The sequence below is a fragment of the Chitinophaga rupis genome (genome assembly GCF_900109685.1).
GTDB lineage: Bacteria > Bacteroidota > Bacteroidia > Chitinophagales > Chitinophagaceae > Chitinophaga > Chitinophaga rupis.
In genome coordinates this window covers 1384111-1792607 of the sequence record NZ_FOBB01000001.1, presented here as the reverse complement: position 1 = coordinate 1792607, position 408497 = coordinate 1384111, and the positions used below count along the sequence as shown (strand labels likewise).

At 46.8% G+C, this 408497-nt stretch carries 332 protein-coding genes, 2 tRNA genes and 1 riboswitch (1 of these 335 running past the window's edge); of the genes, 103 read left to right on the top strand and 231 right to left on the bottom strand.

All coding sequences use genetic code 11. From position 1 onward, the window contains the following. From BMZ54_RS33125 to BMZ54_RS07230, 6 genes are all read right to left on the bottom strand, one after another. A partial coding sequence (locus BMZ54_RS33125) for a hypothetical protein (RefSeq protein WP_202909153.1) occupies positions 1-317 on the bottom strand: 317 nt, incomplete at its 3' end. A 585-nt stretch (positions 318-902) separates the two neighbouring features. Then, positions 903-1685: a TIGR00266 family protein gene (locus BMZ54_RS07250; protein ID WP_089908117.1), complete on the bottom strand. Its 783-nt coding sequence runs from the start codon at positions 1683-1685 to the stop codon at positions 903-905. Between the two features lie 167 nt (positions 1686-1852). Then, positions 1853-5416, bottom strand: coding sequence for an efflux RND transporter permease subunit (locus BMZ54_RS07245; protein ID WP_089908114.1), 3564 nt, complete (start codon positions 5414-5416; stop codon positions 1853-1855). A gap of 26 nt (positions 5417-5442) precedes the next feature. Further along, positions 5443-6558 (bottom strand): efflux RND transporter periplasmic adaptor subunit, encoded by a 1116-nt coding sequence (locus BMZ54_RS07240; protein WP_089908111.1) that lies wholly within the window; start codon positions 6556-6558, stop codon positions 5443-5445. Positions 6559-6595: 37 nt separating this feature from the next. Beyond that, complete coding sequence (locus BMZ54_RS07235; RefSeq protein WP_089908108.1) at positions 6596-7969, bottom strand: TolC family protein; 1374 nt, start codon at positions 7967-7969, stop codon at positions 6596-6598. Between the two features lie 10 nt (positions 7970-7979). Further along, positions 7980-8600, bottom strand: a complete 621-nt coding sequence (locus BMZ54_RS07230) for a TetR/AcrR family transcriptional regulator (protein WP_089908105.1) — start codon at positions 8598-8600, stop codon at positions 7980-7982. Between the two features lie 663 nt (positions 8601-9263). On the opposite strand from BMZ54_RS07230, the gene BMZ54_RS07220 reads away from it, so the two are divergent. Next, on the top strand, positions 9264-9890 hold the full coding sequence (locus BMZ54_RS07220; RefSeq protein ID WP_089908100.1) for a DUF502 domain-containing protein: 627 nt from the start codon (positions 9264-9266) through the stop codon (positions 9888-9890). Positions 9891-9981: 91 nt separating this feature from the next. On the opposite strand, the gene BMZ54_RS07215 is transcribed toward BMZ54_RS07220, so the two are convergent. Then, positions 9982-10809 (bottom strand): alpha/beta fold hydrolase, encoded by an 828-nt coding sequence (locus tag BMZ54_RS07215; protein WP_089908097.1) that lies wholly within the window; start codon positions 10807-10809, stop codon positions 9982-9984. Between the two features lie 246 nt (positions 10810-11055). Between BMZ54_RS07215 and BMZ54_RS07210 the strand changes: the two genes are divergently transcribed. The 9 genes from BMZ54_RS07210 to BMZ54_RS07170 all read left to right on the top strand — a co-directional run bounded on the left by BMZ54_RS07210 (position 11056) and on the right by BMZ54_RS07170 (position 21240). Further along, entirely contained in the window at positions 11056-12033 is a 978-nt protein-coding gene (locus BMZ54_RS07210; RefSeq protein ID WP_238386516.1) for a zinc dependent phospholipase C family protein, read from the top strand. Between the two features lie 272 nt (positions 12034-12305). Then, complete coding sequence (gene serC / locus BMZ54_RS07205; RefSeq protein WP_089908465.1) at positions 12306-13376, top strand: 3-phosphoserine/phosphohydroxythreonine transaminase; 1071 nt, start codon at positions 12306-12308, stop codon at positions 13374-13376. A gap of 311 nt (positions 13377-13687) precedes the next feature. Then, positions 13688-14929, top strand: coding sequence for a DUF1015 domain-containing protein (locus BMZ54_RS07200; protein ID WP_089908094.1), 1242 nt, complete (start codon positions 13688-13690; stop codon positions 14927-14929). Positions 14930-15156: 227 nt separating this feature from the next. After that, positions 15157-16200: a tetratricopeptide repeat protein gene (locus BMZ54_RS07195; protein WP_162277487.1), complete on the top strand. Its 1044-nt coding sequence runs from the start codon at positions 15157-15159 to the stop codon at positions 16198-16200. A 262-nt stretch (positions 16201-16462) separates the two neighbouring features. Continuing rightward, positions 16463-18121: a phenylacetic acid degradation protein PaaN gene (gene paaN / locus BMZ54_RS07190; protein ID WP_089908089.1), complete on the top strand. Its 1659-nt coding sequence runs from the start codon at positions 16463-16465 to the stop codon at positions 18119-18121. A gap of 111 nt (positions 18122-18232) precedes the next feature. After that, positions 18233-18886, top strand: coding sequence for a YceI family protein (locus tag BMZ54_RS07185; protein ID WP_089908086.1), 654 nt, complete (start codon positions 18233-18235; stop codon positions 18884-18886). Positions 18887-18958: 72 nt separating this feature from the next. Next, positions 18959-19249 (top strand): 2TM domain-containing protein, encoded by a 291-nt coding sequence (locus tag BMZ54_RS07180; RefSeq protein WP_089908083.1) that lies wholly within the window; start codon positions 18959-18961, stop codon positions 19247-19249. A 24-nt stretch (positions 19250-19273) separates the two neighbouring features. Beyond that, positions 19274-21058 (top strand): AMP-dependent synthetase/ligase, encoded by a 1785-nt coding sequence (locus BMZ54_RS07175; protein ID WP_089908080.1) that lies wholly within the window; start codon positions 19274-19276, stop codon positions 21056-21058. Between the two features lie 110 nt (positions 21059-21168). Then, a tRNA-Arg gene (locus BMZ54_RS07170) sits at positions 21169-21240 on the top strand. A 62-nt stretch (positions 21241-21302) separates the two neighbouring features. On the opposite strand, the gene BMZ54_RS07165 is transcribed toward BMZ54_RS07170, so the two are convergent. The 4 genes from BMZ54_RS07165 to BMZ54_RS07150 form a co-directional block, all read right to left on the bottom strand. Next, positions 21303-21614: a hypothetical protein gene (locus BMZ54_RS07165; protein WP_089908078.1), complete on the bottom strand. Its 312-nt coding sequence runs from the start codon at positions 21612-21614 to the stop codon at positions 21303-21305. Between the two features lie 64 nt (positions 21615-21678). Then, the gene (locus BMZ54_RS07160; protein ID WP_089908075.1) at positions 21679-21900 is read right to left on the bottom strand and encodes a putative antibiotic biosynthesis monooxygenase; all 222 of its coding nucleotides are present in this window, start codon (positions 21898-21900) and stop codon (positions 21679-21681) included. Between the two features lie 76 nt (positions 21901-21976). Continuing rightward, positions 21977-22819 carry a sigma-70 family RNA polymerase sigma factor gene (locus tag BMZ54_RS07155; protein ID WP_089908073.1) on the bottom strand — a complete coding sequence of 281 codons (843 nt, stop codon included), beginning with the start codon at positions 22817-22819 and terminating at the stop codon, positions 21977-21979. 104 nt (positions 22820-22923) lie between these two features. Then, positions 22924-23910: an amidohydrolase family protein gene (locus BMZ54_RS07150; RefSeq protein WP_089908070.1), complete on the bottom strand. Its 987-nt coding sequence runs from the start codon at positions 23908-23910 to the stop codon at positions 22924-22926. A 516-nt stretch (positions 23911-24426) separates the two neighbouring features. Between BMZ54_RS07150 and BMZ54_RS07145 the strand changes: the two genes are divergently transcribed. Genes BMZ54_RS07145 through BMZ54_RS33330 form a run of 4 tightly spaced genes read left to right on the top strand, consistent with a single transcriptional unit; the run spans position 24427 to position 30030 of the window. Further along, a complete protein-coding gene (locus BMZ54_RS07145) occupies positions 24427-27528 on the top strand; it encodes a SusC/RagA family TonB-linked outer membrane protein (RefSeq protein WP_089908066.1) in 3102 nt (1033 codons plus the stop codon). A gap of 60 nt (positions 27529-27588) precedes the next feature. Then, positions 27589-29082: a RagB/SusD family nutrient uptake outer membrane protein gene (locus BMZ54_RS07140; protein ID WP_238386524.1), complete on the top strand. Its 1494-nt coding sequence runs from the start codon at positions 27589-27591 to the stop codon at positions 29080-29082. Between the two features lie 16 nt (positions 29083-29098). Then, a complete protein-coding gene (locus BMZ54_RS32705) occupies positions 29099-29317 on the top strand; it encodes a glycosyl hydrolase family 28-related protein (protein WP_238386515.1) in 219 nt (72 codons plus the stop codon). Beyond that, on the top strand, positions 29248-30030 hold the full coding sequence (locus tag BMZ54_RS33330) for a hypothetical protein (RefSeq protein ID WP_238386514.1): 783 nt from the start codon (positions 29248-29250) through the stop codon (positions 30028-30030). Before BMZ54_RS32705 ends, BMZ54_RS33330 begins: the two co-directional genes overlap by 70 nt. Here BMZ54_RS33330 and BMZ54_RS07130 read toward each other — a convergent pair. The 5 genes from BMZ54_RS07130 to BMZ54_RS07110 all read right to left on the bottom strand — a co-directional run bounded on the left by BMZ54_RS07130 (position 30025) and on the right by BMZ54_RS07110 (position 39866). Next, entirely contained in the window at positions 30025-31794 is a 1770-nt protein-coding gene (locus tag BMZ54_RS07130) for a hypothetical protein (RefSeq protein ID WP_143080929.1), read from the bottom strand. The genes BMZ54_RS33330 and BMZ54_RS07130 overlap by 6 nt on opposite strands. A gap of 249 nt (positions 31795-32043) precedes the next feature. Next, positions 32044-34377, bottom strand: a complete 2334-nt coding sequence (locus BMZ54_RS07125; protein WP_089908057.1) for a DUF262 domain-containing protein — start codon at positions 34375-34377, stop codon at positions 32044-32046. Positions 34378-34405: 28 nt separating this feature from the next. After that, positions 34406-35221 carry an RNA polymerase sigma factor gene (locus tag BMZ54_RS07120; RefSeq protein ID WP_089908054.1) on the bottom strand — a complete coding sequence of 272 codons (816 nt, stop codon included), beginning with the start codon at positions 35219-35221 and terminating at the stop codon, positions 34406-34408. Positions 35222-36011: 790 nt separating this feature from the next. Continuing rightward, positions 36012-37439 (bottom strand): AAA family ATPase, encoded by a 1428-nt coding sequence (locus BMZ54_RS07115; RefSeq protein ID WP_089908051.1) that lies wholly within the window; start codon positions 37437-37439, stop codon positions 36012-36014. Positions 37440-37706: 267 nt separating this feature from the next. Continuing rightward, positions 37707-39866, bottom strand: coding sequence for a xanthine dehydrogenase family protein molybdopterin-binding subunit (locus tag BMZ54_RS07110; RefSeq protein ID WP_089908047.1), 2160 nt, complete (start codon positions 39864-39866; stop codon positions 37707-37709). Positions 39867-40034: 168 nt separating this feature from the next. Here BMZ54_RS07110 and BMZ54_RS07105 point away from each other — a divergent pair, with 168 nt between their 5' ends. Then, complete coding sequence (locus tag BMZ54_RS07105; RefSeq protein WP_089908044.1) at positions 40035-40691, top strand: alpha/beta hydrolase family protein; 657 nt, start codon at positions 40035-40037, stop codon at positions 40689-40691. A gap of 61 nt (positions 40692-40752) precedes the next feature. Here the strand turns inward: BMZ54_RS07105 and BMZ54_RS07100 are convergent, their stop codons facing one another. From BMZ54_RS07100 to BMZ54_RS07080, 5 genes are all read right to left on the bottom strand, one after another. After that, a complete protein-coding gene (locus BMZ54_RS07100; protein ID WP_238386513.1) occupies positions 40753-42108 on the bottom strand; it encodes a TolC family protein in 1356 nt (451 codons plus the stop codon). A gap of 73 nt (positions 42109-42181) precedes the next feature. After that, complete coding sequence (locus BMZ54_RS07095; protein ID WP_089908038.1) at positions 42182-45349, bottom strand: efflux RND transporter permease subunit; 3168 nt, start codon at positions 45347-45349, stop codon at positions 42182-42184. Between the two features lie 27 nt (positions 45350-45376). Then, positions 45377-46462, bottom strand: coding sequence for an efflux RND transporter periplasmic adaptor subunit (locus BMZ54_RS07090; RefSeq protein ID WP_089908034.1), 1086 nt, complete (start codon positions 46460-46462; stop codon positions 45377-45379). A gap of 170 nt (positions 46463-46632) precedes the next feature. Further along, entirely contained in the window at positions 46633-47034 is a 402-nt protein-coding gene (locus BMZ54_RS07085) for a hypothetical protein (protein ID WP_089908031.1), read from the bottom strand. A gap of 194 nt (positions 47035-47228) precedes the next feature. Beyond that, positions 47229-47972: a carboxypeptidase-like regulatory domain-containing protein gene (locus tag BMZ54_RS07080; RefSeq protein ID WP_162277485.1), complete on the bottom strand. Its 744-nt coding sequence runs from the start codon at positions 47970-47972 to the stop codon at positions 47229-47231. 134 nt (positions 47973-48106) lie between these two features. On the opposite strand from BMZ54_RS07080, the gene BMZ54_RS07075 reads away from it, so the two are divergent. Next, positions 48107-48916, top strand: a complete 810-nt coding sequence (locus BMZ54_RS07075; protein ID WP_089908024.1) for an SDR family oxidoreductase — start codon at positions 48107-48109, stop codon at positions 48914-48916. A gap of 6 nt (positions 48917-48922) precedes the next feature. On the opposite strand, the gene BMZ54_RS07070 is transcribed toward BMZ54_RS07075, so the two are convergent. The 16 genes from BMZ54_RS07070 to BMZ54_RS06990 form a co-directional block, all read right to left on the bottom strand. After that, positions 48923-49543, bottom strand: coding sequence for a DUF6891 domain-containing protein (locus BMZ54_RS07070; protein WP_089908022.1), 621 nt, complete (start codon positions 49541-49543; stop codon positions 48923-48925). Positions 49544-49627: 84 nt separating this feature from the next. After that, positions 49628-50713: a hypothetical protein gene (locus tag BMZ54_RS07065; RefSeq protein WP_089908019.1), complete on the bottom strand. Its 1086-nt coding sequence runs from the start codon at positions 50711-50713 to the stop codon at positions 49628-49630. A 4-nt stretch (positions 50714-50717) separates the two neighbouring features. After that, positions 50718-51365: a hypothetical protein gene (locus tag BMZ54_RS07060; protein WP_089908017.1), complete on the bottom strand. Its 648-nt coding sequence runs from the start codon at positions 51363-51365 to the stop codon at positions 50718-50720. Continuing rightward, a complete protein-coding gene (locus tag BMZ54_RS07055) occupies positions 51343-51897 on the bottom strand; it encodes an RNA polymerase sigma factor (RefSeq protein ID WP_089908015.1) in 555 nt (184 codons plus the stop codon). Before BMZ54_RS07055 ends, BMZ54_RS07060 begins: the two co-directional genes overlap by 23 nt. Before the next feature lie 99 nt (positions 51898-51996). Next, positions 51997-53898, bottom strand: a complete 1902-nt coding sequence (locus tag BMZ54_RS07050) for an ulvan lysase-like protein (RefSeq protein ID WP_089908012.1) — start codon at positions 53896-53898, stop codon at positions 51997-51999. Positions 53899-53977: 79 nt separating this feature from the next. Beyond that, positions 53978-54871 (bottom strand): SMP-30/gluconolactonase/LRE family protein, encoded by an 894-nt coding sequence (locus BMZ54_RS07045; RefSeq protein ID WP_089908009.1) that lies wholly within the window; start codon positions 54869-54871, stop codon positions 53978-53980. 30 nt (positions 54872-54901) lie between these two features. Beyond that, complete coding sequence (locus BMZ54_RS07040) at positions 54902-55705, bottom strand: SDR family NAD(P)-dependent oxidoreductase (protein WP_089908006.1); 804 nt, start codon at positions 55703-55705, stop codon at positions 54902-54904. A gap of 95 nt (positions 55706-55800) precedes the next feature. Further along, a complete protein-coding gene (locus BMZ54_RS07035; RefSeq protein WP_089908003.1) occupies positions 55801-56835 on the bottom strand; it encodes an LLM class flavin-dependent oxidoreductase in 1035 nt (344 codons plus the stop codon). 76 nt (positions 56836-56911) lie between these two features. Further along, positions 56912-57355, bottom strand: coding sequence for a VOC family protein (locus tag BMZ54_RS07030; RefSeq protein WP_089908001.1), 444 nt, complete (start codon positions 57353-57355; stop codon positions 56912-56914). 304 nt (positions 57356-57659) lie between these two features. Beyond that, positions 57660-61679, bottom strand: coding sequence for a sugar-binding protein (locus tag BMZ54_RS07025; RefSeq protein WP_089907999.1), 4020 nt, complete (start codon positions 61677-61679; stop codon positions 57660-57662). A gap of 49 nt (positions 61680-61728) precedes the next feature. After that, positions 61729-63840: a glycoside hydrolase family 97 protein gene (locus BMZ54_RS07020; RefSeq protein ID WP_238386512.1), complete on the bottom strand. Its 2112-nt coding sequence runs from the start codon at positions 63838-63840 to the stop codon at positions 61729-61731. A 20-nt stretch (positions 63841-63860) separates the two neighbouring features. Then, complete coding sequence (locus tag BMZ54_RS07015) at positions 63861-65669, bottom strand: RagB/SusD family nutrient uptake outer membrane protein (RefSeq protein WP_089907996.1); 1809 nt, start codon at positions 65667-65669, stop codon at positions 63861-63863. Between the two features lie 34 nt (positions 65670-65703). Next, positions 65704-68736 carry a SusC/RagA family TonB-linked outer membrane protein gene (locus BMZ54_RS07010; protein ID WP_089907993.1) on the bottom strand — a complete coding sequence of 1011 codons (3033 nt, stop codon included), beginning with the start codon at positions 68734-68736 and terminating at the stop codon, positions 65704-65706. A 302-nt stretch (positions 68737-69038) separates the two neighbouring features. Next, positions 69039-70688, bottom strand: coding sequence for a DUF6377 domain-containing protein (locus BMZ54_RS07000; RefSeq protein WP_089907987.1), 1650 nt, complete (start codon positions 70686-70688; stop codon positions 69039-69041). Positions 70689-70817: 129 nt separating this feature from the next. Beyond that, positions 70818-72272: an MBOAT family O-acyltransferase gene (locus BMZ54_RS06995; protein WP_089907984.1), complete on the bottom strand. Its 1455-nt coding sequence runs from the start codon at positions 72270-72272 to the stop codon at positions 70818-70820. Between the two features lie 27 nt (positions 72273-72299). Continuing rightward, positions 72300-73331: a hypothetical protein gene (locus BMZ54_RS06990; RefSeq protein ID WP_089907981.1), complete on the bottom strand. Its 1032-nt coding sequence runs from the start codon at positions 73329-73331 to the stop codon at positions 72300-72302. 312 nt (positions 73332-73643) lie between these two features. Here BMZ54_RS06990 and BMZ54_RS06985 point away from each other — a divergent pair, with 312 nt between their 5' ends. The 3 genes from BMZ54_RS06985 to BMZ54_RS06970 all read left to right on the top strand — a co-directional run bounded on the left by BMZ54_RS06985 (position 73644) and on the right by BMZ54_RS06970 (position 77530). After that, a complete protein-coding gene (locus BMZ54_RS06985) occupies positions 73644-74411 on the top strand; it encodes a helix-turn-helix domain-containing protein (protein WP_089907978.1) in 768 nt (255 codons plus the stop codon). 66 nt (positions 74412-74477) lie between these two features. Next, entirely contained in the window at positions 74478-74828 is a 351-nt protein-coding gene (locus tag BMZ54_RS06980; RefSeq protein WP_089907975.1) for a YciI family protein, read from the top strand. Between the two features lie 527 nt (positions 74829-75355). Then, positions 75356-77530, top strand: coding sequence for a xanthine dehydrogenase family protein molybdopterin-binding subunit (locus BMZ54_RS06970; RefSeq protein ID WP_089907969.1), 2175 nt, complete (start codon positions 75356-75358; stop codon positions 77528-77530). A gap of 9 nt (positions 77531-77539) precedes the next feature. Here BMZ54_RS06970 and BMZ54_RS06965 read toward each other — a convergent pair whose 3' ends face one another. The 13 genes from BMZ54_RS06965 to BMZ54_RS06905 form a co-directional block, all read right to left on the bottom strand. Beyond that, on the bottom strand, positions 77540-78523 hold the full coding sequence (locus BMZ54_RS06965; protein ID WP_089907966.1) for a GlxA family transcriptional regulator: 984 nt from the start codon (positions 78521-78523) through the stop codon (positions 77540-77542). A 26-nt stretch (positions 78524-78549) separates the two neighbouring features. Further along, complete coding sequence (locus BMZ54_RS06960) at positions 78550-79533, bottom strand: GlxA family transcriptional regulator (RefSeq protein ID WP_089907963.1); 984 nt, start codon at positions 79531-79533, stop codon at positions 78550-78552. Positions 79534-79638: 105 nt separating this feature from the next. Beyond that, positions 79639-80481, bottom strand: coding sequence for a helix-turn-helix domain-containing protein (locus tag BMZ54_RS06955; protein WP_089907960.1), 843 nt, complete (start codon positions 80479-80481; stop codon positions 79639-79641). 28 nt (positions 80482-80509) lie between these two features. Beyond that, the gene (locus BMZ54_RS06950) at positions 80510-82048 is read right to left on the bottom strand and encodes a DHA2 family efflux MFS transporter permease subunit (RefSeq protein ID WP_089907957.1); all 1539 of its coding nucleotides are present in this window, start codon (positions 82046-82048) and stop codon (positions 80510-80512) included. 38 nt (positions 82049-82086) lie between these two features. Then, positions 82087-82674 carry a TetR/AcrR family transcriptional regulator gene (locus BMZ54_RS06945; RefSeq protein ID WP_089907954.1) on the bottom strand — a complete coding sequence of 196 codons (588 nt, stop codon included), beginning with the start codon at positions 82672-82674 and terminating at the stop codon, positions 82087-82089. A 60-nt stretch (positions 82675-82734) separates the two neighbouring features. Then, complete coding sequence (locus BMZ54_RS06940) at positions 82735-82935, bottom strand: KTSC domain-containing protein (RefSeq protein WP_089907951.1); 201 nt, start codon at positions 82933-82935, stop codon at positions 82735-82737. Positions 82936-83217: 282 nt separating this feature from the next. Further along, positions 83218-83508: a hypothetical protein gene (locus BMZ54_RS06930; protein ID WP_089907944.1), complete on the bottom strand. Its 291-nt coding sequence runs from the start codon at positions 83506-83508 to the stop codon at positions 83218-83220. 163 nt (positions 83509-83671) lie between these two features. After that, complete coding sequence (locus tag BMZ54_RS32700) at positions 83672-83914, bottom strand: hypothetical protein (protein WP_143080928.1); 243 nt, start codon at positions 83912-83914, stop codon at positions 83672-83674. Positions 83915-83918: 4 nt separating this feature from the next. Continuing rightward, complete coding sequence (locus tag BMZ54_RS33460) at positions 83919-84053, bottom strand: hypothetical protein (RefSeq protein ID WP_256449977.1); 135 nt, start codon at positions 84051-84053, stop codon at positions 83919-83921. A 96-nt stretch (positions 84054-84149) separates the two neighbouring features. Beyond that, positions 84150-84935, bottom strand: coding sequence for a DJ-1/PfpI family protein (locus tag BMZ54_RS06920; RefSeq protein ID WP_089907939.1), 786 nt, complete (start codon positions 84933-84935; stop codon positions 84150-84152). Positions 84936-85001: 66 nt separating this feature from the next. Next, entirely contained in the window at positions 85002-85970 is a 969-nt protein-coding gene (locus BMZ54_RS06915) for a GlxA family transcriptional regulator (protein WP_162277484.1), read from the bottom strand. A 181-nt stretch (positions 85971-86151) separates the two neighbouring features. Beyond that, positions 86152-89397 carry a TonB-dependent receptor gene (locus BMZ54_RS06910; RefSeq protein WP_089907934.1) on the bottom strand — a complete coding sequence of 1082 codons (3246 nt, stop codon included), beginning with the start codon at positions 89395-89397 and terminating at the stop codon, positions 86152-86154. 236 nt (positions 89398-89633) lie between these two features. Then, positions 89634-90029 carry a winged helix-turn-helix transcriptional regulator gene (locus BMZ54_RS06905; RefSeq protein WP_089907931.1) on the bottom strand — a complete coding sequence of 132 codons (396 nt, stop codon included), beginning with the start codon at positions 90027-90029 and terminating at the stop codon, positions 89634-89636. Positions 90030-90159: 130 nt separating this feature from the next. Between BMZ54_RS06905 and BMZ54_RS06900 the strand changes: the two genes are divergently transcribed. After that, on the top strand, positions 90160-90849 hold the full coding sequence (locus BMZ54_RS06900; protein WP_089907928.1) for a DsbA family oxidoreductase: 690 nt from the start codon (positions 90160-90162) through the stop codon (positions 90847-90849). Between the two features lie 3 nt (positions 90850-90852). On the opposite strand, the gene BMZ54_RS06895 is transcribed toward BMZ54_RS06900, so the two are convergent. The 15 genes from BMZ54_RS06895 to BMZ54_RS06825 all read right to left on the bottom strand — a co-directional run bounded on the left by BMZ54_RS06895 (position 90853) and on the right by BMZ54_RS06825 (position 108676). Continuing rightward, positions 90853-92091 carry an SGNH/GDSL hydrolase family protein gene (locus BMZ54_RS06895; RefSeq protein WP_089907925.1) on the bottom strand — a complete coding sequence of 413 codons (1239 nt, stop codon included), beginning with the start codon at positions 92089-92091 and terminating at the stop codon, positions 90853-90855. 19 nt (positions 92092-92110) lie between these two features. Further along, entirely contained in the window at positions 92111-92785 is a 675-nt protein-coding gene (locus BMZ54_RS06890) for a chitosanase (RefSeq protein WP_089907922.1), read from the bottom strand. 100 nt (positions 92786-92885) lie between these two features. After that, positions 92886-94163 carry an MFS transporter gene (locus BMZ54_RS06885; protein WP_089907920.1) on the bottom strand — a complete coding sequence of 426 codons (1278 nt, stop codon included), beginning with the start codon at positions 94161-94163 and terminating at the stop codon, positions 92886-92888. Between the two features lie 20 nt (positions 94164-94183). Then, positions 94184-94429, bottom strand: coding sequence for a hypothetical protein (locus BMZ54_RS06880; protein WP_089907917.1), 246 nt, complete (start codon positions 94427-94429; stop codon positions 94184-94186). A 54-nt stretch (positions 94430-94483) separates the two neighbouring features. After that, positions 94484-95074: a TetR/AcrR family transcriptional regulator gene (locus tag BMZ54_RS06875; RefSeq protein WP_089907914.1), complete on the bottom strand. Its 591-nt coding sequence runs from the start codon at positions 95072-95074 to the stop codon at positions 94484-94486. 246 nt (positions 95075-95320) lie between these two features. After that, the gene (locus BMZ54_RS06870) at positions 95321-96175 is read right to left on the bottom strand and encodes a hypothetical protein (protein WP_202909152.1); all 855 of its coding nucleotides are present in this window, start codon (positions 96173-96175) and stop codon (positions 95321-95323) included. A gap of 415 nt (positions 96176-96590) precedes the next feature. Continuing rightward, positions 96591-97718 (bottom strand): bile acid:sodium symporter family protein, encoded by a 1128-nt coding sequence (locus BMZ54_RS06865; RefSeq protein ID WP_238386511.1) that lies wholly within the window; start codon positions 97716-97718, stop codon positions 96591-96593. A gap of 18 nt (positions 97719-97736) precedes the next feature. Beyond that, positions 97737-98672 (bottom strand): RraA family protein, encoded by a 936-nt coding sequence (locus tag BMZ54_RS06860; protein ID WP_089907911.1) that lies wholly within the window; start codon positions 98670-98672, stop codon positions 97737-97739. Positions 98673-98693: 21 nt separating this feature from the next. After that, positions 98694-99995, bottom strand: a complete 1302-nt coding sequence (locus tag BMZ54_RS06855) for an amidohydrolase/deacetylase family metallohydrolase (protein WP_238386510.1) — start codon at positions 99993-99995, stop codon at positions 98694-98696. A gap of 19 nt (positions 99996-100014) precedes the next feature. Next, complete coding sequence (locus tag BMZ54_RS06850; protein ID WP_089907908.1) at positions 100015-101244, bottom strand: aminotransferase class V-fold PLP-dependent enzyme; 1230 nt, start codon at positions 101242-101244, stop codon at positions 100015-100017. Positions 101245-101367: 123 nt separating this feature from the next. Next, positions 101368-101835, bottom strand: coding sequence for a RidA family protein (locus tag BMZ54_RS06845; RefSeq protein ID WP_089907905.1), 468 nt, complete (start codon positions 101833-101835; stop codon positions 101368-101370). 28 nt (positions 101836-101863) lie between these two features. After that, positions 101864-103420, bottom strand: coding sequence for a SusD/RagB family nutrient-binding outer membrane lipoprotein (locus BMZ54_RS06840; RefSeq protein WP_089907902.1), 1557 nt, complete (start codon positions 103418-103420; stop codon positions 101864-101866). Between the two features lie 25 nt (positions 103421-103445). Beyond that, entirely contained in the window at positions 103446-106940 is a 3495-nt protein-coding gene (locus tag BMZ54_RS06835; RefSeq protein WP_089907899.1) for a SusC/RagA family TonB-linked outer membrane protein, read from the bottom strand. A 26-nt stretch (positions 106941-106966) separates the two neighbouring features. Continuing rightward, on the bottom strand, positions 106967-108010 hold the full coding sequence (locus BMZ54_RS06830) for a FecR family protein (protein WP_089907896.1): 1044 nt from the start codon (positions 108008-108010) through the stop codon (positions 106967-106969). Between the two features lie 45 nt (positions 108011-108055). Further along, positions 108056-108676 (bottom strand): RNA polymerase sigma factor, encoded by a 621-nt coding sequence (locus BMZ54_RS06825; RefSeq protein WP_089907893.1) that lies wholly within the window; start codon positions 108674-108676, stop codon positions 108056-108058. A 73-nt stretch (positions 108677-108749) separates the two neighbouring features. Between BMZ54_RS06825 and BMZ54_RS06820 the strand changes: the two genes are divergently transcribed. The 3 genes from BMZ54_RS06820 to BMZ54_RS06810 all read left to right on the top strand — a co-directional run bounded on the left by BMZ54_RS06820 (position 108750) and on the right by BMZ54_RS06810 (position 113993). Next, complete coding sequence (locus tag BMZ54_RS06820) at positions 108750-109538, top strand: SDR family NAD(P)-dependent oxidoreductase (RefSeq protein ID WP_089907890.1); 789 nt, start codon at positions 108750-108752, stop codon at positions 109536-109538. Between the two features lie 405 nt (positions 109539-109943). Continuing rightward, complete coding sequence (locus tag BMZ54_RS06815; RefSeq protein ID WP_089907887.1) at positions 109944-110750, top strand: phytanoyl-CoA dioxygenase family protein; 807 nt, start codon at positions 109944-109946, stop codon at positions 110748-110750. A 597-nt stretch (positions 110751-111347) separates the two neighbouring features. After that, the gene (locus BMZ54_RS06810; RefSeq protein ID WP_089907884.1) at positions 111348-113993 is read left to right on the top strand and encodes a hybrid sensor histidine kinase/response regulator; all 2646 of its coding nucleotides are present in this window, start codon (positions 111348-111350) and stop codon (positions 113991-113993) included. Here BMZ54_RS06810 and BMZ54_RS06805 read toward each other — a convergent pair. The 3 genes from BMZ54_RS06805 to BMZ54_RS06795 all read right to left on the bottom strand — a co-directional run bounded on the left by BMZ54_RS06805 (position 113935) and on the right by BMZ54_RS06795 (position 116538). Continuing rightward, positions 113935-115269: a sigma-54-dependent transcriptional regulator gene (locus tag BMZ54_RS06805; RefSeq protein ID WP_089907881.1), complete on the bottom strand. Its 1335-nt coding sequence runs from the start codon at positions 115267-115269 to the stop codon at positions 113935-113937. The two genes, BMZ54_RS06810 and BMZ54_RS06805, sit on opposite strands and share 59 nt — an antisense overlap. A gap of 218 nt (positions 115270-115487) precedes the next feature. Continuing rightward, entirely contained in the window at positions 115488-115793 is a 306-nt protein-coding gene (locus BMZ54_RS06800; RefSeq protein ID WP_089907878.1) for a hypothetical protein, read from the bottom strand. A gap of 196 nt (positions 115794-115989) precedes the next feature. Next, positions 115990-116538, bottom strand: coding sequence for a YceI family protein (locus BMZ54_RS06795; RefSeq protein ID WP_089907875.1), 549 nt, complete (start codon positions 116536-116538; stop codon positions 115990-115992). A 296-nt stretch (positions 116539-116834) separates the two neighbouring features. On the opposite strand from BMZ54_RS06795, the gene BMZ54_RS06790 reads away from it, so the two are divergent. Further along, positions 116835-117527, top strand: a complete 693-nt coding sequence (locus BMZ54_RS06790; RefSeq protein ID WP_089907872.1) for a response regulator transcription factor — start codon at positions 116835-116837, stop codon at positions 117525-117527. After that, on the top strand, positions 117511-118875 hold the full coding sequence (locus tag BMZ54_RS06785) for a sensor histidine kinase (protein ID WP_089907869.1): 1365 nt from the start codon (positions 117511-117513) through the stop codon (positions 118873-118875). The genes BMZ54_RS06790 and BMZ54_RS06785 overlap by 17 nt, the downstream gene beginning before the upstream one ends. Before the next feature lie 3 nt (positions 118876-118878). On the opposite strand, the gene BMZ54_RS06780 is transcribed toward BMZ54_RS06785, so the two are convergent. Continuing rightward, a complete protein-coding gene (locus tag BMZ54_RS06780) occupies positions 118879-121260 on the bottom strand; it encodes an ABC transporter permease (RefSeq protein ID WP_089907866.1) in 2382 nt (793 codons plus the stop codon). 243 nt (positions 121261-121503) lie between these two features. Here BMZ54_RS06780 and BMZ54_RS06775 point away from each other — a divergent pair, with 243 nt between their 5' ends. From BMZ54_RS06775 to BMZ54_RS06765, 3 genes are all read left to right on the top strand, one after another. Beyond that, entirely contained in the window at positions 121504-121986 is a 483-nt protein-coding gene (locus BMZ54_RS06775; protein WP_089907863.1) for a hypothetical protein, read from the top strand. 31 nt (positions 121987-122017) lie between these two features. Next, complete coding sequence (locus tag BMZ54_RS06770) at positions 122018-122929, top strand: bestrophin family protein (protein WP_089907860.1); 912 nt, start codon at positions 122018-122020, stop codon at positions 122927-122929. Between the two features lie 229 nt (positions 122930-123158). Then, on the top strand, positions 123159-124499 hold the full coding sequence (locus tag BMZ54_RS06765; RefSeq protein ID WP_089907857.1) for a DNA/RNA non-specific endonuclease: 1341 nt from the start codon (positions 123159-123161) through the stop codon (positions 124497-124499). Positions 124500-124649: 150 nt separating this feature from the next. Here BMZ54_RS06765 and BMZ54_RS06760 read toward each other — a convergent pair whose 3' ends face one another. Together BMZ54_RS06760 and BMZ54_RS06755 are read right to left on the bottom strand one after the other, a co-directional pair. Then, positions 124650-125651: an aldo/keto reductase gene (locus BMZ54_RS06760; RefSeq protein ID WP_089907855.1), complete on the bottom strand. Its 1002-nt coding sequence runs from the start codon at positions 125649-125651 to the stop codon at positions 124650-124652. 80 nt (positions 125652-125731) lie between these two features. Next, positions 125732-126637, bottom strand: coding sequence for a helix-turn-helix domain-containing protein (locus tag BMZ54_RS06755; protein ID WP_089907851.1), 906 nt, complete (start codon positions 126635-126637; stop codon positions 125732-125734). 80 nt (positions 126638-126717) lie between these two features. Between BMZ54_RS06755 and BMZ54_RS06750 the strand changes: the two genes are divergently transcribed. Then, positions 126718-127236 (top strand): DUF488 domain-containing protein, encoded by a 519-nt coding sequence (locus BMZ54_RS06750; protein WP_089907848.1) that lies wholly within the window; start codon positions 126718-126720, stop codon positions 127234-127236. Here the strand turns inward: BMZ54_RS06750 and BMZ54_RS06745 are convergent. After that, positions 127229-127948, bottom strand: a complete 720-nt coding sequence (locus tag BMZ54_RS06745; RefSeq protein WP_162277483.1) for a DUF2306 domain-containing protein — start codon at positions 127946-127948, stop codon at positions 127229-127231. The two genes, BMZ54_RS06750 and BMZ54_RS06745, sit on opposite strands and share 8 nt — an antisense overlap. An 83-nt stretch (positions 127949-128031) precedes the next feature. On the opposite strand from BMZ54_RS06745, the gene BMZ54_RS06740 reads away from it, so the two are divergent. Continuing rightward, the gene (locus BMZ54_RS06740; RefSeq protein WP_089907843.1) at positions 128032-129492 is read left to right on the top strand and encodes a sulfatase family protein; all 1461 of its coding nucleotides are present in this window, start codon (positions 128032-128034) and stop codon (positions 129490-129492) included. Here BMZ54_RS06740 and BMZ54_RS06735 read toward each other — a convergent pair whose 3' ends face one another. Both BMZ54_RS06735 and BMZ54_RS06730 read right to left on the bottom strand, forming a co-directional pair. After that, the gene (locus BMZ54_RS06735; RefSeq protein ID WP_089907840.1) at positions 129493-130734 is read right to left on the bottom strand and encodes an MFS transporter; all 1242 of its coding nucleotides are present in this window, start codon (positions 130732-130734) and stop codon (positions 129493-129495) included. It abuts the gene before it with no gap. Between the two features lie 28 nt (positions 130735-130762). Next, entirely contained in the window at positions 130763-131443 is a 681-nt protein-coding gene (locus tag BMZ54_RS06730; protein ID WP_089907835.1) for a FadR/GntR family transcriptional regulator, read from the bottom strand. A 205-nt stretch (positions 131444-131648) separates the two neighbouring features. Between BMZ54_RS06730 and BMZ54_RS06725 the strand changes: the two genes are divergently transcribed. The 7 genes from BMZ54_RS06725 (at position 131649) to cobC (ending at position 138748) form a co-directional block, all read left to right on the top strand. Continuing rightward, positions 131649-132299 carry a tetratricopeptide repeat protein gene (locus BMZ54_RS06725; RefSeq protein WP_089907833.1) on the top strand — a complete coding sequence of 217 codons (651 nt, stop codon included), beginning with the start codon at positions 131649-131651 and terminating at the stop codon, positions 132297-132299. Between the two features lie 223 nt (positions 132300-132522). Then, positions 132523-132739, top strand: a riboswitch (cobalamin riboswitch). Between the two features lie 124 nt (positions 132740-132863). Continuing rightward, complete coding sequence (locus BMZ54_RS06720; protein ID WP_089907830.1) at positions 132864-134810, top strand: TonB-dependent receptor plug domain-containing protein; 1947 nt, start codon at positions 132864-132866, stop codon at positions 134808-134810. Between the two features lie 74 nt (positions 134811-134884). After that, positions 134885-135508, top strand: a complete 624-nt coding sequence (locus BMZ54_RS06715; RefSeq protein WP_089907827.1) for a DUF6580 family putative transport protein — start codon at positions 134885-134887, stop codon at positions 135506-135508. Between the two features lie 222 nt (positions 135509-135730). Further along, positions 135731-136237: a bifunctional adenosylcobinamide kinase/adenosylcobinamide-phosphate guanylyltransferase gene (gene cobU / locus BMZ54_RS06710; RefSeq protein ID WP_089907824.1), complete on the top strand. Its 507-nt coding sequence runs from the start codon at positions 135731-135733 to the stop codon at positions 136235-136237. 30 nt (positions 136238-136267) lie between these two features. Continuing rightward, positions 136268-137305, top strand: coding sequence for a nicotinate-nucleotide--dimethylbenzimidazole phosphoribosyltransferase (cobT, locus tag BMZ54_RS06705; protein WP_089907821.1), 1038 nt, complete (start codon positions 136268-136270; stop codon positions 137303-137305). A 130-nt stretch (positions 137306-137435) separates the two neighbouring features. Beyond that, positions 137436-138206: an adenosylcobinamide-GDP ribazoletransferase gene (locus tag BMZ54_RS06700; RefSeq protein ID WP_089907817.1), complete on the top strand. Its 771-nt coding sequence runs from the start codon at positions 137436-137438 to the stop codon at positions 138204-138206. After that, positions 138191-138748, top strand: a complete 558-nt coding sequence (gene cobC / locus BMZ54_RS06695; protein ID WP_089907812.1) for an alpha-ribazole phosphatase — start codon at positions 138191-138193, stop codon at positions 138746-138748. The genes BMZ54_RS06700 and cobC overlap by 16 nt, the downstream gene beginning before the upstream one ends. Here cobC and BMZ54_RS06690 read toward each other — a convergent pair. The 5 genes from BMZ54_RS06690 to BMZ54_RS06670 form a co-directional block, all read right to left on the bottom strand. After that, positions 138731-140032 (bottom strand): DUF5690 family protein, encoded by a 1302-nt coding sequence (locus tag BMZ54_RS06690; protein ID WP_089907809.1) that lies wholly within the window; start codon positions 140030-140032, stop codon positions 138731-138733. The genes cobC and BMZ54_RS06690 overlap by 18 nt on opposite strands. Before the next feature lie 23 nt (positions 140033-140055). Continuing rightward, positions 140056-140625 carry a phosphonate degradation HD-domain oxygenase gene (locus BMZ54_RS06685; RefSeq protein WP_089907806.1) on the bottom strand — a complete coding sequence of 190 codons (570 nt, stop codon included), beginning with the start codon at positions 140623-140625 and terminating at the stop codon, positions 140056-140058. A gap of 7 nt (positions 140626-140632) precedes the next feature. Then, positions 140633-142213: a SusD/RagB family nutrient-binding outer membrane lipoprotein gene (locus tag BMZ54_RS06680; RefSeq protein ID WP_089907803.1), complete on the bottom strand. Its 1581-nt coding sequence runs from the start codon at positions 142211-142213 to the stop codon at positions 140633-140635. 21 nt (positions 142214-142234) lie between these two features. After that, positions 142235-145444: a SusC/RagA family TonB-linked outer membrane protein gene (locus tag BMZ54_RS06675; RefSeq protein WP_089907800.1), complete on the bottom strand. Its 3210-nt coding sequence runs from the start codon at positions 145442-145444 to the stop codon at positions 142235-142237. A 226-nt stretch (positions 145445-145670) separates the two neighbouring features. Continuing rightward, positions 145671-146255 (bottom strand): helix-turn-helix domain-containing protein, encoded by a 585-nt coding sequence (locus tag BMZ54_RS06670; RefSeq protein WP_089907797.1) that lies wholly within the window; start codon positions 146253-146255, stop codon positions 145671-145673. A gap of 133 nt (positions 146256-146388) precedes the next feature. On the opposite strand from BMZ54_RS06670, the gene BMZ54_RS06665 reads away from it, so the two are divergent. Continuing rightward, positions 146389-146958: a MarC family protein gene (locus BMZ54_RS06665; protein ID WP_089907794.1), complete on the top strand. Its 570-nt coding sequence runs from the start codon at positions 146389-146391 to the stop codon at positions 146956-146958. Between the two features lie 69 nt (positions 146959-147027). Beyond that, a tRNA-Arg gene (locus BMZ54_RS06660) sits at positions 147028-147099 on the top strand. A gap of 53 nt (positions 147100-147152) precedes the next feature. Here the strand turns inward: BMZ54_RS06660 and BMZ54_RS06655 are convergent. The 3 genes from BMZ54_RS06655 to BMZ54_RS06645 are packed head-to-tail and all read right to left on the bottom strand — an operon-like array spanning position 147153 to position 151122. Continuing rightward, the gene (locus BMZ54_RS06655; protein WP_202909151.1) at positions 147153-148808 is read right to left on the bottom strand and encodes a serine hydrolase domain-containing protein; all 1656 of its coding nucleotides are present in this window, start codon (positions 148806-148808) and stop codon (positions 147153-147155) included. Positions 148809-148868: 60 nt separating this feature from the next. After that, positions 148869-149687, bottom strand: a complete 819-nt coding sequence (locus BMZ54_RS06650) for a helix-turn-helix transcriptional regulator (RefSeq protein ID WP_089907791.1) — start codon at positions 149685-149687, stop codon at positions 148869-148871. 16 nt (positions 149688-149703) lie between these two features. Further along, positions 149704-151122 carry a sulfatase-like hydrolase/transferase gene (locus tag BMZ54_RS06645; RefSeq protein ID WP_089907788.1) on the bottom strand — a complete coding sequence of 473 codons (1419 nt, stop codon included), beginning with the start codon at positions 151120-151122 and terminating at the stop codon, positions 149704-149706. 64 nt (positions 151123-151186) lie between these two features. Between BMZ54_RS06645 and BMZ54_RS06640 the strand changes: the two genes are divergently transcribed. Together BMZ54_RS06640 and BMZ54_RS06635 are read left to right on the top strand one after the other, a co-directional pair. Further along, entirely contained in the window at positions 151187-151765 is a 579-nt protein-coding gene (locus BMZ54_RS06640; RefSeq protein WP_089907784.1) for a Crp/Fnr family transcriptional regulator, read from the top strand. A gap of 76 nt (positions 151766-151841) precedes the next feature. After that, on the top strand, positions 151842-152537 hold the full coding sequence (locus BMZ54_RS06635; protein ID WP_089907780.1) for a hypothetical protein: 696 nt from the start codon (positions 151842-151844) through the stop codon (positions 152535-152537). Positions 152538-152556: 19 nt separating this feature from the next. Here the strand turns inward: BMZ54_RS06635 and BMZ54_RS06630 are convergent, their stop codons facing one another. The 3 genes from BMZ54_RS06630 to BMZ54_RS06620 all read right to left on the bottom strand — a co-directional run bounded on the left by BMZ54_RS06630 (position 152557) and on the right by BMZ54_RS06620 (position 154194). Further along, entirely contained in the window at positions 152557-153144 is a 588-nt protein-coding gene (locus BMZ54_RS06630; protein ID WP_143080927.1) for a DinB family protein, read from the bottom strand. Between the two features lie 62 nt (positions 153145-153206). Then, on the bottom strand, positions 153207-153788 hold the full coding sequence (locus BMZ54_RS06625; protein WP_089907771.1) for a Crp/Fnr family transcriptional regulator: 582 nt from the start codon (positions 153786-153788) through the stop codon (positions 153207-153209). A gap of 1 nt (position 153789) precedes the next feature. Continuing rightward, the gene (locus tag BMZ54_RS06620; protein WP_089907767.1) at positions 153790-154194 is read right to left on the bottom strand and encodes a winged helix-turn-helix transcriptional regulator; all 405 of its coding nucleotides are present in this window, start codon (positions 154192-154194) and stop codon (positions 153790-153792) included. Positions 154195-154271: 77 nt separating this feature from the next. Between BMZ54_RS06620 and BMZ54_RS06615 the strand changes: the two genes are divergently transcribed. Continuing rightward, on the top strand, positions 154272-154910 hold the full coding sequence (locus tag BMZ54_RS06615) for a short chain dehydrogenase (protein WP_089907763.1): 639 nt from the start codon (positions 154272-154274) through the stop codon (positions 154908-154910). A 59-nt stretch (positions 154911-154969) separates the two neighbouring features. On the opposite strand, the gene BMZ54_RS06610 is transcribed toward BMZ54_RS06615, so the two are convergent. Both BMZ54_RS06610 and BMZ54_RS06605 read right to left on the bottom strand, forming a co-directional pair. After that, positions 154970-155758, bottom strand: coding sequence for a PhzF family phenazine biosynthesis protein (locus BMZ54_RS06610; protein ID WP_089907760.1), 789 nt, complete (start codon positions 155756-155758; stop codon positions 154970-154972). Position 155759: 1 nt separating this feature from the next. Continuing rightward, on the bottom strand, positions 155760-156554 hold the full coding sequence (locus BMZ54_RS06605) for a PhzF family phenazine biosynthesis protein (protein WP_089907757.1): 795 nt from the start codon (positions 156552-156554) through the stop codon (positions 155760-155762). Between the two features lie 116 nt (positions 156555-156670). Between BMZ54_RS06605 and BMZ54_RS06600 the strand changes: the two genes are divergently transcribed. Together BMZ54_RS06600 and BMZ54_RS06595 are read left to right on the top strand one after the other, a co-directional pair. After that, entirely contained in the window at positions 156671-157576 is a 906-nt protein-coding gene (locus tag BMZ54_RS06600; protein WP_089907754.1) for a helix-turn-helix domain-containing protein, read from the top strand. A gap of 90 nt (positions 157577-157666) precedes the next feature. Further along, on the top strand, positions 157667-158119 hold the full coding sequence (locus tag BMZ54_RS06595) for an SRPBCC domain-containing protein (protein ID WP_089907751.1): 453 nt from the start codon (positions 157667-157669) through the stop codon (positions 158117-158119). A gap of 95 nt (positions 158120-158214) precedes the next feature. Here the strand turns inward: BMZ54_RS06595 and BMZ54_RS06590 are convergent, their stop codons facing one another. From BMZ54_RS06590 to BMZ54_RS06570, 5 genes are all read right to left on the bottom strand, one after another. Then, positions 158215-159339 carry a hypothetical protein gene (locus BMZ54_RS06590; protein WP_089907748.1) on the bottom strand — a complete coding sequence of 375 codons (1125 nt, stop codon included), beginning with the start codon at positions 159337-159339 and terminating at the stop codon, positions 158215-158217. A 142-nt stretch (positions 159340-159481) separates the two neighbouring features. Beyond that, entirely contained in the window at positions 159482-160465 is a 984-nt protein-coding gene (locus tag BMZ54_RS06585; RefSeq protein WP_089907744.1) for a polyprenyl synthetase family protein, read from the bottom strand. A gap of 62 nt (positions 160466-160527) precedes the next feature. Beyond that, positions 160528-161547 carry a Hint domain-containing protein gene (locus BMZ54_RS06580; RefSeq protein ID WP_089907740.1) on the bottom strand — a complete coding sequence of 340 codons (1020 nt, stop codon included), beginning with the start codon at positions 161545-161547 and terminating at the stop codon, positions 160528-160530. A gap of 20 nt (positions 161548-161567) precedes the next feature. Then, positions 161568-162737, bottom strand: a complete 1170-nt coding sequence (locus BMZ54_RS06575; RefSeq protein WP_089907737.1) for a pyridoxal phosphate-dependent aminotransferase — start codon at positions 162735-162737, stop codon at positions 161568-161570. 328 nt (positions 162738-163065) lie between these two features. Continuing rightward, positions 163066-164643, bottom strand: a complete 1578-nt coding sequence (locus tag BMZ54_RS06570; RefSeq protein WP_202909150.1) for a flavin monoamine oxidase family protein — start codon at positions 164641-164643, stop codon at positions 163066-163068. A gap of 164 nt (positions 164644-164807) precedes the next feature. On the opposite strand from BMZ54_RS06570, the gene BMZ54_RS06565 reads away from it, so the two are divergent. Together BMZ54_RS06565 and BMZ54_RS06560 are read left to right on the top strand one after the other, a co-directional pair. Further along, complete coding sequence (locus tag BMZ54_RS06565) at positions 164808-165128, top strand: hypothetical protein (protein ID WP_089907734.1); 321 nt, start codon at positions 164808-164810, stop codon at positions 165126-165128. Between the two features lie 14 nt (positions 165129-165142). Then, a complete protein-coding gene (locus BMZ54_RS06560; protein ID WP_089907730.1) occupies positions 165143-165583 on the top strand; it encodes a hypothetical protein in 441 nt (146 codons plus the stop codon). On the opposite strand, the gene BMZ54_RS06555 is transcribed toward BMZ54_RS06560, so the two are convergent. The 6 genes from BMZ54_RS06555 to BMZ54_RS06530 form a co-directional block, all read right to left on the bottom strand. Next, positions 165578-169363 carry a glycosyltransferase gene (locus BMZ54_RS06555; protein WP_089907727.1) on the bottom strand — a complete coding sequence of 1262 codons (3786 nt, stop codon included), beginning with the start codon at positions 169361-169363 and terminating at the stop codon, positions 165578-165580. The genes BMZ54_RS06560 and BMZ54_RS06555 overlap by 6 nt on opposite strands. 22 nt (positions 169364-169385) lie before the next feature. Continuing rightward, positions 169386-170708: a glycoside hydrolase family 2 TIM barrel-domain containing protein gene (locus tag BMZ54_RS06550; protein ID WP_089907724.1), complete on the bottom strand. Its 1323-nt coding sequence runs from the start codon at positions 170706-170708 to the stop codon at positions 169386-169388. Positions 170709-170931: 223 nt separating this feature from the next. Continuing rightward, entirely contained in the window at positions 170932-172830 is a 1899-nt protein-coding gene (locus BMZ54_RS06545; protein ID WP_089907720.1) for an ABC-F family ATP-binding cassette domain-containing protein, read from the bottom strand. Positions 172831-173492: 662 nt separating this feature from the next. Then, complete coding sequence (locus BMZ54_RS06540; protein WP_089907717.1) at positions 173493-175067, bottom strand: hypothetical protein; 1575 nt, start codon at positions 175065-175067, stop codon at positions 173493-173495. Between the two features lie 193 nt (positions 175068-175260). Then, positions 175261-176589 (bottom strand): N,N-dimethylformamidase beta subunit family domain-containing protein, encoded by a 1329-nt coding sequence (locus tag BMZ54_RS06535; protein WP_089907714.1) that lies wholly within the window; start codon positions 176587-176589, stop codon positions 175261-175263. Between the two features lie 91 nt (positions 176590-176680). Next, positions 176681-178378, bottom strand: a complete 1698-nt coding sequence (locus BMZ54_RS06530; protein WP_162277482.1) for a cytochrome-c peroxidase — start codon at positions 178376-178378, stop codon at positions 176681-176683. 330 nt (positions 178379-178708) lie between these two features. Between BMZ54_RS06530 and BMZ54_RS06525 the strand changes: the two genes are divergently transcribed. Beyond that, positions 178709-179530, top strand: a complete 822-nt coding sequence (locus BMZ54_RS06525; RefSeq protein WP_089908444.1) for a glycosyltransferase — start codon at positions 178709-178711, stop codon at positions 179528-179530. Between the two features lie 10 nt (positions 179531-179540). Here the strand turns inward: BMZ54_RS06525 and BMZ54_RS06520 are convergent, their stop codons facing one another. The 23 genes from BMZ54_RS06520 to BMZ54_RS06410 form a co-directional block, all read right to left on the bottom strand. Then, positions 179541-180860, bottom strand: a complete 1320-nt coding sequence (locus tag BMZ54_RS06520; RefSeq protein ID WP_089907708.1) for a beta-galactosidase — start codon at positions 180858-180860, stop codon at positions 179541-179543. 57 nt (positions 180861-180917) lie between these two features. After that, a complete protein-coding gene (locus tag BMZ54_RS06515; protein ID WP_089907705.1) occupies positions 180918-181763 on the bottom strand; it encodes a glycosyltransferase family 2 protein in 846 nt (281 codons plus the stop codon). Further along, positions 181744-182928: a hypothetical protein gene (locus tag BMZ54_RS06510; protein ID WP_143080926.1), complete on the bottom strand. Its 1185-nt coding sequence runs from the start codon at positions 182926-182928 to the stop codon at positions 181744-181746. Before BMZ54_RS06510 ends, BMZ54_RS06515 begins: the two co-directional genes overlap by 20 nt. 5 nt (positions 182929-182933) lie before the next feature. Further along, positions 182934-183821 carry a glycosyltransferase family 2 protein gene (locus BMZ54_RS06505; protein ID WP_089907698.1) on the bottom strand — a complete coding sequence of 296 codons (888 nt, stop codon included), beginning with the start codon at positions 183819-183821 and terminating at the stop codon, positions 182934-182936. A gap of 31 nt (positions 183822-183852) precedes the next feature. After that, a complete protein-coding gene (locus BMZ54_RS06500; protein ID WP_089907695.1) occupies positions 183853-184815 on the bottom strand; it encodes a glycosyltransferase family 2 protein in 963 nt (320 codons plus the stop codon). Between the two features lie 15 nt (positions 184816-184830). Beyond that, positions 184831-185970 carry an SDR family NAD(P)-dependent oxidoreductase gene (locus BMZ54_RS06495; RefSeq protein WP_202909149.1) on the bottom strand — a complete coding sequence of 380 codons (1140 nt, stop codon included), beginning with the start codon at positions 185968-185970 and terminating at the stop codon, positions 184831-184833. Positions 185971-185977: 7 nt separating this feature from the next. Beyond that, positions 185978-186541: an acyltransferase gene (locus BMZ54_RS33510; protein WP_089907692.1), complete on the bottom strand. Its 564-nt coding sequence runs from the start codon at positions 186539-186541 to the stop codon at positions 185978-185980. Between the two features lie 5 nt (positions 186542-186546). Next, a complete protein-coding gene (locus BMZ54_RS33315; protein ID WP_162277481.1) occupies positions 186547-186882 on the bottom strand; it encodes a CatB-related O-acetyltransferase in 336 nt (111 codons plus the stop codon). 354 nt (positions 186883-187236) lie between these two features. Beyond that, positions 187237-188976 carry a hypothetical protein gene (locus BMZ54_RS06480; RefSeq protein ID WP_143080925.1) on the bottom strand — a complete coding sequence of 580 codons (1740 nt, stop codon included), beginning with the start codon at positions 188974-188976 and terminating at the stop codon, positions 187237-187239. A 49-nt stretch (positions 188977-189025) separates the two neighbouring features. After that, complete coding sequence (locus BMZ54_RS06475; protein WP_089907680.1) at positions 189026-190570, bottom strand: lipopolysaccharide biosynthesis protein; 1545 nt, start codon at positions 190568-190570, stop codon at positions 189026-189028. Further along, positions 190567-191148, bottom strand: a complete 582-nt coding sequence (locus BMZ54_RS33505) for an acyltransferase (protein WP_202909147.1) — start codon at positions 191146-191148, stop codon at positions 190567-190569. The genes BMZ54_RS06475 and BMZ54_RS33505 overlap by 4 nt, the downstream gene beginning before the upstream one ends. A 10-nt stretch (positions 191149-191158) precedes the next feature. Next, on the bottom strand, positions 191159-191896 hold the full coding sequence (locus BMZ54_RS06465) for an SDR family oxidoreductase (protein WP_089907676.1): 738 nt from the start codon (positions 191894-191896) through the stop codon (positions 191159-191161). A gap of 2 nt (positions 191897-191898) precedes the next feature. Further along, a complete protein-coding gene (locus BMZ54_RS06460) occupies positions 191899-193197 on the bottom strand; it encodes a glutamate-1-semialdehyde 2,1-aminomutase (RefSeq protein WP_089907673.1) in 1299 nt (432 codons plus the stop codon). Continuing rightward, a complete protein-coding gene (locus BMZ54_RS06455; protein ID WP_089907670.1) occupies positions 193181-193924 on the bottom strand; it encodes an acylneuraminate cytidylyltransferase family protein in 744 nt (247 codons plus the stop codon). The genes BMZ54_RS06460 and BMZ54_RS06455 overlap by 17 nt, the downstream gene beginning before the upstream one ends. Positions 193925-193936: 12 nt before the next feature. Next, positions 193937-194980 carry a nucleotidyltransferase family protein gene (locus tag BMZ54_RS06450; RefSeq protein ID WP_202909146.1) on the bottom strand — a complete coding sequence of 348 codons (1044 nt, stop codon included), beginning with the start codon at positions 194978-194980 and terminating at the stop codon, positions 193937-193939. Between the two features lie 68 nt (positions 194981-195048). Further along, complete coding sequence (gene neuC, locus BMZ54_RS06445) at positions 195049-196218, bottom strand: UDP-N-acetylglucosamine 2-epimerase (protein ID WP_089907664.1); 1170 nt, start codon at positions 196216-196218, stop codon at positions 195049-195051. Beyond that, a complete protein-coding gene (neuB, locus tag BMZ54_RS06440) occupies positions 196215-197219 on the bottom strand; it encodes an N-acetylneuraminate synthase (protein WP_089907661.1) in 1005 nt (334 codons plus the stop codon). Before neuB ends, neuC begins: the two co-directional genes overlap by 4 nt. A 1-nt stretch (position 197220) precedes the next feature. Continuing rightward, positions 197221-197862 carry an acetyltransferase gene (locus BMZ54_RS06435; protein ID WP_089907658.1) on the bottom strand — a complete coding sequence of 214 codons (642 nt, stop codon included), beginning with the start codon at positions 197860-197862 and terminating at the stop codon, positions 197221-197223. 3 nt (positions 197863-197865) lie between these two features. Continuing rightward, complete coding sequence (locus tag BMZ54_RS06430; RefSeq protein ID WP_089907655.1) at positions 197866-199017, bottom strand: LegC family aminotransferase; 1152 nt, start codon at positions 199015-199017, stop codon at positions 197866-197868. Positions 199018-199031: 14 nt separating this feature from the next. Continuing rightward, a complete protein-coding gene (locus BMZ54_RS06425; RefSeq protein ID WP_089907652.1) occupies positions 199032-200030 on the bottom strand; it encodes an NAD-dependent 4,6-dehydratase LegB in 999 nt (332 codons plus the stop codon). Between the two features lie 24 nt (positions 200031-200054). Next, positions 200055-201134: a GumC domain-containing protein gene (locus tag BMZ54_RS06420; protein ID WP_089907649.1), complete on the bottom strand. Its 1080-nt coding sequence runs from the start codon at positions 201132-201134 to the stop codon at positions 200055-200057. Positions 201135-201160: 26 nt separating this feature from the next. Further along, a complete protein-coding gene (locus BMZ54_RS06415) occupies positions 201161-202453 on the bottom strand; it encodes a nucleotide sugar dehydrogenase (protein ID WP_089907646.1) in 1293 nt (430 codons plus the stop codon). A gap of 14 nt (positions 202454-202467) precedes the next feature. Continuing rightward, a complete protein-coding gene (locus BMZ54_RS06410) occupies positions 202468-204966 on the bottom strand; it encodes an SLBB domain-containing protein (RefSeq protein WP_089907643.1) in 2499 nt (832 codons plus the stop codon). Between the two features lie 335 nt (positions 204967-205301). Between BMZ54_RS06410 and BMZ54_RS06405 the strand changes: the two genes are divergently transcribed. Then, on the top strand, positions 205302-205796 hold the full coding sequence (locus BMZ54_RS06405; protein ID WP_089907640.1) for an RNA polymerase sigma factor: 495 nt from the start codon (positions 205302-205304) through the stop codon (positions 205794-205796). Next, the gene (locus tag BMZ54_RS06400) at positions 205796-206920 is read left to right on the top strand and encodes an acyltransferase family protein (RefSeq protein WP_089907637.1); all 1125 of its coding nucleotides are present in this window, start codon (positions 205796-205798) and stop codon (positions 206918-206920) included. The genes BMZ54_RS06405 and BMZ54_RS06400 overlap by 1 nt, the downstream gene beginning before the upstream one ends. 181 nt (positions 206921-207101) lie before the next feature. Here the strand turns inward: BMZ54_RS06400 and BMZ54_RS06395 are convergent, their stop codons facing one another. From BMZ54_RS06395 to BMZ54_RS06355, 8 genes are all read right to left on the bottom strand, one after another. Next, the gene (locus tag BMZ54_RS06395; protein ID WP_089907634.1) at positions 207102-208316 is read right to left on the bottom strand and encodes a sterol desaturase family protein; all 1215 of its coding nucleotides are present in this window, start codon (positions 208314-208316) and stop codon (positions 207102-207104) included. Positions 208317-208553: 237 nt separating this feature from the next. Next, complete coding sequence (locus BMZ54_RS06390; protein ID WP_089907631.1) at positions 208554-209963, bottom strand: RtcB family protein; 1410 nt, start codon at positions 209961-209963, stop codon at positions 208554-208556. A 19-nt stretch (positions 209964-209982) separates the two neighbouring features. Beyond that, entirely contained in the window at positions 209983-211044 is a 1062-nt protein-coding gene (locus BMZ54_RS06385; protein WP_089907628.1) for an AAA family ATPase, read from the bottom strand. Between the two features lie 734 nt (positions 211045-211778). Next, the gene (locus BMZ54_RS06375) at positions 211779-212351 is read right to left on the bottom strand and encodes a DinB family protein (protein WP_089907622.1); all 573 of its coding nucleotides are present in this window, start codon (positions 212349-212351) and stop codon (positions 211779-211781) included. Between the two features lie 631 nt (positions 212352-212982). Next, positions 212983-214068: a PA0069 family radical SAM protein gene (locus BMZ54_RS06370; RefSeq protein WP_089907619.1), complete on the bottom strand. Its 1086-nt coding sequence runs from the start codon at positions 214066-214068 to the stop codon at positions 212983-212985. A 106-nt stretch (positions 214069-214174) separates the two neighbouring features. Further along, positions 214175-215953, bottom strand: coding sequence for a MutS-related protein (locus BMZ54_RS06365; protein ID WP_089907614.1), 1779 nt, complete (start codon positions 215951-215953; stop codon positions 214175-214177). A gap of 92 nt (positions 215954-216045) precedes the next feature. Further along, the gene (locus BMZ54_RS06360; protein ID WP_089907611.1) at positions 216046-217479 is read right to left on the bottom strand and encodes a glycoside hydrolase family 125 protein; all 1434 of its coding nucleotides are present in this window, start codon (positions 217477-217479) and stop codon (positions 216046-216048) included. 58 nt (positions 217480-217537) lie between these two features. Continuing rightward, positions 217538-219976, bottom strand: coding sequence for a bifunctional YncE family protein/alkaline phosphatase family protein (locus BMZ54_RS06355; RefSeq protein ID WP_089907606.1), 2439 nt, complete (start codon positions 219974-219976; stop codon positions 217538-217540). 167 nt (positions 219977-220143) lie between these two features. Here BMZ54_RS06355 and BMZ54_RS06350 point away from each other — a divergent pair, with 167 nt between their 5' ends. Further along, complete coding sequence (locus BMZ54_RS06350) at positions 220144-223467, top strand: methylmalonyl-CoA mutase family protein (protein ID WP_089907603.1); 3324 nt, start codon at positions 220144-220146, stop codon at positions 223465-223467. Positions 223468-224181: 714 nt separating this feature from the next. Here the strand turns inward: BMZ54_RS06350 and BMZ54_RS06345 are convergent. Together BMZ54_RS06345 and BMZ54_RS06340 are read right to left on the bottom strand one after the other, a co-directional pair. After that, complete coding sequence (locus tag BMZ54_RS06345; protein ID WP_089907600.1) at positions 224182-224892, bottom strand: NUDIX hydrolase; 711 nt, start codon at positions 224890-224892, stop codon at positions 224182-224184. A gap of 140 nt (positions 224893-225032) precedes the next feature. Beyond that, positions 225033-226682, bottom strand: coding sequence for an amidohydrolase (locus BMZ54_RS06340; protein ID WP_089907597.1), 1650 nt, complete (start codon positions 226680-226682; stop codon positions 225033-225035). A gap of 48 nt (positions 226683-226730) precedes the next feature. On the opposite strand from BMZ54_RS06340, the gene ligA reads away from it, so the two are divergent. The 3 genes from ligA to BMZ54_RS06325 are packed head-to-tail and all read left to right on the top strand — an operon-like array spanning position 226731 to position 230099. Continuing rightward, positions 226731-228839: an NAD-dependent DNA ligase LigA gene (gene ligA, locus BMZ54_RS06335; RefSeq protein WP_089907594.1), complete on the top strand. Its 2109-nt coding sequence runs from the start codon at positions 226731-226733 to the stop codon at positions 228837-228839. A 5-nt stretch (positions 228840-228844) separates the two neighbouring features. Continuing rightward, entirely contained in the window at positions 228845-229639 is a 795-nt protein-coding gene (locus BMZ54_RS06330) for a class I SAM-dependent methyltransferase (protein ID WP_089907591.1), read from the top strand. A 16-nt stretch (positions 229640-229655) separates the two neighbouring features. Beyond that, a complete protein-coding gene (locus BMZ54_RS06325; RefSeq protein ID WP_089907588.1) occupies positions 229656-230099 on the top strand; it encodes a nucleoside deaminase in 444 nt (147 codons plus the stop codon). Positions 230100-230527: 428 nt separating this feature from the next. Here the strand turns inward: BMZ54_RS06325 and BMZ54_RS06320 are convergent, their stop codons facing one another. Then, positions 230528-230899: a hypothetical protein gene (locus tag BMZ54_RS06320; RefSeq protein ID WP_143080924.1), complete on the bottom strand. Its 372-nt coding sequence runs from the start codon at positions 230897-230899 to the stop codon at positions 230528-230530. A gap of 117 nt (positions 230900-231016) precedes the next feature. On the opposite strand from BMZ54_RS06320, the gene BMZ54_RS06315 reads away from it, so the two are divergent. Continuing rightward, the gene (locus BMZ54_RS06315; protein ID WP_238386508.1) at positions 231017-234352 is read left to right on the top strand and encodes a TonB-dependent receptor; all 3336 of its coding nucleotides are present in this window, start codon (positions 231017-231019) and stop codon (positions 234350-234352) included. 119 nt (positions 234353-234471) lie between these two features. Here BMZ54_RS06315 and BMZ54_RS06310 read toward each other — a convergent pair whose 3' ends face one another. Both BMZ54_RS06310 and BMZ54_RS06305 read right to left on the bottom strand, forming a co-directional pair. Continuing rightward, a complete protein-coding gene (locus BMZ54_RS06310; RefSeq protein WP_089907582.1) occupies positions 234472-235407 on the bottom strand; it encodes an SPFH domain-containing protein in 936 nt (311 codons plus the stop codon). A 207-nt stretch (positions 235408-235614) separates the two neighbouring features. Beyond that, the gene (locus BMZ54_RS06305) at positions 235615-236322 is read right to left on the bottom strand and encodes a helix-turn-helix transcriptional regulator (protein WP_089907579.1); all 708 of its coding nucleotides are present in this window, start codon (positions 236320-236322) and stop codon (positions 235615-235617) included. 437 nt (positions 236323-236759) lie between these two features. On the opposite strand from BMZ54_RS06305, the gene BMZ54_RS06300 reads away from it, so the two are divergent. Beyond that, entirely contained in the window at positions 236760-237371 is a 612-nt protein-coding gene (locus tag BMZ54_RS06300) for a superoxide dismutase (protein ID WP_089908432.1), read from the top strand. Positions 237372-237445: 74 nt separating this feature from the next. Here BMZ54_RS06300 and BMZ54_RS06295 read toward each other — a convergent pair whose 3' ends face one another. The 26 genes from BMZ54_RS06295 to BMZ54_RS06170 all read right to left on the bottom strand — a co-directional run bounded on the left by BMZ54_RS06295 (position 237446) and on the right by BMZ54_RS06170 (position 266602). Then, on the bottom strand, positions 237446-238243 hold the full coding sequence (locus BMZ54_RS06295; protein WP_089907575.1) for a 3-keto-disaccharide hydrolase: 798 nt from the start codon (positions 238241-238243) through the stop codon (positions 237446-237448). Between the two features lie 12 nt (positions 238244-238255). Beyond that, complete coding sequence (locus BMZ54_RS06290; RefSeq protein ID WP_089907572.1) at positions 238256-239650, bottom strand: Gfo/Idh/MocA family protein; 1395 nt, start codon at positions 239648-239650, stop codon at positions 238256-238258. 87 nt (positions 239651-239737) lie between these two features. Continuing rightward, positions 239738-240550, bottom strand: a complete 813-nt coding sequence (locus tag BMZ54_RS06285; protein ID WP_089907569.1) for an endonuclease/exonuclease/phosphatase family protein — start codon at positions 240548-240550, stop codon at positions 239738-239740. A 10-nt stretch (positions 240551-240560) separates the two neighbouring features. Continuing rightward, positions 240561-242234: a RagB/SusD family nutrient uptake outer membrane protein gene (locus BMZ54_RS06280; protein ID WP_089907567.1), complete on the bottom strand. Its 1674-nt coding sequence runs from the start codon at positions 242232-242234 to the stop codon at positions 240561-240563. Between the two features lie 8 nt (positions 242235-242242). Then, positions 242243-245749: a SusC/RagA family TonB-linked outer membrane protein gene (locus tag BMZ54_RS06275; protein ID WP_089907564.1), complete on the bottom strand. Its 3507-nt coding sequence runs from the start codon at positions 245747-245749 to the stop codon at positions 242243-242245. Between the two features lie 18 nt (positions 245750-245767). Further along, positions 245768-246796: a FecR family protein gene (locus BMZ54_RS06270; RefSeq protein WP_089907560.1), complete on the bottom strand. Its 1029-nt coding sequence runs from the start codon at positions 246794-246796 to the stop codon at positions 245768-245770. Between the two features lie 76 nt (positions 246797-246872). Beyond that, on the bottom strand, positions 246873-247535 hold the full coding sequence (locus BMZ54_RS06265; RefSeq protein ID WP_089907557.1) for an RNA polymerase sigma factor: 663 nt from the start codon (positions 247533-247535) through the stop codon (positions 246873-246875). A 243-nt stretch (positions 247536-247778) separates the two neighbouring features. Further along, entirely contained in the window at positions 247779-249446 is a 1668-nt protein-coding gene (locus BMZ54_RS06260) for a S41 family peptidase (RefSeq protein WP_089908429.1), read from the bottom strand. Positions 249447-249558: 112 nt separating this feature from the next. After that, complete coding sequence (yidD, locus tag BMZ54_RS06255) at positions 249559-249789, bottom strand: membrane protein insertion efficiency factor YidD (protein WP_089907553.1); 231 nt, start codon at positions 249787-249789, stop codon at positions 249559-249561. A gap of 88 nt (positions 249790-249877) precedes the next feature. Beyond that, the gene (locus BMZ54_RS06250) at positions 249878-250273 is read right to left on the bottom strand and encodes a ribonuclease P protein component (protein ID WP_089907550.1); all 396 of its coding nucleotides are present in this window, start codon (positions 250271-250273) and stop codon (positions 249878-249880) included. Between the two features lie 21 nt (positions 250274-250294). Further along, positions 250295-250450 carry a 50S ribosomal protein L34 gene (gene rpmH / locus BMZ54_RS06245; RefSeq protein WP_012788729.1) on the bottom strand — a complete coding sequence of 52 codons (156 nt, stop codon included), beginning with the start codon at positions 250448-250450 and terminating at the stop codon, positions 250295-250297. A gap of 591 nt (positions 250451-251041) precedes the next feature. Then, positions 251042-251551, bottom strand: a complete 510-nt coding sequence (locus BMZ54_RS06240) for an OmpH/Skp family outer membrane protein (protein WP_089907547.1) — start codon at positions 251549-251551, stop codon at positions 251042-251044. A 51-nt stretch (positions 251552-251602) separates the two neighbouring features. After that, positions 251603-252121 (bottom strand): OmpH/Skp family outer membrane protein, encoded by a 519-nt coding sequence (locus BMZ54_RS06235; RefSeq protein WP_089907544.1) that lies wholly within the window; start codon positions 252119-252121, stop codon positions 251603-251605. A gap of 100 nt (positions 252122-252221) precedes the next feature. Continuing rightward, complete coding sequence (locus BMZ54_RS06230; protein WP_089907542.1) at positions 252222-254957, bottom strand: BamA/OMP85 family outer membrane protein; 2736 nt, start codon at positions 254955-254957, stop codon at positions 252222-252224. Further along, complete coding sequence (locus BMZ54_RS06225) at positions 254938-255699, bottom strand: isoprenyl transferase (protein ID WP_089907539.1); 762 nt, start codon at positions 255697-255699, stop codon at positions 254938-254940. The genes BMZ54_RS06230 and BMZ54_RS06225 overlap by 20 nt, the downstream gene beginning before the upstream one ends. A gap of 263 nt (positions 255700-255962) precedes the next feature. Continuing rightward, the gene (gene porG / locus BMZ54_RS06220) at positions 255963-256829 is read right to left on the bottom strand and encodes a type IX secretion system protein PorG (RefSeq protein ID WP_089907536.1); all 867 of its coding nucleotides are present in this window, start codon (positions 256827-256829) and stop codon (positions 255963-255965) included. A 239-nt stretch (positions 256830-257068) separates the two neighbouring features. Further along, on the bottom strand, positions 257069-257959 hold the full coding sequence (locus BMZ54_RS06215; RefSeq protein ID WP_089907534.1) for an NAD kinase: 891 nt from the start codon (positions 257957-257959) through the stop codon (positions 257069-257071). A gap of 70 nt (positions 257960-258029) precedes the next feature. Further along, complete coding sequence (locus tag BMZ54_RS06210; RefSeq protein ID WP_089907531.1) at positions 258030-259454, bottom strand: BamA/TamA family outer membrane protein; 1425 nt, start codon at positions 259452-259454, stop codon at positions 258030-258032. A 412-nt stretch (positions 259455-259866) separates the two neighbouring features. Continuing rightward, positions 259867-260529: a CBS domain-containing protein gene (locus BMZ54_RS06205; protein WP_089907528.1), complete on the bottom strand. Its 663-nt coding sequence runs from the start codon at positions 260527-260529 to the stop codon at positions 259867-259869. A gap of 207 nt (positions 260530-260736) precedes the next feature. Then, positions 260737-261501 carry an alpha/beta fold hydrolase gene (locus BMZ54_RS06200; RefSeq protein WP_089907525.1) on the bottom strand — a complete coding sequence of 255 codons (765 nt, stop codon included), beginning with the start codon at positions 261499-261501 and terminating at the stop codon, positions 260737-260739. Between the two features lie 71 nt (positions 261502-261572). Next, complete coding sequence (locus BMZ54_RS06195; RefSeq protein WP_089907522.1) at positions 261573-262115, bottom strand: CvpA family protein; 543 nt, start codon at positions 262113-262115, stop codon at positions 261573-261575. 86 nt (positions 262116-262201) lie between these two features. Continuing rightward, positions 262202-262654, bottom strand: coding sequence for a GatB/YqeY domain-containing protein (locus tag BMZ54_RS06190; RefSeq protein WP_089907519.1), 453 nt, complete (start codon positions 262652-262654; stop codon positions 262202-262204). 226 nt (positions 262655-262880) lie between these two features. Continuing rightward, complete coding sequence (gene gldC, locus BMZ54_RS06185) at positions 262881-263231, bottom strand: gliding motility protein GldC (protein WP_089907515.1); 351 nt, start codon at positions 263229-263231, stop codon at positions 262881-262883. 123 nt (positions 263232-263354) lie between these two features. Then, positions 263355-264470, bottom strand: a complete 1116-nt coding sequence (locus BMZ54_RS06180) for a glycosyltransferase (RefSeq protein ID WP_089907512.1) — start codon at positions 264468-264470, stop codon at positions 263355-263357. Between the two features lie 243 nt (positions 264471-264713). After that, on the bottom strand, positions 264714-265169 hold the full coding sequence (locus BMZ54_RS06175) for a hypothetical protein (RefSeq protein ID WP_143080923.1): 456 nt from the start codon (positions 265167-265169) through the stop codon (positions 264714-264716). Positions 265170-265471: 302 nt separating this feature from the next. Further along, the gene (locus BMZ54_RS06170) at positions 265472-266602 is read right to left on the bottom strand and encodes an ABC transporter permease (protein ID WP_089907507.1); all 1131 of its coding nucleotides are present in this window, start codon (positions 266600-266602) and stop codon (positions 265472-265474) included. Between the two features lie 99 nt (positions 266603-266701). Here BMZ54_RS06170 and BMZ54_RS06165 point away from each other — a divergent pair, with 99 nt between their 5' ends. The 4 genes from BMZ54_RS06165 to BMZ54_RS06150 all read left to right on the top strand — a co-directional run bounded on the left by BMZ54_RS06165 (position 266702) and on the right by BMZ54_RS06150 (position 272245). Beyond that, on the top strand, positions 266702-267907 hold the full coding sequence (locus BMZ54_RS06165) for a glycosyltransferase family 87 protein (protein WP_089907503.1): 1206 nt from the start codon (positions 266702-266704) through the stop codon (positions 267905-267907). A 143-nt stretch (positions 267908-268050) separates the two neighbouring features. Next, entirely contained in the window at positions 268051-271161 is a 3111-nt protein-coding gene (locus BMZ54_RS06160; RefSeq protein WP_089907500.1) for a phage baseplate assembly protein V, read from the top strand. A 118-nt stretch (positions 271162-271279) separates the two neighbouring features. Then, positions 271280-271903, top strand: a complete 624-nt coding sequence (locus BMZ54_RS06155) for a hypothetical protein (protein ID WP_143080922.1) — start codon at positions 271280-271282, stop codon at positions 271901-271903. Between the two features lie 3 nt (positions 271904-271906). Then, positions 271907-272245 carry a DUF4280 domain-containing protein gene (locus BMZ54_RS06150; RefSeq protein WP_089907492.1) on the top strand — a complete coding sequence of 113 codons (339 nt, stop codon included), beginning with the start codon at positions 271907-271909 and terminating at the stop codon, positions 272243-272245. 127 nt (positions 272246-272372) lie between these two features. Here the strand turns inward: BMZ54_RS06150 and BMZ54_RS06145 are convergent, their stop codons facing one another. The 7 genes from BMZ54_RS06145 to BMZ54_RS06115 all read right to left on the bottom strand — a co-directional run bounded on the left by BMZ54_RS06145 (position 272373) and on the right by BMZ54_RS06115 (position 279241). After that, positions 272373-273281: a helix-turn-helix domain-containing protein gene (locus tag BMZ54_RS06145; RefSeq protein ID WP_089907490.1), complete on the bottom strand. Its 909-nt coding sequence runs from the start codon at positions 273279-273281 to the stop codon at positions 272373-272375. Between the two features lie 25 nt (positions 273282-273306). Continuing rightward, the gene (locus BMZ54_RS06140; protein WP_089907487.1) at positions 273307-274110 is read right to left on the bottom strand and encodes an SDR family NAD(P)-dependent oxidoreductase; all 804 of its coding nucleotides are present in this window, start codon (positions 274108-274110) and stop codon (positions 273307-273309) included. 97 nt (positions 274111-274207) lie between these two features. Next, positions 274208-275125 (bottom strand): helix-turn-helix domain-containing protein, encoded by a 918-nt coding sequence (locus BMZ54_RS06135; RefSeq protein WP_089907485.1) that lies wholly within the window; start codon positions 275123-275125, stop codon positions 274208-274210. 160 nt (positions 275126-275285) lie between these two features. Beyond that, positions 275286-276122, bottom strand: coding sequence for an SDR family NAD(P)-dependent oxidoreductase (locus tag BMZ54_RS06130; RefSeq protein WP_202909145.1), 837 nt, complete (start codon positions 276120-276122; stop codon positions 275286-275288). Between the two features lie 419 nt (positions 276123-276541). After that, a complete protein-coding gene (locus BMZ54_RS06125; protein ID WP_089907481.1) occupies positions 276542-277684 on the bottom strand; it encodes a glycosyltransferase in 1143 nt (380 codons plus the stop codon). Positions 277685-277818: 134 nt separating this feature from the next. Then, positions 277819-278373 carry a M23 family metallopeptidase gene (locus tag BMZ54_RS06120; protein WP_089907479.1) on the bottom strand — a complete coding sequence of 185 codons (555 nt, stop codon included), beginning with the start codon at positions 278371-278373 and terminating at the stop codon, positions 277819-277821. Between the two features lie 67 nt (positions 278374-278440). Beyond that, on the bottom strand, positions 278441-279241 hold the full coding sequence (locus BMZ54_RS06115) for an alpha/beta fold hydrolase (protein WP_089907477.1): 801 nt from the start codon (positions 279239-279241) through the stop codon (positions 278441-278443). A gap of 184 nt (positions 279242-279425) precedes the next feature. On the opposite strand from BMZ54_RS06115, the gene BMZ54_RS06110 reads away from it, so the two are divergent. From BMZ54_RS06110 to BMZ54_RS06095, 4 genes are all read left to right on the top strand, one after another. Further along, entirely contained in the window at positions 279426-281219 is a 1794-nt protein-coding gene (locus BMZ54_RS06110; protein WP_089907475.1) for an acyl-CoA dehydrogenase family protein, read from the top strand. Positions 281220-281355: 136 nt separating this feature from the next. Next, positions 281356-283101, top strand: a complete 1746-nt coding sequence (locus BMZ54_RS06105; RefSeq protein WP_089907473.1) for an N-acetylmuramoyl-L-alanine amidase family protein — start codon at positions 281356-281358, stop codon at positions 283099-283101. Positions 283102-283536: 435 nt separating this feature from the next. After that, positions 283537-283881 carry a carboxymuconolactone decarboxylase family protein gene (locus BMZ54_RS06100; RefSeq protein ID WP_089907471.1) on the top strand — a complete coding sequence of 115 codons (345 nt, stop codon included), beginning with the start codon at positions 283537-283539 and terminating at the stop codon, positions 283879-283881. A 133-nt stretch (positions 283882-284014) separates the two neighbouring features. Beyond that, positions 284015-285049: a 2-oxoacid:ferredoxin oxidoreductase subunit beta gene (locus tag BMZ54_RS06095; RefSeq protein ID WP_089907469.1), complete on the top strand. Its 1035-nt coding sequence runs from the start codon at positions 284015-284017 to the stop codon at positions 285047-285049. 105 nt (positions 285050-285154) lie between these two features. Here BMZ54_RS06095 and BMZ54_RS06090 read toward each other — a convergent pair whose 3' ends face one another. The 6 genes from BMZ54_RS06090 to BMZ54_RS06065 all read right to left on the bottom strand — a co-directional run bounded on the left by BMZ54_RS06090 (position 285155) and on the right by BMZ54_RS06065 (position 294468). Beyond that, positions 285155-286933, bottom strand: coding sequence for a RagB/SusD family nutrient uptake outer membrane protein (locus BMZ54_RS06090; RefSeq protein ID WP_089907467.1), 1779 nt, complete (start codon positions 286931-286933; stop codon positions 285155-285157). 35 nt (positions 286934-286968) lie between these two features. Beyond that, positions 286969-290232 carry a SusC/RagA family TonB-linked outer membrane protein gene (locus BMZ54_RS06085; RefSeq protein ID WP_202909144.1) on the bottom strand — a complete coding sequence of 1088 codons (3264 nt, stop codon included), beginning with the start codon at positions 290230-290232 and terminating at the stop codon, positions 286969-286971. A gap of 86 nt (positions 290233-290318) precedes the next feature. Further along, positions 290319-291356 (bottom strand): FecR family protein, encoded by a 1038-nt coding sequence (locus BMZ54_RS06080; protein WP_089907462.1) that lies wholly within the window; start codon positions 291354-291356, stop codon positions 290319-290321. A gap of 71 nt (positions 291357-291427) precedes the next feature. Beyond that, positions 291428-291943 (bottom strand): RNA polymerase sigma factor, encoded by a 516-nt coding sequence (locus tag BMZ54_RS06075; protein ID WP_089907459.1) that lies wholly within the window; start codon positions 291941-291943, stop codon positions 291428-291430. A 244-nt stretch (positions 291944-292187) separates the two neighbouring features. Beyond that, positions 292188-292829, bottom strand: a complete 642-nt coding sequence (locus tag BMZ54_RS06070) for a LysE family translocator (RefSeq protein ID WP_089907457.1) — start codon at positions 292827-292829, stop codon at positions 292188-292190. A gap of 94 nt (positions 292830-292923) precedes the next feature. Next, a complete protein-coding gene (locus BMZ54_RS06065; RefSeq protein ID WP_089907455.1) occupies positions 292924-294468 on the bottom strand; it encodes a GH3 family acyl-acid amido synthetase in 1545 nt (514 codons plus the stop codon). Between the two features lie 85 nt (positions 294469-294553). Between BMZ54_RS06065 and BMZ54_RS06060 the strand changes: the two genes are divergently transcribed. From BMZ54_RS06060 to thiL, 3 genes are read left to right on the top strand one after another with little or no spacing between them, the layout of a single operon-like run. Then, the gene (locus tag BMZ54_RS06060; protein WP_089907453.1) at positions 294554-295324 is read left to right on the top strand and encodes an inositol monophosphatase family protein; all 771 of its coding nucleotides are present in this window, start codon (positions 294554-294556) and stop codon (positions 295322-295324) included. A 59-nt stretch (positions 295325-295383) separates the two neighbouring features. Then, on the top strand, positions 295384-295761 hold the full coding sequence (locus BMZ54_RS06055) for a four helix bundle protein (protein ID WP_089907451.1): 378 nt from the start codon (positions 295384-295386) through the stop codon (positions 295759-295761). Positions 295762-295781: 20 nt separating this feature from the next. Beyond that, entirely contained in the window at positions 295782-296816 is a 1035-nt protein-coding gene (gene thiL, locus BMZ54_RS06050) for a thiamine-phosphate kinase (RefSeq protein ID WP_089907449.1), read from the top strand. A 54-nt stretch (positions 296817-296870) separates the two neighbouring features. Here the strand turns inward: thiL and BMZ54_RS06045 are convergent, their stop codons facing one another. The 14 genes from BMZ54_RS06045 to BMZ54_RS05980 form a co-directional block, all read right to left on the bottom strand. After that, positions 296871-298565 carry an ArnT family glycosyltransferase gene (locus BMZ54_RS06045; RefSeq protein ID WP_089907447.1) on the bottom strand — a complete coding sequence of 565 codons (1695 nt, stop codon included), beginning with the start codon at positions 298563-298565 and terminating at the stop codon, positions 296871-296873. Positions 298566-298635: 70 nt separating this feature from the next. Next, complete coding sequence (gene nagA / locus BMZ54_RS06040; RefSeq protein ID WP_089907445.1) at positions 298636-299739, bottom strand: N-acetylglucosamine-6-phosphate deacetylase; 1104 nt, start codon at positions 299737-299739, stop codon at positions 298636-298638. A 10-nt stretch (positions 299740-299749) separates the two neighbouring features. Then, entirely contained in the window at positions 299750-300139 is a 390-nt protein-coding gene (gene gloA2, locus BMZ54_RS06035; RefSeq protein ID WP_089907443.1) for an SMU1112c/YaeR family gloxylase I-like metalloprotein, read from the bottom strand. A 53-nt stretch (positions 300140-300192) separates the two neighbouring features. Continuing rightward, entirely contained in the window at positions 300193-300987 is a 795-nt protein-coding gene (locus BMZ54_RS06030; protein WP_089907441.1) for an amidohydrolase, read from the bottom strand. A 73-nt stretch (positions 300988-301060) separates the two neighbouring features. Further along, on the bottom strand, positions 301061-301522 hold the full coding sequence (locus BMZ54_RS06025; RefSeq protein ID WP_089907439.1) for a regulatory protein RecX: 462 nt from the start codon (positions 301520-301522) through the stop codon (positions 301061-301063). Positions 301523-301750: 228 nt separating this feature from the next. Next, complete coding sequence (locus BMZ54_RS06020; RefSeq protein ID WP_089907437.1) at positions 301751-304102, bottom strand: ATP-dependent helicase; 2352 nt, start codon at positions 304100-304102, stop codon at positions 301751-301753. Positions 304103-304180: 78 nt separating this feature from the next. Then, positions 304181-304681, bottom strand: coding sequence for an RNA polymerase sigma factor (locus BMZ54_RS06015; protein ID WP_089907435.1), 501 nt, complete (start codon positions 304679-304681; stop codon positions 304181-304183). A gap of 518 nt (positions 304682-305199) precedes the next feature. Further along, positions 305200-306783: a M28 family peptidase gene (locus tag BMZ54_RS06010; protein ID WP_089907432.1), complete on the bottom strand. Its 1584-nt coding sequence runs from the start codon at positions 306781-306783 to the stop codon at positions 305200-305202. Positions 306784-306915: 132 nt separating this feature from the next. Beyond that, positions 306916-307377: a ribose 5-phosphate isomerase B gene (gene rpiB, locus BMZ54_RS06005; protein ID WP_089907430.1), complete on the bottom strand. Its 462-nt coding sequence runs from the start codon at positions 307375-307377 to the stop codon at positions 306916-306918. Between the two features lie 77 nt (positions 307378-307454). Then, the gene (gene tatC, locus BMZ54_RS06000) at positions 307455-308315 is read right to left on the bottom strand and encodes a twin-arginine translocase subunit TatC (RefSeq protein ID WP_089907428.1); all 861 of its coding nucleotides are present in this window, start codon (positions 308313-308315) and stop codon (positions 307455-307457) included. 636 nt (positions 308316-308951) lie between these two features. Beyond that, a complete protein-coding gene (locus BMZ54_RS05995) occupies positions 308952-310220 on the bottom strand; it encodes a hemolysin family protein (RefSeq protein WP_089907426.1) in 1269 nt (422 codons plus the stop codon). A 130-nt stretch (positions 310221-310350) separates the two neighbouring features. Further along, entirely contained in the window at positions 310351-310911 is a 561-nt protein-coding gene (gmk, locus tag BMZ54_RS05990) for a guanylate kinase (RefSeq protein ID WP_089907424.1), read from the bottom strand. Positions 310912-311048: 137 nt separating this feature from the next. Further along, positions 311049-312359 (bottom strand): UDP-N-acetylglucosamine 1-carboxyvinyltransferase, encoded by a 1311-nt coding sequence (gene murA / locus BMZ54_RS05985; RefSeq protein ID WP_089907422.1) that lies wholly within the window; start codon positions 312357-312359, stop codon positions 311049-311051. Further along, positions 312356-313075: a DUF4290 domain-containing protein gene (locus BMZ54_RS05980; protein ID WP_089907419.1), complete on the bottom strand. Its 720-nt coding sequence runs from the start codon at positions 313073-313075 to the stop codon at positions 312356-312358. Before BMZ54_RS05980 ends, murA begins: the two co-directional genes overlap by 4 nt. Positions 313076-313229: 154 nt before the next feature. Between BMZ54_RS05980 and BMZ54_RS05975 the strand changes: the two genes are divergently transcribed. Further along, on the top strand, positions 313230-313919 hold the full coding sequence (locus BMZ54_RS05975; protein ID WP_089907417.1) for an alpha/beta fold hydrolase: 690 nt from the start codon (positions 313230-313232) through the stop codon (positions 313917-313919). 118 nt (positions 313920-314037) lie between these two features. On the opposite strand, the gene BMZ54_RS05970 is transcribed toward BMZ54_RS05975, so the two are convergent. Then, positions 314038-314505 carry an Lrp/AsnC ligand binding domain-containing protein gene (locus BMZ54_RS05970; protein WP_029465139.1) on the bottom strand — a complete coding sequence of 156 codons (468 nt, stop codon included), beginning with the start codon at positions 314503-314505 and terminating at the stop codon, positions 314038-314040. 525 nt (positions 314506-315030) lie between these two features. Between BMZ54_RS05970 and trmB the strand changes: the two genes are divergently transcribed. The 8 genes from trmB to BMZ54_RS33115 all read left to right on the top strand — a co-directional run bounded on the left by trmB (position 315031) and on the right by BMZ54_RS33115 (position 320261). Beyond that, a complete protein-coding gene (trmB, locus tag BMZ54_RS05965; RefSeq protein WP_089907415.1) occupies positions 315031-315735 on the top strand; it encodes a tRNA (guanosine(46)-N7)-methyltransferase TrmB in 705 nt (234 codons plus the stop codon). Beyond that, positions 315710-315919, top strand: a complete 210-nt coding sequence (locus BMZ54_RS33045) for a C1orf53 family protein (protein ID WP_089907413.1) — start codon at positions 315710-315712, stop codon at positions 315917-315919. Before trmB ends, BMZ54_RS33045 begins: the two co-directional genes overlap by 26 nt. Then, entirely contained in the window at positions 315837-316280 is a 444-nt protein-coding gene (locus BMZ54_RS05955; RefSeq protein ID WP_089907410.1) for an MGMT family protein, read from the top strand. Before BMZ54_RS33045 ends, BMZ54_RS05955 begins: the two co-directional genes overlap by 83 nt. 56 nt (positions 316281-316336) lie before the next feature. Then, entirely contained in the window at positions 316337-316780 is a 444-nt protein-coding gene (locus BMZ54_RS05950) for an IPExxxVDY family protein (protein ID WP_089907408.1), read from the top strand. Positions 316781-316863: 83 nt separating this feature from the next. After that, the gene (locus BMZ54_RS05945) at positions 316864-317094 is read left to right on the top strand and encodes a 4a-hydroxytetrahydrobiopterin dehydratase (protein ID WP_089907406.1); all 231 of its coding nucleotides are present in this window, start codon (positions 316864-316866) and stop codon (positions 317092-317094) included. A 17-nt stretch (positions 317095-317111) separates the two neighbouring features. Next, on the top strand, positions 317112-319187 hold the full coding sequence (locus BMZ54_RS05940) for a histidine kinase (protein WP_143080921.1): 2076 nt from the start codon (positions 317112-317114) through the stop codon (positions 319185-319187). A gap of 29 nt (positions 319188-319216) precedes the next feature. Beyond that, positions 319217-319963: a LytR/AlgR family response regulator transcription factor gene (locus BMZ54_RS05935; protein WP_089907401.1), complete on the top strand. Its 747-nt coding sequence runs from the start codon at positions 319217-319219 to the stop codon at positions 319961-319963. 124 nt (positions 319964-320087) lie between these two features. After that, on the top strand, positions 320088-320261 hold the full coding sequence (locus BMZ54_RS33115) for a hypothetical protein (protein WP_202909143.1): 174 nt from the start codon (positions 320088-320090) through the stop codon (positions 320259-320261). Between the two features lie 57 nt (positions 320262-320318). Here the strand turns inward: BMZ54_RS33115 and rho are convergent, their stop codons facing one another. Then, positions 320319-322058: a transcription termination factor Rho gene (gene rho / locus BMZ54_RS05930; protein ID WP_089908426.1), complete on the bottom strand. Its 1740-nt coding sequence runs from the start codon at positions 322056-322058 to the stop codon at positions 320319-320321. Positions 322059-322541: 483 nt separating this feature from the next. Here rho and asnS point away from each other — a divergent pair, with 483 nt between their 5' ends. The 4 genes from asnS (at position 322542) to chrA (ending at position 327111) form a co-directional block, all read left to right on the top strand. Continuing rightward, positions 322542-323978, top strand: a complete 1437-nt coding sequence (asnS, locus tag BMZ54_RS05920; protein WP_202909142.1) for an asparagine--tRNA ligase — start codon at positions 322542-322544, stop codon at positions 323976-323978. A gap of 252 nt (positions 323979-324230) precedes the next feature. Beyond that, positions 324231-324758, top strand: a complete 528-nt coding sequence (locus tag BMZ54_RS05915; RefSeq protein WP_089907397.1) for an ExbD/TolR family protein — start codon at positions 324231-324233, stop codon at positions 324756-324758. A gap of 146 nt (positions 324759-324904) precedes the next feature. Continuing rightward, positions 324905-325864, top strand: a complete 960-nt coding sequence (locus tag BMZ54_RS05910) for an isopenicillin N synthase family dioxygenase (protein ID WP_089907395.1) — start codon at positions 324905-324907, stop codon at positions 325862-325864. A gap of 89 nt (positions 325865-325953) precedes the next feature. Next, positions 325954-327111 carry a chromate efflux transporter gene (gene chrA, locus BMZ54_RS05905; RefSeq protein WP_238386506.1) on the top strand — a complete coding sequence of 386 codons (1158 nt, stop codon included), beginning with the start codon at positions 325954-325956 and terminating at the stop codon, positions 327109-327111. Here chrA and BMZ54_RS05900 read toward each other — a convergent pair. The 3 genes from BMZ54_RS05900 to ku all read right to left on the bottom strand — a co-directional run bounded on the left by BMZ54_RS05900 (position 327108) and on the right by ku (position 332016). Continuing rightward, complete coding sequence (locus BMZ54_RS05900) at positions 327108-328445, bottom strand: sigma-54-dependent transcriptional regulator (protein WP_089907390.1); 1338 nt, start codon at positions 328443-328445, stop codon at positions 327108-327110. The two genes, chrA and BMZ54_RS05900, sit on opposite strands and share 4 nt — an antisense overlap. A gap of 101 nt (positions 328446-328546) precedes the next feature. After that, positions 328547-331228 carry a DNA ligase D gene (gene ligD, locus BMZ54_RS05895; RefSeq protein ID WP_089907388.1) on the bottom strand — a complete coding sequence of 894 codons (2682 nt, stop codon included), beginning with the start codon at positions 331226-331228 and terminating at the stop codon, positions 328547-328549. Then, positions 331225-332016: a non-homologous end joining protein Ku gene (gene ku / locus BMZ54_RS05890; protein WP_089907386.1), complete on the bottom strand. Its 792-nt coding sequence runs from the start codon at positions 332014-332016 to the stop codon at positions 331225-331227. Before ku ends, ligD begins: the two co-directional genes overlap by 4 nt. A 139-nt stretch (positions 332017-332155) precedes the next feature. Between ku and BMZ54_RS05885 the strand changes: the two genes are divergently transcribed. Continuing rightward, on the top strand, positions 332156-332497 hold the full coding sequence (locus tag BMZ54_RS05885) for a hypothetical protein (RefSeq protein WP_089908419.1): 342 nt from the start codon (positions 332156-332158) through the stop codon (positions 332495-332497). Between the two features lie 70 nt (positions 332498-332567). On the opposite strand, the gene BMZ54_RS05880 is transcribed toward BMZ54_RS05885, so the two are convergent. From BMZ54_RS05880 to BMZ54_RS05865, 4 genes are all read right to left on the bottom strand, one after another. Next, positions 332568-333611 (bottom strand): DNA topoisomerase IB, encoded by a 1044-nt coding sequence (locus BMZ54_RS05880; RefSeq protein ID WP_089907384.1) that lies wholly within the window; start codon positions 333609-333611, stop codon positions 332568-332570. Between the two features lie 91 nt (positions 333612-333702). Next, positions 333703-334212, bottom strand: coding sequence for a CinA family protein (locus BMZ54_RS05875; protein ID WP_089907382.1), 510 nt, complete (start codon positions 334210-334212; stop codon positions 333703-333705). A 213-nt stretch (positions 334213-334425) separates the two neighbouring features. Beyond that, a complete protein-coding gene (locus BMZ54_RS05870) occupies positions 334426-334992 on the bottom strand; it encodes a YciE/YciF ferroxidase family protein (RefSeq protein ID WP_089907381.1) in 567 nt (188 codons plus the stop codon). A 44-nt stretch (positions 334993-335036) separates the two neighbouring features. After that, positions 335037-335228, bottom strand: a complete 192-nt coding sequence (locus BMZ54_RS05865; RefSeq protein ID WP_143080920.1) for a hypothetical protein — start codon at positions 335226-335228, stop codon at positions 335037-335039. A 278-nt stretch (positions 335229-335506) separates the two neighbouring features. On the opposite strand from BMZ54_RS05865, the gene BMZ54_RS05860 reads away from it, so the two are divergent. Then, positions 335507-336925 (top strand): sensor histidine kinase, encoded by a 1419-nt coding sequence (locus BMZ54_RS05860; protein ID WP_089907377.1) that lies wholly within the window; start codon positions 335507-335509, stop codon positions 336923-336925. 103 nt (positions 336926-337028) lie between these two features. Beyond that, positions 337029-338486 carry a hybrid sensor histidine kinase/response regulator gene (locus tag BMZ54_RS05855; RefSeq protein WP_143080919.1) on the top strand — a complete coding sequence of 486 codons (1458 nt, stop codon included), beginning with the start codon at positions 337029-337031 and terminating at the stop codon, positions 338484-338486. 69 nt (positions 338487-338555) lie between these two features. Here the strand turns inward: BMZ54_RS05855 and BMZ54_RS05850 are convergent, their stop codons facing one another. Genes BMZ54_RS05850 through BMZ54_RS05835 form a run of 4 tightly spaced genes read right to left on the bottom strand, consistent with a single transcriptional unit; the run spans position 338556 to position 343219 of the window. Further along, complete coding sequence (locus tag BMZ54_RS05850) at positions 338556-339041, bottom strand: low affinity iron permease family protein (RefSeq protein WP_089907372.1); 486 nt, start codon at positions 339039-339041, stop codon at positions 338556-338558. 11 nt (positions 339042-339052) lie between these two features. Next, positions 339053-340504 (bottom strand): sigma-54-dependent transcriptional regulator, encoded by a 1452-nt coding sequence (locus BMZ54_RS05845; protein ID WP_089907370.1) that lies wholly within the window; start codon positions 340502-340504, stop codon positions 339053-339055. A 59-nt stretch (positions 340505-340563) separates the two neighbouring features. Further along, a complete protein-coding gene (locus BMZ54_RS05840; RefSeq protein WP_238386505.1) occupies positions 340564-340926 on the bottom strand; it encodes a response regulator transcription factor in 363 nt (120 codons plus the stop codon). A gap of 4 nt (positions 340927-340930) precedes the next feature. Next, positions 340931-343219, bottom strand: coding sequence for a glycosyltransferase (locus BMZ54_RS05835; RefSeq protein WP_089907365.1), 2289 nt, complete (start codon positions 343217-343219; stop codon positions 340931-340933). A 370-nt stretch (positions 343220-343589) separates the two neighbouring features. Here BMZ54_RS05835 and BMZ54_RS05830 point away from each other — a divergent pair, with 370 nt between their 5' ends. Continuing rightward, positions 343590-343829, top strand: coding sequence for a hypothetical protein (locus BMZ54_RS05830; protein ID WP_089907363.1), 240 nt, complete (start codon positions 343590-343592; stop codon positions 343827-343829). A gap of 108 nt (positions 343830-343937) precedes the next feature. On the opposite strand, the gene BMZ54_RS05825 is transcribed toward BMZ54_RS05830, so the two are convergent. The 10 genes from BMZ54_RS05825 to BMZ54_RS05780 form a co-directional block, all read right to left on the bottom strand. Continuing rightward, positions 343938-344951: an NAD(P)H-dependent glycerol-3-phosphate dehydrogenase gene (locus BMZ54_RS05825; RefSeq protein WP_089907361.1), complete on the bottom strand. Its 1014-nt coding sequence runs from the start codon at positions 344949-344951 to the stop codon at positions 343938-343940. Positions 344952-345042: 91 nt separating this feature from the next. Then, positions 345043-346425 (bottom strand): efflux RND transporter periplasmic adaptor subunit, encoded by a 1383-nt coding sequence (locus BMZ54_RS05820; RefSeq protein WP_089907359.1) that lies wholly within the window; start codon positions 346423-346425, stop codon positions 345043-345045. A gap of 30 nt (positions 346426-346455) precedes the next feature. Next, positions 346456-347916 carry a TolC family protein gene (locus BMZ54_RS05815; protein ID WP_162277480.1) on the bottom strand — a complete coding sequence of 487 codons (1461 nt, stop codon included), beginning with the start codon at positions 347914-347916 and terminating at the stop codon, positions 346456-346458. 167 nt (positions 347917-348083) lie between these two features. Then, positions 348084-348746 (bottom strand): ABC transporter ATP-binding protein, encoded by a 663-nt coding sequence (locus BMZ54_RS05810; protein WP_089907355.1) that lies wholly within the window; start codon positions 348744-348746, stop codon positions 348084-348086. An 11-nt stretch (positions 348747-348757) separates the two neighbouring features. Then, complete coding sequence (locus BMZ54_RS05805) at positions 348758-351169, bottom strand: ABC transporter permease (RefSeq protein WP_089907353.1); 2412 nt, start codon at positions 351167-351169, stop codon at positions 348758-348760. Between the two features lie 12 nt (positions 351170-351181). Continuing rightward, complete coding sequence (locus BMZ54_RS05800) at positions 351182-353548, bottom strand: ABC transporter permease (RefSeq protein ID WP_089907351.1); 2367 nt, start codon at positions 353546-353548, stop codon at positions 351182-351184. Between the two features lie 257 nt (positions 353549-353805). After that, entirely contained in the window at positions 353806-356190 is a 2385-nt protein-coding gene (locus BMZ54_RS05795; protein WP_089907349.1) for an ABC transporter permease, read from the bottom strand. Positions 356191-356203: 13 nt separating this feature from the next. After that, a complete protein-coding gene (locus BMZ54_RS05790; RefSeq protein ID WP_089907347.1) occupies positions 356204-358636 on the bottom strand; it encodes an ABC transporter permease in 2433 nt (810 codons plus the stop codon). Then, positions 358629-359318 carry an ABC transporter ATP-binding protein gene (locus BMZ54_RS05785; protein WP_089907346.1) on the bottom strand — a complete coding sequence of 230 codons (690 nt, stop codon included), beginning with the start codon at positions 359316-359318 and terminating at the stop codon, positions 358629-358631. The genes BMZ54_RS05790 and BMZ54_RS05785 overlap by 8 nt, the downstream gene beginning before the upstream one ends. Before the next feature lie 60 nt (positions 359319-359378). Then, positions 359379-360626, bottom strand: a complete 1248-nt coding sequence (locus BMZ54_RS05780; RefSeq protein ID WP_089907344.1) for an efflux RND transporter periplasmic adaptor subunit — start codon at positions 360624-360626, stop codon at positions 359379-359381. A gap of 264 nt (positions 360627-360890) precedes the next feature. Here BMZ54_RS05780 and BMZ54_RS05775 point away from each other — a divergent pair, with 264 nt between their 5' ends. The 5 genes from BMZ54_RS05775 (at position 360891) to BMZ54_RS05755 (ending at position 366953) form a co-directional block, all read left to right on the top strand. Further along, a complete protein-coding gene (locus BMZ54_RS05775; protein WP_238386504.1) occupies positions 360891-362240 on the top strand; it encodes a sigma-54-dependent transcriptional regulator in 1350 nt (449 codons plus the stop codon). Positions 362241-362328: 88 nt separating this feature from the next. Beyond that, positions 362329-363666, top strand: coding sequence for a sensor histidine kinase (locus tag BMZ54_RS05770; RefSeq protein WP_089908416.1), 1338 nt, complete (start codon positions 362329-362331; stop codon positions 363664-363666). A 51-nt stretch (positions 363667-363717) separates the two neighbouring features. Next, a complete protein-coding gene (locus tag BMZ54_RS05765; RefSeq protein ID WP_089907340.1) occupies positions 363718-364392 on the top strand; it encodes a lysoplasmalogenase in 675 nt (224 codons plus the stop codon). Between the two features lie 88 nt (positions 364393-364480). Then, on the top strand, positions 364481-366076 hold the full coding sequence (gene nadB / locus BMZ54_RS05760) for an L-aspartate oxidase (protein ID WP_089907338.1): 1596 nt from the start codon (positions 364481-364483) through the stop codon (positions 366074-366076). Positions 366077-366092: 16 nt separating this feature from the next. Beyond that, complete coding sequence (locus BMZ54_RS05755; protein ID WP_089907336.1) at positions 366093-366953, top strand: lysophospholipid acyltransferase family protein; 861 nt, start codon at positions 366093-366095, stop codon at positions 366951-366953. Here the strand turns inward: BMZ54_RS05755 and BMZ54_RS05750 are convergent. The 6 genes from BMZ54_RS05750 to BMZ54_RS05725 form a co-directional block, all read right to left on the bottom strand. Further along, positions 366950-367333, bottom strand: coding sequence for a LysM peptidoglycan-binding domain-containing protein (locus BMZ54_RS05750; RefSeq protein WP_089907334.1), 384 nt, complete (start codon positions 367331-367333; stop codon positions 366950-366952). The two genes, BMZ54_RS05755 and BMZ54_RS05750, sit on opposite strands and share 4 nt — an antisense overlap. 19 nt (positions 367334-367352) lie before the next feature. Further along, entirely contained in the window at positions 367353-367838 is a 486-nt protein-coding gene (locus BMZ54_RS05745; RefSeq protein ID WP_089907332.1) for a BON domain-containing protein, read from the bottom strand. 331 nt (positions 367839-368169) lie between these two features. Then, positions 368170-369573 (bottom strand): MBL fold metallo-hydrolase, encoded by a 1404-nt coding sequence (locus BMZ54_RS05740; protein WP_089907330.1) that lies wholly within the window; start codon positions 369571-369573, stop codon positions 368170-368172. A 200-nt stretch (positions 369574-369773) separates the two neighbouring features. Next, a complete protein-coding gene (locus BMZ54_RS05735) occupies positions 369774-370025 on the bottom strand; it encodes an ArsR/SmtB family transcription factor (protein WP_198315147.1) in 252 nt (83 codons plus the stop codon). Between the two features lie 428 nt (positions 370026-370453). Beyond that, on the bottom strand, positions 370454-371131 hold the full coding sequence (tsaB, locus tag BMZ54_RS05730) for a tRNA (adenosine(37)-N6)-threonylcarbamoyltransferase complex dimerization subunit type 1 TsaB (protein WP_162277479.1): 678 nt from the start codon (positions 371129-371131) through the stop codon (positions 370454-370456). A gap of 5 nt (positions 371132-371136) precedes the next feature. Beyond that, positions 371137-371799, bottom strand: coding sequence for a 3-hydroxyacyl-CoA dehydrogenase family protein (locus BMZ54_RS05725; RefSeq protein ID WP_089907325.1), 663 nt, complete (start codon positions 371797-371799; stop codon positions 371137-371139). A 121-nt stretch (positions 371800-371920) separates the two neighbouring features. On the opposite strand from BMZ54_RS05725, the gene BMZ54_RS05720 reads away from it, so the two are divergent. Further along, positions 371921-372301: a RidA family protein gene (locus tag BMZ54_RS05720; RefSeq protein ID WP_089907323.1), complete on the top strand. Its 381-nt coding sequence runs from the start codon at positions 371921-371923 to the stop codon at positions 372299-372301. A gap of 118 nt (positions 372302-372419) precedes the next feature. Here BMZ54_RS05720 and BMZ54_RS05715 read toward each other — a convergent pair whose 3' ends face one another. Next, a complete protein-coding gene (locus BMZ54_RS05715; RefSeq protein WP_143080918.1) occupies positions 372420-374075 on the bottom strand; it encodes a L,D-transpeptidase family protein in 1656 nt (551 codons plus the stop codon). A gap of 152 nt (positions 374076-374227) precedes the next feature. On the opposite strand from BMZ54_RS05715, the gene BMZ54_RS05710 reads away from it, so the two are divergent. After that, complete coding sequence (locus BMZ54_RS05710; protein ID WP_089907319.1) at positions 374228-374554, top strand: cupin domain-containing protein; 327 nt, start codon at positions 374228-374230, stop codon at positions 374552-374554. 154 nt (positions 374555-374708) lie between these two features. Here the strand turns inward: BMZ54_RS05710 and BMZ54_RS05705 are convergent, their stop codons facing one another. The 3 genes from BMZ54_RS05705 to BMZ54_RS05695 all read right to left on the bottom strand — a co-directional run bounded on the left by BMZ54_RS05705 (position 374709) and on the right by BMZ54_RS05695 (position 377902). Next, complete coding sequence (locus BMZ54_RS05705) at positions 374709-376259, bottom strand: Rne/Rng family ribonuclease (RefSeq protein ID WP_089907317.1); 1551 nt, start codon at positions 376257-376259, stop codon at positions 374709-374711. A gap of 482 nt (positions 376260-376741) precedes the next feature. Then, complete coding sequence (locus BMZ54_RS05700) at positions 376742-377590, bottom strand: tetratricopeptide repeat protein (protein ID WP_089907315.1); 849 nt, start codon at positions 377588-377590, stop codon at positions 376742-376744. Positions 377591-377614: 24 nt separating this feature from the next. Beyond that, positions 377615-377902, bottom strand: a complete 288-nt coding sequence (locus BMZ54_RS05695; RefSeq protein WP_029464490.1) for an HU family DNA-binding protein — start codon at positions 377900-377902, stop codon at positions 377615-377617. Positions 377903-378288: 386 nt separating this feature from the next. Between BMZ54_RS05695 and mutY the strand changes: the two genes are divergently transcribed. The 7 genes from mutY to BMZ54_RS05660 all read left to right on the top strand — a co-directional run bounded on the left by mutY (position 378289) and on the right by BMZ54_RS05660 (position 384479). Further along, positions 378289-379353 (top strand): A/G-specific adenine glycosylase, encoded by a 1065-nt coding sequence (gene mutY, locus BMZ54_RS05690; RefSeq protein WP_089907313.1) that lies wholly within the window; start codon positions 378289-378291, stop codon positions 379351-379353. Between the two features lie 97 nt (positions 379354-379450). Continuing rightward, positions 379451-379906 carry a single-stranded DNA-binding protein gene (locus tag BMZ54_RS05685; RefSeq protein ID WP_089907311.1) on the top strand — a complete coding sequence of 152 codons (456 nt, stop codon included), beginning with the start codon at positions 379451-379453 and terminating at the stop codon, positions 379904-379906. A 153-nt stretch (positions 379907-380059) separates the two neighbouring features. Next, complete coding sequence (gene gldE / locus BMZ54_RS05680; protein ID WP_238386503.1) at positions 380060-381421, top strand: gliding motility-associated protein GldE; 1362 nt, start codon at positions 380060-380062, stop codon at positions 381419-381421. 33 nt (positions 381422-381454) lie between these two features. Further along, entirely contained in the window at positions 381455-382033 is a 579-nt protein-coding gene (gene gldD, locus BMZ54_RS05675) for a gliding motility lipoprotein GldD (RefSeq protein ID WP_089907306.1), read from the top strand. A gap of 91 nt (positions 382034-382124) precedes the next feature. After that, entirely contained in the window at positions 382125-382727 is a 603-nt protein-coding gene (locus BMZ54_RS05670; protein ID WP_238386502.1) for a DUF3109 family protein, read from the top strand. A gap of 161 nt (positions 382728-382888) precedes the next feature. Beyond that, positions 382889-384268, top strand: a complete 1380-nt coding sequence (locus BMZ54_RS05665) for a LutB/LldF family L-lactate oxidation iron-sulfur protein (protein ID WP_089907304.1) — start codon at positions 382889-382891, stop codon at positions 384266-384268. A 10-nt stretch (positions 384269-384278) separates the two neighbouring features. Then, entirely contained in the window at positions 384279-384479 is a 201-nt protein-coding gene (locus BMZ54_RS05660) for a YqaE/Pmp3 family membrane protein (protein ID WP_089907302.1), read from the top strand. Between the two features lie 103 nt (positions 384480-384582). Here the strand turns inward: BMZ54_RS05660 and BMZ54_RS05655 are convergent, their stop codons facing one another. The 7 genes from BMZ54_RS05655 to BMZ54_RS05620 all read right to left on the bottom strand — a co-directional run bounded on the left by BMZ54_RS05655 (position 384583) and on the right by BMZ54_RS05620 (position 396561). After that, positions 384583-386013 carry an SGNH/GDSL hydrolase family protein gene (locus BMZ54_RS05655; protein ID WP_089907300.1) on the bottom strand — a complete coding sequence of 477 codons (1431 nt, stop codon included), beginning with the start codon at positions 386011-386013 and terminating at the stop codon, positions 384583-384585. Further along, positions 386006-386563 (bottom strand): RNA polymerase sigma factor, encoded by a 558-nt coding sequence (locus BMZ54_RS05650; protein ID WP_238386501.1) that lies wholly within the window; start codon positions 386561-386563, stop codon positions 386006-386008. The genes BMZ54_RS05655 and BMZ54_RS05650 overlap by 8 nt, the downstream gene beginning before the upstream one ends. 147 nt (positions 386564-386710) lie before the next feature. Further along, complete coding sequence (gene purH / locus BMZ54_RS05645) at positions 386711-388225, bottom strand: bifunctional phosphoribosylaminoimidazolecarboxamide formyltransferase/IMP cyclohydrolase (RefSeq protein WP_089907297.1); 1515 nt, start codon at positions 388223-388225, stop codon at positions 386711-386713. Between the two features lie 12 nt (positions 388226-388237). After that, positions 388238-390304, bottom strand: coding sequence for a ComEC/Rec2 family competence protein (locus BMZ54_RS05640; RefSeq protein ID WP_089907295.1), 2067 nt, complete (start codon positions 390302-390304; stop codon positions 388238-388240). 1148 nt (positions 390305-391452) lie between these two features. Then, a complete protein-coding gene (gene carB / locus BMZ54_RS05630; RefSeq protein ID WP_089907291.1) occupies positions 391453-394269 on the bottom strand; it encodes a carbamoyl-phosphate synthase large subunit in 2817 nt (938 codons plus the stop codon). Positions 394270-394523: 254 nt separating this feature from the next. Continuing rightward, entirely contained in the window at positions 394524-395744 is a 1221-nt protein-coding gene (locus tag BMZ54_RS05625; RefSeq protein ID WP_238386500.1) for an MFS transporter, read from the bottom strand. Positions 395745-395814: 70 nt separating this feature from the next. Then, the gene (locus tag BMZ54_RS05620) at positions 395815-396561 is read right to left on the bottom strand and encodes a DeoR/GlpR family DNA-binding transcription regulator (RefSeq protein WP_089907287.1); all 747 of its coding nucleotides are present in this window, start codon (positions 396559-396561) and stop codon (positions 395815-395817) included. Between the two features lie 104 nt (positions 396562-396665). On the opposite strand from BMZ54_RS05620, the gene BMZ54_RS05615 reads away from it, so the two are divergent. Next, entirely contained in the window at positions 396666-397184 is a 519-nt protein-coding gene (locus tag BMZ54_RS05615) for a 5' nucleotidase, NT5C type (RefSeq protein WP_089907285.1), read from the top strand. Between the two features lie 6 nt (positions 397185-397190). On the opposite strand, the gene BMZ54_RS05610 is transcribed toward BMZ54_RS05615, so the two are convergent. Further along, a complete protein-coding gene (locus BMZ54_RS05610) occupies positions 397191-397724 on the bottom strand; it encodes a hypothetical protein (RefSeq protein ID WP_089907282.1) in 534 nt (177 codons plus the stop codon). 216 nt (positions 397725-397940) lie between these two features. After that, positions 397941-398567 carry a helix-turn-helix transcriptional regulator gene (locus tag BMZ54_RS05605; RefSeq protein ID WP_143080917.1) on the bottom strand — a complete coding sequence of 209 codons (627 nt, stop codon included), beginning with the start codon at positions 398565-398567 and terminating at the stop codon, positions 397941-397943. 434 nt (positions 398568-399001) lie between these two features. Between BMZ54_RS05605 and BMZ54_RS05600 the strand changes: the two genes are divergently transcribed. The 5 genes from BMZ54_RS05600 (at position 399002) to BMZ54_RS05580 (ending at position 405077) form a co-directional block, all read left to right on the top strand. Beyond that, a complete protein-coding gene (locus BMZ54_RS05600) occupies positions 399002-399292 on the top strand; it encodes a hypothetical protein (RefSeq protein WP_089907278.1) in 291 nt (96 codons plus the stop codon). 833 nt (positions 399293-400125) lie between these two features. Next, on the top strand, positions 400126-401280 hold the full coding sequence (locus tag BMZ54_RS05595; protein WP_089907277.1) for a tetratricopeptide repeat protein: 1155 nt from the start codon (positions 400126-400128) through the stop codon (positions 401278-401280). Between the two features lie 99 nt (positions 401281-401379). After that, the gene (locus BMZ54_RS05590; RefSeq protein WP_089907275.1) at positions 401380-401868 is read left to right on the top strand and encodes a hypothetical protein; all 489 of its coding nucleotides are present in this window, start codon (positions 401380-401382) and stop codon (positions 401866-401868) included. 147 nt (positions 401869-402015) lie between these two features. Next, a complete protein-coding gene (gene acs / locus BMZ54_RS05585) occupies positions 402016-403935 on the top strand; it encodes an acetate--CoA ligase (RefSeq protein WP_089907272.1) in 1920 nt (639 codons plus the stop codon). A 200-nt stretch (positions 403936-404135) separates the two neighbouring features. Beyond that, positions 404136-405077, top strand: coding sequence for an alpha/beta hydrolase (locus BMZ54_RS05580; RefSeq protein WP_089907270.1), 942 nt, complete (start codon positions 404136-404138; stop codon positions 405075-405077). Positions 405078-405082: 5 nt separating this feature from the next. On the opposite strand, the gene BMZ54_RS05575 is transcribed toward BMZ54_RS05580, so the two are convergent. Next, positions 405083-405643 (bottom strand): L,D-transpeptidase family protein, encoded by a 561-nt coding sequence (locus BMZ54_RS05575; RefSeq protein WP_089907268.1) that lies wholly within the window; start codon positions 405641-405643, stop codon positions 405083-405085. Between the two features lie 168 nt (positions 405644-405811). Beyond that, a protein-coding gene (locus BMZ54_RS05570; protein WP_089907266.1) for an insulinase family protein crosses the window boundary here: on the bottom strand, positions 405812-408497 show its 3' portion. 260 nt of this gene lie beyond the right edge of the window; only the last 2686 of its 2946 coding nucleotides appear in the window; its start codon lies beyond the right edge, outside the window — the gene reads right to left on this strand; it ends in the stop codon at positions 405812-405814.

Genomic DNA, 408497 nt, shown 5'->3' with positions numbered 1-408497 from the left:
CGATCGTAACCACCGCCGCCACCGCCGCGATCGTAACCACCGCCGCCACCGCCGCGATTGTAACCACCGCCGCCGCCACCGCGATCATATCCTCCTCCACCTTCCCGGTTGTAATTTTCGCGGGGCCTGGATTCGCCGCCGCCATCTCTGTTGTAGTCCGGTCTGTTTTCCCGGTTAAAATTGGGTCTTCCCTCCCGCTCATTGTTGTTATTAAAGTCAGGTCGGTTATAACCGCCCGGCTTGTCCTTGGGATCATACTCTTTGTTAACATCTGAAGAGTAGGGCTTGCGGGGGCGTTCGTTTCTCTCAAAATTCATCTTACTTAATTAAGCGTTTGAAGCAATAATAGCTATGATTTCATAAAAATGAAATTCATCTCCATGGTGAGTGATATAGTTAGTGCCGATGATACCCAGGTATGGTCATCCCGGGTTTTCTCCAGTCCACATTAATATACCGGCTTTATCATTTTTGTGTTTAAAATTCTCTTTACCTGTTTCTTAGTTTTAGCTGGAAGAATTACCTCTTTCTGGAAGAACAAAGATAATTGAGTGCCGCATTCCTTCAATTATGGTGCGCATTCCTTTATTATTCCGCACCTATCATATTATTTTCTCATTAGTGTTTTGGCGAATCCATTTTAGCTCAGAACGACAGATTGATGCTACCTGATATCAAATATACGGGAATATCGACGTCATTCACTGATCCACCCCATTTATTTTACACTGTCAGTCGTTTCATAACAAACTTTTTTCATTTTCCTGTTCAAAGTACCGGCTGGCATAGGTAAATGGTTTTTCAACAGTAATATTAAGCTAAGCTACTACTTTGTTGGTAAATTTTCTGTAAATTATCTTTTAAATAACAAAATTTTTCTACCACCAGTGCGCCTAAGCCGCTCAATCTCCATCCAGTAAATTTCCCAGGCCGCCCAGTATGCTACCCTCTTCTTTACGGGGTCCTGTGCCATATGCAATAATACGGCCAGCCAAACGGCTGATGGGCAGGGACTGGATCCATACTTTACCAGGGCCTCTGAGCGTGGCAAAGAACAAGCCTTCGCCACCAAAAACCATATTCTTTATTCCTTTAATAAATTCAATATCAAAATCCACATTCTGAGTGTAGGCCACCACGCAACCGGTGTCTATTTTCAGCACTTCGCCGGGCTGAAGCTCCTTTTCTATTACCAGGCCGCCGGCATGTACAAAGGCCAGGCCATCACCTTCCAGCTTCTGCATTATAAAACCTTCACCGCCAAAAATGCCCGTGCCCAGCCTGCGCTGCCACTCTATTCCTATGCTTACTCCTTTGGCGGCGCAGAGGAAAGCATCTTTCTGGCAAATTACCTTGCCCCCCATCAGGGCCAGGTCCATGGGAATAATTTTACCGGGGTAAGGGGCTGCAAAACTCACTCTCTTCTTTCCTTGTCCCATATTTGTAAAGGCGGTCATGAACAGGCTTTCCCCTGTGATCATGCGTTTGCCGGCGGAAAGCAGCTTCCCGAAAAGCCCCTGGTTGGGCTGGGAGCCATCTCCAAACATGGTTTGCATTTGTATTTCCTGGTCCATCATCATAAAGCTTCCGCTTTCTGCAACGGCCGTTTCCTGGGGGTCCAACTCTATTTCTACAATCTGTATCTCCTCCCCATAAATCTTATAATCGATTTCGTGGTTTCGCATATGACTTTGATCTTATTACGGGATAATCTGTGTCAAAAGTAATAAATGCAGCAACTAAACAACTGTTAAATATTACAAAAAAAAACCGTCCCGATAGATATCGGAACGGTGATCTGTTAAACCTACAACTGTTACACTGTATAGCTATTGTTTAATAGCTAGCTATTTTAATTCATTGAAACATTCGTTTTTATACTGCGCGCATGCTTGTCTTCTTTAGCTACCATTTCCCCATCCGGAAAAAATGCATACGGCTTGTTGGATACATAATGCGGATCATGCAGCCTGCGCACGGTTTCCCGCTTGCTGAACACTTTCAGGAGCAGCACCAGGAAGGGTACATATTTTAAACCGCGCGGCAGCTTGTAATGATCCAGCACATCAATGGAACGCTTGTTCATGGCGTACATTACGGGCACCAGGATCAGCGTAAGGAAGGTGGCAAAGATCAACCCGAACACCATGGTCCAGGCCAGCGGCCCCCAGAAGGCTACGTTATCGCCCCCAAAGAACAGGTGCGGGTTACCTTCGGAGAACAGGGTGGCAAAGTCAATGTTCAACCCTACGGCCAGCGGTATCAGGCCCAGGATGGCGGCTATGGCCGTAAGTAATACCGGCGTCATACGTGTTCTGCCACCTTCTACCACGGCATCATACACCGGCGTACCCTGCTTGATCAGCAGGTCAATAAACTCTACCAGCACTATACCGTTACGTACCACCACACCTGCCAGCGCCATAATACCTACACCGGTCATTACAATGGAGATATCCATACCGAAAACGGCAAAACCCAGGAACACGCCGATGATACTGAACACGATCTCCATGGCAATTACCAAAGGACGGCCAACTGAGTTGAACTGCGTTACCATGATCATAAACATCAGGCCTACTGCGCCCAGCATGGCCATTACCAGGAAGTTCATAGTTTCCTGCTGATCTTCCTGCTCACCGGTCATTTTTACAATTACACTATCCGGCTTGCTGAACTGGTTGATGGCGCTTTGCACTTTCTGCACTACCTCGTTGGTATTATAACCGGTCAGCACATTGGAATACAGCGTTACCACCCGTTTCTGATCTATACGTTTTACGCTGGCGTAAGTATTGGAATAAGTGATATTGGCCACTGCGGATAAGGGCACCTGGCGGATTGCGCCGCCCATGTTCATATCGCGGTAGGTGATGTTCAGGTTCATAAGCGTATTAATATTATTACGCTGATCTTCCTTAAAACGCACCATGATCTGATAATCATCTTCCGGATCCCGGAACTTGGAAGCTTCTGCACCATACAGGGCATTACGCAAAGCCATGCCTATTACACCCGTAGAAATGCCTTCCTTATTCGCTCTTTCACGGTCTATATTCACCAGTATTTCCGGCTTGTTACTTTCAAAATCGCTTTTCAGCTCTTCCACACCACCTATCTGTAAAGAATCCAGGTAGCGTTTTAAGCGCATAGAGGTAAGCGTTAGCTCATTAAAATCATCACCGCTGATCTCTATGTTAACCGGCTTGCCTGTGGGGGGGCCGCCCTGCTCCTGCTCTACTGTAATATCTGCACCGGGTATGCCTTTCACTGCATCGCGGATCTTGCCCAGGTAGTCTTTGGTAGACTGTCCTTTACGTGCGCCAAACTCCACAAAAGCTACGGTTACCTTACCTTTCTGCGGCTGCACGCTCTGGTCCATCTGGCTGGGATCGCCGGCGCCTACTGCTACGTTGGAGATAATGGATTCCACAATAGGATTGTTGGCGCCTACTGTTTTAGTGATCCGCTCTTCTACAATATGCGTAATAGAATCTGTGTACTTCTGATCGGTACCATTAGGCAGCTCCAGGTAAGCGTAAATAAAGTTGGGATCTGCCTGCGGGAAGAATACCACTTTCGGATTGCGGATACCGGTTAAGATAATGCTGAAGATCAGCAGGCCAAAGGTGGCAAACAGAATACCTATAGGACGCCAGCCTTTCAAGCACCACTCCAAACGGCGGTGATACCATTCCTGCACCTTAGGCCAGGTGTGCTGCTGAAAACGGCGCGCTACACCGCCCAGCCAGAAACGTTCCAGCACGACCAGCAGGTACATGAACACTACAAAGTTGCCCACGCCAAAACTATTGGCATATGCAATGAGCGCTATTACTGCAAATACTGCGGTGATTATCTTAAACTTCTTATCAAACTTAGGTTTGGGATGCTCCTCTCCTTCATGGCGGTCCATAAAATCAACCGCAAATACGGGGTTGATGATATAGGCTACTACCAGTGAGGCGCCCAGTGTAACGATCAACGTTACGGGCAGGAAGAACATGAAGCTACCTATTACACCGGGCCAGAACAGCAGCGGCACAAAAGGCGCCAGCACTGTAAGGGTACCGGATAATACCGGCAGGAACACCTCGCCCGCCGCTATTTTAGCGGCTTTCACAATTCCCAGGTCGTGCCGTTCATGAAAGATCCGGTGCACGTTCTCTATCACCACAATGGCATCATCCACCACTATACCCAATGCTAACAGGAAGGAGAACAGCACCATCATGTTCAACGTAAAGTCGAATGTGGGTAAGATCAAAAATGCAATGAACATAGAGATGGGTACCGACATGGCCACGAAAATGGCATTTATGGCGCCCATGAAGAACATGAGGATGATGGTTACCAGCACAAAACCAATGATGATGGTATTGATCAGATCATGCAGGGTTACGCGGGTAGATTTAGACTGGTCTGCCGTAATATCCACTTTCAGACCTTTGGGCAGATAGCTCTTTTGCATGTCTGCAATGATGCCGCGGATCTTATCAGAGGCATCTATCAGGTTCTTACCGCTTTGTTTAATTACGTTCAGCGTAATTACATTCTTACCATTCAAACGCGCATAACTTTCCTGCTCTTTAAAACCATCCACCACATCTGCCACATCTCTCAGGTACACTACGGCGCCGGACATACCGCGCACTACAATGTTGCCGATCTTACTGGCATCTTTATACTCTCCTTTCACACTGAGGGTACGCTTTTGCCCATCCATAGATACCAGGCCGCCGGAGACGGTACGGTTCTCCGCGCCTACTGCATTAATGATATCGTCAAAGCTGATGCGGGCGGCGTCCATCTTGTATTTATCCACGTTGATCTGGATCTCGCGGTCCAGCGCACCCACAATATCCACACGGGTAATTTCTGTGAGCGCTTCAATGCGGTCCTGCATTTCATCTGCATACTTCTTTAAGGATTGCAGGTCAAAATCGCCGGAAAGGTTCACGTTCATAATAGGGATCTGCGATACATCTATCTTAATGATCTGCGGTTCCTTACCATTTACGGTGAGATCGGAAGGCAGGTCGGCCTTGGCTTCATCCACCTTCTCGCGCACTTCCTGCCGCGCGGTTTCTATATCCACATCCGTATTAAATTCTATGGTGATGATGGAATAGTCCTGCAGGGAGGTGCTTTTAATTTCCTTTACACCGGAGATGCCGCCCAGCTGTTTTTCAATGGGCTTGGTCACCAGTGTTTCCATATCTTCCGGTGCGGTACCGGGGTACAGCGTATTAATATAGAACTGCGGAAATACTACTTCCGGGAATTGCTCCTTGGGTAACGATATGTAGGAAAGGATACCGGCAAAGGCTATGATAATGGTGGCTACATAAATGCTCACCTTATTATCAATGGACCAGCTGGTAGGCTTAAATTCTTTATTCAGGTTGTCTTGCATACATTAGCTTTTAGCTTAGCTGATAGCTAGAGTTTAATCAGGTCGTTATCATTTAATCCCTGGTAACCGGTTGTCACCAGCTTCTCGCCCACCTGCAGTCCGTTCTTTATTTCGGCTATATCATTATAGGTGCGTCCCATTTCAATATCCCGGCGCTGTGCCAGCATTTTACCACCTGCTTCTTTAGCCACTACCACAAAGGGCTTGCCCATGGTGTACTGTATTACATTCACGGGTATCACTACTGCATTTTTTGCAGTGTAATCTATGATCTTCACATGGGCTATCATGTTAGGGCGCAGGGCGGGGTCGGCCGGCAGCGGTACTTCAATTTTAATGGTACGGCTTTGCGGATCAATGGTGCGGGATGCAAAACCTATTTTGGTACGGATGTCTTTATTGATGTCCGGGAAGCTGATGAGCACCGCATCGCCGGTTTTTACATTACCTGCATAACCTTCTGCTACATTGGCTACTACTTTTAATGCATTGCTGTTCACCACGCGGAAAGCAGCGGTTGGGGAAGAGGGGCCAATGTTATCTCCCAGCTTGGCTATTACCGCATCTACCGTTCCATTGATGGGGGAAACAATGCGGGTTTGCGCCAGCTGCTCGTTTAAGGTGCCCAGCTTTCTTTCCAGGCTTTCTTTGTTGTTCTTTGCAGTAAGGAACTGCATTTCACTGCCTATTTTCTGATCCCAGAGGCGCTTTTGTTTTTCGTAGGTAGTAGTGGCCAGCTCCAGCTGTGTTTTCAGCTCTGATATACCGGAGCGCGCCAGCTGATCATCTACCTGGCCCAGGGTTTGGCCTTTGCTTACCTGCTGACCTTCCTTTACCAGTATGGCGGTTACCACACCGGGTACTTTGGAGGTTACGTTCACATTTTCGCGTGCATCCACGCTGCCCTGCACATCAATATAGTGCTGGAATGTGGTATCCTCCAGGGTGGCCAGGGTAACGGTTTTTACTCTTTGTACAGTATCTTTTGTACCTACCTCTTTTTCAAGAGCGGCTATCTGTGATTCCAGCTTTGATCTCTCATCCTTCAGTTTCTGCAACTGGGCTTCCTTATTGGGAGCGCCCCCGCCGCAAGCGGCCAGTATCAGGGTAGTGAAGGGAATAACGAAATATCTTTTGGTCATATCGATCGAATTTTAAAGATCAGTTTAGGTTTAGCTTTTACAATTTTCCGTAGGCCTTCATGTAATCAATCTTCGCCACTATCGTATTGTACAAGGCATCGAAATAATTTTTCTGTGCGGTGAGCAGGTCATTTTCCGCGGTGCTCATTTCCAGGCTGCTGCCTACCCCTTCACGATACTTGATCTGGGTAGTGGTATATACTTCCTGCGCCAGCTGCATATTCTGCTCCTGCGATTGCAGGGTAAGCAGGTTATTGCGGAAAGTGGAGGCGGATTGTGATTGCTCCAGGTCAATGGACAGCTTCAGGTTCTCTACATTCTGCTCTGTTTTTTTCAGGGCCAGGAAAGCCTGATCTACCTGCCGTTTGCGCTGGAAGCCGGCGAAGATGGGTACGGAAAGGTTCAGGCCCAGCGTACTATAGCCATACCAGGTGGGATTCTTGAAATAATCGAACTGGCTGCTACCTCTCAAAGAACCGGCAGAGGCGTTAAAGGAAAGCGTAGGCAGCCCTTTCATCTTATACCGTTTCAGATCATATTCGTTTGCGCGTTTCTGTGACTGTAATACCTGGTACTCTATCCGCTGATCGTAATTGAAACCATCTACATTAACGGTTTGCGCTGCAATGGCTTCGGTAGAGAGCGTGTCCGTTAATTCTATGGCTTGAGCCATGGGCATGCCCATCTGGAATTTCAGCGCAGCAGTGCCTACTTCTATCAGGTTGCGCAGCTTGGTGATCTCCGTACTGAGGTTGGCCATTTGCACGGTTAAGCGGTCTACATCCAGCTTCTCGGCCAATCCATTCTTATAGGTTTCGCGGGTATCGGAAAGGGTTTTATCCAGTGTGGCAATATTCCCTTTCAGAATGGTGAGCGCTTTGTTAGCGGAGAGCACGTTATAGTATGCTTTGTATACAGCAACCTTTACATCTACTTCTGATTTTTGCACATTGCGCGCAACCAGCTCCTCCAGCGTTTTGCGGGCCTGTAAGGCTACCAGTACGCTGGGATCAAACAGGGTTTGGTTAAGCTTTACATCACCGGTCATGTTGTGGGTGAGTCCAAAAGCTACGGCCTGGTAGGTGCCTTCCGGCGCGCTGGGATCAAAGTTGTGCAGGTCTATCTGCGACTTTTGCAATACGGGTGAATAGGAGTAAGCGCCGTTAGCGGTAATGGTGGGTAGTGCCAGCCCGCTTACTTCTTTGTTCTTAGCCAGCTGAATTAGCTCATCCAGCCTGGCATTTTTAATTGTTGTTTGATTAGCGAGTGCATAATCCACGGCCTGTTTGGCGCTTAGCTGCAAGGGCCCCTGTGACTGCGGCGCTGCTTGCTGCGCGCGCAGGGTGGTGGTAAGTGCCATTAGCAGTAGCAATGAACCGGCCAGGATAATGAGCTTTCGTTCTGATTGCATACAGTTGTATCTATTTGTTTAGCGATAGTTGTTGTTGCCTGTACTTTTCTATTAAGCGGAAACCCTCTGCTGACGATACTCCGTATAAAAAATGCTCCAGTAATACGCGCTGTACCTTTCCCATATCATAGCCTTCCATCGGGAACACTTCCGGCTGAAAACACACCATTGCGGAGGCTATGCGGAACTGTGTGAGGATGTTCACATCCAGGTCTTTCCGGTACAGCCCTTCCCGGATGCCCCGCTCCAGGTTAGTGCGGATGGTGGTACGCAGGGAGCTGTTGCGGTACTCCTGGAACACGAGGAATGCCCGGGAATGGAACTTTTGCAGGTCCAGCATGATCACCGGGTTCATGTTGCGCAGCTTTTCGTCCATCATGTTCATGATCTCAAACAGCTCTTCTATGGCGTTGTCGGCTTTGCTGATGATGGTGCGCTCCTCTTCCTGAATAATTTCCAGGTAGCGCCTGATGGCGTGTACCACCATATCGTCCTTATCTACAAAATGGGCATACAAGGTTTTTTTGGAGATGCCCATGCGGGTGGCAATATCGTCCATGGTAATGGACCTGGTGCCGTATTGCCGGAACAGGCTAAAGGCGGTATCTAATATTCTTTCCTGTACTTCCATTGGATTCAAATGGGCATTGAGAGATGTACAAAGCCCGGACAAAACTAGGGAAACTTTTTAAACTACAAAAGTTTCCATGATAAAAAAATGGAAATTGTCGCGTTTAGGGGAGGTAGGGGGGAAATGGGTAGATGGGCGGGGATTTTATATTTTATTCTCAATAGCTATATTCCAAAACCCCGACCCGAGTTGCGCACGGGTTGCACCCGAATTGCGCAGCAATTACGGAGCCATTATGAGGGCTTTTTCACGAAGGGAGCATACGGTCTCGTCCTAATATTGGTTTACACCTTGTTAAATAATCCTGTTTGAAGTTTACAATATTTGGCCTTTCCAGGAAGCAGCATACGATCTCATCCTACATAGGTTTACACCTTTGTTAAATAATCCTGATAATCCTGTTTGAAGCTTACAATATCTGGCCTTTCCAGGAGAGGAGCATACGATCTCATCCCATTATAGGTTTACACCTTTAGTAAATAATCCTGTTTGAAGTTTACAATACCTGTTTTAAATCCCTGCAATCAGGATACACTGGCTCCGGGACCGAGATGTGCTTATGTAAGTAAACCTAATCTGGAATAATCTAGCTAATTTGCGCCCGGAAATCGGAATCACCGTTGCACATTCGCTCATCCGCACCTAGCATATTGTAATAATATTATGTCTCCCGAACTTAAAATGAAAGCCATTGCCGCCCGTATACTGCGGTACTTTTTCCAGGGTTTACTGATCCTGGCTCCTATTGGCATTACCGCGTTTACCATCTACTGGGCCTTTATGACGGTGGATAACCTGCTGCCCACTTCACTGCTTCCGGAAAATACGCTTGTATATAAGTACCTGCATTATAAAGGGGTAGGTTTTGTGCTGGTATTGCTGCTGATCATTATGGTAGGGTATCTGAGCTCCTCTTTTATTGTAGGCCGCCTGTTTGATATGTTTGACCGCCTGATGGAGCGTACTCCTTTTATCAAATACATTTACAGCTCTGTAAAAGATGTGTTTGATGCGTTTGTGGGCGAGAAAAAGAAATTTGACCATCCCGTGCTGGTACAGCTATACGGGCTGGATGTATGGGAAATGGGCTTTATTACCCAAACGGATGTGAGCTATTTAGGCCTGGAAGGGTATATGGCCGTGTACGTACCTCATGCCTATGCCATTACCGGCAAAGTTTTTATGGTGCCTAAAGAAAGAGTGAAACCGCTGGAGAATATTTCCGCAGGTGAAGCCATGAAGTTCGCGGTAAGCGGCGGCGTTACCTCCCTTGACCATCATACTAAGTAAAAAAGTAAAAGTTAAAAATTAAAAAATACCCTGCCTTAGGATGTTATGTTCAACCAAAGCACTCCCTTTTTAATTTTTACTTTTTTACTTTTTACTTATTCAACACTTCTTCTGCAAATTGCCATAACAGGTGGTTGAAGATCTGCGGCTGGTCGTAATTCACCAAATGCCCGGCTGCCGGCACTTTGAAGATGGTATCTTTCCACTTACGTTTAAAGGAAACCCCATCCAGATAATTGAGCCTTACCACGTTCTCCTGCTGCCCCATTACCAGGCATAAAGGCAGTTCGCTGTGCTGCAGGCCATCTATATGATTGGCGCCATCAGCCCGCATATACCGGCCAAAGGTGGTGCGGAACACCGGGTCTGTATCATAATAATATTGCTTGCAACCGGCTATGAACTGATCTGTAGGCCGGTACACCAGCTTTTTGCTGTAGGCGGTTAATGCCGCGTCCGAAGGGGTTTCTGTAAGCACCTGTTCGTACGGGGATGACAGTAGTACGGAGGCCCACGGCGTATCATGATTGCCAATAGCTGCACCGGCAAAAAATAATCCTTTAGGCGGCTGCGATAAAAGAGGCAGCGCTTCGCTGATGAGATTTGTGCCGGATGAAATGCCTACCAGCACATAATTTTCCAGGGTGCTGGCATTAATATAATCGGCCAGCTGCCGCGCCATGCCGGCAATGCTATAATCCCGCTCCGGTGCGGTGCTACGCCCGGAACGGCCATGGCCGGGCAGGTCCGGCGCTATAAGGCGGAACTGCTCCTGCAATAATTCATCTTTTAATTGCTCATCCCAGATATCGGATTGTTGCAATCCCCCATGAATGAAAATAATGGCTTTATCAGATTCACCGGTGCTGCGGGTAAAAATGGGCATACCATTTACCGGAATGGTCGTAAAATTTTCCATAATTGAGTTAGTCCCCTACTTCACGGCATTGGGTTTAAGGTGCTGCTGTTTTCATATTTGGTCGTGCCTGATGTGGGATATTTATGCTAAATATAAAAACCCGTCAGCGATCATACCATTTGTTTAACCAACCATTAACAAAACAAGATTATATGTGTGCACGCATAATTTTTATGCTTATTTTAGCGGCTGCAATCCTCTCTCAGTGTAGTTTTCAAATTACTTAATGCTAAATGCTTAACCTGTATGTACCAGCGGCTTTCACCGTTTATACTGTTAGGATTATTATTACCGTTACAAGGAATTGGCTGGGGATTTTTTGCGCATCAGCGTATTAACCGGCTGGCGGTATTTTCCCTGCCACCGGAAATGCTGGTGTTCTATAAACCGCACCTGGAATTTATAACGCAGCATGCTGTAGACCCTGATAAAAGAAGGTATGCGGTAGCTGCGGAAGCGCCCCGGCATTATATAGATATTGATCATTACGGACCACCGCCTTTTGACAGCCTGCCCCGTTCCTGGCAGGCGGCTATGATAAAATATACAGCCGATACCTTACAGCAGCATGGCATACTGCCCTGGCATATTCCCCGTATGGTGGCCCGTTTAAGCTGTGCCTTTGAGGAAAAAGATGCGGCGCAGATTCTGAAACTCTCTGCGGAGCTGGGGCATTATATTGCCGATGCGCATGTGCCTTTGCATGCCAGCTCCAATCATAACGGGCAATTAACCAACCAGCAGGGTATTCACGGCCTGTGGGAATCGCGCATACCGGAGCTGGTGGCAGACAAGGCTTTTAACTATTGGGCGGGCAAAGCCACTTATATAGCGGATGTGCAGGACTTTGCATGGGAGGTTATTATCGGTAGCGCGCTGGCAGCCGATACGGTATTAAGACTGGAAAAAGAATTAAGCAGCCGGTTCCCGCCGGGGCAGCGTTATGCTTATGAAAAACGGAATGGCGTACTGGTGCGGAATTATTCAAAAGCCTATACCCTGGCCTATCACCAGCTGCTGGGCAATATGGTGGAACGGCGCATGCGCAGCGCTATGCAGGCAGCGGCCAGCTGCTGGTACACGGCCTGGGTAAATGCCGGGCAGCCCTCCCTGCGGGAGCTGGCCGGCAAATCGTTTACCGCCACCCAGCTGCAGGAGTTTCAGCAGCTGGACCAGGCCTGGCAAAAGCGGCGTTCATTGGGCCGCGGGCATGAAGAAGAATGACTGTATTAACAACAAAATAACAAGCCATGAAACCCGGTGTGGCATTCACTCTCAGCCATTAGCACGCGACTATTTTCCATTTAACTTTTCACATGTTATGACATTTAAAATAAAAAACGGTTTTTAAGAAAAGATAAATTATCTTTGTTGGTACTATCTTTTTAACCTTTATCCTACACCACTTAACGAAACACCTTACTTTTTTTATCCGTTCCTTAGAAAAACCAATAAAAGTGGAAGAAGCTAATAATTTATTTAATCAGGATCGCAACATGAAGGTGCACAACTTTAACGCCGGGCCTTCTGTATTACCGAACGAGGTATTATACAAAGCCAGCAAAGCGTTGATTGATTTCGAAGGATCGGGCATGTCAATTTTAGAGATAGGTCATAGAACAGAACTGTTCATGAACGTGTTGGATGAGGCTCGCAGTCTGGTAAAGGAGTTAATGCAACTAGAGGATGACTTTGAAGTATTGTATTTACACGGGGGCGCCAGCACACAGTTTATGCAGGTGCCTATGAATCTGTTGGAAAACGGAGAAACGGCTGCATATGTAGACACCGGTGTATGGTCATACAAGGCTATGAAGGAAGCCAAATCTTTTGGATATGTAGATGCCGTGGCCAGTTCACGTGAAAGCAACTATAACCACATTCCCAAGCAATTCATTATTCCGCCACAGGCCAAGTTCCTGCATATTACCACTAACAATACCATTTATGGTACGCAGTGGCAGAAAATGCCGGTAACAGACCTGCCGCTGGTAGCAGATATGAGCTCGGACATCCTGAGCCGCCAGCTGGACTTTAACAAGTTTGCGCTGATCTATGCCGGGGTACAAAAGAATATGGGCGCTGCCGGTACTACCATGGTAGCGGTGCGTAAAAGCGCACTGGGTAAGGTAACCCGTAAAATACCTACCATACTGGATTACCGCGTGCATATTGAAAACGGATCTATGTACAATACCCCGCCGGTATTTGCGATCTATATTTCCATGCTTACGTTACGCTGGTTAAAAGAGCAGGGCGGTGCAGCAGCTATGGAGCGCCTCAATGAAAAGAAAGCCGGCATGCTGTACAGTGAAATTGATAATAATCCGCTGTTCCGTGGTACGGTAGCTAAAGAAGACCGCAGCCGCATGAACGTGTGCTTTATTATGGATAAACCGGAGCTGGAAGAAGAATTCCTGAAATTCTGTAAGAAAGAAGATATCGTAGGCATCAAAGGCCACCGCAGTGTTGGCGGTTTCCGCGCATCGCTGTACAATGCCCTGCCCTACGAAAGCGTAGAGGTAATGGTAGAAGCGATGAAGTACTTCAGCCTGAAGAAAGCTTAATAATGTTCGTGAGAATGATATTGTGCGGATAACCTAGTTATTTGATTAACCGCTATAATGCTTAAAGTCCCGTTTCGTCTGCAGACGAACGGGACTTTTTAATTTGTGGATATGCAGATGTGCAAATGATTGTATGGAGATCGGTGTATGAGTAAAGCCGGGTTATGGCGCTTGCGCTTGGCCATCTAAATCACCTCAGCATATTAGCAAATTAGTGCCTTATTTATCTCCAGCTCCGTTCATTTGCACACCAGCACATTAGCACATTTGCACATTATTATTATTTTTGCCCCCTCAACAATCACATAATCATGGCAATCATCAGACCGTTCAAAGGATTAAGACCGCAAGCCGCATTGGCTGCCCAGGTGGCCGCACGGCCCTATGATGTGCTTAGCTCTGCAGAAGCTAAAGTGGCCGCCGCCGGCAATCCTAATTCTTATTACCACGTTTCAAAATCTGAAATTGATCTGCCGGACGGTTCGGATATTCATAGCCAGGCTGTGTATGAAAAAGCGGCCGAGAACCTGCAAAAGTTCATTAAAGAAGGTACCCTGTTCCAGGATGCCCAGCCCTGTTATTATATCTACAAGCTGGTAATGGATGAGCGTGCACAGGTAGGCCTGGTATGCGCGTCGTCCATTGCGGATTATAACAACGGCATTATTAAAAAGCATGAATTTACGCGTCCGGAGAAAGAGCAGGACCGTATTAATCATATAAAAACCACCCGTGCACAAACCGGTAATGTGTTCCTGGCTTATAATGATGTGCCGGAGCTGAACGTGGTAATAGAGCACTGGCAGCACAAAGCACCTGCTTACGATTTCACCGCTGATGATGGCATACAGCATACCATTTGGGTCGTGGACGATGCCGCTGTAACAGCGCAGATCACCAGCCTGTTTGCCGAAAAAGTGCCCTTTACCTACATTGCCGACGGGCACCACCGCGCAGCTTCCGCCTCCCTGGTACAAAAGGAATTTGCCGCTAAGGGACTGGTTAAATCTGAAGAAGATGCAGCCAACTTTTTCCTGACCACTATTTTCCCGGCCAGCCAGCTGGCTATCCTGGATTATAACCGCCTGGTAAAAGACCTGAACGGCCTTACAGCGGCAGACCTGCTCTCCCGCCTGGATTATGATTTCACGGTGGAGGAAGTAGGCCATCTGCCGCAAAAACCAGCCATGCTGCATGAGTTCAGCATGTACCTGGAAAACAAGTGGTACCGCCTGGTAGCCCGCGAAGGCACCTACACCACCGATCCTATCGGCATATTGGATGTAACCATCCTGCAGAATAATGTACTGGATAAGCTGCTGGGTATTAAAGACCCGCGGACCGATAAACGCATTGATTTCGTGGGCGGCATCCGCGGACTGGAAGAGCTGGTAAAACGGGTGAACAGCGGCGAAATGAAAGTAGCCTTTGCCCTGTACCCGGTTACCATTCAGCAGCTGTTTGATATTGCGGACAGCGGCAATGTAATGCCTCCCAAATCCACCTGGTTTGAGCCCAAGCTGAGGGATGGGCTGATCACGCAGCTGATCTGATCAGGATACTCATATGCCCGGTAATGATCATCAGGCGTATCTTAATATGTTTTTTACTTAAAAGGTCCCGGAATAGCCCCCGGGACCTTTTTAATTCCAACCCTGCAGCACATTAGCATATCAGCACATTAGCGCATTCATTTGTACATTTTCTTTACATTTACAACAAAGCAAAGACAGGCATGAACCGGCGATTTTCTTTATTGAAAAAAATACTAATAAGTGGATTGTTATTATTTACCCAGGTAGCCTGGGCACAGGATGCGAATGAGCTGTTCAGCACCGCCAATAACTTCATACGCAGCGGCGACTATGCCAATGCCATACTGGTATTAAACCAGGCCTTACAGCTGGAACCGGATAACACGCAGTTCCGCAAGCAGCTGGGCTTTGCCTATTATCTGCGTGGGGAAATGCCCAAAGCGCAAAAGATCATTGAGCCTTTGCTGGATAAAAAAGATACTGATGCACAGCTGTACCAGATAGCCGGCAATATCTATCAATCCCGGCAGGACTGGAAAGGCGCGCAGCGGTTATATGATAAAGGGATCCGCAAATTCCCGGAAAGCGGGGAGCTGTATAATGATAACGGGCAGCTGCTTATTTCTCTCAAAATGTACGATGGGGCTTTGAACAACTGGCTTAAAGGCATTGAAAAAGATCCCAATTTCCCCGGCAATTATTACAATGCGGCCCGCACCTATTATTATAGCAAAGACCCGGTATGGGCCATCCTGTACGGGGAAATATTTGTGAACCTGGAAAGCTATACCACGCGTACCGCAGAGATCCGCGATATATTAATTGAATCCTATAAAAAGCTGTTTAACGATCCGTCTATGCTGAACAGCATTCCGGCAGATATGGAAAGCAGCAAAAAAGGACGCCATGGTAAAGCTGCTGAGCGTACGGACTTTGTAAATGTGTTCCGGCAGCTGCTGGCCAAGCAAACCGGCGTTATCAGCAACGGCATTGACCCTGAAACGCTTATTATGCTGCGTACCCGTTTTATACTGGACTGGTATAATTTTTATAGCTTCAAATACCCGTTTGCGTTATTTGATATGCAGCGTACCCTGCTGAAAGAGGGTATGTTTGAAGCGTATAACCAATGGATCTTTGGACCGGTAGCCAGCCAGGCCAGTTATCGCGCCTGGACCAACCTGCATAAAACAGAATACGATAAGTTTATGCAGTACCAGCGCAACCATCCGTTTAAATTACGCCCCGATGAGTATTATAATGATGGCCGGTTCACACTCAGCAGGTAGTGTTTTAATGTGTGAATGTGTTGATGTGCTAATGTGCTGGTTTTTGTCGCATTAGCGTGTATAGTTAGTTTGGTCAGGTGCGGTGTAGATAAGTGTTTATGTTATTGTACTGATTTGGTTAAGTGTAGATGGACGAGATGTGTTGATATGCAAATGTATAGGAATGTTCATATGATGTATTGAAAAGTTTAAATAGATAGAAGTGCAAGTGCTGATGATTCCACGTGGTTATTAATTATTCATTGTTAATTATTAATTATATATGCTTGCAACAAAACACCAAAACACAATTGACAACGCGGTAAAAGCCAACCACGAACGGCGGTTTTACTCGCAGTACCCCGAGCACCCCAAAGCTTATGGAGAAGAAGCCCCCGCCAAAGGCGCAGATAATTTTAAGAAAATGCTGCATCAGCCTTTTGACCAGCTGCTGCAAACCGGCGCCGGTAGCCGCGTAGGCGAAGAAACCTCTCCTTACACCCTGGAAAAGCTGGGCATCACCTATCCTGCTTTTACCGTAAGTGAGCTGGTGACTAATGCCACAAATGCAGCCCGGCAATGGGCCAATACCTCCGCTACCAACCGGGCCGATATACTGGTAGAAACCCTGGAAAGGATCAAGGGTTATTTCTTTGAAATAGCACATGCTACCATGCATACTACCGGGCAAAGCTATATGATGAGCTTCCAGGCCTCCGGCCCGCATGCCAATGACCGTGCGCTGGAAGCCATTGCCATGGGGTATGAGGAACTACAACGTTTTCCTGCAGAGCAGGTATGGGAAAAACCTATGGGGAAAACCAGCCTGCAGCTGCATAAAACCTTTAAGGCAGTACCCAAAGGTATTGGCCTGGTAATTGGATGCTCTACCTTCCCGGTATGGAACTCACTGCCAGGTATATACGCAGATCTGATCACGGGCAACCCGGTGATCGTAAAGCCACACCCGAAGGCAGTGCTGCCCATTGCCATTGCCATTAGCGCCATACAAAAGGTATTGCAGGAAAATGGTTTTGATCCGCACCTGTGCCAGCTGGCAGCTGACAGCAGCGAGGAGCCCATTACCAAAGAGCTGTGCGAACACCCGCTTATTACCCTGATCGATTATACCGGTGGCACTGCTTTTGGTGATTATGTAGAATCACTAAAGCACAAAACCGTTTTTACTGAAAAGGCAGGCGTTAATTCCGTAATACTGGACAGTGTGCAGGATATGGATGCAGTGGCACAGAACCTGGCCTTTGCCGTATGCCTGTATTCCGGGCAGATGTGTACTGCGCCGCAGAATTTTTTCATACCTGAGCAGGGCATCAGCACCGCCAATGGTAACCTGAGCTTTAATGAAGCAGCGCAAAAAATAAAGGATGCCATTGCCGCTTTGGTAAATAATCCTAAAATGGGCGCCGGCACCCTGGGTGCAGTACAGAATGATGTTACCCTGCGCCGTGCACAGGACGCCTATACGCTGGGTGGTAAAGTGTTGCTGCAGGGCGGCCCGGTGGTGAATGAAGAGTTCAGCAATGCGCGGGTATGCTCTCCTACCGTATTGGAAGTAACCAGCGCCGACCAGGATATTTACGAAAAGGAATTGTTTGGACCGGTGATCCTGATCATTAAAACAAAAGATACCAGCCATTCCATACAGCTGGCCAAACAGCTGGCCCAGCAACATGGGGCTATTACCTGTGGCGCCTATACGAACGATGCGGTGATGAAGGAAAAAATTGCAGAGGAAATGAACAGTGTGTTCACACCGGTATCCTTCAACTTTACCGGGTTTATATGGGTGAACCAGCATGCCGCTTTTTCAGATTTTCATGTTACAGGCGGTAACCCGGCGGGTAATGCCAGCTTTACCAACCAGGAGTTTATTCTGAAAAGATTTGTGTGGGTAGGCAACCGGGAAGTAGTTGGCAGTTAATAGTTGGCAGTTAGCAGTTTGCAGTGGGCAGTCATGCTGCAAACACAACGTAGTGCTCTATTCTATGACTGCAAACTGCCAGCTGCAAACTGAGAACTAATATTTACACGTATGCGATATATTTTACTGATCATAGGATGTTTGATAATGGCCTGCCAGCAGGCGCCCAAAGCGGATAAGGCAACAATCTCCGATGCCCGGTCTGTGCAGGAAGGCGAAGGCGTGGCTTACCAATTAAACACCAGCGAAAGCTATGTGCAATGGATAGGTACCAAACCCACCGGCCAGCATACCGGCCTTTTTAAAATAAAGAGCGGTACCCTGAATGTAAAGGACAGCGCTATTACCGGCGGTAAGTTTGTGATTGACGTTACTTCCCTGGAAGATGTAGACCTGAAAGCAGATACCTCCATGAAAAACAAGCTGGAGCGTGAGCTGAAGGGCGCCATGTTCTTTGATGTAGCACAGTTCCCCGAAGCAGAATTTGCTATTACCGGGGTAAAGCCCTTTGTATCAGACGGTAATGAAGTGCTGCTAAAAGATGCCACGCATACCATACAGGGCAACCTGACCATTAAACAGATCAGTAAGAATATTTCCTTCCCTGCCAAAATAGTACTGCAGAAGAATGAGGTTACTGCTACGGCCAACTTTAACCTGGACCGCACGTTATGGGGCATGACCTACCGCGCAGATAAATCTGTGCAGGATAAACTGATCAATTCCCTGGTCAACATCCAGTTCTCCATTAAGGCGGAGCGGTAGTAGAATAGGCAGTCAAATTCAAATAAAATTATTTAAATTTAATTGCCTCTATTATCACTAAAACCTGTTCTCATGGAAAATACACAACAACGGGATGAACGGCTCTGGCGCATTGCCAAGGCCCGGACTGCGTTTAAGTCGCACCTGATCACCTACCTGGTAGTGAATGCAGGTTTGTGGGCGCTGTGGCTGATCACAACCGGCGGCAACCAGGGCGGTACTCCCTGGCCAATATGGCCGGCTTTCGGTTGGGGTATTGGCCTGGCTTTTCACTATTTTGGCGCCTACCACAACGATCCCCATGGAAATACTATCCGCGAATATGAAAAATTACAGAACGAACAGCAGAGTCGTGGCCTGTGAAATTGGCAAAAAGCAAATTAAAGCATGATGGATCAACCGAGCCGATTATTTGACGTACTCGCCTGGCAGTTGGAAAAATATCCCAAAGAGGATATGCTGGCAGGCAAAATAGATGGGCAATGGAAGAAGTACAGCACCCGGGAAGTAGCAGATCTGACCATGCAATTCAGCTCCGGCTTATTGCAGCTGGGCATTAGCCGCGGCGATGGCAGCCTGGAAGGCAAAGATAAAATAGCCATTATTTCTGCCAACCGGCCGGAGTGGATGATCACGGACCTGGCCTGCCAGCAAGTGGGCGCCGTATTGACCCCTATTTACCCTACTATCAGCCAGCATGAGCTGGCCTTTGTATTAAATGACGCAGGCGCACGCATCCTGTTCGTCGGCAGCGAGGAAATACTGGAAAAGGTGATCGCCATCCGCGATCAGCTGCCTGCGCTGAAAGAGATCTTTTCCTTTGACAAATTACCCGGCGCACGTCACTGGACAGAGGTGCCGGCCATGGCCAAACAGGAGGACTATGCCACCATTGAGGCCATTAAGAAAAATACGAACCCGGAAGAGCTGGTGACTATCATTTATACCTCCGGCACCACCGGCACACCCAAAGGCGTAATGCTGACGCACCATAATATTATGAGCAATGTAACGGCCTGTAACCCTTACCTGCCGGTACACAGCAGCGCCCGCGCGCTCAGCTTTCTGCCCCTGAACCATATTTTTGAACGCATGGTGACCTACGTATACCTGACTGCAGGAGTACCTATTTATTATGCGGAAAGTATGGATACCATTGCCGACAACCTGCGGGAGGTGAAGCCTACCATTTTCACCACTGTACCCCGTTTGCTGGAAAAGGTGTATGAAAAGATCATGGCCAAAGGGCTGGAGCTGAAAGGCATAAAACGTGCGCTGTTCTTCTGGGCTATTGAATTAGGCAAAAAATACGAGATCAATAAGGACCAGGGCTGGTGGTATAACCTGCAGCTTTCCATTGCCAATGCGCTGGTGTTCAAAAAATGGCGGGAGGCCCTGGGCGGTAATATCCAGGCTATTGTGAACGGCGCAGCGGCCTGCCAGGTGCGTTTGCTGAAGGTGTTCACGGCAGGGCGTATCCCTGTGCTGGAAGGTTATGGGTTAACAGAAACCTCGCCCGTGATCAGTGTGAACCGCGTGGAAGAGCAGGACCGGATGTTTGGTACCGTAGGACCTATTATCAGCGGTATAACCGTTAAAATTGCGGAGGATGGAGAGATCCTTTGCAAAGGCCCCAATGTTACCATTGGCTACTACAAACGCCCGGACCTGACAGCAGATGCCATCAAGGACGGCTGGTTCCATACCGGTGATATTGGCGTGATCGTAAATGATAAATTCCTGAAGATCACCGACCGGAAAAAGGAGCTTTTCAAAACCTCCGGCGGCAAATTCGTAGCGCCGCAGCCCATTGAAAATAAGTTCAAGGAATCGCCTTACATAGAGCAGATCATGGTGGTAGGGGCGGATCAGAAGTTCACCTCAGCGCTGATCGTACCTTCTTTCACCAACCTGAAAGGCTGGTGCGAGAAACGGGGCATTCCTGTTACCAACTATGAATCACTGGTGAAAAACCCGGAGGTGAAGGAGCTGTTCCAGCAGGCGCTGGAAAAATATAACCAGTTCTTTAGCCATGTGGAGCAGCTGAAAAAATTTGAGCTGATGCCCCATGAATGGACGGTGGATGGCGGAGAGCTGACGCCTACCCTGAAGCTGAAGCGGAAGGTGATCTTGGAGAAGTACGGGAAGGTGATCGAGGGGATGTATAATTGATTGGCGGTTGAAAGAGGCTCCTGGTTAACGGGAATTGGATTTTGACATGAAAAAACATACTTTTGCACTCCCTTTTCCTTTTGGCCCCGGCTGAAAGGGGTATTGGGAATGGCCCGGTAGTTCAATGGATAGAATAGAAGTTTCCTAAACTTTAGATACAAGTTCGATTCTTGTCCGGGCTACATAAACAATAAAGCCGCTCAGAGGGCGGCTTTATTGTTTTATTGCATTTGCAAAGGCCCGGCTATCCAAAGATCTTATAGGAAGCAGCCACAATCGTAATCATCTCTAAATTTTCCGGCGCCTCCAGCCCGCTGCCATTACGCTGTTGTTGGAACGATTTAAAAGAAGGCAGCTCCAGGAATTCTTTCTGCGCCTCATCATTATCGAAAGTAGCGATGTGGGTAAATGTTTTGCCATCACTTCCCAGGTAGCTGATATAACGGATGGCGGGGTTGTTCAATGCTTCAATATCTTTGACAAACTCCTTTACATTCTGTTGATTCTTGTCAGAAAAATCTGCGTTTACGGTGTAGGTTACTTTTACGATCTTCATTTTTTTTGATTTTTGTGCTTATAAGACAATCCTGAATTTTAAAACGTGACCACTATTCGTTTTTTTATTTATTGAGCCATGTGCCCAAAAGCCTGCTGAGCAGCGGCACCAGGAAATAGACCATTACGGGTACTGCTATCAGGGTTAATACCAGGGTTCTGAGTGCTGTGGGCAGCGGCTGCAGGAGTTCTCCTAAGAAATGATAAAGCACCGTGATCAGGGGATAAATAGCAAGCCAGATAATGAATGCCATTTTGTGCTTCCCGTTTTTACTTTTGTTTTCCATATTAGTTTGTTTTTAACTGCGGAAATTGCTTTCCATAGTTAAAAACAAACAAGGCGTCCATTACGTGACAGAAATCCTAAAAATTAAAAAGGTTCTTTAGCTTGTCAGGATCCACTATAGAGTAAACGTTTTTGATCTTTCCATCTTCAATATCAAAAACCTGGCAGTTGGTCAAAGCGTTGTCCTTGTAATAAAGTAAGGCTGGCTGGTGGTTAATTGTATGAATTTTGAAAGTAAAGCTATGCTGATAGGTTTGATATAAATAAAGCAACAGATCTGTTACAGGCTGAACTCCGACCGTTAATTCACGAACAATTTTCACTTTTCCTCCACCATCGGCCATAAACGAAACCTCCTCCGAAAGTTTTCTTTCCAGTGAACCGGTGTCTCCATTCTTTATGAATTCAACATATTCCAGCAGATAGGAGGATGTAAGATCTGTAGCTAACCTGGGAGGATTATTATTGTTTTTCAATCCGGATCTAGCGCGGCTCAATAGCTTCCTTGAGTTTTCAACCGTGATGGATAATACCGCGGCAATATCTTCGTGGGAATAATCAAAGGCTTCCTTTAATATAAATACGGCCCGCTCCTTTGGATTCAGGTGCTCAAGCAATACCATCATGGAGTAGCTAATGATCTCGCGGCGTTCGATATTCGTATCTGCACGCTGGGTGTCTACCGGCTCCGGAAGCCACATGGCGCCTGTAAGGGTTCTTGCATTCCTCTTTTTGACATTAATTGACTGGTTAACAACACTTCTGACAAGGTACCCAAATTCATTATCAATTTCTTTGCCGGCAACTGCCATATATTTGATCACGACCTCCTGAATTACATCCTTCGCATCATCCACAGAACCTAAAATATTGTAGGCATAGGGAAACAATTTTTGCTGGTACCCGTCTATTAAATTCATCCGGTTAAAATTTAGTAAAATTATCCTGACATGGCTTCTGCCGGCCAATATACTATAAGGATATCTCAAATAAAAAATTAGCCAGCTGCAAGGACTATCCTTTGCTAAATGTTTAACTTCAGCAGTTTGTCAGCATTACCATGGGCAAGCTTTGCTATTTGCTCACCGGGCAACGCTATCGCATTCAGAAATTCGATTCCCATTTCGTTTGTGCTAAACGGATAGTCAACAGAAAACATAATATTATCTATACCAAAAGTATCTAAAGCAATTTTTAATGGCGGCTGGGTAAAGAAACCGCTGGTAGTAATGTAAACCTGCTGATGAAATGTATCGGTAAGTGTCCGCTGGTTGGCGCCTCCATTTCCCGGTTTAAATGCTCTCTCTGACCTTGCCATCATCATCGGCAGCATTTCTCCCATATGGCCAATAATCAGTTTTAGTTTGGGATACATATCGAAGATCCCTGAAAAGAGCAGACGCAATACATGCAGCGCGGTTTCCGAATGCCATCCCCAGCCGTAGCAAGCCAGCGCTGCTGCCATACCTGAATGATTAGGCAGTCCACTGTAGTAAATATCGGCAACTTCTTTTGGCGGCAGGCCGGGATGAAGGTAAACAGGTACATCCAGCTTTTGGGCACGTAGCAATATCGGTGCAAATTTTGGGTGATCCAAGAACTGATCCTGGGTAAGCCCCCGGATCATTGCGCCGCGAAAATGGTATTCTTTTACTGCACGTTCTAATTCATCCGCCGCAGCAAGGGGCGCTGTCATAGGCAGATGAGCAAAAGCCGTAAACCGGTCCTCAAAACCTGCGATCCTTTCCGCAATCAGATCATTATACTGCATAGCAAAAGCCGGCCCTTCCTGCGGGCTTAACAGATTAGCGCCGGAACTATCTACAGACAGTACCTGCATTGTAATGCCGTTAGCATTCATCGACTGCAGGCGTTCGCCGGTAATATCAGCCAATTTGGGAGCTATCCGCTGAATAGCTTCTGATTGACCAAAAGCGCCCAGTGCTTCTTTGGGTATTTTGTTGGCCATTTCCGGAAAGGAAATATGTTCTTCAAGTGCAACTATCCGCATGTTAATAACTGTTTGCTGAATACTTATGGTTGTTTAGCATGTTATACTCGAATACAAAGGTACATACCCAACTATTGAACGTATGCGCACTAATAACGGGAAGTATTGGATTATTCACGGGCCCTTACCGATGAGAGGAATGGCGTTTGGGATCAGGTACAAAATAGGCAAAAAAGTATCTGCATAGGCGAAAATCATGAGAGCTTTTTGTCCCAATATCTAATTCTTTCGTAGTAGGTAAGCTAATCACAAATTTTTGCTGCTCATCTTTCTGTCACCACGTTAAAATTATGCACATACATGCAAACGATTGCATTATTTACGGGATTCCCTCAATGATCTTCTTCCTGCGCTGAACGCACAGGTTTTACCGTATAAAACCACTGTTATGATCAACTCTTATAAGCACATTAGTTATCAACATACATGCAAACGATTGCATTATCACCTGGAAATTCCAAATGAACTTCTGCTGTACTGAAAGAACATGTTCTTCACCATAAAAATCCCCCCGTTATGATCAATTATTATAAAAAGCATATCAGGCACCTGCTCCTGTGCTTTACACTGTTCCTCGCTTATTTGCCCGGGCTACATGCACAGGTCCGGACCATTACCGGAACCATTATTAAAGAAAGTGATCACCAGCCTTTCCCCGGCGCTACGGTCAGGGTAAAAGGATCGCAACAAGGCACCACCACAGATGGTAATGGCCACTATTCGCTGGCAAACGTACCCGCCAATGCTACCCTCGTTATTACCGCTATCGGCGCTCAAACACAGGAGATCCCTGTGGGAAGCCAGCAAAAGATAGATGTGACACTGGCAGAAAGCAGCAAGGGATTAAACGAGGTATTGGTAGTGGGCTATGGTACACAGAAAAAAGCTGACCTCACCGGCGCTGTTGCCACAGTGAATGGTACTGAACTTAATAAAAGGATCGCTACTGATCCTACCCAGCTGCTGCAGGGAAAATTACCCGGCCTCTCGCTCACGCAAGGTTCCGGCGAGGCAGGTAACGAAGGCTCCGTGCTGCGTGTAAGAGGCCTGGGTACCTATAGCTCCGCCGGCAGCAGCCCGCTTATTATTGTGGATGGTTTACCGGGAAGCCTTACTGCCCTGGACCCGCAGAACATTGAATCGGTTACCCTGCTCAAGGATGCAGCCTCAGCAGCCATTTACGGTACCAGGGCCGCTAACGGTGTTATACTGGTTACTACCCGGCAGGGAAAGAATGGGAAGTTCCAGCTATCCTATGATTATAGCATCGGTATCACAAAGCCTACTGCTTTGCCGGATAACCTGATCTATAATTCAGCCCAGTATATGCAGCTGTATAACCAGGCGGCAGCAAACTCCGGCTATCCAAACCGGTTTACGCCGGAAATGATCGCAGCCTATACCAATCCTTCTGATCCCAAGCAGTATCCGAATTTCAACTGGCTGGACGCTGTTATGAGAACCGTACTGGTGCAAACGCATCATATCGGCATGACAGGCGGCAATAACGGCACTGTATACAATGTTGGTCTTGGTTATGTGGATCAGCCGGATATTATGATCGGCTTTGCCTATAAGAAATATAACCTGCAGTTGAACCTCAACTCAAAGATCAACAGCTGGGCTACATTTGGATCCAGCGTTACGCTTAACTATGGTAAAAGAAGCTACGCCTCCAGGGGCAGCCAGGATATGTTCCTGTCCACACTCTCACAGTCCCCTATGTACGGACCGCAATTGCCCGATGGCAGCGGCCGTTATGTAAATTCAGTATATCCCAGCGTGCAAACGCCCAACAAAAACCCCGTAGCAATAGCAGACAATGCGCTTGTGAACAACAACGATTATTACCTGCAAAGCAATTTTTTCCTGAACATCCAGCTTTTAAAAGGCCTGGAATGGAGAACAAGCGGCGGTCTTAATTTCAGCTATAACAAGACCTATGATTTTAAACCGGTGATCAACCAGTACAACTGGTTTGCCGGGCCCAATGATGCGCCGGAACGTACATTGGATGTAAACGGACAGGGGCTGATAGTAACCGACACGAATATGATATACCCGGTTGGATACAGCCAGCTTACCTATACACATGCAATTGACAAGCATAACTTCAAGATCCTGGCCGGTACCCAAGCGGAGTATAACAAATCACAGCGCCTGGCAGGCAACCGTAACACACCCTTTCCAAGTAATGCCCTGCATGAGCTGAACGCCGGACCCTCAGGCTCCCAGATCGCTACCGGCACTTCTGCTGAATGGGCACTGCGCTCTTACTACGGAAGGCTTAACTATGACTATGATGAAAAATACCTGCTGGAAGTGAACGCCCGTTACGACGCCTCTTCCCGGTTCCCACCCAATAACCGCTGGGGGCTTTTCCCTTCTGTTTCCGCCGGATGGGTATTAACACGTGAGCAGTTCATGAAAGACATTTCATGGCTGAATAATTTAAAGCTCCGCGGCTCCTGGGGAAAGCTGGGTAACCAGAACATAGGCAACTACCCTTACCAGGATGTATACACCAGTCAGAATGCATACAATGCAAACACAGGTTATGCCTATTCATTTTCCGGCAGCTCACTGAACTCCGGCGTAGCGCAGAACGGGTTCGTGGATCCAAACATAAGATGGGAAACCACCCGCGTTGTTGATTTTGGTACAGACATTACCCTGTTCAACAAGCTGAATGTTACAGTTGACTGGTATAATAAACTAACATACGATATCCTGTATACACCGCTGATCCCCGGTTACATGGGACTTGACGCGCCTACCCTTAACCGGGGCAAAATGAAAAATACCGGACTGGAAGCCGCCATTCAATACACGGATAATATTGGCGATGTGCGTTTTTCTGCCGGCGGCACTATTCAAACCAACAAGAACACGGTGATCAAGTTCGGCGCACCTGCCATTAATACCAGCAATAATACCATTGTTAAGGAAGGTAAGCCTTACGGCAGTTTTTATATGTATCAATATGACGGCATCTTCCAGTCAGCCGACGAAATTGCCAGGTCACCCATACAGCAGTACAGCCCGAAACCGGGATATATCAAATACAAAGATGTAACCGGCAATGATACCGTTGATGCAAATGACCGTGTGATCGTGCCTGGCGTTTTCCCCAAATTTGATTACTCTTTTAATGCAAGCGCCTCCTGGAAGAATTTTGATATCAGTGTTTTCTTCTACGGTTCTTACGGACAAAAATTATTTGTGAACGGCTGGGGCATTCAGCCATTTAACCAGGGTTCTCCTCCCTCCACTGACTGGCTGAATGCATGGACGCCGGAAAATCACAGCACTACCATGCCTTTGATCTACATCACCGGCCAGGGTACTGCAAGCCAGAACATCAGCACAGCATCCACCTACTATCTAAGGAGCGCCTCATTCCTGAGGCTTAAGAACCTGCAGATAGGTTATACATTACCACCTGCCATCAGCAAGCGGATAGCCATGAGCAGCCTGCGCATCTTTTTCGCGGGCGACAACCTGCTCACTTTTACCAGCTTCAAAGGGCTGGATCCGGAACGGGTATCCAACAACACCCGGTTTGTAGCGCATCCGCAGAACCAGGTATTTGCATTTGGCGTTAAAGCGGTTTTCTAACACTTAATTGAAAAAGAAATGAAACGTTGTATAAGACATATCGTACTTCTGTTGCCAGTAATGATAATGCTGCTTAGCTGCGGCAAGAATTTCCTGAACAGGAACCCGCTGGATCAACAGTCTTCCGGCACTTTCTGGAAAACAAAAGCAGATGCCGATCAGGCCCTCACTGCTATTTACAGTTACCTGATACAAGGGTATAACTATACCAATGCAAACAACACCGGGCAGGGATGGGGCGCTGGTACGCCTTACTGGGAAACACTGACAGATAATGCCTATAGCGGCGCTTTTTCCAATGTTGCAATAGGGGCCATAGAATCAACTACCGGCACTATTCAGTCAGACGCCTACAATATACCCTACCGGGCTATAGAAGCCTGTAATAAGTTCCTTGCCAACATTACAAATGTGCCGATGGATGCTGCTGTTATGAACACCTACATAGCAGAGGTAAGGTTTATACGGGGATATTATTATTTTTTGCTTGCGCAGGTTTATGGTGATGTAATGCTATCTTTTAAGCCGTTAGACAAAGACCAGGGAGCCTACCATCTTGGCAGGGCGCCAAAGGCAGTAGTATTGGATTCTGTATTAAGCGATCTGCAGTATGCTGCTGCCAATCTTCCCAACACTGCTTATAACGGGCATGTGGTAAGAGGCGCTGCGCTGGGCTACCAGACCAAAGTATACCTGGCTATGCACAACTATCAGGCCGCTGCCGCTACAGCCAGAACCATTATGGCGGAAGGCAAGTTTAGCCTGTACACCGGCGGTTACCGCAATTTATTCCTGAAGCCCGGGCAGAATAACAATCCTGAAATTATGTTCTCAGGACGTTATCAGATCCCTGGCGCCTACAGCCCTGCAGAGTACCTGTATACCTACAGCGCCAGCTTTCAGCCGTTAAGCTACCTGGTAAATGATTATGAATGCACGGATGGCCAGCCTATTACTACGTCGCCCCTGTATGATCCTGCGCATCCGTATAATAACCGTGATCCACGATTGGCGGCTACCATACTGGTGCCCGGTGTGCTGTACAAGGGAGGTCTTGTTTTTGATCCTGCCGCCATTGGCGCATCGTCCGGTTTCCTGAATAAAAAAGGCGTGGATTCAACACGCGCAACCGTGATTGGTACGCAAAGCGACCAGGACTGGGTATACCTGCGCTATGCGGATGTACTGCTCATGTATGCAGAGGCACAGAATGAAATTGGCGGCGCAGATGCAACTGTATATGACGCAATAAATGCCATACGAAACCGCCCGGGCGTAAATATGCCGGCCTTGCCTGCAGGTCTTTCGCGCGATGCCATGCGCACGGCCATCCGTCATGAAAGACGTATTGAGCTGGCGCTGGAAGGACAGCGGTATTTTGACCTGAAGCGCTGGCAAACCGACCGGATCATTCTGCCCACTGTAAAGGATCCCAGCGGCGCTATGAGAACATTTCCCCTGCGGGATACTTTATGGCCGGTACCGCAGTCTGAGATAGACATAGCGGCCAGCTATGGCAACACTGCATTTAAACAAACACCCGGCTGGCAATAACGGGAAAAATATGCTTATGAGGAATCTAATAACAGTTATTCTTTATTGTATGATCACCGGCAGCGCTTATCGTGTAAGCGCTGCCGGTGTTAATATAACAACATACGGCGGCGTGGGAGATGGCCATACGCTTAACACCTGGGCTATACAAACTGCCATAGATGCATGCAGCAAAACTGGTGGTGGCAGCGTAATACTCCCTGCAGGAAAATCCTCACCGGCACCATTGTGCTGAAGGATCATATTACACTTCAGCTGCAGAATGTGGAGGGCGCATCTATTAAAAAAGTACATGCAAAGGGAGCTGCTAAAGAGCTGATAAGTTATGGTTGGATACAACTGCATCAGCGCTGCGCTACCGGCTTGTTGCTGGATGGCTGCAATGTACCGGATGGGGGAATTGATCTTATGAACCGTGGCGCAATGGGCTCCGGCCATGGCTGGGCAATTGGCTGGGCGGTGGTCTGGAACTGTAAAGCGCAGTTGTTCCTTAACCAGCAACCTCCGGGAGCAGCAAATTGGGTCATTGGCAACCAGGGAGAGCGGCAAAAACCAAACCCGGATTTGGCTTTAATGTTGAAGCGGAGGCAGGAAGAAAAGTATACAAATACAGTCGTTATCTATAACGAGGGTACTGGGGAAGCTGTAGACCCTTTCTTTGAGGAAAAAGGAGATGCGCAAAAATTCCTGTTTGGAGCGCATCTGAATGCGCGCTATTCAGTTGCTCATAATTTAGAGGTAATGCTGGGCGGACAATACTTTTTTAATTCTCTTTATAAAAGTGAGAATACTTTTAAGCCGTTCCATGACAAGAGCAAGGTCTTGCAGGTTCAGCTTGGACTGAGTTATGACCTGGGGCGGCTTTCAGAAAATTATAGCTTTAGGGGATCCTATGAAGCACTGTTTATACATCCTTCAGGTTCAAATTTAAAAAACTTTGAGTTATAAACCGAGTAAACTACGTATAAACGGATAGGTGGAGGCCACGTAAATCAAAAACAATGAAATCATAAATATTCCTATTAACCATTCAATAGCTACTAAAGCAAACAGCGGATCTTGAAAATTGAAATATGAAAAGCTGGGTTTCGGATTAAAAAAGATGTAAAAACTTTTCCAAAAGCATTTTAGAAAATTCTTTGTATAATCTTTGGAGTTATATGTCCCATTTTTTTGCTTCTTACCGCTACCAGCCTTTTCGCCATTTTCGACATTGATGTACTCTATGAAAGGCTTCTGGTAGAAAATATAATAAAAATAGGCAAAAGCAGTAATGATCAACAAGCTACTCACAAGAAAATTATCACCACCTTTATATCCATTTCCAACTACAAATTCGAGAAAGCTCAATCTAAATAGTTCAATTATATTGTTTAAATTAAGATTGTTTCGAAGATAATCCATTTTAAGAATCAGTAACTGATGCCGGTATTTATTTTCTAGTTCGACAGTTAAATCATGGCTTTGACTATAGGAAATCTTAATATCATTTATAAGCTTATTATAGAAACTATTTACATTATCCAATAAAGCTTTGTTATGAACAGGAATAGCTGGATTTGTCTTGCAATAAACGAAATTTACTTCTTCTATCGAAACTGGGTTAATATTTAAACTGGCGAGGCTAAAATTAGATGGATTTAAAACAATATCCAAACCAGATGAAAAATGAGAATAATAAAATCCGTTGTTGGTTTTCAGCGAATCTTTAATCAAAGTATTAAAAAGCATTAAAGTGCCAGAAAAAAAAGCATCTCTCAAATCAATGCTATTCACACACTGGTTATTGAAACTTACCGTATGCAAAAAATTTGCAGAATTAAAAGACATATTACAGATCGGAAACTTCGTATTTGGAGAAGGGTCAACAATGATTTCGGGAAAGTCGCCGGCTTGAGTATCATTATATTTTAATCTCAACTGATCAGAAAAAAGGCTTGTAATATAAGTTCTTCCTTTAAATGTTACACCGGAAAAGTCAAACGAGTAAAAGGGATTGTTATTATAAATGACAGCCTCATCATAAAATATACAAGTAGAAGTAACTTTATAAGCAGGCTGCACTTCAGTGCCAGTAAAGGGATCACTATAAAATCTGTCAAAAACTTTCTCGGCCCAATTACATATCTTATTTCCAATCAACGTTGAAGGCTGATCATTATCAAGAGGAATATGTGTGATCTGGGAGATATAATTATTTATAATTCTCGCTTTACTTTTAAATTCTACATTGTCAAATACTATCCCATCTGAATATCTTCCGAAAGTAAAATTGTTCATCAAAACAACATCCTCATTAAAAATGATGTTTTTGAAATATATACCAGTAAATGTGCACAATTTAAACGTAACCCGTTTTTGAAAAATGATTTTTGGAAGACCTAGAGTGATATAGTTTAATTTATTTCCCTGATCTTGTCCAAGAAATTTGATACATCTGATATAAGAATTCTCAAAATGTATTTGGTAGGGTATAACCCAGTCATTGCCGCTTTTCACAGCAAGGGAATCCAGGTACAATGTATCAATAATTGCAGCATTGATGGTAATGCTGTCTTTTATTTGTGAATATAGCTGCCATTCATTCTCGTTCTGCCTACTATATTCCATTAGCATATTTGTGGGATTATGCTGAAATATTAATGCATTGCTGTCGATAAAATGATGATCTGCTCCATAGGCATATACAAATCTCTTTTTACCGGAAGGCACGAGCTTATAATAATTAATATCGGAGTAAGGATCTATACGGCCTATAATTGTGTTATAATAGTCGCATTGACTATTGCCGTTTTGCGCACATAGAGATAGGCAAAATAAAAGCAACGCAAACAAACTTAATATTCCCTTATTAAGACTAAGATATATTCGCATTTCCTAAGGGTACATTTAATATACCTAATAACCACCCGTTTATTAGATGTCGTTCTTTGATGTATCCAACCCGGACCATAACAACGTTCATTTATCTACAGCTACTGCTATATTCCAGGCTTCCATAATAGTTCTTTCGAATTTCTCTACTGAATTAGTTGTTCTCATTGTAGAAAACACTTTACTAATTTTGCTCCGCACTACAGATCGTGCTTCTTTTATATGTTCCATTGGAATACCCTTTAAGACCAACCAAAGCAAAAAGAATCCTCCTGCTGACCTTACCTTACCTGTTTGAAGCATAGCGTCTAGCTGCTTATTTCTAAAGAATTCCGTTGTTTTACCAGTAGGATTGGAAGTAAGCAATTCAACCTTTTCGATAAAATCCGTTTCAAAACCATTCAGCGCCAATAAAAACTCTTCTTTACATGCCGGATCTTGAAGAATATTTGTAATATATGATTTATCCCTGATTCTAATACTTACGCAGAAACGAGATGAGCAAATAGCAAGAACCTCCTTCACACTATCCAGATCTGGTACAGTGGTACTCTTCATATAATACAAATAGCACAAACAGGTAACAAGCCCCTCATTGAACATTCTGGCATCTTCCTTTCGTAAATACAACCAATCTTTCATTTGGCAGAGCTCTCTTATGGAGCCGATAACTTCATTATCGACGCAAGCATTCCAATACTCGAAAGTATTCTCCTTTATGGGGAAGGGCTTATGGTTAAGTCTTTTAAACAGTTCTTCCGGCTTAAAATGTTTATTCTCATTTTCCTTAATTTCTATAATACTTATTCCAAAATTAAGGATGCGCCTTTGATAAACATCCGAAAGTTCACTGAACTTCTTGTGATCCAGTTGAGGCAATAATCCTGACTTTAAAGTTAGAGAGAACTTGTCTTTTTTAGAAGTTTCTATCACTCCATTCTCATTTCTGTATTTTTCTCCTAAAAAACCGATGATCGCCAATAACCGCTGTTGCCCATCAATTACCTCTGCAACCCCATCTTCCCGCAAATAGACATATATAGGATAAAGCTTAATTCCTAATAGTATACTTTCAATTAATGAAGAAGCTTTTACAATACTCATGGCTTCATCCCGCTGATAAGGTGGCCTGAGATTGAATTTTCCTCTTTTCATCTTATCAAGGAGATCTTCAACTGTATTTGAAGTTGGCAATATTTTTGAAAAATGTTCTTTTTCAAGCCCCGGCATAAAACGGTCCTGCATATATTTATTCATCAGCTCTTTATGTGTTACAAGGAATTCCTCGTCTCCTTGCAGGTAGCTAGCAAAACATATGTCCAATTGAGAATTAAAAAAAGAAGCCATTAAACCATATCTCTTTTTAATTTGTTGCGCATGATCATTTCTGCCATTAGCATAGTCCTTTATATGCTTAGCAATGTGATTAACCATCCTTTCTTTAAAAATAGGAGCATTGAATTCATCATACTTTATCTTTTCCTTTTCGCATACCGATAATGCCCAGTATATACATTCATAGATCAATCCATTTGAGGGAATTCTCTCCTTATCCAATAATGTTTTTATCTCCAGTGGAAAATAAAGCTTCTTCTTAAAGCTTTCAAAGATTAACTGAATATTCTCTTTGTCCCCTTTATTGACTGCTTTGTAAGAAAGGAAATCATAATATTTGTTTATAATATCTTCCCGTGCATTCACAAATCGGTTTATAGGAACATTATGCAACACAAGGAGTTGCCGGATATGTTGCATCATTGTTTCCAGATTTCTGCTTTTATGATCAAAAATATTCACGACCTGATCATATAATTGTGCATCTTGTTTAAACCATTTTTTAAAATATATATTGATCTCATCCTGTAAATATTGCGCTTTGAACACTTCCTCTTTTTTCAAAGGCGATATACCCAGATTATATCTCCTGAACATCTCCCGCTTCATCAATCCCTCCATATATGGATTCATGTCCTTTTCACTTTTAGCCTTTATTATAATGAAACGGAGCGTTGTATCCTGTATACGCTCTTTCAGCTTTTCGTCAAGTTGCGAGAATTTTTTGCCGGCCAGGTTCCATAATTTATCCAGCCCCTGTGGTTTCAACCGGAAATCATCTTTTAGAAATTTATTAATTGCTGCACATCGTTGTTTGCCATCTATCACATCCATTCTTTCCTCTTCCTCTTCCGTTGTTGCACCCTTTATATACACTACAACTGGTGGCACTTCTCCGTGCAGTATAATGGTTTCTATAAAGTTTGTGGCCTTTACTTCAGGCCAAACAAATTTCCGTTGATGAGGCAGGCAATAGTTTAAAAAATCACCCTGTTTATTACGTAATTGAAACACAGAACGTATAGACATCAGGCAGTCTGTTATAACAATATTTTTGAACACTTCATTCATTTCGATTTGTCTCATGATCTTAACGTATTATGTGAAAGTAAAATCAACTATTCTTTTTTCTATTTTTGCTCAACCCATTGATTTTTCGCATGACTAAAAAATATTGTTTTGCCAACTGAAACGGCGTCAGATTTAGCTCCTGAGAAATCTCTCTGAAACTATATTTCTTTTCATAATAAAGCTTTAGTATGCGGATCTGTAACATATTCAGATATATTTCGTAATCTGACACTGATATTACCGGTCTTTTTCTGGAAGCATCTGCTGCTTTCTTTAATCGGTCTGTAATGCGCTTCAGTTCCTTAAAAACCCTCTGCATATCCCTTGTTACGTGTTGATGGGACATACCGACAACTTCAGCAATCTTCTTAGGCTTGAAGTCTCGTTTAAGCAATTCGACAATTGTTTTCCTGTTTCCACGCAAATATGGAATAGCGTTCTCTATAAGCTGCAACTGTTCCTCTTTAACCAAGGCTTCTTCGCGTCGCGCCATTTCCTTTTCCGGATCGTAAACTGCAATGCTGGTTTCTTCATGAAGATCCAGCGCTATAATATTTAGTTCGGACTTGCCGGCCTTCCGTTTGAAATAAGCATAACACTCCCATCGTACACATAAACAGGCAAAGCGCCGAATATGCAATGCATTTTTCATTCTTTTCCGATGATCCCAAGCTCGCAAAAATGCATCTTGAACAATGGAATCAATCTCAAAGCCATTTTTTATTATATTACAGGCATAATTAAATACAAAGTTGTACAGGTGATCATAAATATGATTAAACCCTCTTTCATTTCCCTCGATGAATAGCTGTAAATAATGATCTTCTTCTGGTATTTGAAATCTAAATTGGCGGCTCATTACATGGATTTTACTGGAGAAAAGGGATGCTAATCCCTGGGGTTAAGAGATCACCATTCTGTAACAGATCAGTATAAAGATTTAACAGATAAAATAGCTTACCACACTTTTAACACCTCTTTAATATTAAAATGTGATATGGGGTTATTATTTTCTCTTCTAAAGTTCTTTTCCTACATTACAATTATGGCTTTCTGGAATACCGAAATGCTTCGGAACTGCCTTCAAAATCCGGAATTAAAAATTGTTTAAAATCCGTTTACATAAATTCATTTAAAATGTGATAAATAACCCTGAGTTGTACTCAACAAGTAAATAATGACCGGATGATCATAGTGCTTAGTTACAACCAAGATAGATCATCAGAACCTTCTGCACTTCGGTGGAATACAATCTTATTGTAATTACACCAACAGGTAATTACAATGTTCTGATTAGCACCAAGAGTGAACTGGCTGCCGTTGGCAACAGATATAGCACATTCCTATTAAAGGACATCTCTTTAATAGTATTAGCTCATGCTGCGTTTGGATTATTTTGAAGATAAGTTAAGTTGTTCCTGCAGGAAGGCATGCTAATATAAACACTTGCTATTTATAACATTGTGCTTACCATAGCCATACGGGTTGCGAAGATACCATGCCAGAAATTGACTTCCGTTAATCAGGTGTTAACCTGAAAAAAAATCACAACTAACTTTTTAGCAGTTTGTTTATTGCAATCTAAGATCTCTTATCATGATCAGAACACAGTGCCCCAGTTCAAGTCTGTTATTTCACAATCATGTTCATTACTTAAACAAATCCCCCATCACTATCTCACCCTGCACGATGTCGCGATAGTAATCATTTATCTTCACACCGTAAGTGGTGATCATGGTAGGAAAAATCGCACTCTTGGTTTTGGTCTCAGACCTAAACACTGAGATTTTATTCTCCAGTTCCTCTGCATATTTTTTATCGATTACGAATTCCCCATTAGCGAATTTCATTTCACAAAGATTGATCACCTTGTCCTGGCGATCAAGCAGCAGATCGATTTGCGCACCTTTTTTTGCTTTTGGCGGCATATATCGCCACCCGGAAACCTCAGTCAATACTCCTTCTATACCAAGGGCCCTTTTTATCTGCAGAACATGTTTTTGACAAACCGACTCAAACGCAAACCCACTCCAAATAGTATATGATGCAGTAGTTGATTGCCGAATCCAGGTACCTGCACCGGTGGCTTTGGCATGCTCGATAAATCTCAGATAGAATAGAGAATATTCGTCTGAGAGTTTGTAGATGCTTTCCTTTTCGGTTTTCTCAAAAGGAATGTACGGCGCAATAAATCCTGACTCCTCCAACTCCTTAAGTATCTTAGTCGTTGTTCCTCCCGAACTAAGACCACATTCCGCGATGATTTCATTCCGGGTCAGCCCCTTCCCTTTTTTGGCAAGCGCCCGGATTACCGTCTCGTGGTGATGGGAGTTGGTAAACAGAGATTGGTAAAGATTCTTAAACTCACCTTTTAACAGACCATCTTTGGTAAAGCACAGGCGATCAATCACCTGAGCTACGCTTTCCCCCTTTTGGATTCCCTTGAGGTAGTGTGGTATGCCACCCATAGCCATATATAGCTGCAGGATCAGGTAATGGCTGAGCCGGATGCCCCGGCTGATTAAGTACTGCTCCGTTTCCGCAAGCGTAAAGGGAAGTAAGCGGATGGTTTGGGTTACCCGGTTATGCAGGCCGCCTTTGTTATTGATCACCTGGTCGATCATCCACGAAGCCGCAGACCCACAAATGATCACCTTAAGATGTTCTTTCTTAGAAGCGGAACTGTTCCACCAATGCTCGAATGCCTGCAGAAAGCCGGATCTTTGGGTATGAAGCCAGGGGAATTCATCAAAGAACAATACGGCTGATTTGTTTTTGGGCAAATCATCCAGGCATTGATCAAGCATATGAAATGCTTTTATCCAATTTTCTGGCGTGGCGATAGGCACTTTGCTTTTCATCGCAGCTTGCAGCGCCAGGCTAAAATTCTGTAACTGATCCTTAAAGGAAGCTTCGTGAATTCCCGTCACTTCAAAAATGATCCTGTCTTTGCAATAGGTTCGAATAAGAAATGTTTTACCAACCCTCCGCCGACCATATACCGCGATTAGCTCAGCTTCTCCGGAGCTCATTTTTCTAGCCAGTATCTTTTGTTCTTCTATTCGTCCTGTTAGCATAACATAGTTTATACTCAGCCAAAACTACATATTTTTTTAAGTTTTGGCCAACTATATTATTTCATACTCAGCCAAAACTTTTAACCTATTGAAAGTCTGGTATAAAATAATTTGAGAATTGCCCACTCAGGGTGATACGAAAAATCTTAAATACTTAAGCCGTGGAACTTGAAGTCTTTTTCTAGTTATTTCAGGCGGATGGAGAAGGATTTTCTAATGAAGATGGCTATCATATTCTGTGGCAATTTTCAGATAAAATCAATCCCCTCACACCTCCTCCAGCTTAAAAGGCAGCTTACGAACACGCTTACCCGTAAGATCAAAAATGGCATTACATAACGCGGGTGCAAAGGCAGGTAACCCCGGCTCACCAACACCGCCGGGCTTTTCACCATTCTCCATAATATGCACTTCTATTTCCGGAATTTCATTGATGCGTGGCATTAAGTAGCTGTTGAAATTCCTTTCAACTGCCTTACCCTCTTTAAAATGTGTGGCGTGATTAAGTGCTGCGCCCAGCCCCATTATAATGCTTCCTTCGATCTGGGCACGGATAATATCGGGGTTTACATACCAGCCACAATCTATCAGGGCAAACACCTTGTCAATTTTAATCTTTTGATCCGGCCGGCGGGATACTTTCACTACCTGCCCTACCATGCTGCCAAAACATTCTGTGATGGCTACTCCCCATCCATCGTTCCTGCGCCGCGATTCCCAGCTGCTGATGGCTGCCAGCTTATTTACCAAAGCCTGATAACGGGCCGAGGTAAGATGCGCTTTTCTGAATGCAAGCGGATCCTGCGAAGCAAGGTGCGCCAGCTCGTCTATAAAACATTCTGCGGCAAATGCATCAACATTGGCGCCCGGCGCACGCCACCACATAGTTGGTATAGGAGACTTTGTGGGGAGTGTTCCAAAACTATAATGCGGTATTGATTGATAATAGTCACTTGCCAGGCCGGCAATTCCGCCGCTATTTGTTGTTACAGTTTGCTGCTCCGCATCGTTATCTGTTCCTGCACCCATGTATTGTGCAGCGGTAACAATTTGAAATGCAGCTATTTTCTTTTGTGCATCCACCCCACCCCTGCACCGGTATAATGCTCCGCCACGAAAAGGCCCCATGCTCATATCATCTTCTCTTGTCCACATTACCTGCACGGGCGCTTTCATCTCTTTTGATATTAATGCCGCTTCAACCGGGTAATCCAGGAATGCCTTTCTTCCAAAACCGCCACCAAGAAAGGTCATATTCACTGTAACATTTTCAATGGGAATGTGCATTCTTTCACTCAGATCTACCTGTATCCAGAGGGCTTCCTGTATAGGCCCCCATATCTCAATGCTGTTATCTTTTACATCGGCAATGCAGTTAAGCGGCTCCATGCAGCTATGCGATTGATAGGGCATTTCATACTCCGCTTCAATAGTGATCGCAGCATTTTGTAATGCCGTTTCAAAAGCTGCTGATGGTAAGGGTTTGTGGAGATCCTCCTGCATCCTTGCAACAAGCATTTCGGAGTCCAGGTGTTCAAAGCCATCATCATCCCATTCCACCTTCAGCAGCTTGCAGGCCTGCATAGCCGCCCATATTGAATTGGCCACTACGGCCACGCCTTCATACAACATACCAAAAACAGGCCGTTGTACCTTAAATACATGTTTTACACCGTTAACGGATCTTGTAGCTGAATCATCAAAGCTTTTTACTTTCCCTCTGAAACGTGGGCTACGCTCCACTACCGCATATAACATACCCGGTAGCTTTTTATCCAGGCCAAATACCGCAGCACCATTGACCTTAGCCATAGTATCATTACGGCGCAGGGGTTGGCCGATCACTTTATAATCCTTACGCTCCTTTAGCTTCACTTGTGACGGTGGCTTTATTTGTGAAGCGTCTTTTACCAGTGCGCCGTAGCTGAGCTTTCGTCCTGTGCTGCGATGTATCACCGCTGCATTTTCGGCATAACATTCCGTTGCCGCAACACCCCATTGTTTTGCAGCAGCTTCAATCAACATTTCCCTGGCGCTGGCGCCCATGCGCAACAGCTGCTGATACCAGCCACGTATTGAAAAGCTTCCTTCCTGCGGCTGCGGACCGTATTTTCTGTTGGCAGCAGCAAACCGTATACTTATCTGATCCATGCTAACTTCCAGCTCTTCTGCAATAATTTGGGGGATGGACTGCCAGGTGCCTTGTCCCATTTCTGAACGGTGATTAAAAATGGTTACTTTGCCGCTATTGTCTATTGAGATCCACGACATTAGCTCCGTCGCTGCATTCTCAGCATCCCCTGCATGAATAATTTCGCCAACACTTTTTCCCAATGCCGGCCAATAATAGCCGATCGTTAAAGCAACACCGGATAAGCCGGCATTCAGCAGGAAAGCTCTCCTTGAAAGATCCTGTTTATGTTTCATTGCTGGAAGTTTTGTGTATAAGGACAATCAGGTTTTAGCCCTTCTTAAATGTAGCCATTCACCCTTAACGAAACAAACCCGATTGATGAACTGCAGCCAAACGTATATCAACGTCCTGATAAAAAGGGTGAAAGGTTAACGTGGAGATGATTTAATTTTGATCTTACCATGAGTACACAATCCTTAAAACTAACAGTTTCCCCTGCAATCGGCACTGTTTCAGCTAAATATATAGCTCCGGACAAAGCGAAGTGCATTTTTACGCTGGCACATGGCGCAGGAGCCGGTATGGATCATTCATTTATGGAAACGCTGGCCAATGCACTTTCAGCGGCAGGCATTGCCACGCTACGGTTTAACTTCCCTTTTGCTGAAGGGAAAAAGGGCCGGCCTGATACTCCCGCAGTTGCCCACGCAACAATAGAAGCAGTTATTACAAAGGCGCGTGAATTAGCGCCCAAACTACCGCTGTTTGCTGCCGGCAAATCTTTTGGAGGAAGAATGAGCTCACAATACCTGGCAGCCCATCCGAATAATACGGTTAACGGCATTATTTTCTATGGTTTTCCATTGCATCCCTCCGGCAAGCCCTCCACTGAGCGCGCCGACCATTTAAAAGCGCTGAAAATACCGATGCTTTTTTTGCAGGGCAGCAAAGATACCCTGGCTACCTGGGAGCTGATTGAAACAGTATGCGCGTCTTTGAAAAAAGCTACCCTGGTAAAACTGGAAGGAGCAGATCATTCTTTTAAGGCAGGCAAAAAAGATGTGCTGTCATTGCTGGTAGATGAAACAAATAAATGGGTAGAGAAAAAGCTTAAATAGTTTAAAACAAAAAGAGCCGGTCAATTGCTTGCCGGCTCTTTTCATTTAAGATAAGATCATCCTACTTCCATCCACCTCCCAGGTCCCTGTAAATATTCACTACAGCATTCAGCTGCTCTTTTTTAGTTTCAACCAGCTCCAGCTTAGCTTCCAGCGCATCGCGCTGTGTCATCAGCACTTCAAAGTAATCTGCCCTGGCAGACTTGAACAGGTCATTGGAAATATCGATAGACCTGGTGAGTGCATCCACCTGCTTTGACTTCAGATCATAACTGTGTTCCAGGTTACTGATGTTGGAAAGCTGCGTGGAAACTTCCAGGTACGCATTTAAAATGGTACGCTCATAGTTATATATAGCCTGCAGCTGGCGCGCATTGGCGCTGTTAAACTCCGCTTTGATGGCATTCCGGTTAATAAGCGGCGCCACAAGATCACCGGCCAGAGAATAAAGCAGCGATTCAACGGGGTATTTCACCAGGTAAGAAGGCTTAAACGCTTCAAGCCCTACTCCGGCTGAAATGCCGAGTGAAGGATAAAATTCGGCCCGCGCTACTTTTACATCCAGCTTTGCAGCGGCTAAGTCCAGCTCCGCCTGTTTAATATCCGGGCGGTTAGCCAGCAGCTGCGAAGGAATACCGGAACTAACGGCCTGTGGCAGCAACCCTAAGAAGTCGCTTTTATCCCTAGGTATTTCCTGCGGATACCGGCCTAACAGGAAGTTGATCTTATTCTCTGTTTCCTTTATGCTTTGCAGAATGTCAAACTCCATGCTCTGGGATTTCAACACTTCCGCTTCAAATTTCTGAACGGCCAGCTCAGTTGCCCTGGCAGCTTCTTTCTGCACCTTTACAATTTCCAGGGCGCTTTTTTGCAGCTCGATGTTCTGTTTTACGATGCCCAGCTGGTTATCCAGCGCCAGCAGCTCATAATAAGAATTGGCTACTTCAGCGATCAGGTTTGTAAGCGCAAAGTTCCTGCCTTCCACTGTTGCCAGGTACCTGGTAACCGCAGCTTTCTTAGCGTTGTGCAGCTTTTTCCAGATATCTGCTTCCCAGTTCGCATAAGCGCCTATCATATAATTCGGCAGGTTCTCCGGCACTTCTTTCCCGGGCTTTATCTCAGTAGATGCATCGCCTGCACCCTGGCTGGTATACCTGCCCACTTTTTCCAGCTCAGCGCCGGCCCTTAAGCTCACTGTTGGCAGTAATGCCGCGTGCCTGGAACGGATATCATTCTTCGCGATCTCAATTTCCTGCAGGGTGATCTTCATCTCCTGGTTGTTCTTCAGCGCTGTGTCTATCAGGCTCACCAGGTTCTGATCCTTAAAAAATGTGCGCCATTGAGTGGCCGACATATTAACCGTATCCTGGCTATCGTTGTAGGATCCGGGAACCGATCTGTTCTCATTTGACGGCATAATCGCGGGGACCTTGCAGCTTGCTACAGCCAGGCAAATACTCAGCGGCCCAATCCATCGTTGTATCCTTGATTTATACATTGTGATCAATTTCTTCAGTTAATGGATTTTCTTCTTCATCTTTAACAAGCATACGTCTTTCTGCTATTTTGCCGAATATGTAGTATAACCCGGGTATAACCAGCACACCGAAAACTGTTCCGAAAAGCATACCGCCTGCGGCGGCCGTACCAATCGTTCTGTTACCGATCTTACCAGGGCCGGAGGCAAAAACCAATGGGATCAAACCTGCAATGAATGCGAATGAGGTCATCAGGATAGGACGGAACCTTACCTTGGAACCTTCCATGGCAGCCTGTAATACGGTGGCTCCTGAACGGTGTTTCTGCACCGCAAACTCCACGATCAATACGGCATTCTTACCCAGTAACCCGATCAGCATTACCATGGCTACCTGCGCATAGATGTTATTTTCCAATCCCGTTACTTTCAGCAACAGGAACGCGCCGAAGATACCAGCCGGCAGTGAAAGGATCACCGATAAAGGCAGGATAAAGCTTTCATACTGTGCAGACAGGATCAGGTATACGAAACCAAGACAGATCAGGAAGATGTATATGGCCTGGTTACCCTGGGCCACTTCATCTTTTGAAATACCGGCCCAGTCGATCCCAAATCCTCTTGGCAAAGTTTTTTGCGCCACTTCGTTAATCACCTTAATAGCTTCACCGCTACTGTAGCCGGGTGCAGATGAACCGCTTATTTCCGATGCATTGTACATGTTATGCCGGGTGATCTCTGATAAACCATACACCTTTTCCATTTTCATGAAAGCAGAGAAAGGCACCATTTCATCACGGTCATTTTTTACGTACAGCTTCAGGATATCGTCCGGCAATGCCCTGTATTGCGGCGATGCCTGCACGATCACCTTATACTGGCGGTCATATTTAATAAAGCTGATCTCGTAGTTACTTCCTATTAATGTGGAAAGCGTGTTCATGGCATTGTCAATGGTCACGCCTTTTTGCTGTGCAATGTCATTATCCACCCGCAGCATATATTGCGGGAAGCTGGCGCTATAAAAGGTAAATACGGATGCCAGCTCAGGACGTTTGCTCAATTCCCTTACAAAGTCACGGCTCACCGTTTCCATCTTTTTATAATCGCCTGACCCTGCTTTATCCAGCAAACGCAATTCAAAACCACCGGCAGCACCGTAACCCGGCACAGCTGGCGGCTGAAAGAACTCAATGGTGGCGCCGGTAATATCTTTCGATTTCTCTTCCAGCTCACTAATAATTTCCTGTACAGAATGTTTGCGTTCTTCCCAGCTTTTCAGGTTGATCAGACAGGTGCCCGAGTTGGACCCGGTACCTTCTGTAAGGATCTCATACCCTGCCAGGGAAGAAACGGATTGCACGCCTTCAATATGCTCTGCAAGTTTTTGCAGCCTTTCCGCTATTTCGTTTGTACGTTCCAGTGAGGATCCCGGTGGCGTTTGAATAATAGCATAGAACATACCCTGGTCCTCATTCGGGATAAAACCGGAAGGCACGCTCTTATTCAGAAAAAATATGCCGATACAGAAAGCGACGAGCACCGCAAAGGTGACCACCCTCCTGCTAACAATTTTTCCCAGCACTTGCTGGTATTTCCCCTGCGTACGGTTAAACGAGTTATTGAAGCCATCCAGGAACCTGTCTACCACCGTTTTCTTTTTGGGCTTTCCATGATTATTCTTCAGGATCATGGCGCAAAGAGCCGGGGTAAGGGTAAGGGCCACTATACCGGAAAGAATAATGGCGGTGGCCATGGTGATGGAAAACTGCCGGTAGAAGATGCCCACCGGGCCAGACATAAATGCCACCGGGATAAATACCGCTGCCATCAGAAAGGTGATAGCAATAATAGCCCCGCTGATCTCATGCATGGCTTTCTTGGTAGCCTTTAGCGGCGAAAGATGCTCTTCCTCCATTTTTGCATGCACCGCTTCAATTACCACAATGGCATCATCCACCACCACACCAATTGCAAGCACCAATGCAAATAAGGTAATGAGGTTAAGCGTAATGCCGAAGAACTGCATGAACACAAAAGTTCCGATCAGGGATACCGGCACCGCCATGGCGGGGATCAGCGTAGAACGCCAGTCGCCCAGGAACAGGAACACCACCAATCCCACCAGGATGAAGGCTTCCACCAGGGTGTGAATTACTTTTTCGATAGAGGCATCCAGGAATTTGGATACGTCATAGCTGATCTCATAATCCATTCCTTTGGGAAAGGAGCTGGCCTTGATCTCTTTCAGCTTGGCCTTCACATCCTTGATCACCTGGCTGGCATTACTTCCGTACGATTGCTTTAACACAATTGCTGCTGAAGACCGGCCATTCAGGTTGGAATAAATATCGTACATGGAGCTTCCGAACTCCACGCTTGCCACATCTTTCAGGCGAAGGATCTCACCATCAGGGCTGGATCTTAAGATCACATTTTCATATCCTTCCTTGGTGCTGAAACGGCCGGGATATTTCAATACATATTCAAACGTCTGGGACCTTTTACCGGAGCTTTCACCGGTTTTACCGGGAGAGGCTTCCAGGCTTTGCTCGTCCAGCGCTTTCATCACCTCATCGGCCGAGATCTTATAGGCCAGCATACGGTCGGGCTTCAACCAGATCCTCATGGCATATTCCCGGTTACCGAGAATATCCGCAAATCCAACACCATCCACCCTTTTCAGCTCTGATAATATGTTGATGTCCGCGAAATTGAAAAGGAATTTCTGATCCATGTTAGGATCGGTGCTGTAAAGGTTCACATACATGAGCATGTTAGATTCCTCACGGGTGATCTTCACACCTTCACGCACTACCAGTGGCGGCAGCTTATTCACTACGGATGCCACCCTGTTCTGCACATTTAACGATGCCTGGTTAGGATCGGTGCCCAGGTTAAATACTACCTGTATGGAAGCCTCCCCATCATTACCTGCATCGGAGGCTATGTATTTCATGCCCGGAACACCGTTGATGGCCCTTTCCAGGGGAATGATCACAGATTTGATCATTAGTTCACCATTTGCCCCGGGATATTCTGCCGTGACATTCACCTTAGGCGGTGATATGGATGGAAATTGTGTTACTGGTAAATTGGTAATGGCCAGTACCCCCAGGAAAACGATTATAAGCGAAATAACTATCGACAGAACCGGCCGTTGTATAAACTTATTGAACATTGAACTACGCTATTAGATAATAAACTACTATTCCGCTTTTAACCGCAGGTGGGAAATAACTTCCCCTGGCGCCTGGTATTCAAAGTTGATCTTATCATCATCTTTTACCTTCTGCACACCTTCGAGCAGTATCTTGTCAGTTTCTGAAATGCCACTTTCAATCACATACAGGTCCGGCATGCGGCCGATGATGGTAATGTTCTTTGATCTTACCACATGGTTGTTGTCTACCACAAAAACATACATCTTATCCTGAATTTCGTAAGTGGCTTTCTGCGGAATAACCAATGCATTCCTCAGCGGCACTGTCATCAGCACCTTACCGGTTTCGCCATGTTTTAACAGCTTGTCGGGATTCGGGAATTTTGCCCGGAAGGCAATATTTCCTGTTTCATGATCAAACTCGCTCTCAATGGTTTCCACATCCCCTTTATAAGGCAGGGGGGTGTTATTGGCCAGCAACAGGCTTACCTTATTATTGCCGCGGCCTTTGGTATTGGTTTCATAGTCCAGGTATTCCGGCTCAGATACATTGAAGTAGGCGAACATCTGGCTGTTATCTGAAAGGCTGGTCATTAATTCGCCTTCATCCACCAGGCTTCCCAGTTTCAATGGGATGCGGTCAATGACACCGTCAAACGGCGCCCTGATCTCAGTGGCCGACACATGGAACTTCGCCAGCGACATTTCGGCCTTTGCCTGATCCAGCTTGGCCTGGGCTACGGCCTGCTCATTTTTTGAGACCACATTTTTATCGGCCAGGGTTTTCGTATTCTGCAGCTCTATTTCTGCAGCTTTGGCTTCCGCTTCAGCTTTCAGCAATTCAGCCTCATACATTTTCGGCATGATCCTGAACAACAGCTGACCAGCTTTTACAAACTGGCCCTCATCAACATAAATGTTTTGCAGGAAGCCCTTTTCCAGTGCCCGGATCTCAATGTTCCTGACAGATTTTATCTGCGAAACATATTCCTTGGTAAAAGAGGTATCCACCCTTAAAGGACTGGTAACGATATACTTGCTGGCTTCTTCTTTTTCTTCGCTTTTAGCAGATGTACAGCTTGTTTGGTACAGCATGGCAGCTATGCCTGCGAGCATGACAATTTTCTTCATGATTGTAATGGATTGAACGGTTGGCACTTGAACGTCAGAGATCTCTCTGGATGTAAGATGGCATCAGTAGCCGGGGCAAGACCTGAATTGTCGTGCAGGGGGAGTAGCGTTAATATACATCCGCCAGGTATTCATGCTCGCACCGTAGGTTGCTAATGCATATTACCTGATCAGATCCTTAAAGTTCTTTGTGTAATGTATTTATAGGATAAATAGCTGTAAAAGAGTGGACGGTCTTTAAAGCCGCCGTAGAAATGATTTAAGCCGGGTGAGCCCGAGGATGTTAAATAACACCTGGTTAACAATTTATATTTCCTGGCAAAGTAATTATTCGCGTCTTCATCCTCCACATTGTCACTGATCAGGAATTCTCTTTCTTCATTTGGGTGAATATCCTGGATAAAGGTGTAGGTCTGATCTGTATTTACGGTAGCATTTACCTGCTGCTTTTTTTCACTATCCTGTGCCTGAGAGTAGCACATGGTACGGTGCAGGGTACCCGTTGTATGAAAATAATCATACCCCAGCGACATCAGGCTACACAGATATATGAAAAAAATAAATACTCTCATTTGGGGCTCAAAATTAATAAAACTTTGATAAGCCCTTATTAAAAATTGATTAAATTTTGGTGGTTTGGCGGGTAAAATGAATATAAACGAATTTTAATGTAATTTTAACAGAAGTTGTTTGGTTGGTAAAAATAGAGGAAAAGGTTCGGGGGTGGCGGGTAGTTTCCGGCTATTGTAAATATCCCATTCCGGATTTATCTGCGCCTGAAAGGATGGGTGATCCGCCACCACCAGGTTCGTTTACGCGCTTCTTCTTTTTTGATTGTGACAGGCTGTGTATTAACAATGGAAATAGCACCCATTATTACAACCCCGGTTCTAGTGCCGTATCCCACCACCGCTATCTCCGGCAGGTCGATGTTTGACGGTTTTAGTTCAATGGTCGTTGACAAAGGCTGCTGATCCATATCAAATGAAACCTCCTTTGAGGCGTAACCGATATAGCTGATATTAACCCTAAGTGCCTGTTGTCTAAGCCTGGCAGGGATGTTCAACACAAATTTACCTTCCCCATCGGTGATGGCGCCTGACTCTTCTACGCCCTTATGTTTTAATGAGATAGTAACACCCGCTAAACCCTTACCGGTAAGCGAATCAATGATCTGCCCTTTAAAGGCAGCGGCTGCCGCCCTGCTTTTAGCATGTTCTGTTTTAATGGGCGTGGATTGAGCGGTGGTACTTGCCAGGGTTTGCGCCTTACTACTTTCCGGCACCAGGGCTGCTATTAAAGATGCAAATACTGCTGCAGGAAAAAAAGAGCGTTTCGGCGGGGCCGGCACATGCAGGCTACGGTTGAGTTGTGCAGATTGAAAACGCCCGCAAAGGCTTTTATTGTGGTTGCTGATAACCGCAATTATTTCTTTGTCAGTCATTAATGAAAAATCTATCACTGCTTTCTGACAATGGCTACAAAAGCGGCCGCCTTCGGCAGGCGTCATATCACTCCAGGCTTGAGTACAGGGATCTGGGATGCTGACCCGAAACTTATCTTTTGACATTGTATATAAATATAATGAATTTCAGTATGCACGCCCGGGATCTTCTTACCTTTAATAGCTAACATAACGCCACTGTGAAAAAAGTAATCCTTGTAACAGGCGCTTCTTCCGGTATTGGCCTGGCCTGCGCTAACGCACTGCAGGAAAAGGGCCATGTTGTTTATGGGTCCACCCGGGATCTGCAACGTATGAAAGCGGTATCCTTCAGGCCCATTGAGCTGGATGTAACGGATGATACCTCCGCACGTACTGCTGTTGAACACATTCTGAAGATGGAAGGCCGGATAGATGTGTTGGTTAACAATGCCGGCAATTGTGTTGTAGGCCCGGCTTATGCCATGCCTGTTGCAATGGCGCAAAAACAATTTGAGGTGAATTTTTTCGGGATCGTTCGTATGTGCAACACCGTATTACCGGGCATGATCGAAAATAAAAAGGGGTTAATTGTAAATATGGGATCGCTGGCTGGCCTTATGGGACTTCCTTACCAGAGCATGTACGTGGCTTCCAAATACGCGCTGGAAGGTTATACGCAAAGCTTACGGATGGAATTACGGAGCACAGGCGTTAAAGTGGTGATCCTTAATCCCGGTGATTTTAATACGCCCATCACGCAAAACCGTGAGAAAGCTCCCTTTACAATGCAACATCCCGCTTTAGAAAAGGCGTACTATACTGTTATTGCAAATATTGAAAAGAATGAAGGCGCTGCCGCGTCCCCGGCTGCTATTGGCGCCAGGCTTTGCAAAATTGTGGCTGCCAAACATCCTGCTCACCGTTATCTTATAGGTCAAACCGGGCAAACCATTGTTCCCTTGCTTAAGCAAATATTACCGGGACGGTGGTTTGATAAATTGATGAATGATTATTACGGGATAGGGTAGATCGGGCTATTCCACGCTATTACTCAACAACTCCACCGCCCGTTCCTCACTGCAGTTCTCCGTACCAAACCGTTTCTGCCATTTTATACCAGGTATAGCGATCCGGGTATCTGCAGTATGGTCCCATTTATTTTCAAAACCATGAGCGGCCAATACTTTAACAATCTCCTCCCCTATGGCAACAACAGCAAGGCTATCTGCTTCAAAAGTTCCAAAGGCTAAATACAGCTCATGCCCTTCTATTACCCGTTCCAAGTCCTGCGTATGGTAAAAGCAATACCCGCGGGTGGTAATACCTTCTGCTTTTAATTCGCTGTAGATATGGCCGCAATCACTTTCACCGTCCTGCCGGGTATAGCCGGCATTGTGCAAGGCAATAATGCCGGAACTGTTCAGCTGATCAAAGACGCGGGCCAGCCGGTCAAAATCGGTCTCCTGTGGCCAGGCTGCCTGCTCCTGCAAGCGGGCGGTATACTGGCGGCTGATCTCTTCTTTCAGCCATGCTTCGTCCAGCACCTCATCATAGAATATATCCATGATATTCTCCTGTATTTCCTCTGCATCATAAAACCCGCCTGCTATCATAGCACGAACCTGGTCTGCGATCTCTTCTTTTAATTCTTCCATTGTTAACGATTTAGCGCAAAGTAAAAATCGCAAATTTCCGGATCAAATTCAAAGAGCAGCAGATCAAGATATTGTTATGCCTTTTTAAAAATATTGGATCAGCCTTATGCCGGGTGTTACCCCTTTAAAGAAATCGTTAAAATATAATAACGGCTCTACCTTTGTTTTACCTTCAAACAGCGACATACGCCCCATGCCTATACGAAAAGTATGCGGCGCCATATAATCACCTTCCCGGTGGATCAAATAACCAAGCGAAAAAGTAAATGTAAGATCAGGTTTTTTACCCGGCTGTTTTGCAGCTCCCTGTCCATAAACCAGTGTAAGAAAATCATTCCGGTAAACCCTGGCCTTACCATCACTATCCTTACCAAAGAAAAAGTTAGGTTCCCAGTACACACCCAATACATGCTTTACCAGCTTATTATGAAAAATGGAGCTGGCTATTACAGCTCCCCCCAGTGAAAAACCAGGTACAAAATAATTCTTATAGTTCTGAATACTTGCTGCTGCATTCAGCTCCAGCTGATCCCCCCCTGGAGATAAATATCCCCGGCTCTGCTTAGCTGAGATCAAATAATCTTTTGTAAGATGCATCCGTCCATCTTCTCCTCTCATCCAGTCAGTATTATACTTTGTTCCAAGGGTATGCAGCTTGTCATTCAAACGGCCATCTGCATAGGCGGCCAGCTCATTCCAGTTATTCACAAAAAAGCTAAACCGGTAAGGATGCCCGTTATTTACCTTGCCTAAAAAATGAATGGTATCCTGCTCCAATTTTAAAGCAGCCACCTCTCCCCGCTGAATAAGATAGCTGTTGCTGTTAGACCTGCCTTTGTAAATGCGGATCTTCTTTGCCTTTGTATCTGTTACATAGTCGATCCGCTTATAGGACAGCTCATCAGACAACGAATCCTTTAAGGGCGCAAGGTCCTGCAGGAACATCCTTACCAGGGAATCCACGTTCCCAACCTGTTCCAGGTCATCAATGTTCACCAGCTCTACCTGCATCTTATTACCTTTATCCAGCTCAATCCAGAAGCTCCTGGTTATTTTATTTGCCGGCAGCTCAAAGGTTTTATCCTCATTGGTTACAGCTTTTTTTTCCTGCGCGCATACCACTCCCGTGATGCTGCTAGCCAGCATCCATAAACAGATCATTTTTTTCATTTAGCTAATTTTTTGGAGAGAGATGAATATTAAGTGTACTATTTGCAATTGTTTGATCACCTAAACCTGCCGGGCTATTAACTCTGATGGTAAATGGCTTATACTCCGGGTATACTACTTCATTTACTGTTGCCTCACCCAGCTCGTTAATATGTACTACCCGCATTTTCTTTGGTGCAGCGGTTGCGGGAACAGCTGCCAGCATGGTATCGGTTATTTGTAAGGTATCTTTCTTTAAAGCAGCAGTAATATTGGTGGGATTAACCGGATGAATAAGGGCCGGCAATATCGCTGCAACCTCCTGCTGTGCTGCAACCGGTTTATGCATTTCCTTCACCACATTAACAGGAGCTTCCTTTTTTGAAATAACCGAAGCTGCCGCTGTATCCGAATGGTGGTAAGTTACCGCTGGCGAGGTGTGTACCCCGGTATACTTTTGTTTATGCACCAGCAAGGCCGGTATCAGGCAGGCCGCCAGTACACAAGCCGCTGCAGCCCAATACCATCCGGCTTTACTTTTACGTTGTTTCCGCTGCATGCGGGTATGCAGCTTGTCCCACGCGGCGTTCTTATCCAATCCCGCCTCGCCAGCTGCATGGTTTAAGCCATCCAGCCTGCTTACCCAATCCTTATTGTGTGCTTCGTTTGACATACGTAATATTTTTTTGCAGCAACATTTTCTGTAACAATGATCTTGCTTTGCTTAGCTGCGATTTGGAAGTACCTTCGGAAATACCCAGCAGGGAAGCAATCTCCCCATGATTCATACCTTCAATAGCATGCAGGTTAAAAACCGTGCGGTACCCCGCCGGCAGCTGTACGATCAGGTTAAAAATATCTGTGGCCGATAAATTATTCAATGCTTCCTCTTCCAGCGGAATGGTTTCTGCTACGGTTTCCGACACAATTACAAAGGCCTGTTTCTTCCGCAGGAACATCAGGCATTCATTGATCATGATGCGCTTCAGCCAGGTGTATAAAGCGGCTTCGCCCTGGTAATTAAAAGCAGGCAAGCCTTTAAAGAATTTGTAAAAGCCATCCAGCAGCAGCTCCTCCGCATCCTCCTGGTTCTTCACATACCGGCGGCAAACCATTAACATTTTATCTGCCAGCTGATCAAAAATGCATTTCTGAGCAGCAGCGCTGCCTTGTTTTGCTTCTTTGATGAGTACCGGTAGATCCATTCCCTGTTGGTAAAGTGGTTATACAAGTATAAATGCAGATTATAAACAAAGGGTTGCCTGCTCAAAATAAATTTCTACCAGCGGGGTATCATTATAAGGTCAGGCAAAAAAGCCCAGCTCTATTACTGTTTCATTGGCTTCTATGCAAAAAGGCAGCGCTTCCAGGCCGGGTACAAAATTAAATACCCGCTCTCCCGTCATGGGTAACAACATCATTTTTTTATCAGGAGTAATACGCACACTTCCCTCCTGTTTATGGACCTCCGCAGTATGCGCTAATGTAATTTCATAGCTTTCTGAAGATGGGGAAATAACCGGCACTATGATCTTCACGGGTCTTCCTTCTTTTGCATCATGCTTAAAATGCAAAATTACTTTGTCTTTGCTGAACCGGTAAGTTACCTCGCAATTCACGGCGCCTGCTGCCGGCTGCTGCTGATCTTTATTTACCAGCTTAGAGCGGGTATGTATAACGATGGTATCCTGCTCCTGCGTAGTTTTCATAGTTGCAGTAAGGTCATGGATATTCATGTAAACAGCCCCGCCTTCCTGTAATTCAATACGCGGTGTTAAAGGCATGGATAAAGGATCGTTATCCACCTGCATATTACCTGCTTCAATCAGCTGGTACTCATTCATACTGGCTGTGAAGATCAACCCTGCCTTTTCATGCCATAGCATGGTAAGCGCGCCACCGGAAGCATGGCCGCCTTTAAAATCTTTATAGTTGCGGTCATAGGCCGTAACAGTAGCCCTGAACGCGCCGTGGGAGATGAGCGTGGTTTGTATATCACTGAAAAAACGGCTGCCGTATGCCTGCTCCCGCGGCAGGGTTACTTTGGCAAAAGTTGCCGGTGGTTTTGGCACACCATGATCCAGTATAGTTACCAGCGCTTTAATATGGCAAAAAGTGTGGTGCAGGCTGGCGCTTACGCCATGGCTCAGGTAATGCGGGCCGCCGTATAAAACACCATCATGCGTATTGGCTTTTAACAACTGTGTGTTCAGCAATGCTACCTTGTAAAAGGCAGGATTGCGGTTAGCCATCAGCGCATAGGCCGGCTGGCAGCCATCGGAGGTACGGCTGCCCCAATAGGTCCATTTGTAGTTGCGGGTGCCCCAGCTGTTATCCCAGCCACCATCCGGCAACATGAACTGCATGTGTGTTTCGAGGGCGCGGCTTACCACATCCAGCACTTCATTATCTTTTGTGAGCAACCCATACAACACCAGTGAAGGAAGGGATTCTTCTACATTATAACCCAGGTCTACCGACAAACATCCTTTAGCGCTGCGCTTATGATAAGGCCCGCCTTCGCCGGTCAGAAAACCATCCTTTGCAGTTATAAACCGCAATGCTTTATGCGCCAGCTCACGGCCACGGCGGCTGAAACGGGGCTCGCCCAGTATTTCACCTAACAGGGACAAGCCATAGGTAGCGGAAATGGGATAATTAATATTCCCGTAGTCAATGTTAAAAGTTTTGTAGATGAAATCACCGCTCTTTTTCAAACGGGCCGTTAGCTCATTTTTGAAATTATTATCCAGCAAAGTACCATGCTGCTTTAAGGCTTCGCCCAGGGCGATGGCGGAAAATACAGTGGTGCCTTTCCAGGCGCCCTTTACCGGTTCATTTAACCAGGAGCCATCCTGCTGGCTCACGGTGTTTTCCATCCAGCGGTACAGGAGTATAGCTGCATCTGCATAATCACTGTTATTGGTTACATGGGCCAGGTGCAGGAAGGGATAGATGGTATCGCCCATGCGGCCATGCACCGCATTTTCCGGCGGATAGATGATGGTACCATAATTTTTATCGGCCTTGTCTTTTACCTGCATCTTCAACAGCGCACTGCCCCAGGTATCTGTAAGCTGCCGGCAAAGCACAGATAGCTCATCTTCATTTATAGATGAAGGCAGCGCCCAGGCTAAATTATTACCTGCATACAATGCGCCTAATAAACCTGTGCCTTGTTTTAAAAAATGTCTGCGGGATAACAATGTGAAATTTATTTAATGATAACAGCTATGAAAAACGCCCATGAATTAATTCATGAGCGTTTTGTATGGTGTAAGTATTTTACTCTACTCCTTTCACACGCATCTGCAGCGTGTAAATAGCTTCTGATGCAGTGATGAATAATGTTTTCCGGTCTTTGCCGCCAAAACAAACGTTGCCTGTCCAATGGGTGGGAATGGGAATATTGCCCAGCTTTTTCCCGGTACTATCATAGATGGTTACGCCCTGGCCGGTAATGTATAAATTCCCTTCATTATCCAGCGTCATACCATCAGAACCCTGGGATACAAATAACTCTTTGCCTGTTAAAGAGCCATCCGGATCAATGCTGTACCTATAGGTTTTGCCTGCTTCAAGATCCGCTACGTATAAATATTTGCCATCCGGCGTACCTACAATACCGTTAGGTTTCACAAGGCCATCAGCTGCCACCACAGCGGCTTTCTTCCCTTTAGGCAAATAATATACTTTCTGTTCTTTTATGTCCGGCGTTTTGCGGGTCCAGTAATCGCGGGGGTAAAAAGGATCGGTGAAGTAGATACCGCCTTTAGGATCGATCCACAGGTCGTTGGGACCGTTCAATGTTTTGCCTTCATAATCGCTGAGCAGTACGGTTACTTTTTTAGATGGGCTAATAGACCATAGCTCATCTTTTTCATCTGCACAGGAAATGATGTTGCCTTTTTTATCAAAGTACAATCCATTGGAGCGGCCTGTTTTGTCCATGAACAATGACAGCTTTCCATTCACATCGTACTTCCAGATCTTATCATTCGGCTGATCGGTAAAATAAATATCGCCCTGTTTATTTACCGCGGGTCCTTCGGTAAACGCAAATTGTTTTGCTACTTCCTTTACAGTGGCGCCGGGCGCCACCACCGGTATATCCTGGGCTAAAGTGGAACTGCCTGCAGCTAAGCATAGTAATAGCAGGGCATAATAACGTGTAACCATGCCCTAAGTTAGCTAAAAAGTACAAAAATGTTATTTCAGCGGAATGTTGGGCATTTTATAATTCAGGGCATTGGTGGTACCGCAGGTAATATCAATGGTAACACCGGTAATGGAGCCGGCCAGGTCAGAGGCCAGGAATACGGCAGTATTGGCAATATCCGCCATTGGAGGCAACTTTTTAAGCATGGTGTCTGCCCTCAGTTTCACTAAAAATTCCGGTGCAGCTGGTGAGCTGGCGATGGCTTCTGCAAAAACGCGGGAGTCAGGCGATCCGCCGGAGCGCATATTTACCACCCGCACCCCATGGGGCCCCAGCTCCGATGCCAGGTCGCGGGAAAAACTTTCCATGGCACAACAGGCCGGTCCAAAACCACCTACCAATGGATAACCAATACCAGCCGGTGTAGCAGTAAGCGATAAAATAACGCCGGAACCCTGGGCCATCATTACCCTGCCGGCTGCCGTTGCAGTCAGGAATTGTGTGTGCATGGCAATGTTCACCGGCCGTAGAAAGTCGGCCAGCGCCATCTCAACCAGCGGAATATTCTGTTTAGCTTCCAGGCCGATGGCGTTATAAGAAATATCTATGGTACCTGCTTTCTGCTTTACCTGCTGTATATGCGTTTCAATAGCTTTTTCGTCCAATGCATCTACCACAGCTGCTTCTGCCCGGCCGCCTGCGGCACAGATCGCGTTTGCCAGCTGCTGCACATTTTCCAGGTGCAGGCCGGTAAGAAATACCTGTGCGCCTGCTGCGGCCAGCGCTTTTGCTACCGCGCCGCCTAATGAGCCGCCTGCTCCATAGATAACAGCATTCTTGTTTTGCAATAACATGGTGGTAGTTTTTGATTAAAACAAACTTAAATAAGAATGTGCACGTAAGGGCGGTGTAATAGCGACAATATAGCGGGCATAGTGCGTCAGTGCTGTTATTTACCCAATGCTTCCCGCACGGCCGGAGCTATTTTTTTTCCGAACAGCTCAATAGCATGCAATACTTTGTCGTGCGTAATATAACCCTTTACCAGCTGCGCCAGGAAACGGGTATTATTGAACAGCTGATGCTGGTACAGCAGCTTATCAATGATCTCCTGCACGCTGCCTACAAACAAGGGACCTTCCGGCATACGCAGGTATTCAAACTGGTTCCGTGTAAGGGGCGGCCAGCCGCGCTCTTTACCTACACGGTTCATGAGCACCTGGTAAGATGGGAAAAACTCATCTGCTGCCTGGTCTGAACTATCGGCCACATAAAACTGGGAATTGATGGCCAGCGGCAGCTGTGCAGGATCGTGGCCTGCTGTTTGGGCCGACTGCCGGTATAAATCGATCAATTGTACATACTGGCTGGGGCGGCCACCTAAAATGGCCAGCGTTAAAGGCAAATTGAGCTTGCCTGCACGTACCGCAGATGCCGGCGTACCACCTATGGCCAGCCAAATGGGCAAAGCTGCCTGGTAAGGTCTTGGATAAACACCGCGGTTGCTGACAGGCGCCCGGAACTTCCCTTTCCAGGTGAGGGTTTCATGCTGGTTGATCTGTAACAGCATGTTCAGCTTTTCCTCAAACAAAGCATCGTAATCTGCCAGGTTGTAACCGAACAAAGGATAAGATTCTGTGAAGGAGCCACGGCCGGCCAGGATCTCCACCCGTCCGCCGGATAACAGATCAACGGTGGCAAACTGCTGAAAGGTACGTACGGGATCAGCAGAGCTGAGCACAATAACGGAGCTGGTTAAACGAATATTTTTTGTAACAGCGGCAATTGCGCCCAGGACTACTTCCGGGGCGGATATAACAAAATCAGGCCGGTGATGCTCCCCTACTGCAAACACATCCAGCCCAACGGCATCGGCCAGCCTGGCTTCTTCAATAATTTCCTGCATACGCAGGTAAGATTGTGCTGCGTTACCTGTTACGCCTTCCGGCTGTACTTCTCCAAATGTGCTGATCCCCAGTTCCATAAAGTAGACGGTTTTTTATCCGCCTACAATTTAAGGCAATACAGCGAGATATACAGCCTGGCGCGGGGCGGCGTCATTACGCTTGTTCCCACTCAGAATACCGGGTTTCTTCCGGCACATCTGTGCTGCTTTCAAAATTCAGGGTATACCCATCCGGATCATACAGGTTAATGACCCACATATTATTTCCTACAAACGGCTCTGTAGTGCTGATACCATTGGCAATAAACTCGTGGTACAGGGCCAGCGCATCTTCACAAATAAAACAGATGGATACGCCTACACCTACTTTGCCTTCGGGCTTCCAGGCATCAGGCCCCTCCGTATGGTACTCCTGTAACATGATTGCGGCGCCTTCCCGCTGTACGCAGCACCATTCTATTTTCCCGCGGGGCTCCCATCTGGCAATAATCTCAAAGCCAAGGCCCTCTACATAAAAGCGGATGGAGGCCTCCATATCTGCTACTGCAAAAAAGGGAACGGCCTGCTGAATATTTTTGGATGGTAGATATTCCTGCATTGTTTAAAACATTTGGGAGTTATACCATTTTTGATGTTGCATGGCAGGTTTAATCTTTTTGAATGGTTAATAAGGCTGCAGGTCTAAGAACAGGCTAATGGGCTTAACTGAAAATCGTATTACCACTGTTAATTTACTAAATAGGCCGGCCATTTCAATGCATCCCGCCATAAAAAGAGCACATCATCAAAAAAAATTAATATGGAACGGCTTTCCCCATTTTATCGTGACCGGGGGATGTTAATATAAAAAAAAGCCCCCCGGAGCTATTCCGGGAGGGCTTTTATGTTCCTGCGCCAACAGGTTACTGTGGTATTTTCACAAACCGTTTTGTGATCTTTTGCGTTTTTTGAGTGAACAGCAATGTATAAACGCCCGGTGGTAAAGCAGCAATGTTCACTGTACGCGCCGCTGCATTGGTGCGCATTACAATGTTACCGCTGCTGTTCAGGATGTATATTATACCGCCCGACAGATCATCTTTAGACTGTAGTTTCAGCTCACTCACGGCAGGGTTGGGATATACTTCCAGGGTAATGGCCGCTGTGGAAGGCAACAGCTTTTGCCCGTTATTGGGGTTACTAATGGACAAGGCCGGTGTGTTGCCGCTACGGGCCAATGCGTTGGCAGGCACCTGTTCCAGCTGCCATTGGGCGCTTTGCCAAACAGGATACATCATGCCATGCTGCGCGTAACCTCTCAGGTTCTCTATATGAATATAGTCGTTAGAAGGGCCTGCGTTGCGGATGCGTACGTAGCCATCGCCCGTATTTTCCATGGCCCAGCGGGAGCTGAGGGTGCCGGCGCTGCGGGTGGTAACTTCCACATAATCCAGCGCATGCTCAATATTTATATACTCGCCGGTAGCGCGGTTCTTAATTTCCACATATCCGCCGCTTACATTTTCCAGCGACCACTGGTAGCTGTTATCTGTGGCTGAGGGAGAAGCAGCGTAATTTGCCTGCGCACCACCATCATTCAGATAAGTGTTCTGCCAGCGGTTCTTAATACGGTAATAAATGGTGCTGCCCTGCGTAACGGTTACCGTGCAGGTGGCTGTTTTTCCCTGGTCGGCCGTAGTAACGGTAATAGTTGCAGTACCTACAGCCACCGCGGTCACCAGCCCGGCTGCGTTAACGGTAGCAACGCTGGTATTGCTGGAGCTCCAGCTTACATTGGTGTTGGAAGCATTGGTCGGCAGCACGCTGGCTACCAGCTGCTGCGTAGCGCCGGTGCCAATACTGGCAGTAGCGGGCGATACGCTTACACCTGTTACCGGTACATTGGTAGCATTACAATTGGTTAAATATACGGTGCCGAATACACGCGGATCCTGGAAGGCCGTAGTGGTAGTGGCAAAGGTTGCCAGCTGCGCATCGCGGGTGCCACCATTATCATCATTATCCAGCTGCACATCCAGGCCAATGGGTTTGCCCAGGGCGGCAGTGGTTCCAATGGTAGTCCAGGGAATGGCTGCTTCCACATTGTAGCCGGTAGCAGTTGCATATTGGCTAAAAGTAATGCCCGTGGTGCGGGTTACAGAATTGCCACCTACATGCAGAGTGTTATCGTTATAGCGGAAGCCCAGCTGAAAATCATTGGCGCCGTCGTAAGTGGCGGTTTTGCTGTTATCGCCATCAATAAAAATTTCCACCACATCATCTTCCCACCAGCTGCCACCGGAATCATTGATCTTAGTAGCATCATTTACCTGCACCAATACATACAGATTGGTGTTATCATACATAGCGCGCCACTGCCCGCCGTAACCGGCCGGTACACCGCCCAGCACCACATTGCCAATACTCTTAACAGGTGCTGCAGACCAGGCGCCGTCAATGTTTTGATCAATAACCGGTGCAGTACCTGTAACCCGCGCAATGGTAGGTGCAGTACAGGGCGGCAGGTCATTATCCGTAATGGTGACCACGGCCGTAGTATCATTACCCAGCTGGTAACCGATACCTGCTTTGAGTGTTAAGCGTAGGGTTTCCGGTCCTTCAAAACTATTATCATCTACCGGTGTAATGGTAATAGTTTGCGCCAATGTGGTAGGCGACAAAGTTACCGATCCTGTTAAAGCCGGGCTGGCCGTGTAATCAGCGCTGGCAGCCGTACCGCTGATCGTGTAATTCACCGTTACGGTTTGCGTAATGGCAGAAGCGCTGATGCGGAAAGTACCGGTGTTATTGCCTTCTCCGGCATCTGCATCCGTAGCCGTAATATTTACAGCAGGCGTTACCGTTACCTTGCGGGTGGCGGTAAAATTGCCGCTTTGTGTAGTTACGGTAATGGTTGCTGCGCCTAAACCTACAGCTGTTACTTTACCATTGGCATCTACCGTTACAGCGGCTGTGTTGGAAGAGGTCCAGCTGAGATTTTTATTGGTAGCATCTACTGGTATAATATTCGCCTTCAGCTGAAAGCTGCTGCCTGTAGCTATGGTAGTATCTGTAGCCGGAACCAGCACTACGCCGGTCACGGGAATATTCACATCCCGTATAATAAGCTTAAAATTTGTATTGCGGTTCAGGGAAGTGCCGGATTCCGCATTCCTTACGGTAAGATTGTTGAACACCGCAGAATCTGAATTGGCCTGCGCATAAATACCAAAACCGCCGTAAACATCGGAAGGCACATCGCGTACCACAGGATCCAGTCCGGTGCCGTCTATAAGGGTGTTGTTGAAAATAAGGTGATGATAATTGTTGCCATACAGCTGCACCGCATCGCGCTGCGAGTTCAGGATGGTGGTGTTATCAAACTGTATATTAAACACACCGGTTTGCGCATAAAACTCAATGGCGCCTCTTTTCTGGTTCCAAAGGTCGTTGCTGGTGCCGCAGCCAATGATGGTATTTTCTGCCACCTTAATTACATCACCGGGATACTTAAAAGTAAAACCCGCAAAGTCGTTGGTGAAACGGATACCGGACCCGCCTACCCCATCTTTAATGAGGTTGTGGTTAATGTCGTGCCCTGTGCCGCCGAAAATGGCAATGCTGCCGGCCCGCCAGTTGTTTTCAATGGTGTTGTTACGGAAAGTATTGTTCACGCCCATCACGTTGTTAGACGCATCTGTAGAGGGCCATACCGCCAAACCATCATCGCCATTATTCCGCACGCTGGACTGCTCCACCGTGGAGTTGGAGGTGCCCTGTGAAAAGTTCACACCATCTGCATAGTTATTACGGATGCGGCATTTGGAGATCATCATGTTGGTAGTTACATCTATCGGGTACGGGGGATCGTAACCGCCGATCCAGAAACCGCATTCAAAATGCTCCACCCAAATGTCGTGCACATAGGAGCCGGCGCCATAGGTACCCATAAAACCTTTGTATACCTTATACATTTGCCCCAGCGGGTTAGGCTCGCCGCCATATACCAGGCGGGCATTGTTGGCCGTGTTCATGGAAAAGTTGGATATCTCCACATGGCTGGCCCTTGCCAGGATACCGCCGGAAAACTGCACATTGGTGGAGAAATAAATATAAGTATGCCAGATGCCCGCGCCCTGGATCTTGATGTTGCTTACATTCAGCAGCAGCTTGTTGCTAAGTATAAAACGGCCGGCAGGGATGAACACATTTTTTCCCTGGCTGGATGCGGCGGCTATACATTGGGTAAAGGCGGCAAAATCATCCGCATTATCCGTACCATTAGCGCCGTAATCCGTTACAGATAAATAGTTGGCCGGTAAGGTCAGGGCGGTGGGTACTGATTCCAGCTCCACAAAATCTACTCCATAGGTAATACCATCATTGTTATCTTTTTTGATGGTCACCTTATCGCCCGCCTGTATAGCTGCATCCAGGCGAAAGTGCACCTCATCAAAACGCATCAGGATCTTGGTACTGCCGCCGGAGGGGGTTTGCTGCGGATCTGCAGCAGGAAAATACTGGTAGGCCCAGTAGGATGAAAGGGCAATGTCGCGCACCTTTACATCATTTACATACAAGCCCAGTGTGCCGGAAGTGCCGGTACCGGTGCTGTTATCAGGCATGGTGAAGCGCAGGTTAAAACCCTGTGCCGGTGCGGATAAGGTCCATTCCACATAAGCGCCGTTACTACCCAGGCTTACATACTTTTGGTCTGATGCTTCAGCAGCAATATCTGTTTGTATAAACTGGGGAGAGGATTGTAAGCTGGCGCCACCGCCACGGGCGCCGTTTTCCGCTTCATAGCGCTGATAGGGCAACAGGTTAGCGCCGCGGGGCAGCCCGTCACTTTGTGCGTACACGGGTAATTGGCTCATGCATACGTACAGCACAAGGGCCAGTACCGCCCGGAAAACCCCGGGCGGGCATAGAGTTATTTTCATAATACGTGGGTTTGGGTTTAAGAATAGTAGTTAAAATTTAATGGGCTATTTACATAGGCTGAATGGCTATTGCAGCCCCTCCTCCGGCTGCCAGCTGAATGGTTAATACGGTATTTGCATCTACAACAGACGTTTTGATCTGGTACGCTTCGGGGTTCTTTTTCCAGTCTGCATCCGGCGCATCGGCATACACGGTGGCGCGGTATTTTTTTCCTTTGTCCAGGAACTGCAGTGGTATGGCTGCTTTGCGGCTGTTCTCATCCGTAATGGCGCCTACATACCAGTTGGACTTTCCTTTTTCCTTGCGGGCAATGGTAATATAATCGCCCGGTTCTGCGGCTATAATGCGGGTATCGTTCCAGTCAACCGGCACTTCTTTTATAAAGTTGAAGGCATCTGCATGCGCGGCATAATTTTCCGGCAGGTCTGCCACCATTTGCACGGGGCTGTAAATGGTTACATACAGTGCCAGCTGTTTGGCCAGCGTGGTATGCACCTGCCTGTCCGGCATATTAGGCGCATAGCCTTTTAATTTAAAGATGCCCGGCGTATAATCCATAGGCCCGCCCATTAAACGGGTAAATGGCAGTATGGTTTCATGCTCCGGCGCATTCCCATTGCTGAAGGCATTGTACTCATTACCCCTGCCGGCTTCACAAGCCAGCCAGTTGGGATAGGTACGCTGCAAACCGGTTGGGCGGGGCGGTTCATGCGCATCTATCATAATGTGGTACTGCATGCCCTTCTGTGCTACGCGCTCATAATGGTTCACCATCCATTGCCCGTCATGGTGCTCCCCGCGGGGAATGATCTTACCTACATAACCGGTTTTCACGGCCGGGTAACCATAGGCCTGCATAAAGCGGAAAGCAGTGTCCAGCTGCCTTTCATAGTTGGTGGCTGAGCCGGAGGTTTCATTATGCATGATCATTTGCACACCTTTGGCAGCAGCATAATCTTCAATCTCCTTTACATTAAAATCAGGGTAAGGTGTTACAAAATCAAACACATTTTCTTTCCAGTTGCCGAACCAGTCTTCCCAGCCGGTGTTCCAGCCTTCTACCAAAACGCCTTTAATATTATTGGCGGCAGCAAAGTCAATGTACTTTTTTACATTGGCGGTGTTAGCGCCATGACGGCCATTGGGCACCAGGTCGTCCTTACCTCTTTCAGAGGCTGCATCCGCATAGTTCCAGGTGCTTTTACCAGTTTGCATTTCCCACCACACGCCAACAAATTTCATGGGGCGGATCCAGGAAAGATCTGTGGCGGCAGGTGGCTCATTCAGGTTCAGTATGAGTTTGGAGGCCAGCACATCTGCTGCTTTATCACTTACGATGATAGTGCGCCAGGGCGTTTTACAGGGCGCGTGCAGGTAAGCTTTATTACCTACTGCATCCGGCACCAGGCTGGATGTAAGCTGATGCACCGCGCCATTTACATGCAGCTGCATGGCAGGGTAATTGACCAGCGCGGCTTCATGAATGTTTATATAGAGGTTATCCTCCGTTTTCATCATCAGCGGCGTTTGCACAGCATAGGGGTCCGGTACGGTGCGTACTGCAATATCCGTAGCGCTTTGCACCTGCTGCGTATTATTAACCTGGCTAAGCTTAGAAGTAGTATAGGCGTATTCGTTACTATCATAATCGCCGGGGATCCAGAAAGTAAGGGGATCACTGGTGAGATTAAATTCCGTGAGCTCATCTTTCACTATAAAATATTTAAGGCCGGGCTGTTGCGGAAATTCATAACGAAAACCCATCCCGTCCTCAAACACACGGAACACAAGATCCAGCAAATAACCCGGCGCCTGCTGCTGCTTTAAATGTACGGTCAGCTGCTCATAGTGGTCGCGGATGCTGCTTACCTCTCCCCATACCGGCTGCCAGGTTTCATTTACAGAACTTTTTTCTGTACCGGTTATGGCAAATCCTTTGTAGAACAAGCTATCCTGCTCCAGCACAAAACCCTGCCGGGAGTCTGCTATCACAAGCCGGCCATTATACGCCAATGCATATACGGGACGGCCGTCCCCATCCAAATAAAAGGACAGCCGTACTTTATTCATTTCCACCTGCAAGGCATTATGTTCCTGTGCCGCGGCACTTTGCAGCATGCATAAACCGGAGAAAATAAAAAACAATCTTTTAAATAACATACATCCGTTTTGATGATTAATTAGTAACCTGCACTTTGCTTCATGCTGCTGTTTGTGTTGATCTCATTGGCGGGAATAGGCCATACGTACGATTTGGCATCGCTCCACTTAATGTTACCACCTGCCATGGAAGTAGCGTAGTAAGCGGCTTCCCCGCTGCCAATGCGCCAGCGGCATACATCAAACCACCAATGGCCTTCATCAAACAGCTCTGCCCATCTTTCATAACGCAGGGGATTATTTGCCAGGTTAGCATCTGCTGCGGAGGTTTTATCAGTAAGGTTTTTATAATCCACGGGAGAGGCACCGCTTACCGGGTAACCGTAAGCCCTTCTTTTTACCTTGTTAATGTATTCCAGGGCGGTAGCATTGTCGCCGGTATTGGCGCTGGCTTCCGCATACAGCAGGTACACATCTGCTAAGCGCAACAGGTAATAGTTAGCTGCATCTGCAGCGGCCTGCCGGTTAAAGATGAGGTTATCGTAGGTTACGAATTTGCGCATGCTCCAGCCATTGTACACAGTTTTAAATTCCTCTTTCATGGCTATGTAACGGCATACCGGGCGCCAGGTAGCGCCGTCGTTACTGGCAGAATCTACCCAGGGCTGCAGTGCAGCAACATACAGGCGTGGATCTACTGTTTTGTTGGTACGCGCAGCCAGGGATTGCTGTTTATAGGCAGGGTCTATTACCTCTTTGGGATTCAGGTAGGTAGCGGGTTTGCCGGCATCAAAAGCAGGATTGCTGACTAATTTATAGATGCCCTGGTTAAAGCCAAAACGCTGCAGGTTCTTTTCATGGAAAAACTCATTACAGTAGCCCAAACCAATGCCGTTCTTCTCCGTTCCATCATTCCCCAGTATGCAGGGCGACCATATTAAACCCTGGCTGGTAGTAAGGTTATTATTAAAACTAAAAATGCCATAGCCGCCTAAAGAGTTACGGTCCACATTAATTTCAAAAATGGATTCTTCATTAAATTCATTGGCATCAATACCGTTAAATGCATCTTTATACTTGCTGAAAGGCATTAAGGACTTACCACTGTTGGTAATTACATCCAGCAAAATAGGTTTGGCGGCAGCCCAGTTCTGGTTAAACACATAGGCCTTACCCAGCAAGGCTTTGGCGGCCCATTCCGTAGCACGGCCGGTATTGGCCCCGGTCCATTGGGTGCCTTTTAATAAAGTGGCGGCCTGCTGCAGCTCAGTAGTAATAAAGTCCCATACTTCTTTGGTGCTGTTGCGAGGTACCTGCGTAGCATCCAGGGAGGCGGCCATGGTAGTGATCAGGGGCACGCCCATTTTATCACCACCCGCGCCGCCGGCACTGATATAACTTTCACCGAAAAAACATTCCAGGTAAAAGTAGTAGAGCGCACGCATGAAACGCGCTTCGCCACGCATCTGATCTATCTGCGGTTTTTCTGCAGGTGATGAATATTGCTGCTCATAAAAATCAGCGCGGTCTAAGAAGGTATTGGCATTTTTAATGCCGCGGTACAGCCCTATCCACAGATCGTTGGCGTAGCTGTTGCTGGTGCTCATGTTATTCAGTGTAAGCTCTGTCCAGGAAGCATCGCCGGGATAGGCAAGGTCCGTAACATGCTCACTTCCTGCAAAATCCTTACATAGCAAATTAAAGCCATGCAGCTCTGCTGAGCGAAGGTTGGCGTATGCGGGCACCAGCACTGCAAACAGGTTGGGCAGCGTGGTGGGATAGTTTAAGCTATTATACACATCCGTACGGGCTACTGTATCCGGATCTTTTTTACAACCGGTATAGAATAATATAGTAAGGAATGCTAACGAAAATATTTTCTTGTACATAATTGTCAGTTTCTGGTGAAGCAAAAGCATTGTTTTAGAAAGCCAGGTCCAGGCCTACGGAGTAGATACGGGCATGCGGGTACTGCCACACGGCATCAATACCGCGGGCGGTTACCGTGCCTGACAGCTCAGGATCAATGCCGGAATATTTGGTAATGGTGAACAGGTTATTGGCCATTACATAAATGCGGGCGGTTTTTATGCTGATCCTTCTCAACAGATCGTCTGAAAACGTGTAGCCCAATTGCAGGTTTTTCAGCTTCACATAATTGCCGCTTTCCACATAGTAGCTGCTGGATTTAGAATAGTTGCCATTAGGATCGTTATTATCTATCCGCGGCTGATCCGTTACCTGGTTACTGCCCAGGAAAGAGGCATTAAATACTTTGGAGGTGGTGTTCCCATCTGCAAAAGGGAAAGAGGCATACGCTTTTACACCATTGAAAATATCTACACCAGCAGCGCCATTGAATAACAGTGCCAGGTCAAAACCTTTCCAGTCCAGGCGAATATTGGCGCCATAAATGAACTTCGGGTTCGGGTTACCGATCACGGTGCGGTCCTTATCATTGATCACGCCATTACCATCCACGTCTGCAAATATCAGGTCACCGGGGCGGGCGCGGTTGCCCTCCTGCTGCGGGTGCTTGCTGATCTCATCTTCCGTTTTATAAATACCTTCTACCTTGTAGCCGTAGAACTGTCCAAAACCTAATCCTGCTTTAGTGATGGTAATAGGCTGGTTCACCATAATACCAAAGGATGCATTGCCATAGTTGTTATTACCATCCAGTATGGGATTGTTATTAATATTATCCAGGTTCAGCACCTTGTTATTATTAAAGGCGCCATTCGCACTTACGCTGTAATGGAAGTCGCCCACCTTGTCTTTATAGCCTAATACTATTTCCAGGCCACGGTTACGTACGGAACCTATGTTGGTATAAAAAGGCGTGGTAATACCAGAGCTTAACGGAATGGGCAAACCATACAGCATGTTCTTGGTGGTTTTGTTATACCACTCAATGGTGAAGAACATTTTACTGTCCAGCAGCTCAGCATCCAAACCGATGTTGCCTTCGTATACGCTTTCCCATTTCACATTGGGGTTGGAGAGGAACGTAGGCGTTACTCCAATAAAAGGCGCACCGCCGGGAGTAAAGTTCTGCGCATTCACCTGGTCGTAGGTGGAAAGGAATTTGTACGCGCCAATATTACTGTTGCCCAGCAAACCATAGCTGCCGCGCAGCTTCAGCTGGGATACTTTTGGCAGCATGGAGCGGAAGAAAGGTTCTTCGCTGATGCGCCACCCTGCGGAGCCGGAGGGGAAGGTACCATACTGGTTGCCGGTGCCAAATACCGTGAAGTTCCCATCGCGGCGAATGGTGCCGGACAAATAATAACGGCTGTTGAAATTATAGTTCAAGCGCGCAAAGGTGGATTTTATTAACCCGTTAGGGTCATAGCTGCCATTCACCGTGGCCTGCGAAGCAGAGGTTTGTATAAAGCTAAAGGAGTTGCCGCCTACTGAAGTTTGCGTGGCATACTGCGAGTTGTAGGTAGTTTTAAACTGCTCATAGCCGATCACTGCATTCAATGCATGCTTACCAAAAGCATGGTCAAACGATAAGGTGTAGTTTGACATAATAGTGGGCTGGTTCACATTAAACTTCTGCAGCTGGTTAATAGTGGTAGCTACCTGGCCAAAGTTGTAAGCATCCTGGAAGTAGCTCTGGTTCTCATTATAATAGGTATACCCAAAAGTAGTTCTGAAAGAGAGGTACAGGGGCAGCTGCACTTCTGCAAACACATTGCCCTGTAAATTGAACTTGTTGTTCAGGATATGCGCTGTTTCTATCTGCCCTACCAGGTTAGGCCCGCCGAAACCAATGGGCGATTTACCCCAGGGGCTTTTAGGATCGCGCGTATCATATACCGGCATAATAGGTATAGAGCGGAAAGGCGGGTTAATGGCCGTTACAATTTCCGGTTTGGTGCTGCGGCTCCATACATACAGCTGCTCGCCCAGCTTCACATATTTACCCAGCTTAAAATCCGTGTTCACACGGGCGCCGGATAAATAAGAGGAATTGTTACGGTAAATGCCGCTTTGGCCATTGTAGAAAGCAGATACATAATAGTTCACACCGGGCGTGTTACCGGATACGGAAAGGTTATAGTTCTCCTCTTTAGCATGGCCATACAGCTCCTTTACCCAGTTGGTATTGGGCAGGGTATCCACATCTATACCAGACAGGTAGTTGGGATCCAGCGTGCGTTTGAGCTTTACAAAATCATTGCGGTCCAGCAGGTCCAGCGTCATGGGAGTGGTTACGCCATAACGGGCGGAGAAATTGATGGTAGGCTTAGCCCCCTGTCCTTTTTTGGTGGTGATGATGATAACGCCGCCGGCAGCAGCAGAACCGTAAATGGCGGCAGCGCTGGCATCTTTGAGCACATCTACAGAAGCAATGTCCTGCATATTAATATTATCTCCTGACTGGCGCACACCATCCACGATGTATAATGGCGGTGCATTGTTCAGTGAGGATACGCCCCGTATAATAATACTGGCGGTAGCATCCGGCGCACCGGAGCTTTTAACTACTTCTACGCCTGCCATGCGGCCCTGTAAGGCTTCCTGTACATTGGTTACAGGCAGGCTTTTAATATCTTCTCCCCTGGCAGAGGCGATGGCGCCGGTAAGGTCTGCCCTTTTTTGTGTACCATAACCTACTACTACCACTGCATTCAGCAGGGTATTCTGTGGCTGCAGCCGGATGTTTAGCTCCCTGCCGGTGACAGGCACCTCGCGGGTTTCATACCCTACATAGGAAATGAGCAGGGTGGTAACACCGGCTGGCACAATGAAGCTGAATTTACCTGCCGGCCCTGTGGAGGTGCCCTGTTTGCCGCCCTTTACGGCAACCGTGGCCCCGGTTAGCCCCGTTCCTGTTTCATCGGTAACTGTTCCGGTAATAACCGTCTCCTGGGCATAGGTGTGATAGCATTGTAAAAGCATGAGCAAACACAAAAGGAACGTGGATAGCGATCTTGTTTTTGTCATAAACGAACGTTTGGTTGTAATTAGGGATTGATTGATCTTAAAATGGCCGGGATAATTGTCCGTGGTTTTGAACTACAGTTTTTCGGCTGTGGCTTACATGAAATGTTGGTATCAGTTTATTCCGGATCAAAGAAAGAGTGGTTGACGGGCGCCGTCAAATTATATGCGGGAAGTATAAGAAATACAGGGGAAATGCCGGGAGCAGCAATCTTTAATAAATTGGTATTAAAGGCATTACAATTACATTAATTAAATTAATATATGTTTATTTCAAAGGCAGGAACGGGGTCATTTCCGGAGGATTACACTGCTTTTATTTCCATTACCCGCTTCTCAAATTCCTCATTGGGTACAATGGATTTGTTCTTGATCTTGGTTTTATAGGTGGTAATAGTGTTCACAGAATACTGCAGGATGTGCGCTATTTTTTCACTGTCGTGGATGCCCATGCGGATGAGGGCAAAGATCCGCAGATCAGTATTCAGCAGCTCCCCCTCCTTTAATAAGAGCTGATCCTCCTCCCGGAACATACTATTAAATACCGTTACAAAGTTGGGGAACAGCTTTAAAAAGGCATGGTCAAAATTGCTGATCAGCTCTTCCTTTTCCTTGCGCAGGTTTATTTTGGCAATGAGGGTTTTAACGTCGTCCAGCTTACGGTCGGCCACCTTTTGCTCCAGGGACCTTTTCAGCTTTTCTATTTTATCATAGAACTCCGCGTTAAAGTTAAAGAAGTAGCCAATGTACTTTTCCTTGATCTTATTGGCATCTTCCAGGCGGGCATTGGTTTCTGCCAGCTGCCGGTTTATTTCCAGCTCATTTACATGGGCGCGGGTTATGATCTTTTGCGCGGCTTTCAGCTTTTTTACCTGCTGCCATACAATTACCGCCAGCCCAATGATCAGCAACAGCAGCAGCGTTACTGTGGCAGCGTAAAATAGCAGCTTTCTTTTCTGGCTTTCTACCATGCTTAATTTCTGCGCTTCAATAAAAGGCAGTATGGTGCTTACCTGTACCTTGCGCTGCCGGGCGCCGTAAAACTCCGCATCGGCTACGGCCTGGTTAATACACAAGGAGGCGTTCTTTACATCGCCCTTTTTATATAGGAGGCTGGCCAGGTTAAAGGCGGCTGAAGTTTCCTTGGTGGAAGATTGTATATCTGCAATTACTGCAGTGGCCAACAGCTGTATGGCTTTATCTGTTTCCCCGTTGCGGATGTACAGATCACTGAGGGTAGAGGTGGTTACCGCTACCTGGTGTTGCGTAAGGGAAGGATCGTTCAGCAGCTGTGTAAGCATTTCAGAGGCCCGCTCCTTATTACCTGCCTTTAGCTCTTTTAAGCCCCGGTAATAGCTGGCCTGGTAAGTATTGGCTGGCAACAGCGCCAGGGCAGAATCCATGTACCGGCTGCCCTGTACATTATAAATGGGTGTATGGTACTGGTCATTATCAAAATCGCCCAGGTCATAATAATAGCGGCCCAGCAATGCATAATATTCCGCCTTGCTGCTATCCGGCAGCCATTGGGTATGTATGCCGGCCAAAGAATCATACGCTTCTTTATACATGCCGGACGATAACAGGGAAAATGCCAGCTTTATGCGCGCATACATAATACGCCCGGTATCCTTCAGCAGCAAAGCCGTTTCTCCTAATTTACGTGCATAGTGGTAAGAGGAATCGTATTGAAAAAGGCGGTACTCCTCATACAGCAGCGTATATACATCAAATTGTTTGGAGAAGTCGCCCGGCATTACCTGCACCAAAGTTTTCTTCAGGCTGTCAATTTTGTGCTGACGCTGCGCATCATAAACCGGTACATTGCTAATAGCATTGCTTAACTGTGCCAGCTGCTGCGCCTGGCCATCCTGGCCAGATCCATGGTAAGGTATTAATAACAATAAATAAAAGAGGATAGCGGAAAAACAGTGGCAAGTGGAATTGGGCAGCATATCAGTGAATTAATAGCGTGTCCCGACAAATATAGGGAAATAAAGAAAGAGGCCGCCTCCTATGCCTGCAAAGACAGGAGACGCCTCTTTCTAAAAGTTGATCCTAACAGCGGAATCCTATTTTAACACCTAGAATTGAAAATATATAAATGCGCTGCTGCTTTCCTGGCTCAGTATCAGCAGAATAAGCATGGCCGACCATACGGTACCGGTTATCCACCAGGGCAGCTTGTAAGCCGCATCAATCACTTTGGTATTGCGTAATACCCAGTGCAGGATGAGCATACCGGTAATTACCACTACAATTTTTGCAATAGCCAGGCTGGTAAGCAAGGGCATTGCACCCTGCGCCATACCCGCCATAGCGCCCAATATTTTACCTGCGCCGGCAAAAGTGGTGGCACGGAAAAATACCCAGGTAATATTGATCAGGAAAAAGGTGAGCAATGCATAAAAAATACCGGGAAATGTTTTGGTTGCAGGCGTCTGCGGATTGCGTACCAGCGGCTGCGCAATCAGCTTGTTTTTCTTTCTGTCCTCAAAAAATTTCTCTATCCACAGGTACAGCCCATGCAAACCGCCCCAGGCCACAAAGGTCCAGCTGGCGCCATGCCACAGCCCACCCAGCAACATGGTGATCATGAGGTTAATATAGGTGCGGAACTTTCCTTTGCGGTTACCGCCTAAAGGAATGTATAAATAATCCCGTAACCAGGCCGACAGTGTAATGTGCCAGCGCCGCCAGAAATCAGAAAAGCCAATGGCTGCATATGGTGTCTGGAAATTTTGCGGCAGGGTAAAGCCCAGGCTCAAAGCAGCTCCCATAGCGCAAATAGAGTAGCCGGCAAAGTCAAAGAATATTTGCCCGGTAAAAGCCAGCACCCCCATCCAGGCATCCAGGCTAGTGAGCGCTTTAGTGGTATTAAATACTGCATCGGCCGATGCTGCCAGCATCCCATCTGCCAGCACCACTTTCATAAACAGGCCCAGTGATACCAGGAACATCCCATCCAGCAGCTGCTTACGTGTAGCCGTACGCGGTGTTTCAAACTGCGCTGCCAGCTGCGGCGGGCGTACAATAGGCCCGGCCACCAGGTGCGGAAAAAAAGTTACGAACAGGGAGAAGTCCAGCAAGGTAGGAATAGGCTTGCTCTCCTTTTTGTACATATCTATAGTATAACACAGCGTGGTAAATGTATAGAACGAGATACCTGCCGGCAGAATAATATTAGGTTTGGGCGGATGGTAGTTAAAGCCTATCGCATTTACCAGGTCCACAAAATTTTCCATCAAAAAGCCACCGTACTTAAAAAAGCATAACATGCCCAGGTTGCCGATGAGGCTTATTACCAGCAGTACGCGCCGCTTATGAATATTGTTTTGCGTATATAACGCCTTTCCCACAAAGTAGTCCACTAATGTAGATAACCACAGCAGCAGGATGAAGGGAGGATTCCAGGCTGCGTAAAAAATATAGCTGGCAAGCAGCAGGTTAATTTTTTTTGTTTTCCAGCTAAAAGGCAGGTTGTGAAGTACAAGCACAATGGCAAAAAAAACGATGAACGTGTATGAATTGAAAACCATGACAGGTGATTTGTTGCAGTGATGAGATTAATGTTTTACAAATGATGCCGGTAGCAGCGTGATCAACGCTTTTGTAAAGGCCCGTGCATCCTGGGGTTTAAGGTGCGACCACTCCGGGCATATAAAATGCCGGGTGCTTTCATAATCCATGAAGTGAATACCCTGGCATTGGGTGCTGGCCAGTAAGGCATTCCATAATTTTTCCCGGGGAAAAGCTTTTTGCTCTATATCCCAGAACATACCGGAGGAAGGCGTGCGTACAAATACTACCTGGCCGCCGCGCGCTCTTATTTTGTTTACTGCAATGGTTACAGACTTCAGCACATCAGGCACCATGTTAGGCGGCGGGGGCGGCGCATGTGCAGCCATGTTCAGGAAACCAGCCCATATATTCTGTACCGCGTGCTGCTGTGCTGTATCGCGTACAAAACGGTCGTCCATATAGGTTTGGCGGTCGGAACTTACTTTATAAAAGTCAGGCGGGAATGGTATGTTATCCATTGATACTACGCCCGGGCGCGGAGGAACAGGCAGCCTGCTGAGCTGCGCATTCAGCGAAAGAAAACGTTTGTCCAGGAACACCAGCTGTGATTCCAGTACATGGTTCAGGTAATAACCTGCTTTTTGCGCAGGCGTTTCTAACTTGTAATAGCTCACATTCCCGGCGGGCTCCTTATTGTACTCCGGCATGCTGGAAAAGAACAGGGGTTCTGTTACATCTACCACCAGCCTGCCGTGAAAGCCCGGATCGTCTGCCAGGTCCAGCAATACCGGCACCGGCGAGTTACCTTCAATAGAAAGCTGCACCGCATCCCTGCCGGTCAGCTTTTTCCAGGTGGGAATATCCAGGTCATACTTGATCCTGGAAGAGCCAATAAATACGGTAGCTGCCTGCGGCGACTTGTACACCTGCGCCCTTTGCGCAGACCATTGCGGGGCCGCATCATCATAAGAAAGGGTGAACCCGCTTGCGCGCAAATAGATCTCCCAGCTGCTGATGACAATTACTACCAGGATGACCATGAACAGTGCTGGCCGTGCTAAATTCTTAGTTGTCATTTTTAGGCGTTAACTTTTAAAACATTTTGAAATGATGAATTTTTATATCGCACTGTACACGTAAGTAAAATAGAATTGGTTGCCTTTCCTTTTGGAGCTTAACAGTAATTACGTAGAAATACGGGGTTACATTCAGGGCAGACAATTAATTCTATAATCCTTTACAGTAAAGCATTCCATTCCTTTTATTCATATAGATACCTGAGGCCATTGCTTTCTTGTGCGATCAAATATTGCGCTGCAAATGTACAAGCAGTAATACGCGCAAAACCCCGTAGTAACCCGTATATTTGTATATCAGCATTAACTCATATGCGCCTCCATACTTACATACCAGGCATCCGTTTACAACCGTTCATTAAGAACTTCCTGATCATTGAAAGCGATCATGAAGTAGTAAATAAGATCTTGCCGGATACTGCGGTGGTAATGGCCTTCCGTTTCAGGGGCCAGGTACAGCATAGTATGAGCAGCGGTAGCGGCATTACCCCGGCTACCTGTATATCCGGCATGCGAAAAACCGCCCGGTTGATCAGCTATACTCCTAATACTGCCACGCTGATCGTAACCTTCAGATCAGCCGGCGCAGCTGCTTTTTTTAAAGCGCCTTTACACGAATTTTTTGAACAAAGCATCCCGCTGGATGCCCTGGTAAGCCAACAACAGCTGGATAGTATCACTGAACAATTATCCGCTGCTGCCAGCCATCCGCAACGGATCCGCATTATAGAACGCTGGTTATTATCAGCTGTACAAACATATGAGCCAGATCCCCGCATACAGGCTGCCGTGCAGCAGCTTACCCTGCAGAACATTAAGATCAGGGATCTCTCCTACCAGCTAAACATCAGCCAGGATGCGCTGGAAAAACGTTTCCGCCAGCAGGTTGGCGCTACGCCCAAACAATTTGCCAACATTGTGCGGTTAAGGAAACTCATTACCCAATACACTCCCAACCAAACATTAACAGCCTTGGCTTATGATGCCGGCTATTTTGACCAGGCACATTTTATCAAAGACTTCAAAGCCTTTACCGGGCAAGCCCCACAGGACTTTTTTAAATCGCCCGCTTTCTGCTAGATCAATGATTTTTTACAATGCACCGGCACCGTGCCGGGATAATTTTGCCTTGTAAAAAATAGCAAGATGAAAGAATATGTTTTGATCTTACACATGCGCACCAGCTTGCAAACAGTCGAAGAATTAAATAACCTGCGTAAAAAATGGGGCGCTGTTATTCCTGCATGGAGGAAACAGGGCATTTATGTAAGCAGTAATATCCTGTTCCAGAAAGGCGCTGTGTTATCCGGTATAGAACGCAGTATTGAAACCGGTGCAATAGAGCGGGATGGTTTAATGGTAGGCGGTACTGTTAATATTATGGCAGCCAGCCTGGAAGCGGCCGTGGAGCTGGCCAAAGCGTGCCCGCCACTGGACCTGGGCGGCAGAGTGGAAGTGCGGGAGCTGCAGCCGCGGCCTGGCACAAACAATAACTAGCCGGTGTATGTTCTGAGTGTGCTGAAAAGTGTTGCCGGCTAAGAACAGAGAATGGCAGATCAACCGGTAATGTCTTACTTTGAAATTTGATGAGTGGAGGAATAAGCTGTTATTTATACATTATTATTGCAAAACAGATCCTGATTTTCCCAACTTTCAAAAAACTTCAAATGAAATTTTCAGCCATTTTATGCCTTCTCATAATATTCGCTTGTGGATGCAATCACAACAACCTGCAGACGAAACTTTTAAGTGAACAAAAATTACTTAAGGATAGCGCCAATAATATAAATGAAAGAATGCCTGGCTGTAACGACAGCGCAAACGCAGGAAAGTTGCAGCTTGAAGCCGTTCATGGCCGGTTGATTGCTATACAATCGTCAATTGACAGTCTTGCGAACGTGAGATAATAGTATAAAATTTCAACCGGGACGCTACCGGCCAATCCTGCGGTTGCTATTGCTGATTTATTTTTTTATTTTTAGCAACAAGCTCCACACCGTAGATACGGTTTAAACTGATACAGGATGGACCACTCCAGGAGAGATTTTCTAAAAACAGCCGGCTGCCTGACCATTGGATTTTCTTTAACCCAATTACCCTTTGCAGGCGCAGCCCTGCCCTTGCAGGAATTACCGGGCAATCTTAAAGAATATTCCAACATAGATGCCTGGCTGGAAGTGCTGGCAAATGGCAGCGTACGTGTATTTACCGGCAAGCTGGAGCTGGGCCAGGGCATACGCACCGCGGTAGCACAGGTTGCGGCCGAGGAGCTGGAGCTGCCCATGGAAAAAGTAACCGTAGCCCTGGCGGAAACAGAAGTTACCCCCAATGAAAATTATACAGCAGGGAGCACCTCTATTGAAACCAGCGCCATGTCGGTACGGTATGCTGCGGCAGCAGCACGGGAACGGCTGCTGGAGCTGGCCGGCGCACAATTAAACTTAGCACCGGAACAACTGCACCTGGATAACGGTAAGGCCACTACGAAAAATGGAGATCGCTCTGTTAGTTTTGCGCAGATACTGGATGGCCATAAGCTGAGCGGTGAAATAAAACCTGGTGTTAAGCTAAAACCTAAAAAAGATTATACCACCTCCGGCACGCCTGTGCACCGGGATGATGTGCCGCAAATGGTTAAAGGCGCGCCTGTGTATGTGCAGGACCTGCATTTCCCCGGTATGGTGCATGCGCGCATAGTGCGGCCCCCGGCCTATGATGCGCAGCTGCAGCATTATAATGAGCAGGCGGTAAAAGCAAAAGTACCCGGCCTGCTGAAAGTAGTGGCCAACGGCAGCTTCCTGGGCGTAATAGCTACCCGCGAGTATGATGCCGTACAGGCGCAACAATTATTATCGCAGCACACTGAATGGAGCAAAGGCACTCCCCTAGCCGGCAGCCATAATTTAGCGGAGCACCTGGCTTCCCTGCCGGTAAAATCCGAAACGGTGCGGGAGAAAGGCCAGGCAATAAGCAGCCCTACCCTGCAGGCCCGTTATTTTAAACCTTACATTATGCACGGCGCTACCGGGCCCTCCTGCGCGGTAGCGTTGTATAATGAGCAGCAACAGCTGCAGGTGTGGACGCACAGCCAGGGCGTGTATCCCTTGCGGGAGGCGCTGCAGCAGCTATTACAGCTACCGGCGGAACGTATTCATGTAAAAGGCGTTCCGGGCTCCGGCTGTTACGGGCATAACGGGGCCGATGATGTAGCGGCAGAAGCAGCGCTGCTGGCCATGGCACTACCGGGCAAGCCTATACGCCTGCAATGGAGCCGGCAGGATGAACATGGCTGGGAGCCTTATGGCAGCGCCATGCTCATGGACCTGGCAGCTACACTGGACGATAAAGGGAAAATCACACACTGGCAATATGCACTGCGCTCAGACACTCACGGCGCCCGCCCGGGCGGCCAGGCAGCCAATTTATTGCCGGGCCGTTACATTGCCAAACCGTTTAAGCCGGAAGGCGGCGGTTATGCCGGCGGCGCCCGCCGTAACTCAGAACCGTATTATAATATTCCCAACCAGCAAATCGTAGCACATGCCTTCCAGGGGCCGCTGCGCACCTCATCCCTGCGCAGCCTGGGCGCTTTTGCCAATGTTTTTGCCATTGAATGTTTTATAGATGAGCTGGCGGAAAAAGCGCAGCAGGATGCTTTTGCCTTCCGGCTGGCACACCTGGACGATGAAAGGGCCATTGCAGTGCTGCAGAAATTAAAGACCATGCTGCCGCCGGCGCCTGCTGCCAGCGGAACAGCGGTGGGTATTGCCTTTGCGCGGTATAAAAACTCCGGCGCCTACTGCGCGGTGGCGGCACAGGTGCACATTAAATCAGACTATAGTATACAGGTACAAAAAATGTGGGCGGTAGTAGATGCCGGTGAGATCATTAACCCTGATGGCGTAAAGAACCAGACAGAAGGCGGCATGGTGCAGGCTTGCAGCTGGACCATACGCGAGCAGGTTACCTTTGATGAACAGCATGTAACCAGCAGGGACTGGATCTCTTATCCCATTCTTAGCATTAAACAATCGCCCGAAGTAGAAGTGGCGCTGATACCACGCCCGGATGCCGAACCATTGGGCGCAGGCGAAGCCGTACAGGGTCCCTCCGGCGCGGCCATTGTCAATGCCGTGTACCGCGCCAGCGGCAAGCGCATACGGCACCTGCCTATATTACCGGAGAAGCTGAAGGGTTAACGCTAACGGTTATACGGCTACTACTTCCTTATTGTATTTATTGCGGTATTCCATGGGCGAAAGACCGGTGACTTTACGAAAAATAGTGCGGAAAGCCTTTACATCCGCATAGCCCACATCATACATCACTTCATTAATATTCTTACGGCTGGTTTCAAAGCTCTTCTTTGCAGCCTCGATCTTTACCCGTTGTATATATTCTGAAACGGTGTTGCTGGTGGCTTTCTTAAAGCGGCGTTCCAGGCTGCGGCGGCCCATAGCAAAGGCGCTGGCCAGCTGATCTACCGTGATCCTTTCCTGGAAATTCTTTTCTATAAACTCCTGCGCATTTTTCACCGCTTCATCTTCATGGGTTTTTTGTCCCTGGAAAATAATAAAGGGCGATTGGCTGTGCCGGTCTATATCAATCATAAATGCTTTAGAGATAAAGATGGCGGTATCACGATCCGTATATTTTTCGATCATGTACACCAGCAGGTTCAGGTAAGAGTAAGCGCCGCCGCTGGTATAAATACCATCTTCTTCAGTAATGATCTTGTTATCCACCAGGTCCACATCCGGGAACATCTGGCGGAACTCATTGGCAAAACGCCAGTGTGTGGCGCAGCGTTTTCCGCTCATTAAGCCGGTGCCGGCCAGGAAAAAAGAGCCGATACAAAATGCGGCGATCTCCGCCCCACCCCTGTATTGCTCAATGATCCAGGGAATTAATTCCCTGTTATGCTCCATGCATATTTTCTGATCGCCATGCAGGGCAGGTATAATGATCAGGTCTGTTTTAGCAATGTCTGTTATCAATACATCCGGGTTTACAGTGTAGGTACCGTTACGCTGGGAAGTATCTTTTTCAAGCCCTACCAATTGTATGTTAAATACAGGATCCTCTCCCCTGTATTCCTGGAAGTTGTTCACTTCCGACAGCACCTGGTGGGTACCTTCAATGTTGCTTAAGCTGGTATGTCCGCGTGGAACAAGGATGGATACGTGTTTCATAACTAACAGTAAAAAGTTGTAACGGTTTAGGCTTCTAATACAATGGCTTCTCTGTTATATTTATTCCGGTACTCAATAGGCGTTAGTCCTGTAATTTTCCGGAAAATGGTCCTGAATGCTTTTACATCGGCATAACCTACATCGTACATTACTTCATTGATGTTCTTGCGGCTGGTCTCAAAGCTTTTTTTGGCAGCTTCTACCTTTACCCGCTGCATATATTCTACTACAGTATTGGATGTGGCCTTTTTGAACCGGCGTTCAAAGTTCCTTCGTCCAAGATATAACATAGACGCTAATTCATCTACAGTAATTTTATCTTGAAAATTTTGTTCTATAAACTCCTGTGCTTTTTTGATCAGCTCATCTTCATGTTCCTTCTGCCCTTTAAAAATTATAAAAGGCGACTGGCTTTGCCGTTCAATGTCTATCTGGAATGCCTTGGAGCAAAATACCGCTACATCGCGCCCTGCATATTTACCAATAAGGTGTAAGATCAGGTTCAGGTAAGAAAAGGCGCCACCGCTGGTGTACAGGCCGTTTTCGTCGGTAATGATCTTATCTTCCACCAGGTTCACTCCCGGGAACATTTGCCGGAAAGCATTGGCTGCCATCCAGTGCGTAGCGCAGTTCTTACCCTGCAGCAGGCCGGTGGAGGCTAACAGGAAAGCCCCTACACAAAGGCTGGCTACTTCGGCCCCGCGTTTATATTGCTGCACGATCCAGGGTATAAATGCCTTATTATTTTCCAGGTTCTTTTGCATATCGCCATCCAGCGCGGGAATGATCACCAGGTCTGTGCTGACAACCTCTGATATAGGGGTGGCGCTTACCTGGTAAATGCCATTATATACCGGGGGTACAGGCCCCTGCGATACCAGCTGCACTTTAAACCGGGGTACATTCCCCATGCTTTCTAAAAAGGCATTTACTTCTGTAAATACCTGGCGCGGACCTTCAATGCTGCCTAATATAGCCCCTTCGGGAACAAGAATGGATATGTGTTTCATGCTATAAAATTAGAAAGGCGCGCTGTCACAATCCGCCCGCATACGTGGCGTTTTTAGCCCCTGTTGGGATGGGCACTTGTCCTAAAAAGGTATGTAGCGGGGTAGCTAGCTACCTGCAATGCAGATATCCGATTGGAATTTAATGAATTGTGCGGGAGTCAGGTCCAGGAAATGTTTGAAGTCGTGTATCAGGTGGCTTTGGTCATAGTACCCGCATTGGTAAATGATCTCAAACCAATCTACGGCGCCCCTGCGTTCAAAGAGCTGCAGCGCCAATGCAGCGGCCTGCTGAAAACGTTGGTACCGGCTCATTTCCTTAGCGCTGTAGCCTAAGTACTTTTTATAGTTCAGCTGTATGTTGCGTTCCGTTTGTCCTTTTTTACCGGCAATGGTTTTTACAGGGCTCAATACATCCGTGGGGCTATTATTGTCAATGAGCGCTTCTGAAGCTGCTTCCCGCTGGCGCAAATACGCCCCGGCAAAGTCCAGCACCTTTTCTATGCGCTGCTCCATTTGCGGCAGGGCTTTTAATGCTTCCCACAGCCCGGCAAAACAATGCTTTTGCTGCAGCAATGCATCCGGGTGCTGCAAATCATCGTGATACGGCTGTAAGGCCGTACCAAAGAAACGGTAGAATGCATCCCATTTAAAATTAGCTACCAGCATTTCACTGCCGGCCGGCAGCTCATATTCAAAGGCTTTTTTCAACGGACCTAATACTACGGTTTTGCCAACGGTTAGTATTTTATCATCCCCATCCGGGTATAACAGGATGGGGCCTCCGAAATTAAATACCAGGATGGTCTGGAAAGTAGGCAGCAGCTTCTTGCGCACCGGTACCTGCTGCTTATTCAGCGCATAATAAAAAGGATCAAATACCTCGTCCCATTCCGGGGCTACCGGTATCCGCTCACTGATATAACCGTTTGCTGAAGCTGCATTTTCCATTGATCGCTAAAATACGCATATTAATACTTTAGTGATCAGAGAGTATTACGGCCGGTCTTGCCTGCTTACGCTGGCTGGCGAATAATAATAAGGGCAGCGCTACCAGGAAAACAGCGCCCACTATGAGGTAAGCATCACAAAAGCTTAACAGGCTGGACTGCTTTACCACCACGGCATTCAGCATGCCCAGGCCCTGGCGCTGCGCATCTGCTGCGGTAGCTCCCCTGCTCATAAAATAATGTGTGTAGCCGGAAAGGCGTTGTACGGTTTCGGGATTGTATGCGGTAATATTGGATACCAGGTCGGCCCGGTGCACGGCATTGCGCTGGGTTAAATAGGTATTAACCAGCGCCAGCCCAAAGGAGCCGCCCAGCTGCCGCATCATGTTATTTAAAGCTGCGCCTTGCGGCATATCTTTTGGCTGCAGTGAAGAAACTGCCAGCATGGTTAAAGGTACGGTTACAATGGCCAAACCAAGGGCCCGCCAGATCAGCGCTGTACTAACATCAAAACCGCTGGCATCCAGGTCAAGCCGCGACATTTTCCAGCTAAACCAGCCAAAGAAAATAATGCCGGTGCCAATCAGGTACATGGGCGACAGGCCACGCTGCAGCAACCGCGAGGAAACAATTAACCCGCCTATGGCCAGGCAGGCGCCGGGCAATAATAACAGCCCGGTTTGGGAAGGTGTGAACCCTAACAGGCGCTGCGCAAATACCGGCGTTAAAAAAACAGAGCTGAACATACCTATGCCTGAAATAAAAGTAAGCACCGCTGCTATGCTCAGGTTGCGGCTTTTAAGCACACGCAGGTTCACCACAGGTTGTTTGGTCTTTAGCTCCCACCATACAAACAGGCATAATCCTACTATAGCCGTTACCGTTAGCCATACAATGTAGCGGGTTTCAAACCAATCCTCTGTTTCGCCCCGCTCCAGTACCGTTTGCAAAGCGCTTACACCAACCGCCAGCAGGAAAATACCCAGCCAGTCTATTTTACCGCCGGGCTGTTTAACAGCCGGCTCACCCAGCAATATGGAACATAATGAGGCTACTATAATGCCAATGGGCACATTAATATAAAAGATCCAGGGCCAGGAATAATACTCCGTAATGTAACCACCTAATGTTGGGCCAATGGTGGGGCCAATGAATACCCCGATACCAAATAAGGCGCTGGCCACACTTTGTTTTTCTTTGGGGAACAGCTCAAATACAATGGCCTGCGATACGGACAATAGTGCACCACCACCTATGCCCTGCAAAAAACGGAATGCCACCAGCATCCAGATATTGGTAGCCTGCCCGCACATAAAAGAGAAGAACGTGAAGGCAATCACCGAACCAATGTAATAATTACGCCGGCCCAGCAGGGTGCTCAGGAAAGTGGTAATGGGAATAATGATCACGTTGGCAATGGCGTAGGAAGTTACCACCCAGGAAGTATCTTCCAGCGTAGCCCCCAGGTTACCGCTCATATGTGATAAGGCTACGTTTACAATAGAGGTGTCTATGAGCTCCATCATAGCGGCGGTGATAACCGTTATGAGCAGGATGGTTCTTTTCATATATTATACCGATCGGTATATTTTATAGTAAAAAAATGTTATTCGAGATCGTTGATCAGTTTTTCAACTGATTGCATAATGGCATTGCGGTAATTGATCTTGCCGGTAACCTTGGTGATCATGATAGCACCTTCCAGCAAGGCAATAATAGTAAGCGCTGTTTGCTCCGGATCTGCTGTGCTGCTGAACTCTTTGTTATCTATCCCTTTTTTAATGAGCGCTGCTATGCGGTTTTTCCAGTGGGTGATGGCTGCGCTTACTTTTTCCTTTAAGGCAGGATGCGTATCATCTGCTTCTGTAGCGGTATTCAGCAGGGGACAGCCACCTTCGGGAAAGGGGTGTTTCAAAAAATCTTTGTACACGTGCACATATACCATCAGCTGGTCTTTCACCTTTTCATGTTTGCTCATCTCCCCACGAATGATCTGCTCTACCTGGGCACGGTTATGCTCAAACGCGGCCAGCGCTACTTCATCTTTATTATCAAAGTTGCCGTAAATACTGCCTTTTGTTAAACCCGTGGCTTCCGTCATATCTGTTAACGAGGTACCGGCGTAGCCCTTCGTGTTGAAGATGGGCGCCGTTTTCTCAATTATGAAAGCTTTGGTTTTTTCTGCTTTGGACATAGCTCTCTTCCTTTAGCAATACAAAAGTATACCGAACGGTATTATTTTCAAAATATATTTTCAGCCTTTCACTTTTACGTATTCGTAATGCTTTTTAATGTGCTCATTCAGATATTTGCCTTTGGAGCCGGAGGTACGCATGGCCTCATATTCTTCCGGCGGTACGCCCAGGTAATCATACACCATCCCGGATACAAATACTACCCGCAGAGTGGCTTTATCGGCATTGTACTTCATGGTGGCAACAACGGTGGATGGCATATGCAACAGTATTGGTACCTGTTTACCCATCAAAAATGAGGCCTTTGCTTGCCAGGGGATAAGCGGAACACCCGGGCCACAATTGCTTACCCGCAGTTTGTTTGCAGTAAATATTTTTATTGAAGACTTTGCTTGTTTGCCTGCAGGCCGCTGCAAAACTGTAAGGAGATATACAGCCGGGGTTAACAACACTAAAATAAATGGCAAATGCTGGCCGCTGTAACAACGGCCAGCATTCCAACATGAACACCAGGTAAATACTTCCTGAATGGGGTTAAACGACTACTCCTCCTCGTCCTCATCATCTTCCTCGGCATCTTCATCCAGCCACTCCATGTAAGAATAATACCAATCCTCCAGCTGCTCCAGCAACTCCTGCTTTTTTTCCGGCTCATTATGGAAGAACTCATCTACATTATCCAGTTCTTCAACAATGTCAATGTAAGCGGTTTCTTCATCTTCCTCCACACGTTTGGCAAAGAACCTTGGCTTTTCTGTGTGAAAGATGTATTCGTTGTCTGGATCTGTAATAGGATCGTCGGCGATCATAAACTTGGGTAACTGTGCCATCATTTTTTATTTAGTACTCAAAAGTACTCGATTATTGGATTACCAACAATGCAATTCTGTGCCGTTTTTTATGTATCAGTTACCCGGGTTATATACAATGCCTGCGGGCTGTACCGGCGTGCTTTGCAGTAAGCGCCGGCGTGGTGCGCCTTTGTTACTATGTAACTCAATACACAATCACTCTCCGGGGCCTGGGACGTACTACCACATATGCGGGTGGCGGCACGGGCCTTACCAGCACCACCGGTGCTACCAGGGGCCGTGGGCGTACTACCACCACTCTTGCCGGTGGTGGCGGTGGGCAATAAACCGGTACGCCCACATTTACCCGCACATGTACCTGCGCGTGGGTGGTTCTTGCTATACTACATAACAATACAATTGTTATAAAAGCAGTGATCTTTTTCATGGCCTTATTTTTTTGCGTGGTCAATAACCAGGTAATAATAATCATCGCTGTAACAGCTGTAGTAATAAGCGCAGCTGCTTATTACCAGTAAGGCTGCCAGGGTAATAATTATGACCAGGTAGTGTAATTTTCTTTTCATACACTAATTTGACGCCTTTCAGACCGCGAAGAAAAACACCTGCCGCCCAAACGGAAAAATTGCGGGGTGAACTGACCAGCAAAAATGGTGATACAATTATTGCTGTTTGGCCACCATACCCTGGTCCGGTACCCATTTATCATACTCCATATAGGCGGCTACTTTTTTAGCCATTTCATCACCGCGTAATTTCGCTACCAGGTGCAAAGCGCCGTCAATACCGGCGGAGATGCCGGCAGTGGTGATCACCCGGCCATTGTCCACATAACGTACATTAGACAATACTTTGGCCTGCGGTACCGCAGCCTGCAGGCCTTCTATACTTTCATGAAAAGTGGTAACGGTTAAGCCATCCAGCAACCCGGCTTTGCCCAGGATAAAAGCGCCTGTACATACGGAAAAATAGTGCTGTACATTGGTTTGCTTTTTTAGCCAGCTGATTACATCCGGATCATTAGCCGCTTTGCCTGCATTACCGCCAAAGAAAGCTATAATGTCTGCGGCCGGTGCGTTGGTAATATCATAGTCCGGTGTTATTCTTAGTACACCTTGCGCAAATAGCTGGTTCTTGTCCTTTGAAACAATGAACACCTCAAAACCCGCGTAGGTAAACACTTCCAGCGGTCCTGCAAAGTCCAGCACCTCTACCCCATTCTGCAGGTAAAAGGCCACTTTTAAACGGTCTTTTTTTGCCAGTCGTTCATGTTCTTCTTTGGTTTGTTTAACCAGCTCCATATTGCAATGGGTACATTTACCGGGCGCATTAAAAGCAATATCATCACAGGGATTGTTGCAGGGCAAACAATAATAAGTGTCCTGCGCATGGGCGCCAAAGCCCATAAATAACAGGCAGGCTGTAACATACAGTGAAAAGGTATTCATGAGCGGTTGTTTTACAGGCTAAGGTAAAACGGGGCGCTTTTTTTATACGGCCAAGGGCACGCAGTTTCAGGCCATTTTTTCAAGCCGGCGGGGTAATGCGGCTTCATATTTTTTCAGGAGAAAACGCAGCTGGTTCGTGCTTTTTAAGCCGCAGGCGCGTGCGGTGGCCTGCACCGTATGTCCTTCACCTATCATATGGGCGGCACGCTCCACGCGCAGCTTATCAACATACTGCCCAATGGTAATGCCGGTGGTTCTTTTAAACAGACGGGTGAGGTTACGTGCGCTCATATGCGCATCGCCCGCTACTTCCTCAATATTCAGGTTTTGATCCAGGCCCTGTGCCAACCGGTCCTGCACTTCATGGATCCGGTTTTCCAGGTGGTTGCGGTATTGCATAAAAATGCTGATCTGCGGATCCCCGGCTGTTCTGCGGGTAAACACCACTACTTCCCGCGCTACCTGTGCCGCCAGTACAGAACCCCATAGCTGTTCTATCATATACAGCGCAAGGTCAATACCGGAGGCTACGCCTGCGCTGGTAAAAATGGAACCGGATTCCACGAACAAACAATTATCGCGCACCTGCAGGTCAGGGTATTTTTGCTGTAAACGGTCAATGTATTTCCAGTGGGTAGTACAGGCCCTGCCATCCAGCAAACCGGCTGCTGCCAGTAAAAAAGCGCCGGTGCATACGGAGCAGATGGTTACTCCTTTTGCATGCTGCTCCCGCAGCCATTGCCCAAATGCAGCTGTAGAACGCAGGAATTTCTCATCCAGTAAAATAGCGGCCTCCAAACCAGGAATAAAGATGATGTCCCTGGGGCGCAGCGCTATGGAATTATAATCTACCAGGTCAGAAAAATGCAGGGCGCAGCTGCTTTCAATGCGGGTATCTTTTGGATCGATGGCCGCAAAGTAGGATCGCACCTGCACGCCATAATCACCGGCTTCATAGAACAGGTGAGCCGGCCCGGCAATGTCCAGCAAATGTACTTTGGGAGGGATGATGAATACGGCTTGCAGATCCTTCATGATGCGAAGGTAGAAAAAGTCCATGGTCCATAGTCCATGGTCCATAGCATATTTCGCGGGATAGATTTAACGGGGAATACCATAAAAAAAAGAATGGTCCATAACCTACTGCCTTTTACACGTTCTGCTATTTAACATGTAAAAGGCAATGGACTATGGACCATCGACCATGGACTAAAAACTAAAACGAGTATCTCAATCCCACCTGCATCTGCCAGCGGGAAGGCAGATCGGGGCTGGGGGTAAATGTTGAACGCAAAGAAGGATCAAACTGGTAAGTAGGCGCATTGCTGTTATAGGCAACAGACAAGGGTTGGAAGTACCCGGAAGTAGTGGCGTACTTCACTACTCCCCAGCTGCTGTTGATCAGGTTACCCAGGTTCACAAAGTCAATGCTTAGCTGAATGGTCTGGTTTCTTTTGGCGCCTTTGATAATAAAGTCCTGCAGTATACGCAGATCCAGCTGGTTGAGCCAGGGGTTTTCACCGGCATATTTTTCCGTGTACTGCCCCTGCCGTTTGCGGAGGTATTTATCCTGGCTAATGAACTGTTTAAAGGCGGCGCGCTGCGTGGCTGCATCCTGTACTACGCCGTTTACATCCGTGAGCGGTGTAAAGGGCATTTTATCAATTTCCGCATTGGTAGGCACATACAGCAGATCGTTGGTGGCGGTACCATCGTTATTAATATCACCGCCATACACATAGGCAAAACGGTTGCCGGAGTTCAGGGAACCAAACAGGGATACCGTGGTGGCCAGCTTTTTATTTTTTGCGTAGCTCCATTTTTTAGAGGCTGCGGCTATAATGCGGTGTGTATTGCCATACAGGGAGGTTGATAATATAGCGGCATTGGCATTATTCAGGATGGGATTACGGTCAAATGCATCGCTGGATATTTCTGCGGAAATAGAGCTGGCATCTTTTGCGATCAGGTAGTTATAACCGGCCATCAGGTACAAGCCATTCTGAAAATATTGCTGCGCCTGAAAGCTGGCGTTAAACTGATAGCCTACGCTGGTATTGGTAAACACATAGGCGTTGGCGGGGCCCTGGTCGGCAGGCAGGTAGATCTTACGGGTATCGCCGGTGCCGGAATTGAGGGTGCCGGTAGGAGTGCCCAGCTTATAGTTACGCACCATCATGCCATTTACATCCTTGGTATAGGCCAGGTCTACGGTGAACACGGTACCAAATGGAATGCGTACATCCGTACCCAGGTTAGAGCGCCATACCTGCGGCCATTTAAAGTCACGGGCAGTTACGTTAAAGAAGGTGCTGTCGGGGTTACCGATCTGGTTACCCACCCATACAAACGGAAAGCGGCCGGTGAACAAGCCGGAGCCACCGCGCACCTGCAGGGTTTTATCGCCCATCACATCCCAGTTAAAACCTACGCGGGGCGAGAAGAGTGGCTTGCTGCTGGGAAAGCGTGTATTATCTATCTCCTTGCCTACCCCATTGGTAAGCCGGCGGCCGTTGGCATCAAATAATATCATGTTCTTATTGTTCGCCACAGTGGGTTCGCCTTCAGTAAAGGTGCCGGCAAAAGTACCGTCCGGATTTACGTTGGGCGAACGGTAGCTGGCATTAAAATAGAACGGTACATCTATTCTTACGCCATAGGTTACACGAAAACGTTCAGATACCTGCCACTCATCCTGCAGGTAACCGGATAATTGGCCTACGGTTAAATAATACCAGGTCCATTCACCGGCGGCGGCACGGTTGCGGGCATAGTTCACATCTACATCCAGCGGGTAAGCGCCGAATACTACATTGCCGCCCCTGGGTACTTCTGTAATAAAGGTATTAATGTCTATATCCCCGAACAAAGTAGGGCCGTAACCGGTAAGGTTAAAGGAGTTACCGAATTTGTAGGATTCAAAGGAAGCTCCTGCTGTAAGCGTGTGCTTGTTCAGGAACATGTTGAAGTTATTGGTAATCTGGAAGGCATCCTGGTTCAGACGGTTGTTAATGGAGAACGGTTCATGCCCGGCAATAATATAACGTACGCCATTCTTGGAAATGTTCACCACGGGGAAGGGCGCTGAGAACGGGTTACGTTTATCCCTGAACAGCGAGTACACCACTCTTAATTTGTTGGCGTAGGTGCTGCCAAAGCTGGATTTTAATTCCGCACCAAAAGAGTGCAGCTGGTTCACTATTTCATACCCTGAATTGCGGAACTGTAAGGTAGTATAATCCGGCCCGCGGCGCCCAATGGCGCTGGGGTGCGCGGGTTTGTCCTTGCTGGCCTGCAGCCCGTTGTAGGTGAATGAGAGGCGGTGGTTCTGGCTGATATTCCAGTCGGCTTTAAACAGCCATTTATAATTTTTCTGGTCCAGTGTAAAGTTCTGGTAAGGACCAGTATCGTAATTAAAACGGGTTTTCAGAATGCTGCTTACCTGCATCAGGTCTGATTCCAGTACGCGGGAGGTGTTCGGCAGGCCCACATTGCTGCTGTTCTGTGCTACATAGCTGCTGGCCTGGTCGCTACGCTGTTCTGTTTCAAAGTTCACGAAGTAGAACAGCTTATCCTTTATAATGGGACCGCCCAGCGAAAAGCCGGCCTGCAGCTGTTTCAGGTCAGGCACCACCTGTTTATTCTTATCTACTTTAGAGCCGGTCAGGGATTGGTTGCGGTAAAAACCATATACGGTACCGGAAATATTGTTGTCGCCTGATTTGGTTACGGTGTTCACACCGGCCCCGGTAAAGCCCGCCTGCGTTACATCGTAGGGTGCAATATTCACCTGGATCTGGTCAATAGCATCCAGGGAAATGGGAGTAGCATTGGTTTGCCCGCCGGGTGTGGGGGCATCCAGCCCAAAAGGATTGTTGAACACCGCGCCGTCCAGTGAAAAATTATTATACTGCCCGTTACGCCCTGCAAAGGATAAACCGTTGTAGGTAAAGGAGGCTGAGGGGGTTAAACGCAGGTAATCATCTGCTGAGCGGGAAATAGTAGGCAGCGCGCGGATGGTGCGGCTATTGATGTTCATGGAAGCACCGGTCTTTTTATTGTCAAACACGGTGGACTGCCCGGTGATCACTACGTTCTTCAGCTCCACGGCTTTTTCCTGCAGCTGTATTTCCACGGCGTTATTCAGGCCCAGCTCCAGGTACACATTATCCGTTATATTTTCCTGGTAGCCCATAAAGGTTACGGTTACCGTGTAAGGACCGCCTACCCGCAGGTTAGGAACGGTAAAACGCCCGTCCGATTTGGTTTGCAGCCCCTGTTTAATACCGGCATTGGTAAAGGCTACCTGCACGGTGGCCCCGGGCAGGGGTGTGCCTTTAGGGTCTTTTACAATACCGCTCAGGGTGGCTGTGGTTACCTGGGAAAATACTTGTGTGACGCTTAATAAAAGCAAGGAAAGGCCCAGCAACAGATAGTACGTGTGCTTTTTAATTCTTAGCATAGCGATTGATTTTCGGTTGATACAAACGACAATAAGGCTGCAGGTACAGCCGGTTTTAAGATCCGGTAAAATTTGATTCGATTCGCTACAAGGGTTACAGTATACAGGTACGTGCTTTAATAAAAAGATTTTTACTGTAACCGGTTGGGATTACCCGCTTCCTTCAGCCCCTCCCAATGTGCTACACTAAGGGTCTGTGATTTTGATTGATTGATTCCGAATTTAAGGAAAATAGCTTAAACGCCTACCGCTTTTTTCTCTTTAGTGCGTGCGCGGATCTTATGACGGTGCTGTGTACCCCATTCACGCAGTGATTCTATTACATTACGCAGGGTAGCGCTATAGGGTGTTAACTCATATTCAACCGATACCGGCATGGTATTATATACATGACGGCGTATAAATTCATTGAGCTCCAGGTGCTTTAATTCATGCGACAGTACCTTGGCGGAAATACCTTTCACTGCTTTCTGTAGTTCGCCAAAACGTTTATTACCTTCCCCCAGCGCAATAATAATGGGCAGCTTCCACTTACCGTTCAACACATATAATGCATCCTGCACGGCGCTTAATGCACCCCGGCATTCTTCTGTTTGCTCTTTGGTAGCAAATTGTCCTTCAGGTCCTAACATAAAGCCTGTATTTTTAAGTTACCCTTTGGTAAGCACTAACCTTATGGTAAGTACTAACCACTGGTAAGCAAATATACGTATTTTTGATGTTGTAACATCTATTTTACAAAACTCTCGTAATAAAGCAAATATGCAAGTTGAAATATGGTCAGATGTGATGTGCCCTTTCTGCTACATTGGTAAACGCCGGTTTGAGCATGCCCTGGCGCAGTTTGAGCACAAGGATGATGTAACAGTGATCTGGAAAAGTTTCCAGCTGGATCCTACCCTGCCGGCCACCGGTACCAGCAGCATTCATGAATACCTGGCGGAACGCAAGGGCTTTACCCTGGAACACGCCAAACAAATGAATGACCAGGTAACGGCCATGGCTGCCGATGCCGGGCTGCAATACAATTTTGATAAAGCAGTAGTGGCCAACTCCTTCGACGCACACCGCTTTTCGCACCTGGCAGCCGAACATGGTTTAGGCGATGCGGCTGAAGAAAGCCTGTTCAAAGCCTATTTTACGGAAGGAAAGAACATTGCCGACCACGAAGTGCTGGCACAGCTGGGCGCTAATATTGGCCTGGATGCCGCTACTGTAAAAACCACCCTGGCAGGCAATGCGTTTGCCGATGCTGTACGTACGGACGTGGAAGAAGCCGCAGCGCTGGGTGCGCGGGGTGTTCCCTTTTTTGTGATAGACCGTAAGTATGCCGTATCCGGCGCACAACCGGAAGCTACGTTCCTCAGCGCCTTACAGCGGTCATTTTCCGAGCAGGAAAAAGCAGCTGAAACCGGCAGCAGCAACGCATGTGATATAGATGGGAACTGCTAAGAATTAATTAGCTGGCTCCCCCACCATCATGATCTTGCCGATGTAGAGATAGTTGGGCTGGTACTTCGCAGTATCCCCCAGCTCTGAGGGAATGACTATTTTGGTTTTGTTGATGGGGGCCGGGTCCAGCTTAAATACAATGGTATGCATACCATCCGGCAGGGGATCCAGGAAATAGAAGTTGCGCCGGAACCAGCTGCCATGGCGGTCAAAGCGCAGCTTACGGATGGTTTGCTTTCCATCAATAGTTATTAACGCAGCGGCGGATGAAGGCCCTATTATATCCTGCACACCGATCGTACTGCCTTTAAAGCGGATGGTTAAACTATCCTTCGGGTTATCCGTATACATCAGATCCGGCAAAGCGGTAAGCCAGCCTTTTATTTCCGGCATATTGGCCGCACTTTTCCAGCCGCCGGTATGTGCAAATTCTTTGGGTGAATACACACCGGTTTGTGAAAAATTGCCGGCAAATAACGGTGCCGGCAACACGCTTTTGGCCGATGATGCATTTAATGATTTCATTTCCTCAAATGCCTTGCGGATAGTATTGGTATAGATCTGGTGACCGGCATCACCGGGGTGTATGCCATCGTATGTAAATACGGTTTTACCGCCGTAGTCCGTTCCTTTTTGCCCATGAAATACCAGGGTGTTCTTTTCCAGCTGATCCAGCACATCTACTCCCAGGTTAATGGAAGGCAGACCGTAATGCGCTGCAATATTCTCCGAAAACCGCATAGAAGCTACCAGGTTCCCCTGCTGCAGCTGTTTTATCATGGGCTCTGAAATGGTGTACAGGAAGCAGATATCGGTTTGTGCATTGTGCTGTTTGATCTGGCGTACAATGCCTTCCATGGCATTACTGATCTTCAGGGAATCTGTACCGTCATTCACTGCAAATTCTACAAACACCAGGTCGGGGTTATAACGCAGCACATCCTCCTGCAGGCGGAACACGCCCAGGTCAGAACCGGTACCGCCTACGCCTGCATTAATGGTTTTAAGCGGCGTGCGTGGGTATTGCTCCTTAAACCATTGCTCCGTTTGCACCCGGTAACCCTGGGCGCCGGTAATACTGCCGCCCAGGTAAGCTATTACCACGGGATTGCCGCTTTGCATTTTTTGGAAAAAGTGCGGTAATCCCTGCCGGGAATGTAAGGCAGTTAATTTACCGGACGATTGTTTACCGTACCAGCCGGTAAAAAAGGCAAGTATACAAAACAGCAGCACCCTGGTCATTGGCAATAATTACGTGAGTTTATGGAACAATTACGCCGTGTGCGTTCAAAGGTTGTGCCAGCATCCAGTTATCCTGCTGAATGGCTACCAGGTATGACTTGGTGCGGTATACAGAAGGGCGTACCGCTTTTTTGGGATGGTTAGCCAGCCAGTCCTGCCGGGCCTTGGTGTAGGCGGTGACCCAGGCCTTTTCATCGCCGCCGTTGGCGGGTGTTTTTTCAGGGAAACGGGCGCGTACTACCGCGGGCACCCCACCGGAATGAATAAAGCTATCATAAATAACCAGCATGCTCAAAGGCAGGGTGAAACCTTCTGCATTAAAAAAGTGGGTGGCGGGTACGTAATACAGGATCTCAAAGGTAGCATCCTGCGCATCGTGCATAATGGGATCCTGCTGTGCGCTTACTTTTAACAGGCGTTTAAATTCATCGTCATTCACCAGGGACTGTTTACCGATCTTGGGTAGGTAGGGCTCAAAGTTTGCAGCAAATTTGCCACCGGCATTTACATAGCGCTCTATAATATTCTTCAGGTTACCCTGCTCTGTAGCCTGGCTGCGGCCATAGGTGATCTGTTTAACACCACCCTTACCATCTGCCAGTAAGGTTACCTGGTCATACTTACCTTCCGGCGTACCGGTTTCCATTACATTCACTATCTGAATGATCTTTTTTTTCTGTGCGTCAGTGATCATAATAAAAGAGGGGGTTTAAAAGGGGTTCAACGTTTTTTATACGGAGTATAATATTAACGAATAAATCCTGAATTTTAAACCCCCTCCGGTTATCTTACAATTAGGCTTCCACCGGTACTTCTACAATAACGGGCGCCTGCTGCGGCGCAGGTTTTGCCTGTATCATGCGGTTCACAAAATACATGAGCACCACGGTGATCAGCGTAGCTGCCATGGCCACTATACCCAGGCGGTTATAATGTAATAAAGCACCGGAAGCGGTTTGTGTAACCAGCAGCCCTGCCACTGCAGAACCAATACCACCGGATATTTGCTGCACAGAGGAGTTAATGCTCATAAACGCGCCCCGGTCCTGCGGCGCCGGTACGGCTGTGATCAGCGCAGATGCAGCCACCATACGTGATGAAACGCCCAGGAACATAAAGATGTTTATGCATATTACCGCAATAAAAGGCGTAAGACCCAGGTTGGTATAAATCGCAATGGTGATAAACGTAAGCATAGAACCAGCCGCAAACACTTTGTACTTGCCTATCTTATCACTCAGCTTACCGGTGAGCGGGCCAAAGATCATGGAGAATACGCCGGTAATACCATATATCCAGGGCAGCAGGTCCAGGCCTATGCCCAGGTTATGCGTAGTAAAAGCGCTGGCAAAAGGCATGAGCATAAAACCACCCGTAGCCAATAAGGTAGTAGCTGAAAAGGCCAGCAGGTAGCGGCTTTGCGAAAGCGTTTTAATAAGATGGAAGAACGGGTTCACATCCATACGGTTGTTCAGATGCGCGTTTACGGGCTGCATATATATGGCGATGGCAATACCCAGCAGCGTACCAAAAACCGTGAGCATCCAGAACGGTGCATGCCAGCCAAAATGGTTAGCCAGCACCAGTCCTACCGGTATGCCCAGCACCTGGCTTACAGCAAACGACATTTGCACAAAACCCATTACACGCCCACGCACCTCCATTTTAAACAGGTCGGTAATAATGGCAAAACTTACAGAGCTGATAACACCGCCGAACAAACCGGTTACCACGCGGGCTATGAGCAGGAAGGTGTAAGTAGGCGCCATACCGCATAAGAGTGTGCCAAGGATAAAACCGACATAAAAGAACAGCAGTAATTTTTTACGGTCAAACTTATCTGCAAAACCAGCTGCCAGCAGTCCGGAGGCACCGGCGCTGAAAGCGTAGGCAGATACTACCAGCCCGAACTGGGAGGTATTGATGTGCAGTTTATCCAGCAGGATAACCCCCAGTGGGGAAAGGACCATGAAATCCAGAACCACCGTGAATTGCAGCAAGGCAAGCACCGTGATAATAAATATCTGGTAAGAGGAAAAAGTGGCTTTGGCGGAAGGAGTGGTCGTTGTCATAAAACAGCTTTAATAAATAGTTAATCGGGTAATTCTTCACAGTGGTATCCTGCCTGCTGTACCAGGTCAATGATCTGCTGCGCCTGCAGATGCAGGGATTCTATACGCAGCACTTTATCAACATCGCCCCGGTCTACATTCCAGTTCAGGATGGCAGATGTACGGTTCAGCAGCGGTGCTATCAGCAGCAGGTCTTTCTTAAAGCGGATATTGGTTTTAAACACCCATACCTGTACACGCTTTTCGCTTTTGATGATGGTTAGCATATTTGATAAGTTTAAATGAGCGCTCACTTAGTTAAATGAGCTCAAAAAAATGCCTTATGGTTTTAAGGCTTTTAATACCAGTTGTAAGGTTTGCATCATGATCTCATCCGTCATGGCAAACTTTTGATTGACGTAGCTTTCGCCCTGTGTATGAAATTTTATCAGCTGGTACAATGGCGCATAAGCCACGGCCCAGAACACTTCAAAGGGCAGCTCTTTCAGCTCCTTTCTTTTAATGGCATTGGTTACAAACTGGCCCATTACCTGGCCAAAATTCTTCTTCATGCCATTCTGTATCTCTTCATAATAATGCGAATAACGGATCTGCTCTATAAAGGCCACGGATTGCGGAAACTGGATAAAGTAGTGGGCCCGGTTAATCCACTGCTTTTTCAGCCCTTCCGCAAAAGAGGCCTCCGGATCAAAATCCGCCAGGCTATGGGCCATCATCTCATGAGCTACGCCGCTGCCCAGCTGCATGATCAGGTCGTCCCGGTCTTTATAATAAATATAAATAGTGGCGGGCGACACGCCGGCTGCTTTTGCCAGCTTGTTCACGCCAAAGCCATCCAGCCCCTTTTTCACGATCATTTCTATTGCCTTTTCCCGGATGGCCTTTTCTTTATTTTCATCTCTTGTTCGCATGAGGCACAAAGATAAGTGAGCGATCGCTCATTTAAAAATTAATTCGGTAAAAACACGGGAAATGCCGGTGAAAGCGGCTAATGCAATCAAATTGGGGATCAGCTACCGGGCGTGGACCAACGCGAAAGCTCTAAGGATCAATCCCTAATAAAAACCGGCTCCGCCTGAAGCTACGGCCAATATTGCGGCAGTAGCATCCGGCGGAGCCAGGTTTGTCCTTGTTTCCCTATAAATCCCAGTTGAAGACTATTGTTGTGGCGCTACCAGGGTAGCCAGGTTCAGGATGGGCCATACACCGGGTTTGGGTACGCTTACTCCTTTGGTATTTCCTTTGGTCATAGCATCCGGACCAAAATAGTATACCGGCCAGCCTTTGTAAGACAGCTGCACACGATCAAATACATGCACGGTATCAAAATCTGTTTTGGTAAGGCTGGAAGGTATGCCCTTAATTACGCTTACTTCGTAAATAGGCCAGGTTGGATTATTGGAGAAATCCGCTTTGGTATAATTATTCTTTTTGAATTTATCAGGCGTAAAAGCGTACAGTGTTCTTCCATAATCATCTGTCAGGAACTGTGTTACCTCTTTACCGGGAACATATGCGCTGGTGTATTCCACACCATCATTACCTACCAGCTGTTTGTTGGCTAACATTACGGTGTAGTCAGGTTTGGCTACATACCATACCTTGTTGAAATTCTCTCCTTTTGTATCACCGGCAGCAGCATCGCTGGCATAGTAGTACAAAGGCCAGCCTTTATAGGTGGTTTGTTTGGCGCCGTCTGTACGGGTAATGGTTGCAAAATCTGCTGCATGCAGGCTGGTATCTCCCAGGGTAGGATTAGCGCTGTAAAACACGGGCCATACCGCTAAGCAGCCACCCGTACAGGCAGAAGTGCCCGGCGTTGCATCCATAGAAAAGAAGTACAGCGTTTTCCCTGACTTATCTGTTATTACTTTACCAAGGGTAGCATTATTGGTGATCTGTATATCCGCTTTAGGGGTATTATCCGGTGGATTGTTATCATCTTTACTACATGCAACTATTGCACTCATAGCAGCAGCTAATACAAAAAAGGTCGTTGTCTTGAATCTCATAAAATGTTTAATTGAGTAATGGATAATCGGTAAATGAATTTTATGTTTTTGAAGTGCACTCAGGATATTAATACGGCAACTTGCAGATAAGGTTGCTTACCCGGTAAAATTTTTTGAATGAAGTCTGGTAATGGCATTGTTACTGCATCCACACATAAAACACGCGCGCGTTATATATAGTGCGGAATAATTGCAGGGGATACTATTTTATAATATAGTAAGGAACCCGAACTAATTTTAGTTGGCAGCTGGCAGTTGGAAGTCGGCAGCCGGCAGTTAGTGGTTAGTGGTTGAAGTGTGTGAGGGTATAGTGCAAAAAACGGCCGGTACACCCGGCCGCTCATCAACAAATTAAATAGTAAGGACATTAAAGCAAAACACCAACAGCTAAAAGCTAAAGGCTAATAGCTAACAGCTAGAACACAGTTGCCTGCTCCGCCACGGCCACAGGCGCCTCCTCATCTTCCGGCGGGCGGCGGTGCCACCAGGAAGCCAGCAGGGAGCCGGTAATATTCATCACCGGACCAAAGATAGCCGGCGCCAGGCCAACGGTTGCAATACGGCCCATTTCTTTTGCAATGGCCGATGCCAGCCCACCGTTCTGCATACCTACCTCTATGGCAATGGTACGGCAGTCCTGCTCTTTCATACGTATTAAGCGGCAAAACCAGTAACCCAGCGTATAGCCGGAAAGGTTATGCACCAGGCCTGCTATTACCAGCAAAGGGCCTACTGTTAACAAGCTTTCACGGCCATGCGCCGTAATGATCACAATAATAAAAGCAATGGCTGCCATGGAAAGCTTTGGCATCAGCTTATCCAGCCAACCTATTTTTCCACTCAGAAAATGATTAAAGATCAAACCACCCGCTACAGGGATCAATACCATCTTAGCAATATCCCACATCATTTTCTGTACGCTTATTTCAATGTAATTACCGGCCAGCCATTCCATAAGCAAAGGCGTTACAAACGGCGCCAGCAGCGTAGATACAGCGGTAAGCGTAACAGATAATGCCAGGTTGGCTTTAGCCAGGTAAGAGATCACGTTAGAGGCCATGCCGCAGGGTGCAGAACCTATCAGGATAACACCGGCGGCTATTTCCGGCGGAAAGTGCAGCGTAGTAGCCAGCAGCAAGCCTACCAGCGGCATAATGGTAAAGTGGCAGGTAATACCCACAAACACACCGGCCGGCATTTTCACCACCCCATAAAAATCGCGCAGGCTCATAGAGGTGCCCATGCCAAACATAATGATCTGTATGAGCGGTGTTATGAGCCTGGAAAGATCGTAGCCCTGCGGATTAATAAAAGGCTGCGGGTAATAGAGCGCGGCTGTTACGGCAGCAAAGATCATCAGCGTGTATACGTAGCCCTTAGTATCCGCCTGCCGGTTGCATAATAAGCCCAGCACTATCCAGAAGGCTATCATGAACGGACCTGCTTCATCCATCTCTCCCATGGCAAATAATACTACATTAGTAATCAGCAGCAGGAAAGCAGTGATGCCAAGGAACAGGCTGGGTTTGTTTGAGAATAACATTTTGTATCAGTTTAAAGCTTACCAGGTTCTTCCCTGCAAATATTGATCAAGCGTGGTGCGGTTCAGCTGTATAGGGCCCGGATGCTGCTGCAGCCATAACAGGAATTCTTCTTTGATCTTATCCGTCCACTGGTTATCAATTTCACCGGGAGTATACCTACCGGACTTTAACATGGCATGGCCAAATTCATCTTTCATGCCAATGAAAATGGCGGTGTTGATCACCTTCTCCGCCATATGCGCGGGTATGAATAAGATACCCTCCCGCTGCGCCAGCACCAGGTCGCCGGGTAAAACCACGGCCTTGCCTATACGAATAGGCGTGTTCAATCCCATCAGCACCTCGTTCTTTAAATAGGAAGGATCCCAGTCGCGCACAAAAGCATTAAAGCCTGGAATATCTGCCAGGCCTTCAATGTCGCGGGCAGATGCATCAAACACTACCCCATTGCCGGAGCGGGCAAAAATGGCATTGCCCAGGTTATCCCCTATCAAAGTACCTTCTGCGATCTTACCAAAACCATCGGCCACATATACATCGCCTTTGGTAAGCTGCTGAATGGGCCAGGAATTGGTATTGCCTTTAAATCCTTTACTATGGCCCCTGTCCAGGATGCTCTTTTCCACATCCGGGCGGGAGGGCATAAACTGGGCAGTCACCGCCCTGCCTATAATGGGCGTATCCGGGTGCAATATTTTCCAGCTGCCCTCAAACTGGCAGTGGTAACCGTCATTATCCAGTATGGTCCATGCTTCTTCAATACCAATATGCCTGGCTTTCTCCAGCAGGCTATCGGGTATTTTAGGCCGCCCGTCGGGGAAACGTTCCCCCTTCCAGGCAGCCGTGAGAAAGATGAGCTCTTCTTTGGATATGGTTTGTGCGTGTATAGCAGCCGGCAAATACACCAGCAATGCCAGTAATAACGTTAACGGGTATACTATTTTATACTTCATTCTTTATCGGTTTCAGTGGAATTAATTTTCAGCGCCGCTGGCATGCTCCTCTACTGCTACGGTAGTGGTGTTTGCCTGGTAAGGCACGCTGGCCAGGCCATTCAGGTCATACACAATTCTGCCGGCACGCATGGTCAGCTCACATTCCAGCTTCTGGTTCCCATCCATGCGGGAACCGCTGGCATCAATAAAACCAAACTTACCTTTCGTCACCTGCAGAATGGCAATGTCTGCCACTGCTCCTTTGGAGAGGTTTCCCAATTCCTCATGCTGAATAGTTTTAGCCGGTTCCCAGGTAGATGCTTTGATAACGCTGCTTACATCCATGCCCATATTCAGGAACTTGGACATTACGTTCAGCATATCTTTCATACCGGCATTCATGCTGGTGGCATGAATATCTGTGCTGATAGTAGAGGGGTAAAAACCTGCTTTCAACGCCGGTATGGCCTGTGAAAAGGAAAAGCTGGAACCGCCATGGCCTACATCAAAAACAATCCCTTTTTTACGGGCCGCCAGGGCAAAAGGCTGCAGCTGCCCCTGGTCATTTACAATAGCCATGCGGCTTCTTAATTTGGCGTAGGCATGCGTAAAAATATCGCCAGGCCGCAGGTGCGTCATAAACAAAGAGTCCAGCGACAACGCGGGGCGCTGTTCGCCAAAATCTATCATTACCGGCACCCCGGCCATTTTGCCGGCTTCCACGGCTCGGTCTACCGGCGTCCATTCCGCACCTACATAGTGCGCTACTTTAATGCCTACCACGTACTGTTTATTGTGAAGGATAGTTAACGCCGTCATCTTGGCGTCCATATCGGCGGTGTTCTGCTCATACACGCCGCCACGCATACCTTCTCCTACAATGTTCAGGAAAGCCAGCACCCGCGTTTGCGAGTGCTGTATGGTTTGCGTTCTGAATTTTTCAAAGCTGCGCCAGCCGGAGCTGCCGGCGTCTACCACGGTGGTAACCCCGCAGCGGAAAGTAAACCCATCCGGCGCCAGGGCCGTATAGCCATTACAGAGATAATGGTTCTCTTCTGTGCCTGCAAAGTTGTGGGAGTGTATGTCAATTAACCCGGGCGTTACATACAGCCCTTCCGCATGGATCACCTTCCTGGCCTGCGCTGTATCAATATCAGCGGCTACAGCTGCAATGGTATCTGCCGTGATGGCAATATCCATAATGCGGTCAATATTATTCTTTGGATCGATGACGTGGCCACCTTTTATCAGCAGGCTATATTTTTGTGCATGGGTTACCTGCGCCCGGCATAATACCAGGCATATGATCAGCAGGCTTCCGTTCCTGATCATCCGTTTCATAAGCGTATGTTTTATGAAATTAAGCTCCCTGTGACAGTACTTCCTTCAGCCTTGCTGCTACTATCTTCTCCTGTCCGGGTACCAGCATCCAGGTGGTAATGCTGATGGCATATTTATTTCCCGGCTGCCCGTCTGCTACTTCTATAGATGGATTGCCCTTGCGCAACCTATCGCGCAGGTCTGCGGCCGTTACCGGTATTTTTTTCTCATCCCAGGATACGTGTAAGGTAGGAATGTGATTGGCCACCGCCGGTACTTTCACCTCTGTTACCACACCGGGTACGGATTTGGCGGCATTGCCCACCAGCGCTATCTGCTCTTCCCACATCTTCCATTCCTTAGCGTGGTCTTTTGCCAGGTAGTATTCCAGCGCTACCATCATGCCCAGGATCTCTTCCTTATTGATCTTCATACCACGGCCTACGGTATTACCACGGGGCGCCATACTTAAGCGGGCGGGTTTAATATATTTTTCAGCTCCTAATAACAAACCGGCGCTCTGCGGACCGCGAATGCCTTTACCACCTGAAAAACAAACCATGTCATAACCCATTTTGGTAAACCGCCACAGGTTCTCTACCGGTGGTACATCAGCCGCACAATCGATCATAGCCGGCAGGTTATGCGCTTTAGCTATTTGTATAAATTCCTCTACCTGTACCTTACCGTCAAAGTTGTTGGCATTTACAAAAAAGAGCATCGCGGTCTGGTCATTGATGGCCTTTTCCAGCTCTTCCCGGGTATCTACCTGCAACACCTTTACCCCGGTATTTTTTAATGCATGGGCATAAGGAATGTCATGCGCTTTCAGCATGATCACTTCTGTTTTCATGCCGGTGCCTTCCAGGTGCGGAATAGCTGCTGCTTTCTTTTCATCCGGGCCGGTTAATACACCGGTTAAACCCAGGGTGATGGCGGAAAATGCGCCGGAGGTAACCACGGCATATTCGCTGTGCACCAGGGAAGCAATACGTTTGCCCACTTTATCCTGCAGCTCATCCAGCATCACAAAGTCTTTGGAGGCATATTGTATGGCGGCCAGCACTTCCGGCAGCATCAAAGAGCCGGTCATTGCGGTATACGTACCTGCAGCATTTACAAAGGTGCGTACCCCCAGCTCTTTGAAATAATCTTTGGCGGGTGCGGTGCTGCTCACATCCAGGAAGGGTAATGCTTTGGCGGTACCTGCCAGTCCACCCAATAGGGGGACGGCAGAAAGATTTCGTATTAATTTTCTGCGCGTAATCATAAAAGGATTTTGAAAAAAGGAAAAAAGAGAAGTATATGGAAGCAGGAGGCAGGATGCATTCCGTATGAATCCCAGGCACTCAAATGTGGGTATCTTACTTTTTACATCCTGCTTCCTTCTTCGTTATTGTGCTGCTATGCAATCCATCTCTACCAGCGAATCTCCCGGCACGCCGCCATACACGGCAACGGTTGTACGCACCGGTGGGTTAGCGCCAAAACGGCCGCGGAACACCTCATTCATGGCTTTATAATCGTTCAGGTCGTGCAGGAACACACTTACCTTTAATACTTTGTCCATAGAAGTACCCGCCTTTTTCAGCTGGGCTTCCATTTCTTTGAGTACATGGTCCGTATGTGCTTTAATATCGCCTTCAAAGTGGGCGCCTATGCCGGCCAGGAATACCAGGCCGTTATGTTTGGTAACGCTGGAGAACAAGGGTACTTCCTGGTCGTACACCACGCCATTTACTATTTTCTCTGTATTGCTGCGGGTAACGGTACCTGCTGCTTTGGCTACAGCATTTAAACCGGCTATGCCTGCCACGGAAGCAAAAAGTTTCTTGAGTACGTTTCTTCTTTCGTTTATCATATCTATATGGATTTTTTGAGGTGAGCTCCTATTTATCCCACCATACGCGGGTAGTAAAATTATTGGCGCCCTGGCGCTGCACGGCTGTCAGGAAGTTGGCGCTGTTCACACTTTCTTCAGAAGGCGGGTATATAAGGCGGCGTGGTATAACACCACCGGTATTATTACCCGGTACATTCACGGGCGTTAACACCGGGTAACCGGTACGGCGCCAGTTAGACCATACTTCCTGCTCATCCAGGAACAGGGCTATCCACATTTGTGTATGGATCTGGTTCATCTTTTGCTCCAGGGCAGCACCGCTGTTGAAAGGATGCGCGGCTATATAGGCTGCTATCTTTTCTGTGCTGATAACGCCACCGGCGCCAAACAGGCTCCAGTTGGTCATTGCGGAAGTAATGCCGGCTGCATAGGCAGCAGCAGCATCGCCGGAGTACCAGCCGCGTGAAGCAGCTTCTGCCAGCAACAGGTTCACTTCTGCAGCGCTCATTACAATGTAAGGCGCCGACTTCTGTAAAATAGTGGCCGGGTTAGGTTCTGAGTACCGGTAAAATGAATCCGGCTTGCCCAGGATGCCATTGGGCATACCTCTTTGTATGGCCACACTGGTATCTGCTTTCTTATTCACATATACGATAGATAATACCGGCAGGCGCGGGTCATTATTGGTGCGCATGAAATCAATAAAGGTCCTGGCATATTTACCGCCTTCCGTATTCAGGTTGCCATCAGCCGCAGCAAAGTTATTGGCCAGCATATCAAAGGAAGCCGGGTTCTGGTTATAGTTCTGCGGGCCATCTGCATACTTCATATATGCCCGGTCAGCATCGGTAGTGATCACCCCACCGGCTATGGCTTTCTGCACCCAGGTTTGGGCCATGGCAGCATCCCTTTTAGTTAAGCGCATGCCTAAACGCAGCATTAAGGAGTAGCCGAATTTTTTCCACTTTCCCACATTGCCATTGTAAATGAAATCACCGGCGCCAAAGCTGGCACTGCCTTCTACCATTGCGGCAGTGGCTTCATCCAGCTCTTTCAGCATGTCTGCATAAATAGCAGACTGCTGATCATATGCGGGTGTAAAGTCATTGTCGGTATATCCCTTTACTGCGGCGGAGTAAGGCACATCGCCAAACAGATCGGTCATGCGGTGCATAATATATATGCGCCAGATGCGGGAAATAGACAGCTTATTCACATTAGCAGCGGCATCCTCATTCAGCTTATTGATCACCGTTGCAATTTCATTCACCGCGCCGGGGTAAGTGTTCTCAAAAAAAGTATAAGGATAGCTACCCTGCTGCCAGTAATACTTATCACCCAGGCCCGGCACATCCTTATAGGTAGCAAAGTGCTGCATAGCGCCACCGGCACATACCACGCTGGTGGAATAATAGGTAGTGGTAGTGGTGCCATACCCGCCGCTGACACCATCCATCAGCGCCTTGCTGAACATATATTCAGGCAGGGCTGAGGGAGAGGCATCCGGGTTCACGTTCATTTCCTCAAATCCCTTATCACAGGCCTGTAATGCAAACACACCCATTACAGCAACATATATCAGTTTATTTATTCTCCTTAACATTTCTCTTGGTGTAAAGTGTGAAGAATTAGAATTTCACCATCAGGTTAAAACCATAGCTCCGGGTCCTGGGTACAGCAAAGGCTTCAAAGCCCTGTGCATTACCGCTGGTATAGCTGGATTCAGGATCAAAGTTGTCTGTTTTCTTATAGATGGTCCAGAGGTTACGTGCTACGAAAGACACATCTACAGACTGCATTTTCAGCTTCCAGATATGATCCAGCGGTACCTGGTAGCTTAATATTACCTGGCGCAGTTTTACAAAGCTGCCATCCTGTATAAAGTGATCGGTGAAGTTTTTCCAGTTATCATAATACTGGCGCAGGTTAGCTACCGGTATGGTGTGCGGGTAAGGATTGCCGTTCTGGTCTACCCCATCCAGCTGTAAACCTTCATCCCTGCCAGGTAATGTTTGCTTGTGCAAGCCAAAACGGGTGCCATATACATCCATGGTAGAAAACACCTTGTTACCGAACTTACCATCCACCAAAAATTCCAGCGACATACGTTTGTAGTTGAAGGTATTGGTAATACCCATGGTCAGTGGCGGTACGCCCTTACCTAATTCTACCAGGTCGCTCTTTACCTCGTACCCGTTAGGGCCGTAGATCTTTTGTCCTTTTTCATTCACCGCCATTTTATACCCTTTGATAATCCCGTAAGGACTACCTACGGTGTTATGCACAAAGGCCCATCCGCCAACGCTGCTGGCCATTTGTATGGTGTTCAACCCTTCGGCCAGCTTTACTACCTCACTTTTGTTATAGGCTACGTTGTAGCTTACATTCCAGGAAAAGTCCTTGCCTTTTACAGGAGTGCCGGTCAGTAACAGCTCAACGCCTTTGTTATCCAGCTCGCCCACATTCAGCAACGCATCATTATAACCGGATGCGCGTGAGATAGCAGTACGTACAATATCATTTGTTGTTTTACGGTCGTAGAATGTAAGGTCAATGCCTAAACGGTTGTTCAGGAACTGCGCTTCCAAACCTGCCTCATAGGTGGTAGAGGTGAGTGGTTTCAGCGATGAATTGGTTACCAGGTTTACGTTATTGGAAGTGGTAACCTGCTGTACCGGCTGGCCCAGGTGGCCGCCTTGCACGCTGGTATAGGTTTGGTTCAGGATATAAGGATCCGGTGTGGCGCCGCCCACCTGCGCCCAGGAGGCGCGGATCTTGGCAAAGTTTACGAAAGAAGGCAGCTTCACGGCATCAGACAGTATAAAGCTGGTACCGATGGCCGGGTAAAAAATGCTGTTGTTGGCAGGGCTTAAAGTAGAGAACCAGTCGTTACGGCCGGTCAGGGTCAGGAAGATGATGGATTTGTAATCCAGGTCTACTGATCCGAACACGGAGTTGGTAGCGGTACGGTTGCGTATAGGCTTTGTAGTTACTGTTGACAGGTTGGTATAGCTGTAAAAGAAAGGTATTACAAACTGCGCGCCGTCGATATCCGTTTCATCACTGCTGTATTTACGCTTGTTACCGCCCGCCAGTACATTCAAGCCAAAGTTGCGGATCTTGGCATTGTAGTTTAAGGTAAGCATAGCGTTGGTTTCTGCTACGGATACTCTTTTACCACTGTAAATACCGCTGCCGGCTGTTCCCTGTGAGTATACGGTACCGGTAGGAATAATACCTACGAAATCATAGTTAAAGAAATCGCGGCTTACATTTCCTTTCACGAACAGGTTGGGCAAAATGTCGTAGCGGATGCTGGCCTGGCCTATAAAACGGTTCTTGGTATCGTTATTCTTAAACCGGTTAATTACAAAGTATGAGTTGGAAGCATACGGCGTTTCATTCCACTGTGTTTCACGGCCGGTTGAATCATATCCCGGGGCCAGGGAGCGGATGTCTACCGTATTGGCAACCATGTACACGGCCCAGTTAGGGTTACCGGGCGCATCACCGGCGCTGGGTCGGTTCTTGGCATTTTCTACGTTATACTGTGCTACGGCTTCAATGCTGATCTTTTTACCCAGGAAGGCATTCACATTCAGGTTAGCGATCTTCTTATTAATGGAAGAATTAGGTAAAATGCTTTTGCTGTCGGTATTGGATAAAGAGAAACGGTAGTTGATAGCTTCTGTGCCGCCGTTAAATGCCAGTGTATTAATGAAGGTAGTACCGGTGTTATAGAAGTTTTTGATATTATCTTTTTGCGGTGAATAAGGATGTTGCTTACCATCAAACGCGGTGTATAGCTGGCCATCCATGGGAGCACCAAATGAATGGCGCCCCCAGTCAATGGCCTGCTGCTGCGTCGCCGGTTTCATTCTTCCATTTCCCTGGCCATATTCATATTGCCAGTCCGGAACAACGGAAGGGGTTTCCAGTGTCAACGTGGTGTTATAGTCAACCCCTATACCTTTTCTTGCGCGACCTTTCTTTGTAGTAATCAGGATAACACCGTTAGCTGCACGGGAACCGTATAGCGCAGCGGCTGGTCCCCCTTTCAATACGCTCATGGTTTCTATATCGTCCGGGTTAATGCCTCCAATACCATCGCCCCTGTCCACGTTCAAACCACCGTCGCCGGTAGTTGGGCTGCCGCCGGGCGTGGTATTGTCTATAGGCATACCGTTGACCACATATAATGGTTGGTTATCGCCATTCAGTGAGCCGTTACCGCGTATGATCACGCGGCTGGAGCTTCCCGGGCCACTGGCCAGGCTGGTAGCGTTCACCCCTGCTACCTTACCGCTCAAAGCATTGGCTACGTTAATTTCCCGCGCACGGGTAAATTCACTGCCGTTCACTTCTGTTACCGCAAAAGGAATAGCCTTCTTCTCTTTTCGTATACCCAATGCCGTTACCACCACTTCTGAGAGTGATTTATTGGAATCCTGCATCGCTACCGTGATAGTGGCATTAGGGTCCGAAACGGTGATCTCCTGTTGTGCAAATCCTATGGAAGATACTATGAGCACCAGGGTAGTACCCTTCTGGTTCTCCTTTAAGGTAAGTACAAAGTTGCCTTCACCATCAGCCATGGTAGCAGTGGAAGGATCGCCTTTCACATAAATGGTAGCACCGGGTATGGCGCCGCTGTCTTTGGCAGACACAATGCGGCCCTTTATTTTATCCGCCCGCAGGTAAATGCTCACCATGTTATATAAGCTATCGGTGGCGCTTACCGGGTTAAAGATGGAAAATTGTTTATTGTTAATACGTTTGTATTCGAGATGCTGATCTGACAGCAATTGTTTCAGCGCAGCTTCCGGATCCATTTTCTCTGTTTTGTCCAGCAGGGCTGCAGGAATGGTTTTTCCATCCAGCAGGCCTTCGCGGTATGCAATACGGATATTGTGGAATTTCCGGAGACGGTCCAACCCTTCCTTTAAGGAAACGGTAGCCCGGTTAGTACCTCCTCCCTGGGGAGAGGACATGTGAAACGGAGTAGATTGTCTGGATGCATACACTTTACCTATTTGTGTTTGTGCAATTACAGGAGTTCCCATACCAAACATGAGGGCATAGCAGAGTAGCCCCAAAAAGAGATTTTGGTCTGTTCGTTGCATGTCTTTTTTTTTAGCAGATATTCCCGCTATCTACCTAAATAAAACACCAGATGTTTTTCTGAAGATTTGTTCACTTTTACATTTAACGTGGTAGAGATAACCGCCAGGAGCTCATCAACATTGGCCACATTGATCTCGCCTTCGATCTTCATGCGCCGGATGTTGTCGTCCTTTGTTTCAACAGTATAGCCATAGTTATCCTGGAGCGTTTCAATAATATCCTCCAGTGCGGCATCGGTAAAGATTATTTCCTTTCTGGTCCAGTCCTTTAGCTTTTCTGGCCTTTCTAGCTTTTGGTTGCGCAGCAGCGATTCGCCGCCGTACTCTACATAGTCGCCCGGTAACATCACAATAGCCGGCCTATTGGTTGTACCTGCGTAATCTACTTTTATTTTACCTGTTACGAGTCCTATATTAGTTTTTCCGTGGCGGCTCTTCACATTAAAGGAAGTGCCCAATACTTCTATTGTGATGCCCTTGCTATGTACAAGAAATCTTTCATATGGGCGAATGTGCCCTGCATCTTTATTAATATGTGCTACATCAAAAAAAGCTTCTCCCTCTATCCACACTTCACGCGGTGCGCTGGTATCCCATTGGCGGGCATAGTGCAGGCTTGAGTTGGCGTTTAATATTACTACTGAGTTATCCGGTAAGGTTATAGTACGCTTCTCTCCGTATTCCGTGTCTACTACCTGTTTACGGTAAGTGTTCAGCAACAGCATGCCGGTGGCTATAACTACCAGCATGGCGACGGCGACTTTCATCCAGGGGCGCAGCCATTTTACTTTGGCAGCGGCAGCCGGCTGCTCCTGTATGGTTTGCGTGATCTGCTGCCATAGCTGCGCTTTACGGCCGGCAGCGGTTACTACCTCCTGCGTACGGTAGATTTGTATGAACTGCAACGCCTGCCGGAAGTTATCCGCCTGCTGCGGGTACACGATTGTAAAAGAGCTCCAGAACGTATCGGTTTCAGCATCTGTAGCTGCTGCACCGGTTGCCCATTTGACAAATACATCATCATCCAGGAAATCCTGTAAAGTATATGTTATGTATTTGTCGCTATACATGCAATTAATGGGCGGTTTATTACTATTAGACAAAAAGAGGAAAAATTATCCCTCCGTTTTCAGGAAATTTTTAAAAAATATTTCTCCCTGCAGCAAAAGGCTGCACAGCAGGGCAAAAGAGCGCTTATTTAAAATTTGCTGCAGGCTATCCAGGGCCTTATATAATAGCTTATAGGCGGAATTAGTGCTGATGCCCATTATATCCGCTATCTCATCATAAGAGGCGCCTTCATAAAAACGGAGGAAAACTATTTCCTGCTGCCGGTCTGAGAGCTGGCTTACCATAGCAGCTACCTGCATCCGCAGCTCCTGTTCTTCCACCTTATGGGTTTGCTCCTGTTTAAACGTTACGTGAAAACCATTGCTGCTGGCGGCGCCATCCAGGTTCACCACCTTTGCCTGGGATTGTATACGCCTGAATAATAAGGTGCGCAGGGATTTGTAGAGGTAATTTTTTACAGATGCAGGCATACCAAGGTTCTGGCGGCTGGTCCATAGCTGCACAAACAGATCGTGGATGGCATCCTGCACCAGATCCGCATCTGCAGTGAACTTAGCTCCATAATTGTTTAACGGCGTGTAAAAAGCTTCGTACAATGATGTATAAGCACTCCAATCGCCCTGTTTAAACGCGTTCCACCATATTAAATGGTTTTCACCTTGCATGCACCGGCTGTTAGATTTTAGTATGAATAAAGGAGGATGGGTTAATAATACAAAAAAAATCTAAATTAACACCATGTCTTCATACGCACTTATTACAGGCGCCAGCAGGGGAATAGGCCGTTCACTGGCGCAGCTGCTGGCTCAAAAGCAATACAACCTGTTACTGGTATCCCGCTCTGAGAGCGAACTACAGGCATTAGCAGCTACCCTGGCCAGCCAGTATAAAGTAAGCGTTCATTACCTGGCTGCAGACCTTACTGCACCTGGCGCCGCGCAACAGGCATATGACTGGTGCATACAACATAAGTGGGACATCAGCCTGCTGATTAACAACGCCGGCTATGGCATCTGGGGATATTTTGATGAACTGTCCCTGGATGAACAGCGTAACATGCTGCAGCTGAATATGCAGGCGCCGGTGGAGCTAACCTATTATATGATACCCCTGCTAAAACAACAGCCGCAGGCTTATATACTGAACGTAAGCAGCACGGCCGCTTACCAGGCCGTACCCGGCATGACGCTGTACGCGGCCTCCAAATCCTTTATGCTGGGCTTTACCCGGGGATTGCGGCATGAGCTGAAACGTACGCACATCAGTGTCAGCTGCCTGTGCCCCGGGCCGGTGAACACCAATTTCCTGGAACGGGCCGGCATGCAGGATATTAAAACCATTAAAGCTGCTGCTGAAAAATATGGCATGCATCCCGACCAGGTAGCGAAGGTGGCCCTGAAAGGCCTGTTTGCAAAGAAAGCCGAGATCATACCCGGCGCGCTGAATGTGCTGTCGGCCATCGGTACACGGCTGCTACCCAAGGCGCTGATAGAGCATATTGCAGCGGGGTTGTATAAGGATAAGTGATCTGAGAATTACGAATTATCAATTACGATCCCCGCCAAAGCGGGACATGAATGCCATTGAAAATAATTATGATTATGAATAATTACGAAATGGGTAGTTCGTATTGATATTTATCAATAGCAGCATGTGTTTTCACCTCTCTCTGTCATCACACAAAAATTTTTTCTGCAGTTGCGCTCTATTTCCGGATTAATTCCTATCTTTAGTCTACTAATTTGATGGACAAATAGCTTTTATCATGTCATCCGTACGCAACAACCGCTTTCTTACCTTCTCTGCCAGGATCCACTGCAGCACGGGTTGTTGTTGTTGCTAATCTCCCTTCTATATTATTCTCCTCCTTACGCCGGCGCCTATACGCACCGGATGCAACAACCTGTCTTTTACATTTAAACGATCATTATCATGCACAACCAATATCCAGTGTTCACATTAAACGGAACACTTACCGACGAACAACAGGCTTTTTTTGCCGCCAACGGTTTTATACATTTTAAGCAATTCCTTTCCCCTGCTGATGTGCAGGACATTATAAATGCCGCAGATGCGGTACAGCAAAAGTGGATCAGCGAGGGCGTAGAAAAAGTGAATGGCGTACCTATTAAGTATGGCAAGGACCTGAACGGCCAACCCATTGTACAACGCTTTGCTTTTATTAACCAGCACTCCTCCGTATTAGCGGACCTGCTGCGCGATCCTCGCTTAAATGCCCTGCTGGAGCTGATTGGCCCCGACGCACGTATAGGTTCCGATGAAAAGGATGGAATGGTATTTAACCATTACGTAAACGGGCCTTTGAGTAAATTCACAAAGCTGGGCTGGCATACGGATGGCTTGCGCGACCTGTTTTATGGCACCCGCCTGAATCCGATGCTGAATGTAGGCATTCACCTGAGCACCCAGCATCGGGAAAACGGCGGCCTGCGTATTATACCGGGTACACATCAGCAAAATCTCTTCAACTTCCTGTTCCGCAAGCTCTATTTCCTGGATCATAGCACCGATCCTGATGAGGTAGCTATATTACCCACTGCCGGCGACCTTACCGTGCATGACGGCCGGTTGTGGCACCGTGTAGCGCAGTCACAGCGCAGCGGGGAAGAAAGCCGCCGCCGTGTGATCTATGTGCCGCTGATTGCCGGCAAATATGCGCCCAGGAATGAGTACAGCCCCACGTTGTTTTACCAGCGTTTTGCGGGGTTGGTGAAGTAGGGCGGCCTGCGGCCGCCCGTCCATGGTCGATGGTCCATAGTCCATTGCCTGCTGCGTAGTTGAAGTATAACGGGATGGGCAGTGTGCGGTTGTGGTCCATGGCCGATGGTTCCATTTCTTGGTGTATAGTTGGAGTACTGTAAGGATAGGTAGGGCTGCCTGCGAATGATGGTCCATTGCCTACTGTGTGTTGAGATTAGCGGGGATAGGCAGTGAAGTTTGCGGCTGCCGTTCATAGGCCATTGCCTGCTGCCGATTAAAGTGTTGCGGATCTATAAGTATTACCGCTGATATTAGTCATTCTTACAGATACTGGTATGCAAATTGTACAACTGATAACCGACTATAAGCATATAAACACATAAAACTATCTTTGGTCCATGGTTAATAACCCTACGGTTAAGGCCATGGACCATCGACTGTTAAAATTATGGTAAATAACCCAGCAGTTACTGCCGTGGATTATTAAAAACTATGCACAACTATCATACGAATTACGCCATGGACCATCGACTATGGACCATGGACTTTTAAAAAAACGCTTTCATACCCGCCCAAAAAGCAGTATTATTGAAAGCGTAAAAAGGCATGTGATTGATGAATTATCCGGGTAACAGTTCTTTTACACGATCCGTAAAAGGGAAGGTGGTGATTGCCTTCCTGGCGGGGTGTATTGCCCTGGGACTAGCCTGGGTAGTGAGCCGCACGGCTTTCCGTGAAATGCTGCGCACCGTAAAAAGTCTTTCCGAACCCAATGAAAAGCTGCGCATTGTAAATACCCTTTTCCGGGATATTACCCAGCTGGATCAGCTGCAGAAAAGACAGGCATTACTGAAAGCTAACTCCTACAAAAGCTTCCTCGACGAATCTAAAATGCTGCGCGTGGCCATGGATAGCCTGCTGCTGCTATATAGCGATAATCCGGCCCAGCGTCAGCGTGTGGATTCTATGAAACACCTGCTGCTGGAAAGGGATAAGCTGTTCCTGAATTATTTACAGGTGCGGCAAGGGCTGGTAAACAATAATGATCTTACCAAACAGATCCAGACCCTTTCAGAGCTGATCCTGAACAGCGCACCGCAGATAGACAGCACCGTGATCACTACGGAAAAAAAGATCTCCACCACCTTCATTTACCCCTCTGACTCTGCCGCTGCAGCCGCAGAAAAGGCGGAAGAAGAAGCCCCGCCCGTAAAAAGCGGCTTTTTCAGCCGCCTGTTTGGCCGCAAGAAACCGGAAGCACCGCCTGCAGCAGAACAGGAAGCGGAAGTAGCGCCTACCTCCCAGGCCCCTACCCGCATGGTAAAGGAAGAGGTGAACGTGAAAATAGATACGCTGGCCCTGGCCAAACAGGACAGCATTATGTGGGAGGTGGAAAAGGCCATGCAGGATTATGAAAAGGAGCGCCGCCTGCAAAGCAGCCGTTTTGTGAACCGGGAAATAGAGCTGGCCAATGCCAGTAGTGTGCTCACCAGCCAAATGCTGTCCATTCTGCAGGAAGTAGAAAAAGAAGTGGTAAAACAGGAGGAACAGAACAATCACCAGGCCCGCAATGTGGTAAGCACCAGCGTATGGCGTATCAGCATTATCATGTGCGTGTTCCTGCTGCTGATGGCCATATTGGTATACCTTATTCTTACAGATATTACTAAAAGTAACGCTTACCGGCAGCAGCTGGAAATTGCCAAGGAAGAAGCAGAATACCATGGCGCTGCCAAACAGCGTTTCCTGGCTAATATGAGCCACGAGATCCGCACGCCGCTGCAGTCCATTATTGGTTATGCCGACCTGCTGCGGCAGCAGGACAAACCTTCCAAAAAGCACCTGGAGGCTATTTTCCACTCCTCCGAACACCTGCTGCATATTGTGAACGAGGTGCTGGATTACAGCCGTATTATATCCGGTAAGTTCACTTTTGAGCGCCGCGACTTCGATCTGCGCCAGCTGCTGGATGAGGTAATGGCCGTGATACGCCCGCAGGCAGAAAAGAAGGCGCTGGCGCTGGTGTTGAACAACACCCTGCATAGCGGCGTTTTTGTGAACGGGGATCCTTTCCGCCTGAAACAGCTGCTCTATAATCTGATGGGTAATGCCGTTAAGTTCACAGACGAAGGGCTGGTAACGCTTACCGTAGAGGGAGCGCCTTCCACCGAGGATAATATGCAGCTGCTCACTTTCACCGTGGCCGATACTGGTAAAGGCATTGCTGAAAAAGACGTGCAACGCATCTTTAACCAGTTTGAACAGGCAGGCGACAGCTCTCACCAGAACGGTACCGGCCTGGGGCTGAGCATTGTAAAAGCCTTAACAGAAGCGCAGAACGGCAGCATTGAGGTAACCAGCGAACCGGGAGTAGGCTCCCGCTTTGCCGTGCAGCTGCCCTTTGCAATGGCGGCCACGCATCATGCCCTGCCCAATACAGAAGCCGTACATTTCCACGGCCATTATGAAGGCAAGGTATGGGTGGTGGATGATGATCCGTTTATTTTGCATTTATGCGCCTCTATTTTTGAGAAACATGCCATTCCGCACATCTGCTTCCATTTACCGGAGGCCATGCTGGAAATGCCCTGGGATGATAACGTAACACTGATACTGGCGGATATGCGTATGCCCGGCCTGAACGGGGCGGAACTTTGCCGCCGCCTGCGCCGGTATATTCCGGAAACCGTGAAGATCTACGCCCTTACCGCGCAGGCCCTGCCGGAAGAAAGGGAAGCCGTGCTGCAGGAAGGCGGCTTTGACGGACTGCTGATGAAACCTTTCCGGGAATCAGAACTATTATCCCTGTTAGATGAACAGTACGTACCTGAAGCAGATAACGAGGATTATGAAAGCGAATCGGAAGAGGATAATGAAATAGACCTGGCCGCGCTGGAAAAGCTCACCTTTGGCGATAAGACCATGATCCAGAAAATACTGGAACGTTTTAGTAATGATAACCGTTATGACCTGGACCAGCTTTGTATGGCGGCCAAGGGAGAAGATATGGAGCAGGTGTCTTTACTGCTGCACCGCATGGCCGGCAGAACCGCGCAGATAGGCGCCGGGGAGCTGGCAGCCCGCTTCCGCATGCTGGAAATAGCTTTACAACAAAATACTGTATTACCGGGAGATGCAGTGGCGCAGGTAGATGAGCTGTCCGTAGGCATGAAAGCCCTCTTGTACAAGGTAGATTCCCTGTTTATCCCTCAATCTGATACTTCTCCATCTTTTTATAAAGCGTCTTTCGATCAATATTAAGCAGCCGGGCGGCCTTGCTTTTATTGTTCTTTACCTGGCGCAGTATTTCCTTGATCAATTCTTTTTCATTTCCTTCATTCAGCGCCTTCAGATCGGTGCTTTGGGTTTTGGGCATCTGGTTCACGGAAAAGGTCATTTCATCCGGCAGGCTTTCCATGCCTGCGGTTTCACTTTCCGTCAGCAGCACCATGCGGCGTATCACGTTCTTTAGCTCCCGCAGGTTACCCGGCCAGTCGTACTGGCGGAACACCGTCATAGCGCCGGATGACAGGCGTTTGATCTGGCGGCCCAGCTCCTGGTTAGCCAGTTTTATAAAGTGCTGGGTAAATATTTCCAGGTCTTCTTCCCGCTCCCGCAGGGGCGGTACGTCCATTTTAAATTCATTCAGGCGATGGTACAGGTCTTCCCGGAAATTGCCGTTGGCAGAGGGCAGGTCTTCATTGGTGGCGGTAATGATCCGCACATCCACCCGTATCTGCTGGGTGCTGCCAATGGGCTGTATCACTCGCTCCTGCAGGGCGCGCAGCAGCTTCACCTGCACTTCATAGCTCAGGTTCCCCACTTCATCCAGGAAAAGAGTGCCGCCGTTAGCGGCTTCAAACAAACCCTTTTTGTTTTGTAAAGCGCCGGTAAAAGCACCTTTTACATGCCCAAACAGCTCACTGGCGGCCAGCTCTTTGGAAAGGGCGCCGCAGTCCACTGCAATAAAAGGTTTATCGGCCCGTTTGCTCAGGCTGTGAATGGAGCGGGCTACATATTCCTTACCGGTACCGCTTTCCCCCAATATGATCACAGACATATCGGTAGGCGCTACCAGCTTAATGTATTCATATAGCTTTTTGGAAACTTCACTATTACCTTCAATAAAACCGGATAATGCGTTTTGCTGCTGGGAGGCAGGGGCGGTAGTAGTGGTTTTACGGTTTAGCGCTTCGTTCAGCACCAGCAGTAGCTCATCTGCATTCACGGGTTTCGTGATATAGTCAAAGGCGCCGGAGCGCATGGCCTGCACCGCGGTACGTACATCATTAAAGCTGGTCATAATGATGGCGGGTATATGCATCCCTCTTTCCTTGGTAGCGTTCAGCACTTCCAATCCGTTCCCGTCTGTAAGCCGGTAATCCAGCAACAGCAGGTCATATTCCTTTTTTTCCAGTGATCTTATTCCGTTCTTTACGTTATACACTGCATCCACCTCATGGCCGTGTTTTTTTAGAAAACCTTCCAGGATCTGTGAAAATGTAGTGTCATCCTCTACTAACAATATATTGGCCATGGCATCAGAATGTATTTACGATGTCAGATTTACGATTTTAGATCTGATTAAAAGCAATTTATATTCGCGTAAATCCAGATCTAAAATCGTAAATCCAAGATCTAAAATTGCTCGACTGTAATATTAGTTAACAATACCGGATAAAACAAAAATAGAGAAGTCCCCCCGTCCGGGGAGACTTCCCATTTTTATTCTACTGCATGTCCAGGGCTTTCTGATCAGGCAACCACCTTACCGTCTTTATCTAACTTTACGGTTTTGGCTTCTTCTCCTTTCTTCAGCTCAACTTCGTAATACTCCGCACCAGTAGCGGGTTTTACCCAGAAAGCTTTATCTGCTTTCCATTCTTTGTAATCATCAGAAGCCAGGGTTGCCTTTACGGCATCAGGTAATTCTTCTACCTTAACAGGTTTCTTTTCATCCTGCAGCTGCACTTTTGCAATTACAGGCTTGTGTGCGTTGGCATTTACGGTAACTACGCCTGATAGTGCTACTACTACCAGCGAGAGCATCAAGTTTTTCATTGTTCAGTGTTTTTATAAAGTGGAGGAATTCTAAAGTCCCACTTTATAATGTGAAAAACGTGCCACGCTTTTTAGTAAAGTTTAGCAGGCTGCATCTCATTGACAATAAGCACTTTATGTGTATAGGATTGCGTACCCTCCACACATTACAGTTGAGGACGTATTCCCAAAGTTGAGTACAAAGTCAGCAGTTTTTTTACGCAATCTTTGCGTTCACGGCAACTTCCTGCACCAGCTGTATGCTCATGTGCAGCTTTACTTCATCTCCCAGTATCAGGCCACCGGCATCAGTGGTAGCGCTCCAGCGCAGGCCGTAGTCGGAGCGGTGTAGTCTTCCGTTCAGCTCAAAACCGGCTTTGGTTTGTCCCCATGCATCCTGTGTAGTACCGTAATAAGTAACGGAAAGCTCAATGCTATGCGTTTGATCCCGTATGGTCAGATCGCCGATCAGGCGGTAGTCGTCATCATCTACCTTCTTAACCTGTTTGGATTCAAATAATATCCTGGGAAATTGTGCGCCGTCGAAGAAATCGGCCGTTCTCAGGTGTTCATCGCGTTGTTCATTGTTGGTTGTTACACTGTTAACATCCGCCTCAAAGGTAATGTGTGCATCATGAAAGTCCGCGCTGTTGGTATGTAAGGTGCCTTCAAAATTGGTAAAGTGGCCGCTTACGTTTGTGATCATCAGGTGTTTTACTTTAAATCCTACCTCGCTGTGTGATGCATCGATTTTCCAGGTTGTCATAATTGTAATGTTTTTTAAATCCTAGGTTCCTGAAAGTATACGTTCAGGATTCCCGTTCCGTTTTCCGTATATAAAAATAATTGTTACCTCCTTCATATGCTGTGGACAAATTGCCGGAAATAGTGCACTTTTTTAACATTTGTAATAATATAGTACACATTTAACATTTCGTTAGAACTTGTCCCTAAAACCGGCTGGCCACGGGGCTTTCAAGGGGCCTTTTTGCAGGCAGTCTGCAAATAGAACTAACGTGTTAAGTGCAGAATTGCTTATTTTCCGTTCCCAAACGGAACCGCATGAAGATATTATTGGTTGAAGACGAGCCGAATGTGGTATCGCTTATTAAACGGGGCCTGGCTGATAACGGCTATGAGATCAGTGTAGCCATGGACGGTTGGTCCGGTTTACAAATGACCAATGACCATGATTTTGACCTGATCATACTGGATATTATGCTGCCTGGTATTAACGGGGTAGAGATCTGCCGCAGCATACGCAAACAAAATGAGCAGGTGCCTATTATGATGCTGACCGCATTGGGCACCACGGAAAATATTGTAACAGGGCTGGATAGCGGGGCAGACGACTACCTGGTGAAACCCTTTAAGCTGGCGGAGCTGAGCGCCCGCGTACGCACGCTTACACGCCGCTCAAAAAATACGCAGGCCCCCGGCAGCCTGCTGCAGATAGCCGACCTGGAGCTGGATACTGTTTCCAAAACCGTGCGCCGTAATAATAAACCACTTAACCTTACTGCTACCGAATACCGGCTGCTGGAGTTCCTGCTGAAGAACCAGCGCCGCGTACTGTCCCGCATAGAAATACTGGAACACGTATGGGATATTGATTTTAACCTGGGCACCAATGTAGTAGATGTATATGTGAACTACCTCCGAAAAAAAATTGATAAAGCCGGTTCCTCCAAACTGATACACACCGTGGTGGGCATGGGTTATGTAATGCGCGAACAACATGAGAATACAGAATAAGATAACCATCCTCTTTACGGCTATTACCGCCGCTATTATGCTGCTGTTAAGCCTTTTCGTTTATTATTTTGCCGCCCGCAGCACCGCGCAGAATTTTTACCACCGCCTGGAAGTACGCGCCAAAATAGTGGCGCAGGCCATCCTGGAAGAGAATAAAAGCAACACGCACATTTACTACCGTGTAAAGGAAGAGCAGCTGGAGAACCTTCCCTTTGAAAAAGATTATGCCATAAAGCTGCAGCCCCATACCGGTGAGCTGATGGAAAAACCTCCTGTGAACTTACCTGCTGATTTTTACAGAAAGGCATTTACCAACGGCATTGCGCGGTTTGTGCGCGACAGCGTGTTGTATACCGGATTATACCTGGGTAAGGATGCGGATTTTATGGTGATCACCGCTGCACAGGATGTGTATGGCAGGGAAGAATTACAGAACCTGAAACAGGCGCTGCTCATTGGTTTCCTGGTGTTCTCCGTACTGGTATTCACCATCGGGAAAGTATTCAGCCGGCAGATCTTTCAGCCCGTACGGGATATTATACATAATGTACAACGCATCAGCGCCAATAATCTGCACCTGCGTTTAAATACCGGCAACGGAAAAGATGAGATCGCGGAGCTGGCCATTACTTTTAATGATATGCTGGGCCGCCTGGAAGCTATTTTTGAAACACAGAATAATTTTATCAGCAACGCCTCCCACGAGTTCAGAACGCCCCTCACTATTATTTCCGGGGAAGCAGAGCTGGGCATGCAAAAAAACGGCGCCTCCCCGGAGCAGATTGCATCCTTTACACTCATTTCACAGGAAGCCTCCCGGCTAAACCAGCTGGTAAGCAGCCTGCTAAGCCTTGCCCAAACAGGGTTTGACGGCAAAAAACTGCCCTGGGAAAAAATACGGCTGGATGAGCTGTTATGGTCTGTGAAAACCACGGCCAACCAGATCTATCCTGACAATAAAATAACGCTGGATTTTAAGAACCTGCCGGAAGAAGCGGATCATTTAAGCACGCTGGGTAACCTTCCCTTATTACAAATGGCGCTGAGCAATGTAGTGTTAAATGCCTGCAAATATTCCAGTAACCAACCGGTAGCCATACAGCTGGAAGCTACTAAAAAGGTGCTGATCATAACAGTAACAGACCAGGGTATTGGCATTCCCTCCAAAGAGCTGGGGCAGGTATTTGTGCCTTTTTTCCGGGCCTCTAATACAAGCAACTTTGAAGGCCATGGTATCGGGCTGCCGCTTACACTTAACATTATCCGTCTGCACAAGGGCTCTATTGACATACAAGCCCGCGAACAATCCGGCACCATAGTGAAAATTTACCTGCCGGTAATTGCCTGAGCATTATTCTGTACGCAAACTTTTTACAGGGTTCATTAACGCTGCTTTAATTGCCTGGTAGCTCACGGTCAGGAAAGTAATGAACAAAGTTGCTGCAGCAGCTGCCGGGAAGATCCACCAGGGAATGGTAGTACGGTAGGCGTATTGCTGCAGCCAGCCTGTCATGGCATAATAGGCTACGGGGCAGGCAATGGCCAGGGCAATGATCACCAATCTTACAAAATCAGTTGACAATAAGCCCCACAGGCTGAATAAGGTAGCCCCCAGCACCTTACGCACGCCAATTTCCTTTGTACGCTGCTCTGCCATAAAAGAGGCCATACCAAACAGTCCCAGGCAACTGATCAGAATAGCGAGAATGGAAAATATGCTGGCCAGCTTACCAAAACGCTGCTCATCTCCAAACTTATTGGCATAGTCCTGGTCTACAAACTGGTAGTCGAACGGGTGGGTAGGGTTATGCCGCTTAAACACAGCCTCTATTTTCGCCAGGGCGGCCTGCGTGCTTACTTTGGGATTTATTTTCACGATCATGCGTATACCGGGGCCGCCACGCAGCATATGGTAAACGGCCGGGCGTACTGGTGCATAGGGCGATTCTGCAATGACATCCTTTATTACCCCGATAATGTGATACGGCTCATCATCCCAGGTAACAATTTTTCCTACCGGGTCTTTTAAACCCATAAATTTCACAGCCGCTTCATTGATCACAATGGCCGTGGAATCTGTGCCAAAGTTGCGGGAAAAATCCCGGCCGGCTACAAACTGCCAGCCAATGGTTTTACCAAAATCGTAAGACACAGGCTCACTGGGAAAATCCAGTGCCATACCCGGGTCTTTACCTTCCCAGTTAAAACCGCTGTTGGTGTTCCATACAGAGGTAACAGGGCTCCAGCACTCCGCCATATTTTCCACTGCGCCGGTTTGCAGCAGCTCATTACGTACCACATCAAACCGGTCGTGAATGGCCGAAGTGTACATAGGCAGCGATACCAGCCCGTTACGGTCGTAGCCAATCGGGCGGTTCTGTGCAAACTGTATTTGCCGGAATACGATAACCGTAACGATGATCAATATAACAGATACGGTGAACTGCAGTACCACCAATACTTTACGGGGCATAGCCGCATAACGGCCCACGCGGAAAGTACCTTTCAGCACTTTTACCGGCCGGAAAGCCGATAAATAAAATGCAGGGTAGCTGCCGGCTATTAACCCGGTGATGAGGCTAAAACCTATGCAAATAGCCCAGAAAACAGGACTAGTCCATAAGATGGACATTTGTTTATTGGCTACCTCATTAAACAAGGGCAGTAACAAAGCTACCAGCAGCAAAGCCGCCAGCAGGGCTAACATTACCATTAACAGGGATTCGCTGAAGAACTGCCAGATCAGCTGGCTGCGTTGTGAGCCAATGGCCTTACGAATGCCTACTTCCTTAGCCCGTTTCTGAGAACGGGCAGTGCTCAGGTTCATAAAATTGATACAGGCCAGCAGTAATATAAATACCCCGCTGATCCCAAATAACCATACATACTTTATGAAACCACCCACATTTACTCCATTCTTAAACTCCGCATACAAATGCCAGCGCGACATAGGATGCAGGAACAGCTGGGGATGAAAGGTGAGTTCATCCTTATGAATATTTTTCAGCTTTACATCTTTGATCTTGGCCGATACTTTTTCCATAGTAGTATGCTCCGCTATCTGCACAATAGCCCGGAAAGAGTTGCCACGCCAGGGGTTATCATTATGCTCCATATCTGTAAGCCTCGCATATAAGGCCCAGGGCATTATAAAATGCACATTTGAAAATGTGGAATTACGCGGCATATCCTTATATACGCCGGTTACTACCACGGCTGTTTTGTTGTCTATCAGCAGTGTTTTATTAAGCGGGTCTTCATTTCCAAAACAGGCTTTGGCCTGGGAGGATGATAGCAGAATGGTGGCAGGATCCGCTAATTTATGGTTGCCTTCCTGCATTTTCAGGGTTAACATTTCAGGCAGGTCCGGCTCACAATACACCCCTACCCCGCTTAAGCGCTTTTCTCCAACTGCCAGCACATGTGTTTGGTCCCAGGTGCACATGGCTGCATACTTAATATCGGCGCCGTAATCCTTACGTAAGGCGGCTGCCAGGGGAAAGGGCTCGTTCATGCCAGTGCCGATTTCCCCGTTATTGTACACATTCTGCTGCACCAGCGCAATGTGTTTATAGTTGGGAAATTGTTTATCAAACTGCCATTCATCTACAATCCAAAGCCCTATCAGCATAGCAATAGCCATACCTGCGGCCAGGCCGGTGATATTGATGGCGGAATACATTTTGCTTTTGCGCAGGTTGCGCCAGGCGATGATAAGGTAGTTCTTTAGCATAACGGTGAAGGTTACGGAGTACGCACACCAACAATATACCAACACTTAAATAGCTGTTAGTCAATTACTTTCATCTCTGCAACTGTTCATTTTTGAACATAGACCGTTCATTTTCAACTACTGACCCCGCTTTCTAATCCCTTTCTAATCTCATCCTCATGGTATTTTAATACGCCTCTTAGGCCGTCCTAACCCCCGTGTTGTTGCTTTGCACTATCAATTAACAACAAAAAAATATCGTGTATGAAAAATATCTTGATCCCTACAGATTTCAGCGTACGCTCCCTGGATATGGTAAAGGAAGCTATTAATAATGTGCAGCTCCATGAACCCATGAACATTTTACTGGTGCACTTCTTTAAAATGTCCGACAACATGCAGGAGCTGATGATGCTATCCCGCCGTATGAAGGACTATGAGCATATCAGTGAAGAGTACCGGAATATTATTTCACAGCTGCAAAAAAATTACCCGGCCCGTATTAACAACATCCGGGTAGAATGTTTCTATGGCAGCACCGTTGCGGTTTTCAAGAACTTCCTTTTCGGGAATAACATTTCTGTAATTGCATATGATGAGCATTACCGTTTTGTAAAAGTGAACCGGAACAGCATTGACCCGCTGAACATCATCAAAAAATCGGGCTGCACCTTATTGCCGCTGAACACGGGCAGCCGTGAGGAAAACCTGCGGATCAAAATACTGCGCCCTGCCGCTACTGCCTGATAAAAATCTTCACCCATAAAAACTGTGCTATATGCTACTGAAAGAGAATATTCCCTTTGCATACGTGTTCGGGAAAATAAAATATGAGCTGATATGGATATCTGCATATGCCATAGCCATTGCCATTGTGCATCATAATTTCCATATTATCCGCATATCAATTCCAATCGCTATTCCTGCCATACTGGGTACTGTTATTTCCCTGCTGCTGGGCTTTCGCTCCAACCAGGCCTATGAGCGCTGGTGGGAGGCGCGCATTGTATGGGGCGCCATCGTAAATGATTCCCGTACGCTTACACGGCAGCTGCTCACCTTTACTGCTTTTGAAGGCGAAACACCTGAGGAGGTGATCAGCTTCCGGGAAAAATTTGTGCGGCGGCAAATTGCCTGGTGTTATGCGCTGGGCCAGTCGCTGCGCAAGCTGCACCCGCTGCATGGGCTGGACCGGCTTCTATCTCAGCGGGAGCTGGACTACATTAGCCGCTACGATAATAAACCCGTGGCCCTGCTGGAGCTGCACGCCCGCGACCTAGACTATGCGCTGAAACAAGGGTGGATAAACCGCTACCAGCAGATAGAGCTGGACCGCACCTTTACCCGCCTGTGCGATTCCATGGGTAAATGTGAGCGCATTAAGAACACTATTTTCCCCGCTACCTACAGCCTGTACATTCACCTGACGCTAAACCTGTTCATTTTACTGCTGCCGTTTGGTTTGATAGAGTTCTTCGGCATTATTGAAGTACCGCTGGTAGTGGCTATTGCATCATCTTTTCTGCTGATCGAGAAAATGGCCATTCATCTGCAGGATCCTTTTGAGAATAAACCTACAGATACGCCGGTGACCGCTATTGCGCGTACCATTGAGCGGGATCTTAAACAGATCCTGCAGGACTGGCAGGTACCGGAAAGCCAGCCCGCAGAAAAATTCTATATTCTATAGATCTATATTGCGAATCAATCCAATATGCGTCACCAGCCTCCGGGCGGTGGCGCATTTTTTATTTAAAACACAGATAACACTCCCTGTTAGTATTCCTGCAGTGAACACTGTATTTTACGTTGCGTAATCAAAACCCTGTAATCAGTAACCGTACAATAATCTATTGAAACAACCCGGGAGCAATCCCCCTGTCGAAACACTTTTGAAAACCATCTAAACCGTTTAATTCATGAAGATCCAAGCGCGCTATGCCATTTTACTGGCCATGCTATTTGCTGCCTGTAGCAAAGAGCCCATTACACCGCCGTTACAACCCATGACCGCTAACACCGCTACCAGCGCGGCTAACGTGGTAACCCTTTCAGAAACTTTTGAATCCGGTACCAAAAGCGCCTATGCTTCCGGTAATGTTACCCTGAGCAGCGGCTCCTGGAATATGAATGATGCACTGATCGGTAACCTGGCGGCAGATGCCAAAAGCGGTGCCCAGTCCGTACGCATCCGCAACACCGGTTCCATTACTATGAACTTTGACGCCAGTGGCGGCGCCAACACTATTAGCATCAGCCATGCGGTATATGGCAGTGATGGCAGCAGCACCTGGCAGCTGTGGATCTCCACCAACGGCGGCAGTAGCTATACACAAGTAGGCAGCACCATTACCAGCTCATCCACTTCTCTGCAAACAGCTACCTTCACAGTGAGTGTGAGCGGCAGCTTCCGCCTCTCCATCCGCAAGGCATCCGGTGGCAGCAACCGTATTAATATTGATAATATTTCCGTGAGCTCCGGCAGTGGCGGAGGCGGTGGCACCACTCCCGGCGATGATGATAATATGCTGCTGGGCAATCCCAGTGGTGCAGTAGCCAATACCTCCTATCCGGCCAATTACCTGATGGTAAAAACCTACTACACATTATCGTATAACCGTGACCGTGGTGGTCCCAACTGGGTAAGCTGGCACCTGGCCAGCTCTGATATTGGCAGCACTGACCGGCAGGATGATTTCCGGGCGGATAATACCCTGCCCTCCGGCTGGTACCAGGTAGGCAGCAGCAGCTTTTCCGGCAGTGGTTTTGACCGCGGGCATAACTGTCCTTCTGCAGACCGTACCTCTTCTGTAAGCGCTAATTCCTCCACTTTCCTTATGAGCAACATGATACCCCAGGCGCCTAATAATAACCAGCAAACCTGGAATAATTTAGAAAGTTATGGCCGCAGCCTGGTATCGTCCGGTAATGAGGTGTATATTATTATGGGCAGCTATGGCGTGGGTGGTACCGGCAGCAATGGTACAGCTACTACTATTGATAATGGCCATGTTACCGTACCCTCTAATGTATGGAAAGTGCTGGTGGTGATCCCTAACGGTTCCGGCGACCTGGCCCGCATTAGCAGCAGCACCCGGGTGATTGCTGTAAATACGCCCAATATTAACACGGTTAGCAGCGACTGGAAACAGTACCGCACTTCTGTAGATGCTATTGAAAATGCTACCGGGTATGATCTGTTGTCGAATGTACCGGCAACCGTGCAGCAAGTGATAGAGGCGAAGGTGGATAACCAGTAAGATTCGATTACAGCCCCCCCAAGCGGTGCATAGCCTGCCCCGCTCAGCAGGAATGCCGTTGAAAATAATCGTGATTATGAATAATTATAAATGTGCTTAGGGCGAATGCCTGAAGAGCCGTAGCTAAAAAATGGCTACGGCTCTTTTATGCTATTGATTTATCAATTGTTTCATAACGCCTTCGGCATAACGTTCTCCAATATTGGGAAACTGTTGCACCAGGGCTTCAATAGCTGCCAGCTCTGATGCATCGAGGGTTACATCCACTGCGCCGGCATTTTCTTCCAGGTACTTTCTTTTCTTGGTGCCTGGAATGGGAATAATATCCCGGCCCTGCGCCAGCACCCATGCAATAGCTAATTGTGCTGCGGTGCAGCCTTTTTGTGCGGCAATGTCAGCAAATTTTGCTGCAAGCTGCAGGTTGTTATCAAAATGCGCGCCCTGGAAGCGGGGTAATGCTTTGCGGGTATCGTTGGCAGCATTGAGCGCATCGGCATTTACCCGGTTATCGGTGATCAGGCCGCGTGAAAGCGGGGAAAAAGGTATAAGGCTTACACCCAGCGTTCTTGCTGTATCCAGTATGCTGCCTTCCACATCACGGGTTAACAAAGAATATTCACTTTGCAAAGCAGCAATGGGGTGAATGGCATGTGCCCTCTTCAAAGTAGCTGCTGATACTTCACTCAGGCCTATATAACGGATCTTTCCCTGTTTCACCAGCTCCGCCATTGCGCCTACCGATTCTTCAACCGGCACATCAGGATCTACCCGGTGCAGATAATACAGATCTATCACGTCTGTTCTTAAACGCTTAAGACTAGCTTCCACGGCCTGTTTCATCCAGGCAACGGAACCGTCAACGTACATGCTGTTCAGGCCAATTACACCGTCTCTGAACTTAAAACCAAATTTTGTGGCAATGAAAATTTTGCTCCTGTTAGGCACCAGCACTGTTGAGATAAGCTCTTCATTAGCGCCATTGCCATAAACATCTGCCGTGTCCCAGAAATTAATGCCCAGGTCCAGTGCCTTTTCTAAAGTAGCGATGCTTTCCTTGTCATCAGTGGGGCCATATGCATAGCTCATTCCCATACATCCCAATCCTATTGCTGATAGCTTTTCGCCCGTTGTTCCAAGATCCCTGTATTTCATATGTTTGATTTTTTATGATACAAAGGTCGCCCGGCAGACAGGCTGGCTGTTTAAACAAATCAAACAAGTGCTTATACAAATCAAGCGGAATGCTGGCGAAGCGCTACAGGAGCATGGCCGGTATTTTTCCTGAAGAACCGGGTAAAGTAAGCGGGGTACTCAAACCCAAGACTATAGGCTATTTCAGAAATGCTCCAGTCCGTATGCTGTAATAACAGGTTGGCCTCCTGTATAATGCGGGCGGCAATGTGGTGGGAAGTGGTTTTTCCAGTTGCTTCTTTTACTGCCCGGTTTAAATGATTTACGTGAATGGAAAGTGCAACAGCATAATCCTGCGGGCTTTTCAGCTGCAGGGATGTGGTACGGTTATCTACAGGGAACTGCCGTTCCAGCAGGTCAAAGAATAAATGCGCGATGCGGGATGATGCATTGATCTGTTTATGAAAACCAGCAGCAGGGCTCATCTTCAAAGCCTCGTATAGCAACAGGTGCAGGCAGTTGCGCAGGATGGTGTATTTATGTTCATAATCCAGTGCTATTTCCCGCACCATCTTTTGAAAAAGCAGTGTGATCTCCTGCTGCTGTTCCTGGTTAGGGAAATAAACAGGCATATGCCCGACTGTGAACAAAGGCGACTCATGCAAGAACCCGATCCGGTCCGCAGGCTGTAAAAATGATTCGGTAAAAACACAGAACCAGCCAAACCTGTTTTCAGATGCCCCTTCCCATGAATAGGCCACCTGCGGGTTTGACACGATCAATACCGGCTGATCCACCTCAATCCATTTATCAGCAAAATGCACTTTACCAATGCCTTTGATAAATGAAATTTTGTAATAGTCCCTTCGCCGGTGTAAAGGCCTACCCGTGTTATCCTGGAAAAAAACATTAAAGTGGCCCGGGTTGGCGTTATGAAGGCTAAGATTACCGGCGTTAGCGGATGGGTTGCGCTTATAAAAATCTCCTATATCTTCAGATAATGCCATGCAAACAAAATTATTGAAAGATTTTTAATTGCCTGCAGACCCATCATTTATTTTGCTAATTTTTTTAGTAATTTGCCGGTATGGAACAGCCGCCTATTTATACCATTGGTCATGGGCGCAGGTTAATCGAAGATTTCATTTACCTGCTGCAGGCGCCGGGTATTCAATACCTGGTGGATGTTCGTTCTATTCCATTTTCCAGATTTAACCCTCAATATAACCAGCCGGCCCTGCAGGAGGCACTGGCAGCCCGGGGTATCCGCTATGTTTATATGGGCGATACTTTGGGCGGCCGCCCTGCAGATCCCACTCTTTATGAGCCCAACGGGCGGGTGGATTATGCGCTGGTAAGCGCCTCACAGCCCTTCCGGCGTGGTATTGCGCGTTTAAAAAAGGCGTATGAACAGCAGATCGTATTGGCTATTATGTGCAGTGAAAGCGATCCCTGCCAATGTCACCGCAGCAGATTAGTGGGTGAAGCGCTGGTAAAGGAAAATGTACGGCTGCAGCATATTGATGAACAGGGGCAAATGAAGGAGCATGAAGCTGTAATATTTGAAATGAGCAAAGGCCGGGGCAGGCATGATCTGTTTAAATAGATTGTCTTGTATAATTGATCCACCCTTCGGCTATTATTAAATGTAAGGTGAAGCCTATCCAGAATGCAGTACCGAAAAACTGCTGCGGCGCCAGGCCTGAGAAGGCAAAAAACAATCCTACAATGGGCCGTATGGTGCTCACCGCCAGCCCAATAGCAAAAGCCCTTAACATCCACTCCCGGTGCAGGGCTACCCTCCTTTTTACAATATGCACCAGCGCCATAGTTAAGGCTATTAAAAAGAAAACGGAAAACAAAACCGTGGCGGCGCCTTCATTCACACCACCTATCGGCAGCAGGAAAGACATGATAAATGCAGAGATCCCGATCATGTAACCACACACTATAAATACCCAGCCACTCCGGCGGTGAAAACGGGGATATTTTTCACGGATGCTTTTCACAAACTGCAAGGGCCCCAGGATCATGAATAAGGCACCGGGCAATATGTGCAGGAAAGTAATAACCGCATGTTTTGCAAAACCCGTATCAAACGGAGCGCCACCGGCGGGGTTTACAGAAGCGATCACGCCGGCCATTGTCAGCGTTCTGCGCAGCACCATTGCAACGCCGATCAGCGCCAGCAGTATCACCACCAGCCATATTAGCCGGGGCGTTCGTTTTGTGGTAAAATGGTATGCCATAGTATAAAAGTAGTTGTACTGCACACTCAATAATGCAGCAGTAGACCACAGCGGCATATGCTGCGACAAGATCCATAGTTGTAACGATGGCATTTCCCATTCACAGCAATCTTTCCTATTTTAACAGCGCACACGTCATAAAAGAAAAACCGATGAAAAAAATTATTGCCCCGCTGCTGTTAGCCGTTATAGCACTCATCTGCTTCAGCTTCAAAAAGCAGCCGCCTGCTGCTAAACCTAATGTGATCATCATTTTCATGGACGATATGGGTTATGGCGACCTGGAATGTTATGCCGGCACGCCCTGGCATACGCCCAACATTAACAAGCTGGCTGCACAGGGCATGCGGTTCACTTATTTCTACGTAGCGCAGGCCGTTTGCTCCGCATCAAGGGCCGCTTTACTAACCGGCTGTTACTCCAACCGGGTAGGCATACACGGAGCATTGGCGCCTAACAGCCCTATTGCATTAGACACCAGTGAGCAAACCATAGCAGAAGTATTAAAGCAACAGGGTTACTATACCGGCATGGTGGGCAAATGGCACCTGGGCAGCAAGCAGCCCTTTTTGCCTTTGCAGCAAGGGTTTGATGAGTACCTGGGCCTGCCCTACTCCAATGATATGTGGCCGGTGCATTATGATGGCGTGCCTTATACAGATACTTCCACCATCGGGCGTGCAAAGGCAAAATACCCGCCCCTGCCGCTCATAGAAGGTAATAATCCTATTAAGATCATTAAAACGCTGGATGATCAATCTACCTTAACCACTACGTATACGGAAAGGGCTTGCAGCTTTATTAAGAAAAACAAGCAGCATCCTTTTTTCCTGTACCTGGCACACAGCATGGTGCATGTACCCATTGCCGTATCCGGCAAATACGCCGGCAAAAGCCAGGATGGCCTGTTTGGGGATATGATGATGGAAGTGGATTGGTCTGTAGGGCAGATCATGAAAACGCTGGATGAAACAGGTTTAAGTAAGAACACGCTGGTTATTTTCACCAGCGATAACGGGCCCTGGTTATCTTATGGCAACCATGCCGGTAATACCGGCGGCCTGCGGGAAGGTAAAGGCACTTCTTTTGAGGGCGGTATCCGCGTACCCTGTATTATGCGCTGGCCAGGGCAAATACCAGCTGGCACGGTGTGTAATAAAATGGCGGCCACTATTGACCTGCTGCCTACCATTGCACATTTTTGCGGCGCCCCATTACCCAGGAAAAAAATTGACGGGGTAGATATTCAAACCCTGTTATTCAATACACCCGGCGCCAATCCGCGTAATGAGCTGGCTGTATATTATGAGCGGAATAGCCTGGAAGCCATCCGCAAAGGCCCGTGGAAGCTGGTATTGCCGCATAAGGGACGCACCTATAAACTAAACCTGCCGGGTTACGACGGCTTTCCCGGCGCGCAGCCCAATATAGATATACCGGAAGCGCTGTACGATATGCGCCGCGATCCCGGTGAAACCCTGGATGTAAAAGAACAGTTCCCGGAAATGGTAGCGGAACTAAAAACACTGGCCGGTAAGTACCGCCAGGATTTAGGCGATGAACTTACCGGCCAGCAGGGCACCGGACGCCGTGCCCCGGCTAAAGTTGAATGATTAATGTTGTTTACTGCGTTTACGCTCCACATCCGGCAGCAGCCAGGTGAGCAGGCCAATTAAAGGCAGCCAGGCACACAGGTGAAATACGTGGTTAATGCTTGTATGATCTGCCAGGCGGCCCAGCACTGCGGAGCCAATACCTGCCATACCAAAGGCTAATCCAAAGAACAAACCGGCTATCATGCCCACTTTACCAGGTACCAGCTCCTGCGCATATACCAGTATGGCAGAGAATGCAGAGGAGAGGATAACGCCAATGAATACACTGAGCACAGCGGTCCATAACAAGTTTACATGAGGCAGCAGTAAGGTAAATGGCGCTACACCTAAAATAGAGATCCAGATCACGTACTTGCGGCCAATACGGTCGCCTACCGGCCCACCGATAAAGGTACCGGCTGCAATGGCAAACAGGAATATGAACAGGTATACCTGCGCGGTGCCCACGGGCAGCTTAAACTTATCTATCAGGTAAAAAGTATAGTAGTTGGTCATGCTGGCCATGTAAAAGTATTTGGAGAAAATAAGCACCAGCAATATCAGCAGCGCAAAAACGATCCTGCTGGTGGGCAGCTTCACCGCCGTACCTTCCACTACCTTACGTTTGGGCTTTGCCCGGTGTTTATTCTGTTTGTACCAGGCCGCTATATTCAGCATTACCACAATAGCTATTAAGGCCGCCAGTGAAAACCAGATCACGTTAAACTGCCCGTAAGGCACAATGATCAGGGCTGCCAGCAAGGGCCCTAAAGAGCTGCCGGCATTACCTCCCAGCTGGAACAGGGATTGCGCCATGCCATGCCGGCCGCCGGAGGCCATATACGCCAGCCGGGACGATTCCGGGTGAAACACTGCAGAGCCCATGCCTACCAACCCTACTGATAACAGCACCAGGTAAAAGCTGTGCGCCATAGACAAACACACCAGCCCTGTTAAGGTAAAGCCCATGCCAATAGCCAGGGAATAAGGTTGCGGATGCTTATCCGTATACAGGCCTACCAGCGGCTGTAAAATGGAAGCCGTCATCTGGAAGGTGAGCGTGATCAGCCCGATCTGTGTAAAATTGATCTTCAGGGAATCCTTTACCACCGGGTAAATGGCGGGTATCAGGGATTGAATAGTGTCATTTAACAGGTGAGAAAAACTAAGCGCCAGCAGGATGGAGAAAACCGTTTTTTCTGCTGCTTCTTTTGCCGCATCGGGCATGGTTACCGTAGTGTCTTTTAATTCCGCTTCCATATATATAATCTGTTAGTACGATGAGCTATCATTGATCTAAATGTGCTGAATAGGCCGTGATGCGGGCTACCAGCTCCCAGGCCTGTTCCGGCTTCTGGTCTATGATGCTTTGCAGCAGCGCATGGTGCAGGTCGTGCGTATCTATAAAGGCCTGCGTGTTTTTGTGAATGCGCACAAAATGATTTTTCATGTGCTGGGCCATGGTGCTATACAGGTCGGCCAGTATGCCGTTGTTAGCGGCAGCCGCAATGCTGCGGTGAAATTCAATATCGGCCTGTATGCTTTCTGCTACCTTATTTTCTTTGGCATAGGCCAGCCGCTGATCCAGGAAACCCTGGATCCTTTCAATATCCGCTGCCGTACGGTGCAAGGCAGCCTTTTGCGCGATCTTTAGCTCCAGCAGCTGCCGTACTTCGTTCAGGTCATTGAACTCCGCCCGTTTCAGGCGTTGAGATAACGGTTCCGTAATACCGGAAGCCGCTTCCACAAAGGTACCCAGGCCCTGGCGCACCCGTACTACGCCAGCATTTACCAGTATGCGCACCGCTTCACGGATGGTGGAGCGGCCTACGCCAAATTCCTGCATGAGCGCAGGTTCGGTAGGCAGCTTCTCATCAGGTTTGTATTGCCCGAGGGAGATCTGCTGCTGCAGGCGCTGTGCTACTTCGTCTGCCAGGCTGTGCCGGTTAATTCTTTCAGTTTTAATCATCAGATGATATGATGACTCAAAGGTACATAATGATGTTTGCTCTGTCAAGAGGGCGGGGAATGTTTTTTAGGCTTGATTAATTGCCGTGCCCTCCTTACTCATTCCAACATCCCTTGTCTCTGACAAATGCCCACCTGCCCTTCCTGCCCCTGCCCGTTGACTATGGACCATTTTTCACTATCTTTGCACCCTCATTAAAAACCGGATGAAAGCATTTAACTTTTTTATTCTATACCGTTTACCCATTGGGATCGTGTTATTATTGGGCGGCCTGGCAATGGGTTTTACTGTTGGCTGGTGGGAAGCCACTATTTTCCTGGTACTGGCTGTAATATGCCTGGTAACACATTTCATGTTTGGCCCTATGCGCCTGGTACAGGAAGCGGTAGAAGCAGGTAACGTGGAAAAGGCCATGGGCCTGATGAATAAAGTAGCTTTTCCCAAATTGCTGTATAAGCCCATCCGCTCTGTATATTATTTTATGCAAAGTAACCTGGCCATGTACGACCAGGATCTGGATAAGGCAGAAGCAACCATCCGCAAGAGTATTGAAACCGGCAGCCCCATGAAAGAGTATGAGGGTATGCAATATTTTCAGCTGGGCACCATTGCCTACCAGAAAAACGACCTGAAAACCGCGGATCAGAACCTGAAGAAAGCCGTGAGAATGGGCTTACCGGATAAGGAAAACACGGCTGCGGCCCTGTTAACCCTGGCCTCCATAGCCATGAGCCGCCGCGATTTTAAATCCGCCAAGGATTTCTTCCGCCGCGCCAAGGCCCAGAAGCCTACCACCGCGCAGATCGTGAGCCAGATAAAAGAAATGGATAAGTATATTTCCCGGATGCCGGGGTAATGTGCTGATATGCTAATATGCAGATGTGCAAATGGTTTGAGCGAAGCTCCCATTTGCACATTTTTTTTGCTCTAATTAACCACCTGACGGCATATACCAGCCCATTCGCACATTTCCCTCATCAGTACATTTTTTGCCCCCGCATTAATCACATCTTAACGGCATATACCAGCACATTCCCCTCATCAGCACATCGTATTAGCATATTAGCGCATTATTTAGTAGGTTTGCCCCCGCATATGGTTCCCAGTGTAATAGCTGGGATTAAAATGGGAATCCGGTGTAAATCCGGAACTATCCCCGTAGCTGTAATCCTGCATTCCAATAACGAATCATTAAATTTTCCAGGGCAAAGAAAGCCACTGTTCCGGTCACACGGAATGGGAAGGCAGCCCGGAAAGCAGGAAAGTCAGAAGACCTGCCAGGTGTAATTCATCATTCGGCGCTTTCGGGTGAAAAGCCGGGAATGTATGCACCTGTATACGGTGCCTGTATTCTTTCCTTTTTCATATTTCCCCGCAGCGCGCATATTGTATCATTTTTAAAAGCTTATTGACAGTCATTATGCGCAGGAAATTTTACACCTTTTTTCCGGCTATTGCCCTCCTGGCGGCCAGTACCACGGCTTTTGCACAGGACTCTTCCCGTACCAACCAGCTCAACGAAATTGTAGTTACCGCCACCCGCTTTAGTCAAAAAGCAGGCGAAACCGGTAAGGTAGTAACGGTGCTTACATCTGAGTATCTGCAACGCAACAGCGGTAAAACGCTGTCCTCCATCCTCAATACCCAGGCCGGCCTGGTGGTGAATGGCGCGGACAATGCGCTGGGTACTAACCAGGATGTATACACGCGGGGCGCCAGCACCGGTAATACGCTTATCTTAATAGATAACATCCCGGTGAGCGATGCCTCCCAGATCTCCAATGCTTTTGATCTTAACTTCATCCCGGTAAGCCAGATAGAGCGCATTGAAATACTGCGTGGCAGCCAGTCTACACTCTATGGCTCCGATGCCGTAGCGGGAGTGATCAACATTATCACCAAAAAACCGGGTGATAATAACCTGGGCATCAGCGCCAATGGCTCCTACGGCAGCTATAAAACCCGGCAGGGTGGCGCAGGGCTGAACGGCAGTATCGGCAAATTCTCTTACCTGGCCGGTTACCAGTACACCAAAACCGATGGTTTTTCCAGCGCGTACGACAGTACCGGCAAAGGCAATTTTGATAACGACGGATTTAAACGCCACAGCGTATTTACCAAAGTTGGACTGCAGGCCACAGAGCGCTGGCGCCTGCAATACATGCTGAACTGGAACGATTATCATACCGACCTGGATGCCGGTGGCTTCAACGATGATAAGGATTACACCATGCATAACAAGTACATGCTGCACGCTCTCAGCAGCCATGTAGATCTTAAAAAAGGCAGCTGGAACCTGGTGTACAGCTTTCAGCGGAACACGCGTAACCTGCTGGACGATACGTTGTATGTACCCAATGGCGGCTACTCTACCAACGACTTTACCTCCAACACCCACCAGGTAGAAACCTATGTGAACTGGGACCTTACCAAACAGCTGCAGCTGATCACCGGTGCGGATTTCCGCTCGTCCAACACAGATCAGAGCACGCGGTATATCAGTGAGTTCTTTAAAGATTCTTCCAGGCTTTCCGGCGACAGCGCACATATGCGGCAGTTCAGCTACTACGCATCCCTGCTGCTGCATAATATGGGCGGCTTTAACCTCGAAGTAGGCGGCCGTTATAACAACCACAATATTTACGGCAGCAACGGCACCTTTTCTGTGAACCCCTCTTACCTGATCAATGATCAGCATAAAGTGTTCATCAACATTTCTTCTGCCTACAAAGTGCCCACCTTGTACCAGCTGTATTCCATTTATGGCAATAAGGACCTGAAACCGGAATCCACTACTAACTACGAAGCCGGCTACCAGGGGGCCTTGTGCGGCAATAAGCTGAATGTACGCGTGGTAGGGTTCTACCGTCATACCAAAAACCTGATCAGCTTTTACAGCTTAAACGATCCGCCGTATGGCCAGTACCGTAATGCCAACAAGCAGGAGGCTTATGGCGGTGAAGCAGAAGCTACTTGGCGCATCATTGGCGGGCTTACCCTGAATGTGAACTATACTTATGTAAATGGTAAAATAAAAGAGCAGGATACCGACACCAGCTATTACAACCTGTACCGCCGGCCCAAACACGCGCTGAATGCGGAGCTGGGCTACCAGGTAACGCCCGGGCTGTATGTGAGCGCACAATATAAATATATTAGCCGCCGCCTGGACCCCGCCTATATGGCTCCTCCTTTCGTGTTAGGCGATTATTATACCCTGGGCGCCTATACGGAGTACAAGCTGGGTTCTATCCTGAAGATCTATGCAGATTTCAGGAATATTACCGATCAACAATACTTTGATGTTAGAGGATATAACACCAGGAAGTTTAACTTTACGACCGGACTTGTATTTAATATCAACTAATGTATGTACGTGCTAATGTGCTGGTTTATTCCGGATTAAATACCAGCACATCAGCACATTAAATAATTAATATTATGTCACTGAAAAAGATCGATCCCCGCTTCAGCTTATTGCTGCTGTTTGTAGTGGCAGCCGGCCTTTTACGGATCCTGGGAGAAGGAAAAATAACACCTTTCTCTAACATTACTCCCATTGGAGCAATGGCCCTGTTTGGCGGCGCTTATTTCACCGGCAGGTGGAAAGCTTACCTGTTCCCCCTGCTAACACTTTTTGTGAGCGATATTATTATACAACAGGTGTTCTACCCGGAATTTTCGCAGGGTGGCCTGCTGTACCAGGGCTGGATCTGGACCTACGCAGGTTTTACCGCTATGGTGCTGGCCGGGCAGCTGATCATTAAAAAAGTGAATGTACCCAGCCTCATGATGGCATCTGTAGCTGCTGCAGTGGCTCACTGGCTTATTACCGATTTTGGCGTATGGCTGGGCGGCTGTACCGATCCTACTACCGGTAAGCTGTATACGAAAGATATGGCCGGCCTGCTGAAATGTTATGCCATGGCAGTGCCTTATATGAAAGCAATGTTCTTTGGTAACCTGGCCTATGGCGCTATTTTCTTTGGCGTATTTGAACTGATACAACGGAGGAGCACCCTGCGGGTAGTTACGAATGATCAATTACAAATTACGAATGAGTAATACTTCATTCAGGTAATTTTTAGCATGGCATTTATAACACTTCATGAATGTTATTGAGTATAAAAATAAAGTGACTACAAATCAGGTAGCTGTAAAGCATGAGTTAATCACAAACACTTTCTTTACGGCTATCTGATTCCTGATTATCCATTATCATTTCAGTGAACTACAACACTTCCGCATTACCAATTCGTAATTCGTAATTGACAATTCGTAATTAAAATGATCTATCTCGTTACCGGCGGCGCCCGTTCAGGAAAAAGCCGTTATGCACAGCAGCTGGCCTTATCACTGGCTTCCAACCCGGTGTATGTAGCCACCGCCAAAGTGTGGGACGGGGATTTTGAGCAGCGCATCCGCCGCCACCAGCAGGACAGAGGCCCCGAGTGGACCAGCTTTGAAGAACAGTTGCAGGTAAGCAAGCTGCCGCTGGATAGCCGTGTAGCCGTAATAGATTGTGTAACCTTATGGCTCACCAATTTTTTTGTTCAGCATAAACAGGATGTGGACGCTTGCCTGCAGGGATTACAACAGGAAATACAGCTGCTGATGCAAAAGCAGGATGCTACCCTGATCATTGTAACCAACGAAATAGGCATGGGCGTACACGCAGAAACAGCCATTGGCCGCCAATTCACCGATCTGCAGGGCTGGGCCAACCAGTACATTGCACAAGAGGCACAAAAAGTAGTATTGATGGTATCGGGAATACCCGTGCCAATTAAATAATATGCAATCCCCACACCAGCACATTAACATATGGAAAACATTACACCCCTTTCCCGCACGCTGGCAGCAGCGCTGCAGGATAAAATAGATCAGAAAACCAAACCACCGGGCTCCCTGGGGCGCCTGGAGCAGATTGCCTTACAGGCTGGTCTTATACAGCAAACCTTATCGCCTGTAATTAATAAACCTACTATTGCCATATTTGCCGGGGATCATGGCATTGCGGCTGAAGGCCGGGTAAATCCTTATCCGCAGGCTGTTACCGCACAAATGGTCTATAACTTCCTGCAGGGTGGCGCAGCTATTAACACCTTATGCCAGCAGCTGCAGGTGGACCTGGTGATCGTGGATGCAGGCGTGAACCATTCTTTTGCCTCCCATCCAATGTTGAACGACTGTAAGATCGCTTACGGCACGCGCAACTACCTGCATGAACCGGCTATGAGCAGGGAACAGTGTACTGAGGCCATGGATGCAGGTGCTGAAATAGTGCAATACATACAAAGCCAGGGTTGTAATACCATTGGGTTTGGCGAAATGGGGATCGGTAATACCTCCTCCGCTTCCCTGCTCATGAGCTGCTTTACCGGCCTGCCTATTACAGATTGTGTAGGCGCAGGTACCGGCAGCTCCGGTCAGCAGATCCTCCAAAAAACAGTACTGCTGCAGGAAGCATTAAACCGGCACGGCGTACCTGAACATCCGGAGCAGGTACTGGCCACCTACGGCGGATTTGAAATAGCGATGTTATGCGGCGCTATTTTGCAGGCGGCCGCGCTAAATATGATGGTGGTGATAGACGGGTTTATTGTAACCGCGGCATTAATGGCTGCACACCGTTTACAGCCTGCAGTAACAGATTACTGCGTATTTGCGCACTGCTCCAATGAAAAAGGGCACCTTGCTATGTTACAGCATTTACAGGCCACTCCCCTGCTGCACCTGGATATGCGCCTGGGCGAAGGTACCGGCGCCGCCATGGCCATGCCGCTGATACAATGTGCCGCTGCATTCCTGGAAAACATGGCCAGCTTTGAAGAAGCACAAGTATCCGATAGAACCAGTTGATTTACGATTTTAGATTTTAGATTTACGATTTGATTGGCGCGATTGACTAAAGCGAATGAAAAATCGATCTAAAATTGTTTTCATTGTAATACAGCCATCCAAATCTAAAATCGTAAATCTAAAATCTAAAATGGAACAATGGTATTTACTCCGCACCGCTATCATGTTCTACACGCGTATACCGGTAGGTAATATTCCGCATGGCCTGGACCGCTTAAGCAGGGCCACCCGTTACCTGCCGTTGATCGGCTGGCTGGTGGGTGTTACCATGGCGCTGGTGCTGTATACCTTAAACCTTATTGCACCCTGGCCGGTAACCATTATCCTAAGCCTTGTTACCGGCATTTGGATGACAGGCGCTTTTCACGAAGATGGTTTTGCCGACATGTGCGATGGTTTCGGCGGTGGCTGGACCCAGGAAAAGATCCTGCTGATTATGAAAGACAGCCGCATTGGCACCTACGGAATGCTAGGACTGCTGCTGCTAATGCTGATGAAGTTTTATTGCTTATTTGCCCTCTCCCCTTCTTCAGCCGCCATTGCTATTGTGGTGGCGCATGCGCTGAGCCGTTTTACTGCAGTTACCATTATCTACACACATCCCTACGTACGGGAAAATGAGGATAGTAAAGCCAAGCCCGTATCCAAAGGCATTAAAGGCTGGGAGCTTTTTGTGGCAGGCTGTTTTGGCTTATTGCCGCTGCTGCTGGCTACCGTATTGCTGCACCACTACCTCTGGCTGTTATGCCTGCCGGCTGTATGGCTGGCACGCACCTACATGGCCCGCCTCATGCGTAAGTGGATAGGCGGTTACACCGGCGACTGCCTGGGCGCTGTACAGCAACTGTCAGAAACAGTTGTATATTTGTGCTTTTGCTTGGTGGAATGGAAATATACCTGATACGGCATACAACGCCGGCTATTGAACGTGGCACCTGTTACGGTTTTGCAGACCTGGATGTGGCCAATACTTTTACAGAAGAAGCAACGCGTGTTAAACAGCTGCTGCCTGACAAACCCTTTGTCGTATATGCCAGCCCGTTACAACGCTGCAGCAAGCTGGCGCATTTTTTATTTGGCGATGATCTTACCAAAGACGACCGTCTGAAAGAGCTCAACTTCGGTGACTGGGAAATGAAACGCTGGGACGATCTGGGGCCGGATGCCCTGCAGGCCTGGATGGATAATTATGTATATGCCCGCGTACCGGGTGGGGAAAGCTATGAGGACCTGTTTAACCGCAGCGTGGAAATTTTCAAAGAAGTAATAGCTAAAAACCAGGATGCCGTGCTGGTCACCCACAGTGGCGTGATCCGTGCACTACTGGCTTATGTAACCAATACTCCGCTGGAAAATTCTTTTGAGCTGCGCGTGGAATACGGTCGCATAGCGCGTTTGCGGGTAACAGATGGAAAACTGGAGCTATTAGGAGTGAACGAATGAGGAAGGCCGCATGCTGCGGTACTTCTTTCTGAAATACAGGTAAGAGCCTATCATCATGATCACTCCCAGCACAGAGAGGCTCCAGACTGTATTCATAAAGAACTGGCCCCAGGAAATATGCCAGTTGCCAAAGTTCTTTACGAGCAGTATGCTTACGCTGCCTATATACCCAAAGGAATCTGCCACGTAGATCAGGAAACCTACATTGCTCACATATTTGAAAGTGGCTATCAGCCGCTCAAAAAAGATACAGTTAAAGGGAATATAGCCCATGTATAATCCCAAGCCGGTAAGCGTCATCCATACTATGGGGCTGATATATTGCTGCATGAATAACAGGGAGCTTACCGCTGCTATTACAAACCCTGCGATCACGATCAGGTAGTTCAGCATAAATGCCTTGTAATTATCCTTCACAAACACCAGCATGCCCATAATACCCAGTATAGCCAGGGATACCGGCACCTCTGTCTTGGTAAAAATAGCAGGGTCTTTGCCCATGCCCAGCTCCTCCCATATGTTGGCTGCAAAGTTATCCCGCATATCACGCAGCATGGTAAGTATTACATAGCTGATAATACATAATACCAGCCCGGGTAAGAATTGCTGCAGCAGCTGACGGCGCTGCTGTTTGTTCATAGGCTCCCGGCGGGTGCGCAAAGCCTCATCTGTAGCGGTAGGTGGCGGTATTTGTTCCAGCAGTATCACAAAAATGATCATGGGCAGCATAAACAAAAGGCCGGTTACAAAAGGCATCCATAGCTCTGTAACATGCCAGTCAACCATAACCATTTTACCGGCGGATTTTACAAACCCCGAAGAAAAAATAAAGCTGATGGATAACACCGCACCCATAAACTCCGTGCTGCGCCTGCCTTCCAGGTAACCGAATACCAGCCCCCAGATCATGCCCAGCGGAAAACCGTTCAGGAACAAAAAGATAATGTTAAAAGGGGCCGGCACTACTGCAAACAGCAATAGCGCCAGCCAGGAAAATAGTATCAGGACAACAATGCTGCGGGCCCTCTTAGTGCTTTGCATTTCTGCAATAAAGCGGATGCCGTAAATTTTGCTGGCTGCATACCCCATTGTCTGGGCTATTACCAGCCATATTTTGTAGTCAACGCCTAAAAAGCTGATCCCATCAAACAGGGCTACCGCAAAAGGTTTGCGGAAAGCGTACATGCAGGAATAGGTACCAAATGATACCAGGGCCGCATACAGCGAAAACGTAAACTGGTCTGTGCGTTTGAGCCGTTGTTGGACCCAGGGTAGGTTTAGCATTGATATAATGTACAATAATTATGTCACTGGTTCATTAAATGATGCAGCGCCATCTGCTTAAATCGCTGCAGGTCTGGCAAGGGCTGATCCGTTGCTTTAGCCTGGTCGTCCCAGGTGCGCAGGCGCACCATGTCTGCAAACAGCGGGTCGGCTTCAAAGGCGGCAGCTTCCGTTTCCGTCATGGGTCCGCCCTGGTAGGCCAGTGTTTGCTTGCTGGCCTCTGAGAGCTGCGCGTAATAGCTTGGATACTTAAACGTGAGATAGCGTTTGGCATCCACATGCGAGCCTACCAGCCGGATGAGCGCATCCGAAAATCCATGCTGCTTCAGGAAAATACCACCCCATTTTTCATGGTCCTGCACACCATAACCACCCATAGAGGCACTGCCTTCCATTTCGCACAGGTGGCCAATATCATGAAAAAAGGCTGCCAGTATCACTTCCTCACGGCTGCCTGCCTGCTCCGCCAGCAGGGCGGCCTGGCACATATGCTCCAGCTGCGACACCGGTTCCCCTATGTAGTCGGCCGCCCCGTATTTTTCATACAGGCTAAAGATGGTACTAACAGTTTGCTCCGCTTGTTGTAGTAGCATGTGTTGATTATTTTACCAGCCACATTACGGCATTAATATCATCCGTAGTAGTGCCAAATTGTTTCTGTAAGGTAGCGGACCAGTTGCCGGCATTGGCATTGCGGTGGTTATCCGGGTACTTGAACCGTAGGGGTATCTTACCGCTGTTGCCGGTACCGGAACCGGTGCTGAATGCCGGGATACCTGTTCTGCGCCAGTTCAGGTAACCTTCCCAATCCGTGTTCTCAAAAAAGGCCAGGTACTTTTGCGTAATGATCTGTTGAAGCCCTTCTGTATTATCTCCTTTATACTTTACCGTAGCCTGTGCATAATAATCCGTTTCAAAGTTAAACGGTATTTCATAACGTACATTCTTATACGTTTTTACGAAAGTACCGGCTTCCGGTATGCCATAAAAACCCATGGAGGCCTGGATGCCTTTTTTATACCAGGCTTCGGCTGAGCCGGTCACCCATTTACGGTTAATGGCTTCTGCAATGTTAAAACACATTTCCGGATAACCAATGATAATACCCGGTTCTGCTGCGTAATTGGCATAATAGCGGCTACGGCTGCGCAGGGAGTATACTGCCGTATCCACGCTGGACATCTTAGACGACATATCTGTCAGGTTCTCACCGGAAGGTGCGCCCACATAAGCAGTAATATCTGCCGGTGTTTTCTTTAATCTGTTCAGCTGCTCAGTGGCTGGCTCCGCCGTAATAAAGGCACGCGGATCGCGCAGGCTTACCAGGGTATTCAGGTAGGTGGCCGACATGTTATAGCGCGTGGCGTCAAAACCCAGGTTGTCCGGGTTCACCGGGTATTTATTGATGTTGTTGTAAATGAACTGCAGGTTCTGATCCATCCCTTCCAGCAAAGGATATTTGGTAGGATTGGAGAGGATAGCGTTAAACTGCTGCTGGATCTTCAGTTCTGTATCTGCTTCTTTTTTACTCAGCGCAATCAGCACCCGCAAATGGAATGCGTTCACTGCACGCCGCCAGTAATCCAGCTTGTTGTTATAATAGAAATCATTGCGCAGGGTCTGCCCTTCGGAGGTATTCACTTTATCCGGGTTGTTGATCAGTGAATCCAGGTCGCTGTTAGCCTCTTCCAGCCAGGAAAGGATCTGTATAAACACTGTGCGCTGCTCATCGTATTTAGGTGTAAGATTCTCTTTACCCTGCAGGGCTTCCGTCATAGGCAGGTCGCCTACCAGGTTGGTCATACGGTAAAAGAAATAAGCCCGGAAGAACTTACCCAGCGCGGCATAGGGGTTCAGGGTATTACCACCCAGGCGAATAGCCTCCTGCTCCATCTGCTGCACATTTTCCAGGCTGCCATAACCATCCAGCTTAGCGCCGCCCCAGTCATACCGCTGGTTGCCATAGTAGTTATAGTTGCAGCAGTCAAACTGGTTCCAGCGCATTACATCGCTCCAGGGCCTGATGGCATTCATATCGGAAAGTATGCTGCCCAATGGCAGGCTGGGTGGCACCTGCGCGGGTTTATTGCTGTTCATTTCATCGTCGCTGAACTGTTTGTTACAGGCGCTCATTGCAGCGCCTAATGCAACCGTGATCGCTAATATCTTAAGTGTTCTCATGAGTGTTGGTTTGAGGAGGCGTTAAAAAGTAACATTCACATTAAATCCATATCTGCGCGTAGTAGGCGTTTGCAGGGTTGATGTTCCCTGGTCACCGGCATACTGCTCGATGTCAATGTCCTTATTTTTGGCAAAGTATAAGAGGTTGCGGCCTACGAAGGAAATATTTGCCTGCCGGATGAAAGTGCGGCCCAGTATGCTTTGCGGCAAGTTATAACCGATCACTACTTCACGCAGCTTGGCAAAAGTTTTACTGATAATATTAGCTTCGTTGGTGTTGTAATAGATACTGATGTAGTCCTGCAGATATGTTTTAGTGGTGTTAGGCGCAAACTGCATGTCCTTGTAGTTGGTTACATTGCCATTATTATCATAGCTGATACCTGCGCCATTATTGATCACCACACCCTGGCCGGTCCATGATTTTACGCCTTTATAATCCTGGTAACGGGCATCGCCCATGGCCCCTTCCACGGTTTTAATATTACGGCCGCCGCGGAATGTTTGCTGCTGAATATAGTCGATCATGTTACCACCTACACGCCCATCAAACTGGAAGCTGAAATTAAACTGCTTGTAGCGGAACACGTTGTTAATACCCCAGGTCCAGTCAGGATTGGTATACCCCAGGAACTGCTTTACCGGGTTCACAATGGGGCGGCCATCGCCGGCGTCGTTAATGATCTGCCCATCCGGTGTTTTTACAAAAGCGGTTCCGTAAAAGCCATCTACACGGTCGCCGGGCTTAAAGAAAACATTCAGGGTATTTACGCCCGGGTAAAAGTCCACATACTTTTCTTTAAAGGTGCTCCAGTTCACCATCACATCCCAGTTCAAGCCGGTGTTGCTGCGCAGCGGTGAGCCAGTGAGGGATGCTTCCCAGCCGTTCTTACGGGTGGTTACCCCATTCACCAGGTATTTATCATAGCCGGCTGCATCTGTTACCTGCAGCTCATAAATACGCGGACCGTTCTTGGTAGTGAACCAGGTAACATCCAGGCCTATACGGTTATGCAGAAAACGGATATCCATACCGGCTTCATAAGCGGTGCTGGAAAAGGGTTTCAGGCTGGGGTTGGTAATGGTGCGGGTGTAGGATGCGCCGGCCTGGTTCTGGTACACGGTAGATACGCTGTAACCCGGTGAGTTCTGGAAGGTAGGCCCGCCATAGGACGCATAATACTGTGCGCCATACCCCAACGGGTACACGCCCTGAGGGGTTACGCCAATAGTATCCTGCGTAAGGCCGCCTTTTACATTGGCGTAGGAGCCGCGGAACTTCAGGAATGAAATGGGTTCCGGCAGCTGCACATAATCGGAAACCACGGTGCTTAAGGATGCAGAGGGATAGAAATACAGGTTGTTACCGGAAGGCAGGGTGGACAATTTATCGTACCGGCCTGTGAGCGACAGCGTGGCGTATTTACTATAGGTCAGATCCACATAACCGTAGGCGCTCAGCACCAGCATGTCGGCACGGAAGGTGTTGGCATACAACGGATCGCGGGAGTTGGCAAAGCTATACCAACCCGGTGCATTTAAATAATTGGTGCTAACAAAGCTGGAGTTGTATTTAAAGCTGCGGGCATTACCGCCAAGGGAGGCGCGTAAGTCCAGCTTATTAAAAGTATTGTGGTAGGTGAGCAATACATCTGTATTGTTCTCAAACAGGGAGCGGCGGTCTTCCCGGTAGTCGCCCTTACCTTCTTCACGGCCATAGGGGTGGGCGGAGTAAGGCATTTTTTCCGTACGCAGCAGGTCGTAGGTGCTTACCTGGGTACGGCCCAGCAGCTCCAGGTGATCATTCAGCTGGTAGGTTAATTTCATATAGCCGTTCATGTCTGTTTTATAATGGCCGCGCAGCCATTCCTTTACCATGAACCAGGGGTTGTGGTAACGCTGGTATTCTGCGTAAATAGACTGTACGCCTTCTTTACCGGGCTGCCAGTAGTTCCGCATGTCATCTATATTCCAGTCGGCGCCGCCCCAGATCTCCATGTTATAAATAAGGCTGTTGGGGCCATAGTTCACATCCGGGAAGTTATCTGTGTACTGGCGGTTGTAGTTCAGGTAAGCTTCCATGCGCAGGCGGGAGGAAAAGTTATATCCTGCAGACACGTTGAAGTTAGTGATGTTCAGGTGTGTGTTAGGTATAATACCCTGCTGGAATGAGTGCGACAATGAAAAACGCAGGTCTGCCTTATCTGTTTTGGCAGATACAGAGAGGTTGTTGGTGCTCAGGATACCGGTACGTATAAAACGTTTCAGGTTATCCTTACCGCGGGCTACCCAGGGCGTGCCTTTGCGCTGGCCGGTAGCGGGATCAATAGGGCTGTCATACTGCGGTATCAGCTGCCCTTCAAACTTAGGTCCCCAAATGTCGTAGTCGCCGTCATTAGTGCCACCACCTTTACCGTCTACAAATGCATAACGGCCATGATCGCCGGGGCCATATTCATCCTGCACTTCGGGAATGGCAATAAATCCCTTATCGAACATGGTGCTGGAATTAAAGTCAATGGAAAAACCACGTTTGTCTTTGGACCCTCTTTTAGTAGTGATCATAATGGCGCCGTTCAGGCCACGGGAGCCATACAGGGCCGATGCAGTAGCACCTTTTAATACAGTATAGCTTTCAATATCATCCGGGGATATATTCCAGGTATCGGAGTTAATGGGCACCCCATCTACTACATACAGGTTAATGCTGCTGCCACGCAGCAGCACCTGCGGGGAGGCCAGCATTTCTGCAGATGCGCCTACGGTAAGGCCGGCCACTTTACCTACCAATCCATTAATGGGGTTGGGTTCCCGGGCTTTTACCAGGTCATCGCCTTTTATTTCCTGTACGGCATACCCCAGGCGTTTTACTTCTTTTCGTATACCCAGTGCCGTTACTACCACTTCGTCCAGGGCTTTGTTGTCGGAATGTAAGGTAATGAGCAGGTTTTGCTGTCCTTTCACCGCTACTTCTGCCGTGGCAAAGCCAATGTAGCTGATCTGCAGGGTATCACCCTGCTGCGTAGGGATGGTGAATTGTCCCTTGGCGTCTGTAAGCGCGCCGCGGGTAGTACCTTTTACTTTAATGGTGGCGCCGGGTACCGGCTGCTGGTCTTCTGCGGAAGTTACCTGCCCGCTTACGGACTGCTGCGCCCATGCGGTGGCGCCGGCAGCTAACAGGAACAGCACAAGACAAAGCCTTTTACAATGCTTAAGTAAAGAATGTTGCATGATAATGGATAGATTTTTGGTTTAGATGAGCCAGTTTTTCAATAGTTCTCTAAAAGGCCTAATTACCATGCAAATGTTGCAGAAGAATGTAACCTAATTGTTAAGTAATACTAAAATAATTATTAAGTATTTGTAAATGGGAGATAACCGGACCGGCTTAGGGATGAAGGGGTTAATATAGATACCGGAGTAGATAGAATGTTTATATGGCCTGAATAATGTTGCATCAATTTTCTCCTTCCTGGAAAAAGTACACTACCAGTATCTTTGCATCTCCGTCCCCGATGTTGGCGGGTTTGTGCCCCAGGCGGCCGTCAAAGAAAAGGGAATCCCCTTCATTCAGAATATGTTTTTCGTTCTCTATCTGGTATTCCACTGTGCCCTGTAAAATGTATTTGTATTCGTAGGCATCGGTTTTCACCATCTGGTTGCGGCGGGCGCCTTTCTTCAGCTCCAGGATCACAATATCCACGGGAGTGTTCTTCACATTTTTGGTAAGCACGCGTTTGTACAGGAATCCCCGGGCCGTTTCCTTTTCAAAAGCCTGGTAATCGGCCTGCTGTTTAATGATCACGCGGCTGTTTTGCTGCGGCTGTCCTATCTCGTTAAAAAACTCGTTCATGTCCAGGTTGAGTGAACGTATGATGTTGATGAGCACCAGCAACGACGGTACGGTACGGTTATTTTCTATCTGGGAGATCAGCCCTTTGCTCACCGCGGCTTTATCGGCCAGCTCCTGGATAGTGATGCCTTTGGCTTTCCTTTTCTCTTTTATCTTATTGCTGATCTGGATAATAATGTCTTCCGTCATATACTACTTGATTATCATATAATAGGGTGGCCGATCTGACAAAGAAAGTGAAACAAGCGCCAAATAGCAAACTTTTTAACAAGCTTATAACCATTCATATAATAAATTATATTTGTATAAATATGTCAGCCAAATGTTCAGTCTAGACCAGATCCTAACCATCGCGTTCACCCTTTTTGCTGTTATAGATATGGTGGGCTCTATTCCGGTGCTCATTTCCCTGAAAGAAAAACTTGGACATATTGATTCCGGCAAAGCCACGCTGGCATCGGGTTTCCTGATGGTGGCGTTCTTATTTGTAGGCGAGCCTTTTCTGAAATTGATGAGCGTTGATGTACACTCTTTTGCCGTGGCAGGTTCTATCGTGATCTTTGTAATTGGGCTGGAAATGATCCTGGGCATTGAGTTCTTTAAGAGCACAGATGCTGATAATAAAACCGGTAGCGTGGTGCCCATTGCATTCCCGCTCATAGCCGGTTCCGGTACGCTCACTACTATTATGTCGCTGAAAGCCAACTTTGGCCAGTATAACATCCTGGCAGGTATTGTCCTGAACCTGGCTATCATTTACCTGGTGCTGCGTTCCCTGAGCTGGATAGAACGTATACTGGGCAAGGCCGGGCTAATGGTGGTACGTAAATTCTTTGGCGTAATCCTGCTGGCCATTGCCGTGAAGATCTTCAAAAGTAATGTGAACCTGTAGAAATAAGCATTTTGTAATTCAGGGTTAAAAACCTTAGTTTTGCCTTCCTTTCTAATCTGTGTTAGAATTGGCCTCGTAGTACAATGGATAGTATAAGAGTTTCCGAAGCTCCAGATCCAGGTTCGATTCCTGGCGAGGCCACAGAAAAAGCAAAAGGCGCTCAATTGAGCGCCTTTTGCTTTTTCAACCGGTCCTTACTTATTAAGTAAGGCAGGCAGTATGTAGGTTGTCATCATCTTAGCCACCTGCGGATGTGCATAGGCCGCTCCGTAAGCGCTGGCAGTGATCACTACCACCCAGGGCTGATCAGGGAAAATGAAAATACTGTTTCCGCCATTACCTGCACAATAAAAAGCATTCAGCTGTTTACCGGCTACATTAAATTGCTTGTTCCAGAAAAGATAGCCGTAGTATTCTTCCTTTCTGCCGGGAATAACTTTATGCTTCGTGAAAGTTTTAGCTACCCATTCCCTTGTCAGGATCTGTGTGCCGTTCCACTTTCCTTCATTCTTATATAATTGGCCATACTTCGCAAAATCCAATGCCCGCAGCCGGATGCCGCCTGCAGTATTGGGTACGTGCTGCGGTGTGTAGGGCCATTCATACTGCGTAATGCCAAGTGGTTTAAACAATTTCAGATCCGCATATTTCTCCAGTCCGCCCGGAACGGTTTTGTTTAAGATATCGCCAAGCACCACCACCCCTGCTGTAAAATAATGCCATTCGGTTTTAGGTCTTGTAAGGTTCACCGGTAAGTCTAATGCAAACTTCACCCAATTCTCAGTAGGATACATATTCTCCTCATTACCCGGAGAGTTGGTGCCGTCATCTCCGTCGAAAACCGAACTCATTGTCAGCAGGTCTTTTATTGAAACATCCTCTTTTTCTGCGGTATAGTTCTCAAAGCGGTGCAGATCATAAAACTCTTTCAACTGCTGCTGCTCCCCTTTCAGATAACCCTCCTGTATGGCAATACCGGTTACGGTTGATGCAAAAGACTTCCCAACAGAGCGGGGATCATGCAGGGTATACCGGTCATCGCCATTGAAATATTCTTCTATCAATATTTTTCCTTTGCTAAGCACCACTACGCCGTTAATGTGTTTAAAAACACCTTCTTCTATATTCGCCTTCATTTCTTTAATCCGGACGCTGTCAAACTTGTCTTTGGAAATATCAAGACCGGGGTATGGGCTCACAGGATGCAGCTGCACTTTAGCAATATTTATTTCAGGCTTCCGGTGTACGTTCAGGAGCACATCTCCTTCTGCAATGATCTCACCCACCTTAACTTCAGCAGCCAGCTGAATATAAGGCCTGATCTGCATGTGCAGCAGGTGTTTGCCATCTGTTAGCGCACTGTCACCCCCATGAGATAAAAATCTGCCCCAATAGTACTGGCTCCAGAATACACCCTCATGCTCATTATCTATTAAAGGTTTGCTTATGAGTGTGGCGGTATCCTGTACTGCCTTAAAGGGAGCGCCCGGGTACAGATTACTTTCATACACAAGACGCCCGTCTACAAATAAAGCAAACTGGTAGTTGCCGGCCTTTACCAGGCTATCTGCCGTCAGGTCCGGAGACAGACCATGTAAATAATTTGTGATGGAATTATTCATGAACGCGGTCATGAAAAGGTTGCTTTTGTTTGTAAGGGTATACTCCTTTAGTATATCTTTTTGCTGCAGTGCCGATGGGGGAATGTTCTGCGCGGTGAACAGGATCCTGCCCAAATTAGCCCGGTGCAGATCTGAAGTGATGCCCTGGTTGGCAACAAGATCCTTCTGCTGAGCATAAAGCCCTGTAATAAAGAGCTGGAGAAAAATAAAAACAGGTAGACGCATCATGTATTGGGAGCTTTGGTACGTCAAAAATACCTGTAAGCAAAACATTAAAATAGAATAAAATTAACGTGTGCTGCTTTTTAACAGGAGCTTTCTATATTGGAGCGGCGTAAGCTGGTAGCAGGATCTGAAGCAGCGGATAAAATGGCTTTGGTCTGCAAAACCACATTCAACAGCTATCTCAGTAAGGGACCTGTTCCTGTCGGGGAATAGCGAAAGCGCCTTTTGCACCCTGATCATTCTAACGTAATCGCCTAACGTAGTTTTAAAGTATTTGGGAAACTGCCGCGACAAATGAACCGGGTGTAAGTTTGCGAGTGTGGCCAGCTCGGTCAGGCTCCAGCTTTCCGGCGCTGCATGCAGCGCTTCCTTTACCTTCCCAACCCATGCCGGGACCTGCTTATCATGCCGGTTTTTTTCGGTTACCAGGCCGCTCAGCAGCTGCACAAGCAATGCATCGATAGCTAGCTGGCTGCTGCCGTTGTATAACTTTGTTTCCTTAAACACATTATACATCAGGGTTTTCAACGAAGGATCCTGGATTCGGATGCTGCCTTCCAGCAGGCCCACCGGAAGATCAAAAAAAGAATACCAGGTTGGCGCAATTTCAACGTGAAACCCGCGGGTAAACACTTTTGAGCCTACGTTATAGTGGGGATCCTGCCAGTTTTGATACAGGAGGCTGCCGGCTGCGCATTCGTGAACATGTTTCTTGTTTCCGTCCAGCACCATCCCTTCCAGGAGAAAGGTGAAGTACGAATTTTCATGATAATGCCAGTCAACCCTGTCATGGGTATAAACGGCATCATTTAAAATGACCCCATTTAAAAAAAGCGTTTCATTCGCCTTTCCATAAAATTGTCCTGGCCTGGAACAGTTCATAATGTAAATTAAGCTCTTACTTTATGTCTTCCGTTTTTAATTTGGGCAGGGAAGCCCACCACTTGCCCAGCTTATCTTTCAGCTCCTTCACCAGCTCCGGCTGTGTTGCAGCAACATCGGTAGTTTCATTTTTATCCTTCACAATATTATAGAGCTGCGCATCCGTTCCGTCGCTGTTCATGAGGAACTTCCATTCGCCTGACCGTATAGCCAGGTTAGGGCTTTTATCCCTTTCCTTTGGATATTTAAAAGCAATATTATTCCGGCCATACTCCCAATACAGATCCATATTTCTGGCAGATGGTTTTCCAAAGAAAACCTTACTCCGGTCTTTACCATCACCTTTATAATCAGCAGGCAGGTTTACACCGGCAATATTGCTTAAAGAAGGTAGCAGATCTGTAGCGCTCAGCACTGAAGTTTCATCGGTTGTTCCTGCCGGCACATGACCCGGCCAGCTGATAATAAAAGGCATCCTGATACCGCCTTCGTATAACGATAATTTAGAGCCTCTTAAACCGGCGGCCCTGCTGCCTCTGAAGCTTGGCAGCGGCCCGTTATCGCTGGTAAAGATCACGATGGTGTTTTTATCCAGCCCCAGGTTTTTCAAACCTTCCAGCAATCTGCCGATCTGCACATCGTATTCTTTTAATACCAGCTTAAAGGCTGCTTCGTCCTCCGGGTTCATGGGAAATTTGCCGGTATATTCCGTTTCTGTTCTGGGCACCCATGGCGTGTGCACATCATCGGGCCAGAGGTTTACAAAACAGGGCTGGCCTTTGTGCCGCTTCATAAAATCCAATGTTCTGTCAACAAAGTATTTGGTTCTATCCCATCGTTTTATGCTGTCCTTATCAGACCAGATCCAGTTAGTAGCCGTAATTAACGGATCAGGGTCCGGGCTTTCATAGGTGCTGTTATGCTCATCAAATCCATAGTTTTCAAATCCCGGCGCATCAGTTACATCCCGGCCGCCGCCCATATGCCATTTTCCGAAATGCCCGGTCACATAGCCGGCGTTCTTAAAAAAGCGGGCCATGGAAGGCGCATGGGGATCCAGGTAATCGGCCTGCTCTGCGTTCCTGTTATGTTTTTTATTATCCAGGTAGGTTGAAAAATTCCATCTTGCCGGATACATGCCGGTTAAAAGCCCTGTTCTTGAAGGGGAGCAGATAGGTGCTGCGCTGTAATAATGCGTAAGCTTCATGCCGCTTTTTGCAATCCTGTCGATATTCGGCGTGGGAACAAAATTGCCGCCGAAACATCCTACATCACTATATCCCATATCATCTGTAAGAATAATAATGATGTTCGGCTTTTCAGCCGCAGATGATCTTTCAATGGGTGCACATCTTATTACCAGCCATCCCAAAAGCGGCAGGCATAATATCAGGCCCAAATACAATGCAGGTTTTCCGTTCTTAATTCCAGGCATGGCTTAAAATTTTAACCACCGTTAATTTAATTAATTACCAGTGAAATTAATTACCTTATAATGTATGAAAGAAAATCTCATTGCTTTTCTTACTACCAGCAGCCTGGTTACTCCTGAAAAAGCAGCCGAAATTGCCGGGCACTTCACTTTCCAGGAGATCCCTAAAAATGCGTTCTTCCTGGAAGAAGGCAAAATTGCCAATAACTACCTTTTTTTAGAAAAAGGTTTTATGCGCGTTTTTGCCTATGATATGGATGGCAATGATGTGACCACCGGTTTTGCTGCACCTCAGCAGGTTGTGCTGGAAGTATCATCCTTTTTTAACCGCACCCGCTCCCAGGAAAACATACAGGCCCTTACAGATTGCGAAGGCTGGGGCCTTACCTATGATGAATTAAACCAGCTCTTTCATGCCCGGCCTGAGTTCCGGGAGTTCGGACGGCATGTACTGGTAAAGGCTTTTACTACGCTTAAAACGCGCATGCTGTCCATGATCACAGAAACAGCAGAACAGCGGTATGCAGGATTGTTAAATACGAACCCTGCTATTTTTCAGCATGCGCCGCTAAAAAACATTGCTTCTTACCTGGGCATCACAGATACTTCCCTTAGCCGCATCCGGAAAGAATTTTCAAAAAAGTAGCTCTAATGAATTCTTGCCATTTGGCAAGCCTGGAAAAAGGATGTTGTGTTTTCTTTGCAGTAGAAACTTACAATACATGGAAAACATTCCTTATTATATTCCCCTGCTTTTTGCCGGTACTACGGCATTTGCTATTTACCTGTTTTACAGGGCTGCTAACCGTTCAAAAAAAGTGCTGGCAGCTATTACAGGCTGGTTATTATTACAGGCAGTCATTGGCCTTACCGGTTTTTATACAGTAACCAATAGCCGTCCGCCGCATTTCCTGTTCCTTACTTTTCCACCGCTGTTGTTCATACTGTCACTATTCATTACCCGAAAAGGCCGCCAATGGCTGGATTCATTGAACATTAAAACATTAACGCTGCTGCATATGGTGCGCATACCGGTTGAGATAGTGTTGTTCTTATTATTCACCTATAAAACGGTTCCTTCCTTAATGACCTTTGAAGGCCGCAACTTTGATATTATTTCCGGCTTAAGCGCGCCGCTTATATACCTGCTCTGTTTTTCAAAACATAAAACGCGGAGATCAGCACTCCTGGTATGGAACCTGGTATGCCTGGGCTTATTAATTAATATAGTAGCCATTGCAGTGCTTTCTGCACCACTCCCTTTTCAGCAGCTATCTTTTGAGCAACCCAACAGGGCGATACTCTATTTCCCTTATATATGGTTACCAGGCTTTGTTGTACCTGTTGTATTGCTATCGCACCTGGCTGCTATGCGGCAGCTATTGTTTAAACGGGAACCCATACCTGGTCTTGCATAAATAAAACGGGGCCGTCTCGTTATTCACCCAATACCATCTCGGCCTTCATTAATTCCTTTAAAATATTTTCCCATTGCACCCGGTGCCGTTGCTCATGCGCAATAAAAAAACGGAAAGTATCTCCCAGCTTGAATGTAAGCATTTTGCTTAGGGAAGTTGGCACCCGCAGCCTGTTCAAATTAGCCGTGCGCGCTATCTGCAGCAGGTTTAACAGGGTATGCTGGTCGGTTATGAATTGCGCCAGGGCAGCCTTACCATCTGCCTGCTCTGCCGGGATAGCATTTTTCATGGTCTTCATTTTATTTTTTACTGTACAGGCATCTGTGGGTTTCATCATGTGGGTAAAGTAATTCCCTAACCAGCCCGGCTTAAACGTATTATCCGCAATGGTCTGGTGCTGGTGTAACTTTTCTTCCATTGCTTTTAAATAAAAACGGGAGTAGAAATTAAGGTGTTCCAATACCTGCGCCACGCTCCATTTACCGGGAGCAGGACTTGCCTGTAAAAGCGCGGCCGGCAAGTGTTGCAGCTTGTTAGCTTCCAGGATCAATTGGCGGGTGTCTGCCATTAGCGTATCCAGCAGCACCTGGCTGTTTATTGCTTTCATGGTAAAATATTTATGCAAACATGCACCGCAATTTTTACAGGAATATTGGTATTTACCATGATTTATATTTTTATGCTGCCCATTAGCTTGCTGAAATTCGTAGCATCCATGCCCAGGTAAGAGGCCAGGTATTTATGGGGTACCAGGTTTAGGATATGCGGGCTTCTTTTTAGCAATGCCCTGAATTTTTCCTCGTTGGTAAAGCATAGCAGCTCTACCTGGCGGAATAATAAGCCTTTCACGATAAAAGATGTCAGGGTAAGGATCATTTCCTGTATAACGGGATAAGTTTTCATTAGCTGATAAACTTCCTCATAAGGAATCCTCAGGAAGCGGCTGGCCGTGAGGGTTTCCATAAAATATTCGGAAGGTGTTTGCGTCAGGAAGCTGTCTGCCACCCCACTGAAAGAAGGTGCATAGGTAAAAACAATGGTAGCTTCCCGGTTGTCGTTGGTAAGGTAAAAGGCACGCTGCACACCTTCCAGCACAAAGTACAGATACCGTTCTTTTTCCCCGGCTGCAGTCAGCATGGTCTTACGCTTTACCGTAAGCGGCTTCCATCCCGTGACCAGGGCCTGCAACGCATCATCAGGCAGCGGATGTATGTGCATGATATATTGCCGCAACGCTTCTTCTTCCACCATATTACCCTATTATTTGATCATCCCACAAACAATCACCTGCAGCTCCCTTCATCTGTTTAAAATATTCCAGGCCCCATTTTTCCATGTTAATGATCACGGGCAACAATGACCGTCCTATCTCCGTCAGGGTATATTCCACCCGCGGCGGGATCTCTGCATAGGCTTTTCTTTGTACAATACCATCTTCTTCCAGCTCCCGCAGCTGGCCGGTGAGCATGGCAGGGGTTATGCCGGGCAAGGCACGTCCCAGCTCGCCAAACCGTTTTTCTCCATTCCGCAGCTGAAATAATAGCAATAGTTTCCACTTACCGCTCAGCACTCCGATAGTAGCCTGCACCGGACAGGAATTTTTTTCAACCGCTGCATTTTCTTCCCGCTGATTATCAGGAATAGTATCCTTTTTCATAGTAGCTATGCTGTTTAGAAGTACTTGATTTACACAATCTACCATTTTTACTTTGCACCCAAAATAACTATTTAACCATGAAAGTGATCCTCATTGGCGCTACCGGCATACTTGGCAAAAATATACTGGCGGCGCTGAAACAATATGCACACCTGGAAGTGGTAACCGTGGCCCGCAAGGGCGGTGCAGACCTGACCGCAGACATTTCCTCTCTTTCCGCTATCAAAGAAATGTATGCTGCGGTAGGTAAATTTGATGCCGTGATCTGCGCTGCCGGGGATGCGTATATTGGCCCGTTTGATACTATGACGGAAGAAAATATGTACACCGGTATTAAAGGAAAAATGATGGGGCAGATCAACCTGGTGATGGCTGGTAAGGACCTGATCAGTGATAAAGGCTCCTTTACCCTTACTTCCGGTTTTATTTCCGACGATCCTGTAAAAGGCACTATCAATTATGCCATGGTTAATGGCGCTATTGACAACTTTGTGCAGGCCGCTACTATTGAGCTGGAAAGAGGCATCCGTATTAATGCCGTGAGCCCGGGCTGGGTAGTTGAAAATTATGATGGCAAGATGGATACGCCCCCTATAGGCCAGTACCCCGTGCCTATTGACAAGGTAGTACATGCTTATTATAAAAGCGCCTTTGGTTACCTTACAGGGCAGGTATTCCGCGTATGGGAGCCTTCTACGCAATATGTGCGGAAGTAAAAAAGTCCCGCCATAATAGCAAGACTTTTTACAGTATATAAATCAACATGGCGCTCATATTATTCCGTCCACAAAGTGCCGGTAGCATAGGTTCTGGCGCGGCCGGAGATAAATACTCGCTCACCTGCATCTACACAATATAATTTTCCCAGTCTTTCAGACACCTGCAAAGCGTTCATTTCTTTTTTATCCAGCTGCTCACTCCAATAAGGGATCAGTGAGCAATGCGCAGAACCGGTAACCGGGTCTTCAAAAATAGAGGCCTGGCTGGTAAAGAACCGGGACACAAAATCGCAGTCATCCCCTTTCGCGGTAATAATAACACCGCCGGGGTCAAGGTTAATCTGGTTTAGCAGCTGCCGGTCAATGCGGATGTTCCGTACCTCCTGCTCATGATCGTATACCAGCACATAGTCCCTGGCCTTTAATACTGCACGTGGCTGTTGGCTGAGTGATTGTGCAATGATCTCCGGCAAGGGCGCTGGTACGGGTTTACGGGAGGGGAAGTCCAGCGTGTACAGGTCTTTTTCTACCCGCACCTGCAGTATGCCGCTTTTAGAGGTGAACACGATGGTATCCTCCGCATAATTCAAAATAGTTTTAAGCGCATGCGCGCTGGCCAGCGTAGCATGACCGCAAAGGTCCATTTCTATATCCGGCGTAAACCAGCGCAGCTCAAACTGTTTACCATTGGGTACAAAGTAAGCGGTTTCAGATACTGCATTTTCTTTGGCGATCTTCAATAACAGCTCATCATCCGGCCAGGCAGCCAAAGGCACTACACAAGCGGGATTGCCGCCAAACAACTGGTCGGTAAAAGCGTCTATCTGGTAAAGTGGTAACTGCATGTTATTGGTTTATAGTATAAGTGCCTTTAATTACGGTTACGGCCTCACCGGCCAGTATGGTACGGTCGCCTTCCAGTCTTATTTTCAGCACACCGCCCCTTGCAGAGGCCTGGTAGGCCAGCATACTGGTTTTGCCCAGCTGCTGCGCCCAGTAAGGCGCCAGGCAGCAATGTGCAGCGCCGGTAACCGGGTCTTCATTGATGCCTATAACAGGTGCGAAAAAGCGGGATATAAAATCAAATTCAGATGTACTGTTTGCCTTTGCAGTAACAATCACTTTGGGGTATTTAGCCAGCCGGGAAAAATCAGGACGCAGGGCCAGCACCTCCGCTTCCGTAGCCAGTTCTACCAGGTAGCGCTTATCCACCTCTATTGTTTGTACAGGGTTCACCTGCAAAATATCCCGGAGCTCTTCCGGCAGCGGCACGGGCTGCCCCCTTAAAGCAGGAAAGTTCAGCTCAATCCAGCCATTTTGCTGCCGCGCTGTTAATACACCACTTGCGGTGTTAAAGGTAATGGTACCACCAGCGGGCGCCAGCCCTGTTTCAAACAGGGTATGTGCAGTAGCCAGGGTGGCATGGCCACACAAAGGCACTTCCACTACCGGGGTAAACCAGCGCAGGTTGAATTGTCCGTTCTTAGGCGTAACAAAAGCCGTTTCCGACAGGTTGTTTTCCGCAGCTATCTGTTGCATCAGCTCACCTGTAACGGTATCATCTACTATACATACGGCAGCAGGGTTTCCCCTGAAGGGCTTACCTGTAAAAGCATCTACCTGGTAAAAAGGAATATCCATGGCGGTATTTTTAATAGCGCAAAATTCAGTAAAATCTCATTACCATAACAGATGCAGTTTTGTAAATTTCGACCAGATCAGATGAGCAGGGAACATTTTGTAATTTAGAGGGGCTTATGCAGGAGGAAAAACAACAACACACATCGGAGCAGGGTACCCGGGATAGCATTACCTGGACCTTTGACGATATTCGTATAGGGCATGCTGTGTCTAAATTCAATTGCCTTACCAGCTTCCAGGGTGCCAGCGATGCGGATGTAGTGCGCTTTCACTTTGGGCTGAAGGGAGATTACAGCTTTACCTATAAACAATTAAATCAAACCTATGACCTTATTGGCGGGCATCATAATATTATGTACTCCAAAGGGTTTGATATTGAAGTGAAAAATAAAAGCCTGGTGCTGGAAACCTTTGGCATACAGTTCCCCAAAGCCCTGTTTGTGCAGTTCACGCAAAATGCTAATGAACCCCTGCAGCGTTTTGCCGCCAGTATTATGGAAGATAAGAACGTAATGCTATCTAATAACTGGGGCGCCATTGATGCACCTATTCAGCAGGTGTTACAGCAGATCATCCATTGCAAATACGGGGGCGATCTTAAAAAGCTATTCCTGCTTTCCAAAAGCATAGAGCTGCTGGTATTATGTGCGGAATCTTATATTACTGCCAATCAGCAAAAAGATCTTTTCCTGAAGAATAAAGCTGACCAGGAAAAGATCATTGCCGTGCGGGACCTGATCAATGAACGGGTGCACTGCCCTCCCAACCTGTCTGAAATTGCCAGAACTGTAGGGTTGAATGAGTATAAGCTGAAACGTGGTTTCAAGGAAACCTTTAACACCACCGTATTCGGCTACCTTACGGAACAGCGCCTGCAGCTGGCGCACCAGTACCTGCGGGATACACAGAAAACGGCCGCAGAAATATCCTTTGAGCTGGGATACGCTACCCCGCAGCATTTCAACAATGCATTCAAAAAGAAATTCGGCTTCACTCCTTTTTCCGTTAGAAATAATCCATAAAACGCAACCGGCCCCTAAGGTAATCTCGCTAATATTGTGGCGTTAACGGTACCGGACACCTGATCAATCATCACTTTAAAAATTTAAACAATGAGCACGCCATTAATCGTACAAAACACTATTGATATTAAGGCCCCGGCTGCCAAAGTATGGGACGCGCTGGTAAACCCTGCACAAACTAAAAAATACATGTTCGGCTGCGAAACTGTTTCCGACTGGAAAATAGGCAGCGAACTATTATGGAAAGGCGTTTTTGACGGCATTGAAATAGTGGCTGTAAAAGGTAAGATCGTAGACCTGCAGCCGGGGAAATTCCTGTCGTACACCACCATTGATCCCAATGGCAGCTATGCCGATGCACCGGAAAACTATTTAACGGTAACCTATACACTGAGCGAAAATAACGGCGTTACCAATTTTACCGTTACCCAGGGCGATTACTCCCAGGTAGCAGACGGACAAAAAAGATATGAGGATACGGTAGCCGGCGGTGGCTGGGGATCTATACTGGTAGAGATTAAGAAGCTGGTGGAAGGGAATTAGGAATGTAAAATCATAAATTATAAATCTTAAATGTAAAAGTGAATACGGTGATTAAGTATCACTGCATTCACTTTTACATTTTTATTTTTCATTTTTTACTTTTCCACCTCCACATATTCCATATCATCCAGCCGGGCAATAATACCCCATCCGTAAAAATCATTGGATAAGCCTACCAGCAGCTCATTTTCCCCGGCTTTCAGTGGCAGTGTAAAAGACGCATTTTCTATGGAGCAACGGCCTTCCGGCGCTTTCATAATGGGCCGTGCGTACAGGTTCTTATCAACAAAAAGGAGCTGGCCGTTAATAAATACCCAGATCTCATCACTGAAACCCAGGTTTACCACACGCTTTTGTTCGGTAGCGGCTTTCAGCTTTACCTTTAACCAAACCACCCGGCGGCTTTCACTGAGGCCAAAACGGCGGGTCAGGTTCACCAAACCGCGGCGCTCTGCTGTAATGTTTTCCCAAACTGTTTCTTTAGGCGGCAAAGCGCCGGCAAATAATTCCTGTCCATTAGGCAGGGGCTGCGGCTGGCTCACAGACCATTCCCGCAAATAACGGGGATCATGGGCAAGGGGGTCTATACCTTCTGCCGGTAACAGCCCTGCTACTTCATTGGGAGTAACTACCAGGTTGGCTATAGCTGTTTTACCGTCAAATGCCAGCCCGCCCTGCGTGGTATTACCTTCCAGCCGGGGTACTTCCATTACCGGGCGGCTCATATCATTAATATAGATCAACATTTGCATACCGGACACCACCAGCTTTATATGGTTCCACTCCTTCTTTTTGTAGGCGGCAGGTCCCTGATATTGCGGTAGCATATCCCACAGGTTCACGCCCTGTATAATAGGTGCATATTGAATGGACCATAACACACCGGGTTTTTCGCCACCACTTACCCGCAAATAAAAGTATTCACTTTCCTTATCGTTCTGCCTTCTGAAATAAATACCGGTAAACATGCTGCTATCCGCTGGCGCCATATCAAACTCAATGGTGCCGTTGGTAAAATTGAAGCCATTAAATACTACCGGGGGTTTATTAGCGAGGATTTGCAGCGCAGGTACACCGTTGTATTCCGCAAAAATGACGGTTCCGGGTGTAAAGGTCCAGCGGTCGGCGGTTAGGGGGATCTTTACAGCAGCAGGTTTCTTTTGAGCAAGCACCCCTAATTGAACATGCAGGCATAACAGGAGGAGAAAGGCTTTTCCCATAGCGTTATTTTTTTCTGTTTTAAATGAATAAAAATTGAACGCCCTAAAGGTGAAAGCAAAAGTTAAAAGACCCGTTTCAAAACCGGTTCAAGTTAAGCGCAAGTTGATGCAAGGGTACAAACAATTGAAAATCAACATGCTGCTATTTGCCCAATAAAATCTCCGTTAGTTCCTGCAAAGGCCGTTTATTCACCGCTGGTATGGAAATATTAGCCAGATGCTGCAGCGCTGTTTGCTGTAAACGCTCTTTTTCCCTGAGCACCCATTCCCCTGTTTTACAATTTTTGTAGAGCCGTGCCAGGCCGGGCATGGCATCCGTAACCGGTAAGCTAAGCAATGCCAGTAACTGGCTGCGCTGTTCGGGCGTGCTCCATTCATAGGTTTTTAATAAAAGGCTGTTTTTTCTATGCCGGGTTAAATTTTCAGGTGCTTCGCTAAAAGCCTCCTGGTGATCTTCCTGCAGCTGCAGGGCAATACCTATGTTTTTCCCGAAAATGTAAATATGCTCCTGGTCAGTAATACCGGCGCCGCCAATAATAGCGCCCATTTGCAGGCTTACGGCCAGCAGTGCGGCATTTTTCAGGATCACTTTATGCAGGTAATCATTATAAGTGAGCACATTCAATGGCTGCGCTTCCTGGTCCAGGTCCATTTGCTGGCCTTCACACACGGCCCTTGCCGCTTCATTGAACAGGTGTACGACCTTTTGCTTATGCCGGCCCTGTATGCGGTTCAGGTAATCGTAGGCATACAGCAGCAATGTATCGCCGGTGAGGATGGCGGTGGGTGCGCTGTACTTAATATGCAGGGCGGGTTTACCACGGCGCAGCGTCGCTGCTTCCATCACATCATCATGCGCCAGCGTAAAGTTATGAAACAGCTCCAGGGCATTGGCAGCCAGGAAAGCATCCATTTGCAGAGGGCCCATGAGCACATTCCCCATCAGGCATAGAACAGGACGTATACGTTTGCCTCCGCTCTTTAACAGGTAGTCAATGGCATTATACAGGTTAACAGGTGTTTGGGGAAAAAGCCGGTCGTTGAACTGGTTTTCAAAGGCAGCCAGCAACACATCAAAGGAGTGGACAACAGCAGTTGTATTTTCAACAGGGAGAGGGGGTTCCATAGCTTCTGGTTTTTACCAAGATACCCCCTCCCACCTGAAATAAGATTGCAGTAAGGCTTACATCATTTTTGTAATACCATTACATTGTTCATCATAAAAGTGCTGCCGCCACTGGTAACCATGTTGTATACTTTTTGCACGCCGCCTGCAGCTTCTGTTCTATTGAATACAGTAAAGGTTTCATAAGTGTGGGTGGCTTCATCCAGGCAAAGCACCTGCTCACCTGCTGCAATTTCCCCGATCGGTTTCTTACCTGTAGCCGTCAGCATAGGATGATTGGGTGTAGCCTGCAGCACTTTACTGTACAGCGTAACCAGGTTACCGGCCGCAGTTTGCCGTTCATGCGCAGCTATCACCAGCAGGCTGGTAATGGCATAGTTCTCCGCATCGTGCACTACCAGCTCCTTTACCTTCACGGTGTTGGACTGGCGTGTAACGGGATCAATGGTGATCACCTCATCACCGGGTTGAATACTCCTCAATTCTTTTTTTGCGCCATTGGCCATAGCTACTTCCTGGTTGCCCGGGAAGCAAATGTTATTGCTATAAGTGGCCGATTCTTCTTTCAGGTTCTTACCGCCACTGGCAGCTTTGTATTGCTGAAAGCCAAATTCTTTGGATAATACATAAGACAGCTTCAGCACAAAGTTCTTTTCTTCTTTATCGATGCTGTGAATATCTTCAAAATATTTTTCCCATATTTCTCCCGCTGCGCGGAAACCCGGCAGCACGGCGGTGTACAGCGTTCCTTTTTCATTGGTATAATAGATCATAGTGCCCAGCTCCTGCATACCATCTTTAGCTACCAGCTTGTAAAGATCGATCCGTTTCTTCAGGCCGTCATCACCGGTAATAAAATAGGGCTTGCGCATTTCATAGCGGTCCAGCACATAGGTATTGTCAAACTTTACATAGGTATCATTATCCAGGTCTTTTACCTTAAATGTTTTTGCTTTTGTATATTCTTCCATGGTAAGCGCACGGGCAGCTGTGGGGGCGGCAGCAGATGCAGCGGCGCCTCCCTGGGCGTAGATGTTATAATAACTGCACAGCAGTAATATGGTAATAATGATCTTTTGCATAAACTTCAGTAATAAATAAATTATGATAACTCTTTAAATGCAGTGGCAAAAATTTCCATTTCATCCATGCGGCCAATGCTGATGCGGCACCAGTCCTTCCCGTTCACCATCCAGTTGCGCAGGGCTACACCGCGTTTCATCATTTCATCCACAAAGCGCTTCCCGTCCATCTTTAAAGGGAACATGGCAAAATTGGTAACAGAAGGAATGTATTCATAGCCTTCCTCCTTTAATGTTTTATACAGGAAATCTTTGCTGGCCAGCGTTTTCTTCAGGGCATCTGCCAGGAAAGGTTTATCCTGGTAGGATGCAATGGCAGCATATAATGCCGGTGCAGAAATGGCATATTGATCTTTGGTGTACCTGCTTATTTTTTCCAGCATATCCGGCTGCGCCATTACATAACCAACACGCAAACCTGCAAACCCATAGAGCTTGGAGAAGGTACGGGCTACAATTACATTCTGCCCGTTCTTCACACAACCGACCATGGTGGATGCCTGCGGATCAGGTAAATAATCTATGTAAGCCTCATCCACAAACACGGTTACTTTTTTGGATACGCGTTCACAAAAGGCCCTCAGCTTTTCCGCATCCACAGCGGTGGCGGTAGGATTGTTGGGATTGCAAACGTATACCAGCTTAGTATTGGCATTCACGGCTTTTTCCATGGCATCCAGGTCCAGCTTGTATTCTGCGGTAAGCGGTACTTTCACCCATTGGGCGCCTATTTTTTCTGCGCTTTTAGGCAGATCATCATAGGTAGGATCGCCGGTTACCACGTTGCCCCCATCTTTACAACAATAAATAGCCGTGGCCATTAATAAGGGCGATGAGCCTGCGCTTAGCAGGATCATATCTTTTCCCAGTCCTTCATAGCTGGTTATTTTATCTTCCAGGTCTGTGAGGTGCATGAAAGGGTATTGATAGCTGTTGGCCAGGCTGTCAATAATAGCCTGCTTGGCTTTATCTGAAGGACCAAAAGGGTTTTCATTGGCAAAAAGGCGGGCCTTAATTTCCACCGGGGTGCGGCGTGCAAATTCAGCATCTGTTAGCTGGCCCGGGGAGGCATGTTTGACGGTAGTAGCAGAAACGGCTGCTACGCCATTCAGTGTTCCTGTCAGGAAAGGAAGACTTCCCGTAAACAGTGCACTGGTCTTTAACCAGTGGCGGCGATTCATGGTTGACATAAGCGTTTAGATTTACAGGTTGGTGATATTAGCCGAAAGCGCAAAGCAGAAAGCATAAAGCTCATTGTGTTTGCTTAAGCTGAAAGCTAAAAGCATAAAGCCAAAAGCTGCTTACATTTTGTTTTCGGACATTTGCTTAAACTTTATTTTTAAGATCAATAGCACTACTGTGCTGCACCAGGCATGCTACCCTGCTGGTTACAAAGCCCGGATAATAATTCAAACCGCATTGCATTATGCATAGAAAAAACCGTTCGTATCAATCTATCCACTGCATAAAGCTTCAGCATTACGCACTACAAAAGCTTTCTGCTTTATCCTTTACGCTTTACGCTTTCGGATACTTCAGCCGCTGATCCGTTACCCGCGCATGCACGGCCGTCACTACGCTCCTGGCGGATTCAAAGGCTCCTGCCATCCAGGCATTCAGATAGGTCATATGCTCACCGGCAAAGTATACCTGTTTATCCGGCTGCAGCATGGCTTTGTATAAGGTTTGCCGGGTTTCTGCATTATACAGCGCCCAACCGCCCATGCTATACGGTGTTTTATGCCAGCTGATGGAAAACCCGGTCTCAAATTCCTTTGCATACTGCGGATGTATCAAACTGCCTTTTTCCAGCGCCAGCTGCTGCCGTTGCTGTAATGATAAAGCGCTTACCTTATCTGCAGTTTCATGAAAATTATAATAGCCGATCAGAATGCCTTTCTTTCCTAAATAATCGTTGGATGGATAGAAGATCTGGGTAAGTTCATTGTTCGTGTGTGTAATGCCGCCGTAAATATGCTCGTCTTCTTCCCAGAAACGACGTTTGAATTGCAGTCCCATTTTGCCGGTGATCATGTAAGGGATATAATCTATTGCCCGGCTAACATCCGATGAAAAGTTGTGTTGTATATTACTCAGCACCGGCAAAGGAAGGGTGCATATGCAAAGATCGCCTTCCAGCTGCTTTTCACCAAATTTGTCCTTATAGGTGATCTTTACCCCTTCCGGCTGGTTTTGTATGGCGCTTACCTCACAGCCAAACCGGATCAGCGGCGCCACCTTTTTCTCCAGCGCTTTAGCGATCATGTCATTACCACCAATGGCCTGGAACATGGTCATCTGCAGCTCATAGGTATATTCCGCTACATTGTAGAAGTCAGGATCCATTAAGCCCGATTGAATAATATCAGCCAGCTTGTACGGGTCGGCTATTTTACCGGCCTTGTCGCCTGCGCCTGCATCTTCAATGTAACCGCGGCGGTTGGAGGCTTTGTAAAGCTTATCAATATCCAGCCCGCCTTCTGCGCGCAGGTATTCAATGATCTTTTGTGCATCCTCTTTGGTAAGACCGGCATCTACCTGGTGCTGATCTATAGCTTTGGCCAGCATTTCCGTGATATACCCACGTACATCATTATGTATTTCCCGTATGCGGATCTTTTTGTTGGACAGCGGGCCTTTGCCTTCGCTGAAATAATAGGCTGCTTCGTTTACATTATTATATACCTGTATGGGCACACCCAGCTCTTTGCAGTAATGCAGTGTAAGCGCATGGTGATGCGGAATACGGGAAGGCCCTGCGTTGAAATACAGTCCTTCATCAAATTTAGCCGTTTGCAGCGGTTGCCCTGTTTCCTGCAAGGTAGCGCCTTTGCGAATGCTCCAGCAACGTCCACCGGCGCGGTTGCGGGCTTCCAATATGGTGCAGCGGTAACCCAATTTGCCTAATTCGTAGGCAGCTGTCATACCGGACAGGCCTGCACCTAAAATAATGATGTGTTTGTTATTACCATTCCCTGTTAGCTCAAAAGCATGTGCAGGGGCTGGTTTTAATAATCCCAGGGCCATCATGGCCGGGTAGGCGGCAATGGCTGATTTACCGGCTGTTGTTAAAAATTCCCTTCTTGAAATTGGCATTTTTCCAATTACATTATTAAATAATCTATGTTCTTAAGTTAATCAAAAAAAGGCAGCTGACTATCATTTTTTATGTGAGTGAATTTATATGTAGAAATATGACCATACAATTGAAATTGTGCTGGCATGCTTCTTGAAACCCTCTATTAAAAATCCACACAATTATGAACACGATTAAAAACATCCGGACCCTTTTATTTGCCGCAGCTATTGGCATAGCCGGCACCCTTATTACATCCAATACATATGCACAGGTAGATACCGTTATCAAAAAAGTAGGCAACACCGGTAAAAAAGTAGGCCACAAAACCGCTTCTGTTGCGGTGAAAGGCGCTTCCAAGGTTACCGATAAAACCTACAAGGGCAAACAAGGCCCCAACGGTGAAACCGTGTACATTGATAAAATGGACCGCAAGTACATTGTGGATGATAAGGGTAAAAAAGTATACCTGAAAAAATCAGAGATCAGTGATAAGCCGGAATAATTAAATGACCGCTTATGCAGCAAATGCAGCAGACCATTGAACAGTTCTTTAAGGATTATGAAAATAGATTTGCCGAAGGACTGGCCGGTAAAGCCGATGTAGCCGCTACCACGGCAGTTTTTGCGGATTGCTTTATAGAAGCCAGTCCGCGGGGCGTGATCTGTGGTAAGAATGATGACGCGTTCAGGGCATCCATTCCCAAAGGGTATGATTTTTACAAAAGCATTGGCACCAGCAGAATGAACATTGAGCATTTAACGGTGACTGCCCTGGACGATCTGCACTACATGGTTAAAGTACGCTGGCAATCTTATTACCTTAAGGATGAGCGTGAGCTGCTGATAGAGTTTGATGTAACCTATTTTCTGCAACAGCAGCAGGAGCAGCTGAAGATCTTTGCCTATATCACCGGCGATGAACAGCAGCTACTGAAAGAGAGAGGGGTGATATCATAGCGGAATATTTAATGGTGTTTGTACGGCCACTACATCATTTCCCTTACTGGCGGCGAGGTATAAACGATAAGAGGCGGCATCCCCAGGCATGCTGATCTTAATATTTGTACCCTGCCCCAGTTTTCTCATATACAACGCATTTCCCCAATGATCTGTTTTTACCAGGTGCCATTCAAAATGCCACAATTGTGACGCTGGCGAAGCCAGCACCCAATTCCTCCCATTCTTTATAATAACCTGGTAATTTAATACCTCATCTGCCTTGGTTAGCTTAGAGGGCCGCAGAATATGCAGCTCCGGAAATGCTGTTTTGCGATCTAATCCCGCCCATTGATTTCCCAACTGGTAAAAAGCAGGTCTGTAACGGCCAACATGGTCCAGCAACCCATCAAAGGTCAGGTAATCACGTTCGCCTACATCCTGCCAGTTGGTAATAAATGTTCCCGTGCGGTGGTTGCTTAGCTGCTGGTATTGCGCCACCGGCACCTGGCTAAGAAAGTAAGGAACCGCCAGGCTGTTTAGCTGGTTTATACCACTGGTATCCTGTGTAACAATTAATCCAAAAGCATCTATTTCCGGTAACTGCTGCTGCAAAGACTGTAGCACGGTTGCAAGCTGTTTGTTTGCACTCACATCCATGGTCACCGGCCTTACCGGATCAATAGCTTTAATACGGTTCACCAGCTTTTTAAGCCAGGTAGTATATGCCTGCTGATGGTATAAAAGCGTGGGTTTATAAAATTGCCCGGCCAGCCGCTGCCACAGCGTATCACCTATATTCCAGGCAATAATGGCTTTGTTATCCTTCAGCTCATTTACCGTGGCAATAACCTCATCTGCAGTACGGTCCAGCTCTTTTTTATTACTCAGCACATCTGATACAGCAGGTACCCAAAACGTATAATGCACCCGCATATTATATCGTTCTGCTACCGCCAGTATATTCCGGTCATATACACCGGGGCCTGTGCGTTTAATGGTGTTAATGCCCAGGTGCTGCATCAGTCTGAAATCCCTGGTTATTTCCCGCCGGGTAAGGGTATAATAATTCTTATACCACGGCTGGCCCTTCTGGTAATTGATGCCCCGTATTGTATCCGGGAGCCTGCGTCTTTCTTTGATGGGCGTGTTATATACAGAAAGACTGTGAACAGGCTCATAAGCGCCTACTTCATGATAGCCTTTGGTAGATTGATAATTTGCTATATCCTTGAAATAAGCGCCGGGGTTATTCAGCCGCCAGTCCAGCATTTGCACCCCGCTGTCCGCCGGTACATTCTTATCCATTGCTGAATTAAACAGCACTACCGCTTTTATTTCTCTATAGGAGGTACTGATGCCTGCAAAAAGCCCGGCAAACCATAGGCGCTGGTCACCTGCTGCGCCCAGCGAACCGGTTTCCGTTAGCATAACAGGAAAGCCTGAACGAAAGATTGGTTGCCGGTGAAAGGGTGCGTACAGCTCTTTAAAGCCATACCATTTACCATCTCCGTTATAGCTGCCATAATTCAGGCTGGTTACGCCTAACCAATCCACATAACCGGAGCCCGGGAAGTAAGCCTGCACTGCGTCTGCCTTCCAGGGGTTCCACACCCATACCACATTGCTCACCTGTTTACGCACAAAAAAATCGTGCACATACTGCCAGGCATTGATGAACTCCTGCGGAGTGTTATCCCCGCTTGGCGACCATGGATAAAAAGGATTATCCGCCTCATGTGCAAATCGCAGGTATACCGGCCGGTTAAGGGCTTTTAGCTGTGCTGCAAATTTTTCAAGGTAACGGTCAAAAGTACCTTTAACCAGGTAGTGGAATACCTTTTTTTCCTGGCTCAGCTCTTCATTATCTGCAGCGGATTTGAACAGGTGCGTCCAGGGTTCCCAGGTGATGAGCGGGTAAGCGCCGTTGTTATAAATGGAATCTATCAGCGGCTGCGGTATATAACACCGTTCCTCATCTCCCCAGGGAATGTATAATGAAACAATCCCAAAATGTGTATTATAGTTCTGCTGGTAACGGTGTACCTGCTCCATGGATGTTAGACCATTAGCGGCCGACGGACTGAATATTCCTGAATAGAAAACGTATTGTTTATAGACGCGCATGCTTACAGGCTGTGGATACCTGGAGGCACCGGTCAGAAAATGTAAGGCGGTAAAAGTGATCAGCAGCATAAATATAAGGGCAAACCTGCGGATGCCGGTATACACACCATGCCGGAAATACCATAATTGCCTTTTGAATGACAGCCAGTAAAAGAACACAGGCTTTATGATGGCAAACCTTTCCTTAAAACGTTTCAGATCATTGCGGCGGCTGATGATGATGTTAAACAGCATGATACAAAAGTTCATTCCCGCAATGCCCGCCATCACCCATGCATAAGGGTTCCAGTCCACATGCAGCCCGTAAAAAATAGCGCCCAGGGAAGCCAGCGCAATAACAGCATTGGGAATATTAAGGCGCCAGTTATCTGATTCATTATCATCTTTGGGAGTAGGTATATAAGGTACCTTCTTGCGGATAATGGTATAAAAGAGCCCTAATATATAGATCCACCAGGTACCGATCAGCAGCAGGCCGCCCACTACATGGTTGCCCCTTTCATTCTCGCCCATAACCCAGCGCTGCACAAAATGCCGTATAACAAGGGTAGCGCTGATAAAAGGCAGCCCTATTAATGCAAAAGATAACAGGTCCATCCGGAAGGGAATGAGCCCCAGTGTCAGGGACAGGATGGGAATTAAAAAATTGAGGAAGAATATAACACCGGAGAAATAATGGAACGGAATGGTGCCGTAATGCAGGCGCTGCGCCCAGGTGAACTGCTTAAATAACCGGGGAAAAGTAGTGACCAGCAATTCAAAGGTTCCCCTTGCCCATTTTAATTGCTGTTTATAATAAGCGGATAAAGTAGAAGGTACCAGTCCATAAGTAAGCACTGCCGGCACATACACCGATCTCCAGCCTTTGGCGTGCAGCTGCATGGCGGTATGCATATCTTCCGACAGGCCGGCGGCATGCCCGCCAATAGAATCCAGCGCCTCCCGGCGGAAAGTGCAGTTAGCGCCAATAGCCAGCACGGTCCCGTAGCGGTTCATGGTCATCATCATTGGGCCATAAAACTGGAAAGTTTGCTGCGCAGCGCCTTTAGCTATCAGGCTATCCCCCAGGTTACCATAAGCCTGCACCACCTGCACAAAGCCGACTGCGTCATCATTAAAATGCGGTATAATGGGGTCCAGGAATTCAGGCAGCGGTACATGATCAGGATCCAGCACCACACACAGCTCGCCGGTAGCCAGCTGTAATGCATTGTTAATATTACCTGCTTTAGCATCTTTTTTATCCGTACGTGTTACATGGTGCACGCCCAGGCGCCGGCATACACTTTTCAGGTAAGGATCATCTGCTTCATCACACAGATAGGTCTCGTGCGGATAGTGTATAGCCTGGATGGCTTCCAGGGTTTCAACGATCATTTCATAGGGTTCCCCGGCGCAGAAGGTAGTTAAAATATCTACAGTGAATCTTTTGGTGAGCGGTGGTATTGGAGGTACCGTTATAAACATGTAATGATACCATTCATGCAGCACCCGCAAACAATTGAAAATAGTGGCTGCCATCAGCAACCAATAGAAAGGCGCATAACCTATCTGCTGCGGATCAAGCAGGCAATATAAAAAATGACCCATCCCAATAATTCCCATCAGGATCATGATCCGTAGTGTCCAGATTTCCACACGGGTAGGCGCCGTTGCATACTTGGCTGTTTGCATAATTATGCTTCACTTTTCGCTGTTACTCAACTACATAAAAAGGTGTATTGGCCGTTGCAAAATGACCCTGGCCATCCAATACTTTTACATATATACGGTAAGGACCTTCTTTTAGAGGCGACCGGAATACACATTTTGTATTACGGCCCGTGATAACGGTGTCCAGCACGCGCTGGGTATTTTTCCCCAGCTCATGGAACCAATCCTCCTGCATCACTTCCCAGTGGTATACCAGGTTATCCGGCACAGCGCCCTCCATCAGCACCTCTGCCGCCTGCAGGCTGTGTGGCATCACCATGATATTATCTGCAGCGCCTTTATTGTTTAACAACATGTATCTGATAAGCGGCGGTTTTACATTTACCGGGTGGCCGCCCCATAGTTCCTGCATCACACTCACTGCCTGCGAACCTGCACCCTGCTCATCAAACATACTGAACCAGGTAGGTGTGGTTTCCTGCTTTTGCCCCCAATAAAATACCAGCGCACCCAGGAACCGCGGATCATTCAATGGCAGCATGCCATACATATTCCGGTAATGCTCCGCCTTTTTTGTACTTGTACTTTCAATGGGTGCACCCCAGGCAGTGTTATTCACCTCCCAGGGACCATATGCGCCCCATTCGGTTACCAGGTAAGGGCCGTTCCAGCACCACCTGTACCAACGCAGCTTGTTGTTTAATATTTTCAGCTTACCAAATGTGTTAAAGGAAATAAGATCGAGGTTATTTACGCGTAACTGGATCAACATGGTTTGCAGCACATTAAAATTAGCCATGGTGCTGGTTACCGGGTGGTCAGGATCAACCGTGTGGATCATATCCAGCAGGTTATTAAATGCCTTATAAAAGGGGCTGTAGCCAATACCGGCATTAAAGCCCAGCTCATTGCCCAGGCACCACATTAGCAGGGCCGGATGACCTTTATATTGCTTTACGGTATGCTGTAACGCAAGGAATAACGCCTGTACTTTGGCAGTATCTTTATAGAAATAATCCAGGTAGGCGCTGCCGGGCATTGGCAGGCCCACAATAACAGCCAGATTGTTACGCTGCGCTTCATCCAGGATCTTCCCGAGGTTTACTGTGTCCCAGGTTCTGATAGTATTGCCGCCGATCTGGCTTAGCTTTTCAAGATTAGTGTACCCCGATGCTCCTCTTACCACGAATGGCTTGCCATTGCGGTAAAGCACATACTGCTTTCCTTCTTTCTGAATAAATACCTTGCGGTTATTATGAGGCGACGTAGTGGTGGTTGGACAATGGATAAAAAAGAAAAGAAAAGTGAAGCCAGTTAATACTTGCAGCAAGCGGATAAACCTTCGCAGGTTGCCCCCGTTTTCCATGTTCAGTTAAAATAAGTATGGTCTATTATGATTAAGTATGGTCTATTATGTTTTGGTTGTATTGTCTTTCGCATTCCCTCTTTTAATTTACGAAAAAAGGTCCGGTTTTCCCGGGGTTAATCTTAGCATTTTTCATGCCGGATTGTTCAATGTTAAATAAAACAGCTGGTTTACCGGGATCAGGCCCTGTAAACCAGCTGCATGTAATTATTAACTATATTATTTATTGTTCCATTTCACTCAGCTCCAGCCAGCGCATACCTTTTTCATCCAGCAGCTGTATTAACTCTCCCACCCGGCGGGTAAGGGGCTCCAGCTCTTCATACGGCAGGCTGCCGCTGGATAGCTTTTCATCAATCGTTTTCTTTTCTGTTTCCAGTTTGGCTATTTCCTGCTCCAGCAGCTCCAGCTCACGTTTTTCCTTATAAGATAATTTACGCGCTTTGGGTGCTTCTGTTACCGGAGTTTCTTTGCCGGCACTGATAGCAGGCGCAGCAGCTTCCTGTTTCTGGCTGCGGCTCTCTTCTTTTTCCCATTCCCGGAACTGGGTATAATTACCCGGGAAGTCACGTACCTCGCCGCCGCCTTCAAATACAAACAGGTGATCTACCAGCTTGTCCATAAAATAACGGTCGTGGCTAACAATGATAATGCAGCCCTGGTACTCCTGTAAAAAATCTTCCAGGATGCTGAGGGTGGGCAGATCCAGGTCGTTGGTAGGTTCATCCAGCACCAGGAAGTTAGGGTTGCGGAATAAAATGCTTAACAGGTGCAAACGCCTTTTTTCGCCACCGCTTAACTTGGATACATAAGTATATTGTTTTTCCGGGGGAAACAGGAACAGCTGCAGGAACTGGGCTGCGCTTACCTTTGTACCATCTGCCAGGGGAAAATGTTCGGCAATATTCTTCACAAACTCAATAATGCGCACATCCTCTTTAATCACCAGGCCTTGCTGATTGTAGTTGCCGAATATAACAGTATCGCCTATATTAATTTTACCGGAATCCGCCGGCTCCAGCCCCAGCAGCATATTCAGGAAGGTAGACTTTCCTACCCCGTTCTTACCTACCACGCCTATACGCTCTCCTTTTTTAAAGGTGTAGTCAAAGCCTTTGAGAATGGTAAGGTCGCCGTAGGCTTTGTACACTTTCTTCAGCTCCAGTATTTTTCCGCCCAGGCGGGTCATTTTTACGTTCAGCTCCAGCTGCTGCCGCTCTATACGTACGCTGGCTTTTTCCTTTACATCATAGAACGCATCTATGCGCGATTTAGCTTTGGTAGTTCGGGCTTTAGGCTGGCGGCGCATCCATTCCAGCTCCTTGCGGTACTGGTTACGGGCTTTTTCCACGCTGGCCTTATCGCTCTCTTCACGGGCAGCCTTTTTTTCCAGGTAGTTTTCGTAATCTCCTTTATAGATGAACAGTTGCTGCTGGTCCAGCTCTATGATCTCATTACATACGCTGTCCAGGAAGTAGCGGTCGTGGGTAACCAGCAGCAGGGTTACATTTTCCTGGTTCAGGAAACTTTCCAGCCACTCGATCATAGATACATCCAGGTGGTTCGTAGGTTCATCCATGATAAGCAGGGTATGCTTGTGCTCAAAACCAATATCTATCAGCACTTTGGCCAGCGCCACGCGCTTTAGCTGTCCGCCGGAAAGGGTACCCATGTGCTGGTCCAGGTGATGAATATTCAGCTTTCCCAGGATCTGCTTTACCTTGGCATCAAAATGCCATGCACCCAGCTCATCCATTTTGGTGATAGCGTTCGCTAACAGGCCCGGATCCGGGTCACCGTCCTGGTCGGTAAGGTGTTCATATTCCCGGATGGCGTTTAAGATAGGGTGGTCCTGGGCGAAAATATTAGCCAGGATGGTTTTCTTCAGGTCAAAAGCGTTCTGCTGTTCCAGCATTACCACGGTCACCTCTTTGTGTACCCACACTTTTCCTTCATCTACGGTTTCCTTACCGCAGAGTATGCGCAGCAGGGTAGATTTGCCGGTGCCATTCAGGGCTACCAGCGCTATTTTATCGCCTTCCTCAATGTGAAAAGAAATATTATTGAACAGTGGCTTTTCGCCGTATGATTTTGTGATCCCTTCAACCGTTACGTAATGCATGGGGCGAAGATAGTAATTGGGCCGCTAATAAGCGGCAAATTGGGCTGTTACAGGTATGGGCGGGCATTTATTGCGTCATCCGGAAAATTTTCGTACATTCATTTAGGAATTATATCAAAAAACGTTTGATACCTTTTATGCTGGTTACAAATGCTTTTGTCTATTTTTCTGTCTCCTGATCTGTATGGAGTGCTGTTAACCACTGCTCCATTACATTCAACAGCAAGTCACAGGTTCTGACTGTAGTATAGTGTATGCTTACCAGGTTTTTTTACATCCTACAAGGCTGCTATACGAGATCGGCCTTTATCCATTGGTTATTTTTCATTTTCCAATTACAGAGCATGTACCCTGAGGGCGTAAAAAAACCCTCCCGTGTGTAACGGGAGGGCTAAAACGCTTTTCACCATTTTAATGCGGAGATGCTAAGTGCTTTGAATAAAGTGGATGGCTAATGAGTATCCGGTTTTTCCAGCTTTATTTTCCGGCTTTTCTTAAAACATTGTTCACCAGCATGTACAGTGCAGTGATCTCCACCATAACGATGCAATGTAAGACGAGTATCGGCATAACTTTAAGTAACGTTGTGTATGTGCTACTATACTAAGTTAACTCATTTAATTACTTAAAATGCCCCCATTTCGTGTGATTATTGGACACTGCTAGAAGTCGTAATAGAGCTGCCGGAACGTGCTGCGCAGGCCTACCTGGAAAATGTATTCATTAAATTTCCATACATCATTGCTCTCCTTGCGGCCTATTACGGAAATCTCTAAACGCATGTTATTCTTGGGATTCAGCAGGAAAGCAATTGTACCTTGCAGGTACAAAAGATTGGTAGACAAGCCTTGTCCTATATGATTATCATAATCCAGCGTACGCGTCTCATATGATTTAAAAATATCCTTACCGAAGTTTGTATTCGCCGTATCCAGACCGTATTTAGCCAGCATAAGCTGCCCGCGGAGGAACCAGCGCCGGTATTGGTAATCCGCGATACTTACCCACTCTACAAAGTTAGCGCCCATAGGATGTGCCAGCGGCTGGTTATAGTGCCCGTAGTTATTCAGTGAGGTACGCTGGGAGTATGTGAACGGGCGTGCGGCATTTACCTCCGTCAATACATTCAGCTTTTCTACATCAAAAATGTTATTGGAGCGGAAGCCTACCTGCCCGCCAAATTTATTACCCCACCATCCACGGCCTTTGGTCATTTCACTCAGCTTAAATTCATCCAGAATAAATTGCCCATAGAAAGTGCTGTTGGGTGTTACAGCATATTTAGCATTAAGCCCCATCAAAGCATTATCCGCAGATCCTACGGAAAACTCAACAGGGCGCAGGAATATAATGGGGTTCAGGTAACTCACATCAAACCCACGTTTGCCGGTTGAGTCGGAATCCTGCCAAATAACAGCACCGAATAAGCCTAACGACAGTTTTTTACTTACGTTCCAGTCCAGATAATTAAAGACCCCCCATTTTTTCCTATAGCCGTTATCGTAAGATGCCTTGGGATACTTCATATCTATAAACTGAGCCCACATAGTGGTGTATTGTATACGGCCTACATTCGCAATAATTTTCAGGAAAGGGTAGTTAAACGGCACATCAGACAGGAGCATAGAGCGATAACCATCGCCAATGAAATTCTTATCGTACCCCAGCTGGAAAGTAAAATGGCGGCTGGCCTCATAGTTAATAAGTGCGGAAGCATAGGCAAAATCGAAAGCTTTACCATTGCTAAAATCCTTCCATTCTCCCTGCCCGGGTACTACCCTGTTTGCACGGCCGAAATTATCTATATACTTAGGAAACTTGCCCTGGTTCTCATAAAACTCTGTATAAAATGTCAGCTTATCTCCAATCCTTCCACCGGCAATAACACCCCTTGTATTTAACCAGGTAGTGCTGTTCCAGTTGCTATGGCCCACCTGGAAATCCGGCAGGAAGCTGGCATAAAAATCATAATCATCCCCTTTATACTCCAGCAGGTGCTCCTGGAAAAGCTTGCGGTGGAACCAGCTTCTTTTGCGCGTACTATCTTCCGGCAGGGTAAAAGTAGGCTGTACCATATAATCACGTAAAGAAGAATGGTAGCTGTAACCACCGGTATCTGCTACCGGTTTGTAAAAGCCTACTGAATACTGGCGGCCGGCGCTCTGTGCCTGCACATTATGAGCTGCAACCAGGCAGCAGAACAGCAGCAGGGATAATACTTGGAGTTTTTTTAGCATAATTGAGAATTGTGCGATTGGGGGCAAAGATATGGAAAAGTATAGAGGCTTACTTTTTGTCCCCGCAAGTACTATTATTTGTAATCACCTGGAAAACGCGCTGTATTCAACACCTATTTGGGGCTGTAAAGATTATCGTTTGCCTGCGCTGATAATTATAGCCCCCCGCCAATTTATTAAAATAATTAATAATTTATTTGGTAAACATATCATTACCTTTTACAAGCCCATCTATTGCATTTTTTGTTACTTTAACAACATGTTCTTTCCCAAAACTTGCGGCAGTACACCAGTTAGTTGAGGGGATATTGACAATAGTCCCCGATGAAACTGTTTTTTTGAAAACTATTGCAGTAGCCACTGTTTTAACACTTCTAAAACCAAAATCATAACCCACTAATTCAACTTTATTGAATTTCAATTCATTATTATCTATAATAGGGGTTCCTTCAGCGTCAAAACCCTTAACCGGCGCACCATCATATTCATTACTCGGACAGGAAATAACATCTCCTTTCTTCATGTTTAATCCTGAAAGCAAAGGAGAATTGGGCTGTACAATCTTAAAGCCATTCCATCCTTCATTTTTAACCGGGACGCCATACCCTCCGCGGTCAAAATCACAACCAATGCTTTGCACGATCGGATACTTGAGATAGTTACCTGCCCACAATACTGTTTTCAGACTATCTGGGACTGGGGGTTCCCCGCTTCCCTTATAACAAATTAGTTGCGTACCGTCATCGCTATACCTCACCTGCCACCACATTGTATTACCTGATAATACCAATGCGTTCTTGCCTTCGGCCACAAACCGGTCAAAGTTCCTTCTGGCTTTTCTTGACCAGTATTCACTATGCCCAATGATGATCACAACCTTTCCCTTAAAATTGTTATAATCATCCAGATCCATGTCAGAAATAACATTATAAGAATAATTCTGTTTAATCACCCATTTAAGAAATCCTTCTGCATACACGGAGAATGGAATAGGACGCAGAAAGGATACTTTTTTGGCTACCGGTACCGTATATAAACTTCTTCTTCCGGTCTCGCAATATGCATTTTCTGTATTTAAGGGGTATACAATAGTAAAATCAGCAATTTCTTTTGCCGGCGACTTGACGATAACCGGTACCTGATTTGCTATAAGATAAACGCCGCTTTTAATATCCGCTGGTATTTTAAATGCAACAGGATCTGTATAGTGAAAGCCGTCCTCATAAGGAGTTTCACCTTGCGGATCCTGTGTGAAGATCTTATTAAATTTTATTGTAAATCTTACACGCCCATACATATCATATACAAAGAGCATCGTATCTTGATATGTACGATTGGCCGATACATATAGTTTTGCACTATCTCCCGGAAGATAGGATTGTTTATCAACATATCCGTTCACTATGGACTTGTCGTTATATATGTCTCCCTTTGCTACCCCATCCTTTTTGCTGCAGGAGTAAATAAAGAACATAAAAATTAAGGTGAAGGAAAGAACGGGTAAACGATGCCGGCGTTTCATCTGGGTATCTGGAATTATTATTTCAAGGTATATAAGAAGTTAAATATACAATCCGGTATGTATCCTGTATATCACACTTCCGTTCCAATTTTTATTTTAACCGTTTATGTATAACCGTTGTATCAGTTAGTTTTTCCAGGAAAGCTATTATATTATCCTGATCCTCTGTTGTCAGGTTCAGCTTATCAGCTGGCAGGGTTTGATTGGATAACCGGATATGCAGGCCGGCCCCGCCACCTTTGTTGTAAAAGTCAAGCACCTCCTGTAAAGTCTGATATACACCATTATGCATATAGGGCGCAGTAAGCGCTACATTACGCAGGGTAGGTACCCTGAAAGCAAATTCATTGGGCGCTGCCGGATGTAAAAAATAACGGCCTTTATCCGTATCAACTTTTCTTTGCTGTAAAGAAACAGGCACTCCCAATACTTCCGATTCCATTATGGTATAGTCAGGGGGCAGTGCCCCGTTAAATAAAGGAATAAAATGGCAGGTAGCGCATTTGGCCTTACCCATATAAAGGTTAAAACCCCGGATCTCTTTCGCATTCAGTTGAGTTGTATCGCCCCGGACATAACGATCAAAAGGTGAGTTGAGGCTCGTAAGTGAGCGTATATAACTGGCGATCGCATTTTGTAAATGGTAGGGCGTAACCGGTTCTCTGGAAGCTGGAAAGGCTTTCTGAAAAAGTGCTATATATGTCCGGTTGTTTTTAATGAATGTTATGCCTTTTTCAACAGATCCATCCATTTCATCCACATTGGTAAGCACGTCGGTGATCTGGTCTTCAAGATAAGTAACCCTTGCATCATAGAATAAAGCGGATTGCAGGCCGGCATTCAATAATGTTAAGGTATTCCGTTTTATAATCCTCCTCCCATCAATGGTAGTGCTTTTTGCCACACCATCCGTAAAAGCTTTTTCTGGTTGATGGCAGCTTGCGCAGGAGCGTTTCCCGTTACCGGAAAGGGCCGGATCGAAAAATAAATACTCCCCCAGTAGCACTTTATCTTTATTTATATAATCTGTGGGATCAGCAGCATAGGCATCTATATCAAATGCATCTTCGTCAAATAGGGTATGAGCTCCGGCTTTTAACGGCAGTTTATACTGGTTACTTAGATCAACTTTTAAGCAGGTTGCTGTTTCCAGGATTGCTGCAGACAAAGGGTTGGCATATTTTCTTAAAAATTCCATCCGGTTAAAGGAATCAAAACCAGTATTATTATTCAGATAATGCAGGCCACTGTTTAGCAATGCATTATTTCTCTCATATAATAAGGGGGCGGCCTGTTGCAGGCGGTCATTATAACATGCAAGCGTAGTACTGATAGTCTCCCATACTGACCGTGTTTCTTCTATAGAATGATGGGCGAGATCAGAATCATAACCTGCAATGCCAAGTGCCGCTACCCTGAACAACTCTTTTCGCAAAGCCCTGAAAATCAAAGAATCAGACAAAACATTCGTTTCCGATAAGAACAGCAACCTTTTAAAAGAAGCATGCAACGCCTGTACCTCTTTCTGTAAAGTGCTGCTATCAGCGCCATTGTAAACCGGAAAAAGGAATGTTTCGATCACCTGGAAACCCTCCGGCTGAATAACGGTATTCTGATTATCCTCTTCTTCCACTTCAGGAACGGGCGGGCCGTTAATGAGTTTATCTATTCCAGGATTCAGATAAGTGCTCAGAAATTCTATCTGTTTATACGCTATTCTTGCAGCCTTGAATTGTTCCTGCAACTCAGGCGCTGCCGCGTTCCCAAGTATACTTTTATCCAAAAGCATAACAAGACTATCAGCAATGCGTATGTTTTGCAGATAAGTAGTATTTATCCGGGCAACAGCCGGCATTTGTTCGGTATTGGGAGAACAAACTGACAAAAAAAGACTGATGAAAATACCAGCTATGACAGATACTGCCTTATACATGCGGACGATTAAGACTACGGGTTGCAATTATACAGCTAGTAAACGAAAAAGCAAAAATTTGTATTATTGCAGGAATTGCATCCGAATAATCAGTGGTTTATTATATAATATTAAATAATAATATAATAAATACTTTTCCCGGAAGCTGGTACAAACATAAATTGCGGATTTACGAATCGGATGAATATGTATGACATTACTTCTTCAATTGTAATATATAAGAATGCTGAAGAAGAGCTAAACGCAGCTATCACAAGTTTTCTAAATACCTCCTTAAATGTAAAACTTTACCTGGTTGATAATTCACCTACTAATGTGTTATCAAACCTGGCTGCTGATCCAAGGATCTCCTACCAGTTCCTGAACAAGAATATAGGATTTGGAGCAGCACATAATATTGCATTAAACGAAGTAATAGAAAAATCAAAGTATCACATAATTCTTAATCCTGATATTTCTTTCCAACCAGGTACACTGGAAAAGATCTTTTCTTTTATGGAAAGTAACCGGGATGTAGGACAAATACTTCCAAAAGTATTATATGAAGATGGTGAGCTTCAAAGACTTTGTAAATTATTGCCTACTCCATTTGATCTTATTCTCAGACGGTTTGGCAATGCCTCTATACTAAAGAAAAGACGGGCAAGTTACGAGCTTGTAGATTTTGATTATAACCAGACATTAAATGTTCCTAACCTATCGGGTTGTTTTATGTTTCTTAGAATAGATACTTTAAAAAAAGTAGGCTTTTTTGATACCCGTTATTTTATGTATCTGGAGGATATTGATCTAACAAGGCGTATACACCAGGTAGCCCAAACATTATTCTTTCCCGCGGCATCTGTGGTCCACGGCTACAGGAAAGAGTCATATAAGAATAAGGCATTATTAAATCTTCATATTACATCTGCCATAAAGTATTTTAACAAATGGGGATGGTTTTGGGACCGCGGCCGTGAACAGATGAATATAACGGTGCTTAAAAAAATTAAAGCCGGGCGTCATTGAAGGTATGTCGCTACCCTTTCACTTTAATTACCCGGATTTCGCCTCCGGACAGATCCATTTTTATAATGGCATTCCTTGCCTTATCCAGTGCCGGCGTTGTAACTGTAAAATCTGCTTGCCCTTTATAATCCTTTAACGCCGGTGATAAAAAGTACTGACTACCCAGGCCTGCCGACAAAGTAATATTTAAACCAGCTACGGGATTTCTGGCTTTATTTATAACTATAAAATTGTATTCAGTCCCCTTTTTGAAAATGCCTACCAATATGTTATCATCATTTATTTTTTTGATATACTTATTTTTCCGGGTAAGCAATTGATCACTAACATCTTCCAAAGTGGGTTCATTAGATACATGATCCGTTTCCATTAGTTGGGATGACATGACAATAGGACCCAGAATATCATGGATGTAATGATTGTTCCGCTGTGCAATATAGTATTTAGGAGTAGGACGGCCGTTTCTGTCAATTAATCCTTCACCAAAATCCACCTTCCCTTTAGGCAATGTTTCATAGGTAAAATAGATCAACCCTTTAGCACCATACGCTATTGGACAAAAAGACATAAAGTTCAGCTGATATTCATCAGGATCCGGATAAACAAGATGTTTGGTAGTTAATACATACACCCAAAACGGACGGGTGCCAGACTTTTTCTGTATAACATCCAGGTTATAAAAGTATTTGTCCCTTACTTTATCACCTCCGATAAAAGGATAAAAATCAAATGCAGCTATATCTATGGCATTGGCTCCATTATCACTTTTAAGGTACCCGTCCACATAATCCTCATAAGCTGCGTCTGAGTTAAAGGCATACCTGGGCAAAAGATAAGTATACACCAATTTACCGGGATGTTTTTCTTTAAAGTAACCCGCCCACTTTTTTACATTAGGTGAAAGCTGCTTGGGAAATTCTCCTCCAAAATTATAACCATATAGCGCATCCTTATAGTCTGTATCCTTTGATTTAAAGTGGTCAATAAGGAGATCAGCCTTATTATTATTAAAAGTATCTCTTGTTATATACATCCGGCTATCAATCATTAACAGCTTTAGGTTCGTTTTCCTGGCAATATTAAGCTCCCTGTCCATCATACTAAAATCGCTGGCGCCAGTAAAAAATTGCGGACCGGTAAGCAGGTTAAAGTAAGCATCTTTCGCTCTTGTAAAAGCAGCAATATCTTTTTGCTCATTGGCCGGTTTGGAAAGGTTGGGATCTGCAAAGGTTCCGATTATAAATTCATTTTGCTTCCATTGAGCAAAGGTAAATGAACCTTTAAACGTCAATAGCAATACCGCTATTATGATTACAAAGGAATGTTTCATATAACACTAGATTACTGATGTACCTATATTTATCCGAAAAACCTAACTATTACCTGCTTATTTAAACTCAATGTAACCTTTAATTCTTCCCGCAAATGCCAGATACCTTGTATAGGCGGCATTAAACCGGAATGTTATAAAAAAAAGCAGCATGGATAAGAGCTGAAAAGAACTTGATACCATTAAATTCCATAACATTGGAAAACCCCTATGTTTTCTACAGATTGCTCCATATCCTTTTGCATAATAATATACTTTTTCTTTTGTCATTAAGTGCACACTTACCTGCGGGTGCCAGACATCTATCAACGGCGTATAATAAACTTCATACTGTTTGTCCAGGGCCTGCAATAAGTAATCTAATTCCTCTCCTACACCATATTTTGTGCCAACACCAAACCGTTCATCAAAAAATAACAGTTTAATGGAGGTAAAACAAGCAATGGCTATATAATTGTGATGATAGTTGAATTTGGTTATTTTTACTGCATGCTGTTTCCAGTTACGGATTAAGTTTCGGTTAGCTGAACGGTCAAAAACCTTCCCATAAAACATGTCCACGGCAGGGTTTGTATTAAAACATTCATTTGCTGCTTCAATCGTTTCAGGATAATACTTGCTATCGTCATCCGCAAAGGTTAAGATTTCTCCGGTCGCATTTTTCACCCCTACATTCTTGGCATGTGCAATGCCTTTAACCGTTACTTTGAAGTGTTTTATGTTAAGATCACCATCATACTTTTTAAGCCCTTCCGCAAGATCAATTTTGTCATTTTGATCCACTACTAATACTTCAATAAGGGAATTGTCATAGGTTTGCCGGGTTACACTATCCAAAAATTCGAACACTTCTTCAAATCTTCCATACGTGGGCACAATAATGCTAAACCGCCTTTTTTTCATATCCCTTAAAATAATTAAATGCTTCCTTTCTTAAGAAAACAAATAAGTTAATAGTTAAAATGGTTAGAACCGTAGTCAGAAACTGAGAAAACCACATCACAAAATCAAAATAATAAAGCAGCGTATACAACTGCCCTATCAAAGCAATAGAAATAAAGATATTATTGGAAAAACGTTTCCACAAATAATAGTAACCCACCAAGGTGATCACCGTACATAATACGGCGATGACAAAATTACTATACATGTAAAAATACACGGGCAGTGTCATATTCAACGATAAGTAAGTATCCTGTACAAAATCAATACTATAGCCCAGGAAGATTGCCCGGTAATATTGATTAGGCATTACATCATACTCAAAAATATTTCCCGGTATCAGGCTGTCAATAATTAATTTTATCTGATGTATAATTCCATACTTATCGTTAAAAAGTTCGACATTATATCCCCCAAGGTCCTTGTAATGGATAGGTATGGCTCCTAATTCAATCATGGAAAGCCTTCCAAAAATTGCCTTCAGCAAAATCTCATTTTGCAGTATGTCAAGATCAATACCCCGCATACGGGATGCCGCAAAAAATAAAAGTGGCGAACCAATAAAGAATAACAGGATATATTTTCTCAGCTTTGACTTATAAGCGGAAAAGTTCTCAAAAGCGGGGTAAATCAATAACATTAGTATTACTGAAATAATAGCGCTCCTGCGGCCGGTTACTGTAACAAACAGAATAAAGGAAAGTAGAATGGCGCCAACATTATACTTCTTTTTCTGATAAAAGATCAGCAACATAATAATAATGCTCGGGTTCAGGAATAAAGCTATATAACTCAATAGTGAGCCAGCCATATTACCGGTTACCGTACCTTCATACCCACCACGGGAAATATAATATGCAAGTGAGAAGAATATTGAGAAATAGTAAAGAGGTGTTATGTTAAATATATTCGCGGGTATCTTATCGTTCTTTTGAGGCAGCCTCCATATAATAATCGCAGTAAGCAGAATTGAAATCCCATTTATAAGAAACGACTTTCTAAGCGCTACAGGGTCATCAATATCAGAGTAAAGGTTAAAGAAGCCATTATACCAGTAGTAAATAGCTGGTATAATAAAATGGAATATAAAGAAAAAAAACAAAACTGATATAAAGGCTCTTTTCATATCCTCTACTTGATTATCAAAGATAAAAACCGCAGCAATGCCTTTAGCTTAATAGCGGGCAGTTGTGATCTCATGGCCTTCAAAAAGTATTTACGGGCCGCATTTACATCCGGCATATTTTGATAAACCAATCCTTTTTTATAACTCCAGTTAATAGTGGCTGCTTTTATTTTGCCGGGTTCCAGAAACTGGGTATGGCATGAAAACAATTTATCAATACGGTATATCTGCCGCATGTCAGCTGATGTAATATTATCGCTGTTTATGTCATAACCTCCCAGCCGTTCCGGAATATATTGAAACTTCTCCGTCAGCCTGGCGCATTTTAACCACAGGTCATAATCTTCAACAGCAATTAAGTCCCGGTCTTCTGCAAAGCCACCAGCAGCCTCAATAACAGCTTTCCGTGCACAAACGCCGGAATTGGCAACACTATTGTCATTTATAAAAAGATCTTCAAAAACTGGATTTTTTAATGCCCTCCCTTTTATTCTTCTCTTTGTAGGCTGACCTTTAACATAAATGTCAAAATCATGATAAATAAAATCATAATCCTGAGTGCAATGGGGCAAAATTTTCTCCAGCTTATTCGCATACCACCAGTCGTCAGAATCTAAAAAGCATAGCCATTCTGCCTTTGCCATTTTAATACCGGTATTGCGTGGCCTCGCAGGTCCACCCCAGTTTTCGCTATACACATATTGCAATAAAAGCAGGGGCTTATACTTTTCTATTATTACAGGGGTATTATCTTTGGATCCGTCATCACAAACAATGACTTCAAAATGCTGATAAGTTTGCTTAGTCAATGCAGCTAAACATCGGTCTAAGACATCTGCTCTGTTATATGTTGGAATTATAACAGAAAAAAAAGGTTTGTTTCCAAATTCCATCGTAATGCATCACAATTATACCGGAAAATTTTTATGCCAGCTTCCTTTTTGCCGCAGAAAAGTGCTCTTTAATATGTACCATGCTTCCAAGCAGGAGATAATATACACTAAACTTATCGATACTGAAAGTCCTTTTAAGCGTTTGCATAAAGCTTTGTAGCCATACCTTACGGTTTTCCAAAAAATACCAAAACCATACCGCACCTGCACCTACCTTCATTTTATTCTGGTCTGAGGCCGTCAGATTATACCGGTTAATGTGTTCATAAAATATAGTATATATTTCCATAATCTGAGTAGTAATCTTTATCTTACTTCGAATGGTAGTTGCGTGCTGGCGGAAATTATTCAGTGGCGCCGTTATATAATAAAAATCCGTTCTTTCAGAAAGGTCTAGCCAAAAGGCCCAGTCTGCAGCTACCAGGTATTTTTCGGAAAGCCCATTACATTCAGTATATAAGGATCGCTTAATAAGCGCCGCACTTAAGTTAGGAATTACACAGGCAAAAGACAAAAAGCGCCGCATATCAGCTCCCCTGATTATAGTATCCCTGTAACATATTTCCCTGAACCGTTTTTCCCGGCCAACAAAATCATCAGAGAAAATAATACCATCTGCGTCTACCAGGTTACTTCTGGAGTATACTACGCCAATGGCAGAGTCTTGTTCAAAAGCATTTACCAGGCGCTGTATTTGGTCGGGTGCTGCGAAATCATCACACTGTGCAAACATCAGATACTCACCAGTAGCCAACCTTGCACCATAATTACTGGCTTTCACATAACTGCCTGTATTCTGCTTTAACAGGTGCAATTGCACGTTCGGGTAACTACTATACTGCTGCAAGATCTCCTGACTTCCGTCTGTAGAACAATCGTCCACAACTATTAACTCAATGTCTTTATAACTTTGGTTAATAAGGCTATCCAGGGCCTGTTTTAAGTACCTGCTGTGATTGTAACTGGTAAAAACGATACTAACTAATGTTCCCATATAAAGCAATACAGCTTAGCGGTTATTTAACAATCCTTTTTTCTTCAATTCCTCCAGCGACCGGCTATAATCGTTCGTATTCTCAGGTATGTCATGCTGTTCTAAAACCCAATCCAGAAAACGATGCAGGCCATCCACAAATTTCCATCTGGGTTTAAAGCCTATAGTGCTTTCCAGCAACGTAAGATCTGCAAAATTGTGCCTGATATCTCCTTCCCGGAAAGTTCCCGAAACAGAAATTTCTGCATTACTTTTCAGATAGGTTACTATTTCCTTTGCTACCTCCATTACTGTAACCGGAACCCCACTGCCTACATTCAATATGTGCTGCCCTGAAAAAGCAGGATTCAGGCAAGCAATGGTGGCATCCACTATATCCTCGATATATACAAAATCCCTGCTTTCCAACCCATCTTCAAAAATGTTTATTTTCTCATCTTTAAGCGCCAGCCGCGAAAAAATGGATAAGATTCCTGTATAGGGATTTTTCAATGACTGACCAGGCCCATACACATTCTGATACCTTAATGCAAAACCGCTGATCCCTTTAAGTCTTGCAGCCATAATAACCATTTGCTCCTGCACTTGTTTGGTAATCCCATAATAAGAGGAAGGGTGTATTTTTGATGTCTCATCCGTTGCACATACCTGCAGGTTATGTTCACCACTTACCGGACAAGCTACTTCAAAACTTTGTTTCACAGTATTGTAGGTTCTGGCTTCCGGGTATACCACACCATGAATTGGCGACAGGTATTTACCTTCCCCATAAATAGACCGTGAAGAAGCTACTACTACCGTTTTAAGCTGATTGGGTTCATTTATAATATAATCACATAAAAATGCAGTTGCAGTTATATTTACCTCTGAATAGTGGGCAATATTATACATGGATTGCCCTGTGCCTGTTTCTGCAGCCAGGTGAATTACAGCTTCCTGGTCCTTTAGTGCACGATAGAATAAGGCTTTATCAGTAACATCTCCTTCAATTAATATTACCTCATCCCCAAGGCCTGCCGGCAGCTCCTTTTTCCCGCCGTGGATCTGGGGGTTAAAATTATCCAGGATAGTAACCTGGTACCCCTGAGCAACCAGCTTGCCGGCTATATTAGAACCTATAAATCCCGCGCCACCTGTAATTAATACTTTATTCATAAACATATTACTTAAATATAAGCCATTCACGTTTTTCAGGGTCATACTTTTTGATGATGCGCGCGGGGCTTCCTACCGCCACACAATAATCAGGAATATCTTTTGTCACGACAGCATTTGCGCCCACTACCGAATTCCGCCCAACGCTGGCCCCGATTATACACACATTCTCCCCGATCCAGGCACCACTGCCAATTCTTACCGGCATTTTAAATTTAACTTTCTGATGAATAACAGGCACTCCTGTATTCTCAAATTCATGTACATTGTCTGCTATATATACATGATTTGCCATTAGAACGTTCTTTTCAATATGGATACTTCTAACGGCGGCAATGTGGCAAAAATCACCAATAGCACAGCCCTCCTCAATTACAATAGCCGGGTCGTGTTCATCGATCTTTAAGGCCAAAAGCCATCCCAATCTTTGAACAATTGAATTTTTACCAATCACTATATATTTCTTTCCCTGTACCCGTACTGAAAAGAACACAACCGCTTTCCAATCCAGATATTTATAGAAAGCGAAATTTACCAGATAATATAATAACCCTTTTATTCTGTTAATCATTATACTTAAAAATTGATACTGGTCAAAAACGTATCTGCATTCATAAATTGCTTATAATGCTTCTGTAACCACTCTTCAGGCTTATTCCACCATTCAGATCTCAACAGCGCTTCACAGGTCTCTAAGGGGAACCGGTACCTTATTAATCTGGCAGGTATACCCCCTACAATGCTATAAGGTGCTACATCTTTATTCACTACAGCTCCCGCTGCTATTATAGCCCCGGAGCCAACGTTAACACCATCCAGTATAATTGCATTCTGTCCGATCCATACATCGTGTCCGATCCGGATCTGTTTGCTGGTCACTATCTCATCGCTTTCACTGAATATTTTTACCAAAGGCGTGTTTTTTAGATAAAAGGAAGGATGTGTGCTGACCCCTTCCATATAATGCACTCCCAAACCAATAGAAACACCGGATGCCACAGAACAAAATCTTCCAATTTCCGCATTAAAAACAGCCGTATTTCTTTGAACATAACTATGGGATCCTATTTTTGACTGATGTATGATCACACCGGAAAAAATAACATTATACTTACCTAATATGCTTGAAGTGATTTTACTGGTATAATGTATGTTACAGGTAGGATTTGCGGACTGCAACATGCTGGTTCTTAAAAGAGATCTCACCCTTTCATTCCAGCTTTTAAATACATTCCTGACAAAGCGGAAGACCCACATAAACATACGTTAGTTTAATAGTTTGTAAATGAACGCTACATTCCGCTCCACATTTTTACCATCCAGCGGCCCCACATATTTCTCCAGTACCTTTTTATTCAGAAAATGATCATAGCACTTATCTCCCTTTAAATAGAGCAACCATTTTTCCTTTAGTTCCTCCCTATTATTTGCCGTAATAAGTTCTGAGTTGTTATCAAATGGCTTATTAATTACCTGCCTGTCATTTTTATAATATAATGCAGGAATACCCAAACAAGCGGCCTCTATTACGGTTTGAGAATAAAATGATATATAAAAATCTGCCCGGGCAATAAGTGTAGCAAAAGGCATGTCCTGTATAATATTGATCTTCATATCCGGAAAATATTCCCTGATAAAATTTTCATATTGATTACGATATCCATTTGCCCGTACTTTTATAATAATATCAGCGATCTGCCCGTTGACTGCCTGCTCTCTAAAGCATTCCAATATATCTGATAAAAATTCAAATTCGTAAGCGAGATAGGAATTAAGATCTATTGGGCTATATCCTGCAGCACCGATAATTATAACAGGGTTGCGGCGATCAATTTCTTTAGGGGGTTGTATTGCATAATAATCCATGCGGGGATCTCCTAAACAAACAACATTCTCTTTATTCTCAAAATAATCCTCCTTAATTGCACTTCCATATGCATTTACCAGATCAACATCTTTACCATCATACACGAAATTATGGGTCAATAAACCATTAATAATCATATATATCGGAATGTTGTTTTTTTTACAGTAATTCATAATTAGCCGGTTCTCCATCCATAAATCTGTTACCGGTATCATGAGTTTCAGGCTTTTATTTTTCAGATAGTTCTTAATATCCATCAGCCTGGAAAAAGAACGACTGAGTAATAGTGGGAGTTTAGGTATCAACAGACCATACAGGAACTCGCTAATGTCATATCCCTCAACCTGCCATTGTGCCACCTTCTGGCTTTTAAAATGATCTAAAGCATTTGATATTGTTTGCTGAGCCACCTTTTTACGAGTGTATTTTATACGGCGCTCCGTAACCAGTTTCTTAAGGCCGGTATAATTAACTAAAAGTAATCTTACTCTTTTATCCCTTTCCAGGATGTCAATTATTTTTTTGGTTGGGTAATAGGACTGTATAAATACTAATGGTTTTTTGCTAACCTGAAGAAGATCGATGCCCGCTAGCCCATAGTCAACAAAACGCAGGAGCATTGCTTTTAACTTTTCAAACCCGGATCTTTTCTCCAACCTTGACTCCATCCATTCATGAATAGGGAAAAAATATGCCGGCTTTCCCTTTTCTGCATCCGTTACAGGTATAAAATCAGTTACATATTTTAACGCTTTAAGCCAATAAATAATATGCTGGTCTGAAACCGCACATATTATTTTTTCATGAGAAATTCTTTTCAGCGCCAATATATTAATAAAAAAATGTACATTATAGGTTATATCGTTCAATATATTTAATAAAAAGGTATTCCCAACACCAATTCCATCCAGCGTAAAAATATCTTCATTTGCCTTATTCCTGTACCAACTGTTGAGGAACCTGTGCATTTCATAATTCTTTTCCTCGAGGTAAGCTGTATCAATTAAATGATCCAGGTACTGCACTTTTCCATTCATTCTCTCAATTTCCCTCTTTAAACCAAAGTCAATGGTCAGTACCAGGTCTGTATCAGCATTATACATTGACTTACAGGATTCCCAGCTGTTCCTGTCTTGCACAATTAATAAATAACGATATGTTAAGCCATCTAATCTTATATTCATATTCTCATACCTGTGTACTTGTTGAAAATTTCACTTTCAGTCTGTTAACTATCATCATCACATATTCCTTAAAAACAGGGGAGCTTAAAAAATAGGCGATGATCCCAATAAGGCATATCAAACCATTGATGATTGTATAATACAAAAGGTTAATTTTATTGTGCCCTACCGGTATATAAGCTTTTATCATTTGTGTAATAACGATCATTATACAAATAGGTAATACTGCAGGCAACAATACTTTTTTTGCAAAAGGCGCCAGCTTCAGATTTAATACTCTGCAGCTAATCACTAAATAAATAACTGCGACCACAAAAAAAGATAAAAATTTGAAAAGTGAAAAAGCAAAAAGCCCCAAAAATGTGTAGGTTGCAGCTATTCCAAGCCAGAATATTATGGGGAGTAATGCACTCGTTATATATATCAATTTCACCTTTTCATAAGCCATTATCAATATACCAGCAGGAGAAGTAATGAAGTTAAAAATAAAACATAATACCAGGAACTGTGTAATGGTAACAGACGTTATATAATCAGGCCCCACCCAGTTCAATATCAATGCCTTTGTTGTAAGAAAAATACAAAGCGACGGAAAAACCGTAATTGGCAGGGTTACAATAAGCACATGGCTAAATATCCTTTTCAACCCCTCTTCATTTTTCAATCCGATATAGTGATTAAATCTTGCTATAAAAGGAGAGAAAATAATCCCGAACAAAGATCTGAGATATGTGGTAATGGTAAGGCCTATGGCATAAATGGCTACCAACTTTACACCCGCCAGTTTCCCGATCACAAAAGGATCCAGTTGGTAGTACAGTATCCAGCATACTGTTAGTAATATGGAACTAAAGGCCAGTTTTTTTGTTTTTTTATAATAAAATTTTGAATACCTGAATGAACGGGCTAGTAAGGAAATATCATAATTGAGTTTCTTTCTTACCAGTAAAACTCCCACAATCATTGCCAATAAATTGCATACCTGTGTAAAAAGAAAATATTCAATCAGCAAATAATGTTTAAATCCAAAGAAGTAAAAGGTAGAGGTTATTTTAAGCAGGTTAGAAATGATCAATAAGCGTTGGAAGTGGTAGTCTTCAAGACGGACAGCAAATATTAACTGTAATACCCTTTGCAATACAAAGGTAGGCGCAAAAAGCGCCAGCATTATTAGCAGGTATTTTGCAGTACGTATTTCATCGGGTTTATGCAATTCATTTAATAAGGCCTGCGGCATTACAGAGAACCCCAGCATTATTAGCATAAATAATCCGACAAATACTGCAAATACAAACCCTACAAATCCAATTGTACGGATCTCTTCTGCCTTCTTTCCCTGCACATAGAATTCGCTGGCATATTTCAGGCCAGCGCTAATAAATCCAAAGTCCGCGTAGGAAAGAAAAATGTTAAGGGAAATTACAATAGTATAAATGCCAAACAATGCCTGATTAGATGACAAATAGGGTGTTACAACGAACAGCGTTCCAAAATTCAGCAAAATGGATATGAATTGCCAAAAGTATATTTTAATGTATTTTCCTATCATGTATCCCTATTTTGCGAATCACTTTTGGGGCCAATGTTTTTAATTATTTTTGCTGGCACCCCACCTGCTACTACCCTATCGGGTAAAGATTTTGTAACTACAGCTCCTGAGCCAACAACGGTATGTTCGCCAATCGTAACTCCTGGTAGTAGCACAACATTCGCCCCAATCCAGCATCCTTTTTTTAAGATCACCGGTTTACATTCCGAATGGCCTTGTTCAATGATCAAAAGATCGGGATTGTCATACGCGTGGTTTCCCACATAAATATGAATACCGCTACCCAACAAAACATCATCTTCAATAATGATGCTTTTGTCCAGGTTAGCCGCTACACCATGAAAATGCGTGCCTGGCCGAACTACCACCCTTTCACCTATTGATATTTTAGAACATCCTATAGCATAGGCGCCTGGCCTGAACTCTGCAGTGGATGCAAAGTGAAGGAATTTCTTTTTACATAATTTCAACATTTTGGATTTAAAGTGCAGCCGCCAGTGGGTAAGCGGCATATCCGGACCAAGCCTGTCACTGGTACGCCAAAATTTTATCCGTGCAATCAATTCAGCTATAAACATAACAGAAATTTTAAATAGCAGTCCAGCCTCCGTCAATAATCAGGTTGTGTCCTGTTATATAAGATGCTTCATCTGCAATTAAATATTGTATAGCGCTAGTAATATCTGCAGGAGTACCCATTCTGCGTAAAGGTACCTTCTCAGTATAACGTTTCACAAATTGTTCCGGCTGGTTATCAAAAATGCCGCCAGGAGAGATCGCATTTACGCGTACATTATACGGACCATAATAGGCCGCTAGATAACGTGTGAGATTGATGAGCCCTCCTTTTATTGCTGCATATGCCACCGGCATAGTCATCTGCGTTTCTGCATATATATTAAAATCCGGCCCTACTACACCATAAATGGATGCCATATTAATTAATGAACCCGAAGTATATTTCTTCATATACTCAAGCACTACTTTGCTACAGAGAAAATAACCATTCAAATGCATATCCACATTTTTCCTCCAGGACTCAAACGGCACATCTTCCAGTTTGTTCCCCCAATCACTTGTACGAGGATATGCATTATTTATCCAACCATCAATTTTTCCATATTTCTCAGCAATTTCTTTTACGGTTGTTATGACGGCATTTTCATCAGTAATATCAAGGAAGTAATCATGTTCTCCCTGTTTTTCAAACCTTATGTCTGTACCGATAACAACGGCTTCCTGTTCCTTTAATGCATTGCAAATAGCCTTTCCTAGCAGTCCGTTACCGCCTGTTACTACAACAACCTTATTTTTAACCGAAAACATGATTAATTAAATTTTCTGAATACCGGTTTTATTACCGGTGATTTTAAATATTTTTCATAACCGTCTTCCAACGCTGCCTTGTACACTGTAAGTGCTTTCTGGGCCGCCTCCAGTGTCATTTGCAATTCAGTTTCTTTGTGTGCATAAGAAATAGCAATGTATGGAATTAATACGCCGTTATTTATCATTTCCTGGGCAAATAAAGTTCTCATGGCCAGAGAAACCTCTTTATCTCTTCCTCTGGCTACAAAATTGGGCGAACAGGGATAACCTTCTACCATAAAAAAATCTGCTATATCCAGTGTTTTCGCTATGCCATTCAATCCGTCTATAAGCTTTTGGCCATAGCTCCAAAAATGTTCAATAACATTATCCCTTTGCAGGATCTCCACTGTTTTTATAAAGGCTCCAAGTGCACTCATCTCTGCACCATGCGTTGTGGAAGTTAAAAAAACCCGCTCCTTCCCTTCTTCCTGGATACTGCCGATATTCATGATCTCCCTCCTGCCTCCCAGTGCAGCCACTGCAAAACCGTTTGCCATGGCTTTCCCAAACGTGCATAGATCAGGTTCAATATCAAAATAGGCTTGAGCTCCTCTCAAATTCCATCTGAAGCCGGTGATCATTTCATCAATAATAAACAGCGCACCGTTCTTTTCGCATACTGTCTTTACTCTATGCAAAAAATCATTCTGAGGGGCAACTGTAGTGGCTGCTTCAAGCATTACAGCAGCAATTTGACCAGGGTATTGAGCAAATAACTGCTCTACAGACTCCAGATTGTTATAATTAAATTTCAGGGTGAATCTGCTTGTTTCTTCTGGTACACCTCTCTGCATTACAGTAGACCCTATAAACCAATCATCAAAAGAGAAAAAAGGATGTTCGAGAGGAACAGCCACATATTTTTTCCCGGTAAAGGCTCTTGCAAGTTTTATGGCGGCAGAAGTTACGGTAGATCCATGCTTCGCAAATTTTACCATTTCAACTGCAGGAATAAGATCAATTAGCAATTCCGCGGCTTTAAGTTCTGTGGTAGAAGCACGGGTAAGATTATTGCCTTTCAGTATTTCCTCATAACAGGCGTCTGCTATTTCCTTGTTACCATAACCAATATTTACAGACCTTAACCCCATTCCATAATCCAGGTATTTATTACCAGCCGGATCATAAACATAAGCGCCTTCTCCTCTTTCAAGAATAGATGGCGCGTTGGAGGGAAACTGGTCATCTCCCCTGGAATAGGTATGAGCGCCTCCCGGAATGGCTTTATGTAAACGTTCTTTAAATTGCGGATTCATTACTAAATATCTTATGTTGTTGAATAATCTTTTTCTCGCAAAGGAATTCGGCCCATAACCAGTCCCTTTCCTGATCAATCTCAAGTTCACATTCAAAGGGCAATAAAAAACTCATTGTTGCTGCGGTATAGAATGTGCGCGCTTTCATAAAGGCTTGGGTCCGGGCGATGTAAAAGCCTCCTGAAGGCGTAATCTGTTTTTTAAAATGTTGCCTGCCCATGAAATGGAGATGTGAAATATTCTCACTGATCTTGTCCAGAAAAATATGATCGTCCTGTACAAAAAAGGGGTGAGGAGTACTTTCCCTAACCGCAACAATGGCATCCGCATCAGCCTGTGAGTCGAGCTTTTCCACTGCCTCTTGCAAATATTGATAATATACGAACGGAGAGGTAGGTTCCAGCAGGCCAATATAATCGAAAGTAAGTCCCATTCCAGCAGCATATTCAAGAGCATGGCAAACTACATCCGCTGAAGAAGCAGTGTCTGAGGCCAACTCAGCCGGCCTTATAAAAGGAATTGTTGCTCCGGACTTTTGAGCAATAGCAGCATATTCTTTACTATCTGTTGAACACCAGATATGTGCATTATATTTTGTGGAACGGGCGGATTTTATTCTATACGCAATTAAAGGTAACCCTGCCAGCGGCCGGATATTTTTATCTGGAATTGATTTAGACCCAGACCTGGCAACTACCAGCCATAATATTTGGGCATGTTCACTCATATGCTCGCTCTCTTATAACGTAATATGTTTTATGTCTTTTTGTGCTTTTTCAAGATCTTCGTGTCTGCCGATATCCAACCAATATCCAAGAATGGGGTAATGAACAACCTTAGCCTTATTATCTATGAGCAATTGCATAAAATCAGTTGCATCAATAGAAGCACCTTTTTCCAGATAATTCAACAAAGATCTTTTAAAGAGATAAATGCCGCCGTTTGAATAATAGTTATAAGTAGGTTTCTCTGCAAGGGAAAGAATTTCACCATTACTAATTTCTAATACTGCATAAGGTATTTTCACCTGATAACTAAGGCTTGCCACTATTAGATCTGCTCCTGATTCCAAAAATGATTTATAAAAATCAGCAAAGTCAATATTAGTTAGAATGTCTGAATTCATTAACAGGATATGCTCAGTTCTAAACTCTTCAACCAGACTTAAAGCTCCGAATGTACCTAACGGCACCTCTTCTTCAACGTATTGAATATTTATATCTTTGGCTTCTCCATTCCCTAGAAATGCCTTTATTTGATGCCCCAGGTATCTTATGGTAATAATAATATTATCTATTCCATAGTTTATCAACCGGTCAATATTATGCTCTATAATAGGCTTTTCCCCAACTTTCAGCAAAGGTTTAGGGCAGTTTTCAGTAAGCGGCATTAACCGTTCTCCCCTGCCTCCTGCCATCACTACTGCATCCAAAGGTAATAAAGAGATCTTTGTACGAACATTCAGTATGTCTACAATAATATTCTCTTCATCTACAATGGGAATGATTTTCAGATTCCTACGCCGGTAACCCTCTATATCCTGAAAAGAGTAAGCATTCTTCTTTATGAGAGTTGGATTTGGTTGAATAAACTGCAACAGCGATGAATCAAAAGATAATCCTTTTAGAAATCCTCTACGAATATCCCCATCTGTAAGAGAACCTATTAAACGTCCGTTGTGATCGATAACAAAAAGAATAGCATCGGCTGCCAGGGCATTTAACTTGGAAAGTGCCTCTCTCACACTTTCCTCTTCATAGATCAGATGTTTGCGAAAATCCATTATTATTTATCAAAAGGTTTAATTAAAATAGGTCTTTCTGCTGTTGCTTTTAAAACAATACAAGTTTCTTAAGCTTTAATATTGAGATCGTAAAACTGCTTTTTCAGTAGCACATGGAATTCTGTATGCCTTAAAACATCCAGAACTTTTTCAGATGCATTCCCCACTCCATAAGGGTGTTGTATATCTTTTATCTCATCTAAAAATGACCGGCTTAATGCACGCATTACTGCATTTTTAATACTGGTTACTTCCGGTTCGCAATCAATTACACTAGCAGCTTTAATCCTGCCACGCTGGCGATCCCCAATATTCACGGTTGGCTTCTTAAAGGCAGGTACTTCCAAAAGTCCACTGGATGAATTGCCAACAACTGCATCAACATACTGAAGGGCTGAAAGATATCGTAACTGCCCCAGCGATGTATGCTCCACAGCTTTATGCGCATTCTTCCTTACAAATTCATCTATCATTTGATTAATAATCCTTCCCTCCGTATCCGCATTTGCTTTTGTAAAAATAATACCTGTATCCTCCAGCTCATCCAGTACCTGCAGCAATGATCCAAATTGCCTTTCGGCTGAATTAAACTCCAGTGTGACGGGGTGAAATGTAACCAGTATATTTCTCGTCTTTAGCTTAAAGCCAATACTCTCTTCAAAAGCAGTTCTGTTCAATAAGGTAAGCCGGTTAATATTCTCGATACCAAATGCCCCTACATTTAACACTGTATCAGGATGTTCTCCTAACTGAATAACCCTGTTCCGGAAAGTTTCTGTTGCAGTAAAATGCAGGTGAGCCATTTTAGTTACCGAGTGCCGGATTGGTTCATCAATCGCTCCCTCTGTCAATTCACCGCCATGGCAGTGTGCAATAGGAATACGGCAGACCATTGCGGCGGCAGCAGCTGAAAAAATTTCAAACCGGTCGCCTAGTAAAAGCACGATATCTGGCTGTAGTTCAGAAAAAGCTTCTACAAAGCCTATCATCCCTAATCCCATACTTTTCCCAATCCCTGCTGGCGTATCAGATGATAACAAAATCTCTACTTTCTTATTAATCGTAAAACCATCGGCCTCAATTTGCTTATAAGTAAGCCCGAATTCGGGTGATAAATGCATACCGGTTACAACAAGCTGTAATTTAAAAGCTGGATCTTCAGATATCCCTTTAATAGTCCAGTACAGCAACCCATATTCTGCTCTTGTACCGGTAACTATACAAATAGCTTTGCTCATAAGGTAATCATTTCATCCTCCCGGAAATCTTTTGCCGCGATCCGCCCAATTACATTATCCCATTCCATAGGGCTGATACCTGTTCCTGGTCTTTTTACTGTCAGATTTTCTTCCGTAAAAGGATCTCCTTTGGCTATCGGTCCCTTTGCAACAATACTTTTACGTACTATTTTAATATTATTAATTTCAGATGCAGAAGGAGTTTTAACATTGTTTCCCAATGCCTTTTCAATATTCCTGATGGAACTAACCATATTAAGCAGTTCATCCGGTTCAAGTGATGCTTTATGATCCGGTCCTTCCATATTCCGGTCCAGCGTAAAGTGTTTTTCAATAACAGTAGCCCCTAATGCAACTGCTGCTATAGGGACTTCTATACCAGGGGTGTGATCTGAATAGCCGATTTCTACCTTTATATCCTCCTTAATGGTGAGCATTGCCCGCAAATTTACGTCGGCCATAGGAGTCGGATATTCTGTATTACAATGTAGGACAGTTATTTGCTGTCTGGACATGCCTGCCTTCAGGAGCACTTCAAGAGCCGCTTTTATCTCGGCCATCTCAGCCATACCGGTTGACATGATTAAATGAGTAAATGCAGCGGCCATTTTTCTCAGATAAGGTAAATTGGTAATTTCACCAGAAGGTACTTTTCCCAATGTAACGCCTAACTTTTTCAAAAGATCTATACTTTCCAGATCAAATGGGGTTGATAGGAATTGTATCCCTTTGCTTTTACAATATTCGATCAATTCCAAATGCGCAGCTTCACTTAACTCAAGCTTACGCAGCATTTCCAATTGTGTTTCGCTTGTTCCGGTGTTTTTTTGCTGGTAAGCAGCTTTCCCGGCTTCCTTACTAACAATCTTTTCCGCTTTAAAAGTTTGAAACTTCACGTAATCAGCTCCTGCTTTTACCGCGGCATCAACAAGCTTTTTAGCATTTTCCAAACTGCCATTGTGATTTACACCTGCCTCTGCTATAATTAAAGTATGGCTCATGTTATTTCTCTATTTTACGGCATGGGTTACCTACATATACACCCGGCTCAATTAAAGTCCTGTTAACAACAGCACCCGCTCCAATTACGGAAGATGCAGCCACTGTTATTCCGTTTATTAAAACACTATTACTTCCAATAAAACATTCGTCATATACTACACAGCCTCCGTTTACAACTACATTTGTTGATATATGCACATGCCTGCCTATTTTACAGTCATGCTCAATATTTGCGTTAGTATTAATAATGCAGTTTTCTCCGATATTGCTTGCGGCATTTATCTTTGCCCCGTGTAACACAACAGTACCCTCACCTACTGTACTGTATTTCGATACAATTGCGCTGGCGGAAATTATTGTCGCCAATCTGCATTTTGTTGATTTTAACTTTTCATATATCCCTTTACGTAATCCCGCATTTTGGATCTGACCTATGGTTATCAAAAAATAATAATCATTAGCGGGGAAACGGTGAAGGTCTTCATCTGTTCCAATTATTTTAAATCCCAGAATACTTTCACCTACTTTTTCCTTTATATCGAGTATGCCTGCGATTTCAAATTCCTTTACAGATACAATAGTATCTATGCAGGATTTACAGTGCCCGCCTCCTCCGATTAATATTAATTTCTTTTTATCCATTCGCTAGTTAAATCTTACACTGCTTGGCAAGTTCACAATTCTCTCTTCAAGCCATGAAGCATTTTCCAGAGCATCTGTCTGGCAGGTATTGTACATAGGTAATTTGTTCATCAACCGCCAGATAGGCCTGGTCATTACCTTCTGGTTATTACTCTCTTTCAGAAACTCTTGCTGGCATTTATGATCTGGAAAGATAATTGTATTTAGCCAGTAATTAGCCCTACCGGGTTCCTTCTCCTGCACAAAAGCTATCTCCGATCCGGTAAAAAATGCAGCATAACTTTCAGACAATCTCCGCTTATTTTCAATAAAAGTCTTTAATTGTTCCAGTTGAGCACAGGCTAATGCTGCATTCAGGTTTGGCATTCTATAGTTGTATGCTACTTCATCATGAACGAAATCCCATGTATGAGGCATTTTAGCTGTAGTGGAAAGATGTTTAGCTCTCCGGGCTATCTCCTCATCATCTGTTACTATGGCCCCACCACCACCACAAGTCACTGTTTTATTACCATTAAAGCTAAAAGTTCCGACAACGCCAAACGTTCCTGTATGTTTTGACTTATAATAACTACCAAGGGATTCTGCAGCATCCTCTACAACCGGTATATTATATGCTGCACATATGTCTACTATTTCATCAATTCTCAAAGGGAAGCCAAAAGTGTGCATAGGTACACATGCGGCTATTCGCCGCCCTGTTTTCTTATTTATGCACATTCCGTCTTGGTTAATCGTTGCAAATTGCTGCAGAAAGGTCTGAAGTGCCAGAGGTGAAAGCCCCATTGTATCCCGGTCTACATCCAGAAAAACTGGTACTGCTCCTGCGTGGGCAATTGCATTGGCCGTGGCTACAAAGGTTAGAGGTTGTGTTATCACTTCATCATTAAACTTTACCCCAGCCAGTAATAACGCCAGGTGTAATGCTGTTGTTCCATTTACAGTAGCTACTGCGAACCGGGCACCGGTTAACTGTGCCATCATCTCTTCAAACCTTGTTACGTAACTGCCAACAGAAGAAACAAAAGTAGAATCGATAGTATCCAGCACATACTTCTTCTCATTGCCGCCGAAACAAGGTTCATGTAACGGAATAAAAGCTTCCGGTTGTTTAAATGCCTCTCTTATAAACTTAATTATATTATCTGGTGTCATTAGCAATCGCCGAACTAAATGTTAAAAATATCTGCCTTATACCCCTTTAGGTTCTCTGTTATTTTGAACCATTCAATCGTTTTTTTCAATCCGTCATCCAGGCTGAATTCCTGTTTCCAGGAAGTATGCTCTGTAATTTTTTCTTTAGCACCATATAAACGGAATACCTCACTTTTCTCCGGTCGTACACGAACGGCATCATGAACGATCTTCGCCTCCGGGTTGATCAGTGTAATCAAGCGGTTTGCAAGATCTCCCACACTTATCTCCGATTCTGTAGCAATATTGCAATCTTCGCCTATCAAGCTTTCTGACTTGGCTATCTCTACGAAACCTTTTACAGTATCCTTGACGTACAACAGGTCCCTTGTGGGAGTTATGTCTCCCAACTGAATGGTGGTTTTACCGTTCAATAACTGAGTGATAATAGTTGGAATGACTGCCCTGGCTGATTGCCGGGGACCGAAAGTATTAAAGGGCCTTACGATGGTAACCGGCACATTAAAACTGCGATAAAAAGATTCTGCGATACAATCAGCGCCTATTTTTGAGGCAGAATAAGGAGATTGCGGCTGACGGGGGTGTTTTTCATCAATCGGTATATAAGTAGCCGTTCCGTATACCTCTGACGTAGAGGTTACCAATACGCGCTCAATGTTCAGGTCCTTTGCAGCCTGCACAATATTCAATGTTCCTTTCACATTAGTATCTATGTAAGAGTCAGGTGAATGATAACTAAAGGGAATGGCTATCAGCGCTGCCAGATGGAACACAACATCTATATCTTTCATCGCCGTTCTTACTCCATTGGGGTCCCGGATGTCTCCTGCAAAGATCTGTATTTCAGAAAGGATCTTTTTAGGGAATGTGTCTAACCATCCCCAGCTGTTAAAAGAATTATAACATACGAAGGCCTTTACCTGGCAGCCTTCTTCCAAAAGTTCTTCTATTAAATGGCTACCAATAAAACCATCGGCTCCTGTAACTAAAACCCTCTTATTTCTTAGTTCCATGAAATCATTATTATATAATAATTGTTATTTTTCCATGATTTCCTTATATATCCGTTTCGTAACAAGGAAACTAACTATAAAAAATCCCCCTAAAAATCCACCCACTATAAGGCCCTTAAGCCTACCCAGCTTCTCCTTTTTCAATGGTAAAATGGGGGTGTCTACTATCTGTACCACTGGTGTTTCCTGGGCCATAGCCATTTTGCTCAACTCCAGATTCTTAATTACCTCTGCATACATAGTTTGTAGTACAATTTTATCTCTTGTCTGGACTTCTGTTGCTACACTTGCCATTTGACGTACCGGATTCCGGTTAATATCCTGTGAAGCTGCAATAGCATATGTTTTATGGTTTAAAAGCGATTCCAGCGAGTCCGCTGATAATTGCAGCTTATCAACATTTACCTTTGACCGCATGATCTTGGTATTTACATAAAATTGCGTGGCTTCCTTTACTAGCTGTTCTGTAAATGCTTTGGAAAATGTTTCACTCCGGGAAGTGCACTTTACGGATATAAAACCTAATTTCTTATCGAGCTTTGAAATATCCAGGTCCCCTTTTACGATACGTTCATGTATTGTATTTAAAACACTGTCCTGTTTCAAGGTGAATTTTGATCTGCTAAGTCCAAGTGGAAAATGCAATCCTTTTAATGCAGTTACCTTATCCCATCCTTTATTTATTTCATTTGCATTCATATACAAATCTGCCAGGCTAATTTTTCTGCCTTCTACTATAACCGGAGATAGTAAGGTTTTTTCTATCATTAACCTGGACTGAAGGAATTTCATGATATTATCCCCTTGAAATACACCACTGCTGGACCCTCCACCCAGATCAATTCCAAATTGGCTGGCCAGGCCCATATAGGAAGCTAAAGGATTGGACTTGCTATCTTCCATTACAAAAGTCAATTCACCCACATACTTTGGCTTCATCAGGTATGCATAGGTTAACCCCAGACCGGCACCTGCCAGCCCACAGCTTACTATTATTATCCAATGTTTTAATAAATACGTCCGCCACTCCTGAAGCTTTAATATTATATCTTTCAGTGTTATTACTTCTTCCGGCTGAACTATATTTTGCTTTTGCTCTTCCATTATATTTGATCTAAGTACTTATAAATTTAGAGCCGTCCGTCTACCAATGTTCTATTCAGGAATGCCTTGGTATCAAACACCACCGAATGGTCTCCGTTCTTCAAAGCTGAATAATCCAGCTCTTTGAACGCCGGATGCGCAACTGCCAGTATAATAGCATCATAGCTTTGCCCCGGCTGTTGTACCAGCGTAATGCCGTATTCTTCCTGCACTTCAGCCGGCTGTGCATGTGGGTCATACACATCTACCATTAATCCAAACTGCGTTAGCTCACGATAGATATCAATCACTCTTGAATTACGTATATCCGGGCAATTCTCTTTAAAGGTAATGCCCAGGATAAGTGCGCGGCCACCGTCAATCTTCTGGCCTTTCTTTATCATCAGCTTAATCACCTTATTGGCTACAAACATGCCCATATTATCATTTACCCTGCGCCCGGAGAGAATCACCTGCGGATGATAACCGAGGGATTCCGCCTTATGCGTAAGGTAATAAGGATCTACTCCTATACAGTGCCCACCTACCAGGCCAGGCCTGTATTTCAGAAAATTCCATTTAGTGGCGGCCGCTTCAATCACATCCATGGTATCAATACCCATGCGGTCAAATATCAGGGCCAGCTCATTTACAAAGCTAATATTTACATCCCGTTGTGCATTCTCAATTGCCTTAGAAGCCTCTGCCACTTTAATGCTGGGTGCCTTATGCGTGCCTGCCGTAATAATACTTTTATATAGCTCATCCACCACAGTAGCTATTGCAGGTGTAGAACCGGCCGTAACCTTCCTGATCTTTGTAAGGGTATTTACCTTATCCCCGGGATTGATCCGTTCGGGGGAATAACCACAAAAAAAATCTTCATTAAATCTTAATCCTGAGGCCTTTTCCAGCACCGGCACACAATCCTCCTCTGTACAGCCCGGGTATACCGTAGATTCATAAATAACCAGGTCGCCCTGCTTTAATACTTTTCCTAGCATACCGGAAGCCTCCAGCAAAGGGCCAAGGTCCGGTGTTTTAAACCGGTTAAGCGGCGTAGGTACGGTAACAATGTATACATTACAAGCCGATAGTGCTGCCGGATCATATGAAAAATGCAGTCCGGCGCCATCTCTTTTTTCCCCGCCTGCAATAACAGCCTGCAGCGCTTCCAGGTCTGCTTCCTTGGTATGATCTTTCCCCAATTTCAGCTCCTCAATCCGCATGGTATTTATATCAAAGCCTAATACCGGGTACTTTTTACCAAATTCAATAGCCAGGGGCAGCCCTACATATCCTAAACCAATCACCGCAATTTTGTAGGGCACAGGTTCCATGGTTATACGATCTATTATTTAATCTTATCCAACAATGTAACTATGATCAACGCCACGGATGCCAGGCCGCTGGCCATACCAATCGTCTCCGGCCCGCTCAGACCTCTGCGCTCTCTCTTGGTTGGCACATATATTTCCGCACCAGGCCGCACTTTGGGATAGCTGTTAAAGAATAATACTTTGCGGGTATTCTTCACCTCTCCATTGGCATATACAATATAACTCCGCCTTTTCAGCGCCTGTGAAGTAAAGCCGCCGGCGCCGCGTATATAATTCCGGAAACTGGTGGAATGATCAAACCGCAGTTTCTTGGGGAAATATATTTCGCCGAAAACCTGTACGGTTTGTAATTTTTTGGGCACTTTCAGCACATCCCCTTCTTCCAGCAACAGGTCATATTTAGAACCAGGATTTTTTATGATCAGGTCCAGGTTAATACCCAGCAGCTGTTCCTTACGTTGTACGGCGCTTCTTACCCGGTCAATATCCGTACTGTCCTGCAGCTTATTATAAAATACTTCCAGCTTGTTGGTCAGGAAGGCACTGTCGGATTCATTTACAAAAGTTTTGCGCAATAATACTGCGCCTTCAGGGTAAGCCTCCGGGCGTAAACCACCCGCACGGCGTAATACATCTGAAATACGTTCCTGCTTGGTGTTGATAGTGTATGCACCAGGGTACAATACTTCTCCGCCTATTTCAATATTGGCTTGCTCCACATAAGAAGGCGCCTTACGGATCATAATCTCATCAAAAGGCTGCAGGGCAAAGGCCGCTGCGCCGGGGTTATTACTTAAGTCTGCATTAATATCAAACTGCCGGATAATAGCCATACGGCTATCTGCAGAATCTGCACTGTTATTACGTATACGCCGGGCTATTTCCACATGTTTCAGGGAAGCGGCATCTTTTAAGCCGCCGGCTATCAGTATCAGGTCTTCCAGCTGCATACTGTCGGCATACACATATTGTCCGGGTGCATTCACTTCACCGATTATTCTTACCTGGTACAGCTGCCGCAGATCCATTTTGGAATATACGACCACGCTATCCTCCCGCTGCAGAGCAAGTGCCTGCTGCCCGTTCAGGGCTGATTGTACGTTAAAGCTGATCATGGCGGGTGTATAATCTGCCTGCAGGCGGCGCACTACTCCGCGCGCCAATGCTGCTTCTTCCTTTACCCCATCTGCCCTTTTTATCAGGTCCCCTACCGTCATTCCCGGTTCCAGCGCATAGTCGCCGGGGTGAAATACAGCACCGGTGATCGTTACGCGGTTCGTGAAGCGGTTGGATATAGAATCTATTATAAACTGGTCGCCTGATTTTAATTGAAAGCTGCCTATCTGGCCAGCCGGTACATTCACTACCTCCCGCTGCCGGCTGGTAACCCGGTTGGCATGGATCACTTCATGATAGGCTTTATCCGTATAGCCACCTGCATAATCCAGTATCTGCTGCAGGCTTTCATTTTCCTTTGCTTCAAAAATAGCCGGCCGTTTTACCTGCCCGATCAGCTCTACCCTCGTTTTGTAGGGATTTACCTTTACAATATCCTGATCGCGCAGTACTACATTATTAGTAAGGTCGCCATGTGCCAGGAAATCATACAGGTCAAAGGTGGCTACCGGCTGCCCATTACGGATGACCTGTATATTACGGAACGAGCCATTTTCACCAGGCCCGCCGGATACATACAGTGCATTTGCCACCGTGGCCAGGCTGGGTAAGCTGTAAGTACCGGGGCGCTCTACTTCACCGATCAGCAGTACTCTTATGCTGCGTATGCTGCCTAATGAAACCTGTACAAAAGTATTCCCTGTTTTTATGCCCCCGTAAATAGAAGATAACTGTTTGGTGATGCGGGTACGGGCTTCCTCCATGGTAAGGCCGTTCACGTACACCGGCCCCAGGTAAGGAATACGCACATAACCATCCGGGCTAACCTTCAATTGATGCTGTACTTCGGAATAGCCGTATACATCTATGATCAGCTCATCATTAGCCGCTATCTGGTAATTAGGCGGGGTGGGCATGCGCAGGTTAGGCTCAAAAGTAAGGTTGCGGTTATTGAACAACTCTGCACCAAATATCTTCCTGCGGCGTAACGCCCGCTCATAGTCTTCTTTGCTGTTAAGCCTTCGCAGCTTATCGTTCCAGTAATCCGTGGTGTCATTTACCATGCGGTCTAATTCCTCCGAGGTATCAGGATTGGTTTTATTAGTCTTCCCTCCATTACCGGATAATACAGTATCTAATCCCAGCTGCTGTATGCGTGCTTTCAGCTTGATCACTTCCGTATCGGAGATGCCATTATCTGCCGCGTACTCATCTATCTCGTCAAAGGAAATGTTGTTCTGTTTCATCTTTGCCACCAGTTGCCTGATCTGATCGTCTGACAGGTCATCTACATGGATCTGCTTTAACTGGTCTTTAGAGATAGTGGACGGGATCTGCGCCGCTGCACAAAAACCTACGAGCAAACAGAGTTGTAACAGTAATATCTTCTTAAGCATGAATTATCGAATGTACTTTCTTGAATGATTCCGTAAATGCCTCTTTCTGGATCTCACTGACCTGCCAGGAACCGGCAAATCAGGTGCAAATCTATTAAAAATAACATATTTGCGTTACGTTAATGAAAATCAGCCGGATAATACGCCCTTCCACGTAACGTAATTTTTTATACATGACTTATATATACCTATACTAAACAAGTGCACTTTTTGCCGGCATAGGCCTTTTGGCATAAGCAGCCTGACATTCACCCGGCTACGTTTACCACTCCTGTAGCTTTTTTAGGATTTATTACCTGTTTTGTTTAAATTAGCTAAAACCAAGATCAGCGCTCATGTCACCCGCCGAATTTACGGACTTGTTGCTGCTTCAGGGCGATTTCCTGAAGCCCTTTGCAATAGCGCTTACCCGTGATTCGGAAGCTGCCCGCGATCTTTACCAGGAAACCATGTACCGGGCGCTGCTACACCGGGAAAAATACACGGAGGGTACCAATATTCGTGCCTGGCTTTTTACTATCATGCGTAACCTGTTCATTAACCATTACCGCCGCAAGGTAAAACAGCAGCTGTTCCTGGAACGCGCCACCCGCGCGCTGGTCCTGTTACACCAGCCATACGTGGATAACCAGGCCATCACCAGCATGCAGGTAAAAGATATTCAACACGCCATTTACCGGCTCCCTAATTTATTCAAACGTCCTTTTCTGTTGTATTATGAAGGTTTTAAATACTATGAAATAGCCGATATGCTGCACGAGCCTATGGGCACCATTAAAAGCCGGATCCATTTTGCACGGAAAATGCTAAAGCAACAGATCGCCCACTAATGTCCAACTCACAACGCTTCCTATCCTTAGATGTTTTTCGCGGCCTTACTGTGGCCGGTATGATCCTGGTTAACAACCCGGGCAGCTGGTCATATGTATACACCCCGCTGGAGCATGCCCCCTGGCATGGCTGCACGCCTACTGACCTGGTATTTCCCTTTTTCCTGTTTGCCGTAGGCAATGCCATGAGCTTTTCCATGAAAAAGTACCAGGAGCTGGGCCATGCCACTGCTGTCAGGAAGATCCTGAAACGTACCCTGCTCATTTTCCTGATCGGGGTATTCCTGAACTGGTTCCCCTTCTTCAGGTGGAATGCAGAAGGGCAGCTGGTATTTAAATCCCTTTCCCAGCTGCGTATTATGGGCGTGCTGCCCCGCATAGCCCTGTGTTACGGGCTGGCAGCGCTGATCATTCATTTTTGGGGAGAGCGGCGGGCCTTTGTAATAGCGGGCTGCCTGCTGCTGGTATACTGGTGGCTGGTGCTGGCCTTTGGCCAGGGCGATCCCTATAGCCTGGAAGGTTATGCAGGCCTGCGGCTGGATAAATGGCTGCTGGGTGAGCAGCACCTGTACCGGGGCGAGGGCGTACCCTTTGACCCGGAAGGTATTTTAAGCACCCTGCCGGCTGTTTGTAATGTAATATTCGGCTACCTGGCCGGTGTATATATCCAGCAAAAAGGAAAAGATTATCCCATGCTGTGCGGCCTGCTGGTTACCGGCTGCCTGCTGGTATTTACTGCGCTGTGCTGGAACATGGTGTTCCCCATCAATAAAAAAATATGGACCAGCTCCTACGTGTTGTATACGGTAGGTATTGCCCTGCTGCTGTTGTCCGTACTGATGTATGCCATTGAATTCCGGGGCTGGACCAAACCCGCGGCCTTTTTTGAGGTGTTCGGAAAAAATCCTTTGTTCATCTACGTTATGTCCGGCGTGGTGGTAAAGCTATACCTGCTGGTGCGTACCGGGCCCGATGAGAACCTGTACGGATGGCTGTATGAACATATTTTCCGGCCCATTGGCGGCAACTACCCGGGCTCCCTGCTGTTTGCCCTGTTCCATGTAGGCCTGTTCTGGTTATTAGGGTGGGTGATGGATAAACGAAAGATCTATATCAGGGTTTAGATGCCTGCATTGCTTTAAAAAGCAAACTGAAAACAAAAAGCAGGAAGCAAAAGGTGGATCTTATTTCCAGCCTCTTACCTCCTGCTTTGTTTAATAGAGCAAGCAGGTTACGGACGGATTCAAACCGTCGTAAAAGGTTTTGCCGACCTTTACCTCGTCTCTCGGCCACGTAACCTGCATATTAAGTTCTTATGCCGTATAACAGGCGTAAATATCTTTGCTGAATAGTAGCTTTATAATAAAATACCAGCGTTTGCACCAGGGCTATCAGCCATAACAAGCCTGGCCTGGGCCAGCAATAATACACCGCTAAAAAGATCACCAGCAAACGCGCATATTCCAGGTAAAACACCCATTGCCGCTGTTCCAGTATAGCCCCGCTGTTAATCAGCGTCAGGAAAATGAATATTGTAAAACAGGCCTGCACAAACAGGGGAATATATTTTTCCAGCAGCAGGAAAAAGAACAACGCTGCCAGCGTCATTACCATTTGCGCTGCTACATAATTATGCAGCCGCCTGGTAGTAGTGCCGGTTGGGTTCCGGAACAGGAACTTTTCTTCCAGCACCTCCCTTATACCCGGGTTAATATGATCCGGCTTTCCGAACACCACCAGCCATTTTTGTTTTAAGCCCTTCGCCTGCCTGAAGGCATAGGCTATCTCCAGCAGAAAATGAAAGTGCTGCCATAAAAAACTATGGCTGTCCAGCGGTTTGGTGAGCCCATACTCCGGCTCCTCCTCTTCTGTTACAAAAGTGCCGAACAGCTTATCCCAGATAATAAGCACATCCCCGTAATTCTTATCCAGGTATTGTTCATTGCAGGCATGGTGTACGCGGTGGTGCGAGGGTGTTACAAATATGTATTCCAGCACGCCCAGCTTACCAATAGTGCGCGTATGAATAAAGAACGGGTATAACCCATGTACCAGCTGCACACTGATGATCATGGCCGGCGGAAAGCCTATTACCGGCAGCACAGACCAGAACATCATCCTGGCAAATGCCTGGAACACTGTAATACGTGCAGATACCGTGTAATTAAAATCCTCGCTCTGATGATGTACTACATGCGCGCCCCACAAAATATTCACTTCATGCGCCAGGCGGTGATACCAGTACCATATAAAATCCGTGAGGATCAGCAACGCTATCCACAACAGCACGCTGGATTGTATGTTAAAGATGGCAAAATGCCGGTGCAGGTAATCATATACAAAATAGAAGATGCCTATGGTAAAGGTATCCAGCAAACGCTCTGCTACCCCTACATTCAGGTTAGATATGGAAGTGGAAAAGCTGAAATACCTCCACCCCTTTTTACGGGCTACTCCATATTCAATACCCATGAGTAACAGGAATAGTGGAATGGCCCATGCCATGTGATTTAAGTGCATAGACTACGGCTAAACAATAATAAGGTGGTGGTAAACGGTTACAATAATACTGCTTTTATTTTAAATAGTCTATAGTTTTTATAGACTATTTAAGTCCATGGTCCATAGTCGATGGTCCATTGCACAATACGTATAGCAGCATCATATAAAATTCAGGTTGATGACAACAACGCATTTATTGAATAACTACCTTATGTACTATGCAATGGACCATCGACCATGGACCATGGACCTCTACTAATCTTCCTTGCCGCCATCATCGGCCATCCGCACTATTCTGGGCTGAAAGCGTCCTATTACATCCACCAGGCTGCTTTGCGCCGCCATTACTTCATTAATGTTCTTATACGCCATGGGCGCTTCATCTGGTCCACCGCCGACCAGTATTACCCCCTGTTCTTTCAGGTATTTGTTCAGCTCATACTGGGATATGGATTGCGCCGCATTAAAGCGCGACATTGCACGGCCTGCGCCATGTGATGCGGAGTGTAAAGATGCTGCCTCCCCCCTGCCTCTTACAATATAACCGGGCGCCGTCATAGAACCGGGTATAATGCCCAGCACTCCCTTACCGGCCGGTGTAGCGCCTTTGCGGTGCACTATCACCTCCTGTCCGTTATGGATCTCTTTCCAGGCAAAGTTGTGATGGTTCTCAACCCTTGCCAGCAGGCGCGCATCCATGGCTTTAATTAAACGCCGGTGTATCTGGTTATGGCAGGCGCTGGCATAATCGCCGGCCAGGTTCATGGCAGCCCAATATTCCTGGCCCGCTTCTTTATCTAATTCCAGCCAGGCAAAGTGCTGCGCCATCCTGGGCAGCTGGCATAATTCCCGCGCCAGCCGGGTATAGTGCGCTGCTATTTGTGCACCCAGGCCCCGTGAGCCGGAGTGCGATAACAGGCCAACATAAGTACCTGCCGGCAGGTTAAATTCATTGGTACCTGTTATTTGTACAATGCCCCATTCTACAAAGTGGTTACCGCTGCCGGAGGTTCCCAGCTGTTCCACCGCTTTTTTGTGCAGGTGCCGCAGCATAGGTATTTCGCGGAACAGCGCATGTTCCAGCACAGCGTCTTCTGTTTTGCCTACCCAGGTAGCGCCGGCCCCAAATTCTGTTTGTGTTACCAGCTCTCTTTTAAACTTGGCTGCGTGCCGCTCTAATGATACCACCGGCAGGTCCAGTATGCTCAGGCACATGCGGCAGCCAATGTCTACGCCTACCCCGTAGGGTATTACAGCATTATGGGTAGCCAGCACGCCGCCAATGGGCAAACCATAACCATGGTGCGCATCCGGCATTAAAGCGCCGGCTACTGCTACCGGCAGCCTTACTGCATTATTCATTTGCTGCAGGGCGCCGGTTTCAATAAACCCGGCCCCGTATATTTCATAGGGCACCGGTATTTCTTTTAGCGGAATATCTTCTTCCTCTTTTGTCTCCATCAACTTACCCGCTACTTTTCGCAAACCATCATCCGCCAGGTAGGCCATCGGATCTAACAGCACCTGCTTTAAGATATCCAACGCCGCCTCTTCGGAATGATGTCTGAATTGTTTTTCCATAGCGGTAATGGCTACGCTGATCGCAGGCCCCTCAGGGTATCCTATGTTACGTAGCGCCTTACCGGTAAGTCTTAATCTGGGCATATCGTGGGTTTTGAATATTTTAGTTAGCCCTGAAGCCTATCAGGGATGCCTTTCTTTCAAAGGACTTTTCATTTTGATTAGCAATTTCCGCAATGCTCATGGGCTGATAGATGTCTGTATCAAAGCCCAGGTGGCGCGACAGCTGCTGCGCCTTGGGAACAGACAGCCGGGAAAATTCATACTTCGCGATCAACCGCCCCTTCCGCAGCAGCGCACTGTCTATCATAGACAGGTCACTGTTAAAGGTGCAGATCACCTGCACGTTCAGGCAGTCTGCCAGCAGGCCGTCTGAAATGTTCAGCAGGTTTGATACAGTTGATTCACCGGTAAGCTTACGGTCCATCACAATGTTCTCTGCATCTTCAATCACCAGGATGCTGTTCGGGTTTTCTATCAGCAGGTCTATAAAGCCGGGCTGCGTAATGTGGGTAGCCATGCTGGGCGATACAAATAATACCCGCTTCTTCAGCCGCCCTATCAAATACCGCAGGTAAGTGGTTTTACCGGTTCCCGGTAAGCCGTGCAGCAGTACAATACCTTTATCATTCTGCTTGTTCAGCCGCTTTTGAATAGTGTTGTCAATCGCCGCAAAATCATCTTCATAATAAAGGCTCAGGTCCAGCTTTGTTTTTTTGATCTCCATGTTGCTCAGCTCCAGGCCATGTCCATCGTTGGTGATCAGGCTAATGTTGTTCTTCTTATGCTTTACCCGTTTTCTGAATTTGCGTAACAGTGCGGTCACTTCATCCACAAAAGCAGTGTTTTGCCCGTTATGCAGTATTTCACCATAACCTTCTCCAAATTCCACCATGCAGTTGTTGTTCATTACTATCAGGGTAATGGAATATTCGTATTTCTTTTCTTTACGTTCCAGCACACCGTATTGGTAGCTCTGTTGTATATCAGCTGCAAATGTTTCCCTGAAAATCTTCAGCGCGCGGTATCCATCAATGCCTAATACCAGGTTTACGCTGGGTATGGCATTAAAGCAATACATATAGAACTGCTTGGATTCCAGCAGCCGGGTGCTGAAAATGCTGTCTGCCGATATGATGCGTTGTTGTTGTATATGATTGTTCATCAGTGGTTGTGTTAATAGCCGGGGCGCGGGTCCGTATTCGTTTCTTTACCAGTGCACTCACAGCGTTCCTTATGCTGCCGGCCCCTGGTAAAGATGAATACATTGTAACGCACCTGGCGTTGTTGAATAGGAGGTTAATGCAAACAGAGACGAAAAAAATATCTTACAAAAAAGCCCTGCTCGCGTACACGGGCAGGGCTGAATAATGTGCATGTTTTACCATTACATCATTGCATACCTTACCCAACAGACCTTGCGATGTGCAAAGCCAGCCCTGTTCCGGTAATAGCGGCCTGTGTCAGGCGCTGTGATACCGGGCAACTGCCCACGGCGGTGTGTGTTTATTAGTATCTGAAGCATATTCCGGGTAACAAAAAAGCCCGGCTCATTATCAGCCGGGCTTTTTGTTATATACACAAATCTCTTTGTCTCATTTCTCGTTATAACATGCCCGGCAACTGTGATGCCCCTTTGGAAAGGACCCCGCTGCTTTTGTATTTATGATGAATTGACGCATGTTAAAATGGTTTTGTGATTAATTGAATTGAACCCTGCAAAGATAAATCGAATATTTCTGATCCTGCAAATTTTTCTGCTTCTTTTTCAAAAATTTTCGTTTAGCCATTCCTGTTAAAACAGCGTGCCATCACTTAGCTATTGGATGGCACGCACTATAAATGAACTCGAAAGCAAAAAAAGGATTAACAGCAACAGATGATGCTGGTCGACCGTTTTTATATTAATTCCATACTACCTGTAGAAGAGAATTGCTTTTCCAGCCGCTGCAGCTGGCGGATATGCCTTTCAATATGCTTGGTAAGGAAATAGATATACTGGTATATATCCAGCTTACCTAGGTTATTTACAGACATATTGGTGAACACCAGGCGCCCTTCCCCGTTCTTCAACAGGCTCAGGTTGTACATACACTGCGCAAACTGCTGCTTCAGCAAGGCTCTTACATCCTGCATATCCTTCATACCCGTAGGCTCCATATGATCGGGACGTATCCAGCCGAATGACTGGCTGCCTATCACCTCTATCTGCTCAAATTTGTCAAAGTAGTCGCCCGGCAGTATTACCGTATGGCCAGTACTTTTACGATCCAGCGCACGGCGGGTAGCTTTGTTAATGATCAGTAATAAAAAATAATTGGTAAGGCTAATATGCTCCAGCACTTCATGGGCATTCCACTGATCCGGCCCGGGTTTAAAATCCAGCAAAACCGGATCCCGGTCAAACCACGTATCCAACTCCTTGAAGTTGTTCAGCAAAGCCTCTCTTACTGTTTGAATAATATTTCTCATGATCTCACTATTTGGGGTTATGCACCTTCCTGATCCTTTGTACGGGCTAGTACATAACGTATTAAAGTATTTAAAAACAAAAATCCCGGCACGATTTCCAACGGGCCGGGATCTTATAACAAAAACTGTACTTGCTTTGCTATATACCTTGCCCATCAGGCTTTTTTAACACAAGTTTTTCCCATAGCATAACCGCACCCTCTTTTGACGGTGATGCGCTCATACATTCAACAGTTGCTATACTACTTTTTGTCTTGTGTTCAGTCATCATTACGAACTACGCTTAAGCAAAAAGTCCCGCATCTTTCCTGCGGGACTTTTGTTTTATCACTTGATAACTAGTTTGTTAACAATTGGTGCAACATGCCCGCAACCCGCTCTTGACCTGCTTCTTCAGCTTGCAGGACACCGCAGAGATAATATGTTGATGGTTGCGTAACATTTTTTTTCTTTTGCTGCAACAAAGATATTTTTATTTTTTTATTGCACAAAATCCAAAAGATATTTTTTTTTGAGAATTAATGTTTTTTTCATAAAAGCCGGTCCACAGTCCACGGATTACAATCAGCAACAGGTTATGAACACTTACCGCCGGCGCCCTCTGTAGCCCGTGGTCTGTGGACTGCCCATATCAGAAAAGCCGTAATTGCTGCTGCGGCCTTTGAAACAGCGAAGTATTTAATTCAAACTTCTCCATATTCAACCCGTTCTTTTTAGTATGGATCTTAAACTGCTGGCGGATCAGGTCTGCTACATTCCCCTCTCCCCGCATGCGGCGTCCAAAGTCACTATCGTTCACCTTACCTCCGTGCATGCTTTCTATCAGGTGCCATACCTTATCTGCCCGGTCAGGGAAGTTCTTATATAACCAGTCGTTGAAAATGATCTTTATGGCATCGTTCAGCCGTACAATGGTGTAGCCGGCAAACTTAGCCCCGTTCTGGGCGGCCATTTCCAGTAGCTGGGGCATTTCATGCTCATTAAGGCCGGGTATCATGGGGGCGGTCATTACCCCTACGGGTATTCCTGCATCACTTAACTCTTTGACTATACGAAAACGCTGTGCAGCCGTAGTGGTACGGGGTTCCATTTTTAAACGCAGGTCCTCCTGCAAGGAGGTAATGGATACATAAACGCATACCAGCTGGTCCTGTGCCAGTTTCTGTAACAGGTATTTATCCCGCAGCACCAGCGCATTTTTAGTAATAATGCCCAGGGGCTGTTTATATTCCAGGGCTACTTCCAGCAGCTGGCGGGTGATCCACATTTTACGTTCCACCGGCTGGTAACAATCCGTATTGCCGGAAAGGCTAATGGGCTTTGGCGTCCAGTTCTTATTATCCAGGAACTTGCGCAGCAGCTCCGGGGCATTTCTTTTTACCACGATCTTGCGCTCAAAATCCAGCCCGGCGCTCATGCCCCAGTACTGGTGCGAGTTACGCGCATAACAATAGATACAGCCATGCTCACAGCCCTGGTAGGGATTCATGGAGTACCACATTCCTACATCCGGGCTATCAACCTTATTCACCAATGATTTTGCATGCTCCTCAATGATCTGGGTAGGCACATCCGCCTGCCACCATTCATCAATCCCTTCCGGGTGATCCTGCGCGTATTCACTTTGCAGGAATTTATTCTTTGGATTCAGCTGCGCACCCCTGCCCTTATAATATAAATTTTCAGGCGCGCCCCCTTCCTGGAAAGGCAAAGTCATATACTAATTATTTTAGTAAAAATACTAAATTAATTAGCTATCTACCAAATTAAACATGGATTAAATATGCACATGTGTTAAATGTGCAGATGTGCACATCCGCAAATTATATAATTCCCATTTGCTGCATCAGGAAAGTAGCATTCTTATTATGGGCAATGCCTTCGCGGATGCGGTAATCGAAGTACAGACGATTTTCCTGGATGGTGCTTTCAAAGCAATAGTTCCTGATCTGCTGCGGGTATACCTGTTCCAGCTGCCCCAGCTCCAGGTCGTGAGTGGCTATCATGCCCAGGCAGTTATATTGCAAAAGATGGGTGATCAATTGCTGTGAGCCGGTAAGCTTGTCGGCGGAGTTGGTGCCTTTCAGGATCTCATCCAGCAATATAAATACGTTGCCGCCGCGCTGCAGCACTTTTACGATCTGCTGCAGGCGTAACAGCTCCGCCTGGAAATAAGAGGTATGCCGGGCAATGGAATCTTTAATACGCATGGAGGTCATGATGTGCACGGGCGTAAAGGAAAACCTTTCCGCACATACCGGCGCACCACACATGGCCAGCAGCAGGTTGCTGCCTACGCTGCGCAAAAAAGTGCTTTTACCGCTCATGTTAGAACCGGTGATAATAAGAAAGTGTTGCGGACGGCCTACTGTAATGCTATTGGTTACGCATTCTTTGGCCGGTATCAGCGGGTGGCCTACGGCTGTGGCTTCCAGCCCGCCCTGGTCTGTAGCTTCCGGGAAGATGTATGCGGGATGGTTAAAGGCAAAAGTGGCCAGGCTGCCCCAGGCTTCCATGCGCGCAATTACCTGCATCCAGTCCTGCACCTGGTGCTGGTAGCGGGCTTTCCATTTTTCCAGGCTAAACATGCAATGCAGGCTGTATAACACCAAAGAGTTCAGTACAGTAGCTACTATAAGGTTCAGGCTTTGATCCAGCGCATTGCTGATGCGGGCCAGCCGGTGCAGCGCATCTCCGGCTACTGCAGCCTGCTCCTGCTGCGTTTTAAGCAGCGCGGAGGTTTCAAACGATTCATTTTTCACCAGCTGCAGCAGCGTGGCAAACTTACGTAATACCTGCTCCTTATTGCTTAACTGCTGATGCTGCGCCAGCATTTGCCTGGAATTTGATCCCAGCAGCAGCCAGTTTACCATTAAGAAAAAAGCGGCGGGATAATAATTGCTGGTATAGCTATATATAATGATGCTGATGATCAAACAGGCGGGGCTTACCCAGCTTAGTATGCGCAGCCATTTTTTATCAATAAAAGAGAAAGGCATTTGCAGCCATTGCTGCAGGGAAGCCCGGTCAGCCGGGGTTTCATGCGCCAGCATGGCCTGTGCGGTAAGCAGCTGCCGGAACTCTACTTTGGGCGCCAGCTCTTTTACAGCGGCCTGCATTTGCTGTATGGCGGCGGTTTCCTGTAAAGGGAACTGCAGCGCATAAGCCAGCTCCTGCCGCCCCATTAAGGTACCGGTACGGTTTATATGCTGGTATAAAGAGGCCGGGCCAAAAACATCCAGGTCCGTACCAAAGGGATGCTGCTCCTCCACAAAATCATTCCCCGCCTCAAACCGGGATTCATAGGTAGTTTGCAGGTGCAGCTCCTTTTCATTCAGCTGCTGTAATGTTTGCAGCAGCTCCAGCTTATCCTTTACCCGCTGGTATTTTGCCAGGGCATATATAAAACCTGCCAGCAGCGCCAATATAGGCAGCCACCATATGGGTTCAAAATCCTTTGCAATGTATTGCCAGGCGCATACCAGTATGCCTACAAAGCAGCCCAGGCGCACCCAGCCCAATACCTGCAGCTGGCCGCGGGCCTTTGTGATCTGTTGTTGCAGCTGGGCTAAACGGTCGGCGTAAATTTTTTCCGGGGACATGGCGAGGGAAGATAAAAGGTGAAGCGTAAGCGTGAAACTATAAAAAAAGTGAAAGGGAGCTGTCCAGTGCTCCCCTCACTTCAACTTTGAAATTATAAACTGTATTGTCTCTTCAGCAGTTCCGGATATTCCTGGCTCACTTTCATAATCAGCTCACCAAACAGGGTATTGGCCCAGGAAAACCAGGGACGGGTGAACTTGGTTGGATCATCCTTCTGATAAGATTCATGGATAAACCCTTTATCCCCATCCGTATTACGGATGGTACGGATGCATTCTGCAATCTCCTCCTTATTCTGTGTGGTCAGGGCTTTCATGATAATGCTCATGGGCCAGATGTAGTCTACACCCGTGTGCGGGCTGCCGACACCATCGCCATACTTACCCTGGTAAAACCATGGGTGAAAGGTGCTCCATACAAAACGGCGGGCCGTTTGGTACAACGGATCATCGGCCGTGGTATATCCCAGGTAAGGGATGGATAAGAGGCTGGGCACATTGGTATCGTCAATAAACAGGCGGTTGCCAAAACCATCTACCTCAAAAGCATACATATGGCCCAGCTGCGGATGTTCTACCACGGCATAAGCCTTAATAGCACGGTCTACCTCATTTGCCAGGTCCGTACACTCTTTGGCAAAAGCAGCATCTTTCCAAACCGTGTTGCTGATCTCCGCCAGCTGGCGCAGGGATACTACGGCAAACATGTTGGAGGGGATCAGGAAGGGGAACACCGTAGCATCGTCCGAAGGACGGAAAGTAGATACAATGAGCCCTACCGGGGAAATGGGTGCGCCATAACCGCTGTTAGCTACAGTATCAGACTGCACCGGCGTAACACGCTGGAACTTGTAAGGCCCCTTGCCGTCTTTACGCTGCTGCTCTTTGAAAGTTTTTACGATCAGGGCAGATGACTTGCGGTAGCTATCATCCAGCACCTTGGTATCGCCGCTGATTTTCCAGTAATGGTAGGCCAGGCGTACAGTGTAACAAAGGGAATCTATTTCCCATTTGCGCTCATGCAGCTCCGGCTTCATATCAGTAATATCCTTATCCCACTCGCTGCCGGTGGGGCCTTCGTTAAAAGCGTTGGCATAAGGATCTATTAAGATACATTTCGTTTGACGGTTAATAACACCGGCAATCAGCTGCTGCAGGGCATTGTCTTCCTTCACCAACGGCAGGTAAGGCCATACCTGGGCAGAGGAATCGCGCAGCCACATCGCATGAATATCACCCGTAAGCACAAACGTATCCGGGCGGCCGTCTATAGTTTTATGATTTACAGTAGTATCCAGCGTATTGGGAAAGCAGTTTTCAAACATCCAGGCCAGCTTGGGATCGGCTATTTGTTTTTTGATGGAGGTAATTGCTTTTTCCACTGCCTGGCTGGTGAACTTACGCTGTGCCAGCGGCGGGCGTTGTGAGGCATAACCATCCCAACCCAATACCTGTTTGGGAAACCCCAATCCTATAGCGCCTGCCAGGAGGCTGCTGTTACGGATAAAATCTCTTCGTGCTACCATGGAATTTTATTATGAAAGCGCAAGATATAAAAATAGTTGGCAGTATAAACCCCAACTATCATTCATCTTCCTCCTCATCATCATCTGCACGGAGCTTTACAAAAGCGCTTCTGCGCGGGGCGGGCATAACGGCCTGCTCACCATGAATCGCTTTCCATACCACTTCATTCAGGTCCAGGTCCGGGGCACGGTCTTCATGCACCAGGTCAAAAGCGGCGGAACGCCGGGCGCTCTCATTCCAGGCACTGTTACGTTCTTCCAGGTTTACATTGGCTTCCCGCGCTGTATAGGGGCTCAGATCAGGAGTGGGGGTAAAACATTCCCATAAAGGTGTGGCAGCAGCATCATACTGGCTCATTGGCGGCAGGCCCAGGATCAGCTCCATGGTGCGCAATACTCCTGCGGTGGCATACATGTTATGCACCGGGGTTTTCCGTTTGGTATAAGGGCTTATCACGTATACGGGGGAACGGTGTGCATCCACATGATCGGAGCCATTCTGTGCATCATCTTCCAGGATAAAAATGGCGCTTTCTTTCCATACCGGGCTATGGGAGATGTGCTCTATCAGCCGGCCCACTGCCAGGTCATTATCTGCCACGGCGGCAAAAGGCGTATAGGCGCCCTTGCGCATACCGCTGGTATGATCATTACCCAGGCGTATCGTATTAAAATGCGGTAAGGCGCCTGCAGCTACCAGTGAATCAAAGTCCTGCGCCCACAATTGCTGCCGGTGAATATCCTGTATGGCCAGGTCAAAAGACGGATATCCTATACAGAAATGGCCTTCCAGCGATTTCAGGCTGGCTTTATTGCTTTCTGCAAACTCGCCATAGGTGCGGTAGCTTACGCCTGCCCGCTGGCAGTAGTCCCAGATAAAGCCTTTTTTAGGATAGGCTATTTTACGGCTGCCTTCATAATCATAAGTGCCGCCACGTTTGCCATAGCTGGTAGGCCAGGTTTTTTCAACATAATCGGTGGCATAAGCAGCCATAGACCAGTTGTGCCCATCTGCGCTTACTTCCGCATCTACATAAAAATTATCCAGCAGCACAAACTCACTGGCAAGGGCATGCTGGTTAGGAGTGATCGTTTCGGGGAATATACACAGGCTGCTATCTCCATTACCTTGCCGCATATCGCCCAGCACCTGGTCGTATGTACGGTTTTCCTTGATCACATAAAACACATATTTGATGGGTGAAACATCGCCCTGCTTTTGCGGAATGGGATTGCCTGCCGCTCCCGGCGCCAGCTGCTCTCTGGCTTTGGTATAAGGTGTATTTTCATATACCAGCCCTGACCAGCGGCTGAGCGTTGCTTCATCAGGCTCGTTAAATATGGAAAGGGTGCCTTTAAACAGCGCTGCAATGTATTGTACCGGCTTATCGGTCCGTATATTGCCTTCATGACGGCCGGCCGCATCCTGCCGGCGAATGGGGTTAGGTCCCTCCGGGTTAGCCAGGGAGGTAAATCCTTTGCCATTGGCCACCAGCACCTTTTTGCCCAATACCCTTACACAGGAAGGATACCAGCCTACCGGTATAAAACCCCTGGACCGGCTTTTACCCGGCTTTTCCACATCAAATACCGCCAGGCAGTTATTGTCTGCATTGGCAATGTACAGGGTACGGTTGTTGGCGGAAAGTGCCAGCCCATTAGTGGTGGAGCCTGCAGGCGCACCCGGGTATAAAGCAGTATTAAGGGTTTCGATGACTTTACCGCTGGCAATGTTTATAACAGATACGGTATTATCATTGGCATTGGCCACATACAGGTAACGGCCATTGGAAGAAAGGATCAGCTCATTCGGATGGCTTTCTGTTGCAATGCTGGTTGTAATACGCTGCTGTTTTGTATCAAACACAGCTACCTTATCTCCTCCCCACAGAGAAATGTAGAGCTGCTTAGCATCTGGCGACAGCACACAGGTATAGGCTTCTGCTTCCAGGGGCAGCTTGTTCTGCACCTTGTTGGTGATAAGATCTATAATATACAGGCTGTTATTTTCTTTGGTTACTACATACAGCTTTTTATGCGCATCATCTATGGCTATACCTGCCGGCCCTATTTTTTCCGGCCAGGGTTTGCCCAGGGAAATACTGTCTGCCAGCTGCAGCTTGTTATTATTAATAGCATATTTCCAGATCACGTTATCATTGCCACCGGATGCATACAGGTACTTTTCATCTTTACTAAAAGCAAGGCCCAGCCAGGATTTGGGAATGGTCACCTCATCCAGCAGGGTTTCATTTGCGGTGGCTATGAGCTGAATGGTTTGCCGGCCCTGCCCGTTATTGGTAACTGCCAGGAATTTGCCGGAGCTGGATAATACCATGTTCAGCGGCAGATCGCCCAGGGGCAGGGAACGCCCCACCGGCGTAAGTGACCAGCCATTGGGCAGGGTGATGCGGCGGGCAGCAGTATCGGTGGTTTTCTTTTGTGCCATAACCGGTAAGGCTGTTATGAGGGCCAGGATCCAGCATAGTTTTTTCATCAGTGCATATTTTGAAACAGGAAGGGGGTAAAGTTAGAAAGGCTGTGTAAAATAGGGAAATGTTCACTGTAAATTAATGGCACCATAACAACTATTGTGCTTTGCTGCCCGCTGCCCCTATTTTCGTAACTTGCAACGTTGGCTTCTGCCAATGGAAAACTGATATTATGAGTTATACACCAAAGCATAAAGTACGCATTGTTACTGCTGCGGCTTTATTTGACGGGCATGATGCCGCCATTAACATCATGCGCCGTATTATGCAATCCAAGGGCGCAGAGGTGATACACCTGGGCCATAACCGCTCTGCTGCGGAAATTGTAGACTGCGCCATCCAGGAAGATGCGCAGGGCATTGCCGTTACCTCTTACCAGGGCGGGCACGTAGAATTCTTTAAATACATGTACGACCTGCTGCAGGAAAAACACTGCGGCCATATTAAAATATTCGGTGGCGGCGGCGGCACCATTTTACCGGTTGAAATTGATGAGCTGCATGCCTATGGCATTACCCGCCTGTATTCCCCGGACGATGGACGGCACATGGGCCTGGAAGGCATGATCGAAGATGTAATACGCCAGTGCGATTTCCTGACCGTACCCGTGCTGAACGGACAGCTGCAGAAATTAGCCGATAAACAATACAAGATCATTGCGCAGGCCATTACCATTGCAGAAAACGACCAGCTGCCCGACTGGCAGCCGGACCAGCAAAAAACCAAGGCGGTACTGGGTATTACCGGTACCGGCGGGGCGGGTAAAAGCAGTGTAACGGATGAGCTGGTGCGCCGCTTCCTGAACAATTTTGAAGATAAAACCGTGGCGGTGATCTCTGTGGACCCTTCCAAGAAAAAGACCGGTGGCGCTTTGCTGGGCGACCGGATCCGCATGAACTCCATTCACCATCCCCGCGCCTATATGCGTTCCCTGGCTACCCGTGAAAGTGATAAAGCCGTTAGTGAACATATCCAGGAAGCAGTAGACATCTGCAAGCAGGCAGGGTTTGACCTCATTATCCTGGAAACTTCCGGTATTGGCCAAAGCGATACTGCTATTACAGATCACTGCGATGTATCCCTGTATGTAATGACGCCGGAATACGGCGCAGCCTCGCAGCTGGAAAAGATCAACATGCTGGATTATGCAGATGCCATTGCTATCAATAAGTTTGATAAAGCCGGCGCCTTAGATGCTTTGCATGATGTACGCAAACAATACAAACGCAATCATGGCTTATGGACGGCAAAGGACGAGGACCTGCCGGTAGTAGGTACCATCGCCTCCCAGTTCAATGACGCCGGTATTAACCAGCTGTTTGAAAAAGTGATCCATATTATTGAATCAAAGAACGAGGTACGCTTTGGAGAGGTAACCCATGAGCGGCCCAGGGATACCACTACCAAGTCGCAGATCATTCCCCCTGCGCGGGTGCGCTACCTGTCAGAGATCACAGAGGTGATCCATGATTATGGTAAATGGGTGAATGAGCAAAGCGCCATTGCCAGCCAGCTGTACCAGCTGCAAGGGGTGCTGGCTATGCAGGAGGTAAAGGCCAAAGATGAATTGAACAACATTAAGGCGCACCTGCAACAGCAGCTGCACCCCAGTTGCCTGCAGCTGATTGAGAACTGGCCAAAGCTGCAGCAGCAATACACGGCAGATCACTACGAGTTCCAGGTAAGGAATAAAGTGATCAAGCTGCCTTTATATACAGCCAGCCTTTCACAGTCGCGCATTCCCAAGATCAGCTTACCGCAATACAAAGACTGGGGCGATCTGCTGCGCTGGCAGCTTACGGAAAACCTGCCGGGTGAATTTCCCTATGCAGCCGGTGTGTTCCCGCTGAAACGGGAAGGAGAAGATCCCACCCGCATGTTTGCCGGGGAAGGCGGCCCCGAAAGGACCAATAAACGTTTCCACTACGTATCGCTGGACCAGCCGGCAAAGCGCCTCAGCACTGCGTTTGACAGTGTTACCCTTTATGGGGAAGACCCTGCCCACCGCCCCGATATTTATGGGAAAGTAGGCAACTCGGGGGTAAGCATTGCCACAGTAGATGACGCTAAAAAGCTGTACAGCGGGTTTGATCTTTGTGATCCCAAAACCTCTGTATCCATGACCATTAATGGCCCGGCGCCCATACTGCTGGCCTTTTTCATGAATGCAGCCATTGACCAGCAATGTGAAAAATATATTTCGGAGAACGGGTTAACGGAACAGGTACAGCAGCGCATTAAAGCAAAGTTCAAAGCACATCCTTTACCGCATTACAATGGCGATCTGCCCAAAGGCAACAATGGCTTAGGCCTGCAGCTGCTGGGTATTTCCGGCGATGAAGTACTGGACAGGGAAGTATATGAAAAAATAAAAGCCCACGCTTTAAATACCGTACGCGGTACTGTGCAGGCAGATATACTGAAAGAAGACCAGGCGCAGAACACCTGCATTTTCTCCACTGAGTTTGCATTAAAGCTCATGGGCGATGTGCAGGATTATTTTATTAAACAGCAGGTACGCAACTTTTACTCCGTAAGCATTTCCGGTTACCATATTGCGGAAGCAGGCGCCAATCCTATTACCCAGCTGGCTTTTACATTAGCGAATGGTTTTACCTATGTGGAGTATTACCTGAGCCGGGGTATGCATATAGATGATTTTGCACCCAACCTCTCCTTCTTTTTCAGCAATGGCATGGACCCTGAATATGCCGTAATAGGCCGTGTGGCGCGCCGCATATGGGCCAAAGCCATTCGCCAGAAATATAAGGGCAACGACCGTTCACAAAAGCTGAAATACCACATTCAAACCTCCGGCCGCAGCCTGCACGCGCAGGAAATAGATTTTAATGACATCCGCACCACCCTGCAGGCCCTGTACGCTATTTATGACAACTGCAATTCCCTGCACACGAATGCGTACGATGAAGCCATCACCACGCCCACGGAAGAAAGTGTACGCCGTGCTATGGCCATTCAGCTAATTATTAATCAGGAACTGGGTACGGCCAAAAATGAAAATCCCATACAGGGTTCTTTCTTTATTGAAGAGCTGACCGATCTGGTGGAAGAAGCTGTGCTGCTGGAGTTTGATCGGATCACAGAACGTGGCGGGGTGCTGGGCGCTATGGAAAGAATGTACCAACGTAATAAGATCCAGGAAGAAAGCTTATACTACGAATCACTGAAACATGACGGGCAATACCCGATCGTGGGTGTGAATACTTTCCTGAATAAAAAAGGATCTCCTACCATTATACCGGCAGAAGTGATCCGTTCTACTACGGAAGAAAAAGAATTCCAGATCAATACCCTGCAGGCTTTTCAGGCACGGCATGCAGATAAAAGTGTAAATGCATTAAAGCAGCTGCAACAGGTAGCCGTGAATAATGGTAACCTGTTTGCGGAGCTGATGGAAACGGTGAAGCACTGTTCCCTGGGACAAATTACACATGCGCTGTATGAAGTAGGCGGGCAGTATAGAAGGAATATGTAATTGATCTTATATCAGGAAGTGGCCGCATTTTGTGGCCATTTTTTTATGGCCGAATTGTTAACCGGCCTTGCCTGGAATTACTTTCCCCTGCGCAAAAAATACTGTGCAAGGGAAAGTAAAACAACAAGGCATCCGGCAAATTGCGGAGAAGACTGCTAGTTTTCATTACGTGGAATTATAAATCAGCTTATGTTGATCCTGGATCTTCCTGGTTCATTAAATATGATGGCTTGTTTCTTTTAAGAAAGACGGTAACAAATAGGTTTTACTTTTTCAAAAAAGATGATAACAAGTTTGCTTAAAAAATAAGGAGTTTTCCTTGAAAACAGGATAGCGTAACTCGATTCAGAATTTGGTTTTCAGTTTAAATTTTGGCTCTGTAGTGATACTCATCATGGAGATGTGTATTACTTACACAATCTTAGCTTAAATTTTTGTTAAAAAAAAATTTACGGCTTATTTTTTTGGAGAGAGATAAGCGTAATTAGTACGCTTGTTCATGGTCGATATCCCCATAGTCCATCACAACTGCATTTGTACTCGTCCTGGGGAACAGGCCATGGATCGTAGTCTACTACACCTCACGCAAAGCATAATGATCCGCAGGCAGTGGTCTGCGTGTATACATGCACTCCAAAATAGGCCATAGACCATTGCCTGTTACGTTTATACATCTTCATCGAAATATGCTATGGACTATCGACCATGGACCATTCAGAACCCAATCCCTAAATACCGCTTCTTCCGCTGATCGTATTTTTCAAAGTTGAATTTATACAAACGGGCCGGCCGGTGAGGTACATCATCCTCTTCTTCATGCAGATCAACCAGCAGGTCCATCGATAAAAATTTCTTTCTGAAGTTGCGCCGGTCCAGCTTTACATCCAGTATGGCTTCATACAGGTTTTGCAGCTCGCGCAGGGAGAATTTTTTAGGTAACAGGTTAAAGCCTACCGGCTGCTCTATGACCTTATGCTTTAAACGCTCGTGGCAGCTTTGTAAAATTTCCCGGTGATCAAAAGCCATATCTGTTACATCTTTCACAGTATGCCAGTGCAGCTCGTTGCCGTGCTTTTTCAGCTCATTCTGCTCTATGTTCACCAGTGAATAATAAGCTACTGTAATTACCCGCCCTGCAGGATGCCGGTGCACGCCACCAAAGGTCTGCACCTGCTCCATGTACACATGATCCAGGCCTGTGCGGGCTTTCAGCACACGGTAAGCTGCCTCATTCAGCTCTTCTTCGGGGCGTACAATATCGCCCAGTAATGACCATTTACCTGTAAATTCATTGAGGTCGGATTTTATCAGTAATACTTTTAGTTCATCATTGTCAAAGCCAAAGATGACACAGTCTACCGAAATAGCCATTTTAAAGTAGGTACTGATCTCTGTCAGATGCGCATTAATGTTCTTTGCCTGCATAGCTATAAAAACGTGGAATTCTTAAATATTAGCTTGCTCTTTGTTGTATTGGTATTCGGTTTCTAAGGGATGGCGGCCCGCCTGGTTGAATGAGCGTATTGTATTATAAAAGTTATGGGATTTTTTTATATCAACGAAAATTATTTTATACCACCTGCTTTATATACTTGTTCCCCTCCGCTGAAAGTGGCCAGCACTTTAGTTTTCAGCACTGAGTCCAACGGTATTTCCATCAGGTCATGGTCCAGTATTACCAGGTCAGCCAGCTTACCCGGCTCCAGGCTGCCGCGGGTGTCCTCTTCAAAACAACCTTTAGCGGCCCAAATGGTCATGCCCTGTAAGGCCTGCTGCCGGGTTAATGCATTCTCTTTCTGAAAGCCGCCGGGCGGATAGTTATTGGCATCCATACGGGCTACAGCTGCCAGGAATGTTTTCAGGGGATTAATATCTTCTACCGGGAAGTCGGTCCCCAGCGGTATCCAGCCATTTTGCTGCAACAGCTGCTGGTAAATATAGGCGCTTTTAAGCCGCTCTGGTCCCAGGCGGGCGCCGGCCCAGTACATATCAGAGGTAGCATGCGTAGGCTGTACCGATGGGATAATGCTGTACTGCCCAAACAAGGGCACATCTTCCGGGCTCACTACCTGCGCATGTTCTATACGCCAGCGCCGGTCGTTCTTACCCTTTAATACGTGGCTGTATATACGCAGTATTTCACGGTTGGCAGAATCACCAATAGCGTGCGTGCAAAGCTGGAACTTTGTGTTGATCAGCTGTGCGGCCCGCATGGCAAAATAGCTGCTATCCTTCAGCAAAAAGCCCTTCCAGCCTGGTTTATCTGTATAATCCTGTAACAGGCAGGCCCCGCGGGAGCCTAAAGCCCCATCAGCATAACATTTAAAACCTGCTATGTTTATATGGTCGGTACGGTAAGGTCCTTTGGGTAAAAAATAGTCGTAGTTTTCAGTGCTGTCTGTCAGCAGCACGTATAAACGCATTTTTAAAAGCTGCTGTTGCTGCAGGCTGTCAATCAGCAATGCTTCATTTTTCATAATGCCGCAATCCGCAATAGTGGTTAGCCCTGCTGCAAAACAGCTGGCAGCTGCATCCTGTAATGCTTTTTGTAAAAGAGCGGTAGTGGCTTGCGGTACTTTACCAAAAACTACCCGTACCGCATTGTCTATTAAGATCCCGGTGAGCTTTCCGTTCTTTGTTTCAATTACGCCCCCCGTCAACGTTTGTCCTGCATGTACACCGGCTGCATCCAATGCTGCCTGGTTGGCAATAGCAGCATGCCCGTCTACCCGGCCCAATAAAACCGGCGTATGAGGGAACAGGCTATCCAGCACTGTTTTATCAGGGAATGCTTTCTCCGGCCAGTCGTTCTGGTCCCAGCCACGGCCCAGTACCCACTGCGTTGCAGCCGGTGAATGGGCTGCTGTAAAGGCTTTTACACGGTCTATTACCTCCCGCCAGCTTTGGGTGCCCACCAGGTTCACCTGCTGCAGGCTAAAACCATAACCCACAAAATGGGCATGGGCATCAATAAATCCCGGGTATATGAAATGGCCGCCCGCATCCTGCACCTGCGGAGCAGTATACTTTTCCAGTATTTCCTGCTCGTCGCCGATGGCTACTATCTTTCCATGATGGATAGCCATTGCCTGCGCCTGGCTGAAATGCGCATCCACCGTATAGATCTTTGCATGATGAATAATAAGGTCGGCTTGTTTTTTACTGCTGCAGCTCCAGCAAAGGAGGGCCATACAGCAAACGGGTAATAACTTCATGAGGGAGTATTATGTATAAAAACTAAATTTACGCACAGTTTTGAATATATGTATACGAAGGAAATAGAACGCACCCTTGCCCAGCTGGCCAAAACGCTGCTGGGTAAATTAAGCAAACAACAGCTGCTCAATAACCCGGAAGAAACACTGGAAGCCTTGCAGCGCGTGATCATTTACAATGACTGGCGCTATTATGTACAAAGCGATCCGGTGCTGAGCGACTTTGAATACGATCAGCTGTTTGCCTGGCTTAAACAGCTGGAACAGGAAAATCCGCACCTGGTAAGTCCTGATTCGCCCACGCAGCGGGTAGCGCTGGGCTTAAGCAAATCGTTCCCTACCGTACAGCACCTGGTGCCCATGCTGAGCCTTGACAACTCTTATAATTCCGACGACCTGGTAGACTGGGACCGCAAAGCACGCGAGCTTACCGGCCTTACAGATATTGAATATTGTATAGAGCCTAAGTTTGACGGGGCCAGTATTTCCCTGATCTATGAAAACGACCGCCTGGTGCGGGGTGCCACCCGTGGCGATGGCGTAGCCGGGGAAGATATTACCGTGAACATCCGGCAGATCCGCAACATTCCCCTATCGGCCAACTTCAGCGCCTATGGCATTCAATCTATTGAGATCAGGGGCGAAGTGCTTATCAACAAAAACACTTTCAAAGCTTATAACGATCAGCGCACTGCAGATAACCTGCCGCCGCTGGCCAACCCACGCAATGCCGCATCCGGCTCCCTGCGCATGGTAGACCCGCGCGAAGTAGCCAAACGCGGGCTGGAAGCCTTCCTGTACCACATGAGCTATCATGTAATGGATAAAGGAAAGGAAGAGCCCAAAGAGATCCAAACCCATAGCAATACGCTGGATCTATTGAGCCACCTGGGTTTCCGCAGTCCCGGCAAAGAAAAGAAAGTAGTGAAAGGCATAGACGCCGTAATTGACTATGTATTGAAATTTGAAGAAGAACGCGATAACCTGCCCTATGAAATAGACGGTATGGTGATAAAGGTAAATGACTATGCACTGCAGGATAAGCTGGGCATGACCACCCACCACCCGCGCTGGGCCATTGCCTATAAATTCAAAGCCCGGCAGGCTACCAGCAAGCTGCGGAAAGTAGAGTTCCAGGTAGGCCGCACCGGTTCTATTACGCCGGTAGCTAAAATTGATCCCGTGCCCATTGGCGGCGTAACCGTGGGTTCTATTTCCCTGTTCAATGAAGATGTGGTAAAGGAAAAAGATCTGAAGATAGGCGATACCGTGCTGGTAGAAAGAGCCGGTGATGTGATCCCCTACATTGTAAAATCCGTAGCAGATCTGCGCGATGGTTCTGAACAGGACATTATATTTCCCAAGAACTGCCCTGTATGTAACAGCAAGCTGGAAAAGCCGGAAGGGGAAAGCGTTTGGCGCTGCCCCAATATTAACTGCGAAGCGCAGGTAATAGAACGCATGATCCATTTTGTGAGTAAGGATGCCATGGATATACGCAGTTTGGGCGAAAGCAATGTGCGTAAATTCTATACCCTGGGATTAATGAAAGATATTCCCGGCATTTATGAGCTGGATTTTACTGAGCTGGCAAAGCTGGAAGGCTTTGGTAAAAAGTCCCTGGATAACCTGCAATCAGCTATTGAGCAATCCAAAACACAACCCCTGCACCGGCTGATCTTTGGCCTGGGCATTCGTTATGTGGGAGAAACCACCGCCAAAACACTGGCCAATGCCATTCATCACCTGTTAGACTATACGAACTGGACGGCGGAGCAGCTGCTGGAACTGGAAGACATTGGCCCTAAAGTGGCGGGCTCCATTACCCAGTTCTTTGCCAATGCAGATAATATAGCCGTGCTGAAAAAGCTGGAATCGCTGGGTGTAACACTGGTCAATAATAAATCCTCCCAATCCGGCAGTGGCAGCCTGGAAGGTCAAAGCTTCCTGTTCACCGGCACTTTAGCCAAACTGAAACGCAGTGATGCGGAAGAAATGGTAGAACAACAGGGCGGTAAAATACTGAGTGGCGTAAGCAGCAAGCTCAATTACCTGGTAGTAGGTGAAGATGCCGGCAGCAAGCTGGAAAAAGCAAAGAAGATCAACACCATCCGTATACTGACAGAGGATGAGTTTATAAAGATGATAGAAAGCTAATTCCCATGAATGAACAGGAAGCAGGACAACATTGGAATGAAAATGCAGAAGCCTGGACAGCATTGGCCCGGGCGGGATTTGATATTCACCGGGATGGTTATAATACCCCCGCATTCTTTAAGCTGCTACCCAACATAAAAGGGCTTTCCGGTATTGATATTGGCTGCGGGGAAGGCGCCAACACCCGGCTATTAGCAAAGAATGGCGCCACCTTACAGGCTGTGGATATTGCAGAGAATTTTATTGCGCACGCACAGGCAACGGAAGATAAGGAGCCTTTGGGCATTACCTATTCCATAGCCAGCGCCGCTAAGCTGCCCTTTAACAATCAGCAGTTCGACTTTGCTACCTCCTTCATGTGCCTGATGGATATTCCCCATCCGGAACAGGCGCTGAAAGAAGCTTTCCGGGTGTTGAAACCAGGCGGCTTTCTGCAGTTCTCCATTACTCATCCCTGCTTTGATACCCCGCACCGGAAGAATTTAAGAAATGCAGCAGGTGAAACATATGCGGTAGAAATAGGAGGTTACTTTAACTACCAGAACGGAAAAGTAGCAGAATGGACCTTTAATAACGCACCCGGTGAGCTGAAGGAAAAATTCTCCAGCTTTAAAGTACCTATGTTCAACAGAACGCTTACCCAATGGATCAGCGCCATTGTGGATGCAGGCTTTGTGCTGGAGCGCATCAATGAACCTTACCCGGATAATGAGGTATTGGCAAAACATCCATCCTTACAGGATGCGCAGGTAGTACCGTATTTTTTACATTTCCTTTGCAGAAAACCAGCCGGGATATAAAATCCCATCAATAGTTATGGACGATAATTATTTCATGCAGCAGGCGCTGAAAGAAGCCCGCAAAGCTTTTGACGATGGTGAAGTACCGGTAGGCGCTGTAGTAGTGATGAATGAGCAGGTAATTGGCCGCGGCTACAACCAGGTAGAGCGCCTGAACGATTGTACGGCCCATGCAGAAATGATAGCCTTAACAGCCGCCTTCAATTCGCTGGGCAGCAAATACCTGATGGAAGCAACCCTGTATGTAACCCTGGAGCCCTGCCTCATGTGCGCCGGCGCTTTATACTGGAGCAAAATAGGCCGCATTGTTTATGCAGCCCGCGATGATAAGCACAGCTACCGCCGCTCCACCGGCGACCACATTCCCTTTCACCCCAAAACCAGGCTGGAACAAGGCCCGGGAGAAACCGAAAGCCTGCAGCTGGTAAAAACATTCTTTGAGAAGAGAAGACTGCGCTGAGGCTAATTACAAATTATCAATTACGACCCCGCCCAAAGCGGCGCATAGTCTGCCCTGCCAAACGGGGAATGCCATAGAAAATAATCATGATTATGAATAAATGCGAATGAGGCAACCGTGGAAAAGAGTGAGCGGAGAATTAGAGGCAACAGCGGGGGATAATTACGAATTATGAATTACGAAATGCAACAGTTATTTCCATAAATAAGGATCTGCATTGATGAGGAATTGGTATTGTGCATGGCCTGCAGAAAGTGATTGCGAATTATCAATTACGAAATGCAAATTTTTAGTGCACGGCTATTTAATAAAAATGCATTACGCGTTCACGCAGGATTCGCAGTATGAAAAGGCAATAGTGATCCAGCATAGCCGTAAAGTAATAACGAGTTATGTCAACAATAATACACTACTATAATTACGCAGCATTAACATTCCAACGATATTCCTTTCCTGATAAACGCACTACTGAATTTTTGCAGGTCCAAAGCAAGGACCTTTGCCCGGCGTGACACGAACCACCAATGCCCCACCCACCCTCCAAAGCCCATCCGCTTGACAATGTTTAATAGCCATCCAAACAGTCGGGCGCAGTCCAGCTTTGGACCTGCAAAATGAAGGATCACCACCATTGCCAAACAAAAACTCTCCAGGACTTGACAATGCTTAATAGCCATCCAAACAGTCGGGCGCAGTCCGGCTTTGGACCTGCAAAATGAAGGATCACCACCATTGCCAATAAAAATGCCCAAACTCCCCAGGCAAAATTTCATTTCCAAAACTAAAATCCGTAATTTCAATACAGCCTTTATAAACCCACGCTACAGCCATAATTAATGATTATATAATACCCGCAACCACTCTATTATAGAGTGCGGTACAGAACTTTACCAAAATCTAAAATCCCAGGTCGAGACATGCAAAAATTTACACGTTTATTAACCAGTATGCTATTATGCATACTCATAGCCCCCGTGCTATTATTTGCCCAGGAAACAACCGCTGATATTGCGGGCATTGTAAGCAGCCAGGAAGGCGCCGTGCCGGGAGCCTCCGTAATAGCTGTTCACCAGCCAACCGGCACAAAATACATGACGGTTACCCGTAAAGACGGCCGTTATAACCTGCCTAACCTCCGCGTAGGCGGCCCTTACAGCATTACAGTAAGCTACATTGGGTTTAAGGAAGAAAAACAGGATAACATTTCCTTAGCCCTGGGACAAGAGTACAAAGCAGACTTTAAGCTCAGCGCTTCAACCAGCACATTAGGCGAAGTAGAGGTAAAAGCCAACCGGCAGGACAAAGTATTCAACAACAGCCGCACCGGCAGCCAGGAGATCATTACACGCTCGCAAATGGACCGACTGCCCACCATTAGCCGCTCCATGCAGGACTTTACCCGTTTAAGCCCCGGAGCAGGTAACGGCGCCGGCACCAACAACATGAGCTTTGGCGGCCGCAGTAACCAGTATAACAACGTAACGGTGGACGGTGCTAACTTCAATAATACCTTCGGCCTCTCATCCACGCTGGGCGGGCAAACCGCTTCACAGCCCATTAGCCTGGATGCCATTGAGCAGATCCAGGTGAACATCTCCCCTTACGATGTAAGACAGGGTGGCTTTTCCGGCGCAGGTATTAACAGCGTAACCAAAAGCGGCACCAATGAATTTAAAGGCTCCGTATACACCTACATTCAAACGCCCGGCTTACAGGGCCTCAAAGTAGGTAATGCAGAAGTGCCCAAACCTAATTTCAGCTATAACCTGCGCGGTTTTTCTGTAGGCGGTCCTATTATACCCAATAAGCTGTTCTTCTTTATAAGCGCGGAGCAGGAAAGGATCAAGGCCCCTGCCACTAACCTTATCGCCAATATCCCGGGCGGACTTGCAGGCGGCAACGTATCACAGGCTGTAGCCGATACGCTGGATAAGCTCAAACAATTCCTCATAGATAAATATAGCTACAACCCCGGTGAGTACCAGGATTACAGCTACCGCACCCAAAGTGATAAGATCACTGCTAAGGTAGACTGGAACGTGAATGACTATAACACCTTTACCTTTAAATACAGCTACCTGAAATCCTTCAAGGATATTGCTGCCAGTAACAGCGGCGCACCGGGTTCCGGCCGTCAGCCCAGCAATACCGGTTTGCCGTTTAGTGGTAGTGGTTATACCATCAATAATAACTTCAACATTTTTATTGCGGAGCTGAACACCCGTTTTGGTAATACCGCTGCCAATAAGTTCCAGGTAGGTTATTCTGCCCTGCGTGATTTCCGCAGCAGCCTTTCCGGTGGCGACTTTCCGCTGGTAGATATCCTGAACGGCCAAGGCGCCAGCTACACCGCTTTCGGGTATGAGCCTTTCACTTACAACAATAAGCTGAACAGCGATATTTATCAACTGTCCGACATCTTTACCATGTACAAAGGCGCGCATGAAATTACCCTGGGTACGCAAAACTATTACAAGCGTTTTCTGAACGGGTTTGCGCCTAACTATAATGGTAACTACCGTTTTAACAGCCTCACGGATTTCTATAACAGTGCTATCAACGGCCTGCCTACTGCCTCCCGTTATGCGTTGCAGTATGCCAGCACCAAAGACGGTTCTTTCCCCTATGCCAAAATAGGTATGATGGAGCTGGGCCTTTTTGTGCAGGATAAATGGCGGGTAAGCAACAACTTTACCCTTACTTACGGTTTGCGTATAGACCTGCCCATCTTCGACAATAAATTTACCCGCAACGATTCCCTGACCACCCTTACCTTCCGGGATGGGGTGCATGTAGATGTTGGGCAAAAGCCTAATACTACGCCGCTCATCTCTCCCCGTGTAGGCTTTAACTGGGATGTAACCGGCAACAAAACCACGCAGGTACGCGGTGGCGCCGGTTTATTTGCAGGGGCGCCCCCGGCCGTATGGATCAGCAACCAGGCAGGTAACAATGGTGTGCAGTTTGGCTCTTTCGTAGCCCAAACCAGCGCTACATCGCCTACCATTCCCTACATCTTTAATGCAGATCCTAATGCTTACCGCCCTGCTTCCGGGCAGCTCTCTACTTCCTATAACGTAGCCGCCATCGACAAAAAATTCAAATATCCGCAGGTGCTGAAAGCCAGCCTGGCCGTTGACCAGGTGCTACCCGGCGGTGTGGTGGCCACTTTGGAAGGTAACTACTCAAAAGACATTAACGCAGTATATTTCCAGAACGTGAATTTGCCTGCTACAGGCATTGCACTGGAAGGCTCACCGGATAACCGTATCCGTTACAGCGCTTCCCAGATCTATGGCAAGCTGCCGGTGAATACCCTGGGGCATCCCAATATCAGCGATGCTATCCTGATGCGCAACTCCAGCAAAGGCTATGCTTACTTTGTTACCTTCCAGGTACAGAAGACCACGCAGAACCTGTACCTGAATGCAGCATATACCTACAGCAAATCACGCAGCATTAATGATGGAGGCTCCATTGCGCAAAGTAACTGGCGCGACCGTCCCGTGAGCGGCGATCCGAATAGCAACGTATTAGGCTACACGAATTTTTACACGCCGCACCGTGTAATTGCATCCGCCTCTTACCGTATTCCTTACGCCAAGTATTTTGCCACCTCTTTTGGATTTGTGTTTGAGGCTGCACCTAACGGCGCAGTATCCTATACTTACAGCGGTGACCTGAACAACGATGGTTCCGGTGGTAACAATGACCTGATCTACATTCCGGCCTCTCAGGACCAGATCCACCTGGTGCCGGTAGGTTATGGGGATGCTGCTTACAATCCAACTACCAATGCCGACCAGCGTACTGCTGCGCAGCTCTGGAACCAGCTGAGCAACTTCATTAACCAGGATAATTACCTGAGCCAGCACAAGGGCCAGTATGCAGAGCGTAATGCCGTAAGCTTACCCTTCTACAAACGGATGGATGTGAACATTACACAAGACTTTTACCTGTTCACCGGTAAAGACAAAACCAAACATACCCTGCGTGTAACCCTTGATATTGTGAACGTAGGCAACCTGCTGAACCGCAGGTGGGGTGTGTATAAAACATTCAACTCTACTTCCTTCCTGAAGTATGAAGGCATGCTGCGCGATGCCAACGGCGCCGCTACCAATACACCGGCTTTCTCCTTCCCTTACCTGGATGCGAAGAACGAAATACCTTTAACCAATTCCTGGAGAGACAATACTGCTGCAGTTTCCCGCTGGCAGGGTCAATTAGGGATCCGGTATATCTTTAATTAAGAGTTAACAATTAAGAATTAATAATTAAAAAGTAGCCCAATAAAAAAAGTCCTGCATTTAAATGCAGGACTTTTCTATTTGAAGTACTCAATTATTAATTCTTCATTCTTAATTATTAATTACTTTTTTTGGGGTTCCATCAGCTTATTCAACCCCATCATCTGTTGCATGGTATGGTCCATGCCTTCAGAAGAACCGTCCAGGAAGATCACGTTGCCCCGGCCGTTTTCGGCAAAGTGTTTAATAGCTTCCGTCCACATGGAGAACAGGATCACGGAAGTATCCAGGTTGGCCTGCTGCATTTCTTTGGCTGCCATGGTCATACCCTTGGCCACTTCTTCCCGGAACAGCGCCACACCCTGGCCACGCAGCTGGGCAGCCTGCCGCTCGGCTTCTGCGGCTATTTTAATAGCATTACCATCTGCTTCCGCCGCTTTGGTTTTGGTGATCAGCAATGCCTGGCCTTCATTCTCAGCAGCCGCTTTCAGGTTGTTGGAAGCCACTACCTGCGCCATGGATTTCATAATGGCGTCATCAAAGGTAATGTCGTTCATCTGAAGGTCCAGCAGGTGATAGCCCCAGCCTTCCAGCGTTTTGTCTATCTGCTCTTTTACGTTTTCCGTAATTTCACGGCGCAGGCCCAGCACTTCAGACTGGCGCTTGGTAGCCACAAAACCACGGATACTGCCTTCAATGGTGCGGATGAGCGCCTGCATAAAGCTGCGTTCATCCATAAATTTAAAAGCCACGCTTTTAATGGTCTCTTCTTCCTGGTTCCATACGGCATACAGCAGCATGGCCTTGAAATACACATTCGCCTGGTCAATGGTAATGGCCTGGAACTCCAGCTCCACAGAGCGGTTCTGGATGGAAATGCGTTTAAATACCTTTTCAATTATGGGGATCTTGAAGTTTAAACCGGGGCGCATGATACGGCTGTACTTGCCGAAAATAGTGGTAATTGCAATAGTACCTTGCTGGACGGTTACAAACGACGAAAAGAAAACCCAGAAAATTAAAAGGACGATGATTGTGGAAAGAACAATACTCGGCATATGCAGGGATTTGGATTTAGAGAATAAATATAACCAAATTGCCGAATATATATATTAAGGAAAAACAAACAACGGATGAAGGCCTTTTCCTAATGGTCATAGTTAAACAGGGATCCTGATACTATTAACACTCACTAAATTAGTCGGGTTTCTCCGGTGATGAAATACCCAAGCTTGGGTATTTTTTAAAAAATTTTGTTAATATGTTTACTGGAAGCCGATCTTACGGGCAATGGTCACCAGCTCTGTGGTGTTCCGCACCTTTAGCTTCAGGCGTATGTTCTTGCGGTGTGTTTCCACCGTATGGCGGCTCAGGTTCAGCTGCTGGGCAATCTCTTTATTGTTCAATCCCTTCACCGCAAGCGCCAGCACATCCTTTTCACGAAAGGTGAGCTTATGCAGCAGGCTTTCGTTCTGCCGGCGCAACACTTCGCTCATTGCATCGGCCAGCTGGGTATGGGTATCAATAGCCATGGTCAGGTCCAGGAAGGCGCAGATCACATCTTTTACCTCCCCTTTCTCATCATGGCTGAAAGGAATGGTTAAGCCTACCAGCCAGCGCCAGTCGCGCTGCCCGCGGGGCCGCACCCGGGTTACGCCGCCAAAAATATTCTTATTGTTCTGAAAAGATTCCTGGGCGGTACGGGTGATCTCAAAATCATCAGGATGTATGAATTGCCGGAAAAATTCCAGGCCCAGTGTATGCATTTCCGTTAAGGTGTAACCGGTAAAGGTTTCCATATATGCATTACACCAGCTTACCTGGCTGTTGCGCTGGTCGGCGGTAAACACCATTGCCGGCACATGATGCAGCATGTTTTCCAGCCACTGTACACGTTCTTTTAATTGCTTATGCTCCTTCTGCAATGCTGCGGTGGATGGGTTTGGTGTCATGCCAGGGTCTTCAGTCTGCATACGTTAAGTTTTAAACAAACAATAGTGAAACGGGCTCTCACGTATTAGTATATACGAAAAAATATGTATATGAAAAGCTGTTGCAACGCTTATTCTGTAAATTTAAAATAAAAACCTATATGTGCAAGGTTATTTTAGGGGCGGGGCATTGGCCGCCCAGTCCATGGTCCATAGTCGATGGTCCATTGCCTAAAACATGTTCAATTGTACCGCAGCCAAAGTACTGCTGAGCCACTAATGTTATTTCTGCAATCTTTTATATTATTTAAACACCTCTTAACATCGCCTATAATCCTTTGTACTGCTACCCTATGTTGTATGCCATGGACCATCGACTATGGACCATGGACTAACTATGTTTGATTATTCCCCTATTAGGCAGTAAATTTGAAACCCGTAAAATTTATACTTATTCATTAACCATAAAAAATCAAGTTATGGCATTTACACTCCCGAGCTTACCATATGCAACCGACGCATTGGAACCGCATATTGATAAAACCACCATGGAAATTCACCATGGCAAACACCATCAGGCTTACGTAGATAACCTGAATAAAGCCGTTGCCGGTACTGAGCATGAAAATAAATCACTGGATGAGCTGGTAGCCAGCGCCGGTAAAATAAGCCCTGCTGTACGCAACAATGGCGGTGGTCACTGGAACCACAGCTTCTTCTGGCAGATCCTGGGCCCCAATGCAGGCGGCGAGCCTAAAGGCGCACTGGCCGAAGCTATTAAAAGCACCTTTGGCTCTTTTGATGAGTTCAAAGAAAAGCTGAACGCTGCCGGCGCTACCCGCTTTGGTTCAGGCTGGGCCTGGTTAATTGTAAAGGATGGCAAGCTGGAAGTAACTTCTACCCCCAACCAGGACAATCCCCTGATGGATGTAGCTGAAGTTAAAGGCACGCCCGTTTTAGGTGTGGACGTATGGGAACATGCTTACTACCTGAAATACCAGAACCGCCGCCCGGAATACCTGAAAGCATTCTGGAATGCTGTTAACTGGGATGCCGTTAGCAAAAACTATGATGCAGCGGTGAAAAAATAGTCACCACCTGCTATCTATAACAAAAAAAGCATCTCATGTACGTGAGATGCTTTTTTTATGTAGTAATGCGCTGATTATTTAAGCTCTTTGATCTTTACATTCTTAAACCAGATTTCGCTGCCATGGTCCTGCAGGTCTATATGGCCTTTTTTGGTAGCGCCATATCCCTTGGCATCTTTCCACTTACCGGTTTCCTTGGCTTTCTTCCATTCCGGTGAGCCTATGGTATATTCAGCTGTTTTTTGCCCGTTCAGCCAGTGTTCCACATGCCCCTTATTTACAATAATGCGGGCCTGGTTCCATTCGCCAATGGGTTTTGCAGCAGCCACCAGCGGATCGCCCATGGCGTAGTTAGCGCCGGTCTTTTGCCAGCCCTCCAGCTTTTCAGGGAAGTTCTCATCATCTATCAATTGATATTCCGGGCCGCTCTTATACGCTGCATCAAATTCTTCTGATGCCAGGTAAATGATGCCGCTATTGCCTTTGGGAGCCAGCTTCCAGTCGGCCTGCAGCTCAAAATTATCATATGTGCTGTCGGACGTAAGATCAGCTCTTTTATCGCTTTTATCTTTTTCGCTGCCCAGGCAATGCAGGGTACCATTTTCTGCTACCCAGCTGTTGGAGGTTTTGCCTTTGTAAATATGCCAGCCATCCAGGTTCTGCCCGTTAAACAATAATTTCCAGCCGTCTGCTTTTTCAGCATCGGTCAATACATTGGCCGGCGCTGTATCTGCAGTAAGCGTAGTAGCAGCGGCGGTGGTATCAGCGCTCACAGTAGTGGAATCAGTTTTACTTTCCGGGGTAGATGCATTACCGCATGCCATTGCAACAGCGGTTAACACAGATAAAGCCGGAACAAATAATTTTCTCATGATCATTATTTTTTACTTGTTTATCAATTTCAGGTCTTTCGGATCCCATCCAATAATCTTATTCTGGAAATAGCTGTCGTTACACAGCAAGGCCGGTGCAGCTGCACGGTAGCCGAACAGCGCATCTTCATGCACCTTGCCACCGGTACGCATAGCGTTGAACAGGTTATAGAAGTGATCAAAGTGCGCGCCTTTATAACCTGCATCTGCTACATACTCCAGCTTCTCAGGCGGCAGCATACTTTTCCGGTCATACACATATTGCCGGCCGTTCGCATTGGCAGCACCTTCTGTTTTTTTACTTTTCAGCAAAGGATCTTCCTCATCTCCTTTATTACGCAGCAGGGTTACCTTATCCCACTCTACCGTCATAGAACCTTCGCTGCCTACCATGCGCAGATAGTTGGTGCCACCGGTACCATCCACAAAGTTCACCCGCAGCGACAGGTTAAATGCAGGATGCGCCGCTGTTTCCGGGTAATCGAACATGCCCAGCATAATGTCCGGCACCTCGCGCCCATCATTCCAGTAACGCAGGCCGCCGGTAGCCATTACTTTGTTAGGCCCCATGGAGCCGGTTACAAAGTGCAGGCTGGAGAACAGGTGCACAAACAGGTCGCCGGAAACACCGGTGCCATAATCTCTATAATTACGCCAGCGGAAAAACCGCAGCGGGTCAAATTCACGTTTAGGCGCATGCAGCAGGTAAGTTTCCCAATCCACTGTTTTAGGCGATGCATCTGCTGGTATGGGGTACTGCCAGGCGCCCTGTGGTGACATACGCGCCCAAAAACCTTCCGCGTAGTTCAGCTTACCAATAGCACCGTCTTTCAGCAGTTGCCGGGCTTTTTCATTACCCAGTGAGCTCATGCCCTGGCTGCCTACCTGGTACACTACCTTACCATTCTTTTGCTGTGCTTCCACCACGGCAGGGCCTTCGCCTATCTCATGCACCATGGGCTTTTCACAGTATACGGATTTACCTTTGTTCATGGCAGCTACCGAAATATCCTTATGCCAGAAGTCAGGCGTAGCAATGATCACGGCATCCACATCCTTACGTTCCAGTATCTCTTTGTAATCACGGGTAGTATAAATATCATTACCCCATTTCTTTTTAGCATCCGCCAAACGGCCGTCGTACAGGTCACAGGCTGCAATTAATTTTACGCCCGGCACCGTAATAGCCGTGTTGGTATCGGCAGAGCCCATACCACCCGCGCCTATCAGCGCAATCTGAATCTGGTCATTGGCACTGTATTTTTCGCGTATGCGTGACAGTGATTCCAGGTTACGCTTTTTATCCGCAGCGGTAATAATGCCAGGGAACAGGGAGGCGCCTACTACTCCTTTGGCTAGCTTACTGATAAACCCTCTGCGGGAATTTTCCATCGAATTTTCAGACATGTTTTTCCGGTTTGATGTTAGATAACGTGATTTGGTTGACAGAAGGCTTTTAATTTATGACTTAAATGCGGGAAATCATAATTTAATTCATTGCACCAGCACCAGCTTAGCCGCTACCGGTAAGTGGTCCGATGCATAGCGTTCCGGTATCACGGTATGTTCTATTACGCGAAAAGCCTTTGCCGGCGCATAGGCTATCAGGTCTATGGTACGGTTAGGCGCATCCACCGGGATGGTGAACGGGCAATTATCACAGGTACGGGTAAAGGCGCTGTCCAGTACTTGTATGGCAGCGCTGCCCGGCTTAGCGTTAAAGTCACCGGCCAGTATTACCGGCATACCTGCCTGGCCCAGTAAGCGGCTTATTTCACGCATCTGTAACAAGCGGTCAGTATCTGGTTTTAATACATCCAGGTGTGTGCTGGCCATCATAACACGCCGGCCGTTCTTCAGCTTTACCTTAACCGTACATAAGGCGCGTGGCTCCCCTTTGGAGCCGGGAGCAGATGGCAGCTGATAAGCATGCCCCTCCTTTATGGGATAGCGGGATAATACGGCAATGCCATACTCACCGCCATCATAAGGTATGCCTTTCGCAAACTGTGCGTGCATGCCGGTTTTGACCGCCAGCACCTCCGCCTCATGCACATCGCGGCCGGAGCGGCCGGTATGCACATCCACTTCCTGCAAGGCCACAAAATCAGGATGCTGCTGATTAATAACACCGGCAATAGCATCCAGGTCTATTACATCTTTTTTAGATGGCGGGTTTGCATGATGAATGTTATAGGTTAATACCTTAATGGTATCAACCGGCATGGCTTCCGTTCCTGTAGCAGTTTTGTTAGTGCTGCACGCAGCCAGCAAAATGCACAAGCTTATTATTATACAATACTTCATAATACTCTTTTTACTCCCATCCCTGGTTCTGCCCCAGCTCCGTATTCCGCTGGAACTGTGTTAAGGGTATAGGCCACAGGTAATTCTTGGGATCAACAAAACGCCGGCCCGTATTCACGATCATGTAACCATTTGCATCTACCGGCACACTGGCTACATACTGCTGCATATAGCTGGGGACAAAGGCTTTTTTCATGCCTTTTACGTCTGCAGCCAGCAGGCTGCCCTGTTTCCAGCGCAGCAGGTCAAAGTAGCGCTGCCCTTCCAGCGCCAGCTCTACACGGCGCTCCCGGCGTATTTCAGTGCGCAGGTCCATGCCCCAGGCGCCCAGTTCCGCAATGATCATGTGATGCATGCCTACACGGTCGCGGAGCTTGTTGATGGTTATATCCAGGTCGGCCTGTGTAAGCTTACCCTGCATTTCACGCGCTTCTGCATAGTTCAGCAGTATTTCTGCCAGGCGCATAATGTGAATGTCGTTCGGGTCTTTGTTATAGGTAGCTACTGCCGATACCTGTACATACTTGGTAAAATAATAACCGGTGGCTGTTACGCAGCCTTTTTTATCTGAATTGAATTTGGGCAGGTTAAAAATGTCGGAAGGATTGGCATCCTGGTCACCATCATCCTTACCACCCCAGCTGCCGCCAGGCGCCAGTATGGTCTGCGTCATGCGCGGGTCGCGGTTGTTAAACACATCCCCATAAGCCTGCTGCGCACCTTCATTGTACAACGGCGATTTTTCGATGGGCATACCATCGGCGCACAAATAGGCATCCACCAGTGATTTGGTAGGACAAAAGCGGGAGGTTTGATCCGGTACCTGGCATTCCCGGCTCATGTTGTGCATAGATACATCTATGAGGTACAACCTGGCCAGTATAGTTTCCTTATTAGCGCCAGCGCTTAGCTTACCTTTCTGGGTGAACAGCTCATTGTAGCTATTAGTACCGCCGGCTGTGTACAGCTGGTATACATTCAGGTCCATCACTGCTTTGGCGGCTGCTTCCGCTACATCATACTTACCGTAGAACAGCGCCACGCGCGATTTCCAGCCCAGTGCAGCGCCTTTGGTGATACGGCCCAGGTCTGCGGCGGCATAGGTGGCCGGCAGCTCTGTGGCAGCAGAATCCAGCTGCTGTAATATAAAATCCACTACCTGTGTGCGCGGTGTGCGGGGGCCGTACACTATATCATCACCAATGTTCAGGGTATTGGTCACCAGCGGTATGTCACCGTAAAAAAAGCTCAGGTAGCTGTACAGGAAAGCGCGCAGAAAACGCACCTCGCCGGCGTACTGGTTCATTTTTGCCTGCTGAATGCCGGTGGCTTTCTGATAGTTCTCTAAAAAGTGATTACAGCGGCGTATGCCTTTATACTGGTTCACCCACTCTGCGTTAACGGTGCCCAGGGTAAAGTCATAATTGCCGGTGGAAATGGCCAGGTAATCGCTCATAGGCGGGTACACCGTATTATCGCCCATGTTCTCCATATCCACTACGTTCTTGCCTTTCAGGTAATCGTAGCAGGCATTCACGGCCAGCTTCAGCTGTCCTTCTGTTTTCCAGAACTCATCGTTGGGAATAGCATCCAGCGCGCCGCGGTCCAGGAAATCTTTGGAGCAGCCGGCAAAAAAACAAACAGCTGTTATGCACAGGGCTATACGTAATATATGTTGCTGCATGGCAGTGGTTATTTAAAGTTAATGTTAAGACCAAACACAAAGGTTTTCACCTGCGGGTAAGTACCGCCGCTGGTGGTAACCGTTTCCGGGTCATAGGCGTAAAAGAAATTGGTTTTGGTGAACAGGTTGTCCATTGATACGTAGGCGCGTAACCGTTGTATACGCAGGCGGCTGGTCCAGTTACCGGGCAGTGTATAACCGATCTGTATATTTTTCAGGCGCAGGTAAGCGGCATCCTGCAGCCAGTAGTCCGACTGACGGGCCGTGGTATTGCGTGTATCCAGGTAAGTAAAGCGCGGGTACCAGGCATCCGTGTTTTCCGGTGTCCAGTGGTCGCGGTGCACCTCCTGCGGGTAAGAGCCAAATGCCTGGAAGGTGTGTATGCCAATGCCGCTGATATAACCATTGCCTTTACCTACCCCTTGTATAAAAAAGGAAAAATCAATATTCTTCCAGCCAAAGTTGCCGCGCAGAGAATAGGTATAACGCGGGAAGGCATCGCCTATCACGGTACGGTCTTTATCAGCCGTTATCTTGCCATCGTTATTCAGGTCGCGGTACTTAATATCGCCGGGGGCTACCTTGCCATTGTCTGCATCAAAAATGGGAAAGTTGGGCACCAGCTTACCGCTGGCGTCTTTGGTAAAATCACCTTCCTGTGCTAAACCATCTGTACGGTAACCATAAAACGCATTAATGGGATAGCCTACCTGCAGTATCCTGTTATCCAGCACCGGCGGGGCCCCGCCCAGGTTTAATACCTTGTTGCGTACATCGGAGAGCTGGGCGGTAAAGCCATAGGAGAAATCTTTGATCTGGTCTGTCCACCCCACACTTAGCTCCCAGCCTTTGTTGGATACATCGCCTGCATTCTGGTCCGGTACTTCCAGCCCTAAAATATCGGGCTGCGGCACTTTCAGCTGCACGTCCTTTGTTTGTTTATCAAACCAGTCTGCACTTACGGAGAGGCGGTTGTTAAAGAAGGCCAGGTCAAGACCTATGTTCAGCATGTTCACTTTTTCCCAGCGCAGCAGCGGGTTAGCCAGGTTGGTTTGCGCTACTCCCCTGGTAAGTATGTTACCTATGGGCATAGTACCTACACCGGTCAACACCTGCATGTAAGGGTACCATTCTGAATAGGCAGTACCATCGGCCCCATACTGGTTACCCAGGCTGCCGTAGGATGCACGCAATTTACCTTCGCTTAACCAGCGGCTAATGCCGCTGCTCTTTACAAAGCTCTCCTGCGTAAAACGCCAGCCGGCAGATGCAGATGGGAAAGTACCATAACGGCGGTCAGGCGAATAGCGGGATGAGCCATCATAACGCACGTTCAGCTCCAGCAAATACTTTTCATTAAAGTCATAGTTCAAACGGCCAAACCAGGAGCGCAGCGCGTACTGGTAACCATCGCCGGTAGCATTCGGGTTATCGGAGCCCAGGTTAAACACCGGCACATCATCACTGGGAAAGTTCTGTTTGCTGGCTGCCCAGGATTCATAGCGGTATGATTCCTGCTGGTAACCTGCCAGCACCTTAAAATTGTGCTTATCTAACGTGAACGCATAGTTTAATAAGCCGGACAGGTTTTCCATACGGCTGGTATAATCCCGCATTTCCAGGCTGTTGCTGGTAGCATTGCTGTACCAGAAAGCGCCGGTATCCGGGTAGTAATAATCTAATTTGCGGCTAAAGGTGCTGCGGCGCTGGTTAATGATATTGGTGCCGTATTGCCCTGTAAAATCAAGGTTCTTCCAGATATGTACCTTGGCAGAAACATTGCCGGTTACTTCCTGTGATTTAAAGTTGTTGTAACCTCCATCCGTAGCAATAGCTACCGGGTTGCTGGAGCCGCCGCCGTACCCCCAGGTACCGTTGCTGAACTTTACCGGATTCAGTGGCGACATGGTTAGTGAGGTATAAATAGGCCCGGAATCCGCATCCGTACCACCTGCAGGCTGGTTCTGCGTACGGTCTATATATCCCAGGTTACCATCAATATCTACAATGTCAAATAAACGCATGGCGTTCAAACGTGCGCGTACGTTATTACGTACGGCGCTATACTGATCGCCCACTACCAGGCCATCCTGGTTTTGCCGGCCAAAGGACAGATAATAGGTAACATCCTGCGAGCCGCCATTCACACTCAGGTTATGCTCCTGCTGCGGCGCTGTGCTTTTGAACAGGGCTTTAGGCCAGTTGGTATTGGCAAAATAATCCGGGTCTGTACCGTCTTTTGCTTTCTGAATATCTTCTGCGGTATAGGTTTCCGGCAGGTTCACATTACGCTGGGCCTCATTCAGCATTTCCATATATTCCGGTGCGCCTACCATTTTAGGCAGTGCATACGGCTTTTGTATACCATAGTAGCCATTATAGCTCAGCATCGGCTTCTGGTTCTGCTTCCCTTTCCTGGTAGTTACCAGTATAACGCCATTGGCTGCACGGGAACCGTAAATGGCGGCAGAAGCGGCGTCTTTTAATACGGATACGCTTTCAATATCTGTTGGGTTCAGGAAGTTAATATCGCCTGGTATACCGTCAATCAATATAAAAGGATTAGCATTGTTAGTGGTACCTGTACCGCGTATACGCAGCGTAGCGCCGCCTGCACCGGGGAAGCCGGTGTTGTTGATAGCGGTTAAGCCGGGCAGCAGGCCCTGTAAGGCGGTAGACATAGAGGTAACCGGGCGGCCGGCCAGCTCTTTCTCCCCTACCATGGCTACTGCGCCGGTAAGGTTCACCTTCTTTTGCGTACCATAGCCCACTACAACCACCTGGTTCAGCTGACGGGTATCTTCATTCAGCACCACATCTATCTGCTGCTGATCGCCTACTGTAATTTCTTTAGGCAGGTATCCTACATAAGAAAATAACAGCACCGCGTTGCTGCCCGTTACATTGATCTCAAACCGGCCGTCGGCATTGGTTACAGCGCCGTTACCCGTACCCCTTACCGTAACCGTTACACCGGGCAGCGGAATATTACCGGCGCCCCTTACGGTGCCGCTTATACGCTGCACCTGTATGTTGCTCCAGTAACGGTTATCAAACGCCGTGTTATTTACTGCGCTGATCCTTTGACCCAGGAATTGCAGATTCGCCGATGTATTGGTGTTATTACTGTCGGGTGAGGAAGGCGTGTCTTCTTCGGCAGATGAAATGGCAAACTGCTGTGCGGTGATCTGCTTCAGCTCCAACCCGTAAGGTTTAATTACATTCAGCAGAGAACGCACAAATGCTTTTTCCTTAAAATTCTCTTTACCGGCATTTATTTTCAGCTGCAGCAGCTCTGATCTGCAAATGAAGCTTACATCGTGCTGCTTTTCTATTACCTGTAATATTTCTCCCAATGTTTGCACTTGTTTGCGTGCTACCTGGGAGGGGTATACGTTGTACGCCGGTGTATTAATGGCTGCCAGATCCTGTGCATGCAGGGAAGGCCCCACCAAACAGGCCGCACATAGCAATGCGTAGCCGCCCATTATTTTTAACGGTACATTTGTCAGCATATCAGGGATTTTATGTTTTTATTTTTTTGGTCGAATGAAGACCGTGTCTCCGCTTTTTTCAATTTTTACATTCAGCGCAAAGGCTAAAGTTTCCAGCAACAGCTTTTCATCTTTTACGCGCAAACCGCCGGAAAGCTTTGTACGCGCCAGTTCCGGGCTGCTAATACGCACCTGGTAACCATAAATATCTTCCATGTAAGCAGCCATTTCCTGCAGGGTTACATTTTGCAGCTGCTGCCTTTCGTCTTTCCATACCGCATACAGATCCACATTTACTTTTTTCTTGATGACCTTATTTTTCTTTACAGCATATTGTACAAAATCGCCGGGAGCCAGCAACAGCGGCTGTTCCGGCAGCTCGTTAAACCGGACTTTTATTTTACCCGTGTTCAGGGTTACATTCGTAAAGGCAGTATCTTTCTTTACGTTGAATGAGGTGCCCAGTACATCAATATCCAGGTTGCCGCTATGTACCACAAAAGCCTGCGCCGCGGCAGGTTTAATATCAAAAAAAGCTTCCCCTTCCAGCCATACTTCCCGCTGGCTATTGGCAGCCCAGTTAGCATGAAAGAATACGGATGCTTTGGCATTTAATATTACTCTGGAACTATCCGGCAACCATACGGTGCGCACACCATCTGCCAGGCCGGTATACTCCATTTTGGCAGGCGGCTTCGGTAATAATTGCCGGCCTATAAGCCCCATGGAACCCACCACCACAGCGGCGGCAGCCCACCACCATATTTTACGCGGCCCTTTTTCTTTTATTACCGGCTGCTGCTTTTGCTCCCAGGCCGCAATACGGTCCAGGTTACGTTCCAGCGAAGCGTTTATCATAAGCTGTGAGGGCAGCTCCTCCTTAAACTGTAACCCCAGTATAAAAGCACGTGCAGCCGCTGTTTGCGCCTGTTTATGCGGATGCGCTGCTATCCAGGTATTCCAGAAAGCATCACTTGCTGCCGTGGGAAATCTTACCCATTGCAGAAAATGATCATCGGCAATAAAATCGCTTGTATCAAAGTGTTCGTAATCCGTTGGATGCTCCATTTTGTGGTGTTACAGGTATAGGAGCGCTGAGGTTTGCCTTTTACCCCATGGGAATTAAACTTTTTTGAAAAAAATTTTAAAGGAGGCTGGAATCCTGCGCGGAGCAGATGAGAAGGGAAAGCTGCATGCTTCCCAGCGCCGCTGCCAGCGGGGCCAGTGAGAGCATGGCTTTTACAAGCGGGGTGGTATTATATGCATCGCGCAGCATAAGAATGGCGCGGGCTACTAATTTATAGGTGGCTTTAACAGAAATATTTAAAATGTCTGCAATCTCCTCGTAGCTCATGTTCTCATAAAAGCGGAAGAACACCGCTTCTTTTTGCCGGGGCGTTAACCGGCGCATGGCATTGCGCAGCGCCTGCAGCTGCTCCTGCGCTTCTTCTGCTACTACGCGCTGCTGCTCTGCAGATATTTCCAGCGCAAAGGCATAATTATCAGTAGCTGCAATATTTTCCTGGATTTTTTTATAACGGGCGAGGAGATTTAATAAATAATGCCGGAACGATACAAACAGGTAGCTCTTTAATTCCTTTACTGCTGCCAGCTTTTCACGGTTAGCCCAAAAACGCACAAAGATCTCCTGTATGCTGTCTTCTATAAGCGCAGCATCTACCGTAAACTTGCAGCCATAATTAAATAAGCGGGGATAGTACAACGTATAGATACATGCATATGCATTTTTATCGCCCCCTTTGCAAGCCTCCCAAATAGCAGGATCTATGTGTTGTTGATCATTCATTCACACCGGACTGGAAAACGTAAAATTATCAATATTGACCGCGCTGTTGTGTTATCTTTCAATTAAGAAAATGCCCTTTCAGTAGTTTGGTTGATGGCAATAACGTGGAACTTATAAAGTACTTACATTCTTAAGTGTTCCCAAACTAATAAAAAAAACAGAATTCCAATAGCAAAAACAAAAATGCCGCAAAACCTTGCTGGTCCTGCGGCATCTGTGCTTGCGCATGTTACAACAAATATTTTATTTCAGTAATTGCTGGTATTCCTGCGGGTTGTGGAACAGGCGTATGGATTCATTCACCTCGTTATCCCAGGCCAGTGACCGCTCTATACGGCCCTTCTGTAAATAATAGCGGTTGGCTATTTCTTCTTCCAGCAGGCGTTTGATCTCTGTTTTATTTTTCAGCAGGTCCTGTTTTTTATCATGCCGCATTTTCTGCTGCAATGCTTCAAACTCTTTGGATACTGCATCATAATACTTTTCCTTCCGCGCAGTGGATTGAAAACTTTCCAGCGCTTCCTCACTATGCGTTTTGTAGCTGTAATCCTTACCATCCAGGAAGCGCAGAAAATCTGTAAAATCATCTTCACTCAGCTGAAAGCTGCCTGCAGCAGCTATTTTAGGATGCGCGTAATAGTATTGGGTGGCGTAATCAAAAATGTATTGCTTGCGTAATAAGGTAATGGCCACCTGGCTCAGGAACTGCGGCTCTACCTGCGCATCCGGCTCAATACCTCCACCGTCTTTTACCTTGCGGCCGGCCAAGGTGGTAAAGGAGCGGCGCATAGAGTCCGGCACATAGTCCACTTCCCCTTCCTGGTTACGATGACTGTAATCAATGGCCTGTATGCAGCGGCCGCTGGGGGTGTAATATTTGGCGGTAGTTACTTTTAGCTTGGCATTGTAAGGCAGGGGACGCGTGGTTTGTACCAGCCCTTTTCCAAAAGAGCGCTGCCCTACTACCAGCCCGCGGTCCAGGTCCTGCACGGCGCCGGCTACAATTTCAGAGGCGGAGGCAGAGGAGCGGTTGGTGAGCACTACCAGCGGCATGTTGATATCTGCCGGGGCCTGCTGGGTTTTATATTCCCGGTCCCAGTTCTTTACTTTTCCCTTGGTGCTTACGATCAGCTTATTTTTGTCTATCCATATGTTGGATACATTCACGGCTTCATCCAGCAGCCCGCCGGGGTTGCCCCGCAGGTCCAGGATCACGCCTTTCAGACCGGGGTGCTCCTGTTTCAGCCTTTCAAAGGTCATTTGCACCTGGGCGCCGCTATTTTCTGTGAACTGCACCATTTTAATGTAGGCTACATCACTGCTTACCATACCGGAATAGCTTACCGGCATTACATTGATCTCCTGCCGTACGATCTTTTTAGTGGTTTCCTCCCCGGTGAACGGATTTTTCAGCAGCATATCCAGGCTGGTGCCGGCATTGCCTTTCAGCAGACGGCTGATCTCCTCCTGGTCCATGCCCTTAGTGGGCTTACCATCCAGCGATAATAATATATCGCCGGGTTTAACGCCTGCCCGGTGCATAGGGCTGCCTTCGTAAATATCTGTGATCACGGTGGTATCGCCCAGGGTATTAATGGATGCGCCTACCCCGCCGTATTTGCCGGTGGCCATAAACTTCAGATCGTCCAGGTTCTCTTCGGGAATAAAATCCGTATAAGGGTCTGTTTCCTCCAGCATGGATTCAATGCCTTTATGCATTACTTTTTCGGGAGAAAGGTCATCCACATAGTAGGTGTTCAGCTCCCGGTAAAAAGCGGCAAAAATATCCAGGTTCTTGGCTATCTGGAAGTATTTATCACTTTCATTAAAGGCCAGCAAACCGGCGCCGCCGGCGGCCAGTAATAATACCAGCAGCAGTAGTTTTCTTCTTTTATTAAAGATGTTGCGCATAGTAACTAAAGTAAAAAGTAAAAACTTAAAAAGTAAAAAGTAAAAAACCTGCGTATGTGTATCCTGATAACCGCTGCGATATTTTAATTTTTTACTTTTTCCTTTTGCCTTTTTAAGGTACCGGGTCATAGCCATGCCCGCCCCAGGGATGGCAGGATAGGATACGTTTTGCAGTGAGATAACCTCCTTTAAAAAGCCCGTATTTTTTAAATGCTGTGATGCCATATTCCGAACAGGAGGGTGTATAACGGCATTTTGCGCCCAGTAAAGGCGATATGAACCATTGATATACCTTGATCAAACCAATAAACGGGATCCCCAGCCAGCGTGTCAGATGCTTCATTATGCTTATGGTTAGATAGCCTGCTAAAGGTACTGTTAATTAACGCTGGCAGGCCATGTAGGGGCGCCTCCGTCAACAATTTAACATTTTATGCAGGCTTGCTCGTTTCTTTTTGCAAACGCTCTAAAATTACCGAAATTTTGTGGTGGAGGGTGCTGAAGGGGGCTATTTTTTTATCGGTATAAATGAGGAAAACGGCCAGCTGCAGGGAGTGTTGCTGCAGGTGATCATATAAAACCTGCTTTTGCAGGCGCCAGGCTTCGCGGCCCAGGCGTTTTACGCGGTTACGGTCCACCGCGCGGGGAAAGTGCCGGGAAGCGGCTGTAAAGCCCACCTGCACGGGCGGGTCGCCTGCCGGTAGCTGCACCGGCAGGTAGATGATGCGGTATGGAAAAACAGAAAACGCTTTTCCGTCCCGAAAAAGCGTTTCAATCAGTTTCCTGCTTTTTAACCTTTCTTCCCGTTTAAAAGAATAAGCTTTTATAGCGTATTGAGTTTTGCGATCTTATTTCAGCTTGCGCTCGTCAGAAACCGTCAGCTTCTTACGGCCTTTTGCCCTGCGGGATGCCAGTACCTTACGGCCATTAGCAGTTTCCATTCTCTTTCTGAAGCCGTGTACGCTCTTTCTGCGTCTGTTATGCGGTTGAAAAGTACGTTTCATCTGTTAATTTTTATACTTTATAAGGTCAGATGGAACTCCCTGGCTTTTCGCTTCTCGCAGCAGCATCACTTTTCGCTACTTTCTGCTGCTACAAGCGTCAGCAAGGTCGTTTCATTTTCTTTATGTTTTACCTGGACTATACAAAAATCCGCCGGGACGGATATCCTGTTTTCAAAATGGAAGGCAAAGGTAGGGATTTCTTTTAAATATGCTGCAAAAAGTTTCTTGAAAGTTTGCTAAAAATTCGCGGAACGCTAAATACTTAATGCAGAACGCTTAACGCCCTGGAATTTTCCCTTACCGCGCTGTCAAAGACCATCTGAGAACGTCGTCTTCTGTCAATCCAGCGCCAGCGCTTTCAGTCCCACTACCCGATAACTCCTGCAGCCACACCGTTCAGACCTGCGTGCTTAGCTCCGGATCCTCATCCCTCTCCTGGAAAGCAGCAACGCTCTCCGTCTCACTGCCCATGTCCTGCGCCTGACTATTCAAACCTGCACGTCTTAGCTCCTGATCTCCTCCCCTTCCCTAAAAGCAAAAACCTGCCCTGTGTCCATGCAGGGCAGGCTTTTACAATAAGTATCAATCAAATTATTTTACGCCTAATTTGGTCTTTACGGGAGCCAGCAGGTCATCACCGGCAGGTGATACCAGCAGCACGCCTACAGAGCTATCCAGCACATAACCGTAACCTTTTTCTTTGGCTACATCTTCAATGGCCTTGCGGGCTTTATCGTAGATGGGTTTCAGCACTTCCTGGCGCTTGGCATCTATTTTCTGGTCAGCAGCAGAGCGGTATTCTTCAATACGTTTCTGAATGTCCTGTATTTCCTTTCCTTTGATCTCTTTCATGTTATCCGTCATGCTGGCAGCCTGCGCGTCAAAATCCTTCATTTTCTTGGTGTACTCATCCACCAGGCCCTTACCATCAGCTTCCAGGGATTGTGCATAGGTTTGGAGGGTAGTTTGTGCCGCTTTGGTCTCAGGCATTGCATCCAGCAGCGCCTGCGTATTGATGTGTGCTACTTTCGTCTGCGCCATTGCATTTACGCCGAATAAACCGGAAACAGCTACAAAAGCAATAATTACATACTTCTTCATGATGTTGTCTGTGTTTAAAAAAATTTTAAATCTTATTGGTTAAAAAATGGTTTACTTTTTCTTTACACCCAGCGCCGTTAGAATGTCTTCGCTCTTATCCAGCTTGGGATCTGAAAAAATAACGGTAATGCCCCCTGATTTATCCAGCACAAAGTCGTACATCCTGCTGGCAGCCAGCTTCTGTACGGCATTGTAGATCTTATCTTGTATGGGTTTGATCAGCTCTTCCCGCTTTTTAAACAGATCACCCTCATAACCAAAGCGTTTACGTTGCAGGTCCTTGGCGTCTTTCTCCTTCGCTACTATCTCGTCCTCTCTTTTATGTTTCAGTTCATCCGTAAGCATTACCTGCTCTGCCTGATATGCCTTGTACATCTTGTCAATATCCTGGAACTTGGCATCTATCTCTTTCTGCCACTGGTCTGCAATCGCATCCAGCTTGGTTTGTGCATCTTTATAATCGGGAATGCTTTCCAGTATATACTTTGTGTCTATCACACAATACCGTTGCGCATTCGCCGCACAGGCAGCAACGAGGATAACAGCTAATGTGATGAATAGTTTTTTCATTTCTATGGATTTTAGTTCGCTACTTTTTTAGAAAACGCAATATAAAGTTTATAATTTATTCTAACATCAATCTAACACTGAACTAACACGCTAAGCCCCCTTATTCCGGCTCAAAGCCCAACATAAATGTGAATTTAGCCGCATCTTTTAACCCATTGCCGGGGGTCAAACGGTCAAAACCTATGCCATAGTCAAATCCAAGCAAACCAAACATGGGCAGGTAAAAGCGCATACCCAAACCAGCGGAGCGGCGCAGGCGGAACGGGTTGTATTCATTAAAGTCGCGGTAACCGTTAGCCGCTTCCAGGAACGCCAGGCCAAAGATGGTTGAGCTGGGGTTCAGGCTAAGCGGGTAGCGCAGCTCCATTACATATTTGTTGAAGATGGTAAACCCTTCATAACCAACCGGCTGCCCGTTTTCCGGGTTCAGCTTGGGATTGCTGGTATAATATACCGGGTAACCACGCTGGGAAATAATGTCACGGTCATAGATCGCAAAGTTGCTCAAACCATCACCCCCCAATTCAAAGCGGCCGAAGGGCGACAGCGTGGTGCGGTTGTTATACCGGCTAATGTAACCGAATTTGGCGGCCACCTTCAGTACAAAGGATTTATTATCCGTGCCTTTAGGTTTGGTTAATGGTACATACCATTCTGCATTAAAGCGGTATTTCTGGTATTCTATGAAGTTGAACTGGTCGGCAATGGATTCTTTGGTGTAGTCCTTATCAGGATTGAACAAAGAGTAAGGCGGTGTGAACTGGCCGCTGATCAGGAAGTTGGAACCGCTTCTGGGGAAGATCTGCTGATCCACAGAAGAACGTGCCAGCGTAAGCTTGAAGCTGATGTTGTTGGATGTACCGTTAGAGAACCCGATGTTAAAATAATCGTAGTTCTTCAGCTTATACTGCTGATAGTTCAGCGCATAAATAAGGGTAAAATAATCATCCGGCCATTTCAGCTGCTTACCCAGTGATACCGTGGCGCCCAGTACCTTAAAGTAGGTATCGCTGCCGGTGGTGGTACCATAAATATACTGGTTATACGCGCTGGGGTTCTGGTAGCTGTTATAAAAGTTTACAGAGAACTGGTTCTGCTTTTTACCGCCCAGCCAGGGTTCTGTAAATGAGAAGTTATAGGAGCGGTAAGCTTTACCGTTGGAGGATACACGTACGGATAATTTCTGGCCATCGCCACTGGGTAAGGGATCCCAGGTCTCTTTCCGGAAAATGTTACGCAGGGAGAAGTTGTTGAACGTTACACCCAGGGTACCGGTTAAACCAATGTAACCACCCCAGCCGGCCGACAGCTCTAACTGGTCATTGGCTTTTTCTTCCACTGTATAGTCAATATCCACCGTACCATCCTGTACGTTAGGTACAGGAACAATGCCTATTTTTTCCGGGTTAAAATAACCCAGGTTGGCAATCTGCCGCTGGGAACGCATCAGATCCGCACGGCTGAATTTTTCACCGGGCAGCGTACGCAGCTCGCGGCGTATTACGTGTTCGTTCGTTTTATCGTTACCGGCTATACGTACTTCTTTAATGGTAGCCTGCGGGCCTTCTGTAATACGGATCTCATAGTCAATGGTATCGCCATGGATGCCGGTTTCTACGGGCTCAATACGGAAGAACAGGTAACCATAGTCCATATACAGGCCGCTGATATCACCGCCTTCAGGCGACAATTGCTTACCAATACGTTTTTCCAGCAGCTCCAGATTATAGGTATCGCCTTTTTTAATACCCAGCACACGGGTCAGCAGGGAATCGTTATAGCGGGTATTGCCTTTCCAGGTAATATCGCCGAAATAATATTTTCTGCCTTCCAGTATCTGCATGTCCACATTCAGGCCACCAGCCTTGGTTTTATAAGTGGTGTCATTTACGATCTGCGCATCACGATAGCCCTGGGAGTTATAGTAGGCTACTACTTTTTCCTTATCCTCTGCATACTTGGTTTCATTGAACTTGGCAGAGGTAAAGAGCTTAAAACGGAAGTAGGGATCCAGCTCTTCCAGCGTGCGGGAAGGCACCAGGAAGCCAAAGCTGCTCCAGTAATCAGATTGTACGTGGCTGGTATCCTGGTATATTTGTTCCTTATCGGGGTGCAGGGTAAAGCGGGTGCGTTCCCGGGTGCCCTTCATTTTTTTCTTGATCCTGGAATCGCTGATGTTGCTGTTATCTACGATGTTAATATCATTGATCTTTACCTTGCCGCCTTTACTTACGGTGAAGATCACGTCCGCAGCATTCACCTGCGACGTATCCGCACGCTCTGTAACGGTAATGCCTACGTTACGGAAGCCTTTTTCCTCATAGTTCTTACGCACCACCGCAATGGTGTTCTGCTTCATGCTTTCCGTAATTACGCTTCCCTTACGCAGGCCGGACTTTTTGGCCATATCCTCTGCTTCGGATTTTTTGATACCGCGGAAAATGAAATTGGCCAAACGGGGGCGTTCGGTCAGGTTAATTTCCAGCCATATTTTTCCATCATCTATCTTGGTAACGTAAATGGCTACGTTGGCAAACAGGCGCTGGCCCCACAGGGTTTGTATGGCCTTGGCAAACTGGTCGCCGCCGGGGTATACCACCTTATCGCCCACATTCAGGCCGGATAAGGAAATAAGCAAGGCTTTATCCAGGAACTGTGTACCGGTAACGGCTATTTCTGCAATCTCATACTGCTGAGGGTTTCCCAAAGCCGTGGGCAAATCTGGCTGTGTGGTTACAGGCACCGGCAGAGTATCCCTCTGTTGGGCGGATACACGAATCCCTGCACTGCAACATAATGCGATGGCCAGTAGGCTCTTAGGAAATAATTTCTTCATTCTGCTGAATTTGTTCGCTTGTTTTGCCAAAACGCCGTTCTCTGGTTTGATAATTTAAGATGGCCTCGTAAAGATTTTCTTTGCGGAAATCCGGCCAACGGGTGTCTGTGAAATATAGTTCCGCGTAAGCCAACTGGTATAATAAGAAATTACTGATCCTGCATTCCCCGCTGGTCCTGATCATCAGTTCCGGGTCTGGTAGCGCAGCAGTGCATAGGTATTTCTGCCATACATCCTGTGTAATATCGGTGGGGTTTAACTTTCCTGCCTGTACATCCTCTGCCATCTTTTTGGCGGCATTCACTATTTCCCAACGGGCGCTGTAGCTAAGGGCCATCACCAGGTTTAAGCCGGTGTTGCCGCTGGTAATGGCAATGGCTTCCTCCATTTCACGCTGGCAATGCGGGGGCAACATGTTCATATCGCCTATTACATGCAGCTTAATATTATTTTTAGTGAGGGTATTCACTTCCTTACGGATGGTATTCACCAGCAGCTCCATAATGCCATTTACCTCATTCTCCGGGCGGTCCCAGTTTTCGGTAGAAAAGGCATAAAGGGTAAGGTACCCGATTCCCAGCTCAGCGGAGGCCTCAACAACGTTACGCACACTTTCCACTCCCTCGTGGTGCCCGTAAAGCCTGTCCTGCCCTTTTTCCTTAGCCCAACGGCCGTTGCCGTCCATAATAATAGCTATATGGCGCGGTAACCGTTGTAAGTCTAGTTTATCCTTCAAACTCATGAGTGTTCAGGCGTATTAAAAAACAGAATAACAGATTTACTAAAAGTGTGCAAAGATACAAAAATAGATATATGCCTATTGCGGCAAAGTCTGACAGGTTGTTTTAACGTAGTTTTAACAGCGAAAGTCCCTGCGGGTGGGCAGTTTGGGGAATGTGGCGTGTAACTTTCGGGGGATATCTGATGTTTCACGGCCCCTGCCGGGGTTAAGAAATCTGCGGTTGGCACCTTCCGGACTGCCAACCGCCCGCTGGCAACTGCCAGTTAGAATTTACATTCGTACTTGGTAAATAATATGCTGATGGTGAATTCGATGGTCACAAACTGGTCTTTATCCCGGCTGTTACCCCGCTGGCGGCCAGGTACCCCAATCGGTTCACCGGTGGCGTAGGAGCGGTCCTGCAGCAGGTAAGCCACAGTATTATCCCCATTGGCTTTGGGCGGGAATAACGCAGGGCCGGCGTAGGTTTTACTTACATCATCCAGGTAATCTGTCCCGGTAAAACGGTATAACAGCTCCAGTCCAAGGTTCACACTACGGGATACATTATACTTAAAACCGCCGCCCACCACAAAAGCAGGGGCTACGAGGCTGTAAGGCTTGCGGTCCGGGTATTGGGCAGAGCCCTGCCCTTCTGTACGCAGGGGCTGTAAATAATATTTTTTACCATCCAGGTATGCGTAGGGATTGTAGTAGAAAATGCTGGCCCCACCGGTAAAATAGGGGGAAAAACGGTAATCGTAGCTGCCCGGTTCAAAACGGAAAAAGTTGAAATCACCCTGCAGCGCCAGCTCAAAAATGTCGGTATTAAAGCTCAGGTTCCGGCGGCGCTGGAACTCATTATTGTTATAGATATCGGAATATCCCAGCCGTGCATAACGGAGATGCGCCCGCACCCCGATATAATCGTTCATGTATTTACGGTAGAATACACCAATGGTAGGTTTTACGGTATTCAGGGCGCTGCGGGTATTCAGGTCGCCAAAATACTGGGCGCCTCCCACAGAAAAACCCAGCTCCCCTACATACTGCAGTTCATTTTGCGCCAAAGCAGGATATGCCAGCAGCATTCCCAGGGCAATAAGGCCGGAAGTAATGATTCGACGAAAATGAAAAATAGGTAGTTGCATAATTACGGTCCTACTTAAACGCGATTTTTCCTGCTTTTGGTATTAGTTATATTAAAAATTAAACAAATGTAGGTAAAATGGCTGATAGCTTAATATGGGGTCCATGGTCGATGGTCCATAGTCCATGGTGTTTAGCGCAATGATTCTAGTACAAGTATATGACCTTAAAGATATAACGAAAAATTTGCCCTGCGAAATATGCTATAGACTATTGACCATCGGCCATGGACTTTAAAAACCTACTTCAACCTGTTCCTGGTATCAATACCCCACAACAGCTTATGCCGCAGGGTGTGCAGGAAGTTACTGTCGTCCAGGCGTAACAGGCTGAGGGTGAACGCTTCTTTCTTAACCGCCAGCTGCACGGTATTATCAATGGTTTCCATGCGGCTGTCCAGCGTACATAAAAAAAGATCGCTGCGGCCCTCCACCTCAAAAGAGATCACATTATTATCCGGCACCACTACCGGCCGTACATTCAGGTTATGGGGCGCCACCGGGGTAATTACAAAGCTGCCCGCTTCCGGGAACACTACCGGCCCGCCGCAGCTAAGGGAGTAACCGGTTGATCCTGTGGGGGTAGCCACGATCAATCCATCTGCCCAATACGTGTTCAGGAACTCCCCGTTCAGGTAAGTATGGATCTTTACCATGGCGGAGGTATCTTTTTTATGAATGGTAAAATCATTCAGCGCATAGGGAACATCGCCAAACAGCGGGATATTACAATCCAGGTGCAGCAGTGTTCTTTTATCTACCACGTAAGTGCGCTGCTGCAGGGCTTTTACGGCGGCATGAATTTCTTCCTTACCAATGCTGGCCAAAAATCCCAGCCGGCCAAAGTTGATGCCCAGCACAGGAATGTTCTTATCCCGCACAAAACATACTGTATCCAGCAGGGTACCGTCACCGCCCAGGCTTACCAGGCAGTCAATAGTCATGCTATCCAGGTCACCTGCATGGGCAAACGTTTCCGGCTCGCCGGCAAAAGGTATGTGCGGCTGCAGGCTGCGGTAGAACGGCTCGTACATCACGGGGGTGATCTCCTGCCGCTGCAGCTCATCCAGCAACAACTTTATATTCCCCAGGTCGGCGGTAATAAATCCACGGCTGTAAAGTGCAATTTGCATGTTTGAGATAAGCTGTTGGCTGTTAGCTTTTAGCCATTAGCTAATTGCCCAAAACTAACAGCTTGTTTAACTACATATCAATTTTAGTGTGTAAAAATAGCCCTTTTTGCCCTAACTGGTTTATGCTGTACTCCAAACGTATACAGGTGTCGTAAAAAGAAACAATGTCAAGCCCCATGCCGCAGGTATACAGCATTTTATTGTTTAAAAAACCATTACCCGGAAACTGGCTGTAGGCATAACCTGCATCACCATATGCTTTTAACAGCAGGCGTATAGGTATGGTATTAAACTTTTGCGGGATCCAGGGCAACTTTACATTAAAGCTGTATACTTCCCGGCGCAGGGTTGATTTTACTATAAAAAAGCTGGTGCCATCCACTACATAATATTCCAGGCCACGCAGATAATCTTCCTGGTACCCCATGGCTTTCTGGTTCAGGTAAGGCTGGTCTGCCGGGAACTTAGCCTGCCCTCTTACGCCCAAAGCGCCATAGGTGCGGGGAAACAGCTGCCAGTATTTGGTAACCTTGGCCCTTATTTTCCAGTTATCAACATCATTAAAGGGTGCAAAGCCTAGTTTCTCTATTTCGCCCTGCAGGCTAATGCCTTTAAGCGGATAGATCCAGCTGTCGGCCTGCATATACGTAACACGGTACAGCAGGTCCATATACTGCACGCGCCGCCGGCCTGCTCCCATGTAATTGGGCGAGTAATGGGCCACGGAATCGCTCACTTTTTCAGAGTTATACGTAAGGAACACCTGGTGGCGGGTATTAATGGCACGCCGGTACGAATAGCTGAAGCCAAAGTTGAACATCTCCCTTAAAAATCTATTATTATCCTGCCGGTAAAAGTGCTGCTTGTTATTGCTGGTACTGTCGTTCAGCTCACGGTTACGGCTATAGGCAAATGTGATCCCCAGGCCGTTATGAAAACTCTTATCTACATACGGCAGGCTGTAGGTGAATGCCAGCTGCTGTGTGTATCCTATCTGTACTACGCCTTCCAGGTCGTCATTACGGCCGGTAAGGTTGCTGTGAGAGCCTCTGAGGCCAATGTTCACGCGGTCCAGGCTTTTGCCCTGCTCCACCCACCACTGGTTAAAGTTGCGGTCGGCCAGCTTGAAAATGGGAAAGGCCAGCAGGTACCAGCGCTCCCATACTTCAAATACCAGGTCGGCTGAATTGCCTTCCCAGTTCTTTACATTGGCTATTACGGTAAGGAAAAGGGTGGTGTTCATGAGCTGGCGGCGGCAGCTTTCCAGCGTTTGGGAAAGGTCTTTCAGGCGGATGGTATCACCTGGTACGGTAGTTAGCTCACGTACAATAAAAGGGGTTCTTGTTTTTTTGTTACCGGAAATGATCACATTCCGTACTATGATGTAACTGGTATCTGATACCACTGCCAATGGTGGCGTGGCAGGCTGTTGCGCCCGGCAGGGCAATAGCAGTAGCAGGCAGTATATGCCTAACAGATAACAGAACTTGATCATGCAATGTAAAACTGTAGCGGGGCGCAAGCTACGGGATAATTACGAATTGTCAATTACGAATTACAGAGGTGAATTACGAATTAGTTAATTACGAATTACGAATTGAGTAGAGCGTGGTTGCAGTATCTACGTGTGATGGGAGCTTCAGGAACATTCATCATTACGACATTTATGCTGTTACAATTTGTAACTAACTAAGGTTTTATAACCACCATTGCTTTAATTACGAATTACGAATTAGATATATCGTGGTACAGTATTCAAATTGAATGTAGGTTACAGGCTTCAGACATTACCTTCATTATACGCTATAGATCAGGCATTTAACCCAATTCCACAACATGCAATAGCACGCACTACAAACCAGGCGTTCAACCCAATTCGTAATTCGTAATTGACAATTCGTAATTAATTAAATGCTGATGTAGTTCATGAACAGATCGTAATTCTTCTTGAGCGTATCCTCCTCGTCCTCCGCAGTAATGGTATATTTTACTACGTAATATTTAAAACGCTCAAAGGTAGCTACCAGGGGTTGTAGCTCCTGCCGGTTGGTCTTCAGCAGTACTTCCAGGCGGCCGGTAGCCGGGTTGGTAATGGTGTTTACGCTCAGCAGCGTTACATCATTGGATTCTGCAATGCGGGCAATTTCGCTGAGACTGTAATCGCGGGGCTCTATTTCCAGCGACAGGATGCCGCCCGGTTCCTTTACCCCGTTATATTGGGCCAGTACGGCCAGCAGGTTATCTTTTGTAAGGATGCCTAAATATTCATTTTCTTTGCTGATAACCGGTAACGCACACATCTTCTGATCGTAAAAAACCTTCAGGGCTTCGTAAAAGTGTGCATTTTCCTGAATAGCATGGCGCGGACCATTGTACTCCATGTTCTCCAGCAGCGTCTCAGGATCTTCCAGATCCAGGATATCATCTTCCTCCACCATCGCCAGGTATTTGTTTTCCAGCACCAGCGGCAGCTGTGTCAAATGATATTCATTCATGAGGCGCAACGCCCTGGATCCTGAATCCATTGGATGCAGCACCGGAACCGTTGATATGAGATCTCTCGCCAGCATGATTAATAAGATTTAACGTATGATCAATATAACAAAGAATATTCCAAGTTTCACCAATATACCTTACCGTTAGGTGCGGTACAGCACCATAAAGATACGTTTAATCACAGCGTGGAGTTTGCAGAGGCAGAATAAAATTACGAACGGTTGATTACAAATGACGGATAAGCGGCGTTACAGGATAGCTGATGAATAACGGATAGTGGTTTACTTTTTCAGTTTATCCAGGAACGCGTGTAAGATCTTGTTAAACTCACCCGGTACTTCCATCATGGGCGCATGACCGCACTTATCAATGAAATGTAATTCTGAATTCGGGATCAGTTTGTGAAATTCTTCACCAACCATCGGTGGTGTAATAGTATCATTTTGTCCCCACACCAGCAAGGTCGGTATCTTAAGATCACTCAGCTCCTCCCCCAGGTTATGCCGGATGGCAGATTTAGCCAGGGCAATAATTTTGATCACTTTTAACCGGTTGCCTACAATCTCAAATACTTCATCCACCAGCTCTTTGGTGGCCATAGCCGGATCATAAAAGGTAAGCTCCGTTTTTTTACGGATATACTCATAATCGCCCCGCTTGGGATACGTTTCCCCCATACCGTTCTCAAACAGGCCGGAGCTGCCGGTAAGTGTAAGCGAGCTTACAGGCGCTTCAGGATGTTTTAATAAATATACCAAAGCTACATGTCCGCCCAGGGAGTTGCCCAACAGGTGCACATTCTGGTAGCCCCGCGCTTCAATGAATTTGTGTACATATTTAGCCAGCCCGCTTACCGTGGTTTCAAGGATATTCAGGTCAAACAAAGGCAACATAGGGATCACAACTTTGTTAGACAGCTTGAAATGGTCCAGCAGGTCTCTGAAATTACTCAACGCCCCAAATAATCCATGCAGCATTACCAGCGGTTCACCTTCTCCTTCCTCAATGTAATTAAACTTCCCCTGTGTTTTGATTTCGTAATCCATTGCCAAAGCTTGAAAGTCAATTTTGCGCTAAAATAATTCTTTTTATTAATTCAAATAATCTTTGAAGCGAGTTAGATAGCTCTCATTTCTTTGGCTGCGTTGTCAAAAAAGGACTGCAATCCAGCGAACATATCTTTGAAAATTGGTATTATTTTACCCATGCTGTCTATTACAGCCGGGCCAACGGGTGAAATATAAGGGTATACTGCAGACTGCAGCTTGGTTTCCGGGCTTAGCCAATACAACTGGTTGGCTATCCACAACAGGATACTGTAATTGATAGTAAAGATAAGAATATACAGTAAAATGCCTCCCAGGCGGTTCACCCATCCCAGCAAAGCCAGCTCCACCAGCTTTTGCAGGGCTGTGGCTCCCAGGCGTACCAGCAAAATAACTCCAAGAAACAAGCCAATGAAACAAAGTACAGGCAGCCAGCGCCAATGCACATTCCAGTGCTGCTGGGCATACAATGCCGTAACGGTAGTGAGCTTAAGGGCAGCTGCCAGGCCTATAATGATCGCTATAAAAGAAAATACCGCTACAATTAACCCCCGCGAGTAGCCTTTGTAGATAGCGATCACCATCAGGATGGCGAAAAGGATATCGATTAACATAGAATTTAATAAGCTGTTGGCGCCATAAATTTACCGGTTAGCGAAAACAGATCGCTAACCGGTAAAGACTAACAGCTAAAGCTAACTTATTTACTTAGTAATTCCTTTACAAGGGCGGAAATAGCTTTGCCATCGGCCTGGCCTGCCAGCTGTTTGGTAGCGGTGCCCATTACCTTTCCCATATCGGCCGGTGAGGTGGCACCGGTTTCCGCAATAATACGGATCACCGCTTCACGCAACGCACTCTCATCCAGCTGTTTGGGTAAAAAGCGTTCTATAACGGCCAGCTCCTCTTCTTCTTTTACAGCCAGGTCTTCCCGGTTCTGCTGCCGGAAGATCTCCAAAGAATCTTTTCTTTGTTTGGCCAGCTTTTGCAGCATTTTACTTTCATCAGCTTCCGTTAGCTCCCCGTTACCGCCTTCAGCGGTTTTGGCGATCAGGATAGCGGCTTTAATAGCGCGTAAGGCACGCAGCTCAGCTTCACTTTTAGCCAGCATAGCGGCTTTAATAGCGGAGTTTATATTGAGTTCTAATGACATACTTGTTTTTTTAGAGTCCATGGTCGATGGTCTATAGTCCATGGACTGCTATAATAGCAATTGTTGTGCAAATAATGGCTAATGGATATTAACTGCTAAAATGGCACAATCTGCTATTATACCTGCCTGCCCACCATTTCCCGGCACTCTACACACATCACTCCTCACGCTATATGCCATAGACCATCAACCATGGACTGCCCACTGCAAACTGCCAACTATACAACTACTTCTTCTCTCCTTCCTTCAGCTTATCATCAAACTTCTTCAGAAAATCTTTGGCAAAGTTGCGCAGGTCTTCTGACTGGTCTTTATGCGGGGTGGCGCGATCCCAGGTATCGGCCATCGTCATCATGGTCTGGAAAAAGAAATCAGCCATTTCATCCATCATCATGTCTTTGGTCCACAGATCAATGCGTAGGGCAGTAGCTTCCGCAGCATCCCAAAAAGCCACCATCATGGCTTTAGCTTTATTCATACGGTCAGCGGTGGTATCGGAGGCGGTCCATTCTATTTTTTCCGGTACTTTATTCTCATCCAGCGCTACCTGTATCTGGATGGTAGATGTTTTAGTCATATTATAGTTGTGCTTTTAGCTTTTTAAGAGGGCAAAAATAGGGGATAATATGCAGATGTGCAGATGGTAAGCAGGTGTATGCAGATGAGGGCTCCCCTCAATCCGCTCCGGCCCATTTGCATATCAGCTGAGTGCAGCGCTCAGCAGCGCTTCCGCGCCTGTATCCCAGCTCCCGGGCAGCGGCAATGCGGCCATTTCCTGCAGCTGGCGGCTGCGCTGTACTTCATCTTTATATAACAGGCTTAGCTTCTCTGCCAGGTCGGCCAGGTTTTCCGGGTCTGCGTATAGCAGGGCCTCTTTGCCGGCTTCACGGGCGGCCGGGCTGTCAATGGCTATTACCGGCACCTGGCAGCGCAGGGCGGCATATACCGGCAGGGCAGCGCCTTCCAGCCGGGTGGTATACACCATGGCATAAGCGGCGGCCGTTAAATTGGCCAGGGAAGGCTGGTCCAGGTCAGGCAGCAACACCACATCCTGGCGGAACTTATAGGTTTGCAGGCTGTTAGCTATTTCCTGCCCGGCTGCAGTTACCTTACCTGCCAGCACCAGCTTCATATTGGAGCGCTGCCGGCGTTTGAGCGCTGAAAATGCTTTCAGCAGGGGCATAATATTATTACGCGGATCCAGGGAGCCGGTCACTAAAAAATACTCCGTGCCGCCGGTGTACATTTTTTTAACTACCTCCCGCTGCTCCCAGTCCAGGGGCTGATAGCTTTCATGAATGCCCGCAGGTATCACCTGCACCTTACCGGCTGCGGCCGGGGCATATTGTAATAAAGGCTGCTCCAGGTGGGCGCCCGGCAAAACTATTTTTTTTGCGCTGGCTATATATTTTACTGTTTCTTTTTTGAAGAACCGCTGCCATTGCTGCGGTACGCCGGCTACCGGCTGTAAAAAGGAAAGATCTTTCAGGAACAGCACTGCCGGGATCTTACTGCGCAGGGGCAGCATACCATCCATACCCAGGAACAGATCTACACCCTGTTTTTTAAGCGCACGGGGAAGCTGCCATTGCAGCCACCACTTGCGCAGCCATACAGCCGGGCCTTTCAGCGGTACTATAATGGGCGTAACATTAGCCGGGAAAAGGAAATCCGGCGATACGGGCCGGTCAAAAAAGAAGAGGAAAGTATGTTCCGGGTGCTGCCGGCACATGCGGAACAGCAGCTCTGTGTGCATATTCCCTGTATCGGCAGGTGTATCCTGGCTCACCCCCATTGCGCTTACTCCAATGATCATGGGCGCAAAATTAATGGGAAAAGTGGAGATGTGCAGATATGGTAATAAACGTTTTAACCGGGATTAGAGAGTGCCTGCCATTGCCTTGTACCATAAAACAATGTACTGATGTGCAGAGGCGTACAAGCGGTAACGGGCTAACGGCTCAGGCCTGGTGCAGCCCTGCCATAAAACAAAATGTGCAAATGAAAGGCGCTATCCGCGTTCCTTCATTTGCACATCTGCACATTTATCAATTAGTTATCAGTCGGTCTTGTTCGTGATCCAGAACTCCTTCTTCACAATATTATTCGGATTATCCAGGGAGGTAATGGTAATGGTCACCTTCACTGTGCGGATAGGTTCCAGGCCTTTCAGGTTAATAGTGGTGGTGGCAGCAGTAACCGGGGAAGGAATGGCATCCTGGGGGATCACCTCTCCACCGGGGTCTGTAACTGCATTTACCGTAATGCTTACACCTTTAGTGGGCAGCTTGGAGCTGATGTTCACTGTAAAGGAATAGGTAGCGCCGGGGGAAGCGGTGTAATTACCTTCCGCCACGCCATCCAGCGTAGCTTTCAGTACTTCTTCCTGGGGGCCGGGATCATCGCCGGGAGCTTTTTTCTTTTTGCTGCAGGCTGTAAAAGTGAGCATTAACAAAGCTAGAGCGGCAATAAGATATGATTTAAAAGGCATAGCGGTCTTATTGAAGGTTTGCATAAAATTATATTATTTTATAATACCAAACAAACATTAATCTGTCCACGGACCATCGTCCATAGTCCACGGCCTGGTGCGTATAGCTGGTTTGCGCTGGAAGTTGATAAACTGTGTGTTGCATCTGTCCATAGTCTGCTTAGTTCTCATAGGTGGTTTACGCTAAGAACTAACAATCTGCCTGTTAGCGTACAACCTGTTACGCTGAAGTGGTCAGTTGACTGTGGTCCATAGACCGTGGTCCGTCAGCGAAGTAGGCCATGGACTATGGACCATCGACCATGGACGTTAAGTGGCGCCGCCACTTAACCCCTCACATCCATCGCATCCCGCAAACCATTACCTAACAGGTTAAATGCCAGCACCATCAGCATAATAGCTACCCCCGGGGCCAGGGCCAGCAAAGGGTTATGGGTTATAATAAAATTGTAGTTCTCTTTGATCATCAAGCCCCAGGAGGGTTGCGGAGGCTGCACCCCTACTCCCAGGAAACTCAGGCCGGCCTCCACTACAATAGCCGAGGCAAAATTGCTGGCCGCCACCACCATCACCGGGCCCATAATATTGGGTAAAATATGTTTTATAATAATGCGCAGGTGCCCAAAGCCCAATGCCCGCGCCGCTTCTACAAACTGCAGTTCCCGCAGGCTCATTACCTGCCCGCGTATAATACGCGCCACACCTACCCACATGGTAAGGCCCACGGCTATGAACACCTGCCAGAAACCTTTACCCAAAGCCAGGGTAATGGCAAACACCAGTAACAGCGTGGGTACAGACCAGATCACGTTTATAAGCCACATCACCGCATCATCCACCCAGCCACGGAAATAGCCCGCCACAGCGCCCAGCAGCACGCCCAGGCTCAATGATATTATTACCGCTATACAGCCCACGCCCAGGCTTACCCGCGTGCCTACCAGCAGGCGGCTTAAAATATCCCGCCCAAACCGGTCCGTCCCCAGCCAGTAAGTGTTGGTAACAATGCGTTGTTTTGTTATTTGCTGCTGCAGGGTGGCTAATGGCAGCCCTAAGGGCTGCTGCTGCCCGTACCACACTTTGGCCAGGGAGTAACGTTCAGGCATAGACGTTTCTTCATCCACATACCGCTGCACCACTATATCATTACCTGCAAACTGCCAGCTACGTATAGGCACATAGGTAAGGGCACTCTCCTGCCCGTATAGCAGCCGGCTGAAAAAGCCTGCCCTGGCGGGCGGATGTTCTTTTTGCATAGCCAGCATGGTTACTTTAAACCCGGGGCGCTGCCCGCTTATTTCCAGCACCATATGGCTGGCATAAGGCGTAGGGTCCGGCGCCAAAAAGTAAGCAGTGATGCTGATGAAAATGGCCAGCGCAATAATGCCTAACCCGGCCATAGCACCTCTGTTGCGCTGCAAGCGCTTCCAGGCCTGCCGGCTGAAAGAGGAACGGATGGTTGCTGTTGAATGAATAAATTATAAATTGAAGATCCTGAATGCTCAAAAATAGGCAACAAATAGGTATCATTGCGGGCAAAAGTTTATTCTGTTCCTATGACCACAGCTACACAGTCGTCCTCACCGGTATCACAGTTCTTTACCCGCCTTGGAGATAGTATTGGCCGCTGGCCTACAAAATATATCTTCCTGTTCTTTATGGCACTGGCGGCGGTTATTGCCTGTGTATCATGGGGGCAGTCACAGGATATGGCGCTGCATACCCGCTATAACAACTTCGTTATTTTTAAACACTCCTTCTTTCACCTCATTCACAACCAGGACCTCTATACGTTTTACCAGCCGGAGTATTACGACCTGTATAAATACAGCCCTTCCTTTGCGCTGTGCATGGGTGTTTTTGCCTGGCTGCCGGATCTGCCTGCGCTCATCTTATTTAACGTGGCCAATGCAGTGGTGCTGATCATAGCCGCACGCAAGCTGCCTTTCAGCCAAAAGAACCTGAACATTTTTCTGCTGCTGATCTTAATAGAAACCATGATCTCCTTCACCAGCTCGCAGGTGAATGCGCTCATTACCGGTTTGCTGGTGCTGGCCTGGTACTTCCTGGAAAATGATAAACCCTGGTGGGCCACCCTGTTCATTGTTATCACTTTTTATATCAAGATCTTTGGCATTGTAGGCCTGGCCTTATGCCTGCTGTACCCCTCCCGCTGGAAGTCGGCGCTGGCCACTATTTGCTGGATCATTGTAATAGGTATTATGCCGCTGCTGGTTATTTCCCCCAGCCAGCTGCTGTTCCTGTACAAAAGCTGGGGTACGCTGCTTAGCCATGACCATGGCGCTTCTGTAGGGGTATCCCTGTATGGCTGGTGGCATACCTGGTTTGGCTTTAATATGAACAAACAATGGTTTGTGCTCATAGGCGCGCTGCTTTTCTGCCTGCCCTTACTGCGTGTAAGCAGCTGGGCGCAGCCAGTGTACCGCCTGCATATGCTGGCATCTGTACTGATCTGGGTAGTGATCTTTAACCATAAAGGAGAATCTCCCACCTACGTTATTGCCATGGCAGGCATTGGCATCTGGTACTATACGCAGGCGCCTACACGCACTAACCTGGTATTACTGTTACTGGCGCTGGTATTTACCTCTTTTTCTTCCACAGATCTTATAACGCCCTATAAAGTAGCCCGCACCTGGGTAGAGCCATATGCGGTAAAAGCCGTATTCTGCTCCATTATCTGGTTCAAGCTCATTTGGGACCTCACTTTTAGAGCGCAAAGCATAAAGCCGAAAGCATAAAGCCAAATGCAGCGTAAATCTCCCAAGCTTTATGCTTTATGCTTTTTGCTTTTTGCTCAAAAAATTTTATCTTGTAGCCTTAACCCAATACCCCCCTTTCATACGAGTCATGAAAGGCTGCAATTTAAAACCATATTTGTTTCATGTCCTTACACACCGTAACCTCAGTAACGATCGGAGATCATGTGTTTGCCACCTTCAAATCATTGAAGATAGATCAGTTCATTAATGATCATCATCAGGTTGAATTGCTCATCAGCTACGACTGGTTCAGCAGCATTGGTAAAGACCTTTTCACAGCAGGCAAAGAGTTCCTGGGAAAGGAGATCAGCATTTCCATCAGCTCCGTATCCCTCACCAGCCAGCATAAGCCGGTGATCTTTAACGGGATTATTACCAGTGTACATGCCGGTAAAGAACGCGACGGCACCCACGGATTTTGTGTAATAAAAGGCAGCAGCCCCACCGTGCTGCTTGAAAATGATCCGCACATCACCGCCTTTGGCCCGCAGCCGTTAGCAGAGATTATAACGTCAACGCTTAAACTGGCGGAGCCTTATTTCAATAAAGCCAGTGTGAACCCGGAGGAAAAAGATCTGTTAAAGTATACGGTGCAGTATAAAGAAACCTCCTACGAATTTATACGCCGGCTGGCCCAAAGGCATGGTGAATGGTTCTTTTATGACGGCCAGCAGATCGTTTTCGGCCGTTACCAGCCGCAAAAAACTGCGCTCACCCATCTGACAGACCTTATTGATTTTGACCTGGCATTGAATGTATTGCCGAATAATATACAGCTGAACGGCTTTGACTATCGCCAGGATGCTGTTTCCCGCAACAGCACTACCACACAGCCGGATGCAGGCATCAATAATTACTCGAAGCATGCGCACGATATCAGCCGCAAGCTGTACCGCAAAACTTCGCTGTATAAAATGAACCAGCCTTTTACCAGCAATGCCCGGCAGCAGGTGGATAAGCAGACCGCTATTCAGCATAAAGGTCGCTTAGCCCGTATGGTTACCGTTAGCGGCACCAGCCGGCATACCGCCCTTAAGATCGGGGATATTGTAAGCATAGGCGAACAGTTCCCGGATACTACAGACCATGGCGAGTTTGTAGTTACCCGCCTTTCACATACCTGCACCAGCAACGGCGAATACCAGAACACATTTGAAGGCATACCGGCAGATGTAGCCATGCCGGAAGTGAACGTGGACCTGCACCCCTTGTGCGAGCCGCAAAGCGCCATAGTCACTGATAATAATGATCCCCGTGGGCTGGGCCGCGTAAAAGTGGCCTTCCGCTGGCAGGATCAGGGCTCCACACCCTGGCTGCGCGTAGTAGCCCCGCATGGCGGCGGCAAAAAGGGCTTTTATTTTGTACCGGAAGTTGGCGAAGAGGTTTGGGTGGATTTTGAAGGCGGCAATCCCGAAGCCCCCATTGTGCTGGGCACTACCTATAACGGCACTGCCAGCGCAGATATGGGCGATAGCCGCAATAACGTAAAAGCCATCCGCACCCGTAGCGGCCATACCGTAGAATTTAATGATGCCGGCGAAGGCACACACCTGATCATCCGCGATCCCGGAGGCAATGAAATTTTCCTGGATACTGCCGGCAGGAATATTACAGTAACCGCCCCGGAAACCATGACCTTCCAGGCCCGCAACATGAACATTAATGTGGCGCAGCATATGGAGCTGAACGTGGGGCTGAATACGCAAATGAACACCGGGCAGCAATTCCTGCTGAATGCAGGACAGCAGCTGCTCATGACCGCCCCCTTCCTGCAGCAGCTGGCAGCCGCGTTCATGCATCTGCAATCCGCCAAAACGCTCATTAACTCCGGCAATGAAATAAAGATAGAATCACCGCAGCTGTTTGCCGCCGGCGCCCAGCAGCTTATGCTGCACAGTGATGAAAAGATCACCGCCAACAGTAAAGGCACCCTGCACCTGAAAGGCGCAGAAGGGAATAAACACAGCAACAAGGCCGATGCCTATGAAGCCGTAAAACCGGTTATAGACGCCAAATGTATCGTGAACTTCCGGCCTAAGAAAAGCTGGCAGGGTGAGGACTATGGCTTTGACTGGATGCGCAATACCGATACCGGCAAACCAGGCGATATTCTTTATGAAACCGCCATGGGTAAATATTACCTGGATGCCGCCTTTACCAACATAAACCGCGATATTAACTCAGATACCCCCTACCAGAAAAAGGATGACGCCATGTACGGCCGGCTGAAGGCCAAATACCATGTACACAGCATTCCCTGGAAAACGCATAAGGATAAAGCCGGCAAAGATGTGCCGGACGATTACTTTGTTGCCTGGTTAAGCCTGTATCCCAACAAAATAAAAAAGAACAAGGCCGTATTAAGCCTGGAAATAGAAATAGAAGAAGAGCCGGAACACCTGAAGTTTGCAGATCATCCCAACTTCACCATCACACCAAAAGAGATCACTCCGAAAACAAAAGGAAAACATAAGCTGGCCGATTTTGTTACCATAGAGTGTACCAAAGAGTTTAATACCGATCAGACCATAAAGGTGCTGGCCGTTACCAAGGGCCCGGATGGTAAGGAAACAACTGCCGTTGCCGGTAAGCTGATGGTTTGGGCCAATGATGCCACCAAACGTAAAAAGAAAAAGATCCTGCTGGTGGAAGTAACCGGCGGCCCCGGTGCAGGCAGCGCCAGCGGACAGGAAGCCCTGTTCCGCCACTCCCTGAACCAGGCCTATATTGATCCCCATGTGGAAACTATGAAGCTGGACCTTAGCAGGGATACTGTATTTAACACCAACTATGTAAGTGGCGCGGATATTGTTTCCTCTGATGATAGTAAACCTGCTGTAACCGACATCGCAAACTATATGACCACTGCATTGAAAAAAATACCGGGTGTAGGCGCCAAATACGATTCGTATTTTAAAGCCTTTTACCTGGGTGGCAATGGCGGTGTTATGGATGCTTCCGGCAGCCTGATACGGCTAAACGGTTATTCAATGGGCGATAAGGTGGTGCTGTTCAAAAGCGCCATCAGCTCCACACCCGCGCATGAATTCCTGCACTCGCTAAAGCTGCCGCATACCTTTACCAATGCAGAAGCCGACCCGAATGCATTATTCACCTACGAATCTAAAAAAACAGATAACCTGATGGATTATTCCCACTGGAATAATATTAACAGGTATACCCTGTGGTACTGGCAGTGGAAAATTGCCAATGCCCATGCGGATAAAGTATAAAACCATACATATGCTGCTGAAACCAATTTTAATAGCAACTTTCTTTATTTACGGAGCCACTGCCTGCCAGTCGCAAACCCATCAAACGTCCCAGCAAACAGCTGCAAAAAATAATGATATGCAAACAACAAAAAACTCTATCGACGATAAATTTGAAAAACTGGATATAGCAGAATTACAGGCAAAAGGCAGCAAAAGCGAAGGCGGTGTTGCCAAAGCAGATGGTAACATGGTAGCAGCTACCAGCTACGACCTTACAACAACCGGGGATGATGGCGCTATCATTACCATTTCAGGCAATAACGTAAACGGGTATACCAAAAAAGAAACATCGCCCGATAGTTATTTTGAAGTGAATAAAGAATACTATCCCGATGGTAATATAAAGTCCAAAGGCCTTAAATTCATTAACGGCGGTTTTAATAAAGGCACCTGGTATTTCTTTGATGAGAAAGGTACCTTAACAAAGTCCACCAACTTTGATGCGCCGTATAAATTCACCCTGGAAAATGTAATGCAGTTCCTGCAGTCAGAACATATTCCCCTGGCAAAAGGCCCGGCAAAACCCGACCAGGGCATGGTAACCACCATCTGGAGAAATGAAGGCGCGCAAGGCCCCATCTGGAAGATCCAGTGGTTAAAGGACAAAACCAAAATGCCGAACACCGTTGAGGAAATTGTGCTGGACGGCAATACCGGGAAAGTGACCAAAAGAGTAGATCAAAAATATAACAACAGCTGATTTATGCCGGATATTATCACAGAAGGCGCCCTGCTTTTATGCAATAAAGGTGCGGCGCCTTCACAGCTAAAAGTAACCAGCCAGCAATTTTCCACTTATGACGATAAGCTGATAGCCACGGAAAAAGATGCTGCGCCGGAATCAAACATTCCCTCATTTGGCGTTTGTATGGTAACCCGTTCAAAGTGTACACCTGCCACCATGAAATGGGACGCCCCTGCAGACCTGGAAGATGTAGAAGGAAGTAAAGTACTTTTGAAATCCAGCACCTGTAAATGCGCCATTGGCGGCACCATCAGCATTAAGGACAAAGGCCACGGCGCCCAGGGGGAACATAATTAATAATTAAGAATGAATAATTAATAAAATACTGCGCCCAGTAAGATCCTTATTAACAATAAAGCACCACAGTTGGTGAAGCCCTGTTAATACAAATGCACCACATCTGCCGGCTTATGGCAATACCTCGTTAATTAAATGATTGCCTGTATTCCAGCGGACTCATTTCAACTTTACTTTTAAATAATTTTGAAAAGCTCTGCGAATGTTTAAAGCCTAATTCGTAGGCAATTTCACTCACAGTGAGATCTGTGGCAGATAGTTTCTCTTTGGCTTTTTCTATCAATTTATTGTGGATGTGATTTAGTGTACTTTGCCCGGTGAGGCTTACTAATAGATCGGATAGGTATTTGCTGGACAGGTTAAGCTTTTCTGCAAAAAAACTTACTGATGGCAAACCTTCTATATGATTTCCATCATCGAAATACGCATCCAATAGTCTGTCAAACTTTTCCAGTAAATCGCTGTTAGGGGATTGTCTGGTAATAAACTGCCTGTGATAAAATCTGTTACATAAAATAAGCAACAGGTCAATTTGGGAGATCAGCACCTCTTTACTAAAACCATCTATTGGCCGGTGATATTCGGATTGTATGCTGCTGAATAAATGCTCAATTTCCGTTTCTTCTTCTTCAGAGAGTATCAGAGCTTCGTTCACGGCATAATGGAAATAGTCATAAGATTTGATCCTGACAGCTAATGGACTGTTTTTGAAAAAATCAGGGTGAATGAGCAATATCCATCCCTCTTTGGGAGCTATAAAATTTGAATCAATACCTGAAACCTGCCGGGGCGCCATAAAGCCCATCAGACCTTCGTCAAAATCGTAGCTGGTTTGTCCGTAGGTAGCTTTACACTCGTAATTCCTTTTTAGCGTAATGGTATAAAACCCAAGCGTGAACCTTATTTTTTCCTGCGTATGATAGAGTGGCAGATCTTCAAAACGGTGAATGCTCACCAATGGATGTTTTAGCGCAGGGTAACCTAAAACCTTGTGATGCGCTTGTATGGTTTCAATATGATGGACTACAGAGGTCATTCCCGAAGATAAATTTATTTGATAATTATTGGGGGATTAAACTCATTTGTTTCTGCTTTTGCTTCGCAAATATCCGGGCGATAGTACGCAGCGGGAACAAGCCTGAAAGTGCTACCATTCCCCGATTTTTACTTCCTGATACATGAAATGCCTTTTTCTTGTCAAAGGCCATTGATAATTCCCCGGCTACCTGGTTGGGGGTTTGAGCATTTGCTCCACTGGTAAGCGCTTTACCCCAATCATTATTATTGGCTGGTGTGTTCATGAAATTTGATGTGGTAAGGCCCGGACAAAAAAACATTACATGAACATTGTAAAGCTTACATTCTTCTGCAAGTGAATAGCTGAATATTTTTACGAAATGTTTAGAGGCGGCATATACACTCATATAAGGACTTGCAACAAAAGCTATTATGGAGCCTATATTAATGATCGTGCCGGTGTTCCTTTGCTTCATGTCTTGTAAAAATAAATGTGTAAGCGCCGTTAATGAAGCACAGTTGATTTGAATAATATCAAGTTCTGTCTTCAAATTATTCCCGGAAAATTCACCACTTGAGCCTACTCCTGCATTGTTAATCAGCACATCAATCCGCAAGTTCCTTTTTTTGCATTCTTCATAAATATGAATGGGGGCATTTGCCTGACTAAGATCTGCCACAATGAACGCGGCCTTGATTCCCTGGCTCTTTGTAAGGTCGTTGCAAAGTTGTTGTAATTTGCTTTCATTTCTTGCTACCAGGACCAGGTTATGCTTTTTTGTGGCAAATTTTCTGGCAGCCGCTTCACCGATGCCATCACTGGCGCCTGTTATTAATGTATAATCCATTTTATCCTTTTTAAATTATAATGCAAAGGTCAAAAGGATATCTTGATCATATGTAGCCAAAAGGCGGAAAATTGGGTGAGAAATGCGGCAGTATGAACTAACTAAAGGAAGCTCTAAACCCCAAAGGGCTTTGGTTGGTTTTACTCTTAAACAATTTTGAAAAACTCTGAGAATGCTCAAATCCTAATTCATATGCAATTTCACTCACGGTAAGATTGGTAGTAGATAGTTTTTCCTTCGCCTTTTCTATAAGCTTACTATGAATATGCTGTTGCGTATTTTGCCCGGTTAAGGTTTTTAAAAGTGTGCCTAAATAATTCGTTGATACATTTAATGAATTGGCTATCTCGTGAGCAGTTGGCAATCCTTTTTCGAATAAATTATCGTCATTGTACCAGTCAGTTAAAACACGTTCTAATTTTTCCAATACCTGGTGGCTGCTTTTTTTCCGGGTTATAAACTGCCTTTGATAAAACCTTTCACAGTAGTTAAGTAATAACTCTATTTGAGCCACTATTATATTTTGGCTAAACTTATCGATATTGGAGTGATATTCTCTCTGTATATTCTTCAATATATCCTCAATGATCGTTTCTTCCTTATCAGACATGAAAAGCGCTTCATTAACAGCATATCCAAAGAAATCATATTGCTTCAGGGATTTACTTAAAGAGGTTCCCCAGATGAAATCCGGATGTATCAGCAGCAGATACCCAGATGGTTTTGGGGTAATTTTCTCCACTGTCAGATGTACCACCTGGCCACATGATACAAAAGACATTAATCCTTCATCAAAGTCATATTGCTGCTGCCCATATCTGAATTTTCCCTGAATGTTCCGTTTTAAACCGATCGTATAAAAATTTTGTATCCAGCTGATCTCCTTTTCATCTGTCTGGTAGTCTACCAAACCATAATCAACCAGGCTAAGCAAAGGATGCTCTGGTTTGGGTAAGCCGCTCATTTTATGAAACTGACTGATGGTATTGAATGTATGTATTTTGCTATTTGCCATGGTTTTATTCTTGGCTTGTTGTGTTGATAATAAATTTAATAAAACTTCTTGTGAGATTAACAGTAATGTACAGTATTATAAATACTGGCAATTAAACTCCAGTCAGGAAAACAATACTCCTGACTGGAGCTTGCATTAATCTTCAGGGGAGTATTAAATGCTAAAAATTAGTTGCATTACTTAGTTCTTCATTTTCTGTCAATGATGTCTGCAGGATGCCAATTTTGGTCTTTGCCATACCTACAGCGTCAGAACCCATAAAGAAGTGTAAAGGCGGGTTCTTGCTTTCAGCAAGTTTAATGAAAGCCAGCGCTGCTTTTTCAGGGTCACCGGGTTGGTTGCCGATGATTTGAGTATCATGCATTACTTCCAGATCTCTTGCTTCCTTATAATCCGCTATTGGATTATTGGCAAGTTTCAAAGAACCCTGAAGCAGGAAATTAGTTTTAAAATACCCTGGGTAAACTATGGTAGATCTTATACCCATTGAAGCTGTTTCAGCAGATAATGCTTCAGTTAATCCAGCCACTGCAAATTTTGTGGCATTATAGATACCCCATCCCGGAAAAGCTCCTAAAAAGCCGGCAATAGATGAAATATTGATGATGTGGCCTGCTTTTTTACTGCGAAAATGAGGCATCACATTTCTGATAACATTAAGCGCACCAAAAACATTGGCATCGAAATTTTCACGGGCTTCTTTATCTGTGAGCTCTTCAATTGTACCAAGCTGACCGTATCCGGCATTGTTTACCACAACATCAATGGTTCCGAATGTTTTGATAACATCCTTAATTGCATTGCCAACGCTTGAATTGTCACCAATATCCACCTGCAAAGGCAGGAAATTTGATGTATTGTCTCCAACTGCATTTTGCAGCTGCTTTACATCTCTTGAAGTTGCAGCTACCTGGTAGCCTTCAGCCAGCAATCTTTTTACGAGGGTTAAGCCTAATCCCTTTGAGGCTCCGGTTATAAACCATACTTTGTTTGTCATAATTTTAATTTTTAATTACAACACAAATTTCCGTACTGGTTAAAAGACGGTTGTAGCCAAAAAAAGGGGCCTTGTAGCTAAATCGTTGTTTATTAAAAAAGGCGTATTTCAGCTGAAAAAGACGGCTGGCTAAGCGAGGCCACACGCCAATGAAACTAAATCCGCTTCATCGGATGCAAATAGTGCACACCTTTTCCGCCTCGCGGTTTGTAGCAAAGTACCTTGCTACTTCGGAAAGCCCGGCCCGAAGAGGAACGTTCAACGGATATTAGAATTCAAGAAGAGATAAGACTATGGAAGGAATATGTACCAGGAATAGCTTTGAGTATGCCTACTGAAACAGGTAAGACCGGACTATATCAAATAAGGCTTACAGAACGGTGATAAAACGCAATCCCTTAATTATTCATTTTTAATTATTAATTAACGCGGCGGCCTTTCCACTGATAGCTTCCAAATTTACCCAGCCAGCCCGCAATTACAATATAGGGAATGTGAAAGAGCTGGCCGGGAATTACCCATACCAGCAACATAGTTTTGTGAAAGAAACGGGCTACGGGTATCATAAAATACAGCTCCACAGTGATCTTAAACAACAGGCATATCAGGAACCAATTACGCCACTCCGGATAAAAAACAGCCACAGGCCCCATCAGCAGCAGGGCTGCATTCCAGAAATAAACAATGGCCAGCATCCAGGTCAGGCGCTTGTCTTCATACTTATCGGCCTTGGACGACCAGCGGATGCGCTGGTGCATAAAGCCCTTTAAAGTATCTACCGGCAGCGTACGCACTATAGCTTCCTCATTCTTCAGATAGCCAATACCGTTAGGGTATTTTTTATAGATCTTGTACATCAGCAGCATATCATCGCCGGAGGCTATGGTATCAATACCGCTAAAACCGCCCACTTCATGGAACACCGCTTTTTCATAGACCAGGTTAGCCCCGTTGCACATAGTGCCTATTTTAAGCTGTGCCACCGAACCGGTAATGCCCTGCATATTCATGAAATCCAGCGATTGCAGGATCTTGAAAAAATTATACTCTTTATAAAAGCTTACCGGGGCAGCAATAAATTTAAAGGAGTGTGTTTCATAGAACTGCACCAGCACTTCGATCCAGCGGGGACCCATAATGCAATCCGCATCCGTAGTCACTATCAGGTCGCCGGTAGCCTGGCCTATAGCCAGTTCAATGGCTTTCTTTTTATAGGAGTTTAAGCGCTGTGTAAGATCCAGGTGATCGCTCATGCGCAGCAGCTGCACATTGGATGCAGGAAAGCTGCTCACTACCTGCGCCGTGTTATCGGTTGAAAAATCATCTATCACTATTATTTGCAGCAGGGCCGCTGCATAGGTTTGCTGCTGCAGGGCTTCTAACAGGGGAGGCAGGTTCTGCTCCTCATCCCGCGCAGGAATGATCACGGTTACGCGGGTACTGCCGCTAACCGGTTTGGACGGAATAAAGGACGCCAGCTGTTTCCAGCCCAGGCCATACCACAATAGCAGCAGGCAATAGGCTACCCCTAACAACAATACTATAATCAGAAAAATATTCATATCACTTTCACCTCCGGGAGGGCGGTCAAAAGTATATCTTTCTCGCTAAAAATAGAGCCCCCTGCTCTGCAAAGCACCGAAAAGGACCGGTCAGTAATGCTTTGCATGCACAGGGGGCTATCAATCAGCTTAGATTACCATTTAGGTTTACGGTCATTGCCATAACCGCCACCCTTGGGCCTGTCCTCAAAATGCAGGTGAGGCCCGGTAACGTTGCCGGTGGCGCCAACTTCTCCCAGCTTCTGACCTGCTGCTACTTTATCCCCTGCTTTTACAGAACGCACGGAAAGATGGCAATAAATATAGTCACGACCGGTAGCCGTGCGCAGGCCTATCCAGTTGCCATAGGAGCCGCCATTGCTGTTGGACCATGCAATAGTGCCGGCCAGTACGGCCACCACTTTTTTGCCTTTGGGCGCTGCATAATCATCGCCGGTGTGGTAGCCAGCCGCGTACCTTGGATTTTTTATTCCATACGCATACGTTACTACGTAACCGGGTACTGGTGAGGCAACGCGGGCAAGCGTTGAAACTTCATCTACCGCCAATTTTTGGGAAGCTTCCGTTGGGGCCTGTTTTTCAATCGGTGCCGGCTTTGAATGAGTTGCTACAATTTCACTTTTTTTACAGGCTGCTACAGTCAGCATAAGGGATAGGATCCCTATCGCGGTCGCGGTCTTTGTGTACATAGGTTAGATGGTTTTTAATTAAGAAATGGTTATAAGTACAGACCGGTCCTTGAGGTGCAAATATATATTATATTCTTAACATGATAACATTCCCCAGCTCTGCCGACATCAATTGATGCCCTTTATCCAGCACCAGTATTTCACCATTAAAAGAACCATCCACCAAACGCCGGCCCAGCACTGCGGGAATAATGCGGTCATATTTTCCGTAGATCAGCAGGGTAGGGATCCTATACTGCGCCAGCAGCTGTTTACAGCGTTTCAGGTCCGGCAGCATACGGCGCATGGCCGTCCATACCTGGTACACCTGCACCCGTTTATCTACCTTATTCATGCTGCTGAAAACAAATTTGTATACACTTTCGTTTACCCCTCCCAGTTGCCGCACAAATGACAGTAGCTTAAAGAACAGGGCCGGGTGATAGGTTACATATTTAAACAGCCGGTTGCCTAACCAGGTACGGGTTACAAACATATGCCAGGGGTTATTTTTAATACCATCCGGCGCCAGTAAGAACAGGTGCTGCAGCTGTGCCGCCATTTGCGGCACCAGGCACAGGGCCAGCCGCCCGCCCATGCTGTAGCCCATTAAAGAGAACACTTCTTTTTGCTGCTGCTGCAATACCAGGGCCACCAACGCTTTAAGATCTGCCGGGGTAAAAGCACGTTGCTCATTCCATTCTGTTTTACCATGCAGCGGCATATCCAGCGCAATAATGGTGAACCGTTCGCCCATAGTAGTGGCCAGCGGTACAAAATGCAGGGCGCTTTCCCCAAAGCCATGCAGGCAAATAAGCAGCTGCGGGCCGTTCCCCGCCTGCACACCGTGAAAACGGCTCTTGCCATATGGTAAATAAAAAGATGACATACTGTTAACCCAACAATTTTAATCAACTTTTGCCATTTGCCCCAAACTAAGTAAATTACGATACACGGGTCTTGAAGTTTGCAGTGTAAGTTCCAGGCATTCAGTTAAATCAGATCATATCCTTGCCATCGCTTTCAGCTATCATACTTCATACCTCTTACTTCATTTTTTCAAATACCTAGTTATGGATACTACAGTTGATAAAAAAACATCCCTCAAAGGGGCCGAATTCCTGGTAAAAGAAAGCACTCCCTATGATGTATTCACACCTGAAGATTTTAATGAGGAGCAACGCATGATCAAAGAAATGGCGGAGCAGTTTGTAGAGAAAGAGGTAACGCCCGTGCTGGACCGTTTGGATAAGCTGGAAGAAGGCCTCATGCCTTCCCTGCTGGATAAAGCCGGTGAGCAGGGCCTGCTGGGCGCCAGCTTCCCGGAAGCATACGGCGGCCTGGGAAAAGATTTTGTAACCGCCACCATCATTAATGAAGCGCTGGGCTCCGGCCACTCCTTTTCCGTAGCCATGGCGGCTCACACGGGCATTGGCTCCCTGCCTATTTTATATTTCGGAACAGAAGCACAGAAACAAAAATATATTCCCAAACTGGCCAGTGGTGAAATGAAAGGCGCTTATGCCCTTACGGAGCCTAACTCCGGTTCCGATGCGCTGAGCGCCAAAACCACCGCCAAACTTTCTGATGATGGCAAATATTATTTACTGAACGGGCAAAAGTGCTGGATCACCAACTCCGGTTTTGCAGATGTATTTACCGTATTTGCTAAAATAGACGGCGATAAGTTCACCGGTTTTATTGTAGATAAGGATACCCCCGGTTTTACCCTGGGTGCAGAAGAGCATAAAATGGGCATTAAAGGCTCCAGCACCCGCCAGATCTATTTCCAGGATGCAAAGGTACCCGCAGAAAATGTGCTGGGCGATATTGGCAAAGGCCACCTCATAGCCTTTAACATCCTGAACATAGGCCGCCTGAAGCTGTGCGCAGCCGCCCTGGGCGCCTGTAAAAAAACCATTACCAACGTAGTGAATTATGCCATCACCCGCGAGCAGTTTAAACAGCCCATTGCCAACTTCGGCGCTATAAAACATAAGCTCGCCGAAATGAGCATCCGCACCTGGATGGCAGAATCGTCCCTGTTCCGCACTGCGCAGCTCATAGAGCAGCAGGAGCAGGAGCTGCTGGCCGCCGGCAAACCCTTTAATGAAGCAGTGCTGGGTGCAGCAGAAGAATATGCAGTGGAATGCGCCATGTTAAAGGTCAATGGCTCTGAAGTACTGGACTATGTGGTGGATGAAGGCGTACAGATCCACGGGGGTAACGGCTTCAGTGATGAATACGTAATTTCAAAAGCTTACCGCGATGCACGCATCAACCGGATTTTTGAAGGCACCAACGAAATTAACCGCCTGCTTACACTGGACATGACACTGAAACGCGCCATGAAAGGTAAGCTGGACCTGATGACGCCCGCCATGAACGTAATGAAGGAGCTGATGAGCATACCGGACTTTGGCAGCGATGATGAAACCCCTTTCAGCAAAGAAAAAAAGCTGATCCTGAGCCTGAAAAAAGCCATTCTGCTGGTAGCCGGCGCAGCCGCTCAGAAGCTGATGGCCAGGCTGGAAACAGAACAGGAGCTGCTGATGAATATTGCCGATATGGCCATTGAAACCTTTACCGCAGAAAGCGGCTTGCTGCGCCTGTTAAAGATGGTAGATACACAGGGCGAAAGCGCTGCTGCCCTGCAGGCCGATATGGTGCGCACCTACCTTACCGATGCTGCCGACCGTATCCACAAATATGGTAAAGATGCTATTAACAGCTTTGCAGAAGGCGATGAGCAACGTATGATGCTGTTAGGCCTGAAACGTTTTACAAAAACAGAACCCTTTAATACCAAAGATGCCCGCCGCAGAATAGCGGATAAGCTGATTGCCGAAAACCGGTATATTTGGTAATGGATAATGTGCTGATGTGCTAATGCGCCGGTGAATGTTAATATGCCAATGAGTGAATGCTTTTGCATTGATTTACCGGCATATTAGCACATTAGCGTATTAGCACATTAAATTTGCACATTATTTTCCGGGGATCATGACTAAACGTTTTTTGCAAAGGCTGCTGGTGATCATTTTGTGCGGGATGCAGCAGCCGGCCATCGCACAGGTTTTACTACACCTGAACCAACCTGTAAGGGAACAGAATAATGTAAGCAGCGCCAGACAATACCTCTCCGGCCGCACCTGTAAAGGCTGCCGGCTCTATCTCAATAACGATAGCATTTACGTATACCCCACCGGCGCTTTTGCCATTAAAAAAGAGCTGGCAGTGGGCAGAACCGCCTTTAACTTAACCGCAGCAGATAGCACCGGTAAAACCTATACGAAACAGGTAGTGTATTATTATCGCCCTTTACCGCCCCCCAGCGCTACGCCCGTTTTCCGCATTGATTACTTTAACATCTCGCCCCAGGGCAACCTGCAGCTGGTAGAAGGTGATACCCTGCGCATTAAAATGAAGGCTTACCCCGGCTGCAAAGCCACCTGGATCAATAACAGGCCGCTACAGGAGCTGCCGGCAAATGAAACGCAGGGCGTGCCCGGCTTTTACGAAGGCATGTACGTAATACAGGATACAGACAGCCTGCTGTTTGGCCGTATTAAGGTAACCCTGCAGGATAGCAATGGCAACAGCACGGTAAAGGAAAGCGGCAATTATTACAGCTTTATGCGTAATGAAGGGCTGTTCACCGGCCGCACTATTGATAACATGACCTACCTCACCACCTCGCCTCATGGCGACCGCCTGGGTCCTGAAAAATTAGGCTACCTGAATGAAGGCGTGCTGCTGCAGATTGCCGGACGCGAAGGGGATTATTATAAGATAAAGCTGGCGCCCCGCCACATAGCCTATATACCGGAGCCACTGCTGGATACAGCCACCCTCGAGGAGCTGTCGCCCATAAGCATTATTAATACAGCCAGGGTTTGGGCCGATGAGAATTACGATTACGTATCCGTGCCCCTGGCAGATAAGCTGCCCTATACCTCCACCCAGGAAGTAGAACCCGGTAAGATCATTGTAGATGTGTATGGCGCTTATGCAGAAGAGGGGCTGCAAACACAGCTCGGTACCACCCGTGAAATTCAGCAGGTGGCCTGGCAGCAGATAGAGCCGGAAGTGTTCCGCATGGTCATTAACCTGCATCATGCCTTTCCATGGGGATACCAGGTCTATTACAGGGGCGATACCCTTCAGGTAAAAGTAAAGCGCACCCCTGCCAGCCTGCAGCTGAAAGACCTTACCATTGGGCTGGATGCCGGCCATGGTGGCAGCAATGTAGGCGCATTGGGTAATATGGGTGTGTATGAAAAAGAGCTGAGCCTTTCCATTTCCCTGTTGGTAAAAGCCGCGCTGGAAAAAGAAGGCGCCACCGTTATTGCCACCCGCACCCGCGATCAGTTTGTGGCCAATGAGGACCGCCTCTCCAACTTCCGCCGTACGGATCCTGACCTGCTGTTAAGCGTGCACCTGAACTCATCCGTAAACCCGGTAGATGTGAAAGGCACTGCCACCTATTATAAACACCCCTTTTGCGAGCCGCTGGCCCGTTTTATTTACAACCGCATGCTGGAAACCGGTTTATCAGGGTTTGGCTGTAACGGTAATTTCAATTTTATTCTCAACAACCCAACTGAATTTCCGGATGCCCTCATAGAAACCCTGTTCCTGAGCTTCCCGGGCGATGAGGCTAAAGTATTAGACCCGGCTTTCCGCCAGCTGATGGCAGATAAGATTGTGCAGGGCGTGAAAGACTACCTGGAAGCGGCCGGTAAATAGCCGCCGCCCCACCTTAAAGGTGGGGCACATCTATTCCTGTCCGATTGCTGTGCAACTGGTACCCTTCCCTCCTAAATCCCCCCTTTTTCCCTACTGACATTGCTGCGCAACTCCTCCCCCCTACATAAAACCCTACATCATTTTACCACGGTTTTCAATCAACCTTTTTCCATGTCTTTTCCATGTGTTTCTCATGTCTTTCTCATGTGTTTCCCTACCAGATCCCATGTTTTTCCCTGGTCCATCCCTGGTGAAGTCCATGTCAAGGCTCAAACTACCCTGCTGAGCCATCTCCCTTATTACCCTTATAATCTACGGTTATAACCTATAACCTTTTATTATAGCCTATCTTCCGCCCAATAGTCCACCAATGAAGTAGATTATATCTATATTTGCCAATCCTTTCATAGCTTTAGCGGTGAAATAAAAAGACGTATGGCAGATCAGATCCAAGAATTTAACGACTACAGGGCTAAAATGAATGAAGTGATCCTGGACAAGCAGAACAAGGTTATTAACCGCCTGTTTAACCTGGATACCAATACCTATGCAGAAGGGGCGCTGAGCACCAAAGTAAAGGAAATGCTGGGCCTTGTATCGTCTATGGTGCTGCGTTGCGACGATTGTATCAAATACCATTTGGGTAAATGCCATGAACAGGGGATCACAACAGAAGAAATGTATGAGATCTTTGCTGTAGCCAACATAGTAGGCGGCACTATTGTAATACCGCATACCCGCCGTGCGGCAGAATACTGGGATCTTTTAATGAATAATTAAGCATTAATAATTAACAGGTGCTTCAGGAATGCAGTACTTAAATAATTATTAGCCGTGCCAAACGAAGTACTTTATTATTAATTATTAACTATTCATTATTAATTAACTTTGCAGACTTTTAATATATAAACGGATGTCAACAACAACTATAGCTCCGCAGGCGCTGACCGCCAAGGATTTTGCAACGGACCAGGAAGTACGCTGGTGTCCGGGCTGCGGAGACTACTCCATATTAAAACAGGTACAAACCATTATGCCGGGGCTGAATATTCCCCGCGAAAATATAGTGATCATTTCCGGTATCGGTTGCTCTTCCCGCTTCCCGTATTATATGAACACGTACGGCATGCACTCTATTCACGGCCGTGCCACGGCAATAGCCTCCGGCTTAAAAGCCAGCCGCCCGGAACTGAGCATATGGGTTGTAACCGGTGATGGCGATGGCCTGTCCATAGGTGGTAACCACACCATTCACCTGCTGCGCCGCAATTTTGACCTGAATATCATGTTGTTTAACAACCAGATATACGGGCTTACCAAAGGCCAGTACTCCCCTACTTCCGAGGAGAACAAGATCACCAAGTCCACCCCCATGGGTAGTATAGATCATCCGTTCAATCCTCTGGCCCTGGCCCTGGGTGCGGATGCTACTTTTATAGCCCGCAGCATGGACCGTGATCCCAAGCACCTGCAGGAAATGCTGAAACGCAGCCATGCCCATAAAGGCGCCTCCTTTCTGGAAATATACCAGAACTGTAACATCTTTAACGATGGCGCTTTTGAAATATTTACAGAAAAAGGTACACGCCCCACAGAAACCGTGATGCTGGAACAAGGTCAGCCCCTGATCTTTGGCGCGCAGAAAGATAAAGGCATCCGCCTGGATGGTTTAAAACCTGTGGTAGTAACCCTGGGTGAGCAATACAGCGCCAGCGACCTGTGGATCCACGACGAAAAGGATTTTTATAAGGCACAGCTTTTAACCCGCATCTTCGATGATCCCCGGATTGAAGGCCACCTGCCCCGCCCCTTCGGCGTGTTTTACCAAACCAGTCGTCCTACCTATGAAGAAGGGATGGCCCGCCAGATCGAAGACGCTATTGCCAAAAGAGGCCCCGGCGACCTGGATAAGCTGCTGGCCGGTAATGAAACCTGGACGATCAGGTAAATGTGCTCGTGAGTTTGATATTTGACGATAATGATATAAAAAGAATGTCCGGATCAATGATCCGGACATTTCATTTATGGTAAGCAGTTATGCTGGCACATTAATTTACCATCCCGGGTTCTGCCCCAGCTTGGGGTTCATTAACCGGTCTGCCTCCGGGATGGGATACAGGTAGTACTTATCATTCCATTTCCGGGAAATATTATTCAGCCAGTTAAGCTCTCCATACGTATCGTGCGAAAGCCGCTGCGGGTTTACCCCACCGTTAATAGTGGCCGCCACATTTACATAGGTAACGCCCGGCAGCTGGGTGGCCGGCTTCTGCTGGTAAAACACCACATCATTCACGCCATCCCCGTTCAGGTCCATAGGCGTATCCAGGGCAGGCACATAAAAGCCGTTCCATACCTGGTCCATCAGCTCACCGCGTTTCCAGCGTACAATATCATAAAAGCGGAAACCTTCCAGCGCCAGCTCAATACCTCTTTCACGGCGTATTTCCAGCAGCGCAGGGTCTGTAATGCCGGGGAAATAAGTTGTTTTCAGGTAATCGTCTGCTACCACCGGCTTAGCCGTTAAGCCGCCGGTAATACCGGCCCTGGCGCGCAGCGCACCTACGGTCATACCCCAGTCAGCATCTGTAAAAGCGCCCAGCTCCGCCTTTGCCTCTGCATAGTTCAGCAATACTTCTGCATAACGTATAATGGATATGGAGTTATCATTACGGCTGCCGCCATCATAGTACGTATCATCCAGGCACCATTTAATAGGCTGGTAACCGGTATAGGTATACGAAAATACCGGCGGCGCCGCTTGTGGCACACCACCATTTACCCTTTTATAGCTGCCCATGCGGATGGTTTGCTGCAAACGCAGATCGCGGCCTTTTACTTCCTCCACAAAAGGCAGGGTAGCATAACCGGCTTTGGAGGTAAAGGGTGTACCGTCAATATTCAGGTAAGTATTAATGAATGTGCGGGTAAAGCTTACGCGGGAGCCATAGGTAGCGCTGGTCCACCACCAGTTGCCATCATTGTACACGCTCAGGTTAGGGTCGCATAAGGCGGCCAGCATAATTTCAGCGCTCACCGGCGCTTTGCTGATGAACAGCTGCCGGTAAGATTGTGCGGTGCCGTTAGCCGTGCTCAGTGTATACCCGGCTTCGTCCATCACAGTTTTAGCAGCATTCATAGCTTCCGTAAGCCAGCGGTCTGCCGTGTTCTGCAAGCCATACTCCGTATGGTATTTGCGGAAAGTGCCTTCAAACAAGCATACTCTTGATTTAAAGGCATAAGCCACATACCTGGTGATCAGGCTGCGTGATTTATCGTCAGTAGCGGTGATGCTGGCGCAGGCAGAGTCAATATCAGCCAGTACGGAATCCATTACCAGCGTGCGGCTATCCCTTCCCTTAAACAGGTCCGGATCGTTAATGGTCATGGTTTTGTTGATCCAGGGCACATCGCCAAAGCGTTTTATCTTATCAAAATAAAACCAGGCGCGGAAGAACTTTGCCAGCCCTATATAATTACGTATAACCTTGGGCGATATCTTGGGGTTATTACAGTTCTCCAGGAAAAAGTTAATGTTACGCAGTGCCGTCCAGTCCCAGCCGGAGCTTTGGCGGGGGCCATAAGCGCCGTCCCTTAAAAAGTCAGGCACCTGGGTGCGGGCCGCATAATCAGCCATCGCATCGCCCTGGTGTATATTATTGGCCGTAGGCAGTATTTCGTAAAAGGAGTTGGCATAGGTTTCCATTCCTTTTTCACTGCCAAAAATGGCGGCTTTGGTGGCAGTATCTTCAGGCACCTGGTCAAGCTTTTTACTGCAGGCAGTAAAGAGCGTAACGGAAAGGAGTAAGATCCATACATGTTTTATACACATAGCTATTGCTGCATTTTAAATTTTACAAATAAGGATTACAGGGTTACGGATAAACCAAAGGTGATGCTCTTTAATATCGGGTAGTTGTTACCGTTACCATTTTTACCTTCGGTCAGCACACGGTCTGAGCCCAGTATGCTTTCCGGATCAATGTCTTTGGTAACGCGGTACAGCGGCGACCATGACCACAGGTTCTCGCCGGATACATACACCCTTGCATTGCTGATACGGATCCTGCTCAGTAATGTTTGCGGCAGGTTATAACCCAGCTGAATATTTTTCATGCGGATATAAGCCACGTTCTGCAGGTATTTGGTTTGCGCCACCTGCAGCTCCCCGTTGCCGCTTTGGGCGGAATAACCCTTATATCTTGGGAAATAAGTGTTGGGATTTTCTGCAGACCAGATGTTGCCTAGCTGCGATTTAGGAATATCATTATAAGGCCGGTTGTACTGGCCCCAGAAAACATCCGCCTCTGCGCCCGGCCACCAGTCCTGCTTTCCAACACCCTGGAAGAAAGTGGAAAAGAAAAAGTTGTTCCAGTCCGCATCCAGGTTAATACCATAGGTATAGCGCGGTGTAAAATTACCTATCACCACCCGGTCGCCGGGTTTATCTACCGTATTATCACCATCGTTGATCACGCCATCTCCATTCACATCCCGGAACTTAATATCGCCCGGTAGCAGCTTGCCGCTGGTAGATGCTTTGATCAGCGTTTGTGCGGGTGATTTTGCAATATCTTCCGCTGAGGTAAAGAAACCGTCTGTAACATAGCCCCAGATCTCTCCTACCTTTTGCCCGGCATAATAATCAGTCAGCTTTCTTTGCGGGTTGTTATACTTGGTGATGTCTGACTGGTAATCGGCCAGCACCACCCGCACACCGTAATGGAACGGTTTGCCGGATGCGTTGAAGTGATCACGCCAGGCAAGGGATACCTCCCAGCCTTTGGTTTTCAGGTCCGCATAGTTGCCTTTAGGCACATCCGTACCAAAAACTGCGGGCAGGGTCATACCTACGGTAAACATATCCGTTGTTTTACGGATGTAACCATCCGCCGTCAGCTGCAGGCGGTCTGAGAGTAATGACATATCCAGCCCCAGGTTCTGCGTGGTAGAGGTTTCCCAGGTAAGGCCGTCTGGTATAACACCCGGCTGGCTTGTTTTCTGGGGCCTTACGCCGTTCAGTATAAGACCTGATTGTGCAATGTTGAATTTCTCCTGGAAGGCATAGGAGCCAATGTTACCATTGCCCAGCGAGCCATAGGAACCTCTTATCTTCAGGTCTGATATAATTTCTTTCGGCACCTTCCAGAAAGATTCACCGGATACACGCCAGCCGGCAGATACGGAGGGGAAGAAGGCATACCTTTCATGGGCCGGGAATTTGGAAGACCCATCATAACGGCCATTCACCTCCAGCAGGTACTTATCTTTATATACATAGTTCAGGCGGTAAAAACCACCCAGTATATTCCATTTTTCCCAACCGCCGCTGGTGGTCAGCGACTGGCCCAGCGCCAGGTTAATATCCTGCGCATCATCATAGATCAGTCCATTACGGGCAGTGATCAGCCTTTTGTAGGTAGACTGCTCATAGTTATAACCCAGCATGGCCTTAAAGTAATGGCCGCCATAAAAATGGGTTTCATACTCGCCGTAAATATTAGTGGCCAGGTAATCTGTCTGGCGGTAAGTATTCTGTATATCATTGGTGTTGGTGCCTACATACTCAATTACGCCCGGTATGCGGCTGTAAGGCACAGGAACGCGTAACTGCTTCGCTGTACTGTCTGTGTTCTGAAAGGTAAAGTCGCCTTTTATACGCAGCTTATTCTTCAGCACTTCGGCCGTGAAGCCGGTAGTATTGCGCAGCACACGTTTGGTCATATCAATACCATTCTTTCCGTAATAAAAATCGCCCACCGTATAGGCGGCGGAGTAGGAAAGCGTACCATCAGGGTTCAGCAACGGCGCCATAGCATGCCCTTCATCGGCCAGGTTACGCCATATGCTACCGCCTTCACCTACGTTCAGCGGGTTATGGTAGTTCATGGAAGAATAGCTGGTGTTGTTCTCTATCCGCAGCCAGGGATACAGCTGTATGGAGCCTTTGCCACGGAAGGTGTACATCTTGTAATCATCAGAGTTGTAGCGGAACAAACCATCCTGAGAAAAGTAACGGCCCGTTACATAATAGCTGGCTTTACCGCTGCTGCCGGAAAGGGCAAGGTTATGCTCTGTAGCGCTGTTATGATCCTTATACAGCTCCTTATACCAGTCCGTGCTCGCATAATACACGTACTCTCCGTTAGGCCCTACCTCAACCTTAGGCAGGTTAGGGTTCTGTGACCTGCGCTCAAATTCAGCCAGGTATTCCGGTGAGAACTTTACTGTTTTATTTACGTTCTGTGGGGTTTGGGAATAGTCGTTCCAGGCCGTCCACGCTTCATTGAACATCTTTGCGTAGGTATAGCCGTCTGTTACTACATCCGGCACCGTAGTAGGGCTTTTAATAGCATGGTTCACGGAATAGGTAATGCTGGTTTTGCCTTTGGTGGGCTGCTTAGTGGTAATAAGCACCACGCCAAATGCGCCGCGGGCGCCGTAAATAGCGGCCGAGGAAGCATCTTTCAACACCGTAATGGTAGCAATATCATTGGGGTTTATCAGGCTGGGATCACCTTCTACTCCATCCACCAATACCAGCGCATTACCGCCCTGGCCTATGGAGGTGGTACCCCTGATGTTAAAGGTGGGCGCCTGAATAGGCTTACCATCACCCATTATCAGGTTAAGGTTGGGTACTACGCCCTGCAAACCCTGGCCCAGGCTGGAAATGGAGCGGTTCTCCAATACTTCCGGCCCTACCTGGTCTACCGCGCCGGTAAGGTTAGCCTTACGTTGCGTACCATAACCTACTATAATCACTTCGTCCAGTGATTTATTGTCCTGCCGCAGCTTTACTGCCAGGGAAATATGCCCGTCGGCCTTTACGGTATAACCGCTCATTTCCTTTGCCTCAAAACCCACGCTGGAAAACTTAAACGTGTAAGGTCCGCCTTCCGGCAGCTTCGCAAACTGGAACACGCCGCTTTCATCTGTAAAAGTGCCGGTAGTGTAGCCGGTAGCAGTATTTATTGCGCCTACTGTTACGCCAAACAGGCCATTGCCGGTGCTGTCCTGCACCACGCCTTTAACTACCGGCTGTACCAGGGATTGTGCAAAGCTTTTGGCTGTAACGGTTAGCAGCCCAAGCAGGATGCACATGCATACATGTGCTTTAAAAAAGTGCATACGGGTACCATTTAATACCATAAATTGAATTTTTGATATTATCAATTGAGTAACAAGTGTTGTAAATAATGCAGATCGCTAACGGATCATTTCTTAGCCGGTAATAGCGTGTAACCGGTGCTGTCCTCTTTTAACTGTAAACTGTTCAAAGTACAGATAGTGTTTAATATAGACGATAACGGCGCCGTAGCGGTGAACTCCCCGCTGAAATAATAGGCACGGATCACTTTTTCCTTATAATGAATAGTTGTGTTAAACCTTAACGCTAATGTTTCCAGTACTACCGGCAGTGGCTGGTTCTCAAATACCAGCGCATCACTTTGCACAGGTATATAGGTTTTAGCAGGAGCGGCTGGTTGCAGCTTTTCCGGCTGGCTGCCTTTGAAAGCCCGCACCGTCCAGCTTCCCTGCTGGTAATGCAGCTCATTGCCCGGCAGCAGCTCTGTTGTATTTTTACTGCTGCCTGCTGTTACCCGTATTTTTCCATTGAACAATTGAATGTTCATATCACCACTTTTATCAATCGCATTTACCTTAAAGCGTGTGCCCAATACCGTTATATCCAGCGCGCCGGCATTTACCTGGAAGGGGTGGGCCTCGTCTTTAGATACATCAAACAGCGCGCTGCCCTGCAGCCATATGGTACGGTTGTTTCTGAAGTTTTGCGGATAACGGATAGCGCTTTGCGCATCCAGCACCACCAGCGATCCATCCGGCATGCGCACCTGCTTTACATCATTGGCAGGGTTGCTGATCAGGATCATATTATTATTGGCTGCTGCCAGGCCGGCCGCCTGCTGCTTATTCACGGCATTATGCTGCCACCATAAGGAGGCGGATACAGATACCACTACGCATAACATAGCTGCCGCAGCCAGCTTTGCATAGCTGATCCGTTTTACTTTTGCCGATGTATGAATAGCCTGCATTACCTGCTGCTTCATGCTGGCAGAGCGGGCAGGCAGCATGGTTTCAGTGCTTTCAAAACGAAGCCATTCCGCTTCATTCAGCCAACGATCCAGCTCTTCCGGGTGCGCGCTTAAATAGTCCGCCACCAGGACCCCTTCCTCCTCTGTACATTCATTTCTTAAAAAACGTATTATTAACTGCGGATCTAAGCTCATGCGGTAAACGTAACTCCTTTCGCATGTAAATACGATGAACAGGCAGGGCACTACCTACTGTTAACATTAAATTAAAATAGCCATTGCAGCAGCTGCCTTACGGCATGGCTGATCTGGTGCTCAACGGTTCTGGGAGAGATGTTCAAATGATGGGCTATTTCCTTGTGGGTAAAGCCTTCCAGGCGATTCATGCGGAAAATAGTGCGGCGGGCGGGGGGTAATTTATTTATTGCAGCATGCAATCTTTCCATCACTTCTTTTTCTTCGTATAGGGATGGTGTGGCCACAGTGGTTTCCAGCGCTTCGCTCAGCGCATCCATTCTTTTATTGGCTACCGCCTCTGTTCTCAGCTTATCAATTAAAGTAGTGCGGGCAATGCGGAACAGCTGTACAGGCAATGCTACAGCGAGGTTCAGGCCATGGCGGTTGTTCCAGAGCTTAATAAAGGTCAGCTGCACCAGCTCCTCAGCCAGGAAGTCAGAGCCGGTCTTTTTCCTGAAAAAGAAAAAGAGATTGGCATGATGCTCATCAAAAAAGTTTCCGAATGCGGCTTCATCACCCTGCCTGATCCGGTCCAGCAACTCCATCGTTTGGTAAGTGTTTGAGAAATGAGATATGAAACCAAAGGGCAAAATTAAAATATGAAAAAGTGCGGCAGGGTTATCTTTATGTGAAGTAATTATCAATGTGCTGATGTTTGCTGCTTTGGAGAACTTGAATTTTTTATAATAAAAAATGTCCGGACCAAAATCCAGACATCCTGTTTCATTTATAATTGACTAACTATATCATCAAACATTAAACAACAAAAACCAGCACATCAGCTCATTTCTAATGCCCGCCCAATCCCCCTACATCAAACAGCACCTTATACAACAGCACCACCCCAAACAGCACCATGCTGGCCCCGGCTATTCTATTCAGCCATACTACGTTATTCATGGTAAGCTTATGACGGATCTTATTACTTACAAATACCTTTAAAATATCAGCTGACAATACAAACACCAAACACAGGCTGAACATGATCAGCCTGTGGCTTACCGTAGTAGCGCTGTTAGCCACGCATACGCCTAACCAGAAAATGATCACACCAGGGTTCAGGGTATTCATCAGGAAACCCGCCAGCCAGATCTTCAGGTAATCATGCGTGCGGAACATTTCCGGTTTTTCTTCCCCGGTGCTGATCCTTATTTTTTTGAAGAACAGCCCGTACAGTCCCATGCCCACCAGCATAATACCGCCTACTACGCCAATAGTGCGCTTATAATCTTCCAGGCCTTCAATAAAAGCGGTGCCCAGGTTGCCGATAAGCACAAACAGTATATCGCTGAAGCTCACGCCCAGCACAAAGCTGATACCTGCCTTAAACCCGTTATTGATGCTATACTTAATGATGGCAAATATTACCGGCCCCACCGATAATGATAGAAAAACGCCCAGTCCTAATCCTGCTACGATTGCTGCTATCATGTAATAAAAAAAGGGTAACTGAATCGCTAAAGTTACCCATCTTTTTTAAAATGTTAAATGGAGCCCGGAGTGGCCGGGCCCCATTATAATAAGTTTACTTTCCGTTAGCTACTGCTTTTGTTTCCAAAAAGCTTTGCCAATCTTTTGCCTTTTCTCCCTTCAGCACTCTTGGGAATTTGTTCATAGCTCCTTCCTTGCCCTTGCAGCGCAGGTAATCAATGAACACCTCGTTCGGCAGCACCTCTACAAAGATCTCTTTTAAGGCAGCGGTTCTTTCCACGGCGTAGTCATCATTTACTTCGCTCAGTGTTTGGTCAATGATCTCACGCACCTTGTTGCTATCCACATTCACATCATCCGTACCTATATACCAGCGGTGTGCAAACAGGTTCTGGTACGGGAAGCCTGCAATAGTAAATTCCTTTACCGTAATGCCCAGCTTCTTTTGCACCATATCAATAGCCTTGTTCATGTTATCAATGCTCATATGCTCACCGCACAGGCTCAGGAACTGTTTGGTACGCCCTACGATCACGATCTCATGCTCCTTTACAGAGGTGAATTTTACCACATCCCCAATCAGGTAACGCCAGGCGCCGGCACAGGTGCTCAGCATTACGGCATACTCCACATCCTCCACCACTTCGTGGATCATGTAGGATTTAGGGTTGGGTTTTACTTCCCCGTCTGCATCAAAATTCTCCTCGTTAAACGGAATAAATTCAAAGAAAATGCCTGCATTCAGCACCAGCTTAATGCCTTTGGTACCGGGCCGGGCCTGGAAACCAAAGGAGCCTTCGGACGCCATATACGTTTCAATGAACGTAATAGGCTTACCCAGCAGCTTCTGGAAACTATCGCGGTAAGGCTCAAAAGATACGCCACCGTGTATGTAAATGGCCAGGTTAGGCCATATTTCATGAATATTTTTTACGCCGTGGTACTTAATAATTTCCTCCAGCACAATTTGCACCCAGGCAGGTACGCCACATACGGTACCTACATCCCACTGCCGCGCTTTGCGCACAATGAGCTTAATACGCTGCTCCCAGTTGGGCTTTTTGGAGATACGGCCCCCCGGCTTGTAAAAGCGGCGGAACCAGCGGGGAATGTTCTTGGCCTGTATACCGCTCATGTCCCCCTCGTAATAGTCGCCCTTTTCGTACAGGGAGGTGGTGCCCCCCAGCATCAGGATGCCTTTTTCAAAGGAGCGGGGCGGTATATCAAAATTAGCCATGGAGTATAGCTGCTTCACCCCTACTTTTTTCACGGTGCGCAGCATGTCGCGGGTAACCGGTATATGCTTGCTGGCAGATTCGGAAGTACCGGAGCTGAGGGCAAAGTATTTCACCTTTTCCGGCCAGCTCACATTATCTTCCCCTTCCAGGGCCTTATACCACCACTCCGCGTTCATTTTGTTGTAGTTATGTACCGGTACGCGGGTCTTGTACTGTGCCATAAAGTTCGGGCTATCCAAGATCTCCTGAAACTTATAATGGCGGCCAAACTGTGTATTCTTTGCCTTTTCCAGCAACCTATGCAGTACCTGAAGCTGGTATTGGCGGGGAGTCCCTAACTTAACTGTGAACTTTTTACGGATACGCAGTGACCTGGATATGAGATTACCGATGATGGCCATTAATTTTCCTTCACATTATTTGAAATGCAAAAATACGGTAATTAGTTATAAGTGGTGAGTAGGTGTAAATTCCTACCTTTGCGGCATGTTAAAAGCCACTTTACTCAAAGCTACAGAAGCCGGGGCAAAAATATTACAGGAATATTTCAACGGCACGTTTCAAATAGACAGCAAAAGTACGGCTAACGACCTGGTAACAGAGGCCGACAAAAAAGCAGAAACCGCTATTTTCAGCGTGATCCGCGAAACTTACCCGGACCATTACATTCTGAGTGAGGAAGCCGGGGAGCTGAGCACCGCCTCCAATATTAAATGGATCATAGACCCGCTGGATGGTACGGTGAACTTTGCACACGGCATTCCCCTGTGCTGCGTATCCATAGGTATAGAGCAGGATGGGAAAATGATCATGGGCGCAGTGTATAACCCTTTCATGAACGAATTTTATTTTGCAGAAAAAGGACAGGGCGCTACCCTGAACAATAAGCCCATACAGGTATCTGCCAAAACCGACCTGGCCAAAGCCTGCCTGGTAACCGGCTTCCCCTATACCTGGGAAGAGGAGGATAATGATCCCGTAACCGTATTTGGCCGCTTTATTAAACAAGGGCTGCCCTTACGCCGCCTGGGCTCTGCCGCCATAGACCTTTGCTGGGTAGCCGCCGGCCGCTTTGACGGGTTTTATGAGCACAAGCTGAATGCCTGGGATTCCGCCGCCGGGTTTATTATTGTGGAAGAAGCAGGCGGTAAGGTAACCGACTTTAAGGGAAATTATTTCTCTCCCCACCAAAAGAAGATCATTGCCAGCAATGGTAAAATACATGAGCAATTACTCCAGGCAGTAGCCGGATTTTAGATTTCAGATTTACGATTTTAGATTTGGAAGGCATTTTCTGATATAAATTCATCTTCTTTATGGATCAACAGGTTATGTTAGTCCGTACCAAAAATTTTGCAATTACTGTAGGTAAGTTATTAATCTGTCTGCCATACAGCGTTGTAAATAAAGCTTATACACAGCAAACTGTCAGATGTTCCAGTTCCGTTGGGGCCAATTACAGAGCCGCCTGCAGAGGAAAATCTACAGCTGATTTTATAAACAAATTGAAAATAGTAGAAGAAGAGTTAGATGAAACACTCTACTTTCTTGAACTACTGCAGGAATTTAATAAAGACTTTACTGATACTATAAGAGAGTGCTACCGGGAAGGAAATGAATTGCTGTCTATAATAGTTGCCACTATTAATACCTGCAAAAAGAAGCAGCTTTCCCAGGCAAATCTAAAATCGTAAATCTAAAATCGTAAATCAGAATGAGTGAAGAACGCACAGAGATCAGCTCCCTGGGGGAGTTTGGCCTGATAGAATTTTTAACCCGTAACATTGAGATCCAACAGGCCAGCACCGTATTAGGTGTGGGCGATGATGCCGCCGTGATCGATCACTTTGGCAAACAAACCGTTATCAGCACCGATATGCTGGTAGAAGGCATTCACTTTGACCTGGCTTATACCCCCCTGAAACACCTGGGCTACAAATCCGTAGTGGTGAACCTGTCAGACATTTATGCTATGAATGCCACCCCTACCCATATTACAGTGAGCATTGCATTCAGCAACCGCTTTTCAGTAGAGGCCTTAAATGAGTTCTATGACGGCGTATATGCTGCCTGTGAAAAATATGGCGTAGACCTCATTGGTGGGGATACCTCCTCCTCCCAGAAAGGTTTTGTGATCAGCGTAACTGCGCTGGGTGAAGTAACGCCCGACCAGTTCGTAAAACGCTCTACCGCCCAAAAGGGCGATCTGCTCTGCGTTTCCGGCGACCTGGGCGCTGCTTACCTGGGCTTAACCCTGCTGGAACGGGAAAAAAGGATCTACCAGGAAAATCCGCAGCTGCAGCCTGACCTGGAAAACCAGACCTACATTATAGGCCGGCAGCTGAAACCGGAAGCCCGTAAGGATATTGTGGAATACCTGGAAGAGCAGGGCGTAAAACCCACTGCCATGATGGATATCAGTGATGGCCTTAGCTCAGAGACGCTGCACATTTGCAAGCAAAGTAACCTGGGCTGTGTGCTGTATGAAGAAAAGATCCCCATTGAAGATCAAACCAAACAACAGGCCCTCAAATTTGGCTTAGACCCTACGGCCTGCGCACTAAGCGGCGGGGAAGACTATGAGCTGCTGTTCACCATTAAACAGGAGGACTATGATAAGCTGGTGCTGTCAGAACAGATCAGCGTTATCGGCTACATGACAGATATTAGTGAAGGCGCGCATATTATTACCAAAGGCGGTAATAAGTTTAAGCTGGTAGCCCAGGGCTGGAACGCGTTTGAGCAATAATTACAAAATGGTATAAATACATTGGCCGCAGCTACAAAAACAGCTGCGGCTTTTTTATTTGTTGATCTTATCACTCACGATTACCTGCACTGCCTCGCTATTATGTGTGGGCGGCAATATGCCGGCAAATACGCAGAACTTCAGCTGGTAAGTGCCTGGCTGCTCCGGCATGATCACCTCCATACGGATAATACGGCGTTCAATAGCTTTGAACAGATCTATGGAGCTTTTCACCGCCGGCAGCCCGTCCCTGTTATGCACAAATGCATATCCCAGCAGGGCTTTATAGGCTGTATCCTGCGGAATGGGACGCCCGTAACCGTTGCGTACTTTCAGTATAAAGGTCATATGCTCACCGGGCCGGGCCTGCACCTTTTTCATGGCTGGTATCAGGCGGCTCAGGGAGTAAGAATAGTATCGCGGTATATTGTAATAGTCCCAGGTGCCTTTTACCGTTTTTATGCTATCTGTAATAGGCAGCTCCGGTCCAGGCTGAAAAGCCAGCATTACAGGTTTACCCCACAGCTGTGTTTCCGTATCCCAGAAATTATACTGGCTGCGCCGTGCATAACGGCTGTTCAGGCTATAGGATAAGGTACCCGGCGCATAGAACATGTATTTGGAAGGCAGCTGGTAGCTGTTCATGAACACCACCGGCTTATCACCTGCCTTGGCTTGCAGGGCAGCCGCCCACTCCCTGTTATGATGAATTTCCGGCCGTATCTCCACACCCGGTAAAAAGTCCCAGGCCATATACACACGCACCACCAATACAATAACCAGGGTTGCATAGGCCAGGTACCGCAGCAGCTTCCAGGACCCCCTGCGGCGGATAATAGCCTGGTGGGCCAGTATCACCGCCGGTACAAATACCATCACCGTCCAGTTGGCCTCTACGCGGCCTTTATAGGTGCTGAGCAGGAAAAAAGCCAGCACCCCGATCAGGGTTACTTTTAGCGTACGTTCAAAGCTGCTTTGTATGGGACAGATAAAGGCGTAATACAACAGCAGCCAGCCTGCAAGTGGACCAAACAATAACAGCTGCCCTAACAAATATTCGAGGGTATAGCTAATATCATAGCTGGGTGCATTACGCTCTACCAGGTGATATTGCAGAGTAGGGAAACCATGCGCCACCTGCCAGTAAATATGCGGCAGGAATAAGACCGTGGTAATGATCACTGCTACATAGAACTTAAATACCCGCAGCAGGTTAGGGTTAGATACTACGGTAAAGAACACCAGCAGTATGCCATGGTATTTACTGTAAAACAGCAGGGCCATGCTAATGCCCAGCAGCAGCGTATTACGCCAGCTTTGCTGTTCTATGAACAAGCGGTAGATCCAGAAGTATAAAGCGGCAAAGAAGATCAGCGGTACATCCGGCACGGCCAGCATGCCCCCTATTTGCATAGCGCCCATAGCGCACAGCACCATGTAAAAAAGGCGGTTATGCTTTTGGGGTATCAGGCGCCAGGTGATCCAAAGGGTACAAACATTCAGCACTACCATTAGCAGGCGCACGCCAAACTCATTGTGAAACAGGGCATAACCCATTTTTATGAGCAGGGCTATCATGGGCGGATGATCGAAATAACCCCAGTCCAGGTGGCGGGAGTATACCCAGTAATAGGCCTCATCATCCATTAGCTCCGTTACGCCTGCCTGCACCAATGCCAGCACCAGCCAGCCCAGTAAAAAACTATTCCTGTAATGATCTTTGGTGAAAAAACGCGTTAGTGCCGACATATCTTCCTTGAACAGATTAAGAAATTGTTAAGCGCGAAGATACTAAAACGGAGCAGCATACCATCTTTCCTCATTCCGTAATGGTCTGCACCACCTGCAGCTGTTCGTTAAAAGCCACCATGGCAGCCCGGTAACCGGCGCTGATGCGGCCCAGCTCATTTTCCATCCCGGCCAGGGCGGCAGGGTAAGCAGAGGCCATGCGCAATGCCTCGTCCAGGGGAATGCCTACCTTTTCCACACAGTTCTTTACCGCCTGCATCATGGTCAGGCAGGAACCGGACAGGGTACCCTGGGCATTCACATAACGGTCTTTATCAAAAATGTAAATGTAGTCGCCGCTGCGGGCTTCCGCCACTGCATCTGTGATCAGGAACAACCGCTGCCCCATGATCTTTTTACTGATGCGGATAGCAGAGAAATCAACATGGATCCCGTCTGCTACTACGCTGGCGCATATACGATCATGATCATAAATAGCGCCTACCATGCCCGGCGCCCGGCTTTGCAGGGCCGACATGGCGTTGAACAGGTGTGTGGCAGTTGGAATACCCCGTTCAAAAGCAGCATAGGCCTGCTCATAGGTAGCATTACTATGCCCGGCAGATACCAGTATGCCGGCATCCTGTAGCTGTTTTACCAGCTGCGGATCACAGCGCTCCGGCGCTAAGGTCATCATTTTAATAACGTCCCGGCCGTGTTCCAGTAACCAGTTTATATCCTCTTGTGTTGGGGAAGTAATATATTGTTCCAGGTGCGCGCCCTTTTTTGCCGGGTTCATAAAAGGCCCTTCCAGGTGCAGGCCCAGCACACCTTTGCCGCCCTGTTGCCAGTAGTCTTTCACCGCCTGCATAGAGCGTAACATTACCTCCCGGGAGGTGGTAGGTATGGTAGGCATAAAATAAGCAGCGCCGCCGCTCACACAATATTCATAGGTACCTTTCAGCGATGCTGCATCCGTACTAAAAGGAAACAGGTGGCCGTTCCCTCCATAGATCTGCAGGTCTATTAACGCCGGCGCCAGGGTAGCTCCGCCCAGGTCTATCTCCTGAGTGCCGGAAGGCACTTCCGTAGCGGGCAGCAGGCCCACAATACGCCCATTATCGGTCAATACTGCGTGGTTGTCCAGGAAACGGTCGCCGGTGAAAATGCGTGCATTGGTGTAAGTAACTGACATGCTGGCAAAGTTAAATTTCGTATAGCTCTAAGGGTAGTCCGTCAGGGTCGGTAAAAAAAGTGAAGCGCTTACCCGTGTAAGGGTCCACACGTATGGGTTCCGGTGTTACGCCACTTGCCTGTAGCTGCGCTACGGCCGTATCCACATCCTGCACCGTAAAGGCCAGGTGCCGCAATCCCTGCGCTTCCGGCCTGCTGGGCCGGGGTGGCGGCTCGGGGAAAGAGAACAGCTCTATTACATATTGTGTACCCAAAGCCAGGTCCAGCTTCCAGGACCGGCGTTCCTCCCGGTATACTTCCCGCACTATCTGCATACCCAATACCTGTGTGTAAAAGGTTTTACTGCGTTCGTAGTCAGAACAGATAATGGCAATGTGATGAATACCGGAAAGCAAAGACATGGAATATAATTAGGAAGTTTGTAAACCCGGGAAAGGCCCCGAGCTCCGTATGACTACAATACCTGGAACCTGTCCGCATCCTTCAGGAAAGGCAGGTTTTTCCGTACCTCCTCCAGCCGTGCGCGTTCCAGCGTGTAGGTGAATATATCTTCATCATGCGCTTTCTGGTAAATGATCTCGCCCATGGGATCTATAATGCTGCTATCGCCACTGTGGTAAATGTTGTTGCCATCATTCCCCACGCGGTTCACGCCAATTACAAAAGCCTGGTTTTCTATTGCGCGGGCCTGCAGCAGCGTTTTCCAGGGGGTATTGCGCCGTTCCGGCCAATTAGCCACATTGATCAGCACATCGTAGGCCGGGGCCCCGGTTTCCGCAATAATGGCGTTGCGCGCCCATACTGGGAAGCGCAGATCATAACAAACAGAAAGGTTTATTTTCCAGCCCTTTACCTGTGCTATCAGGCGTTTGTCGCCGGGCAGGTAATGCTCATGCTCGCCGGCATATCCAAACAGGTGGCGTTTATCATAAATGCCATATACGCCATTGGGCTGCATCCATATCAGGCGGTTCACATAGCGGTCGCCATCTTTTATAATGAGGCTACCGGTGATGATCACATTTTTTTCTGCCGCTTTTTTCTTCATCCACTGTACGGCGCTGCCATCCATCGTTTCCGCCAGCCTGGCTGACTGCATGCTAAAACCGGTGCTGAACATTTCCGGCAGCACAATCACTTCTGTACGTTCAGGGATCGAATTGATCTTTTCATCGAACATACGCAGGTTCTCCGCTATATTCTCCCAATGCAGCTGCGACTGTATAAGTGTTACTTTCAGATCTGACATAATGCTTATGATTACGAACGGTCAATTCGTAGTTAACAAATGTACGCTCTACGGGCTTAAAAACTTTTAAATTTTATGGCTTGTCATTTACAATTTGTTCAAGCGCGGCCTGGGCCAGCTCCGGCTCAAAGCCCTTTTGTACCAAGTATTGAATGGTTTTCAGCTTTTGTTTCAGGGGATGTTCCCCTTCCAGGGAGGCATATTTTTTGGCGGCCTGCCGTTCCAGCGTATCCCGGTAATCATCCGCATCTATTTCCTGCAGGCCCTTTTTAATGCAGTAGGGCGATACCTGCCTTTGCTGCAGCTCCATGGTTATTTTACGGCGGCCCCATTGTTTGGTGCGGAACTTGCCGCCGGCAAAGGCTTTGGCAAAACGTTCCTCATTCAGGAAATTATCAGCGATCAGCTCCGCAATGGCCTGGTCTATTTCTTCGCCCCGCAGGCCCAGCTCCCAGCATTTATTATGTACCTCGCTATGGCAGCGCTCCTGGTAGGCGCAGTAATGGCGGAGCTTTTGTAAAGCAGCATTGTTCATTCTTAAGCTTTTAGTGGTTAGCTATTAGCTTTTGCGGCGTACCGCTTTGCATTGTTAAGCAGGATGATTGTTTGCGTTCAGCAATGGACTAAGGCCTGTCAGTTGGAAGCCCTCAGCTGGCTTTGGAAGCCTCGCCGCTCCATTGCAAAGTCCTATGGTATTAACTTTTAGCGGTTAGCCCTTAGCCATGTAACACAGCTAAATGCTAACCGCTAAAAAACAAACAAACTATTTCTTCACGATCATTAACCGTGCGTAGTTCAGCATGATCTTTTTTTCGCCGCCACCTTTAGGAAATACTACCGTGGCAATACGGTTATTGGGAGCGCCTTCCATACTCAGAATGGTTCCAAAGCCAAACTTCTGGTGCTCTACCTCCATACCGGCTTCCATTGTAGCCGGATCATCGGGCGCAAAACCAGGTGTAGGTACATGATTACCAACCGGTGCGGCGGGCTTGGGCGCCGGGCGTGCAGAGGATGATGAAGCGGAAGAACCCGCGGCAGGACCTGCAGGCGCTTTCTTTTGCATGCGGTCAAACATATTGTTGCCGCCATTGTTCCACAAACCACCGCCGCCGCCACCGCCAAAGCCACGTATGGCATTGCCGCCTGCATAGCTACGGTCTATAAACTGCTCCGGCATTTCTTCCAGGAAGCGGCTGGGCTCATTATTCACCAAACTGCCAAAACGGTAACGGCTGCTGGCGTAGGTAAGCCACAGTCGGGCTTTTGCGCGGGTAATAACTACGTAGAACAAACGGCGCTCCTCTTCCAGCTCCTCGCGGGTATTAATGGAAAGGGTGCTGGGGAACAGGTTCTCCTCCAGCCCTACAGAAAACACTACCGGGAACTCCAGCCCCTTGGCAGCGTGAATGGTCATAAGCTTTACCACATCGCTGTTCTCATCATTGCCCTGGTCTGCATCCGTGAGCAATGTGATCTGCTGCAGGTAAGAGCCCAGGCTTTTATCCAGCAGCTCCCCGTCTTCCGTAGGCGTTTCTGTAAACTCTTTGATGGAGTTCAGCAGCTCCTGTATGTTCTCATACCGGGCCAGGCCTTCCGTAGTTTTATCGTTAAACAGCTCTTTTACAATGTTGGTGCTTTTGCCCACCTGTACGGCTACATCGTAGGCATTATGCTTTTCCAGGATGGCCTGGAAACTTTTGATCATAGTTACAAAACCTTCTACCGCTTCCAGTGTTCCGCCTTTAAAGCCAAACTCACGGCCGCGTTCCAGCACTTCCCAGAAAGTAATGTTCTGCTCATTGCTGATGACCACCGCTTTTTCTATAGTGGTTTTACCAATGCCCCTTACCGGGTAATTGATAATACGTTTCAGGCTTTCTTCATCGCGGGTATTAATCGTTATACGCAGGTAAGCCAGGAAATCCTTTATTTCTTTCCGCTGGTAAAAGGAAATGCCGCCGTAAATGCGGTAGGGGATGCCTTTGCGGCGCAGGCTTTCCTCAAAGGAGCGGCTTTGCGCGTTAGTGCGGTACAGGATGGCAAAATCGCGGTTATCATAATGGTTACGCAGCTTTTGTTCTGCGATAGTATCTGCTACATACTTGCCTTCCTCATTATCCGTCATGGTGCGTACCAGCTTAATTTTTTCGCCCTCCATGTTGTTGGTCCACAGGGCTTTTTCTATCTGGCCTTTGTTATGCGCAATTACTTCGTTGGCTACGTTCAGGATGGATTTGGTACTGCGGTAGTTCTGTTCCAGCTTTACCACATGCACATCGTCATAATCCTTTTCAAACTGCAGGATGTTCTCAATAGTGGCGCCGCGGAAAGAGTAAATGCTCTGCGCATCATCCCCCACCACGCAAATATTTTCATGCACAGATCCTAACAGCTTAATGATCTCATACTGCGCCGGGTTGGTATCCTGGTACTCATCGATCATAATGTATTTGAACTTGTGCTGGTATTTGTGCAGGGTTTCCGGGAACTGCTTCAGCAGAATGTACATTTTATACAGCAGGTCGTCAAAGTCCATAGCACCGTTCTTAAAACAGCGTTTGGCATACATATCGTAGATCTTGCCAATCATGGGGCGGTTGGCCCGCATATCTTCCTGCTGTACAAAATTATCATGCTGGTATTCCTCCGGGCCCATCAGGCTGTTCTTGGCCGCGGAAATACGGTTGTATACAAAGTTGGGCTTGTAGTGCTTGTCGTCCAGGTTCTGCTCATTAATGATGGTTTTGAGCACGCTCTTGGCATCGTCCGTATCGTAAATGGTAAAGTCATTGGGATAGCCCAGGCGGTGCGCTTCTGCGCGTAATAACCTGGCAAATACGGAGTGAAAGGTACCGATGTAGAGGTTACGGGCTTCATTGCCGCCCAGTATTTTTTCCACACGCTCTTTCATTTCACGGGCGGCCTTGTTGGTAAAGGTGAGCGATAGTATGTTAAAGGCATCTACCCCATGCCGCATCAGGTGGGCAATACGGGTAGTAAGCACTTTGGTTTTACCGGAGCCGGCGCCCGCTATTATCATCAGCGGCCCGTTAATATGCATTACGGCCTCTTGCTGCCGTTCATTCAGTTCGTCTAAGTAGTTTGGCTTCATCAGGTGTAAAAATAACCAAATTACCTATGCCAAATGATAGTTGTTAGTAGTTAGTGGATAGTGGGAGGCGGAACGGCTTCAGTAGCGTGCAATGCGCGATTTCAGCATTTTACGTGCAAAGTGGATGCGGCTTTTCACTGTACCCAGGGGCTCATTCAGGATCATTGCAATTTCATAATATTTATATCCCTCAAAATACAGCAGAAAGGGTTGTTTGAAAATAACGGGGAGATTGTAAATGGCCATATGCACATCCTTTACGCGCAAACCATTTTCCGCATAATTGCCAATGGAGGGCTGCTGCTGATGCAAAAGAAAATCGCCCATCGCATTATCCAGCAGGCGGTACTGCCGGTTACCACGGCGGTAATTGTTAATAAAAATATTGCGCATAATGGTATACAGCCAGGCCCGGATATTTGTGCCGGCCAGGTATTTTTCCCGGTTAGCCAGTGCGCGGAATAAGGTTTCCTGGTAAAGATCTTTGGCTGATTCCGAATCCTTGGTAAGGGTAATTGCGTAGGGCCTGAGGAAATCAGCATTTCCCATTAACAAAGTGTTGAATTCGGTGGAACACATATGACGTTACTTTTAGGATTATACAATACGACATTGTCCTGCTGTTAAAGCCATTTATCCATTCCTTACGGTATGGGGGGTACGTAGCTCAGGAGATTTTTTTCATAACGGTAATACCTTTCTGTTTACCTGACAAAGCGGAGGGGCACAATAACTTGCATTCTACATTAGACTCTGATGACCGCTCAATGATTATTTCTTACAGATTAGCAACAGAACAAATACCAGGTTCTTCAATTTGATTCCGAGGGTTTCCTATTGTCTTGGTTGATTGCTGGTATTCTATTCCAACATGATCCGCTGCACTAACATTAAATAAATAAAAAATATTTTACTTATTTAATGCTTATACAACCATATCTAAGTTATTGAAAAAAAAGAGGATAACCTATTTTTTTTATGGCTATACGAAACGGAGAAAGGAGCAAATAAAGCTAATGTACCAATAACAAAAATGTGCAAATGAAACATGCAGTATATCTCTGCCATTTCATTTGCACATTTTGTATATCTGCATATTATTTCTCATGCCGGTCCACTGGCAACCGTTCCTCGCGGTTAGCTATTTCCCAGGCGGTATAAAACACCAGCTGGGCGCGGCGGGAGAGCAAGGGAAAATCTATTTTATCCACCGTATCGGTTGGCCGGTGATAGTCTTCATGCGTGCCGTTAAAGTAAAAGATAATGGGTATGTTATGCAGCGCAAACATGTAATGATCGGAGCGGTAATAAAAACGGTTAGGATCATCGGGATCATTATACTTATAATCCAGGTGGAATTTGGTAAAGGTATTATTGGCCGCTTCATTAATGGGTCGCAAGGCAGAGCTCAGCTTATTATCCCCGATCACATATACATAGTTCGTATCTTTTTCATGTATGGGATCAATGCGGCCTATCATGTCTATATTCAGATCCGCCACTGTTTGGTCCAGCGGGTAAACAGGATTATCTGTATAAAACTTAGAGCCTAACAAGCCTTTCTCCTCACCGGATACTGTCATAAACACCAGGCTGCGGCGGGGTTTATAACCAGCTTTTACCGCACGGCCAAAAGCGGCGGCTATTTCCATTACAGCCGATGTGCCGGAGCCATCATCATCTGCGCCATAGAACAATTCTTCCCCACGCTTGCCTAAGTGATCATAATGAGCAGTTACAAATACCAGCTCGTTCTTTTTATCAGTGCCTTCCAGGTAGCCTAAAACATTACTGGAACGCAGCTCCTTCACATCTTTTTTAAACTGCAGCCGCACCGGCTTTCTTATAACGCGCGGCTTTAGCTTATCTGCTGCTGCGGGGTCCAGCAGGGCCGCTGCATCCTTTATACCTAACAGCGCTGCTGCCATTTCAGGTGATATATAATATACATTGGTAGCAGCTGCCGGTGTTTGTTTGGGGTTACGCATGTAAGTAGGCGTTTTATACAAACCGTTACCACTTACTTTTTCCATACGGCTGGCTCCTTCATTTACTACCAGCACTGCTGCCGGCTTACGTTCCACCACTTCCATAATTTTTTTGTTTACACCTCCCCAGGCAGAGGGCCGGCGGGTGCCGGTAAGCAGGAAGGTGGTATCATCCTTATGCGGTTCTCCGGGCAGCAGCAATACCACCTGGCCGCTTACATCCAGGTTGTTGTAATCATTATACTCACCGGAATTAATGCCATACCCTGCAAACACTATCCTGGAAGTTTTCACCTGCTGGTTCTGGCAGGCATACAGGCTGCTGTAATAATCTTTGCCAAAAATATAGGAGTGCCCATCCACCACTATTTTGCTGCTGGTAAGCGTATCCTGGTACAAATAAAAATATTGCTCCCACTTGCCTTTGGCGCCTGGCTGTAAACCTGCTTTGGCAAATTGGGATATAATGTAGTTAGCAGCTTTCTGCTGCCCTTCTGTAGCGGTTTCCCGGCCCTGCATATCCGCGCCGGCCACTATCTGCAATTGCTCTTTTACTGCATGGGGGGTAATGCCTTCTCCAAAACGTGCGGCCACTGCCGGCTGGCCGGCCGGCGTAGCAATTTTTTCATCCTGCTGGGCCCATACATTCATGCACAGGAACAAGCCAACAGCAAGGAGTACAGATCGTTTCATAGTATCAGATTATTAGGAAGGATAATCAAGTTGTCGGTTATAAAAAATAAAAGCCGGGAGCAAGTTTTGCATACTCATCCCGGCTTAATAATTTGCTTTGTTATACGATGGCTGTATTACAGTGGTATCTTCTTACAAACAGGCGATCTTTCTCACCCGGTTCTCATGGCGGCCACCTTCAAACGGTGTATTGATAAATACATCTATCATTTGCCTGGCTACATCCGTATCTACAAACCTGGCTGGAATGCAGATGATGTTAGCCTCATTATGCCCGCGTGCCAGCCTGGCCAGCTCCTCGCCCCAGCAAATGGCAGCGCGTACGCCCTGGTGTTTATTAGCGGTAATGGCCACCCCGTTTGCGCTGCCGCATACCAATACGCCGAAGGCTACTTCCTCCCTTTCTACTGCGGTAGCTACCGGGTGCGCATAATCCGGATAGTCGGCTGAATCTTTTGAATGTGCGCCAAAATCTTTCACCTGCAGGCCCAGGCCTTCCAGGTAGGAAATAATTTCTTCTTTATACTCAAACCCGGCGTGGTCGGAACCTACAGCTACCGGTAATGACATGTTAAATAATGGTGGATGTTGCATTTGCTTTCACATTTACGATTTCAGATTTACGATTTGGGATTGAAATCTAAAATCGTAAATCACAATATCTAAAATCCTTAAGACCACTCTTCATCTACTACCGGGCGGCGATCGCTGTCATCCATATCTTTCAGCGCTTTCTTGGATATAAAGATACTGATTTCATACAGCAAATACAGCGGCGTAAATACGATCAGCTGATCCACCACATCGGGCGGTGTAATCACTGCTGCCAGCACCAGTATCACTACAATAGCGTGGCGGCGGTAAGAGCGCATGAAATCCGGCGTTAACAGGCCTATTTTAGTAAGGAAGAATACCAGTATCGGCAGCTCAAACAACACGCCCATACCCAGTATGATCTGTGTCATTAAAGAGAAATAATCATCCAGGAAGAACTGGTTCACCGCTTTATCCGTTACGGTGTAACCGGCCAGGAAGTTAATGGTAAAGGGCGCCATCAGGAAATAGCTGAATGCCACACCTAAAAAGAACTGGAACGATACCCAGAAAATAATGCCGCGGGCGCCTTTCAGCTCTCTTTCCTTTAACGCGGGTTTAATAAAGCGCCAGAACTCCCAGAAAATATAAGGGAAGGCCAGTACCAGCCCCAGTATAAAGGCTAGCTTAAACTGCAGCATGATCTGCCCGGCCATCTTAAAGTTCTGGAACTGCACCTTTACAGGCGTAATACACATCTTATCGCCCAGGCCTGCCCAGTGGCTGATCTTACACATCAGTATGTAAGAAGGGAAGTTGGCATTGGTAGGCCCAAAGATCACATTGTCCAGTATCTCTTTAGTATATACGAAACCAAAAATGCTAAACACCGAAATAGCTATCACTGACCGGATAATGTGCCAGCGCAGGTCTTCCAGGTGATCAAAAAAAGACATTTCTGCCTTGTCACTATTATTCGCGAAAATCTTCTTGAACATCGTATTAAAGTAGATCGGTGTAGAATGAAATCAAAATCAAGAGCACAAATATATAGAAAGGCTCCAAGCAATAGGTAAAAATGTAGATGAAGGCTTTATTTAAGACTTTAAGTGGAGGCAGCGGTGGTATAGGTGAACTACACAAGGGGCGTTGGGGTAGGTACAAAAAAAGAGCCAGCCCGAGAAGAATCAAGAGCCGGCCTTTCATCCATTGTTTGTTAACCCCAAAAAAGTTGAATTCGAGAATGTCTTCTGCTTCCAGATCTGCTGCTTATTCGATTGATGGCAAGCTTTCAAAATAAGTTTTATCTCTGGTTGCGTCTAAATTTCTATCACAAAAATAGAAAGAATTATTTTATTATCAACGTTGTAACAATATTTTTTACAACCCTTTAACAAAAATCAAATAATAGTGTTACATCGTCTGTAGCAAATGTATAAAATCCATGTTAAATTCCTAAGACTTTTTTTAAAACGATTTAGCAAATATTTTCACTCAATCGTTTTTGCAGGCTTTCCCTTCTTCACATTGCAAATATATTAAAAAAATATAGACAATGTCAAGGATTGGTTCTTATTTCTTTTTCAGGATTTGTTTATCTCTGCTAAACTCCGGAACCATAGCGGGTTGTATGCCTAGGCTAAAATTTTCATTTTCACCATTTCAATGCGCGTATCTGTTACATTCAGCACATCAAACTCATAATCGTCAATAATAATGCGCTCTTTTAGACGGGGAATGGTCTCATGGTGATTAATGATATAACCGGAAAGCGTTTCACTCTCATCCTCCGGAAAATCAAATCCATAGCGCTCATTCAGGTAATCCAGCTCCAGGCGGCCGGAGAAGATATATTCTTTTTCAGCAATCTGTTTTTCTACAAACTCCTCTACATCATGCTCGTCCTTGATCTCCCCGAAGATCTCTTCCAGCACATCCTCTATGGTTACAATACCGGCAGTGCCACCAAATTCGTCCACTACCCAGGCAATGCTTTTACGCTCTTTATTGAACTTGCTCAGCAGGTCTATAGCGCTCATGGTTTCCGGTACCACCATAATGGGATGTATGATAGCCGTAATATCCGCCGGGTTCTTGAACATATCCAGCTGGTGAATGTAACCCAGGATATTGTCAATAGTGTTTTCGTAAATAATAATTTTCGACAGCTTGGTTTCCATGAACTTACGCCGTGCTTCTGCAATAGGGCTTACTATTTCCAGCGCCTCTATCTCCTTACGGGGTATTAAGCAGCCCCGGATCTTTACATGGGCCAGCGACAGCGCATTTTCAAACAGCTCCGTATTCAGCTCCTGGCTTTCTGCAAAGTGCTGCTGCGACTGGCGTATGAAATGCTCCACATCCACCCGTACAAAAGAAGGCCTGTTTTCCATGATCCTTACGTTGAAAAGGTATTTCAGGATCCATTCGGAAATAGATACCAGCAGGTTGCCTATTACGTATAATGGTTTGGAAATAACTGAGATGGGTAAGGCAAAAAAGCTTAGCAGCGCTTCCGGCCGGGAGCGGAAAATGGCCCGGGGTATAAAAAAGCCCAGGAAAAGCACCATAAAGGTGGCGACTAAAACTTCCATTAACAGCAAAAGGGGCTGGTAGCTGGTGCTCAGCGAGGGCGTTACGGTAGATTCCCACAGGGGCTGGAAAATGCCCGCAAACATGATCCCGTAAATAACCAGTATAATGCCAAGGCCCAGCAGGCTGGTAGCCAGGAACCGGGCCGGGTTCTCATTAAAAGTAGCCAGGATCTTGCCGGTGGCCCTGCCCTGCTTCTTTTTAAGCTCAATACTCAGCTTATTCACATTGGCAAAGGCTGTTTCCAGACCGGCAAAAAAACCGGCCAGAAGCACCAATCCAACCAATATTAGGGTAGTATAACTGTCCATTCCAACAAATATAAGATTTTACATAATTGCGAATGACGCCACTGCAAATTGCATGCAAGCGTATTTCACCATTCACCGGTAATTAAGGATATTTCCTGAGGGAGAGGGCCCGTTCAGGGGGCCGTTAAATTTATATGAAGTTCAAAACCAGCGCTTTTACTGTAGCATATGCTTTTTCCAGGTCATCATTCAGCACTATTTCATCAAATTCCGGGGCAAAAGAAAGTTCATAGCGGGCTTTGGCCAGGCGCTCCTCCAGGGATGCCTGTGTTTCTGTTCCCCGCTCACTGAGGCGCTCACGCAACGCTTCCAGGGAGGGAGGCTGTATAAAAATGGTAAGGGCGGCCTGCTGGTACTTTTCCTTTATGGACACAGCGCCTTTTACGTCAATGTCCACCATGGGCACCTTACCCAGGTCCCAGATACGCTGTAGCTCACTTTTAAGGGTGCCATAGTATTTGCCTACGTATACCATTTCGTATTCTGCAAAGTCATTTGCCTCAATATGCTGATGAAATTCGTCGGTGGAAAGGAAGTAATAGTCACGCCCGTGCACTTCATTTTCCCGGGGGGCACGGGTACTGGCGGAAATAGAGAATGCCAGCTGCGGCAATTCCGCTAACAATCTTCTTACAATAGTGGTTTTACCTGCGCCGGAGGGGGCGGTGATGATGATAATCTTATGGTCCATCCGAGTGAATTAGAATTACGGATTACGCTGAATGCCTAACGCAAAACGCTTAAAGCTTAAAGCAGCATGCCTAAAGCAAAACACAATCAGCGTTCAGCATTAGGCATTCAGCGCTCAGCATAATCGTAATTAAAAAGTTATACGCGTTTAATGTCCGCGCCCAGCCTTCTCAGCCTCTCATCAATGTACTGGTAGCCGCGGTCTATTTGTTCAATATTTTGAATGGTGCTTTTGCCTTCTGCGCTCAGGGCGGCGATCAGCAGGGCCACCCCTGCCCGTATGTCGGGCGATGACATGGTAATACCCCTTAGCGCATGTTCCCGGCCCAGGCCTATTACAACGGCGCGGTGCGGATCGCACAGCACGATCTGGGCGCCCATATCAATCAGCTTATCCACAAAGAACAGGCGGCTCTCAAACATTTTCTGGTGTATCATTACACTGCCCTTGGCCTGGGTGGCTACTACCAGCACAATGCTCAGCAGGTCGGGAGTAAAGCCCGGCCAGGGATGATCGTACATGGTAAGGATGGACCCATCCAGGAACGTTTGTATCTCGTAAGAATCCTGTGCGGGTACATAAATATCATTGCCCCTCAGCTCCAGGTGAATACCCAGCTGGCGGAATTTTTCCGGTATAATACCCAGGTGCTCTACCCCGGCATTGCGGATGGTGATTTCGCTCTGCGTCATGGCAGCCAGCCCTATAAAGGAGCCTATCTCGATCATATCCGGCAGCATAGCATGGCTGCAGCCTTTCAGGGAAGTTACGCCCTCAATGGTGATCAGGTTGGAACCTACCCCGCTGATGTTAGCCCCCATGCTGTTCAGCATTTTGCACAGCTGTTGTATATAGGGTTCGCAGGCAGCGTTGTAAATAGTGGTGGTGCCTTTGGCCATTACGGCGGCCATTACAATATTGGCCGTACCGGTTACAGAAGGTTCATCCAGCAGCATATAGGTGCCTTTTAAACCGTCTGCAGCTTCCAGGCGGAAAAAGTTATCATCTGTATCGTACACAAACTGTACGCCCAGCTTCTCAAAGCCAATAATATGTGTATCCAGGCGGCGGCGGCCAATTTTATCACCCCCAGGTTTGGGAATGTAGGCTTTGCCATAGCGGGCCAGCAGCGGGCCGGCTATCATTACAGAGCCCCTGAGGCGGCCGGATTTCTTTTTAAATTCGGCACTCTGCAGGTAAGCCATATCAATATTGGCGGCGGTAAATTCGCAGGTATCGCGCGATACACGATTCACGGCTACCCCAATATCTGCCAGCAGCTCTATCAGCAGGTTTACATCCAGGATGTCCGGGATGTTGCTGATGGTTACCTTTTCCGGCGTAAGCAATACCGCGCTGATGATCTGTAATGCTTCGTTCTTGGCGCCCTGGGGCACAATATCCCCTTTGAGGCGGTTACCGCCCCTTACTTCAAAAGCACTGCTCACTTGTTCCTATTTTTGTTATTGTACTTATTGTTGCTGTGCTTACCACCGGCTTTGCCGTTGTTGCTCTTAAATTTATTTTGCTGGAAGGATTTGCGCTTCATGCTGCCTCCACCGCTACTGGTATTACCGCTGCGGGGAAACTCGTTACCGCTGTTACCTCCGCTGAAGCTGGCAGTTGCCACATGGCTGCTGCCGGTGCCGGCATGGTATTCCAGCTGCCCATTGGTAATGGTGTTCAGCTCTGAACGTACCGCATCGTCATGCACACTTTCTTTGTGCCAGTTGCTGTAAGCCAGTTTCATGTAGTTGCCGATACATTGGGTAAACCCTTCTTTTTTCTCCGGGTTCTCTTCATGCAGAGCCTTGTCAATCACCATTTCCAGGTTTTTGCCAAAGTGGCGCAGCTTGGGATATTTTTTAGGATACGTAAGCTTTTCAGGCTTATATTTCAGCGTTTCCCGGGTGGGTATGGGGTAGGGAGATTCTACATTCAGCTTAAAATTAGAGATCAGGAACAGGTGATCCCACAGCTTATGCCGGAAATCCTCTACGTTCCTGAGGTGGGGGTTCAGGGTGCCCATCAGCTCTATTAAGGCCATAGCCTGGCCCTGGCGTTGTTCCTCATCTTCAAGGCTTAGCAGGTATTCGATCATCTTTTGAATATTCCTGCCGTATTCCTTCATTATTAAATGATTACGGGTTGTATTGTATTCCATTAGAAGAATTATCTATAGTATAAAAGTCAATAAATTTGTTCGGATTGTTAAGTCAACTTTACGCGAAGAAACAAAGTAAGGAATAAAGTGTACTTTGCTGTGAAGTAACCGTAGCTGCAAACTTAGCAAAAAAACCTCAAATATACTTTACAATATGCCTGCCATTTTAATGCTACACGGCGCATTGGGCACTCAAGCACAATTTTTACCCCTGCGTTCCCTGTTAGAAGAACAGCACACCGTTTATACATTCGATTTTATTGGCCATGGCCTGGCTGAGCCGGCCAAAGAAGGTATTAGCGTGCCGCTGCTTGCACAGCAGGTGCTGGATCAGCTGGATGCATATGGGCTGAACGCTATCCCCCTTTTTGGTTACAGCATGGGCGGGTATGTGGCTATGTACCTGGCCCGGCATTACCCGCAGCGGGTGAGTAAAGTGATCACATTAGCTACCAAGTACCACTGGAATGCTGCTATTGCCGCCAAAGAAGTGAACATGCTGGATGCCGCTGTTATTGAACAAAAGGTGCCTGCCTTTGCTACGGCTTTAGAGCAGCGCCATGCCCGGCAGGATTGGAAAAGGGTGTTATCCCATACCGCAGGCCTGATGCAGCAGCTGGGCCTGCAGCCTTTACTGGCAGCGGAAGACTATGCGGCCATTACTATCCCGGCCCTGCTGATGCTGGGCGACCGGGATTCGATGGTGACCTTAACAGAAACGGTGGAAGTGTACCGTGCCTTACCCCAGGCACAGCTGGCCGTGCTGCCCAACACACCGCATCCGCTGGAAAAGGTGGATCCTGCGCTGGTAGCGGCGCTGCTACAAAGATTTTTAAATGAATAACGCTGTATTATTCATAGTACGTGAAGGAGGTTATGCTTACATACAGTAGCTACAGTTTAGTGTTAGCTTGTTAAGCTTTAATTCACAACGTTCTTTTCACAACGGGATTCGCTCAGGGCTATTCAACTACATTGATGGTACGGTAAAAGCTCTCTTCCAGGGAAATGAGGGTTTCCGTTCTTTCAATGCCTTTGATCTTCTGCAGTTCATCATGTAATATTCTCCGCAGCTGGGTAATGTCTTTACAGATGATCTCTGCAAACATGCTGTAGCTGCCGGTTGTATAGTTCAGGCGTACCATTTCAGGTATCTTTCGCAGTTCTTTAGCCACGGTGTCGTACATCGAACTCTTCTCCAGGTAAATACCAATAAAGGCTATTACATCGTACCCGATCATTTTTAAATCTACATGTAATTTTGTACCTTTAACGATACCCAGTTCTTGTAGTTTCTTCATCCTTACGTGGATCGTTCCACCGGAAACAAACAATTTCTTCCCGAGGTCAGCGTAGGAGATCTCTGCGTTGTTCATCATTTCACTGATGATCTGAAGATCAAGTTTGTCAATATTCAAATTGTGGCTCATTTTTACAATTTGTTTTTGATTGTTTTAAATACCCATGCAAATATTTAAAAAATATCGAAATTTCAAAAATTTTTCTTAAAAAATTTGCAAAAAATCCCCTCTCTGTTTAGATTTGCATCATTGAAAGTTTGAAAAACGGAAATAAGCCAGGCTAAAAAGTAGCCCACGCCTTCCGGAACAAATTGCCAACATATACTGTGGGGTGATGGAATTGGCAGACATGCCCTCTTGTCTCGAGGGTGGGGAGTCCAGGATAAACATAGCGTAATGGGTTGACCACTAATCTTATTTGTGCTAAGGCTAACTGCCCCGTGGAGGTTCGAATCCTTCTCCTACAGCTTTTAACGGCCGTTTCAAGTAATTGGAACGGCCGTTTTGTTTCTTAGCCGCATCCAAAATAGATTGTTATCCACCTGAGTCCCCTGCCGTCAAATATATCCATTATAATATGAACATCTTCATAAGATCTGCATCTTTCCTTTGATTTTGATAAACAAAACCCGCAAATGAGATATTTTTGCGCTAATGGGACAAAAGAAACTGCAGCGTTTTGCTGAGATCGAGACTTTTCCGAATGTGCTGATATACCCGGAGAACATGCCCGGTAAGTGGGCCGGCTTTTTTGGCAATCAAAATCCGCTTACCCTGGAGCTGGCCTGCGGCAAGGGGGATTATACCCTGGCCCTGGCCCGGCGGTTTCCGGAACAGAACTTCCTGGGCGTGGACCTGAAAGGTAACCGCATATGGCGGGGCGCCAAAACTGCTATAGAGGAGCCCTTACGGAATGTGGCCTTCCTGCGTACCCAGATTGATAAGCTGGACCGGTATTTTGCACCGGGAGAGATCGGCGAGATCTGGATCACTTTCCCTGACCCGTTCCTGCGCCAGTCAAAATCAAAAAAGCGGCTTACCCATCCAAAATTCTTGCAGCTATACCAGCCCCTGCTGGCGCCGGGCGCTACCATCAATCTGAAAACAGACAGTCCGGAGCTGTATGCCTTTACCAAAGAAGTAATAGCGGCCTGTAATTGTGAAACCCTGGAAGATATCAGCGACGTATATGCGCTACCGGAAGTACCTGCCCTGTTACAGATCAAAACATTTTATGAAGGCATGCACCTCAGTAACGGGCGCACCATCCGCTACCTGCGTTTCCGCCTGCCGGCTGCACCCATTAACTGGCGCGAGATAAAGCTAACTGCAGATGCAGCCACTGAAGGAGCATATTGATTTTTATTATAACGAACACGGCTATATGGTATTTACCGCACAGTACCACCTGAACCGCGGAAACTGTTGTGGAAATGGCTGTAAACATTGTCCATTTGATTATGAAAAAGTCCCGGAGCCCAAAAGAACCACCCTCCTTGCCGCCCGCCAAAAGCAGCAGGAAGAAGGACCCAGCGGAAACTAACTCCTTTTTTCCAAGGGTATATGAATTAGTGCGGCAAATACCCAAAGGCCGTGTAACCTCTTATGGTGCGCTGGCAGAAGCCTCCGGCCTTCGCATAACCGCACGTATGGTAGGCTGGGCTATGTATGCAGCCCCTACAGCCAAACCGCCCATACCCGCGCACCGCGTAGTGAACAGCAGTGGGGTATTAAGCGGTAAAGATCATTTTGAAACTCCTACCCTTATGCAGGAGCTGCTGGAGCAGGAAGGAATTATTATAAAGAAAGATAAAATTCAAGATTTTAAAACCGTATTTTGGGACCCGGTAACCTCCCAAAAAGGGACAAGAAGAAAAGCAGCGGGCAAAAAAAACGAAGTGTAGATTACAATAACAAACAGATAACAAATTACTACGGCCTGTTATCCTGAAAATTTATTATGTCGGCATTAAAACTTAAGCTGGATCAAGATCAGCTGGTAGAAGATTTCTTTGATTGTACCCACCTGGTGGGCATCGTATCTGCTGCCCGTGATTATCAGCTGTGCTGGCAATTGAATAAACAGCTGTTTTATCATTTCCGGGTAAACAATTCCCTGGAAATAAAACTGACCAAACACCAGCGCGCTTTTTATTTTACAGTATTTGAGTTTCAGGAGCCTACGAAGTCCGTATCACACTATCTTTACAATAATCACTGCAAGGCAGAGTTTTTGTTGCCTGAATTAAAGAATATAGATTATCTGTGGCTGATCAAAGGGGATTACTACCAGCTGCAGGATGTGAAAAAATTAACAGAGGAATTACGCCGCGTAGAGCTAGTACAATTAGTATCTTTATTGGACCTAAGAGATATCAAAAATAAGGTGAACCTTATATTTTAACAGGACAAAAAAGGACAGTAAACCGTTTAGGGATTCCCGTTACCAGCTCCGTGCATTTTATTGTTTTAACATAAACCTATTTTATGTGGCAGGAAAAGAACAATCAGCTGTACCGTTCTTTCGAGTTCAGTGACTTCAAGGAAGCCTTTGCTTTTATGACCAAAGTAGCGCTGGCCGCAGAGAAAATGGATCACCATCCATACTGGACCAATGTTTACAACAAGGTGGAAATATACCTTAACACGCATGATGCGGGCAATGTGGTAACGGAAAAAGATCACCGGTTGGCTAAAACCATTGACGGTTTGTTATAAACATATATTAAATACCTGTGAAGCGGATCGCTTATTTATTCTTATTCATTTGTTATTCCGCTGGCATACACGCCCAACCACCCACTGAAGATACTTTATCAATAGATATGGGGGCGCCACCTGCCAGCGCTGACCTGCGCCCCTACATATACAGCCTGGATATGCCCGGCCGGTCCTTTTCCCTCTCACAAATTAACCAGCAAACATTTACACATCAGCCCGAACTGTTCCACCCCCAGCCCCGGTATAACAAACAGCCGCATAACTGCTGGCTGAAATTCACCATCCGCAATACCGGCCTTAAAGACAGCAGCCTCACCTTCTTTACCGGCTGGCATGACTTTATGTACTGGTATGCCGGTACCCATAACCACTACCAGCTGTTATCACAAACCGGTTTAATGCTGGACCGTGGTAATGTAAACCGCTGGGAACGTTATGCATTTCCCGTAGTGGTGCCTGCCGGGCAGTCACGTACTTTTTTACTGCACATCATTAACCGGTCGTATAACGAAAGCGCGCTGATGCCCGTGCTGTATGATGGCCTGGGGTATGAACGTTTCCGTAACCACCAGATCAATACCTTCCGCGCAGAAGCTGTAGTGATACAGGTGCTGCTGGGCATGTTGTTAGTATTCCTAACCATTGCCATTATCAATTACATACAGCTGCCCGACCGCTCTTACCTGTACTTTGCAGCCTACATCCTGGGCCTCATAATGTTCTTTGCCCTGCGTTTGGAAAGCAAGCCTTACCAGCTGTCTGTTTTTCACCGCTGGCCCATGTTAAAGTATTACTGGAATATTCCGGCGCTGCTGTTCTGCTTTTACCTGATGTACCTGATGTTTGGCAATGCCTTCCTGAACCTGAAGGAAAGGTACCCTTACATGGAACGCATTTTTACCATTGCAGCTGCCTGTACCGGGGGGGTGATCATTATTTTCTTTTACTGCATTGCCCAGCAGCTATATCACGTGCCGGGTATTATTTACAGCTATTTATACCTGGGCCTGTTGCTGCCGCAGCTGATCGTATTTGTAGCGCTGGCAAAACGTTCCCGCCACCATCCGCTGGTGCGTTTTTTCCTGTTGGGCTCTATCTGTTATTACCTAGCCAGCCTGCTGGGTTTTATTTTCCAGATAAAACCCCTGGGCTTCTTTAATGCACTGGGCATGTTTTCCGCGCCTAACATGCCTATGATAGCAGGCGTATTCTTACAGGCTATGTTTTTCCTGGCGGGATTAAGCTACCGCAACAAGCTAGTGCATCATGAACGCACCAAAACCCAGGAAATGCTTATTAAACAATTGAATAAGAATAAGGAATTACAACGTAAGCTGAATGAGCAGCTGGAAGAGCTGGTAAAGGAACAAACCTCTGAAATACTGCGTAAAAAGCAGGAGCTGGAAGAGCAGCGGCAAATACAGCTGAATATAGAGTACGATAAAAAGCTGACGGAAATAGAGCTGAAAGCCATTCGTGCGCAGATCAATCCGCACTTTATTTTTAACTGCCTGAATTCCATCCAGCTGTTTGTAATGCAGCGGGATTATGAATATGCGCAGAAATACCTGTCTGATTTCTCCTATCTCATACGCAAAACCCTGGATTTTTCACGGCGCAATTTTATTACCTTAACAGACGAGATCACCTACCTCAATACTTATCTTGGCCTGGAAAAAATGCGCTTTGAAAATAAAATGGAGTATGACATAAGGGTAGACCCGGCTATTGCCACTACGGAGCTGGAAATTCCGGCCATGCTGCTACAGCCTTATGTTGAAAATGCCGTGAAGTATGGTATGACCAATCCCAATCAACCTATAGGGCGGCTGATCATCCGCTTCCAGCAGCTGGCCGGCGATATACTGGAATGTATTGTTGAAGATAACGGCATTGGCATTACCCGCTCTAAAGAGCTGCGTACCTTGCCTAAACATCACCAGTCATCCGGTATGGAAATAAGCTCTAACCGCGCGGAGCTATTGAACAAAATGTATAATACAGATATACATATTGAGGTGATTGATAAATTCGCCCGGAATTTTACAGAAAGCGGTACTATTGTAAGAATTTTAATACCACAACTTTAGTAGCCTAAGTTAGACCCCTGGATTAAAATATGATAAAAGCTATTATTATAGATGATGAGCGCAATAGCCGGGATATCATTTCCCTGATGCTGGGCAAATACTGTCCGCAGGTGCAAATTGCCGATACCGCATCTGATTGCGCAGATGGCATCAGTAAAATAAAGCAACATCAGCCACAATTGGTTTTCCTGGATCTTGAAATGCCGGATGGCACCGGGTTCGACGTGCTGCAGGGCACCCAGGACGAGGCCTCTTTTGAAGCTGTATTTGTGACTGCTTTTGAAAAAAAGTTCCTGCACGCCATCCGCTTCAGTGAAGTAGAGATCATTTTAAAACCTATTGATAAAGAAAGCCTGCTGCAGGCCGTGCAAACGGTATCCCAGCGCATAAATTCACAGGCCAGCAAAAACCGCTACCGCGTATTGCTGGATAATTTTAACCACGGCAAACAGGCTAACTGGAACTTATTACTCCCCCTGGCCAACAGCCAGGAAACTACTATACGCACTACGGCTATTGAATACCTGGAATCCGGTATGGAAGGTTGCAGCTTTTACCTGGAAGATGGTACTGTATTGCAGGTAGAGCGCAGCTTCCGGCATTATGCCGACCTGTTTATACCCCTGCGTTTTTACCAGGTGAACAATACCCAAATGGTACAGCTTTCGCATATTAACCGCGTAATGAATGATAGCCAGCATATCCTGCTAAACAGTGGTGCACAGCTGGAAATAACGGAGCGGAGGAAGAAGGATCTGTTGAGTTTTTACCGGTAAAGTCCATGGTCCATAGTCGATGGTCCATGGCATTGATCGCTATAAAAGGTATCCCGGGAAGCGTGTAATTGTGGTAAATAGCTAAAATGGCAGTATTTTAGCTATATCATATAAAAATATCACTATGAAAAATCGTGCTTTGCAGGTATGCTGCGGAATACTGGCTGCTGGTATCTTATTAAGCAGCTGTGTTACAACGCATAATCCTAATGGCTTACCACCCGGACAACAGAAAAAGATCTATGGAACAAAATCTGCAAAACCGTTTGCACCGGGGCAGCAGAAGAAAGGATACTAATAAAAAAAGTTCCGGTTGTAGCCGGAACTTTTTTTATTACTGAATATGTCAGGCTGTTTATCCGTTCATGGATATCAGGAATTCTTCATTATTCTTAGTACCGCGCATGTGCTGCAGCATAAAGTTCATGGATTCTTCCGTGTTCATATCGGCCAGGTGGTTGCGCAGAATGTAGATGCGTTTCAGCATATCCTTTTCCAGCAGCAATTCATCACGGCGTGTAGACGATGCCGTTACATCAATAGCCGGGAATACACGCCTGTTGGCCAGCTTACGATCCAGCTGCAGCTCCATATTACCGGTACCTTTAAATTCTTCAAAGATCACCTCATCCATTTTAGAACCGGTGTCTATCAAAGCGGTAGCCAGTATGGTTAAGGAACCGCCGTTTTCAATTTTACGGGCAGCGCCAAAGAACTGCTTGGGTTTTTGCATGGCGTTGGCTTCCACACCACCGCTCAGTACCTTACCGGATGCCGGCGCCACGGTATTGTGGGCACGGGCCAAACGGGTAATGGAATCCAGCAGTATCACTACATCATGTCCGCACTCTACCAAACGTTTTGCTTTTTGCAATGCAATGGCAGATACTTTCACGTGTTTTTCCGCAGGTTCATCAAAGGTAGAAGCAATGACTTCTGCCTTCACGCTGCGTTCCATATCGGTTACTTCCTCAGGGCGTTCGTCTATCAGCACCACCATCAGGTAAACTTCCGGGTGGTTGGTAGCAATAGCGTTGGCCACTTCTTTCAGCAACATGGTTTTACCCACTTTAGGCTGCGCTACTATCAGTCCGCGCTGGCCTTTACCAATGGGGGTAAACATATCCATGATGCGGGTGGAGTAGTTATTGGAAGTAGTTGTTAATCTCAGCTTTTCGAAAGGGAACAAGGGGGTCAGGTAATCGAAAGGCACGCGGTCGCGCACTTCTTCCGGTGACTTGCCGTTGATGGTTTCCACTTTCAGTAAAGCAAAATATTTTTCCCCTTCTTTCGGCGGGCGTACAGAACCTTTCACGGTATCGCCGGTTTTTAAGCCGAACAGTTTTATCTGGGAGGGAGAAACATAAATATCATCGGGCGAGCTGAGGTAATTGTAATCAGATGAGCGCAGGAAGCCATAGCCATCGGGCATCATTTCCAATACGCCTTCACTTACTATTATACCGTCAAACTCAATATTGAATACAGGTTCTTTTTTCGGCTGAAAACGTTGCGGCTGGGCCTGCGGTTGCGGCTTGCCGGCAGCGGGGAAAAGTGTTTCGTCGGGTAACACAAAGTCATCGTCGTCATCCTCTTCCTCTTCTTCCTCCTCTACTGCAACCGGTTCTTCTTCATGCGTTTCATCTTCTGTAAAAGCCGGTAATACAATATCGTCGTCGTCATCAAATGTGAGGGAAGGAATGCTATCCAGGTCTATATCAAAATCTTTTGTTTTTGATTTAGGAGCGGCTGGCTTCACCGGCTGCTCATCTTCCTGATCGTGATCATCATGGTCGGCTCCTTTAGTTTTGGCGCCGGGTTTTCTTCCACGTTTGGCAGGTTTTTCTTCTGCATGGGCAGGTTCTTCAGCTACTGGTGTTTCTTCTTCGTCTTTTTTAGTTGGTTTCCGTTTGCGTGTTTTCTTTTCTTCGCCGTTGGCCGGGTTACCTTCAGAGGCCATCACTGCCTGCTTGTCCAGGATTTTGTAGATGAGGTCCTGTTTGCTAAGTTTCTTTGCGTTGGTCACATCGAGTTTCTCTGCAATGTCAAGCAGCTCAGGAACGAGCATGTCGTTCAATTGTAAGATGTCGTACATCATCGTGTGTTGTCAAATTTTTTAGGAGTGTGTTTAGGCGGGTACCACTACATACCAACATACACCAATTACAAATAATTGTTTTTTTAAGTCCAATAAATTTAATTTGGTTATTAAATCTGATAGGGATTGTTGAGTTCAGGAACTGCTGATGAAGATGGAAATAATAAACTTGATCAGGCAGATAATAACTGCAAGATTAATACAACTTTTATTATTATCCAAAAAAAGTTGGATACCTGTATACCCTACAGATCATTGCCCATGGCAGGGTACACCCCTCTCAACCTTGCGGAAATCATAGCCGTGGCCTGTTCCGGCCGGCCTCTTTTTTCAGCCCGCCCTGGTATTGCCTTTTGCATTCTTAACAGATTTAACATTTTTTTGTGCTAATTGTGCAGGAACCTATTATTGGGTACTTATCCTGCCGGGTTATGGACTCTGGTGTTTAACCCTTATTTTTGCAGTCCTAAAAATCAAATTATGAGCCAAAGAGTTAAAGTCAAGCAAATATTGTCCGATGACAAGGTGCAATACGACGTAACGGTAAAAGGTTGGATACGGTCGTTCCGTAACAACCAGTTTATAGCGTTAAATGACGGCTCTACCAATAATAACCTGCAAATAGTTATAGAACCCGGTACAGATGCGGGTTTGCTCAAGCGCCTTACCACCGGCGCGGCCATTAGCGTAACAGGCGAGATCATTGCCTCCCTGGGTAAGGGACAAAAAGTGGAGCTGAAAGCCCGCGAGCTGGAAGTGCTGGGTGATTGTGACCCGGAAAAATACCCCCTGCAGCTAAAAAACCGGCCCAGCCTGGAGTACTTACGTGAAATAGCGCACCTGCGCTTCCGTACCAATACCTTTGGCGCCATTTTCCGGGTACGCCACTCACTGGCCTTTGCCGTGCACCAGTTCTTTAACGAAAGAGGATTTGTATACCTGCATACACCCGTGATTACCGCTTCTGATGCAGAAGGCGCCGGTGAAATGTTCCGCGTAACCACGCTGGACCTGAATAAGCCGCCCCGCACCGAAAGCGGCGATATTGATTTTAAGGAAGATTTCTTTGGGCGCGCTACCAACCTTACGGTATCCGGCCAGCTGGAGGGCGAACTGGGCGCTATGGCCTTTGGGGATATTTACACCTTTGGCCCCACTTTCCGTGCTGAAAATTCCAACACTGCCCGCCACCTGGCAGAATTCTGGATGATAGAACCTGAAATGGCGTTCTATGACCTGGAAGATAATATGAACCTGGCGGAAGCATTTATTAAATATGTGATCGGATATGTATTGCAGCACAACCGGGAAGACCTGGAATTTTTAGCCCAGCGCCTGGCAGAAGAAGAAAAGCAAAAACCCCAGCAGGAACGCAGTGAAATGGGACTGCTGGAAAAGCTGGAATTTGTGCTGAACAATGAATTTATGCGCCTTACCTATACAGAGGCCATTGATATTCTGAAGAACAGCAAACCCAATAAGAGCAAAAAGTTCAACTACCTGATAGAAGAATGGGGCGCAGACCTGCAAAGTGAACATGAGCGTTACCTGGTAGAAAAACATTTTAAGAAACCGGTAATATTAACGGATTACCCTGCCGCCATTAAAGCTTTTTATATGAAGCAGAATGAGGATGGTAAAACCGTACGTGCGATGGATATATTATTCCCCGGCATTGGGGAAATAGTGGGCGGTTCCCAGCGGGAAGAAAATTATGACAAGCTGGTAAAACGCATGCAGGAATTACACCTGCCTACGGAGGAGCTCAGCTGGTACCTGGATACCCGCCGTTTTGGTGCCTGCCCGCATGCTGGTTTTGGGTTGGGCTTTGAAAGGCTGGTGTTGTTTGTAACCGGTATGGGTAACATCCGCGATGTAATACCTTTCCCCAGAACGCCCAAGAGCGCTGAGTTTTAGTAGCGCGGCTTACAGCCGCGCGGTCCATAGTCGATGGTCCATAGTCCATTGCATGTTACAAGATGAAGAATATCTAAAGTAACAGCAAGGATGATGGACCATCTTCATTTATAATCACTTGTTTAACGCCGGTCAAATCTTTCCACACACAATGCTATGGACCATGGACCATCGACCATGGACTTTATGGAATTTCTCTGACAACTGCATCTATTAACAGCATCCATTTTCTCATATATAAACTGTTGTTGTATGGCAGAAATTAACACCGCATCACCCACTGGCCGCGGCTGGGGCGACGTACGCCGCAAAGTACATTCCACCCGCGTTGACATGACTCCTATGGTTGACCTGGGCTTTTTACTCATCACTTTTTTCATGCTTACCACCACCCTTGCAAAACCAAAAACAATGGACCTTACCATGCCCCGTGCGGATGGCGATTCCATGGCTTTACCGGATAGTAAAGCGCTTACCATTATGCTGGGCAGCCATGACCGTGTGGCCTGGTATGAAGGTATGGGTAATGATCCTGCACACCCGCCACAGGTGCAGTACAGCAGCTTTGCCGTACAGAAAGGCATTGGCGATGTAATACGCAGCAAACGCCGGCAGGTAATGGAAAAGTTCGGGAAGAATGAATTAATGGTGCTGATAAAAGCAGACAATACTTCCAACTATAAGAACGTAGTGGATATTATGGATGAAATGCTGATCAATAAGGTTGCCCGCTATGCAATGGTTGATATTACCGACCAGGAAAAAGGTTTCCTCCAGTAGTTTAGTTATACCCCGCTTCTCATATCTCCATACCTGTTACCCCGCCCTTTGTCAACTTAGCAATTGTACAAGGGGCTTTTTTGTGGGCATATTAATTCATGATCTTACATTTTTACGGTAACTTTATTTCTCCTAAATAAACCATTATGGCAACTATCACCCACTCCATCCCTGTTGTAGACCTGGCCGCCTTTACCTCCGGCGATGCCAAAAGCAAAGCAGCCTTTGTGCAGGCATTAGGAAAAGCTTATGAAGAAGTAGGTTTTGTAGCGGTAAAGAACCATGGTATCCCGGATGCGCTGATAGCCGACCTGTATAAATACGTACAACAATTTTTTGCATTACCCTCCGATACCAAGTACCAGTATGAGATCCCTGAGCTGGCCGGCCAGCGGGGCTATACCTCGTTTGGGAAGGAGCATGCCAAGGGCTTTGATGCCCCGGACCTGAAAGAATTTTTCCAATTCGGGCAAGAGGTGGAAGATGATGATCCGGTGAAAGATGAATACCCGCCGAATGTGGTGGTAAAAGAGGTGCCGGAGTTCACACCTACTTTTCATAAAGCATACCGTGCTTTTGAAAAAAGCGGTAAATACCTGCTGCAGGCTATTGCCATTTTCCTGGGGCTGGATGAGCATTATTTTGATACACAAGTGCATAATGGCAATTCTATTTTACGCGCCATCCATTACCCGCCCATTACACAGGAACCTAAATCCGCTATCCGTGCGGAGCAGCATGAAGATATTAACCTTATCACCCTGCTGGTAGGCGCCTCTGCCGACGGGTTGCAGATCCTGGACAAACAGAATAACTGGGTACCGGTTACTTCTCTGCCGGAACAAATTGTAGTGAATGTAGGCGATATGTTACAGCGCCTTACCAATAACCGTTTAAAATCCACCACCCACCGCGTGGTAAACCCGCCCCGGGAAATGTGGCATACCAGCCGTTACTCCATCCCGTTCTTCCTGCATCCCAAATCCGGCATGCCGCTGAATTGCCTGGAAAGCTGCATAACGGATACGCACCCACAGGAATATGCGCCCATTACTGCCGGTGAATATTTAGACGAGCGTTTAAGAGAGATCGGATTGAAAAAATGACCATTCAGCTTATTTGAGGTCTGAATGTTTCAATTTTGTTTTTAACTTCGGCTGTGTTCCTACGTCATATACCTTTTTTAAAGGCTGTTTTGTTTCACAGTATTACGGCTTACGGGGGGCCTCAGGGCCATCTGGCCATGATGCTGAAAACCTTTGTGCAGCAACGTAAAGATGTTACGGAAGAAGAGCTGATGGAATACAACGCTTTCTGCCAGCTGCTGCCGGGCGCCTCCTCCACGCAAACCCTTACCCTTATTGGCTATAAACGGGGTGGTGTGCCCCTGGCGTTTATGACCCTGCTGATCTGGATCACACCTGCCTGCCTGTTAATGGGCTCCCTGAGCTTCCTGCTGCAATACTTTGACAAGAAGGCGCTGAACGTAGACATTTTCAAATTCGTACAGCCTATGGCGGTAGGCTTCCTGGCTTATGGCGGTTTGCGCGCTTATAAGATCAGCATCCGTAATACAGCTACCTTTTTTATTATGCTGGTAGCCATGGCAGCCACCCTTTTCCTGAAATCACCCTGGACCTTTCCCTCCCTGATCATACTGGGGGGCATTGTATCCAACTTCAGTAATAAACGTATTCCCGGTTCTACAGAAGCACCCCGCAAAATCCAATGGACCAACCTATGGCTATTTGCCCTGCTGTTCATACTGGCGGGCTTTTTCTCAGAGCTGGCGCGTACCCATAACTGGATCACGCGCAGGCCCTTTAACCTGTTTGAGAACTTTTACCGTTTTGGCAGCCTGGTATTTGGCGGAGGCGACATACTTATTGCCATGATGCTGGAACAATACGTTACCCGTGCCAAAACACAGTTTATGACCGGCACCGAATTACTGACCGGGGCTGGTATTATGCGCGCTTTACCCGGGCCTACCTTCTCCCTCTCCGCCTATGTAGGCGGGATGGTTATGCGTAACCTGGGAATGGGTTACCAGTTCCTGGGCTGCATACTGGCGCCGCTGGCTATATTTTTACCCAGCCTGCTGCTGGTGCTGTTCTTCTTTCCCATCTGGCATAACCTGAAAAAGTATGTAGTTATTTACCGGGCATTAGAGGGTATTAATGCTGTGGTGGTGGGTATTATGTGGGCGGCCACTATTATGCTGTTCATGGCTGTTACGCCTCAGTGGTATAACCTGCTGATCATGGCCACCACGCTGGCTATCCTGTGCATGACACAGCTGCCTTCTCCCTTTATTGTACTGGCCTGTTTATTATTAGGCTGGTGGCTTTAGATGCCGTACTCCTTGATCTTATTGTATAAGGTAGTTAATCCTATTTCCATTAATTCGGCAGCTTTGGTTTTATTGCCTTTTGTATAAGCCAGCACTTTTAAGATATGCTGTTTTTCCATGCCGGCCAGGCTCAGGGAGGCAGGGTCGCCGCCTTGCTGGTTCCATAAAAAGTCCAGGGGCAGTACAGCTGCATCCAGCATATCCGTATCCGTTAGTATTACTGCGCGTTCTATTACATTACGCAGCTCACGGATATTTCCTTTCCAGGTATGCTGTTGCAGGGCCTGTAAAAAAGCGGGCGTCATGCCGCTTACACGCTTATTAAGCTTAGGCCCTAGCTGCTGTATAAACCACATGGCCAGTTCAGGAATATCCTCCTTACGCTGGTTCAGGGAAGGCAGCTGCACCTGGAAAGCGGAGAGGCGGTAGAACAGGTCGGCCCGGAAATGCCCGTTGCTGATCTCTGTTTCCAGGTTACGATTGGTAGCGGCAATAATACGTACATCCGTTTTAGTGGGTACGGCCTCTCCTACGCGGTAAAACTCCTGGGTTTCCAACACCCGCAGCAGCTTGGCCTGCAGCTCCACCGGCATTTCCCCTATCTCATCCAGGAAAATGGTGCCGCCGCGCGCTTCCTCAAAAAAACCTTTCCGGTCTTTGGTTGCGCCGGTAAAGGCGCCTGCTACATAACCAAACAATTCACTTTCCAGCAGCTCCTTACCAAAAGCGCTGCAGTTCACCGCTACAAAAGGCTGCTGCTTACGCTTGCTGCCCTGGTGTATGGCCTGGGCAAATACTTCCTTACCCGCGCCGGTTTCTCCTAACAACAATACAGTAATATCTGCCGGGGCTACTTTTTCAGCCAGTGTTATGGCAGCTTTAATAGCCGGCGACCGGCCTATAATATTTTCAAAGCTGTATTTGCTGCCTATCTTTTTTTCCAGCTCCCGCACGCGGAACTGCAGCAAAGCCTTGTCCATGGCTTTACTTACCAGCGGCAATATTTTATTATTATCATCGCCCTTGGTAATATAATCAAAGGCGCCGTTCTTAATAGCCTGCACACCATCGGCAATATTGCCATAGGCAGTTAATACAATGATCTCTGTATCCGGGTGAGTGGTTTTAATAGTGTGGGCAAGGTCTACGCCATTGCCATCCGGGAGCTTTACGTCGGATAATACTACCTGGATCTCCTCTTTTTCCAGCAGCTTTTGGGCGGTACGGGCATTGGCGGCTTCATACAGCGTATAACCTTCCAGTGCTAATAAACGGCTGAGAAGCTTACGCAGCTGCTCTTCATCGTCAATAATAAGAATATGACCTTTGGGCATGGAGCAAAGGTAATTACGAATTGAATGCTAAACGCGGAATGCTTAACGCTAAACGCTAAAATGCAGCGGGCATTCGGCGTTTAGCGTTAAGCATCAGGCCTTCACTCCGCTGTTTCTATTTGTTGGATCACTTTCTTCAGATCGTTCTTTACCTGCTGCGTAGGTTGCCACAGATCTCCTTTCTCTTCCAGCCGCTGCAACATATTGTGCATAGTAAAGTCAGAGATCTGCAGCTGGTCATTCACTTCTTCCCACAGCAGTGGCGCGGATACCGTAGCTCCCGGCTTGGGGCGTACGGCGTAGGGTGCGGCCACGGTTTGTCCCCGGCTGTTCTGCAGAAAATCTACGTACACCTTTTTCTTGCGGGCCGATTTTGCCCGTACAATACTGGTAATACCCGGCAGCTGTTGATTGGTTTGCTGTGCAATAAATTCTGCAAATAGGCGGCAGGTCTCATACTCATATTTAGCGCCGGTGGGAATGTAAATGTGCAGGCCGGACGCACCGGAGGTTTTACAAAAGCTGGTTACTTTCAGCCCGTCGAGTATTTCTTTAATACACAGGGCCGTTTCAATGACCGCTTTAAAACCAATGCCTTCCGGGTCCAGGTCCATTACCACGTAATCCGGGTTATCCAGGCGGTTCACACGGGATAACCAGGGGTTCACCTCAATACACCCCAGGTTGATCATATACGCCAGCGTAGCCTCATTATTACACAGCAGGTAATCCACATCCTTGCCAGTGGAGGCGGCATGCAGCGGAATAGTTTTTATCCAGTCCGGCGTATTTTCATGATCAATATCTTTCTGGTAAAAGCTGCTGCCTTTAATCCCGTTGGGAAAACGGTGCAGGCTCATAGGCCGGTCTTTCAGGTAAGGCAGCAAATATTTTGCAACAGACAGGTAATAGTCAACCAGCTGGCCTTTGGTGATCTTTTCATCCGGCCAGTAAATTTTCTGCTGGTTCGTAAGCGTTACTTCCTTACCATTCAGCTTTAAGGTGCGCTCTTTTTCATGCTGCACAGCAGGAGCTGCCTTTGCAGCAGCTTTACTTTTTACCTCACCGGCTTTTGCAGCAGGGGATGTTTTTGTTTTGCGGTTTGCAGTGGTAGCCATTTGTAACGGTTTTGCAGTTTCCCTTTTTACTTCCTTCACCGGCTTATCTTTTCGCAGGCCCATGAATATAGGCTGCCGCAGGTGGCCGCCTTCTGTCCAGGATGAAAATTTCACCTGACATACCAGCTCCGGTTTTACCCAGGTGACCGGCATATTGGTTTTAATTTTTTCTTTGAACACCGGTGTTTTTTGCTGCAGCGGTTGCAGCTTATCATACAGCATATCTATCAGCTCTCCGTTTAAACCGCCCCCGCAATGCCCTACATAACGCAGGGCGCCTTTATCATCCAGCACACCCAGCACCAATGCACCCAGCTTTTTACGGCTGCCGCGTGGTGCGGTGTAACCGCAAATAATAGTTTCCTGCTCATTCAGCACCTTCATTTTTAGCCAGTTCATGGTACGGCGGTCTTCCTCGTACACACTGTCTGCTTTCTTGGCTATAATACCTTCCCATTGTTTGGTTTGGGCCTTTTCATACAACTTCTCACCGTTTGTTAGTATATGAGCGGAATAGATCACGGCCGGATCATCCAGCTGTTTTACCACCTCTGCCAACAGCTCTTTACGTTGTATTAAGGGCATCTCCCGCAGGTCCTGCCCATTCAGGTTCAGCAGGTCAAAAACAACATAAGTGAGCTTGCCTGTATTCGTATTTTTGAAGTTCTGCAACGCCTGGAAGTTGGTATTGCCTTTACTGTCCAGCACTACTACTTCTCCATCCAGTACCACATTGTGCGAAATTTTCTCTACGGCCTTTACAATGGAAGGATAATCTTTGTTAAAAGAAAGATGATTGCGGGAATACAGGTCCGCCTTGCCATTCCGCACATCGGCAATGGCGCGGTAGCCATCCCACTTGGGCTCAAACAACCAGCCTTCCCGGCTAAAAGGGGCATCTACCAGGGTGGCCATGGTAGGCTTGTACATTTTTTTAGGACCGGCTTTTACGTTTGCTTTGGGTGTGGCGGACACTTTTTTTTTAACATCGCTGTTTGCTGCAGTAGCGGTGCTGCTGCGCTTAGGAGTAGCAGCAGTACTGCGTTTTGCTGCAGCTGCCACTTTCCTGCGGGCACTGCCGCCGCCCTTTTCCTGCTCCTTAAACTTCAGGCCCTGCTCAATTACTTTTTTCGGCGTATAGTCCTCACTGTTATACTCACCGTTTACTGCATAATCATCCTTATGCTTTAAAAGCAACCAGGAGTTATCTTCTCTGCCTTTCATTTTCACTAAGGCAAATTCACCTTTCAGCTTCCGGCCCTTCATTTTTATTTTAAGGTTACCCTCTTTAATTTCCTGCAGGGCTTCCTTGTCAAAATTTTTACCATCGGCATGCAACAGCTCATAGCTGCCTTTGTCCCATACGTACACGGTACCTGCCCCATAGTTGCCTTTGGGAATAGTACCTTCAAAATCTTTATAGTCATACGGATGGTCTTCTACCTGCATGGCCAGCCTTTTATCAGCAGGGTTTAAAGAAGGTCCTTTGGGCACTGCCCAGCTTTTTAATACCCCGGCTACTTCCAGTCTGAAATCATAATGTATGCGGGAGGCATGGTGGCGCTGGATCACAAAAATATGCTGTCCTTTTGCCGCCTTGCCGCCTTTAGGCTCGCTGGTTTGCTTAAAATCCCGTTTTTTATTGTACGTGCTTAAACTACTCATGAGGCCCGTTTTTTACCTGTAGTTCCATTGCTGCCAAGGCTGGCTTTCAGCTGGCTAAACAGATCTGTACTTTTAGTATGCACTACCTTCATTTTCTTTACTGTACGGCGTTTACCGCTGGCTTTGGCTTTAATGATCTTCATCAGTTCTTCGGTATACTCATCCTTATACTGGCTAATGTCAAATTTGGTGCTGTATTGCTTCACCAGCGCCTCTGCCATATCCAGCTCTTTTTTACTCACCTTGGTGCGGGCATCCGGCAGGGTCAGCTCTTCGGGTGAGCGCAGCTCCTGTTCAAAACGCAGCTGCTGCAGCAGCAGGTAATTATCCCGTGGGCGCACTACTGCCAGGTGCTCTTTAGAGCGCAGCACAAAACGGCTTAAGCCTGTTTTCTTTGTTTTTTGCAGGGTTTTCAGCAGCAGCTCGTATGCCTTTACACCCGCTTTATCCGGCTCAATAAAGTAAGGCGTTTCAAAATAGATATCATCTATTTCATCCTCCATTACAAAGGCTTCTATTTCTATGATCTTGCTTTTCTTAGGGCTGGCTTCTTCAAAATCCTCGTCTTCCAGTATCACATACTCATCGTTATACAAATAGCCTTTTACAATTTGTTCCCAGGGCACCTCTTTGCCGGTATCTTCATTAATGCGCTGGAATTTAATACGGGCGTGGTTCTTTTTATCCAGCATATCCAGGTCCAGCCGGCTGTCCTGCACAGCGCTGTATAATTTAACCGGGATGTTTACCAGCCCAAAACCAATTGATCCTGACCAAATTGATCTCATAGTATTAATTATTAGTAAATAGACTATAACACAAATAGTACCACAGTGGCACGGGAAAAGGCCCGTGTTAAACTTTATAACATCCGGGACCGGTGGCATAACTTTTGACTTTTACACCTGGAACCAAATTCCCTTTTTTATGCAAGAGAAACCAGGTGAAATGACCACGCTGTCCCAGGTCATGGAAAAAATGCGACATAAGGGCTATGATCATGAATTTAAAATGAGTGACCATGGCAGAATGCAATCAACAGAAAGTAACAAGGTATTTAACCCGGAGGATCTTAAGATTGTTAAAACATTCCGTTTTGAGGGAGAATCCGACCCTGCCGATTCCAACATTTTATATTTAATGGAGGATGCGGAAGGTGAGAAAGGATTTGTGCTGGATGCTTATGGGATGTATAGCTCTCATGAAGAAAGCGGCTTTGATGATTTTATTAAAAAGATCCCGGTTGAGGACAGGGAAGAGCAGATCTGATTTGATTGCAGATAATTTGCTGATGTGCTAATGAACAATAACGGGCAGTTAAAGGTATTTCATTAGCACATCAGCTTTTTTTTAAGAATTTCAGCAGTACTTTTTCATCATTATGCAGCTCTCCCTTCCCGGCTTTATTGCGGCTTTCCCGCACCTGCCGCATATAAGGCTCCAGCTTCCCCTCCTCATAGGCAATTAACAAACGCGGGTGCACATAATACTTCTTACACACGGCCCGCGTATTACCCAGCTTAGAGGCCACCCCGTCCATTACGCTTACAATATTCCTTTTACAGGCCGTAGCCGTATCAAAAGGCTCCATATCTGCCAGCATATTCAAAGCATGCACGCTGCCAGCCCAGGTGCGGAAATCCTTGCAGGTAAAATCCTCCCCGGTACACTCTTTCAGGAAGTCGTTAATATCACCGGAGCCCAGGCTTTTATGCTCCCCGTTCTCATCATAGTACTGGAACAGCTCCTGCCCCGGTATTTCGCGCACTTTCTTCAATAATTTAGCAAGGGAAGAATGTTTGATCGTGATCTTCTGCTCTACTCCTTTTTTCCCCTTAAAATGAAAGAACATGGTATTACCGTTAATTTTCACATGCTGGTTGCGCAGGGTAGTAAGACCGTAGGAGCCGTATAATTTCTCGTAAGAGGAGTTGCCTACGCGGATCCATGTTTCCTGTAATACGCTAAGGGCAATACACAATACCTTCTCCTTATTCATATCCCTCTTGCGCAGTCCTGCTTTAACACGTTTGCGGATTTGAGGTAGTTTTTCCCCAAAATGTTGAAGCCGGTCGTACTTGGTTTCATTACGCACCTGCTGCCAGGTGGTATGGTAGCGGTATTGGCGGCGACCTTTTGTATCTACGCCTATGGCCTGCAGGTGGCCATTTTCATAGGGGCAGATCCATACCTGCTCCCAGGCTGGCGGCAGCACCAGCTTACGAATGCGTTCCAGTATAGCTTCATCCTGGATCTTCTCTCCTTTTGCATCCATATAAAATACGCCGTTACCATTTTTCACACGGCTAATACCGGGCATATCTGTAGTTACATATCGCAGCCGTGCGGCTTTGGCTGTTAACAGCGCTTCTTCATTCTCCATCGTCCAATTAATACTGATTAGTACTGAAAAGAATAATTAATAGTAAAGCCCGCTTACCGCACTCCTGCTATTCATTATTAATTATCCATTGTTAATTAATCTGCTCTGCTGCTTCCATATTTTCCCGTTCCTTAAAATGGCGGCAGCAGGCATCAATGATCTTTTGTGCGTATTCCTGCATCACCTCTTCAGGGTCTTTTGCAATGGGTACAATTTTGCCGGCAGCCAGCACCAGTCCTTTGCAGGTAATAGCATAATAAGCATACAGGGTATAGATCCCCAGCTCCGGCGCAGGGGTGGCATAACCGGTAGCGGCAATGCCCACCGTACTGTTAAACAGGGCGCAAACACCCAGGGCCATTTGTATGGCAACCTGCTGTGATACGGCATTACATTCCAGCGCATGAATAGGCTCTACCTGCAAATGCTTTACTTTTTGCCCCGTGTTATAAGCGGTAATGCCGCCCTGGAAGAACTGTGAAGCATTGGTGGCCCGGCTAAAATTTAGCTGCAGCTGACCCGCGGTTACACTTTCCGCTACTGCCACTGTTAGGCCGTTTGCCAGGCAATGATCGTGGATATAGTTAACGTGATCAATCATGGAATTTGAATTACGAATTATCAATTACGAATTACGAATTGAGTACATCATAAGATAGATCTTCACATTATATAACCTTTAATTAAGGCTGGAAAATCTGCATTTCGCAAGTGCTCATTTCGTAACCGTAATTCATAATTGAGAATTTAAAAAGGCCTCCAGCAGTATGCAGAGGCCTTCGTAGGTTTCCGTAACAATAAATGATTTTGTTGCTTATTCAGCAGCAGCTTCTTCATTTACAGAAGATTCTGCTATTTGTGTCAGCGTCTGGTCTGTTTCTTTTTCTTCTTCCAGGGTTTGTTCCAGCAAAGAAGCTATTTCGCTTTGCCCCATTCTGTTGGCCAGCGTGCGCAGACTGCCATAGGCGGCTATCTCATAGTGCTCAATTTTCTGTGAGCACACAATAATACCGGCATCACGTACCGCAGTATCTTCTTCCGTATCGCTTACTACTTCCTGTCCTTCTGCTATTAAACCTTCCATAGCCGGGCATTTCTTAGCTACGGCTTTTGCGCCCAGCATTTCAAACACTTGTTCCAGGCGGCTTACGTGGCCTTTTGTTACTTCCACATGTTCTGCAATCGCATTAGCCAGTTCTTCAGAAGTGGCAGCTTTTTGCATTTTGGGTAATGATTTTACCAGGTTTTTTTCTGCCCAGTAAATATCCTTCAGCTCATCCATGAACAGCTGCTGAAATTTAGAGGGCTCGCCGTTGCTCTTATTCTTAGCGGCGGAGGTCTTTGAGGTAGTTTTGGAGGATGCTTTAGTTGTACCAGCCATTTTTATAAGATTTTAAGAATGATGAAATAGTTAGTGTTATATGTTTATTGACCCTGTTTTCCGTCTTGCGGATTAGCGGGGGTATGCTTTATTTCCCTTTCAGGTACATCATCAGGAATATCCTGCTTATTGGGTGATTGTTGCCCCGGTGTAGCAGGCTTTTTATCAGGTTGCTCAGTGCCAGGTTGCTGTTGCGAAGGGTTATTCTTGATGCCCTTATCCGGTTGCTGTTTCATGGCTTTGATGTTTTGGTGAAGAATATTTGTACAGTAATAAAAAGTTAACAGTAACAAAAAGAAATCAAAGTTCATTCCATAGTACCTAAATACAAATACCTATAGGCGTAAGAGATAAGATCAATTTAAAATCGGCTGAAAGGCGCGTCAATCCTGTAGAATTTGCTTTTCATAATGTAGAAAATCTTGCACGTAAACCTGTGAGATATCATTTAACAAATTTTTTTGAGGCGGATGCGTTAAATTAGATAACTTCGAAAGTTCCCTTATTTGAGCCAATGCACAATCCTGTTCAAAGAAAAATAAGACTCGGCTTTTTTATAGCTTTCTCCGTTATCATTGCTGCATCGTTCTTTTCCTACCTCGTAACTAAGAACCTGCTGGATAATGCGGGCAGGCTGAACCATACAATAGAAGTATCCAAAAGGCTGGAAACAATCATTAAGCAGCTGAAGGATGCGGAAGCTGCCATAAGAGGTTTCAGCCTTACAAACGACAGCTCTTTCCTGCATCCCGATATGCAGGAAAGAAGCAACAGTCTTCAGAAAGAATATGAAGCGCTGCGCAGTATTGTTATTGACAGCCACCGGCAGCAGCAACATATGGATACGCTTAAAACGCTGCTGGCTGTTAAATACCAGCAGCTGCAGGCCGGTATCAGCTCCGGCAGCCCGCGTACCGAGCGGCTGTCTGTAACGGAAGGCGAAAAAACAATGGACCGCATAGAGCATGTAGTAGAGGACATGATGCAGATAGAGGATACCCAGCTGCATGAAAAAACAGAGCTGTTCCATTTCTTTTCCAGCCTATGGATACCGGTGATCTTTATTTCTTCTATAGTAGCTATTCTTATCGGTCTCTATTCTTACATTACCTTAACCAAAGAATTTAAGCTGCAGCTGCATATTGAATCCAAATTGAAATCTTACCAGCGCGACCTGCAGCAGAACATACAGCTGCTGAACAAAAGCAACCAGGAGCTGGAACAATTTGCCTACGTAGCCTCACACGACCTGCAGGAACCTTTGCGTAAAATATCCACTTTCAGCGACCGGCTGCAGGTAAAGTATAAAGACCAGCTGCCCCCTGATGCCTCCCAGCTTATTGACCGTATGATAGTAGCAGTAGGCCGTATGCGGATATTGATCAATGACCTGCTGCTGTTTTCCCGGGCCGGGCGCGTAGCCCCCGAAAGCATCACGGAGGTTGATATGAGCGCCCTGCTGCAAAATGTACTAAGCGACCTGGAAGTAGCGTTACAGGAAAAGAACGCCGTAGTACACAGCGCCCAGCTACCCATCATAGAAGGGAACATTACCAACTTTCAGCAGCTGTTCCAGAACATACTTACCAACGCCATTAAATTTTCACAGGAGGACCGGCAGCTGGAGATCAACATCAGCTCCCAGCTGCTGAAAGGCAAGGAGATCAACATTGTAAAGGAGAACCGCTGGGATGAGACCTTTTGCCGCATTTGTATTGAGGATAATGGTATTGGCTTTGACCCGGATTATGCGGAACGTATTTTCCTTATTTTCCAGCGCCTGCACGGCATCAGCGAATACTCCGGCACCGGCATAGGGCTGGCCATTTGCAAAAAGATAGTAGACAGCCACCAGGGGTACATTATGGCTTATGGCTACCCGGGTAAAGGAGCCGCTTTTGTAATTATTTTGCCAGTTAAGCAAAAAAAATGATCCACCGCCGCCTTACCGGAAAGTTTAGCACTTTAATTGCGGGAAATGATGCGGACACCTTTACTGCTGAAGACGGTTGTTCCAGACACATAATTTTATACACTTGCCAAACTATTCAGACACGATCATGACGGACCAGCCCATACACATTTTGATGATAGATGATGACGAGGATGATTTTTTCCTGGTGAACGAGCTGTTACAGGACATATCCCCCGGCCAGTACCAGCTGAACTGGGCCTCTACCTACGCGCAGGGACAGGAACAGATCAGCCGCAAGGCACATGATATTTACCTGGTGGATTACCGCCTGGGACCTTATACCGGTATTGATATGCTGCACTATTTCCAGCAGATCGGGTATAAAGCCCCGGTGATCATGCTTACAGGTAAAGGAGATTATACCATTGATAAAGAGGCCATGATGGCCGGCGCCTCCGATTACCTGGTAAAAGGGGAGATCAGCGGCGACCTGCTGGAACGCTCTATCCGTTACGCGCTGGATGAAATGAACCACCTGCGCACCCTGGCGGAAAGCGAGAAAAAGTATTACGGTGTATTTGAAAAAGCACATGACCTGATATTACTGGCCGACTGCGATAAGAACATTATTGACGCCAACCCCGCCTCCTGCAGAACCCTGCAATACTCCCGGGAAGAAATGCTGGCCATGAACCTGAAAGACCTGTTCCTTTTTGAGGAGCAGTACCGGCATTTCTTTGACCAGATCTGCGGGGAAGACGGCTGTGGGCCTGCTGAATATAACTTTGTGAACAGCGCCGGCAAAAAGCTGGATGTAATGGTAAATGCCGTAATGCTGGATGCTGCCGCCCAGATATTCCTGTGTGTAGTGCAGGATATTACGGAAAGGAAAAAAGAAGAGCAGGAAAAACAGCAGCAGCAAAAATTTGTAATTACAGGCCGCATAGCCCGTGTAATTGCGCATGAGGTACGGAACCCCCTCACCAACATTTTACTGGCAGTAAGCCAGTTTAAACTGGAACCCGGCGTTACGGAAGACAGCCAGCTGTATACGGATATTATAGAACGTAACTGCATACGCATTAACCAGCTGATCACAGAGCTGCTGAACAGCACCCGCATGATAGAGCTGCACGTGCAGCAGCATGGTATTAACGAGCTTACGGAAAAAGCCCTGGCGCTGGCGCAGGACCGTTTACAGCTGAATGAGATACGGGTAGACAAACGCCTCTCAGACCCGGATGTAATGATACCCGCCGATGCGGAAAAAGTAGAAATAGCCCTGCTGAATATTATCATTAACGCCATTGAGGCCATGACGCCCGGTAAAGGGGAGCTGAACATTTATACCGCCCGGCATAACGACCGGGCAGTTATACAGGTTAGCGATAACGGGCCCGGGATACCGGAAGATATGAAGGCCAAGCTGTTTGATCCCTTCTTTACCAGCAAACCCAAAGGCAGCGGTTTGGGTTTAACCAGCACCCAGAACATTATCATTAATCATAAGGGGAATATACATGTGGATAGTGAGCCTGGTAAAGGCACCACCTTCAGCATTACCTTTCCCACTAACTAACACCATGCAAAAAGGGCAGATCAGTGATCTGCCCTTTGTTTTTTATAGTATTCCTGTAAATGACCTTGCTTATTGTGCGTTGATCTTTTCCTCCGCATTCTCAATGGCTTCCTCCACGGAGTGGGATTCTTTCATATTAATACGCGCTTTGGTTTCATCCGCCAGCTTGCAGTAATATTTATGCAGCACATCCAGCTCCTCTTCCGTGAGGTCTTCCGCTACTATCAGCCGGTTACTGGCCATGCGGTTAGCAGCTATCAGCTCATTCAGCTTCAGCTGCACGGATTTGGATTCCTTGTTCTGCGATTTCTGGATCACAAACACCATCAAAAAAGTAATGATGGTGGTGCCGGTATTAATTACCAGCTGCCAGGTATCAGAAAAACCAAATACCGGCCCGGTAACGGCCCAGATGATAATAACAGCCAAAGCAGTACCAAAGGCCCATACTGACCCTGTAACATTAATTACATGGGTAGAAAAGCGTTCGAAAAAACCAACAACGCCTCCTTTTTTGTTCTCACCTAACTGTTGCTTTGTTTCTTCCTTTTTCATCGCCCGGGCGTTCAATAATTAATATTGAGCAGGCGCAGCTTGTTATACAGCGTTTTACGGTCTATATTCAGCAGCTGCGCAGCTTTGGTTTTATTGTACTTTACCTCTTTGAGCACGTTAATGATCTTGTTATACTCCGCCTGCAAGGCTACAGTTTTAAGATCATTTTCATTGGCAATAGCTGCCAGCTCGCTCACCGGGTCTTCCTCATAGCTTTGTACAAACGCCTCTTTCATTTCCAGCGGCAGGGCGCTCATGGTAATATCCTGGTGCTCTGGCGTAAGCAGGCATGCACGGCGTATTACGTTCTTCAGCTCACGGATGTTACCCGGCCAGGTGTACTTCTGGAAACATTCCCATACCTCCTGGGTGATCTTACCGCAATTCTTTTGCAGTTCTTTTTCCACCTGTCCAATAAAGGAATTTACAAACAGCTGCAGATCTTCCTTACGTTCACGCAGCGGTGGTATGTAAATGGTGAATTCGTTAAAGCGGTGGAACAGGTCTTCCCGGAAACGGCCCCGCTGTACGGATTCCGACAGCTTTTCGTTGGAGGCCACAATGATGCGCACATCAATGGGTATTTCCTTCAGGCTGCCTACGCGGCGTATCACTTTTTCCTGTATTACACGCAGCAGCGCTACCTGTATATCGTAAGAAAGGTTGGATACCTCATCCAGGAAAAGGGTACCGCCCGTTGCCTGTTCAAAAGCGCCAATTTTTGTATTAATAGCGCCGGTAAAAGCGCCTTTTTCATGACCAAATAATTCACTGGCTGCCAGCTCTTTTGAAAGGCTGCCGCAATCCAGCGCCACAAAGGGCTGTGCGCTGCGTTTGCTGTGATGATGGATCAGGTGGGCTACAGATTCCTTACCGGTACCTGTTTCCCCGAAAATGATCACGCTATAGTCTGTAGGAGCTACCAGTTTGATCTGGCGGAACAGTTCCGTTGCACCGCTGCTTTCTCCATATACATACTTGTTGCTTTTATCCAGCATTTCGGAAACAGGCGCTTTGCCGTTGGCATTCCCATTCTCCCGGTTAACCGACATGGTTTGCGGCTGTGAAACCGCCTGCAGGGCTTCCCTTTCACTCTCCGCATCCAGGTGCGCAAATGCTTTGTGCACCAGGTTCAGGATCTCATCGGGGTACAGGGGTTTGGATAAATAGTCATAAGCACCATTCTTAACCATTTCCACTGCAACCCTCACGTCCGTGTACCCGGTAATGATAATTACAATGGTACGCGGATTTAACTGGCGGATATCCTGCAGGAGCTGAGCGCCGTCGGTATCCTTGAGACGATAATCACATAGTACCAGGTCGTAGGTCTTCTCCTTCATCATTTTCAACGCTGCATTACCCGACATTGTAGTATCTACTTTAAATCCGTGTTTGCCAAGAAATTTACTTAACAAAGTACAGATATTGATCTCATCATCTATGATCATTATATTTCTCATAATGGTATGTATGATGTTGGCTATAAGCTTTTAAAGTTACGAAATAATTTGCAGGACGATTAACTTTTAACATCTTTCATCAACTCGTCCACATTCTTTACACTAAAGGGTTTGGCCAGAAAATGACTGGCTCCTGCACTGAGTGCAGTTTGCTTTTCCATGCCGTTATCATATGCGCTGATCGTGATCACTTTTAAGGCTGGATATTTGTTTTTGAAAACAGAAATTGCTTCCAATCCGGAACCATCCGGCAAGTGTATATCCAGAAAAAGTATATCCGGTTGCTCACTTTGAATACATTGTAAACCTGCGCGTAATTCATGCACATATTTCACATCGTAGCCCAGTCTTACTAAACTCATTTGTAACAACCTGCATATATCCGGTTCATCATCAATTATAAGGACAAATGATCCTTTCATGGTTTCAGTTGAGACTAAGTCTGACACCAGACTCAATCCCTGTTTTCTGTGTTGTAACATACTTGTGTTTATTCCATTGTTCCATTAATAACCTGGCTATCAGGTAACAAACACTCGACTCGGCGCCCTGATTCTGATTGACATTATTTTTTTCTAAACCGTCATAACAGCCGTAGGTGAGCGGGTTGTATATCAGTTGCTTTAAATGATTATTACCCAGGTACCAACTAAACGCTAAACGCATTTTCTCCAGGTATGTATGGTTGCCCGTGGCCCGGAAAAATGTGTGCAGGGTAAGCATGGTATAGGCTATTTCAATTGATTGTTCCCCGCCGTCCAAAGTATTTGTATTATTATCTTGCGTGTTTTTGTGATACCAGGTCCTGTTATTGATCACTTTCATGTAATTATCCGTAAAGGTTTTGCTGCACAGGAACTCCAGGCTTTCTTTTGCCGTATGCAGCCAGCTGGTATTGCCGCTTACCTGGTAAGCCATCATCATGGCCTCCGGCAGCACAGCATTTCCATAGGTCAGGTACGGCTCGTACCATTTCCATTGTGCATCTGCCTCCTGTTGATAGATATTATATAAACGGCCTGCTAAGGTGTTAATTATATCTTCTGCTATGCCGCCTGGTTTGTATTGCAGGTAATAGTACAATCCCTTAATGGCAAAGGCCATGGCCCGTGGCGCCGTAAGCGTTTCCAGCCAGGTAAGGCAGGGCTGCAATATACGGTTAGCCTGCTGTACCAGCAGGGAGGGCATTTCATTATGCCGGCTGAGTAAATAGCCCAGGGCCCAAATGGCGCGCCCGTTGGCATCCTCCAGGTTCACTTCGTAGTTAGCGCTATCAAAATAACCGCGGATGTTCACATAGTTCAGGAAGCGGCCATCCGGCTGCTGGCAGTACTCTATGAAATCCAGGTATTTGTGGCAAAGGGAGTTTACAAAGCTGCTGCCTTTTACGGTGCTGATATACATGCTCATGGCTATCAGCGCACGGGCATTGTCGTCCAGGGTGTAGCCGGAGGCAGGGTCGGGCTGGTCATGTTTACAAAACTGTATCATCCCAAATTCGTCCGTCATACGGTCAATGTGATCCAGGTAAGCGGGCGGCAGGCTGGGAAGCATCAGGTCTTTTTCTGCCATGATCTCTTTAAACATAGACATATGCGCAACGGCTACATTTTCCCAGATAGCATTGCGTGTTTTTTCGATGGCATTGCGGCTCATTCGCTGGCGCAGCTGCTGATCTTTCAGCAGGCGAATGGCTTTTTCAGACAGCTGTTCATGACTGCCCATATCTATCAGGTAACCACAACACTCATCCAGCATTTCGCGGGCCTGGGAAAAGGCCGTGCTTACAATAGGGCAACCTGCGCTCATGGCGTATAAGAACGTACCGCTTACCGCCTGGTGCGGATCTTTAGAAGTGAACAGGTAAATATCCGTTAAAGCCAGGTAGTCCAGCAGGTTATCGAGGCTTAAGTAGCTGTTTACAAATTTTACATGCTGCTGCAATCCCAGCTCGGCTATCAGTTGCTGCAACCGCTGCCGGTATTGCTCTCCTTCCCGCGCCAGCACTACCGGGTGGGTTTTACCCAGTATAAGGTACACGGTATCCGGGAACTGTTCTGCAATAGGCTTCATGGCCCGGATAGCAGTTTCCAGCCCTTTATTCTCACTCAGCAGCCCAAAGGTGGTTAGCACTCTTTTGCCCTGCAGGCTATACTTCTGTTTCAGCTCAGCCACGTTTTCCGTAATACGCGCATGTACGCCATGCGGTATATGCACGATCTTGTGTGCAGGCAGATGGTAGGTAGAGAGCAGAATGTCTGCAGAGGTTTGCGTCATTACTATGATCTTGCTGGCCAGGGCGCCTATAATGCTCACTACTTTCAGGCATTTAGGATCCGGGTAAGGTAATACGGTATGGAACCGCACTACAAAAGGTTTATCCAGCAGGGATAACATGGCCAGCATATTATGCCCGTAGTCGCCACCATAAAGGCCAAACTCATGCTCAAAACACACCAGGTCAATCTGCTCATCCGCATTCACCTGGTGGGCAAAGGTGATGCAACTGTCAATATTAAACGGATCAACCGTATACTTTACAGGCGCCTTGTATGCCGGCGCCTGGGACTTCCCCCCTTCCAGCAATGCGCAAATGCTGATATCCAGCTTTTCTGCAAATGACTTCTGCAGTGCGTTCACCAGATCCTGGGCAAAGGTTGCAATACCACACTCACGGGGCGGAAAAGTTGTAACAAAAAGCAAAGTCTTATTCATTTATGTCAATTTTTTTCCGGTACAATTCACTGCTCTATGGAAAGCAATCCAGTCAAATATCACTCCAACCACGGCGGTATTGCATTACGGATAACGTGTGGAATTGAGCCTTACGTTAAACTGTGGAATAACCTCCACAATCGTTCCGGCGCTTCCCCAAATCATTTTCCAGAGGTATTTAGTGGTACGGCCGGGACAAAAGAAGGGAATAAGTTTTTGACGACGTTAACGGCGTATTCACATTTAAATGCATCAATGCCTTTAGATTTGCGCACAGAGCGCTAACACCAAAGCAACTAAAGGTAATGCAACCAGCCGTATTTCCCGGCAAATACTGAAATTCATTTATTGGGACGATAAAATTCTACGCATGAGAAACCTCGCCTGTACATTCAAAGTGAATGGCATTCCTAAGCGGATCTGCCTCAAAAAAATAGCGAAAGAAAGAAAATTCCGGGTTACTGTAGAGGGTATTCAGATAGACTATTCATTAAACGACGAGGATCATATTGAGCCGGTGAGCGACAGCCCGCTGCCCGACACTGCATTATTACCGCATATTGAATGGATGATCCGTCACTATTTCCAGAATACGAAACAGCTTATTTAGCATAAATAGTTTTTTATTAGTAAGGGTTATAATCTAGCGCAACGGCCGGGCCTTAAAGCATGTGTCATTTAAACCAACCATTAAAATGACTTGCGGCCTGGCCTTTTTTTATACAAAACCTTTTTCCAGCGCCAGAAAGGCTTCCTCCGCATTCAGCTGCTCCCACAGTACCGCATATACGGCCCTTGCCACCGGCATATAAGCCCCTATTTCGTGGTTCATTTCAAAAATGCATTTACTGGCATAATACCCTTCCGCCACCATATTTAATTCCAGCTGGGCTGCTTTTACGCTGTAGCCCTTGCCTATCATATTGCCAAAGGTGCGGTTACGGCTATGCAGGGAGTAGCAGGTTACCAGCAGATCGCCCAGGTAGGCGCTGGCATTATAGTTATGCTGGGTAACCGGCATATGTACAGGCCCGGCCCAGGTAGTATATTTTTCAAGGAAGTGCTGCATTTCCCGGAAGCAGTTGGTAATAAGCACACTCAGGAAATTATCGCCATATTCCAAACCATGCGCCACGCCGGCGCCCATGGCGTAAATATTCTTTAACACAGCGGCCAGCTGCACGCCTATTACATCATTATTCACAATGGTTTGCAGGTAGCTGTTGGCAAAAAGATCTGCAATGTTCTGGGTTTCTTCCAGCTGCAAGCCGGAAAAGGTAAGGTAAGAGAGCTTTTCATTTGCCACTTCCTCAGCATGGCAGGGGCCCGTAATAGTGAAGTACTGTTCCAGCGGCAGCCCAAAATCATCCGCCAGGTACTCATTAATAAACTGGTTGCTTTCCGGCACCAGCCCTTTAATGGCGGAGATCACTTTTTTATGCTGTAAAGCCTCCGGCGGCAGTACCTTCAGCACCTCTTCCAGGAAGGCAGAGGGTACGGCCAGCACCAGCACATCACTATTGGCCACTACCTCATGCAGCCGGTTGCTGAGGTTTAGCTGGTGGGTATCAAAATATACCGAGGTAAGGTAATGTTTGTTATGGTGGCGCTGCTGCAAATGGCGGATGGTATCTTCGCTCCGGATCCACCAGTTCACCTGCTGACCATTATCTGTTAAAATTTTTGCCAAAGCGGTAGCCCAGCTGCCGCTGCCAATAATGCCTGTACTCACCGGTTGAATTTTCCGCAATGTACTTAAAAAGGCAAAGGGTGAAAAGCGAAATCATATTTCACTTTTCACCCTGCTATAATTTATAAAGCAATTATTTAGTGGCTTCAAACAACTGAGCGGCGGGTACTACTTTTACTTTTTTACCGCTTTTTAACTCACGGGACACCGCGGCGTAAGGCGCGCTGATCACCTGGTCGCCGGGTTGCAGGCCGGAAAGGATCTCAATATTATTATCGTCCTGGATACCGGTTTTTACCTCCACCTGTTTTACCGTATTATCTTTTTGCAGCACAAACACTACTTCTTTGGTATCCTTGTTACCTGCCACCGGTGGATCATCACCATTTTCCGCTTTCTTCTTTTTGGCAGCATCTGCTTTGGCGGTAGCATTTTCCGCCTCGCGGGTGGTTACCGCGTTAATGGGTACGGATAATACCTGTGTTTTACGTTTGGTTTGTATATCCACACTGGCGCTCATACCCGGGCGAAAAGGAAAGTTCTTCGGCTGGGAAGGATCTATCAGGTCTTTATAACTATCATTCAGGATGCGGATGTGTACAATATAGCTGGTAACCTGCTCTGCTGAGGAGGTAGTACCGGAGGCGGTGGCCGTGGCGGCGCCTTTGCTGGAGCTGGCTATTTGCGTTACAATACCTTTGAACTTACGGTTGCTGTAGGCATCTACCTCAATAACGGCGGTATCGCCATATTTTACGCGGGGTATATCATTCTCACCAACGTCAACCTGTACTTCCATTACATTCAGGTCGGCAATGCGCATGATCTCAGTACCGGTCATTTGCAGGGTACCTACTACGCGCTCCCCTTTTTTAACCGGCAGCAGGGATACTACTCCGCGCATGGGTGATACAATGGTGGTACGGCCCAGGTTCTTATTAGCCTCTGTTAAGCCTGCCTGTGCGCTGGCTACTGCATACTTATAGCTGTTCACCTGCTCTGTGGCGGCGGTAAAATCGGCCAGGGCAGAGCGGTAGGCAGATTCCGCTGTTTCAAATTCACTTTTGGATACTACTTTCTGTGCATACAATTCTTTATTCCTGTCATAGGCAGCTTTGTATTGCTCCAGCTTAGCCTTGTAAGCGTTCAGCGCGGCGGCGGAATTGGCCATTTGCGCCTGGCTTTGGCTCAGGGCTGCAGTAGCCTTATCTCGCTGGGAGCCGTAAATATCTGCGTATATCCGTACCAGTACCTGGCCTTTATTTACAGAATCGCCTTCCAGTACGGGCAGGTCTACAATTTCGCCGGATACATCAGAGCTTACTTTTACTTCTATTTCAGGGTAAATTTTTCCGGTAGCAGCTACCACCTCAATAATATCTTTGTTGGCAGCTTTATCAGCAGCCACTTTGATACCTTCCTCCTTACCGATCACACCGGAGGCTTTTAGTACCAATAATAGTATTATCAGTGTTGCTACACTACCAACAATCCAATAAAGTGTCTTTTTCTTCATAGAGGCGGTTTGTTACAAGGGAGGGGGAGCCTACAGGGTTATTTTCTGGTCCCGGTAAAACTCCAGCAATTTCATTCTGAATATATAATCATATTGCGCAGACACCTTATTTATCTGGGCCTGGAACAAATTATTTTGGGTCGTAATATAATCGATCGTGTTCATTAATCCCAAATTAAAGCGTTTTGTAGCAAAATCAAAGGCTTTTTGGGAAGCATCCACTCCCCGGCTGGCGGCATAGAACTTCTGAATGGCTGCTACGGCGTTGGCATGTGCGGTATAGATATCCTGTCTTAACTGCTGGTTATCCTTATCGCGGGTCAGTTCCTGGTTATACAGGTTCAGCTTATTGCGTTTATACTGAGCGCGTGCCTGCCATGCATTAAAGATGGGAATGCTCAGTGATAAGCCAACCGCCTGCTGGAAGTTATTACTGATCTGCGTACCAAAAGGAGTTTTACCTCCTACTACCTGGGAGGGAACTGTATAGGGTTTGCCAATGACATTATAATTGGTGCCACCCACACTTACCGTACCCAGTGTATCCTGGAAGGGGCCTAATACCACGTTCCTGATATCATTTACATTATTAGCGTAGTTGGTACCAATACCGGCTGATAAGGACAGCGTAGGGAACATGGCGCCCCTGGATGCTGCAACGGATCTTTCCCAGGATTTGATCTGCAGGGAATCGGCCCGTATCAGCGGGTTGGTGCTCATAGCAGCGCTGTATACCATTTCGGGATCCACCTCATTCAGACTGGGTAAGGGTATGTTGGAAATATCTGAGGGTATTTCCGGCTGAAAGGGAATATCAAAACCCAGGTTCAGCAGCGCCTTCATTTGCAGGGTAGATAATATTACATTGTTCTGCGCAGTAATAAGGTTAGCGCTATCCCTTGCCAGCTGGGCCAGCAGATCGGCCTGGTTACTTTCCGGTACAGAGCCCGCAGCCACCAGCTTCTCCGTATTAGACAACTGTGCTTTGGTAAGGGTGAGCTGGGTTTCATTTACATGCACCTGCTCATTGTTCTGTAATATCTGTAAAAAGGTGGAGGCTATATTAAAGGCCACATCATTCTTGGCTTTTTCCAGTAAAAAGCCGTAAGCATTGGCCTGATAAATATTAGATGCAATTGTATTACGCTTGCTGAACCAGTTGAACAGGGTAACATTCGTATTTAAGCTGGCGTTGGAAGAAAGGAAGCCCTGTGTTTCATATGTGTAGGTGGTAGGGTTTACGCTACGGCCTGCATTGTAGTTACCACTAACACTGGCGCTCAGATTCGGGATCTGGGATAACTGGCTTTGCTTCAACGTAAGCTCTGCCAAACGCTTTTGCACGTCCTGCTGTTTAATGGAGATATTATTAGCCATCGCATAATCCACACAACGTTTGAGGCTCCATTTATCCTGGGCAGCTACATGTACAGTGTTAGCAAACAATAAACATATTACCAGGATGGGTCCCGGAAACTGGTATAGTTTCATAGCGTAACAAAAATATAGTAATTGTGATGATAGCCTTTGCCATTTCTTTATAAAAGGCAAATTTTTATTAGGTATGGCTAACGGCCACACTAATTTAGTGTAAAACATAACATTTTATTTATTGTTTTTTCTGAAATGTATGTTAACGCAGGTTTTACGCGAGGGTTTTACTGGATCTTTCCATCCCTGATTTCAATGACCCGGTGCCCAAAAGCAGCATTTTGTTCAGAGTGTGTGACCTGGATGATGGTGATTTTATCCGTTTCATTCAAATGTTTAAATAACTGCATAATTACCCGGGCCTGGTCAGAGTGCAGGTTGCCGGTAGGCTCGTCGGCCAGTATAACGCGGGGTTCTGCCACAATAGCCCGGGCAATGCCTACCAGCTGCTGCTGGCCGCCGGAAAGCTGGTTGGGGAACAGGTCTTTTTTGGCTACCATATTAAAACGGTCCAGCACATCGGCTACGCGGCTTTTACGTTCCGCGCCGGGTATGTTCTTATATAATAGTGGAGTTTCTATATTCTCGTACACCGTCAGCTCATCTATCAGGTGATAGGCCTGGAATACAAAACCAATACTGCCCCGGTGTAATTGCGTACGTTTTTTCTCGTTCATTTTATTTACCAGCTCTCCTTCAAACAGGTAATCGCCGCTGGAAGGCTCTTCCAGTAATCCCAGTATGTGCAGCAGGGTAGATTTTCCCGACCCTGAGGGGCCCATTATAGACACAAACTCTCCTTCAAAGATCGTCAGGTCTACATCCTTTAAAATTTCATTCTTACCGAATCCTACCGGGTAATGCTTGGAAATATGTCTTAATTGTATCATAGTTAAATTGTTTATTCCGTTCTGATAGACTTTACCGGGTTCATTAAAGCAGCCCTGATGGATTGTACGCTTACGGTAATAACGGCCACCAGCACTGCAATTACAGCGGCTCCTATAAAGATGCCTATATTAATATGGATGCGGTATGCATAATTTTGCAGCCATTGCTCCATCAGGTACCAGGCAATAGGGCTGGCAATGATCACAGACAGGAGCACCAGTTTCACAAAATCTTTTGACAACAGGGTTACTATGCTGGTAACGCTTGCGCCCAGCACCTTGCGCACGCCTATTTCCCGGGTGCGCTGCGTCATTACCAGCACAGAAATAGCAAACAGCCCCATACAGGATATTACAATAGCCAGTACCGCAGCGCTGATAAATATACTGGAAAAGCGTTTTTCTTTACGATACTGCCGGTCTGTATTTTCATCCAGGAAAGAGGGGTCTGTCTGGTTACCGGGGTATGCCTCGTTCCAGCGTTTTGTTACCAGGGCCATAGAAGCCGGCAGGTTGCCCCGCGGCACTTTTACAAAAATATATTGTACCGGGGAGCCGGGCGATATGAACATGGAAAGCGGCTCTATTTTCTCCTGCAGGGAGTGAAAGTTGAAATCCTTAACAATACCTATTACCTGCATAGGGTGCGCACTGTCGCTCACCGGCAGTAACGCGCCTAACGCAGCTTTTACGCCGCCCAGCTGCTGGGCCATTTTTTCATTGATCACTAAGGCCATAGAATCTGCACCGTATTGCGGTGAAAAATCGCGGCCGGCTACCAGGGTCAGATCCAGTGTTTTTACATAATCATAATCAACCCGCAGCCAGTTGCTGCTTATCACATGGCCCTTATAGTCGTAGGAAACTCTGGAGGTGGCGGAGGAGCCATCGCGGCCACGGCCCAGGTTAATGTCTGTGCCGCTAACGCTTAATACATTGGCCTCGCCTGCCAGCTTATTACGCATACGTTTCAGCGCCTGCTCCGGGTTTACATCATGCGGCAACGGCAGGCTGATGACCTGCTCCCTGTTAAATCCCAGCGGCTGTTTACGCAGGTAGTTCAGCTGCTGCCAGGCAATAAGGGTACAGCAAATAAGCAGGGAAGAGATCACGAACTGTGTTACCATCAGCACATTACGCACCTTGCCTGACCTGCCGGCCTGCATACTGCCTTTTAATACCTTAATGGTGTTTATACGCGCAATAACCCAGGCGGGATAACCACCGGCCATTAATGTAACCAGGAAAAATATCAGTGCTGCAATACCCAGCAACAGCGGTTGCTGTAACAGCCCAAACGTAAGTTTGCTATTGAATAAGGAATTATAGCCCGGCAATAAAAGGTAAGCTGCTGCTAACCCTATCAGCAGCGCCAGCCCGCATACCAGCACAGCCTCGCCCCACATTTGGGTAATAAGCTGCAGGCGGAATGCGCCCAGTATTTTGCGCATGCCTATTTCTCGGGAGCGGGTAAAGGCTCCGGCAATAGTAAGGTTCATGAAATTTATGCAGGCAATGAAAAGTATGAACGCACCTACCAGCAATAGCAGGTAAGGGTAAAATTTGCTCTGGCTTTCTGAGCCAATGCCGTTTAAATGCAGATCTGTGAGCTTTCTGAGGTGCAGTCCTATCAGCTCTCCATTTTCACCGGGTGTAGCGCCATCCCTTTTCAGGTCCCGCAGCCGCTCTGCAAAATATTTGTTCACGAATGTTTTGGCGCGGCGCTCAAAAGCCGCTTCAGTGGCGTGATTTGCAAGTTGAACATACACGGAGTGGGTGCTGGAGCTCCAGGCATCCTTCTGGCTTTCATAACTGCCCGCATTTTCAAAGCGGCACAGGGCATCAAATTCAACACTGGAATTATCCGGCGCATCTTTCATTACCGCGCTTACTACAAAGCTCTTCCAGTTATCGCCTATACGCGCTTCCAGCTGTTTGCCCACCGGCTCCTCATTGCCAAAAATACTTTGAGCCTTTTTGGCTGAAAGCACGATGTTATCCAGGCTGGCCAAAGGCGCCTGCGTGTTGCCTTTTATAAGCGGGAAGGAGAACATGTGCAGGAAATCCACATCCACCCCTTCCAGGTCTGTTTCAAATACCTTATCATGGTAGCGCAGCATACCGGAGGTATATAGCATACGCGTTGCGGCCTTTACTTCCGGGAACTCCTGTTTCATGGCCGGTGTAAGCGGCATGGGCATGTTAGCCCTCTGCTCCAGGCCCTGCGCATGGTAGGTGTTAATATACAGCATATACAGCTGCTTATTTGTATGGAACCGGTCATAGGAAAATTCCCGGTAGGCGGTCATTACCAGCAGTATGGCAGCAGCAAAGGCTACGGACAGGCCCAGTATATTTACAGCAGTAAGCAGCTTTGTTTTCCAAAGGTTACGCCATGCTATTTTAAGGTAGTTACGGAACATACGGTTTAGTTTCTATTCTGTTTTCAATGCTTTTACCGGGTTCATTAAAGCGGCTTTTATGGCTTGCACGCTTACAGTTAGCAGGGCAATGGCCAGCGTAGCCATACCCGCCCCAACCAGCAGCCACCAGGATATGGTAATGCGGTAAGCAAAATCCTGCAGCCAGCGCTGCATAGCCCACCAGGCCAGGGGTGCGGCTATGAGTATAGCAATGCCCACCAGCTTTAGCAGGTCTTTAGATAACAGGGATACCAGGCTAACAATACTGGCGCCTAATACCTTGCGGATGCCTATTTCACGGGTACGCTGCTGTGCGGCCAGCGCTACCAGCGCAAATATGCCGGCACAGGCAATGAGTACGCTTACAATGGTGAAAAAACGGATCAGGGTAAGAATGCCTTCTATGGTTTTATATTGTTTATTGAATACTTCATCTGCAAAGCTGTAAGTAAATTCCCGGTAAGCCGGCATTTGGCTGAAAGCCTTTTTCAGCAATGCAATCACGGGGGCGGCCTGTTGTGGTTTAATGCTTATGCTCAGATAATTATACGAGGGCTGCATGGCGGTTTTACCCGCAAAAAAATGTATCAGTGGTTCTATGCTGCCGGCCAGGGAACGGTAGTGATAATCATCCGTTACGCCAATTACCCGCAGGCTTTCCTTACCTCCTTTGGCGTGAATGCTTTTACCTTCAATACTGATCCAGCCCAGGTTTTTCATGGCTGTTTCATTGATCAATACTGCTTCTTTATCCAGGGCCATATCTGCTGAAAAATTCCGGCCCTGCAAAATGCGGATGCCATAGGTAGGCACAAAACCGTTATCAATACCGGTTTGGCGCATACCCAGCTCTTTACTGCTGTTATCATCTGCAACAAAAGTGTTGTAGTTTTCCCAGAACTGGCCCGGTACGCATTGGGAGGTAGATACGTTGCTTACTGCAGCCTGCTGCTGCAGCTGCGTTATTAAATGGTTAATGCCGCTGCGGGCCTGTGCAGTATCCATAAAATCAAGATCCAGCTTTACGGTCAGCACCTGTTCTTTATTAAACCGCACATCACCCTGTTTCATATACCGTACCTGCTGCTGCATTATCAGGCTGCCTGCAATAAAAACCACTGCTATTACAAATTGCGCTATAATAAGACCCTGGCGTAAGTATGCCTTTTGCGGGGCCGCCTGCAGCCTGCCTTTTACCGCATTGGCCAGCTTTAATGCGCTGATGTATGCAGCCGGGTAACCGCCTGCCACCAGGGTTAACAAAGCGCCGGTTAGCAGCCATATACCAATAAAGGATGGCTGGTACAACATAGCAGCAGTGATCTGTAAGCCGTTCAGCTGCTCATTCAATACCGGCAGCATTATAAATGCCATGCTCCATGCCAGCAGCAGCGCAATGCATACCATTAAACCAACTTCGGTAAAGAACTGCATTAATATAGCCCTGCGGCCGGAGCCTAATACCTTGCGCACCGCCACCTCCTGCACCCGGGTAAAAGATACTGCCATATTCAGGTTCACCAGGTTAATGGCTACCAGCAATAAAATAAACACCGCTATACAGGTGAGGCCATATACATAAAAATCAAAGTTCAGCGCGCCATATTTTTTTGCATATTCCCTATAAGGAAGCAGGTGCATAACCCGGTCTTTTGCGCCTTCTGCAAAACGTGTTGCCACTATTTTTTTCAGCTGTTTTTCTATGGCTGCTACATCCGCACCGGGCCGCAGCAGTACATAACTGCTGGTAAAACAGTTATACCAGTCTGCCATTGGGCTAAAATCCTTATTGTCTGTTAAGTTCTTATTCCATAACAGCACTTTGGGTTGTATAGATGCATTGGCCGGTATCGGCTGCATCACGGCAGATACAATGAACCGGCGTTTATCCGCAAACGTTACTACCTTACCCAAGGGGTTCTGGCTGCCAAATAATTTCTCCGCTACCGGGGCAGACAGCACAATAGAAGATTTATCTTTTAACGCAGTGGCGGTATTACCGTATTTAAGCGGGTAGGTGAATACATTCAGGAAACCGGTATCCACATAGGAGATCTCTTCACTAATGGTTTTATCGTTATAACTGATCCAGGGTGCATCCCAGTGATTAACGCGGGAGCCGTTCACCACCTGCGGAAAATCTTTCAGCATTACCTCCAGCAGGGGAAATACATTTTTCTCATTGTCACTATCCGTTTGCAGCAGGTACAGGTTAGGCAGGTTCTTATGAAACTTATCCTTCACTACCATCTGCTGCACACACAACACCAGAAAAGCTACACAGGTAAGCCCTACAGCAAGCCCCAGCACATTGATAACGGTGAACAGCTTTCGCCGCCACAGATTACGCCAGGCTATTTTCAGGTAGTTACGGAACATCCTTTAATTTTTTTGTGTGATAAAAAAATGTGGGGCATGTAGACACATCCCCCGGCATTTGACTTGTTATTCTACTCGTAAACATGTACTAATTGAAACCATAGTTCGTTAAGGCGTTTACTCCGTTTTCAATGATCTTACCGGGTTCATTAAAGCTGCTTTCACAGATTGAAAACTAATGGTAAACCATGTTACTACGGTGCATAACCGGCTACCACAAACATCCACCGCTCAATGCTAACAGGTAGCCCGCTTATTTATTCTGTTCTTAAACTTTTTACTGGATTAATAACAGCGGCTTTAATAGCCTGGTAACTTACTACTGTTAATGTAATGCCCAATGCAGCGCCACCGGTAGCCATAAAGATCCACCAGTGAATGGGGGTGCGGTATTCATACTGCTGTAACCAGTGCTGCATACCGTAGTAGGCTGCCGGCGCCGCCAGCAGGAAAGCAATGAACACCAGCTTCAGAAAATCGCCGGAAAGCAGCGCCCATATACTCAGTACCGTAGCGCCTAATACCTTGCGTACACCAATTTCTTTGATGCGCTGTTCCGCCGTAAAAGAAGCCAATCCAAAAATGCCCAGGCAACTGATTAAAATGGCCAGTATGGCAAAACAACCGGCCAGCTTGCCAATACGCTCCTCTGCCATAAATTTTTTCCCATATTCCTGGTCATTGAACTTATAGTTGAAAGGACTACCCGGGTTATATTTTTTAAACACAGCCGCTATTTTATCCAGCGCCGCGCGGTTATCGCGGCCGGGTTTTATTTTAACAGTGATCACATTTGCCCAGTCGTAGTTCAAACGGAATACGGTAGGCATTGCTGTAGCAAAAGGCGATTCCATTAACAGATCTTTTACCACGCCTATAACCGTGTATTGATGTTTGCCCCACTGTATTTTTTCGCCAACCGGATCTTTAAGCCCCATCACCGTAGCGGCCGATGCATTTAAGATCATAGCGCTGCTGTCTGTAGCATATTCGCGGGAAAAATCCCGTCCGGCCAGTATTTGCCAACCAATGGTGGCGCCAAAATCATGTGTACAGGCTATATTGCCAAACAGTATTTTTTCTTCCTCCCTTTTACCACGCCACTTCATATTCTCTCCTCCGCGTGAAAACAACTGGGTAGTGGGGCTGGATGATTCTGCCATGTTTTCTACCATACCAGTGGCCTGCAGATCTTTTTGCAGCGCGTCATAATGCCCGAACAGGTCAGGTGTGTTCATGGGTATGGTAATAAGCCCATCCCTGCTATATCCTATCGCACGATGTTTGGTGTATTGTATCTGCTGAAAAATGATGACTGTACCAATGATCAGTATTACCGATACTGCAAACTGCACTATTACCAATACTTTACGGGGCATTGCAGCAAAACGGCCTGCGCGGAAGGTGCCCTTTAATACTTTTACCGGTTGAAAAGCCGATAGGTAAAACGCAGGATAGCTGCCTGCCAGCACACCCGTTACAAGCATAAAACCTGCACATAACAACCAGAAGCTTACGCTGCCCCAGGGAAGAGCGATCTGCTTATCTGCCACGTTATTAAACCAGGGTAAAAACAACATGGTCAGCAGCAGTGCTATACAAAAACCAATAGCTACTACCAGTAATGATTCACTTAAGAACTGCCCTACTAGCTGCTCTTTTGCAGACCCTATGGCTTTGCGGATGCCTACCTCCCTGGCCCGCCTGGCCGCGCGGGCTGTGCTCAGGTTCATAAAGTTTATACAACCCAGCAATAGCACAAACACACCGATTAAACCAAACAGCCATACAAACCGTATGTCGCCGCCTGTGTTTATTCCATTTTGAAATTCCGAATACAATTTCCATTTACGCATGGGGTGCAGCAGCAACATTGGGTTGGATTCATCTGCACTGTTATCTTTTATTACAGATTGTATCTTACCGGATACTTTTTGTGCATCTACCTGCGGGTTTAACTCCGCAAACATCTGAAAGGAATATTCATTCCAATCCGTAACAGCATGTTTTGCCCAGTCGCCGGAAGTGGCCAGGTACTGGCTGAAAGGCGCTATAAACGCAAGATCGCTAAAGCTGGAATTATGTGGAATATCTGCATATACGCCACTCACCCTTACATCTGTTTTATTATTCAGCTTCACTATTTTGCCAGTGGCCGGCTGGCCGCCAAATAAGCTCCTGGCCAGGGAGGCGGATAGCAAGATGGTATTCACATCCTGCAGCGCTGTTTTCCGGCTGCCTTCCAGCATTTGGAGGGATAACATTTCAGGGGCCTGCGGCTCCATATAAATACCGGTGCTGGTTAATTTGTTATCCCCGGCTGCAATAATATTTTCCAGGGTCCAGGAGGATGTTACCACACTTTTAAAATCGCTGCCGTAATGCGTGCGCAGGTAATCCGCCAGCGGTATGGGTACTGCCTGCCCGGTGCCTGTTACACCCTGGAAGGTAGCCTGCCGCATTATCTGCACAATACGGTCGTAATGCTGGTGATATTTATTATAAGAAACCTCGTCCCATATCCATAGCCCTATAAGCATAGCTACTGCCATACCGGCTGAAAGGCCGGTAATATTGATCAGCGCATATGCCTTGCTGCGGTGCAGGTTACGCCAGGCTATTTTCAAATAATTACGGAACATGTGGCAAGGTTATTTATTCTGTTCTCAAACTTTTTACAGGATCCATCAGCGCTGCTTTTACCGACTGGAAGCTGATGGTGCATAATGCTATTATTACTGCAATGCTCCCGGAAAGTATAAATACCCACCATTCAATGGCGGTACGGTATGCAAACTCCTGCAGCCAGCTATTCATAATATACCAGCCCAGTGGTATAGCTATAACAATAGCTATCAGCACCAGCTTAATAAAATCGCGGCTTAACAGCGTAACAATATCTGCTACGGATGCGCCATGTACCTTACGGATGCCTATTTCCTTGGTGCGCTGTTCTGCAGTAAAAATGGACAGGCCGGAAAGCCCCAAACAGGCTACTACTATGGCCAGTACGGCAAACCAAATGAAGATATCGCCCGTACGCTGGTCGGCCTGGTAAATAGCGTTAAAATCATCATCCATAAAAGAGTACAGGAAAGGCTGGCCAGGCACCATGGCATCCCACTGTTTTTGTACCTGCGCTACTACGGCAGCTGCATTATTACCTTTAATACGGAAGGCCATGCTGCCCCTTTCCTCACTCATCCACAACAGTAAAGGTGTTATGGCCTGGTGCATAGAGTTATAATTAAAATCTTTTACCACACCTATAATGTGGTAGGTGGTCCTGCTGGCTACATTGGCGCCCTGTGGAAGGTACAGCTCCTTGTTCAGTGGGTCATTAAAACCCAGCAAACGGGCCGCTGTTTCATTTACAATAATACCGGTGGAGTCTGATGCAAAACTTTCCGGCGCAAAATTGCGGCCGCTCGCCATTTTCATGGCCAGGGTAGGAATATAATGCTCATCCACCGACCAGGTTTCTGCTGTTACCACACTGGCAGGGTCCAGGTTACGGTCTTTAAAAAAGCCGGGGCTGTTACGGTACTGTCCTGTAGGTAAAAAGCCTGTCATGGTACCGTTTTCCACACCCGCTATTTTTAATACGGCTTCCCTGAAAGCCTTTACCTGTTTGTACAGCGGGTAAGTGTTCTGCAAAACCAGCACCTGGTGGCGGTTATAGCCTATTTGCCGGTTTTGTATATAATGCAGCTGGTTATAAATAACAATGGTGCCTACAATCAGTACAGAAGATATTACAAACTGGAACACTACCAGTGTGCTGCGAATGTTTTTGGTATTAGCGCCGGAAATAAGCCTGCCCTTTAATACCTGCAAAGGCTTAAAACCGGAAAGAAAGAATGCGGGATAAGCGCCGGCCAACATACCTACTACCAGCAGCAGTAACAGGAAGTAAGCAATTATGCGGGGGCTGTATAACAGGTGTATGCTCATATGCTGCCCTGCCATCTGGTTAAAATAGGGCAATAGCAGAATTACGGCCAGCAATGCCAGGCCCATAGCCATGGTGCATATAAGCCAGCTTTCTGCCAGGAACTGCATTACCAGCTGTTTACGCAGGGAGCCCAGTGTTTTACGTACGCCTACCTCTTTAGCCCTGCTGGCAGAACGGGCAGTGGAGAGGTTCATGAAATTTATACAGGCAATCAGGAGTATGAAAATACCGGCTGCAGAGAAGATGTACACATACTGCACATTTCCACCCGGTTCAATGGTACTCTGGTCTGCTTTATCCGCATGCAGGTGTATATCTGCCAACGGCAGTATACCGTAATGTACATAGCCGCCCTGCTTTTCCAGATCGTTCAGGCTAATGTGGAATAATTGCTGGTAACGGGGCCCCATGTATTTACGCACCACATCCTTTACGCGGGCTTTCAGGAAATCCCCTGTGGTACCGGGGCGTACCAACAGGTAGGTGTAGTAGTTATTGTTTAGCCAGTTATTACCGCGGCTGTCGGATAATTCCGACATGCTCATAATAAAATTAAAATGGAAGTGGGAGGCGCCGGGAATGTCTTTCATTACGCCCGTTACACGGTAATCAGCCGTATTGTTGATGTGCAGCATTTTTCCCACCACATCGGTAGACTGAAAATATTTCCTGGCAGCGCTTTCAGATATTACTACCGAAAAGGGATCCCTTAATGCTGTTTTAGGATCACCTGCAATAAACGGCAGCGTAAATACCTCAAACATTGTAGAATCGGCCCAGGTAGCGTTTTTTTCCTGCAGGGTTTCATGGCCTTTGTTCACCATAATATCCCGCCAGGTATGCAGGCGTACCATTTTTTCCACCTGCGGGTATTCACTTACCATAGTAGGGCCCATAGGATCCGGTACCAGGCTGGAAGTATAGCTGCTGCCATTTACGCGGATGTTGGTGGTAAGCCTGTAAATACGTTCCCAGTTCTTATTATACCGGTCATAGCTCAGCTCATTTTGTACCCACAACAGTAACAGCAGGCCTACGGTAAGGCCTATGGTTAACCCGCCCACGTTAATGAGCGTGAAAACTTTTTGCTTCCACAAATTGCGCCAGGCTATTTTCAGGTAGTTTTTAAACATGGAACTGTTCTTTGATATTCTCTGTTACCACCTTACCATCAAACAGGTTAATAATACGGTGTGCAAAGCCTGCATCATAAGGGCTGTGCGTAACCATTACCATGGTGGTACCGGCATCATTCAGCTCCTGCAGCAGCTTCATTACTTCTTCACCATTTGTACTATCCAGGTTACCCGTGGGCTCATCCGCCAATATCATTTTAGGTTTGGCTACTACAGCACGGGCAATGGCCACCCTTTGCTGCTGACCACCGGACAGCTGCTGCGGAAAGTGGTTGCGGCGGTGCATAATGTTCATGCGCTCCAGCACTGCCTCCACCTTTTGCTTTCTTTCACTGGACGGCACTTTCAGGTACAGGAGGGGCAGCTCAACATTTTCAAACACCGTTAGCTCATCGATCAGGTTAAAGCTCTGGAATACAAAACCAATGGAACCTTTACGCAGCTGCGCACGCTGGCGTTCGCTCATACGGGCAACTTCCTTATCCCAGAAAAAATATTCACCGCCACTGGGGTTATCCAGCAGGCCCAGTATGTTCAGCAAGGTGGATTTACCACAGCCGGAGGGTCCCATAATGGCTACAAATTCTCCGTCCTGAATTTCCATATTAATACCGTTCAAGGCGGTAGTTTCTACTTCTTCTGTTGTAAATAACTTTTGAAGATTAACGGTTTTTATCATGTTGATTAATTTAAATATCCAATAGATTGATCCAACAATACAATAGATGGAAGGCCGGTCTTAGAACACCAATACCTCCTTATCCCCGAAGTTCTCGTAAGAGGAAGTGATCACCTGCTCGCCAGGCTGCAGCCCTTCCAGCACCTCAAAGAACAGCGGGTTCTTTTGACCCAGGGATATGTTGCGTTTTACTGCACGCTTGCCGCTTTTATCCAGCACATATACCCAGTTGCCGCCGGTATCAGAGAAAAAGCCGCCTACAGGCAGCAACACTGCTTCTGATGACTTACCCAGCTCCAGGCGTATCGGGGAGGATTGCCCGCGGCGTATGCCTTCCGGGGTACCCTTTACAAAATTCATATCCACATTAAAACGCGCGTTGATCACCTCCGGGAAAGCCTTGGTAACTTCCAGCTCATAGGTTTTACCGTTAAATTCAAAAGAGGCTTTTAAACCGGCAAATACCCGGGAAAGATAATGCTCATCCACTTCTGCGCGCATCTTAAAACCATCCAGGTCATCTATCTGCCCGATATTTTGCCCCGCAGTAATGCTGGAACCTACCTCCACATTCACGGATGATAGCTGCCCTTCAATAGGCGCCCTTACGATCAGGTTGTTCAGGTTTTCCTTCATCATTTGCAGGTTACGTTGGGTGCGTGCAATAGTGCCTTCCAGCTGTGCTATCTGCAATTTGGCATTTTCTTCCTGGTATTTCTGACTTTCTATTTCAATCTGCCGCTGCTTTAGCAGGCCTTCATAATCCAGTTTGGTTTTAACAAACTCCTGGCGGGCTACTATCTTTTCATCTACCAGCTGCTTATTACGGTCGTAAATATCTTTAGCCTGGTCTATCTTATAATCCAGGTCGCTGAGCGTTTTTTCCAGCGTATAGCGGTTTTGTTTCAGGCTAAGGCGGGTGTTCTGCAACTCATTGATCAGGCGGTACATTTCTGTTTCGTGGTTCATGAACTCCATTTGCATACGCTGGTTTTCCAGGCGCAGAATAGAATCGCCCCGCTTAACCATACTGCCGCCTTCCAGGTATTTCTGGCTCACATACCCGCCTTCAATAGCATCCAGGCGAATGGTTTTTAATGGTTGTACCACGGCCGTAACGGCTATATATTGATCAAAAGTACCCTTTGTAACAGTGCTGACAGTGATCTTATCCTTTTCCACATTCAGCCGGGAACGGTGATCGGCAAATATGAGGTTATATGCCAGCAGCAGTACCACCAGACTGCCGCCGCCTATCAGAAGAATACGTTTACCTGACCAGAATTTTTTTTCTATTTTTCTATCCATGATTGACATGCCCTATTTGGCTGCCCTGGAAGTTCAACCAACATGCCAAAGCTATAAAACCTTTACCAGTAAGGGATTCCGAAAAAACAGGCGGTTAAAAACGTTCTGTACCGGACAATACTTGTTCATTTCCGGACACTTTTAAAACCCGCCGAAAACCGCCGGGAAAAAGGAAATCTTTGATTAATATTGCCAGTGGCGGGCTGCCGCCATTATACAACCCCTGGCACCGATACAGGAATATAGTTTGCTGAACTAAAAAATATGATGACAACAACACTACCCGGAAAGATTTTGATAGTTGATGATGATATGGATGTGCTGAGGGCTGCCCGCCTGTTATTAAAACGCCATTTTGAACAGGTGGATTTTGAGCGTAACCCGCAAAAGATCCCTTACCTGGTTTCCAACTTTGATTACGATGTAATACTGCTGGACATGAACTTTACCCGCGACCTGAGCAGCGGTAAAGAAGGTTTTGAGTGGCTGGACCGTATCCTGGACCTGAAACCCCAGTCATCCGTAGTTATGTTCACTGCTTATGGCGATGTAGAGATGGCTGTGCGCGCCATTAAAGCCGGCGCCACTGATTTTGTACTGAAACCCTGGGAAAATGAAAAGCTGCTAGCCACCATGCAGGCCGCTTTTAATAAACACCGTGCCGCCACCCAAAAAGAAAAGCCTGCAAATAATACGGACGGGGAGCTGATAACCGGCAACAGCGCTGCCATGCAGCAGGTAATGGATACTGTGAACCGGGTAGCCGCTACAGATGCTAACATACTGATACTGGGCGAGAATGGTACCGGTAAGGACATGCTGGCCCGCCACATTCACCACCTGAGCCAGCGTAATAAACAGCCCTTTGTAAGTGTGGACCTGGGCGCCATTAGCGAAACGCTTTTTGAAAGCGAGCTGTTTGGCCACGTAAAAGGAGCGTTTACAGATGCCCGTGAGGACCGCAACGGCCGTTTTGAAGAAGCTAACAGCGGTACTATTTTCCTGGATGAGATAGGCAATATTTCCCTCCCCTTCCAGGCCAAGCTGCTAACGGTGCTGCAAAACCGCTCCGTTACCAAAGTAGGCTCCAACAAAACCATCCCGGTAGATGTAAGGCTGATCTGCGCCACCAACCGCCATATTCAGCAAATGGCCAGCCAGCACCTGTTCCGCCAGGATCTGCTATACCGCATTAACACCATAGAGATCCAGCTGCCCCCCCTGCGGGAGCGGTTAGAAGATATTGTGCCGCTGGCCGAACATTTTTTGCAGCTGTACCGTGATAAATACAAACGTACCGTAAGCACTTTACACGAATCTTTAGTGCAGCAGCTAAAGCAGTACGAATGGCCGGGCAACATCCGCGAGCTGCAGCATGCCATTGAAAGGGCCGTTATCCTGTCGCAGGGTAAAAGCCTGATGCCTAAAGATGTATTTGTGAAAAGCCCCGCTAAAGAGCAGGAGCTGGATACCGGCTATAACCTGGAAGAAATGGAACGTACTATTATTACCCAGGCCATGAAAAAAGTGAACGGCAATATTACAGAGGCCGCACGGGAGCTGGGGTTGAGCAGAGCTGCGTTGTACAGAAGATTAGAGAAATACAATTTATAACAACGCTTAATGCCTAACGCCGAACGCTAAACGCTGCTTGCATTATGCGTTCGGCGTTAAGCATTCGGCATTCAGCGTTAAGCACTCCATGAGTCATTTCAGTATAAATATATTCCTCCGCATTCTGCTGCTAACAGTTACCATAGCAGCAGGTGTTTGGCTATGGCGGCTGGCAGGCGTTATCCCGGGTATAGCATTGGTTGTACTTACCATTATTCAGATCTATGGTTTGTATTATTACCTGAACCGGGTGAACCGCAAGCTAACGCTGTTCCTGGAATCCATCCGCTATGAAGATTTTTCCATCCGTTTTAATGCGGACAATAAAATGGGCAAAAGCTTCCGGGAGCTGAACCAGCAGTTTAATGAAGTGCTGGACGCCTTTCGCCAAACCCGTGCTGAGAAAGAAGCTAACCTGAAGTATATTGATACGATTGTACAGCATATCAGCATTGGTATGCTGTCTTTTGATGCAGAAGGAAAAATAGAGCTCATCAACCCCTCCGCTTTCCGCCTGCTGAATATTTACCGCCTGCGTAATATTGCAGAACTAAAAAGCACCCACCCCGATCTGCCGGAGCTGTTGTTACAGCTACGCTCCGGCAATAAGATCCTGTACCGCACCCGCCAGGAACAACAGCTATCCATACACGCTGCTACCATTCGCCTGCAAGGCAGGCTGGTAAAGCTTATCAGTCTACAGAACATTCATACGGAGCTGCAGGAAAAGGAGCTGGAAGCCTGGCAAAACCTTACCAAGATCTTACGGCACGAGATCATGAACTCCGTTACACCCATTGTATCCCTTATTGGTACCATGCAGGAAATTGTTGAGCAGGATATTGCGCCCTATACCCAGCAGCCGGAAGCCATAGCCGACCTGCAGGAAGCCCTGCAAACCGTGGAAAGCCGCAGCAAAGGCATTATGAACTTTGTGAATGCTTACCGCGATTATACTACCCTGCCTAAGCCACAGTTCACAGATGTGAACCTGAAAGCACTTATCACCTCTGTTAGTAACCTGCTGCTGCCGGAGCTGCGGCAGGCCGGCGTGCATTACCAGTACACCCCGGAAGCAGATGATGCCTACATACATGCAGATATTGCCCAGCTGCAAATGGTGCTCATTAACCTTATTAAGAACGCTATGGATGCGCTGGAACATACTACCGGGGCGGATATTCATGTTAAAACCTACATGAGCAATCCTCAGCAGGTATGTATTGCCATTATTGATAACGGCCCCGGTATTGATGCCGATGCGCTGAATAAGATCTTCATCCCTTTTTATACCACCAAGAAAAAAGGCAGCGGCATTGGGCTTAGCCTTTCCCAGCAGATCATTCAATCACATGGCGGGCAGCTGAAAGTGAACAGCAGCAATGAAGAAGGCACCACCTTTTACATTGTGCTGGGAGTGGTATAGTTTTGTTATATTTATATGCTGTACTAACACCTCACTGATAACCACCACTGTATGAACTTACGCTGGCCCGTGCTCTATTTCATTCTGCTGCTGGCTGATCTTATTGCCATTGTGCTGCAGGCAGATGCTGTCAGATTTGTTACCAAACCCCTGCTGATGGTATTGCTGGGTGTTTATTTGCTGGCGCGTATTAACCATTTGCGGCCCGCTGTTTTCCGTAATTTCTTACTGGCTGCGCTCTTTTTTTCCTGGGCAGGAGATATTTTTCTACTGTGGCCGGCATACTTTTTACCAGGCCTGGGCTGCTTTCTGCTGGCCCACCTGGCCTACATCGGCTTTTTCCTGAAAGTACGGTACACCAACTATCCCCTCCCCCTGTGTAAGTACCTGTTCATTTTTTTATCAGAAGCAGCAGTGATAGCCTTCCTGTTCTTTATATTCCCTTACCTGGGTAGTATGCGCGTGCCCGTTATAGTATACGCCAGTACCATTTCCTTTACCCTGTTATGTGTTATGCACGCTTTCCGCTTCGGGGAGCAGCCTATGGGCTGGTATTGCATTGCCGGCTCCCTCCTTTTCATTTGTTCAGATGCCATGATAGCCCTGCAGCGCTTCTACCATAACTTTCCGGCAGCCGGTGTGCTTATTATGCTCACTTATGGCCTCGCGCAGTGGTCTTTGATCGAAGGCAGCACCAGGTATTTGAATTCACGCGTTAAAGCGTAAATTTGATTTGGGATTTTAGATTTACGATTTCTGACGGATGACCTTAGATCGTAAATCTAAAATCGTAAATCTAAAATCAGACCGGTTTATGCAAACAGACTTCTTAGTGATTGGATCGGGTATTGCAGGACTTACCTATGCCTTAAAAGTAGCAGAATATTATCCGGATAAAAAGATCACCATCATTACCAAAACGCGGGAGGACGAAACCAATACCAAATACGCGCAGGGCGGGGTAGCCGTGGTGAACGACCTGGAGAACGATAGCTTTGAAAAACATATAGAAGATACGCTTATTGCCGGCGATGGCCTGTGTAACCAGCACATTGTAGAGATAGTAGTGAAAGAGGGACCGAAACGGGTACACGAAATTATTGAATGGGGCGCCAACTTTGATAAAAACCCCGATGGTGAATACTCCCTGGGCCGGGAAGGCGGGCACTCTGAGTTCCGCGTTATCCATCATAAAGATGTTACCGGCAAAGAAATTGAAAGGGCCCTGCTGAACGCTATTCATAAAAAACCCAACATAGAGCTGGTCACCCACTGCTTTGTGGTTGACCTAATTACCCAGCACCACCTGGGCTACCTTGTTACCAAAAGCACCCCTGATATTGAGTGTTACGGCGTATATGTACTAAACCTGCAAACCAAGCAGATCGAAAAGATCCTGAGCCGGGTAACCCTGCTGGCTACCGGCGGTAACGGGCAGGTGTACCGCAGCACCACCAATCCCTCTATTGCTACCGGCGATGGTGTGGCCATGGTGTACCGCGCCAAAGGCCGTATTGAGAATATGGAGTTTATACAGTTCCACCCTACTGCGCTGTACCAGCCGGGGGTTAACAACTCCTTCCTGATCACGGAAGCCGTGCGTGGCGATGGCGGCATATTACGCAACATACACGGAGAGGAGTTCATGCACAAGTATGACCACCGCCTATCCCTGGCCCCGCGCGACATTGTGGCCCGGGCCATAGACAGTGAGATGAAAATAACCGGTACTGAATATGTATACCTGGATTGCCGGCATATGGACCATGAGAAGTTTGTGCACCACTTTCCAAATATTTATGAAAAATGTTTGAGCATAGGTATAGACATCCGTAAGGATATGATACCCATTGCGCCTTCCGCGCACTACAGCTGCGGCGGTATTAAAACCAATGAGTGGGGCCGTACCTCCATTAATAACCTGTACGCCTGCGGCGAATGCGCCAGCACCGGACTGCACGGCGCTAACCGCCTGGCCTCCAACTCCCTGCTGGAAGCCATGGTATTTGCCCACCGCTGTTACCAGGATGCGGTGAAGAAAATAAGCTATACCGCCTTTAAAGAGGATGTGCCAGACTGGAATGCAGCCGGTACCACCGCCCCCCGTGAAATGATCCTGATTACGCAAAGCCTCAAGGAATTAAAGCAGATCATGAGTGACTACGTGGGTATTGTGCGTACCAACGAACGTTTGCAGCGCGCCTCACGCCGCCTGGATATTTTGCACGAGGAAACGGAAGCGCTGTACCAGAAAACAGAAGTCTCACCCCAGCTATGCGAGCTGCGTAACCTGATCACCGTAGGCTACCTGATCGTGAAAGCGGCTGATTTCCGTAAAGAAAGCCGCGGCCTGCATTATAATACTGATTACCCGTATAAGGCAGCGCTGGTACAGAATATTGTGTTGTAACGTACCTTTGCGCCTCATGTATTACCTGTTGCTGATATTTGCTTACGCTATTTCACTGCTGCCCCTGTGGCTGCTGTATGGGGTAAGTGATGTATTGTACCTGGTAGTGTACCACATAGCCGGCTATCGCCGCGCCGTAGTGCATGCCAACCTGGTACAGGCTTTCCCGGATAAAAGCCCCAGGGAAATAAAACGGCTTACCCGCAAATACTACCGCAATCTTACGGATATGATGGTGGAAACCATCAAGCTGCTGACCATAAGTCCTAAACAGCTGCGCCGCCGCTTTGACTGCGACCTTACCGTATTACAACAGCTGTATGAGCAAGGTAAAAGCTGCCAGCTGCACCTGGGCCATAATTTTAACTGGGAATGGGCTAACCTGTTTTGCATACAGGGCGTACGTTTCCCCTTCCTGGTGGTGTACATGCCTATTACCAATAAGGCAGTTGATCGGTTTTTCCGGCACTTCCGGGAAAGGTCCGGCAGCACGCTGCTGCCGGCTAACGACATCCGTAACGCCATGGCTCCCTGGCTGCACAAACAATACCTGATAGCTCTGGTGGCGGATCAGAACCCCGGTGATCCGCGCCGCTGTTACTGGTTCCCCTTCCTCAATAAAATGACCGCCTTTTACAAAGGCCCTGAAATGAGCGCCCGCCGCAATAATATACCGGTGGTATTTGCAGATATCAGGAAAGTAAAGCGCGGTTATTACAAAGCAAAGCTAAGCCTCGTGTTTGAAAACCCGCTGGAAGTACCGGAGGGTAAGATCACCGAAGCATTTGTACAGTTCCTGGAAAAAAACATCCGCGAGCAACCAGAAGTTTGGGTATGGAGCCACAAACGCTGGAAGCATGAGTGGAAAGGGAATTAAACAGCCGGTATCTTCAGCTTTTGACCCGGGTGTATCAGGTTTGGATCCTTGATCTGGTCTTTATTAGCCTCAAAAATATCTTTCCAGCTTACCCCGGGATAATTTTTGGCGATCTTGCTCAGGCTATCGCCCGATTTCACTTCATATACCTGCTCGCTGGAAGCGGCTCCTTCTGCAAGGCTGATGTTCATAACCACATCCGCAGAGCGCATTTCAGGATCCAGCTTTTCATATGTATCCCACAACTGATCTTTCACCTGTGCAGAAGGTGCAGTACCGTTTATGTACAGTACATTATCCTGCTCTGTTACCTGCAGGTTGCTGATACCGGCGCTGTTAGCCTGGTCTACCAGCTGTTTATATTTGTCCTGTAAGCCCATGGCTGTAAAGTTTTGATGGTTATTGCAAGGTGAGTTTGTTGTTCACTTTTTTAGGTTTGGCTTCCTGGGCAGCCTGCATGATCTTGCGCAGGTCACTCTTCTTTGCTTTACCTTCCAGCGTTACTTCACCGTTCATAACGGAAACGGTTACACCGGAATAACCAGCTGCTTTGTAGGTGGAGTCCAATGTGTTCTTTAACACCTCATCCGGGTTAATGGTTACCGGCGACGGGGTGGGCTCAGGCACCGGCACCTGTACGGTAATATTGTTCGTTACCGATTTTACACCTTTTACATTTTTGGCGGCATCTTCCGCCGTTTGTTTGGCGGTATCATCGGTTACTTCGCCATTCAGGGTTACTACCCCATCCTTTACGGTGGCGCTTACGCCGGGGGTAGCCATCAGTTTTTCATTTACCGCCTGCTGCAGTTTGGAGTCATTGGGTTTGCAGGCAAAAAGGAAGACGCCTGCCAGCAAGCAACAGGCCATTAGTAGTTTCTTCATGGTTAAGTATTTTATAGGAATTTAACGAATTAGGGGGTAACCGGCAATTAATTTTTGTTTTAAGTGATTGCTAATCAATCCAAAAGAATAAGCCTTGTTAACAACCCACCGCATGCAGCCAATCATACAAAAAGCTGCTATTACCGTACAGATAAGTGTTGCCGGGGATCATACATCGCGGCTATGCTTAACCAAATTTCACGATATGAATTAATGTGCTAATATCCAGATGTGTGAATGTGCTGATCTTTGTTTTAATGAATGCGCAACAAAAAGCCCTGACAGATCTTAATCCATCAGGGCCTGCTTATTGGAAATAAATATCAGTACATTAGTTCAATACATTCTTTTCCTTTACGATCTCAATTCCCTGCTCCTCTTTTATTTTGGCAAAACCACCTGTTACATTCCGCAGGTTGTGAATGCCTTCCCGTTTCAGTATAGAGCAGGCAATAATGCTGCGGTAGCCACCGGCACAGTGTACATACAGGTTATGATTATCATCAAAGTCCGCCATAGTACCGGGATCGGCCATATCGCTCAAAGTAAGGTTCTGTGCATCTTTCACGTGCCCGTCTGCATACTCTGCGGGTTTGCGCACATCCAGCACTATCAGGTTAGGATCATGCGGAATGTCCATGGCCAGTTCATCCGGTTCTATACTAATGATCAGGTCACGGTCTTCACCGGCATCAACCCAGGCCTGGTAACCGCCTTCCAGGTAACCGCTTACATTGTCAAATCCTACACGGGCCAGGCGTACTACCGTTTCTTCTTCCTGCCCCGGTGCAGTAACCAGTATAATTTCCTGGTCAAAGGGCAGCAGGCTGCCGGCCCATTCTGCAAAGCGGCCTTCCAGCCCTATGCTGATGGAGGTAGGTACAAATCCTTCTGCAAACTCATTGGCATTGCGGGTATCCAGTATCAGCACATCATCTTTCATCTTACGCTTAAAATCCGCTACGGTTAAAGGCTTCAGGCTTTTTTCCATAATGGCCTGCAGCGCATCATATCCTTCTTTATTGATCTTTGCATTTACCGGGAAGTAAGATGGCGGCGCCGTAAGGTCTGTAGTTACCACCTGTATAAATTCATCCTTCTCATTAGCCAGCAGCGCGTAGTTGCTGCTCTTTTCATCGCCAATGGTGCTATAGGTATCCGGTCCCAGGTTCTTACCGCAGGCAGAGCCGGGGCCATGCGCCGGGTACACGGTTACATGATCCGGAAGCGTTTTTATTTTAGTGTTCAGTGAGTCAAACAATAAACCGGCTAATTCTTCTTTACTCAGGTTACCGCTAAACAGGTCAGGGCGGCCTACGTCTCCAACAAAAAGTGTATCGCCGGTAAATATGCTGTGCGGCTGCTGGTTTTCATCCAGCAATAAATAACAGCATGATTCTAAAGTATGGCCGGGGGTATGCAGCACCTTTAAGGTTATTTTACCGATCTTAAATTGCTCTTCATCTTTTGCTAAATATACCGGGAAACCTGTTTCCGCATTAGGCCCATATACAATAGGCGCCTGTGTGGCAGCGGCCAGATCCAAATGGCCGGAAACAAAATCAGCGTGAAAGTGTGTTTCAAAAATATACTTAATGGTTACGTTCTGTTCTTTGGCCAGCTCCAGGTAAGCATCAATATCCCTTACCGGATCTATAACTGCGGCCTCTCCATCAGAAGCTATGAAATACGCAGCTTCCGACAAACAATTAGTATATAACTGTTTAATGAACATGGTTTTTGATTTTGGCAAAAATACGAAGGTTTGGGGGTTTACTGAACAGGTGATTTCGGGGTATTACTTTATTTTAACATTCAAGGTAAAATGATCATTCCGGATAATGGGTACATATAAAAAAAGTATCCACCATCGCGGCGGATACTTTTCAATTCGGTATAATTTCCGGTAAGGGCTATTCTTACTTTTTACTAAAATTAGCCAACCAGTTCTTCCACAAACTTTGCTACTTCAGCAATGCGCTGCTTGTTGATAGTATAGTGGATAAATTTACCATCTCTCTCTGTAATTACAATGCCCGCCCGGCGTAAGATAGCCAGGTGCTGAGAGGCTACGGACTGCTCCAGTCGAAGCTTTACGTAGATCTCTGTTACGGTCATTTTCTTGTGATCTTCCAGCAGCTTTATCATTTGCTGGCGCAGCTTATGATTAATTGCACGCAATACCATAGCTGCCTTTTTAACGGCAATGTAATCCAATTTGATTTGGTCTTTTTCATTGTTACCTCTAGAAATAATAAGAGTATTAGAAGAGGTCGTTAATAATGTTTTTTCCATCGCATAATAGTTTTTTAAAAATGATGAAATGAAAGGGATCAACGGACAGTTTTCAACCCACAACTGTTAGAAAACAGTACCGGGTATCGATTTATACAAAATTATAATATTTGTCACAATAAAAAAAACTTCTATACCTTATTTTTTCATATATAACTGGCGTTACGTGCTAAAATAGCGTTATTTGACAATTCCGTGACATTCTAGCACGAATATACGAGGCAAATGTGCACAAGAAAGGGGCTAAATACTAAAACTGACAAAAAAGGGGAGCTGAAAAAGGATAAAAGCAGATAAAAAACCAGGTAAAAACATCCTTTTTACCCTTTAGCTGGTGTATAGAACGGCTTCAGGTAATAAGGGCTGAAATAGGCTACATCTGCAAACTGTTGCCGCTGAAAAGCCGCTTCTGCCAGGGGAACCATGTGCGCTGCGCTGATATGATAAGATGCAAAAACAGCATTATGATGTGGCGGCATCAGCTGCTGCCACTTGGGACTGCCATCTCCAAAAAAGTAGATCTTCTCTTTATCCAGCCACTCTCTAAATGCATCCGCTGTTAATATGAGCGCCTGCGGAGCCATATGTTCATCCAGCTGTGCATCGTATAAAGCGGTGTACACTTCCTGCCTGCGCGCGTCCAGCAGCGGGCAATACAGCGCATGCGTATCCTGTGTTGCGATGATCATTCCCTGCGCCATCATTTGCAGGGTAGAAATACCCAGCAGCGGTTTGTTCCAGGCATAACACAATCCTTTAGCGGTAGCCACACCTACGCGCAAACCGGTGTAAGAGCCCGGGCCCGCGCTTACCGCAATGGCATCCAGCTGTGCAGGTGATATATTTTGCGTACGTAATATTTCCTGGATAAATAAAGTAAGAATAGCCGCATGATCCCGCTCCTGCGTATTCTCACGCATAGCCAGCACCACGCCATCTTTTGACAGCGCTACTGAGCCGGTGGCCGTAGCCGTATCTATATTTAATATTATTGCCAAGGGTGTTATTGTTTTTGCGCTTCCTGCTGCAGCAGGCTGCATACGCGGTACCGTTCATCGCCGGTGGCAGTATGCACTGCTGTTAATATATCATACACATGTTTAATACCTATATGCTGCGCCCACTCAAATGGGCCGTACGGATAATTGGTACCCAGCTTCATAGCAGTATCAATATCTTCCCGGGTGGCGGTGCCTGCTTCCGTAGTGTAATATGCTTCGTTAATGATCATGCTCACTACCCGCGGCGTTACCATACCAACGCTATCCTGCACCAGCGCGTACTGCCAGCCCAGCTGCTGCATCAGGCTCTCCAGCACAGGCTTTTGCTCCTCATCCAGTATAGCCGTTTCCGTAACCGGGCGGTTAATAAAGCCCGGCAGCCAGTTACAGGCTATTATATTAAACCCATAGCTGAATGCATAGGCGTGCATCAGATCGCTGAGCGATGTTTTTGCCAGGCCTGCCAGCACTGGCACGGCTGCTGCTTTTGCATAAACAGCTGCGTGATGCAGCGCATCATCCAGCACCAGGTCTATTACAAGGTCAAATGAGCCGGGCAAAGTTACAATATCTAAATTTTGTACCCAACGTACCCGGTGGCTGCCCAGCCCTTTCTGCTGCAATTCTTCGTAACGGGCGGCATCGCCTACTACCAGGATGTTCATGTTCAAAAGTTTTTGCAAACGTATCTATTTCCGGGTAAAAACAAACAACTAATCATTTTAGCAATACGGGGCCGGCAGCACCTGATCATTTTTGATCATTCATCTTTACTATTTTTGCGCTATGGAAAAACAGATCATTAATACCCAGGATGCTCCTGCGCCCATAGGACCATATAACCAGGCCGTTAAAGCCGGCAATATGTTGTTTGTATCCGGACAAATAGCCCTGCACCCGGAAACCAATCAGCTGGTAAAGGAAAACATTATGGATGAAACGCACCAGGTGATGCAGAACATCAAACATATACTTTCCGCCGCTCATATGGATTTCAGCGACGTTGTGAAAGCCACCATTTTCATTACCGATATGAATAATTTTTCGCAGGTGAATGAAGTGTATGGCAAATACTTCAGCGGTCATTTTCCTGCCCGCGAAACCGTACAGGTATCTGCATTACCCAAAGCCGTAAATGTGGAGATCTCTGTGATTGCAGCGAAATAAATGTGCAGATGTGCAAATATGCGGATGAATGCGTAACACTTTCCTCATACAGTGCTAATGCACATATGAATGCGCACCCGTGAATGCAGATACACCATCTGCGCATTTGCACATCGCCTTATTTTCCAAACAGCTGTGCGGCTAACCTCGCATCATGCCCGTACACATCATCGCGGAAGTTTAGCTGGCCCTGACTGTCAACATAAGCTGTGAAGTAGCCAATAAATACCGGGATCTTATTTTTCAGGGGTACGAATTGCTCCTTAGCCGCATTCATGGCTTTCACGATCTTATCCTTTGTCCACGCCGGATCATTACGCAGCAGCCACTCTGCCAGGTGCTGCGGCTCCCCTACCCTTATACAGCCATGGCTGAAGGAACGTTTGGTTTCCCCGAACAAATGACGGGAAGGCGTATCATGTAAGTAAATATTATACTCATTGGGGAACAGGAACTTTACTTTACCCAGGGCATTGGCGCCACCGGGCTTTTGCCTGATGATGTAAGGGAAATTATTTCCGCTGTATTTACCCCAGCTAATGCTGCCTGCAGGGATCTCTTTACCGCTGGCGCCTACTACTTCCATATTCTGGCGCGCCAGGTAACCAGGGTTACGTTTTATGGCCGGTAATATTTCATGCGCTATTATACTTGGTGTTACATTCCAGTACGGACTAAAAACAATGAACTGCATAGGGCGCGTAAAAATAACCGTACTGGCGCCGGGCTTACCCACTACTACATTACAGTTCCAGGCCAGCTTCCCGTTCTCATAGGCGTATAATTTAAATGCAGGTATATTCACCAGCAGGTATTCCTTACCGGGATCTACGGGGATCCAGCGCATACGCTCCATGTTCAGCAAGATCTGCTGAATGCGTTGCTGCAGCGATACATTCAGCGCATTCAGCACCGGCTGCTGTATAGTACCATTTACAGCAAGCCCCATACGCTCCTGGAATTTTCGTATAGCCGTATCCAGTGCCGGGGTAAAAAATCCGCTGGTATCCGGCGCTTTCAGATCGCCCCAGGCATATAAACGGTTTTTTACCAGGCTAACCACCGCAGCGGAATCGCCCTTTTTATATAATTTTTTATCTGCACGAATGGAATCCCAATGGGTATGTTCTTCCATAGCCACCAGTTTTTTCAATGCGCTGCGCAGGGTGATATAATAGCGGTTCACCGGCTCTTCAAACGTATTGTTGGGTTCCTGCACCAAAGAATCCAGCAGGGTTTCAATGTCCAGCTTTTTACGGGGTATGAACCATTCCAGGTCTTTGGCCGTATCAGCTGTCATGCCGGCCCATTCTTTATTGCCGTAGGCAAAGAACTGGCCGGTGAGCATCATTTCCAGCGTGGTAATATCGCGGGCGGCTATCCGGTTACTGTCCTGTATTACTTTATCATACAACTTTCTAAGCGCAGGGTTTACGATCTTACTGTCCGGTGTACCTGCCGGTTCATCATTACTGATCATGTTAAGGAAGTTACCTGCCTGCTCTGTTAAGCGGCCTTCATTAGAGATCCAGGCGTAGTGGTAGCTCCGCTTCCGGTAAAAGTTCTTGATCTGATCACTATAGGCATGGTAGGCAGAATCTGCTTTTAAGAATCCCTGCAGGGCATTGCTGTCCAGCATACGGTCCAGGTACTCCTGCCCGGTATAGTGGGTGGAATCGCGCCCCAGCGGTCCTTTCGCGCCGGACTGCCGGCAGGCGCTTATCCATAATATTAATACAATACCTGGCAAAAAGAGTAAATTTCGTACCTGCATATGCGTGAGTGGATTTAAAATGTCCGTAACAAACCTTGTTAAAGGAAATGGTTCACTATACGCAAATATACGTACCCCATAAGTTGCCGGTTTGGTAAAATCCTGGTATCCGGTTAATTTTAAAACAATTTTCACCTAAATAAGTCTGACCCATGTTACCTGCACCTAAATCTGTAAAAGACATTCCCGGGCGCCTTACCGTACCCGGGCACACCGGCCGTTTTGTACACGGAGAAAAAAGTACGCTGGCTTTCTGGGAAATTACGGAAGGCTCCATATCGCCCATACACCAGCATATGCATGAGCAGATCACCTACATTGCGGAAGGTACTTTTGAAATGCAGCTGGGTGATAGTGTGTATACCCTTAACCAGGGCGATACGCTGCTGATCCCCCCTAACACCCTGCATGGCGGTAAAGCAATTACTACCTGTAAGATCATTGATACATTTTGCCCGGTAAGGGAAGACTACAGATAAGGGGATGTGCAGATGAGAAGGAATGTGCTATGCGCTGGTTGATGATAAATGGTGGAAGTTATTCCGCCGTGGGGCTGTAATTCATTAACGTACTAAAATGAAAATGTGCAAACGGAACTCCATTTGCACATTCGCATAGCTGCATATTTGCACATTATAATTTTATCTCTTCGTCGCTTGCATCAAAGAAGCGGTATTCTGTCAGGTGATAGTTAGTATCCGCCTTGATCCGGATCCATTTCTTAAACTGGAAGTACCATTTCCATTGTTTGCTCTTCAGGAAGCCTTTGGTAAGAAAGGCAAATAAGATGGGGTGCACGCGGATGGTTAAGCCTTTATGCTGATGGTTGATCAGGTAGTGCAGGTTCTTTTCTATATCATCTATTATTAATACAGAGGCGCCTATTTTGCCGGTGCCTTTACAGGCCGGACAATCTTCCGCAACAGAAATCGTTACTTCCGGTTTAACCCTTTGGCGGGTGATCTGCATTAAGCCGAATTTGGAGATGGGCAGAATGGTGTGCTTGGCACGGTCCTGGGCCATGAATCTCTCCATAGCCTCATATACCACCTTCTTATTCTCCGGCAGCTTCATATCAATGAAGTCAATGATAATAATACCACCCAAGTCGCGGAGGCGCAGCTGCCGGGCTATTTCAGCGGCTGCTTCCAGGTTGCTGGCCAGGGCATTCTGCTCCTGGTTGTTGCTGGAGCTTTTGTAACCGCTGTTCACATCTATCACATGCAGCGCTTCCGTAGCCTCAATAATAAGGTACACGCCACTGTCCAGGTTCACTGTTTTACCAAAAGAGGCTTTCACCTGGCGGGTAATGCCAAAGTGATCAAATATGGGTGCGCCGTTATGGTAATAAGTAACAATGTCCTGCTTTTCAGGGGCTATTTTTTGAATATAGGCCCTGGTATCGGAGTAGATGTTCTTATCGTTAATAACTATACGGTTAAAGCTCTCGTTCAGCAGGTCGCGCAGTATGCTGGTGGTTTTTGTCTGTTCACTCAGTATTTTCTGCGGGGGCTGTGCACCACGCAGGTTAGCCTGTATATTCTTCCAGGTTTCTACCAGGGTGGTCAGGTCCTCATGCAGTTCTGCTGTTTTCTTGCCTTCAGCTGCGGTGCGCACTATTACGCCAAAGTTGGGCGTTTTAATAGCTTCTACAATTTTCTGCAGGCGCTTTCTTTCTTCGGAAGAGTGTATCTTTTTAGATACGGCAACAATATCATTAAAGGGTGTTAACACAATAAATCTTCCGGGAAGAGAGATCTCGCAGCTCAGGCGCGGGCCTTTTGAAGAGATGGGCTCCTTTAATATCTGAACAAGTATGTTGGGCTTACCGCCTAACACATCAGTGATCTTACCGGTTTTTACAATTTCCGGTTCATTCTTAAACTTCGTAAAGTCAAATCCTTCAGGGGATTTATCGTTGACAGCCTGCTGTGTGAATTTAAGGATAGAACGTATATAGGGACTAAGATCCGTATAATGTAGAAAGGCATCTTTTTCAAAGCCTACATCTACAAAAGCTGCATTGAGGCCCGGGATGAGTTTTTTAACTTTTCCCAGGTACAAGTCCCCCACTGCAAAATTGGGATTGCCGCTTTCATGATGCAGCTCCACTAACTTCTTATCCTCCAGCAACGCTATCTCCACACCGGTGGGTGCCGCATTTATAATAAGTTCCTTATTCAAGCGTCCAAAATTTTTACCATTATAACTTCACCTAAAAATGGAAATGCCTGTTGTTGGTGGTACAACTAACTGCATACCAAAAAATCGCCAACTGTATAACACAATCAGCATTTTCGTCACATACGTGATGATGGATTGCTTAAGGGTTTAGTGATCTGCAGGTGATATCCGGGAATGCTGTTGCGGGATCTAGGGAAATTACCTGCATGACATCGGCAATTTAATAAATTGAGAGCAATTCACAATTAAATAATCATTGCCGGGATCATGCAGGCTATATAAAGAAAATATGTGATCACGCGTCAGCCATATACCTGTTAAGTATAAATGGCGGGAAACAGGAGAAATACTTATTTCTTATTTTTCTTATGCCGGTTCTTTCTTAACCTTTTCTTACGCTTGTGTGTGGCTATTTTATGTCTTTTTCTTTTCTTACCGCAAGGCATACTTTAATAAGTTTTTAAATGTTTAATAATAGAATATTATTGAATGCTTTTAATATAACCGTCTATTTCTGCCTTGAGTTCCGGATCTTTTAGTAATTCCTTGCATTTCTGAAACAAGGTCACCGCCTTCTTCACATCTCCTTTGCCCCGATAAGCTTCTGCCAGCACAAAATAGGCCTTGGCTTCATCCGGATGCGTTTGGAGCAATGTTTCCATTCGCTCAATTGCTTTGTCGTACTGCCCTGATGTAATAGCAAGATTCGCCAGTGTTACCTGGGCCTCTATATTATCAGGATGTTCTGCTACCAGCGCCCTTAGCTTTTGTACGCCAACCATAGGATCTCCGGTGTTCATATACACCAGCGCCTGTTTGATCTTCAGGGAATCGTTTCCGGGATTCAGGGTGATGGCCTGATCCAATAACGTAATGGCCTCCTGGGCCTCCCATTTCATTACACCGGGCTCTTGGGCATGCTGCAGGTGCTCCAAAAATAAATTGGCTGCAAAGGTGAGGCTTTTTTCGGAATTTTCCAACTTGGCTGCCTGGCCCAGGTAGTACGCGGCTACAGGCAATTGGTTTAAGCTATCCCAGGCGGAATAGAGTTGTTTGTAAGCGGCTATTTGTTGGTTCTTCACATCGCCTCTGACCACTTTATTCTCCCAGGAATTGATCAGCAATAGCTTTTCAGCAGGGACCTTTTGCTTGGCAGATGCGAGCAGCTCACTGAATGAGATGGGTTTTACTTCCTGTCCGTTACCGCCCATGGGGCGGGTGACAGTGGGCATAGCATTCTTATCAGGCCGGGGTAGGGTACGGCCAAATGCCAGCAATACAACGAGTAATGCTACAGCAGTACCTACCAGGAGAACTTGTGATTTTTGCATGCCTAAATGAATTAGGCTGCAAAATTAAGAACTTTTGAGCTTCTTTACTTCAGCAACAAATTCTTTAGACGGCTTAAAGGCTGGAATGTAGTGCTCTGGAATTTCCACAGCCACATTCTTTTTAATGTTACGGCCAATCTTGGCGGCTCTCTTCTTAGTGATGAAACTACCAAAACCCCGGATGTAAATGTGCTCGCCATTAGCAAGCGCTTCTTTTACCTCCTTAAACATAGCCTCGAGTGTCACTAACACATCTACTTTGGGGATGCCGGTTTTTTCAGCAATGTTGTTTATCAAGTCAGCTTTTCTCATAATTGAAGCGGAGGATTACTTAATGTCTCAAAAATATATAAAAAAATTATAATTACTGATTTTAAGCGAGATAAATTTTATCTTTTTTCTTTATACTAATTATTTCCAATCGTATAACCTGCTTATTTTGACGCGTTTCACTGCTCAAAGACCCTGCAAAAAGCCTCTTTGGGAAATGGGCCAGATGCGTGTGCTCCATACTTTCCAATGATTACCACCCCCCGAAATCAAAATTTCACAAAACCATTGAGTAACGAATATACAAAAAATAATATTCATATCAGATTATTTTTTTTATGCTTTTTAGCTAAATCCCAGATAAATATTTAATATCCCTCCTACAGCATATCAGTACATTAGCACCGCAACTTCTATATTTGCAGCGCATGAAAAAGTTTTTTACGGAGCAGCTGCTGGCCTGGAACCAGGAACAAAATACCCGCACCATGCCCTGGAAAGGTATTAAAGACCCCTATAAGATCTGGTTATCAGAGATTATACTACAACAAACCCGTGTAGAACAGGGCCTGCCCTACTACGAACAGTTCACCACTGCCTACCCTACCGTGCAGCATCTGGCCGCTGCCCCGGAGGAGGAAGTGTTCCGTATGTGGCAGGGCCTGGGTTACTATGCCCGCTGTAAGAATATGCTGGCCGCCGCCCGGCAGATCGTAGATACTTTCCAGGGACAATACCCTGATACTCATGAACAGATACAAACCCTGAAAGGTATAGGCCCCTACACCGCTGCCGCTATTGCCTCTTTTGCCTTTAACAGCCCGCATGCCGTGCTGGATGGTAATGTGTTCCGGGTGCTGGCCCGTTACTTTGGCATTCATACCCCGGTAGATAGTACGGCCGGTAAAAAAGAGTTTGCCGCGCTGGCCCAGTCATTGCTGCCCGCTAACCAGTCAGCCGTTTATAATCAAAGCATTATGGATTTCGGGGCTGTGGTGTGCAAGCCCCAGCAGCCGGCCTGCCTCCAATGTCCTTTATCTGCTAAGTGTGTGGCTTTCAAACAACAGCTGGTGGCGCAGCTGCCGGTAAAGACCAAAAAGCTGGTCATTAAGAAAAGGTACTTCTATTATATAGTGCTGGAATATAAAGACCAGGTGTATATCCGTAAACGTACCGAGAATGATATCTGGCAAAACCTGCACGAGTTCATATTAATAGAAATGCCGGGCCCCATAAATGCGAATGAGCTGGAAGCATATACCGCTTTTAAGGAGGTGATGCACAACATACCATATACTGTGCAGGGTATATCCCCTGCATTCAAACAGCAGCTAACACACCAAACCATTTACAGCCAGTTCATTTTACTAACAGCGGCCAAAGCCCCTGAGCTGGCGCACTACATGGCCGTTCCTCGTGCCCGGCTGAACAGCTATGCCTTCCCGAAAACCATCACGGATTTTCTGCAGAATAAGTCGCTGGGATTGTTTTAGCACTTATAAAAATTTATCCGCCGATTGGAAAAAAACATTAACTTTAAAGAGGTTGTTTATAGAAGAACATTTCATCAATAGATTAAATCCTACAACTATGAGAGGTGTTAATAAAGTAATCCTGATTGGCAACTTAGGTAGGGATCCGGATGTACAATTTTTGGAAGGCAATATTGCGGTAGCTAAATTCTCTCTCGCTACGACTGAAACTTTTAAGGACAGGGCTGGGAAGCTCATTTCGCAAACAGAGTGGCATACGGTGGTTTTATGGCGTGGATTAGCGGAACTGGCACAAAAGTACCTGCACAAAGGCAGTTTAGTATATATTGAGGGACGCCTCCGTACCCGCAGCTGGGAAGATAAGGAAGGCAACAAGAAATTTGCTACAGAGGTAGTGGGCGATAACCTGGTTATGCTGGATAAACGCATGGACCTGAATAATGCCGAGCATGCCATCCACCATAGCAACACCGGAAGTTCCACCGGCGAAAATTTCCCCAACATGGAAATACCTCCTTCCATGAGTGAACCGGCAGACGATCTGCCCTTCTAAAATTGGGCTTCACTCCATTATCCATGAAAAATATTACGTATTTTTATAACCGTCCCAATTGGGACATTACCTTATATTTGCATAAGGGAAAGCAATCCGCAATGAACAACGGGTCTACTTTCCCCTTATTTTTGACCTAAAGTTGAACATATTTTGGAGTTCCATTCGGCAAGCATTTTTTCCGGCACGCCCTTGCTGCTACAGGCTGCAGCGCCCCCTATTGCCACGCCCAACGTGGTTATATACCTGTTGGTAATATTCATATTATTATTACTGGCCTTTATAGTTTCCGGTGCTGAGGTTGCCTTTTTTACGCTCAACTACAAGGACCTGAACGTGTTGAAAACCAGGCAAAACACCAGCGGCAAGCTCATTACCAAGCTGCTGGAAAAGCCCAAATCATTACTGGCATCTTTACAAATAGCCGGCATTTTACTGGCCATTGCCTTTATAATGGTCACCAACTACCTGATTACCCAAATGGAAGACCTGCAAACCCTGCCGGTAATTTCCCTGGTAGTGCGGATAGCGGTGATCTGTTTTATACTCCTGTTCTTTGGGCAGGTGCTGCCCCGTGTATGGGCGGCGCAGAACAACATTCGCTTTGCTACTTACTTTGCCTGGTTTGTAAGCATTATACACGCTACGCTGGAGCCGGTAAGTGACTTTTTTGTAGATATGAGCGCCAGCATAGAAGGCCGCCTGTTTCACCGTTTAAGCGGCGGCGCCGTTAACTACCAGGAAATAGATGAAGCCATTGAGCTGAGCGTAGACCCTACCACCTCCCAGGAGGAAAAGAATATTTTGAAAGGCATTCTCAAATTCGGCAACATTACGGTGAAACAGATCATGCGTACCCGCCTGGATGTTTCCGGTATTGAATATGACAGCTCTTTTGAACAGATAGCCAAACAGGTGGCAGACCTGCACTATTCCCGCCTGCCCGTGTATAAAGGCAACCTGGATAATATTGTAGGTGTTATTCACACCAAGGACCTGCTGCCCCACCTGGGCAAAGCCGCCGGTTTTGACTGGCATGAGGTGATGCGCCAGCCCTTTTTTGTGCATGGCCACAAGCTGATAGAGGACCTGCTGACAGAATTCCAGACCCGGCGTATGCACTTTGCCGTAGTGGTGGATGAATTTGGCGGCACCAGCGGTATTGTAACCCTGGAAGATATTATGGAAGAAGTGATCGGCGATATTAAGGATGAATTTGACGAGGAAGAATTTAACTATAGCAAAGTAGATAACTTCACCTACGTGTTTGAAGGAAAGACCATGCTGAACGATGTTTGCCGCATTATGAACGTACCGCCTGATACTTTTGAACATGTAAAAGGCGAAAGCGATTCCATTGGCGGGCTGATATTAGAGCTGGCCGGCAAATTTCCGGAAGAGAACAGCGTTATTAATTACAACAGCTTTGACTTTACCGTACTGGAAGTAAGCAAAATGCGCATCCAGAAAGTACAGGTCACCATTCGTCAGGATGAAGGTGTAGCCGCCGGCTAACCCGCTGTTTTCAACTATTCCAACCGCTGTAACATGAGGTACCTGCTTTTTATTTGCATACTTTTTTTTGCCGCCTGCGAGCAAAGCTATACACCCAAGCCAAGAGGCTATTTCAACATCACCTTTCCACAAAAGCAATACCGGGTATTTGACCAGCCCGGGTACCCTTACACCTTTGAATACCCGGCCTATGCACAGGTAACCAAAGACAGCACCTTTTTTGGCGAGCATCCTGAAAACCCTTACTGGATCAATATAGACTTCCCTTCCCTGAATGGTAAGATATACGTGAGCTACAAGGAGATAGGCGCTAAGAACAAGCTGGAAAACCTGGTGGCCGATGCCTTTAAAATGACCTATAAGCACACCTATAAGGCTGATTACATTGACGAGAAAGATATTAATAACGGGCATGGCGTAAGCGGCCTATTTTACGAGGTAGGCGGTAATGCCGCCAGTGCCAAACAATTTTTTGCTACCGACTCCACCCATCATTTTTTACGCGGGGCGCTTTACTTTGATGCAACACCCAATGCGGACTCCCTGGCGCCGGTGCATAAATTCCTGCAGGAAGATATGTGGCACCTGGTGGAGACATTGCGGTGGCGGTAAGAAAGTCCATGGTCCATAGATGTAATACAATATAGAAGTCTTTTTATTTTAGCTTAATTTTGCACCAGGAGGCTTGAATACGGTATAGTCCATGGACCATGGACTATGGACCATGGACTACCACATGATTGTAATAGACGATAAATATATTAGTGACGAAGTAATTGAGGAGCAGTTCGTTTGCAACCTGAGCGCCTGTAAGGGCGCCTGTTGTGTGGCCGGCGACTGTGGCGCCCCACTGGACAAACAGGAAGTAAAAACCCTGAAAAAGATCCTCCCGAAAATAAGATCTTACCTGCGGGCAGAAGGCCTGGAAGAAATAGCAAAAACAGGCACCCATACTATTGACGATGAATACGGATACGTAACCCCCATCGTAAATAAAGGGATCTGCGCCTATGCATCCATTGATGAAAAAGGCATAGTAGGCTGCGGTATTGAAAAAGCATATAATGACGGTGTAGTGGATTTTAAGAAACCCATCTCCTGCCATTTGTACCCCATCCGCATTAAAAAGTACGACAGCTATGAAGCTGTGAATTATGACCGGTGGGATGTTTGCGCACCCGCCTGCCGCAATGGTAAAAAGCTACAGGTACCGGTGTACCGTTTTTTAAGAGAAGCGCTTATACGCAAATACGGGGAAGAGTTTTATACCGTATTGGATAAGATAGCAAAGAAAATGCACCCTTAAAAGCTGGCCGGATTTTTGACCGCACCAGCCAGGTTTTAGAAACGGCCTGACAGTTTTAACATAGCAACAGCAACAAGACCTGTCAGATCTGAGTTAGACTAACTAACCTATCCCTTGAAGTTCCCTATCTTTATTTTGGATCTTGGAATTTTATTTTGCTTATGCAACAAACCGCATCCACTTTCCTGGAAAAAAGCGAGCAGAAAGCCGCTGATCTGGGACATCGCCGTACTATCAATTTCAACATTGGTAAATATAATACTGCCGTAAAATCGGGCAAGCTGCAGTTCACAGAGCTGCAAACAGCCAGGGAGCGGGCCAAGAATATTAAGTGGCGGGCCATAGAACACCTGGATAAATACCTGGAAGAATTTGAAATGCAGTTCACCAAACGGGGTGGCAAGGTGATATGGGCGGAGAATACCCAGCAGGTGCAGGAGGAGATCCTGGCCATTTGCCAGGCCAAGCAATGCAAAAGCATTGTAAAAAGTAAATCCATGGCAACGGAAGAAGTGCACCTGAACGACTTCCTGGCTAAACAAGGCATTGAATGTGTGGAAACCGACCTGGGTGAATATATTCAACAGCTGGATGGGGAACCGCCTTACCATATTGTTACACCAGCCATGCATAAAAGCAAGGAAGATGTAGCACAGCTCTTTACCGAAAAGCTGGGCACTGCACCCGGCCTTACTCCTGAACAGCTTACGCTGGTAGCCCGTGAGAACCTGCGGCAAAAATACCTGCAGGCAGAAATAGGTATTACCGGCGCCAATTTTATTATAGCAGATACCGGCTCTGTAGCCGTGAGTGAAAATGAAGGCAACGCCCGCCTGAGCACCGCTTTTCCCAAAACACATATTGTACTGGTAGGCATTGAAAAGGTGCTGCCATCCGTTAACGACCTGGCGCTGTTCTGGCCCCTGCTGGCCACTTACGGCACCGGGCAGCAGGTAACGGTGTACAACTCCATTTTCAGTGGTCCGCGCCAGGAAGGGGAAACAGACGGACCGGAAGAGATGTATGTGATACTGATGGATAACGGGCGCACCAACCTGTTGCAGGATACGGAAGCCCGCGAAGCGCTATACTGCATACGCTGCGGATCCTGCCTGAATGCCTGCCCGGTATATAAAAATATTGGCGGCCATGCATACGGCACCACTTACAGCGGCCCTATAGGTGCGGTGATCACCCCTTACCTTCAGAGCATGGAATCGTACGGGCATTTAAGTTATGCCTCCTCCCTGTGCGGCAACTGTACTGAAGTATGCCCCGTGCGTATTAACCTCCATGAGCTGTTATTACACAACCGCCACAAAGCAGTAGAAGAGAACTATACATCCAGTGGTGAAAAAATGGCCTGGTTTGGCTGGAAGCAGGCCTCCCTGAGCCGTAAAATGATGAATATGACCAATGGCAAAATGAAGAACTTTTTCATGAAACGCTTTTTTGCCAAAGCCTGGGGCGATGACCGGGAGCTACCCGTGTTTGCGCCTAAATCATTTAACCAGATGTGGAAAGAAAGAAAAAAGCACTAATACCTGTTTTATGACCCTTCTAGCAATCTTGTTACCCTGGCTTTCCTTTTTATTAAGGGGACGTATACTGCGGGGTATTCTTTGCCTGCTATTGCAGATCACCCTTATTGGCTGGCTCCCTGCAGCCCTGTGGGCATTGTCTTCCCTGAATGAAAGCCGCGCAGACAGAAGGAACCGGAAGCTGATACGGGCGATGAAAGCGAGCCGGTAATAATGTGCTAATGTGTTAATCTGCTGATGTGCTGGTATACTTGCCTATGCGGATCAGTACATAAAATAACAAATGCGAGCACATTAGCCTATCAGCATATTGACTAATTAACCTTCGCTTTTATCCGCTCAAACATCAGCTGGTGGCCCAGACCATTGAGGTGTACCCCATCGCCGCTATTATACTGCGGTAACAGAGAGCCATCCGGTGCGCTGAGCCCTTCCCAGCAATCAATATAGTTATTGGGGTAATGCCGGATAATGTAATCCCGCATTGCTATCAGCTGTTTTCGTTTAGCCTCCTCCGTATTACGGGGCTGGGTGGTGGTAATATAACAGGTTACATGCTGCTGGCGTGCCAGCTTCATTACTGCATCCAGGTTATGCTGGTATTCTTTTAATGAGTAACCAACATTAATATCATTGGAGGGCATGTTAATGATGATCATATCCGGCTGCAGGGCCAGTGCCTGTGTAATGTTGTGAGCTGCATCCGGTTTGGGTCTCAGGATGGGAACATCCGCATCGCTGGGCAGTATGCGGTAAGAGGTAAAACCGCCTACCGCCAGGTTGGTAACCGTTGATTGGGGCGCTTTTTCCTGCAGGTATTTACGCAGCAGGTTTACCCAGGTGCTGTCTTTTGTTTTAGGCCCAACACCTTCAGCGGTAGAGGATCCCAGTATTACAATATGCCGGGCCAACGGCGCCATCATCATTTTGGCCCTCAGCTTTTCATCCGGGGTACGTTCCTGGGCTACCATGGCCCGGTTGCGGTTCACCTTAACATAAGCTTTTGCTTCATTGGCATTGCCTTCCGCTTTATACTGGTAGTTGTTGTTATAGGCATCCTGTTTTGCAGCCACTGTGGTATCTGCCATCATTATACGGGGCGCCGCAGGTGCAGTTTGTACCAGCGCATCTTCTGCCGGTGCCTCTGCTTCTGCAGATCTTATGGCGGCATCACTGGTTTTTTCCACCTTAATGGCAGGTGCAGATGGCTGCACCACATCTTTAGCCGGTGCGCTGGCAACAGCTGGTGGTGACGGTGGTATGGTACCCGGTTTGGCGGCAAAAGCGCCCTTTGGGGAATCTTCTTCCTTTTTCCAGGCTGTTGCCGGCTCTCCGGCCGGCGTTTGCGATCCGGCAGCGCTATCCTGTTTTTGGAGGATAGCATTTTCGGTTGTTGATACCTTCGCTATATCTCTCCGGTGGGTAAGCTCCTGGTGGTTGATCCAGATAAAGCTCAGGCCCAGTATCAGCAAAATAGCCGCGGCTGATGCCCAGCGGTAATACATGATCCGCACTTTTCCTTTATCCCTGTTCACCCGCTGCTCCAGCCGGTTTTGCAGATCGGCCAGGTGGGCAGACTGGTCCGGCCCATGGGCAGCGTAACCTTCCAGCGCATCGGCTAGGAAAGGATCGTCCAGCGCCTGCCGTTCCAGGGCATGCATAGCCTTATCATCCAGCTCACCGGCCAGGTACTGGCGTATCAGCTCTTCGCTGACGGGTTTATTATGTGCATGATTATCAGGCATGTTGTTGTTGCTCCATACATATTTTCAGGTTACGCTTCCCGTTCTGTATATAGCTTTTCACTTTATTCATTTCATATCCTGTAAGGGCTGCTACCTCCCGGTAGCTTTTCTCCTGCAGGTAAAAAAGGTTTACGCTTTTTTGCTGCTCCTCCGGTAAGGTTTCCAGGCATTTTTCCATGGCCTGCAAATTATCCTCCAGGCTTATTCCGTTCTCATGATGTGCAATTTCCTCATTTTCCATAAGCGGCCGGTCTTCTATGGAAACCTGCCGTCCCTCCTTCGTTTTCAGAGACCGCAGCTTCATGAGACAATGGTTGCGGGCCAGCACGTGCAGCCAGCTTTTGAAATTCTGCACCTCATGCTGTTTCAGCTTGGGGATCAGCTCCTCAAAGATCTGCATTACGGCATCCTTACTGGCTGCTTCATCAAAATACCGCAGGCATACCCCGTAAACCAGGTTCATATAACGCTGGTACAGGGCGGCCAGGTAGTCCAGCTTACCGGAGGCTTTGTACTCCCGGATCAGGTCTGCATCCGCAGCATTTTGCATGATATTATGGTGTAGGAATGCCATAGGCTATGGCACAATACTATAAAAAAAATCTGTAACGGGTGGCGCGGGACTTTATAAACGGGATAAATGTAAAAGGGAGCGCAGCGTATCAATTGCTGCACTCCCTTTATTATTGGAAATTGCTTAGTGCTTGAAGTGCCGTATGCCGGTCATGATCATTACCATGCCGTTCTGTTTACAGTATTCAACAGAGTCATTATCACGTACGGACCCCCCGGGTTGTATTACGGAAGTAATGCCTGCTTCATGCGCTATCTGCACACAGTCATTAAAGGGGAAGAACGCGTCAGAAGCCATGGCGGCGCCTTTCAGGTCAAAGTTGAACTGTTTGGCTTTTTCAATGGCATGGCGCAGCGCATCTATACGGGAAGTTTGGCCGCAGCCTTTGCCTATCAGCTGTTTATTCTTAACCAGCGCAATAGCGTTTGATTTCAGGTGCTTGCACACCAGGTTGGCAAACTCCAGGTCGGCCTTTTCAGCGGCATCCGCAGGACGGGCGCCGGCATCGGTCCAGTCTTTATAGTTAACGGTGTCGCTATCCTGCACCAGTACACCGTTCAGCACATTCTTATATACATATGGCTGTTTTACTGGCTGTTTCTGCTGCAGCAAAATGCGGTTCTTTTTGGTGGTGAGCACGGCCAGCGCATCTTCATCAAACCCTGGTGCTATCAGTATTTCAAAGAAAATTTCGTTGATAGCTTCTGCGGTAGCTTTGTCTATTACCTTGTTAGCAGCCAGCACACCGCCGAAAGCACTTTCCTTATCGCCTGCCAGGGCAGCTTCCCAGGCTTCTTTCAGGGTAGCGCGGCTGGCAATACCGCATACGTTGGTATGTTTTATTACTACAAAGGTGGTTTCTGTAAACTCCTGCACCAGCTGGCAGGCAGCATCCACATCCACCAGGTTGTTATAAGACAGCTCTTTACCATGCAGCTTGTTAAACAGCTCCTGTAGGTTACCGAAGAAAATGCCGCGCTGGTGCGGGTTTTCTCCGTAGCGCATTACCTGGCCCTGGGGGGCAGATACCTGGAAATATTGCTGGGGCTCATTGTTCAGGAAATATCCTGCAATGGCTACATCATAATGCGCGCACACTTCAAATGCTTTGGCAGCAAAGCGGCGGCGGTCTTCTATGCTGGTAGCGCCTTTATTTTCTACCAGTACTTTTTCCAGGTCGGCATACTGGTCTTTGGATGCAACAATCACTACATCTTTATAGTTCTTGCCGGCAGCGCGAATCAGGGATACGCCGCCTATATCTATCTTTTCAATAATGGCCTGTTCTTCCGTAGTGCTTTTAACGGTTTCCTCAAAGGGATACAGGTCTACTATCACCAGGTCTATTTCCGGGATACCATATTCCTGTAATTGCTCCAGGTCCTGGTTATTACCGCGGCGCGCCAATATGCCGCCAAAAACCTTCGGGTGCAGGGTTTTTACCCGGCCGCCCAGTATAGAAGGATATGCGGTGAGGTCCTCTACCGCTACACATTTCACGCCCTGCTCCTCAATAAATTTCTGGGTACCGCCGGTGGAGTAAATTGTTACGCCCTGCGCACCCAATTCTTTCACGATGTTCTCCAGGTTATCTTTATAGAAAACGGAGATCAGTGCTGATTTAATTTGCTTTTGCATGAATGGAAAACATTAGAAATTAATAAGATAGGCTCCCTGTTCAGGGACCGAAAAGCAGCGCAAAGTTAGTATGCTGCAATCATTTTTCCACCGTTGTATCTGCCATAATGGGTTGGAAGCATCGAAAATAATCATCTTACAGGTAAACATGTTCTTTAATTGGCTGATAGTCAAACGGGGATGGTGCGAGAGCAAAATATAATCTGTACTGAATTTTTTTGCCGGGCTAAAAGGCCGCCAGGTACTGTCCACTACCACCATCCTGGTATGGCCCATACTTATAAATGCGCTTTTGCGGGAAAAGGCGGGTATAGTACCCGGGGCAGCGCCGTATAACAAACGGGCCGGCTGCAGGTAGCGGCTGCGTAAGCTATCATTTTGCTGAATAGCTATATCACCTGCAAATTGCAGCTGACGTCCGCTGATCACATCTATTGCCGTATAGGCGGGTACGTTATAAATGATAATGGTACGGCGCTTAGCAGTCTGTATGGCCAGTGTAACATCTATCCCTACCCAGCACAAACCTGCATACAAAGCCAGCAGCCAGGCTTTGGGCTGCTTACCCAGCCATACTGTTACCAAAGCTGCTATGATCACATAAGCACATACTGTAGCATAGAGCGGCATATAAATATTGTTGGTAACAGCGTAGGGTAATTGTTCTATAAACAGTACCAGGCGGTTCATAGCGGTTATCAGGTACTTTATACCCATACCGGTGTAATGCGCCAGGGCCGGCCAGGGCGCTACTACCAGCAATACAATTAACCCATACAGGATAATAGTGGATAGCGTTACGATCAATAAATTGGCGGGCAGGAACAAATTCGGGAACTGGTGAAAGTAATAGAGGCATACCGGTATGGTAAACAGCTGCGCCGCCAGGGTTAGGGCTACTGCCTCCCATAGCTTGTTTAACCATTTGTTTTGAATAAGCCACAATTCATACAGCGGTTTATAACATAGCACAATGCTTAATACTGCCAGGTAAGAGAGCTGGAAACCCGCATCCCACAACAGCCAGGGATCATAGCACAATAACAGGAAGGCGGATGCCGCCAGTGTGTTATAGGTATTGGTATGGCGGTCCAGCACAAACTGCCCGATAGCTACTGCAGTAAACATTACGGCCGCACGTAGTATAGATGCAGCCGCACCGGTGATCAGTGCAAAACCCCATAACATGCTGATCACGATCAGGGCCTTAGCCAGGTTCGAAAGCCGGTGGGGCGGCCACCATTGCAGCACCCATAAAAGGGAAGCATAAATGAGTGCCAGGTGCATACCGGAAATAGCAATGATGTGCACTACGCCGGCATTAGTATAGGCCTGTACCATATCGCGGTCCAGATCGTAGCGGTAGCCTATCAGCAGCGCGGCGGCCAGCGCAGCTTCCGGTCCGCTGCCCAGGTATTGTTGCAAAGTATGTATACACCAGGCGCGGGCCTGTAACAGATACTGGTCTGCCAGTGTGTTGCTATTATATGCTGATCTTTTCCAGCTGCCGGCTTTGAGGTAGGCCTGGTGAAAGATCTGTTTGGTGGCGCAGTACTGCCGGTAGTTAAAGGCGCCGGGATTGCCGCTGCTGCTTACGGGGTTAAGCGTGCTGCTGATCCAGACCTCATCCCCACACTGCAGGCTACTAACTGTGTTATGCTTTTGAAAATAGAGCAGCAGGTTACCTTTAACCGGTATTACCTGCCGGTGGTGAATAATGGTATGTACCACGGCCGTGGTTTTCCAGCTGCGGACGCGCTCCTGCAGGGGTTCCTGAATGCTTACCAGCAAAGTATCCCTGCCTTGCAAAAAATTTCCAAAGTAACGGGGCTGGCTGCGTATATCCTTCAGCAATACCAGCAAAGCACCTGCACATATGATCAATACATACAACAATACCCCACGCAGCGGGTTAGTGGTATATTGTTTTCCCAAAGGCAGGAAGCTCCATGCCAGCAAGCCTGCCAGCATAAGCAGCAAGATACCTGTTAACCACCACCAGCTTATAACCAGCCATATTTGCAGGCAGATACCAAAGGCTAACGGTATGCATAAACGAAGAAATGGTGTTGCTCTCAATTGGGTTTTCCGGGTTATTAAACTTTCAGGAAAAGAGCGAATTTAGGAGAACTACCTTACTCCAAAAGTTTATCATATGTTAATGGGATGATATAGAAAAACCACCTGTAAAAGACCCCTCAAAAAGGGGCAAAATAGCATAATCCTTTAAGAAGGCTTTAACAAATCCGAAAAACATTAATTTAAAATATATTGAAAATCAATTTATATTAAATATCTATATTTAAAATCTGTTATTGATTAGTTAACATCTTTTTAAATTATAATATTTATAGTAAAATGCATTACCGGTCACGCTATTTTATTATAAATAGTCGTGTCTTTAATGGTTATTTTGAGGGAAAAGAAAGAGCCTGATCTTTATCAGGCTCTGATTTTTTACAGCCATCTCCGGGCTACTGCATTCACACCGCCGCCCGTAAACTGCCCAAGCTACATCGCAGGGATCAGCTTTCGTAATTAATTCATCTATGCGTTGCGGATCATTCTTTATTCCTTACAGGAATAGTTTCTGACAACGCTACTATTATAACTCCTTCCCTTTATTAACTAAGATAAAATTAAATGCCTGTAAAGGTGATATAAGGTTGACGAGCCGCAGGGGCCTGCGTTTGCAATGGATTGCAATAAATGTACGTGCAGCATCACCTATTCATTTTCCAGAAAAGAAATAAGGAAGCCTTACTAACATGGATATACTGTCAGGTATTTATGGCCACCCCTTACTGATGCACAACTGCTATAATATCGCACACCTGATTTAGTAAGGATGCCAAACGGATCACTGAAAACGAAGATGTGCCCCGGAAAATGTAAGCGCAGCACTGATTGCCGGTAAGTGCCTGCAGCGGGAAGGCCGCAAAAGTGCTGATGAAGGATGAAACGGGACCAGGGCGCTGAAGGTGCGCCCGGTTTTATAGGACTTTTTACGGTACAGCACATCTGCAGCAAAGGTGGGCGTTGTATTGTTGCCGGCATTACGGGTGGCGCCATTGTTCACCAACTGGTGCAAGCCTCCAAGGCATTCATACCAGATTATCCTGGAAGTTGCCGCTGCATATCCCTAATGAAAACAGAATTATAAAAAAGAGCGGCTGCATCAACATAAAATGATGCAGCCGCTCTTTTTATTTTTACTTTTTTACTTTTTACTTACTTAAATACATGCTCTTTTCCTTGTACAGCTGGCGGAAGTAAGGATCCCGCAGGTCTTTGATGAAGCGGATAGCCTCACCGGTCGACTTCATTTCAGGGCCCAGCTCTTTGTTCACGCCCGGGAATTTATTGAAAGAGAACACCGGTTCCTTAATGGCAAAACCATCCAGCTTTTTCTCAATGGTAAAGTCCTTCAGCTTATTGTGACCCAGCATTACGCGGGTAGCTATGTTCAGGTAAGGTACCTGATAAGCCTTGGCAATAAACGGCGTGGTGCGGGATGCGCGGGGATTGGCTTCTATCACAAACACCTTCCCGTTCTTCACGGCAAACTGTATGTTTATTAACCCGCGGATATTAAGCGCACGGGCTATTTTTTCCGCGTAGTACTCCATGGTGGTTACTTCCAGCGGTGTAAGGTTAAAGGCCGGTAATACGGCGTTACTATCCCCGCTGTGAATGCCGGCTGGTTCTATATGCTCCATTACACCCATCACATGGAAATCTTCCCCGTCAAAAATGGCATCTATTTCAGCTTCCTGGCAACGATCCAGGAAGTGGTCAATTAATATCTTGTTGCCGGGCAGGTGCTTCAGAAGGCTGATCACCGCCTTTTCCAGCTCCTCCTCATTAATTACAATGCGCATACGCTGGCCGCCCAATACATAGCTGGGGCGCACCAGTACGGGGTAGCCCACTTCTTTAGCCACTTCAATGGCATCGTCTGTACTGTAAGCGGTACCGTAGTTAGGGTAAGGGATACCCAGATCTTTCAACAGGTCGGAGAAACGGCCACGGTCTTCTGCAATATCCATATTGTCAAAAGAGGTACCGATAATGCGGATGCCTTTTTCTTCCAGGCGTTTGGCCAGCTTTAATGCGGTTTGGCCGCCCAGCTGCACAATTACCCCTTCCGGTTTTTCCAGCTCTATGATCTCCCACAGATGCTCCCAGAACACCGGCTCAAAGTAGAGCTTATTGGCCATGTCAAAATCGGTTGACACGGTTTCCGGATTACAGTTCACCATAATGGCATCGTACCCGCATTCCTGTATGGCCTGCAGGCCGTGGGTGCAGCAGTAGTCAAACTCAATACCCTGGCCAATCCTGTTAGGACCGGAACCCAGTACGATCACCTTTTTCTTGTCAGAGGGAATGCTTTCGTTCTCGGTATCAAAGGTGGAGTAGAAGTAAGGTGTTTTTGCTTCAAATTCTGCAGCGCAGGTATCCACCATCTTATAGGTACGGCGAATGTTGAGGCCTTTACGTTTTTCGTACACCTCTTCTTCCTCGCAGTTACCAAACAGGGAGGCCAGCTGCTTATCGGAGAAGCCCATTTGTTTGGCTTCACGCAGCAGCTCTACCGGTATGGATTCCAGGTCGTGCTCCTGGATCTGTTTTTCCAGGCTCACAATATCATTGATCTGGTGCAGGAACCAGCGGTCAATTAAGGTAAGCTGCTGAATGGTTTTTACGGATACACCTTCCATCAGCGCATCTTTAATACGGAAAATACGGTCCCAGGTAGGGGTTTTCAGCCTTTCCAGCAGCTGCTCGCTCTTCATAAGCGATTTGCCGTAGTAGCCTAAGCCAATGGCTTCATTTTCCAGGCTCTGGCAGGCCTTCTGTATAGCTTCAGGGAAGGTACGGCCTATGGCCATTACCTCACCAACGGATTTCATTTGCAGTCCCAGGGTTTCATCGGCGCCTTTAAATTTATCAAAGTTCCAGCGCGGCACCTTTACAATCACATAATCCAGGGCAGGCTCAAAGCAGGCGGAGGTATTGCCGGTGATCTGGTTATTCAGCTCATCCAGCGTATAGCCAATGGCCAGCTTGGCGGCTACTTTGGCAATGGGATAACCCGTGGCTTTGGAGGCCAGGGCTGATGAGCGGCTCACACGCGGGTTAATTTCTATGGCGATCAGCTCTTCATTTTCCGGGTTCAGGGCAAACTGCACATTACAGCCGCCGGAGAAGTTCCCCAGGTTGCGCATCATCAGCATGGCTTTGTTACGCATGTCCTGGAAGGCAGTATCACTCAATGTCATGGCTGGTGCTACGGTAATAGAGTCGCCGGTGTGTACACCCATGGGGTCCAGGTTCTCTACCGTACAAATGATCACTACGTTATCGTTATTATCGCGCAGCAGCTCCAACTCAAACTCTTTCCAGCCCAGCACAGCTTTCTCCACCAGCACTTCGTGTATGGGGGAAGCCTGCAGGCCACGGTTCAGCGCCTCGTCCAGCTCATCTTTACTATGCACAAAACCACCACCGGTACCACCTAAGGTAAAGGAGGGGCGTATTACCAGCGGAAAGCCTATTTCCTGCGCAAACTCTTTCCCTTCCAGGTAAGAGTTAGCAGTACGGGCGGGGGCCACCGGTATCTTCAGCTCTATCATGTACTGGCGGAACAGCTCACGGTCTTCCGCTTTATTAATGGCTTTAATATCCACCCCAATAAGGCGCACATTATATTTTTCCCATACGCCCAGCTCATCGGCCTCTTTACAGAGGTTTAGCGCTGTTTGTCCGCCCATGGTTGGCAGCACGGCATCTATCTGGTTTTCTTCCAGTATCTGCTCTATACTTTCCACAGTCAGCGGCAACAGGTATACCCTGTCGGCCATCATGGGATCCGTCATAATAGTGGCTGGATTAGAGTTGATCAGGATCACCTTAATACCCTCCTCCCGTAAGGAACGGGCAGCCTGTGAACCGGAATAATCAAATTCGCACGCCTGACCAATAATAATGGGTCCAGAACCGATAATGAGAACAGATTTGATAGATGAGTCTTTTGGCATTTGTATAATCTATTGAAAATGAAAAACCCTACTGATCTTCATGCCATGTGATGGACAAAAAAAATCGTGCAAAATTAAGTGTTTCAAAGAATTAGCAGCAATAAATTTTTCAGCAAACATTATTATAATTATTAATGTAAATGCTATACCTTTGTTCCAGCACACGAAAAGAAGTTAGATAACTATCCTGTTTTTAGTCAAAAAAGTCCCGGTAACACTTTACCGGGACTTTTACATTTATACATGTTTATCCGTTAATCAGCTGTTTTAATGCGGCTGCCCATAATGGCAATACAAGCGCCCATTACTGCAATAATAGAAAAGGAGATGACTAAGCTGGATGCCTGCGCTACAAAACCTATCAGCGGGGGGCCCATTAAAAAGCCCAGGTAACCTACTGTGGATACGGTAGCCAGGGCCACACCCGGTTCTGCCTTTTTAGATTTGCCGGCAGCGCTGTATACCAGTGGCACTACAGATGATACGCCGGCGCCCACCAGCAAAAAGCCAAAAACACCGGTTACAAAATAAGGCAGCGCTACTGCTATCAATAAGCCGGATGCGGTTAGGATGCCGCTTAGCTGCAATACCTTGCGGTGCCCCATGCGGGTAGTAAGCCAGTCGGCCACAAAGCGGAAAGAGGCCATGGTACACATGAAGGCAGAGAGCCCTATACCAGCCCTGCCATCCGGCGCAAGGATCACTTTTTTGAAGTATACCACACTCCAGTCGAACATAGTGCCCTCGCAGATCATGGAACAAAAAGCGATAACCCCGAGTATGCGCAAGGCCATAACAAGGGACCATAAGCCGCGCAGCTTAACCTGCGTTTTTAATATCCACAGCCTTATTTTTTTGATGGTGCTTAGCTGCGGCTGCCCTTCAACTGAAGGAAGCCGTTTGGGCTTTTCTTTTACTGCGGTATGCGCTACGGTATATTTAGCGCTTACCACTACTATTACTACCGCAATAGCGGTTATTAACAGAAAATGCTGGTAAGGCGCTATGCCCTGCCCTGCCATGAAAGCACCTATTGAAGCGCCGGTAAAACCGGCCAGGCTCCATAACCCGTGAAAAGAAGCCATAATGGTACGGCCATATAAAGCTTCCACTGCTACGGCCTGGGTATTTACTGCAATGTTCGCCATGTTGCCGGCAAAACCAAACAACATTAAAATGCAGAACAATTGCCAGGGCGCCTGGGCCAGGCCCAGTGTTGGCAATATGATGGCATAACAAGTGGCGGCTATCATTAATACATGCCGGCTGCCAAACCGTGCTATCATGTAACCGGCCACCGGCATAGACAATACGGAACCAATGGGTAAAGCCAGCAGCGCGGTACCCAAACCACCGTCGCTCATGTGCAGCGACTGCTGAATGGCGGCAATACGGGAGCCCCAGCTGGCAAAGCATAATCCTGTCAGAAAAAACAGGGAACTAACGGCTATACGTGTGGCTCTTTTCTGCGGCATGACTTCAATTGATAATGACTGCAACATTTAAATAACTATTTTATAGGTAGGTCGTAAATAAGGATAGTCTTCAGATCACTTTAATACCCAGGTTCAGATATGGCTGTATCACCTCTTCATTCACCCGGTCGGTTATAATCGTATCCAGTTCTGTTATATCACATACTTTGAATGGCTCTGCGGTGCCCATTTTATCTATCGTGGCCAGCGCCATTACGCGGCTGGCGGATCGTATCATGCTGTACTTCACTTCTGTCTCGCCCAGGTCAATGCCCGTAATGCCGGCCGTGGGGTGCAGGCTGCAAACGCCCAGGAAACAAATATCTGCCCGAAACTTTTCCAGCATACGGATGGTATCCAGCCCGGAGGTTACCTGCGAGTTCTTGAAAACACGCCCGCCGGTAAGGATAACCTCTGTGGAGGGATGCTCCATGAGCTGCATGGCAATGGGTACGCTGTTGGTAATAACGGTAAGGCGCAAATTGGCCGGGAACATTTTTACCAGGGTGTAGGTAGAGGTACCTCCATCCATGATGATTGTTTGCCCGTCGTGCAGGAAGGATAAGGCCTTGCCTGCAATCGTGCGCTTATCATCCTCATGAATGCCGATGCGCTCTTTAAAGCTGTAAGGGTGCGGAGAGTGGGGAATAGCGCCGCCTCTCACCTTAATGAGCAATCCACTCTGCGCCAGCGATTCCAGGTCGCGGCGAACGGTATCTTCAGATACCTGCAGGTCGTTACTGAGCTCTGTTTGCAGTACCTTATTATCTGTTTGCAGCTTTTTAAGAATATAATCCAGGCGCTCTTCCTTCAGCATAGTTGCTATTTTATGCAATATTATGAAATAATTTGCGATAATTTAATAACACATTCATTGCATAGCTCGAAAATAGCGCATATATTTGCAAAAAACAGCAGAATATGGCAAGAATTGCAATTGATATGGATGGGGTTATGGCAGACAGCACACAGCAGTATATTAACTGGTATGCCAATCGTTACGGTGTTACCGTAGCAAAGGAAAGCCTGTTAGGCAAACCTGAAACCACGGGTTTTCCGCTGGACGGGGTGGTAAGGCAGTTCCTGTATGAGCCTAATTTTTTCCGCACCAAACCGGTAATAGCCGGGGCGCAGGAAGTAATTAAAGCTTTACAGGAAAAACATGAAGTGTTCATTGTGTCTGCCGCTATGGAGTTTCCCTTATCCCTGGCAGAGAAGCTGGCCTGGCTGGAGGAGCATTTTCCTTTTATCAGCTGGCATAACATTGTGTTTTGTGGTTATAAGCACATTGTTGCTGCAGATTACCTGATTGATGACCATGTGAAGAACCTGAGCACTTTTAAAGGAGAGCCGCTGATGTTTACTGCTCCGCATAATGTGAATGTGCAGGAATTTAAGCGGGTGAATACGTGGGAAGAGGTTGGGGCTTTGTTGTTGTAAAAGGGGTTATACGCCCCTGCTATCTTCGGGGAATTCCATTTCTTCATAGAGTATGCCGGCCCGGTTCATGTCGGCCATGCCATAAGGATATGCTCCGCCATCATTTACATAACCTGCCTTTACCGGCGCATTGAACATTTGGGCCTGGAATGATTCATACTGATTGCGGGATGCTACCTGGTGTGCTTCTGTTTTAGACCAGAATATGTCCTCGCCATTATGGTCTCTGTTCACAAAGATCTCATACCATGCGCGCCGGTCTTCTTCCTTATCTGTGGCCAGGCTTTTACAAATATCGCGGGCAGTGTTATGCTTGAACTCTTCCAGCCAATCCCGGTAAGCTATTTTCACTGGTTCAATGAGCAGCAATAGCTGGTCGGGCAACAGGGTATAATACCGGGTAATGATCTGTTTTGCATTGTGGCTGGCATTTAGCCGCCGGGCAAGCAAACCGGCGTACCGGGGTCTTGTTAACAGATTGGGGCCACCTATCACGGACATGGATAAATACCAGATCTCCGAAAATTTTGGGTTAGTCATGTGTAAGCTGATTAAACTTTTACCTTACTGATATTTTTCACAACAGGACATTACAAATATAAACAAAAATTGTTCATGCGAAAAAATCCTATTGATTTGATCCTCATATAATCCATATCAGAATTGGGGTTTCGATAAAATCAATCAAAAGCGAATTTGCGCAAAAAGTATAAGCTTTTTACTTTCCTGATTGCATTATTATCACCCGGTAAATGTTCAGACTTTTTTGGAGCGTACCTGTTTGCGGAGTTGTACAATATCTTTCTTAAACGTATCCATGGTTTCTTTTAAGGCATTATGCTGTTTGAGGAGCTGGTTATATTCTTCGAGGAGCTTATAATATTTTTCGCGCAGGGCCAGCATTTCTTCAGAATCTGCTATGCGGTTATCTTCAACGGCGTTAGGGTGCAGGAAAGCGGTTTCGGTTATTTCCAGCGCTTTGGTTATGGTTTCCAGCTCCAGCGGATCAAATACGGCTTTATCGAACAGGTTGTACATGGTTCTGCGGCTCATATCCAGTCGGCGTGCCAGCTTACTTTTGTTTAAGCCTTTTTCTTCTATGAGCTCTGTAAAGCGCTGTCCGTGATGGGCGATGGTAGGCACCTGCCCTTTGCCTGCTTTAGGTACTACTTTATTATTCCAGTTGTAAAATTCATCACTGCTGATCCCTATGAGGGTGCAAAAGCGCTCCAGGGTGGATCTTTTCATATCGCTTTTACGCAGGTGATAATGTGCTATCTGGTTGGTAAAGCCCGCCATACGGGCAAAGTCAACAATTTTTATTTTCCGCTGCTTCAGTATCTGTTTCAAGCGCTGGCCCATGTGGATTAACCCTAGCTGCATCTTACATCAAATTTTTCGGTTTTCGTTTGGTGTCAGTTTTTCATATTATAACATTATTACAATATAAATTATTTCTGTTGCTTTTGGCGAATTAAAATTTCATTTTGATTCTTATCATGCCATTATACAACTGTTAGGGCACAATTAACAAGATTTAGCAGGGATTTTACCTTCAGGAAATTTTACAAAAGGTGTGAGAATGATATCGTCATTAATTATCCACAAAATAAAGGTGTGTAGCTTGAAACCCGCCAGGGTAAAGTGTTAGCTGCAGATTGGCGATTTGAGAAATTAGTCAATAAAAAATGGTTCATTTAAAATCATTATCAATATATTTGCTGATATAAAAGCAGGCAATTATTGATTATCCTAACTAATTATCAACGCTAACACCAAACACTTTTTTTGATAGCAACGTATTAAACCTCCAAACCATGAAGAAATTAGTGCCGCACACACCGGTGCCTGTGAACATGCTGCAGGATATTCATGCCAACCTTATTAATTTCCCCATCCGCTTCCGGGAAAAGGTTTGTGAAGAATGTTCCTGGAGCATTCCTACTTTTTACCGTAAAATGCGGGGAGTAGATAAGCCTGCCGAAGGGGATAAAAAGATGATCCCTGCATTAAGTAATGCTGAGAAAGAAAAAATTATGGCGGTGCTGGATGAAGCATTCCAGGAGCTGCATACTTACAGTGAGCAATACCGTAAAAAACCACGTTAAGCATTTTTGCCATTGCGGTATTGTTTTAGTGATTTCCGGGGACCGGGCTGTATATGTTATGAAATGCGTTTTATAAACAGCCCTGATATAAAAGTGTAGTCTTATCTGTATGAGAAATGTGTTCATAAATGACAGCCCTGGTATTTAATGTGAATGCTGGTGTATTATCCTGTATTGGAAATGTGTTTATAGAACAGCAGTCCTGGTTAGCTACTGGCTTATCCTGTATCGAAAATGCTGCTCATAAACGGCAATCCTGATATTAATGTGTAGGCTACCCATATAGGAAATGATTTAAAAGCGCGATGGTATTAATGTGAATGCCAGTGTATATTCTGTATGGAGAATGTGTTTATAAACAGCAGCCATGGTATTAACATGAATGCCAGTGTATTACCTGTATGGGAGATGTGTTTATAGAACAGTAGTCCTGGTTAGCTACTGTCTTATCCTGTATTGAAAATGCTGCTCATAAACGGCAATCCTGATATTAATGTGTAGGCTATTGTCTTATCCTGTATGGGAAATGTGTTCATAAACGGCTGCCATGGTATAAGGTGAATGCTGGTGTATTATCCTGTATAGGAATGTGTTCATAAACGGCAGCTATGGTATTAATGTGAATGCCAGTGTATTATCTGTATTGGAAATGTATTCATAAACAGCAGCCATGGTACTTAATGTGTAGGCAAGGTCTTATCTGTATTGGAAATATGTTCATAATGGCAACCCTGAATTTAATGTAGGCCAGTGTCTCACCCAGGAAAATTCTTTCTTCAACTAAAGTTTTAGTATTTAAAACTAAATACTTAGTTTTATGAAAAGATGTACCTATGCACACACGTTGTTACCTGCTGTTGTTGCTGATAAACCTGGGTCTGTCCAGCACCTACGCGCAGCAAGCGCCGGAAATAGACCAGGCGGTAGTAATGAGCTACTTCCAGGACCAGCAATATGAACCCGCTATCCAATACCTGCAAAGCCGTATACAGCCGGATAACATTAAACAGCTGGCATTATTGGGATATGCTTATTACCAGGCAGGTAAGTGGCCGGAGACTATTCAAACGTATCAGCAAATACTACATTTAGACAGTGCCTATATACCAGCCTACCAATACCTGGGTGGCATTTATATGCAGCAGGAGCAGGCCAGACTGGCTATTCCACATTACCGCAAGCTGGCGGCCCTGCAACCACAGGCACAAACCTATAAACAACTGAGCTTTGCCCTGTTTGCCGCCCGGGAAGCTGATAGTGGTTTTGTGTACCTGCGGCATGCATATGCCCTGAACCCGTTTGACAGTAAGGTAGTAGCGCGCATGGCAGAAGAATGGCTGGACCGGCAGCGGTACAATGCGGCCGATAGTGTACTGCAGCCCTACCTGGCAAAAGATTCCCTGCAAACTTCTGTTATCATACCGGCTGTGAAAACGGCCTATTTCCGGAAAGACTATGCGCAGGCCATTATGCTGGGCCAACGGCTCATGCGGCAGCAGGTTGTTTCCGTTGCTGCCTATACCTTTGTAGCAGCGGCCTGCTATAATCTGAAGCGCTACCAGGAATGCATATACGTAAATGACTTTCTTACGCAGATGAATATGTCAACCGAAGCTATTATGTATTATGCGGCTATGGCCTGCACGCAGCTAAAGGACTATATCCGCAGCAATACATTGTTGCAAACCTGCATTGACCTGGCAAAATCCAAAAGCCTGGATGATTACTACAGCGCCATGAGCGTGAACTACGAGGGGCAGCATGTATTCAGGAAAGCTACTGCCTGCCTGGATACTGCGTACTACCTGTTTCACGCACCCCTGCGGCAGTATAGCATAGGGCGTATTTATGACTATCACTTGCAAAACCCGGCCGCAGCGCAGCGGTATTATAAACGTTATCTGTTACTGGCACGCAGTAAGGAGGAGGATCCGGCTATTTCCAGGTATGTAACACAGCGGTTAGGGGAAATGGAGGGTGGAAAATAAGAAAGCAATGTGTAAATAATATAGCACTTACTAGCCATATGATTATCGGGGACTGCCACTATCTTTGCACAGGGTTCACAAGAGTACCATTTGACGTATATGAAAAAATTTTACGGAGGCTTATCCCTCATTACCTTTATTGTTATGTTATCCGCGCTGCAGGTGAGCGTTGTATCCTGTACCAAAGAATCTACCGTAATACAGAAAGATACAATGGTGAATATGCAGATCATTACTGCCAACCCCTGGAAAATACAGGAGATCCGTGGACTAAAGGGTACCAATGTAACCCTCTATTACCTGCGGGGTGCTACTGGTAATACGGACAACTTTGACAATGAATACATTGTTTTCAACACAGATAAAACCGGTACGTACACGGATAATAATGGCGGTAAAAGTAACCTTACCTGGGACTTTACCACCTCCGACAATAGCCGGATCGCTTACACGGTGAGTTTTCCGGGCAATACTATTACTATTACCTGGGGTAACCTGAGCTTTAAAGACGGCCGCCTGAAATATGAAGAATATTATACCAATGCAGGTGTAAACGTACATTCTTACGGCATTAGAATCCCTAAATAGATCCCTATACCAACTTAAACCAGTACAAAATGCCTCCTTCCCGGGGGCATTTGTTTTTTAAATAATCCTCAGCTGCTGGGAGAAATCGAGAAAAGAAAATAAATTTACTCTCCGTTATGACCAACGTAAATACAAAATAAAGCAGCTATGGCCTCTTACCCGTATCAGATCAAGAATTTTGAAGAATACCAGCAAGCCTATAACCAAAGCGTTGTAGACCCCGAAGGATTTTGGGGCAATGTGGCCGAACATTTTTTATGGCGTAAGAAATGGGATAAGGTGCTGGAATGGAATTTCAAAGATCCGGATATAAAGTGGTTCCAGGGTGGTAAGATGAATATTACTGAAAACTGCCTGGACCGCCACCTGGCTACCCTGGGCAATACGCCTGCCATTATATGGGAGCCTAATGATCCGGAAGAGCGCCATCGCATACTTACCTATCGCGAGCTATATAACAAGGTATGCCAGTTTGCCAATGTGCTGAAAAACAACGGTGTAAAAAAAGGCGACCGTATTTGTATTTATATGGGTATGATCCCCGAGCTGGCCATAGCGGTGCTGGCCTGCGCGCGTATAGGCGCCATCCACTCTGTAGTGTTTGGCGGTTTCAGCGCCCAGTCCATTGCCGACCGTATACAGGATGCGCAGTGTAACCTGGTAATTACCTGCGACGGCGCTTTCCGTGGCAATAAAGATATTCCGCTGAAGTCCGTAATAGACGATGCCCTGATGGCCTGCCCCAGCGTAAAAAAAGTAATTGTATGTACCCGTACCCGCACCCCCATCAGCATGCTGAAAGGCCGCGATGTGTGGTGGGAGGATGAAATAAAACAGGTAGAGACCATGGGCAACCCTCCCTGCTCTGCCGAAGAAATGGATGCAGAAGATATGCTGTTCATCCTGTACACCTCCGGCAGCACCGGTAAGCCCAAGGGCGTGGTACACACCTGCGGCGGGTTCATGGTGTATACCAATTACACGTTTGTAAATACTTTCCAATATAAGCCAGGTGAAGTGTTTTTTTGCACGGCAGATATTGGCTGGATCACAGGACACAGCTATATCTTATACGGCCCGCTAAGCGCCGGCGCCACTACCCTGCTGTTTGAGGGTGTGCCTACCTGGCCCGATGCCGGCCGCCTGTGGGATATTACTGATAAATTCCGGGTAACCACTTTATACACCGCCCCTACGGCTATACGTAGTTTAATGGGCTTTGGCTTAGGACCCGTAAATCATAAGGATCTGAGCTCCCTGAAAAAACTGGGCAGCGTAGGCGAACCGATTAATGAAGAGGCCTGGCATTGGTTCAAAGACCATATTGGCAAAGGCAAATGCCCCATTGCCGATACCTGGTGGCAAACAGAAACCGGCGGGCATATGATAACGCCCATTGCAGGCATTACCCCGGAAAAACCCGGTTATGCTACCCTGCCACTGCCCGGTGTGCAGCCCATACTGGTAGATGAAAATGGTAAAGAGATACAGGGCAACGGCGTAAACGGAAACCTGTGCATTAAATTCCCCTGGCCCGGTATGCTGCGTACTACCTACGGCGATCATGAGCGCTGCCGTAAAACATATTTTGCTACATACGAAAACCTGTACTTTACCGGTGATGGCTGTATGCGCGATGAAGATGGCTATTACCGCATTACCGGCCGTGTGGATGATGTGCTGAATGTAAGCGGACACCGTATTGGTACTGCCGAAGTGGAAAATGCCATTAATATGCACGCCGGCGTAGTGGAAAGCGCCGTAGTAGGCTATCCCCACGATATTAAAGGGCAGGGCATTTATGCTTACGTGATCTGCGATACCAACCCCTCTAAAGATGCAGAACTTACGAAGAAAGATATAATACAAACCGTGTCCCGCATTATTGGGCCTATTGCCAAACCGGATAAGATACAGTTTGTAAGCGGCCTGCCAAAAACCCGCTCCGGCAAGATCATGCGCCGCATTTTGCGCAAGATCGCTGAGAATGAGCTGGACAACCTGGGCGATACCAGCACTTTACTGGACCCTGCGGTGGTGGATGAGATTAAGCGGGGAAGGTTGTAAAAAGGTCGATGGTCCATTGCTTAGTGCAGTAATACAGGTATAAAGAGGCAGGGCCAAATTTTTAAATAGATAGTATAGCAACAGGCAATAAAAGATTTTTCCACCCGGGATGATCGTTTATTGCCTGTTCTTGTTTAATATCACAACGTTAAAAGCAATGACCATCGGCTATGGATCATGGACTGTATAATACCTGAACTATGTCATTACTGAAGCGTATTGGTAAAATACTGTTGGTATTCTTCCTTTTTTCCAACATTATCCTGGCCTTTCATGCCTGGAAGTTCACGCACTTTTATGACGATGCGGGCCACAGGAACAAACGCCCGGAACAGATGAACGGCTGGGAAAAAACGCGCATTATTTTGTTTGGGGTAAACCTGTCAAAATCGGTTAACAGAGAGCGGCCGGTAGTGCCTTATAAAACCATTAACCTGCATACTAAAAATGGCCTGCGGCTGGAAGGCTGGTGGATAGATGCCCGGCAACCGGCTAAAGGTACGGTGATCCTGTTCCATGGTTATGGCGCCAGCAAAAGCTCGCCCCTGGCGGAAGCAGCGTATTTCCGGCAGCTGGGGTATAATACCTTTCTGCTGGATTTCCGTGCGCATGGCAATAGCGAAGGCTATGTATGCAGTATTGGTTATAAAGAGGCGGAGGATGTTAAGCTGGCGTACGATTATGTGCGCAGCTGCGGCTATCAGCACATTTCCCTGTGGGGCATGAGCATGGGCGCAGCAGCTATCCTGAAGGCAGTACCGCAATATCATTTACAGCCGGACAAGATTATGCTGGAAGCTCCCTTTGCTACTTTAACGGATGCAGTAAAAAGCCGTATGTGGGCCGTGCATATGCCGGGTACACCGCTGGCGCAGATCGTTACCTTCTGGGGTGGTGTGGAGCAGGGCTTTTGGGCGGCCGGTTTTAAGCCGGCGGAGTATGCAAAGAATATACAGGTGCCCACTTTATTATGCTGGGGTAAACATGACATACGTGTAATGGAGCATGAAACGCGTAGCGTGTATACGCAGCTGGGTACTAAACAAAAGCAGCTGGTGGTTTTTGAAACATCCGGCCACCAATCATTTTGCCGGAATGAGCCGGAGAAATGGAAAGCTGCGGTGAGCCATTTTTTGCAATAGGAAATTTAGCGGCGTATTACTACCGGGGTGCCTACTTTAATAACATCGTACAGCTCATTTACATCCCCGTTCTTCATACTCACACAACCTAAGGTCCAGTTAATGCGGCTGTCCACATACGCATCGCGGATGCCGGAGTTGTACTCTACACCATGAATGCCAATGCCACCGCCAATATCTGCATTAGCAGGCAGAATGCCCTGTTGCTGGCGCTGGTGGAATTTGGCCCAGGAAACTTCGTTGGGATAATCCAGCAGCATAAACCGGCTCCAGCGGCCATCATACCGCTTACTTGAAATATGAAAAGTGCCTTCAGGCGTTTGCCGGTCGCCCTGCATTTGTTTATCCAGCATGTCGCGGCTGCCGAATACTACCTTATAAATTTTAATGAGCGTTACATCCTCGTACAGGTACATCCTGTAATCGCTTTTATCTATCAGCAGAAAAACTTTGTCTGCATCAATGGCTGCAGGGTTCAGCTTTACGGTGTATAACCCACTCTCGTTATTAAACCCGGCCAGGGGGATCAGCAGTAATAATAAAATACTCCAACAGTAGCGCGGCATCTCACAAGGGTAATTTAGTACAATGATAACGATGCTGTTAAATCGTTTATTGTATGAGAGCGAAAAGCTGAAAGCAAAAAGCAGAAAGCTTAAAGGTCATAGTAGCCCTTTTTGCTTTCTGCTTTTTTGCATTTGCTTTATGCTTTCAGCTTTATGCTTTGCGCTTTTTTAGTATCCGAACAGCTCTTCAAGCGTTACTTTTTTTACCTCGCCGTACTTTTTAAGATCGTCCTGGCTAACCTTTTTCTCTGAGCCTAAAATACAATAGGTGTAAGGTTTGCCGGCCAGGTTCTGATCATGGAACTTCTTCACATCATCAAAGGTCAGCTTGTCAACAGCGGCGTATACCTGCTTGCGGTAATCGGTATCCAGGCCCAGCTTTTTTGCATTCAGGTAGCTGAAAATAATACCATCCTGCGTAATGCGCTCTGTTTCCAGATCCTGCTTCATGCTTTCGCGGGCTGTTTCAAACAGCTTGTCGGAGCGGGGTATATCATTCAGCAGCTCATTCATACCGGTAATGGCTTCATTCATTTTATCGGCCTGGCTGCCTACATAAGCTACTACAGAATAGCGGTCCTCCTTTTTATCAGGTGAAACGTAGAAGGCGTAGGTGGAATATGCCAGCGCTTTGGATTCGCGGATGGTCTGGAACACGATGGATCCCATGCCGCCGCCAAAATAGTTATTGAATAAAGAGATCACTGCGGTGTTCTCCGGGTTGTAAGCGGATGTGCTGTTACGTACCCAGTTCACTTCTGCCTGCACCATATCGTAATCGGCAAACAGCACCTGGTTGCTGGTCTGCGTGCTCTTTTCAAACTTCACGGCTGCCGGTGCGGTTTGGAAAGTAGCGGGTAGGGTATGTACTTTCTTTACAGCATCTGCTGCTGCTTCCAATGTTTGCGGACCGTAATAAATAACCGTGTGCTTATAGGAAGGCAGTGTGTGCAGCATTTCTACCAGCTCGGCGGAGGTTAAGCCGTCTAAGTCTGCCTGGCTTAGCTGATTGTTGTAGGGATTTTTAGGACCGTACATGCCATACTGCACCAGGCCACGCATAATAGCTACCTTGCTCAGCTTATTATCCGTACGGGCTTTTTGCAGGCGGCCTTTTAACGCAGCCAGGGCGGCTTCATTAGGCTGGCAGTGGGTAAGCAGGTGCTCAAACAGCGCTACGGCTTTATCAAAATTTTCCTGCAGGCCGGAGATGGTAATGGTGGTAACATCGGTACCGGAGCTTACATTAAAGTTGCAGGCTATGTTATAAAACTCTTTGCTGATCTGCTCTGTGGTATACTTGTCTGTACCCAGGAACTGCAGGTACTGCGCGGCCAGGGGCAGCTTTTTGTTATTCCAGCTACCCATATCAAAACGGTAGTGGAGGCGGAACAGCGCATTATCGTTGTTCTGCACATACAGCATTTCTGCGGGGCCTACCTGGCTTTTCTGAATATCTTTATTGTAATCCAGCCATTGCGGTTGTACCGGTGTGGCGGGTATGGCGGCTACTTCTTTCAGGAAGGGGGACTGTGCTTCGCGGTTTACCTCTACCGGAGTAATGGCGGGCTTTTCTACCTTTTCAATATTCTTATCTTCCCCTTTACGTTTATACAGCAGCACATAATTATTTTTCAGGTATTCGTTGGCAAAATCAACGATCTGCTTTTTTGTAACCTTGCTCATGGCATCTACCATCTCCACATCATTCAGCCAGTTCTGCCCGCGGTGCTTAATAAAACCGTCCATAATGGAGTTGGCGCGGTTGTTATTACTTTCCAGGCCCTGTAGCTCGGAAAGCTTGGCGTTGTTAACGATGGCTTTTACCAGGGTTTCATCAAACTCTCCTTTTTTCAGGATCTCCAACTGGCCCAGCAGCAGGTCTTTAACTTCTTCCAGCGTTTGGCCCTGTTTGGCTTTGCCGCTCAGGTAAAACACGGTATAGTCTTTCCATTGCAGCTGGCCTACGCTGGCGTTCAGCACTTTCTGCTGCTTGTTAATGTTAAGGTCCAGCAGGCCGGCCTTACCATTGTTCAGGATCTGCGCCAGCACGTTTGTTACTACGGCTGCTTTGGTATCCAGCGCCCCGGGCAAACGGAAGGCAATGTTCACGTTTTCAGCATCGGGCCCAAATACTTCTTTTACCACAGGCGCCGCAATAGGCTTTTCTACCGGGGCTTTGTATTCGTGGATAGGTTTGGGCTGCATGTAGGCAAACTCTGTATCTATTTTTTTGATCACATAATCCGGGTCAAAATCACCTGCCATTACAATGGCCATGTTATTGGGCACATAGTAGGCATTATAAAAATCGCGGATGGCTTTCAGGTTTGGATTTTTCAGATGCTCCACGGTACCGATGGTTGACTGCTGCCCGTAATTATGCGTAGGGAACAGCGCTGCCAGCATGGTTTCGTACATTTTACGGCTGTCATTATCCAGGCCGCGGTTCTTTTCTTCATACACGGCTTCCAGCTCCGTATGGAACAGGCGGAAAACCGGTTCGCGGAAACGCTCTCCCTGTACAAACAAATATTTATCTACGGCATTGGATGGAATATCTTCTTCATAAATGGTTTCCTCTACCCAGGTATGGGCATTGGTGCCCTGTGCGCCCATGCCTGCCATCATTTTATCATATTCATTGGCAATGGCATATTTGGCTGCCAGGCCGGAAACGCTGTCTATCTGGTGATATACCGTTTTACGGGGGCCGGCGCCGCTGGTGTGGTTATAGGTATTGTATAAACCTTCTATTTTATCCAGGTAACTTTTTTCCTGCGCCCAGTCCAGGGAGCCGAATTTGTCGGTGCCCTTAAACAGCAGGTGCTCCAGGTAGTGGGCCAGGCCAGTG

What these genes read in the sequence shown, in the direction of transcription:
- BMZ54_RS05770 (WP_089908416.1), top strand. Translation starts at nt 362,329, where the DNA reads ATGAGTCATTTCAGTATAAATATATTCCTCCGCATTCTGCTGCTAACA.
- BMZ54_RS07235 (WP_089908108.1), bottom strand. Translation starts at nt 7,969, where the DNA reads ATGCAATCAGAACGAAAGCTCATTATCCTGGCCGGTTCATTGCTACTG.
- BMZ54_RS06635 (WP_089907780.1), top strand. Translation starts at nt 151,842, where the DNA reads ATGGAAAACATTCCTTATTATATTCCCCTGCTTTTTGCCGGTACTACG.
- BMZ54_RS06815 (WP_089907887.1), top strand. Translation starts at nt 109,944, where the DNA reads ATGCACAACCAATATCCAGTGTTCACATTAAACGGAACACTTACCGAC.
- BMZ54_RS06070 (WP_089907457.1), bottom strand. Translation starts at nt 292,829, where the DNA reads ATGATAGCAGCAATCGTAGCAGGATTAGGACTGGGCGTTTTTCTATCA.
- BMZ54_RS07185 (WP_089908086.1), top strand. Translation starts at nt 18,233, where the DNA reads ATGCGATATATTTTACTGATCATAGGATGTTTGATAATGGCCTGCCAG.
- BMZ54_RS06125 (WP_089907481.1), bottom strand. Translation starts at nt 277,684, where the DNA reads ATGAATATTTTTCTGATTATAGTATTGTTGTTAGGGGTAGCCTATTGC.
- BMZ54_RS06525 (WP_089908444.1), top strand. Translation starts at nt 178,709, where the DNA reads ATGTATGACATTACTTCTTCAATTGTAATATATAAGAATGCTGAAGAA.
- BMZ54_RS06080 (WP_089907462.1), bottom strand. Translation starts at nt 291,356, where the DNA reads ATGAGCTTAGATCCGCAGTTAATAATACGTTTTTTAAGAAATGAATGT.
- BMZ54_RS06160 (WP_089907500.1), top strand. Translation starts at nt 268,051, where the DNA reads ATGTCCTTACACACCGTAACCTCAGTAACGATCGGAGATCATGTGTTT.
- BMZ54_RS05970 (WP_029465139.1), bottom strand. Translation starts at nt 314,505, where the DNA reads ATGAGCCACAATTTGAATATTGACAAACTTGATCTTCAGATCATCAGT.
- BMZ54_RS06625 (WP_089907771.1), bottom strand. Translation starts at nt 153,788, where the DNA reads ATGGTGGAAGAAGAAGCGTTGCGGCAATATATCATGCACATACATCCG.
- BMZ54_RS06980 (WP_089907975.1), top strand. Translation starts at nt 74,478, where the DNA reads ATGAAAGAATATGTTTTGATCTTACACATGCGCACCAGCTTGCAAACA.
- BMZ54_RS07245 (WP_089908114.1), bottom strand. Translation starts at nt 5,416, where the DNA reads ATGCAAGACAACCTGAATAAAGAATTTAAGCCTACCAGCTGGTCCATT.
- thiL (WP_089907449.1), top strand. Translation starts at nt 295,782, where the DNA reads ATGAGTGAAGAACGCACAGAGATCAGCTCCCTGGGGGAGTTTGGCCTG.
- BMZ54_RS06570 (WP_202909150.1), bottom strand. Translation starts at nt 164,643, where the DNA reads ATGCCAATTTCAAGAAGGGAATTTTTAACAACAGCCGGTAAATCAGCC.
- BMZ54_RS06520 (WP_089907708.1), bottom strand. Translation starts at nt 180,860, where the DNA reads ATGAAACATTCCTTTGTAATCATAATAGCGGTATTGCTATTGACGTTT.
- BMZ54_RS06895 (WP_089907925.1), bottom strand. Translation starts at nt 92,091, where the DNA reads ATGACCAGGGTGCTGCTGTTTTGTATACTTGCCTTTTTTACCGGCTGG.
- BMZ54_RS06770 (WP_089907860.1), top strand. Translation starts at nt 122,018, where the DNA reads ATGCTACTGAAAGAGAATATTCCCTTTGCATACGTGTTCGGGAAAATA.
- BMZ54_RS06970 (WP_089907969.1), top strand. Translation starts at nt 75,356, where the DNA reads ATGGACCACTCCAGGAGAGATTTTCTAAAAACAGCCGGCTGCCTGACC.
- gmk (WP_089907424.1), bottom strand. Translation starts at nt 310,911, where the DNA reads ATGGACCATAAGATTATCATCATCACCGCCCCCTCCGGCGCAGGTAAA.
- BMZ54_RS05720 (WP_089907323.1), top strand. Translation starts at nt 371,921, where the DNA reads ATGGAAAAACAGATCATTAATACCCAGGATGCTCCTGCGCCCATAGGA.
- BMZ54_RS33330 (WP_238386514.1), top strand. Translation starts at nt 29,248, where the DNA reads ATGCAGCAAAACTGGTGGTGGCAGCGTAATACTCCCTGCAGGAAAATC.
- cobC (WP_089907812.1), top strand. Translation starts at nt 138,191, where the DNA reads ATGGAAATATACCTGATACGGCATACAACGCCGGCTATTGAACGTGGC.
- BMZ54_RS05600 (WP_089907278.1), top strand. Translation starts at nt 399,002, where the DNA reads ATGAAGAAATTAGTGCCGCACACACCGGTGCCTGTGAACATGCTGCAG.
- BMZ54_RS05605 (WP_143080917.1), bottom strand. Translation starts at nt 398,567, where the DNA reads ATGCAGCTAGGGTTAATCCACATGGGCCAGCGCTTGAAACAGATACTG.
- rho (WP_089908426.1), bottom strand. Translation starts at nt 322,058, where the DNA reads ATGTACGACATCTTACAATTGAACGACATGCTCGTTCCTGAGCTGCTT.
- BMZ54_RS33045 (WP_089907413.1), top strand. Translation starts at nt 315,710, where the DNA reads ATGCAGCCACTGAAGGAGCATATTGATTTTTATTATAACGAACACGGC.
- BMZ54_RS06415 (WP_089907646.1), bottom strand. Translation starts at nt 202,453, where the DNA reads ATGGAACCTGTGCCCTACAAAATTGCGGTGATTGGTTTAGGATATGTA.
- BMZ54_RS06590 (WP_089907748.1), bottom strand. Translation starts at nt 159,339, where the DNA reads ATGGGAAAAGCCTTTCTCCTCCTGTTATGCCTGCATGTTCAATTAGGG.
- BMZ54_RS06545 (WP_089907720.1), bottom strand. Translation starts at nt 172,830, where the DNA reads ATGCATTACGTAACGGTTGAAGGGATCACAAAATCATACGGCGAAAAG.
- BMZ54_RS06130 (WP_202909145.1), bottom strand. Translation starts at nt 276,122, where the DNA reads ATGACAAACAAAGTATGGTTTATAACCGGAGCCTCAAAGGGATTAGGC.
- BMZ54_RS06465 (WP_089907676.1), bottom strand. Translation starts at nt 191,896, where the DNA reads ATGTTTTCGGTTAAAAATAAGGTTGTTGTAGTAACAGGCGGTAACGGA.
- BMZ54_RS06675 (WP_089907800.1), bottom strand. Translation starts at nt 145,444, where the DNA reads ATGCAACATTCTTTACTTAAGCATTGTAAAAGGCTTTGTCTTGTGCTG.
- BMZ54_RS06400 (WP_089907637.1), top strand. Translation starts at nt 205,796, where the DNA reads ATGTCCAACTCACAACGCTTCCTATCCTTAGATGTTTTTCGCGGCCTT.
- BMZ54_RS06290 (WP_089907572.1), bottom strand. Translation starts at nt 239,650, where the DNA reads ATGTCTGAAAATTCGATGGAAAATTCCCGCAGAGGGTTTATCAGTAAG.
- BMZ54_RS06115 (WP_089907477.1), bottom strand. Translation starts at nt 279,241, where the DNA reads ATGTCATCTTTTTATTTACCATATGGCAAGAGCCGTTTTCACGGTGTG.
- BMZ54_RS05915 (WP_089907397.1), top strand. Translation starts at nt 324,231, where the DNA reads ATGGCAGAAATTAACACCGCATCACCCACTGGCCGCGGCTGGGGCGAC.
- BMZ54_RS07200 (WP_089908094.1), top strand. Translation starts at nt 13,688, where the DNA reads ATGGCAATCATCAGACCGTTCAAAGGATTAAGACCGCAAGCCGCATTG.
- BMZ54_RS06215 (WP_089907534.1), bottom strand. Translation starts at nt 257,959, where the DNA reads ATGCAAATTGCACTTTACAGCCGTGGATTTATTACCGCCGACCTGGGG.
- BMZ54_RS07030 (WP_089908001.1), bottom strand. Translation starts at nt 57,355, where the DNA reads ATGCAGGAATATCTACCATCCAAAAATATTCAGCAGGCCGTTCCCTTT.
- BMZ54_RS07025 (WP_089907999.1), bottom strand. Translation starts at nt 61,679, where the DNA reads ATGAAAATAACTCTATGCCCGCCCGGGGTTTTCCGGGCGGTACTGGCC.
- BMZ54_RS06820 (WP_089907890.1), top strand. Translation starts at nt 108,750, where the DNA reads ATGTCTTCATACGCACTTATTACAGGCGCCAGCAGGGGAATAGGCCGT.
- ligA (WP_089907594.1), top strand. Translation starts at nt 226,731, where the DNA reads ATGTATACGAAGGAAATAGAACGCACCCTTGCCCAGCTGGCCAAAACG.
- BMZ54_RS06755 (WP_089907851.1), bottom strand. Translation starts at nt 126,637, where the DNA reads ATGGCATTATCTGAAGATATAGGAGATTTTTATAAGCGCAACCCATCC.
- BMZ54_RS06860 (WP_089907911.1), bottom strand. Translation starts at nt 98,672, where the DNA reads ATGAAGTATAAAATAGTATACCCGTTAACGTTATTACTGGCATTGCTG.
- BMZ54_RS06630 (WP_143080927.1), bottom strand. Translation starts at nt 153,144, where the DNA reads ATGAAAGCAATAAACAGCCAGGTGCTGCTGGATACGCTAATGGCAGAC.
- BMZ54_RS06150 (WP_089907492.1), top strand. Translation starts at nt 271,907, where the DNA reads ATGCCGGATATTATCACAGAAGGCGCCCTGCTTTTATGCAATAAAGGT.
- BMZ54_RS05835 (WP_089907365.1), bottom strand. Translation starts at nt 343,219, where the DNA reads ATGAATAAGACTTTGCTTTTTGTTACAACTTTTCCGCCCCGTGAGTGT.
- BMZ54_RS06565 (WP_089907734.1), top strand. Translation starts at nt 164,808, where the DNA reads ATGAACACGATTAAAAACATCCGGACCCTTTTATTTGCCGCAGCTATT.
- BMZ54_RS06420 (WP_089907649.1), bottom strand. Translation starts at nt 201,134, where the DNA reads ATGGAAGAGCAAAAGCAAAATATAGTTCAGCCGGAAGAAGTAATAACA.
- serC (WP_089908465.1), top strand. Translation starts at nt 12,306, where the DNA reads ATGAAGGTGCACAACTTTAACGCCGGGCCTTCTGTATTACCGAACGAG.
- BMZ54_RS05975 (WP_089907417.1), top strand. Translation starts at nt 313,230, where the DNA reads ATGCCTGCCATTTTAATGCTACACGGCGCATTGGGCACTCAAGCACAA.
- BMZ54_RS06135 (WP_089907485.1), bottom strand. Translation starts at nt 275,125, where the DNA reads ATGGCAAATAGCAAAATACATACATTCAATACCATCAGTCAGTTTCAT.
- BMZ54_RS06555 (WP_089907727.1), bottom strand. Translation starts at nt 169,363, where the DNA reads ATGCAAACAGCCAAGTATGCAACGGCGCCTACCCGTGTGGAAATCTGG.
- ligD (WP_089907388.1), bottom strand. Translation starts at nt 331,228, where the DNA reads ATGAGTAGTTTAAGCACGTACAATAAAAAACGGGATTTTAAGCAAACC.
- BMZ54_RS07150 (WP_089908070.1), bottom strand. Translation starts at nt 23,910, where the DNA reads ATGCGGATAGTTGCACTTGAAGAACATATTTCCTTTCCGGAAATGGCC.
- ku (WP_089907386.1), bottom strand. Translation starts at nt 332,016, where the DNA reads ATGAGATCAATTTGGTCAGGATCAATTGGTTTTGGGCTGGTAAACATC.
- BMZ54_RS06945 (WP_089907954.1), bottom strand. Translation starts at nt 82,674, where the DNA reads ATGTCCAAAGCAGAAAAAACCAAAGCTTTCATAATTGAGAAAACGGCG.
- BMZ54_RS06790 (WP_089907872.1), top strand. Translation starts at nt 116,835, where the DNA reads ATGAAGATATTATTGGTTGAAGACGAGCCGAATGTGGTATCGCTTATT.
- BMZ54_RS33460 (WP_256449977.1), bottom strand. Translation starts at nt 84,053, where the DNA reads ATGAAAAGAAAATTACACTACCTGGTCATAATTATTACCCTGGCAGCC.
- BMZ54_RS06735 (WP_089907840.1), bottom strand. Translation starts at nt 130,734, where the DNA reads ATGGAAGCGGAATTAAAAGACACTACGGTAACCATGCCCGATGCGGCA.
- BMZ54_RS05810 (WP_089907355.1), bottom strand. Translation starts at nt 348,746, where the DNA reads ATGATACAATTAAGACATATTTCCAAGCATTACCCGGTAGGATTCGGT.
- BMZ54_RS06620 (WP_089907767.1), bottom strand. Translation starts at nt 154,194, where the DNA reads ATGAAAAAGGATACTATTCCTGATAATCAGCGGGAAGAAAATGCAGCG.
- BMZ54_RS05725 (WP_089907325.1), bottom strand. Translation starts at nt 371,799, where the DNA reads ATGAACATCCTGGTAGTAGGCGATGCCGCCCGTTACGAAGAATTGCAG.
- BMZ54_RS06355 (WP_089907606.1), bottom strand. Translation starts at nt 219,976, where the DNA reads ATGAAAAAACTATGCTGGATCCTGGCCCTCATAACAGCCTTACCGGTT.
- BMZ54_RS06780 (WP_089907866.1), bottom strand. Translation starts at nt 121,260, where the DNA reads ATGCTAAAGAACTACCTTATCATCGCCTGGCGCAACCTGCGCAAAAGC.
- BMZ54_RS06390 (WP_089907631.1), bottom strand. Translation starts at nt 209,963, where the DNA reads ATGCCCAGATTAAGACTTACCGGTAAGGCGCTACGTAACATAGGATAC.
- BMZ54_RS07000 (WP_089907987.1), bottom strand. Translation starts at nt 70,688, where the DNA reads ATGCTGCCCAATTCCACTTGCCACTGTTTTTCCGCTATCCTCTTTTAT.
- BMZ54_RS06235 (WP_089907544.1), bottom strand. Translation starts at nt 252,121, where the DNA reads ATGAAAAAACTATTCATCACATTAGCTGTTATCCTCGTTGCTGCCTGT.
- BMZ54_RS06365 (WP_089907614.1), bottom strand. Translation starts at nt 215,953, where the DNA reads ATGTCCCCGGAAAAAATTTACGCCGACCGTTTAGCCCAGCTGCAACAA.
- BMZ54_RS06025 (WP_089907439.1), bottom strand. Translation starts at nt 301,522, where the DNA reads ATGAACAATGCTGCTTTACAAAAGCTCCGCCATTACTGCGCCTACCAG.
- BMZ54_RS05740 (WP_089907330.1), bottom strand. Translation starts at nt 369,573, where the DNA reads ATGTTCATTAAACAGTTATATACTAATTGTTTGTCGGAAGCTGCGTAT.
- BMZ54_RS06915 (WP_162277484.1), bottom strand. Translation starts at nt 85,970, where the DNA reads ATGAAGGATCTGCAAGCCGTATTCATCATCCCTCCCAAAGTACATTTG.
- BMZ54_RS07110 (WP_089908047.1), bottom strand. Translation starts at nt 39,866, where the DNA reads ATGAAACATAAACAGGATCTTTCAAGGAGAGCTTTCCTGCTGAATGCC.
- BMZ54_RS33115 (WP_202909143.1), top strand. Translation starts at nt 320,088, where the DNA reads ATGAAAAATCGTGCTTTGCAGGTATGCTGCGGAATACTGGCTGCTGGT.
- BMZ54_RS06690 (WP_089907809.1), bottom strand. Translation starts at nt 140,032, where the DNA reads ATGCTAAACCTACCCTGGGTCCAACAACGGCTCAAACGCACAGACCAG.
- BMZ54_RS06180 (WP_089907512.1), bottom strand. Translation starts at nt 264,470, where the DNA reads ATGATCATTGGAGTAAGCGCAATGGGGGTGAGCCAGGATACACCTGCC.
- BMZ54_RS06340 (WP_089907597.1), bottom strand. Translation starts at nt 226,682, where the DNA reads ATGAAGTTATTACCCGTTTGCTGTATGGCCCTCCTTTGCTGGAGCTGC.
- BMZ54_RS06430 (WP_089907655.1), bottom strand. Translation starts at nt 199,017, where the DNA reads ATGACACCAGATAATATAATTAAGTTTATAAGAGAGGCATTTAAACAA.
- cobT (WP_089907821.1), top strand. Translation starts at nt 136,268, where the DNA reads ATGGAAAACATTACACCCCTTTCCCGCACGCTGGCAGCAGCGCTGCAG.
- paaN (WP_089908089.1), top strand. Translation starts at nt 16,463, where the DNA reads ATGCTTGCAACAAAACACCAAAACACAATTGACAACGCGGTAAAAGCC.
- gldC (WP_089907515.1), bottom strand. Translation starts at nt 263,231, where the DNA reads ATGACTAAAACATCTACCATCCAGATACAGGTAGCGCTGGATGAGAAT.
- cobU (WP_089907824.1), top strand. Translation starts at nt 135,731, where the DNA reads ATGATCTATCTCGTTACCGGCGGCGCCCGTTCAGGAAAAAGCCGTTAT.
- BMZ54_RS07085 (WP_089908031.1), bottom strand. Translation starts at nt 47,034, where the DNA reads ATGAGAGTATTTATTTTTTTCATATATCTGTGTAGCCTGATGTCGCTG.
- BMZ54_RS06010 (WP_089907432.1), bottom strand. Translation starts at nt 306,783, where the DNA reads ATGAAACGATCTGTACTCCTTGCTGTTGGCTTGTTCCTGTGCATGAAT.
- BMZ54_RS05710 (WP_089907319.1), top strand. Translation starts at nt 374,228, where the DNA reads ATGTTACCTGCACCTAAATCTGTAAAAGACATTCCCGGGCGCCTTACC.
- BMZ54_RS06885 (WP_089907920.1), bottom strand. Translation starts at nt 94,163, where the DNA reads ATGACAACGACCACTCCTTCCGCCAAAGCCACTTTTTCCTCTTACCAG.
- BMZ54_RS06225 (WP_089907539.1), bottom strand. Translation starts at nt 255,699, where the DNA reads ATGAGTTTGAAGGATAAACTAGACTTACAACGGTTACCGCGCCATATA.
- BMZ54_RS06680 (WP_089907803.1), bottom strand. Translation starts at nt 142,213, where the DNA reads ATGAGAACACTTAAGATATTAGCGATCACGGTTGCATTAGGCGCTGCA.
- BMZ54_RS06610 (WP_089907760.1), bottom strand. Translation starts at nt 155,758, where the DNA reads ATGCAGTTACCACTTTACCAGATAGACGCTTTTACCGACCAGTTGTTT.
- BMZ54_RS06990 (WP_089907981.1), bottom strand. Translation starts at nt 73,331, where the DNA reads ATGACAACTAAGAATTTAGCACGGCCAGCACTGTTCATGGTCATCCTG.
- BMZ54_RS05580 (WP_089907270.1), top strand. Translation starts at nt 404,136, where the DNA reads ATGTCATTACTGAAGCGTATTGGTAAAATACTGTTGGTATTCTTCCTT.
- BMZ54_RS06825 (WP_089907893.1), bottom strand. Translation starts at nt 108,676, where the DNA reads ATGCAAGGTGAAAACCATTTAATATGGTGGAACGCGTTTAAACAGGGC.
- gloA2 (WP_089907443.1), bottom strand. Translation starts at nt 300,139, where the DNA reads ATGTCTTTGCTTTCCGGTATTCATCACATTGCCATTATCTGTTCTGAC.
- BMZ54_RS07230 (WP_089908105.1), bottom strand. Translation starts at nt 8,600, where the DNA reads ATGGAAGTACAGGAAAGAATATTAGATACCGCCTTTAGCCTGTTCCGG.
- BMZ54_RS06615 (WP_089907763.1), top strand. Translation starts at nt 154,272, where the DNA reads ATGAAAGTGATCCTCATTGGCGCTACCGGCATACTTGGCAAAAATATA.
- BMZ54_RS06940 (WP_089907951.1), bottom strand. Translation starts at nt 82,935, where the DNA reads ATGCCATCCACCGTTGTTGCCACCATGAAGTACAATGCCGATAAAGCC.
- BMZ54_RS06550 (WP_089907724.1), bottom strand. Translation starts at nt 170,708, where the DNA reads ATGGAAAACGGGGGCAACCTGCGAAGGTTTATCCGCTTGCTGCAAGTA.
- BMZ54_RS07145 (WP_089908066.1), top strand. Translation starts at nt 24,427, where the DNA reads ATGATCAATTATTATAAAAAGCATATCAGGCACCTGCTCCTGTGCTTT.
- BMZ54_RS06205 (WP_089907528.1), bottom strand. Translation starts at nt 260,529, where the DNA reads ATGCTGGCGAGAGATCTCATATCAACGGTTCCGGTGCTGCATCCAATG.
- BMZ54_RS05820 (WP_089907359.1), bottom strand. Translation starts at nt 346,425, where the DNA reads ATGAAGAAAAAGACACTTTATTGGATTGTTGGTAGTGTAGCAACACTG.
- BMZ54_RS06930 (WP_089907944.1), bottom strand. Translation starts at nt 83,508, where the DNA reads ATGATGGCACAGTTACCCAAGTTTATGATCGCCGACGATCCTATTACA.
- BMZ54_RS06665 (WP_089907794.1), top strand. Translation starts at nt 146,389, where the DNA reads ATGTTCAGTCTAGACCAGATCCTAACCATCGCGTTCACCCTTTTTGCT.
- BMZ54_RS07070 (WP_089908022.1), bottom strand. Translation starts at nt 49,543, where the DNA reads ATGGAAGAATTAAAAGAAGAGATCGCAGACCAGGTTCGTGCTATGATA.
- BMZ54_RS06850 (WP_089907908.1), bottom strand. Translation starts at nt 101,244, where the DNA reads ATGATTACGCGCAGAAAATTAATACGAAATCTTTCTGCCGTCCCCCTA.
- mutY (WP_089907313.1), top strand. Translation starts at nt 378,289, where the DNA reads ATGAAAAAGTTTTTTACGGAGCAGCTGCTGGCCTGGAACCAGGAACAA.
- BMZ54_RS07035 (WP_089908003.1), bottom strand. Translation starts at nt 56,835, where the DNA reads ATGGAACTGGGGATCAGCACATTTGGAGAAGTACAGCCGGAAGGCGTA.
- BMZ54_RS06045 (WP_089907447.1), bottom strand. Translation starts at nt 298,565, where the DNA reads ATGTCGGCACTAACGCGTTTTTTCACCAAAGATCATTACAGGAATAGT.
- nagA (WP_089907445.1), bottom strand. Translation starts at nt 299,739, where the DNA reads ATGTCAGTTACTTACACCAATGCACGCATTTTCACCGGCGACCGTTTC.
- BMZ54_RS06385 (WP_089907628.1), bottom strand. Translation starts at nt 211,044, where the DNA reads ATGAACAATCATATACAACAACAACGCATCATATCGGCAGACAGCATT.
- nadB (WP_089907338.1), top strand. Translation starts at nt 364,481, where the DNA reads ATGCAAACAGACTTCTTAGTGATTGGATCGGGTATTGCAGGACTTACC.
- BMZ54_RS06775 (WP_089907863.1), top strand. Translation starts at nt 121,504, where the DNA reads ATGAAAAATATCTTGATCCCTACAGATTTCAGCGTACGCTCCCTGGAT.
- BMZ54_RS32705 (WP_238386515.1), top strand. Translation starts at nt 29,099, where the DNA reads ATGAGGAATCTAATAACAGTTATTCTTTATTGTATGATCACCGGCAGC.
- BMZ54_RS05765 (WP_089907340.1), top strand. Translation starts at nt 363,718, where the DNA reads ATGAACTTACGCTGGCCCGTGCTCTATTTCATTCTGCTGCTGGCTGAT.
- BMZ54_RS07045 (WP_089908009.1), bottom strand. Translation starts at nt 54,871, where the DNA reads ATGGTTACACGTTATTATGCCCTGCTATTACTATGCTTAGCTGCAGGC.
- BMZ54_RS06840 (WP_089907902.1), bottom strand. Translation starts at nt 103,420, where the DNA reads ATGTTAAGGAGAATAAATAAACTGATATATGTTGCTGTAATGGGTGTG.
- BMZ54_RS06075 (WP_089907459.1), bottom strand. Translation starts at nt 291,943, where the DNA reads ATGGAGTTGCTGGACCGGATCAGGCAGGGTGATGAAGCCGCATTCGGA.
- BMZ54_RS06495 (WP_202909149.1), bottom strand. Translation starts at nt 185,970, where the DNA reads ATGAATAAAGTATTAATTACAGGTGGCGCGGGATTTATAGGTTCTAAT.
- BMZ54_RS07250 (WP_089908117.1), bottom strand. Translation starts at nt 1,685, where the DNA reads ATGCGAAACCACGAAATCGATTATAAGATTTATGGGGAGGAGATACAG.
- BMZ54_RS07010 (WP_089907993.1), bottom strand. Translation starts at nt 68,736, where the DNA reads ATGACAAAAACAAGATCGCTATCCACGTTCCTTTTGTGTTTGCTCATG.
- yidD (WP_089907553.1), bottom strand. Translation starts at nt 249,789, where the DNA reads ATGAAGCATCTGACACGCTGGCTGGGGATCCCGTTTATTGGTTTGATC.
- BMZ54_RS05980 (WP_089907419.1), bottom strand. Translation starts at nt 313,075, where the DNA reads ATGGAATACAATACAACCCGTAATCATTTAATAATGAAGGAATACGGC.
- BMZ54_RS06645 (WP_089907788.1), bottom strand. Translation starts at nt 151,122, where the DNA reads ATGCCTGGAATTAAGAACGGAAAACCTGCATTGTATTTGGGCCTGATA.
- porG (WP_089907536.1), bottom strand. Translation starts at nt 256,829, where the DNA reads ATGCAACTACCTATTTTTCATTTTCGTCGAATCATTACTTCCGGCCTT.
- BMZ54_RS06450 (WP_202909146.1), bottom strand. Translation starts at nt 194,980, where the DNA reads ATGGATTTTCGCAAACATCTGATCTATGAAGAGGAAAGTGTGAGAGAG.
- BMZ54_RS06240 (WP_089907547.1), bottom strand. Translation starts at nt 251,551, where the DNA reads ATGAAGAAGTATGTAATTATTGCTTTTGTAGCTGTTTCCGGTTTATTC.
- BMZ54_RS05945 (WP_089907406.1), top strand. Translation starts at nt 316,864, where the DNA reads ATGTGGCAGGAAAAGAACAATCAGCTGTACCGTTCTTTCGAGTTCAGT.
- BMZ54_RS06455 (WP_089907670.1), bottom strand. Translation starts at nt 193,924, where the DNA reads ATGAGTGAACATGCCCAAATATTATGGCTGGTAGTTGCCAGGTCTGGG.
- BMZ54_RS06995 (WP_089907984.1), bottom strand. Translation starts at nt 72,272, where the DNA reads ATGGTTTTCAATTCATACACGTTCATCGTTTTTTTTGCCATTGTGCTT.
- BMZ54_RS05950 (WP_089907408.1), top strand. Translation starts at nt 316,337, where the DNA reads ATGTCGGCATTAAAACTTAAGCTGGATCAAGATCAGCTGGTAGAAGAT.
- BMZ54_RS05590 (WP_089907275.1), top strand. Translation starts at nt 401,380, where the DNA reads ATGAAAAAATTTTACGGAGGCTTATCCCTCATTACCTTTATTGTTATG.
- tatC (WP_089907428.1), bottom strand. Translation starts at nt 308,315, where the DNA reads ATGTTCAAGAAGATTTTCGCGAATAATAGTGACAAGGCAGAAATGTCT.
- BMZ54_RS05620 (WP_089907287.1), bottom strand. Translation starts at nt 396,561, where the DNA reads ATGCTGAAGGAAGAGCGCCTGGATTATATTCTTAAAAAGCTGCAAACA.
- BMZ54_RS06140 (WP_089907487.1), bottom strand. Translation starts at nt 274,110, where the DNA reads ATGGATTATACATTAATAACAGGCGCCAGTGATGGCATCGGTGAAGCG.
- BMZ54_RS05860 (WP_089907377.1), top strand. Translation starts at nt 335,507, where the DNA reads ATGCACAATCCTGTTCAAAGAAAAATAAGACTCGGCTTTTTTATAGCT.
- BMZ54_RS06515 (WP_089907705.1), bottom strand. Translation starts at nt 181,763, where the DNA reads ATGAAAAAAAGGCGGTTTAGCATTATTGTGCCCACGTATGGAAGATTT.
- BMZ54_RS06535 (WP_089907714.1), bottom strand. Translation starts at nt 176,589, where the DNA reads ATGAAACGCCGGCATCGTTTACCCGTTCTTTCCTTCACCTTAATTTTT.
- BMZ54_RS06345 (WP_089907600.1), bottom strand. Translation starts at nt 224,892, where the DNA reads ATGCAGGCAAAGAACATTAATGCGCATCTGACAGAGATCAGTACCTAC.
- BMZ54_RS06505 (WP_089907698.1), bottom strand. Translation starts at nt 183,821, where the DNA reads ATGGAATTTGGAAACAAACCTTTTTTTTCTGTTATAATTCCAACATAT.
- BMZ54_RS06905 (WP_089907931.1), bottom strand. Translation starts at nt 90,029, where the DNA reads ATGTTAGGACCTGAAGGACAATTTGCTACCAAAGAGCAAACAGAAGAA.
- BMZ54_RS06085 (WP_202909144.1), bottom strand. Translation starts at nt 290,232, where the DNA reads ATGCACTTTTTTAAAGCACATGTATGCATGTGCATCCTGCTTGGGCTG.
- BMZ54_RS06880 (WP_089907917.1), bottom strand. Translation starts at nt 94,429, where the DNA reads ATGCTAACCATCATCAAAAGCGAAAAGCGTGTACAGGTATGGGTGTTT.
- BMZ54_RS06765 (WP_089907857.1), top strand. Translation starts at nt 123,159, where the DNA reads ATGAAGATCCAAGCGCGCTATGCCATTTTACTGGCCATGCTATTTGCT.
- BMZ54_RS06305 (WP_089907579.1), bottom strand. Translation starts at nt 236,322, where the DNA reads ATGCAGACTGAAGACCCTGGCATGACACCAAACCCATCCACCGCAGCA.
- neuC (WP_089907664.1), bottom strand. Translation starts at nt 196,218, where the DNA reads ATGAGCAAAGCTATTTGTATAGTTACCGGTACAAGAGCAGAATATGGG.
- BMZ54_RS06955 (WP_089907960.1), bottom strand. Translation starts at nt 80,481, where the DNA reads ATGGAAAATGCAGCTTCAGCAAACGGTTATATCAGTGAGCGGATACCG.
- BMZ54_RS05880 (WP_089907384.1), bottom strand. Translation starts at nt 333,611, where the DNA reads ATGGAGAATGAAGAAGCGCTGTTAACAGCCAAAGCCGCACGGCTGCGA.
- BMZ54_RS06500 (WP_089907695.1), bottom strand. Translation starts at nt 184,815, where the DNA reads ATGGGAACATTAGTTAGTATCGTTTTTACCAGTTACAATCACAGCAGG.
- BMZ54_RS06200 (WP_089907525.1), bottom strand. Translation starts at nt 261,501, where the DNA reads ATGGATTACGAAATCAAAACACAGGGGAAGTTTAATTACATTGAGGAA.
- BMZ54_RS07020 (WP_238386512.1), bottom strand. Translation starts at nt 63,840, where the DNA reads ATGTTATTTAAAAGATTGTTTTTTATTTTCTCCGGTTTATGCATGCTG.
- BMZ54_RS07090 (WP_089908034.1), bottom strand. Translation starts at nt 46,462, where the DNA reads ATGAAGAAAATTGTCATGCTCGCAGGCATAGCTGCCATGCTGTACCAA.
- BMZ54_RS05900 (WP_089907390.1), bottom strand. Translation starts at nt 328,445, where the DNA reads ATGCCCAAAGGTCATATTCTTATTATTGACGATGAAGAGCAGCTGCGT.
- BMZ54_RS06275 (WP_089907564.1), bottom strand. Translation starts at nt 245,749, where the DNA reads ATGCTGACAAATGTACCGTTAAAAATAATGGGCGGCTACGCATTGCTA.
- neuB (WP_089907661.1), bottom strand. Translation starts at nt 197,219, where the DNA reads ATGAGCCATACTTTAATTATAGCAGAGGCAGGTGTAAATCACAATGGC.
- BMZ54_RS06020 (WP_089907437.1), bottom strand. Translation starts at nt 304,102, where the DNA reads ATGAAGCCAAACTACTTAGACGAACTGAATGAACGGCAGCAAGAGGCC.
- BMZ54_RS05610 (WP_089907282.1), bottom strand. Translation starts at nt 397,724, where the DNA reads ATGACTAACCCAAAATTTTCGGAGATCTGGTATTTATCCATGTCCGTG.
- BMZ54_RS07115 (WP_089908051.1), bottom strand. Translation starts at nt 37,439, where the DNA reads ATGCTAACAGGACGAATAGAAGAACAAAAGATACTGGCTAGAAAAATG.
- BMZ54_RS05665 (WP_089907304.1), top strand. Translation starts at nt 382,889, where the DNA reads ATGCAACAAACCGCATCCACTTTCCTGGAAAAAAGCGAGCAGAAAGCC.
- BMZ54_RS05775 (WP_238386504.1), top strand. Translation starts at nt 360,891, where the DNA reads ATGATGACAACAACACTACCCGGAAAGATTTTGATAGTTGATGATGAT.
- BMZ54_RS07155 (WP_089908073.1), bottom strand. Translation starts at nt 22,819, where the DNA reads ATGAATTTAATAGACGGGTACCAGCAAAAATTGTTTCCCTATGCCTAC.
- BMZ54_RS06055 (WP_089907451.1), top strand. Translation starts at nt 295,384, where the DNA reads ATGGATCAACAGGTTATGTTAGTCCGTACCAAAAATTTTGCAATTACT.
- BMZ54_RS06295 (WP_089907575.1), bottom strand. Translation starts at nt 238,243, where the DNA reads ATGAGAAAATTATTTGTTCCGGCTTTATCTGTGTTAACCGCTGTTGCA.
- BMZ54_RS06435 (WP_089907658.1), bottom strand. Translation starts at nt 197,862, where the DNA reads ATGGATAAAAAGAAATTAATATTAATCGGAGGAGGCGGGCACTGTAAA.
- BMZ54_RS06960 (WP_089907963.1), bottom strand. Translation starts at nt 79,533, where the DNA reads ATGAAACACATATCCATTCTTGTTCCCGAAGGGGCTATATTAGGCAGC.
- BMZ54_RS06105 (WP_089907473.1), top strand. Translation starts at nt 281,356, where the DNA reads ATGACTAAACGTTTTTTGCAAAGGCTGCTGGTGATCATTTTGTGCGGG.
- BMZ54_RS06370 (WP_089907619.1), bottom strand. Translation starts at nt 214,068, where the DNA reads ATGACTTTGCCTTTCCAGGAAGGGGGCGCGCCTGAAAATTTATATTAT.
- BMZ54_RS07210 (WP_238386516.1), top strand. Translation starts at nt 11,056, where the DNA reads ATGTACCAGCGGCTTTCACCGTTTATACTGTTAGGATTATTATTACCG.
- BMZ54_RS06460 (WP_089907673.1), bottom strand. Translation starts at nt 193,197, where the DNA reads ATGAATCCGCAATTTAAAGAACGTTTACATAAAGCCATTCCGGGAGGC.
- asnS (WP_202909142.1), top strand. Translation starts at nt 322,542, where the DNA reads ATGAGCCAAAGAGTTAAAGTCAAGCAAATATTGTCCGATGACAAGGTG.
- BMZ54_RS06510 (WP_143080926.1), bottom strand. Translation starts at nt 182,928, where the DNA reads ATGAAAAGAGCCTTTATATCAGTTTTGTTTTTTTTCTTTATATTCCAT.
- acs (WP_089907272.1), top strand. Translation starts at nt 402,016, where the DNA reads ATGGCCTCTTACCCGTATCAGATCAAGAATTTTGAAGAATACCAGCAA.
- BMZ54_RS06090 (WP_089907467.1), bottom strand. Translation starts at nt 286,933, where the DNA reads ATGTGTATAAAACATGTATGGATCTTACTCCTTTCCGTTACGCTCTTT.
- BMZ54_RS06835 (WP_089907899.1), bottom strand. Translation starts at nt 106,940, where the DNA reads ATGCAACGAACAGACCAAAATCTCTTTTTGGGGCTACTCTGCTATGCC.
- BMZ54_RS05800 (WP_089907351.1), bottom strand. Translation starts at nt 353,548, where the DNA reads ATGTTCCGTAACTACCTGAAAATAGCCTGGCGTAATCTGTGGCGGCGA.
- BMZ54_RS06475 (WP_089907680.1), bottom strand. Translation starts at nt 190,570, where the DNA reads ATGATAGGAAAATACATTAAAATATACTTTTGGCAATTCATATCCATT.
- BMZ54_RS05695 (WP_029464490.1), bottom strand. Translation starts at nt 377,902, where the DNA reads ATGAGAAAAGCTGACTTGATAAACAACATTGCTGAAAAAACCGGCATC.
- BMZ54_RS06655 (WP_202909151.1), bottom strand. Translation starts at nt 148,808, where the DNA reads ATGATGCGTCTACCTGTTTTTATTTTTCTCCAGCTCTTTATTACAGGG.
- BMZ54_RS06875 (WP_089907914.1), bottom strand. Translation starts at nt 95,074, where the DNA reads ATGCGAACAAGAGATGAAAATAAAGAAAAGGCCATCCGGGAAAAGGCA.
- BMZ54_RS06190 (WP_089907519.1), bottom strand. Translation starts at nt 262,654, where the DNA reads ATGTCATTAGAACTCAATATAAACTCCGCTATTAAAGCCGCTATGCTG.
- BMZ54_RS06580 (WP_089907740.1), bottom strand. Translation starts at nt 161,547, where the DNA reads ATGCAAAAGATCATTATTACCATATTACTGCTGTGCAGTTATTATAAC.
- trmB (WP_089907415.1), top strand. Translation starts at nt 315,031, where the DNA reads ATGGGACAAAAGAAACTGCAGCGTTTTGCTGAGATCGAGACTTTTCCG.
- BMZ54_RS06285 (WP_089907569.1), bottom strand. Translation starts at nt 240,550, where the DNA reads ATGAAGTATTGTATAATAATAAGCTTGTGCATTTTGCTGGCTGCGTGC.
- BMZ54_RS06800 (WP_089907878.1), bottom strand. Translation starts at nt 115,793, where the DNA reads ATGAAAAACTTGATGCTCTCGCTGGTAGTAGTAGCACTATCAGGCGTA.
- BMZ54_RS06145 (WP_089907490.1), bottom strand. Translation starts at nt 273,281, where the DNA reads ATGACCTCTGTAGTCCATCATATTGAAACCATACAAGCGCATCACAAG.
- purH (WP_089907297.1), bottom strand. Translation starts at nt 388,225, where the DNA reads ATGCAAAAGCAAATTAAATCAGCACTGATCTCCGTTTTCTATAAAGAT.
- BMZ54_RS06650 (WP_089907791.1), bottom strand. Translation starts at nt 149,687, where the DNA reads ATGAACTGTTCCAGGCCAGGACAATTTTATGGAAAGGCGAATGAAACG.
- BMZ54_RS07100 (WP_238386513.1), bottom strand. Translation starts at nt 42,108, where the DNA reads ATGCCGTCAAATGAGAACAGATCGGTTCCCGGATCCTACAACGATAGC.
- rpiB (WP_089907430.1), bottom strand. Translation starts at nt 307,377, where the DNA reads ATGCAACATCCACCATTATTTAACATGTCATTACCGGTAGCTGTAGGT.
- BMZ54_RS06155 (WP_143080922.1), top strand. Translation starts at nt 271,280, where the DNA reads ATGCAAACAACAAAAAACTCTATCGACGATAAATTTGAAAAACTGGAT.
- BMZ54_RS06530 (WP_162277482.1), bottom strand. Translation starts at nt 178,378, where the DNA reads ATGCTTTTGGATAAAAGTATACTTGGGAACGCGGCAGCGCCTGAGTTG.
- BMZ54_RS06260 (WP_089908429.1), bottom strand. Translation starts at nt 249,446, where the DNA reads ATGCGCAACATCTTTAATAAAAGAAGAAAACTACTGCTGCTGGTATTA.
- BMZ54_RS07040 (WP_089908006.1), bottom strand. Translation starts at nt 55,705, where the DNA reads ATGTTATTGCAAAACAAGAATGCTGTTATCTATGGAGCAGGCGGCTCA.
- BMZ54_RS06110 (WP_089907475.1), top strand. Translation starts at nt 279,426, where the DNA reads ATGGATACTACAGTTGATAAAAAAACATCCCTCAAAGGGGCCGAATTC.
- BMZ54_RS06785 (WP_089907869.1), top strand. Translation starts at nt 117,511, where the DNA reads ATGAGAATACAGAATAAGATAACCATCCTCTTTACGGCTATTACCGCC.
- BMZ54_RS06060 (WP_089907453.1), top strand. Translation starts at nt 294,554, where the DNA reads ATGTTAAAAGCCACTTTACTCAAAGCTACAGAAGCCGGGGCAAAAATA.
- BMZ54_RS05840 (WP_238386505.1), bottom strand. Translation starts at nt 340,926, where the DNA reads ATGAAAGGATCATTTGTCCTTATAATTGATGATGAACCGGATATATGC.
- BMZ54_RS05575 (WP_089907268.1), bottom strand. Translation starts at nt 405,643, where the DNA reads ATGCCGCGCTACTGTTGGAGTATTTTATTATTACTGCTGATCCCCCTG.
- BMZ54_RS05870 (WP_089907381.1), bottom strand. Translation starts at nt 334,992, where the DNA reads ATGGCTGGTACAACTAAAGCATCCTCCAAAACTACCTCAAAGACCTCC.
- BMZ54_RS06230 (WP_089907542.1), bottom strand. Translation starts at nt 254,957, where the DNA reads ATGAAGAAATTATTTCCTAAGAGCCTACTGGCCATCGCATTATGTTGC.
- BMZ54_RS06120 (WP_089907479.1), bottom strand. Translation starts at nt 278,373, where the DNA reads ATGTACACAAAGACCGCGACCGCGATAGGGATCCTATCCCTTATGCTG.
- BMZ54_RS05935 (WP_089907401.1), top strand. Translation starts at nt 319,217, where the DNA reads ATGATAAAAGCTATTATTATAGATGATGAGCGCAATAGCCGGGATATC.
- BMZ54_RS07160 (WP_089908075.1), bottom strand. Translation starts at nt 21,900, where the DNA reads ATGGAAAACAAAAGTAAAAACGGGAAGCACAAAATGGCATTCATTATC.
- BMZ54_RS06830 (WP_089907896.1), bottom strand. Translation starts at nt 108,010, where the DNA reads ATGTATAGCGACAAATACATAACATATACTTTACAGGATTTCCTGGAT.
- BMZ54_RS05885 (WP_089908419.1), top strand. Translation starts at nt 332,156, where the DNA reads ATGCAAGAGAAACCAGGTGAAATGACCACGCTGTCCCAGGTCATGGAA.
- BMZ54_RS06405 (WP_089907640.1), top strand. Translation starts at nt 205,302, where the DNA reads ATGTCACCCGCCGAATTTACGGACTTGTTGCTGCTTCAGGGCGATTTC.
- BMZ54_RS06210 (WP_089907531.1), bottom strand. Translation starts at nt 259,454, where the DNA reads ATGATCAAGTTCTGTTATCTGTTAGGCATATACTGCCTGCTACTGCTA.
- BMZ54_RS07015 (WP_089907996.1), bottom strand. Translation starts at nt 65,669, where the DNA reads ATGTACAAGAAAATATTTTCGTTAGCATTCCTTACTATATTATTCTAT.
- BMZ54_RS07055 (WP_089908015.1), bottom strand. Translation starts at nt 51,897, where the DNA reads ATGGATCTACCGGTACTCATCAAAGAAGCAAAACAAGGCAGCGCTGCT.
- BMZ54_RS05650 (WP_238386501.1), bottom strand. Translation starts at nt 386,563, where the DNA reads ATGCAAAATGCTGCGGATGCAGACCTGATCCGGGAGTACAAAGCCTCC.
- BMZ54_RS06065 (WP_089907455.1), bottom strand. Translation starts at nt 294,468, where the DNA reads ATGGCCATCATCGGTAATCTCATATCCAGGTCACTGCGTATCCGTAAA.
- BMZ54_RS06100 (WP_089907471.1), top strand. Translation starts at nt 283,537, where the DNA reads ATGGCAGATCAGATCCAAGAATTTAACGACTACAGGGCTAAAATGAAT.
- BMZ54_RS06540 (WP_089907717.1), bottom strand. Translation starts at nt 175,067, where the DNA reads ATGCTAAAAAAACTCCAAGTATTATCCCTGCTGCTGTTCTGCTGCCTG.
- BMZ54_RS06985 (WP_089907978.1), top strand. Translation starts at nt 73,644, where the DNA reads ATGCGCCTCCATACTTACATACCAGGCATCCGTTTACAACCGTTCATT.
- BMZ54_RS06725 (WP_089907833.1), top strand. Translation starts at nt 131,649, where the DNA reads ATGAAAGCATTTAACTTTTTTATTCTATACCGTTTACCCATTGGGATC.
- BMZ54_RS06095 (WP_089907469.1), top strand. Translation starts at nt 284,015, where the DNA reads ATGTCAACAACAACTATAGCTCCGCAGGCGCTGACCGCCAAGGATTTT.
- BMZ54_RS05750 (WP_089907334.1), bottom strand. Translation starts at nt 367,333, where the DNA reads ATGGGCTTACAGGACAAATATAAACAGCTGGTAGACCAGGCTAACAGC.
- BMZ54_RS06600 (WP_089907754.1), top strand. Translation starts at nt 156,671, where the DNA reads ATGCAGGAGGAAAAACAACAACACACATCGGAGCAGGGTACCCGGGAT.
- BMZ54_RS05755 (WP_089907336.1), top strand. Translation starts at nt 366,093, where the DNA reads ATGTATTACCTGTTGCTGATATTTGCTTACGCTATTTCACTGCTGCCC.
- BMZ54_RS05955 (WP_089907410.1), top strand. Translation starts at nt 315,837, where the DNA reads ATGAAAAAGTCCCGGAGCCCAAAAGAACCACCCTCCTTGCCGCCCGCC.
- BMZ54_RS07215 (WP_089908097.1), bottom strand. Translation starts at nt 10,809, where the DNA reads ATGGAAAATTTTACGACCATTCCGGTAAATGGTATGCCCATTTTTACC.
- BMZ54_RS06175 (WP_143080923.1), bottom strand. Translation starts at nt 265,169, where the DNA reads ATGCAAACCTTCAATAAGACCGCTATGCCTTTTAAATCATATCTTATT.
- BMZ54_RS06270 (WP_089907560.1), bottom strand. Translation starts at nt 246,796, where the DNA reads ATGGAGCATCCAACGGATTACGAACACTTTGATACAAGCGATTTTATT.
- BMZ54_RS07140 (WP_238386524.1), top strand. Translation starts at nt 27,589, where the DNA reads ATGATAATGCTGCTTAGCTGCGGCAAGAATTTCCTGAACAGGAACCCG.
- BMZ54_RS05830 (WP_089907363.1), top strand. Translation starts at nt 343,590, where the DNA reads ATGAGAAACCTCGCCTGTACATTCAAAGTGAATGGCATTCCTAAGCGG.
- BMZ54_RS06640 (WP_089907784.1), top strand. Translation starts at nt 151,187, where the DNA reads ATGAAAGAAAATCTCATTGCTTTTCTTACTACCAGCAGCCTGGTTACT.
- BMZ54_RS06165 (WP_089907503.1), top strand. Translation starts at nt 266,702, where the DNA reads ATGACCACAGCTACACAGTCGTCCTCACCGGTATCACAGTTCTTTACC.
- BMZ54_RS05625 (WP_238386500.1), bottom strand. Translation starts at nt 395,744, where the DNA reads ATGCCGCAGAAAAGAGCCACACGTATAGCCGTTAGTTCCCTGTTTTTT.
- BMZ54_RS05805 (WP_089907353.1), bottom strand. Translation starts at nt 351,169, where the DNA reads ATGTTCCGTAACTACCTTAAAATAGCATGGCGTAACCTTTGGAAAACA.
- BMZ54_RS06315 (WP_238386508.1), top strand. Translation starts at nt 231,017, where the DNA reads ATGCAAAAATTTACACGTTTATTAACCAGTATGCTATTATGCATACTC.
- BMZ54_RS06920 (WP_089907939.1), bottom strand. Translation starts at nt 84,935, where the DNA reads ATGAATACCTTTTCACTGTATGTTACAGCCTGCCTGTTATTTATGGGC.
- BMZ54_RS05865 (WP_143080920.1), bottom strand. Translation starts at nt 335,228, where the DNA reads ATGAAACAGCAACCGGATAAGGGCATCAAGAATAACCCTTCGCAACAG.
- BMZ54_RS06605 (WP_089907757.1), bottom strand. Translation starts at nt 156,554, where the DNA reads ATGGATATTCCTTTTTACCAGGTAGATGCTTTTACAGGTAAGCCCTTC.
- BMZ54_RS05700 (WP_089907315.1), bottom strand. Translation starts at nt 377,590, where the DNA reads ATGCAAAAATCACAAGTTCTCCTGGTAGGTACTGCTGTAGCATTACTC.
- BMZ54_RS06575 (WP_089907737.1), bottom strand. Translation starts at nt 162,737, where the DNA reads ATGTCAACCATGAATCGCCGCCACTGGTTAAAGACCAGTGCACTGTTT.
- BMZ54_RS06910 (WP_089907934.1), bottom strand. Translation starts at nt 89,397, where the DNA reads ATGCTAAGAATTAAAAAGCACACGTACTATCTGTTGCTGGGCCTTTCC.
- BMZ54_RS05735 (WP_198315147.1), bottom strand. Translation starts at nt 370,025, where the DNA reads ATGGTATTGCGTGCAATTAATCATAAGCTGCGCCAGCAAATGATAAAG.
- BMZ54_RS05995 (WP_089907426.1), bottom strand. Translation starts at nt 310,220, where the DNA reads ATGGACAGTTATACTACCCTAATATTGGTTGGATTGGTGCTTCTGGCC.
- BMZ54_RS06950 (WP_089907957.1), bottom strand. Translation starts at nt 82,048, where the DNA reads ATGAAAAGAACCATCCTGCTCATAACGGTTATCACCGCCGCTATGATG.
- BMZ54_RS06195 (WP_089907522.1), bottom strand. Translation starts at nt 262,115, where the DNA reads ATGTTAATCGATATCCTTTTCGCCATCCTGATGGTGATCGCTATCTAC.
- BMZ54_RS06595 (WP_089907751.1), top strand. Translation starts at nt 157,667, where the DNA reads ATGAGCACGCCATTAATCGTACAAAACACTATTGATATTAAGGCCCCG.
- BMZ54_RS33505 (WP_202909147.1), bottom strand. Translation starts at nt 191,148, where the DNA reads ATGTTTATAGCTGAATTGATTGCACGGATAAAATTTTGGCGTACCAGT.
- BMZ54_RS06900 (WP_089907928.1), top strand. Translation starts at nt 90,160, where the DNA reads ATGCAAGTTGAAATATGGTCAGATGTGATGTGCCCTTTCTGCTACATT.
- carB (WP_089907291.1), bottom strand. Translation starts at nt 394,269, where the DNA reads ATGCCAAAAGACTCATCTATCAAATCTGTTCTCATTATCGGTTCTGGA.
- BMZ54_RS06795 (WP_089907875.1), bottom strand. Translation starts at nt 116,538, where the DNA reads ATGACAACCTGGAAAATCGATGCATCACACAGCGAGGTAGGATTTAAA.
- BMZ54_RS05875 (WP_089907382.1), bottom strand. Translation starts at nt 334,212, where the DNA reads ATGATTGATCACGTTAACTATATCCACGATCATTGCCTGGCAAACGGC.
- BMZ54_RS06760 (WP_089907855.1), bottom strand. Translation starts at nt 125,651, where the DNA reads ATGAAATACAGGGATCTTGGAACAACGGGCGAAAAGCTATCAGCAATA.
- BMZ54_RS06425 (WP_089907652.1), bottom strand. Translation starts at nt 200,030, where the DNA reads ATGGAACTAAGAAATAAGAGGGTTTTAGTTACAGGAGCCGATGGTTTT.
- BMZ54_RS06265 (WP_089907557.1), bottom strand. Translation starts at nt 247,535, where the DNA reads ATGAATGATCAACAACACATAGATCCTGCTATTTGGGAGGCTTGCAAA.
- BMZ54_RS07180 (WP_089908083.1), top strand. Translation starts at nt 18,959, where the DNA reads ATGGAAAATACACAACAACGGGATGAACGGCTCTGGCGCATTGCCAAG.
- BMZ54_RS05595 (WP_089907277.1), top strand. Translation starts at nt 400,126, where the DNA reads ATGCACACACGTTGTTACCTGCTGTTGTTGCTGATAAACCTGGGTCTG.
- BMZ54_RS05670 (WP_238386502.1), top strand. Translation starts at nt 382,125, where the DNA reads ATGGACCATGGACTATGGACCATGGACTACCACATGATTGTAATAGAC.
- BMZ54_RS05685 (WP_089907311.1), top strand. Translation starts at nt 379,451, where the DNA reads ATGAGAGGTGTTAATAAAGTAATCCTGATTGGCAACTTAGGTAGGGAT.
- BMZ54_RS06890 (WP_089907922.1), bottom strand. Translation starts at nt 92,785, where the DNA reads ATGATCACTGACGCACAGAAAAAAAAGATCATTCAGATAGTGAATGTA.
- BMZ54_RS05815 (WP_162277480.1), bottom strand. Translation starts at nt 347,916, where the DNA reads ATGAAACTATACCAGTTTCCGGGACCCATCCTGGTAATATGTTTATTG.
- BMZ54_RS05845 (WP_089907370.1), bottom strand. Translation starts at nt 340,504, where the DNA reads ATGAGAAATATAATGATCATAGATGATGAGATCAATATCTGTACTTTG.
- BMZ54_RS07120 (WP_089908054.1), bottom strand. Translation starts at nt 35,221, where the DNA reads ATGAGCCGCCAATTTAGATTTCAAATACCAGAAGAAGATCATTATTTA.
- BMZ54_RS07095 (WP_089908038.1), bottom strand. Translation starts at nt 45,349, where the DNA reads ATGTTCAATAAGTTTATACAACGGCCGGTTCTGTCGATAGTTATTTCG.
- BMZ54_RS06855 (WP_238386510.1), bottom strand. Translation starts at nt 99,995, where the DNA reads ATGAAACGGATGATCAGGAACGGAAGCCTGCTGATCATATGCCTGGTA.
- BMZ54_RS05745 (WP_089907332.1), bottom strand. Translation starts at nt 367,838, where the DNA reads ATGAAGAAACTACTAATGGCCTGTTGCTTGCTGGCAGGCGTCTTCCTT.
- BMZ54_RS06030 (WP_089907441.1), bottom strand. Translation starts at nt 300,987, where the DNA reads ATGTCAGATCTGAAAGTAACACTTATACAGTCGCAGCTGCATTGGGAG.
- BMZ54_RS07105 (WP_089908044.1), top strand. Translation starts at nt 40,035, where the DNA reads ATGAGTACACAATCCTTAAAACTAACAGTTTCCCCTGCAATCGGCACT.
- BMZ54_RS06845 (WP_089907905.1), bottom strand. Translation starts at nt 101,835, where the DNA reads ATGATAAACGAAAGAAGAAACGTACTCAAGAAACTTTTTGCTTCCGTG.
- BMZ54_RS06805 (WP_089907881.1), bottom strand. Translation starts at nt 115,269, where the DNA reads ATGGCCAATATATTGTTAGTAGAGGATGACACTACATTTTCACAGATC.
- BMZ54_RS06585 (WP_089907744.1), bottom strand. Translation starts at nt 160,465, where the DNA reads ATGGAACCCCCTCTCCCTGTTGAAAATACAACTGCTGTTGTCCACTCC.
- BMZ54_RS05850 (WP_089907372.1), bottom strand. Translation starts at nt 339,041, where the DNA reads ATGAAAAAGGAAGAAACAAAGCAACAGTTAGGTGAGAACAAAAAAGGA.
- BMZ54_RS06730 (WP_089907835.1), bottom strand. Translation starts at nt 131,443, where the DNA reads ATGATTAAAACTGAAAGAATTAACCGGCACAGCCTGGCAGACGAAGTA.
- BMZ54_RS06300 (WP_089908432.1), top strand. Translation starts at nt 236,760, where the DNA reads ATGGCATTTACACTCCCGAGCTTACCATATGCAACCGACGCATTGGAA.
- BMZ54_RS05785 (WP_089907346.1), bottom strand. Translation starts at nt 359,318, where the DNA reads ATGATAAAAACCGTTAATCTTCAAAAGTTATTTACAACAGAAGAAGTA.
- BMZ54_RS06685 (WP_089907806.1), bottom strand. Translation starts at nt 140,625, where the DNA reads ATGCTACTACAACAAGCGGAGCAAACTGTTAGTACCATCTTTAGCCTG.
- BMZ54_RS07080 (WP_162277485.1), bottom strand. Translation starts at nt 47,972, where the DNA reads ATGACGCCTGCCGAAGGCGGCCGCTTTTGTAGCCATTGTCAGAAAGCA.
- BMZ54_RS05660 (WP_089907302.1), top strand. Translation starts at nt 384,279, where the DNA reads ATGACCCTTCTAGCAATCTTGTTACCCTGGCTTTCCTTTTTATTAAGG.
- BMZ54_RS06325 (WP_089907588.1), top strand. Translation starts at nt 229,656, where the DNA reads ATGGACGATAATTATTTCATGCAGCAGGCGCTGAAAGAAGCCCGCAAA.
- BMZ54_RS05795 (WP_089907349.1), bottom strand. Translation starts at nt 356,190, where the DNA reads ATGTTCCGTAATTATTTGAAAATAGCCTGGCGTAACCTGCACCGCAGC.
- BMZ54_RS32700 (WP_143080928.1), bottom strand. Translation starts at nt 83,914, where the DNA reads ATGAAAAAGATCACTGCTTTTATAACAATTGTATTGTTATGTAGTATA.
- BMZ54_RS07220 (WP_089908100.1), top strand. Translation starts at nt 9,264, where the DNA reads ATGTCTCCCGAACTTAAAATGAAAGCCATTGCCGCCCGTATACTGCGG.
- BMZ54_RS06865 (WP_238386511.1), bottom strand. Translation starts at nt 97,718, where the DNA reads ATGTTATTCTCAAACAAACCCAGCCTGTTCCTTGGCATCACTGCTTTC.
- BMZ54_RS06410 (WP_089907643.1), bottom strand. Translation starts at nt 204,966, where the DNA reads ATGCTTAAGAAGATATTACTGTTACAACTCTGTTTGCTCGTAGGTTTT.
- BMZ54_RS06375 (WP_089907622.1), bottom strand. Translation starts at nt 212,351, where the DNA reads ATGAGAAATATTATTCAAACAGTAAGAGAGGCTTTGCTGAACAACTTC.
- BMZ54_RS06670 (WP_089907797.1), bottom strand. Translation starts at nt 146,255, where the DNA reads ATGACGGAAGACATTATTATCCAGATCAGCAATAAGATAAAAGAGAAA.
- BMZ54_RS06870 (WP_202909152.1), bottom strand. Translation starts at nt 96,175, where the DNA reads ATGAGATTCAAGACAACGACCTTTTTTGTATTAGCTGCTGCTATGAGT.
- BMZ54_RS06395 (WP_089907634.1), bottom strand. Translation starts at nt 208,316, where the DNA reads ATGCACTTAAATCACATGGCATGGGCCATTCCACTATTCCTGTTACTC.
- rpmH (WP_012788729.1), bottom strand. Translation starts at nt 250,450, where the DNA reads ATGAAACGTACTTTTCAACCGCATAACAGACGCAGAAAGAGCGTACAC.
- BMZ54_RS05615 (WP_089907285.1), top strand. Translation starts at nt 396,666, where the DNA reads ATGGCAAGAATTGCAATTGATATGGATGGGGTTATGGCAGACAGCACA.
- BMZ54_RS06750 (WP_089907848.1), top strand. Translation starts at nt 126,718, where the DNA reads ATGGAACAGCCGCCTATTTATACCATTGGTCATGGGCGCAGGTTAATC.
- BMZ54_RS06810 (WP_089907884.1), top strand. Translation starts at nt 111,348, where the DNA reads ATGAATTATCCGGGTAACAGTTCTTTTACACGATCCGTAAAAGGGAAG.
- BMZ54_RS06715 (WP_089907827.1), top strand. Translation starts at nt 134,885, where the DNA reads ATGTCACTGAAAAAGATCGATCCCCGCTTCAGCTTATTGCTGCTGTTT.
- BMZ54_RS06350 (WP_089907603.1), top strand. Translation starts at nt 220,144, where the DNA reads ATGAGTTATACACCAAAGCATAAAGTACGCATTGTTACTGCTGCGGCT.
- BMZ54_RS06720 (WP_089907830.1), top strand. Translation starts at nt 132,864, where the DNA reads ATGCGCAGGAAATTTTACACCTTTTTTCCGGCTATTGCCCTCCTGGCG.
- BMZ54_RS06700 (WP_089907817.1), top strand. Translation starts at nt 137,436, where the DNA reads ATGGAACAATGGTATTTACTCCGCACCGCTATCATGTTCTACACGCGT.
- BMZ54_RS05910 (WP_089907395.1), top strand. Translation starts at nt 324,905, where the DNA reads ATGGCAACTATCACCCACTCCATCCCTGTTGTAGACCTGGCCGCCTTT.
- BMZ54_RS06015 (WP_089907435.1), bottom strand. Translation starts at nt 304,681, where the DNA reads ATGTGTTCCACCGAATTCAACACTTTGTTAATGGGAAATGCTGATTTC.
- BMZ54_RS06560 (WP_089907730.1), top strand. Translation starts at nt 165,143, where the DNA reads ATGCAGCAAATGCAGCAGACCATTGAACAGTTCTTTAAGGATTATGAA.
- BMZ54_RS07165 (WP_089908078.1), bottom strand. Translation starts at nt 21,614, where the DNA reads ATGAAGATCGTAAAAGTAACCTACACCGTAAACGCAGATTTTTCTGAC.
- BMZ54_RS07060 (WP_089908017.1), bottom strand. Translation starts at nt 51,365, where the DNA reads ATGTCAAACGAAGCACACAATAAGGATTGGGTAAGCAGGCTGGATGGC.
- BMZ54_RS06360 (WP_089907611.1), bottom strand. Translation starts at nt 217,479, where the DNA reads ATGGTAGCACGAAGAGATTTTATCCGTAACAGCAGCCTCCTGGCAGGC.
- gldD (WP_089907306.1), top strand. Translation starts at nt 381,455, where the DNA reads ATGAGGTACCTGCTTTTTATTTGCATACTTTTTTTTGCCGCCTGCGAG.
- BMZ54_RS05715 (WP_143080918.1), bottom strand. Translation starts at nt 374,075, where the DNA reads ATGCAGGTACGAAATTTACTCTTTTTGCCAGGTATTGTATTAATATTA.
- BMZ54_RS06330 (WP_089907591.1), top strand. Translation starts at nt 228,845, where the DNA reads ATGAATGAACAGGAAGCAGGACAACATTGGAATGAAAATGCAGAAGCC.
- BMZ54_RS07240 (WP_089908111.1), bottom strand. Translation starts at nt 6,558, where the DNA reads ATGACCAAAAGATATTTCGTTATTCCCTTCACTACCCTGATACTGGCC.
- BMZ54_RS05655 (WP_089907300.1), bottom strand. Translation starts at nt 386,013, where the DNA reads ATGCCTGATAATCATGCACATAATAAACCCGTCAGCGAAGAGCTGATA.
- BMZ54_RS33510 (WP_089907692.1), bottom strand. Translation starts at nt 186,541, where the DNA reads ATGATTAACAGAATAAAAGGGTTATTATATTATCTGGTAAATTTCGCT.
- BMZ54_RS07175 (WP_089908080.1), top strand. Translation starts at nt 19,274, where the DNA reads ATGATGGATCAACCGAGCCGATTATTTGACGTACTCGCCTGGCAGTTG.
- BMZ54_RS06280 (WP_089907567.1), bottom strand. Translation starts at nt 242,234, where the DNA reads ATGCAGCAACATATATTACGTATAGCCCTGTGCATAACAGCTGTTTGT.
- BMZ54_RS06740 (WP_089907843.1), top strand. Translation starts at nt 128,032, where the DNA reads ATGAAAAAAATTATTGCCCCGCTGCTGTTAGCCGTTATAGCACTCATC.
- BMZ54_RS06965 (WP_089907966.1), bottom strand. Translation starts at nt 78,523, where the DNA reads ATGAAACACGTATCCATCCTTGTTCCACGCGGACATACCAGCTTAAGC.
- BMZ54_RS05790 (WP_089907347.1), bottom strand. Translation starts at nt 358,636, where the DNA reads ATGTTTAAAAACTACCTGAAAATAGCCTGGCGCAATTTGTGGAAGCAA.
- BMZ54_RS05780 (WP_089907344.1), bottom strand. Translation starts at nt 360,626, where the DNA reads ATGGATAGAAAAATAGAAAAAAAATTCTGGTCAGGTAAACGTATTCTT.
- BMZ54_RS06310 (WP_089907582.1), bottom strand. Translation starts at nt 235,407, where the DNA reads ATGCCGAGTATTGTTCTTTCCACAATCATCGTCCTTTTAATTTTCTGG.
- BMZ54_RS07065 (WP_089908019.1), bottom strand. Translation starts at nt 50,713, where the DNA reads ATGAAAAAAATGATCTGTTTATGGATGCTGGCTAGCAGCATCACGGGA.
- BMZ54_RS07125 (WP_089908057.1), bottom strand. Translation starts at nt 34,377, where the DNA reads ATGAGACAAATCGAAATGAATGAAGTGTTCAAAAATATTGTTATAACA.